At 59.7% G+C, this 461,373-nt stretch carries 425 protein-coding genes, 4 tRNA genes, 1 pseudogene and 2 riboswitches (2 of these 432 running past the window's edge); of the genes and pseudogenes, 208 read left to right on the top strand and 222 right to left on the bottom strand.

Features of this window, described 5'->3' with window-relative positions; genetic code table 11:
• From HDEN_RS04795 to aptA, 4 genes are all read left to right on the top strand, one after another.
• Window positions 1-44, top strand: the end of a protein-coding gene (locus HDEN_RS04795) for an aldehyde dehydrogenase (protein ID WP_013215003.1). It extends 1,444 nt beyond the left edge of the window; the window shows 44 of its 1,488 coding nt (coding positions 1,445-1,488); the start codon falls outside the window, past its left edge; the stop codon is at window positions 42-44.
• A gap of 18 nt (window positions 45-62) precedes the next feature.
• Window positions 63-1,517: an NAD-dependent succinate-semialdehyde dehydrogenase gene (locus HDEN_RS04790; protein WP_013215002.1), complete on the top strand. Its 1,455-nt coding sequence runs from the start codon at window positions 63-65 to the stop codon at window positions 1,515-1,517.
• A gap of 36 nt (window positions 1,518-1,553) precedes the next feature.
• Window positions 1,554-2,849, top strand: a complete 1,296-nt coding sequence (gene gabT, locus HDEN_RS04785) for a 4-aminobutyrate--2-oxoglutarate transaminase (RefSeq protein WP_013215001.1) — start codon at window positions 1,554-1,556, stop codon at window positions 2,847-2,849.
• Window positions 2,850-2,926: 77 nt separating this feature from the next.
• Entirely contained in the window at window positions 2,927-4,249 is a 1,323-nt protein-coding gene (gene aptA / locus HDEN_RS04780) for an omega-aminotransferase AptA (protein ID WP_013215000.1), read from the top strand.
• 149 nt (window positions 4,250-4,398) lie between these two features.
• Here the strand turns inward: aptA and ald are convergent, their stop codons facing one another.
• The gene (gene ald, locus HDEN_RS04775) at window positions 4,399-5,523 is read right to left on the bottom strand and encodes an alanine dehydrogenase (RefSeq protein ID WP_013214999.1); all 1,125 of its coding nucleotides are present in this window, start codon (window positions 5,521-5,523) and stop codon (window positions 4,399-4,401) included.
• 141 nt (window positions 5,524-5,664) lie between these two features.
• Between ald and HDEN_RS04770 the strand changes: the two genes are divergently transcribed.
• On the top strand, window positions 5,665-6,144 hold the full coding sequence (locus tag HDEN_RS04770; RefSeq protein WP_013214998.1) for an Lrp/AsnC family transcriptional regulator: 480 nt from the start codon (window positions 5,665-5,667) through the stop codon (window positions 6,142-6,144).
• Window positions 6,145-6,156: 12 nt separating this feature from the next.
• Here the strand turns inward: HDEN_RS04770 and HDEN_RS04765 are convergent, their stop codons facing one another.
• From HDEN_RS04765 to HDEN_RS04715, 11 genes are all read right to left on the bottom strand, one after another.
• On the bottom strand, window positions 6,157-7,515 hold the full coding sequence (locus HDEN_RS04765) for a L,D-transpeptidase family protein (protein ID WP_013214997.1): 1,359 nt from the start codon (window positions 7,513-7,515) through the stop codon (window positions 6,157-6,159).
• Between the two features lie 236 nt (window positions 7,516-7,751).
• Window positions 7,752-8,777: a thiamine-phosphate kinase gene (thiL, locus tag HDEN_RS04760; RefSeq protein WP_013214996.1), complete on the bottom strand. Its 1,026-nt coding sequence runs from the start codon at window positions 8,775-8,777 to the stop codon at window positions 7,752-7,754.
• Window positions 8,778-8,793: 16 nt separating this feature from the next.
• On the bottom strand, window positions 8,794-9,306 hold the full coding sequence (gene nusB, locus HDEN_RS04755) for a transcription antitermination factor NusB (RefSeq protein ID WP_013214995.1): 513 nt from the start codon (window positions 9,304-9,306) through the stop codon (window positions 8,794-8,796).
• Complete coding sequence (ribH, locus tag HDEN_RS04750) at window positions 9,303-9,806, bottom strand: 6,7-dimethyl-8-ribityllumazine synthase (protein ID WP_013214994.1); 504 nt, start codon at window positions 9,804-9,806, stop codon at window positions 9,303-9,305. Before ribH ends, nusB begins: the two co-directional genes overlap by 4 nt.
• Before the next feature lie 7 nt (window positions 9,807-9,813).
• Window positions 9,814-10,962, bottom strand: coding sequence for a 3,4-dihydroxy-2-butanone-4-phosphate synthase (gene ribB, locus HDEN_RS04745; RefSeq protein WP_013214993.1), 1,149 nt, complete (start codon window positions 10,960-10,962; stop codon window positions 9,814-9,816).
• On the bottom strand, window positions 10,962-11,555 hold the full coding sequence (locus HDEN_RS04740) for a riboflavin synthase (protein WP_013214992.1): 594 nt from the start codon (window positions 11,553-11,555) through the stop codon (window positions 10,962-10,964). Before HDEN_RS04740 ends, ribB begins: the two co-directional genes overlap by 1 nt.
• A gap of 23 nt (window positions 11,556-11,578) precedes the next feature.
• Window positions 11,579-12,685 carry a bifunctional diaminohydroxyphosphoribosylaminopyrimidine deaminase/5-amino-6-(5-phosphoribosylamino)uracil reductase RibD gene (gene ribD, locus HDEN_RS04735; RefSeq protein WP_013214991.1) on the bottom strand — a complete coding sequence of 369 codons (1,107 nt, stop codon included), beginning with the start codon at window positions 12,683-12,685 and terminating at the stop codon, window positions 11,579-11,581.
• 4 nt (window positions 12,686-12,689) lie between these two features.
• On the bottom strand, window positions 12,690-13,214 hold the full coding sequence (nrdR, locus tag HDEN_RS04730) for a transcriptional regulator NrdR (protein ID WP_013214990.1): 525 nt from the start codon (window positions 13,212-13,214) through the stop codon (window positions 12,690-12,692).
• Window positions 13,215-13,476: 262 nt separating this feature from the next.
• Window positions 13,477-14,781: a serine hydroxymethyltransferase gene (gene glyA / locus HDEN_RS04725; protein WP_013214989.1), complete on the bottom strand. Its 1,305-nt coding sequence runs from the start codon at window positions 14,779-14,781 to the stop codon at window positions 13,477-13,479.
• 327 nt (window positions 14,782-15,108) lie between these two features.
• On the bottom strand, window positions 15,109-16,338 hold the full coding sequence (gene hemA, locus HDEN_RS04720) for a 5-aminolevulinate synthase (RefSeq protein ID WP_013214988.1): 1,230 nt from the start codon (window positions 16,336-16,338) through the stop codon (window positions 15,109-15,111).
• A 306-nt stretch (window positions 16,339-16,644) separates the two neighbouring features.
• A complete protein-coding gene (locus HDEN_RS04715; RefSeq protein ID WP_013214986.1) occupies window positions 16,645-17,844 on the bottom strand; it encodes an extensin family protein in 1,200 nt (399 codons plus the stop codon).
• Window positions 17,845-18,061: 217 nt separating this feature from the next.
• Between HDEN_RS04715 and HDEN_RS04710 the strand changes: the two genes are divergently transcribed.
• From HDEN_RS04710 to hemB, 4 genes are all read left to right on the top strand, one after another.
• Window positions 18,062-19,180 carry an enoyl-CoA hydratase/isomerase family protein gene (locus HDEN_RS04710; protein ID WP_013214985.1) on the top strand — a complete coding sequence of 373 codons (1,119 nt, stop codon included), beginning with the start codon at window positions 18,062-18,064 and terminating at the stop codon, window positions 19,178-19,180.
• 219 nt (window positions 19,181-19,399) lie between these two features.
• On the top strand, window positions 19,400-19,909 hold the full coding sequence (gene ldtR, locus HDEN_RS04705; protein WP_013214984.1) for a transcriptional regulator LdtR: 510 nt from the start codon (window positions 19,400-19,402) through the stop codon (window positions 19,907-19,909).
• 368 nt (window positions 19,910-20,277) lie between these two features.
• Complete coding sequence (locus tag HDEN_RS04700; RefSeq protein WP_013214983.1) at window positions 20,278-21,549, top strand: L,D-transpeptidase family protein; 1,272 nt, start codon at window positions 20,278-20,280, stop codon at window positions 21,547-21,549.
• Window positions 21,550-21,682: 133 nt separating this feature from the next.
• Window positions 21,683-22,729 carry a porphobilinogen synthase gene (gene hemB / locus HDEN_RS04695; protein ID WP_013214982.1) on the top strand — a complete coding sequence of 349 codons (1,047 nt, stop codon included), beginning with the start codon at window positions 21,683-21,685 and terminating at the stop codon, window positions 22,727-22,729.
• A 15-nt stretch (window positions 22,730-22,744) separates the two neighbouring features.
• Here hemB and HDEN_RS17700 read toward each other — a convergent pair whose 3' ends face one another.
• Together HDEN_RS17700 and HDEN_RS04685 are read right to left on the bottom strand one after the other, a co-directional pair.
• Window positions 22,745-23,392 (bottom strand): DUF2155 domain-containing protein, encoded by a 648-nt coding sequence (locus tag HDEN_RS17700; protein WP_013214981.1) that lies wholly within the window; start codon window positions 23,390-23,392, stop codon window positions 22,745-22,747.
• A 4-nt stretch (window positions 23,393-23,396) separates the two neighbouring features.
• Window positions 23,397-23,795: an NADH:ubiquinone oxidoreductase subunit NDUFA12 gene (locus tag HDEN_RS04685; RefSeq protein WP_013214980.1), complete on the bottom strand. Its 399-nt coding sequence runs from the start codon at window positions 23,793-23,795 to the stop codon at window positions 23,397-23,399.
• A 648-nt stretch (window positions 23,796-24,443) separates the two neighbouring features.
• Between HDEN_RS04685 and HDEN_RS04680 the strand changes: the two genes are divergently transcribed.
• Window positions 24,444-28,205 (top strand): vitamin B12-dependent ribonucleotide reductase, encoded by a 3,762-nt coding sequence (locus HDEN_RS04680; RefSeq protein WP_013214979.1) that lies wholly within the window; start codon window positions 24,444-24,446, stop codon window positions 28,203-28,205.
• An 846-nt stretch (window positions 28,206-29,051) separates the two neighbouring features.
• Window positions 29,052-29,357 carry a GIY-YIG nuclease family protein gene (locus HDEN_RS04670; RefSeq protein ID WP_013214977.1) on the top strand — a complete coding sequence of 102 codons (306 nt, stop codon included), beginning with the start codon at window positions 29,052-29,054 and terminating at the stop codon, window positions 29,355-29,357.
• Between the two features lie 273 nt (window positions 29,358-29,630).
• Here HDEN_RS04670 and HDEN_RS04665 read toward each other — a convergent pair whose 3' ends face one another.
• Window positions 29,631-29,858: a hypothetical protein gene (locus HDEN_RS04665; RefSeq protein WP_013214976.1), complete on the bottom strand. Its 228-nt coding sequence runs from the start codon at window positions 29,856-29,858 to the stop codon at window positions 29,631-29,633.
• Window positions 29,859-30,502: 644 nt separating this feature from the next.
• Here HDEN_RS04665 and HDEN_RS04655 point away from each other — a divergent pair.
• The 3 genes from HDEN_RS04655 (at window position 30,503) to HDEN_RS04645 (ending at window position 34,031) form a co-directional block, all read left to right on the top strand.
• Window positions 30,503-32,107 (top strand): inorganic phosphate transporter, encoded by a 1,605-nt coding sequence (locus HDEN_RS04655; RefSeq protein WP_013214974.1) that lies wholly within the window; start codon window positions 30,503-30,505, stop codon window positions 32,105-32,107.
• A 482-nt stretch (window positions 32,108-32,589) separates the two neighbouring features.
• Window positions 32,590-33,261 (top strand): hypothetical protein, encoded by a 672-nt coding sequence (locus HDEN_RS04650; RefSeq protein ID WP_150103191.1) that lies wholly within the window; start codon window positions 32,590-32,592, stop codon window positions 33,259-33,261.
• Between the two features lie 149 nt (window positions 33,262-33,410).
• Window positions 33,411-34,031 (top strand): hypothetical protein, encoded by a 621-nt coding sequence (locus HDEN_RS04645; protein WP_013214972.1) that lies wholly within the window; start codon window positions 33,411-33,413, stop codon window positions 34,029-34,031.
• A 40-nt stretch (window positions 34,032-34,071) separates the two neighbouring features.
• On the opposite strand, the gene HDEN_RS04640 is transcribed toward HDEN_RS04645, so the two are convergent.
• Window positions 34,072-34,803: a competence/damage-inducible protein A gene (locus HDEN_RS04640; RefSeq protein WP_013214971.1), complete on the bottom strand. Its 732-nt coding sequence runs from the start codon at window positions 34,801-34,803 to the stop codon at window positions 34,072-34,074.
• Between the two features lie 101 nt (window positions 34,804-34,904).
• On the opposite strand from HDEN_RS04640, the gene sfsA reads away from it, so the two are divergent.
• The gene (gene sfsA / locus HDEN_RS04635; protein WP_013214970.1) at window positions 34,905-35,627 is read left to right on the top strand and encodes a DNA/RNA nuclease SfsA; all 723 of its coding nucleotides are present in this window, start codon (window positions 34,905-34,907) and stop codon (window positions 35,625-35,627) included.
• Between the two features lie 110 nt (window positions 35,628-35,737).
• A complete protein-coding gene (msrB, locus tag HDEN_RS04630; RefSeq protein ID WP_013214969.1) occupies window positions 35,738-36,250 on the top strand; it encodes a peptide-methionine (R)-S-oxide reductase MsrB in 513 nt (170 codons plus the stop codon).
• Window positions 36,251-36,270: 20 nt separating this feature from the next.
• Here the strand turns inward: msrB and HDEN_RS04625 are convergent, their stop codons facing one another.
• Complete coding sequence (locus HDEN_RS04625) at window positions 36,271-38,253, bottom strand: putative bifunctional diguanylate cyclase/phosphodiesterase (protein WP_013214968.1); 1,983 nt, start codon at window positions 38,251-38,253, stop codon at window positions 36,271-36,273.
• Window positions 38,254-38,716: 463 nt separating this feature from the next.
• Here HDEN_RS04625 and HDEN_RS04620 point away from each other — a divergent pair, with 463 nt between their 5' ends.
• Genes HDEN_RS04620 through HDEN_RS04610 form a run of 3 tightly spaced genes read left to right on the top strand, consistent with a single transcriptional unit; the run spans window position 38,717 to window position 46,384 of the window.
• The gene (locus HDEN_RS04620; protein WP_245256730.1) at window positions 38,717-40,099 is read left to right on the top strand and encodes an efflux RND transporter periplasmic adaptor subunit; all 1,383 of its coding nucleotides are present in this window, start codon (window positions 38,717-38,719) and stop codon (window positions 40,097-40,099) included.
• Window positions 40,096-43,263 (top strand): efflux RND transporter permease subunit, encoded by a 3,168-nt coding sequence (locus tag HDEN_RS04615; protein WP_013214966.1) that lies wholly within the window; start codon window positions 40,096-40,098, stop codon window positions 43,261-43,263. Before HDEN_RS04620 ends, HDEN_RS04615 begins: the two co-directional genes overlap by 4 nt.
• A gap of 4 nt (window positions 43,264-43,267) precedes the next feature.
• The gene (locus HDEN_RS04610; RefSeq protein WP_013214965.1) at window positions 43,268-46,384 is read left to right on the top strand and encodes an efflux RND transporter permease subunit; all 3,117 of its coding nucleotides are present in this window, start codon (window positions 43,268-43,270) and stop codon (window positions 46,382-46,384) included.
• Between the two features lie 39 nt (window positions 46,385-46,423).
• Here the strand turns inward: HDEN_RS04610 and HDEN_RS04605 are convergent, their stop codons facing one another.
• Window positions 46,424-46,675 carry a hypothetical protein gene (locus tag HDEN_RS04605; protein WP_013214964.1) on the bottom strand — a complete coding sequence of 84 codons (252 nt, stop codon included), beginning with the start codon at window positions 46,673-46,675 and terminating at the stop codon, window positions 46,424-46,426.
• Between the two features lie 164 nt (window positions 46,676-46,839).
• Between HDEN_RS04605 and HDEN_RS04600 the strand changes: the two genes are divergently transcribed.
• The gene (locus tag HDEN_RS04600; protein WP_013214963.1) at window positions 46,840-47,340 is read left to right on the top strand and encodes a DUF2165 family protein; all 501 of its coding nucleotides are present in this window, start codon (window positions 46,840-46,842) and stop codon (window positions 47,338-47,340) included.
• Between the two features lie 44 nt (window positions 47,341-47,384).
• Here the strand turns inward: HDEN_RS04600 and HDEN_RS04595 are convergent, their stop codons facing one another.
• From HDEN_RS04595 to HDEN_RS04555, 9 genes are all read right to left on the bottom strand, one after another.
• Window positions 47,385-47,639, bottom strand: coding sequence for a hypothetical protein (locus HDEN_RS04595; RefSeq protein WP_013214962.1), 255 nt, complete (start codon window positions 47,637-47,639; stop codon window positions 47,385-47,387).
• A gap of 113 nt (window positions 47,640-47,752) precedes the next feature.
• Window positions 47,753-48,004, bottom strand: coding sequence for a hypothetical protein (locus HDEN_RS04590; RefSeq protein WP_013214961.1), 252 nt, complete (start codon window positions 48,002-48,004; stop codon window positions 47,753-47,755).
• A 133-nt stretch (window positions 48,005-48,137) separates the two neighbouring features.
• On the bottom strand, window positions 48,138-48,419 hold the full coding sequence (locus tag HDEN_RS04585) for a hypothetical protein (protein WP_013214960.1): 282 nt from the start codon (window positions 48,417-48,419) through the stop codon (window positions 48,138-48,140).
• 7 nt (window positions 48,420-48,426) lie between these two features.
• Window positions 48,427-49,305, bottom strand: coding sequence for a peptidylprolyl isomerase (locus HDEN_RS04580; protein ID WP_013214959.1), 879 nt, complete (start codon window positions 49,303-49,305; stop codon window positions 48,427-48,429).
• A 3-nt stretch (window positions 49,306-49,308) separates the two neighbouring features.
• The gene (gene narI, locus HDEN_RS04575; RefSeq protein ID WP_013214958.1) at window positions 49,309-50,058 is read right to left on the bottom strand and encodes a respiratory nitrate reductase subunit gamma; all 750 of its coding nucleotides are present in this window, start codon (window positions 50,056-50,058) and stop codon (window positions 49,309-49,311) included.
• Window positions 50,059-50,074: 16 nt separating this feature from the next.
• A complete protein-coding gene (gene narJ, locus HDEN_RS04570; RefSeq protein WP_013214957.1) occupies window positions 50,075-50,773 on the bottom strand; it encodes a nitrate reductase molybdenum cofactor assembly chaperone in 699 nt (232 codons plus the stop codon).
• Complete coding sequence (narH, locus tag HDEN_RS04565; RefSeq protein ID WP_013214956.1) at window positions 50,773-52,299, bottom strand: nitrate reductase subunit beta; 1,527 nt, start codon at window positions 52,297-52,299, stop codon at window positions 50,773-50,775. The genes narJ and narH overlap by 1 nt, the downstream gene beginning before the upstream one ends.
• A complete protein-coding gene (locus HDEN_RS04560) occupies window positions 52,296-56,039 on the bottom strand; it encodes a nitrate reductase subunit alpha (RefSeq protein WP_013214955.1) in 3,744 nt (1,247 codons plus the stop codon). The genes narH and HDEN_RS04560 overlap by 4 nt, the downstream gene beginning before the upstream one ends.
• 15 nt (window positions 56,040-56,054) lie before the next feature.
• A complete protein-coding gene (locus HDEN_RS04555) occupies window positions 56,055-58,796 on the bottom strand; it encodes a nitrate/nitrite transporter (protein WP_013214954.1) in 2,742 nt (913 codons plus the stop codon).
• Window positions 58,797-59,347: 551 nt separating this feature from the next.
• Between HDEN_RS04555 and HDEN_RS04550 the strand changes: the two genes are divergently transcribed.
• The 3 genes from HDEN_RS04550 to HDEN_RS04540 all read left to right on the top strand — a co-directional run bounded on the left by HDEN_RS04550 (window position 59,348) and on the right by HDEN_RS04540 (window position 63,105).
• Entirely contained in the window at window positions 59,348-60,667 is a 1,320-nt protein-coding gene (locus tag HDEN_RS04550; protein WP_013214953.1) for a porin, read from the top strand.
• A 536-nt stretch (window positions 60,668-61,203) separates the two neighbouring features.
• Window positions 61,204-61,563: a VOC family protein gene (locus HDEN_RS04545; protein WP_013214952.1), complete on the top strand. Its 360-nt coding sequence runs from the start codon at window positions 61,204-61,206 to the stop codon at window positions 61,561-61,563.
• Window positions 61,564-62,463: 900 nt separating this feature from the next.
• Complete coding sequence (locus tag HDEN_RS04540; RefSeq protein ID WP_245256729.1) at window positions 62,464-63,105, top strand: tetratricopeptide repeat protein; 642 nt, start codon at window positions 62,464-62,466, stop codon at window positions 63,103-63,105.
• 42 nt (window positions 63,106-63,147) lie between these two features.
• Here HDEN_RS04540 and HDEN_RS04535 read toward each other — a convergent pair whose 3' ends face one another.
• From HDEN_RS04535 to HDEN_RS04525, 3 genes are read right to left on the bottom strand one after another with little or no spacing between them, the layout of a single operon-like run.
• On the bottom strand, window positions 63,148-64,680 hold the full coding sequence (locus HDEN_RS04535; protein ID WP_013214949.1) for an efflux transporter outer membrane subunit: 1,533 nt from the start codon (window positions 64,678-64,680) through the stop codon (window positions 63,148-63,150).
• Window positions 64,680-65,996, bottom strand: a complete 1,317-nt coding sequence (locus HDEN_RS04530) for an efflux RND transporter periplasmic adaptor subunit (protein ID WP_245256776.1) — start codon at window positions 65,994-65,996, stop codon at window positions 64,680-64,682. Before HDEN_RS04530 ends, HDEN_RS04535 begins: the two co-directional genes overlap by 1 nt.
• Window positions 65,989-69,183, bottom strand: coding sequence for an efflux RND transporter permease subunit (locus HDEN_RS04525; RefSeq protein ID WP_013214947.1), 3,195 nt, complete (start codon window positions 69,181-69,183; stop codon window positions 65,989-65,991). Before HDEN_RS04525 ends, HDEN_RS04530 begins: the two co-directional genes overlap by 8 nt.
• A gap of 378 nt (window positions 69,184-69,561) precedes the next feature.
• On the opposite strand from HDEN_RS04525, the gene HDEN_RS04520 reads away from it, so the two are divergent.
• Window positions 69,562-71,160: an ATP-binding protein gene (locus tag HDEN_RS04520; protein ID WP_245256727.1), complete on the top strand. Its 1,599-nt coding sequence runs from the start codon at window positions 69,562-69,564 to the stop codon at window positions 71,158-71,160.
• Window positions 71,157-71,813, top strand: a complete 657-nt coding sequence (locus HDEN_RS04515; protein ID WP_013214945.1) for a response regulator transcription factor — start codon at window positions 71,157-71,159, stop codon at window positions 71,811-71,813. Before HDEN_RS04520 ends, HDEN_RS04515 begins: the two co-directional genes overlap by 4 nt.
• Here HDEN_RS04515 and HDEN_RS04510 read toward each other — a convergent pair.
• The 3 genes from HDEN_RS04510 to HDEN_RS04500 all read right to left on the bottom strand — a co-directional run bounded on the left by HDEN_RS04510 (window position 71,810) and on the right by HDEN_RS04500 (window position 74,321).
• Window positions 71,810-72,097 (bottom strand): hypothetical protein, encoded by a 288-nt coding sequence (locus HDEN_RS04510; RefSeq protein WP_041921549.1) that lies wholly within the window; start codon window positions 72,095-72,097, stop codon window positions 71,810-71,812. The genes HDEN_RS04515 and HDEN_RS04510 overlap by 4 nt on opposite strands.
• Before the next feature lie 24 nt (window positions 72,098-72,121).
• Window positions 72,122-72,406 (bottom strand): hypothetical protein, encoded by a 285-nt coding sequence (locus HDEN_RS04505; protein WP_013214944.1) that lies wholly within the window; start codon window positions 72,404-72,406, stop codon window positions 72,122-72,124.
• 388 nt (window positions 72,407-72,794) lie between these two features.
• Window positions 72,795-74,321, bottom strand: coding sequence for a porin (locus tag HDEN_RS04500; protein ID WP_013214943.1), 1,527 nt, complete (start codon window positions 74,319-74,321; stop codon window positions 72,795-72,797).
• A 1,528-nt stretch (window positions 74,322-75,849) separates the two neighbouring features.
• Between HDEN_RS04500 and HDEN_RS04490 the strand changes: the two genes are divergently transcribed.
• The 4 genes from HDEN_RS04490 to HDEN_RS04475 all read left to right on the top strand — a co-directional run bounded on the left by HDEN_RS04490 (window position 75,850) and on the right by HDEN_RS04475 (window position 85,886).
• Window positions 75,850-76,317 (top strand): recombinase family protein, encoded by a 468-nt coding sequence (locus tag HDEN_RS04490; RefSeq protein WP_013214942.1) that lies wholly within the window; start codon window positions 75,850-75,852, stop codon window positions 76,315-76,317.
• A gap of 543 nt (window positions 76,318-76,860) precedes the next feature.
• Window positions 76,861-80,880 carry an Eco57I restriction-modification methylase domain-containing protein gene (locus HDEN_RS04485; RefSeq protein ID WP_013214941.1) on the top strand — a complete coding sequence of 1,340 codons (4,020 nt, stop codon included), beginning with the start codon at window positions 76,861-76,863 and terminating at the stop codon, window positions 80,878-80,880.
• A gap of 21 nt (window positions 80,881-80,901) precedes the next feature.
• The gene (locus HDEN_RS04480) at window positions 80,902-82,497 is read left to right on the top strand and encodes an HNH endonuclease (RefSeq protein WP_013214940.1); all 1,596 of its coding nucleotides are present in this window, start codon (window positions 80,902-80,904) and stop codon (window positions 82,495-82,497) included.
• An 8-nt stretch (window positions 82,498-82,505) separates the two neighbouring features.
• A complete protein-coding gene (locus HDEN_RS04475; protein WP_013214939.1) occupies window positions 82,506-85,886 on the top strand; it encodes a helicase-related protein in 3,381 nt (1,126 codons plus the stop codon).
• Between the two features lie 163 nt (window positions 85,887-86,049).
• Here HDEN_RS04475 and HDEN_RS04470 read toward each other — a convergent pair whose 3' ends face one another.
• Window positions 86,050-87,306: a tyrosine-type recombinase/integrase gene (locus HDEN_RS04470; protein WP_013214938.1), complete on the bottom strand. Its 1,257-nt coding sequence runs from the start codon at window positions 87,304-87,306 to the stop codon at window positions 86,050-86,052.
• A gap of 149 nt (window positions 87,307-87,455) precedes the next feature.
• A tRNA-Tyr gene (locus tag HDEN_RS04465) sits at window positions 87,456-87,540 on the bottom strand.
• A gap of 408 nt (window positions 87,541-87,948) precedes the next feature.
• Here HDEN_RS04465 and rlmB point away from each other — a divergent pair.
• A complete protein-coding gene (gene rlmB, locus HDEN_RS04460) occupies window positions 87,949-88,623 on the top strand; it encodes a 23S rRNA (guanosine(2251)-2'-O)-methyltransferase RlmB (RefSeq protein WP_245256775.1) in 675 nt (224 codons plus the stop codon).
• A gap of 55 nt (window positions 88,624-88,678) precedes the next feature.
• On the opposite strand, the gene HDEN_RS04455 is transcribed toward rlmB, so the two are convergent.
• Window positions 88,679-88,993 (bottom strand): hypothetical protein, encoded by a 315-nt coding sequence (locus HDEN_RS04455; protein WP_013214936.1) that lies wholly within the window; start codon window positions 88,991-88,993, stop codon window positions 88,679-88,681.
• 176 nt (window positions 88,994-89,169) lie between these two features.
• On the bottom strand, window positions 89,170-89,511 hold the full coding sequence (locus HDEN_RS04450; RefSeq protein ID WP_013214935.1) for a hypothetical protein: 342 nt from the start codon (window positions 89,509-89,511) through the stop codon (window positions 89,170-89,172).
• A gap of 324 nt (window positions 89,512-89,835) precedes the next feature.
• Between HDEN_RS04450 and HDEN_RS04440 the strand changes: the two genes are divergently transcribed.
• A tRNA-Thr gene (locus HDEN_RS04440) sits at window positions 89,836-89,910 on the top strand.
• A 139-nt stretch (window positions 89,911-90,049) separates the two neighbouring features.
• Here the strand turns inward: HDEN_RS04440 and HDEN_RS04435 are convergent.
• Entirely contained in the window at window positions 90,050-90,523 is a 474-nt protein-coding gene (locus HDEN_RS04435) for an SRPBCC family protein (protein ID WP_013214934.1), read from the bottom strand.
• A gap of 226 nt (window positions 90,524-90,749) precedes the next feature.
• Here HDEN_RS04435 and HDEN_RS04430 point away from each other — a divergent pair, with 226 nt between their 5' ends.
• A complete protein-coding gene (locus tag HDEN_RS04430) occupies window positions 90,750-91,139 on the top strand; it encodes a YciI family protein (RefSeq protein ID WP_013214933.1) in 390 nt (129 codons plus the stop codon).
• A gap of 3 nt (window positions 91,140-91,142) precedes the next feature.
• Window positions 91,143-92,408: an RNA polymerase sigma factor gene (locus HDEN_RS04425; protein WP_013214932.1), complete on the top strand. Its 1,266-nt coding sequence runs from the start codon at window positions 91,143-91,145 to the stop codon at window positions 92,406-92,408.
• Window positions 92,409-93,051: 643 nt separating this feature from the next.
• On the opposite strand, the gene HDEN_RS04420 is transcribed toward HDEN_RS04425, so the two are convergent.
• The 5 genes from HDEN_RS04420 to aceE all read right to left on the bottom strand — a co-directional run bounded on the left by HDEN_RS04420 (window position 93,052) and on the right by aceE (window position 100,998).
• Window positions 93,052-94,008, bottom strand: coding sequence for a patatin-like phospholipase family protein (locus HDEN_RS04420; protein ID WP_013214931.1), 957 nt, complete (start codon window positions 94,006-94,008; stop codon window positions 93,052-93,054).
• Window positions 94,009-94,231: 223 nt separating this feature from the next.
• A complete protein-coding gene (locus HDEN_RS04415) occupies window positions 94,232-94,432 on the bottom strand; it encodes a hypothetical protein (RefSeq protein WP_013214930.1) in 201 nt (66 codons plus the stop codon).
• Window positions 94,433-95,553: 1,121 nt separating this feature from the next.
• A complete protein-coding gene (gene lpdA / locus HDEN_RS04410; protein WP_013214928.1) occupies window positions 95,554-96,999 on the bottom strand; it encodes a dihydrolipoyl dehydrogenase in 1,446 nt (481 codons plus the stop codon).
• 14 nt (window positions 97,000-97,013) lie between these two features.
• On the bottom strand, window positions 97,014-98,306 hold the full coding sequence (locus HDEN_RS04405) for a 2-oxo acid dehydrogenase subunit E2 (RefSeq protein WP_013214927.1): 1,293 nt from the start codon (window positions 98,304-98,306) through the stop codon (window positions 97,014-97,016).
• A 16-nt stretch (window positions 98,307-98,322) separates the two neighbouring features.
• On the bottom strand, window positions 98,323-100,998 hold the full coding sequence (gene aceE / locus HDEN_RS04400; RefSeq protein WP_013214926.1) for a pyruvate dehydrogenase (acetyl-transferring), homodimeric type: 2,676 nt from the start codon (window positions 100,996-100,998) through the stop codon (window positions 98,323-98,325).
• Between the two features lie 511 nt (window positions 100,999-101,509).
• Between aceE and HDEN_RS18115 the strand changes: the two genes are divergently transcribed.
• A complete protein-coding gene (locus HDEN_RS18115; protein ID WP_150103190.1) occupies window positions 101,510-101,728 on the top strand; it encodes a hypothetical protein in 219 nt (72 codons plus the stop codon).
• Between the two features lie 156 nt (window positions 101,729-101,884).
• A complete protein-coding gene (locus tag HDEN_RS04390) occupies window positions 101,885-102,181 on the top strand; it encodes a hypothetical protein (protein WP_013214924.1) in 297 nt (98 codons plus the stop codon).
• Between the two features lie 42 nt (window positions 102,182-102,223).
• Here the strand turns inward: HDEN_RS04390 and HDEN_RS04385 are convergent, their stop codons facing one another.
• The 5 genes from HDEN_RS04385 to HDEN_RS04365 form a co-directional block, all read right to left on the bottom strand.
• Window positions 102,224-103,033: a hypothetical protein gene (locus tag HDEN_RS04385; protein ID WP_013214923.1), complete on the bottom strand. Its 810-nt coding sequence runs from the start codon at window positions 103,031-103,033 to the stop codon at window positions 102,224-102,226.
• A 184-nt stretch (window positions 103,034-103,217) separates the two neighbouring features.
• Entirely contained in the window at window positions 103,218-103,829 is a 612-nt protein-coding gene (locus HDEN_RS04380) for a c-type cytochrome (protein ID WP_013214922.1), read from the bottom strand.
• Window positions 103,830-104,013: 184 nt separating this feature from the next.
• Window positions 104,014-104,571 (bottom strand): GNAT family N-acetyltransferase, encoded by a 558-nt coding sequence (locus tag HDEN_RS04375; protein WP_013214921.1) that lies wholly within the window; start codon window positions 104,569-104,571, stop codon window positions 104,014-104,016.
• A gap of 9 nt (window positions 104,572-104,580) precedes the next feature.
• Window positions 104,581-105,723 carry a DegT/DnrJ/EryC1/StrS family aminotransferase gene (locus HDEN_RS04370; protein ID WP_013214920.1) on the bottom strand — a complete coding sequence of 381 codons (1,143 nt, stop codon included), beginning with the start codon at window positions 105,721-105,723 and terminating at the stop codon, window positions 104,581-104,583.
• A gap of 246 nt (window positions 105,724-105,969) precedes the next feature.
• Window positions 105,970-106,512 (bottom strand): hypothetical protein, encoded by a 543-nt coding sequence (locus HDEN_RS04365; protein ID WP_013214919.1) that lies wholly within the window; start codon window positions 106,510-106,512, stop codon window positions 105,970-105,972.
• A gap of 470 nt (window positions 106,513-106,982) precedes the next feature.
• On the opposite strand from HDEN_RS04365, the gene HDEN_RS04360 reads away from it, so the two are divergent.
• Window positions 106,983-107,201 carry a hypothetical protein gene (locus HDEN_RS04360; RefSeq protein ID WP_013214918.1) on the top strand — a complete coding sequence of 73 codons (219 nt, stop codon included), beginning with the start codon at window positions 106,983-106,985 and terminating at the stop codon, window positions 107,199-107,201.
• Between the two features lie 76 nt (window positions 107,202-107,277).
• Window positions 107,278-107,601 carry a hypothetical protein gene (locus HDEN_RS04355; RefSeq protein ID WP_013214917.1) on the top strand — a complete coding sequence of 108 codons (324 nt, stop codon included), beginning with the start codon at window positions 107,278-107,280 and terminating at the stop codon, window positions 107,599-107,601.
• Between the two features lie 47 nt (window positions 107,602-107,648).
• Here the strand turns inward: HDEN_RS04355 and HDEN_RS04350 are convergent, their stop codons facing one another.
• Both HDEN_RS04350 and HDEN_RS04345 read right to left on the bottom strand, forming a co-directional pair.
• Window positions 107,649-108,518 carry a COG3904 family protein gene (locus HDEN_RS04350; RefSeq protein WP_425337338.1) on the bottom strand — a complete coding sequence of 290 codons (870 nt, stop codon included), beginning with the start codon at window positions 108,516-108,518 and terminating at the stop codon, window positions 107,649-107,651.
• A 94-nt stretch (window positions 108,519-108,612) separates the two neighbouring features.
• A complete protein-coding gene (locus HDEN_RS04345; protein ID WP_013214915.1) occupies window positions 108,613-109,953 on the bottom strand; it encodes a lipase family protein in 1,341 nt (446 codons plus the stop codon).
• A gap of 392 nt (window positions 109,954-110,345) precedes the next feature.
• Here HDEN_RS04345 and HDEN_RS04340 point away from each other — a divergent pair, with 392 nt between their 5' ends.
• Complete coding sequence (locus HDEN_RS04340) at window positions 110,346-110,996, top strand: hypothetical protein (protein ID WP_210160341.1); 651 nt, start codon at window positions 110,346-110,348, stop codon at window positions 110,994-110,996.
• A 51-nt stretch (window positions 110,997-111,047) separates the two neighbouring features.
• Here the strand turns inward: HDEN_RS04340 and HDEN_RS04335 are convergent, their stop codons facing one another.
• On the bottom strand, window positions 111,048-111,998 hold the full coding sequence (locus HDEN_RS04335) for an RlpA-like double-psi beta-barrel domain-containing protein (RefSeq protein WP_013214913.1): 951 nt from the start codon (window positions 111,996-111,998) through the stop codon (window positions 111,048-111,050).
• A gap of 228 nt (window positions 111,999-112,226) precedes the next feature.
• On the opposite strand from HDEN_RS04335, the gene HDEN_RS04330 reads away from it, so the two are divergent.
• A complete protein-coding gene (locus tag HDEN_RS04330) occupies window positions 112,227-112,628 on the top strand; it encodes a rhodanese-like domain-containing protein (protein ID WP_013214912.1) in 402 nt (133 codons plus the stop codon).
• Between the two features lie 125 nt (window positions 112,629-112,753).
• On the opposite strand, the gene HDEN_RS04325 is transcribed toward HDEN_RS04330, so the two are convergent.
• The 5 genes from HDEN_RS04325 to hmuQ (HDEN_RS04305) are packed head-to-tail and all read right to left on the bottom strand — an operon-like array spanning window position 112,754 to window position 116,480.
• Entirely contained in the window at window positions 112,754-113,596 is an 843-nt protein-coding gene (locus tag HDEN_RS04325) for a heme ABC transporter ATP-binding protein (protein ID WP_013214911.1), read from the bottom strand.
• The gene (locus HDEN_RS04320; protein ID WP_013214910.1) at window positions 113,593-114,651 is read right to left on the bottom strand and encodes a FecCD family ABC transporter permease; all 1,059 of its coding nucleotides are present in this window, start codon (window positions 114,649-114,651) and stop codon (window positions 113,593-113,595) included. The genes HDEN_RS04325 and HDEN_RS04320 overlap by 4 nt, the downstream gene beginning before the upstream one ends.
• Complete coding sequence (locus HDEN_RS04315) at window positions 114,651-115,574, bottom strand: heme/hemin ABC transporter substrate-binding protein (RefSeq protein WP_013214909.1); 924 nt, start codon at window positions 115,572-115,574, stop codon at window positions 114,651-114,653. The genes HDEN_RS04320 and HDEN_RS04315 overlap by 1 nt, the downstream gene beginning before the upstream one ends.
• Window positions 115,575-115,580: 6 nt before the next feature.
• Window positions 115,581-116,126, bottom strand: a complete 546-nt coding sequence (gene hutX / locus HDEN_RS04310) for a heme utilization cystosolic carrier protein HutX (protein ID WP_013214908.1) — start codon at window positions 116,124-116,126, stop codon at window positions 115,581-115,583.
• 18 nt (window positions 116,127-116,144) lie between these two features.
• Entirely contained in the window at window positions 116,145-116,480 is a 336-nt protein-coding gene (gene hmuQ, locus HDEN_RS04305) for a heme-degrading protein HmuQ (RefSeq protein WP_013214907.1), read from the bottom strand.
• Window positions 116,481-116,764: 284 nt separating this feature from the next.
• On the opposite strand from hmuQ (HDEN_RS04305), the gene hemP reads away from it, so the two are divergent.
• A complete protein-coding gene (gene hemP, locus HDEN_RS18445; protein ID WP_245256726.1) occupies window positions 116,765-116,989 on the top strand; it encodes a hemin uptake protein HemP in 225 nt (74 codons plus the stop codon).
• 81 nt (window positions 116,990-117,070) lie between these two features.
• On the opposite strand, the gene HDEN_RS04295 is transcribed toward hemP, so the two are convergent.
• The 5 genes from HDEN_RS04295 to HDEN_RS04275 all read right to left on the bottom strand — a co-directional run bounded on the left by HDEN_RS04295 (window position 117,071) and on the right by HDEN_RS04275 (window position 122,670).
• The gene (locus HDEN_RS04295; protein ID WP_245256725.1) at window positions 117,071-117,769 is read right to left on the bottom strand and encodes a Crp/Fnr family transcriptional regulator; all 699 of its coding nucleotides are present in this window, start codon (window positions 117,767-117,769) and stop codon (window positions 117,071-117,073) included.
• A gap of 268 nt (window positions 117,770-118,037) precedes the next feature.
• Window positions 118,038-119,048 carry a cation diffusion facilitator family transporter gene (locus HDEN_RS04290; protein WP_013214904.1) on the bottom strand — a complete coding sequence of 337 codons (1,011 nt, stop codon included), beginning with the start codon at window positions 119,046-119,048 and terminating at the stop codon, window positions 118,038-118,040.
• 121 nt (window positions 119,049-119,169) lie between these two features.
• Window positions 119,170-120,609, bottom strand: a complete 1,440-nt coding sequence (locus HDEN_RS04285) for a coiled-coil domain-containing protein (protein ID WP_013214903.1) — start codon at window positions 120,607-120,609, stop codon at window positions 119,170-119,172.
• Window positions 120,610-120,730: 121 nt separating this feature from the next.
• A complete protein-coding gene (locus HDEN_RS04280; protein WP_041921855.1) occupies window positions 120,731-121,663 on the bottom strand; it encodes a DUF1134 domain-containing protein in 933 nt (310 codons plus the stop codon).
• A gap of 140 nt (window positions 121,664-121,803) precedes the next feature.
• A complete protein-coding gene (locus tag HDEN_RS04275) occupies window positions 121,804-122,670 on the bottom strand; it encodes a 3'(2'),5'-bisphosphate nucleotidase CysQ family protein (protein WP_245256724.1) in 867 nt (288 codons plus the stop codon).
• 264 nt (window positions 122,671-122,934) lie between these two features.
• Here HDEN_RS04275 and HDEN_RS04265 point away from each other — a divergent pair, with 264 nt between their 5' ends.
• Both HDEN_RS04265 and HDEN_RS04260 read left to right on the top strand, forming a co-directional pair.
• Window positions 122,935-123,585, top strand: coding sequence for a histidine phosphotransferase family protein (locus tag HDEN_RS04265; RefSeq protein ID WP_013214900.1), 651 nt, complete (start codon window positions 122,935-122,937; stop codon window positions 123,583-123,585).
• Window positions 123,586-123,698: 113 nt separating this feature from the next.
• Complete coding sequence (locus tag HDEN_RS04260) at window positions 123,699-124,067, top strand: response regulator (RefSeq protein ID WP_013214899.1); 369 nt, start codon at window positions 123,699-123,701, stop codon at window positions 124,065-124,067.
• Between the two features lie 120 nt (window positions 124,068-124,187).
• Here the strand turns inward: HDEN_RS04260 and HDEN_RS04255 are convergent, their stop codons facing one another.
• Together HDEN_RS04255 and HDEN_RS04250 are read right to left on the bottom strand one after the other, a co-directional pair.
• Window positions 124,188-124,973 (bottom strand): hypothetical protein, encoded by a 786-nt coding sequence (locus tag HDEN_RS04255; RefSeq protein WP_013214898.1) that lies wholly within the window; start codon window positions 124,971-124,973, stop codon window positions 124,188-124,190.
• Window positions 124,974-125,150: 177 nt separating this feature from the next.
• Entirely contained in the window at window positions 125,151-125,462 is a 312-nt protein-coding gene (locus HDEN_RS04250; RefSeq protein WP_013214897.1) for a hypothetical protein, read from the bottom strand.
• A gap of 282 nt (window positions 125,463-125,744) precedes the next feature.
• On the opposite strand from HDEN_RS04250, the gene HDEN_RS04245 reads away from it, so the two are divergent.
• Complete coding sequence (locus HDEN_RS04245) at window positions 125,745-126,032, top strand: hypothetical protein (RefSeq protein WP_013214896.1); 288 nt, start codon at window positions 125,745-125,747, stop codon at window positions 126,030-126,032.
• A gap of 82 nt (window positions 126,033-126,114) precedes the next feature.
• Here the strand turns inward: HDEN_RS04245 and HDEN_RS04240 are convergent, their stop codons facing one another.
• From HDEN_RS04240 to panB, 9 genes are all read right to left on the bottom strand, one after another.
• Window positions 126,115-126,375: a hypothetical protein gene (locus tag HDEN_RS04240; RefSeq protein ID WP_013214895.1), complete on the bottom strand. Its 261-nt coding sequence runs from the start codon at window positions 126,373-126,375 to the stop codon at window positions 126,115-126,117.
• A gap of 360 nt (window positions 126,376-126,735) precedes the next feature.
• A complete protein-coding gene (locus tag HDEN_RS04235; protein WP_013214894.1) occupies window positions 126,736-126,951 on the bottom strand; it encodes a cold-shock protein in 216 nt (71 codons plus the stop codon).
• A 243-nt stretch (window positions 126,952-127,194) separates the two neighbouring features.
• A complete protein-coding gene (locus HDEN_RS04230) occupies window positions 127,195-128,040 on the bottom strand; it encodes a 23S rRNA (adenine(2030)-N(6))-methyltransferase RlmJ (protein ID WP_013214893.1) in 846 nt (281 codons plus the stop codon).
• Window positions 128,041-128,089: 49 nt separating this feature from the next.
• Complete coding sequence (locus HDEN_RS04225; protein WP_013214892.1) at window positions 128,090-128,536, bottom strand: DNA polymerase III subunit chi; 447 nt, start codon at window positions 128,534-128,536, stop codon at window positions 128,090-128,092.
• 182 nt (window positions 128,537-128,718) lie between these two features.
• Entirely contained in the window at window positions 128,719-128,979 is a 261-nt protein-coding gene (locus tag HDEN_RS04220) for a hypothetical protein (protein WP_013214891.1), read from the bottom strand.
• 123 nt (window positions 128,980-129,102) lie between these two features.
• Window positions 129,103-130,509: a ribosome biogenesis GTPase Der gene (gene der, locus HDEN_RS04215; protein ID WP_081446223.1), complete on the bottom strand. Its 1,407-nt coding sequence runs from the start codon at window positions 130,507-130,509 to the stop codon at window positions 129,103-129,105.
• Window positions 130,510-130,595: 86 nt separating this feature from the next.
• Window positions 130,596-131,945: an outer membrane protein assembly factor BamB family protein gene (locus tag HDEN_RS04210; RefSeq protein ID WP_013214889.1), complete on the bottom strand. Its 1,350-nt coding sequence runs from the start codon at window positions 131,943-131,945 to the stop codon at window positions 130,596-130,598.
• Window positions 131,946-131,975: 30 nt separating this feature from the next.
• Window positions 131,976-132,770, bottom strand: a complete 795-nt coding sequence (locus HDEN_RS04205; RefSeq protein WP_013214888.1) for a tetratricopeptide repeat protein — start codon at window positions 132,768-132,770, stop codon at window positions 131,976-131,978.
• Window positions 132,771-132,932: 162 nt separating this feature from the next.
• The gene (gene panB / locus HDEN_RS04200) at window positions 132,933-133,814 is read right to left on the bottom strand and encodes a 3-methyl-2-oxobutanoate hydroxymethyltransferase (RefSeq protein ID WP_013214887.1); all 882 of its coding nucleotides are present in this window, start codon (window positions 133,812-133,814) and stop codon (window positions 132,933-132,935) included.
• 346 nt (window positions 133,815-134,160) lie between these two features.
• On the opposite strand from panB, the gene HDEN_RS04190 reads away from it, so the two are divergent.
• The 3 genes from HDEN_RS04190 (at window position 134,161) to HDEN_RS04180 (ending at window position 137,758) form a co-directional block, all read left to right on the top strand.
• Window positions 134,161-135,828 (top strand): L,D-transpeptidase family protein, encoded by a 1,668-nt coding sequence (locus tag HDEN_RS04190; protein ID WP_013214886.1) that lies wholly within the window; start codon window positions 134,161-134,163, stop codon window positions 135,826-135,828.
• 122 nt (window positions 135,829-135,950) lie between these two features.
• Window positions 135,951-137,135 (top strand): exo-alpha-sialidase, encoded by a 1,185-nt coding sequence (locus HDEN_RS04185; protein ID WP_013214885.1) that lies wholly within the window; start codon window positions 135,951-135,953, stop codon window positions 137,133-137,135.
• A complete protein-coding gene (locus tag HDEN_RS04180) occupies window positions 137,135-137,758 on the top strand; it encodes a hypothetical protein (protein WP_150103188.1) in 624 nt (207 codons plus the stop codon). The genes HDEN_RS04185 and HDEN_RS04180 overlap by 1 nt, the downstream gene beginning before the upstream one ends.
• A gap of 9 nt (window positions 137,759-137,767) precedes the next feature.
• Here HDEN_RS04180 and HDEN_RS04175 read toward each other — a convergent pair whose 3' ends face one another.
• The 4 genes from HDEN_RS04175 to HDEN_RS04160 all read right to left on the bottom strand — a co-directional run bounded on the left by HDEN_RS04175 (window position 137,768) and on the right by HDEN_RS04160 (window position 141,074).
• Window positions 137,768-138,361 (bottom strand): NnrU family protein, encoded by a 594-nt coding sequence (locus HDEN_RS04175; RefSeq protein WP_013214883.1) that lies wholly within the window; start codon window positions 138,359-138,361, stop codon window positions 137,768-137,770.
• A gap of 67 nt (window positions 138,362-138,428) precedes the next feature.
• Window positions 138,429-139,367 (bottom strand): 50S ribosomal protein L11 methyltransferase, encoded by a 939-nt coding sequence (locus tag HDEN_RS04170; RefSeq protein ID WP_013214882.1) that lies wholly within the window; start codon window positions 139,365-139,367, stop codon window positions 138,429-138,431.
• A gap of 4 nt (window positions 139,368-139,371) precedes the next feature.
• Window positions 139,372-140,181 carry a TrmH family RNA methyltransferase gene (locus tag HDEN_RS04165; RefSeq protein ID WP_013214881.1) on the bottom strand — a complete coding sequence of 270 codons (810 nt, stop codon included), beginning with the start codon at window positions 140,179-140,181 and terminating at the stop codon, window positions 139,372-139,374.
• On the bottom strand, window positions 140,178-141,074 hold the full coding sequence (locus HDEN_RS04160) for a class I SAM-dependent methyltransferase (protein WP_013214880.1): 897 nt from the start codon (window positions 141,072-141,074) through the stop codon (window positions 140,178-140,180). The genes HDEN_RS04165 and HDEN_RS04160 overlap by 4 nt, the downstream gene beginning before the upstream one ends.
• 207 nt (window positions 141,075-141,281) lie before the next feature.
• Between HDEN_RS04160 and HDEN_RS04155 the strand changes: the two genes are divergently transcribed.
• Both HDEN_RS04155 and HDEN_RS04150 read left to right on the top strand, forming a co-directional pair.
• Entirely contained in the window at window positions 141,282-141,590 is a 309-nt protein-coding gene (locus tag HDEN_RS04155; RefSeq protein WP_013214879.1) for a hypothetical protein, read from the top strand.
• A gap of 147 nt (window positions 141,591-141,737) precedes the next feature.
• The gene (locus HDEN_RS04150; protein ID WP_013214878.1) at window positions 141,738-142,127 is read left to right on the top strand and encodes a tautomerase family protein; all 390 of its coding nucleotides are present in this window, start codon (window positions 141,738-141,740) and stop codon (window positions 142,125-142,127) included.
• A 107-nt stretch (window positions 142,128-142,234) separates the two neighbouring features.
• Here the strand turns inward: HDEN_RS04150 and prfB are convergent.
• From prfB to HDEN_RS04135, 3 genes are all read right to left on the bottom strand, one after another.
• Window positions 142,235-143,369 (bottom strand): peptide chain release factor 2 gene (gene prfB / locus HDEN_RS04145; RefSeq protein ID WP_013214877.1). Its coding sequence is split into 2 segments (ribosomal slippage): window positions 142,235-143,299 and window positions 143,301-143,369, totalling 1,134 coding nucleotides; the frame shifts between segments, so codons are not numbered across the junction.
• A gap of 121 nt (window positions 143,370-143,490) precedes the next feature.
• Window positions 143,491-146,076, bottom strand: a complete 2,586-nt coding sequence (locus HDEN_RS04140) for a penicillin-binding protein 1A (RefSeq protein ID WP_013214876.1) — start codon at window positions 146,074-146,076, stop codon at window positions 143,491-143,493.
• A gap of 147 nt (window positions 146,077-146,223) precedes the next feature.
• Window positions 146,224-147,486, bottom strand: a complete 1,263-nt coding sequence (locus tag HDEN_RS04135) for an N-acetylmuramoyl-L-alanine amidase (protein WP_013214875.1) — start codon at window positions 147,484-147,486, stop codon at window positions 146,224-146,226.
• Between the two features lie 777 nt (window positions 147,487-148,263).
• Between HDEN_RS04135 and HDEN_RS04130 the strand changes: the two genes are divergently transcribed.
• The 7 genes from HDEN_RS04130 (at window position 148,264) to aat (ending at window position 157,150) form a co-directional block, all read left to right on the top strand.
• Window positions 148,264-151,341, top strand: coding sequence for an Rne/Rng family ribonuclease (locus HDEN_RS04130; RefSeq protein ID WP_013214874.1), 3,078 nt, complete (start codon window positions 148,264-148,266; stop codon window positions 151,339-151,341).
• A gap of 220 nt (window positions 151,342-151,561) precedes the next feature.
• Entirely contained in the window at window positions 151,562-152,968 is a 1,407-nt protein-coding gene (locus HDEN_RS04125; RefSeq protein ID WP_013214873.1) for a M48 family metalloprotease, read from the top strand.
• Between the two features lie 32 nt (window positions 152,969-153,000).
• Window positions 153,001-153,867: a DsbA family protein gene (locus tag HDEN_RS04120; RefSeq protein ID WP_041921540.1), complete on the top strand. Its 867-nt coding sequence runs from the start codon at window positions 153,001-153,003 to the stop codon at window positions 153,865-153,867.
• Between the two features lie 166 nt (window positions 153,868-154,033).
• A complete protein-coding gene (gene aroQ, locus HDEN_RS04115; RefSeq protein ID WP_013214871.1) occupies window positions 154,034-154,483 on the top strand; it encodes a type II 3-dehydroquinate dehydratase in 450 nt (149 codons plus the stop codon).
• A 65-nt stretch (window positions 154,484-154,548) separates the two neighbouring features.
• Window positions 154,549-155,034 (top strand): acetyl-CoA carboxylase biotin carboxyl carrier protein, encoded by a 486-nt coding sequence (gene accB, locus HDEN_RS04110; RefSeq protein WP_013214870.1) that lies wholly within the window; start codon window positions 154,549-154,551, stop codon window positions 155,032-155,034.
• Window positions 155,035-155,077: 43 nt separating this feature from the next.
• The gene (gene accC / locus HDEN_RS04105) at window positions 155,078-156,418 is read left to right on the top strand and encodes an acetyl-CoA carboxylase biotin carboxylase subunit (RefSeq protein ID WP_013214869.1); all 1,341 of its coding nucleotides are present in this window, start codon (window positions 155,078-155,080) and stop codon (window positions 156,416-156,418) included.
• A 60-nt stretch (window positions 156,419-156,478) separates the two neighbouring features.
• Complete coding sequence (aat, locus tag HDEN_RS04100; RefSeq protein ID WP_041921539.1) at window positions 156,479-157,150, top strand: leucyl/phenylalanyl-tRNA--protein transferase; 672 nt, start codon at window positions 156,479-156,481, stop codon at window positions 157,148-157,150.
• A gap of 7 nt (window positions 157,151-157,157) precedes the next feature.
• On the opposite strand, the gene HDEN_RS04095 is transcribed toward aat, so the two are convergent.
• Both HDEN_RS04095 and HDEN_RS04090 read right to left on the bottom strand, forming a co-directional pair.
• Window positions 157,158-158,072, bottom strand: a complete 915-nt coding sequence (locus HDEN_RS04095; RefSeq protein ID WP_013214867.1) for a LysR family transcriptional regulator — start codon at window positions 158,070-158,072, stop codon at window positions 157,158-157,160.
• A gap of 19 nt (window positions 158,073-158,091) precedes the next feature.
• On the bottom strand, window positions 158,092-159,144 hold the full coding sequence (locus tag HDEN_RS04090; protein ID WP_081446222.1) for a YeiH family protein: 1,053 nt from the start codon (window positions 159,142-159,144) through the stop codon (window positions 158,092-158,094).
• 141 nt (window positions 159,145-159,285) lie between these two features.
• Here HDEN_RS04090 and HDEN_RS04085 point away from each other — a divergent pair, with 141 nt between their 5' ends.
• A complete protein-coding gene (locus HDEN_RS04085; RefSeq protein WP_013214865.1) occupies window positions 159,286-159,852 on the top strand; it encodes a GNAT family N-acetyltransferase in 567 nt (188 codons plus the stop codon).
• Window positions 159,853-159,978: 126 nt separating this feature from the next.
• Here the strand turns inward: HDEN_RS04085 and HDEN_RS18110 are convergent, their stop codons facing one another.
• From HDEN_RS18110 to HDEN_RS04070, 3 genes are all read right to left on the bottom strand, one after another.
• The gene (locus HDEN_RS18110) at window positions 159,979-160,182 is read right to left on the bottom strand and encodes a hypothetical protein (protein WP_150103187.1); all 204 of its coding nucleotides are present in this window, start codon (window positions 160,180-160,182) and stop codon (window positions 159,979-159,981) included.
• 369 nt (window positions 160,183-160,551) lie between these two features.
• Window positions 160,552-162,099: a glutamine-hydrolyzing GMP synthase gene (gene guaA / locus HDEN_RS04075; RefSeq protein ID WP_013214863.1), complete on the bottom strand. Its 1,548-nt coding sequence runs from the start codon at window positions 162,097-162,099 to the stop codon at window positions 160,552-160,554.
• Between the two features lie 127 nt (window positions 162,100-162,226).
• A complete protein-coding gene (locus HDEN_RS04070; protein WP_013214862.1) occupies window positions 162,227-162,676 on the bottom strand; it encodes a TspO/MBR family protein in 450 nt (149 codons plus the stop codon).
• A 70-nt stretch (window positions 162,677-162,746) separates the two neighbouring features.
• On the opposite strand from HDEN_RS04070, the gene HDEN_RS04065 reads away from it, so the two are divergent.
• Complete coding sequence (locus tag HDEN_RS04065) at window positions 162,747-163,145, top strand: SET domain-containing protein (protein ID WP_013214861.1); 399 nt, start codon at window positions 162,747-162,749, stop codon at window positions 163,143-163,145.
• Between the two features lie 11 nt (window positions 163,146-163,156).
• Here HDEN_RS04065 and HDEN_RS04060 read toward each other — a convergent pair whose 3' ends face one another.
• From HDEN_RS04060 to guaB, 4 genes are all read right to left on the bottom strand, one after another.
• A complete protein-coding gene (locus HDEN_RS04060) occupies window positions 163,157-163,744 on the bottom strand; it encodes an SET domain-containing protein (RefSeq protein WP_013214860.1) in 588 nt (195 codons plus the stop codon).
• 304 nt (window positions 163,745-164,048) lie between these two features.
• Window positions 164,049-165,344, bottom strand: a complete 1,296-nt coding sequence (locus HDEN_RS04055) for an RsmB/NOP family class I SAM-dependent RNA methyltransferase (RefSeq protein WP_013214859.1) — start codon at window positions 165,342-165,344, stop codon at window positions 164,049-164,051.
• 11 nt (window positions 165,345-165,355) lie between these two features.
• Entirely contained in the window at window positions 165,356-165,778 is a 423-nt protein-coding gene (locus HDEN_RS04050; RefSeq protein WP_013214858.1) for an MAPEG family protein, read from the bottom strand.
• 36 nt (window positions 165,779-165,814) lie between these two features.
• Window positions 165,815-167,326 carry an IMP dehydrogenase gene (gene guaB, locus HDEN_RS04045; RefSeq protein ID WP_013214857.1) on the bottom strand — a complete coding sequence of 504 codons (1,512 nt, stop codon included), beginning with the start codon at window positions 167,324-167,326 and terminating at the stop codon, window positions 165,815-165,817.
• A 240-nt stretch (window positions 167,327-167,566) separates the two neighbouring features.
• On the opposite strand from guaB, the gene HDEN_RS04040 reads away from it, so the two are divergent.
• Complete coding sequence (locus HDEN_RS04040; protein ID WP_245256723.1) at window positions 167,567-167,920, top strand: hypothetical protein; 354 nt, start codon at window positions 167,567-167,569, stop codon at window positions 167,918-167,920.
• On the opposite strand, the gene HDEN_RS04035 is transcribed toward HDEN_RS04040, so the two are convergent.
• On the bottom strand, window positions 167,908-168,636 hold the full coding sequence (locus HDEN_RS04035) for an RlmE family RNA methyltransferase (protein WP_013214855.1): 729 nt from the start codon (window positions 168,634-168,636) through the stop codon (window positions 167,908-167,910). The genes HDEN_RS04040 and HDEN_RS04035 overlap by 13 nt on opposite strands.
• The gene (locus HDEN_RS04030; RefSeq protein WP_013214854.1) at window positions 168,633-169,892 is read right to left on the bottom strand and encodes a Ppx/GppA phosphatase family protein; all 1,260 of its coding nucleotides are present in this window, start codon (window positions 169,890-169,892) and stop codon (window positions 168,633-168,635) included. The genes HDEN_RS04035 and HDEN_RS04030 overlap by 4 nt, the downstream gene beginning before the upstream one ends.
• 273 nt (window positions 169,893-170,165) lie before the next feature.
• On the opposite strand from HDEN_RS04030, the gene HDEN_RS04020 reads away from it, so the two are divergent.
• The 5 genes from HDEN_RS04020 (at window position 170,166) to HDEN_RS04005 (ending at window position 174,515) form a co-directional block, all read left to right on the top strand.
• Window positions 170,166-170,239: transfer RNA gene (locus HDEN_RS04020), tRNA-Gln, on the top strand.
• A gap of 80 nt (window positions 170,240-170,319) precedes the next feature.
• Complete coding sequence (locus tag HDEN_RS18610; RefSeq protein ID WP_425337340.1) at window positions 170,320-170,550, top strand: DUF6538 domain-containing protein; 231 nt, start codon at window positions 170,320-170,322, stop codon at window positions 170,548-170,550.
• 409 nt (window positions 170,551-170,959) lie between these two features.
• Window positions 170,960-171,604: a DUF47 domain-containing protein gene (locus tag HDEN_RS04015; protein ID WP_013214852.1), complete on the top strand. Its 645-nt coding sequence runs from the start codon at window positions 170,960-170,962 to the stop codon at window positions 171,602-171,604.
• A complete protein-coding gene (locus HDEN_RS04010) occupies window positions 171,601-172,584 on the top strand; it encodes an inorganic phosphate transporter (protein WP_041921536.1) in 984 nt (327 codons plus the stop codon). The genes HDEN_RS04015 and HDEN_RS04010 overlap by 4 nt, the downstream gene beginning before the upstream one ends.
• Before the next feature lie 719 nt (window positions 172,585-173,303).
• Complete coding sequence (locus HDEN_RS04005) at window positions 173,304-174,515, top strand: methyl-accepting chemotaxis protein (protein WP_245256722.1); 1,212 nt, start codon at window positions 173,304-173,306, stop codon at window positions 174,513-174,515.
• Between the two features lie 237 nt (window positions 174,516-174,752).
• On the opposite strand, the gene HDEN_RS04000 is transcribed toward HDEN_RS04005, so the two are convergent.
• The gene (locus HDEN_RS04000) at window positions 174,753-175,772 is read right to left on the bottom strand and encodes a linear amide C-N hydrolase (RefSeq protein ID WP_245256721.1); all 1,020 of its coding nucleotides are present in this window, start codon (window positions 175,770-175,772) and stop codon (window positions 174,753-174,755) included.
• 291 nt (window positions 175,773-176,063) lie between these two features.
• Entirely contained in the window at window positions 176,064-176,627 is a 564-nt protein-coding gene (locus HDEN_RS03995) for a DUF3280 domain-containing protein (RefSeq protein ID WP_245256720.1), read from the bottom strand.
• A gap of 193 nt (window positions 176,628-176,820) precedes the next feature.
• On the opposite strand from HDEN_RS03995, the gene HDEN_RS03990 reads away from it, so the two are divergent.
• The 3 genes from HDEN_RS03990 (at window position 176,821) to HDEN_RS03980 (ending at window position 179,459) form a co-directional block, all read left to right on the top strand.
• On the top strand, window positions 176,821-178,185 hold the full coding sequence (locus HDEN_RS03990) for a sensor histidine kinase (protein WP_013214847.1): 1,365 nt from the start codon (window positions 176,821-176,823) through the stop codon (window positions 178,183-178,185).
• A gap of 2 nt (window positions 178,186-178,187) precedes the next feature.
• Complete coding sequence (locus HDEN_RS03985; protein ID WP_013214846.1) at window positions 178,188-178,835, top strand: response regulator; 648 nt, start codon at window positions 178,188-178,190, stop codon at window positions 178,833-178,835.
• A 138-nt stretch (window positions 178,836-178,973) separates the two neighbouring features.
• Window positions 178,974-179,459 (top strand): cupin domain-containing protein, encoded by a 486-nt coding sequence (locus tag HDEN_RS03980; RefSeq protein WP_013214845.1) that lies wholly within the window; start codon window positions 178,974-178,976, stop codon window positions 179,457-179,459.
• Between the two features lie 303 nt (window positions 179,460-179,762).
• Here the strand turns inward: HDEN_RS03980 and cynR are convergent, their stop codons facing one another.
• A complete protein-coding gene (gene cynR / locus HDEN_RS03975; RefSeq protein ID WP_013214844.1) occupies window positions 179,763-180,650 on the bottom strand; it encodes a transcriptional regulator CynR in 888 nt (295 codons plus the stop codon).
• Between the two features lie 118 nt (window positions 180,651-180,768).
• Here cynR and HDEN_RS03970 point away from each other — a divergent pair, with 118 nt between their 5' ends.
• The 4 genes from HDEN_RS03970 (at window position 180,769) to HDEN_RS03955 (ending at window position 187,727) form a co-directional block, all read left to right on the top strand.
• Window positions 180,769-181,752 carry an MBL fold metallo-hydrolase gene (locus HDEN_RS03970; RefSeq protein WP_013214843.1) on the top strand — a complete coding sequence of 328 codons (984 nt, stop codon included), beginning with the start codon at window positions 180,769-180,771 and terminating at the stop codon, window positions 181,750-181,752.
• Window positions 181,753-182,104: 352 nt separating this feature from the next.
• Window positions 182,105-183,292: a bifunctional 2-methylcitrate synthase/citrate synthase gene (gene prpC, locus HDEN_RS03965; protein ID WP_013214842.1), complete on the top strand. Its 1,188-nt coding sequence runs from the start codon at window positions 182,105-182,107 to the stop codon at window positions 183,290-183,292.
• 90 nt (window positions 183,293-183,382) lie between these two features.
• Window positions 183,383-183,595, top strand: a riboswitch (cobalamin riboswitch).
• Between the two features lie 108 nt (window positions 183,596-183,703).
• Complete coding sequence (locus HDEN_RS03960; protein WP_013214841.1) at window positions 183,704-186,574, top strand: ribonucleoside-diphosphate reductase subunit alpha; 2,871 nt, start codon at window positions 183,704-183,706, stop codon at window positions 186,572-186,574.
• A 28-nt stretch (window positions 186,575-186,602) separates the two neighbouring features.
• Window positions 186,603-187,727, top strand: coding sequence for a ribonucleotide-diphosphate reductase subunit beta (locus HDEN_RS03955; protein WP_013214840.1), 1,125 nt, complete (start codon window positions 186,603-186,605; stop codon window positions 187,725-187,727).
• Window positions 187,728-187,892: 165 nt separating this feature from the next.
• Here HDEN_RS03955 and HDEN_RS03950 read toward each other — a convergent pair whose 3' ends face one another.
• Complete coding sequence (locus HDEN_RS03950; protein ID WP_013214839.1) at window positions 187,893-189,413, bottom strand: MFS transporter; 1,521 nt, start codon at window positions 189,411-189,413, stop codon at window positions 187,893-187,895.
• A gap of 116 nt (window positions 189,414-189,529) precedes the next feature.
• On the opposite strand from HDEN_RS03950, the gene HDEN_RS03945 reads away from it, so the two are divergent.
• On the top strand, window positions 189,530-190,039 hold the full coding sequence (locus HDEN_RS03945; RefSeq protein WP_210160340.1) for a TetR/AcrR family transcriptional regulator: 510 nt from the start codon (window positions 189,530-189,532) through the stop codon (window positions 190,037-190,039).
• 289 nt (window positions 190,040-190,328) lie between these two features.
• Window positions 190,329-190,742: a DUF3617 domain-containing protein gene (locus HDEN_RS03940; protein ID WP_041921533.1), complete on the top strand. Its 414-nt coding sequence runs from the start codon at window positions 190,329-190,331 to the stop codon at window positions 190,740-190,742.
• A 69-nt stretch (window positions 190,743-190,811) separates the two neighbouring features.
• Here HDEN_RS03940 and HDEN_RS03935 read toward each other — a convergent pair whose 3' ends face one another.
• A complete protein-coding gene (locus HDEN_RS03935) occupies window positions 190,812-191,528 on the bottom strand; it encodes an acetoacetate decarboxylase (protein WP_013214836.1) in 717 nt (238 codons plus the stop codon).
• A 100-nt stretch (window positions 191,529-191,628) separates the two neighbouring features.
• Entirely contained in the window at window positions 191,629-192,495 is an 867-nt protein-coding gene (locus tag HDEN_RS03930; RefSeq protein WP_013214835.1) for a 3-hydroxybutyrate dehydrogenase, read from the bottom strand.
• Between the two features lie 132 nt (window positions 192,496-192,627).
• On the opposite strand from HDEN_RS03930, the gene HDEN_RS03925 reads away from it, so the two are divergent.
• On the top strand, window positions 192,628-193,875 hold the full coding sequence (locus HDEN_RS03925) for a patatin-like phospholipase family protein (RefSeq protein ID WP_013214834.1): 1,248 nt from the start codon (window positions 192,628-192,630) through the stop codon (window positions 193,873-193,875).
• Between the two features lie 315 nt (window positions 193,876-194,190).
• Complete coding sequence (locus tag HDEN_RS03920; RefSeq protein WP_041921532.1) at window positions 194,191-194,436, top strand: hypothetical protein; 246 nt, start codon at window positions 194,191-194,193, stop codon at window positions 194,434-194,436.
• Between the two features lie 182 nt (window positions 194,437-194,618).
• Here the strand turns inward: HDEN_RS03920 and HDEN_RS03915 are convergent, their stop codons facing one another.
• The gene (locus HDEN_RS03915; protein WP_013214833.1) at window positions 194,619-195,221 is read right to left on the bottom strand and encodes a TetR/AcrR family transcriptional regulator; all 603 of its coding nucleotides are present in this window, start codon (window positions 195,219-195,221) and stop codon (window positions 194,619-194,621) included.
• A 283-nt stretch (window positions 195,222-195,504) separates the two neighbouring features.
• Between HDEN_RS03915 and HDEN_RS03910 the strand changes: the two genes are divergently transcribed.
• Entirely contained in the window at window positions 195,505-196,716 is a 1,212-nt protein-coding gene (locus HDEN_RS03910) for an efflux RND transporter periplasmic adaptor subunit (protein WP_013214832.1), read from the top strand.
• 8 nt (window positions 196,717-196,724) lie between these two features.
• Complete coding sequence (locus HDEN_RS03905; protein ID WP_013214831.1) at window positions 196,725-199,910, top strand: efflux RND transporter permease subunit; 3,186 nt, start codon at window positions 196,725-196,727, stop codon at window positions 199,908-199,910.
• 125 nt (window positions 199,911-200,035) lie between these two features.
• On the opposite strand, the gene bdcA is transcribed toward HDEN_RS03905, so the two are convergent.
• Window positions 200,036-200,749: an SDR family oxidoreductase gene (bdcA, locus tag HDEN_RS03900; protein WP_013214830.1), complete on the bottom strand. Its 714-nt coding sequence runs from the start codon at window positions 200,747-200,749 to the stop codon at window positions 200,036-200,038.
• Between the two features lie 369 nt (window positions 200,750-201,118).
• Between bdcA and HDEN_RS03895 the strand changes: the two genes are divergently transcribed.
• Window positions 201,119-202,816 carry a methanol/ethanol family PQQ-dependent dehydrogenase gene (locus tag HDEN_RS03895; protein WP_210160339.1) on the top strand — a complete coding sequence of 566 codons (1,698 nt, stop codon included), beginning with the start codon at window positions 201,119-201,121 and terminating at the stop codon, window positions 202,814-202,816.
• An 85-nt stretch (window positions 202,817-202,901) separates the two neighbouring features.
• Window positions 202,902-203,342 carry a c-type cytochrome gene (locus HDEN_RS03890; RefSeq protein ID WP_013214828.1) on the top strand — a complete coding sequence of 147 codons (441 nt, stop codon included), beginning with the start codon at window positions 202,902-202,904 and terminating at the stop codon, window positions 203,340-203,342.
• 58 nt (window positions 203,343-203,400) lie between these two features.
• Here HDEN_RS03890 and thiC read toward each other — a convergent pair whose 3' ends face one another.
• Complete coding sequence (gene thiC, locus HDEN_RS03885; RefSeq protein ID WP_013214827.1) at window positions 203,401-205,332, bottom strand: phosphomethylpyrimidine synthase ThiC; 1,932 nt, start codon at window positions 205,330-205,332, stop codon at window positions 203,401-203,403.
• Window positions 205,333-205,761: 429 nt separating this feature from the next.
• A complete protein-coding gene (locus tag HDEN_RS18285; protein ID WP_169305476.1) occupies window positions 205,762-205,929 on the bottom strand; it encodes a hypothetical protein in 168 nt (55 codons plus the stop codon).
• A 196-nt stretch (window positions 205,930-206,125) separates the two neighbouring features.
• On the opposite strand from HDEN_RS18285, the gene HDEN_RS03880 reads away from it, so the two are divergent.
• The 6 genes from HDEN_RS03880 to HDEN_RS03855 all read left to right on the top strand — a co-directional run bounded on the left by HDEN_RS03880 (window position 206,126) and on the right by HDEN_RS03855 (window position 212,661).
• Complete coding sequence (locus HDEN_RS03880; RefSeq protein WP_013214825.1) at window positions 206,126-207,502, top strand: porin; 1,377 nt, start codon at window positions 206,126-206,128, stop codon at window positions 207,500-207,502.
• 361 nt (window positions 207,503-207,863) lie between these two features.
• Window positions 207,864-209,330, top strand: a complete 1,467-nt coding sequence (gene lpdA / locus HDEN_RS03875) for a dihydrolipoyl dehydrogenase (RefSeq protein WP_041921841.1) — start codon at window positions 207,864-207,866, stop codon at window positions 209,328-209,330.
• A 17-nt stretch (window positions 209,331-209,347) separates the two neighbouring features.
• On the top strand, window positions 209,348-209,551 hold the full coding sequence (locus tag HDEN_RS03870) for a hypothetical protein (protein ID WP_013214823.1): 204 nt from the start codon (window positions 209,348-209,350) through the stop codon (window positions 209,549-209,551).
• Window positions 209,552-209,575: 24 nt separating this feature from the next.
• Window positions 209,576-209,773 (top strand): sulfur carrier protein ThiS, encoded by a 198-nt coding sequence (gene thiS, locus HDEN_RS03865; protein WP_013214822.1) that lies wholly within the window; start codon window positions 209,576-209,578, stop codon window positions 209,771-209,773.
• Window positions 209,774-209,776: 3 nt separating this feature from the next.
• Window positions 209,777-210,550 carry a thiazole synthase gene (locus HDEN_RS03860; RefSeq protein ID WP_013214821.1) on the top strand — a complete coding sequence of 258 codons (774 nt, stop codon included), beginning with the start codon at window positions 209,777-209,779 and terminating at the stop codon, window positions 210,548-210,550.
• Between the two features lie 110 nt (window positions 210,551-210,660).
• Window positions 210,661-212,661, top strand: coding sequence for a sigma-54-dependent Fis family transcriptional regulator (locus HDEN_RS03855; RefSeq protein WP_245256719.1), 2,001 nt, complete (start codon window positions 210,661-210,663; stop codon window positions 212,659-212,661).
• Window positions 212,662-212,739: 78 nt separating this feature from the next.
• Here HDEN_RS03855 and HDEN_RS03850 read toward each other — a convergent pair whose 3' ends face one another.
• From HDEN_RS03850 to HDEN_RS03840, 3 genes are read right to left on the bottom strand one after another with little or no spacing between them, the layout of a single operon-like run.
• The gene (locus tag HDEN_RS03850) at window positions 212,740-213,867 is read right to left on the bottom strand and encodes an acetoin dehydrogenase dihydrolipoyllysine-residue acetyltransferase subunit (protein ID WP_013214819.1); all 1,128 of its coding nucleotides are present in this window, start codon (window positions 213,865-213,867) and stop codon (window positions 212,740-212,742) included.
• Entirely contained in the window at window positions 213,864-214,880 is a 1,017-nt protein-coding gene (locus HDEN_RS03845; protein WP_013214818.1) for an alpha-ketoacid dehydrogenase subunit beta, read from the bottom strand. The genes HDEN_RS03850 and HDEN_RS03845 overlap by 4 nt, the downstream gene beginning before the upstream one ends.
• A gap of 12 nt (window positions 214,881-214,892) precedes the next feature.
• Window positions 214,893-215,858 carry a thiamine pyrophosphate-dependent dehydrogenase E1 component subunit alpha gene (locus HDEN_RS03840; protein ID WP_013214817.1) on the bottom strand — a complete coding sequence of 322 codons (966 nt, stop codon included), beginning with the start codon at window positions 215,856-215,858 and terminating at the stop codon, window positions 214,893-214,895.
• Window positions 215,859-216,222: 364 nt separating this feature from the next.
• On the opposite strand from HDEN_RS03840, the gene HDEN_RS03835 reads away from it, so the two are divergent.
• The 3 genes from HDEN_RS03835 (at window position 216,223) to HDEN_RS03825 (ending at window position 219,184) form a co-directional block, all read left to right on the top strand.
• A complete protein-coding gene (locus HDEN_RS03835) occupies window positions 216,223-217,902 on the top strand; it encodes a pyrroloquinoline quinone-dependent dehydrogenase (RefSeq protein WP_013214816.1) in 1,680 nt (559 codons plus the stop codon).
• Window positions 217,903-217,977: 75 nt separating this feature from the next.
• Window positions 217,978-218,394: a c-type cytochrome gene (locus HDEN_RS03830; RefSeq protein ID WP_013214815.1), complete on the top strand. Its 417-nt coding sequence runs from the start codon at window positions 217,978-217,980 to the stop codon at window positions 218,392-218,394.
• Window positions 218,318-219,184, top strand: coding sequence for a substrate-binding periplasmic protein (locus tag HDEN_RS03825; protein ID WP_210160338.1), 867 nt, complete (start codon window positions 218,318-218,320; stop codon window positions 219,182-219,184). The genes HDEN_RS03830 and HDEN_RS03825 overlap by 77 nt, the downstream gene beginning before the upstream one ends.
• 356 nt (window positions 219,185-219,540) lie before the next feature.
• On the opposite strand, the gene HDEN_RS03815 is transcribed toward HDEN_RS03825, so the two are convergent.
• Window positions 219,541-221,289, bottom strand: coding sequence for a trimethylamine N-oxide permease (locus tag HDEN_RS03815; protein ID WP_049775367.1), 1,749 nt, complete (start codon window positions 221,287-221,289; stop codon window positions 219,541-219,543).
• Between the two features lie 242 nt (window positions 221,290-221,531).
• On the opposite strand from HDEN_RS03815, the gene HDEN_RS03810 reads away from it, so the two are divergent.
• A complete protein-coding gene (locus tag HDEN_RS03810; RefSeq protein ID WP_013214812.1) occupies window positions 221,532-222,188 on the top strand; it encodes a helix-turn-helix domain-containing protein in 657 nt (218 codons plus the stop codon).
• Between the two features lie 66 nt (window positions 222,189-222,254).
• Here the strand turns inward: HDEN_RS03810 and HDEN_RS03805 are convergent, their stop codons facing one another.
• From HDEN_RS03805 to glnT, 4 genes are read right to left on the bottom strand one after another with little or no spacing between them, the layout of a single operon-like run.
• Window positions 222,255-223,586 carry an FMN-binding glutamate synthase family protein gene (locus HDEN_RS03805; protein ID WP_013214811.1) on the bottom strand — a complete coding sequence of 444 codons (1,332 nt, stop codon included), beginning with the start codon at window positions 223,584-223,586 and terminating at the stop codon, window positions 222,255-222,257.
• Window positions 223,586-224,275, bottom strand: coding sequence for a GltB/FmdC/FwdC-like GXGXG domain-containing protein (locus HDEN_RS03800; RefSeq protein WP_013214810.1), 690 nt, complete (start codon window positions 224,273-224,275; stop codon window positions 223,586-223,588). The genes HDEN_RS03805 and HDEN_RS03800 overlap by 1 nt, the downstream gene beginning before the upstream one ends.
• Window positions 224,275-225,174, bottom strand: a complete 900-nt coding sequence (locus tag HDEN_RS03795; protein WP_013214809.1) for a glutamine amidotransferase — start codon at window positions 225,172-225,174, stop codon at window positions 224,275-224,277. The genes HDEN_RS03800 and HDEN_RS03795 overlap by 1 nt, the downstream gene beginning before the upstream one ends.
• A gap of 29 nt (window positions 225,175-225,203) precedes the next feature.
• Window positions 225,204-226,601, bottom strand: coding sequence for a type III glutamate--ammonia ligase (gene glnT / locus HDEN_RS03790; protein ID WP_013214808.1), 1,398 nt, complete (start codon window positions 226,599-226,601; stop codon window positions 225,204-225,206).
• 127 nt (window positions 226,602-226,728) lie between these two features.
• Between glnT and HDEN_RS03785 the strand changes: the two genes are divergently transcribed.
• Both HDEN_RS03785 and HDEN_RS03780 read left to right on the top strand, forming a co-directional pair.
• Window positions 226,729-228,090 carry an NAD(P)/FAD-dependent oxidoreductase gene (locus tag HDEN_RS03785; protein ID WP_013214807.1) on the top strand — a complete coding sequence of 454 codons (1,362 nt, stop codon included), beginning with the start codon at window positions 226,729-226,731 and terminating at the stop codon, window positions 228,088-228,090.
• A gap of 17 nt (window positions 228,091-228,107) precedes the next feature.
• The gene (locus tag HDEN_RS03780; protein ID WP_013214806.1) at window positions 228,108-228,500 is read left to right on the top strand and encodes a RidA family protein; all 393 of its coding nucleotides are present in this window, start codon (window positions 228,108-228,110) and stop codon (window positions 228,498-228,500) included.
• Window positions 228,501-228,536: 36 nt separating this feature from the next.
• Here HDEN_RS03780 and HDEN_RS03775 read toward each other — a convergent pair whose 3' ends face one another.
• Window positions 228,537-229,214: a TetR/AcrR family transcriptional regulator gene (locus tag HDEN_RS03775; RefSeq protein WP_013214805.1), complete on the bottom strand. Its 678-nt coding sequence runs from the start codon at window positions 229,212-229,214 to the stop codon at window positions 228,537-228,539.
• 94 nt (window positions 229,215-229,308) lie between these two features.
• Between HDEN_RS03775 and HDEN_RS03770 the strand changes: the two genes are divergently transcribed.
• Window positions 229,309-229,671, top strand: coding sequence for a YybH family protein (locus HDEN_RS03770; protein WP_013214804.1), 363 nt, complete (start codon window positions 229,309-229,311; stop codon window positions 229,669-229,671).
• A 40-nt stretch (window positions 229,672-229,711) separates the two neighbouring features.
• Here the strand turns inward: HDEN_RS03770 and HDEN_RS03765 are convergent, their stop codons facing one another.
• Window positions 229,712-232,267: an HWE histidine kinase domain-containing protein gene (locus HDEN_RS03765; RefSeq protein ID WP_013214803.1), complete on the bottom strand. Its 2,556-nt coding sequence runs from the start codon at window positions 232,265-232,267 to the stop codon at window positions 229,712-229,714.
• Between the two features lie 474 nt (window positions 232,268-232,741).
• Here HDEN_RS03765 and HDEN_RS03760 point away from each other — a divergent pair, with 474 nt between their 5' ends.
• On the top strand, window positions 232,742-232,954 hold the full coding sequence (locus tag HDEN_RS03760) for a hypothetical protein (RefSeq protein WP_150103184.1): 213 nt from the start codon (window positions 232,742-232,744) through the stop codon (window positions 232,952-232,954).
• 327 nt (window positions 232,955-233,281) lie between these two features.
• Window positions 233,282-233,542, top strand: a complete 261-nt coding sequence (locus HDEN_RS03750) for a hypothetical protein (RefSeq protein WP_013214801.1) — start codon at window positions 233,282-233,284, stop codon at window positions 233,540-233,542.
• A gap of 76 nt (window positions 233,543-233,618) precedes the next feature.
• Here HDEN_RS03750 and HDEN_RS03745 read toward each other — a convergent pair whose 3' ends face one another.
• From HDEN_RS03745 to HDEN_RS03730, 3 genes are all read right to left on the bottom strand, one after another.
• Window positions 233,619-233,780: a DUF3309 family protein gene (locus tag HDEN_RS03745; RefSeq protein WP_013214800.1), complete on the bottom strand. Its 162-nt coding sequence runs from the start codon at window positions 233,778-233,780 to the stop codon at window positions 233,619-233,621.
• 10 nt (window positions 233,781-233,790) lie between these two features.
• Window positions 233,791-234,687 (bottom strand): hypothetical protein, encoded by an 897-nt coding sequence (locus HDEN_RS03740; RefSeq protein WP_013214799.1) that lies wholly within the window; start codon window positions 234,685-234,687, stop codon window positions 233,791-233,793.
• 1,168 nt (window positions 234,688-235,855) lie between these two features.
• Complete coding sequence (locus HDEN_RS03730; protein ID WP_041921526.1) at window positions 235,856-236,410, bottom strand: DUF6894 family protein; 555 nt, start codon at window positions 236,408-236,410, stop codon at window positions 235,856-235,858.
• On the opposite strand from HDEN_RS03730, the gene HDEN_RS03725 reads away from it, so the two are divergent.
• From HDEN_RS03725 to HDEN_RS03710, 4 genes are all read left to right on the top strand, one after another.
• A complete protein-coding gene (locus HDEN_RS03725; RefSeq protein WP_013214797.1) occupies window positions 236,409-237,140 on the top strand; it encodes a Crp/Fnr family transcriptional regulator in 732 nt (243 codons plus the stop codon). The two genes, HDEN_RS03730 and HDEN_RS03725, sit on opposite strands and share 2 nt — an antisense overlap.
• A gap of 64 nt (window positions 237,141-237,204) precedes the next feature.
• A complete protein-coding gene (locus HDEN_RS03720) occupies window positions 237,205-240,303 on the top strand; it encodes a chemotaxis protein CheB (RefSeq protein ID WP_013214796.1) in 3,099 nt (1,032 codons plus the stop codon).
• Between the two features lie 76 nt (window positions 240,304-240,379).
• Entirely contained in the window at window positions 240,380-241,090 is a 711-nt protein-coding gene (locus HDEN_RS03715; protein ID WP_013214795.1) for a chemotaxis protein CheB, read from the top strand.
• A 477-nt stretch (window positions 241,091-241,567) separates the two neighbouring features.
• Window positions 241,568-242,947: a porin gene (locus tag HDEN_RS03710; protein WP_013214794.1), complete on the top strand. Its 1,380-nt coding sequence runs from the start codon at window positions 241,568-241,570 to the stop codon at window positions 242,945-242,947.
• 111 nt (window positions 242,948-243,058) lie between these two features.
• Here HDEN_RS03710 and HDEN_RS03705 read toward each other — a convergent pair whose 3' ends face one another.
• From HDEN_RS03705 to HDEN_RS03665, 9 genes are all read right to left on the bottom strand, one after another.
• On the bottom strand, window positions 243,059-243,346 hold the full coding sequence (locus HDEN_RS03705) for a hypothetical protein (protein ID WP_013214793.1): 288 nt from the start codon (window positions 243,344-243,346) through the stop codon (window positions 243,059-243,061).
• Between the two features lie 206 nt (window positions 243,347-243,552).
• Window positions 243,553-245,802, bottom strand: a complete 2,250-nt coding sequence (locus tag HDEN_RS03700; RefSeq protein ID WP_013214792.1) for a family 2A encapsulin nanocompartment cargo protein cysteine desulfurase — start codon at window positions 245,800-245,802, stop codon at window positions 243,553-243,555.
• The gene (locus tag HDEN_RS03695) at window positions 245,789-246,700 is read right to left on the bottom strand and encodes a family 2A encapsulin nanocompartment shell protein (RefSeq protein WP_013214791.1); all 912 of its coding nucleotides are present in this window, start codon (window positions 246,698-246,700) and stop codon (window positions 245,789-245,791) included. The genes HDEN_RS03700 and HDEN_RS03695 overlap by 14 nt, the downstream gene beginning before the upstream one ends.
• A 92-nt stretch (window positions 246,701-246,792) precedes the next feature.
• A complete protein-coding gene (gene epsC, locus HDEN_RS03690) occupies window positions 246,793-247,776 on the bottom strand; it encodes a serine O-acetyltransferase EpsC (protein WP_013214790.1) in 984 nt (327 codons plus the stop codon).
• Between the two features lie 58 nt (window positions 247,777-247,834).
• Window positions 247,835-248,848: a sulfate ABC transporter substrate-binding protein gene (locus tag HDEN_RS03685; RefSeq protein WP_013214789.1), complete on the bottom strand. Its 1,014-nt coding sequence runs from the start codon at window positions 248,846-248,848 to the stop codon at window positions 247,835-247,837.
• A 172-nt stretch (window positions 248,849-249,020) separates the two neighbouring features.
• The gene (locus HDEN_RS03680; RefSeq protein ID WP_013214788.1) at window positions 249,021-252,368 is read right to left on the bottom strand and encodes an error-prone DNA polymerase; all 3,348 of its coding nucleotides are present in this window, start codon (window positions 252,366-252,368) and stop codon (window positions 249,021-249,023) included.
• Entirely contained in the window at window positions 252,365-253,900 is a 1,536-nt protein-coding gene (locus tag HDEN_RS03675) for a Y-family DNA polymerase (RefSeq protein WP_169305473.1), read from the bottom strand. Before HDEN_RS03675 ends, HDEN_RS03680 begins: the two co-directional genes overlap by 4 nt.
• A complete protein-coding gene (locus HDEN_RS03670; protein WP_245256718.1) occupies window positions 253,824-254,360 on the bottom strand; it encodes a hypothetical protein in 537 nt (178 codons plus the stop codon). Before HDEN_RS03670 ends, HDEN_RS03675 begins: the two co-directional genes overlap by 77 nt.
• Window positions 254,361-254,564: 204 nt before the next feature.
• Entirely contained in the window at window positions 254,565-255,155 is a 591-nt protein-coding gene (locus HDEN_RS03665) for a DUF1523 family protein (RefSeq protein ID WP_013214785.1), read from the bottom strand.
• 192 nt (window positions 255,156-255,347) lie between these two features.
• Between HDEN_RS03665 and dinB the strand changes: the two genes are divergently transcribed.
• Both dinB and HDEN_RS03655 read left to right on the top strand, forming a co-directional pair.
• Window positions 255,348-256,430: a DNA polymerase IV gene (gene dinB / locus HDEN_RS03660; RefSeq protein WP_013214784.1), complete on the top strand. Its 1,083-nt coding sequence runs from the start codon at window positions 255,348-255,350 to the stop codon at window positions 256,428-256,430.
• A 62-nt stretch (window positions 256,431-256,492) separates the two neighbouring features.
• Window positions 256,493-257,176: an adenosylcobinamide amidohydrolase gene (locus HDEN_RS03655; RefSeq protein WP_041921522.1), complete on the top strand. Its 684-nt coding sequence runs from the start codon at window positions 256,493-256,495 to the stop codon at window positions 257,174-257,176.
• 34 nt (window positions 257,177-257,210) lie between these two features.
• On the opposite strand, the gene HDEN_RS03650 is transcribed toward HDEN_RS03655, so the two are convergent.
• The 4 genes from HDEN_RS03650 to HDEN_RS03635 form a co-directional block, all read right to left on the bottom strand.
• On the bottom strand, window positions 257,211-257,765 hold the full coding sequence (locus tag HDEN_RS03650) for a hypothetical protein (RefSeq protein WP_245256717.1): 555 nt from the start codon (window positions 257,763-257,765) through the stop codon (window positions 257,211-257,213).
• A 79-nt stretch (window positions 257,766-257,844) separates the two neighbouring features.
• Entirely contained in the window at window positions 257,845-258,756 is a 912-nt protein-coding gene (gene tolA, locus HDEN_RS17685; protein WP_049775157.1) for a cell envelope integrity protein TolA, read from the bottom strand.
• 16 nt (window positions 258,757-258,772) lie between these two features.
• Complete coding sequence (locus tag HDEN_RS03640; protein ID WP_013214780.1) at window positions 258,773-259,402, bottom strand: DUF7676 family protein; 630 nt, start codon at window positions 259,400-259,402, stop codon at window positions 258,773-258,775.
• A 76-nt stretch (window positions 259,403-259,478) separates the two neighbouring features.
• Complete coding sequence (locus tag HDEN_RS03635; RefSeq protein WP_013214779.1) at window positions 259,479-261,368, bottom strand: TonB-dependent receptor plug domain-containing protein; 1,890 nt, start codon at window positions 261,366-261,368, stop codon at window positions 259,479-259,481.
• A gap of 243 nt (window positions 261,369-261,611) precedes the next feature.
• Window positions 261,612-261,830: riboswitch (cobalamin riboswitch) on the bottom strand.
• Window positions 261,831-262,143: 313 nt separating this feature from the next.
• On the opposite strand from HDEN_RS03635, the gene HDEN_RS03630 reads away from it, so the two are divergent.
• The gene (locus tag HDEN_RS03630; RefSeq protein ID WP_013214778.1) at window positions 262,144-262,491 is read left to right on the top strand and encodes a carboxymuconolactone decarboxylase family protein; all 348 of its coding nucleotides are present in this window, start codon (window positions 262,144-262,146) and stop codon (window positions 262,489-262,491) included.
• A gap of 40 nt (window positions 262,492-262,531) precedes the next feature.
• Here HDEN_RS03630 and HDEN_RS18605 read toward each other — a convergent pair whose 3' ends face one another.
• On the bottom strand, window positions 262,532-262,876 hold the full coding sequence (locus HDEN_RS18605) for a LysR family transcriptional regulator (RefSeq protein ID WP_041921521.1): 345 nt from the start codon (window positions 262,874-262,876) through the stop codon (window positions 262,532-262,534).
• A gap of 236 nt (window positions 262,877-263,112) precedes the next feature.
• On the opposite strand from HDEN_RS18605, the gene mtoX reads away from it, so the two are divergent.
• The 3 genes from mtoX to HDEN_RS03610 all read left to right on the top strand — a co-directional run bounded on the left by mtoX (window position 263,113) and on the right by HDEN_RS03610 (window position 266,253).
• Window positions 263,113-264,399, top strand: a complete 1,287-nt coding sequence (gene mtoX / locus HDEN_RS03620) for a methanethiol oxidase (protein ID WP_013214777.1) — start codon at window positions 263,113-263,115, stop codon at window positions 264,397-264,399.
• A 72-nt stretch (window positions 264,400-264,471) separates the two neighbouring features.
• Window positions 264,472-265,092 carry an SCO family protein gene (locus HDEN_RS03615; RefSeq protein WP_245256716.1) on the top strand — a complete coding sequence of 207 codons (621 nt, stop codon included), beginning with the start codon at window positions 264,472-264,474 and terminating at the stop codon, window positions 265,090-265,092.
• A gap of 18 nt (window positions 265,093-265,110) precedes the next feature.
• Window positions 265,111-266,253 (top strand): cytochrome-c peroxidase, encoded by a 1,143-nt coding sequence (locus tag HDEN_RS03610; RefSeq protein ID WP_013214775.1) that lies wholly within the window; start codon window positions 265,111-265,113, stop codon window positions 266,251-266,253.
• Window positions 266,254-266,368: 115 nt separating this feature from the next.
• On the opposite strand, the gene HDEN_RS03605 is transcribed toward HDEN_RS03610, so the two are convergent.
• The 3 genes from HDEN_RS03605 to HDEN_RS03595 form a co-directional block, all read right to left on the bottom strand.
• Entirely contained in the window at window positions 266,369-267,262 is an 894-nt protein-coding gene (locus tag HDEN_RS03605; protein ID WP_013214774.1) for an MBL fold metallo-hydrolase, read from the bottom strand.
• Between the two features lie 215 nt (window positions 267,263-267,477).
• Window positions 267,478-268,122, bottom strand: a complete 645-nt coding sequence (locus HDEN_RS03600; RefSeq protein WP_013214773.1) for a flavin reductase family protein — start codon at window positions 268,120-268,122, stop codon at window positions 267,478-267,480.
• 56 nt (window positions 268,123-268,178) lie between these two features.
• Window positions 268,179-268,403, bottom strand: coding sequence for a hypothetical protein (locus HDEN_RS03595; protein WP_013214772.1), 225 nt, complete (start codon window positions 268,401-268,403; stop codon window positions 268,179-268,181).
• A 294-nt stretch (window positions 268,404-268,697) separates the two neighbouring features.
• On the opposite strand from HDEN_RS03595, the gene HDEN_RS03590 reads away from it, so the two are divergent.
• Window positions 268,698-269,744 carry an alpha/beta fold hydrolase gene (locus HDEN_RS03590; protein ID WP_013214771.1) on the top strand — a complete coding sequence of 349 codons (1,047 nt, stop codon included), beginning with the start codon at window positions 268,698-268,700 and terminating at the stop codon, window positions 269,742-269,744.
• A 21-nt stretch (window positions 269,745-269,765) separates the two neighbouring features.
• A complete protein-coding gene (locus HDEN_RS18545) occupies window positions 269,766-270,086 on the top strand; it encodes a DUF1488 family protein (protein WP_013214770.1) in 321 nt (106 codons plus the stop codon).
• A gap of 89 nt (window positions 270,087-270,175) precedes the next feature.
• Here the strand turns inward: HDEN_RS18545 and irrA are convergent, their stop codons facing one another.
• The 5 genes from irrA to HDEN_RS03560 all read right to left on the bottom strand — a co-directional run bounded on the left by irrA (window position 270,176) and on the right by HDEN_RS03560 (window position 274,442).
• Window positions 270,176-270,577 carry an iron response transcriptional regulator IrrA gene (gene irrA, locus HDEN_RS03580; protein WP_169305472.1) on the bottom strand — a complete coding sequence of 134 codons (402 nt, stop codon included), beginning with the start codon at window positions 270,575-270,577 and terminating at the stop codon, window positions 270,176-270,178.
• Window positions 270,578-270,721: 144 nt separating this feature from the next.
• On the bottom strand, window positions 270,722-271,804 hold the full coding sequence (locus HDEN_RS03575; RefSeq protein ID WP_013214768.1) for a 2Fe-2S iron-sulfur cluster-binding protein: 1,083 nt from the start codon (window positions 271,802-271,804) through the stop codon (window positions 270,722-270,724).
• Window positions 271,805-271,839: 35 nt separating this feature from the next.
• Entirely contained in the window at window positions 271,840-272,241 is a 402-nt protein-coding gene (locus tag HDEN_RS03570; protein ID WP_013214767.1) for a group I truncated hemoglobin, read from the bottom strand.
• 67 nt (window positions 272,242-272,308) lie between these two features.
• Window positions 272,309-273,583 (bottom strand): fatty acid desaturase, encoded by a 1,275-nt coding sequence (locus HDEN_RS03565; RefSeq protein ID WP_013214766.1) that lies wholly within the window; start codon window positions 273,581-273,583, stop codon window positions 272,309-272,311.
• 223 nt (window positions 273,584-273,806) lie between these two features.
• Complete coding sequence (locus HDEN_RS03560) at window positions 273,807-274,442, bottom strand: peroxiredoxin (protein ID WP_013214765.1); 636 nt, start codon at window positions 274,440-274,442, stop codon at window positions 273,807-273,809.
• Between the two features lie 261 nt (window positions 274,443-274,703).
• Here HDEN_RS03560 and HDEN_RS03555 point away from each other — a divergent pair, with 261 nt between their 5' ends.
• From HDEN_RS03555 to HDEN_RS03515, 9 genes are all read left to right on the top strand, one after another.
• Window positions 274,704-275,327, top strand: coding sequence for an FMN-dependent NADH-azoreductase (locus HDEN_RS03555; protein ID WP_013214764.1), 624 nt, complete (start codon window positions 274,704-274,706; stop codon window positions 275,325-275,327).
• 190 nt (window positions 275,328-275,517) lie between these two features.
• Entirely contained in the window at window positions 275,518-275,796 is a 279-nt protein-coding gene (locus HDEN_RS03550; protein WP_013214763.1) for a hypothetical protein, read from the top strand.
• Between the two features lie 14 nt (window positions 275,797-275,810).
• Window positions 275,811-276,113 (top strand): hypothetical protein, encoded by a 303-nt coding sequence (locus tag HDEN_RS03545; protein ID WP_013214762.1) that lies wholly within the window; start codon window positions 275,811-275,813, stop codon window positions 276,111-276,113.
• Between the two features lie 84 nt (window positions 276,114-276,197).
• On the top strand, window positions 276,198-277,364 hold the full coding sequence (locus tag HDEN_RS03540) for an acyl-CoA dehydrogenase family protein (RefSeq protein ID WP_013214761.1): 1,167 nt from the start codon (window positions 276,198-276,200) through the stop codon (window positions 277,362-277,364).
• 71 nt (window positions 277,365-277,435) lie between these two features.
• Window positions 277,436-279,937 carry a PAS domain S-box protein gene (locus HDEN_RS03535; RefSeq protein WP_013214760.1) on the top strand — a complete coding sequence of 834 codons (2,502 nt, stop codon included), beginning with the start codon at window positions 277,436-277,438 and terminating at the stop codon, window positions 279,935-279,937.
• Entirely contained in the window at window positions 279,834-280,541 is a 708-nt protein-coding gene (locus HDEN_RS03530) for a response regulator transcription factor (protein WP_245256714.1), read from the top strand. The genes HDEN_RS03535 and HDEN_RS03530 overlap by 104 nt, the downstream gene beginning before the upstream one ends.
• 466 nt (window positions 280,542-281,007) lie before the next feature.
• Window positions 281,008-281,706, top strand: a complete 699-nt coding sequence (locus HDEN_RS03525) for a substrate-binding domain-containing protein (RefSeq protein WP_081446219.1) — start codon at window positions 281,008-281,010, stop codon at window positions 281,704-281,706.
• A 308-nt stretch (window positions 281,707-282,014) separates the two neighbouring features.
• Window positions 282,015-282,569: a hypothetical protein gene (locus tag HDEN_RS03520; protein WP_013214758.1), complete on the top strand. Its 555-nt coding sequence runs from the start codon at window positions 282,015-282,017 to the stop codon at window positions 282,567-282,569.
• A 293-nt stretch (window positions 282,570-282,862) separates the two neighbouring features.
• The gene (locus tag HDEN_RS03515) at window positions 282,863-283,483 is read left to right on the top strand and encodes a response regulator transcription factor (RefSeq protein WP_041921519.1); all 621 of its coding nucleotides are present in this window, start codon (window positions 282,863-282,865) and stop codon (window positions 283,481-283,483) included.
• Between the two features lie 87 nt (window positions 283,484-283,570).
• On the opposite strand, the gene HDEN_RS03510 is transcribed toward HDEN_RS03515, so the two are convergent.
• The 4 genes from HDEN_RS03510 to HDEN_RS03495 form a co-directional block, all read right to left on the bottom strand.
• Window positions 283,571-284,632 carry an MBL fold metallo-hydrolase gene (locus tag HDEN_RS03510; RefSeq protein WP_013214756.1) on the bottom strand — a complete coding sequence of 354 codons (1,062 nt, stop codon included), beginning with the start codon at window positions 284,630-284,632 and terminating at the stop codon, window positions 283,571-283,573.
• 33 nt (window positions 284,633-284,665) lie between these two features.
• On the bottom strand, window positions 284,666-285,460 hold the full coding sequence (locus tag HDEN_RS03505) for a sulfite exporter TauE/SafE family protein (protein ID WP_013214755.1): 795 nt from the start codon (window positions 285,458-285,460) through the stop codon (window positions 284,666-284,668).
• Window positions 285,461-285,463: 3 nt separating this feature from the next.
• Complete coding sequence (locus tag HDEN_RS03500) at window positions 285,464-285,913, bottom strand: protein tyrosine phosphatase family protein (RefSeq protein ID WP_013214754.1); 450 nt, start codon at window positions 285,911-285,913, stop codon at window positions 285,464-285,466.
• Window positions 285,914-286,088: 175 nt separating this feature from the next.
• On the bottom strand, window positions 286,089-287,336 hold the full coding sequence (locus HDEN_RS03495) for an NAD(P)/FAD-dependent oxidoreductase (protein WP_013214753.1): 1,248 nt from the start codon (window positions 287,334-287,336) through the stop codon (window positions 286,089-286,091).
• A 674-nt stretch (window positions 287,337-288,010) separates the two neighbouring features.
• Between HDEN_RS03495 and HDEN_RS03490 the strand changes: the two genes are divergently transcribed.
• Window positions 288,011-288,964 (top strand): LysR family transcriptional regulator, encoded by a 954-nt coding sequence (locus HDEN_RS03490; RefSeq protein WP_013214752.1) that lies wholly within the window; start codon window positions 288,011-288,013, stop codon window positions 288,962-288,964.
• Between the two features lie 734 nt (window positions 288,965-289,698).
• Here HDEN_RS03490 and HDEN_RS03485 read toward each other — a convergent pair.
• Together HDEN_RS03485 and HDEN_RS03480 are read right to left on the bottom strand one after the other, a co-directional pair.
• On the bottom strand, window positions 289,699-290,277 hold the full coding sequence (locus tag HDEN_RS03485; protein WP_013214751.1) for a TetR/AcrR family transcriptional regulator: 579 nt from the start codon (window positions 290,275-290,277) through the stop codon (window positions 289,699-289,701).
• Window positions 290,278-290,531: 254 nt separating this feature from the next.
• Window positions 290,532-292,004, bottom strand: coding sequence for a porin (locus HDEN_RS03480; RefSeq protein ID WP_013214750.1), 1,473 nt, complete (start codon window positions 292,002-292,004; stop codon window positions 290,532-290,534).
• Between the two features lie 445 nt (window positions 292,005-292,449).
• Between HDEN_RS03480 and HDEN_RS03475 the strand changes: the two genes are divergently transcribed.
• Complete coding sequence (locus tag HDEN_RS03475) at window positions 292,450-293,715, top strand: IS256-like element IS1354 family transposase (RefSeq protein WP_013214472.1); 1,266 nt, start codon at window positions 292,450-292,452, stop codon at window positions 293,713-293,715.
• 110 nt (window positions 293,716-293,825) lie between these two features.
• Here the strand turns inward: HDEN_RS03475 and HDEN_RS03470 are convergent, their stop codons facing one another.
• The 3 genes from HDEN_RS03470 to dcmA all read right to left on the bottom strand — a co-directional run bounded on the left by HDEN_RS03470 (window position 293,826) and on the right by dcmA (window position 296,469).
• Window positions 293,826-294,344 carry a hypothetical protein gene (locus tag HDEN_RS03470; RefSeq protein WP_244414045.1) on the bottom strand — a complete coding sequence of 173 codons (519 nt, stop codon included), beginning with the start codon at window positions 294,342-294,344 and terminating at the stop codon, window positions 293,826-293,828.
• A 94-nt stretch (window positions 294,345-294,438) separates the two neighbouring features.
• Window positions 294,439-295,431, bottom strand: a complete 993-nt coding sequence (locus HDEN_RS03465) for a CmcJ/NvfI family oxidoreductase (RefSeq protein WP_158020949.1) — start codon at window positions 295,429-295,431, stop codon at window positions 294,439-294,441.
• 171 nt (window positions 295,432-295,602) lie between these two features.
• Window positions 295,603-296,469, bottom strand: coding sequence for a dichloromethane dehalogenase (gene dcmA, locus HDEN_RS03460; RefSeq protein ID WP_013214747.1), 867 nt, complete (start codon window positions 296,467-296,469; stop codon window positions 295,603-295,605).
• Window positions 296,470-297,159: 690 nt separating this feature from the next.
• On the opposite strand from dcmA, the gene dcmR reads away from it, so the two are divergent.
• The gene (gene dcmR, locus HDEN_RS03455) at window positions 297,160-297,957 is read left to right on the top strand and encodes a transcriptional repressor DcmR (RefSeq protein WP_013214746.1); all 798 of its coding nucleotides are present in this window, start codon (window positions 297,160-297,162) and stop codon (window positions 297,955-297,957) included.
• 257 nt (window positions 297,958-298,214) lie between these two features.
• Here the strand turns inward: dcmR and HDEN_RS03450 are convergent, their stop codons facing one another.
• Complete coding sequence (locus HDEN_RS03450) at window positions 298,215-299,450, bottom strand: IS701-like element IS1357 family transposase (protein ID WP_013214745.1); 1,236 nt, start codon at window positions 299,448-299,450, stop codon at window positions 298,215-298,217.
• Between the two features lie 65 nt (window positions 299,451-299,515).
• A pseudogene (locus HDEN_RS03445) lies at window positions 299,516-300,354 on the bottom strand (IS5-like element IS1355 family transposase).
• A gap of 161 nt (window positions 300,355-300,515) precedes the next feature.
• On the opposite strand from HDEN_RS03445, the gene HDEN_RS03440 reads away from it, so the two are divergent.
• A complete protein-coding gene (locus tag HDEN_RS03440) occupies window positions 300,516-301,781 on the top strand; it encodes an IS256-like element IS1354 family transposase (RefSeq protein ID WP_013214472.1) in 1,266 nt (421 codons plus the stop codon).
• Window positions 301,782-302,010: 229 nt separating this feature from the next.
• On the opposite strand, the gene soxB is transcribed toward HDEN_RS03440, so the two are convergent.
• The 3 genes from soxB to soxY are packed head-to-tail and all read right to left on the bottom strand — an operon-like array spanning window position 302,011 to window position 304,570.
• The gene (gene soxB, locus HDEN_RS03435) at window positions 302,011-303,699 is read right to left on the bottom strand and encodes a thiosulfohydrolase SoxB (protein WP_013214743.1); all 1,689 of its coding nucleotides are present in this window, start codon (window positions 303,697-303,699) and stop codon (window positions 302,011-302,013) included.
• 42 nt (window positions 303,700-303,741) lie between these two features.
• On the bottom strand, window positions 303,742-304,071 hold the full coding sequence (gene soxZ, locus HDEN_RS03430; RefSeq protein ID WP_013214742.1) for a thiosulfate oxidation carrier complex protein SoxZ: 330 nt from the start codon (window positions 304,069-304,071) through the stop codon (window positions 303,742-303,744).
• Window positions 304,072-304,108: 37 nt separating this feature from the next.
• Complete coding sequence (gene soxY, locus HDEN_RS03425; protein ID WP_013214741.1) at window positions 304,109-304,570, bottom strand: thiosulfate oxidation carrier protein SoxY; 462 nt, start codon at window positions 304,568-304,570, stop codon at window positions 304,109-304,111.
• A gap of 151 nt (window positions 304,571-304,721) precedes the next feature.
• On the opposite strand from soxY, the gene soxA reads away from it, so the two are divergent.
• The 7 genes from soxA to HDEN_RS03390 all read left to right on the top strand — a co-directional run bounded on the left by soxA (window position 304,722) and on the right by HDEN_RS03390 (window position 310,057).
• Window positions 304,722-305,555 carry a sulfur oxidation c-type cytochrome SoxA gene (gene soxA, locus HDEN_RS03420; RefSeq protein ID WP_013214740.1) on the top strand — a complete coding sequence of 278 codons (834 nt, stop codon included), beginning with the start codon at window positions 304,722-304,724 and terminating at the stop codon, window positions 305,553-305,555.
• Entirely contained in the window at window positions 305,533-306,201 is a 669-nt protein-coding gene (gene soxX / locus HDEN_RS03415; RefSeq protein WP_013214739.1) for a sulfur oxidation c-type cytochrome SoxX, read from the top strand. Before soxA ends, soxX begins: the two co-directional genes overlap by 23 nt.
• Before the next feature lie 16 nt (window positions 306,202-306,217).
• The gene (locus HDEN_RS03410) at window positions 306,218-306,589 is read left to right on the top strand and encodes a thioredoxin domain-containing protein (protein ID WP_245256713.1); all 372 of its coding nucleotides are present in this window, start codon (window positions 306,218-306,220) and stop codon (window positions 306,587-306,589) included.
• A gap of 57 nt (window positions 306,590-306,646) precedes the next feature.
• The gene (locus HDEN_RS03405) at window positions 306,647-307,021 is read left to right on the top strand and encodes an ArsR/SmtB family transcription factor (protein ID WP_013214737.1); all 375 of its coding nucleotides are present in this window, start codon (window positions 306,647-306,649) and stop codon (window positions 307,019-307,021) included.
• A gap of 12 nt (window positions 307,022-307,033) precedes the next feature.
• On the top strand, window positions 307,034-308,089 hold the full coding sequence (locus HDEN_RS03400) for a YeeE/YedE family protein (RefSeq protein ID WP_013214736.1): 1,056 nt from the start codon (window positions 307,034-307,036) through the stop codon (window positions 308,087-308,089).
• Window positions 308,090-308,237: 148 nt separating this feature from the next.
• On the top strand, window positions 308,238-308,468 hold the full coding sequence (locus tag HDEN_RS03395; protein WP_013214735.1) for a sulfurtransferase TusA family protein: 231 nt from the start codon (window positions 308,238-308,240) through the stop codon (window positions 308,466-308,468).
• A 176-nt stretch (window positions 308,469-308,644) separates the two neighbouring features.
• On the top strand, window positions 308,645-310,057 hold the full coding sequence (locus HDEN_RS03390; RefSeq protein WP_013214734.1) for a cytochrome P450: 1,413 nt from the start codon (window positions 308,645-308,647) through the stop codon (window positions 310,055-310,057).
• Window positions 310,058-310,078: 21 nt separating this feature from the next.
• On the opposite strand, the gene HDEN_RS03385 is transcribed toward HDEN_RS03390, so the two are convergent.
• From HDEN_RS03385 to HDEN_RS03315, 15 genes are all read right to left on the bottom strand, one after another.
• Complete coding sequence (locus HDEN_RS03385) at window positions 310,079-310,519, bottom strand: biotin/lipoyl attachment domain-containing protein (RefSeq protein ID WP_013214733.1); 441 nt, start codon at window positions 310,517-310,519, stop codon at window positions 310,079-310,081.
• Between the two features lie 34 nt (window positions 310,520-310,553).
• On the bottom strand, window positions 310,554-311,024 hold the full coding sequence (locus HDEN_RS03380) for a hypothetical protein (RefSeq protein ID WP_013214732.1): 471 nt from the start codon (window positions 311,022-311,024) through the stop codon (window positions 310,554-310,556).
• 5 nt (window positions 311,025-311,029) lie between these two features.
• On the bottom strand, window positions 311,030-311,974 hold the full coding sequence (locus HDEN_RS03375; protein ID WP_013214731.1) for a CoB--CoM heterodisulfide reductase iron-sulfur subunit B family protein: 945 nt from the start codon (window positions 311,972-311,974) through the stop codon (window positions 311,030-311,032).
• 48 nt (window positions 311,975-312,022) lie between these two features.
• Window positions 312,023-312,805 (bottom strand): 4Fe-4S dicluster domain-containing protein, encoded by a 783-nt coding sequence (locus tag HDEN_RS03370; RefSeq protein WP_013214730.1) that lies wholly within the window; start codon window positions 312,803-312,805, stop codon window positions 312,023-312,025.
• Between the two features lie 12 nt (window positions 312,806-312,817).
• On the bottom strand, window positions 312,818-313,666 hold the full coding sequence (locus HDEN_RS03365) for a hypothetical protein (RefSeq protein ID WP_013214729.1): 849 nt from the start codon (window positions 313,664-313,666) through the stop codon (window positions 312,818-312,820).
• A 4-nt stretch (window positions 313,667-313,670) separates the two neighbouring features.
• Window positions 313,671-314,720, bottom strand: coding sequence for an FAD-dependent oxidoreductase (locus tag HDEN_RS03360; protein ID WP_013214728.1), 1,050 nt, complete (start codon window positions 314,718-314,720; stop codon window positions 313,671-313,673).
• Window positions 314,721-314,784: 64 nt separating this feature from the next.
• Window positions 314,785-316,185 (bottom strand): heterodisulfide reductase-related iron-sulfur binding cluster, encoded by a 1,401-nt coding sequence (locus HDEN_RS03355; RefSeq protein ID WP_013214727.1) that lies wholly within the window; start codon window positions 316,183-316,185, stop codon window positions 314,785-314,787.
• A gap of 46 nt (window positions 316,186-316,231) precedes the next feature.
• Window positions 316,232-316,975: a 4Fe-4S dicluster domain-containing protein gene (locus HDEN_RS03350; protein WP_013214726.1), complete on the bottom strand. Its 744-nt coding sequence runs from the start codon at window positions 316,973-316,975 to the stop codon at window positions 316,232-316,234.
• A 25-nt stretch (window positions 316,976-317,000) separates the two neighbouring features.
• Window positions 317,001-317,384, bottom strand: a complete 384-nt coding sequence (locus HDEN_RS03345; RefSeq protein ID WP_245256712.1) for a DsrE family protein — start codon at window positions 317,382-317,384, stop codon at window positions 317,001-317,003.
• Between the two features lie 167 nt (window positions 317,385-317,551).
• Window positions 317,552-318,247 carry a type 1 glutamine amidotransferase family protein gene (locus HDEN_RS17680; protein WP_013214724.1) on the bottom strand — a complete coding sequence of 232 codons (696 nt, stop codon included), beginning with the start codon at window positions 318,245-318,247 and terminating at the stop codon, window positions 317,552-317,554.
• On the bottom strand, window positions 318,244-319,305 hold the full coding sequence (locus tag HDEN_RS03335) for a lipoate--protein ligase family protein (RefSeq protein WP_081446217.1): 1,062 nt from the start codon (window positions 319,303-319,305) through the stop codon (window positions 318,244-318,246). The genes HDEN_RS17680 and HDEN_RS03335 overlap by 4 nt, the downstream gene beginning before the upstream one ends.
• Before the next feature lie 23 nt (window positions 319,306-319,328).
• A complete protein-coding gene (locus HDEN_RS03330; RefSeq protein ID WP_013214722.1) occupies window positions 319,329-320,630 on the bottom strand; it encodes a radical SAM protein in 1,302 nt (433 codons plus the stop codon).
• A gap of 21 nt (window positions 320,631-320,651) precedes the next feature.
• Complete coding sequence (locus HDEN_RS03325; protein WP_041921515.1) at window positions 320,652-321,716, bottom strand: geranylgeranyl reductase family protein; 1,065 nt, start codon at window positions 321,714-321,716, stop codon at window positions 320,652-320,654.
• Between the two features lie 25 nt (window positions 321,717-321,741).
• Window positions 321,742-322,776: a radical SAM protein gene (locus HDEN_RS03320; RefSeq protein ID WP_013214720.1), complete on the bottom strand. Its 1,035-nt coding sequence runs from the start codon at window positions 322,774-322,776 to the stop codon at window positions 321,742-321,744.
• 177 nt (window positions 322,777-322,953) lie between these two features.
• Window positions 322,954-323,331: an ArsR/SmtB family transcription factor gene (locus HDEN_RS03315; protein WP_013214719.1), complete on the bottom strand. Its 378-nt coding sequence runs from the start codon at window positions 323,329-323,331 to the stop codon at window positions 322,954-322,956.
• 362 nt (window positions 323,332-323,693) lie between these two features.
• On the opposite strand from HDEN_RS03315, the gene HDEN_RS03310 reads away from it, so the two are divergent.
• From HDEN_RS03310 to HDEN_RS18280, 4 genes are all read left to right on the top strand, one after another.
• Window positions 323,694-324,782, top strand: a complete 1,089-nt coding sequence (locus HDEN_RS03310; protein WP_013214718.1) for a YeeE/YedE family protein — start codon at window positions 323,694-323,696, stop codon at window positions 324,780-324,782.
• A gap of 19 nt (window positions 324,783-324,801) precedes the next feature.
• Complete coding sequence (locus HDEN_RS03305) at window positions 324,802-325,278, top strand: protein tyrosine phosphatase family protein (protein ID WP_013214717.1); 477 nt, start codon at window positions 324,802-324,804, stop codon at window positions 325,276-325,278.
• A gap of 82 nt (window positions 325,279-325,360) precedes the next feature.
• Window positions 325,361-326,041 carry a DsbA family protein gene (locus HDEN_RS03300; protein WP_013214716.1) on the top strand — a complete coding sequence of 227 codons (681 nt, stop codon included), beginning with the start codon at window positions 325,361-325,363 and terminating at the stop codon, window positions 326,039-326,041.
• Window positions 326,042-326,261: 220 nt separating this feature from the next.
• Entirely contained in the window at window positions 326,262-326,432 is a 171-nt protein-coding gene (locus HDEN_RS18280; RefSeq protein WP_013214715.1) for a hypothetical protein, read from the top strand.
• Here the strand turns inward: HDEN_RS18280 and HDEN_RS03295 are convergent.
• The 7 genes from HDEN_RS03295 to cobD all read right to left on the bottom strand — a co-directional run bounded on the left by HDEN_RS03295 (window position 326,429) and on the right by cobD (window position 334,933).
• Window positions 326,429-327,400: an NnrS family protein gene (locus tag HDEN_RS03295; protein WP_013214714.1), complete on the bottom strand. Its 972-nt coding sequence runs from the start codon at window positions 327,398-327,400 to the stop codon at window positions 326,429-326,431. The two genes, HDEN_RS18280 and HDEN_RS03295, sit on opposite strands and share 4 nt — an antisense overlap.
• Window positions 327,397-328,632 carry an NnrS family protein gene (locus HDEN_RS03290; RefSeq protein WP_245256711.1) on the bottom strand — a complete coding sequence of 412 codons (1,236 nt, stop codon included), beginning with the start codon at window positions 328,630-328,632 and terminating at the stop codon, window positions 327,397-327,399. Before HDEN_RS03290 ends, HDEN_RS03295 begins: the two co-directional genes overlap by 4 nt.
• Before the next feature lie 2 nt (window positions 328,633-328,634).
• The gene (locus tag HDEN_RS03285) at window positions 328,635-329,384 is read right to left on the bottom strand and encodes an ABC transporter ATP-binding protein (RefSeq protein WP_013214712.1); all 750 of its coding nucleotides are present in this window, start codon (window positions 329,382-329,384) and stop codon (window positions 328,635-328,637) included.
• Window positions 329,381-330,193, bottom strand: a complete 813-nt coding sequence (locus HDEN_RS03280) for an ABC transporter permease (protein ID WP_013214711.1) — start codon at window positions 330,191-330,193, stop codon at window positions 329,381-329,383. The genes HDEN_RS03285 and HDEN_RS03280 overlap by 4 nt, the downstream gene beginning before the upstream one ends.
• A 6-nt stretch (window positions 330,194-330,199) precedes the next feature.
• Window positions 330,200-331,171, bottom strand: a complete 972-nt coding sequence (locus tag HDEN_RS03275; protein ID WP_245256710.1) for an ABC transporter substrate-binding protein — start codon at window positions 331,169-331,171, stop codon at window positions 330,200-330,202.
• A gap of 62 nt (window positions 331,172-331,233) precedes the next feature.
• Window positions 331,234-333,612, bottom strand: coding sequence for a TonB-dependent receptor family protein (locus HDEN_RS03270; RefSeq protein ID WP_013214709.1), 2,379 nt, complete (start codon window positions 333,610-333,612; stop codon window positions 331,234-331,236).
• A gap of 274 nt (window positions 333,613-333,886) precedes the next feature.
• Window positions 333,887-334,933, bottom strand: coding sequence for a threonine-phosphate decarboxylase CobD (gene cobD, locus HDEN_RS03265; protein ID WP_013214708.1), 1,047 nt, complete (start codon window positions 334,931-334,933; stop codon window positions 333,887-333,889).
• Between the two features lie 308 nt (window positions 334,934-335,241).
• Between cobD and mscL the strand changes: the two genes are divergently transcribed.
• Window positions 335,242-335,658: a large conductance mechanosensitive channel protein MscL gene (mscL, locus tag HDEN_RS03260; RefSeq protein WP_013214707.1), complete on the top strand. Its 417-nt coding sequence runs from the start codon at window positions 335,242-335,244 to the stop codon at window positions 335,656-335,658.
• 86 nt (window positions 335,659-335,744) lie between these two features.
• Here the strand turns inward: mscL and ppk2 are convergent, their stop codons facing one another.
• Window positions 335,745-336,839: a polyphosphate kinase 2 gene (ppk2, locus tag HDEN_RS03255; RefSeq protein WP_013214706.1), complete on the bottom strand. Its 1,095-nt coding sequence runs from the start codon at window positions 336,837-336,839 to the stop codon at window positions 335,745-335,747.
• A 447-nt stretch (window positions 336,840-337,286) separates the two neighbouring features.
• Here ppk2 and HDEN_RS03250 point away from each other — a divergent pair, with 447 nt between their 5' ends.
• The 14 genes from HDEN_RS03250 to HDEN_RS18540 all read left to right on the top strand — a co-directional run bounded on the left by HDEN_RS03250 (window position 337,287) and on the right by HDEN_RS18540 (window position 349,738).
• Window positions 337,287-338,534, top strand: a complete 1,248-nt coding sequence (locus HDEN_RS03250; protein ID WP_013214705.1) for a tyrosine-type recombinase/integrase — start codon at window positions 337,287-337,289, stop codon at window positions 338,532-338,534.
• Between the two features lie 175 nt (window positions 338,535-338,709).
• Window positions 338,710-339,462 carry a nucleotidyltransferase family protein gene (locus tag HDEN_RS03245; protein WP_013214704.1) on the top strand — a complete coding sequence of 251 codons (753 nt, stop codon included), beginning with the start codon at window positions 338,710-338,712 and terminating at the stop codon, window positions 339,460-339,462.
• A gap of 44 nt (window positions 339,463-339,506) precedes the next feature.
• Window positions 339,507-340,181, top strand: a complete 675-nt coding sequence (locus tag HDEN_RS03240) for a DUF6602 domain-containing protein (protein WP_425337337.1) — start codon at window positions 339,507-339,509, stop codon at window positions 340,179-340,181.
• A gap of 43 nt (window positions 340,182-340,224) precedes the next feature.
• Window positions 340,225-341,079, top strand: a complete 855-nt coding sequence (locus HDEN_RS03235; RefSeq protein WP_013214702.1) for a hypothetical protein — start codon at window positions 340,225-340,227, stop codon at window positions 341,077-341,079.
• Between the two features lie 285 nt (window positions 341,080-341,364).
• On the top strand, window positions 341,365-341,535 hold the full coding sequence (locus HDEN_RS18600; RefSeq protein WP_425337336.1) for a helix-turn-helix transcriptional regulator: 171 nt from the start codon (window positions 341,365-341,367) through the stop codon (window positions 341,533-341,535).
• Window positions 341,532-342,215: a hypothetical protein gene (locus HDEN_RS03230; RefSeq protein ID WP_013214701.1), complete on the top strand. Its 684-nt coding sequence runs from the start codon at window positions 341,532-341,534 to the stop codon at window positions 342,213-342,215. The genes HDEN_RS18600 and HDEN_RS03230 overlap by 4 nt, the downstream gene beginning before the upstream one ends.
• Window positions 342,216-342,654: 439 nt before the next feature.
• A complete protein-coding gene (locus tag HDEN_RS17675) occupies window positions 342,655-344,730 on the top strand; it encodes a DUF3987 domain-containing protein (RefSeq protein WP_049775146.1) in 2,076 nt (691 codons plus the stop codon).
• A gap of 491 nt (window positions 344,731-345,221) precedes the next feature.
• Window positions 345,222-346,346, top strand: coding sequence for a hypothetical protein (locus HDEN_RS03215; protein WP_013214698.1), 1,125 nt, complete (start codon window positions 345,222-345,224; stop codon window positions 346,344-346,346).
• A complete protein-coding gene (locus tag HDEN_RS03210; protein WP_013214697.1) occupies window positions 346,343-347,125 on the top strand; it encodes a hypothetical protein in 783 nt (260 codons plus the stop codon). The genes HDEN_RS03215 and HDEN_RS03210 overlap by 4 nt, the downstream gene beginning before the upstream one ends.
• A complete protein-coding gene (locus HDEN_RS17670) occupies window positions 347,122-348,111 on the top strand; it encodes a phospholipase D-like domain-containing protein (protein WP_013214696.1) in 990 nt (329 codons plus the stop codon). The genes HDEN_RS03210 and HDEN_RS17670 overlap by 4 nt, the downstream gene beginning before the upstream one ends.
• A 297-nt stretch (window positions 348,112-348,408) precedes the next feature.
• Window positions 348,409-348,759 carry a hypothetical protein gene (locus HDEN_RS17665; protein WP_150103182.1) on the top strand — a complete coding sequence of 117 codons (351 nt, stop codon included), beginning with the start codon at window positions 348,409-348,411 and terminating at the stop codon, window positions 348,757-348,759.
• Window positions 348,756-348,992 carry a phage tail assembly protein gene (locus tag HDEN_RS03195; protein WP_013214694.1) on the top strand — a complete coding sequence of 79 codons (237 nt, stop codon included), beginning with the start codon at window positions 348,756-348,758 and terminating at the stop codon, window positions 348,990-348,992. Before HDEN_RS17665 ends, HDEN_RS03195 begins: the two co-directional genes overlap by 4 nt.
• Window positions 348,989-349,453: a hypothetical protein gene (locus tag HDEN_RS03190; RefSeq protein WP_013214693.1), complete on the top strand. Its 465-nt coding sequence runs from the start codon at window positions 348,989-348,991 to the stop codon at window positions 349,451-349,453. The genes HDEN_RS03195 and HDEN_RS03190 overlap by 4 nt, the downstream gene beginning before the upstream one ends.
• A 150-nt stretch (window positions 349,454-349,603) precedes the next feature.
• Window positions 349,604-349,738, top strand: a complete 135-nt coding sequence (locus HDEN_RS18540) for a hypothetical protein (RefSeq protein ID WP_013214692.1) — start codon at window positions 349,604-349,606, stop codon at window positions 349,736-349,738.
• Window positions 349,739-349,906: 168 nt separating this feature from the next.
• On the opposite strand, the gene HDEN_RS03185 is transcribed toward HDEN_RS18540, so the two are convergent.
• A tRNA-Ser gene (locus HDEN_RS03185) sits at window positions 349,907-349,999 on the bottom strand.
• Between the two features lie 167 nt (window positions 350,000-350,166).
• Here HDEN_RS03185 and HDEN_RS03180 point away from each other — a divergent pair.
• On the top strand, window positions 350,167-350,754 hold the full coding sequence (locus HDEN_RS03180) for a hypothetical protein (protein WP_013214691.1): 588 nt from the start codon (window positions 350,167-350,169) through the stop codon (window positions 350,752-350,754).
• Window positions 350,755-350,797: 43 nt separating this feature from the next.
• Here HDEN_RS03180 and HDEN_RS03175 read toward each other — a convergent pair whose 3' ends face one another.
• Window positions 350,798-351,073 (bottom strand): SEL1-like repeat protein, encoded by a 276-nt coding sequence (locus HDEN_RS03175; protein ID WP_041921807.1) that lies wholly within the window; start codon window positions 351,071-351,073, stop codon window positions 350,798-350,800.
• A gap of 424 nt (window positions 351,074-351,497) precedes the next feature.
• Between HDEN_RS03175 and HDEN_RS03170 the strand changes: the two genes are divergently transcribed.
• Window positions 351,498-351,758, top strand: coding sequence for a hypothetical protein (locus HDEN_RS03170; RefSeq protein WP_245256709.1), 261 nt, complete (start codon window positions 351,498-351,500; stop codon window positions 351,756-351,758).
• 33 nt (window positions 351,759-351,791) lie between these two features.
• On the opposite strand, the gene HDEN_RS03165 is transcribed toward HDEN_RS03170, so the two are convergent.
• Entirely contained in the window at window positions 351,792-352,445 is a 654-nt protein-coding gene (locus HDEN_RS03165; RefSeq protein WP_013214688.1) for a glutathione S-transferase family protein, read from the bottom strand.
• An 8-nt stretch (window positions 352,446-352,453) separates the two neighbouring features.
• Entirely contained in the window at window positions 352,454-353,422 is a 969-nt protein-coding gene (locus HDEN_RS03160) for a quinone oxidoreductase family protein (RefSeq protein WP_013214687.1), read from the bottom strand.
• Window positions 353,423-353,621: 199 nt separating this feature from the next.
• Here HDEN_RS03160 and HDEN_RS03155 point away from each other — a divergent pair, with 199 nt between their 5' ends.
• The 4 genes from HDEN_RS03155 to HDEN_RS03145 all read left to right on the top strand — a co-directional run bounded on the left by HDEN_RS03155 (window position 353,622) and on the right by HDEN_RS03145 (window position 356,436).
• Window positions 353,622-354,035 carry a hypothetical protein gene (locus tag HDEN_RS03155; RefSeq protein ID WP_013214686.1) on the top strand — a complete coding sequence of 138 codons (414 nt, stop codon included), beginning with the start codon at window positions 353,622-353,624 and terminating at the stop codon, window positions 354,033-354,035.
• Between the two features lie 118 nt (window positions 354,036-354,153).
• On the top strand, window positions 354,154-354,684 hold the full coding sequence (locus HDEN_RS03150) for a DedA family protein (protein ID WP_013214685.1): 531 nt from the start codon (window positions 354,154-354,156) through the stop codon (window positions 354,682-354,684).
• A 111-nt stretch (window positions 354,685-354,795) separates the two neighbouring features.
• Window positions 354,796-354,957, top strand: a complete 162-nt coding sequence (locus HDEN_RS18275; RefSeq protein ID WP_013214684.1) for a hypothetical protein — start codon at window positions 354,796-354,798, stop codon at window positions 354,955-354,957.
• 99 nt (window positions 354,958-355,056) lie between these two features.
• A complete protein-coding gene (locus HDEN_RS03145) occupies window positions 355,057-356,436 on the top strand; it encodes a cytochrome P450 (protein WP_150103181.1) in 1,380 nt (459 codons plus the stop codon).
• A gap of 188 nt (window positions 356,437-356,624) precedes the next feature.
• Here the strand turns inward: HDEN_RS03145 and HDEN_RS18535 are convergent, their stop codons facing one another.
• From HDEN_RS18535 to gatC, 7 genes are read right to left on the bottom strand one after another with little or no spacing between them, the layout of a single operon-like run.
• Window positions 356,625-356,747: a hypothetical protein gene (locus HDEN_RS18535; protein ID WP_280642183.1), complete on the bottom strand. Its 123-nt coding sequence runs from the start codon at window positions 356,745-356,747 to the stop codon at window positions 356,625-356,627.
• A 17-nt stretch (window positions 356,748-356,764) separates the two neighbouring features.
• Entirely contained in the window at window positions 356,765-358,246 is a 1,482-nt protein-coding gene (gene gatB / locus HDEN_RS03140) for an Asp-tRNA(Asn)/Glu-tRNA(Gln) amidotransferase subunit GatB (protein ID WP_013214681.1), read from the bottom strand.
• A gap of 54 nt (window positions 358,247-358,300) precedes the next feature.
• Window positions 358,301-358,600 carry a hypothetical protein gene (locus tag HDEN_RS03135; protein WP_013214680.1) on the bottom strand — a complete coding sequence of 100 codons (300 nt, stop codon included), beginning with the start codon at window positions 358,598-358,600 and terminating at the stop codon, window positions 358,301-358,303.
• Entirely contained in the window at window positions 358,593-358,910 is a 318-nt protein-coding gene (locus HDEN_RS03130; protein WP_244466087.1) for a chorismate mutase, read from the bottom strand. The genes HDEN_RS03135 and HDEN_RS03130 overlap by 8 nt, the downstream gene beginning before the upstream one ends.
• 36 nt (window positions 358,911-358,946) lie before the next feature.
• Window positions 358,947-360,446 carry an Asp-tRNA(Asn)/Glu-tRNA(Gln) amidotransferase subunit GatA gene (gene gatA / locus HDEN_RS03125; RefSeq protein ID WP_013214678.1) on the bottom strand — a complete coding sequence of 500 codons (1,500 nt, stop codon included), beginning with the start codon at window positions 360,444-360,446 and terminating at the stop codon, window positions 358,947-358,949.
• A complete protein-coding gene (locus HDEN_RS03120) occupies window positions 360,443-360,856 on the bottom strand; it encodes a hypothetical protein (RefSeq protein WP_013214677.1) in 414 nt (137 codons plus the stop codon). The genes gatA and HDEN_RS03120 overlap by 4 nt, the downstream gene beginning before the upstream one ends.
• Before the next feature lie 3 nt (window positions 360,857-360,859).
• Entirely contained in the window at window positions 360,860-361,147 is a 288-nt protein-coding gene (gatC, locus tag HDEN_RS03115; RefSeq protein WP_013214676.1) for an Asp-tRNA(Asn)/Glu-tRNA(Gln) amidotransferase subunit GatC, read from the bottom strand.
• A gap of 210 nt (window positions 361,148-361,357) precedes the next feature.
• On the opposite strand from gatC, the gene ruvX reads away from it, so the two are divergent.
• From ruvX to dprA, 5 genes are all read left to right on the top strand, one after another.
• Window positions 361,358-361,858, top strand: coding sequence for a Holliday junction resolvase RuvX (ruvX, locus tag HDEN_RS03110; protein WP_013214675.1), 501 nt, complete (start codon window positions 361,358-361,360; stop codon window positions 361,856-361,858).
• A gap of 115 nt (window positions 361,859-361,973) precedes the next feature.
• Window positions 361,974-362,945: an aspartate carbamoyltransferase catalytic subunit gene (locus HDEN_RS03105; RefSeq protein ID WP_013214674.1), complete on the top strand. Its 972-nt coding sequence runs from the start codon at window positions 361,974-361,976 to the stop codon at window positions 362,943-362,945.
• Window positions 362,945-364,291, top strand: coding sequence for a dihydroorotase (locus HDEN_RS03100; RefSeq protein ID WP_013214673.1), 1,347 nt, complete (start codon window positions 362,945-362,947; stop codon window positions 364,289-364,291). The genes HDEN_RS03105 and HDEN_RS03100 overlap by 1 nt, the downstream gene beginning before the upstream one ends.
• A 34-nt stretch (window positions 364,292-364,325) precedes the next feature.
• Complete coding sequence (gene plsY, locus HDEN_RS03095; protein WP_013214672.1) at window positions 364,326-364,928, top strand: glycerol-3-phosphate 1-O-acyltransferase PlsY; 603 nt, start codon at window positions 364,326-364,328, stop codon at window positions 364,926-364,928.
• Window positions 364,915-366,114 carry a DNA-processing protein DprA gene (gene dprA, locus HDEN_RS03090; RefSeq protein WP_013214671.1) on the top strand — a complete coding sequence of 400 codons (1,200 nt, stop codon included), beginning with the start codon at window positions 364,915-364,917 and terminating at the stop codon, window positions 366,112-366,114. The genes plsY and dprA overlap by 14 nt, the downstream gene beginning before the upstream one ends.
• A gap of 33 nt (window positions 366,115-366,147) precedes the next feature.
• On the opposite strand, the gene HDEN_RS03085 is transcribed toward dprA, so the two are convergent.
• Window positions 366,148-366,327 (bottom strand): hypothetical protein, encoded by a 180-nt coding sequence (locus HDEN_RS03085; protein ID WP_013214670.1) that lies wholly within the window; start codon window positions 366,325-366,327, stop codon window positions 366,148-366,150.
• A 223-nt stretch (window positions 366,328-366,550) separates the two neighbouring features.
• On the opposite strand from HDEN_RS03085, the gene topA reads away from it, so the two are divergent.
• From topA to rpmG, 5 genes are all read left to right on the top strand, one after another.
• Window positions 366,551-369,313 carry a type I DNA topoisomerase gene (topA, locus tag HDEN_RS03080; RefSeq protein ID WP_013214669.1) on the top strand — a complete coding sequence of 921 codons (2,763 nt, stop codon included), beginning with the start codon at window positions 366,551-366,553 and terminating at the stop codon, window positions 369,311-369,313.
• Window positions 369,310-371,613 (top strand): ribonuclease R, encoded by a 2,304-nt coding sequence (gene rnr, locus HDEN_RS03075; RefSeq protein ID WP_013214668.1) that lies wholly within the window; start codon window positions 369,310-369,312, stop codon window positions 371,611-371,613. The genes topA and rnr overlap by 4 nt, the downstream gene beginning before the upstream one ends.
• 76 nt (window positions 371,614-371,689) lie before the next feature.
• Window positions 371,690-372,136, top strand: a complete 447-nt coding sequence (locus HDEN_RS03070) for a DUF983 domain-containing protein (RefSeq protein WP_041921803.1) — start codon at window positions 371,690-371,692, stop codon at window positions 372,134-372,136.
• Between the two features lie 18 nt (window positions 372,137-372,154).
• Window positions 372,155-372,862, top strand: coding sequence for an NUDIX hydrolase (locus HDEN_RS03065; protein WP_013214666.1), 708 nt, complete (start codon window positions 372,155-372,157; stop codon window positions 372,860-372,862).
• Window positions 372,863-372,938: 76 nt separating this feature from the next.
• The gene (gene rpmG / locus HDEN_RS03060) at window positions 372,939-373,106 is read left to right on the top strand and encodes a 50S ribosomal protein L33 (RefSeq protein ID WP_013214665.1); all 168 of its coding nucleotides are present in this window, start codon (window positions 372,939-372,941) and stop codon (window positions 373,104-373,106) included.
• Between the two features lie 566 nt (window positions 373,107-373,672).
• Here the strand turns inward: rpmG and HDEN_RS03055 are convergent.
• Both HDEN_RS03055 and HDEN_RS03050 read right to left on the bottom strand, forming a co-directional pair.
• Window positions 373,673-375,043, bottom strand: coding sequence for a PleD family two-component system response regulator (locus HDEN_RS03055; RefSeq protein WP_013214664.1), 1,371 nt, complete (start codon window positions 375,041-375,043; stop codon window positions 373,673-373,675).
• A gap of 6 nt (window positions 375,044-375,049) precedes the next feature.
• A complete protein-coding gene (locus HDEN_RS03050; RefSeq protein WP_013214663.1) occupies window positions 375,050-375,484 on the bottom strand; it encodes a response regulator in 435 nt (144 codons plus the stop codon).
• A 101-nt stretch (window positions 375,485-375,585) separates the two neighbouring features.
• Here HDEN_RS03050 and HDEN_RS03045 point away from each other — a divergent pair, with 101 nt between their 5' ends.
• On the top strand, window positions 375,586-375,879 hold the full coding sequence (locus HDEN_RS03045) for a DUF3572 domain-containing protein (RefSeq protein ID WP_342446780.1): 294 nt from the start codon (window positions 375,586-375,588) through the stop codon (window positions 375,877-375,879).
• Window positions 375,880-375,943: 64 nt separating this feature from the next.
• Here the strand turns inward: HDEN_RS03045 and HDEN_RS03040 are convergent, their stop codons facing one another.
• Window positions 375,944-376,816, bottom strand: coding sequence for a cell envelope integrity EipB family protein (locus HDEN_RS03040; RefSeq protein WP_013214661.1), 873 nt, complete (start codon window positions 376,814-376,816; stop codon window positions 375,944-375,946).
• A 131-nt stretch (window positions 376,817-376,947) separates the two neighbouring features.
• Between HDEN_RS03040 and HDEN_RS03035 the strand changes: the two genes are divergently transcribed.
• From HDEN_RS03035 to HDEN_RS03015, 5 genes are all read left to right on the top strand, one after another.
• Window positions 376,948-377,409: a RidA family protein gene (locus HDEN_RS03035; RefSeq protein WP_013214660.1), complete on the top strand. Its 462-nt coding sequence runs from the start codon at window positions 376,948-376,950 to the stop codon at window positions 377,407-377,409.
• 3 nt (window positions 377,410-377,412) lie between these two features.
• The gene (locus HDEN_RS03030; protein WP_013214659.1) at window positions 377,413-378,162 is read left to right on the top strand and encodes a glycerophosphodiester phosphodiesterase family protein; all 750 of its coding nucleotides are present in this window, start codon (window positions 377,413-377,415) and stop codon (window positions 378,160-378,162) included.
• Window positions 378,163-378,286: 124 nt separating this feature from the next.
• Window positions 378,287-379,459 carry a GNAT family N-acetyltransferase gene (locus tag HDEN_RS03025; RefSeq protein ID WP_013214658.1) on the top strand — a complete coding sequence of 391 codons (1,173 nt, stop codon included), beginning with the start codon at window positions 378,287-378,289 and terminating at the stop codon, window positions 379,457-379,459.
• 154 nt (window positions 379,460-379,613) lie between these two features.
• On the top strand, window positions 379,614-380,036 hold the full coding sequence (locus tag HDEN_RS03020) for an HIT family protein (protein WP_041921800.1): 423 nt from the start codon (window positions 379,614-379,616) through the stop codon (window positions 380,034-380,036).
• Window positions 380,037-380,111: 75 nt separating this feature from the next.
• A complete protein-coding gene (locus HDEN_RS03015) occupies window positions 380,112-380,753 on the top strand; it encodes an NAD(P)-dependent oxidoreductase (protein ID WP_013214656.1) in 642 nt (213 codons plus the stop codon).
• An 87-nt stretch (window positions 380,754-380,840) separates the two neighbouring features.
• Here HDEN_RS03015 and clpA read toward each other — a convergent pair whose 3' ends face one another.
• The gene (clpA, locus tag HDEN_RS03010; RefSeq protein WP_013214655.1) at window positions 380,841-383,291 is read right to left on the bottom strand and encodes an ATP-dependent Clp protease ATP-binding subunit ClpA; all 2,451 of its coding nucleotides are present in this window, start codon (window positions 383,289-383,291) and stop codon (window positions 380,841-380,843) included.
• A gap of 7 nt (window positions 383,292-383,298) precedes the next feature.
• Window positions 383,299-383,688 (bottom strand): ATP-dependent Clp protease adapter ClpS, encoded by a 390-nt coding sequence (clpS, locus tag HDEN_RS03005; RefSeq protein ID WP_013214654.1) that lies wholly within the window; start codon window positions 383,686-383,688, stop codon window positions 383,299-383,301.
• 628 nt (window positions 383,689-384,316) lie between these two features.
• On the opposite strand from clpS, the gene HDEN_RS03000 reads away from it, so the two are divergent.
• Window positions 384,317-386,068 carry an SPOR domain-containing protein gene (locus HDEN_RS03000; RefSeq protein ID WP_013214652.1) on the top strand — a complete coding sequence of 584 codons (1,752 nt, stop codon included), beginning with the start codon at window positions 384,317-384,319 and terminating at the stop codon, window positions 386,066-386,068.
• Between the two features lie 31 nt (window positions 386,069-386,099).
• Here the strand turns inward: HDEN_RS03000 and ilvD are convergent, their stop codons facing one another.
• The 3 genes from ilvD to HDEN_RS02985 all read right to left on the bottom strand — a co-directional run bounded on the left by ilvD (window position 386,100) and on the right by HDEN_RS02985 (window position 389,118).
• Window positions 386,100-387,929 (bottom strand): dihydroxy-acid dehydratase, encoded by a 1,830-nt coding sequence (gene ilvD / locus HDEN_RS02995; protein ID WP_013214651.1) that lies wholly within the window; start codon window positions 387,927-387,929, stop codon window positions 386,100-386,102.
• A gap of 210 nt (window positions 387,930-388,139) precedes the next feature.
• Window positions 388,140-388,607 (bottom strand): hypothetical protein, encoded by a 468-nt coding sequence (locus HDEN_RS02990; RefSeq protein ID WP_013214649.1) that lies wholly within the window; start codon window positions 388,605-388,607, stop codon window positions 388,140-388,142.
• 25 nt (window positions 388,608-388,632) lie between these two features.
• Entirely contained in the window at window positions 388,633-389,118 is a 486-nt protein-coding gene (locus tag HDEN_RS02985; protein WP_013214648.1) for a cupin domain-containing protein, read from the bottom strand.
• Window positions 389,119-389,295: 177 nt separating this feature from the next.
• On the opposite strand from HDEN_RS02985, the gene HDEN_RS02980 reads away from it, so the two are divergent.
• The 6 genes from HDEN_RS02980 to HDEN_RS02955 all read left to right on the top strand — a co-directional run bounded on the left by HDEN_RS02980 (window position 389,296) and on the right by HDEN_RS02955 (window position 394,548).
• Entirely contained in the window at window positions 389,296-390,642 is a 1,347-nt protein-coding gene (locus HDEN_RS02980) for a sigma 54-interacting transcriptional regulator (RefSeq protein ID WP_041921798.1), read from the top strand.
• A gap of 165 nt (window positions 390,643-390,807) precedes the next feature.
• The gene (locus HDEN_RS02975; RefSeq protein WP_013214646.1) at window positions 390,808-391,716 is read left to right on the top strand and encodes a LysR family transcriptional regulator; all 909 of its coding nucleotides are present in this window, start codon (window positions 390,808-390,810) and stop codon (window positions 391,714-391,716) included.
• A 262-nt stretch (window positions 391,717-391,978) separates the two neighbouring features.
• Window positions 391,979-393,178: an NAD-dependent formate dehydrogenase gene (locus HDEN_RS02970; protein ID WP_013214645.1), complete on the top strand. Its 1,200-nt coding sequence runs from the start codon at window positions 391,979-391,981 to the stop codon at window positions 393,176-393,178.
• A 71-nt stretch (window positions 393,179-393,249) separates the two neighbouring features.
• A complete protein-coding gene (cynS, locus tag HDEN_RS02965; protein WP_013214644.1) occupies window positions 393,250-393,732 on the top strand; it encodes a cyanase in 483 nt (160 codons plus the stop codon).
• A gap of 270 nt (window positions 393,733-394,002) precedes the next feature.
• Entirely contained in the window at window positions 394,003-394,248 is a 246-nt protein-coding gene (locus HDEN_RS02960; protein WP_013214643.1) for a hypothetical protein, read from the top strand.
• Between the two features lie 66 nt (window positions 394,249-394,314).
• Window positions 394,315-394,548, top strand: coding sequence for a hypothetical protein (locus tag HDEN_RS02955; protein WP_013214642.1), 234 nt, complete (start codon window positions 394,315-394,317; stop codon window positions 394,546-394,548).
• A gap of 79 nt (window positions 394,549-394,627) precedes the next feature.
• On the opposite strand, the gene HDEN_RS02950 is transcribed toward HDEN_RS02955, so the two are convergent.
• The 7 genes from HDEN_RS02950 to HDEN_RS02920 form a co-directional block, all read right to left on the bottom strand.
• A complete protein-coding gene (locus HDEN_RS02950) occupies window positions 394,628-395,095 on the bottom strand; it encodes a chemotaxis protein CheW (protein ID WP_013214641.1) in 468 nt (155 codons plus the stop codon).
• Window positions 395,096-395,161: 66 nt separating this feature from the next.
• A complete protein-coding gene (locus tag HDEN_RS02945; protein ID WP_013214640.1) occupies window positions 395,162-396,754 on the bottom strand; it encodes a methyl-accepting chemotaxis protein in 1,593 nt (530 codons plus the stop codon).
• A gap of 301 nt (window positions 396,755-397,055) precedes the next feature.
• Complete coding sequence (locus HDEN_RS02940) at window positions 397,056-397,745, bottom strand: SDR family oxidoreductase (protein WP_013214639.1); 690 nt, start codon at window positions 397,743-397,745, stop codon at window positions 397,056-397,058.
• Entirely contained in the window at window positions 397,745-398,272 is a 528-nt protein-coding gene (gene hutX, locus HDEN_RS02935) for a heme utilization cystosolic carrier protein HutX (RefSeq protein ID WP_013214638.1), read from the bottom strand. The genes HDEN_RS02940 and hutX (HDEN_RS02935) overlap by 1 nt, the downstream gene beginning before the upstream one ends.
• Window positions 398,269-399,666 carry a heme anaerobic degradation radical SAM methyltransferase ChuW/HutW gene (hutW, locus tag HDEN_RS02930; RefSeq protein ID WP_013214637.1) on the bottom strand — a complete coding sequence of 466 codons (1,398 nt, stop codon included), beginning with the start codon at window positions 399,664-399,666 and terminating at the stop codon, window positions 398,269-398,271. Before hutW ends, hutX (HDEN_RS02935) begins: the two co-directional genes overlap by 4 nt.
• 314 nt (window positions 399,667-399,980) lie before the next feature.
• Window positions 399,981-400,652, bottom strand: coding sequence for a two-component system response regulator NarL (gene narL, locus HDEN_RS02925; RefSeq protein ID WP_013214636.1), 672 nt, complete (start codon window positions 400,650-400,652; stop codon window positions 399,981-399,983).
• A gap of 16 nt (window positions 400,653-400,668) precedes the next feature.
• A complete protein-coding gene (locus tag HDEN_RS02920; RefSeq protein ID WP_245256707.1) occupies window positions 400,669-402,360 on the bottom strand; it encodes an ATP-binding protein in 1,692 nt (563 codons plus the stop codon).
• 97 nt (window positions 402,361-402,457) lie between these two features.
• Here HDEN_RS02920 and HDEN_RS02915 point away from each other — a divergent pair, with 97 nt between their 5' ends.
• On the top strand, window positions 402,458-403,594 hold the full coding sequence (locus HDEN_RS02915) for a PAS domain-containing protein (protein ID WP_245256706.1): 1,137 nt from the start codon (window positions 402,458-402,460) through the stop codon (window positions 403,592-403,594).
• A gap of 75 nt (window positions 403,595-403,669) precedes the next feature.
• Here the strand turns inward: HDEN_RS02915 and HDEN_RS02910 are convergent, their stop codons facing one another.
• Window positions 403,670-404,362 carry a Crp/Fnr family transcriptional regulator gene (locus tag HDEN_RS02910; protein WP_013214633.1) on the bottom strand — a complete coding sequence of 231 codons (693 nt, stop codon included), beginning with the start codon at window positions 404,360-404,362 and terminating at the stop codon, window positions 403,670-403,672.
• A 144-nt stretch (window positions 404,363-404,506) separates the two neighbouring features.
• Between HDEN_RS02910 and HDEN_RS02905 the strand changes: the two genes are divergently transcribed.
• Window positions 404,507-405,235 carry a response regulator gene (locus tag HDEN_RS02905; RefSeq protein ID WP_013214632.1) on the top strand — a complete coding sequence of 243 codons (729 nt, stop codon included), beginning with the start codon at window positions 404,507-404,509 and terminating at the stop codon, window positions 405,233-405,235.
• A gap of 51 nt (window positions 405,236-405,286) precedes the next feature.
• On the opposite strand, the gene HDEN_RS02900 is transcribed toward HDEN_RS02905, so the two are convergent.
• The gene (locus tag HDEN_RS02900) at window positions 405,287-407,179 is read right to left on the bottom strand and encodes a hybrid sensor histidine kinase/response regulator (RefSeq protein ID WP_013214631.1); all 1,893 of its coding nucleotides are present in this window, start codon (window positions 407,177-407,179) and stop codon (window positions 405,287-405,289) included.
• A 195-nt stretch (window positions 407,180-407,374) separates the two neighbouring features.
• Between HDEN_RS02900 and HDEN_RS02895 the strand changes: the two genes are divergently transcribed.
• Together HDEN_RS02895 and nirK are read left to right on the top strand one after the other, a co-directional pair.
• On the top strand, window positions 407,375-407,830 hold the full coding sequence (locus HDEN_RS02895) for a host attachment family protein (protein ID WP_013214630.1): 456 nt from the start codon (window positions 407,375-407,377) through the stop codon (window positions 407,828-407,830).
• A gap of 433 nt (window positions 407,831-408,263) precedes the next feature.
• Window positions 408,264-409,634, top strand: coding sequence for a copper-containing nitrite reductase (gene nirK / locus HDEN_RS02890; RefSeq protein ID WP_245256705.1), 1,371 nt, complete (start codon window positions 408,264-408,266; stop codon window positions 409,632-409,634).
• A 58-nt stretch (window positions 409,635-409,692) separates the two neighbouring features.
• Here the strand turns inward: nirK and HDEN_RS02885 are convergent, their stop codons facing one another.
• The gene (locus tag HDEN_RS02885; RefSeq protein WP_150103179.1) at window positions 409,693-410,892 is read right to left on the bottom strand and encodes an NnrS family protein; all 1,200 of its coding nucleotides are present in this window, start codon (window positions 410,890-410,892) and stop codon (window positions 409,693-409,695) included.
• Window positions 410,893-410,908: 16 nt separating this feature from the next.
• On the bottom strand, window positions 410,909-411,091 hold the full coding sequence (locus HDEN_RS02880; protein ID WP_013214627.1) for a hypothetical protein: 183 nt from the start codon (window positions 411,089-411,091) through the stop codon (window positions 410,909-410,911).
• 291 nt (window positions 411,092-411,382) lie between these two features.
• Here HDEN_RS02880 and HDEN_RS02875 point away from each other — a divergent pair, with 291 nt between their 5' ends.
• The 3 genes from HDEN_RS02875 to HDEN_RS02865 all read left to right on the top strand — a co-directional run bounded on the left by HDEN_RS02875 (window position 411,383) and on the right by HDEN_RS02865 (window position 415,572).
• Window positions 411,383-412,456 carry a hypothetical protein gene (locus HDEN_RS02875; protein ID WP_013214626.1) on the top strand — a complete coding sequence of 358 codons (1,074 nt, stop codon included), beginning with the start codon at window positions 411,383-411,385 and terminating at the stop codon, window positions 412,454-412,456.
• A 238-nt stretch (window positions 412,457-412,694) separates the two neighbouring features.
• Window positions 412,695-413,108 (top strand): DUF2946 domain-containing protein, encoded by a 414-nt coding sequence (locus HDEN_RS02870; RefSeq protein WP_013214625.1) that lies wholly within the window; start codon window positions 412,695-412,697, stop codon window positions 413,106-413,108.
• 100 nt (window positions 413,109-413,208) lie between these two features.
• On the top strand, window positions 413,209-415,572 hold the full coding sequence (locus HDEN_RS02865; RefSeq protein ID WP_013214624.1) for a TonB-dependent receptor: 2,364 nt from the start codon (window positions 413,209-413,211) through the stop codon (window positions 415,570-415,572).
• Between the two features lie 58 nt (window positions 415,573-415,630).
• Here the strand turns inward: HDEN_RS02865 and HDEN_RS02860 are convergent, their stop codons facing one another.
• From HDEN_RS02860 to HDEN_RS02840, 5 genes are all read right to left on the bottom strand, one after another.
• Window positions 415,631-416,083, bottom strand: coding sequence for a hypothetical protein (locus tag HDEN_RS02860; protein ID WP_013214623.1), 453 nt, complete (start codon window positions 416,081-416,083; stop codon window positions 415,631-415,633).
• 129 nt (window positions 416,084-416,212) lie between these two features.
• On the bottom strand, window positions 416,213-418,120 hold the full coding sequence (locus tag HDEN_RS02855; RefSeq protein WP_013214622.1) for a nitric oxide reductase activation protein NorD: 1,908 nt from the start codon (window positions 418,118-418,120) through the stop codon (window positions 416,213-416,215).
• A 6-nt stretch (window positions 418,121-418,126) separates the two neighbouring features.
• Window positions 418,127-418,936: a CbbQ/NirQ/NorQ/GpvN family protein gene (locus HDEN_RS02850; RefSeq protein ID WP_013214621.1), complete on the bottom strand. Its 810-nt coding sequence runs from the start codon at window positions 418,934-418,936 to the stop codon at window positions 418,127-418,129.
• A 24-nt stretch (window positions 418,937-418,960) separates the two neighbouring features.
• On the bottom strand, window positions 418,961-420,310 hold the full coding sequence (locus HDEN_RS02845) for a cbb3-type cytochrome c oxidase subunit I (RefSeq protein ID WP_013214620.1): 1,350 nt from the start codon (window positions 420,308-420,310) through the stop codon (window positions 418,961-418,963).
• Window positions 420,311-420,323: 13 nt separating this feature from the next.
• Window positions 420,324-420,776 (bottom strand): c-type cytochrome, encoded by a 453-nt coding sequence (locus HDEN_RS02840; RefSeq protein ID WP_013214619.1) that lies wholly within the window; start codon window positions 420,774-420,776, stop codon window positions 420,324-420,326.
• A 168-nt stretch (window positions 420,777-420,944) separates the two neighbouring features.
• On the opposite strand from HDEN_RS02840, the gene HDEN_RS02835 reads away from it, so the two are divergent.
• The 9 genes from HDEN_RS02835 to HDEN_RS02805 all read left to right on the top strand — a co-directional run bounded on the left by HDEN_RS02835 (window position 420,945) and on the right by HDEN_RS02805 (window position 426,925).
• Window positions 420,945-421,541, top strand: coding sequence for a cytochrome c oxidase subunit 3 (locus tag HDEN_RS02835; protein ID WP_013214618.1), 597 nt, complete (start codon window positions 420,945-420,947; stop codon window positions 421,539-421,541).
• Window positions 421,542-421,543: 2 nt separating this feature from the next.
• Window positions 421,544-421,846 carry a cytochrome C oxidase subunit IV family protein gene (locus HDEN_RS02830; protein ID WP_013214617.1) on the top strand — a complete coding sequence of 101 codons (303 nt, stop codon included), beginning with the start codon at window positions 421,544-421,546 and terminating at the stop codon, window positions 421,844-421,846.
• The gene (locus tag HDEN_RS18270) at window positions 421,843-422,001 is read left to right on the top strand and encodes a hypothetical protein (protein WP_013214616.1); all 159 of its coding nucleotides are present in this window, start codon (window positions 421,843-421,845) and stop codon (window positions 421,999-422,001) included. The genes HDEN_RS02830 and HDEN_RS18270 overlap by 4 nt, the downstream gene beginning before the upstream one ends.
• A 54-nt stretch (window positions 422,002-422,055) precedes the next feature.
• A complete protein-coding gene (locus tag HDEN_RS18265; protein ID WP_013214615.1) occupies window positions 422,056-422,193 on the top strand; it encodes a hypothetical protein in 138 nt (45 codons plus the stop codon).
• Window positions 422,194-422,372: 179 nt separating this feature from the next.
• Window positions 422,373-423,725 (top strand): oxygen-independent coproporphyrinogen III oxidase, encoded by a 1,353-nt coding sequence (gene hemN, locus HDEN_RS02825; protein ID WP_013214614.1) that lies wholly within the window; start codon window positions 422,373-422,375, stop codon window positions 423,723-423,725.
• Window positions 423,726-423,876: 151 nt separating this feature from the next.
• The gene (locus HDEN_RS02820) at window positions 423,877-424,422 is read left to right on the top strand and encodes an iron transporter (RefSeq protein WP_013214613.1); all 546 of its coding nucleotides are present in this window, start codon (window positions 423,877-423,879) and stop codon (window positions 424,420-424,422) included.
• 92 nt (window positions 424,423-424,514) lie between these two features.
• Window positions 424,515-424,868, top strand: a complete 354-nt coding sequence (locus HDEN_RS02815) for a cupredoxin domain-containing protein (protein ID WP_013214612.1) — start codon at window positions 424,515-424,517, stop codon at window positions 424,866-424,868.
• 101 nt (window positions 424,869-424,969) lie between these two features.
• Window positions 424,970-426,394: a 4Fe-4S binding protein gene (locus HDEN_RS02810; protein WP_013214611.1), complete on the top strand. Its 1,425-nt coding sequence runs from the start codon at window positions 424,970-424,972 to the stop codon at window positions 426,392-426,394.
• 156 nt (window positions 426,395-426,550) lie between these two features.
• Entirely contained in the window at window positions 426,551-426,925 is a 375-nt protein-coding gene (locus HDEN_RS02805) for a hypothetical protein (RefSeq protein WP_013214610.1), read from the top strand.
• 33 nt (window positions 426,926-426,958) lie between these two features.
• Here the strand turns inward: HDEN_RS02805 and HDEN_RS02800 are convergent, their stop codons facing one another.
• The 6 genes from HDEN_RS02800 to ubiT form a co-directional block, all read right to left on the bottom strand.
• Window positions 426,959-427,504, bottom strand: coding sequence for a DUF2478 domain-containing protein (locus tag HDEN_RS02800; RefSeq protein ID WP_013214609.1), 546 nt, complete (start codon window positions 427,502-427,504; stop codon window positions 426,959-426,961).
• A gap of 25 nt (window positions 427,505-427,529) precedes the next feature.
• The gene (locus tag HDEN_RS02795) at window positions 427,530-428,228 is read right to left on the bottom strand and encodes a Crp/Fnr family transcriptional regulator (RefSeq protein WP_013214608.1); all 699 of its coding nucleotides are present in this window, start codon (window positions 428,226-428,228) and stop codon (window positions 427,530-427,532) included.
• A gap of 144 nt (window positions 428,229-428,372) precedes the next feature.
• The gene (locus tag HDEN_RS02790) at window positions 428,373-429,542 is read right to left on the bottom strand and encodes a cytochrome P450 (protein ID WP_041921790.1); all 1,170 of its coding nucleotides are present in this window, start codon (window positions 429,540-429,542) and stop codon (window positions 428,373-428,375) included.
• 89 nt (window positions 429,543-429,631) lie between these two features.
• On the bottom strand, window positions 429,632-430,531 hold the full coding sequence (gene ubiV / locus HDEN_RS02785) for a ubiquinone anaerobic biosynthesis protein UbiV (RefSeq protein ID WP_013214606.1): 900 nt from the start codon (window positions 430,529-430,531) through the stop codon (window positions 429,632-429,634).
• Between the two features lie 5 nt (window positions 430,532-430,536).
• Complete coding sequence (gene ubiU / locus HDEN_RS02780; protein WP_041921508.1) at window positions 430,537-431,520, bottom strand: ubiquinone anaerobic biosynthesis protein UbiU; 984 nt, start codon at window positions 431,518-431,520, stop codon at window positions 430,537-430,539.
• Between the two features lie 14 nt (window positions 431,521-431,534).
• Complete coding sequence (ubiT, locus tag HDEN_RS02775) at window positions 431,535-432,083, bottom strand: ubiquinone anaerobic biosynthesis accessory factor UbiT (protein WP_013214604.1); 549 nt, start codon at window positions 432,081-432,083, stop codon at window positions 431,535-431,537.
• Window positions 432,084-432,215: 132 nt separating this feature from the next.
• Here ubiT and HDEN_RS02770 point away from each other — a divergent pair, with 132 nt between their 5' ends.
• Both HDEN_RS02770 and HDEN_RS02765 read left to right on the top strand, forming a co-directional pair.
• Window positions 432,216-433,715 carry a UbiD family decarboxylase gene (locus tag HDEN_RS02770; RefSeq protein WP_013214603.1) on the top strand — a complete coding sequence of 500 codons (1,500 nt, stop codon included), beginning with the start codon at window positions 432,216-432,218 and terminating at the stop codon, window positions 433,713-433,715.
• Complete coding sequence (locus HDEN_RS02765; protein ID WP_013214602.1) at window positions 433,712-434,284, top strand: UbiX family flavin prenyltransferase; 573 nt, start codon at window positions 433,712-433,714, stop codon at window positions 434,282-434,284. Before HDEN_RS02770 ends, HDEN_RS02765 begins: the two co-directional genes overlap by 4 nt.
• A gap of 16 nt (window positions 434,285-434,300) precedes the next feature.
• On the opposite strand, the gene HDEN_RS02760 is transcribed toward HDEN_RS02765, so the two are convergent.
• The 3 genes from HDEN_RS02760 to HDEN_RS02750 are packed head-to-tail and all read right to left on the bottom strand — an operon-like array spanning window position 434,301 to window position 437,914.
• On the bottom strand, window positions 434,301-434,552 hold the full coding sequence (locus HDEN_RS02760; protein ID WP_013214601.1) for an acyl carrier protein: 252 nt from the start codon (window positions 434,550-434,552) through the stop codon (window positions 434,301-434,303).
• Window position 434,553: 1 nt separating this feature from the next.
• Window positions 434,554-436,752 carry an HAD-IIIC family phosphatase gene (locus tag HDEN_RS02755; protein WP_013214600.1) on the bottom strand — a complete coding sequence of 733 codons (2,199 nt, stop codon included), beginning with the start codon at window positions 436,750-436,752 and terminating at the stop codon, window positions 434,554-434,556.
• Between the two features lie 13 nt (window positions 436,753-436,765).
• Complete coding sequence (locus HDEN_RS02750; protein WP_425337339.1) at window positions 436,766-437,914, bottom strand: SDR family oxidoreductase; 1,149 nt, start codon at window positions 437,912-437,914, stop codon at window positions 436,766-436,768.
• 268 nt (window positions 437,915-438,182) lie between these two features.
• Between HDEN_RS02750 and HDEN_RS02745 the strand changes: the two genes are divergently transcribed.
• From HDEN_RS02745 to HDEN_RS02665, 17 genes are all read left to right on the top strand, one after another.
• The gene (locus HDEN_RS02745; RefSeq protein WP_013214598.1) at window positions 438,183-438,464 is read left to right on the top strand and encodes an acyl carrier protein; all 282 of its coding nucleotides are present in this window, start codon (window positions 438,183-438,185) and stop codon (window positions 438,462-438,464) included.
• A 12-nt stretch (window positions 438,465-438,476) separates the two neighbouring features.
• Entirely contained in the window at window positions 438,477-438,947 is a 471-nt protein-coding gene (locus tag HDEN_RS02740; RefSeq protein ID WP_013214597.1) for a 3-hydroxyacyl-ACP dehydratase FabZ family protein, read from the top strand.
• 1 nt (window position 438,948) lies between these two features.
• Window positions 438,949-440,172, top strand: a complete 1,224-nt coding sequence (locus HDEN_RS02735; protein ID WP_013214596.1) for a beta-ketoacyl-ACP synthase — start codon at window positions 438,949-438,951, stop codon at window positions 440,170-440,172.
• Between the two features lie 11 nt (window positions 440,173-440,183).
• Complete coding sequence (locus HDEN_RS02730) at window positions 440,184-441,467, top strand: beta-ketoacyl-ACP synthase (RefSeq protein ID WP_013214595.1); 1,284 nt, start codon at window positions 440,184-440,186, stop codon at window positions 441,465-441,467.
• A 43-nt stretch (window positions 441,468-441,510) separates the two neighbouring features.
• The gene (locus HDEN_RS02725; RefSeq protein ID WP_013214594.1) at window positions 441,511-442,575 is read left to right on the top strand and encodes a zinc-binding dehydrogenase; all 1,065 of its coding nucleotides are present in this window, start codon (window positions 441,511-441,513) and stop codon (window positions 442,573-442,575) included.
• A gap of 11 nt (window positions 442,576-442,586) precedes the next feature.
• Window positions 442,587-443,783: a beta-ketoacyl-ACP synthase gene (locus HDEN_RS02720; RefSeq protein ID WP_013214593.1), complete on the top strand. Its 1,197-nt coding sequence runs from the start codon at window positions 442,587-442,589 to the stop codon at window positions 443,781-443,783.
• Window positions 443,784-443,790: 7 nt separating this feature from the next.
• Window positions 443,791-445,065, top strand: coding sequence for a beta-ketoacyl-ACP synthase (locus HDEN_RS02715; RefSeq protein WP_013214592.1), 1,275 nt, complete (start codon window positions 443,791-443,793; stop codon window positions 445,063-445,065).
• A gap of 239 nt (window positions 445,066-445,304) precedes the next feature.
• On the top strand, window positions 445,305-445,412 hold the full coding sequence (gene pqqA / locus HDEN_RS02710; protein ID WP_013214591.1) for a pyrroloquinoline quinone precursor peptide PqqA: 108 nt from the start codon (window positions 445,305-445,307) through the stop codon (window positions 445,410-445,412).
• A 62-nt stretch (window positions 445,413-445,474) separates the two neighbouring features.
• Entirely contained in the window at window positions 445,475-445,762 is a 288-nt protein-coding gene (gene pqqD / locus HDEN_RS02705) for a pyrroloquinoline quinone biosynthesis peptide chaperone PqqD (RefSeq protein WP_013214590.1), read from the top strand.
• Window positions 445,731-446,882, top strand: coding sequence for a pyrroloquinoline quinone biosynthesis protein PqqE (pqqE, locus tag HDEN_RS02700; protein WP_013214589.1), 1,152 nt, complete (start codon window positions 445,731-445,733; stop codon window positions 446,880-446,882). The genes pqqD and pqqE overlap by 32 nt, the downstream gene beginning before the upstream one ends.
• 51 nt (window positions 446,883-446,933) lie before the next feature.
• Window positions 446,934-447,440, top strand: a complete 507-nt coding sequence (locus HDEN_RS02695) for a urate hydroxylase PuuD (RefSeq protein WP_013214588.1) — start codon at window positions 446,934-446,936, stop codon at window positions 447,438-447,440.
• Window positions 447,441-447,451: 11 nt separating this feature from the next.
• A complete protein-coding gene (gene serC / locus HDEN_RS02690) occupies window positions 447,452-448,519 on the top strand; it encodes a 3-phosphoserine/phosphohydroxythreonine transaminase (RefSeq protein WP_013214587.1) in 1,068 nt (355 codons plus the stop codon).
• A 47-nt stretch (window positions 448,520-448,566) separates the two neighbouring features.
• Window positions 448,567-449,247, top strand: coding sequence for a beta/alpha barrel domain-containing protein (locus HDEN_RS02685; protein ID WP_245256702.1), 681 nt, complete (start codon window positions 448,567-448,569; stop codon window positions 449,245-449,247).
• 109 nt (window positions 449,248-449,356) lie between these two features.
• Entirely contained in the window at window positions 449,357-449,980 is a 624-nt protein-coding gene (locus tag HDEN_RS02680; protein ID WP_013214585.1) for an FmdE family protein, read from the top strand.
• A gap of 74 nt (window positions 449,981-450,054) precedes the next feature.
• Window positions 450,055-451,245, top strand: a complete 1,191-nt coding sequence (locus HDEN_RS02675; protein ID WP_013214584.1) for an NnrS family protein — start codon at window positions 450,055-450,057, stop codon at window positions 451,243-451,245.
• 139 nt (window positions 451,246-451,384) lie between these two features.
• Window positions 451,385-451,693 carry a hypothetical protein gene (locus tag HDEN_RS02670; protein WP_013214583.1) on the top strand — a complete coding sequence of 103 codons (309 nt, stop codon included), beginning with the start codon at window positions 451,385-451,387 and terminating at the stop codon, window positions 451,691-451,693.
• Between the two features lie 263 nt (window positions 451,694-451,956).
• On the top strand, window positions 451,957-453,645 hold the full coding sequence (locus tag HDEN_RS02665; protein WP_013214582.1) for a CorA family divalent cation transporter: 1,689 nt from the start codon (window positions 451,957-451,959) through the stop codon (window positions 453,643-453,645).
• A gap of 311 nt (window positions 453,646-453,956) precedes the next feature.
• Here the strand turns inward: HDEN_RS02665 and HDEN_RS02660 are convergent, their stop codons facing one another.
• The 5 genes from HDEN_RS02660 to HDEN_RS02640 all read right to left on the bottom strand — a co-directional run.
• Complete coding sequence (locus HDEN_RS02660; RefSeq protein WP_013214580.1) at window positions 453,957-455,081, bottom strand: cell envelope integrity TolA family protein; 1,125 nt, start codon at window positions 455,079-455,081, stop codon at window positions 453,957-453,959.
• A gap of 38 nt (window positions 455,082-455,119) precedes the next feature.
• Window positions 455,120-455,464 (bottom strand): heme-degrading protein HmuQ, encoded by a 345-nt coding sequence (gene hmuQ, locus HDEN_RS02655; RefSeq protein ID WP_013214579.1) that lies wholly within the window; start codon window positions 455,462-455,464, stop codon window positions 455,120-455,122.
• A 126-nt stretch (window positions 455,465-455,590) separates the two neighbouring features.
• Window positions 455,591-457,870 (bottom strand): TonB-dependent receptor domain-containing protein, encoded by a 2,280-nt coding sequence (locus HDEN_RS02650; RefSeq protein WP_013214578.1) that lies wholly within the window; start codon window positions 457,868-457,870, stop codon window positions 455,591-455,593.
• A gap of 442 nt (window positions 457,871-458,312) precedes the next feature.
• Complete coding sequence (locus tag HDEN_RS02645) at window positions 458,313-459,434, bottom strand: aminomethyl transferase family protein (protein WP_013214577.1); 1,122 nt, start codon at window positions 459,432-459,434, stop codon at window positions 458,313-458,315.
• 177 nt (window positions 459,435-459,611) lie between these two features.
• Window positions 459,612-461,373 carry the 3' portion of a trimethylamine N-oxide permease gene (locus tag HDEN_RS02640; RefSeq protein ID WP_013214576.1) on the bottom strand. It continues 14 nt past the right edge of the window, so the window shows 1,762 of its 1,776 coding nt (coding positions 15-1,776); the start codon falls outside the window, past its right edge; its stop codon occupies window positions 459,612-459,614.

Genomic DNA, 461,373 nt, shown 5'->3' with positions numbered 1-461,373 from the left:
TTCACAAATACGCCGATCTCAAGTCGGTATCGATCACGCTCTGAGTTTCCGGAGTAACTCGCATGAACGCTAAGACGACAACAGCATTTCCAACCGCGGCGCTCATCGACGGCGAATGGGTGACGTCCAAGAAGACGTTTCCCGTTCTCGATCCGGCGACCGGCGACAAGCTCGCCGATGTTCCGGATTTGACGGCCGAAGATGCCCAGCGCGCCATCGACGCTGCATATAAAGCGTTTCCGGCCTGGTCCGCGAAACCTGCGAAAGAACGCGGCGCAATTCTCGAGCGCTGGTGCGATCTGGTCCTCGCGGAAACCGAAGCGCTCGCCCAGCTGATGACCGCCGAGCAGGGCAAACCCCTGACGGAAGCGCGCGGCGAAGTCGCCTACGGCGCCTCGTTCATCGATTGGTTTGCCGAAGAAGGAAAACGCGCCTACGGCCACACGATCCCGACCACCGCAGCGTCCCGGCGCTACGTCACGATCAAGCAGCCGATCGGCGTTTGCGCCGCGATCACGCCGTGGAATTTCCCGATCGCCATGATCACGCGGAAAGTTGCATCCGCGCTCGCAGCCGGATGCACGATCATCGTCAAGCCGTCGGAAGAAACGCCACTCTGCGCGCTGGCCGTCGCCAAGCTCGCGCTCGACGCGGGCGTTCCGCCGGGCGTGCTTAACGTTATCACGACGCAGGATGCGGCAGGCGTCGGCAAGGCGTTGACGGCCGATGCACGCGTCCGCAAGCTCACCTTCACCGGCTCGACCGAGGTCGGCAAAATTCTCTATCGCCAGTCCGCCGACACGATCAAGAAACTGACGCTCGAGCTCGGCGGCAACGCGCCTCTGCTCGTCTTCGACGATGCCGATCTCGATCGCGCGGTCGCGGGCGCAATGGCATCCAAGTTCCGCAACGCCGGACAGACCTGCGTCTGCGCCAATCGCATTCTCGTGCAGTCCGGCATCTACGATCGTTTCGTCGCCGCGCTCAAAGCCGAGATCGCGAAACTCCACGTCGCGCCGGGTCGCGATCCGAAATCGACGGTCGGCCCGCTGATCAACGCCGACGCCATAACCAAGGTGAAATCTTTGCTCGCCGACGCGACCAAACGCGGCGCAAAAATCGAGCTTGGTGGAGAACCCGACACGCACGGCCCGCTCTTCTTCTCCCCGACCGTCATCACCGGTGTCGAGCCGACGATGGCGATCGCCAACGAGGAAATCTTCGGGCCCGTCGCGTCGATCATCCGTTTCGAAACAGAAGCCGACGCAATCCGCATCGCCAACGACACACCATTCGGGCTCGCGGCTTATCTGTTCAGCCAGGACATCGGACGGGCGTGGCGCGTCGCCGAGGCGCTCGAAACCGGAATGGTCGGCGTCAACGAAGGCCTCTTTTCAAACGAGGTCGCACCGTTCGGCGGCGTCAAGCAATCGGGCCTCGGCCGCGAGGGCGCGCAGGAAGGACTCGAGGAATATCTCGAAACGAAATTCCTCTGCCTCGGCGGCATCACCGGCTGACGCTCGAACTTCCGCACACACTTCGAGGGGACGACAATGGCTACTTCCGCCGAACTCCAGGCCCGCCGCGTTGCCGCCGTTCCGCGCGGCGTCGGCAACGTCACGCAGATTTTCGCCAAGACCGCGAAGAACGCCGAGATCTGGAGCGAGGACGGCAAGCGCTACATCGACTTCGGCGCGGGCATCGCTGTGGTCAACACCGGGCATCAGCATCCGCGCCTGATCGCAGCTATCGAAGAACAGCTCAAAGCCTTCAGTCACGTCTGCTTTCAGGTGACGCCTTACGAGAACTACGTCAGCTTGGCCGAGCGGCTGAACGCAATCGCGCCTGTTCCCGGCCCCGCGAAAACGATGCTCGCCTCGACCGGCGCCGAAGCCGTCGAAAACGCCGTCAAGGTTGCGCGCGCATTCACGAGCCGGACCGGCATCATCTCGTTTGCCGGTGGCTTCCACGGCCGCACGCTCATGGGCATGGCGCTGACCGGCAAGGTCGTGCCCTACAAGAAGGGCTACGGCCCCTTTCCACCTGACGTTTACAACGTCGAGTTCCCGAACCTCTATCACGGCGGCAGCACCGAGCAGAGCCTGCAGAGTCTGAAGTCGCTCTTCAAGCACACGGCCGATCCGTCGAGCATCGCCGCGATCATCATCGAACCGGTGCAGGGCGAAGGCGGCTTCAACATCGTGCCGAAAGATTTCATGGTCGCGCTGAGAAAGCTTTGCGACGACCACGGCATCCTTCTGATCGCGGATGAAATCCAGACCGGCTTCGCGCGCACCGGCAAGCTCTTCGCGATGGAGCACTACGGCATCAAAGCCGATGTCGTCACCATGGCGAAGGGGTTGGCGGGCGGGCTTCCGCTTTCGGCCATCGTCGGCCGCGCCGACGTGATGGACGCCTCGAATCCCGGCGGATTGGGCGGCACCTACGCCGGAAATCCGATTGCGTGCGCCGCCGCACACGCCGTGCTCGACGTGATCGACGACGAAAAGCTTTGCGCGCGCGCCAACGCCATCGGCAAGATCATCATCGATCGCTGCACGTCGCTTCAGAACAATTCGAACCTCAATTGCATCGGCGACGTGCGCGGCCTTGGCGCCATGTGCGCGGTGGAACTCGTCAAGGACAAGGCCAGCAGCGAACCGGCGCCCGAACTGACGAGCGCGCTCCTCAAAGCCGCCAACGAGCGCGGACTGATCCTGCTGTCATGCGGCACGTATGGAAATGTCATACGCTTCCTCGTTCCGTTGACGGCAAGCGATGACCTTGTCCGCGAAGGCATGGACGTATTCGAAGCGGCGCTGACCGACGCGATCGCAAAAGTTGCCTGATTGAACGACTTCTGCACCTGGCGGCCGGCTCTCCGAAAGAGCGTCGCCAAGTGCAAACATAAGGGACACGCTCTTTCATGAATATACAGACGAAGCCCAACGACCTCGCGGCGTTCTGGATGCCGTTCTCGGCCAACCGGCAATTCAAAAAGGCGCCGCGTCTGTTCGTCGAGGCGAAGGGCGTGCACTACATCACCGATGACGGTCGCCGCGTCCTCGACGGCACGTCCGGGCTTTGGTGCGTCAACGCCGGTCACTGCCGTCCGAAAATCGTCGAGGCGATCAGGAAGCAAGCCGAAACGCTGGATTTCGCTGGCACGTTCCAGATGGGGCATACGCGCGCCTTCGAGCTTGCCAACCGTCTGACCGCGATCGCGCCCAAAGGCTTCGAGCACGTGTTCTTCACGAACTCAGGTTCGGAGTCGGTCGAGACGGCATTGAAGATGGCGATCGCCTACCACCGCGCCAAGGGCAATGCCGCGAAGGTTCGTCTGATCGGACGCGAGCGCGGCTATCACGGCGTCAACTTCGGCGGCACCTCCGTCGGCGGCATCGGCGGCAACCGCAAGATGTTCGGAACGCTCGTCGGCGGCGTCGATCATCTCCGCCACACGCACGATCTCTCGCGCAACGCTTACGCACGCGGCGAGCCGGAGCACGGCGCGGAGCTCGCCGACGAACTCGAACGGATCGTTGCTCTACACGATGCATCGACCATCGCCGCCGTCATCGTCGAGCCCGTCGCTTGCTCGACCGGCGTGCTGATCCCACCCAAGGGATACCTGAAACGGCTCGAGGCGATCTGCCGGAAGCACGATATTCTGCTGATCGCCGACGAGGTCATCACCGCATTCGGCCGGCTCGGCACGCCGTTCGCTGCCGATTATTTCGATATCTCGCCGGACCTCATCACAACAGCGAAGGCGATCACCAACGGCACGATTCCGATGGGTGCGGTGTTCGTCAAATCGCACATCCACGATGCCTTCATGAATGGCCCCGAGTGGATGATCGATTTCTTCCACGGCTATACGTATTCAGGCCATCCGATGGCTTGCGCGGCATCGATCGGCACGCTCGACACGTTCGCCGACGAAGGCCTGCTGACGCGCGCCGCCGAACTTGCGCCGTACTGGGAAGAACGCATGCATGCGTTGAAAGGGCTGCCGCATGTCATCGACATCCGCAACATCGGCCTCATCGGCGCGGTCGAGTTCGAACCCGACCCTGCTCAACCCGGCAAGCGCGCCTTCGATCGCTTCGTGCAAGCCTTCGAACAAGGGCTGCTCGTCCGGCAGACAGGCGACATCATCGCCTTGTCGCCGCCGCTGATCATCACGAAGGACGAGATCGACCAGCTCTTCGACATCTTCGCGAAAGTGCTGAAGACGGCGAACTGACCCGACGTCAGCTACGCGCACAACAGCGCTCAACAGCAGACGCAAACACCCTCGTCGCGGCCAAAAAGAAGCCGGCCGCTCCGGGGGGGAGGAGCGACCGGCTGGGGTGGCCGCCGGTGAGGGGTCCGGCGGCACGGGGGTCTCAATCTTTATTCCGCAGCAGCGCGAAAGGATCGCGAGCTGTCGAGACTATCGAAACCGAGCGAGGCGGCGACAGCGGGATGCATGATCCGCCCGGCTTTGACGTTGAGCCCGGCGGCGAGATTCGGATCGCGATCGAACGCAGCAAGACCTTTGTCCGCAAGCTTGATCACGAACGGCAGCGTCGCGTTGTTCAGTGCCTGCGCCGACGTCACCGGAACAGCGCCCGGCATGTTCGCCACGCAGTAATGGATGATGCCATCGACCTCGAACGTCGGATGCGCATGCGTCGTCGGATGCGAGGTCTCGAAGCAGCCGCCCTGATCGATCGACACGTCGACCAGGACCGCGCCGGTCTTCATGTCCTTGAGCATCTCGCGCTTGACGAGTTTCGGCGCGCTGGCGCCCGCAACGAGCACCGCGCCGATGACGACGTCGGCACTCAGAATTTCGCTTTCGATCGTTTCCATCGTCGCGTCGAGCGTCACGACCCGGCCTTCGAACAACTCATCGAGCTGGCGCAAACGCGGCAGCGACTTGTCGATAACCGAAACGCTAGCACCGAGGCCTGCGGCCATACGAGCCGCGTGCGTACCAACGACCCCGCCGCCAAGCACGACGACCTTGGCCGGTTTGACACCGGGAACGCCGCCAAGCAGCACGCCGCGTCCACCAGCCGGGCGGCGCAACGCAATCGCGGCAGCCTCGATCGACAGGCGGCCCGCAACCTCGCTCATCGGTGCGAGCAGCGGCAACCCTCCCTTGGCGTCGGTCACGGTTTCATACGCGATGGCGGACACGCCCGATTGCATCAGGCCGATCGCCTGCTGCGGGTCGGGTGCGAGATGGAGATACGTAAAAAGGATCTGGTCTGGACGAAGCCGCTTCCACTCAACGGACTGCGGTTCCTTGACCTTCACGATCATGTCGGCGTCGCGAAAGACCTCTTCGGCCGTCGCCGCGATGCGCGCACCGGCTTTGGCATAAGTCGCGTCGTCGGCGAATATTCCGGCGCCTGCCCCCGCCTGCACGATGACCTCGTGCCCGTGAGCCACCAGCTCGCGGACCGACCCCGGCACGAGTCCGACGCGAAATTCGTCGCTTTTGATCTCAGTCGGAATGCCGATCCGCATGGCCTGCTCCCGTCGGTGCGGACGAGTTCTATTCTACGGCGTAGAATGCCACGGGTGAGGCGCCAATACCCAGCAAATTCACTTGCTGACGTTAATTTCTGCGCAGATATTATGCGTTCAACTCGGAACTGACGCAGAAAAATGTCGCCTCCCAGCCTCGACGCCTTGGATCGCGCTATTCTGACGGCCCTCCTCGCGGATGGACGGCAGTCCCAGGTCGAGCTTGCCGACCACGTGCCGCTGTCCTCGACCGCCATCGCACGTCGCATTCGCACCCTCGAGGAGCGAGGCGTCATTAGCGGTTATCAGGCTCAGATCAGCCGCGCGGCGCTCGGGCTGACGATGATGGCGATCGTGCAGGTCAGCCTGAAAAGCCAGAATGAGGAACTGCTGGCAGCCTTCGAAAAAGCCGCCGCCGCCGCGCCATCGATCATCTCATGTCACATGATGTCCGGCGAGGACGACTACATCATCGTGGTCCTCGCCCGCGACCTCGCAGACTTCGAGCGCATTCATAAGGAACAGCTCTCACGGCTGCCCGGCGTAGCGCGGCTGAGATCGAGCTTCGTCCTGCGCGAGGTCGTCAGCCGGCCTCTGCCGCTCTCGAGCCTCGAACGCTAATTCAGCCTTGCCTCACGGCGCCAGCGCCGCGGCCGCCGTTGCCGGAGGCGCATCGTCGTTGTCGCGCTGATATGCGGTCTGCAACGCCGCTCCGTCACGCCCGTAGATATCCGGACGGAACTCGACGCGCCCGTTCGACGGCTCAGCCCACGCCGTGAAATAGGCGAAGTAGACCGGGATCGGATGCATCAGCTTGAGTTCCATCGGCTGACCCGCCGCGAGTGTGTCGCGCACGCGGCCGGGCTGTTCCCAGCCGGGCTCGTTATGCGCAATCCAGTCGCCGAGATCGAAAACGTTCTGCACGCGAACGCATCCGGCGCTGAACGGCCGGCTCTGCTGACCGAAGAGGTTCTTCATCGGCGTGTCGTGCATGTAGACGCCGAACTCGTTCGACATGTCGATGCGCAAAAGGCCAAGCGCATTCTTATCGCCGGGATCTTGCTTGAACTTGTAGCTCGCCACCTGCGGCGCGCTCCAGTCGACGGTCGCCGGATTGAGCTCCGGCCCGTTGACGCCGTTGTAAACGCGAATGCCTTCGTCCGCGAGATAGCCCGGTTCCTGCTTCAGGCGCGGCACGAGATCGAGCGTCGCGACGCTATCGGGCACACGCCAGTACGGGAAAAAGTTCAGCGCCTTGATCATCGCGCGCACGTCCGGCGTCTGCCGCTGCGGACGGCCGACAATGACGCGATGGCGCAACTGCACCTCGTACTTGTCGACGGCTTCGAGCTGGAACGCGGGCACGTTGACGAGAACGTAGCGATCCTCGATGCCGTGCATCAAAGCTTGCACACGCTGCAGGTTGAGCTTCAGCTGCGCCAGACGCTCGGCCGCCGTCGTGTTGAGCACCGGATAAACCGACTGCTCGATGCGTCCCGTGATGCGGATGCCGTGCCGGCGCTGAAAGCGCTTCACGCCCTCTTCCAGCTCGGAATCGAACGTCTCAGAGTCGTAATAGGAGCCCTTCGCCGGCATATCTCCCGAGATGCGCAGACGCTTCCGCAGGATCGGCACGCGCGGATCATCTTCGCCCGACCGCATCATGCGGCCGGTTGGAACGACCGGCCAGCCGCCGCTGTCGACGATGCTCTGATAGCGCTCGATCGCAGCCGATATCGCGTTGATCATGGCGTCGCTGCGCCAGGGCGTTGAATCCGGCCTGAGATCCTGAAGCGGCTCTTTCTTGCGCTCCGGGGCTGGCTCCGCGCTGCCACCGGACAGCGATCCCTGAATTTGATCCCAGAGCGTCATTTGCGCCTGGCTCGGCGCCACGAACTGCGGGCAGATTTGGACGAAGGCAACGATCGCACTTGTAACGGCGCCTCTCAGGAATGTTTCCCGAAACCGCGCTTTCGAACGGAAAAACCTCATTCCTCTAGCCCCGCCATCCTGTAATTCGCCGCTGGTAGAACAACGATTTGCGGGCAGCAATCCTTTGCCCGGCTTGGCGGCCGTTGATGCCGCGTGCCATTTCGGCCACTTTGTGACAATGGCATGAGCCATATGGCCAAAGCGTGACGTTTTACCAAGCCCTGCACATTGCCGCTCTACAAAGAAATGCAAAGCTGTGTTGCAATCTCGCCGCCGGCACAAACCCGGAAAACGAGCTAACGCGAGAAATGGTCATAACCTGGGCGGCGGAGTGCGATCGGCACGCCGGACGGATCGAGTACGACGGTTGTGATCTTCGATTCCAGGACGCCGATGTCGTGAACGCGGATGCCCGATTCTCCGGCACTCGTGACGAACTTCTCGATGTTTTCTGGAGCGACTGCGATGAGAAGCTCGTAATCGTCGCCGCCGGCAAGAATGCTGTCGCGCACGTTCGGGTTCGCGGCGAGCGCCGCACGCGCGGGCGGCGACAGCGGAATATCATCGAATTTCACCGCGATGCCGAGCGACGCGCCCGCCAGGCGGCGCAAGTCCTTTATCAGCCCGTCCGAAACATCGAGCGCCGACCGCGCATGTGAGCGAACGGGTCCCGCAAGCGCCAGACGCGGCTTCGGCCGCAAATAGCGATCGAGCAGAAGCGCGCGCTGGTCATCCGTCAGCGTGCTGAATTGCGAGGGATCTCGCCGCAGCGCCAGACCCAGCGCGGCGTCGCCGATCGTACCCGAGACGAAAACGTGGTCGCCAGCCTTGGCCCCACCCCGGGGAATGAAAGCGCCCGCCGCAACCGAGCCGATGATCGTTATGCCGATCGAAAGCGGCCCGGGCGTCACGTCCGTGTCGCCGCCGATCAGTTTGCAGCCGAATTCGGACTGCGCCGCACGCAGACCATCGGCGAACGCCGCGATCCAGTCCCGTTCCGGCGCTTCCGGCAGCGCCAACGTCAGAAGATACGCCACGGGCGCCGCGCCCTTGGCAGCCATGTCCGAAGCGTTGCAGGCCAGCGCCTTCCACGCGATGTCGGCAGGCCGGTCGTCGTGAAAAAAATGGACGCCCGCGATGATAGGATCGCTGCTGAACACAAGATCGGAGCCCGAAGCAGGCCGCAGAAACGCCGCGTCGTCCGTCAGTCCGAAAGCTCCCGCCATGCCTTCGGCAAGAGGTGCGAGGTAAGTTTGGATCAACTCGGTTTCGTTGCCGATCCGGGAACCGCTGCTGTCTCGCTCGAACGACTTGCCCGACATTTTCGGAACCTCGAAGCTAGGCGCCGCCCTGAGAAGGCGTCACCGGCTTCTTATCGAATTCGCTGGTGCGAAGCCGCCGCGCAAGCTTGTCGAGCACGCCGTTGACGACCCGCGGCTCTTCCTCATCGAAAAACACGCGAGCGACGTTGACGTACTCGCTGATCGCGACACGAGCCGGAACGTCATACCGGTCGACAAGTTCAGCAACGCCGCCGCGCAGGATCGCCCGGAGAATTGAGTCGACGCGCACCAGCCGCCAGCCGACCGCCAGCTGCTCGTCGATCATCGGATCGATCTCGCGCTGACGGCGGACGACCGCGCGCAGGATGTCGGCAAAAAACACGCGATCGGCGCCCGCCAGCATTTCATCGCGGTTGTCGCCCGACAGACGTTCATTCAGGAACTCGGCGATGACGTCGTTGAGGTCGGTTCCCGCCATATCCATCTGATAGAGCGCTTGCACGGCCGCGATGCGCGCCGCAGTGCGCGCGGTAATCTCGCTGGGCTTCGGCTTATCCTCCGCCATCATGCGGACGCTCCCCAGAAGGCGCGCTTCGTCTCGATCAAACGGGCGCACGCGCGCACGGCGTCGCCGCCCTTGCCGTTGACGCCGCCTTCGGCACGCGCAATCGCCTGCTCGCGCGTGTCGACGGTGAGGATCGCATTGCCGACCGGCACCTCGTTGCGCACCGCGATTTCCATCAGCCAGTGATTGGCGTTGTTGCACACGATATCGTAGTGCCCGGTCTCGCCCCGGATGACACAGCCGAGTGCAACTGCGCCGTCGAACGTCTTGCGACCGGCTTCGCGTGCGGCCGCAGCAGCCGCCAGAACCTGCGGTATCTCCAGCGCGCCGGGAACGGCGATGCGCTCATAGGTCATGCCGCGGCGCTCGCACTCGGCGAGCGCGCCCTCCGCCAGGAGACCGGAAATATCATCGTAATACGGCGCCTCGATGATGAGGATATGCGCGCGAAGGTGTGGCGCACTCTTGTCATCGGTAGGTGCGCTCGAAGATTTCTGGACCATGTCAGTGCTACTCGATTTTGCGTGTGCCGGTGACGTGCAGGCCGAAGGCCTCGAGGCCGACGTAAACGTGCTGCGGCGAAGATGACAGCAGCACCATGTCCTTGACGCCAAGATCGGACAGGATTTGCGAGCCGATGCCGATCTCGACCTGCCGTCGCTCCTTGTTCAGCTCTCGTCCGGAGCCCGGATCCTGACGCGCCGACACCCACTCCGTCATGGACCTCGGCCGCAGATCTCGAATGAGAACGACGACGCCACGCCCTTCGGCTTCGACAGCGCGCATCGCCTGATCGATGACCGAACCCGCTTCGCTGCCGTCAACGCCGAGCACGTCGCTCATCATGCTGACGGCGTGCACGCGAACCAGCACCGGTCCGCCCTTGGAGATATTGCCCTTGACCAGCGCCAGATGTTCGGCCGGTTCCGACGTCGTCTCGTAGACGTAAAGATCAAAGGCGCCGGCGACGGCGGTTTCAATCTCGGTCTTGGCGACCCGCTTGACGATGCGGTCGTTGCGGAGACGATAGGCGATCAGATCCTCGATCGCCCCGATTTTCAGTCCGTGCACTTTGGCGAAGCTCGCCAGATCGTCCATGCGCGCCATCGTGCCGTCGTCGTTCATGATCTCGCAGATGACGGCAGCCGGATAAAGTCCGGCGAGCTTCGCAAGATCGATCGACGCTTCCGTATGACCCGCGCGAACGAGCACGCCGCCTTCGCGCGCGATCAGCGGAAAGACGTGGCCGGGCGAAACGATATCGCTCGCGCCCTTGGTGGTATCGATTGCCGTCGCGATGGTGCGCGCGCGATCGAACGCCGAGATGCCCGTCGAAATGCCTTCGCGCGCTTCGATCGATTGCGTGAACGCGGTGCGATTGCGCGAGCCGTTCGAACGCACCATGAAATCGAGATGCAGTTCCTGCGCGCGCGCTTGCGTCAGCGTCAGGCAGACCAGTCCGCGACCGTGCTTCGCCATGAAGTTGACCGCATCCGGCGTCGCCATCTGCGCCGGGATGATGAGGTCGCCCTCGTTCTCACGGTCTTCCGCGTCCACCAGAATGACCATGCGGCCGTTCTGCATCTCCTCGACGATCTCTTCGATCGGCGACAGCACGCTGCCGGTCTGGGTCGGCTGCAGATATGTCGATGCGGACATTAGATACGAAACTCCATGAGACGTGCGACGTAACGGGCGAAGACATCGACTTCGAGGTTCACCAGATCGCCGGGGGTTTTGCCGCCCCATGTCGTGACCGTCAAGCTGTGCGGAATGAGATTAACGCCGAAGCGGTTTTCCGAAACCTCATTCACGGTCAGCGACGTGCCGTCGAGGGCGACCGATCCTTTAGGGGCAATATAGCGCGATAAGTGCTCCGGCGCTTCGAAAAGAAAGCGTTTACTGGCGCCATCCTGCGTAATGCTGACGATTTTGGCGACGCCGTCCACGTGGCCGGAAACGATATGGCCGCCAAGCTCGTCGCCAGCCTTCAGCGAGCGCTCCAAATTTACCCGGCTTCCCGTGGCCCAGTCCGAAAGCGTCGATTTCGCCAGCGTCTCGTTCGAAACGTCGACCGAAAATTCCGACCCCGAGGCCAGCGGCTTGATCGATGTCGCGGTCAGGCAGACGCCGTTGCAACAGATCGATATCCCGGCGTCCTCCGGCCGGAGCGCATACGCCGTGCGCAGCGTAAACGTGCCGCCAGACTTGTCGATGACTTCACCGACATCCGTGATCAATCCGGTAAACATCGCCTCAGCGTCCTTCCTTTGCCTCACGCCCGGTGAAGCCGCCACATGGTATCGCCGCCCATCGTCCGCCGGTCGACGAGCGAAAGCGCCACAGGCCCGAGCTGCCGCTCGATAGCATCCATCGCGACATCATCGCCGGGCATTCCAGCCATGTATAGGATGACTTCGTCGACCAGCGATGCTTCCGCGAACGAGCGCCATATCCGGGGCCCGCCCTCGACAAGAAGGCGCGTCACGCCGCGGCCGACCAGCGCTTCCATGATGGCGGGCAGCCACAGGCTTTGCCCGACGATCGGGATATCGTGAATTTCGACTCCGTGCGAGGTTAACTGCTCGCGCTTTTGCGGATCGCTGTCGGGCGCCGTCATCATCCAGGTCGGAACGCCGCTGGCGCTTCGAACGAGTTTCGCACCCGCAGGAATGTCGAGCGAGCGTGACAGAATAATACGCGCCGGAGAGCGATCGATCAGCCCCGGCAGGCGGCACGTCAATTCCGGATCGTCGTCGCGCACGGTTGCGCTGCCGACGAGAATGGCGTCGTAGTGCGCCCGAAGCAGCATGCCGTGCGCACGCGCCATCTCAGCGGTGACCCAGATCGGCGAAACACCGTTGCCGCGCGCGATCTCGCCCGACCCGTCGAGCGCGAGCTTGACTGTCGTGAACGGCCGGCGCTCGGTGATCCGCACGATATGCCCGCGCGTGATGCGGCGGGCCTCGGCCGCGCCCACGCCCCTGACAACCTCGAGCCCGGCGTCGCGCAACTTATCGAGGCCGCGTCCCGAAACCCGCGGATCGGGGTCCTCGATGGCGACGACGGCGCGTTTCAGCCCGGCCGCGACGATGGCTTCGGCGCAAGGTCCCGTCCGGCCGTGATGCGAGCACGGCTCGAGCGTCACGTAGATCGTCGCGCCGCGCACGCGATCGCCAGCCGCCGCAATCGCTTGGGTCTCGGCGTGCGGGCGGCCGCCGGGAGCCGTCACGCCGCGCGCGAGAATCTCGCCCGTCGTCTCGTCGGCGATGACCGCGCCGACCGACGGATTGGGCATCGTCGCGCCAAGGCCACGCTCGGCCATGCGCAACGCGATGGCCATCATCTCCTCGTCGAACGCGCTGCTTTTCGGCTCGGCCATCGTCTCAGTGCTTCTTCTGGATTGCCGCATCGTCGCGAACGATGCCGAAGCGCTCGCTGCTGTCGAGCGGATCGCGCGTGTCGGCCGCGAGTTCGCGAAGCACGGCATGAAAATCGGCCGTATCGCGGAAATCGCGATAGACTGACGCGAACCGGACGTAGGCAACGGGATCGAGTTCGCGCAGCGCCGCCATGACGAGTTCCCCGATCTCGGCGGAGGTGATCTCCGTTTCGCCCGAGCTTTCAAGCTGACGCACCAGCCCCGACACGAGGCGATCGATCCGCTCCGGCTCGATCGGACGTTTTCGTAGCGCGACCGAAATCGATTTCGAAAGTTTGTCGCGATCGAACAGCACCTTGCGCCCTGAGCGTTTGACGACCGTCAACTCGCGGAGCTGAACGCGCTCGAAGGTCGTGAATCGGGCGCCGCAATCGGAGCAGACGCGACGCCTTCTGATGGCGGCGTTCTCATCCGACGGGCGGCTGTCCTTGACCTGGCTATCCTCGCTTCCGCAAAACGGACAGCGCATTGCTTGCTCCTCAAACTTCAGTACCCGCACAAATCGCGGGCAACTCTCTATCACGGCGGCAAGCGGCTTTCAGCTCTGTCCGCCCCAGCCGTGTGCCGGTTGGAAAGTGTCTCTCTGTGGACGCTTTCGCGACAAAGAGGAAGTCCTGCTATCGACGCGTTCCACCGATACACGCGCCCGCGCAACAGCGACCATGCGCATCGCAAGAAAAAAGGCGCCCGCAAAGAGCGCCTTTTCGTTATTCAGCAATAGATCTGGTCCGTCAGGCGTAGATCGGGAAGCGCTCACAGAGTGCCGTGGCCTTGGCCTTGACGGCTTCCTCGACGGCGCCGTTGTTCTCTTCGCCGTTCTTTGCGAGGCCTTCGAGCACTTCCGAGATCAGACGGCCGATCTCCTGGAACTCGGCGACGCCGAAGCCGCGCGTCGTGCCGGCCGGCGAACCGAGGCGAATGCCCGACGTCACCATCGGCTTCTCGGGGTCGAACGGAATGCCGTTCTTGTTGCAGGTGATATGCGCGCGGCCCAGCGCCTTCTCGGCTTTGTTACCGGTGATCTTCTTCGGACGCAGGTCGACGAGGATGAGGTGCGTGTCGGTGCCGCCCGAGACGAGCGCGAAGCCGTTCTGCACCAGGACCTCGCCAAGAGCGCGGGCGTTGTCCATCACGTTCTTCATGTAGACCTTGTAGTCGGGACGCAGCGCCTCGCCGAATGCAACGGCCTTGGCAGCGATGACGTGCATCAGCGGGCCGCCCTGAATGCCAGGGAAGATCGCCGAGTTGACCTTCTTCGCGATATCTTCGTCGTTCGTCAGGATCATGCCGCCGCGCGGACCGCGAAGCGTCTTGTGCGTCGTGGTCGTCACCACGTGCGCATGCGGGAACGGGCTCGGGATGAGACCGGCCGCCACGAGACCGGCGAAGTGCGCCATGTCGACGAGGAACGTCGCGCCGACTTCGTCTGCGATGGCACGGAAGGCCGCGAAGTCGATCTTGCGCGGATAGGCCGAGCCGCCGGCGATGATGATGCGCGGCTTGTGCTCATGCGCCAGCTTCTTCACTTCCTCGATGTCGATGAGGTGCGTGTCGGGCTTCACCGTGTAGTGCACGGCCTTGAACCACTTGCCCGACTGGTTGACGGGCGCGCCGTGGGTCAAGTGACCACCGGCTGCGAGCGACAGACCGAGGATCGTGTCGCCGGGCTTTGCGAGCGCGTTGAACACGCCCTGGTTCGCCTGGCTGCCGGAGTTCGGCTGCACGTTCGCGAAGCCGCAGTTGAACAGCTTCTTGGCGCGATCGATCGCGATCTCTTCGGCGATGTCGACGAACTGGCAGCCGCCGTAGTAGCGCTTGCCCGGGTAGCCTTCGGCATACTTGTTCGTCAGCACCGAGCCAGCGGCGTCGAGGACGGCCTGCGAGACAATGTTCTCGGAGGCGATGAGCTCGATCTCATGCTGCTGGCGACCAAACTCTTTCTGGATTGCGCTGAAGATTTCGGGATCGGTTTCCGAAACATGCGCCTTGAAAAAACGCGACGTCTGCGAAGTTCCAGCGGCCGGTGCGGTCGACATCAGGGTTTCCTCTGAAAAAGGATGATTTTTTGAATTCTGGCATCTCGGGCAGTTGTCGTGGGCGCCCGCCTGCGTAGTGCCATAGTACGAGGCGGACAGCCCGCACTCAACTCCCCCATTGGGTAAGTTGGCTGCCCAAAGGGTGACTTGCCCCGCGTAAAAAAAGCGCGGCAAACCCCGTCATTAGCGCAAAAAAGGCTTTGCCCCCGCCAATTCTCGACCTGCGAAGTCTGGCAACGGCGCGGCCGGTTTAATGCGAAGGATGCGAACCTGCGGCGACGGCCGTCACCGTAGAGGCAACGGCCCGAGTCATGCGAACTCCGCAGACTATTCCGCCGCTTCGAGGCTCGCCATCAGCGCCAGCGGGCACTGCGACCAGAGTTCCGTCAACGCGTTGACGAGATGCTCCATGTCGGCATTGGTGTGCTGCGGCGACGGCGTGAGGCGCAGGCGCTCCGTGCCCCGCGGAACCGTCGGGTAATTGATCGGTTGCACGTAGATGCCATACCGGTCGAGCAGAACGTCCGTCAGTGCCTTGCAGCGTACAGGATCCGTGACCAGCACGGGGACGATGTGGCTCGGCCCCGAGATGAGCGGCAGATCGGCCGCGATCAGCATGCGCTTCAACGTGCGCGCGCGTTCCTGATGGCGTTCGCGCTCGATCGAACTCGACTTCAGGTGGCGGATCGAAGCAACTGCGCCGGCAACGACAGCAGGCGCCAGTGACGTCGTGAAGATGAAGCCCGGAGCATACGAGCGGATGGCATCGCAGATGGTGCGCGAGGCGGCAATGTAGCCACCCATCACGCCGAAGCCTTTGGCGAGCGTGCCGTTGATGATGTCGACGCGATGCATGACGCCATCGCGTTCGGCGACGCCGCCGCCGCGCGGGCCATACAGGCCGACGGCGTGAACCTCATCGAGATAGGTCAGCGCATTGTATTTGACCGCGAGGTCACAGATCGCGCCGATCGGTGCGATGTGCCCGTCCATCGAGTAGACGCTCTCGAAGGCGATGATCTTCGGCGTCTCTTTCGGCACCTTCTTGAGCTGCGCTTCGAGGTCGGCGAGATCGTTGTGCTTGAAAATGTGCTTGGCGCCACGCCCGTTGCGGATGCCCGCAATCATCGATGCGTGATTCTTCTCATCGGAAAAGATGATGCAGCCCGGCAGAAGCTGCGACAGCGTCGAAAGCGCCGCCTCATTGGCGACGAAAGCCGACGTGAAGACCAGAGCTGTTTCCTTGCCGTGCAGATCAGCGAGCTCATGCTCGAGCTGAACATGATAATGAGTTGTGCCAGCAATATTGCGCGTGCCGCCTGAACCCGCACCGACGAGATCAATGGCTTCGTGCATCGCTGCGAGCACGGACGGGTGCTGGCCCATGCCCAAGTAGTCGTTCGAACACCAGACGGTGATGGGCTTGGTCGCCTCGCCCTTTAGAACCTCGGCCTTCGGAAATGCGCCACGGCGGCGCTTAACATCTGCAAATACCCGGTACCGGCCCTCGCGTTTGACCGCCTCGACGGCGTCAGCGAGCTTCTGCTCGTATGTCATCAGAAGATTTCCGCTCCCAAAAGCACACCGTTCATTATTTTAGAACCTTTATGACTTGGACCGGCCTCGAGTACCAGTGCTTCTTCGTCGCGCAAGTTTAAAAAGTTTCATGTTTGATTTGGCGGCGTAATTCTTTTGCCTTGCAAAATATAGGTTTTCTCGCCGTTCTGAGAGATGTCGTCGCTCCCTTTGATATAAATCAAACGCATCACGAGCGGGCTCATTGCGGGAACCTCGGGACGCGCCTCATGGCCTCGAACGACTCGTCCGGAAACGCCGTGGCAGGTCGCGCCGCGCTGCTCGCGCCTAGTCGCAGATTTTCGCGAATTTTCGCTGGGCCATGTCGACGTGGAAATGATTGACGTGGTCGCGATTAGCCTCCGGGCCGAGGGTCGTGCCGAACAGGCGGCAAGCCGCGACATGCGCCTCGTGCAGGAACGCCTGGTCGTCGGACAGCGGCCCGCGTCCGGTCGTTTGGCTGAGGGCTGCAACGTCCTTGCGGCGCGATTTTCCGGCACCGGCCTTGGCCGAGCCAGGAGCCGGGCCACCGAGCCTTGCAGGCGGCTCCTCAGTGCGCGCTGCCGTCCTGGTGGCGCTTTTCGATGCCCCCGGCAGCGTAACCGTCACCTTCGGGACGCCATCAACGATGGTTGAGCGCGCCAGCCCCGCGGCCGGAGCCCCGAGGCCTGAAGCCGTCGCGGCGGACGGTACTGCTGAAGCGCCCGCCCCCTGCTCGCTCGCGAGATTCGTCTGTTCTGCCTTTTGGGCTGCAGCGAGTTCGGCCGCCTGCCTTTCGGCAGCTGCCTTCTTTTCCGCGATTTCCACCAGTTCCCGCTGCGTCGTTCCCCAATCATCGAGCACGGACACGGATTTCGCCGAAGCCGTAACGAAAGCCCCGATGTCGAGCGCATTCGCCAGCCCGTGCTCGCTGAGCTTGGTCGTCTTGCGGCCGAAGGCGTTGCGACAGGAATAGCCGCTCATCGTTTCAATCCTGATGATCGGCGCACCGAAGTGCTTTTTCGCCAGCGGCTGCAAGTCGTTTTCCAGCCAGTTGACGAGCGTTTCGGCGAGGTCGCAGCGCACGACGGGCGGAGGCGAAAAGGTCACCTCCGGATTTTGTCCGATGCTGATCAGTTCGATCGGCGCTGGCGCTCCGCACGCGCCGTCCCGAATGGGTTCGCGCGCGGCATAGACGGCGTGAATCCGCTGCAGGACCTCGGCGCAATGCGTTTTCGCATCGGCGATCTCCGCGTCGCTCCATGTGTTCGGCGGCGTTGCATTCGCGCCCGCGCCCGCAGCTTTCTCGCTCGAAGCGGGTTTTTGCGCTTGGCCGTTTGCGTCTTTGGCCTGACCCTGTTTGTCATCGGTCGCCGGCTGAGCATTTTCGGTCGGCGCGGCAGGCTGCGAATGAGGCTTTTTGCTCTTCGCCGCCACAGCATCAATGATAAGCAGCGAAATGACCGCCGCGGCTGTGAGCGCGATTGCCGTCCGGCCGAAATTGGTCACTGGCTAATTCCTTCTCGGAGCAAACGCGACGAAGGGCAAACAAGGGCTTGACGAATCCTGGGCGAGACGACAAGCGCACTGCAAAATGAATTTGGCGCGTTATTCGACGCAACATCCGCGTCGATCATGCGCGCAGAATATGGCGAAACGCGCGAGAACGGACCATACCTAGCAGCAGATTTTTTTCCGCGAAGCGCCAACACATCGGATTTTCAGTTTGAACGTACAGCAGGCACCGACGCCAACGACACAATCGAGCACGCCGGACGCGAAAATCATCGCCGAGCGCACGCAGGCGCTCCGGACATTCGTCCTCAACCGTCCGCAGGCGCTGAACGCATTCGATGACGAAATGTGCGGAGTCCTGAGCACCGCGCTGCCGGTCATTGCTCGCGATCCGGACACCTACATCGTCGCGCTCGTCTCAAGTAGTCCGAAGGCCTTCTGCGCCGGCGGCGACGTGCTGGCACTGACAGCCGAAGCCAAGCGCGACATCGAAAGCGCCAAGGCCATCATGCGCCGCGAGTATGCGCTCGACTGGCTGCTCGAATGCTTTTCGAAGCCGTGCGTGTCATTCATCGACGGCGTGTGCATGGGATCGGGCGCGGGCCTGACGGCTTACAACACCCATCGCGTTGCGGGCGAAGCTTACAAATGGGCGATGCCCGAAGTGAAGATCGGGCTGTTTCCCGACGTCGGCGTTGCAAAAGTTCTCGCGCGTCTGCCCTGGCCGATCGGCCTCTATCTCGGATTGACCGGACGTCCGATCCGTCGCGACGATGCGTATTGGCTCGGCCTCGTGACGCACTGCATCGCGGCGGCGGAATTTCCTGGAATTCGCGCCAAGCTCGCCGACGCAATTCCCGTCGATCCGCTTCTCGATGATTTGCACGAGCCGCAATCCGAAGGCGCTGTCCAGAAAGATTTGAGTCTCATCCGGGACCACTTTTCGCAATCGTCGCTGGCTAAGATTCTCAAATCTCTGAGCGACGCGGAATCATCAGGCTGCGAATGGTCCCGCAACACGCTTGCCGGATTGCGCAAGAGTTCGCCGATATCGCTCGCGATAACGGATCGCCATATCCGCAATGCGCTGACACTCGATATTCGCCAGACGCTGATCGAGGATTATCGCCTTGCCGTCCGCTGCTTCGAAGGCACGGATTTCGCCGAAGGCGTCAGGGCTTTGTTGCGCGACAAGGACGGCGCTCCGTCATGGTCGCCGGCGCAATTCGAAGATATTACGACAGATATGGTCGAGAAATATTTCGCGCCGCTCCCAGATGGCGAACTTGAACTGCCGCTGCGCTCGGAAATGCAGGCAGCGCGCGTTTAATTCCGCGCACCGCGAATTCCGAATAACTTTATCGGACGCGTTATCCGAATATTGACCATGAAAGCAATGTCCCCTCGCGATTAGTTAAAAGACTCTTCCGAAACGGGTGGGGAACTGTTCTTTTACTATATCTATTTAGGCGAAATTCAGGGCTTCGCGTTATCTATTTGTCAAAACCCGGGGCAAACCGGGAGGCGTCAAACAGTGTGAGGCAGCGTTATGAGTCTAGCGTATGAAGTGGCCCGTCCGCGCGCTCCGGTGCAGGAAGAAGGCTTTCGGGGCGAATATTTACAGGCCCTTCGTTTGATCGAGAGACTTCACCGTCTCCTTCTCGACGTCATCAAGGATGAATTCGATCGCCAGGGCGGCGCCGAACTCAACAGCGTTCAGGCACTGCTGCTCTACAACATCGGCGAGAGCGAGCTCACCGCCGGCGAGTTGAAGACGCGCGGCTACTACCTTGGCTCGAACGTCTCCTACAATCTCAAGAAGCTCGTCGACATGGGCTACATCCATTACAAGCGCTCGGATACCGACCGCCGTTCCGTGCGCGTCAGCCTGACCGAAAAAGGTCTCGAAGCTCGCGACATCGTCAGCAAGCTTTATCTGCGCCAGCTCGGTTCCGTCCAAACTGTCGGCGAAGTGTCGGGCGACGACGTGAAGGGTTTGAACAAGGCGCTCGTGCGCCTCGAACGCTTCTGGTCGGACCAGATTCGCTATCGCCTCTGATCGGACTCCCACGGCTTCCGACGAACGACGCCGGTTGCTGCACTTGCAAGCCGCCCTGGAACCCCCCGGGCGGCTTTTTTGCGCGCCGAAAGCGCCGATTGTTGCCGCCAGGGCGCGCCGGCCGACGAAACGCCTGATCAGCCTTCAAAAATATTCGTGCCGCCCGGGAAGCAACTTAAACTGCGCCGCACCGCCGGGAGCTGGAGACGGTTTATGGCTCCCGAACCCGATGCGCGGCCGCGGTTTCGATGTATAAGCGCGGAAAGTCACGGGCAAATCGTAGATACGAACGGGCGGGGAAAATCGTGCACCGGTCGAGAGCAGCAATCAACGTCACACAGCGCGCGGGACGAGCAGGTCTCGCTGTCATGCTGGCGCTTACTTTCGTCATCGCATCCGGTTCGGGTGGCCTCGGACTGGGCCAGGCATTCGCACAAACGTCGTGGTTTCAGTTCGGCCCCGTCGGCAATGGCCCTGGAACGACGAACACCTACGATCCGGATTTCGTTCGCGAGTGGGAAGCCAATCCGCCAAAAGGCTACGCGACGCTTTCGAAAGCCAACATCGCCGCGACGAAAACCGCGATCCAACGCTACACGAACATCGTCGCGCAAGGCGGGTGGCCGCAGCTGCCGGAGCCGCCGAACAAGACGCCACGCGACAGCCTTCTGCAGTATGGCACCACGGACGCAGCCGTCGCCCTGCTGCGCCAGCGACTCGCGACGTCCGGCGATCTGACCGGCGGCAACATCTCTTCGACCTACTTCGACTCCGACGTCGACAAGGCGCTGAAACGCTTTCAAGCCTCGAACGGACTGACCCCTACCGGCATCGCCGACAAGCGCACGATCGTCGCCCTCAATGTTCCGGCCGACGCCCGCTTGAAACAGCTGAAGGCCAACGTCAGCCGCCTTGAGGAATTCACGGCCAAGGCCGGCAAGAAATACGTCGTCGTCAACATACCGGCCGCGCAGGTCGAAGCCGTGCAGAACGGCCAGATCGTTGCGCGCTACGCCGCCGTCGTCGGTAAGGCCGACCGCCCGACGCCGCTGCTGCACACGCCGATCACCGACTTGAGCTTCAATCCCGTCTGGCGTTTGCCGCCGACCGTCATCTCCGAGGATCTCATCCCGCGCGGCCGCGAGATGCAGTCCAAGGGACAGAACGTCCTTCTGAAGTTCCACATCGACGCCTACTCCAACGGCAAGAAGGTCGATCCGGCGAAGATCAACTGGAGCACCGTCAAGCCGGGGACTTACACGTACAGTCAGCAGCCGGGGAAAGAAAACCCGCTCGGCTTTCTGAAGATCAACTTCGACAGCGCGCATTCCGTCTACATGCACGATACGCCGTCGGATCGGATTTTCGGACGCAACTACCGCTCCGCAAGCTCGGGCTGTATCCGCGTTCACAACATCGAAAATCTCGCCGCCTGGCTTCTCGCCGAGCAAAGAGGTTGGGATAGCGAGCGCATCGCCTCGATGAAGGCCAACGGCGAACGGCTGGATCTGCGTCTGAAAAAGCCGGTGCAGCTGCTGTTCGTCTACATCAGCGCCTGGGCGACGCCGGACGGCATCGTGCAATTCCGCCGCGACCTCTACCAGAAGGACGGCATCGGCGAAATCGCGGCCAATTACTGAGCCGCTTGGCCGCTCGAATGAAGGCGCCGCCCGCATTGCAGGTGCGCTAACGACGACGGCCCTCTTGCCTTGCATTGCGCGGACGGGCGTGCCCAACTCGTCCAACCGACCCGAACATTATCCGCAGGCCTTGATGTCGACTCGCTCACGCCCCCCTTCCCCCGCCGCGACCGGCCAATCCGCAACGGACACGAGCGGACGCTTCCCCGCGACCCGGATGCGCCGCAACCGCAAAGCGCCCTGGACGCGCGAACTCGTCGCCGAGCATCGCCTTTCGCCGAGCGACCTCATCTGGCCGATGTTCGTCATCGAAGGAAAAGACAAGCGCGTGCCCGTGACGTCGATGCCGGGTGTCGAACGTCTGAGCGTCGACCTGATCGGCGAAGCCGCGAAGGAAGCCGTTGCGCTCGGCATCCCCGCGATCGCGCTTTTTCCGTTCACCGATCCGGCGAAGCGCTCGGATGACGCGAGCGAAGCCTTCAACGCCGACAATCTTGTCTGCCGCGCAACCCGCGCCATCAAAAAGGCTGGTCTCGATCTCGGCGTCATTCTCGACGTTGCGCTCGATCCCTACACCAGCCACGGCCACGACGGGCTGCTCATCGGTGACGAGATCGCCAATGATGAAACGAACGCCGCGCTGATCAAGCAATCGCTCGTTCAAGCCGAGGCGGGCGCCGACGTGCTCGCGCCTTCGGACATGATGGACGGACGCATCGGCGCCATTCGTTCCGCGCTCGAAGCATCAGGCCACAAGAACACGCAGATCATGTCCTACGCTGCGAAATACGCGAGCGCATTTTACGGTCCTTTCCGCGACGCCGTCGGCTCGGCTGGTTTCCTCAAGGGCGACAAGCGCACGTACCAGATGGACCCCGGCAACACCGATGAAGCGCTGCGCGAGGTCGCGCTCGATCTCGAAGAAGGCGCGGACATGGTGATGGTGAAGCCCGGATTGCCGTATCTCGACGTCGTCCGACGCGTCTCGGAAACATTCAAGGTGCCGACGTTCGCCTATCAGGTGTCGGGAGAATACGCGATGCTCGCGGGCGCCTTCGAACGCGGCTGGCTCGACGAGAACAAGACCGTGCTCGAAAGCCTGCTGGCATTCAAACGCGCAGGCGCTGCCGGTGTGCTGACATACTTCGCGCCCAAGGCGGCGCGGCTGCTCAAGCCCTAATCAAGACAGACGTGACTAGCGTCTGACGCGACGGCGGAATTCCGGCGGCAAATCGCTGTCGCCCGCGGGCGGCGGCGCTTCAGCTGTCGCCGCATCGTTGCCCTCGGAAGGCGCCTCAGCGGGCGCCGGTTTTTTCTCGGCGACCGAGCGGCGCGGTTTTTCGCAGTCCGTCAGCCACACGTCATAGGTCGGATGCTCGAGGCCGTAGATGCCCGGGCTCTCGGCGAACATCCAACCGGTAAAGATGCGCTTTTCGGTGCCGTCGAGTTGGGTTTCATCGACTTCGACGAACGTCGTCGTTTTCGGCTCTTCCGTGGGCGGGCGCGAGTAGCAGCTGCGCGGCGTCACGCGCAACGCACCGAATTCGACGGTCTTGTTGAGTTCGACTTCGAACTTCGAAATGCGTGCAGTGACCTTGTCGAGCGCTGAAAACACCGCGACGCCGTTCTCGATACGATCGGCGCGCGCAGGCGACGCCGGCCCGAGCAGACAGACAACCGCGCCGAAAGCCGCCAGGCGCGCCGCGAACATCGCAGCACGCACAGCGCTTTCCGGCGCATTCGGGAATGGCGTAAGCAGGGAACGGTTCAACACAGGTCCAATCGACGGAACGTTCGTTAGCGTCAGCTTGTTGACGCCAAAACCCGGCGTTTTTCTGATCACCCGCCTATTGCGGCCGCCAGGCCTTGTAATCCGTGGTCGATTTCGCCCGCTCGCCCTTGCCGAGGATCGATCCCTTAGGCCGGTAAGCCTGCGCGGTCCCGGTCATGTTCATCTGGTGACGCTTCTGCCAATGCTTCGGCTGATAGCGCTCCTCGGTCGGCAGTGTATCGACAGTATAATGCAGCCAGCCATGCCAGTCGGGCGGGACCTGGCTCGGCTCGGAAAGATTCGCATACGTGACCCAGCGCGCCGGAACGCCCAGCGGACCGACACCGCTTTTCTGCAGATAATAGCGGTTGCCGAACTCATCCTCTCCGACGAGCCGTCCTTTGCGCCATGTGAAAAGGCGCGTGCCCCAGGTGTTGCCACCCCACCACGAGAAAATCTCACTGAATAAACCCATGATCTGCGGGTTCCTTTCATTGCATTCGGCCGCTTCGACTTAGCTGCACCGCACGCATGATGTCTAGACGTCTGGGGGCAGATGTAGTCGTGCAACAGCCGCGTTACGGAATCGCACTAAGCTCGGCTGGCTTGACCCCGATCAAGAGGCGCTTTCCAGCCTCTTCCACACCGCGGCAAGGCGTCCAGCGGTGCTCAAAACCAGCAACTTCGGGCTTTGCGGCGGTCAATCCAGAAAGTTGTCCACACCACTACATATAGTGTCGGTTGTTGCTGCCACCGCAATATCTATTTAATTTCCCTTGTCCGAGGCTGCTCGAATCTCATAACTTGCCGGTGTTGCGACAGTCTTGCGACCCTCCACCCGAGATCAGTTGAAGACCGTCGCATCCGTCCAGTTCAGTAGCGTCCAGCGTAGCGCACGAGCACCTCGTCGCCCTCACACATTTCAGGTTCGGCAAAACGCCGGTTGATCGCGGTTTTTTCACCGTCATCGCTGGCGCGGGGACTTGCGACCTGAGTGGGCACGAATCGGCTCGATGCAACCGTTCTGTCGAACGCCGGAAGCAGGGTCCGGCGCGCGGCGATGACAGCAGATACGGCACGCGGATCCTTTCCGTGCTGCCGCGCAATCCGGGGGCACTATTTTATGAAGATCACGCGACGCTTCACCGAAGCCGGTTCCTCTCCCTATGCCTCGATCAAGTTCCGGCGTGCGACGTCCGAGATCAAGAACCCCGACGGCTCCATCGTTTTCAGCCTCAAAGGCTTTGATGTTCCCGACCATTTCAGCCAGGTCGCGGCCGACATTCTGGCGCAGAAGTATTTCCGCAAGGCCGGCGTCGCCCGCCGCCTGAAGCGCTGCGAAGAAACACAAGTCCCCTCGTGGCTGTGGCGCTCGACCCCCGACGAAACTGCCCTGCAGGACCTGCCCCAGGCTGAGCGCTTCGGCGGCGAGACCGACGCGCGTCAGGTTTTCGATCGCCTCGCCGGCACCTGGACCTATTGGGGTTGGAAGGGCGGCTACTTCTCATCCGAAGAAGACGCGCAGGCGTTCTTCGACGAAATCCGCTACATGCTCGCCATGCAGATGGCGGCGCCGAACTCGCCGCAGTGGTTCAACACCGGCCTGCACTGGGCCTACGGCATCGACGGTCCTGGCCAGGGCCACATGTACGTCGATTACCAGACCGGCGAACTCGTCCACTCGACCTCGGCTTACGAGCATCCGCAGCCGCACGCCTGCTTCATCCAGTCGGTTGCCGACGATCTCGTCGGCGACGGCGGCATCATGGATCTGTGGGTGCGTGAGGCGCGTCTCTTTAAATACGGTTCAGGCACGGGCTCGAACTTCTCCTCGCTCCGCGGCGCCAACGAAAAGCTATCGGGCGGCGGTCGTTCGTCCGGCCTGATGAGCTTCCTGAAAATCGGCGACCGGGCTGCGGGCGCCATCAAGTCGGGCGGCACGACGCGCCGCGCCGCGAAGATGGTTGTCGTCGATGTCGATCATCCGGATATCGAGGAATACATCACCTGGAAGGTGCGCGAGGAACAGAAGGTCGCCGCGCTCGTCACCGGTTCGAAGATCTGCCAGAAGCGCCTCAAGGCCGTTATGAAGGCGTGCGTCAACTGCGAAGCGCAGGACGAAGCCTGCTTCGATCCGCTGAAGAATCCGAAGCTCAAGCAGGCCATTCGCGAAGCCAAGCGCGACGGCGTTCCTCAGAACTACGTGCTGCGCGTCATCCAGTTCGCGCGCCAGGGTTACAAGGACATCCAGTTCGACACCTACGACACCGACTGGGATAGCGAAGCCTATCTCACGGTCGCCGGCCAGAACTCGAACAACTCCGTGCGCGTCACGGACGAGTTCCTGAACGCCGTCTCCGCCGACAAGGACTGGAACCTGATCTCGCGTCTCGGCAACAAGGTCACGAAGACGATCAAGGCGCGCGATCTCTGGGAGCAGATCGGCTTCGCAGCCTGGGCGTCGGCCGATCCGGGCATCCAGTTCCACACGACGATCAACGACTGGCACACGTGCCCGCAGTCGGGACAGATCCGTGCATCGAACCCGTGCTCGGAATACATGTTCCTCGACGATACGGCGTGCAACCTCGCGTCGCTCAACCTCCTGCGCTTCCGCCGCGAGGACAAATCGTTCGACATCGAATCCTACGAGCACGGCTGCCGCTTGTGGACCATCGTGCTCGAAATCTCGGTGCTGATGGCGCAATTCCCGTCGCGCCGCATCGCCGAGCTCAGCTACCGCTATCGCACGCTCGGCCTCGGCTTCGCCAACATCGGCGGCCTGCTGATGTCGGCGGGCATCCCTTACGACTCGGATGAAGGCCGCGCCATCTGCGGTGCGATCTCCGCCATCATGACGGGCGTTTCGTATGCGGCGAGCGCCGAAATGGCGGCCAAGCTCGGCGCCTTCCCCGGCTACGAGCCGAACGCGGCGGACATGCTGCGCGTCATGCGCAATCATCGCCGCGCCGCCCACGGCGAAGCCCAAGGCTACGAGCAACTCGCGACGGCGCCCGTGCCGCTCGATCACGCCTCTCTCAAGGATCACCGTCTCGGCGAAGCTGCGAAGCTCGCCTGGGATCGCGCGCTCGAACTCGGCCAGAACCACGGTTATCGCAACGCGCAAGCAACCGTCGTCGCGCCGACTGGCACGATCGGTCTCGTGATGGACTGCGACACGACCGGCATCGAACCCGACTTCGCGCTCGTTAAATTCAAGAAGCTCGCGGGCGGCGGCTACTTCAAGATCATCAATCAGTCGGTGCCGGAAGCGCTACGCACCCTCGGCTATCGCGAAAGCGAGATCGCCGAAGTCGAAGCCTACGCCGTCGGACACGGCTCGCTGGCACAGGCGCCCGCGATCAACACCGCGACGCTCAAGGCCAAAGGCTTCACCGACGACGCGCTCGCCAAGATCGAGAAGGGTCTTGCGACCGCCTTCGACATCAAGTTCGTGTTTAACCGCTGGACGCTCGGCGACCAGTTCCTGACCGAAACGCTCGGCGTCCCGGCCGACAAGCTCAACGATCCCTCATTCGACATCTTCGCGCACCTCGGGTTCTCGAAGAAGGATGTCGAAGCGGCGAACGAGCACGTCTGCGGAGCGATGACGCTCGAAGGCGCACCGCATCTCCGCGCCGCGCACCTGCCGGTGTTCGACTGCGCCAATCCCTGCGGCCGCAAGGGCAAGCGTTATCTTTCGGTCGAGAGCCACATCCGCATGATGGCGGCGTCGCAGCCGTTCATTTCCGGCGCAATCTCGAAGACGATCAACATGCCGAACGACGCAACGGTCGACGATTGCAAGCAGTCCTACATGCTATCGTGGAAGCTGGCGCTCAAGGCCAACGCGCTCTATCGCGACGGCTCGAAGCTCTCGCAGCCGCTGAACAGCCAGGTCCTCGGCGATGACGACGATGAGGCTGCCGATCTCGCCGAGACGCTGATGACGCAGCCGCTCGCGGCTCGTGCCTCGATCATCTCGGAAAAGATCATCGAGAAAATCGTCGAACGCGTCGTCTACGTCGAAAAGGAAAAGAAGAAGGAACGCGAGAAACTCCCGAGCCGCCGCAAGAGCTACACGCAGAAGGCGACGGTCGGCGGTCACAAAGTCTACCTGCACACCGGCGAGTACGACGACGGCCGCCTCGGCGAAATCTTCATCGACATGCACAAGGAAGGCGCAGCCTTCCGCTCGCTGATGAACAACTTCGCGATCGGCATTTCGCTTGGCCTGCAATACGGCGTGCCGCTGGAAGAATACGTCGAAGCCTTCACGTTCACGCGTTTCGAGCCTGCCGGTCTCGTGCAGGGCAACGAGGCGATCAAGAACGCAACGTCGATCCTCGACTACATCTTCCGCGAGCTTGCCGTGTCGTACCTCGGCCGTCACGACCTCGCGCACGTCGATCCGCGCGAAATCGTCGAAGGCACGGGTCTTGGCTCGAGCGACGATCAGACGGATGAGCAGCTGGCGCTCGATCTCTCCGAGAACGTGTCGAAGGTCGTCTCAAAAGGCCTCGTGCGTGGTGCCTCGGTCGTCCGTTTTGCGGCGCGCTCAGGCGGCAAGACATCGATCACCGAGACCTCGACCAGCGTCACAACGTCGAGCTTCGACGTCGATGCACGCTCGATCGACTCGACGCTGACGCACGGCGCCAACGCGCTGGCACTCGGCGAGCAGCCGATCGAAATGCGCGCGCCTGCTGCTGTCGTGACGCCTGCACCGATGAGCAAGTCGGAACTCTTCAAGCAGCGCGCCACCGAAGCCAAGCTCCGCGGCTACGAAGGCGTCGCCTGCACCGAATGCTACAACTTCACCATGGTCCGCAACGGCACCTGCCTGAAGTGCGACACGTGCGGCAGCACGAGTGGGTGCAGTTGAAAGTAAAGACATAAAATGAGGACAACTGAGTAGGCTCAGTTGTCCTTCATCGAATGAGGCCAATTTGGATCAAGTGGAACTTCGACGTCTGAGCCGTCTGCGTTTCATTGACCCGGAGCTTGTGCTCCCCGAATTGAACAAACTACGTTGTGAACTTGTCCAACGCGACGTACCCTGGTCTGTAAAAAATCTACGCACTCATGGTCTCAAACGCTCTAGAGAACTCTGGACAGCTTGCATTTTCGCCCATGGAATGCGCGAGATATTGCGTACGAAGATATATGTGGCAGACGATGAAGGCGGCGACCACGATTTCGTCTGTTATTGGGACGCTCCCGAGACGGGGAATATATGCCCTGTGCAGCTGAAAGAGGTCGTCCCTCAGGAGCTAAATTCAAACAGCAGCGTTCAATCAATTGTCGACAGCATCGCAAAAAAGCGAAATTACCGAAAGCGAACACTCGCAATCAAATTGACGCGAGAGGGCAATTTTAACCCCTCGACTCTCGACCTTTCAAAGCTGGAGACCGAGAGTGTCTGGGTTTTTGGCGCAGTCTCCGCTGATCAAACGCAATGGGTGATCTGGGGCGATCTCTTACAGTCTAATCACGGAACAAGTTTCAATTTGCCCGTGTAAACTCGTCATCCTCGAACGCGTAACCCCGGATTTAATCCGGGGGATGCGCGTTCGGGGATCCAGCATGAGACTCGGCGCAGCCGTCCGTAATCCCTGCAAGGCGCTTCCAACGAAACGCCTTGTTTGTTTTTGCGCCTTCGGCAAGTCTTGTGCTGGATCCCCGCGCATCATTCGCGACGCTCACTCACGCGAGGATGACGGGAGGGGGAATGCGCGTCGTCAAACCAGCCGTCTATATCCTCGCGAGCAAACGGAACGGCACGCTGTACATCGGCGTCACCGGCGATCTCGCGGCGCGCGTCTCCATTCATCAACAGGATCTGGAAGACGGCTTTACGAAGCGATACGGCGTGCACATGCTCGTGCATTACGAGCAGTTCGATACGATGCCTGACGCCATCGCACGCGAGAAGCAGCTGAAGAAATTCCGTCGTGCCGACAAGCTCGCACTGATCGAAAGCGGCAATCCGCAATGGCACGATTTAACGTCGGAGGTACAGGCCTGGCGAAGCTAACATCCGACGTCGCAGCCAACAAGAATAGCGATGTCTGAATTCGCATAGATATGGCCCGAGATGCGACCTGCCGCTTTGCCGCTCAATCGAACCCCACTCCCGTCATGGCCGCGCAGGCGGCCATCCACGCGACGGGCTGGCACAAATCAGCACCCGACTGACCTGAACTCCAAAAACAATTCCGCCGAGAGCGTTCCGACCCGATACGGAACACCCTCGGCGGATAGCAGGATCGCGAGTCCGGGCCGTGCCCCCCGCCCGTCTCAAGTCCGGCTAGTGTTTCTTGTGCGGACCCTTCTTCAGATGCGCGTGCTTGTGGCCGTGATGCTTGTGCTTGCGCGCGTGCGCATGCTTCTCTTTCTTGCGATCGACGAAGAACGTCGTCTTGGCGACGGGGCTCTCGACACCTGGCTTGACGAGCGACGGCGCGGCCTGCGCCGTCGTCTGCGCCAAAGTCGCTCCGATGAAGGTTGCGGCAAGCAAGGTAAGTGTACGTCTCATTTCTAATCCCTCCGCTGGCATAGCCATTTTGCGCTGCGATAAAAGAGGCTAGTGCGCGGCCTTCAAAAAGAGAAAGAAGAAGAATTCAAATGCTCCGGAAATTAATTTCTTTGCAGATCGTCTGAAATCCGAACGCCCGCTCGCGTGGCTCTCCGGTCCTGTGAGAGACGCGTAGATCGTCGTCGCGCCCTGGCTCACACGCATTTAGACCCGCCGTCACCTCCACACTCCGCGCGCTCTTTACGCAAATGATTTGTTATATTATACGTTACTAACCGTGATGCGCGCACTCACGCTCGAGGGGAAACCGATGATGCTGGAACGAAATCAAATCCGATGGACGCTCGTGGCGCTATGGATCGTCACCGGCGCTGGAGTCCTGGCGGCAACATCAGCCGCATCAAACGCTGCCGGCTCAGGCCGGACTTATGCTTCGAACGACGGCGCAATTTCCGATCGCAGCTGCAAACGAGGGCCAAAACAGGAAATCTGCGATTGGGTGAAGCGCGAGCATAAACCTTCAGCCGGACATTAGCATGCCTGCATTGCAAGCCGTGAAAGGCTCGCAATGCCCTGCTGTCACATCACTGCAATAGAGACTGCCTAGTTCCCCCGCATCAGCACCTGAAATAGGGGAACCAACGATGTCCGACGTGGCGTTAGCCGACGTGGCAGGCAGCCGGCCGAAGCTCGACCATCCCGCGAACCCTGCAACGGCCTTCGTATTTTTAGGCTTGCTTGCCGGAGGTCTCTTCTACACGGCCTACAGCCTTTACCAGGACGTTGAAGCGGCAGGCACGCCGATTTCCACCTGGCTGCCGTTCCTTCTCTTGGGCGTGGCGCTGCTCATCGCGCTTGGCTTCGAGTTCGTGAATGGCTTTCACGACACCGCCAACGCGGTTGCGACCGTCATCTACACGCATTCGATGCCCGCCAATGTCGCGGTGCTCTGGTCCGGCTTCTTCAACTTCCTCGGCGTGCTGCTGTCGAGCGGCGCCGTCGCTTACGGCATCATCTCGTTGCTGCCGGTCGAACTCATTCTTCAGGTCGGCTCTAGCGCCGGCTTCGCGATGGTCTTCGCGCTGCTGATCGCGGCCATCATCTGGAACCTTGGAACATGGTGGCTGGGGCTGCCCTCGTCATCGTCGCACACGCTGATCGGTTCGATCATCGGCGTCGGCGTTGCGAACTCGCTGCTTCACGGCGGCAACGGCACCTCGGGCGTCGACTGGGGCAAGGCGACCGACATCGGCTATTCGCTGCTGCTTTCGCCGATGGTCGGCTTCGTCGCTGCCGCTTTGCTGCTGCTGTCGCTGAAGGTGCTCGTCCGCAATCCGTCTCTCTATAAGGAGCCCGTCGGAAACCAGCCGCCGCCGTGGTGGATCCGCGGTCTGCTGGTGCTGACCTGCACGGGCGTTTCGTTCGCGCACGGCTCGAACGACGGTCAGAAGGGCATGGGTCTCATCATGCTGATCCTGATCGGTACCGTCCCGACCGCCTATGCACTGAACCGTTCGCCCGCGCCGTCACAGGTCGTACACTTCCAGGCGACTGCGACTGCCGCCGCTGCCGTGATCGAGAAACAGGCTGCCGGCTACAATGTTCTCGGCGACCCGCGTCCGGCAGTGACGAACTACATCTCGGCGCGCACGATCAACGAGGGCACATATCCGAGCCTCGCCGTTCTCGTCCGCCAGATCTCCGAGCAGGTGAACAGCTACGGCGCGCTCGACAAGGTGCCAGCAACGGCCGTCCAGAACGTCCGTAACGACATGTACCTTGCCTCCGAGGCGCTGCGCTTCCTGCTCAAGGACAAGGCGAACAACCTGTCCAAGGATGACGTCGCGAGCATTACGGCGTTCAAGGGCTCGCTCGACAACGCGACGCGCTTCATTCCGCTCTGGGTCAAGATCGCGGTTGCGATCGCGCTTGGCCTCGGCACGATGATCGGCTGGAAACGCATCGTCGTGACGGTCGGCGAAAAGATTGGCAAGACGCACCTCACCTACGCACAAGGCGCATCGGCAGAAGTCGTGGCGATGGCGACCATCGGCGCCGCCGACATGTACGGTCTGCCGGTTTCGACCACACACGTTCTTTCGTCCGGCGTCGCCGGTACGATGGCGGCGAACGGCTCGGGCCTGCAATGGTCGACGGTCCGCAACCTGCTCATGGCCTGGGTGCTGACACTGCCGGCGTCGATCCTGCTGGCGGGCGGCCTCTACTTCATTTTCTCCAAGCTGTTCTGATCATCGCCGAACAAGCGAGGTCACTGAGAAAGGCGCGAAATTCGCGCCTTTTTCATTTTGCGGCGAGCTTCCGTGATGAACTTCCAGGCGGCGTGCCGCAAATATTGTCCTTTGGGCGGCATCGCGCGTTTCTGTGTTGACGGACATTTGCGATTGACAGAGCTTACGCCCGTCGCACTCGGGGGGCTGTCGTGAAACCGGAAGTTCTTGTGTGGGCTCTGCTCTTCGTCCTCGCCTTCGGTCTTGTATTGCGCGCTTTTAGTCAGGCTACCCGGCGGGCAAAACGCTCCGGCGGCGAACCTGCACCGTTTCTGAACACACACCCTGCGGCGCAAGCCGGACAAACTGCCCCGGCTATTGACCCCATAGAACCGATGCGCTTCGCGCTCGCACCTGTAGCGCCGCAGCCTGTTGCACCCGCTTCGACGCAACGCGAACAATTCGCAGCTCCCGCAAAAACTTCCGAAGCTCCGGCGCGCGTAGTGCCGAACTTTATCGCCGCGGCCACGCCAGCCGTTGTTGCACACGAGCCGACGGTCATCTCCTCTCCTGACATCAAGGCGACGATGGACCCCGCAGCGGTCGCGATGCCCCGAGCCGCTGCGCCGAACGTGAGGGCGACGCTTCCTCCGTCTCCGGTCGCGACGCCCGGCGTTGATTTTGTCGTGCCCAACGTCAGAGCAACCCTACCTCGAGATGCGACTTCTTCTGCGCTGGCGATAATTCCCGACGTCAAGGCAACCCTCGCCCCGAGTTCCGCCGTGACGGCCGAAGCATCGGTCGCGGCAACCGACGTTGAGGAACTGCCTCCCCCGGCCGCGAGTGCAGACGCCATATCAGAACAACCGCCGGAGACACCTTCACCGATCCTGCTGAACGGCACGGTTCTGCGCGCACGCCGCCTCGGCCAGGGCATGCCGCCCCTCGATGAGCGCCTGAAGGCGACGCGATCCCGCAAACTGCGCCCGCGATCCAAGATGCGGCGCAAGCCTGTTCGGTCGCGTCAGCCGTCTCGCAAAACGCCACGGCTCAGAATCATTGCCGCGCCGAAAGTCAGCAATACGTTTGTGTCGGCGAGGGCACAGACGAAGATCGTCGATGTGCCGCCAAAGGAACCGCGCGTGCGCTTCGCCCACCCGGAAAACACCCACTAAATCGCGCTAAATCCCGCGACGCGCGGCTGTGTCCACACCTTATCCTCAACGCTCCACATACGGCCACAATCGGCAGCGATGGCGCTGGTTCATGACGCGCGAATCAGTCCACTTTCCGCCCAACGAATTCAGGGATCGGAGAGTTGGCCATGTCGAGATATGCAGCGCGGGCACCGTTGTCCGTCTACCTCCTCGCCGACCACCTCGATGGCGCGCTGGCGGCCGGTGAAGATCTCGTCGCTCGCGGTCATGACTGGCGCGCGCTCGCCGACGCGCCCGGCGAACCGGCCGAATTTCCCATGCACCAGCGCCGCATCGCGGAGGACGTCCGCAGCCTCGAGCTGATGTTGGTCGCACGCGTTCTGAAGGCGCGCACCCATGCGCTTTCTTTGGCCGAGGTTGACGATCGCTTTCGCGCCGTCGGCAATCTCTTCGCGTCCGGAACCGCGATCCTGCAGGATGCCGTGTCGGAATGCGGCGACGCGCGCGGCGAAGATTTCGAGACGGGCGACGATATCGTCTCCTACATCCGCAGCCGCGGCCTGATCGCTCCCGATGCCGCCAACGTGCGCGGCGCAGCCGATCTCACCATCGACGACAGCTTCCTTGTCGCGAAACGCATCGCGCTCGGACCGCTTCTCGACATGACGGCGGCGTTCCTCGATGCGCTCGACAGCCAATACGAACTTTTCGTCGAGGTCGAGCAGCAGGACTACGCAACGCGTCTCCGGGTCGAGCCGGACGACCGCGATCGTATGACGCTCAACTGACGAGCGGAACGCTCGCTGTCAGCTTCAACGCGAGCACCGGTCAGACGCCCAGCGCGGCTTTCAAAGTTTCGGCCGCTTCGCTGAGGTGGTCCGCATTCGCTGAGCGCAACACCAGATCCGAAACCGGCTTTCCGTCCCGCATGCGGGGATAGCTTCCCATCGCCACGTCGCGATAGCGCTGCTGATGCGCGGAAAACACGTCAGCGATTTCGCTTTCCGGACGGTCGACGGCGATCGTGATGGAGAGCACCTTGTCCCCGGTTTCGAGTTCAGGTGTGACGGCTTCCAGCATCGCTTGCATGATTTCCGGAACGCCGGCCATCACGATGACATTGCCAATGCGAAACCCGGGCGCGCCGGACAGCGGATTGACGATCAGCGAAGCCCCGGCAGGAATACGCGCCATTCGCAACCGCGCAGGCGTCAACGCCAAGCCCCGCCGCGCGTAGTTCTCGGCCAGAAGTTTTTCAGCACGCGGGTCGACGTCGATCGTGACGCCGCAAGCTTTTGCGATGCTATCAGCCGTGATGTCGTCGTGCGTCGGACCGATGCCGCCGGTCGTGAACAGATAATCGTAACGCGACCTGAGAGCGTTGACGGCTGCGCAGATCTCGGCCTCGTCGTCGGGAACGACGCGCACTTCCTTCAGGCGGATGCCGATCGACGTCAGATGCTCGGCGATCGCGCCGCCGTTGCGGTCTTTGGTCCGGCCGGACAGGATTTCGTCGCCAATGATCAGGACCGCCGCAGTGACTATGCGTTCTCCGCCCAACGCGTGTCTCCCGTCCGAGATATTCCTGCTCCCGTCTTAGCACCGCGCGAGCCTGTTCGAAATACTTGCCCTCGCACGCCATTCGGCGGATATGCGGGGGCATGAAATTTACGTCGCCCCTCATCCCCGGCAAGCTCATCCAGCGCTACAAGCGTTTTCTTGCGGACGTCCTGACCGCCGGCGGCGTGACAGTCACCGCCACCTGCCCCAACACCGGTTCGATGCTTGGACTGACGACGCCGGGATCGACGGTCTGGCTTTCCGAAAGCGACAGCCCGACGCGCAAATATCGCCACACCTGGGAAATGATCGAGGATGATCTGGGCGACGGCCCGCATCTCGTCGGCATCAATACCGGCAAGCCGAACGCGCTCGTCGCCGAGGCCATCGGATTGAATGCCATCCCGGAGCTTCAAGGTTACGCTTCGCTCCGCCGCGAAGTGAAATACGGCGAGAACAGCCGTATCGATATTCTGCTGGCAGAGGGCCGCGACCCGCGTCCCTGCTACGTCGAGATCAAGAACGTGCACTTGATGCGCCAGGCGGGCCTTGCCGAGTTCCCCGATTGTAAAACCGAACGCGGCGCCAAGCACCTCCGTGAACTCTCTACAATGGTCGCCGAGGGCAATCGCGCGGTCATGGTGTTTCTCGTTCAGCGCGGCAACGCAAAAACCTTCAGCCTCGCGCGCGATCTCGATCCGGCCTATGCGGCGGCGTTCCAAACCGCGGCCGCGGCGGGCGTCGAGATGCTGTGCTACGGATGCAGTCTGAGCCCTACCGAAATCGCCGTAGACCGGCGCATCGAGATCGCTGATCTTTCGTGAAAGAAAGAAATGTGGCCGGGCTGAAACGGATTGCGCTCCGGCGCCGTACTCCTGTTTGTCCAAGGTAAGAGCGCTGCACCGCGATAAGCGCGCATCAAGGAAATTCCGCCATGTACTCTCGCCGCGATTTTTCCAAATTAGGATTGACCCTCGCCGGAGCCTTTGCCGGTTTCAAAGCCGCTTCGTCTTACGTCCGGCCAAGCCAGGCCGACTCGACGTCGAAGACGTTCGAAGTCACGAAGACGGAGGAGGAATGGAAGAAAATCCTCACTCCCGAACAGTTCCGCGTGCTTCGCAAGGAAGGCACCGAGCGGCCGGGATCATCCCCGCTGGATGCAAATGAGGCGGCAGGCACGTATGTCTGCGCCGGTTGCGCCCTCGCCCTTTATTCCTCGGAGACGAAATTCCACAGCGGCACGGGCTGGCCGAGCTTCTGGCAACCGCTAGAGAACGCGGTCGCAACCTCCGAGGACAGCTCGTATCTGATGACGCGCACGGAAGTTCACTGCCGTCGCTGCGGCGGCCACCTCGGGCACGTCTTCGAGGATGGGCCGAAGCCCACCGGCCTGCGCTATTGCATGAACGGCGTAGCGCTGAAATTCGTCCCGAAGGGCGCGGCCTGATCCGTCGGCCGCGCCGCGCATCAGGCGCTTTGCGCCAGCTGCAGCGCTGGATCCGGAGCTTCGCTCATCAGCAGCACGGCCGCCTCAGAAGCCGATAGCGGTGCGCCGAGCAGCATGCCTTGCCCGTAAGTCACGTCGAGCGCCAGCACGCGACGGCGCTGATCGTCGGTTTCGATGCCTTCGGCGACGACGCTGCAATTCAGCCGCTGCGCAAGTTCGGCGATCGAGCGCACGATCAGCTCGCTTTGCGCCGACTGCCCGAGCTGGCTCACGAACAGCCTGTCGATCTTGATCCGGTTGAACGGGAATTTCACCAGATAGCCGAGCGAGGAATATCCGGTTCCGAAATCGTCGAGCGCAATCGAAACACCGATATCCTTCAGCCTGCGCAAAGACGCGATAACCTCGGCGTCAGCGTTCATCAGGCTCGCCTCGGTCACTTCCATTTCGAGCTCGAGGCGCGATGGAGGCAGTCCCGCGGACTTGAGCGCTCTCTCGACGGACACCGCGATATTTTCAACCCCGATCCGCATCGATGACATGTTGATGCCGACCGGAACTTCGGACGGCCAATGCGCCGCTTGCCGGCAAGCCTCCTTGATGACCCAGTTGCCGATATCTTCTGCAATCCCGATATCGATCGCCGTCGCGAGAAACTGCGCGGGCGTCAGCAATCCACGCAGCGGATGCCGCCAGCGAACCTGACACTCGAAGCTCGTAATCGCGTTCGTTTCGAGATTGCGCACCGGCTGATAGAAAAGCTCGAACCCGTCGTTGACGAGGGCAGCCCTGAGCCCAAGCTCGAGCACACGATGTTCGTCGGCCGAACGCTGCATGTCGGCTTCGAAGATGCAGTACATGCCGCGACCTGCCTCCTTCGCGGCGAACATCGCGAGATCGGCCTGCTTCAACAGCATTTCACCCCCGACGCCGCTTTCGCACGCGAGCGCCACACCGACGCACGCGCCGATCTGAACCTTCTGTCCTTCGAGGTCATAGGGTTCCGACAGCGACACGACCAATCGTTCGGCCAGCGAGCTTGCAAATGCTCTCTCGCGGATATCCTGCGCGACGATTGCGAATTCATCGCCGCCAAGGCGCGCGACGAGATCTCCCTCCCGCACCAGACCTGTGATGCGTGCGGACACCGATTTCAGAAGCGCATCGCCGACGGCGTGTCCGAGCGCGTCGTTCACCGATTTGAAGCGATCGAGGTCAATGTAAAAGATGCTAAACGACTTCGCGCCGGCGCGATTGTTCAAAGCATTCAATCGCGCCATGAAGGCGCGGCGATTGGCGATTCCGGTCAAACCGTCGGTCATCGCGACGCGCTCGGTTTCTTCACGCGCCTCGCTGAGCGCTGCGATCGTATCCTGCAGGCGGGTGATGGCCTCGAGACGCTCCAGAAACAAACGGCCCGTTGTGACAATTAGGCCGTACAGAAACACGAGAAAGCTGACCGCGAGCGCGCCGAGGCCCAGGTACTGATGCCCCGGCACGAACAGGATGCATTTTAGGGCCGGCGGCAAAAGGATCGCTGTCGCGTAGAGCACTGCGGCGGCAGGTATCGGCGCCAGAAGAACACTGCCGCTGGCTGCCATGCCGACCGTCAGCGCCATCAGGATCAATTCGCTGTCGCCATGCACCGCGCCAACCCAGCGTGTCGCCAGGATCGCCCACGGCAAGCTCGACATCAGCGCAATCAGAAGCGCCCATCTCCCATCGCGCAGAGGCGAGCCCGGCTTCGACGCCTCAGCCTGCCGCGTACGCAAACTTCGCGTGACCGAGCGAAGACCGATGAAGGAGCATATTGCGAGCGAAGCGACCGCCCATGCTGCCAGTTCAACGCCAGGGATGAGGCCGCGAAACGCCACGACCGCAATCAAGACATTGATTGCATAGCCGGCCATCGCCGTCGGGGTCGCGCGCGCTAAACTTGCCAGCTGGTCGCGATGCACGCGGGCCAAATCCTCCCGGCGAACGGCATTGAGTACTCGGAGCATCTGGCCTCGGTAGCGTTAGCAAAAAGCTCATTTTAAAGCTGCTGTCTTAACGATTTGGCTAATGAGAGCACTCCGGATATCGCATTCTACGAACCTATTTATCTGTTGAAATTCCGCTACTTAGAATTCATTGAGATGGAACCGGACTAACGTGTTGCGTCACTTGCGTGCAGGTCGAAATGCCGGCACACCGCCAGGTTGAGCCGTCGACGTCTTGTATTTGCCATTTGACCAACGAACTGGAGTAATATCTGCGCTCCAAATTGACGGTGGGGCAGCAAATCCGGGGTTGAACAATTCGGCGGCGGCATTGGGGGCTGGCCGCGCAACGGATTTACCTAGAAACCGCGTTTCCTGATCCAGGGCCGGGCGACGCGTGTGTTTTTTGCATCGCTCCCGTCACGACACGAGCGTTTGCGTATCGGTAGACCGTTCAAACTGGAAACGAGCACGAATGAAGCTAATGCGGTCAATCTTTACGCTTCTCGTCATCGGCGCCATCGGTGGCGGCGTCTATTATGTGATGCAGAGCGGCTCACCGGGCGGAACCGCCAAGCCACGCTTCGGCCGCGATGGCGGCGGAGGTCCGGTCGCCGTCATAGCGAAGCCCGCCGAGACCGCGGACGTGCCGATCTATCTCGAAGGCGTGGGCTCCGTGCGGGCGCTCAACCTGGCGACGGTGCGGGCACAGGTCGACGGCATCCTGCTCAGCGTCAACTTCAAGGAAGGCCAGGACGTCAAGCGCGGCGACGTGCTCGCGAAGATCGATCCTGTCACCTACCAGGCCCAGCTGGACCAGGCGATCGCGAAGAAAGCGCTCGACGAGGCGTTGCTCGCCAACACGAAGCGCGATCTGGAGCGCTATCAGAAAGTCGGCACGCTTGCGATTTCGCAGCAGCAGATCGACACGCAGAAGGCATTGGCGCAGCAGCAGGAAGCGCAGATCAAATCCGACACTGCCGCGATCGAGAACGCCACCGCGATCCTGGGCTACACGACGATCGTCGCACCGTTCGACGGACGTACCGGCATCCGGATCGTGGATCAGGGCAACCTCGTTCACGCAGGCGACACTGGCGGCATCGTCGTCATCACTCAGATTCAGCCCATTTCCGTCGTGTTCACACTACCCCAGCAGGACCTCCCGGCGCTGACGGGCGCAACCGGTAAGCTGACGGCGCAAGCGCTGTCGACCAACAGCCAGACGGAACTGGATTCAGGCCTCCTCGAAGTGATCGACAACCAGGTCGATCAGCAGACGGGCACGATCCGCCTCAAAGCCAATTTCCCGAATGACCGGCGTCAGCTTTGGCCCGGGCAGTTCGTCAACGTGCGCGTGCTGGTCGACACGATGAAGAATGTCGTCGTTGCCCCGACGGAAGCCATTCAGCGCGGCCCCGACGGCGATTATGTCTACGTGGTCCAGGCCGACAAGACCGTCGCGATGCGCGCTGTCAAGATCGCGCGGCAGGATGAAAAGCAAGCTGTCATCGCCGAAGGCGTCAAATCCGGCGATACGCTTGTCGTCAATGGTTTCGGCCGCTTGAAGGATGGCGCAACCGTCGCGGTCAGCGATGGCAAAACGCCGCCAGCCAGCGCCGATGCGCCTGCGAAACAGCGTCACCGTCAGGGCGGAAAAGCCGCCGGCGACACGAGCGATCGCCAGCAGTCGTCCGCCTCGCAGTCTGGCGCACCGTCTGGCGCACAGTCTGGCGCACAGGCCAGCGCACCACTCATCACGGGTTCGAACACCGAGCCGACGCGGACCGTGGACAGTTCGAAACCCGGCACGCGGCCGGATCAGCAGCCACGCGGCAACGCTAAGGACGGCGGCACATCGCCATGAGCGTCTCGCGGCCCTTTATCGAGCGGCCCATCGCGACAACCCTGTTGGCGCTGGCGACGATCCTCGGCGGCATCCTCGGTTATCTCTCGCTGCCGATTTCATCGCTGCCGCAGGTCGATTTCCCGACGGTCGAGGTAACGACCGAGCTTCCGGGCGCCAGCCCTGAAACGATGGCGACCCTCATCACGGCTTCGCTCGAGCGACAGTTCGGCCAGATCCAGTCGCTCGCCACGATGTCATCGACGAGCTCGTTCGGCTTGAGCCGCATCACGCTGCAATTCAATCTCGATCGCGACATCGATTCAGCGGCGCAGGACGTGCAGGCCGCCATCAACGCCGCGGGTTCGACGCTTCCGAAAAACCTGCCCTACCCGCCGGTCTATTCCAAGGTCAATCCCGCTGACACGCCGATCGTCACGCTCGCGCTGACGTCGGACACGCTATCGCTTCGCTCGCTTTCCGATCTCGCCGATACGCTGCTGGCGCAACGCCTGAGTTCTGTCTCGGGCGTCGGCCATGTCTCGATCGAAGGCGGCATCAAGCCTGCGGTTCGCGTCGAAGCCGATATCAGACGCCTCGCCAGCTACGGCCTCAGCATGGCCGATCTCAGCTCCGCGATCAGCGCCGCCAACGTCGCCGGACCGAAAGGCTCGCTCGACGGCGACAAGCAGTCGTTCGTCATCGCATCGAACGACCAGATCTCCGACGCGAAGGCCTATAACGACGTCATCATCGCCTACCGGAACGAAGCTCCGGTGCGCGTGAAGGACGTCGCGAAAGTCAGCGACGGCCTCGAGAATACGCGCGTCGGCGGCTGGTATCAGGGCAAGCCCGCCGTCATCGTCGATATCCAGCGCCAGCCCGGCGCCAACGTCATCGACACCGTCACCCGCATCAAGAACGAACTGCCGCGCGTTGAGCGCACCATGCCGGCGGGCGTCAATCTTCAGATCGTCAGCGACCGCACCGGAACGATCCGCGCCTCCGTCCATGACGTGCAGTTCACGCTGGTCTTGAGCGTCGGGCTTGTCGTGATGGTCGTGCTGCTGTTCCTGCGCTCGCTCCGCGCCACGATCATCGCAGGCGTCGCGCTTCCGGTATCTCTCATCGCCACGTTCGGCGTGATGTACTTCTGCGGCTTCAGCGTCGACAACCTGTCGCTGATGGCCCTGACGATCGGAACAGGATTCGTCGTCGACGACGCGATCGTGATGATCGAGAACGTCGTGCGCCATCTCGAAAAGGGCGAGAAGCCGATGAAGGCCGCCCTCGACGGCGCGCGCGAAATCGGCTTCACGGTCATCTCTCTGACGCTGTCGCTGATCGCGGTCTTCATCCCCCTGCTCTTCATGACGGGCCTCGTCGGACGCATGTTCCGCGAGTTCGCGCTGACGCTGACCATCGCCGTCGTCGTCTCGGCAGTCGTATCCCTGACGCTGACGCCGATGATGTGCGCACGCCTGCTGAAGGGCGACCACGACGAAAACGGAACCCGCCTCGGCCGCCTTTTCGGCGACTTCATGGATCGTGTGATCCTGGGCTACAAGCACACGCTGGAATTCGTGCTGCGCCATCAGCCCGCGACGCTGTTCGTGGCGCTGCTGACCGTCGTGCTGACGATCTGGCTCTACGTCATCATGCCGAAGGGCTTCCTGCCCGACCAGGACACCGGCGCGATCACCGCTGTCGTCGAAGGCGGCCCGCAGATTTCGTTCAACGAAATATCGCGCTTGCAGAACGATGTTGCGCAAATCATCGCCCGCGATCCGGACGTATCTGGCGTCGCGTCGATCGTCGGCATCGGACAGCTGAATGCGACGCAGAACGTCGGCAATCTCAAAATTCTTTTGAAGCCGCGCGCTGAACGTGAAGCCAACGTGACGGAAGTCATCCAGCGCCTGAAGCAGGAAGTGAAATCCGTCGTGGGCACGACCGTCCATCTGCAGCCCGTGCAGGATGTGCAGATTTCCACCCAGAGCAGCCGCGCGCGTTATCAATACACCCTGGTGAGCACCGACGCGGCCGAAGTCGCCGAATGGTCGAAACGCCTCGCGGACGCGCTCAAGGCATCGCCCTATCTGCGCGACGTCTCATCTGAAGAGGTCGAGGGCGGACTTATCGCCAAAATCTCGGTCGATCGCGTGCTCGCCGGTCGCCTCGGCGTCACGATGGCGGCGATCAACGACGCGTTGAGCAACGCCTTCGGCCAGCGCCAGGTGTCGACGATCTACCAGCAGTCGAACCAGTATCGCGTGGTTCTCGAAGCGGCCCCCGAATATCGCAGCGATCCGTCGCGATTGAACCGTCTCTACGTTCCGTCAAGCACGACGGGAACGCAGGTGCTGCTGACGTCGGTCGCCTCCATGACGTACGAAACAGCGCCGCTCGCGATCAGCCACCAGGATCAGTTTCCCTCGACGACGCTCAGCTTCAACCTCGCGCCCAACGCCTCGCTCAGCGATGCCTTGCACGCCATCGATACGGCGCAAAAAGAGGTGAGCCTACCGGCAACCGTAAACGGCACGTTCTACGGCGACGCTGCGGAATTCACGAAATCGCTGCAGGGTCAGCCCTGGCTCATTCTCGCGGCGATCGTCACCATCTACATCGTCCTTGGCGTGCTCTACGAAAGCCTGATCCATCCCTTCACGATCCTGACGACGTTGCCTTCCGCCGGCATCGGCGCGGCGCTGGCGCTGGAACTAACGGGAAAAGACCTGTCGTTCGTCGCGCTGATCGGCATCATCCTCTTGATGGGCATCGTCAAGAAGAACGCGATCATGATGATCGACTTCGCTCTCGACGCCGAGCGCACGCGCGGCCTCTCGCCCGAAGACTCGATCATGGAAGCCGCGCTTTTGCGCTTCCGTCCGATCATGATGACAACGCTCGCAGCTCTTCTCGGCGCGCTGCCGCTGGCGATTGAAAGCGGCACCGGCTCCGAGCTTCGCAATCCGCTGGGCATCACGATCGTCGGCGGCCTTCTGCTGAGCCAGCTTCTGACGCTCTACACGACACCCGTCATCTATCTGGCGATGGAACGCCTCCGCGCCCGGCTGACGGGAGGCCGTAAAACTCCAGCAACGCAACCCGCGCCTGCAGCCGCCGACGACGCTGCTGAACAACAGCGCCCCCGCCGCGGCTTCGAAGAAGCGGCCGAGTAACGCCATGAACGTCTCGCGCATCTTTATCGAACGGCCGATTGGAACGGCGCTCCTCGCCGTCGGCCTGTTTCTCGCTGGCGTGATGGCCTACACGTTCCTGCCCGTCGCGAGCATGCCGTCGATGGAGTTCCCGACAATACGGGTCAGCGTTACACGCCCCGGCGCCGATCCTGCGACGATGGCCGCAAGCGTTGCAGCGCCCCTCGAACGTCGCCTCGGCGAAATTGCCGGCGTGACCGAAATGACATCCTCGAGCGCGCTTGGCACCAGCAGCATCACGATGCAGTTCGACCTGTCGCGCAGCGCCGACGGCGCAGGCCGCGACGTGCAGGCCGCTTTGAATGCCGCGACCGCCGATCTTCCGGGCGACCTGCCGCAAGTCCCGACGTTCCGGAAATACAATCCCTCGGGCTCGCCAATTCTAATTCTGGCGCTGACGTCCGACACGATGACGACCAGCGGCATCTACGACACTGCCGATACGGTCATCGCGCAACGCATTTCGCAGGTCGAGGGCGTCGCGGACGTCTCGGTCAGCGGCGCCGATCAGCCCGCAACGCGCGTCCAGGTCGATCCTGTTTTGACGGCTGCGATGGGCGTGAGCTTCGAGCAGGTCCGTCAGGCCATCGAGGCCGCCAACGATCTCTCTCCCATCGGCTCGATCGACGGTGGCACGCAGAGCATCATTCTTGCCAGCAATCCGCAACTTCTCGATCCCGAAGACTACAAGAACATCGTCGTCAAGAACCAGCCGAACGGCGACATCGTGCGCGTCGGCGACGTGGCTAAAGTCGTGCTCGCGACACGCAACCGGCTCTCGTCGGCGCAGTTCAACAACAAACCCGCCGTTCTTCTGATCATCACCAAGACGCCGGAAGCCAACGTCATCGACACGGTCGACCGCGTCAAAGCCCTGTTGCCACAGCTCAGGCAATGGATTCCGGCAGGCATCACAATTTCAGTCTTGTCGGATCGGACGGGCACCATCCGCGCCTCCGTCGAAGACATGCAGATGACGCTCGCCATCACGATCCTGCTGGTGATGTCGGTCGTCTTCGTCTTTCTGAGGCGCTCGACCCCGACGATTGCCGCGGGCATCACGGTGCCGCTGTCGCTGGCGGGCACATGCGCCGCGATGTGGGCCGCCGGATATTCGATCAATAACCTGACGCTGATGGCCTTCGCCGTCGCGGTCGGCTTCGTCGTCGATGACGCCATCGTCATGATCGAAAACGTCTACCGCAACATGGAGCGCGGCATGAAGCCGATGCAGGCCGCGCTCGAAGGTGCGCGCCAGATCGGCTTCACGGTCATTTCGATTTCAGTGTCGTTGATCGCGGCATTCATTCCCGTCCTGTTCATGACAGGCATCGCCGGACGATTGCTGCACGAATTCGCGATGACGCTGATGTTTTCGATCATCATCTCGGCGATCGTATCATTGACGGTCACGCCGATGATCTGCGCGCATTTCATCAGGGACGGCGCCGACCACCGCAAATATCTCGCCGACCGCCTGTTCGAAGGTGCGCTCGCGCTGATCATCAGAGCCTATGCGTTCACGCTCAGAATTGCGCTTCGCCACCAGGCGATCATGCTCGCCGTATTCGTCGCGACCATCGCGCTGACGGTCCATCTGTATCAGATTTTGCCCAAGGGCTATCTGCCCGACGACGACACCGGCCTCATCATCGCTGCGACGGAGGCCAATACCGATACGTCGTTCGGCAACATGAGCAAGCTCCAGGATCGTGCGCTGAAAATCATCCTTGCCGACCCGGCCGTCGAGAGCGTCGGCTCCTCGATGGGTGGCGGAGGCTTCAATCCGACGCTCAATCAGGGCCGCATGTTCATCGGCCTGAAACCGCTCGCCGAGCGCAACAACGTCCCGACCGCGGAGGTGATCGACCGCCTCCGAAAGCCGCTTGGCGAGATCGTTGGATTGGCGACACGACTGATGCCCTCGCGTGATATCCGCACCGGCGCGCGTCAGGGCAAGGCCGATTATCAATATACGCTCTGGTCCTATGACGATAAGCTCTACGACTGGGTCGCCAAGGCCGTCGCGGCGGTACGCACGGTCCCGGGCGTCGTCGACGTCAGCTCCGATCGCGAACAGGGCGGGCTTCAGCTCAACGCCATCATCAATCGCGACACGGCCTCGAAGCTCAATGTCTCGATTGCGGATATCGACACGGCGCTCGCGAATGCCTTCTCGCAACGGCAGTTTTCGACGATCTACGGCGACCGCAATCAGTACAAGGTCATCATCGAAGTCGATCCGAAACTGCAACGCGATCCGAGCGACCTCAATCGCATCTATGTCCCGAGCGCGAACGGCAAACTCATTCCGCTTTCAACGCTCCTGACGATAGAACGCGGAACCGCTCCGCTCGTCATCAACCATCAAGGGCCGTTTCCGTCGGTCACGATCAATTACAGCTTGCGGCCCGGCGTCAGCATGGACACGAGCCTGCGCGGCATCGAACAGGCGCTTGCCGAATTGCATATGCCGGAATCGATCCGCGGCGAACCGGCCGGCGACGCCAAGGCGTTCGCGGAACAGGCGCGCATGCAAACCATGCTGATCCTGGCCGCGTTCGTCGCCATCTACATCGTGCTCGGCGTGCTCTACGAAAGCCTCGCGCATCCGCTGACCATCATTTCGACGCTGCCGTCCGCCGGTCTAGGCGCCTTGCTCGCGCTGCAGACGGCCAAGATGGATCTCTCGGTCATCGCCTTGATCGGCGTGATCCTGCTCATCGGCATCGTCAAGAAAAACGGCATCATGCTCGTCGACTTCGCGCTCAGCGCCGAGCGCGAGCGCGGACTGTCGCCGCAGCAATCAATTTACGAAGCTTGCCTGCAACGCTTCCGGCCGATCCTGATGACGACGCTCGCAGCGCTACTCGGCGCTATTCCGCTTGCCGTCGCGATTGGACCGGGCTCCGAAATCCGCAGACCGCTCGGCATAACGATCATCGGCGGCCTCGTCGTCTCGCAGGTGCTGACGCTCTACACGACGCCGGTGATGTACCTGCTTCTCGAAAAACTGAAGCTCAGGGTTGCGCGATGGCGCGGCAAGGTCGGCGACGTGCCTGCGGCCGGTCCGGCAGCCTAGCGCCAGGCGACAATGCAGCGTTAGGCGCAGGCTCGAACTTCAACGATCGTCGTTCGGGCGTCGCACCGTCGGGTTGCGGAAGGGGTCATAGGTCCGCTTGATGCCTTTCGGATACATCGACGTGGTCGAGGATGTCAGAGGCACGGTTCGGCTTGCGGGTGCGCTGTAGCTGGGCGGATTCCGGATCATCGTCGGATTGGGCGGCGCGACCGGCCGGCGTTTCGCAGCCTCCGCGCAGACCGGAAACATGACGGCCACGGCCGTCGCAATCGCAAGAATCGCTTTTTCCACCCCTTGGCCCCTCAATGAATCACGGCTACCCCTGCCAACTCTAGCAGGCGATATATAGTGTTGAAGTCGGTTAGCGCCAACTCAGGCGATTCTTCAACACCATCTAAAACCAAGCATGAACGTCGCTGCCCCAAATGCCCCATGTGCTTGCCGGGAGCCCATCGATGCTGATCACGCGCCTCACCAAAGTGACTATGAGCTTTGCGCTCGGACTTTTCTGTTTGCTGGTCGCCTTCGACAACATTTTTGCTCCCGCGACCAACTACACGTTCGTGCAGCACGTGCTCAGCATGGATACGACTTTCCCCGAGAGCGGCGTTAGATATCGCGCGATCACAAATCCCATCGCGTGGCAGGCAGCCTTTGCCGCGATCATCGTGGCCGAAGGATTTGCCGGTCTTCTGTTCGTAGCAGGAGCAATAAGACTGTTCCGGGTCCGTAACGCACCTGCAGCCGACTTCAATCGCGAAAAGACCTACGCCATCGCCGGCGCGGCGCTCGCGTTTCTCATCTGGTTTTTCGGTTTCACCGTTGTCGGCGGCGAGTGGTTCGCAATGTGGGAGTCGAAAACCTGGAACGGTCAGGAGGCGGCGTTTCGCTTCTACATCACCGCCGTCGCCGTTCTCATTTTTCTGAATCAGCCAGACGGCGAAATCTCCGAATGACGCTTCCCACGCCATGAAACAATCGGAGAACGGGCGACCCTCGCTTATGGCTCTGATGTCACCGTGCCGGAGGTCGACGACGGCTCGCTGCCCGCATCCGGAGCGAGACTTGGCCTGACGCCGTCCGCAGCTTCCGTTTCGGTCACCGTTCCGTATTTTTCCGAGTGGCTGGGCTGATGACCGAAGTTATAGCCCATCACGAGCACGGCCAGGATAACAACAATCGTCGCTATCACAGGCAAAGGCCGCCATGTCTTTTCAGCGCCTGGAATCCGCGGATCGCCGTCGCGCATCGCCATTTGTCGCCTCCACGAACAACAATCATGGAAAACGGAATGAAGAGGGGTTCGGTTCCCTTTTCCTGGCGGCCAACTTGGTTCGCCGCCCGACTGCCTGTCAAGACGACGTGCGCTCAGCGCGAATTCGGCGTTACGTCGGGCTCTTTCTCGACGCGAAATATCGCTTCGTCGTGGCCGCTTTTGCTGCTGTAGAGCGCCAGAGCCATCAACGCGGTCCCGATCATCGTTGCGAGCAGAATACCGACGATCGTCCCGATCGTCGCGCTGGCGCTCACTCCGGAAAAGACCCCAAAACCCCACATGACGCCGCAAGCCGCGAAGACAAAGGCTAGGCATAACGACGAGAACAGCGCGATCGTCCGCATGATAAACCACCCTTTCAGCGCACAGCATGCACGCTCGGCTTAAACATGCATATTTAATACATCAATAGGCGGGCGGCGCAAGCGGGCACGGAAATGACGCGTCGAAGTGGCCGAACGGCCCTCGCGCCACGTCCTAAGCCACGGCTTCTGGAAGCTGGCTCGCCAGGATCGCACGCAGCGCCGCGAGGCCCGGGTCCTTGGCGCGGTTCATGATGCCGATGAGCTGAACCCAGTGATCGTCCGAAGCTGCATTCAGGAAGTTCCGGACGATCGTCGCCACAACGTCCGCGGCAGGCCGGCCTTCGGCTTCGGCCACCTTCGCGAGACGCGCCTCAAGCTCCGGATCGGCGAGCGCCGCCACGAGGTTCATGGCGACGACCGGATCGTCCAGAGAGTCGATCAGCTTGCCGAGCACGGGCACCTCACTGCACCAGCGGAGAATTGGCACCTTCAAGCGAAATACCGCGAATGTCCGCGCGTCCGACCAGCAGCGCGATGTATTGCGCCGTCGCCTGCCGGCGCACGTGATCGTCGAGATAGGCTTCGATGCGTTCGCGAACGGCTTCGAACGGCAACGTGTTGCCTTCGATACGGCGATTGAGGCGGATGACATGAACGCCGTAACGCGTTTCGACAGGCCCGGAGATTTCACCCGGAGCAAGCGACACGAGCGCGGCCTCGAATTCCTCCGTCGTATCGCCGGGCGCGATCTGGCCCAGACTGCCACCCAGCGTCGCCGATGGGCAAGCCGACCACGCACGCGCAAGCTCGGCAAACTGATCCGGCTCCGTCGCGAGCACGGCCGCGATGGACGTCGCCCTTTCGCGCGCGGCCGCATACGACGCGTCGTCGTCACGGCGCGCGCCGATCAGAATGTGATCGGCCTCATAAAGCGCCGCCGACGTGAAGCGGCGACGATTGTTTTCGTAGAAGCGGTGCGACGTCGCCTCGTCGGCAACAGGCACGCGAACTTCGCGCTCGATCAATCCGCGCACCAGCGCATCGTCGACCGTTTCCTCGCGACCATCGACGTCGGCTTTTGGCTCGGCGACGATATTCAATCGCCGCGCCTCCTGCAGCAGCAGTTCCCGGATAACGAGCGCCCGGGCTGCCGCGAGCCAGCCCTCACCCGGATTGCGCGACGGAAAGTTCTGCACCTCGGCGGCAATCGCCTTCGACGAAATGACGATACCGTCGACGCTCACCTGCGGCGTTACAAGCGGCGCCGCAGGCCCGGGCTTTCCGGATGCTTGCGCCGCCGGAGCTTTCGCAGCGCCATGATTGATGACGAGCGTTGTCATAGCCTACTCCCCTGGATGGCCAGCGACGCGCGCCGGCATCGACTGCAGCGGAGAGCGCTGCTTTTTCGCGAGACGCGTGCGGACGACCTGAAAACCGGGCCGGCCGAGATACCAGATGGGCGCACTCCAGACGTGCACCAATCGCGTGAAGGGGAACAGCAGGAAGATCGTCATGCCCAGAAACAGGTGCGCCTTGAACACCGGGTGCACGTCGGCGACGTAGTGCGCGGCCGATGGCTGAAACGTCAGGATTCCCTGCGCCCAATCCATGAACTTCACCATCTCGTGGCCGTCCATATGATCGAGCGAGACCACGATCGTCGACAGCCCGAGCGACAGCTGTACCCAGAGGATCAGCAAGATCGCGGTGTCGCTGAAGCTCGACGTCGCTCGAATGCGCGGATCGAACAAGCGGCGATGCGCGAGCAGCGTGATGCCGATGAAGCAGGCGATGCCTGCGATGCCGCCGGCCGTAATCGCGAGCCCCTGTTTGAACGTATGGCTGACGCCAAGGAAATCGAACACCCAGATCGGCGTCAGCAGACCAACGAAATGACCGGCGAAGATCATCAGGATGCCGACGTGAAAAAGGTTCGAGCCCCAGCGCAGCTGGCTTTTGCGCAACAGCTGCGATGAACCTGTCTTCCAAGTGTACTGCTCACGATCGAAGCGAACCAGACTGCCAAGCAGAAAGATCGTCAGGCAGAAATAGGGATACCATCCGAAAACTGCGGAGTTGATGAACTCGGACATTGGGCTCTCCTATGCCTCAGGTTTGCGGCTGACGGCGGACATCGCGCTGCCCGGCCCGCATCTGGATTTTCAATCGTTCGACCGAGCAACCGCCCATGGGCTCGCCGGGACCGAAAGTCACCGCCGTTTCTTCCCAGGCAGCGTCGAGCGCGGCGAGATCATCCGGCGCGGCGTCTGCCTCATTGATCGGCTTCTCATTCGGCGCAACGTGGCAGCCGGCAATCGCCAGGATCGCCGCGAATACCGACGCATAAGCCGAATTGCGGTGGACGAGCCGCTCCTCGAGCGCCGCGATGATATGCGCCGTGTCCGTCAGCAGCGCCTGAGCCTCTTCAAGCGGCTGCGTCGAGAGGTATTCGAGGAAGAGAGGCAGATAGTCCGGCAGCTCATGCGCGTCGACGAGCAACCCATGCTTTTCGTAGAGCGCCGCAAGGTCAACCATCGCCTGCCCACGGTCACGGCTTTCGCCGTGAACGTGCTCGAAGAGGTGAAGCGACAGTCGCCTGGTCTTGTCGAAGAGATCGACATAGTGCTCCTGCAGATCGTAGAGATCATCGCTTGCAAGTCTCGTCAGGAACGGCTCCATCTCGCTGCGAACACTGAGAGGGACGATATCCTCGGCTTCGATGAGATCGCGAATGCCACCGACTTCCGCCTGCAGTTCCTCGCTGGGATAAGTGAGCAGCGCGGAGAGCGCTTTGAATGTCTTCGTCATCACGCGACCTCCATCGGATTGCGGGCTTTCTTGGTCTGCTTGGTCGCGAACAGGTTCGCGTCCGAAGAGCCGCCCGAGCAGCCGTTGCCGAAGGAGAAACCGCACGATCCGCGAAGATCGAAGGTGTCCTCTCCCCATTCGCGATGCGACGTCGGAATGACAAAGCGATCCTCGTAGTTCGCGAGCGCCATCACCTTGTACATATCTTCGATCGCAGCGCCGCTGAGGCCGACTTCCGTCGCGATGCGTTCGTCGATCCGTCCATCGACGGTCTTCGCCCGCATGTAGCCGCGCATGGCGAGCATGCGCTCGAGTGCCAGCGCAACCGGCTCCTCGTTTCCGGCCGTGAGCAGATTGGCCAGATACCTGAGCGGAATGCGCAGCGACCTGACGTCCGGCATGTCGCCGTTGAGGCCCATCTTGCCGGCAGCCGCAGCCGACTGGATCGGCGACAGCGGCGGCACATACCAGACCATCGGCAGCGTGCGATATTCAGGATGCAGCGGGAACGCGACCTTCCACTCCATCGCCATCTTCCAGATCGGCGAATGCTTCGCGGCTTCGATCCAGGCATCCGGAACGCCGTCGGCACGCGCCTGCGCAATGACTTTCGGATCCTTGGGATCGAGGAACAGATCGAGCTGCGCCTGATAGAGATCCTTTTCATTCGGCGCGGACGCCGCAGACTCGATGCGATCCGCGTCGTAAAGCAGAACGCCGAGATAGCGGATGCGGCCGACGCAGGTTTCCGAGCACACCGTCGGCTGTCCGGACTCGATGCGCGGATAGCAGAAGATGCACTTCTCAGACTTACCCGAAGACCAGTTGTAATAGATCTTCTTGTACGGACAGCCCGACACGCACATGCGCCAGCCACGGCACTTGTCCTGATCGATCAGAACGATGCCGTCCTCTTCGCGCTTGTAGATCGCGCCCGACGGACAGACCGCGACGCACGCCGGATTGAGGCAGTGCTCGCAGAGCCGCGGAAGGTACATCATGAACGTGTTTTCGAACTGGCCGTAGATTTCTTTCTCGACCCCTTCGAAGTTCGCATCCTTCGAGCGCTTCGAGAATTCGCCGCCGAGAATTTCTTCCCAGTTCGGACCCCACTCGATCTTCTCCATGCGCTGACCGGACACGAGCGAACGGGGACGCGCCGTCGGAAACGCCTTCGACTCCTTTGCCGTATGCAGATGCTCGTAATCGAAGGTGAACGGCTCGTAATAATCGTCGATTTCCGGCAGATCGGGGTTAGCGAAGATGTTGGCAAGCACACGCCATTTGGCACCGAGCTTCGGCTCGATGTTGCCGTTCTTCTTCCGCGTCCAGCCGCCGTTCCACTTCTTCTGGTTTTCCCACTCGCGCGGATAGCCGACGCCGGGTTTCGTCTCGACGTTATTGAACCACGCGTATTCGACGCCTTCGCGGCTGGTCCACACGTTCTTGCAGGTGACGGAGCAGGTGTGGCACCCGATGCATTTATCGAGGTTCAGCACCATCGCGATTTGAGCACGGATTTTCATTCTGCGGCCTCCACCGGCGCGTTGTTATCCAGAGGGTCTTCGAGCCAATCGACTTCCGCCATCTTGCGAACGACGATGAATTCGTCGCGATTGGAGCCGACGGTTCCGTAGTAGTTGAAGCCATAGGCCTGATGAGCGTAGCCGCCGATCATATGCGTCGGCTTCAGCACGGTGCGCGTCACCGAGTTATGGATGCCGCCACGGTTGCCGGTGACTTCCGAGCCCGGCGTGTTCACGATCTTCTCCTGCGCGTGATACATCAGCATCATGCCTTCGTTCACACGCTGCGAGACGACAGCGCGTGCCGTGAGAGCACCGTTGGCATTGAAGACTTCGACCCAGTCGTTGTCGACAATGTCCGCCTTCTTCGCGTCGGTCTCGGAAATCCAAACGACCGGACCGCCACGGTTCAGCGTCAGCATCAGCAGGTTATCGGTGTACGTGGAGTGGATGCCCCACTTCTGATGCGGCGTGATGAAGTTGAGCACGATCTCCTTGTTGCCGTTCGGATGCCGTCCCTTCACGCCGGGAATCGTCTTGAGATCGACCGGCGGCTTCCAGGTGACGAGGCCTTCGCCGAAGACCCGCATCCAGAGGTGATCCTGATACAGCTGCTGCCGTCCCGTCAGCGTGCGCCACGGGATCAACTCGTGCACGTTCGTGTACCCGGCATTGTAGCAAACCTTCTCGCTCTCGATGCCGGACCACGTCGGCGACGAGATGATTTTGCGCGGCTGAGCCTGCACATCGCGGTAGCGGATCTTCTCGTCTTCCTTTGGCAAAGCCAGATGCTTGTGTTCGCGACCGGTCGCCTCGGAGAGTGCTTCCCATGCCTTGACCGCGACTTCGCCGTTCGTTTCCGGCGCAAGCATCAGGATGACTTCCGCCGCATCGATGTCCGTATCGATGATCGGCAGACCCTTTGCGTAGCCGTCGCGACGTGTGCCGCTCAGCGCGCCGAGAGCCTCAACCTCATGCTCGGTGTTCCAGGAAATACCCTTGCCGCCGTTGCCGATCTTCGTCATCAGCGGTCCAAGCGCCGTGAACTGATCGTAGATATGCGCGTAGTCGCGTGTCGCCACGGTGACCGAGCACATCGTCTTGCCCGGGATCGGCTCGACGTCGCCGCGCTTCCAGTCCTTCACATCGAAGGGCTGCGCGATTTCCGCCGGACTGTCGTGCTGGATCGGCGTCAGAACGACGTCTTCCTCCACGCCGAGAACTTCCGGTGCGATCTCCGAGAACGCTTTTGCAATCCCCTTGTAGATCTCCCAGTCCGAGCGCGCTTCCCATGCCGGATCGACCGCAGCCGAAAGCGGATGAATGAAGGGATGCATATCGGACGTGTTGAGATCGTTCTTCTCGTACCACGTCGCGGTCGGGAGAACGATGTCGGAGTAAACGCACGTCGTCGACATGCGGAAGTCGAGCGTAACGAGCAGGTCGAGCTTTCCTTTCGGCGCCTCCTCGTGCCAGGCGACTTCCGTATTACGGACGGCGCCCTCAGGTCCGAGGTCCTTGCCGACGACACCGTTCTGCGTGCCGAGAAGATGCTTCAGGAAATACTCGTGTCCCTTGCCGGACGAGCCGAGCAGGTTCGACCGCCAGACGAACATGTTGCGCGGCCAGTTGGCGGGATTGTCCGGATCGTGGCACGCGAGTTCAAGCTCGCCCGTCGACAAAGCTTTCGGGACATAGTCCTTCGGCGCGAGACCGGCGGCTTTTGCCTTCTTCGCAATATCGAGCGGATTTTGCTTGAGCTGCGGAGCAGACGGCAACCAGCCCATGCGTTCGGCACGCACGTTGTAGTCGATCAGGCTTTGGTTCCAGTTGCCCTCGGGCGCCGTCGGCGACACGATTTCCGACGCCGTCACCGTCTCGTAGCGCCACTGATCCGAATGCGCATAGAAGAACGACGTGCCGTTCATGTGACGCGGCGGCCGGTGCCAATCGAGACCGAACGCAAGCGGCGTCCATCCGGTTTGCGGACGAAGCTTTTCCTGTCCGACGTAGTGCGACCAGCCACCACCCGACTGGCCGATGGCGCCGCAGAACACCAGGAGATTGATGATCCCCCGGTAAGCCATGTCCATGTTGAACCAGTGATTGATGCCGGCGCCGATGATCACCATCGAGCGGCCGTTGGTCTTTTCCGCGTTCAAGGCGAATTCGCGCGCGACCGTCAGGATCGCGTCACGCTTGACGCCCGTGACGCGTTCCGCCCAAGCCGGCGTGAACGGGACGTCCGCATCATACGATGTCGCGACATGATCGCCGCCGAAGCCACGATCGAGACCGTAGTTGCCCATCATCAGATCGTAGACGGTCGCGACTTTGACTTCCGAACCGTCGCCGAGCTTGATCTTCCGAACCGGAATGTTGCGCGTCAAAACCTCGCCATGGTCCGTCGAGACGAAGTGCTCGGTCGCGCGTCCTCCGAAGTACGGGAAATCAACAGCAGCAATCTCGTTGTCGCCGCCTGCGAGCGTCAGCCTGAGGCGAACGTCGCGGCCTTGCCCGTCCTTCTCCTCGAGATTCCATTTGCCGTGCTCGCCCCAGCGGTAGCCGACGGAACCGAGCGGCGCGACGAGCCCTCCGGTCGCTTCATCGATCGCAACCGTCTTCCATTCCGGGTTGTTGCTTTCTCCGAGTCCGCCTTCGAGTTCCGAGGCGCGCAGCAGGCGCTCGGGCACCAGTTTGCCGTTCTGCTCCGTCAGCCGGACAAGGAAAGGCATATCGGTGTAACGGCGCGAGTAGTCGTCGAAGTACGGAACCTGACGATCGAGATAGAACTCGCGCAGGATGACGTGACCCATCGCGAGAGCCAGCGCTGCGTCCGTTCCCTGTTTCGGATTGAGCCAGATATCCGCAAACTTCGTCGCTTCCGCATAATCCGGCGTGACGACTGCGCTCTTGGTGCCCTTGTAACGGACTTCGGTGTAGAAGTGCGCGTCCGGCGTCCGCGTCTGCGGAACGTTCGAACCCCATAGAATGATGAAGCCCGCGTTGTACCAGTCGGCGCTTTCAGGAACGTCGGTCTGCTCGCCCCAGGTCTGCGGGCTCGACGGCGGCAGATCGCAATACCAGTCATAGAACGACAGGCAGACGCCGCCGATCAGCGACAGATAGCGCGCGCCCGACGCATACGACACCATCGACATCGCCGGGATCGGCGAGAAGCCGACGACGCGGTCAGGGCCATGCGCCTTGACGGTGTAGGCGTTGGCGGCGGCAATGAGTTCGTTCACCTCGTCCCAAGTGGCACGCACGAAGCCGCCATGACCGCGAATCGAGATGTAGGACTTGCGCTTCTCAGGGTTCTCGACGATCGACGCCCACGCCGCGACGGGCGAGAGCTTCGCCCGCGCCGCACGCCATTGCTTTAGCAAGCGGCCGCGGATCATCGGATATTTCACGCGCGCGCCGGAATAGAGATACCAGCTGTAGGACGCGCCGCGTGCACAGCCCCGTGGCTCGTGGTTCGGTAGATCCGGCCGCGTCCGCGGATAATCCGTTTGCTGCGTTTCCCAGGTGACGATGCCGCCCTTGACGTAGATCTTCCACGAGCACGAGCCGGTGCAGTTCACGCCATGAGTCGAGCGCGCGATCTTGTCGTGCTGCCAGCGCTTGCGATAGCCGTCCTCCCACGAACGGTCCTCGTTGGTCACGATGCCGTGGCCATCCGAGAAGCTGTCGACGGTCTTACGGAAGAAGGTCAATCGGTCGAGAAATTGTGACATTGAGTGTGTCCTTGACTACTTGGCTACGGACGTACGGATCGATGCGCGTCGAGCATGCTCGACGTCGTAGAGCAACCCGCCCCTGCGCGCGTACACGAACCAGGTGAGAGCGATGCAACTCACGTAGAAGATCAGGAAGGCCCAGAGCGCAGCCTCAGGTCCGCCTGTCATAGCGATCGAGGAGCCGTAGCTCTTCGGAATGAAGAAGGCGCCGAAGGCCGCGATCGCGGAAGTGAAACCGGTGATCGCCGCGGCTTCCCGTTCGCCTTGCTGACGACGCGTTTCGGGGTCGGCGTTCGGCATCAGGCGAACCATCTCTTTGCTCATGATCGCGGGGATCATCTGGAAGGTCGACGCGTTGCCGACGCCCGTTGCAAAGAAGAGCAGCAGGAACGAACCGAAGAAGCCCGCGAACGCACCCGGCTGATCCTTGACGCCGATGAACCAGAGAACGCCCGCGACACCGATGGTCATCAACGTGAAGGCAGCAATCGTGACGCGCGCGCCGCCGTATTTATCGGCGAGCCATCCCGTGCCGGAGCGCGATAGCGCGCCGACGAGCGGGCCAAGGAAGGCGAGTTGCAGCACGTTGACTTCAGGGAACAGGATTTTGGTCAGCAGCGGGAAGCCGGCCGAATAGCCGATGAAAGAACCGAAGCAACCCGTGTAGAGCCAGCACATGATCCAGTTGTGCTTGCGCTGGAAGATCACCGCCTGCTCGCTGAACGACGCCTTGGCCGAGGCGATGTCGTTCATGCCGAACCACGCCGCGAAGGCCGAGAGCGCAATGAACGGCACGAAGAAAAAGCCGGCGTTCTGCAGCCAGAGCGGTGCGGATTCGCCTGCCGCATCTTTCACCATCGCCGGATCGCCGCCGAGCCAGCCGAACATTCCAGCCGTGATCGCGAGCGGCACGACGAACTGCACCACGCTGACGCCGAGATTGCCGAGACCGGCGTTCAGGGCGAGCGCGTTGCCCTTCTCCGCCTTCGGGAAGAAGAACGAGATGTTCGCCATCGACGAGGCAAAGTTGCCGCCGCCGAAGCCGCAGAGAAGCGCGAGGATCAGCAGCACCACGTAGGGCGTGTCGGGATTCTGCACCGCATAGCCGATGCCGAGCGCCGGAATGATGAGCGACCAGGTAGCGAGCGTCGTCCAGAGCCGGCCGCCGAAGATCGGCACCATGAACGAATAGAAGATGCGTAGCGTAGCGCCGGAGAGACCCGGAAGCGCCGCAAGCCAGAAGAGCTGATCGGTCGTGAACGTAAACCCGACCAGCGGCAGCTTGGCGACGACCACGGACCACACCTGCCAGATCGCGAACGACAGCAAGAGTGACGGGATCGAGATCCAGAGATTGCGCCGCGCGATGCGACGGCCCTTCTCGGCCCAGAACCCGGAATCCTCCGGCCGCCAGTCGGTAAGCACGGCCTCGCTCGAACGCGCGGCGCGCTTCGGCTTCGGCATGCCCTGCATTTCGGGGAACGGCGGCAGGTCGCCGAGTTCCTTGCTGGCAGCCGAGCGTTCCATCTGACGGACGGACACGGTCATCCAGATCAGAGAACCGCTGACGATGAGGAAGAGCGCCATGAAGCAGCTCGTCCATAGCCCCGTGAGATCGAGCAGAAGCCCGAAGAAAATCGGCAGCACGAATCCGCCGAGCCCGCCGATCATGCCGACGAGACCGCCGACCGCGCCGACGTTGTTGGGGTAATAAACGGGGATGTGCTTGTAGACGGCGGCCTTACCCAGCGCCATGAAGAAACCGAGAATAAAGACTGCCACCGTGAACGTGACGAGACCCATCTCGATGTGGAAGGTCACAGGGCCGTGCGTACTGTGCACGGTGTAGTCGGTCGGCGGATAGGACAGCAGAAACGTTGCCGCCACGCTGACGAGGAATGTCCAGTTGAGAATGCGGCGCGCGCCGTAAACATCCGAAAGATGCCCGCCGTAAGCGCGGAAGATGCTCGCCGGCACCGAGAAGAACGCCGCGATCGTGCCGGCCGTTCTGATGTCGAGGCCGTAGACGTTGATGAGATACTTCGGCAGCCAAAGCGCCAGCGCAACGAAGGCTCCGAACACGAAGAAGTAGTAAAGCGAGAACCGCCAGACCTGCACGTTCTTCAGCGGCTCGAGTTCGAGCCACGCGCTCTTCGCCTTCACGCCCGAGCGGCGGCGCTCGACGGTCACGGGATCGTCTTCCGTCGTGAACCAGAAAATGATCGCCATGATGACGAGCGCGGCGGCCCACACCTCGGCGACGGTCTGCCAACCATAGGCTACGAGCACGAAGGGAGCGAGAAACTTGGTGACAGCGGCACCGACATTGCCCGCGCCGAAGACGCCCAGCGCCATGCCTTGCCGTTCCGCAGGGAAAAAGCGCGAGACGTAAGGGACGCCGACAGCGAACGCGCCGCCCGCGATGCCGACGCCGAGCCCGGCGAGAAGCATCTGCGGATAGGTATGCGCGTAGGCGAGCAGGTACGTGGCGAGCGCCGCCGCGAGCATTGTTGCCGTAAAGACAACGCGGCCGCCGTAGCGGTCAGCCCAGATGCCGAGTGCGATACGCGTCAACGAACCGGTGAGGATCGGCGTGCCGACCATGAGACCGAACTCGGTCTCGCTCAATCCCAGCTCCTGTCCAATCCGGATGCCAATGATTGCGAAAATGGTCCAGACTGCGAAGCAAACGGTAAAAGCGATCGTGCTGACGCTTAGGATCTGTATAGATTTTGGCTGCGCTGCGGGCTGCATTCGGTGCCTCTATCTCGAGACTGGTTGAACCATATGCAGCAGTGTTCATATTTCGGGATTGACGCTCTGACTGAAATCAATGGCATTCGCGTCAATTGTCACATCTATCGCATTCCGATTTATATCGGAGCGTCCGCCGAAATTGGCCAAGACAAAGGAATAACAGGCAAAATTCCGGCAGAACCGGGGGATCATTTTAGGTAAAGGCGAGACGTTTTGTTGCAGAACGCAAGGATCTCACGTCGCTGCATCGCAAAGAGACGGCTCGATCCCTCATGCGTTCGATGGTAGTCTGCTCAACGCAGTCGCGACGCTATCCCTGTCGCGGCGAGCGCACGGCAGGAGCGATGCCCGAGATCCTCTCTTCACTGACGAAATTCCCGCCACTTGACTTTGATCAAGTCGTAAGATTTTGGAATCTGCTGCTGGTTTTGCGTCGGTTTCAGACCATGCCGGGCCGTTTCCTGGCGACCGAGGCGTGGTCAAAGCTCCGAAATCGCTCGCTCCAAAGCACGCACGCTCCAAACAAAGCAGCCTGGGAGACCCCATCGATGGCACAATTTTCTTTCAGGCGAATCATTCCATCAGCCTTCGCTGTCCTGGCTGCGGCAAGCATGTCGGCAGGCGCCAGCGCGGCCGACCTCGGCGGCAACTGCTGCGCTGATCTTGAGGAGCGGATTGCCGAGCTGGAGGCGACCACCGCACGCAAAGACAATCGCAAAGTCTCGCTCACCGTTTCCGGATACGTCGCCCAGGAGGTGACGTGGTGGGACGACGGCGGCGAAAGCAACGTCTATCTGCATGGTCTCGGACCGACGCAGGCGTCACACGTAAAGTTCACCGGCGAGGCAAAGATCTCTCCCGGCTGGACGGCAGGTTATGCCATCCGCATCCAGAACCTCAGCGACAATCCATTCGGGCGGAATGCCTCGACCGGCGTGGCGATGAACCAGTTCAATTCTGAGTACAATCAGGGCCTCAATGTCCAGATGTCGTACTGGTACCTGCAGAGCAAGGATCTCGGCAAGGTCAGCATCGGACGGCAGGCGAACGCCGCCAAGAGCGCCGCGATGTTCACTGATCAATCCGGCACGCAGATCTTCGACAACTACACTTTTCTTTCCGGCTTTCCGCAATTCATCATCCGCAGCGGCGGCAACCTGACACCGGCGAACTTGACCTGGGGGCAACTCGGGTTTTGCTATTCGCAAGGCACGCCGCTCGGCGGCGATTGCGACGGCTTGGTGATGAATGCCGTGCGCTATGATAGCCCGGTGTTCGCAGGCTTTTCTGCGTCCGCAAGCTGGGCTGAGGACGACGACTGGGAAATCGCCGCGCGGTATTCGGGCCAGCTGAACGGTTTCAAAGTTTCGCTCGGCGTCGGCTATTCGGTAAACACATCCGAAAACATCGCCGTCCCATTGCCCGCCGGCAGCAAAAAAGATTCAAACTTTTTCCAAGCCGGCGGCTACGTCGAGCACATGGCGACTGGCCTCTTCGTGCATGGCGCCTACGGCCGTGAGGACAACAGCAACACGCTGTTGCCTGGCAGCGTAACCCCGCCGGACAGCAATCATTGGTACGTTAAATCCGGCATCCGGAAGAAGTGGACGCCTCTCGGCGCAACCATCGTGTATGGTGATTTCGCCGAATACAACGACCAGCTCGGACCGGGAGCTCTTGCTCTCGGCGCAACCTCCAGCACGCTGCATCGCTATGGCGGAGGCATCGCGCAGGAAATCGATGCGGCCGCGATGACGGTCTATCTCAAGTATCAGCGCTACGATGCGGACGTCGAAGGGCTGTCCCCGACTGTCGGCAAACTCGACAGCGCGGATTTCGTCAGCACCGGCGCGCTGATCAACTTCTGAGACGGCCCAACCAATTCAAGGTCGCGGCACTGCCGCGACCGGATTTGGGCTTTGGCGTTTCGCAAGCTTCGTCGCCAACCGACGGTGTCTCGGCAAGATTTATGCGCGGAGCCCTTCCGCGAACTCGATTCCCCGGGGCAGCGCCTTCGCGAGACCGGCCCCTAAATAGGCAGACACAACAGTTGTAGAAGCTCATTTCCAGCTTCACAGGCTATTGGCTACGCTCGAGCGTCCACCGATGAACAGAGTCTGGATTTGCAAATTGATCCGCTCAATCAAGCGGGGATGCGACCAGATTTTCTTCGATCGTGGTTTTTTCCGGAGCGCTGAAGAGCAGATCGGCCCCGACCACGCATTAATGCTTCTGGCGAGGACGGCGCGACTATTACCCGGGTGGCGATAGATCAACACCGCTGCAAACTCATATGGCTTCCGGGATGCGCAGCCGCAGATTGAGCGCCCTTCGCGCTCCAGAGATCACGGGAACCATCCTGATTGAGAAAGCGTTCGCAGATTAGTCCCGGAAAAATTACAAAATGAACCTGCAGAAGATCTACACATCATTGCTAACTGCGGATCTTGCGGGGGCCGAAGCTTGGTACACGAAACTGCTCGGTCGTGGCCCGGATAACCGTCCGATGGACACGCTGGTGCAGTGGGAGCTTTTCGACCAGGGTGGGTTGATGCTTTCTAATAGCGATGAGATCGCGGGTCGGGGCGTCATGTTCCTTTACGTCGACGATCTCTCGGCTGAGCGCCATAGACTGAAGGCACTGAAGATTGTGCTTGGGGACGACATTAAGGGCGACTACTCGACCCTTGCCCAGGTGCGTGATCCTGACGGGAATTTAATCACGCTAGCAACACCGCCCTCGCGGGTCTTCCCGGCGGCATAGTCGCTTGCTCATCGTCATCTTAAGTAAGCGGTATCTCCGCCTATATGCCGCGCAATCCCATAAACATCTCAGGTCTGGCAACTACGATCTCGACGCTCCGCAATTTGAGCACGCGGCCAGCGGCTTCGTCCCAAAAGCGGAAGTCGCCGCTACGTGATCGGCGGGCAAAAAGGTGTCGCCAACAATAGCCGCTAGATCATGAGAAGCGGTCGAAGGCGCTGGAACAATCAGTCGTGGTGATGACCCGAACCGGAAGAGCGGAGGGATGCCTAAAAGAATGATCGCATTTAGCTATGAAAAAAATAAAGCGACCCGGGCTCGGGTTGAGCCTGGGTCGAAGTTTAGGTCTGTAACGTGGCAACTATAAGCGAATCGCGTTGTCTTTGAACGATCGGCGAACCCGTCCGTAGTTGTACGGTATGGAAACATCCAGACCTCTAGAGTGAATGCCTTGTCGTGATGATCCAGTTGCTGTCGTAGGTCGCCGTGAGAAGCGGCGATATGGTTTTCGGCGAGAAGCCGAAAGTCTTCGATTTTCCCATGGCCGCCTCCCAATATTTATTGCCGTATCGCTATATCGCGAGAGATCGGTCCCCGTCGTATCGGTAGCGCGCCCTCGGAAAAGGCTACTCCGTATTCATACGGACCTTTGAAAATCCAACAGCTCCGTGCAGGACCATTAGGGAGCGGAAGATTTCGGGACCTTTACGAAACCGGTCCGGCGTCTGACATCACTCGCGATATTATCGGAGACGATGCGAAATGCATTTGTTGCGCACATCGGCGAGCGTTTTCGCGATACTTGCCGGAGTCAGTTTATCTCCGGCTACCGCAGTTACCCAACGTGCCGACCCGTGTGCCGATGCGCCGACACCAGCACAGCATGTCTTTGCGTGCACAGTGGTGATCGAGAGCGGCGCTTCAGATTCCACGAAGGTCAAGATTGCCTATATCAATCGCGGTCTCGCCTATTTCGCGACGAATGATCTTGGAAAGGCTATCTCCGACTTCAATACGGCGATCGCGCTTGCACCTCAAGACGCCGATGCCTACGAAGCCCGCGCGATCGCATTTGCTTCGGAGCGAGATTACGAGCGCGCGATAGCGGACTACCGCAAAGCGATCAACATCGACCCGCTCGCCACCCGCGCTTACAATAACCTAGCGAATATCTACGAGGCCGAGGGTGATTTCGATGGGGCAATTACCAACTATAATCGCGCGCTTGAGATTTCGCCCAATGAGCCGCGGCTGTATTTCAATCGGGGAAATGCTTTCAAGGCGCTCGGCCGCCGCAAGGACGCGATCAGTGACTATAATCGGACGATCGCTCTCGACGGAAAGTTTCTGAGCGCTTACATCGCTCGCGGAAATGCGCGTGCGGCTGCCGGCGATGTGCAGAGCGCCGAAGCCGATTTTGATCATGTTCTCGAAGTCGATCCAATGAACAACGCCGCAATCGCCGACAAACTCACTCTTGAGAGAGCACGAGGCGCTCTACTTCAATCGCCGAGCTCATCAATCGTAACGACCTCGAAGTAATTTGTTGCCCATTGCGGGAAACAGCGCAGACGCGCACGTTCTTCATCGGTCGTGCAAATGTTCGTAGGCCGCGAGAACCGCCGGAAGAGCGTGAGGCGCCGGCAAGTCCTGATCAAACATTTCCCAGCCACCTCCAAGAGCTTTGTAAACTGCAACGAAGGCAATCGCCGCATCGGCCTTCGCCTGGAGATATTGAAGCTCAAGCTCATCGTCTTGGCGTTCGGCATCGAGCACGTATAAGGAATCCGTGACGCCTCGATCGTAACGCGCGGTCGAAAGATCGACTGCACCCTTGCTTTCCTTGACGGCCTTGGCGAGCGATTGGAGCGTCTCCATCGCGGCCCGATATCGTGACAGCGCGACGTTAATCTCTTCGATGCTCGAGATGATCACGCGCTTGTAGGTCAAATACTGCGCATCGGCCTGCAGTTGTTGGATGTGCACGAGGGAGTCGAGCGTACCGAAATCAAGGAGCGGCCAATAGACCGACGGTCCGACGGAGTAGATGCTCTTGGTCACCACCGGCACGACACCGAGGCCCTGTCCTTGGAGGCCGCCACCAGCCGTAATCTGCAAGCGCGGGAATAGATCTGCAACGGCGACGCCGATCCTAGCCGTCTCGACGGCGAGCTGACGCTCTGCCGCCCGCACGTCAGGCCGCCTGCGGATCACGTCGACAGGCAAACCTGTCTTCAGGTGATCAGGAGTGGCCGGAATTCTATTGACACTCTTGAGCTCCTGGCAAATGCCGCCGGAATAAGTACCGAGGAGAACGGCGATGCGTGCACAGCCGGCGTATTCAACGGCAGAAAGCGGCGCGAGCTGCGCCTTGAGCGTGGCTAGCTGACGCGACGCAAGCTTGAAGTCCAGCTCGTTTGTCAAGCCGCGATCAAAACGCGTCTTCATCAGATCGTACGTTCTCTGCGCGCGCGCAACGTTCTCTTTCGAGGCTTTGATCTTGGCCTGAACGCCTCGCGTCTCGATATAGGCTTTGGCGACTTCCGCAACAACAGAGACCAGAACGGCGTGTCGTTGCTCGATCGCAACGTCCGTCGAGTATTGGGCCGCCTCATACGCGCGCCTGTCTTTGCCGAAAAAGTCGAGCTCCCAGCCGGCGTCAAACCCGGCGACGTGCGTGATTTCTTTGAGACCGGCGGTATTCGTCGCTGCGTTGAGCGGGCCGGCGACGCGCCCTTTTGTCGAATTTGTACCCGTGCCGCGAGCGGCCGCTGCATTGGCCTCAAAGAGGGGCAGGGCGAGACCGCGGACCGCGACTTCATTCGCGCGAGCAGCGCGGATGTGATTTGCGGCGATCTCGATGTCCGGGTTGGCGGCGATCGCGCGTTCGATGAGCGATCCGAGTTGAGGATCCTTCAGGAGCGTCCACCAACGGACGATCTCCGGCGACGAGGATTGGTCGATTGATCGAGCCGCGCCTTGATCGGCGATGCTGCTGGTCGTGAACATTCCCGGCGCACCGATACGCGGGAGCAGGTAATCCGGTCCAAGCGCGCAACCCGATAGCGCACCGGCCAGGGTCGTCAGCAGAAATTTAAGTCCCCCCCGACGCGCCATCAGCTCTGAGCCTTGGGCGTGTCGTTGTTGATCGCGATTTTGTCGCCATCCGAAATTTGGCTATTGATGTTGAGCGCCACGCGATCTCCGACTTTGATGGTGCCTGAAGCGAGTTCGACGTTATCGCCGTCATCGCTTGCAATGATCACGTTCTCGAACGTGATCTTTCCATCTTTGACGATGGCGACCTGCGGTCCCTTGGTGCGAAATAGGATTGCCGCAGCCGGTACTTCGATACTCGGCGCTTGCGCTACCTGGAATTCGGTGCGGACGTACATGCCCGGCGAAAGAGCATAATTCGTATTCGGCAAGACCACTTCAATGAGCATTGTCCGCGCGTGCGGATCGACGGAGGCCGTCGTCCGCGCAATCTTGCCCTCGTAAGCGCGGTCCGCTCCATCGGCTGTCATGACCTTGACAGTTGATCCGATGGAAAGTCGCTCGGCCACGTCCTGCGGAACTCGCGAAAAGATGCGAATCCGATCCGTCTGCTGGATGACGAAGAGGGGCGACGTGCTCGCCGAGCTTCCTGCGGTCACCAAGTCCCCGGGATCGACGCGGCGCTCTGTGATGATGCCGTCGAATGGCGCCGTGACGTTCTTATACTGTGTAAGAGTCATCAGACCATCAACCTTTGCTTGGTCGACGGCGACTTGCGCCGTCGCGGCATTGAGCTTGGCGATGCTGCTGTCGTTCGCGGCCTTCTTCTCTTCACGTTCTTGGTCTGAAACGACGCCCTTCGGCGAATCACGCCAGCGATCATAGCTGCTTCTTGCAAAGTCGGCATCGGCGTGACGGACCTTGGCCTCCGCTTTTGCGGCTTCCAATTCGGCGCGCGCTGCAACCAACTGGGCATCAAGATCGGGCGTCTCGATTGTTGCCAGCAGTTGGCCCTTCTTCACCCGGTCTCCGATGTCGACCTTCCAATCGGCAAGATAGCCGTTGACCCGCGAGTAGAGCGTCGTTCGGTACCAAGCGGCGGTATCCCCGGGAAGAACAAGCGATTTGAATGTCGGGCCTGCATTCGCAGTCGCCACATCAACCAAAGGCACCGTCGAGGCGGCTTTTCGCGTTTCCTGTTCGAGAGTATCCGTCTCACGCGCCTTGATGCGGCTGACTTCGAAGAATGCTGTTGTCAAACCGAACACGATGACAAGCGCTGTCAACATCATCCAGCGCCCGGTCGATTTCGGATATGCCTGCGCCGCCACATTTGCGAGGCAGTCTTTCGGCGGAAAATCCGCAGGCGCGAGTGGATCCGCTTCTGAAGCTTCCGATTGAGTGGCGTTGGCGGACGTCTCGCCTTTTCTAAGCATGCGCAAGGGGCAGCCTCCGGTGTTCGGTTTTCCGAGAAGTGTCGCGGCGCAGAAGCCGGTATAGGGTGGGAACAAAGATCAACGTTGCGACTGTCGCCAGCAAAAGACCGCCGATGACCGCTCGGGCAAGGGGCGCGTTCTGCTCACCGCCTTCACCGACACCCAATGCCATCGGAATCATACCGAGGATCATGGCGCCGGCCGTCATCAGGACTGGCCTCAGGCGAGTGTAGCCGGCCTCTATGGCCGCGTGCATCGGATCGACGCCCAGTTCCGCTTGCTGGTTTGCGAAGGTCAAGACCAGGATGCCATTGGCCGTGGTCAGCCCTATGCACATCAGGCTGCCCATAAGGGCCGGAACGCTGATATGCGTGCCGGTAATCAAGAGCATCCATATGATGCCGGCGAGTGCGAACGGAACAGCCATAAGAACGATGAGCGGATCGAGCCAGCTTTGGAAGTTAATCACGAGAAGCAGGAAGACGAGGACAATCGCGAGCCCCATGCCTCCAAAAAGTCCCGTGAAGCTCTCTCGCATCGTCTCGATCTGTCCGCTGAGGGTTACCTTGATGCCGCTTGAAGCGTCAGGTCGGTCCTTCGCGAGAAGCTTATCGATGGAATCCGCTGCAGAAGCGAGATCGCTGCCCTGGACGTCCGCGTCCACATCGAACACGGGCGCGATGTTGAGCTGAGACACGACCATCGGCACTTTCGTTCGTCCGAACTTCGCGACGTTCATCAGCAGTTGGGAATCTTTGTCTCCAGGAGCCGTTACTGGAAGCGTCCACAGGTCTTTCGTCGATTTGACGCGATATGCCGGCGTTTGGACGACGAGCGGATAACTGACGTTATTGTGTGGGTTCAGCCAGAAATTCGGGGAGACCTGTGCGCTTGAATTGAGGGTGACAAGCACATCATTTGCCAGACCATGTTGCTCGAGATTGAGATCTCGTGCCTTCGTCCGGTCGACATCGACCTTGATGGCGGGCGCATCCGGCACCTGAAAGACGTGAGAATCGACTATGCCCGGCACAGATCTCAAATCGCGTGCAATTTTCGAGGCCAGCGCGAACGTCATATTGGCATCGCGTCCCGAGACGCGAACGTCGATCGGTGCCGGCTGACCGAAATTCAATACCTGATTGACAATGTCGGCCGGTTGAAAAAAGAACTGAAGCTCGGGAAAGAGACGGGGCAGTTTGCGGCGGAGTTCAGCAATGTGAGCGGGCGTCGATGTGTGCTTTTCCTTCAATGACACCAAAATCTCGCCGTCCATCGGTCCGACCGTAGCGGTATCGCTCAACGCGATGTTGATGCCGCTGTAAGGCAATCCGATGTTATCCAGAATGACGTCGATCTGATCGTTGCCGACGATCCTGCGTATCGCGTCCTCAACTTCGCTGAAATACTTTTGCGTATCTTCGATCCGGGTTCCGGGTGGCGCGCGCACGTGCAGCCTCATTTGCCCCGCGTCTATTTGCGGAAAGAAGTCCATTCCGAGGCTTCTCAGCGGAAGCACTGTAACGCCGAGCAGTACGGCGAAGAATATGGTCGTCGGCAATGGGTTCGTTACGCACCACGAAACGGCATTACGATAGCGTTCTCGGAACGCCGTGAAGCCGTGCTCAAAGCCACGATGGATGATGCTGAAAGGATTGAAGCGCGCCCCCTTGTTCGTATCGGCGTGCACGCTGCTGTGCTTTCCGACCTGTGACTGCATCAGATATTTGAAGAGCACCGGAACGAGGGTGAACGAAAGAAGGAGACTGGCAAAAAGCGAGAGGATCACCGACAATGACAGCGGCGAGAAGAGGTATTTCGCGGTGCCCGTAAGCAGAAATACCGGAACGAATACGACGCCGATCGATAGCGTCGAAAGAATCGTCGGAATTCCGACCTCCGATGTTCCGTTCAGAATGGCTTCCTCGAGTTCCTCGCCCAATCCGACGTGCCGCTCAATATTCTCGATTACGACCGTCGCGTTATCGACAAGTATGCCGACCGCCAGCGCAAACCCGCCGAGCGTCATCGTATTAAGTGTCTGCCCCGCGAGGTAGAGCATCAGCAAGGCTGCTATGATCGATAGTGGGATCGATGCCAGAATGATGATCGTGAGCCGCCAGTTGCCGAGAAACAAAAGGATCATCAACGCCGTCAATCCGGCGGCCATCAAGCCGCCCATTACAACGCTGTTGAGTGCGGCCTTCACGAAGATCGACTGATCGAAAATAGTTTTGATCGAGACGCCGTCCGGCATCATGCGGCGCAGATCCGGTATGGCCGCCTTGACCCCGTTGATAACGTCGAGCGTCGACGCTCCGCCCGTTTTTCGTACGAGCATGAGTGCGCCCGGCGCACCGTTTTGACTGACCGAATTCGTTTGTATTTGGTGTCCGTCATGAACATTGGCCACGTCGCGAACGAAAATCGTTTTGCCGTCGATCTGCTTGATGGGAAAATTCGAAATCGCCGAAATTGCCTCGGGCGTATTGTTCATCGTTACCGGATAATCCTTGGCGCCGACTTTGACGTCGCCCGACGGAACAATGATGTTCTGCTTCGCCAACGCATCGGAGACGTCGGCAGGCGTCAGTCCACGCGCCTGCAATTCGTTGGGATTGAGATCCACCATGATGACTCGGATCTTGCCTCCGTAGGGATACGGAACCTGGGCACCGTGCACGACCGCTAGGTTAGGCCGTAGCACCTGTTGACCAAGGTCCGTCAAACGGGAATCCGGCAAGAACCGGCTTGCGAGGCTTAGCTGGATGACAGAAACATCAGTTGCGCTGTAACGAACGATAAGTGGCGGCGTGATATTGCGCGGCATGCTCTTCAGAACTGTCTGCGCGCAACTCGAAAGCTGCGTAATGGCTCGACTTACATCCGCGCCCTCGTGAAGGTAGACTTTAATAACGCCGACGCCCGTGTAGCTGTTCGCCTCGATGCGCTCAATATCATCGACGAGAGATGCCATTTGCCTCTCGTGCTTGATGAGGATGCGATCCTGCATTTCCTCCGCGCTCATCCCGCTGTAGGTCCAAACGACACTGACAACAGGGATGTTGATTTCGGGGAAGATATCCGTCGGCATGCGTGACACCGCGCCGAAGCCGAGCAGGCACACGAGGATAATGATCGCTGCCACCGAATGTGGATGCGTAAGAGAAAAGCGTGGCAGCGACATTCGTTCAACGTTCTCCGGCAACTGCAAGAGCCGCTCCGCGCGCGTTAATCATGCGGGCATCGTGCAGAACTGCATTGAGCCGCACTCGCTGAGACCTCGGGAAATCTATTCCCGCTAGCAATCGCGCATTCCGCGGATTCTCTATGACTTCGCCCTTTGATTACAGCCACGTCATGTTGCATCGCGCATCGCGAAATGCGTGGCGGCACCCGCATATATTCGAGACATCATCGTACGGGGAAATTCCGGCCGTACGCTTGCGTGGCGTACCGTCCGTGGCTAAGCCTCCGGTCACATACGGAGTGGCGGCTCGCTCGGCACTGTAGGAAAAGTACGATGTCGCAAGTGATCGTAACTGAAAGAACGCATGCGAATCGCATGGCCCGTATGCAAGCTATTCCGATATGGCTGATCGGCTCCGCCTACGTTGTCGCCTACGTCGCGCTTGGCTGGTTGAGCATCGTCTCTTCAACACCGTCGTTCGGCATCGTGCCTTGGAGCCCGGAAACGGGCCTGACTTTCGCGGTTTTCCTCATATTTAGACGCCAATTCTGGCTGTATCTCGTGCTCGCGGTCGCCGCGTCGAATCTAATACTGCACAGCAACCTTCCGCTTTCCGTCCAGTTGCTGTCGCCCGTCATCGTCGGCGGTGGATATGCCGCGGCGCTCAACTGGATCCAGCAGTCGCGGTGGCAATTCGACATCAAGCTTGCGTCGCTGCGGGACATTCTTGCGCTTGAGGCAATCGCCATCGTCAGCGCTGCACTCGTCGCATCCGCCTCCGTGATGCTCCTTTCCATCTCGGGTGTTCTGACCCCCGCCGAGATTCCTTACAATATTTTCAGGTATGCGATCGGCGACCTGATCGGCATATCGATCATCACGCCGTTTCTTCTGATTCTCGCAAATACGGGCGGCGCTCCAAGACCGACCCTCGAAGCGGGCATGCAGGGTCTCGCGATTTTGGCGGCTCTTGGTTTGGCGTTTGGGTTTTCGAGCCTTCCCCACTTCCGCCTATTCAATGTGATGTTCTTTCCCATCATCTGGATCGCGCTCAGACATGGCCTGAAGGGCGCGACTTACGGGCTTCTTGCGACTGAGGTGGGCCTCATCATCGCGCTGCTCATTTCAGGCCCGCAACTCGCAGGTGTGACGACCTATCAGTCCTTGATGCTCATACTTGCATTCACAGGTCTCGCCATCGGCGGCCTCGTAACGGACCGGCGCCGCTTCGAACAGGAGTTGCGGCTCAATCAGGAATCGGTCTCCCAAATTTTCCGGTTGGGGAGCGCCAGCGAAGTCACAACTGCCATCGCGCATGAGATCAATCAGCCGTTGACCGCTATTTCAAGCTACGCGCGTCTGGTTCAGGAATATCTGACAAAAGGCGAAGGCAACCGCGCGATCGCGATCGAAGCGGCATCAAAGATGGCAAGCCAAGTCGACCGAACGGCGGCGGTGGTTCGAAATCTTCGCGATTTTATAAGGCTCGGCCGCAGGCAGATCGGCGAGCAGAACCCGCATCTGCTCATTCGGGAAGCGCTTGATCTTTTGGAGCCCAATCTCCAACGCACGGGCGCGTCCGTAAAGGTCGCAATTCCCCGCGACATACGTAATGCCGCAGTCGATCGCCTCCAGATCGAGCAGGTCCTGATGAACATCATGTCGAACGCAGTCGATGCGATGAGCGACAACGATCCATCGAAAGAGAGATTGATCAACGTCAGTGCCAGTAATATCGACGGCAACCGTATCGAAATTCGAATTCAGGACAGCGGGCCTGGATTTCCAACGGGCTTTGATCTTCGAAAAGGCGGCATCCGCTCTTCGAGCAAAAAGGACGGCTTAGGGGTGGGCCTCTCGCTCAGCCGAACGATCGTCGAAGGACATGGTGGCGAGCTTCTTCTGGAAAACGACGGTAAAGGCGCCCTCGTTCGTATTCGGTTGAATTCATTTCCAAGGGAGATGGTGCAGTGACCTTAGCCTCGGCAATCGCAATCATAGATGACGACGAGCCGGTTCGAGATTCCTTGTCTCTAATGCTCAGCAATCGCGGATACGGCGTTTATGCATTTTCCTCTGCCGAGAAATTTCTTTCTGCATTACAGGGCGAACAGCTCCCGTCGTGCGTCGTTTGCGACATCCGTATGCCGGGCATGACGGGTTTGGAGCTGCAGAAAGAGCTCGCCAAGAAATGGCCGATGGTCCCCCTTGTCCTGATTACGGGCCATGGCGACGTTGCCATGGCTGTTTCCGCCCTTAAGGCCGGCGCACACGATTTCATCGAAAAGCCTTTCTCCCCTGATCGTTTGATCGAGAGCATTTCTTCGGCAATCGGAGAAGCAGAAAGTCAGCGCAATCAAGATCAGGAGAAGATGCGTCTCGCGGCACGCATCAACGAGCTTTCGGATCGCCAGCGGCAAGTCATGGATTTGGCTGTCAAGGGACACTCGAACAAGGAAATTGCGCTTGCGCTCAAAATCAGTCCGCGCACCGTCGAAACGTATCGGGCCTGGGTGATGGAACGGACGGGAGCTCGCAATATCGCCGATCTCGTTAGGATCGCGGTGCGCCTGGAGGAGATCAAAGCAAACCGGGATCACCCTCATGGCGGCACCAGGGACTATTAATCTTTGTAAGAGCCGCAGAAGGTTGAAACCCTGATATCGTTATTGCCACGGCAAAATTCTTCCGGGGTCACATCTCTGGACGACGAGTCTCTATTCGTCAGGTGTTGGTGCATTTCTCTCGCCACCCTGGCAGCCTCATACTCCTGGCAGCGGGTTGTCGCGACCCAACCGCCCGCCATTCGCTCGAAATCTCCATCGCAGAGCGATCTTGCTTGCGCTGAAGTCAATTCCGTCAAAGCAGCAACGATCAGGCCGACCGCGCCTGCTCTCAGAATGAGTTTCATATCGATCTTCACATGACTACTGGATCAGTCGTTGTAGCTAGCGCAGTAGCTGTACGTTTCGATTTCGGCGTTATGCCAGCGGCAAAACTCTTCCGGCGTTTCGTCGCCCTGACGCACCGTGTGGTGAGTGATGTGCTCGTGGTCGGCGCGCGCGACGCGTTCTGCCGCTGCGCGTTGGCAATATCTCGTGGCAACCCAGCTTCCGTTGACCATCTGGAAGTCGCCGTCGCATCGACCTTGAGCACTTGCGGCAGTTGCGAAACCTAGCGCGAGAAGTGATATTGAGGCGGCGACGGGAAGCTTAAACATCGCGATAATCCCTGTCCGGAGTTGCTCGGTTCGATGCGCAAGGATCCAGCGGCGTGGATGCAGTTCACGTCCGCGCTATTGGATCTGCATCGCCGCTAAATTTAGTTGGTATGATTGAAGAGCGTTATTCCGCTCGCTTCCTTCCGCCCTTCGACGCACGCACAAACACATCCGCAGAAATACGGTGGCAATTTCCCGCGAGCCAAAAAGCAGCCGGCGCAAGCCAACTCGCGTTCCTCGGCGTGCAAACCCGTACAAAACAAAGCAGGCGCTGCCGGAGCCGCGCCTGCTGCAAGTGGAGATCGTTGACAATAGCTTCGCTTTGACTTGCGATCGGGCGACACGCCGATTGAAAGCGTTGCCGCCCTAGCCGCTCCAGAGCACCTTTCTAGAAGCGGAAGCGAGCGCCAAAGGCAGGGTTCCAAGTGTTGGTGTAAGTGAAGCCGCTGGCCAGGCCGTCATCGGCTTGCGAATACGACACGCCGGCGTAGACGTCGAGGCGCTTTGTCCATTGATAGTCCAGCGAGGCGCTGACCCAATCGAACGAACCGGCGCAGTTGCCGCTTGCTGCCGTCCCTAACTTGTCGTTGCAGTGTGAGGCAGTGGTGCTCGTTCCGGAATTCGTAACGAACGTGTTCTGATCGTAGTGATACCAGGCTGCCGCGGCGCTCAGCTTCGGCGTGATCGCCCACTTGCCGCCGAACCAAAACAGATCGAGCTGCTTGTCAGTGAGATACTTGTTGTAATTCACGTCGCCCGCGAACAATTGATAATCGCCGATGGTGGTCAGGCTATTGAGCTGACCGTCCGGATTAGAAAAATTGATGTGCTCGTAACCACCCATGGCGGTGACGTTGTCGAAACCGAAATGGCCGAGATTATACTTGGCCATGATCGACCAGACGTCGTTATCCGATACAGTGGCGCTTAAGACATCGAGGCGCTGACAGGCCGCAATACTGGTCGCAAGCGCAGCACAGTCGCCAGCCGACAGGTTGCTGGCCGCGATGGCATTATTGAAGTGGGCATAGACCCCGTCGATCGACAGGCCCTTGAGGGCACCAGGGAGATCGACACCAATATTTCCCGAATAAGCGTCACCGCCCTGTTCCATCCCTTCGAACCGGTACATGCCGGCGACTCGGAAAATGCCGATGGTATTTGCATAACGGATTGAGTTGTTCCAACGTGCATCCTCGGTGGCGCCACCGCCGCCGCCGACGGTTCCCGAGAAAGCGAACAGCGAGAATGCATACGAACCGGCCTCCGGGTCATAAGCACCGAGCGCGTCGTTCAAGAGGGAGTTGTGGCGACCGTACGTCAGCTGGCCGAGGTCGTTGTTTTTAATACCGCCGTAAAGCACTCCGTTGAAGATCTGGCCACAACGGCTGCCATCGAGATTTGCGGTCTGCTCGAGGGGAAAGGCGCCGAGGCCGTTGTTCATACGTAGCGTTCTGCAGACGTCGGCAATATCCCCCCAGGCCGGATCGAAGCCGATTTGAGCATCGGAGATGAACGACCAGCCAGTCAGCGAGTCTATACCAAAAAGGTCAGAAAGCTTTTCGTTCGCCTTCACCCCAACGAACGATTGGCTCATCGCGTTATTGGTAGCGTTGAATTGCGGCCCCCCGCTGATCTTTGAGATTTGGTAAAGCGAGCCCTGATAGAGGGTGCTAGTTGGAGTCGCACCGTGAGAATTGTAAACGGCACTGTAGTCGACCGCGCCGTAGACGGTTATGCCTGCGACCGTCATAGAGCCAGGCGCTGCCCCATCGAAGAAGTTCGCAATGAGAGGGGCCGGCGAACTGGGTGAACTATACGCGCCGTACGTATTGGCCCCACCGAGGTCTGCGGCATTTGCCGAAGCCGCTAAACCACCAAGCGCTATCGCACTGACAATGACTGAAAGCCTCACGTGTTACCCCCTATTGCTGAATTTTCCCAACTCCTTTCCCTTGTTGCAGTCGTTGTTTGACAACTGGCCAAACTGCGGCCTCAGTGCGAAACCTTCCGTAAGAATACGGAGCCGAGAAATGTCCAACGTTTCCGATTTTGCCGCATCGATGCAGGGTGCCGATTTGCGGCGGTCGAAAGCGAAACTGTGCTCGCGACGCCAGTCGCCGCTCAGCAGCGGTCCAAGCTCGGCGTGGCTTGTAGGATTACATAGATGCTCGCGTATCGAATTATTCGCGCACCGTGTTGAAACAGAGCTCGTCAACTACGGAAGAACGGAAATCTGGAGAGCCTCAAATATCTCCGTCCCGGCGAAACGGCGGTTTCTGGGAAAAAGTAGAAGAACCGACTATGTCCGCACACCGTCAAATAGCCTGCGCGAATCCACAACGATCGAGTGGCGTTGCCCATGAATGGGTGGGTTTCCGCTTCCTCGGCATTGCGACGTGGTTGCAAGATCCCAGAAGCTGACGTGCACACATGGCAATGCGCGCAATCAAACATCAGGACGACATGTTTATATCGGGGTTCACTACGATAGGAATTTTACCAGATCGTCAAATTGAGTCCCCGCGGCCGCGATGTTGGTGTCGAGACGTTCTTCGACGGCCCGCAAACGATTAAGCCAGAAGGTTCGATAGCCAGACCACGCCGCTCCAGATGCGTCCCGCTTGCGCCCCGCGCCTGAGAAGCGGCGCACGCCATGCCGACACAGGCCGTGCAGAGTTTGAGACGCCGAGACATAAGTCCTCCTGGGGATTTGCCGTCAACAATGCTGAGCCAGACTCGTCGGTGCGATGGATTATTCCCGTCACCGCCATTGGCTTTCGAGCGCGCGGTGAGGTCATGGTGACAACCGACGGCGATGCCACCTTTGAGCGAGCGAGTCTGGAAGCGATCGGATCGCAAGTCTCGCCGGAAACGATGCTCATCGAGAAAGTAGATTCAGAGCAGCTTCATAACGCCATCGCGGCGCTCCCCATTGCCTATCGCGAATTTTTCTACTTGCATTTGGAATTCCGGCCGCATCGGGCGAGCCCATCAGATCCTCGCGCTCGTCGCCTGGCGGGTCTGAATGCGTAAAATCCGGCTACAATACTTGGGATGAGCAAGGTCTAGCGCCCTCTACTCGTTTCCCTGCGAGTCCGCGCGGTTTGCGTACGGAGATTTGTACCGTTCGGTGGGAGTCTTCCACTCCATGAAATACTTCATCGGATCACTTGATCCGAGAAATTCAATCGTGTGGGGGAGACGGCCCACGTAAGCCGGTTTCCGAACTACTTCATCGATGCGACGCTGGCGGTTAGCGCCACTCTTGGTCTTCTCGTTACATTATTCACCGGATCGATCGCCCCCGGTGTAGGCGCGCACCGGGGGCCTCTTCGTTTCGCTGCCATAAATGAACGATTTTGACCCTGTGCCATAAGCGATGCCAGAAGACGGGCCAACCAGGTGCCAAGAGTTAGTGCCAAATCAGGAGGGCACGTCACATGTCAAAAACCGTGTTCTACGCTCGCGTTTCGACCCGAGACCAAAATCTCGCGCTGCAAGTCGACGCCGCGAAGGAACTCGGTATCAAAACGGAGAACATCTTTATCGAAAAGGCATCAGGCACGCGCCACGACCGGCCGGAGCTGGCAAAGGCAATCGCCACGCTAGAGCCGAGCGACACGCTCGCCTGTTACAAGCTTGACCGCATCGGTCGCAGCCTCGCGCATCTCTCAAAGTTGCTCGACGACCTCAACGCCCGCGGTATCAAATTCAAGACTGTATCCGATGGGCTCGACACTTCCGGCTCGACCGGACGCTTAGTTCTGCACATGTTGGCGGCGGTGGAGCAGTTCGAGCGCGATCTCATTGTCGAACGCACGCGTGCCGGCCTCGCAGCCGCGAAGAAGAGCGGTAAAAAATTTCGGAGCACCGGTGAAATGGACACCAGGCATGGCCGCGAAGGCTAAAGGATATTTCGAGAAGGGCCTCAGTGGCGCGACAGTTGAAGGTTTCGCGGCGGACGTTGTTCCGCGGGCTCCGCGCCGCGCGCGATCGTGACGAAGCTATCGGGGCGTAAATCCGTCCGCTAGCTCCTAACGGGGAACGATAGAAACCACCTGAGCTGCAGTTGAAAATAGACGGGAAGTGGCGCTTATAGTTATGGCAACAAAGGATATTATCAGCGTATAAATTGACCACGTCAAGAGAGACGCCTCTGCACACGGTGGCGGCAGCTACTCCTCGGCGGCAAGCAAGTCGACATGCTGAATTGATTGCGGCAGAAACGTCAAATTGAGAAGTGCGCACTTCTGCTGAAGAATTCGCGACTAATCATAGCCGAAAAGCCAATCGATCCCCAGCGCGCAGATCTCGAGAAAATCGCCGTCGATGGCGACGACCAACGTGTTCATTCTCGAAAACAATCGTGGCACGCACGCAAAGTTGCTCGAATCCCAAGGAGGCGGTAATGCGAGACGCTAGAAGTAGCGCAGCACATCTTGTGATCCGACATGCCGGAATTTCTCGAAGACTTGAGCCGTAGGCCTCTCGCTCAAACTGCGAGCGGCCTCGTCCCCTATGGCGTATTCATCGGCCCCGGCCAGTTGGGTCTTGAGGTAGCGGTCTATATGTCCCCCACCAAGCCGAATAGCGCGACATTGCTCAAGGCCTGGAAAGAACGTCGCGATGGTCGCTCGGCGCCGGTGCTCACGGTGGCGTTGCGCGGTGGGCGCGCTTGGCTGTGCGGGCCGTCCGGTGAAAGCCTGCCGGTCTACGCTGACAAAGATGCAGCAACCATCGAGCGCCTCTGTGCCGCGGCGCTGAAGCAGCCCGATCGGCACGCGGCATTGCTCTTCCTAGGTCAGGCCCTGCCGTCGCTGGACACAGTGGCACCGGGGCTCCGCAATGAGGGGCTCTTTGCGCTCCACGAGCTGACCACAGATGCTCCGACGCACCCCGATTGGCAGGGGCACATCAGACGCGCGCGTACGATCTTGCAGGATGGCGCGGAAGGTCGGGAGCTATTGCGGCGGCTCGGCTACTCGGTCGAAAAACTCGATAACGTGACGCACGTCCTGAAGGGCGCGGATCGGCGCCTGGCCTTAGCGATCTTGCTGGATCGATCGGAAGTGCCCGAGGCGGGTTCGCAGAAGTTCGGCAATCTCTCACCGGTTTCCTATGCCTTGACCAAAGCCGATCAGGAGAATCTCGATTGGGTGCTGGTAACACAAGGGGATCGCCTGCGGCTCTATCCGACCAAGGGCGGTGTCGGTGTCGGGCGTCGAGGCCGATCCGAAACCTATATCGAAGTTCAGACCACGTTGCTTGCCGACGAACAGCTTGCCTTCCTGCCTCTGCTGTTCGCGGCCGATGCGCTTAAACCCGGTGGATCGGTTGCACGCCTTCTCGACAACTCAAAGCGCTTTGCCGCGAACTTGGCCACACGACTGCGCGATCGAATCTACAATGATGTGATGCCACTGCTTGCTCAGGGCGTCGCGGCGGCCCGGGGGCTTAAGAAGCCAACGGCTGACGACCTTGACCTTACATACCGGATGGCACTCACCGTGCTGTTTCGGCTCCTTTTCGTGGCCTATGCCGAAGACAGGGACTTGCTTCCTTATCGGCACAGCGAAGCTTATCGGCGCCGGTCGCTGAAACAGAAGGCTCTGGAACTCGCCGAACACGCGCATGCGGTGACACCCATTTCGGCGGGCACCAGTCATTGGACTGAAGTAGCTCGCATCTGGAATGCGGTTTCGGTCAGTGACGTTGAGCTTTCCGTGCCCGCCTACAATGGCGGACTGTTCACCAAAGACCCAGCCATTTCGCCAGCTGGGGCCGAACTCGCCAAGATCGCTCTGCCCAATGAAATCTTCGAGCCGGCGCTGAAAGCGCTGCTGCTCAGCGACGTTGGCGAAGGCCTGCAACCCGTTGATTTTCGATCCTTGGGGGTGCGGGAGTTCGGCACGATCTACGAAGGACTGCTCGAATCAGAATTGTCGGTTGCCGATCAACATCTCGATCTCGACCGGAATGGTTCGTATATTCCCTCGAAGGGTAGGCAAACGCCTATCGTCCGCAAAGGCGAAATCTACCTCCATGACATGTCGGGCGCGCGCAAGGCATCGGGCAGTTATTTTACCAAGAGCTTTGCAGTCGAACACTTGCTGGATCGTGCGCTGGTTCCGGCGCTGGATGATCACCTGGCGCGTGTTCTCGCCATGGACGACGCAGACGCGGCGGAAGCATTTTTCGATTTCCGCGTTGCCGATATCGCGATGGGGTCGGGCCACTTCCTCGTCGCGGCAGTAGACCGCATCGAAAAGTCTTTCACCGGTTATCTAGCAAAGCCAGGAGCGCCGGGTACGGCCGGAATCCGCAACGAATTGGGTCGGCTAAAAGAAGCCGCAAAGGCTCAACTAGGCGAGCTTGCCGATCAGATGACCTTTGAGGATAGTCAACTCCTGCGAAGGTTGATTGCTCGGCGATGCATCTATGGCGTGGACCTCAATCCTTTGTCTGTCGAACTCGCCCGACTTGCCATTTGGATACACACGTTTGTGCCGGGTCTGCCACTCAGCGTGCTTGACCATAACCTCGTCAATGGCAATGCGCTGGTTGGGGTTGGGACGGTTGCGGAAATCCGCGAGGCCTTTAAGGCGGCCAGCACGGCGCTATTTCCCGTTGATGCCGACAACCTGTTGGGCCGTGCTGCGCAGCATTTGCGGCGACTTGCCAACATCTCTGACGCTACAATGGCCGATGTTTCGCACGCACGCGACGCTATTGAAGAAGCCAAGGTCGCGGTTGCGGACACTAAGGCGCTTTGCGACATCATTGCTGCGCAGCGCCTCGACCCAACCATTCGCTATCAGTTCGAGAATTGGGAAACGGATCGGGACCGCATACAGAAACACCCGGCGCGCTTTGCCGCTCTTACAGCGCTGGAAGGGCTAAAGACTTTCCATTTCCCCATTGCCTTTCCGGAAGTGTTTTTGCGCAAACGCAGCGGCTTCGACGTGCTGTTGGGGAATCCACCGTGGCAGGAAGCCACCATCGAGGATCACGCCTTCTGGGCTCGGCATTTTCCTGGGTTGCGAGGCCTGTCGCAAGCCGAACTCGAACGCGAACGCGTAGCGTTGCGCACCGCCCGACCTGATCTGGCGGCACAACTCGACGGCGAAGTCAAAGCGATGGCGAAAGTGCGAAAGGCACTGACGTCCGGTGCCTTCCCCGGGATGGGGACCGGCGATCCAGACTTTTATAAAGCCTTCATGTGGCGATTCTGGAATTTGTCGATCGAGGAGGGCGGCGCGATAGGCATTGTCCTTCCTCGCAGCGCAACATTTGCATCGGGTTCCGCAGCTTTTCGTACGGCACTTTTCGCGGCAGCAACCGCAACGGACTTGACGCTACTAGTCAACAAGGGCGAGTGGGTTTTTGAGCAGGTCCACGAACAGTACGCCTTCGCCTTGCTCGCGATCCTTCGAGGCGTAGAGCGAGCAAATTTATTGCTTCGAGGCCCATACGCCAGTTTGGCGGCCTTTGACGCAGGGCAAAGAACTTCAGGAGCCGAATTTGCAGCGTCAGAGATTTTGGAATGGAACGATACAGCGTCATTGCCTCTGCTTCCCGCCGAGTTATCCCTCAACGTTTTTACCCAGCTTAGGCGCTCGCCCAGATTGGATGCGCGATTCGAAGGAAGCTGGCGGGCACGGCCAGACAGAGAGCTTGATGCAACCAATCAGAAGGACCTGATGATCTTCGCAGATGAACGTCCGACTGAAGTGCTACCGATCTTCAAAGGCGGATCGTTCAATCTTTGGGCGCCAGACGGAGGATCAGCAACCTACTATGCGTGGGCGGAACCGGACATCGTGGGGCCGTGGCTATATCGCAAGCGATTGCGATCAGGAGGCAGCACCAGGGATAGCGTTCACGCCGAGTTTCCTCTGCCATACAGGCAGGATCGCTCAACTCAAGCCTATTTGTCGCCTCGTATTGCGTTTCGGGATGCAACCAACCGGCTAAACGTTCGCACCCTCATATCTTGCTTGGTTCCACCAAATGTCTTCCTCACCAATAAGGCTCCATATTTGCTATGGCCGTCTGGCGACCAAAAGGACGAGGCATATCTACTCGGAATTCTATCGTCTTACTCGCTCGATTGGTACGCGAGACGATTTGTTGAACGAAACGTAAACTACTTCCTTTTCAATCCGCTTCCCATCCCACGTCCTGCTCGTGAAGACCCACTCTGGCAACGCGCAGTCGCGCTCGCTGGCCGACTCGCCGCGCCTGATGAACGATTTGCCGAATGGGCCAAAAAGGTCGGAGTCGAGTGGGGGCCACTTCCGCCGAAGGACAAACAATCAATGATCGACGAACTCGACGCTGTGGTTGCTCACCTCTATGGCCTCACCGAAGACCAGCTCCGCCACATTTTCGAGACCTTCCACGAAGGCTGGGCGTGGCAAGAACGCTTTGCCGCCGTACAGGTTTACTTTCAACATTGGATCGATCGTTGATAGATACTGCCGGGGGGCAAAATGGCGTCGCTTCATCTCAACAGCCTGAGCAAGGACGAGCGCGCCGCGCTCGAAAAGCAGCTCTGGGACCAACAGAACGGCAAGTGCTTCATTTCCGGCAAGACGCTGACACTCGACCTCGATGAGCTCGATATCGACCACATCATTCCGTCGCGGGATAACGGCAAGGATGATCCCAGCAATTTCGCCCTGACGCTAGCCAGCTATAACCGGTCCAAGCAAGCAGCCGATCTCCGCGTGGCGCGCGTACTGGCCCGTTTCGACCAAATCAGGGCAACCGCCGATAGCGACGACCGGGGCGCCAATCTCAATGACGTGCTGAAGGCCAACGGCGGTGCAACCGGATCACTAAGGGGGAAGATCGAGGACGACCAGATCACTTACATCGTCGGCGGGGACAACAAGGTCGCAGTTCCAATCCATACCGATAAGCTCTCGGGCATGCGCTACTTCTTTGCGGTGTTGCCGATTGCGGCGGTTCACCACGACGAAAAGATCAACCCCCGCCCCATCGGCGCCAACGTGCGCGGTCTCGTCGAGGAGTTCTTCAAGGGCAGGCCGCAGCTACAAATCGCACTTGGCTGGATCAACTCGGCCGAGTTGCCTGAGGCGCGTGTCAGCATCTTCGACGGGCAGCACAAAGTCACTGCGCAGATTTTGCTCGGCGTATCGACCCTCCCGGTGCGGGTATTCATCGATCCGAATTTCGACGTCCTGCTCACCACAAACACCAATGCCGGTACGACGCTGCGCCAGGTGGCCTTCGACAAATCCGTGCAGCGCCGTCTCGGCTCCGCGATGCTGCTCGACCGCATTGCGCGATACCGCAAGGACAAGAGCCTTCCGGAAGATGACGAGAGCTTTTCCGAGAAGGCCATCGTCGAGCACTTCAAGGGCGATCAACGCGCGGTGACGCGGTACGTGCTAGACGGCATCCGCAACGCCATCACCTATTCGCCCGACAACAAGTTGCGCGACTACATCGACAACTCCGGGAAAGGCCATGAGAAGCCCTTCTCCTACAGCACTATCGAAAAGACGTTCTACTCGAAGTTTATCGGCTCCAGCATGCTGGAAACGCCATGGAACTACCGCAGCGATGTCGGGGAGAACCCACGGACAATCGAGGTTGGGCAGATCGTGCGGCTGATGAGCCTGATTGCCGACAAAATCTATGTCGGCAAGTACGACGAGGAAATCGGCACGGCCAAGCTCGAGAATAAGGTGCAAAAGGGCGCGGATGTAGCCGAGAAGCATTTGGCCGCCTTCCGCATGGCCAAGGAAGAGATCGTATACTGTTGGATCAGCTACATCGGCAAGATCATCGAGAACCACTTCCTGATGATGGGCCGCGTGGTCGATAACGAAAAGCTATTCCAGTACCCGTTTCCCGAGCAGCTCTGGATCAACATCGGCTGTTTCATCGACAATCTCGCACGCTTGCCTATGTGGGTGAACCGCGACGCTTCGCTCACGATCTTCGGCGGCAGGCAAACTTATGGATTTTGGCAAACGATCTTCGAGTCGGGCAGTAGCCCGACTGGACACAAGGCGATGCCCGCCGGGCTCAACATCATGGAAATGATCAAACCCTGAGGGCAGCAATGAGCAATCCTGAGTTCGTCGACAATCTCGACGGCAATACGCTAGCGGCAGCAATCGAGCGCGTGCTCAAGAACGGCATTCCAACGCGCGACGGCACTTTCGGTGAAGCACCCACGCCGCCCGGGCGCCTGGACATCGCATCGGCTTTCTTCTCCCCCGCCGGCTTTGCCCAAATAGCCAAGGCACTTAACGGCATCGAAAAGGTGCGGCTCATGATCGGGGCCGAACCACCTTCCGAAGCCCTACCGCCGCGTCGAAGGCTCGACGAAACGCCCACACAGTTCGAGCGCCGTTTGTTGCGCGAGGGATTGAATCAGCTCGATGAAGGGCTGAGAGCGGAGCGCAACCGGTTCCCCTTCACACGCGCCGGGCGTGCAGCTTTGAAAAGCTTGATTGACGTCCTCAAGACCGGGCGAATGGAAACCCGCCGATATGAGCTGGCCTTTATGCACGCGAAAGCCTACATCTTCGCTCCGCGCACCGAGGCCTATGGCGGTGGTTCGGGGGTTATCGCGGGCTCGTCCAACCTGACTCGTGCTGGCGTCACCCATAATCTAGAACTCAACCTTGGGCACTTCGATGACCCGGTCGTGGGACAGGCGAAGGCTTGGTATGAGCGCCTTTGGGACGATGCCGTTCCGGTCGACCTCACCGAGTTGTTGGAGGAGGTATTTGCTGAGTGGACGCCCTTCGACATCTTTTTGCGCACCCTCCACCAGCTCTATGGCAACGAAGTTGAAGAGCTAGCAAAGATCGACCAGGGCTTGCCCCTGACCAGCTTCCAGAAGCACGGTGCTGCCCGTGCGCTGAGGTTGATCAGCGAGACCGGCGGCGCCATCGTTGCCGATGAAGTCGGCTTAGGCAAAACCTTCATCGCGGGCGAAATTCTCAAACTCTACATCGATCGCCGACACCGCTGCCTGCTTGTTTGCCCTGCCCAGCTTCGAGACTCGACCTGGAGGAAATTCCGCAGCACGCATTTTCTCAGCGACGTGGAGTGCGTGTCGTACGAAGAACTGGCCATCGACCGGCAACTGGCGATGGGCAATCCCGATCAGTTTCAGGATAAGTTGCAACGACCACTGCGCGAGTATCAACTCGTTGTCGTCGATGAGGCGCACAACTACCGCAATCCCGACGCCTCGACGCGAGCCGCCGTGTTGCGCAAGCTGCTATGGGGGCAGAGGCGCGACGTGCTGTTGCTCACGGCAACGCCGGTCAATAATTCGCTTTGGGACCTCTATCATCTGATCCAGTTCTACATGCGCCAGGATGCTTTCCTTGCGGAACGTGGCATTCTCTCGATCAAGGAACGGTTCGACCAAGCGGCGAAGGAAGATCCATCGGCACTGTCGCCTGACCTCCTTTACCCCATAATCGACGCGACCACGGTCAAGCGCACGCGCCAGTTCGTGAAGAAGCACTATAGCGGCGACCATATCAGGCTGGCGGATGGAACGGAGGTGACCATTGTCTTTCCCGAACCGCGCGCCATCACAGTGCGGTACGAACTCACCGATCCGTTGCCGGAAATTTTCGATCTTCTGGAAGAGTCGCTCGATCCAGATCAAGGCAATGGCTCAATCACATTTGCCCGCTATGTCCCCGATGCCTATCTGCGCGACGGCGTGGAAGAGGACATGTTTGGCGACGAAGATGCGCGGGCCGCTGCAACGGTAGGCCTTCTGCGGTCCGGGCTGCTGAAGCGTTTCGAGTCCTCGAGCTTTGCCTTCGCGACGACGCTCGAAAAGATGATGAACGAACACCGCACCTTTCTTGCGGCGCTCGATCGGGGCCACGTTATTCGAACTGAATTGATCCACGAGATTTCCGCCATCGACGACGACGATCTCGACACCGTTTTGGAGTCAAGCGATCAAGCCGTTTCGGCGGGCCTCTACAAGGTCCCATTGCTGCGAAATGCGGTAGAGAGCGATCTCGGGAAACTGGAGGCGTTGTCCGCCGCCCTTGTTCGCATTACGCCGACTCAAGACCCCAAGCTCGCTGCGCTGATCAAGACGCTCATCGAGATAGCCGCTGAAGCGAACGATGAAGCGATCAGCGACGAGGACGCCCGGCAGAAGCGTAAAGTTTTGATATTCTCATTTTTCGCGGACACTGTCCGGTATTTGCGTCGGCAGTTGGAAGCCGAGATCGAACGCAATCCGGCACTGAGTGTTTTCCGCAGCCGGATCGTTGCGGTTGCTGGTAGCGTCGATGTGGAACCCCTGCCCATCGGACGCCAAGCCGCTGTTGCCGGATTTGCGCCTGTCTCATCCGAATCTATCGGGGCCGAAGATCGCTTCGATATTCTGTTGACGACCGACGTGCTCGCTGAGGGCGTCAATCTTCAGCAGTGCCGGCACATCGTGAACTTTGATGTTCCGTGGAACCCCATGCGCCTAGTCCAGCGGCATGGTCGCGTTGATCGCATCGGCAGTCCCCATCAACGGGTGTTTCTGAGGACGATCTTCCCGGCGGACCGCCTCGATCAGTTGCTCAACCTCGAGCAACGCATTCTGCAGAAGATTGCTATGGCCGCTGCCAGCGTTGGCGTCGCGTCGCCGGTGCAGGGAGGTGCGGCTGGAAGTCAGGTTTTTACCGAAACTCGCGCCGAAATCGAGCGGCTGTTGCAGGACGACGCCTCGCTTTTCGAACGGGGCGCTGCTGGAGGGGCCGGCCAAACGGGCGAGGAGTACCGCCAAACGCTTCGAAAGGCGTTGGACCAGAACGCCCATAGCATCGAGCGTATGCCATTCGGCGCCGGGTCAGGCATGAGGCGTGGCACTCGTCAGGGGGCGTTCTTCTGTGCCGTGATCGGCGAACGCACCTATTTGCGATTTGTCCCCACCTCAATCGATTGGTTGCCAGCGGATGAGCCCATCGTCAGCGAGATCGGCACATGCCTCAGGCTCATTGAATGCGACGAAGCAACACCTCGAAGCGTTCCGGGGCAACTGGACACAGCCATCTTCAATCTGTGGGAGGTCGCCAAGCAAAACATCCATGAGTCCTGGATGAAAGAAACCGATCCAGCCAGCTTGCAACCGCGCGTCCGACCACTCAACCAACGCGTCGCGGAGTTCATTCGCGCCAACCGGCCAACGGACGAAGACGGAAATCAAGTGAACAACGCTCTCGATATTCTAGAGGCGCCCTGGCCCCGGCGAGAGGAAATCATGCTGCGCGACTGGTACAACGACCCCGACCGCGGCGGGCCGGACAAGGCGCGAGCGCTCGTTGCCAGGATTCGAGAAACCGGCCTAGAACCGTTCGCTCAACCGAAGCTCCTGCCACCCATCGAACTCGAAGATATCGAGCTGGTCTGCTGGATGGGCATCGCCCCCGAAGCTGTGGCCGATAGCAATCGCCGCTCCTAGAAGCGACCAATGGCCTGAAGGAGTCTCTCGAGGACCTGCCCTGCTGCCCTCGTTGAGGGCGATCGCACCGAGGCAAAGTTCAATGGCTGAAGTGTCGCACTAAGTCGTTGCAATGCTTGGTGGGTAATCACGGACACGAACCGTGGACACCCTGATTACAGAGTCAGCGAACGTCGGCGCGCGTCGCCGAAGCGAGCGAATTGGAAAAGTCAGCGACGGGACGCATCTTCGCTTTTGCGCAGTATTGCATCCACGCCACCATCAGAGCACGACGCTTCTCCAGAAGGTCCCCTCGCCTATAGGCTCCTTCGACCTTACTTTCGATCGCGTGCGCGAGCGCCATTTCCACGATGAAGTTTGGGAAGCTCGTAGTCTCCGCGGCCCAGTCGCGAAACGTCGAGCGGAAGCCGTGAACGGTGAGTTCGCCTCGCTTCAACCGGCGCAGCAACATCAGCATGCTCATGTTGCTGAGGTGCCGGCCAGGCTTCTCTCCGGGAAAGACGAACTCGTTCCGCTTGACCGTTTCCAGCTCTTTGATGATCTCGACAGCTCGCGTCGATAGCGGCACGCGATGGTCTTTACCTGCCTTCATCCGCACGGCCGGCACGGTCCAGATCTTCTTCTCTAGATCGAACTCGCTCCACTGCGCACCCAGCGCTTCCGTGGTTCGAGCGGCTGTGAGAATGGTGAACTCCAGCGCGCGCGATGTCAGGCCCGTTGCAGCTCGCAGCTCCGACATAAGCGCCGGCAGATCATCGAACGGCATCGCCGCGTGATGCTCGACCTTGGCGACCTTCGACGGCTTCGGGAGCAGGTTCGCAAGGTGGCCGCGCCAACGGGCCGGATTTTCTCCCGAGAAGGCCCCACGCGCTTTTGCCCAATCGATGACGACTTCGATCCTTCCCCGAACCCGGGATGCCGTTTCAGGCATCGAATGCCAAATCGGTTGTATGGCCTCAAAAACCATTTCGGTCGTGACGAGCGCGACCGCGATGCCGCCAAACTTTGGATAGAGATAGCGCCGGAGGGTGCTGTGCCACTGCTCGCAATGCTTTGCGTTTTTCCAACTCGGCTCGTGCGCCGCCATATAGGCTTCGGCGCACTCTTTGAATGTCATTGCCCGAGCTTTGTCGGCGGCGGTTTCCCTTTCCGCTGCTCGCTTCGCCTCAATCGGATCCTGACCGAGATCAAGCTGACGTCGTGCATCGCCAGCCAATGAGCGCGCAGTTGCAAGACTAACCGAAGCGGCAGAGCCGAGCCCGAGATACCTCGGCTTGCGATCGTGCATGTACCGAAAGACCCACGACCGGGCTCCGCTCGGCTTCACCCTCAGATAGAGCCCAGCGCCGTCCGGGTAGAGGCCCGGCTTCTTGATGTTCGAGGCAGAGATAGCATTCAAGCGATGAGTTGTTTTCGGCATCCCCGGGTCCATAAATTGGACCACAAACGCGAGGCCGATGGTAGGCGATTTGCGCCGACGCCCATAGACGTCAGAAAGCACTTTTCCTTGATTTTATTGGTGTTTCAAAAGCGCCAGCCGACGTCGATCGACACTGAGAGACGCAGGGTTGGTGGAGAGGGCTGGATTCGAACCAGCGTAGGCGAAGCCAACGGATTTACAGTCCGTCCCCTTTAGCCACTCGGGCACCTCTCCATGGTCTGTGGCGCGTGCCCAGTCCAAATGAAAGCGCCCCGCCGATCAAGGCAGGGCCTCCGCCCCGCGTTATCTTCACGAGGGCCTTTCCTGTCAATCAGAAAAGCTGCAAGGTCTAACAGTTACGCCTTCGCAGCCTTCCGCCGGGACACGCGGCAGCCGCCCTGAATTCTCACGGCGACAGGCGCGTCCGGCTGGTTAAACCACACATTCGCGAGAAACACCCTGTCCAAGGACCATTTCAAAAAGCCGTGGCGCGACAAAAATCGCTTCTCGGCATCAGGCGGCCAACGCTACGGCAGACCCCTACGCGCAAAAACGCCGCACAGAGGCGGACCGGCAAGCTCATCCGGAGAGAACGCCGAAGGGCCGCTCGTACTCTTCGGCCTGCACGCCGTCGAAGCGGCGCTGAAGAACCCGAAGCGGCGCGTTCATCGCCTCATGCTGACGGAAAATGCAGAACGCCGGCTGATCGAGGCCGTCGGCCCCATAACCGCGAAAATCGACCGCGTGACCCCGCGCGACTTGGACCGCCTCCTCGGTCCCGATACGGTGCATCAGGGCGTGGCGCTCGAAACCGAGCCGCTGCCGGAGCCGGATTGGGACGAACTGGCGCGCGCCGCCGATGGCCGGCCACTGATCGTGCTCGATCAGGTGACCGACCCCCATAACGTCGGCGCGATCCTGAGATCATCGGCAGTGTTCGGTGCGAGCGGTCTCGTGATGACGCATCGCCATAGCCCGCCGCTCAACGGCGTCCTGGCGAAATCCGCTTCTGGCGCACTGGAGCTCATCCCCGTCGCGCTGGTCGCAAACCTGGCGCGCGCCATGGAAGAACTGCGCGAGGCGGGCTTTGCGCTCGTCGGCCTGGACGGCGAGGCTGAAACCGCAATCGAGGATCTCGACTGGTCTCGGCCGACAGCGCTCGTGATGGGTTCCGAAGGCAAGGGCCTCCGAGAGCTGACGCGCAAGACGTGTGATACCCTCGCGAGAATTTCGACGGACGGCCCTGTCGCGAGCCTCAACGTCTCGAATGCGGCCGCCATCGCGCTCTACGCAGCCATGCGCGCACGCCGGAAATGAAAAAGCCGGTGCGAAGAATCGCACCGGCTCATCGCATTCGTAATCGGCTGACGTGTCAGTCGCAGATCAGCGGGCGATCGCAGACATAGCTGCCGCCGCGGCAGATCGTGTCGCCGAATTCGTTCTCGAAACAGCGGCGCGGCGTGCGACGGCAGCGCTCCGGTCCACGGTAGCAGCGGTCGTCGTAGCGCGAATAGTAGCGCGGTCCGCGTGCACTGTCGGCGATCGCGGCGCCGACGCCGAGACCGATAATGCCCGCCGCGATACCGACACCAACGTCACGCCCGCGAGCTTCAGCACTCGGCGCTGCCGCCAGTGCCATGCCGCCGGCAACCGCAAGCGCCATCAATCCATGTACAAATCGTTTCATCATTGGCCCTCCTGGTGCCGCGACGGCCGCGCATCATCCGCGATGCTCGGCTCTATGCCTGTGTGCGGCTCGAATCTCTCAGTATCGATGAGGTTCTAAAAAACATTGAAATACGGCGCGATCACGCGGAGCTTGCGGCCGCCCCGTGGCATAATTCCGTACGGCAGATGAACGGCTTACCAGTCGCCCCGGCGATGACCGCCATAATGGCGGCGATGCCATTCGACATGCCGGTAGTTGCGCTTGTTCGCACCCCATGCCCCGTAATACGGCGGCAGGTTACCGCGGAAGCGATTGACCCGGCGCGGCCCCCACTCGCCTGAGTTGTAGTAGGGATAGTATCCGCGCGGATCATAATAATAGTGGTAATAGTCGTCGAGCGCGTCCGCCCGGCCCGGGTCGAACTCGTGTTGTCTGAGGTCCGGCCGGTGTAGCGCGTCAAAGGCTGACGCAGCCTGAGCGCCGGCAAACAGCGCCGCAGCGATCGCGGCCACGGCGAGCAGGGATTTCGTGGGCATGGCATACTCCCAGGAGGACATGGCGTAGCGGCGCGTACACAGCCCCAGCGCTTCAGAATCGTTTGCCCAAGATTAACTGAAGATCGCCTTAACGCCCATGACGGACGGCTCGGCCGTGCGCAATTTCGGGCCGCCGTAGCATTCCTGCCCGCCTTTTCGCGCTCCGACGATCGGTCTCGCGATACAGCGCCGCTGTCGCGAACGAAAAGAGGGAACCGGCTCCGGCTTATTGATCCCCCCGGAAACCGCGCCGCTGTTGACATCGAAACCCCGATGCGCGAGGTCTCGCCCGTCGCCTCGAACGGATGCCCGTGCACGGGTTGCGCCGGCTTAGCACAGTGGTAGTGCACCTGATTTGTAATCAGGGGGTCGTAGGTTCAAATCCTACAGCCGGCACCAATAACTTCAGGTTCTTACGGACAAGACATCAGGGTTTCTGGTGGTACGCTTGTACCAGAAATCTCTTCCAAACTCGGCAATTCAATACTTCGATTGCCCACCGTCCGCGAAGCTCGCCGCCGGGCGACGACCCATCGCTTCACTCCGGATTATCCGGCTCGACGAGTCGCGCGAGTTGAGCAAGCGACTGCTGCCAGCCGATGTAACATGCTTCGAGCGGAATGACGGCCGGCACCCCGGACTGCTCGATGTTGACTTCGGTGCCGACCGAAACCGCCTTCAAGGCGATCGTCACGTGCAAGGTGCCGGGCAGATTCGGATCGTCGAACCGATCCGTGTAGCGAAGGAGCTCATTGGGAACGAGTTCGAGATATTCTCCACCGAACGAATGCTCGTTCCCGGTTGTAAAGTTGGCGAACGACATTTTGAACGTGCCGCCGACGCTCGGCTCCAGGTGATGGACAGTGCACGTGAAGCCGTAGGGCGGCAGCCATTTTGCCATGGCCGCGGCATCGAGGAACGCCCGGTAGACTTTCTCGGGCTTGGCCGCGAAGACGCGATGCAGCCGGACGGTGTTCGTGGACGTCGACGCCGTTTTCTGTTTCTCAGACACAGGGTTTCCTCCTTCGTTTCCAGCGTGCGAGCCGCAGCAGCGCTCCGCATCATGCCATGAAGACGCCCGGCATGCCGCCGATCCGACAACGGTCGCATACTTCTTGACGATTTCTATGGGGCAGCGGCCTCTGAAATGCCGCCTACCGCGTTTTTAGAAGAAAGGCAGGACAGTTTGTCGGAGCTTCACGCCCTCAATCGTCCTCGAAACGCACAAAGGAGAAACCATGCTCTACACACTGCTCTGCTACAATAAGGAAGACGTCGTGTGGTCCTGGAGCAAGGCCGAAGACGAGGCGGTGATGAGCCGCCTGAACGTCGTGCACGAAAAGCTCGTACAGGAGGGCAAACTCGGCCCGGCGCTCCGGCTCTTGCCGACCACGACAGCCACGACGCTGCGTGCCCCGGACATGGTGATCGACGGCCCCTTCGCCGAGACGAAAGAGCAGCTTCTCGGGTTTTACGTCATCGACGTTCCCGATCTCGAAGCGGCGCTCGACGTTGCGCGTCAGCTTTCCGAAGCCAATCCGACGAGCGTTTACGAAATCCGTCCGATCGCGCTCTACGTGCCGGAATCTCGACCCAACGCTTCGAAAGATCGCGTCAAGGCTTACTGAGCAATGAGCCAAGTCATTCACGACCCTGCCTGGATCAACAGCGCTCTGACTGCGGCGCGGCCGCAGGCTATCAGCGCGCTGCTGCGCTATTTCCGCGATATGGATACGGCGGAAGAAGCGTATCAGGAGGCATGCCTTCGCGCGCTCAAGAACTGGCCGCGCAACGGGCCGCCACGCGATCCGGTCGCGTGGCTGATCCTCGTGGGACGCAACGCGGCGCTCGACGGCACGCGCAAGCGCAGTCGCGACGTGACGCTGCCGCCGGATGAACTGATCTCGGATCTGACCGACGCGGAAGCGCCGCTCGTCGAGCGCTTGGATGACTCTCACTATCGCGACGACGTCCTGCGCTTGCTGTTCATCTGCTGTCATCCCGAGTTGCCAGCGACGCAGCAGGTTGCGCTGGCGCTCCGCGTCGTATCCGGCCTTTCGGTCGCGCAGATCGCACGTGCGTTTCTCGTCTCCGATGCCGCCATGGAGCAACGCATCACGCGCGCAAAGGCACGCATTGCAAAAGCAGACGTGCCGTTCGATGCACCCGGCCCCATCGAGAGAAGCGAGCGCCTCGCAGCGGTGGCGACAATGATCTATTTGCTCTTCAACGAGGGCTATACCGCCGGCAGCGATCCGGCTCGCGCCTCTCTTTGCGACGAAGCCATTCGGCTGGCGCGATTGCTTTTGCGGCTATTTCAGACCGAGCCCGAGATCATGGGACTGACGGCGCTCATGCTCCTGCAGCAATCACGTCTGCCTGCGCGTTTCGATCAAAACGGCGAAGTCGTTCTGCTGGAGGATCAGGACCGCGCGCTCTGGAACGACAATCTGATCAATGAAGGCGTCGCGCTGTTGGATAAGGCGATGCGCCATAACCGGCCCGGAGCTTATCAAGTCCAGGCAGCCATCGCCGCAACGCATGCACGCGCGGCGCAGTTCTCCGAAACGGATTGGGCTGGCATCGACGCGCTCTATGCGGCGTTAGAACGAATGCAACCGTCGCCGGTCGTCACATTGAATCGCGCTGTGGCAGTGGCAAAGCTGCATGGCCCATCGGCAGGTCTTTCAATGATTGCGCCGTTGGAAAAAGCGTTGTCCGGATACTTCCATTATTTCGGCGCGCGCGGCGCTTTCCTTTTGCAGTTGGGACGGATCGAGGAAGCCCGAACTGATTTCGATCGCGCGATAGCATTGGCCGGAACACCGGCACAGGCCGCCCATATTCGCAACCACCTGGATCGGCTGCTCCAAGATGCGAAGCCGAACGCAAAATAATTCCAAGATCACGCAATCAGAGATCAAACTAAAACGAGCCGATCGTTAAATCGGCTCGTAGTTGTTGTTCACTCGTAAAGTCTGAGCTCTTTAGCGCGTTGAGCCTGGGCTCGTTGGACTCGGGCTGGTCGAACTTCCGCCCGTACCCGTGCTGCCGCCGCTTGCAGAATTACCGTATGGATCTTGCGCGCTGCCAGGAACCGGTGGCGCCGTCGGAGCATAGGGCGTCCGATTGCTCTGAACGGCTCCTGGACCGGTATTCGGCGCAGTCACTCCGGCGCCGCTCCCCGTCGTGCCGCTTCGCATGCCGGGATGAGTCTGCGATCCGGTCGCTCCGCTACGCGACCCGCTGCTGGAACTCGACGAGGCCGCCAGAGCAGGCCCCGCGCCGAAGAACGTTAGCGCGACAACCGCTGTCATCAGTTTTTTCATAACATAACCTTTGAACTGTTCAGCCATCATTGCAGAACTGCGATCGCCAGCAGCCGTTCCAGCGGTGCGAAAAGCTCCGAGCGCACGGGCTTTTAGCGCTCGTCGTCGGAACCGTTATCGTCGCGAGCTTTTTAAACGGACGAGGACAAAAAATACGTCGACAAACGCGTGATTAATCACGGGCTATTTTCGGAGACGGAGTGCGCAAACGTCAGGACGCGAAAAATCGCCCTTGAATGCTGCCGTTCGCCGGCTCGCTCAGATAGCGCTCGACCATCGGCAGATGTGGCTCGATGGCGGCGCGACCGGCCGCGATCAACTCGTCGGCACGATGAAAATCGAGAACGCCGATACGCGCGAGATCCGGCGCAATCAACAGATCCGGCGGATCGCCCATCAGCCGCGCGCGGGCGATACGGTCGTGGAATATGCTGAAGGAGTTCAGGATCACCGATGTAATTCCCGGCGCCGCCTCTTTCTGATGCCCGAAGATTTGCCGATGCAGAAGTTGCAGGGCCCCCTTGCCATTCCACCGCGTGATCGGCGCAACGTCCTCGACAACCGGCGCGATCTCGGCCTCCTCGACATCGTCATCGACGAGAATGCCGCCACGGCCGAATTCGCTCGTAAGGTTGATTGCAATCACAGTTCTTGCGCCTAACGCGCGGCAAACGGAAACCGGGATCGGATTGACCAGGCAGCCGTCGATCAACCAACGTCCGTTCAGTTTGACGGGGCGAACAATGCCGGGAATCGCTGATGACGCGCGCACGGCGTCGTTAACATTCCCGCGACGCAGCCAGATTTCATGGCCGGTAGAAAGGTCCGTCGCGATCGCGGCGAACTTGGTCGGCAATGTCTCGACGCGTAATCCCGTGAGATGCTCATCAAACCGGGAGAATAGACGTTCGCCTGCGATCAACCCCGACCCGGATACGCTCAGATCGAGATATCCAAAAACGCGGCGGCGCGTGAGGCTGCGCGCGAAATCCTCGAGCTGATCGAGGCGCCCACCAGCGTAATGGCCTCCGACGATCGCACCGATCGAAGTGCCAACCACAATGTCAGGTTTGAGACCGGCTTCGGCAAGAGCGCGAAGGGCTCCGATGTGGGCCCATCCGCGGGCGGCGCCGCCACCAAGGGCGATTGCCAGTTTATCTTTTGCCATGTGCGCTTGTCGAAAAGTTGCCCTGGCCGAGTCAGCTCAGCATATCACAACGCGCAGGCAAATAATTTGGTTCTCTTGTCCGACAGGTTAATTGGGCGGCGAAGCGCGGGGACGAAGCCGACTAACGGACGCTTCCAGCACGCCCTTCCCGCACATTACCGATCCGTATCATCACAATTCCCTTACCGAGGCACGGGATGCAGCGGCGCGAGCGACGGAATCCTTACGGCGTCTCGTTCTCTCTCTTTGGTGGCGCAGCCATGTAGGCCGAAAGCGCAAGCACCACATCGTACGGTCCCGGGCGCTTCTTCTGAAGCAGCTCATCGACAGCGATCGCTTCAGCAAGGATGTCGTCGATCTCCTGCGCCGACAACTCCGTCTCAGATCCGGCACCTGAGCCGTTACTTTGCGGTGGACTAAGCATAGCGCAAACCTTCAATTCTCGGTGACGTCTAAACGCGCCAAAGGGCAACGCAATCAGCAAGACTCAAACAGCAAAGGCACAGCAGCTTCGCCTTGCACGACGCGCAGGAAAGCCGTCATCGAACGGCCCAGAAACGCAAAAAATTGAAACCTCGATTTACACAACGATATTATGTCCGATGATGCAAGACGTATACGGACAATTTCCGGTTTTGAATGTTCGTTCCGTGGTTCAGACCTAAAAAATAATTCAGGAGCTTTGCATTGAGGGAATACAGCGTGCGGACCGCGAACTCTTGCGCTCGCGATCGGTAAAATCTTCCGCGATCTCAAGGAACCGTGCACACGGACTGTTGTTTAATTTATCGGCGGGGGCTTGGAGGAGGTAGCCCATGAACTCTCGCTTTTACATTATGGCCATAGCGTCGCTGATCGCGACAACGCCCGCCTTGGCCCAAACAACCACAAATCCTGGCACGACGGATTCAACAACGCCGCCGGCATCCGGTTCTAGCAGTGCACTAACTCCGTCGCCCTCAACAAGTGCGACCACCACAACAGGTTCTTCCGAACCTCCCGTCACCGCTACACCATCTCCGGTCGAACCGAGCAGGCTTGATCCCTCTGCGCCAAGCGAGCAGCGGTTGATAATTGATCCCGGATCGGGAGCCGGAAGCACGACCACAAATCCCGCCGATAATTCGTCAAATCCGGGCGCCCCAGGAAGCAGCTATAACGCTATTCTAGAAAATGGCTCTTCGAGCAACGGCGCGAGCACCGGAAGCTCCGGCCTTGGCATTACGCCGGCACCTTCGGCTTTGTCGCCGAGCATGTACCCGCGACCTTTGACGACCCCGGCGTTACACAACCCAGCGAGCAATTATCCCGCCGCGCTGACGGCGCCGGTATTCCCGCAACCCAACATGCCGATATCCACAGGCATCGGATCGTCAGCCCTGAGATCGGGGCTATCGGCACACAGCTTCATGCAAAGCCACCCGCTTTCCATTAGCCACGCACATTCTGGAAGCCATCGGTAATGCAGGACAAAGCGAGCGGGCCGATTGGGAGCCGCGTGCCGCTCTCGGATACAAAGGTTTGATACGCTAAAAACCGGGAGCGCTACGCCCGCTTTTGCGGCGGCAGATCGGTGCAAACGCCTTCGAAAACCTCGGCGGCCATTCCGACGCTTTCCGAAAGCGTCGGATGCGGATGGATCGTCTTGCCGACATCGATCGCATCGGCGCCCATCTCGATCGCGAGACAAATTTCCGAAATCAGATTTCCCGCTTCGATCCCCACGATGCCGCCGCCAATGATACGCTGCGTCTCGGCGTCGAATAGAAGTTTCGTCAGACCGTCGTCCCGTCCGTTGGCGATGGCACGTCCGGATGCCGCCCAAGGGAACACGGCTTTGCGATAGGAGATGCCCTGACGCTTCGCCTCGGTCTCGGTGACGCCCGACCACGCGATTTCAGGATCCGTGTAGGCGACGGACGGAATCTGACGCGCATCGAAAAAGCTCGGCTTTCCGGCGGCGTTCTCCGCCGCGACATGCCCCTCGTGAACAGCTTTGTGCGCAAGCATCGGTTCGCCCGCGACGTCACCGATTGCGAAGATGTGTTCGACGTTCGTCCGCATCTGCTTGTCGACGGAAATGAAACCGCGCTCGGTGACGGCGACGCCCACGCCCGCTTTGTCCGCGTCGATCAACTTGCCATTCGGCTTTCGCCCGACCGCGACAAGAACCAGATCATAGGCGACCATTGCTTCCGGCGCATTCTTGCCCTCAAAGCGGACATGAATGCCGTCCGCCTTGGCATCGGCCGCAACGACCTTTGTTTGCGTCATCACACGATCGAAGCGCCGCGCATTCGTTTTCTGCCATACTGAAACAAGATCGCGATCGGCACCGAGCATCAGCCCGTCCAGCGCTTCGGCGACGTCGATGCGTGCGCCGAGCGTCGAATAGACGGTCGCCATTTCAAGCCCGATGATGCCGCCGCCGATCACGAGCATCCGCTTCGGGATCTGTCGCAACTCCAGCGCACCGGTCGAGTCGACGATGCGCGGATCGATGGGCAGGAACGGCAATGTGACCGCTTCCGAGCCCGCCGCGATGATCGCCTTGTCAAACCGCACAAGCGCTTCGCGATTGTCTGCAGCCGTAACGACAAGATGATGAGGATCGGAAAACGTCCCCGTTCCTTGCAGAACAGTGACCTTCCGCGCCTTGGCCATCGCCGCGAGTCCGTTCGTCAGCTTCTTGACGACGGCATCTTTGTGCGCGGCGAGCTTTTTGAGATCGATCTCAGGATTTGCGAACGCCACGCCGTGTGCCGCCAGGCCGCGCGCCGCGTCGATAATAAAAGCCGTATGCAGCAACGCCTTGGAAGGAATGCAGCCGACATTCAGGCAAACGCCGCCAAGCACAGGCCAGCGGTCGACAAGGATCACGCGCGCGCCAAGATCGGCCGCACGAAACGCTGCGGAATAGCCTCCCGGCCCCGCACCGAGCACGACGACATCGCAGGTGTGGTCCGGCTCCCGCGTGCTTTCTGCGCTCATCGCATTCTCATTCCTCACAGAACCAGCTGACGCACATCGGCGAGCGCCCCGCAAATCTTGCGCAGAAAGCGCGCGGCCAACGCACCATCGACGGCGCGATGATCGTACGACAGGCACAGCGGCAGCATCAGCCGCGGCTGAAATTCGGCTCCGTCCCAAACGGGCTGCATCTTCGCGCGAACGGCGCCGAGGATCGCGACTTCGGGTGCATTGACGATCGGCGTGAACGTCGTGCCGCCGATCCCGCCGAGGCTCGAAATCGAGAACGTGCCGCCGCTGATATCCGTCGGCGTGATTTTACCCTCGCGCATGCGCGCCGAAACGGTCGCCATTTCTTGGCTGAGTTCGAGAACGCCTTTACGGTCCGCATCGCGAATAACCGGAACCACGAGGCCGTCCGGCGTGTCGACCGCGACGCCGATATTGTAATAGCGCTTGAGGATCAGCGCGTCTTTCGACGGCGACAGCGATGCGTTGACGTCGGGGAATTCCTTCAAGGCGGATACGGCTGCCTTCAGCAGAAACGCGACCAGCGTCACGCGATAGCCTTTGTCTTTCGCGTCGGCATCGAGTTCCTTGCGATAGCCTTCAAGATCCGTGATGTCGGCCTCGTCGGCGTTCGTGACATGCGGCACGTTGAGCCAAGCGCGATGCAAATGAGGTCCCGTCAGCCGCTTCAATCGCGACATCGTCTTGGTTTCGACAGGTCCGTATTTTGCGAAGTCCTGCGCCGGAATTTCGGGGATGCCTAGGCTACCGCCACCCTCGCTGCGCGCGATGTATTTCTTTACGTCCTCCTTGGTGATGCGACCCTTCTCGCCGGTGCCGGAAATTTTCGTGAGATCGACGCCAAGCTCCCGCGCGGTCCGCCGCACCGATGGGCTCGCATGCACGGAGCCAAAGTCCTTGGGCGCAGGCAAGTCATCGTCTTTCGTGTCCGGCTTCGCAGCTCCGGACGGCGTCTCATCATTAGCTTGAGGAAGCCCTTTTTCACTTGCCGCTGACGCGTCACGATGAGATTCCCCATCCTTGCTTGCAGGCTTGTCTTTCGATTTCTCGGTGCCGGCAGAAGAAACGTCCAAACGAATGATCGCGCTGCCCTCGCTGACCTTGTCACCGATACCAACAAGAATTTCCGCGACTTTTCCCTGCTGCGGCGACGGCACATCCATCGCCGCCTTGTCGCTTTCGAGCGTGATCAGCGGATCGTCGACTTTCACTTCGTCGCCCGCCTTCACCTGAATTTCGACAACCGGCACATTGTCGAAATCGCCGATGTTGGGGACCTTGACGTCTATGAGCGGCATTTCATTCGCCTGTCGGTCAGCTGCGGGCCGGGTTCGGCTTGTCGGGATCGATCTGATACTTGCGTAACGCTTCAGTCACCTTGATCGATGGAATTTTGTTTTCATCGGCAAGCGACTTGAGTGCCGCAACTGCAATGAAATGCCGGTCGATCTCGAAGAATGCGCGCAGCGTCCGCCGATAGTCTGAGCGGCCGAAGCCGTCGGTTCCAAGCACGCGATAGCGGTTCGGCACGAACGACCGGATCTGATTGGCGTAAAGCTTCATGTAATCGGTCGACGCGATGACCGGCCCGTCGCCGCACTCGGAGATCTTTTGCGACACGTAAGGAACGCGCGGCGTCTCTTCCGGATGCAGCAGGTTCCAGCGTTCGGCGTCGTAAGCTTCGCGCGCAAGCTCGGTAAAACTCGTGACGCTCCAGACATCGGCCTCGACATTCCAATCGTCACGCAGAAGATCGGCCGCCGCGATCGCCTCGCGCAGGATCGCCCCGGAGCCCATCAGCTGAACCTTGTGACGAGTGGTATTTTCCGGCGCAGCCTTGAACAGGTACATCCCCTTGATGATGCTGCCCTCGACACCGTCGGGCATCGCCGGATGCTCGTAATTCTCGTTGAGCAGCGTCAGATAGAAGAACACGTCCTCCTGATCCGCGAGCATGCGTTGCAGGCCGTTCTGAATGATGACGGCGACTTCGTAGCCGAACGTCGGATCGTAGGAGACGCAGTTCGGCACTGTCGCCGACAGAATATGGCTGTGACCGTCCTCGTGCTGCAAACCCTCGCCATTGAGCGTCGTGCGCCCCGACGTGCCGCCGAGCAGAAATCCGCGACAGCGCTCGTCGCCCGCGGCCCACGCGAGATCGCCCACGCGCTGAAAGCCGAACATCGAATAGAAAATATAGAAGGGAACCATCGGCACGTTCGAGGTCGAATAGCTCGTTGCGGCGGCGATCCAAGACGCCATCGCACCCGCCTCGTTGATGCCCTCCTGCAGCATCTGCCCGGTCTTGTCTTCTTTGTAGAACATCAGCTGATCCGCATCCTGCGGACGATAAAGCTGCCCGACCTGACTGAAGATGCCGAACTGCCGGAACATGCCTTCCATGCCGAACGTGCGGCTTTCGTCCGGCACGATCGGTACGATGCGGCGGCCGAGTTCCTTGTCGCGCATCAGCGTCGTCAGGATGCGCACGAACGCCATCGTCGTCGAAATCTCGCGCCCTTCTGAGCCCTTGAGTTGCATCTCGAAAGTTGACAACGCCGGCACGGAAAGCGAATGCGATTTTCGCCTGCGGGTCGGTAAAAACCCGCCGAGCGCCTTGCGCGTCTTGTGCAGATAATCGTTCTCGGCCGAGCCTTCCGGAAAACGGATGAACGGCAGTTTCTCGATCTCGCTTTCGTCAATCGGAACCTTGAAGCGACTGCGAAAATGCTTCAGCGCATCAACGTCCATTTTCTTGGACTGGTGCGCGAGCATCGTCGCTTCGCCCGCGTTGCCCATGCCGTAACCCTTGACGGTTTTCGCGAGCACGCACGTTGGCCGTCCCTTGTGCCGAACGGCGGAATGATAAGCCGAATAAACTTTCGACGGATCATGGCCGCCGCGCGTGAGCCGCCAGATTTTATCATCCGACCAATCGGCAACGAGCGCCGCCGTCTCCGGATACCGGCCGAAAAAGTTCTCGCGGATGTAAGCGCCGTCACGGGATTTGAAGACCTGATATTCGCCGTCGACGCACTCTTCCATCAATTTCCGGAGCTTGCCGCTCTTGTCGCGCAACAGAAGTTCGTCCCATTGCGATCCCCAGATGACTTTGATGACGTTCCACCCGGCGCCGCGGAAATTGCGCTCCAGTTCCTGGATGATTTTACCGTTGCCGCGAACGGGACCGTCGAGCCGCTGCAGATTGCAATTGATGACGAAGATGAGGTTGTCGAGCTTCTCCCGGCCTGCGAGAGAAATCGCGCCGAGGCTTTCCGGCTCGTCCATCTCGCCGTCGCCGCAGAATACCCAGACTTTCCGCTCATCCGTTTTCGCGAGACCACGATCGTCAAGATATTTCAGAAAGCGCGCCTGATAGATCGCCATCAACGGACCGAGGCCCATCGAGACGGTCGGAAACTGCCAGAAGTCAGGCATCAGCCACGGATGCGGATAGGACGACAATCCGCGCCCGCCGACCTCGCGACGAAAATGAACGAGCTGATCTTCGGTCAGTCGCCCTTCGAGAAACGCACGGGCGTAAATTCCGGGCGACGAATGCCCCTGAAACATAATCAGGTCGCCGCCGTGATCGTCCGTCGGCGCACGCCAGAAATGCATAAAGCCGGTTTCATAGAGCGTCGCCGCGGACTGATAGCTCGCGATATGGCCGCCAAGCTCCGTCGACTCGGCGTTGGCGCGAACCACCATCGCTGCCGCGTTCCAGCGGATCGCCGCCACAATGCGGTGCTCGAGTTCCCGATCACCCGGATGCTTGATCTCGTCGCGGGACGGAATGGTGTTGATGTAGGCCGTGCTCGACGCGAACGGCAGCGCGGCGCCACTCCGCCGGGCGCGCTCGACGACTTCCTTCAGAATATCATCCGCACGCCCCGTGCCTTCGAACGCGATGACCGACGCAATGGACTCCGTCCAATCGCGTATTTCGTCATCGTCAGGCTTGAGAGATTTCTGCTCGCTCTTGCCCATGACATTCCTTGTCGCCATTCCTTGGCATTTGCGGCGCAACGGCCATACTTTATTAAACCCATCAGAGACATTTGAGTTCGAGTCGTTAACTTTGCAAATGCGCCAACGCATCAGCCCAGCGACCGGAGCGAACCGCCTCTTTCTTAGATAGTAAGGCAGGCAGGCTCTCTGAAGGATCAGGTCTTCAGTTCAGGTTGAAAAATCGTAACTCGCTCCATGCCGTTCGGTACGCCCGCCGATTGCAACGCAGCGACGAAAAGCATTGACGCCGGGGCATCCCGCGCAGACCTTGGTCAAACGTGCGTCGCGAACAGCGCCCATCGAGCGAGGAAGTCTGACCATGCCTCCCGCCAAATCGTTTGTGTATGCAGTTCACCTGAGCGTTGCCGGCCTTGCGCTCAGCGTGATGCCTTTTTCATCATCTGCCTTGGCGTATGAATCGGCGTCCGGCCCCCGCGTGCGCGGACTGGGCGTTGTTTCGGCGCCGGTCGATCGTCGGGGGCCGACGCTATTGCCGGATCCATTGATCACGCCGGACTCAGGCTTTTTGGGAAGCGGCACGGGCGGGGCGGTGAGCAACGGCAATGCCGCCGGCCTGCCCTCGATCGTGCCGCCGCCACCGAAACCGGTTCGCATCGTCACGCCGGTCGTTCGCAAGGCGACGCCCGGCACGGGGAACAGAGGACGGAAATCACGCGGGCGGATTATCCTGCAGAAGCCGAACGGCTAACGAGCCGTCTGGCCGAAGCACGTCCGTGCGATGCACCAAAGACGCGATGCAGTGGAAATCTGCACGCACGGCCGCAAATTTGTCTGTGATCGTCAAACTCGTGTGGCAGGTTCGGCGCCTTAAACCCGATTGCGCAACTCACAGGAGTTTCAGCACATGCGCCAGGTTCCTCTCATGATGGCAGCCGGCCTGCTCGCCGGCGCGTTAGCAGGCACTCCGGCCGAGGCAAAGTCGTGCTTCAAGAAAGCGGCAGTTGGCGACGCGCTCACGCAAGACCTCGCCAAGTTCCAGGTCGACGCGATGCTCTTGCAGTCCACCGACTGGAGCATCTACTTCACGTACATTTCGAGCGGCACGACGCCCGGCTACACGTTCGGCAAGCGCTCGTACCAGTGCGCGCCGGGCAGCGTCGGCTGGGAATGTCGCGGATCGGCGACGCTCTGCAAGCTCTGAGACTTATCGAACGTCACGAAAAACGCGCGAGATGCCGTTAGACTACGGCTTCGCGCGTTTTTGCTTGCTGGCATTGGCTGCCACTTGCGCTCCGATTTTGGGAACGCCGCATTTTTCCATCGGCGACGCCGTCGTCGTCCAGTTGTCCATCGTGACGGTGACGACATACCTCCGGCAATCCGGCCCTGCACCCTCGACGAATTTCACCTGGAACAGCGCATCCTTCGGCTTGCGCTGACGCGGCCACACGAAGACGCCGCCGTCCGGCGTCTTAGCCACCGCACGCTCGATCGCGATGCGCGCGTTCTCAAAATCCCGCGCGGAAAACCGCATCAAAAGCGACCGTGAAATATCCGGATTGAGCCCGACGGCCTCCGCGCGCGCGCGATAGGCGTCCGGCGAACCAGCATCGGACTCGCTCGGCGTATTCGCAGCAGGAGACTCCATCGGCTCCGATTTGATGGGAGGCGCTTCCGTGACTGGCGTTGCCTCTGGCAATGGCACGGGAGCCTCTACGGCCTGCGGCGGCTGTTGCAACGCCGACACCAGAGGCCGGCTCGCGACGATTTCATCAGGAACCGCAGACGCCGGAATCAAGCCTGCAATCGCGCTTGAAACGCGTGCGGCCAAATCCGGCATACGCCTCAGCAGCGCGCCGTCATCGTGCGTAAAAACCCAGGCGCCGCCAACGATAATCGCAAGCGACGTACACCACGCAAGCACGTCATTCGCGCGCGCGACAGGACCGCCAATTCTCTCACCGGCGTCCAACTCGAATTCCGTGGTGTAAAGATCATCCTCGTCATAGATCGAATACGTTTCGAAAGCCGACGAGCGCAGCGGAACCGACATGACGACCCTTCCGTCTCATTTTCTGTCGATATCCCGCTGGCGACGAAGAAATCAGGGACTTCGGGGCAAAAAGATGACCCGCCGTTCAACTTGCACGGCGGGTCTGAAATTTCGTGAAATGTTGCGGAGTGGGAGAGCCGCGCAATAGCTGCGAATTAATCCTATCGCTACGGCTATCAGCCGCTTACTTGGGATGCTCCGGCAGCTTCAATCCTGCAAGGTATGTTGCGAGAGATTTGATCTCGCCCTCGTCGATGGACTTCATCAACGCAACCATGCCCGGGTAAGTATTGCGCTCACCTGTATGAAAGTCCGTCATCGTCTTGAGCAGATATTCGTCCTGCTGCCCGGCGAGGCGCGGCCTGACCATATCGCCCTGATAATGCTCCTGGTGACATCCTCTGCAATTCAACGGATTGAGCGCTGCACGCGCCTTCACCTTGACGTCATCCGCTGCGGCCGGCTGCTGCAAATCCGGCCAGGGCAAGTTTGAAAAGTGCGTCGCAAGCGCCTCCATGTCGGTCTGGCTGAGAGGTTCGACGATCGGAGCCATCTGCTCGTTCTTGCGATGCCCGATTTTAAATAGGCGCATCTGATTCAGCAGGTAATAGCGTTTCTGCCCCCAGATATTCGGAATGGTTTTGTCGATTGGAACGCCGTTCTCGCCGTGACAGCCGGCGCAAACGGTGGCGAGTTCATCTATCGATTGAGCGGATGCTGAATGCGGTCGCGAAACTGCAATGCAGACAATGACCAGAATGCCGATAAGAAACTCGCGCGCGGTGAGCTTATTCATCGATCCCTCCTGAATACCCGCAAGGAAAGCGTGGCGCGGAGCAAACGTCACCAAGCGGTGTTGAACGCGGACAATTTGTGGTGTCTGATCTTGAGAATGGAGATTTACGAAAGCACGCCTCTAGCGACAGTCAGTGAACACGCAATCGAATAGTCAGGCAAGCCCAAGTCGCAACGCCCGAAGGCTAAACCCGGTTGCGCGGCAGGACAAATTCCAGCCTAAGCTGCATTCTGATCGGCTCATCCGACGCGTCCCCGCTGGGCCGGAAACCGACGGCACGATTTATGCGCAGCGCCGCATCGTTTCCTGACTTGACCTCGCTTTCCAGCGTCTCGATGCCCAACCCTTCGAATGCCGCAAGGCACGCGCGGAACAGCGCGGCGTATCCGAGGCCTCCGCCCCTGCCCTCCGCGATGATCAAGCGCCCAACCGCCGCTCGCTTTGCGTCGAGATCGATTTGATAAATTGCGATGGTGCCGACAGGCAGCTCGTCGGCCGCGCGCCGGACGATGAACATCACGTCGGACGGATTTTCGATGTAAGCGCGATACCAGGCTTGCTGCTGCGCCGCCTCGATCAATCGTCCGTCATTGAACCAGATCCGGATGTCGTCGCGATTGCGCCACGCCCGCATCATTTCGAGGTCATCGGCACCGATCGGCGTCAGATGAACGGCGTCGTCAACAAGAAGCTCCGACGGTATGACCGGCTTCGCCATGCTCTTTCCGGCGCCTCCGCTCATGGCATCCACTCAGAGCGCCCGCTCGAGCCTGGTCTCAACGCACGTGCACACGGCTTCGACGACCCGGGACACGTCGCCATCTGAAAGCTGCGGATGCAAAGGCAGAGACAACACATGCTGCGACTGCCTTGCCGCCTTGGGACAAGCCGCGTGCTGATCAGCAAACATCGGATAATCGAGGTTATTGCGGTAATGAACGCCCGTGTTGATGCCGCGCGCGTTCAAGTCCGCGATGAGTTTTTCGCGATCATCGATCAGGATTTGATACAGGTGCCGCGACGAGAAACATCCGGCCGCCGTCGGCACGGTTGCGATTTCCGCGCGCCCTGCGAAACCCTTGTCGTAAAGAGCGGCAATCTCCCGGCGACGCGCGTTGTGCGCATCAAGATGAGGCAACTGCGCCAGCCCGATCGCGGCCATGATTGAATTGCCGTGATACTTGTAGCCGACGGATTCAACCTCGTACTGCCACTTGTAGGCCGACGCATCGGCGGCTCGCGCGTACGTATCCTTGTTGATCCCGAGCCAGCTTTTCCGGCGCGCCAGCGCATCGAAGTCTTCGTCGGCGAAACAGATCATGCCGGCATCCGCTGTCGGCAAATTCTTGACCGCCTGGAACGAATAGACCGTCACGTCTCCGCGCGGCGTCTCGCCGTTGAGCTTCGTCCCCGCCATGTGCGCCGCGTCGAGCACGAGGACGAGCTTATGCCGCGTGCAAATTTCCGCGATCCGCGAGAGCTGGCCCGTATTGCCGCCAAGCCCGACGAAAACGACGGCGCGCGTATGCGGCGTGATCTTGCGCTCGACGTCATCCGGATCAAGACACAGGTGCGCGTCAACATCGGCGAACACCGGCTTCAGGTTCGCATGCAAAATCGCGTGGTTAGTCGAGACGAACGTGATCGGCGTGGTGATAACCTCATCGCCGTCCGACCAGCCGTGCTGCTCCTTGTAGATGTCGAGCGCCAGATGCAGGCCGCTCGTCGCCGAATTGAGAAAATGGGCATGCGGAAGGTCGCTATAGCTCTTCCAAGCCTCTTCGAACGCGATCGTCTTGAAGCCGGCGCCGGTCCATCCTTTTTCCAGACATTCGCGAATCTCGCCGAGGCAAGCCTCGACATCGAACGTCGGGACGAACAGCTGGATCGCCATGAATGCAGTCCTCTCGGCCTTTGCGGGCCGCCATCGGCGCGCGACGATCAGCGTGGCTGCATGTGACCGGTCGAGGGACTGCGCAACGTGCTCGCTGGCGCGCAATATCCAACGATTCGATGGCGGCGGCCATTGATTGACCGCCGTTCAATTTGACAAGCGAGCGAGATTGGAGAGAGCGAGCCGAAGGTCGGTTGGCGGAAGACTGGAGCTCCCGCCACCTTCGCCCCAAACGGATCGCGTCGTTTAGGCGTGCTTTGCCGAGGTAGCGCCGCGCGCCATCGTCCATGCCCACTGCAGAACCAGCAACGCTCCGAAGGCGACGAAGTCGACTTCGAAAACGCGGCGGACGACATCGGCCGACAGCGTCGCCTCGGAACCCTCGAGCGGATAGCCGGTCACGAACAGCGCCATCTGATACGTCGCAAACGCGACGGCGAACGCGAGAGGCACCGTCAGCATGGGCGAGCGGCCTTGCAGGCGCTCGACGACGAGGTGCGCAACAAAGAACGCGATCAGCGCCGAGATGCCCATCGCCGCGCCCCAGGCGAACGTGTCCACCGTTTGCGGGTAATGCAGAACTCCGAAACCGACGAGCTGATTGGCAAGCAACGCCGTGGCGACGAGAGCCAGGCCCGTCGTCCGCCCCATCACAAGCGCTGCAAACGCCGCGATTGCCGCCAAAGGCGCCGCGCACGCGAAGGCGAGGCTGCCCAGGACGCTGAGAGCCGACACCAGAATGATCATGACAATCGTGCTTCCCGAAAAGCGATCCAAACTGTCGTGCATGAGCATTCCTTTCTTGCGTCGCGGCCGAAAACGTATCGGTGCAACTGTATTTCTACGGCGGTGATCATAACAAAACAAGGGCGGGCAACGCCTTGCATCGGCCGTCAAACCCGCGAATTGCTGTTGCCTTGCATGCTCCGGGCACGTTATGTCGGCGATGGAGCGCGGCAACTAACAGCAGCGCGCTTCTGTTAAGCCTTTGGAATGGGACTGCGGGCCGGCACGGCCTTGCTCCTAGCGGAACGCGCGACCGGATCGCGCCGCGAGGTACCCAATATGAACGTCAATCGACGCACCCTCCATCCCATGAGCCCGCATCGCCTTGAGGCGACCGGCCGCGATCGAATGCGGATATGGCAAACGCCGCATCTGTAGCCGCCGGGCTGTCCCCGGCCTTCGCAGCACCCTCATGAGTTCAAGCGTGCACGTTCCTCAAGGAACCGCACCCCCGTTCGGCAAAAGGATGAGACATGCAGGATCGCGCACCGCTTGAGGATGAGGCGCAGGTCTTTTCCGGCATCGTCAAGGTTTGGCGAAGCGACTACGGCGAACTGCTGACCGACAGCGGCGTGACCGTCCCATTGGTCACCAGCGGCTACCGGCCGGTGCCGGTCGGCGCGCGCGTGACGCTCGTTGCCCGCAAATATAAACCGCTTTTCCAAATTGATCGCATCGTCGACGGCGCCTGACCTTCCCTAACCTCACAAGACTTGTAAGTGTTGAGCGTCCGAGGCTCCTCGCCTGAAAGCGCCAAGAGGGACAATCATGAGATCGCTCGTCTGCATGCTGATGGTCTGTTCCGGCATGGCATTCGCTCAGCCCGCCATTGCAGCGGAACCTGCCGTCGAAACGATCTGCACCAATCCCAAGGATGACCCACCCGGCCCCGACACGACGGTCGCGTGTTATTCGGACGCCGGCTGCGCACTTGCCGAGACGCTCGGAGCAGAGCCCATCCGCGACTATGACGTTGGCAGCGCACCGTTCGCTCTCGCCCGCGGCAAGATCAGCGCGATCATCGCGACGTCCAAGGATCTGATCAAAACCGCGCAAGCCAACGGCGCGAAGTGTCAACCGGCGAACAAATAGACTAGGCGCTTCAATCTGCGCCGAGCAAGCCCGTTGCCTTTAACGCATCAGCGAACGACGTCCGTGACGACGTGAGCCCCGATTAACTCGTTTTGATTGGGATACCAGGCGCTGGTTGTCGGCGTCGCAAACACCCGCTCGATGAAGGCGTCCGGAATCTCGGCTGCCTGATACAGCGCCCGGATTTTATCGGTGCCCGCTCCGATCGAATTGGCGCTCTCTCCGCCGACCGCGTGAAAGCCAAGCTTGGCGCCCTTGCGTATCGTGCGAGGATTGCCACCGAGAAACGCGAGCGTGCATGCGCTTGCACACAACTCGTCAGCATAGGTTGCAAGCGAATGCGATTTGATTTGATCATGCAGCCGCGTGCCGACGCCTACGTGTCCGCCGGGACTGTTCAGCAGAACGGTTTCAATCTCGGGGTTCGCCGCGAGTGCGCGAGAGACTTCGCCGAGAACGCCCCACGACAGATAGCCCTTGATCTCAAGAGTCTTGTCGTTGACCGACACCGTGTGGCCCTGCAGGCCGACCCAATCCTGATCGGTGGCATCTTTGTAGAGCGAGATCATGCCGGGCGGAAAAGGGATCAGCAAAAGCAGACCCGCCGCCCCGATCAGCGTCGCGACGCCGCGCGCGAACCACCGCGTCAAGCCCCACCTGCCGGGGTTTTTCTCAGCCGTACTCGCCCGCCACATGCCGACGAATTGCCAGATGGCGACGATGCCGATGACCAGGAATCCCAGCCCGCCCTGAACCATCCGCGAGACCGGCGTGTCCTGCAGCGACCACTGCGTCAACCAGAACGTCACGATCGTATAGACGAGCAACGGCAGAACGATCGTCCACGCCAGCAGGCTCGCCCAAAAAGCGCAGTCACCTCGCCAATTCCGAACGATGACATTCGACAAGGTGTTCACCTTCGCTTGCTGCGCGCCATTCGCGACGATCCGATCCCGCTGTGGTCTGCGTTATGTATGGCCCGGCGAGACGTGTCGGCTCAAAAAAGCTCGATCAAGGATTAATTTCACGCACGGCGCCTTTTCTTCCCCAGGCATCGACAAGATGATCGGCAACGACCGCAATCACACCGTCATCACGCATGTAGGCATTGTGATAGAGCGCATCGCTCAGACGCTTCCACATCGTGTCGGCATCGGTGATGCCACCTTCCGGGCCTTCCGCTGCAACGATGCTGTCATAAAGTTTCTGCGCCGCCACGAACACGGCCGCATCGTCCACACCGCCGAAGCTCAGCGCATCGATACGCTGCTCTTTAGCTTCGCTGAGATATGGGGGAAGACGGCGAATGCCCGTCAGCTTGAAACGGCCATCGTCGCCGAACGCCGCGCCGAGCACGCCGCCATGAATGGCCGAACTCAAAACCTTGGCATAAAGCCATCCACCACCGGCTCGCGCCAGCCCGGCGATAAGCAGAAAGACCGCGCCGTAGACGACCGGCACCAGCAGGAGAAACGTGAAATCGGCCGCCATGCCGAGCCCGAACTCTCCGGCAGAAATCTTGTCGATGATCGGTCTCAGGAAATAGCCGCCGTAGAGCAGGAAGACCGCCGTCGTCACCACGACACCCGCGAGCGCCGCGAACGCCGTCAATGCGCGCACGGCAGCTTCCGTCTTGACGTAGTGCGGCGACAGGACAGCCGCCTGCTCGAGCAAGCGCATGGCCTCGTCGCGCGGACTATGGATCACCAGCCAATCCTTCGGCGACATCGATTTCGCGAACCGCCGCATTGCGAAGGCGCGATGAAAGATCTTGCGCACGCCAGCGACGAAGCTCCACAGCGAAAGCGCAAGCAGACCGCCGAACACGACGATCGTCTCGATGATCTTGTCCGTGCCTTCGCCGAGAATGGAAATGAGATACCAGACCATGATCGGAGCGACGACCGCACCCATGACGATCTGAAACAGCGCAATGGCGAGCGGTACGGCTTTGAGACGCCGCGTAAAGAACGGCGTTCCGAACGACACGACTCCGCCGCGGCGTCCGGCGCGCGACGTCTGCGCGAGCGCTTCCTGCGTGACGTTTCCACCGTGACTATGCGCGATGACGGCGTGCGGCCGGCCGTCCTTGTCGAGCCGGTGCAGCAAGCGCGCGAGGTTCGCCGACCCGGTCAGCCGGTCATAGTCCGAATTCGCGCCGGACCAGTGCATCGGCACGATCTCGGCGCCCGCGATGCCCCGCTGCGCCAGCTCACCGACAAGACGCTCGGTGAAAGGAGAGCCCTTCTGCCACCAGCGGCCGCCGTCATCCTCCGGTGCAGCATCGTTCGTGCCGTGCACGGTCACGATCACCGCACCACGATCGGCGCGCTCCGCCCTTCCACCCAACATCGACGTCCCCTGACTTCCCGTTATCTCGGTTGCCGAACTTAGTCCGGCTCCGCCGCGGCGGAAATGGGGTGAAGCGGCGGGATGGGCGACAAAATCCGCCCGCGTCGCTTCTCGATTAGGTGGTCGACACCACGATCGGCAGCGACCGCCTTCGGGACAAAGCGAACGAAGTCTTAAGAGAAAAAAAGCCTTTGCATCGTAGTTTGCATTTCATGAACTTTGCGATCGCATGAGTTGACTATCCCATTCGGAAAGCCCGCTTCTCGCGCGCATTTGGACATCGTCGAGACCAGAAAACTGGATTGGCAGAAGTGTTGAAACGGAGAACAATCAGCGATCTTGATGGCGCCACAGTTATCCCGGAAGTAGATCGGGGCTTCGGGGACTTTATCGTGCGTATTACTTTGTGTTTTATTGCCATCACGTCCTGCGTCCTCAACGCCCACACCGTTGCCGCCGAGCCGGTCCCGTTGAACGCCGACGCGATCAAGGCGACGCTCCCCGGCTCGGTTCTCAAGCTCGACACGCCGCTCGGAATGGTGGTCCCCATCAAGTTTGATGGCGATGGCCTGATGTCGGGAGATGCCGGTCAGCTGGCGTCGTATCTCGGCTCGCAAAAAGACCGGGGCCGCTATTGGCTCGCGGAAGACCGCATCTGCTACAAGTGGTTCCGCTGGTTCAGCGGCGAGCAGCATTGCCTCGCCATTCAGCGCGACGGACAACGGATTTTCTGGCAGCGCGAGGACGGCGAAACCGGAACCGCGACCCTTGAGGAACAGCAGAAAGCGCCGCCGGCGCCCGCCGCTCAGACCAAGATCGTCAAGGCCGTAAAGACCCCAGTCAAAAAGCAGCATGTGGCGCAAATTCAGCGCCCGGTAGCGGAGCCCGAGTTGCCGGTCGATGAGCCGATGCTCGCCGAACCGGTTCTGATCAAGCTTCCGACGCTGGCCGTACGGCCTCGGAAGCATGCTGCGGCGCTCACCGCTGACAAAACAATGGCCCTCGAGCCGAACACGTCGGTTCACGCCAAATCATCGCAATAAGTCTGGACGAAATGCGAGCCCGTGCGCGCGTTCACTCTCGTAGTAACGCGGTTACTTGCTGGAACTCACCGCGATCTGTGACGCGCCAATAAACTTCCGTAGTCCGAATCCGAAATCGATCGCGCTTGGCGATGTCGCAGGAGCATCTTCGGCTTGCGGTTCCAGTTCGGCATCGCCAGCGATATCGGCCGGACGCGCGCGACGCGCCGGCCGCGGCAACAATTTCAGCATGACGAGTTCGCGCGCGAGATACGGCGACACTGCCGGGCGCGGTTTCGGAACCAGATCCTCGTCTGAAGTATTCTCGCTGGTCGGCTCGGCGGAAGCGAACGTTTCCGCATCCGCAGCCAGCGGCTCATCGAGATCGAGCTTCTTCAAGCCCGCCGCGTAAGCCTCATCGAAATTACCGAAGCTGCCGAGAAAACCCGGCACGCTCGGGTAAACGCGCCGCCGCGCGTACGTCGCCTCTTGCGCGGTCGGAGCCTTCAAGACGCTGACGACGAGATGCGCGACACCTTCCTTCCGAAACCCGAGACTATCGGCGGCGGCGCGCGAAACATCGAGCTTGCGCTGTCCGCTGTAGGGGCCCGCATTGGTGATGCGCAGAACGGATGCACGTCCAGTCCGCGGATTGTAAGCGAGGATCACCGTCCCATCAGGGAACAGCGGGCTTGCTGCGTTATCGGGCAGATCCGGACGGAACACACTTCCCGAACTCGTCAGCCCGCAAGGATTCAAGCGATCGCGGCTGCAGTCATCGTAGAACGAGGCCTGCAGATAGCCGCGCCAGCCGACGAGACTTTCGGTTTGCTTCAACGTGCCGACGCGATGGCACCAGCCGCTGAAGCAATATTTCGCTCCCGGAGTCTTGGCATCCACGCTCGGCGAAAATAGCGGACAAAGGCATACGAGCGCGGCAAGCACACCGGCTCGCAGCACGTGACGGTCGTCATCAGCGAAGCTGTGTTGGACGGCAGAATGCCGCCCCTTCCCCCAAAACATCGTAGCACCTTCACGGGTACGTCGGAGATTGGCTTGCTCCAAAACCGTGGCAACTCTACGAGCGGGCCGTGCAGTTTTGGTTAAAATATCTACAATTCGCCACAACGACGCGGGCCAAATCGATTGGAAAAAGGAATATCGTCCCCAACTTACCCGTTATGATTTCCCCGGCAGACGTCGATCAGGTTGAGAGACGTATGCGAACGCAATCAAATGGACGAGATGGAAATGGGAATTACCAAAGGCATCAAGCAGCTCATCGCGGAAGCTCGGGACCGAATTCAGACTCTGACGCTCGACGAAGCAAAAGCGAAGTTGAACGGCCCCAACGTCACTTTCATCGACATTCGCGAACCCCACGAACTCGAAGCTGATGGAGCAATCCCGGGAGCTGTGCATGCGCCGCGCGGAATGCTGGAGTTCCTGGCCGATCCCGCCAGTCCATATCACAAGGATGTATTCAGTTCGGGCAACGAATTGATTCTCTATTGCGCATCCTCAGGCCGATCGAGCCTCGCTGCGGCGACTCTGCAGGACATGGGCCTGAGCCACGTCGCGCACATCGATGGCGGCTTCAAAGCGTGGAAGCAGGCAGGCTTGCCAATCGAACCGGTTGCCAAGCAGAAGTGACGCCGTAGCCAAACGCCAACGACGGCGATTGGCATCTCACCTCGAAAAGAAAACGACGCGGCCTTCAGCGACGGCAATGCAGTCGCCGCTGAAGGCCGCGCTTGTACCTGCGAGCTGATCTCGATTTAGGTCGAAGCGCTCACCCGGCGCTGCTGGGAGAACGCCGTCGAGGATTGCGATCCTTCGAGCTGCCGCCACGGCGTGCCGTGGCAATGCTCAGCAACGATCGAAACTTCGAATATCCGTTCGATTAGATCGCGCGAAAGCGGCGCCTCGCTCGTCGCTATCGTGGCAAGCCGGCCCTTCTGCAGTACGAGAGTCCGATCGGCGAACGAATGCGCCAGCGCCAGATCGTGCAGAACGACGATCACAAGCACGCGCTCGGAGTGGGCAAGCGTGCGCGCATGCTCGAGAAGCGCCAGCTGATGACGGATGTCGAGGCTGGCGATCGGCTCATCCAGCATGAGAATTTGATCGGACTCGAGCGTCTTTCCCGCAGCCAGCTGCGCCAATGCGCGCGCAAAGCTGACGCGTTGCTGCTCGCCTCCCGACAGCGTCAGGAAATTGCGCTCCGTGAACTCCGCCGCGTCCGCGCTTGCCAACGCTGAAAGCGCGAGTTGATCGCGATCTCTGCGCGACAGGCCGATACCGACACCCTCTGCCCCGAGACGCACGACCTCGAAAGCCGTGAACGGAAACGCGACGCGCGAATTCTGCAGCATCACCGCACGCCTCGCCGCAAGCTGCCGCTGCGGCAGCGCTTCGAGCGCCTCGCCGCGGATCAGGATCGTGCCCTCACTCGGCCGAGCTTCCCCCGACAGCATGCGCAGCAACGTCGACTTGCCCGCGCCGTTCGGACCGACGATCGCCAGAACCTCGCCCGCCTTCGCGGCGAAGCTGATACGCTCCAGAAGCTTTTTCGGGCCGACCTGATACGACAGATCGTGGACGGCGATCATCTCTGTCATATGGCGAACTCCGGGCTACGACGGAGCAACAACCAGATGAAGAACGGCGCGCCGATCGTCGCCATGATGATCCCGATCGGCAATTCGCTCGGAGAAACGATCGTCCTTGCGCAGATGTCCGCGCCGACAAGCAATGCCGCGCCGAGCAGCGCCGAAGCCGGCAGCAGGAAGCGATAATTCGCGCCGACCGCGAGACGAAGCACATGCGGCACGATAATGCCGACGAAGCCGATCAGCCCCGAGCACGCGACGGCAGCGCCGACCGCGACCGAAACGAGCAGGATCGCCGCGACCTTGAGGCGATTGACGTTGACACCGAGATGATAGGCTTCCGCTTCTCCAAGCGCCATGGCGTTGAGCCCATGCGCGAGAAACGGGATGGCGATCAGCGTCGGCAGCACCATCGGCACGACAACAGAGACTTTACTCCACGTCGCGCCGCCGAGGCTGCCCATCGACCAGAACGTCAGATCGCGAAGCTGGCGATCGTCGCTGATGTAGGAGAGCAAGCCCGTTCCGGCTCCAGCCAGCGCGGCAAATGCAATGCCGGCGAGAAGCATGATCGCCATCGATGTCCGCCCGCCCCGGCTCGCAACCATGTAGAGCAGGAACGTCGCCAGCAGCGCGCCGACGAACGCTGCGATCGGAAGGATCTCGAACGGAAGCTTGTTGACGGACTCAGGCAGCAATGTTCCGCCGAGCACGATCGCAAGCGCCGCGGCAAAGCCCGCGCCGGAGGACACGCCGATCAAACCGGGGTCGGCGAGCGGATTGCGAAACAGACCTTGCATCACCGCGCCGGAAGCCGCGAGCGCAGCACCGACGGCTGCCCCGAGCAACAAGCGCGGCAATCGGATTTGGGTGATCACCAGCGCATCCCGCGCGAAATCCGTTTGCTCGCTCGGATCAAGCCCCAGCAGAATCTCGAACACACGTCGCGGCGCGATGGAAACTGACCCGAAGCAGATCGCAGCGATCGCTACGACGGCCAGCAAGACGCATAGCGCCACCATCGCGACCGTCTTGCGATACGCTACTTGTGGAATGTGTTGCATCACTGAAGATCGGAGCGCTTATCCGGTTTGGCGAGTTCCGGATAGGCCGCGAGGATCAGATCCTGGGCCGCATTCGGCGTGCGCGGACCGAAGCTCAGGAGATAACCGCCATCAAAAATCAAGATCGACTTCGATTTCGCGGCCGGCGTTGCAGCAAACGCGGGTACGGCCATGATGCTCTCGACAGTCGTTACCTGCTGGCCGTTCGCCATCGCGATGATGACATCGGGCGCGGCTTCGAACAGTGCTTCATCGCTGATCGGCTTCCAACCTTCGAGCGACGACGCGACATTCTCCAATCCGGCAAGAGCCAGGATGCCGTCGGCCGAGGTGTTGCGACCGCCGACCATCGCCCGGCCGTTTTGGAACGAGAGAATGAAAAGAGCGCGGCGCGGCTTCTTGATTTGCGCGCGCAGCGCGTCGACCGCCGCAAACCGTTTATCGATATCGGCTGCGAGTGCGGCGCCTTTCGGCCCTTCGCCCAGGAAATCCGAGATTTCCTTGACCTTCGTCGAAATGCCCGCCGGCGTCGAAATTTCCGGGATCGTGAGCACCTTGATGCCGGCTCCCTCGACCGTACTCAGGACATCACGCGGCCCAGCCGATTGCACAGCGATGAGAGTCGTCGGCTTCAGCGATAGAAGACCTTCGGAAGAGAGCGCTCGCACGTACCCGACATTCGGCTTCTCTTTCAACGCCGATTCCGGATACGTGCTGGTCGTATCGACACCAACGAGAATATCGGATCGCCCGAGCGCGTAGACGATCTCGGTCACGACGCCGCCCGCCGCGATCACGCGCGCAGACTGCGAAGCCACTTGCGGCGCGGCTTCGGTCTGCTGCGCTTGTTCGCCATTGGCTGACAGCGGCGCCAGGGATAGCCCGAGGATCGCCACCAAAGCAGGCAGTATCGCGATTTTCATTGGCGCCTACGCTTCCCCTTTTGACGCCGTCTCGGTTCGCAGTTTCTCGAAGCGAGCCACCTGCTCCGGCTTCAAATTCTTCGCTTCGTCGCGACCGACGAAGATCTTGAACATCGCCTGACCATCGCCGTTGAGAAACTGGATCGAGCAGGAACGGCGCTTGAAGAACGGCCGGTCCACGAAATAGATCGCCGCGCAGCGTTCGATTTTGAGGTGACCGCCGAGCGGGCTGTCGCCATGAATATTGAAGTAACCTCGCGCGTGCGTGCCGGCAGGAATGGTGCAGGCTGTTTCGAACACACCGTCTTCCGTGTGCACGATAAAGACAACGTCTCCCCAGCTCGTAAGGTCCTCCCAGATCCGGTCGAACTTGTCTTTTGAAGCGACGGCTGCGTTTTCAGCCGGAAGACAATCGAGAACGGAACGGTAGGAAACGGAATGAGCAGCAGCGACTGCTTCGAGCACGCCGTCTGGATTGTCGCGAAGCGCATTACGCACCGCGGCTTCCGCATTCGGATCGGCTGAAACGCTGTCTCGCACGGCGAGGTTCATGATCGACAAAACCTTCTCTTACTCAGCCGCAGCTTTGTTGTTGAGGCTCAGCGACTGGATCACATGAAAGCCTTCGAATTGCGGATGACCGAGGAACATCGGCTTGCGGTCGCCCGCGCCACGGTGCGACGCCCGGAACTCTTCGGATTTCGTCCACGCGTCGAAATCCGCGAAGCTCGACCAGGTGGTATGCGATGAATAGAGCGTGTGATCCTCATTCTCGGGACCGCGAAGAAGATGAAACTCGATGAATCCCTTCATCCGGTTGAGATGTGAATCGCGGCCCTTCCAGGCGGCTTCGAATTCGCTCTCTTGTCCCTTGATCACCTTAAAACGGTTCATCGCGATAAACATGTCATACCCTCATTTGCATGGTCCCGGATGATCGCGAGCATCGCGATCGAACGGGTTTTTTGATTTTTCGACTTTACGTTTTTGTCGGCGCTGGCATTGCCGGACAAATGTCCGAACATGGCTGGAGACTGTGCTCGCTATCGTCTGTTTCGCCCTACGGCAGTCACTCCATCAAACGTTGCGCAGCTCGGCCGCCAGCGACCTAGTTGTTGCATAGTTAAACTGTACTATATATGTCAACATTCAAACTGGAATGCAAGCGTGTGGGAACAGGGGTCGAACGCGTGACATCGGCGATACAAAACCGTCGGAGAGATCACCGCGCGAAAAAACCTGCTGAAACGGCAACGGACTCCGTTGTCCCATTGCCTGAGGGAATGAACCCCGCCGTGCCTGAATGGAGCAGCCTGGATTTATTCAAGGGCGCGAAGGAATTATTGATCCGGCATAATGGCGCCGACTATCGCCTCCGCATTACGGCGGCAAACAAGCTGATCCTGACCAAATAAAACTATCGAACGGCGTCGCGCGTTCAAATGCCCGCTGTCGTGGAGATAGCTCCGAAGCCAGCGCCGCTAACGTCAGGACGCTCAGCTGCCCGGCAGCTGACATTCCGCATCGGGCAAATCCGACTGAAGCAACGGATCGGCAATTTCATCCGAAAGAGCTTCGAGACGCTTCATATCCGTGATGCGCATTCCATGATCGGGCGCGGTCTCGATCATGCCTAGCTCATCGAGTTCCACGAGCATCTTCGCAAGACGATCGACGCTGATCCCGAGATAACCGGCCACGACTGCGCATTCCAACGTATCGTCGATCAACGCCGGATCGCGCCCTTCGCTTTCGTTCTGATGTGCGAGGGCGACGAGAAAGGCCGCGAGCTGCACGAGCTGACGCGGACTTCCGGTATTGACGATATGATCCCGTCGAAGCGCGAACTCGCGTTCGACCGCATCGTCAAATCGGCTCTTCGCCCTCTCATCCTCGGCGGTCAGGCGATCGATTTCGTCGAGAGCGAGGCATCTGACTTTCGTGTCGACCACGGCGCGCGCAGCCGTCGCGTGCCGTTCGAGAAATCCCATTCCGACGACGTCACCGGCGAGCGCGAATTCGATGATCTCGCGCGTCTTGTCCGGATGCGTGAGGTAAATGCAGAGCGCTCCCGTCTCAATCCTATAGAGATGGGATTTCAAATCGCCTGCCTCGAAAAGCACCTCGTTACGCTGAAGCGACCGAAGGGTGTCGTCCGTCGCAAGATCTTCGACTTTGAAAACGGGAACGAGCACTGCGGGCTCGCAATTTTCAATCACCAGATTCAACGCACGCACTCCGGTCTACGGGGGACCCGCCGGGAAAGGCGACGGGGATTTCATCTGCGCGATTGGTATTCTAGAGCGTTGGAAACTTAGGATTGGTCTGCAATCCGAATAGGCCTAACGGAATATGAATATACTGAGCATTCTGGCTTTTTCCGCCGCTTTTGTCCAACACATTGCGACATCCGGTAAATACGCCGGGCCAAGTCAGCGGTTCCGCATTATTGGCAGTGAGCTTTTAAACTGAGCATTCCGAGCCACAGGAGATTCCCGGCCCAACCTCGAATTGCAGGGTGCTGTGCCGGATATCGAACTCTTTCTGCAACATCTTGGCCGTGCTGACGATGAAAGCGTCACCCGGATGCCCGGCCGGCATGACCAGATGGCAAGTCAATGCCGTCTCCGTGGTGCTCATCGGCCAGATATGCAGATCGTGAACGCTCTCAACGCCGGGCAATGTTACCAGCTTGCTTCTGACGCCATCCGTACTGATCCTGGCTGGCACACCATGCAGCGCCAGCCGCATGGTATCCTTGAGAAGCCCCCACGTTCCCCAGACGATCACCCCAGCGACGACGAGGCTGACGACCGGATCCAACCAGTCCCACCCCGTCGCCAGCATCGCGAAGCCCGCCAGGACGACGCCGAGCGACACCGCAGCATCCGCCGCCATGTGCAGGTAAGCGCCGCGGATGTTGACGTCATGCTTGGTGCCCGAAACGAACAACCATGCGGTGAAGCCATTGATCAGAATGCCAATGCTGGCGACGATGATGATTGTCACATCGTTGACCGGCGGCGCCGAGTTGCCGAGGCGTTGAACGGCCTCCAGTGTGATCGCGCCAACCGCGATCAGCAGCAGCACGGCATTGGCCAATGCCGCGAGAATGGTCGACGATCCGAAGCCATAGGTATATCGTAACGTCGGGCGGCGCTTCATGAGAAGCGTCGCGCCCCATGCGATCAGAAGCCCCAAAACGTCACTCAAATTGTGCCCGGCGTCGGCGAGCAGCGCCATCGAGTTCGCGTAAAAGCCAGCGCCGGCCTCGACCACGATAAACGCCACATTCAGCGCGGTGCCCAGCGCGAACGCAAATCCGAAGTCCTTGGGCGCATGGCTATGGCCATGGGCATGACTGTGGCCGGGCGAGTCTGAGCCATGTTCATGATCATCATGCTCATGATCGCCGTGGTCATGCCCCTCGTGAGAGGCAGACTGAGACTCGCCGGTCTGATGTTCCGTCGTCACGACAATATACCTGCTGCACGCGCGCCATATGACTTGCCGGGCAATAACTTAGAATGTGGAACCGCCCTGTCAAAGGCGCAACTCGCACTGCAGCTCTGCGCTGAAATACGGCAGCAGCGATCTAGCGCTTGTCGAGCCCGCTGATCCGTTCCAGCAGGCGCGGACGCCGGACGGGCGGCGGCGTCGCCCCGACCGCGTCCTTTACCGGCTCTCCCGCCGGTAGCGGCGGCGGCCGATCGACATCCGGCGCTCCCTTGGCGTCGCTGGAAGCATCGTTATCGTTGCCGTTGAGTGCCCGCAAATAAGGCTGCGCGCGCGGCTCACGCGCCGTGTCCGCTCCGTTGCCGTTGCTTGAAGCGACGGCTTCATGATCCGCGGACCGAACGGGACGCGGCGCGGCGATCCGTTCCGCCAGCGGCTTGCGCGGCGTGGCATTCGCCACATCGGCGTCCTTTTCGGCGGAGGGACGGGTCCCCATACGGCGCAACTCGTCATGAAAGTGCTGCGCCTGTCGCGACAGACGTTCCTGATCGGCCGCGATCTCGGCGCGAAGGGCCGCAATCGTCTGCCGCTGTTCGCCGACTGCGACTTGCAGCGCGCTGAGATCCGCCTTCTGCGCGATGCCCGGCGTACCGGCCGCATTTTCCTCGAACGCCTTGACGGCCGCCTTCAGCTTCGCGAGTTCCGTCGACTTGGCATCGCTCGCGGCTTGCAGGTCTGCGAGACGATCCTCCAGCGCCATGCGTTGCGCATCTTCGTTTCCGACGTTCGCCTTCGCAGCAGCCAGATCGGATTCGGCTTTCGCGAGCGCCAGCGTCAGCTTCTTGAACTCGGCATTGCGATCGCGCTCGCCGGCTGCCGCCTTCGCCTTGCCATCCGGCGACTGCAATCGCGCAATCAGAGCGGCTTGCTCACGATTTTGCGCGCGCAGGGATTCAAGCTCCGACTTGAGCGCCACGCTGCCGTCGGCTCGGTCATCGGAGCGGCTGGTCCGGAAACGCGACGCGCGCGTGTCGAGCGTCGTGCGCAGCTTGACGAGCTCTTTTTCGCGTTGCGCATTGATCTGCGCCGCTTCCTCGAGCGCCGTCGCCTGCTTGGCGCTGGTCGCGAGCAACTCACGGATTTCGCGGTCGCGCGTTGCGAGCAGCTTGCGCGTTTCAGTCAGCCGCAGTTCAACCTTCGGCAACCGGTCGAGGATCGCCTGCTCAAGGACGCGCCGCGCATTCTCATGCTCGTCCGCGCTCATCTTGTGATCTGCGATCGTTTCCGTCAGCTCTTGGATCTTGGCATCCCGCCGATTGATTTCGACGCTTTGCCGGGCGGTCGAAAAACTCGCCTCCTCGACCTTCGTTTCGAGCCGGTGCACTTCCATCGCGAAGTCCGCCCGCATCCGATCCTTGTCGGCGCGGATTTCCTCCTCGGTGAGCGGTAGCGTGCGTTTCAGCGCTTCGGTCGTGAACCGTTCGATACGGCGGCGATAGGCCGGCAAAAGGACAACGACAAGCAGGGCCGCGATAAGGAATCCCAGCGTCACGAGCATCGCGGCGTAAAGCGTGATCAAGCAACACGTCCTGAACTGGTCGGCAGCGCGGCCCCCGCCGCGCGCGGAATTCCCATAGATCGAGAGAAACCCGCTTTTGCGGGTTTCTGCAACATCGAACACGCGTTTATGGACACAGCCATCAGAACGGGTTCCACGTTGGGTTTCGAGTATACTTCAAATAGCCGACGTTGGCACCGAGCCGCAGTCCGACGCCCGCCCGAATCGGCGCCAGTGTGACATGCCCTGACTTCTGCAGTTGCACACTCACACCACCGATCAGATACGCCGCGCCCTCGACGCCGCCGAACCGGTCGAAAATGTCTGACGGGTCACGAAGGTTGTACACAAGCGTCATGACCTTGGAGCCGTCGGCGCCGAAATCGTATCCGACCGAAGGTCCCTGCCAGTAGACTTTGAAGTCGCCCGCGTCCTTGGTGTAGAGCGTGCCCTCGCCGTATGCCAAACCGGCAACGAACGCACCCCCGGCGTCCTGGCCGAGGATATAGCCGTTCGGCCTACCGGCTTTCTGGAACGTCCATTCGATTGCGGACGCCAGCCCACCGCTGATTTTGCCGAAGAAATGATTGCCCGCGCGAACGATCTCGTCTTCCGAATAGGTACCGCGAACGGGACCGCGATCCGCCGGAGGACCGGAGTTGTAATAGTCTTCGCGGCTCGCGCTTTCTTGCGGCGGACGATAGGGCTCGCCATACCCCTGTGAATCGCCGGAGTCGCGTTCGCCATTGTACGCGCCATACCCGCCGCTTCTGGGAGCCTGCTGATCCGAGCCGCCATAACCGCGGTTCGCTGGTGCGGGCTGATAATAGCTGTCGCCACCTGCACCTGCCGGAGCCTGGTAGGAGTCGCCCGCTGGCGGCGGCGCCTGGCGATAGGTGTCGTAACCGCCCTGCCCCGAATAGCTTTCCGACGGCGGCCGATAGGCATCGTCGACGGCGCCGGCAGTCGATGCCGTCAAGGCCACACAGATAATAAGCGGCAAGCTCGCAAGCGCCGCAGCCGTGCGGGCCGGCGTTCTGAATGTTTTGGAGATCGTCTGGAAGACGCGGCTCATCATTAGGACCCCAGCTTTGTCGAACGCGCCTTGCACACCCTTCGAGAGGTTGACGGATTCCGCGCGCGACTACCCCCTCAGCGAAATCCGTAAGCAGATTCGCGGGATTCTGTTGCTAAAGTATGGCCGATTCGCGTTGCCTATGCGCCACGCGCATTTGGGCTGGCCTCGTCGCCGCTGCGCCACAGCGGCTGGCGGCCCCACGCAACGAAATGCGGATTGCGAAACCCTCGCGCAAAATGTCCGTAGGTCAACGGCTTGCCGTCGAGCGTCGTGACCGAGCCGCCCGCTGCTTCGAGGATCGCCTGCCCCGCCGCGGTATCCCATTCGCACGTCTCGCCGAAGCGCGCATAGAGATCGCCTTCGCCCGCCGCAATCAGGCAGAACTTCATCGCCGAGCCGAGCGGTCGCGCCTCGTGGACATTGAGTTCCGCGAGCAGGTGCGCGCTGGCCCCGCCCGTGGACCGGCTATTGAATGCGACGAGCGCATTGCGATCCGGAGCACGCGTCTCGAGCTTTTTCCAGTTGAGCGCGGAGAATGCTTCGTCGCCCGCAAGAGAAAGCCGCGCTTCGTACGCGCTGCCATCCGACCGCGTGACGAACAAACGTTCGGACGGCGGCAGGAAGATCAGCCCGAACGCTGCCCGCCCGTCTTCCACGTATGCGACGTTGATCGAAAACTCCGGCTTGCCGCGAATGAAAAGACGCGTACCGTCCAGCGCATCGATGAGAAAGAACCGCCGCGCGTAGCCATGCGTCGCCCCGGCCGCGATATCTTCTTCGGCAACCAGCTGAACACCCGGCGCTATCCTGGATAATGCCGTCAGCAGCACGGCCTCGGCCTCGCGATCCGCAACCGTCACCGGCGACCGGTCCGCCTTTTGCTCGATCGCGACGCCTTTCTGAAAATGCGCCATCTCCACGCGCCCTGCGTCACGCACCGCCGGCAGCAGCGCCGCGATCAACGCGTCAGGGTTGGTGAAATCGATCTCCGGATTCGCCTGCAATGAAACACCAATGGAATTCTGCCCGCGCCGCATGCGCGCCAGATGCGCCTTCGTACGAATTGAGACCGTGGCGCGTAAGACTCATGCCTTCAATGAAAACCGGGTCTCAGAGAAGCCGCCGGTCACAGGGCTTGGCAACGGCGATGCGGCGCATGTATCAGAGCATACAACAATTTCGCAAGCGGCCGGATTGGCTCGCGTCGCGCTGTCGCGCTTGAGCGGTCTCACGCTTCGACGCCGGGCTTGCATCAAAAAGGGTCGATAATGAGCCAACGTGCACCTGTGCCGCCGACCGATCTCGAACTCGCAGCGCTGATCTCGAGCCGGATCTGTCACGACATCATCAATCCCGTCGGCGCCATTTTCAACGGCTTGGAAATCCTCGACGAAGACGATGATGCGCAAGCCAAAAGCTACGCCCTGAACGTCATCCGTAACGTCACGGAACAGGCGTCGGCGCGGCTTGAATTCGCCCGCTTCGCGTTCGGAGCCGCCGGCTCCGCGGGCGCCATGATCGACCTCACGACGGCCGAGAAAATCTCCCGTGGCTTCGTCAAGATCACCCAGGGCAAGCACAAGCTGATCTGGCGCGGCGCTCCGGGCTTTGTCGCCAAGGACAAGGTCAAGCTGCTGCTCAATCTCATTGCATCCTCGGTCACGGCGCTGCCGCGCGGTGGCGAGATCGACGTTGCGATCGCGGGCTCATTCGAACAGCCGAGCTTTCTAATCCGATGCAAGGGCACCAGCGCGCGCCCGCCGCAATATCTGACGGACTTCGTCGCCGGCAATCCGCTGGCGCTCGATGCCATGTCGATCCAGGCCTATTATACGTGGCGCATCGCGCCGACGGCCGGCATGCGACTCGAGATCCTGAAGGACGGCGCCGACATTCTTCTCGTAGCCAAGCCCGAGTGATATCGCCGGACGCGCAGCGAAACGTGCCGCTGCCCCGAAGGCGCCTCAGAGCTTAACGAGACCTTAAGTGTTTGCGTAACAATCTATGTGCGGCTGCGCGAGACATCCATCACATGCTGCACTGCTTCATCGTCGATGACTCCGACATTATCCGGAAGTTCACCAGGCTCATTTTTGAGAACCTCGGTTTCCGCGTCAGCGAAGCTGACGGCCCCGTCGCGGCGTTCGAGCGCCTGCGTACGGAATCGCCGGATTACATTCTTGTCGATTGGCGCCTACCCGACACCAACAGCATCGAGTTCATCGCCAAGCTGCGCACGCTGCCTCTCGATCAGCGGCCGTACATCATCTACCTCGTGACGGAAAACGAACCGCATGAGATCAAGCGCGCCCTCGCGGCCGGCGCCGACAGCTTCCTTCTGAAGCCGTTCAATCGCGAGATCATCGAGATGAAGCTCGCCGAGATTCGCGTAACGGCCTGAGACGCGCCGCGCCTTCCGCACGCAAAGCTCTCCAACCGCAAACGCAATCCCCACAACGAAAAATGGTGCTCGAGGACATCCTCAAGCACCATCTGAATATCTACGCAGCTTGTCGGCGTCTTACTGTGCGCCGTCCTGCGGTGCTTCCGGCGTCGGATAACCTTCGCCGTTGTCGAGCTTCACCGGCGGACCATCGCTCGCCTCAGGCGCTGCTTTTTCAGTGTTGTGATGTGCCGGCTTTTTCGCCGCTTCATTCAGAGAGCCCGTCTCGACCGGCTTGGCCGAGTGGCTTGCGTGCTCAGGCTTCGCGGCAGCTTCAACAGGAGCGGCCTCAGTCTCGGACGATGCAGCCTCCGGCGTCGCTGCGGCTGCATTCGCTGAAGCCGCGGACGGCGCACTCGTGTGCTGAGCATGCTCAACCGGTTTCTTGGGATCGGCGATCGTCTTCGCGGTCTTTTTCTTTTCCGCGCCGGACTCCGGCTTATTGGCGACGCCCTTTTTCTTCGCCGCCGCAGACTCGCTGTCGTTGGCCGCTGCCTTCTGCGGCGCGGCATCAGCTGCATCATCAGCAGCCGCGGTTTCGTCCGACTTGGGCAGCTGCGATCCGCCCCAGCACACCGTAGCCTCGGCCGTGCACGTATGCTCGTCGAAGACGATGAAGTTCAGGAACAGCTCACACGAAACGCTTTTCTTGCCGGTGCGATAGTCCTTGATGCCCAGCTCCGACATCTTCGACGCGATCGTTTTGTCGAGCAGCGCCTTCGCGTCTTTCGTCGGGCCGTCCTTACCGTAGTCGTTGACGGTGAACCCGTACCGCTTGCACGCAGCCGTTGCCGGCAGCGACACCGCGGCGATGAAAGCGGCCGCTGTTGCACCCGCTGCAACGAGGTTGAAGATAGCGCGCATACTGAAATGCCCCCGTGATACCCACCCGATCCTGCCTGCCTTTATATTGACGGGACCGTGGCAGGACGAGGGCGACTTTTGCAACCTATGGAGTTCTCGACACTTTGTTGCACCTCGCCCACAGCTTTCCACGGCTCGCGATCGAGCAGAAGCAGTGAGCGGAAGTCGCCGGCGGGCTTAGTGCATGTAGGGCGATTGACCGCCGTTAAGACCGATGCCGGAATCGAAAAAGAATCCCGAGTCGAACGGACCGGCAGGCGTCTGGCGGTAAAGGCGCGGATCGCGATAGCCCGAACCGCCGGCCTTGCCGCGCGCGTCGGTGTTGATCGAGTCGCCGTAGCCGTACGAGTAGCCTCCGCGTTTACGCCGAATTGTATATCCGTCGTCCTGACTCGAGTTCTGATAGCCCTTTTTCTGCGCATTCGCTGGCGCCGCGACGCACACGAGCATTCCAACGAACAGCAAGGCTGAAACGAACTTGAACGTCATCGAAGAGACCTCTCTTTGGCGCCGCGGTTGCGTCCCCCACGACGCGCTCAGAATACCGGAATTGTCTTTGAACTCCCTCAAGAAATGGTTGCCGCCGCCAATTCCGGCAAGGCTGTATCTTATCCACCACGCCTCTGCCGGAAACACGACCGCTTCGCTGTCGAGTTGTACGGATTGTCACAGGATGTGTGATATGATTCCCACTGTTGGGGACTATTCATTGGTGGTGACTCAAATGCGAAATATCGCGGAGTCGCTGTCGCATCGTGGAGACGTCATATAATGGACATCGCGACCCTACTCATCCAATTGATCAGCGGAGCAGTTGGCGGCAACGTCGCCGGCGGTCTTCTTAAGAATCTGAGCCTTGGCACGCTCGGCAACTCGATTGCCGGCATCGTCGGCGGAGGCATCGGCGGCCAAGTTCTCGAGCACGTATTTAATACGGCGGTCGCGGGCGGATCCTTGGACCCGATGGCCATCCTCACCCAGGTTCTTGGTGGTGGTGTCGGCGGCGGCGTCCTCCTGGCCATCATCGGCGCGATCCGCAACGCAATGGCAAAAACCTGATCGAATTTCTTCCGATACGATTGAAGCCCGCTGGATCATTTCCAGCGGGCTTTTCTTATGTCGTTCGCAGAAACGCGTCGCGTCAGCCGCAAGCCTTCTGACGCGATACGCAATGCGGCAAGCCGACGGACGACGTATCGCAACGCGTGCGGACTGCTCCGTGTGCTTTCCATCCGTGTGCGCTGATCGAGTTCTTCAAAGCAGCATTCGACATGAACTTGGCAAGATCGAGCGTCACCATCGTCGCCTGACCACCGGCCAGCACGCACTTCGCCGACGCTTCCGTCGAAGCGACAGCGAGGCCAGCCGCAGCGATCATCCCCATTCGCACAAACGTCTTCATCTCAGTCTCCCCTGTTTCGCAATTCGCGACCGACGGCGCCGCGGTTCAGGCGAGCAGTCGCCAAGACCGAGCGTTCGTTTCCGGCGCGAACGAACTCCTCCGACAAGGCAAGACCTGAGCCTTGCCTTCGAGCGACATTAGCGCTGGAATTTAAACGCAGGTGTTGCGCAGCAGGCTGAACACACAGCTTTCCGACGACTGCGGCGCGACGGCCACGGCCGTCATGCATCGCCGATCGCGCAATTGGCGCTTTGTGAAGAGACGGCGCTCAACACGTTCGCACGCGCCTTTGCGCAACATCAACGCAGATATGCGGCGCAGCATGGTATGCGGTGGCACGTGGCCACCGCGCAGACTGGTTCAACCGGCCTTTTGCAGGTCGACAGCCTTAGGTCCCTTGCCACGTTTATCGGGTTCGGTCTCGAAAGAGATCCGCATACCTTCATTCAACTCACCAATGCCCGATCTCTCGACGGCGGTGACATGAACGAACACGTCATTGCCCCCGGTATCGGGTTTGATAAATCCATAACCTTTTTGGGAATTGTAGAACTTAACGGTACCTGTTTGGCGCATGCGGCGGTCTCCTGGCGCAATCCGGCACTCGCTTTCAGACTCTTCCCTATGAGCCCTAAGCGATCACCGGGACGGACCTCGGAGCACAAAACCCAATCGCGCTCCCCGGCTCGTGCAGACGCGACCGGAGTGTGAACGCGGGAGAGGGCTGGCACGCCGATGCCCGCCTTAGCGTGCGTCAATTTATCTCGTGTTTGGTTGTTTTGTGCAAGGCGAAATGCTGCGGAGCAACGCAGATTGCGACTATTGCACGACGCCTTTCAGCACGAAACCGCACCCTTCGCCTTCCGCCATGCAGTCCCGGAGCGCCGGTAAAACGGTCTCTAGCTCGCCTCGGAGCAGATACGGCGGATTAATGACCAGCACGCCCGTCGCCGTCAGCCCGAGCCCCGGAAAAGGCGCGCACACCGCCAGCCGGACGTCCAGAAACTCAAGACCTGGGCGCGACGTCGCTTCCGCCACGAAGCGATCGGCGGCCTCGACGTCCTTGAGCGGATACCAGATCACGTACACGCCATCCTGAAACCGGCTCATCGCCTCGCGCACGCCAACCGCGAGATCGGCGAACTCGCTTTTTGCTTCGAACGGCGGATCGATCAGAACGACCGCGCGGCGTTCCTTGGGCGGCAGCAGCGATTTCACCGCGTGCCATGCATCGATGTTGAGAAAGGTCGTGTTGCGCGGCCGGCCGAGTTCGCGCTTCAAACGCTCGAACTCGGACGCGTTGAGTTCGTTGGCGACGAGAACGTCTTCGGGTCGCATGATCCGGCGAGCGATCAATGAGCTGCCCGGATAAACTTCGAGGTCACCGCTCGCGTTATCGGCGCGCACCGCGTCGAGATACGGCTGCAGGAGTTCAGCGACGGGTGGCGCAAACTCGGCATTGAAGACGCGGCCGATCCCGTCCTGCCATTCGCCCGTCTTACCAGCTTCCACGCCTGCGAGATCGTAGCGCCCGGCGCCCGCATGCGTATCGATGACGCGAAACGGACGCGGCTTCTGCTTCATGTACGTCAGCACGCGCGCGAGCACGACGTGCTTCAGCACATCGGCGAAATTCCCAGCGTGATAGCCGTGGCGATAATTCATTGTCGGCGACCGGAAAGCTGCTCGGAAAACATCGCAATAGGCGGCGCGGTTAGGCCTTTTGCTCCCACCGCCCGCTTGACGATTGCTGCCAATACGCGACGGCGCAGCCTGCCGCCTTCGCGGCTGTCCATTGGCCACGCGCCGATGTCAACGCTTCCGGATCGTGTCCGTCGAAAACATACACGAACCGTTCGGCACCTTCGAATTTGTCGGCTTCAGCCCCGTCGACGAAAAAGCGAACGCCCGCGCCGTTGGGATTTTCGTGGCCGAGCGTCAGATAGACAGGCTGCAAATTCGCATGCCCGATGCGCGCCGTTCCATGCGCCAGGAAGCTCTCGTCGTCGTACGTCCAGAGCGCGAGGTCGAGCGCATCGAGACGTTCTTCGCTTCCCGCCTGCACGACCGCACGCCATCCGCGCGCCAACGTCTTTTCGAGAAGACTTGGCAGCACGCGTTCAAGCGTTTGATGTTCGAGATGATAAAAATAGACGTCCATCAGCGATCGCCCGGCTGAGAGACGCACAGCTCTTTGAACTCTTGAAGTCCGTCGCGCATCACCTATCTAGCTCTATCCGGAGCGGCGCTTGGTTCTTGGAGCTGACGCCCGTGCGGGCGGTGAGTGCTGTGGCCTTCTTGCATTTCGCCACTGTGCTCCCGCCCGCTGCGATTTCATCCCGCCTATCTTTTCTTGCGATACTTGGCAGGCACTTCGCCAGCATCAACCAGAGCCGTCACGCACGTGCGCGTCAGGCCTTTCCTGTTGCTCTCGAAGCAGCGCCGAAGCTCCGTGCTGTTGGGAGCGTACTGCGCGCAGAAGTTCTGGTAATCGCCCGCGCAGGCGTTTCGCACCTTGGCCGAATACGCCATGGCAGGCGCCGTGAGGAAAAAGGCAGCGCACGCCGCGACGGCAGCGGCCAAAACGGTTTCAGATTTTTTCATTCGTGGCCCCTGAGGTTCCTTAGGCTATCGAGACGGAAATTTACCCCGCCGCAATGCCGGATGCCAGATCTCTGGCCGAGGCGGATGCGGGCGCAGCAATGCGAAACTTGATCCAGCTTTACGTTATTTTTTGGCGTAGGGATTTTCGCCCTTCCTCAAGCTGAAACGGATCGGCACGCCCGGAAGGTCAAAGGCTTCCCGCAGCGAGTTCGTGAGGTACTTGATATACGATTTTGGTAAAGCGTCGGCGCGTTGGCAAAAAGCAACGAACGTCGGCGGGCGCGTAGACGGCTGCGTGACATAACGAATTTTGATGCGCCGTCCGGCGGCTGCAGGCGGCGCATGCCGGCTCAGCGCCTCTTCGAGCCAGCGATTGAGCTGCGGAGTTGGAACACGGCGGTTCCACGTCGCGTGCGTCTTGATGATCGCCGACATCAGTTGATCGAGCCCGCTTTCCGAGCGTGCCGAAATCGCGACGACGGAAACATTCGGAACTTGCGCGAGACTCTCCGCAACGGTCTTTTTCAGTTCACGGAGCGCCTTCTGCTTTTCCGGAATGAGATCCCATTTGTTGATGGCAACGACGAGCGCGCGCCCCTCTTCCGTGACGCGATGGCCGATCGTGAGATCCTGATGCTCGAACGGACGTTCCGCATCGATCAGCAGCACGACGACTTCCGCGAAACGTATGGATCGAACCGCGTCGCTTGCCGCGAGCTTTTCCGCCGTCTCGGTGATCTTCGCCTTGCGCCTCAAGCCCGCCGTATCGAACAGCAGGATCGATTGCCCTTTGTAGCTGAGTTCGCTCGCGACGCTGTCGCGCGTCAGTCCAGGCTCTGGCCCCGTGATCATCCGGTCTTCACCGAGCAGCGCATTGACCAGCGTCGACTTGCCCGCATTCGGACGGCCGACGATGGCAACGCGGATCGGCCGTGCCGGTGCAGGCGGCCGCGTCTTGGCGTCACCCGCCGCGGCGGGATCGTCGTCGTCGCGGCCCTTCTTGCCCGTTTTCGGAATTTTCAAACCCAGCGCCGCGAAGATGTCGGTTGCGAGGTCGCCGATGCCCTCGCCGTGCTCGGCCGAAATCGCGATCGGAGCCCCGAGCCCAAGCGAAAAGGCGTCGAGAACGCCATCGGTCCCCTTGCGGCCCTCGGCCTTATTCGCGACCAGGACGACCGGCTTCCCCGACTGCCGGGCGATCCGCGCAAAGGATGTATCGGCCCCAGTAACGCCCGCGCGCGCGTCGATCACGAACAGCACGAGGTCGGCGGCTTCGATCGCCTGTTCCGTCTGCTTGCGCATGCGATCGGCAATCGAACCCTGGCGCGCTTCTTCGAGCCCCGCCGTGTCGATCAGACGAAGGTTGACCCCGAATAAGTCGGTCACGCCATCGCGCCGGTCGCGCGTCAGACCTGGCAGATCGGAGACAAGCGCCGCCCGCGTTCCGGTCAGGCGGTTGAACAGCGTCGATTTACCGACATTGGGGCGGCCGACAATGGCGACCACAGGGAGATGAGCTTCAAACGTCAAGGAATGGCCGTCGTGTGATTAACCAAAATGCGGGATGCGTTCGCACGCATCCGGCGGCGACCGTCCGCAGGTCTCTAGCGCAATTCCTAGTTGAGAGCGATCAGTTTCGCCGCGTCGGTTAGCACGAACATGCGGTTCTGGGCCACGATGGGCGGAATATAGGACGCTTCCCCGATGCTGACCTGGCTTTCGACCTTGCCCGCGGCACCGTCGACGCTCACGACCTGACCTGCGCTCGAGACCAGCCACAGCTTGTTGCCGGCAAGGACCGGCCCAGCCCAGGACTTGGCGTCCGGCAGCTTCACCGTCCATTTCGTCTTGCCTGTCGAACGCGCCAGCGCCAGCAAGCGCCCGGAGGTGTCGACGACGAAGACCGTATCGCCGGCAACGCAAGGCGGCTGCGAGCTCGGGATCGTTGCCGACCAGAGGCGATCGCCGTTCTTGGCCTGAGCCGCGATCATGCGGCCCGCATGGCCGACTGCGAAAACGACACCATTGTCGATCGCCGGACGCGCCGCATCGCTCATCGAGGCGATCTGCGACGTCTGACGGGTGCGCGAAAGGTTTTCCGTCCACACCGCCGAGCCGTCCGACGTCTTGTAGGCGATGATGTCGCCCGACGGATACGGCACGACGACGATATCGCCGTCGACCGCCGGACTGGTCGAGTTCATCAGACTGGCCGTTTGCGGCAAGCCACGCGCCGTCCAGACTTCAGCGCCGTCGATGCCGCTCAGGCAATAGAAGCGCCCGTCGATCGTAATGACATAGAGACGATCGCCGACAGCCGTCGGAGCGGCGCGCACGGGAACGTCGAGGTTCTTGGTCCAGATCGTCTTTCCGGATTGCGGATCGACGGCGGCAACGGTGCCGTAGCCGTTGGCGACATAGAGACGGCCGTTTTCGGCAGCGAGCCCGCCACCGTATCCGCCAAGTCCGACCGTTCCTTCCGGCTTGGTCGAAACAGAAAAAACCTTGCTGCCGGTGAGCGAGAACGCCGACAGATTGGCGGCCGCGTCGAGCGCGTAGATGCGTCCGTCATAAACGATGGGACTGACCGTCACGCGCCCGGTCTTGGATGATCCTTCGCCGACGCTTGCACTCCATGCCTGGCGCACAGCACCCGCGAGCGCGAGGTTGCCGGTGACATTGTTCGGCTCGCCGCCCGGCTGCGACCACGCATCGTTCGATCGCATCGGCGGGATGACGATCGGCTTGTCGGCATCGGCCAGGTTGTCGGAAAGGCTCTCGGTCGTCTCGATGACAGGAACGCGCCGCCCGGGAAGGGCCTGCTGCTTGGTCTTGAACGGATTGAGCTCGGACATTTTCGGCAGGCTCGGACCACCGCCCGCGCATCCGCCGAGCAAAGTCCCTGCGACCACAGCCGCAAGAAGCGGCAATACGCGACCGCGCTTGTCGTTCCCCCCCTTGCTCAAGCCCTGCTCTCCTCTCCCGTCACGCCGCCGTCACTTCTTTGTTTCAGCAGCCGCCGCATCGGCTTTCGGACTTGCGTCCGCATCAGCCGGTTTCCCCGCATCAGCCGTGCCGCCCGTCGAAGCCTTCGCCGCACCAGCGTCCGACGCCTTCGTGCTGCCGCCGACCTCGGCCGCTGCAATGCCCGACATCAATATCTTCACGCGCTCTTGCAGCGCTTCCGAAACATTGGGATCGATCAGCAGCGGTTCCAGATACTTGCGCGCCTCGTCGAATTTCCCGGCTTTGTAGGCGGCAACGCCGAGCAACTCGCGGGCGCTCTTGCTGAACGGCGCATCGTCGCCTGCGATTGGTGTCAAACGATTCTGGATCTCAGCATAGTCCGCATCCGGCATCCGAAGCGATGCGGCTTGCAGTTGTGCAAAGCTTTTCAACAGATTATCGGCACCTGACTCCTTCGCGAGCGCTTCATACGTCGCGATCGCGTCGGCAGTCTTGCCGTCTTTGAGCAAAGCAGCAGCGAGTTGCAGCCGCGCGAGCGAACCGTATCCGGCCGGTCCCTCTTCCGCGATCTTCTTGAAAGCTGCCTCTGCCTCTTCTTTTTTCTTGTTGTCGCTGAGCGTTTCGGCGGCGGAATAGTCCGCGCCAGCGGCTTGTTCAGCGACGATGCGGCGACTCTCGAAGAATTTGTAGCCCGCAACAGCCAGCACCAGAAACGCCGCCGCGGCGACTATCAGTCCGCTATAGCGCTGCCAGAGCTTCGCCATCTGCTCGCGGCGAATCTCCTGCTCGACTTCGCGAAGCAGACTGTCTTGTTGATCGGCCATCGTATGTCCCTAAGCTCCGGCAATTCCTGGTCGTCTGTGATGCGGGAGGCCCAGCGGCCAATCCCACGATGGGGGCATAGATAGCGAAGCAGCCGCCCGGAGCAACCCCCGCACCCCATTCATCCGGGGACGTTGGCAGCAAAATCCGATACGGCCACCGAGCTAAGTGCTCGGAGTCTTCGGCTTTTTCGTGGCCCGTTGTTGAGCCGGGTCAGCAGGCCCACCTTCGCCCTTGACCGAATAGGTGTGCTCTGGCGCCGGGAACGTCCGCGCCCGGACTTCGGCGGCATAAGCACCGATCGCGCTGTCGATCGCCCCGCCTATCGCCCCGAATAGCTTCACGAATTTCGGAACGTTCGGCGACAGCCCGAGCATATCCTCCATGACCAGAATCTGCCCGTCGCACCCGGGCGACGCACCGATCCCGATCGTCGGAATGGGAATGGCCTGGGTGATCCGCTCGGCGAGGGGCGCGGCCATGGCTTCCAGCACCACCGCGAATGCGCCGGCTTCGGCCACCAGCCGGGCATCTTCCTCGATCGCCGCCCATTGATCGACCCTCTGCCCCTGCGTTTTGAATCCGCCGAGCACGTTGACCGATTGCGGCGTCAGCCCGATGTGAGCCATCACCGGGATGCCGCGATCGACGAGGTAGCGGACCGTCTCCGCCATGCGCCGCCCGCCTTCGAGCTTGACCGCGCCGCAGTCCGTTTCCTTCATCACCCGAGCCGCGTTGCGGAACGCGACGGGCGGGCTTTCCTCGTACGTGCCGAAAGGCATGTCGATCACGACGAGCGAACGCTTCGAACCTCTGACCACCGCGCGACCGTGCATGATCATCAGATCGAGCGGCACCGGCACGGTCGATTCATAGCCGTGCATCACCATGCCGAGGCTGTCGCCGACCAGCAGGAAATCGCAATGATTGTCGGCAATTGCGGCCGTGTGCGCGTGGTAGGACGTCAACGCCACGATGGGATCGCCGCCTTTTCGGGCGGTGATGTCGGGCGCCATCATCCGGCGATGCTTGAAGTGGATCGACATTGGCCTCCGATCGTCGCGGCGATCGATGGACGCCGAGCGAGCAGTTCATACTAGCGCAAACGCCTGACCGAATGAAGTTTTCGGAATGCGAGCCCCGTGGTCGGAGCCGACGCGCAGCGAAGTCCAGCAAAATCGCGAATTAACCACAGGCTATGCACAGCCAGCGGCGTTTGCGCGGCAAAACGTGGAGTTCATGCAACAGATTAGAGCCTACCTGCGCACGTTGCTGCGACATTCGTTGCCGCTCTCGATCGCGGTCTTATAACGAACTCATGGGTGCTGACGGCGGACGTTTTCTTTTGTCTCGCGTCAGTGACGGGTTTGGTTCGGCGTCAGGTGGGGTTGCGTGCGTCGCTTGAGCAAACAGTTGTGTCGGGGAAAGTGCCACGCCGTAGCGGCGATCGGCATCGCTCTGGCCATTGTCGCCGCTCCCGTCGCAATCGCCAAACCGAGAACGCCGAAAGCCCAGGAAACGGCCGCCGCGCCGCGCTCGAATTCCCCGCTGATCATCGTCGCCTCGCTCCGAAACCAGCGGCTGCGCGTATTCGACGTTGACGGTGAGATCACATCGTCGCGCATATCGAGCGGCAGACCGGGATTTGCGACTCCGACTGGCGTCTTCTCCATTCTCGAGAAGAAGGTTCAACACCGCAGCAACATCTATGCCGGCGCCGAGATGCCGTACATGGAGCGGCTGACGTGGTCCGGAATTGCGCTGCACGCCGGCGTCGTTCCGGGATATCGCGCCTCGCACGGCTGCGTTCGCCTGCCTCACAGTTTCGCGCGCACGCTTTACAGCATGACGAAACTCGGCGGCCGCGTCGTGATCACCGCAACGGATGCTGAACCTGTCGCTTTCAGCAGTCCGAAACTCTTCAAGCCGCTGCCGCTCGACGACAAGACGGCGATGAAACTCGGATCGTCCGGCCATCCGCGCGTCGCCGTCAATGACAAGCCCGACGACACGACGACCGATGCGCTGCCCGATTTTCCGCTTCTGATTGGAATCTCGCCGGCGCTCGCACGCGCCGTCGCCGACATGCCTCGCGATCCGCAGCGCCGCCCGGCGACGCGCGTCGAAGTCGATCAGTTGATGCAGGAACGCATAACGCGTCTGCAGGCCACGTTGAAATCGGCGGACGCTGCACAAACGGCAGCGCTCGCCAAAATCGATGAGTCCGCCAAGGAATTCGCGCAAGCTGAGCGGCAACTGCAAGATGCGCAGCGCTCCGGCGAGCCGCTGAGAGCCGCCGTCAAGAACGCCGAATTGCGCCAGCAGGACGCCATTCGCGCATTCTCGGCATTCATGTCCTCCGGTACGGGATCGTCTCTAACGCCCGATGCAATGCTGGATCGCGAAGCCGATCTCGAGAATGCCGTGCTTCAGGCAACGCGCGATGCCGACGACGCGCGCACGAACGCTGCAAAAACCGAATGGAGTTTTGCTGAGGTTCAGGCTCGCTACTCCGCGGCCAAGGCCGCGCGCGACAACGTCTCGATCGCACTCCGCAACGCTCAGACCGATCTTATCTCCGCCAAGCGCGAACTGGCGGATGCGAACAATGACGTGCGCCTGCGCTCGAAATCGATTTCGGTGTTCGTCAGCCTGCGCGCGCAACGCCTCTATGTGCGCCAGGGCACCGAGCCGGTCCTCGAGGCGCCGATCTCCGTCGCGCCCCTTCCCGGCCCCGTCGGCACGCATGTCTTCACCGCAATGCGCTATGGCGAAGACCCCAATACGTTCGACTGGCGATTGGTCAGCGCTCAGGTTCCGGCGGCCGGAAAGACGTTCCTCGACGACGTGCGCAAGAGACGGGGCGATGCCGCGGCTCCGGCAGGCAATCTGAGCGTGCGCATGGCGACCGCCGCCCTGTCCGCTTTCGCAATTCCCGACGACATCATGTCGATGATCTCCGAGCGGGCACGCCCAGGCGCCTCGTTGATCGTGTCCGACCGCGAGCTGCCGGACCATGAAAACGGCAGCGGCACGGAATTCGTCGTTCTGACGAAGTGACAAAACGGCCTCATCGGCTCGGGTTTTCCCAGTTTAACCGACGGCTGTCTCACCTCAGTTCGTTGACAGTGGACCGCGCAGGCATATACCCGCCCGCGACACTCGAACGTGGATGGGGCTTGGTGGATCGGCGCACAACCAGAACATTGACCACGTGGACGGCGATTGCCTGTTCAGTCGTGCTGTCGGCACTGTTGCTCTACAAAATGACCAACCGCGTCGAACCGTGGACGTTCGTCGTCGATGTCCCGCAAGCGCCGGTACGTGGCGATCAGCAAATCCACGCCGCAACCATCACACCGCCCGACGAAAAGGATTTCGTCCACGGCCCATCGCTGATCCAAACGCCGGCAGGCCTGCTCGCATTCTGGTATCGCGCCGTCTACGAAGGCGCCGCCAATGCCGAAATCGTCTCCTCCCGTTTCGACGGCACGCACTGGTCGCCGACTGCCGTCGTCAAGGATAGCAGCGCCGTTACGCGTGACATCGGCCTGACGGTCAAGTCGCTCGCCAATCCCGTCGCGTTCCGCCGCTCCGCCAACGAGATCTGGCTGTTCTTCGCCGCTTCGCGCCTCAGCGGCTGGGCAACGTGCGAGATCATTCTGGTTCGCAGCACCGACAACGGCCAGACATGGGAACGGGCACAGCGGCTCTACGCGTCGCCGTTCCTCAACATGTCGCATCTGACGAAGTCACTGCCGATCCGCCTTTCCGGCGACCGCATCGCGCTGCCCGCCTATCACGAGATGAACCGCAAATATCCGATCATGCTTGTGCTCGACGGCAACGGACGCGTCGTCGACAAGGTGCGCATGGGCAATGGCGGAACCGTCGGTTATCAGCCCGCCATCGTGCCTACGAGTCCGACGACCGCCATCGCCTTCGTGCGCCGGCTGAACAGCTTCCGGCCGCAAAGCATCCTGATCACGCGCACCACCGATGCCGGACGCACGTGGACGCCGGTCGCACCGATCGATCTTCCAAATCCCGGCGGCCCCATCGCCGCGATACGCTATGATGAGACGCGCATTCTGCTCGCGTTCAACGACGATCCGAAAGACGAGTCCAACGTCAAGCTCGCGTTCTCAAATCTCGACGGAACCAGTTTTCGCAGGATCGGCACGCTGGTGCAGGTCAACGATCAGGTCAAAGGCGACGCCACCGCGTATCCGTTCCTGCTCGAGTCCGAGCCCGGTCAGTTCGATGTCGTCTTCTCGCGTCCTCCGCCACAACACGTGATCGATCATGTGCGCGTTTCCAGCGCTTGGATCGAACAGAACCTCGAACGATCGGCCGAACAGAAATGATGTCCGCTGTCGACTACCTTCTCGATCGATCGAGCGCCGTGTTGCTGGTTTTCGCAGCGGCTGCCGCGTTGAGCCACCTCGTGCGCCTCAGTCCGGCAAAGCGAATTGCAATCGGCCTTATCGCCATCGCGGCGGCCGTGCTGATCCCGATCTCGACACGCTCAGCCTTCGACTGGATCGTGTCCGCCCTTGAGCGGCCATCGGCGCCGGGCCTGTTGCTTCTCGCACTTTTCGCGATCAGCGCCGTGACAGGGCAGCGCTTCGACCGCGGCAGCGAATTTCGCTTCGGCACCGCGATGCTCGTTCTTGCGGGCGTATTGCTTTACCCCGGCGCGGTTGGCTTCCTGAATTACGACCCGTATGCACTAGGCTACAGCGGCTACGTGCTGCCGCTCGCGCTCGTCTTGATCCTCGCCTACGCCCTTTTCCGCCGCTACTTCTTCATTGCCGCTACGCTGAACGTCGGCATCATCGGATTTCTGCTTGAAGCCGGCCGCAGTCTCAACCTGTGGGACTACGTCATCGATCCGCTAGCGTGGCTGCTTGCGATCGGCGCCTGGATCACGATCGCCATAGCGGCCGTGATCCGCAAGCCGAAACCCGCAGGTTCCGTTGTTGCCTGATCGTAGCGCTCAACCGAGCTGCGGAATTGGCGCCACGCCGATCAGCCACTGATGCCCGCCGTAGAGCAACGCCGCATAGAGCGCGACGCCGACGACAACGACGATGACGTCATTGATCGCGCTGGATGGCGTCGCGTTGCCGAGCGGCCCCTGCGCACCGCGCTTCTTTACCGAGATGCGGTCATAGACGGCGAACGCGAGGAAGGACCCGAACAGCAGCAGCGCGCCGAGATCCCCGTTCGCGATCAGATGCGCGAACGCCCACGTCTTGATCGCAATCAGCATCGGATGCCGAACCGCGGTCCGGATGCGCGATGGGATCACCGACGCAACGAGCAGGATCATCGCCGGCAGCATCAACGCGACAGCGATGTGCCGCGTCCAGGTCGGCGGGTCCCAAAGGATCGGATTCTTTCCGGGATGAAGCTGCAGCTTGTGGTAGCCAAGCACGATGACGACTAACCCGACGAGCGACAGCAGCGAGAAGATGGCCTTGTAGGGCATCTCGCCGATCCGCTCCTTGAGGCCGTCGCGCAGCTCGGGCGACGTAGGCACCAGGTGCACGCCAAGAAACAGAATGAGACCGACGACGAGAACCATCATGACAGGCGTATCCTTTAGGTTGGCCGGGCGGTAAGCCCCGCATAATTGGGGGCGTCAAAGGCGGTTCTCAAGGCAAATAGCCTTTATTGAGATCGTGTGCGTGCCGATTGACCACAGTGCCATGCGCATTTCTGTGGATCGCCGTCCAGGCGAGATGGGTGCCGCCTTCCTCCGATGAATTGGAGCGAAGCTCAACGGTGACCTGCTCGCGCGCCTTGCCCTCGATCGGCGCGGCCAGCGGAAAATACAGTTGCTCCCAATGCGTGCGCGGTGCCGCGGGCGCCGTCGAAAGCGAAATGCCCGGCGCCAGCTCTGCCGTCCACCAGACCGCAAAACCGTAGACCGTCGCCGGCGACGTGAGACGCCACTCGGCCTGCCCTTTTCGTTTCGCACGCGTCTCCCGCGTGAGATCGACAGAATCCCACAGGACGGCGCTCGCCCCGCCATCGAGAAGCTCCGAAGGCTTCAGCAGACGGACATAAGCATTGTTCAGCGTCATCGCCTGCGCGGGCGCAAGATCGAGACCGTGGCCGACGCGCTGCCACGCGCGAAGCTCCTGGTCGATCCGTGGCGCAATCACGGGCGCAACATACTGCGCGATGCGCGAGGGAATGATCGTCCCGCCGGGCTTTAGAAATCTCTGCCGCGCATCGGCCAGCGTCGCGATGATGTTTTCTTCAAGCGCGTAGTTTCCGAGCGTTTCCGACACGATGACGTCAACCGCGAGCTTGTCGTCGAACTCTGTCGAGTGGCATGGAATGAGATGGCAGCGCTTGGCCTTGTTCGCCTTGAGAACCTGCGCCGCGACGCCCGCAACCTCCGCAGTCTCGAACAGGAAAACGTCTTTCGCACCGAGCTTCGACGCCATCAGTCCGAGCAGCCCAGTCCCGGCGCCGATGTCGGCGACGACCGTCTTGCCGGGCTCGATGACTGACTTCAGCGCCCGGAAAAACGCTTCGTTCCGGGCCGTGTCTGCGATCAGCGTGCGGTGATATTCGATGCGCATGGCGTCAAAGCTTCAGCTGCGGTCCGCGGATCTGATAAAGCATCAGCCCCGTTGCAACTGCGAGATTGAGCGAGTCGAGCTTTCCGGCCATCGGAATTTTGACGAGCTTCGTGCACGAAGCCGCCGCCTCGCTGGAGAGACCCGGACCTTCCCCGCCCATCACGATCAGTTGCGGTTCGCGGTAGAGCGACCGGAAATCCTCTCGCGCCGTGAGATGCGTGCCGATGACATCGCCAGCCCACGCCCGCTGCAGCGAAATAAATGCCGACCGCTCCATCTTCACGATCGGCACGGCGAAGATCGAACCCATCGTGGCGCGGACGGCATCCAGCGAATAAGGATCGCATGTCGTCCCGACGAGAATGACGCCCGCGCAGCCGGTCGCGTCTGCCGTCCTGACGATGGTGCCGAGATTGCCGGGGTCGCGAATTTCTTCCAGCGCCACCCACGTTTCCCCGGCATTGACCTTCGGCGCCGGGGGAGGCTCTGCGAACCGTTGCCGGAACACGCCGAGCACCGTTTGCGGATTGTCTTTCGATGCGAGCTTGCCGAGCACGGCTTCGGAAACTTCGAGAACCTCCGCGCCGGCGTTCAGCGCGTGCGTGACGAGCCCCCGCGTAATACCGCTTTCCGCCGTGCCGGACTGATAGACTAGCGTTTCCGGCACGAAGCCGTTGTCGCGCGCCGTGATCAGCAGCGACGCGCCTTCGGCAACGAACAGCCCGGTTTCCTTGCGCACCTTGCGCATCTCGAGCGCGCGGATGGCTTTCACACGATCGTTCGTCAGGCTGGTGATGATCTTCGGCGCGTTCATGACTGACCGTTCCAGCGGACGAACAGCGACGTCGGGACAAGCGGCCCGCTCTGCGAGCGAATGGCGAGTTCGCCGGTATCAAACGCGCCGCCTTTGCCGTTAAGCGCGTCGCGCAGCAACTGATCGAAGGCCAGCGCCGAGGCGCGGATCGCGTAGACCGTCAGCACCATCGCGGCGTCCTTCGGAGCCAGCAGCTTCGCAACGTCGCCAAGCAGGTCGGGCAGGTTCTTGAACAGATCCCAGACTTCGCCTTCAGGCCCGCGCCCAAACTTCGGCGGATCGACGAGGATGACGTGATAAGTCTTGCCGCGGCGAACATCGCGCGCGACGAACTTCGCGGCATCGTCGAGCAGCCAGCGGACTTTGGCCTGATCGAGCTTCGATGCGGACTGGTTTTCCTTGCCCCACTGGATGGCTTTCTTCGACGCATCGACGTGCGTCACCTCAGCGCCCGCCTTCGCGGCGATCAGGGAGGCGGCTCCCGTGTACCCGAATAGATTAAGAACGCGCGGCGTCTCGCCTTTGACGGCCGCGATTCGCTCCAGCATCCATTGCCAATGCGGATATTGCTCCGGAAACAGTCCGAGATGCCAGAGCCCCGCGAGCTTGCAGAGCATTGTGACCCCATCGATTTTGACAGGCCACGCGTCGGGCACCGGCTTGTCCACGCGCCACTTGCCTTTTTCATCGTCCTCGCCGGACGCCGAAAAAACCGCATGCGCCTTCGACCATTCCGATTTCGGGAGCTTTGCCCGCCAAAGCGCCTGCGGCTCGGGCCGGTCGACGATGATCGACCCGAAGCGCTCCAGCTTGCGCCCCGCGCCGCAATCGAGAAGCGCATAATCGCGAAACCCGTCGGATGAGATGAGTTGCAGACGGTCGGGCGGAGGCATCGGCGGCGGGAGATCCAGAAATGTTCGAGTCCTCGCGGCTTTAGCACGATTGCCGCCGCTTGACAGGCCAGAGCCTCCGGCATGGACCGAATGCCCCCGTAACCGATGCGCAACACCTTGAAAAAAAGACAAATCACGCCAACATGCGTCCCCAAACACCGGCTACTAGCCAGCTAAAGTGCGCGTCATTGCAGGTGGGGGAAACTCATGCGCATTCATCGTCTTATCGCAGGCGCGGCATTCGCAGCGGCGATGACGTTCGCCGGCGCGTCCTATGCGTTCGAGATGACGTCGGTCGGCGGCACAAATTCTGATGGCTCGGCGAATTTCAAGGCGCCCGACGAACAAGACATCGACAAGGCGGTTGGCGGCTTCCAGTTCGGCGTTTCGGCGAACGACGGCCGCAGCGCCAGCGCGGACACATCGGATGAAGGCCGCCCGCCGTGGGAACTGAAGCCGACCCCGCCGATGCGCGGCTTCTATTCTTCGCCCGGCGACCGGTCGATGTTCCGGTAATCACGCAGACGACGGTTAATGCCGATACCGGCCTGCGGCGACGCCCCGGCTTGTCATGGCCCCGACTTGTCATGGCATTGAAAGCGGCGCACTCGAACGCCGTCCGCAGGCATGCTAAAATGCCCGCGCGCATCATAAGGTTGTCCCATGCCCCTCCTCCGCCTCGATCTCTACAAAGGCCGCACCGACGCTGAGAAGAAGACGCTTCTCGATGCCGTGCATCGCGCCATGCTGGCAGCCTTCAAAGTGCCGGAGCGTGACCGCTATCAGGTGGTGCACGAGCACGACGCATCGACGCTGATCGCCGAGGACACCGGCCTCGACATTCCGCGGACCGACAAGTTTGTGCTGATCCAGGTCACGACGCGGCCACGCACGCGCGAGCAGAAAGAGCAGTTCTATCGCCTGATCGTGGAAGAGCTGCAGAAGAGCAGCGGCATCGCGCCGTCCGACGTGATGATGAACTTCGTGACGTGCAACGACGAGGATTGGTCGTTCGGCCTCGGCCGCGCACAATTCCTGACGGGCGAGCTCTAGGGCGCTTCCGGAAAAGCAGGAAACAAAACTCCTAAAGCCGCTCCGCACTTCGACGAAAAGCGGAAAGGCTTTAGGTTCAGCCGAAAGCTTGCGCTGCGCTCACTGCGCTAGTCGAGATCGTCGACGACGATCGCTTCGCCGCCACCCTTGAGCCGCTGCGACAGCGCCGCTTCGATAAAGGGATCGATATCGCCGTCCAGGACTTCAGACGGATTGGTCGATTGCGCGCCTGTGCGGAGATCCTTCACGAGCTGATACGGCTGCAGCACGTACGAACGGATCTGGTGACCCCAGCCGATATCCGTCTTCGCGGCCTGCTCGGCATTGGCCTTGGCCTCGCGCTTCTTCAATTCCATCTCGTACAGCCGCGCCTTGAGGCGTCTGAACGCGATGTCCTTGTTCTGATGCTGCGAGCGCTGCTCCTGCGCGAAAATCACGATGCCAGACGGTTTATGCACGAGCCGAACGGCCGATTCCGTTCGGTTGACGTGCTGGCCGCCGGCGCCCGACGAGCGCGCAAATGAAATATCGACATCAGCCGGGTTGATATCGACTTCGATCGTATCGTCGATCACCGGATAGACGGTAACGGAAGCGAAGCTCGTGTGCCGGCGCGCGTTGCTGTCGAACGGCGAGATGCGAACGAGCCGATGCACGCCCGCTTCCGTCTTCAGCCAGCCGAACGCATTATCTCCGTCGATCTCGAACGTCGCGGATTTGATGCCCGCTTCTTCACCCGGGCTTTCGTCGATCAGCTTCACCTTGTAGCCGCGACGTTCACCCCAGCGCGCGTACATGCGCGCCAGCATCGAAGCCCAATCCTGGCTCTCGGTACCGCCCGCGCCGGCGTGCACTTCGACATAAGTGCTCATCCCATCCGCTTCGCCCGACAGCATGGCTTCGACGGAGCGGCGATGCGCTTCGAGATCGACGCGCTTCAGCGCGGCCTCGCCCTCGCTGACGCTCGCTTCATCGCTCTCGGCTTCGCCAAGCTCGATCAGCGTCAGCGCGTCATCGTAGTCGCGCTGCAGACGCTTGAAATCTTCGACCGAGCGCTCGAGCGTCTGGCGCTGGCGCATGACTTTCTGCGCGTTCTTTGCATCCGACCAGAGATTGGGGTCTTCGGCCTTCGCGTTGAGCGAAGCTAGACGATCTTCGGCAGTCTCCCAGTCAAAGAGACCTCCTCAGGAGGGCAATCGCCTCCTTGATGTCGTCGGACAATTTTTGCGCTTCTGCGCGCATCGGGCGGCCTCCGGAAACCGGCGAGCAGCCGGCATGAAACAATCAAGATCGTGGGCGGAAGGTAATAGGAAGATCATGCGCCGCTGTAAACGCACTGCTCCCTGCACGCGGCAATGCGTCTTTACCAGAAGCCGTTTGGCGCAAGACCGCCGTCCTGCCGCGCGCTCGGTTGCGGCGGTGGAGGTGGTGGCGGCGGCGGAGCCTGATACGGACTTGCGCCAGCGGCAGCCGAGGCATCGGCCGTCGCATTCGCAAAACCTATCATTGAATAGCCGTCGTCGGGCTCTTCATCCGGCTTGAAGGCTTCGAGGATCGTCTTGGTGTCGTCGGCCGAAGCCCTGAGCCCGGTTTTCAGATCGACGCGGACGAACTTGATTCCCGGCGGGACGCGGAACGGCGCCGGAGGCGTATCGACCATCGCGTTCTTGACGAACTCGCCAAAGATCGGCGCCGCGATCAGACCGCCGGTGTTGCCTTTGCCCATCGGCTTCGGCGTGTCGTAGCCGACGTAGACGCCGACCACGAGCGTCGGCGTGTAGCCGATGAACCAGGCGTCTTTTTCCTGGTTCGTCGTACCAGTCTTGCCGGCGATCGGCCGATCGAGAGATTTCAGAACCTGGCCGGTGCCGCGCTGCACGACGCCTTCGAGAATGGACGTTACCTGATAGGCCGTATGCGGGTCGATGGCCTGCGGCCGGTCATCGATTAGCTCGGGCTCCGGCTGATTGGCCCAGCGATCCGCCGTGCAGCCCATGCACTGGCGCTCGTCGTGCCGCCAGATGGTACGGCCGTAGCGATCCTGAATGCGGTCGATGAGCGTCGACTTCACTTCCCTGCCGCCGTTCGCCAGCATGCAGTAGCCGGTCGCCATCCTGAGCAGTGTCGTCTCGCCTGCACCGAGCGACATCGAAAGCACCGGCAGCATGTCGTCGTAAATGCCGAAGCGCTTGGCGTAATCGATGATCAGCGGCATGCCGAGATCTTGCGCCAGCCGCACGGTCATCTGGTTGCGCGAGTGCTCGATGCCGAACCTCAGCGTCTCGGGACCTGTGGCGTCTTTATCGTCGTAGTTCTCAGGCCGCCAGATGTCCTGACCCGGACCCTGATCGATTTCGATAGGCGCGTCGAGAATGATCGACGATGGCTTGTAGCCGTTGTCGATGGCCGCCGCGTAGACGAACGGCTTGAACGACGAGCCCGGCTGCCGCTTCGCCTGGATGACGCGGTCGAACTGGCTGAGGTCATAGGAGAAACCGCCGGCGACCGCGAGCACGCGACCGGTATACGGGTCCATCGCAACGAGACCGCCGCCGACTTCAGGGATCTGCATCAGCGACCACACGCCCTGAATATTGGCCGGATCTTTCGGAGCGACGTAGACGACGTCGCCAGGCTTCAGGATATCGCCCGTCGATTTCGCATCGATCTTTTTCCCGCCCTTCTGGTAGGCGGCCCATTTCATGTCATCGAGCGTGACCTCGACCGCCTCGCGATCCTTGACGAGCGTCGAGTCCTGTTGCCGCGCCGGCTTGAAGCCGATGACCGCTTTCGTTTTCTGGGTTTCCAGAACGACGCCGAGCCGCCACGGCTGGATATCGGCCGGGCTGCGGATCGCGCCGAGCGCTTCGCCCCAGTCACCGGAAATATCGATCTTCGACACCGGCCCGCGCCAGCCGCGTTTGCGGTCGAATTTCACGAGGCCGTCGATCAGCGCGCTTTTCGCAAGCTGCTGCAGATGCGGATCGAGCGTCGTGCGGACCGAAAGGCCGCCGCCATAGAGTTTGTCTTCGCCATAACGCGCAAGCAGCGTCCGCCGCACTTCCTCGGCAAAGAACTCCGCCGTCGAAATATGCGCGCCGACGGGCCGGAGATTGACGGCGAGCGGCTTTTGTTTCGCAGCCGTAGCCTCTTCCGCGGAGACATATCCGTTCTCGGCCATCTCGCCGATGATCCAGTTTCGCCGCTCGGTCGCGCGGGCTTTCTGCCGGAACGGGTGATAGTTGTTCGGGCCTTTGGGAAGCGCCGCAAGGTAGGCCGCTTCCTCGACGTTCAGATCTTTCAGCTCTTTGTTGAAGTAGGTCAGCGCCGCCGCGCCGACGCCGTAGGAGTTCATCCCGAGATAGATCTCGTTGAGATAAAGCTCGAGGATCTTGTCCTTCGAATAGGCGCTCTCGATGCGCACCGCCAGAATGGCTTCCTTGATCTTGCGTTCGATCGACCGCTCGTTGGTCAGCAGGAAGTTTTTGGCAACCTGCTGCGTAATCGTGGACGCACCCTGGGCACGCTTGTTCGAACCGTGCATTTTCGCTTCGACCGCCGCGTAAACGGCGCGAAGGACGCCCTGGAAATCGATGCCGCCATGATCGTAGAAGCGGCGGTCTTCCGCCGACAGAAACGCGCCGATGACGCGCTTCGGAATGGTGTTGATCGGGACGAAGATGCGCCGCTCGCGTGCGAACTCGGCAATCAGAGATCCGTCATGCGCATGAATGCGCGTCATGACCGGCGGCTCGTATTTCGACAGGCTCTCGTAGTCGGGCAGATCGCGCGACGCCTGCCACACCATGAATCCGGCGCCCGCCGATGCGGCAAGGAACAGCAGAACGAACGTTGCGAAGCTGAAGCCGAGAAAACTCAGCAGCAGGCTTTTGCGCCGCTTCTTCCTTCTTCTATTGCCCCCTTGGGGCGGCAGCGTTGGCGCGCGCATCAAATCGCAGATTCCGTCAGTCGATCGCTGGCTTACGTTTTCTGATGTGTGTCAGCGCTGGTTTATTTCTGCGGCGCAGCAAAAACAACCCGTCGCAATCGCACATTAGCGGTGAATGTGGCAGCACGTCGTCAGCCGCTTCCGTCGTTAAGGCTGTGCCGCCGTGCGCTTGCTGAAATAACTTTGGACCGCCGACGCAATCGCTTCCGCCACCTTCGATTGCCAGTCGCCGGTCATCATTTCCTGCTCTTGCATAGTGTTGCTTATGTAACCAAGCTCGACAAGAACGGATGGCGCATGGGGCTGCTTCAAAACCTTGAAGGCCGCCGATTTTCTCGGGATGCGTGACATTGTGATCGCCTGGCCGAGCTTTTTCGACAGCACGTTGGAAAAATCGGCGGAAAAATTCGAGGTTTCGCGCTTCAGGAGGTCGATCAGGATGTTTTTGACCTCTTCCCCGCCCTCGTTGTTGACGGACCCGATACCGGCGATCAGGTCGGACGCGTTTTCCTTATCGGCCATGATCCGCGCCTGCTCGTCGGACGCTTTGTCCGAGAGGGTGTAAACGGTCGCGCCGCGAATTGAATCCGCGATGCTTTTTTCTTCGATTGAATCGGCATGCAGGGAGATGAAAAGGTCGGCATCGTTTTCTGCGGAAAACTTGAGCCGGCGCTCGAGCGAAATGAAAACATCGTCGGTTCGCGTCATCTTGACCTCGTAGCGACGGGTCTTGGCCAATGCCGCCTTGAGTTGCAGAGCAACCGCGAGAACGACCGATTTCTCCGCGACATTGTTGGCTCCGAGCGCCCCCGGATCGATGCCCCCGTGGCCCGGATCGATGACGATGACCGGCTTCGCATGGTTCCTGCGCTGGCGCTCGGCTGTTTCCGGCAAACCCTGATCGGGCACGAGTTCGGAGGCCGTAGCCGCCGCGAGCGACGCGCCCGTTCCCCCGCCAAAAGCGGCGGCATCCATCGGAACCAGAACCACGGCGAGCTTCAGCGCTTTACTTCCCGGAATGCGCGTCATTCCGGCCGATACGATCCCGACCGGCCCCGTAGTGTCGAGCACCACCCGCGCCTTGTTCTGCGCGAAAAGGCCGTAACGGAAAGCCGAGACGACGCCGCGCGCTTGTTTCCCCGCCGCGGCATCGAGGCGGAACGCCATCTCCGGCAGGTCCAGGACGACGCGATACGGGTTAGCCAGCGTATAGACCTGCGCCGTCAGATCCTTGCTGATCGTCAGTTCGAACGTGGTCGACTTGCCGTCGTCCAACAACCTGACGGCTGTGGCCTCGACCGCGCGGCCCTGCCGCGCCTGGGACGGCCCTGCGCCCAAAAAGAGCGCCAGCCCCAGCGCCACGGTCGCGAAAAACCGAGCGTTCCAGAGACGTTCTGAAAACCCCCTCATTCCACGCTTACCCCCGATGCCCCAACGCCGCCCTAGACCCCCCGATCGTTAAGGCTTTGTTTTCAGAGACAATATATATCTTAGCCCAGAAATGAGGGCGTGTCTCCGCTTCGGCTTTATAGCACTTGCCAGTCCGGGATCGACCTCGTAGACTTTCACTATATTCGATGGCGCTGCAGACCCCCGTCTGCGGGATAGATCGGTAAGCGCCCGCGTGATTTGGTCGGCCTGCTGCAGAATTGAATTTCTGCGTTCACAGGTAACCAACCGCGCACGGATCGCACGCTTTGAGCGGGTGCACGGGTATCGGCGTCGCTCAAAAAAATGCGCTTTGGCGTCAAGCCCTTAGGGCAGTGTCCTTATGGCAGCGTCAAGGATGGATGACTTCGAGCCGGTCGCCCCCTGCCGGTTAGTTATGTGCATCACCTGTAACCGGGCGGCCATTCTTTCAACGTGACGCCATAAGCGTCGCAAAACCCATTCCCCGGCTGACGTTCCGCTATTTGGCGCGGAGCCGGGCACTACGCGACGGGCCATGACGCCAACTCGTAGCATTCACAACCGCAGCGGCAGGACGATCGTCCGAACCGTTCGCGCGATTGAAACGGTGAGCCGCACGCGCGCCGCCGGACGTGGAGTGCTGCGCCAATCGCCCTGGCCTTTTCACACTTCCGCACATTCTGCCAACAAAATGCGCCGCCGCACGAACCTCGCAATGACCGCCGCTACTGGCGATCCCGCATGCGAGCCGCTCAGGCGCGCCAAGGAATTCAATCAATGTCAAATACAAAAATGCTTATTGATGCCACGCATCCCGAGGAGACTCGGGTCGTGGTCCAACGCAACGGCCGGGTAGAGGAGTTCGATTTCGAAAGTGCTGCCCGCAAGCTTCTGCGCGGCAACATCTACCTCGCGAAAGTGACACGCGTTGAGCCGTCGCTGCAGGCGGCCTTCGTGGATTACGGCGGCAATCGCCACGGCTTTCTCGCGTTCAACGAAGTCCATCCCGACTATTATCAGATCCCGGTCGCCGATCGTCAGGCTCTGCTTGACGAGGAAGCCGCTGCGGAAGCCGAACTGGAAGCCGCTGCCGACCGTCGCGCCGAAGCGCTGGCGCGCCGCAATGTGCGGTCTCACTCAGACTCCGATACCGGCCCGGAATCGCCCGGCGATGATTTCGGCGACATTTCCCCCGCCGACACGTCGCTTGAGGTGTCCCATATCGTCGATGTCGAGGAAGACGAGCACATCGAGGAGATCGGTGGCGACGAAGAAAGCGAGACGTCCGTAAAGGTCGTCGCGTCGGCCGTTCGCCGCTCGGTCGAAGACGTTCGCATCGAGCCTGCACCTGAAGAGACCGCCGAATTCAGCGCGCCGGAAGAAAACGAAACCGCTGCATCGGACCAAGGCGAAGAACCGCCGATGGCCGCGAGCGAAGTCGCTCGAGACGACGAAGCCGCGCCTTCGGTCCTCGCGAACGATGAGGAACAGCCGGAGCACGAGTTCTCCGACCAGCCGTCGGTCGAGGACGATTACGCCGGACATCAGGACGCGCTGAACGACAACGGTTCTGTCGAGCACGAACATCACGACGAAGGCTCGCAGCCGGAATTCCGCGAGGGACCGCGCTCGCGCCAGCGTCGCCGCCCGCGCAGCTACAAGATCCAGGAAGTCATCAAGCGCCGCCAGATCATCCTAGTGCAGGTCGTCAAGGAAGAACGCGGCAACAAGGGCGCGGCTCTCACGACGTATCTGTCGCTCGCCGGCCGCTACACCGTTCTGATGCCGAATACCGCTCGCGGTGGTGGCATCTCGCGCAAGATCACCAATCCGCAGGATCGCCGCCGTCTGAAATCCATCGCCCAGGAACTCGAGGTTCCGGAGGGCATGGGCCTCATCATCCGCACGGCCGGCGCCGCGCGGACGAAGCAGGAGATCAAGCGCGATTTCGAATATCTGCTGCGCCTTTGGGAAAGCGTCCGCGATCTCACGCTGCAGTCGACGGCGCCAAGCCTCGTCTACGAGGAAGGCGACCTGATCAAGCGCTCGATCCGCGATCTTTATAACAAGGACGTCGAGGAAATCGTCGTCGCGGGCGACGCCGGGCATCAGGAAGCCGCCGACTTCATGAAGATGCTGATGCCGAGCCACGCGAAGAACGTCGTGGCTTATCGCGAGCCGACGCCGCTGTTTACGCGCTACGGCGTCGAGCGCCAGCTCAACGCGATGTTCCAGCCGCAGGTGACCTTGCGCTCCGGTGGCTACATCGTCATCAACCAGACGGAAGCTCTCGTCGCGATCGACGTCAACTCCGGAAAATCGACGCGCGAATTCTCGATCGAGGAAACCGCGCTCGCGACGAACCTCGAAGCCGCCGACGAAATCGCCCGGCAGTTGAAGCTTCGCGACCTCGCGGGCCTCATCGTCATCGACTTCATCGACATGGAGGAGAAGCGCAACAATCGCGCGGTGGAACGCCGCCTGAAAGACGCGCTTCGCTTCGATCGCGCACGCATCCAGCTTGGCCGCATTTCGCATTTCGGCCTGATGGAAATGTCGCGCCAGCGTCTCAGAACCGGCGTGCTCGAAGGTTCGACCTCGCAATGCGCGCATTGCCAGGGCACCGGCATCATCCGCTCGACCGAAAGCATCGCGCTCGCAGTGCTGCGCGGCATCGAGGATGCGATCACGGCCGGCGCCAATGGCCCGCTCGTCGCGACCACCACGTCCGCGGTTGCGCTCTATATCCTGAACAGCAAGCGCGCCTACGTCGCCGACATGGAAGTCCGGCACGGCTACTCCGTGACGGTGCTCGGCAGTGACCGCGTCCAGGGTGCGAACTTCACCGTCGAACGCAGCGCCGCATCGGCTCTTCCGATACGCCGGACCGAACGCGCCGCCGTCAACATGGACTGGGGCTTCGACGCTGAAGGCGACGCGCCCTCCTACGCGCCGTCCGACATGGATTCCGCGAACGAGGCCGGAGACGCTGACGAGGACGTCATCGATCGCGAGACGCGCAACGGCAGCCGCGATGGTGAGGAAAACGGCCAGCGTCGCAGCCGCCGCCGCAGACGCCGCGGCAGAGGCGGACGCGACCGCGGCGACGATCGTGGCGAGGAGTACTCGTTGGAGCAGCGTGAGGACGACTCCGAACGCGATCAGCCCGCAACGGACGACGCGCATTCCGACTTCGATGAGCCGACAGCTGATATCGAAGGTCTCGGCGACCAGCCGTCCGTCGATGATGGCGCGCACGCCGAAGCATCGAACGGACAAGGTTCCGACGAAAAACCCAACAAGCGCCGCAGACGCGGACGCCGTGGCGGCCGTCGCGGACGTGAACGCGGACGCGATGCAGCGTCCGACGCAACTGCGTCCGACACCGACCAGCCGGATCTCGACGACGAAGGCTCTGACGAGGCCGTCGAAGTCGTTGAAGTTGTCGAAGCAGCGGAGCAGAACGAGCCTGCCGAGACCGGCGCACCGGATCGCGCCAAAGCGCCCTCTTCCGGCCGGCGTCCGCGCCGGGTTTGGGACGTGCCGTCCGCCGCCAATGGCGCCGACGACGCTGCACCTGAACCTGCAGAGGTCGACCAATCGCCAGAGCCTGCACCCGTCGTCCTCGCGCCTGAGCCCGCCCCGCAGCCGATCGCAGCCGAAGTAGAAGTCGCGTCGGAACCGGTCGCAGCCCCGGCTGCCCCGGCTCGCCGTCGGCATGAAATCGGGTCAAGCGAACCGCGCATCGAACGCGTCGTCGTCGGTCCAGGCGAAAAAGCCGCCGAGGCAGATGCCGCCGCAGCCGCGGTCCCTCAGCGCAAAGGCTGGTGGCAGCGGAAATTCAGCAGCGAGTAAATCTACGCGCGTCTGAAACAGAAAAAGGTCGCCGTACGAATATGTGCGGCGGCCTTTTGCGCACATAGCGGCGGTCGCGCCTGGGAAAGTGCCATCCTCGCGCCCTATTATGATGTCTGATCATATCCGCCGAGGCCGCGAGTTTGACCGGGCCGGACTTGCTGAATATCTGTAGCGTCACGGTGTCTCGAGACACACATCGAGGTTGAGGCACAGCGATATGCGCGCGACGAGCAACTCAATTTTCAAAGCCCCATTCGCGTGCCGTTTCGTGCTGGCGCTTTGCGTGCTCGCGACCGGAATTGCGCTTGGTGCGCCGCGCGCCCGCGCTCAGGGTCTGCCGTTGATCCGCGACGCCGAGATCGAAGCACTGCTCCAGGATTATGCGAAGCCAATATTCCAGGCGGCCGGATTCGGCGGCGGCCGTGTCACCGTCAGGATCGTGAACAACGACGCCTTCAACGCTTTCGTGCTCGATGGCGCCAACGTCTTCGTTCACACCGGCACGCTAGTGCAGGCGAAAACGCCGAACGAAGTCATCGGAGTCATTGCGCACGAAAGCGGCCATATCGCCGGTGGCCATATGGCGGCGCTCCGCGCGCGCATCGCCAAGGACCAGACACGCATGCTGCTGACGCAGGTGCTCGGCCTCGGCGCAATGGTCGCGGGCGGAGTATCCGGCGGCAGCACCGGACGCGAGACCATGCAGGGTGGTCAGGCGATCCTGCAGGGCGGCGGCAACATCATCATGAAGGGTCTTCTTGCCGAGCGCCGGTCGCAGGAATCGGCGGCGGATCAGGCTGGCCTGAAGTATCTCACCGCGACCAAGCAATCCGGACGCGGCATGCTCGATACTTTCGAGCGCTTCAAGCAGCAGGAATATCTCTCGTCCGATATGCAGGACCCATTCATCCGGTCCCATCCGCTCTCTGTCGATCGACTGGCGCGACTGAACCAACTCGTCACCGCCAGTCCGTATGTGGACCAGAAAGATCCTCCGTCGCTGCAGCTTCGCCACGACCTGATGCGCGCCAAGCTTTCGGGTTATCTCGAAACGCCTGTCGCCGTGTTCAATCGCTACCCTGAGAGCGACAAATCGTTGCCGGCGCGATACGCCCGCGCCATTGCAACATTCTTCCGAGGTGGCCCCGGCGCGCTCGAAAGTTCGACCAAGCAGATCGACGGCTTGATCGCGGAAAACCCGGACTATCCATACTTCTACGAGCTGAAGGCCGACGTCCTCATGCGCGCTGGCAAGAAGTCCAGCGCCGTTCCGCTCTTGCAGCAAGCCTTGAAACTGGCGCCTTCGAGCCCATTGATAGAGGTCGAACTCGCCAACGCGCTGCAAGGCAACAACGACGGCGGCAGTTCCAAGCAATCGATCGAGCTTTTGCGCCGGTCGCTGATTACGGACCAGAACGGGAGGGCCTACCGCCTGCTCGCCAACGCCTACTATAAACTCGGCAAAGGCCCTGAAGCCGACGCGATGACGGCTCAGGCGTACTTTTACGAAGGCGACGTCAAACAGGCGCAAATCTTTGCGAAACGCGCGCAGCCCCGCCTGCGCGCCGGATCGCCCGAATGGTTGAAGAACGACGACATCATCAACTACAAACCTGAGACATGAGCCGTCCCAGTCCAATGAGCGAGACAATATTCATGACCGTAAAGAACTTCGCCCGAAACATCGCCGGTTCGGCATCGACAGGGCACAAGGCCGCCGTTGTGATGTCCGTGATCGCCGCGGCGCTGGCGCTGCCCTACGCGGCAGGCCATCTCGACAGGATCGTCACGCCTCGCGCACACGCGGAAACGGTCGCCCCGACCGCCGGTGGTTCGGCTTTCTCTGACGAACAGAAGAAGGCGCTCGGCGAAATCATCAAGGATTATCTGGTCAAGAATCCCGAGATCATGATCGACGTGCAGACCGCACTCGATGAAAAGATGCAGAAGGACCAGGACGCCAAGCTCAAGTCCTTCATGGCCGAGAATGCGAAGTCGATCTTCCGCAGCCCTGGCAGCTCCGTCGCCGGAGACGTCAACGGCGACATCACCGTCGTCGAGTTCTTCGACTACAACTGCGGCTACTGCAAACGCGGCCTCCCGGAAGTCCAGAAGCTGATCCAGGACGACAAGAAGGTTCGCGTCGTCTTCAAGGAACTGCCGATCCTGTCGAAGGGCTCGGAGGAAGCGGCGCGCGTCGCGCTCGCGATGAAGCGTCAGGGCAAATACTGGGAATTCCATCAGGCGATGCTGGCCGCGAAGGGCCACGCCGACGAAGCCTCCGCCCTCAAGATCGCCGCGTCCCTCGGCGCCGACGTCGCCAAGGTCAAAGCCGATATGGCGAGCGACGACGTCAAAAACGAACTGCGCGACGACGTGCTTCTCGCCAAGAACATGGGCATCAACGGCACCCCGCACTTTCTGGTCGGCGACAAGTCGATCCCGGGCGCTCCGGACGACTTGCATGACCAGCTTGAAGCCCTCGTCACCGGCTTCCGCAAAGAGGGCTGCCCGATCTGCTGATCGGCCGCCGCCGGAGCCTAAAGCCAGCCCCGGCACGCAAATTTGTTAATCTTTCGGGCCCCGGACCTGCGGGGCCCGAGGCATGCTTTGCGCTCGCCGGGAAAACTGGTAGACCCTTGGCTCCGCAAATGGCTTGGGCACCGCCCGGCGCTTGAGCAATCCCTAAATGACCACTCGTATCTACGTCCTGAACGGCCCCAACCTCAATTTGCTCGGCGTCCGTGAGCCGGCGATCTACGGCAGCGAAACGCTCGAAGATCTCCGCGCACGCACCGGGAAGGCCGCCGCCGCGCACGGACTGGAGATCGATTTTCGCCAGTCGAATATCGAAGGCGAGCTGGTGAATTGGGTGCAGGAGGCGCGCGGCAAGGCCAAAGGCATCATTATCAATGCCGGAGCCTATACGCACACCTCGGTTGCCATTCTCGACGCCCTCCAGGCGGCCGAGCTGCCGGTGATCGAAGTCCACCTTTCGAATATCTTCCGCCGCGACCAGTTTCGTCAGCACTCTTACGTTTCCCTTGCGGCAACGGGCGTCATCTGCGGCCTGGGCGGCAAGGGTTACGAACTTGCGATTGAAGCCATGGCGAACATATTGGCGACCCGCAAGGCGTGACGATCGCGTATAGACGTAGGCTATAAGTCGGACGCAAACGGATAAACCTCGAGGACAGAGGACTGATGACCGCAAAAGACCAAGGCCCCAAGAGCGCGAGCGCCGAAAGTCAGCTGATCCGTGAGCTTGCCGAGCTCTTGAACGATACGGGCCTGACCGAGATCGAGATCGAGAAGAGCGGCCTCAAGATCCGCGTCGCGAAGAAAATCTCGATCAACGCGGTCCCCGCTGCCGCTTACGCCGCGCCGGCTCCCGTAGCCGCGCCGGCCGCCGAAGCACCGAAGCCGACGACAGCGCCCGGCGATCTCTCGAAGCACCCCGGCGCCGTCAAATCGCCGATGGTCGGCACCGCTTACCGTTCGCCCGAACCCGGCGCGCCGATGTTCTGCGAAGTCGGCAGCAAGGTGAACCAGGGCGACACGCTTCTCATCATCGAAGCGATGAAAACGATGAACCAGATCCCCGCGCCGCGCTCCGGCACCGTCAAGGCGATCCTCGTCGAAAACGCGCAGCCCGTCGAATACGGCGAACCCCTGTTCATCATTGAATGAAGCGCTGCGCGTGCACGGCACGGGCAAGGACGCTGGAGAACCAATGTTCGATAAAGTCTTGATCGCAAACCGAGGGGAAATCGCCTTACGCATTCAGCGCGCGTGCCGGGAACTCGGCATAGCGACGGTCGCGGTTCATTCCACCGCCGACGCCGATGCGATGCACGTCCGCCTTGCCGATGAAAGCGTCTGCATCGGTCCCCCGCCCGCCCGCGACAGCTATCTGAACATTCCGGCGCTCGTCACGGCATGCGAGATCACCGGCGCCGACGCCGTGCACCCGGGTTACGGCTTCCTGTCGGAAAACGCGCGCTTCGCGGAAATCCTTGAAGAACACAAGATCACGTTCATCGGCCCGACGTCCGAACACATCCGGATCATGGGCGACAAGATCGAAGCCAAGGAAACGGCCAAGCGGCTCGGCATTCCGGTCGTTCCGGGCTCCAACGGCGCCGTCACCAGCGAAACCGAAGCGATGAAAGTCGCCAAGGACATGGGCTTCCCTGTCCTGATCAAGGCAGCAGCCGGCGGCGGCGGACGCGGCATGAAGGTCGCGACATCGGCCGCCGATCTGGGCACGGCGCTCGCAACCGCGCGCTCTGAAGCCAAGGCTGCGTTCAACGACGACGCCGTCTACATCGAAAAGTATCTCCAGAAGCCGCGCCACATCGAGATTCAGGTTTTCGGCGACGGCAAGGGCAACGCCGTCCACCTCGGCGAGCGCGATTGCTCGCTGCAGCGCCGCCATCAGAAGGTGCTCGAAGAAAGCCCGTCGCCCGCCCTCAACGCAGCGCAGCGCCAGAAAATCGGCAACACCGTCGCCGACGCGATGCGCAAGCTCAAGTATCGCGGTGCCGGTACGGTCGAATTCCTGTTCGAGGACGGCGAGTTCTATTTCATCGAGATGAACACGCGCCTGCAGGTCGAGCATCCGGTGACCGAGATGGTGACGGGCGCCGATCTCGTGCTCGAGCAGATCCGCGTCGCAGCTGGCCTGCCGCTGAGCTTCACGCAGGACGACATCGAACTCAAAGGCCATGCCATCGAATGCCGGATCTGCGCCGAAAATCCTCGCGATTTTCGCCCCTCTCCCGGCCAGATCACCTACTGGCATCCGCCCGGCGGCCTCGGCGTCCGGGTCGATAGCGGCGTCTATCAGGGCTATCGCATCCCGCCATACTACGACAGCCTCATCGGCAAGCTCATCATCTACGGCAAAACGCGAAACGATTGCCTGATGCGCTTGCGGCGCGCATTATCCGAATTCGTGATCGATGGCATTGAAACGACGATCCCGTTGTTCCAGGATCTCGTCAGAGACCCCGACATCGCCGATGGCGTCTACGATATTCATTGGCTCGAAAAACATTTGGGGATGAAGTAGAGTTTGCCTCTGCGCGACTTGTTCCGCGCGCGCTTGAGAGTTCGCTTGGCAAGTACCGGCATGGCGTCGCGTGACGATCCAATGTTCGAGATTACGCCTCAGGTCCTCCTGAAGGCCTACAGCTGTGGCATTTTCCCGATGGCAGAGAGTGCGGATGACCCCGCGCTCTACTGGATCGAACCACAGCAGCGCGGTGTTCTACCGCTCGATAACTTCCACGTTCCCCGCCGGCTTCTGCGCACCGTCCGCACGACGCCGCTGCAAGTGAAAGTCGACAACGACTACGAACGCGTCATCGACGGATGCGCCGCGCCACGCGCCGGACGCATGTCGACCTGGATCAACTCCCGCATCCGTGGGCTCTATCGCGAGCTGTTCGATCTCGGCGCTTGTCATACGGTCGAAGTCTGGCATGGCGACCAGATCGTCGGCGGTCTTTATGGCGTGGCGCTCAAAAGCGCGTTCTTCGGCGAAAGCATGTTTTCGACCGAGCGCGACGCTTCCAAGATCGCGCTGGTTCACCTGACCGCGCGGTTGATCAAGGGCGGCTTCACGCTCCTCGATACGCAGTTCGTGACCGAGCATCTCCGCCAGTTCGGCACCATCGAGCTGGATCGCGGCCTGTTCCAGGCGCAGCTTGAGCGCGCGCTGGAAAAAGACGCCGACTTCTTCGCGTTGCCTCGCGATGCGACCGGCGCCGATGTTGCCGCTGTCATTTCTCAGGAACACTAAACAAGCCCTAGCCCAAGATCGCTCCCGGCGCGCGCGAGGATTGCTTTCCCGTCGCGACATCGATGAACGTCCGCTCGGCACGCGTGAAATAGCGCTCCTTATGACGAAGCGCGAAGAACTTGCGTGCCGGGAGAGGAACATCGAGGGCAACGAGTGTTTTCGCTTTGAGCGGCGCGGCCACAACCAGACGCGAAAGGATTGTGATACCGCTGCCCGCGACGACCGCACCTCGAACGGCCTCGTTCGAGGGAAGCTCGAGCGCGATATCGAGGGATTTAGGATCGATGCCGAGTTTCGCGACATCCGCTTCCAGAATGGCACGCGTTCCCGAGCCCGCTTCGCGCACGACCCAGCGCGCCTGCGCGATCTGAGAGAGCGCGCGCAACGGCTGTTTCGCCAACGGATTATTCGGAGCCACGACCAGAACCATGTCGTCGTCGGCAACCGGCGTCACCGACAGCACAGGATTATCGATCTCACCTTCAATAAATCCGAGATCGGCTACGCCGTCTTCGACATCGGCAGCGACCGTTTCCGTATTTCCGATCTTGAGCGCTATCGAAATACCGGGAAAGAGCGACTGGTAGCGATGGATGATCTCCGGCAGCCAGTAGTTCCCGGCGGTCTGACTTGCGCCGATCCTCAGCGACCCGCGCTCCAGTCCCGCAAGATCGGCGAGCACTTTCTCCGCCGCAGCGGCGCGCGCCAGCACCGACTTCGCCTCGACGAGAAATAGCTTTCCGGCCTGGGTCAATACGATGCGACGGCCGATGCGGTCGAAAAGCTTGGTCGCATAGCGAGCCTCAAGCGCCGACACCGCGGCGCTTGTTGCAGATTGCGTGAGGTTCAGCTCCTTCGCCGCCTGGGTGACATGCTCGCGCTCGGCAACGGCAACAAAGATACGAAGCTGCTCCAGCGTCATGCAGTATCTCTCGGACGGTTCAGCTCATCGTTTTGATGAGGCTCAAGCTGAATGTTGCCACGAAAAGAAAGGCAGCAAACCCTAAAATCAAGGGGCGAATGCCTTTTGCCCTGAGCTTGGCAACATCCGTTTCCAGTCCCATCGCCGCAAGCGCCATCGACATCAGAAACGTCGTCACGAGAACAATCGCCGCCTTCGCCGCAGCTGGGATGGTGACGACGCTATTGAGCCCGACGAGCGCGATGAAGCCCAGCACAAACCAGGGCATCGGAGCTTTTGCGGACGAGCCCGCGCGATCACTAGACTTCATGTTCCGCGCGGCGAGAATGCCGAGCACGATGACCACCGGCGCCAGCATGGCCACACGCGTGAGCTTGGCAATAGCTGCCGCATCGCCCGCCTGCTGCCCATCCTGATAGGCCGCCGCCATCACCTGCGCAATCTCGTGGATCGAGGCGCCCGCCCACAATCCATAAGCGTGAGCATCGAGATGCAGAAGCCCCGGCAGCAACGGGTACACGAACATCGCAATCGACCCGAACACCGTAACGCACGCCACTGCATAAGCGACATCCTCGTCATGTGCTTCGGTGACGGTGTTGGTCGCGATCACCGCCGACGCCCCGCATATCGACGTGCCGGCCGCAATCAGCTGCGAAAGCTTGCGATCGACGCCAATCATTCGTCCGAGCCAGGTCGTGAATACGAATGTACAGACCAACGTCGCCACGAGAACCAACATGCCAGATGCGCCGACCTCCACGACTTGTGCGGCCGTCAATTGCAGACCGAGCAGAATGATCGCGAACCGCAACACGCGGCGCACGCAGAACGTGACGCCGGCTTTGGCGAACCTCGGTGTGCCAATCGAATTATGAAGGACGATCCCAAGCAGGATCGACAGGATCATCGGGCTGAAGATCGCCACGCCTGGAAGGCCTCGGAGGCCAAACGACAGCGCCGCGATAACTGCCGTCAGCAAAAGCCCGGGCCAGATTTCAACCAGGTCCCAGCTGCCGCCAGACGGCCGAACGACGCCGGTTTGTGCCGCGATCCGAGGGTTGGTATCCATCTTGAAGCGCCCTTCCAATGAAGCGCCTCCAAGATGACGGAATCAGACCAATCGATCCAATTCATAATACGTGTCGTATCGTTCTATAAAAACGAACGATTAAACGGGTCATCATCGATCGCTGTCCGAAGAGTTCCGAACATGCAGACCATTGAAACCGAACGCCTGATCCTCAGACCCTTCAAGGAGGGAGATGCAGCAGACCTGTTCGCCTATCTGCGCGCGCCGACCGCCTCCTGCTTTTTCTCGCTCAAACTCGCAGATCTGGCTGAGGCGGAAACCGAGGTTAGGAAACGTGCTCTCGACGAGGGGCGCTTGGCGATTTGCCTTAAAACGACTGGCCGGGTCATCGGCGATCTGTTCGGCGGCGGAGAGGATGACGAAGACAAGACGACCTCCGTCGGCTGGAATCTCAATCCGCAATTCGGTGGCCAAGGATATGCGTTCGAAGCCGCAAAGGCCTTCGTCGACCATCTTTTCCGGGTCAAGGGCTTCCGCCGGCTCTACGCCTATGTCGAGGACCATAACAAGTCCTCGCAACGCCTTTGCGAAAAGCTGGGAATGCGCCGGGAAGGCGTGTTCGTCGAATTCGTATCGTTCGCCAACGACGATGCAGGCAATCCGATCTACGAAAACACCATGCAATATGCCCTGCTGCGCCGCGAGTGGGCGGCCCAACGACCACTGGCGCCATCGGCGCGGGGTTAGCCGATGGGAACGTAGCGGGCGGGAGATTGGCCGAAGATGTTGTGATGCCAGCACTAAGCTGCACGGTCGGAAACCGGCCCTTACGCTTCTGGGCGCGAACGTCGACGGCGATGACCCCAGCCTCGATTACCGCTGCATGATCTGCAAAGCCGCATCGAGCAACTTCGCCGTCACGTCATCACTGCGCGATCGTGCGCCTTCGATACCGGACCGCGCTCTTTGGATGAAATCGATCCTCTCGCCATCAGTCGCGGCGTCCACCTCGGCGAACCCGCCCACCGACATTTTCATCGTCATCGACACGAACGGGGTGCTCTCGTCGAGCGTCATATTCCCGCTGCGGATTTGATCGTTGACCCAATCGCGCATCTCTTGGCGGGTCATGCTCCCGAAGTCCGTTTGCTGAACGCGATCCCTCTGCTTGCCGTTATCCGCTTGAGCTGAGGCCATTGCGGCTGAGAACGGCACAGCCAAACCATCCCCCGCTCGATCATCGAGGCGAAGGCGAGCGTACGCGTTGGTAATTCCTGGGAGGTCCACTTTCATCGAAATCGCTTCTCCGGACGGTACGCGTCCATCATGCGACATAGTTATGGCACGTGGCTGACGCTTGCAACGCGTCTCGGGAGTCCGCGTCACATCGCGCTCAGCAACAGAAACTCGCTCAGGATTGAATCGAGGGCCCGGGCAGCCGCCGTGTCACTCCCACTCGATGGTGCCGGGGGGCTTGGACGTCACGTCGTAGACGACGCGATTGACGCCGCGAACCTCGTTGATGATGCGCGTTGCGACGCGACCGAGGAACGCCATGTCGAAATGGAAGAAGTCGGCGGTCATGCCATCGACCGACGTCACGGCACGCAAGCCGAGGACGTGATCGTAGGTCCGCCCGTCGCCCATGACGCCGACGGTGCGCACCGGAAGCAGAACGGCGAACGCCTGCCAGATCGCGTCATAGAGGCCCGCCTTGCGGATCTCATCGAGATAGACCGCATCGGCCTGGCGTAGAATATCGAGCTTCTCGCGCGTGATCTCACCCGGAATACGGATGGCGAGACCGGGGCCCGGAAACGGATGACGCCCGACGAATGCTTCGGGCAATCCAAGCTCACGGCCGAGCGCGCGAACCTCGTCCTTGAAGAGTTCGCGCAGCGGCTCGACGAGCTTCATGTGCATGCGCTCGGGCAGGCCGCCGACGTTATGGTGCGATTTGATCGTCACCGACGGACCACCGGTGAACGACACGCTCTCGATGACGTCCGGATAAAGCGTGCCTTGCGCCAAGAAATCCGCGCCGCCGATTTTCTTGGCCTCGGCCTCAAAGACGTCGATGAAATGCTTGCCGATCGTCTTACGCTTCGTCTCGGGATCGGAAACGCCGTCAAGCGCAGTCAGGAATTGCTCCGACGCATCCACGTGGACGAGCGGAATGTTGTAGTGATCGCGGAACAGACCGACGACCTCGTCCGCTTCGCCGAGCCGCATCAGACCGTGATCGACGAACACGCAGGTCAGCTGATCGCCGATGGCTTCGTGTATGAGCACGGCCGCGACAGCGCTATCGACGCCGCCCGACAGACCGCAAATCACACGCCCGTTACCGACCTGCGCCCGCACCTTGTCGATCATCGAGCGGCGATAAGCGGCCATCGTCCAGTCGGACTTCAGACCCGCGATCTTATGGACGAAATTCGAAATCAGCTTCGCGCCATCCGGCGTGTGCACGACCTCGGGGTGAAACTGCACGGCATAGAAATGCCGCGCCTCGTCCGCGACCGCCGCATACGGCGCGTTCTCGCTCGTCGCGATCACCGCGAAGCCATCGGGCAGACGCGTGACGCGATCGCCGTGGCTCATCCAAACTTGGTGTTTCGTTCCCGGCGACCAGAAGCCGTCGAACAGCGGGCTCGGCGTGTCGATCGACAGAAACGCCCGCCCGAACTCGCGATGATGTCCCGCCTCGACCTTGCCGCCGAGCTGCTCCGCCATCGTCTGCTGCCCGTAGCAGATGCCGAGCACCGGCACGCCTGCCGCGAACACCGCCTCCGGCGCGCGCGGCGACCCGCCCTCCGTCACCGACGCCGGTCCGCCGGATAGAATGACGGCCTTCGGCTTGAGCTTGGCGAACGCTTCGGCTGCGTTCTGAAAGGGATGAATTTCCGAGTAGACGCCACCCTCGCGCACGCGTCGCGCGATGAGCTGCGTAACCTGGCTGCCAAAATCGATGATGAGAACGCTGTCGGTCAAAGTTCGCGAGGCCCTTTATTTCAGGCCATCCCCTACGCGAATACGCGCGGCGCCGCAACGGCCGCAAAAGCAGCACCCACACCCCGAAACCGCTGGTAGCCGCAGCCGAACTTCGCCCGCCCGCCGGTCAGTTCAACCGCCAGATCACGAAATTCAGCGCCGCCGCAAACGTGACCCAAGCGAGATACGGTAAATAAAGGTAGCTCGCCCGCCGCTCGACGCCCCACGCCGCCACGATGAACGCCAATATCGTCACCCAAAGCTGCGCCATACACGCCATCGCCATCTGAGGATCGTGGCGCCCGAACATCAGGTACGACCAGAAGCCGTTGAAGAACAGCCCGACACCCCAGATGAGGATAACAGGAGACCACCCGACGGCCTGCCAGACCAGCCATCCCGCAACCGCGATCAAGGCGTAAAGAATGGTCCAGGCGATCGGAAACACCCAGTTGGGCGGCGTCCAGTCCGGCTTGTTGAGAGATGCGTACCACTCTCCCGGCAGGAAGTGCGTACCCGACCACGCGGTGGCAACCACCAGCGCCGCGAAAACCAAAAACGATAGGAACTTCGTCAAAATCTTACACTCTATCTGCTCGTCGGCTAAAGAAGCCGCCCCCGTCTGAAGCTGGAAGGCACCCTATTTCATGCTGCTGGTCAAGACTCGCCTTGCGCCGAGCCCCATCGCCGGAATTGGTCTGTTCGCTGACGAGGACATCAAAAAGGGCACTGTGACCTGGCGCTTCATGGCCGCCTACGACCGGCTCCTGAGCGGGGCCGACATCTCCAATCTGCCCGAACCGGCGCGGACGAACATTCTCGACCACGCCTATCTCGACGCGGCGAGCGGCTTGTTCGTTCTTTGCGCGGACAATGCCCGGTTCATGAATCATGCCGACGATCCGAACACCGCGGGCGTGCATGATGCCGGGTCGATCGAGGGCTACGACGTCGCCACGCGCGACATCGCGGCCGGCGAAGAACTGACCTGCGATTACCGGACGTTCGACGCCCACGTCGGCGTGAAACTCGGCATCCCCGGCTAGGACGCTGTCCGTTAGCCGCCCGGAACGGTGGACGCCCCCGGCGACGATTTACGGCTCGCACGTCGCCGCTTGACGCCCAGCGCCCTTAGAACCTGCGCCCCCATGATGCGTCGCTGAAGGTAGGGCGAGAAATACCCTTCATAGCGCTGCCAGAGTTCCACCCGACGCCAGTCCTCACCCGAGACCTGAACCCGACAATGAGGCGATCCGCACGAGCACGTGAACTCGTCATAAGGCGAGCCGTCGCTCATCGCGTAGTCGTAGGTAATTTCTTCGCCAGCGCCGATGTCACGCATCGCCACTAGCGCGATCTGCCCGGAAAGCCCCGCGTTCGGACTGCAGCTGTGGTTCACGTAATCCGGCGGCTCGCAGTCGGACAGCGAGACGAGATACTGGTTCTCTTCGACCTGCAGCGAATAGCGCCGCACCGTCGGCGGCATGCCGTTCAGCTCTTCGCCCGTGACGAGAGTACCGCTCCACACGACGATCAGTTCGCCCTTGGCGATAGCTTCCCGCGCGACGACCGTATGGCCGCCTCGGTTCGGGATCGGATGAACGTCGCATTTCGGAGAGAGGAAGGAGTGTGCCCTACCGCTCATTCATTGACCTCAATTGGCCGCAACGAGCGGGGTACGCCATTGGCGCTCGAAATAAAGCATGGCCGGTATCCCTCGGTTTGCCGACAGCCTGACGGCAAACGTCGCATCACATAGTTTCGCTTCGTGCGATGTCAACGGCGAAACCTAGGCAAACGCGTGCTCAAATACTGCTCACTTTTTGTTTCTGCAAATTCTGTTCGGCGATGAAAGCGCCGGAAAATTTGAACGTCGGCGCACGTGCGATGTTCCCCGTCTCGCGACTGACCTCGCGAGACGTCTCAAACACCATCCACAGAAACTTCGCTTAAGCGGAGCGTGCCAGCACGGCGATGAAGAAGCCGTCCGTTCCATGACGGCCGGGCGAAAGCAGGAGCGTGTCGGAGCGGCCGTCCGCCGAGACCGGAACTTCGCCAGCCAGGCCCGCTGCGGCCCAGGCGTCCGCGGTCGGCACGATCCGAAAATCGCGATGCGCATCAAGGAAGGCCGCGACCTGCTCGACATTCTCCTCAGGCAAAATCGAGCACGTGACATAAACGATCTGCCCGCCCGGTTTCACAAGCGACGCAGCCCGCGCCAGCACCGAACGCTGCTCGGCCTGACGCGCTGCGAGCGCTTCCGGCTTCAACCGCCACTTGGCATCAGGACGCCTGCGCCACGTTCCCGTTCCGGTGCACGGCGCGTCCGCTAAAACGACGTCGAACCGCGGACCCAGCGCCGCCAGTGCCGTCTCGTCGCCCGCTCTCAGAACTTGCACGTTGCGTACGTTCGCACGTTTGATGCGATCGAAGATCGGCTTCAGCTGGTTGCGATCCGCATCATAGGCGTAGAGCTGCCCGGTGTTCTGCATCAGCGCCGCGAGCGCGAGCGTTTTGCCGCCGGCCCCGGCGCAGAGGTCGAGCACTTGCTTCCTTGGACCCGCTCCCGACAAGAGCGCCGCGATCTGCGAGCCCTCGTCCTGGATCTCGAACCATCCCGCTTGGAAAGCCGCCTCGGCCTGCAGGTTCGGCGTCCGCTGCGCCCCAGACGGAGGCGGCACACGAATGCCGATGGGTGAGACTGGGCACGGCGCCGCGCCGAACGGCAGCAGCGCCTTCAGAACCTTTTCCTGCGTCGACTTCAGGGTGTTGACGCGCAGATCGGCTGGCGCACGCCGCGCCATCGCCTCGCCTTCGGCGACAGCGTTGCCACCGAACTGCGCCGAGAACGACGGCCAAAGCCATTCCGGGATGTCGGCACGCGCAGCGTCCGGAGCCTCCGCCATATCGCGCGTCAGACCGGCACGCTCGGCGTCCGACAAAGGCGGCGGCGAATGTTCCGCGCCATCGCAGGCCGCGATGACGGCCTCGGCCGAAATCCCGAGCGCCTGCGGCGCGGCCCCAATCGCAAGCGCGCGAGGACCGTCGTCACCCAGCGCCCAGGCCAGTGAAGCGCGGCGGCGAAGGGCGTCGTAAACGAGCCCTCCGATGGCGTTGCGGTCTCCCGAACCGGCAAAGCGATGCGCCTTGCCCCAGTCGGTCAATGCCATGGCGACGGGCTGGTAACGATTGAGGATCGCCTCCAGAACCTCGATCGCCGCAGCGATGCGGGCTCCAGGTCTCATATGATTTCCTTTTAGGCGCCGGTCAGGATTCTGACGGCGAAGATCACCCACATCGCCAGCAATACGATCAGGCCGCCGCCGTAGATACGGCCGCGCAGAAGCACGTTATTGCCGGTCGTGTGAACGTAGGCATGCATAAGGCGCAGGACGACGAAGATCCACGCCAGAACCAGCAGCAGAAAGTCGCCAACCCTGGTGATGAGAATGAACGCGATCAGCGCGTAGAACAGCACCGGCAGTTCGAACTGGTTCTTGAACGCATTGCCGTACTGCGTGACTTTCTTCGGCCAACCTTGTTCGCCGAGCGCGATGTCCTCAGGCTTCACTTCGCCGCTTCGGAAACTCGAAACACGGCCGATCGCCGTTCTGATCAGCAACGCAAACGTCAGCGCGACCTGAACGAACACCGGCAGTAGAAAATCCGTGACCGTCATCGATGCCTCCGCCGAAGATTGCCGGGAACGATACCCTTAGACGCCCGAGCCCGGATAGTTCGGGCTTTCGCGCGTGATGAGCACGCCATGCGCGTGACTCTCGCGAATGCCCGCAGGCGAGATGCGCACGAACTTCGCACGCTTCTGGAATTCGGGGATCGTCTTCGCGCCGAGGTAACCCATGCCCGCGCGCAATCCGCCGACGAGCTGATGCACGACCGAATCCATCGGCCCCTTGTAAGGAACCTGTCCCTCGATTCCCTCGGGCACGAGCTTCAGCGTATCGCGGACTTCCGCCTGGAAGTAGCGATCGGCCGAGCCGCGCGCCATTGCGCCGACCGAACCCATGCCGCGGTACGACTTGTAGCTCCGTCCCTGATAGAGATAGGTCTCGCCCGGCGCCTCATCGGTACCCGCCAGCAGTGAGCCGATCATCGCGCACGACGCGCCTGCCGCGATCGCCTTCGCGATGTCGCCGGAAAAGCGGATGCCGCCGTCAGCGATGATGGGAACGCCCGCGCGCGAGGCTTCCTTCGAGCATTCCATCACCGCCGTGAGCTGCGGAACGCCGACGCCGGCGACGATCCGCGTCGTGCAGATCGAGCCCGGCCCGATGCCGACTTTGACCGCATCCGCACCGGCATCGATCAATGCCTTGGTCGCATCGGCCGTCGCGACGTTGCCGGCGATGACCTGCGCACTGTTCGACTGCTTTTTGATGCGCGTGACGGCGTCGATGACTTTCGCCGAATGTCCATGCGCCGTATCGACGACGATCACGTCGCAACCGGCATCGATCAGTCGTTCGGTGCGCTCGTAACCGTCCTCTCCGACCGTTGTCGCAGCCGCGACACGAAGCCGGCCGTGCGCGTCCTTCGATGCGTGCGGATACTTCGCCGCCTTCTCGATATCCTTGACCGTGATGAGACCGATGCAGTTGTTGTGCTCGTCGACGACGATCAGCTTCTCGATCCGGTTCTGATGCAGCAGGCGCTTGGCCTCGTCCTGCGAGACGTTACGCTTGACCGTCACCAGATTTGTCTTCGTCATCAGCTCGGAAACCGGCTGATCGACGCGAACGGCGAACCGAACGTCGCGGTTCGTCAGAATGCCGACGAGCTTGCCCTTTCCGGCGCTGCCATCCGGACCTTCGCTCGAACTCTCGACGACCGGAACTCCGGTGACGCCATTGTCGGCCATCAGCTTCAGCGCTTCGCCCAGAGTCTTCCTCGGCGAGATGGTAACCGGATTAAGAACGATGCCGCTCTCATAGCGTTTGACCAACGCGACGTGCCGCGCCTGATCCTCGATCGTCAGATTGCGATGCAGAACACCGATGCCGCCGGCCTGCGCCATGGCGATCGCGAGGCGCGCCTCGGTGACGGTGTCCATTGCCGAGGACAGCAGTGGAATGCTGAGCCGCACGGATTTCGTGAGCTGGGTCGAGACATCCGTCTGTCCGGGCATGACGTCGGATGGACCGGGAACGAGCAGAACGTCGTCAAAGGTAAGCGCGATCCCCGAATCGAGCGAAAGGCTCGAAGTCATGCGGACTTCTCCAATTTTTGGGGGGCGACACGTCCAGGCCCCCTGGGGCGGAACATTGTCGCGCGGTCTATAGCACCAAGGTTTCAAGCTTGGAAGCGTCTATACCGCGTCAAATAGTAATGCGGCCAATGGATTGGGGCCACCGTCACATGGCTGTCGTCGAAATTTGCGAGTTTTCTCGCACGGGGTGAAAGCCCCCATGAGTTTCTTCTTGGATTAGATATGGTTGGCGCGAGAGCTATGATCGGCCTGCCCCTGGCTGGAGCCGGGTTCGCCGTTCTCTGCGCATCTTTTATTGCGATCGACCCATTTCCTGCGACGCAACCGTCGCGCGGAGATCGCCAGCATCCGGTGGCGGCGCTCGCATGGTCCGAGAGCAATTGCGAGTCGCACTTGGCGATCCGGCACGGCACGCCCAGGCTTCAGATGGAAGACCTGCTCGAACTCTCGGCCGACTTCGACGAGATGGCACGCACGCAGGGTCACGACATCGCTTGCGCAAAGGCTGTTACGCTCGCAGCATCTGTCGCCGTGCCCGCGACAATGACGATGAACGATCAGGTCGCCCTGGCGCGGTCGTCTCAGTCGCCCTGAGAACCGCGAAAGCCCGTCGCCAGAACGTAAAGCTCGGAACTTTCCTGGCGGCTCGCGGGCGGCTTCACATGGCGGACGACCTTGAAGTCACGCTTCAACATATCGAGCAGATCGCGCTCGGTTCCGCCTTGGAACACCTTGCATAGGAAAACGCCGCCGGGCTCCAGCACATCCGCCGCGAACGCCGCCGCCGCTTCGGCGAGTCCCATGATCCGGAGATGATCCGTCTTCGCGTGCCCGACGGTCGGAGCCGCCATGTCCGACAGCACGACATCCGCCTTCCCGCCGCGCAGCCGCGACTTCAGCAGATCTTCCGCATTCGGGTCCGTGAAATCCATTTCGATGATATCGACGCCGGGGATCGGCTCGAAGCTCAAGTAGTCGATCGCGACGACCTGACCTTTGCCGCCGACCGACTTGACGCTTTCCGCCGCGACCTGCGACCAGCCGCCAGGCGCGGCCCCAAGATCGATGACGCGCTGTCCGGGTTTCAGGAAATTGTAGCGCGCGTCGATCTCACGAAGTTTGTACGCCGCGCGCGATCTCAGCCCTTCGCGCTTCGACGCGGCAACATAAGGATCGTTCAGTTGCCGTTCGAGCCAGCGCGCTGACGACACCGAACGCTTGCGCGCGGTCTTGACCGCCGTATGCAATTGCCGTTGCCCGCCGCTGAGGCTTTGCCGGCCCTTGCCTCCGCCACTCTTATTGTTCGTCATGGGTTGGGCCTGTTTCCTGATCGTCGCGAGCGGCCACGACGGCGACGGCCCGTGCGCCAGACGCCATCCTCCATCATGAGACGCATCAAAATGCCTTCGCGCAATCCGCGATCGGCGACCCGAAGGCGCTCGGCCGGCCAAAGCTTCAGAATGGCATCGAGAATGGCGCAGCCGGCAAGCACGAGGTCGGCACGCTCCCGCCCGATGCAGGGTTCGAGAATACGATCCTCGTAGCTCAGATTGAGCAGCCGCGACGTGACATCGTTGATCTGCTCAGTGTTGAGCCAGATACCGTCGACGCGTTTGCGATCGTAGCGTTCGAGATCGAGCAGCACGCCCGCAATCGTCGTCACCGTGCCGGACGTGCCGAGAAAATGCACCTTCCGCCCCGCGACGCGTTCGCAAAAGCGATGCATCGCCTCGAACGGCGCGAGCAGCTCGGTCACCGCATTGGACATCGCGGCGAAGCTGTCGGGCGTCACGGTCCGCCCGTCGAACCGTTCAGCAAGCGTCACCACGCCGACGGGAAGCGACTCCCAAGCCACGATGGCATCGTCGATATCGTAACGCCCGGTCAGCACGTCGCGGCGCGAACCGAACCGCGTCATGTCGAGCCAAATGATTTCCGACGAACCACCGCCGATGTCGAACACCAGCACGAACTCGGCCTCGGGATCGATCAGCGTTGCACATCCCGCCACCGCGAGCCGCGCTTCCATCTCCGAGGTCAGAACTTCGATCTCGAGGCCGAAATTGTCCCGCACGTTCGCAACGAACGACTGCCCGTTCTCGGCGACGCGACAGGCTTGCGTCGCAACCATGCGCGCACGTCCCACGCGGTGCCGCTGCAGCTTTCCCGCGCACACTTTCAACGCTTCCATCGTCCGGCTCATCGCCTGATCGGAGAGCCGCCCGGACAGGCTGACGCCTTCCCCAAGCCGAATGATTCGCGAGAACGCATCGACGACGCGAAATCCTCTGCGCGACGGACGCGCGAGCAGCAGGCGGCAGTTGTTGGTCCCGAGGTCGAGCGCACCGTAGATCGGATCGGCAAGATCGCCGGAGCTGCTCCCAGCGCGCGCGCTAGAATCGCGGCGTGCGGTGACGTCCGGAACTGCGGCTCGCTGCGCGGAATTTTGCTGATTTGCTGAGGCGGGCGTCGCGCTTCCGCTCCCGCCATGTCCGATGAATTCATCGGATTTCGACAGACGCTCGGCACCAGGTGGCGCGCCAGGGCCTGGGTGATCTGGTTTCAAATTGTCTCTCCAGGACCTGGCATCACGACGGCTGACATGCTGCCGCCGCGCTCTTCAGGCCAATCATCTGGACCTCTGTTGGCGAGAGTGTAGCAGGTCACGACCGTGCGTAAAGCGCGGAGCGGCGATGCGCCGGATGAACGCCGATTTTGCCCGGCGCGCAGCGGTCGACCGGCAAAAGATCGCGGATCGCGTGCCCGCGCTTGCAGATGCCCGGACCTGCTGCTATGACCCCCGCTCCGGCGACGCCCCGCGCTCGCCAGGTCCCGGCTTTGGGGGATCGTCTAATGGTAGGACTGCAGACTCTGACTCTGCCTGTCTAGGTTCGAATCCTAGTCCCCCAGCCACCGCTTGCTAGCCTCTTGAATGTCTTGAGACTTCGGCCCGGTTCGACTTATCGAACCCAAGGCTAGTCTCTTGCTCCCACATCACGCGCAAGCGAGGAATTTATACTTATCGGCGCCGACTACCGCGACCACATTCGGGTGAGGTCACCCCCTCGCTCGGAACGACCTCATTCCGGTCTGCGCAAGCGGAGACGGAAGTCCTCGCCGACGCGTTTGACCGCTTCTTTCGCCAGCAACAGCAACCGATGACGATATTCGACATTCACGAAGCCCTTCGCGCCTACCTCCGCGAGGAACTGAGACAACTTTGAGATAAGCATCTCGCCACTCCTCGCAGCCGATGCGACCGGCGCAACGCTGGGTGTTGCCAACGTCCGCTCAGGGTCACTAGCGCCGGTTCGTCGCACGGGGTTGATACGCCAGCTCCTAGCCTGAAAGCGTACGCGGAGCCGCGAAGGCATCAAGGCGCGAACGCCAATGTCGGCGATTTCCGCTAGTCGGACCGAGCGTCGAGCGTGGTGGCAGGAATGGTCCAATTGAGTCTGTTCAGTGCAGACGTTACGAGCGAATCGGGGACATCCGTATTAGATCGCTTGTACCGACGGGCCTTCTTGCCAACCTCCGACAATAGCGGCGCAATCACAAAGAAATATTTGTCGTAGGTTGGCGTGTGGCACCCTGCCAGATTAGTCTGAGCGGAATCGTTTCGAGGAGTTATCGGTGGCCAATGCAATTGCTCGGCTGTTGGGCGATAGTCCCAATAAGGCCTTTGGAAAGCACCTTCTTGATTTGGCAGATGTTGGAGTCGCATGCGCGGCCCATTTCCGCCAAACCCATGGCCAGGATTTGCCGGGGATAGTGTCGTTTGAAAAGAGTGCCGATAAGATCGTCGATGCGATTCACGAACTGCTCGACAATGCCTTCATCATGCGCTTCGACACGCCCGATGCACTGCGCCTGACAGATGCTCTTGATGATGTGATTGATGGCATGCGGGGTGCGGCCACGCACGTTGATATCTACAAGCGATATCTGAGAGTGTTGCGACCCGAAGCGGAGGAGCTCGTTGTTGCGGCTGAGAGCGCAATCCGGGCCCTGCGCGATCTCGTTAGTGCGGTCAACACAGGACCGATGTCACTAAATCGCGCTCGCGAAGGTGCCAAAGCCATCAACGACGCAGAAGCCAATGCCGATAAAATCATCGCGCGGGCAGAACGGAATCTCGTGGACGAGTTCTCGACAATGGAAGCAAACACGCTCGAGTTCATCGCCCTCGAGAAGCTTTATTCGATGCTTGAACAAATAACCGACGACGCGAAACGTTGCGGTAAGTTGATTGTCTCCCTGATCCGCAAGGAGGCATGAGCGTGATTTCGATTGCGCTCGTCGTAGCTCTCGCAACTATCCTTGCCGCCGAGTTCGTGAACGGCTGGACAGACGCGCCAAACGTAATTGCAACGGTCGTCGCCACAGGGGTGATGTCACCGCGCGCAGCTATCGTTATGGCGGTGATCATGAATACCGCCGGGGCGATGTCTGGAACGGCCGTCGCTGCGACCGTCGGCAAGGGCATAGTAGAGCCAAATGCGCTGACGCTTCATTCCATTACAGCAGCAATGCTGAGTATTATCGCGTGGGGAACATTCGCGGCCCGCGCCGGACTTCCCGTGAGCAAGTCGCACGCACTCCTTGCCGGCCTTGCCGGTGCGGCGTACGCAGGAGGAGGCTGGTCGGCACTGCAATGGTCGGGGTGGGAAAAGGTCATTATCGGCATGGTGATGTCGATCGTTCTTGGCGGGCTTGTCGCTTATGCCATTGGAGCTATCACCGTGAGCATCGCCGGCGGCGCCAAGCCCGGCCCTGCTAAAAGGACCTTCGATAGGCTTTCTGTTGCTGCCGCCTGCTTTCTTGCCTTCAATCACGGATTGAACGACGGACAAAAGTTCATGGGCGTGTTTGCGACGACATTGCTCATAGGCGGTGCGGCCGCCACGTTCACGATACCGTGGTGGGTGATCGTCGTGTGCGCCTTGACGATGGCGGCGGGAACGTCGGCGGGCGGCTGGCGGATCATCCGCACCATTGGGTGGCGCATGACGCGGCTGCAAAGTTGGCAAGGTTTTGCAGCTCAGGCTGCCGCTGGTATGACGATTTTCGGCGCGTCGGGGTTTGGAGTTCCGCTGTCGACGACCCACACGATCACGAGTGCCATCGCAGGAGCTGCTGCGAGCCGCCGGACTTCTGATGTTCGGTGGGCTGTTCTTCTCCGGATCGTGCTCGCCTGGATAATTACCTTTCCCGTATGCTTCGTAGCGGCGTACGTGGCCGCCCGCCTCGTGTCCTAGCCGAAACAAAACCGCCGGTCAGGAATTCAGCCGTTCCAAGTTACAAATGCGCGCTGTTAGGTCCGCTCAGCGTCAAAAGCCGGCAATTGTGCAGGCCCGTTTGGTTCGGCATTTTGTTTGAGAGCACGCATATTCAGAAACATGCGCTACCTACTCTCGCAGCGGTCGGGCAATGTCTGAAATTGGGGGCCACACGGAGCTTTCTTCTCGTCGTACCGGACGATGTCGCGGCAATTGTCGCCGATCATCGACGCGCACTTCTGACGGCAACGCCCTATGACGTGGCATCGCTAAGTCCTTAGAATTGCCCTTTGTGCCAATACGCAGCGCACTGCAAATCCGCTAGTTCACCGACGCATAACGGGTGCGAATCGGCCGTTGTGCGCACCTCGTAAGCCGATAGAAGACGCGCGGGCCGCTGAATTGTGGCGGGCCCAAGCCCTCAATCCGCAGCGAAAGGACTTTCGCCGGTGTCTCAATTCGACCGTGCAAAAACTCCGACCTGGTCCACGCTCGATCCCCAGGATGCGAGCACCGCCGCGGTGCCCCGTGCGAGTGAGATCGGCGATAGGGCTGGGCGTCTTGGACTTGAGATCGCTGATATCGCCGGGATTGTCGAAGATCTCGCCGGCCTTAACAACCACCTTCGCGAGACGCTCGAAAACGTCGTCGACTCGGTCGATCGCAGCACTGAGACCAATAACCGGATCAGGACGGCGATGGGCGAGCTGAAGACCACAGCCGATCAGACGCGGCACGTCCTCAGTAAGAGTTCGGAGCAGGTATCCGATACTCTCGCGACTGCCATAGATAATATGCAGGCTCTCGGCGAGGGCATAATTGGCATCACGCGCTCCGCTGAACAAGCACGCGATACAATCGCAAAAGTGCAAGAGGCAAGCGCCGCGATCGAATCGATCTCGATGGAAACCCAGATGATCGCAATCAACGCCGGAGTCGAGGCAGCGCGGGCCAGCGAAGCGGGTCGCGGCTTTGCGGTGATTGCCCAGTCGATCAAGGCCCTCGCAAATCAGGTTCGTAAGTTCTCTCTCGAGAACAGGGCGAACCTCCAGGCATTGCAAGAAACACTCGATCAAATGCTCGCAGTCGCGCGTCACAATTCCGAGTGGGCACAATCTGCCATCGAGGCTTCGAACACCGCGAAGGGCTCGACGCAGCAAATCCAGTCACTGGTCAGCAGCGTCCAACAATTGACCAGCGGTATCGAGGATCTGGGTGATCCTGTCCACAGCAATGCCACGAATTCTCGACAGGTCAGCGAGCGGGTCAGCGATCTGGTGAAAGTTGTTGGAACCGCCGGCACTCAACTTGGCAAGACGCGGGAGCGGTCTGAGAACATCCTAACCATCAGCGAAGACCTGATGTTGTTCATCGCACAGGCGGGGTTTGAGACGAAAGACGGCGCCCTCATCTTGACCTGCCAAAAAGCCGCCGCCGAAATAAAAGCAGTTTTTGAACGAGGCCTGGACAAAGGCGAGATTACCCAGGACGCTCTCTTCGACGAGCAATATAAGCCAATTCCGGGCACAAACCCGCAGCAGGTGGCAACGCGCTTCATGGACTACACGGATCGCGTTCTCCCTGCGATTCAGGAACAAGTTTTGGCGAGTTCGAGCCGGATTGCATTTTGTGCGGCCGTCGATCGCAATGGCTATCTGCCGACTCACAATCTTGCGTATTCGAAGCCACAGGGTTCCGATCCGTCCTGGAATGCCGCGAACTCGCGCAACCGCAGGATCTTTAACGACCGAACCGGGCTTCGCGCGGGACGCAACACGCAGCCCTTCCTGCTACAAACTTACCGTCGAGACATGGGCGGCGGTCAGCATGCGCTAATGAAAGATATTTCGGCACCGATTATCATTCGCGGACGGCACTGGGGTGGATTTCGCATGGGTCTGAAGCCTTGAGGCGAAACCGCCAAAGCGTCATCCTCTCTCACTCCGGAGCCCATTCCGAACCTCGCGGGTGACGCAGACGCTACCACATTCCCCGATCGACCAGTTCGCATCTCGTAACGCCGGCTAGAAACCACGCATTCGACGGAGTTTCGCGTCTCCACGAACAAAAGGCCGCTCGCCGGATATGCCTTCGCCACTGCCCATAAAGAAAAGCATCGCCGATGCGACGACCTTCCGCTCCTTGGCTTAGAGCCCCAGGAACTTGAAAGGTTCGGTTTCCTTGAATTGACCGTTGGCCACGCCAGCGTAAATGTGCGTCTGGTTGGGACCGAGGTCGAGTTTCATCACCTTGCCGGTTTCTTCGGAGAAGTTCAGTTTCGTCAGATCGACCCAGAAGATATTTGGCGTGAGCACTGATTCAAAAAAGTAGAGCTTGCTCTTCTGATCGGCGACCGTCCGCCAGCGCGTCGAGGATATATTAGGCTGGTCAGGCGTCGAGATGCCGAACGGAACGGAGACATTGCGGATTACGCTGAAGGCGCTGGCGATAGCCTCGACCGGATCCTCGCTCTTCGGAATTGCATTCACATAGAAGGCGGCGCGCGCAAAACGATCCGACGCGCGATTTGTGCCGGGCAGCATGACGGTGCCGCCGATCTCTTTCCAGTATTCATTCAGGGCGAGCTGCTTTTCATAGGTGGGGGAATTGGTCATCACCTGATAGTCGCGGCTGTGATGAATGACCTGCTTGCCATCGATATACTCGATGATCGCGCTGTCGCCGCCGGCATCCGAGAGCGAGAGATGCAAAGTGGCGAGCTTGTTATCCCCGGGCACGTTGTCCGTGACGATAGTGTAGGGTTCCTTTGCCAGCGCATCGACGGCTTCATCCACGGTGGCGAAATTGTCGAGGACATATTGCGCCCAGGCGGCGATCGATAGACCAGGCATCCTACCGTCGTATTTCGGGTAGGAGGATTCGACCAGCCACAGCACATTGGCGACAAGCCCGGCCTCGTTCATGCCATCGGTCGTCGAGATATCATAACCCGAGGCGATAACGCTGCCGTATTTCGACGTCCATTGGATCGAATTTGGTCCCGCTTCTCCAGACCGCCTCAAGCCACGCGGGAACACCCAAATATTGGTCCCGACATCGGTCTTCCAGTCCATGGAACGCGCCGTGATCACCTCATCGTTGGCGCCGTGGTAGACGAAGCGCGTGCAGGCGTAGGCCGCGGAAGATACCATCACGCCCGCGGACATGAGGACGGCAGTGCAGGTCGTGACCGAACGTCTCATTGTGGCCATCCCGATTCAGCGATGCCAATTGCTTCTAGCTAAATTCTATGAAGGCAATCCTGCTGAAGAAAGTCAAATCCGCTCAATTGGACGAGCGTTGCTCGCTCCGACGCCCGGAAGTAGCACGGCCGAGATTGGCACCTACCGCAAAGCGGAGATGGCCGACGCCGCGTGTCGCCATGTCGGCAGCCCTCGCCGAAAGAGAGGCGCACATGATGCTGGACCACCGCGACCAGATCTCAAGCACAAGTAATCTCAGCCCTGCGCGCCGGGCAGAAGATAGTTCTGAACGAGATAATTGAGGCCCCGCATCCAGGATTCATCCGTGTTGTTCCTGAGATCGACGCTGTGAATGAACGTCACTTTCCGCTTCGCGACGTCCGCCATATAGACGTTGATGTTGAGAATGAGATTCGAGATTTTCTGCACACGAATCCAGGCGACGTGCTCGACATTGAGATCGCGCCCGTAATCAAATTCACAGCCACCGCAAGCGCCGATAAGCTGTCCGGCATCGATCTTTTGCTGCTCAGAGGCTGGAACAGGGACGAAGGCATACTTGCCGGAAGCTTCGAGCTGTTCTTTGAAAGCCGTCGAAATCATATTCAAACGATTTTTCTCGGCGTCGGTCGTCGGCTCATAGCCCTCGTTGTCATTCTGGAAGTGGACGCCCAGCAATGCGATGCGTTGCGGCTCCGCATAGGCGACCCCTGCGAAAATTACGGCCGTGATGAGCCCAGCGATTGCCATCGCGCAAAGACTCGACATAACCCGACGAAGCGCTTCGGCGCGTGCGGATTGAAGCGTACGGTCAAACATGATGCTATCCGTTCGCATGGGTTGAAGGAAAGTATCGCCAAATAGCGTATGGCCAATACTGGCAAGCTATCGTAAAATTGCGCAACGGCGGTTCGCCCGACTTTCCTTGGGCATTTCACACGATCTTCGCCGTGCTTTCTTCCCACCTGCGCCTCGTTGCCCTAACCATTGGACTCCTAAGGAGCCCGTGGCTATGGATCTCAAATGGCTATTGGTGCGCCGCATCGTGCTCGTCGCATTGGCTTGCTTTATTGCAGGTTCGGCTTTCACGGTTGTCGCGACTGCCAACAAAGTAAAGCACCAGAACGAACGACTCGCGGATTCCGTCGGCCGCCAGCTTGACCTTCAATTGGTCCGCATCGGAACAGCCATAGATACACCCCTGAGATTTCCCGATTGGGATATGGTGACGTCGTTCGTTCTGCAGCCAGGGCAGTGCATCAGATTTCTCGACGTCAACGCCTCGATTTTGAGGTCTAGCTGTCAAGGCGTGAACGCAGCGGCGATCACGGCCCCGGATTGGTTTCTCTCGGCGCACCGCATGTTTCTCGATGCGAAAGCATCTGCGTCTTACCCAATATCATACCGGGGAAAGCTTCACGGAACCGTCGTGAGCAGTTCCGAGCCTGTCGCGACCGCAAACCAGGCCTGGACAACGATAGCTCCAATGCTCGGTCTATCTGCAGCTCTTATCGCAACGCTTTGCATCGTAACATACTGGGTCATTGATCGCGCCTTGGCGCCGACCAAGGAAATCCTCGGCGGCCTCAATCGCTTGGCCCAGGGCGAACTCGAATGCCGGTTGCCGGCATTTCAACTCGCCGAACTCAATCGGATCAGCGAGGTCTTTAACGCATTATCGCGTGACCTTTCCAAAGCCACAGCCGATAGAGCCGAATTGGCGCGCAAGCTCGTAGACGCACAAGAACAGGAAAGACTGCATATCGCACGAGAGCTTCACGACGACGTTGCGCAACAGCTGAGCGGCATAAACGCCGTTGCGGCCTGTGTCCGCAGCAAGGTCAACCGCAAAGATCCTTCCGCGACGCAAGACGCGACCGAGCTCGAGACCATGACCTCGAAGCTGATGATCTCCCTGCGAAAGACGCTCACGTACTTGCGCCCTCCCGAAATCGACGATCTTGGGCTTATCGAGAGTCTGCGAAATTTGGTTGAGAAGTATAATAGTCTCGCCCAGGGCGGCACGCATTATACACTGGAAACGAACGGCAACCTTGAAGACTTGAGCTCCGAAGCAAGCGCTCATGTTTACCGCATTATCCAGGAAGCATTGAACAATGCCGCGCGGCATGCCCACGCTTTGAACGTGAAAGTGATGCTTCACAAGTTCAACGAATCCGGAACCGATAAAATCGAAGTCTCGGTCGATGACGACGGTTGCGGGCGGCCCTCGCAAAATACGAGCACATTCGGCGGCTGGGGCATGATCGGCATGCGCGAACGCGTTCTCGCATTGAGCGGACGGTTTGCCGCCGGTCCCAAACCCTCGGGCGGCTTTGGCTTGCGTGTTGAATTTCTAGCCCGGCCGAGAACCTGACGATGGAGAAGATCCGTGTTCTCCTCGTTGATGACCACGCCGTTGTGCGGCAAGGATATCGGCGTCTGATCGAAAGCCAGGACGGAATCGATGTTGTTGGCGAGGCGGGCGATGCCGCGTCCGCCTATCAGTCGTATAAAAATCTTACGCCGGACGTCACCGTCGTCGACATCTCGATGCCCGGAAGAGGCGGCATCGATCTCGTGCGTCAGCTCCGTCTCTACGATGCCGCGGCACGAATTCTCATGTTCACGATGCACGCGAACGCATCCTATGCCGAACAAGCATTCAAAGCCGGTGCGCAAGGTTACGTGACCAAAAGCAGTCCGCCTGACGTTCTGATCAGCGCCATCCGCACTGTGTTCTCGGGACGTCCCGCACTCTGCGCAGAAATTAACAGCGCGATCGCAGCCAGCCGGCTGTTCAACGAGGACACTGCGCTCGAAACTCTATCCCCACGGGAGTTCGAAATTCTGCGCATGATTCTAGATGAGAAAACGACCGACGAAATCGCCCAAGCTTTCAACCTCAGTCCGAAGACCGTTGCCAATTATCATTACGCCATCAAGTCGAAGCTGGGAGTGCGAACGGACATCGAACTTGTCTACTACTGCCTGAGGCAAGGTCTGGCGATGCCACCCATTTCGTAATGTGATGTGATCCTTGAACTCGCTAGGACGGGCAGTTTTCCCAAGCATTAGCAGGCAAATCACCGTTGCCATGAGAACCCCACTCGAATTCTATGCACCGGCCGTGCGGCAGGTCGCACTGAGGACGAGGAGATGAGCATGAGGGTTCTGGTGGCGGGGTTGGCGAGCTTGGTTCTCGCAGTGCTATCCAATTACGCGTTGGCTCAAAACGATCAAATCTCCCGGTTGGCCACCGACAAGATGGAAAATTTCAAGCTCGATAGCATCGCATGGAAAGATGAGCCGCTCCTCCCCCGCGGTGCCAAGAGCGCGCTCGTGATCGGCGATCCCGGCAAGCCCGGCGTCTTCATGGCCTATCTCAAGTTCCCCGCAAACTATGAGATCCCCGCCCATACTCACCCCTTTGCCGAGGTCGTCACCGTACTCAAAGGCACGGTCTGGAATGGTATGGGAGAAAAGCTAGATCGGAAGAAGGGCGACAACATCGGCGTCGGCGGCAGCTTCACATTGCCTGCCAGCCACGCCCACTACCTGTGGAACGAGGATGAGAGCGTCGTTCTTCTCACCGCGACAGGTCCGTGGAACATTAAGTACGTCAATCCTGACGACGATCCGCGTAAATAAAGGGTCAGCCGCTGCTTCTCCACTATACTCACTTGCTAACGAGGGAACCCTCTTGCGCTACCAGTGCAATCTGGGCCGCGTGCGTCTCTGAGAGCCAATATTGATGGATGACTCGCGCTTACTCCATCACGCCTTCGGGACCTCGCGTCTCTTCTTCAGCTGCTCATCAAACACGCGAAGGCGCTTGTAATCGTCGAGCCATTTCACATCTGTCGCTGGCGACCGGCTTCCGAAGACCGTCATGATCCGATAGCCTCCATCATCGCAACGACGCAACGGGCCAGTTGCAGATGTCCTTAGCCACTAAAGTCTGGCGTCGCTTCGTCTCTGCTTCACTATAGTGATAAGGGCCTTGGAGGCAGCGCTACGATAAGCGTCCTTGCGCTGAAGGACCGATAGCGTCCAAATCCCAGCTGAGGGCACGAGCGGAATTGCTTTAAGTCCCGGGAGCTGCCGGGCAGTCGCCGAGGGCATAACGGTCGCGATCGGCGCGCCTCTTACGATAGCGATGATTGAGTCGGCCGAATTCGCCTCGATCGCAATCCTGGGCCGCACTTTGTTGGTGCGAAAATAGCGATCGATCGGCGCTCGGGTGATGAATGCCTGACTGAGGAGCGCCAAATCAGCGTGCTTAAGTTGCGGCACTCGCACTTTGTCCATGCAGTACATGGGGTGCCGTTTACCGACGACCAGGCAAAGCTCGTCGTCTTGTATCCTTTCCACCTCGATTTCATCGCTATCAACATCGCTGAACGCCAGCCCCACGTCGATGCTGTCCTCGACCAGCGCTGCCTCAAGCTCCGCCTGAGCCAGAATGTCGATCGTCACCGAGACGCGAGGATGCCGCTTGTAGAATTCCTGCATCAGCGGGCCAACGAGATGGGTCGTAAACAGAGGGAGAAAGGCGACACGTAACGTTCCGCTAAGCGCGCCGGCGATGTCCTGCATCGCGCGTTCTCCAGCTTGAATTTCGCGAAGCGCACGCCTGACATGCTCAATATAAGTCCGGCCCTCGTCCGTCGGCTTTACGGTGCGTCCCGACCTATCGAAAAGCTGCGCGCCGAGCTGAGCTTCGAGATCGAGAATTCTTTGGGACAGTGCCGGCTGAGAAATGCGCAGCGCCGACGCCGCGCGCGTGAAATTACCGTGGTCCGCCACTGCCAGCAGGTAATGGGCTTGCCGGATAAGCATAACCGAACACCTATGATCACTATAGGAAATCGGTCTTGGACATTATCGCTATTTCCCGCCATTTCCTAGCCGCGACGGCGCAGTTAGCGGCAAAACGGTGAGGACGGAGATAGGCGCGATGTCTGAAGGGCTTTCACGGCGAGGTGCCATCGCATTAGGAGCGGGCGCGGGCATTGGACTCGGTTTGAGCAACTTCAACGGCCCGGCATTTGCAAAATCTCCTAAACTCGGCGTGCAAGCACCTTACTGGTACCGGTTCAACATGGGCGATGCGGAAGTCACGGTCGTATCCGATGGCTGGCAGATGCTCGGCGACCCATCGAACTCGTTTCTCGGAGTCCCCAAGGAAGAGGTGCGCAGAGAACTGACGGACAATTTTATGAGCCCGTCGGATATGAACATCGAACTCAACTCGTTCGTCGTCAACAACAACGGAAAGACGGTTTTGTTCGACACCGGACTTGGGTCATCGAAGATGTTCGGTCCGAAGGGTGGTCTGCTCGCAAAAAATCTCGCAGAAGCGGGCATCAAGCGAGAAGACATTGATGCCGTTGTCATTTCGCACGGTCATATCGACCACATCGGCGGGATCGTCGATGAAAGTGGCGCGCTCCTCTACCCGAACGCTCAGGTCTACATAAGCCAAGCCGATTTCAGTTACTGGACGGACGAAAAGCACATGGACTCGCCTTGGAAGAAGGCATTCGTGATTCACGCCCGCAAGAACCTTTTGCCGGTGCGAGACAGAATGATATTTTTCAAGGACGACCAGGAATTTCTGCCCGGCATCACCGCGGTTTCTGCCCCCGGCCACACGCTCGGGCACACCATGTTCAACGTGCAATCGAATGGTCAATCGTTCTTCTTCGTCGGCGACGTCTCGCATCACTCCGTACTGCTGATTGCGAACCCACGCATGGAATTCCTATACGACACGGATTCCAAGCAAGCAGTGAAGACGCGACTGAAGATGTTGTCGTTTCTCGCCGAAAATCGCATTCCAATCCTGGCCTACCATTTCGCGTGGCCCGGTTACGGTCACTTCGTGAAACAGGGAGAAGGCTTCCGCTACCTCCCGGCGCCGATGAACATGAACCTCTAAGTGTCCAACAAAAAGAATAGGCGACCTCCTATTATCAACGGTATCAGTTGGAGCGATGTCTCGCTGCTAGTCGCGAGACCACAGCGGCTTCAGCGCAAAGCAGGTCTGCGCGATAGCCAACAGAGAATGCATTTACGTCAGGTGCGAAAGCTCGGCGTGCTTCAAGATCGCGCTGCCTCAAACGTGCGCCGCTCCATCCGCATTCGCCAATTCACATGCGAGGCTTCGCAAAGCTTCGCATTTTCAGCGCTTTCGCATGACGCTCGCGGGGCTTGATACTTTGCGCATGGCGAAACAAGCGCCAGCACAATGGCGCGCGGCGATTGCAAATCTTCACTTCATGAGGACATCAATGGTTCACGATCTCGCAACCCTCGAAAGGTCTGCCGGAAAGAAATCCGTCGTTCTTTCCGGAGTCGTTGCCGGCAGCACGGCGATCTGCTCAGTCATTCCCGGCGGCGACAACTTGCGTTATCGCGGATACGACATTCGTGACCTTGCCGAAGGCTGCACGTTCGAAGAAGTTGCTTATCTTCTCATTCACGGCGCGCTACCAACCGCCGAGGAACTGGCCGCCTACCGCCGCAAGTTCGCCGGTTTGCGCGTCCTTCCTATAACCGTGCGGCGCGTGCTCGAAGCGCTGCCGGCAGCCGCGCATCCGATGGATGTTCTGCGCAGCGGGATTTCGGCGCTCGGCTGCGCTCTCCCCGAAGCAAGCGACCACAATATCCATGGCACGCGTGAAATCGCCGATCGCCTGATCGCATCCTCGGGCTCGATGCTGCTCTATTGGTACCACTACGCCAACAACGGTCAGAGGATCAGCCTCGACACCGGAGAGGACACCGTTGCCGGACAGTTCCTCCATTTGCTTCACGGGTCCGCGCCAGATGCGGAGCAAGTCCGCGTGCTCCAAGCCTCGCTCGTCCTTTATGCCGAGCATGAATTCAACGCCTCTACATTCACCGCACGATCAATCGCCGCAACAGGATCGGATTTTTATTCCGCAGTGATCGGCGCAGTTGGCGCGCTCCGCGGCACAAAGCACGGCGGCGCCAACCAGGCAGCCTACGACGTGATCGTGCGCTACCGAAACGCCGCGCAGGCCGCATCCGACATTCGTGCGCGCATCGCGAACAAGGAAGTCGTGATGGGCTTCGGGCATCCCGTTTATCGCGTAAGCGATCCTCGCACGGACATCCTGCGGACACTTGCACACGGACTTGCTAATCGGTTCGAGGGCTCCGGAGTTCTTTCGGTTGCCGAAGCCATCGAGACTGCGATGGCGGACTCGAAAGGCATGTTCGCCAACGTCGATTGGTACACGGCCGTGCTCTACGATCTTCTCGGCATTCCGGCTTCTATGTTTACGCCGCTCTTCGCGATGGCGCGGATCGCAGGCTGGAGCGCACACGTCATCGAACAGCGTCAGGACAACAAGATCATTCGCCCGACAGCCAATTATATCGGGCCGGACAGTACGCCGTTGATCCCGATTTCGGAACGTGATCAGACCCGCGTCTGCCAGCACGCCGCGTGAACAATCCACACACTACCCACAACAACTCACAAGAGTTTGTATTCAGGCGAATACATTGAGCTAGATATTGAGGCTCCACGAGAATCAGAGCCTTATGACTTCGTCATGGGTCGCTGAGTTTCATCGCTCAGCGCTAAGAGGGAACCCGGTGCGCATCGTCGAGATGCAATGCCGGGACTGCCCCCGCAACTGTGAGCGGCGAGTTTCCTGTCGAATAGGCCACTGATGCAGCAAGCGTCGGGAAGGCGAGACAGGAAACAACGACCCGCGAGTCAGGAGACCTGCCCGCGACGATGTTTTTCCTCCGCGGGCGGGGTGTCCCGATGGATTGGTTCGTTCCACGTGCCGTCGCACGCGGATTGAATGCGCGTCCCATGCGGCCCAAGCCCCCTTTCATACAGGGGTTTGCCGATGTCTATCACACTAGAAGCACGACCTTCCCAACACTACGAATCCTCGAGCACCGGCATTCCCAAAGCGACGGTCGACCCTGTGTTTCAGGTCATCCGCCGCAATGGCAGCGTCACGCCGTTCGATGCCAGCAAAATCTCGGTCGCTCTGACGAAAGCATTTCTTGCCGTCGAAGGCGGACGAGCGGCGGCCTCGCGGCGCGTGCACGAGACCGTCGATGGGCTGACATCGCAAATCGTTGTGGCACTGACCCGGCGCGGCGTGCAGGAGCGCACGTTTCACATCGAGGAAATTCAGGATCAGGTCGAACTCGCGCTAATGCGCGGTGAGCATCATAAAGTGGCGCGCGCTTATGTTCTCTATCGCGAGGAGCGCAAGCGTGAACGCGCCGCCGAAACTGCGGCACCCATTCCCACGATGCCGTCAATCAGCGTCAAGTCCAAGGACGGAAGCCTCGCGCCGCTCGATGCCGCGCGCCTTCGCAAGCTGATCGAGGAGTCGTGCGCCGGCCTCGCAGACGTTTCGGCCGAAGCCATTCTAAGCGAAACGCAGCGCAATCTTTACGATGGAATAACGCGCGACGAACTCGCCGATGCACCGGTTCTTGCCGCCCGCACGCTCATCGAAACGGAACCCAACTATACTTTCGTCACTGCGCGCCTGCTGATGGACAAGCTACGCCGCGAAGCGTTGTCTTTCGTCGCCGGCCGCACCGACGAAGCGCGCCAATCCGAGATGGGCGAGCGCTATCCCGAGTATTTCCGCGCCTTCATCGCGAAGGGCATCGTCGCCGATCTGCTCGATCCGGAACTCGCTCGCTTCGATCTCGACCGGCTTGGCGGCGCGCTGAAGCCCGAGCGCGACGGTATCTTCCAGTATCTCGGGTTGCAGACGCTTTATGATCGTTATTTTCTGCAGACGCACGGCATTCGCTTTGAATTGCCGCAAGCCTTCTTCATGCGCGTCGCAATGGGTCTGGCACTGCGCGAGATCGATCGCGAAGCCAAGGCAATCGAATTTTATGATCTTATTTCGACATTCGATTTCATGTGTTCGACGCCGACGCTATTCAATGCTGGAACGCCACGGCCGCAACTTTCATCGTGCTTCCTGACGACCGTCCCCGACGACCTCGACGGCATCTTCAAGTCGATCAAGGACAACGCCCTGCTCGCGAAATATTCGGGCGGCCTTGGCAACGATTGGACGCGCGTCCGTGGTCTTGGCGCCCACATCAAAGGAACCAACGGCGAGAGCCAGGGCGTCGTGCCGTTCCTGAAAGTTGCCAACGACACGGCGATCGCCGTCAATCAGGGCGGCAAGCGCAAAGGCGCCGTCTGTGCCTATCTTGAGACATGGCACATCGACATCGAGGAATTCCTCGACCTGCGCAAGAATGCCGGCGACGACCGTCGACGCACGCACGACATGAACACGGCGCATTGGATTCCGGACCTGTTCATGCAGCGCGTTGCCGAGGACGGCCAATGGACATTGTTCTCGCCTGATGAAACGCCGGATCTGCACGATCTTTACGGCACGGCCTTCGCTGAGCGCTACGAAGCTTACGAGGAAAAAGCCGAGCGGATGGAAATGAAGGTCGCCCGTCGCGTGCGCGCGGTTGATCTTTGGCGCCGCATGCTGACGATGCTGTTCGAGACCGGTCATCCGTGGATCACCTTCAAGGACCCGTGCAATCTGCGTTCGCCGCAGCAGCATTGCGGGATCGTTCATTCCTCCAATCTTTGCGCGGAAATCACACTCAACACGTCGAACGACGAAGTGGCCGTCTGCAATCTGGGTTCGATCAATCTGGTGGCTCACGTCACGAACGACGGCGTTGATTTCGATAAGCTTGAACGCACCGTCAAAACAGCGATGCGCATGCTCGACAACGTCATCGACATTAACTTTTACACGATCCCGGAAGCGCGGCGCTCGAATTTGCGTCATCGCCCCGTCGGCATGGGCTTAATGGGTTTCCAAGATGCGCTGCAGGCGCTGCGCATAAACTACGGCTCGGAGGAAGCCGTTGCGTTTGCCGACACGAGCATGGAAGCGATCAGCTTCCACGCGATCTCCGCTTCCGTCGATCTCGCGGCGGAGCGTGGGCGCTATCCGTCGTTCGACGGATCACTCTGGAGCCAGGGCATCCTGCCGATCGACTCGATCGAGCTATTGAAATCTGCGCGTGGCACAGACCTTCGTCTCGACACATCATCGACACTCGACTGGGACGGCCTTCGAGATCGCGTACGCACGACCGGAATGCGCAATTCGAACACAATGGCCATCGCTCCGACGGCAACGATCTCCAATATCTGCGGTGTCGCGCAGTCGATCGAACCGGCATTCCGGAATCTCTACGTCAAGTCGAACATGTCCGGCGACTTCACTGTCGTTAATCCCTTCCTCGTGCGCGATTTGAAAGCGCGCGGGCTCTGGGACGAAGTTATGATTTCGGATCTCAAGTATTTCGACGGATCGCTCGGCGCCATCGATCGCATTCCCGAAGACCTGAAGGCGCTCTACGCAACCGCCTTCGAAATCGACGCGCATTGGCTGGTCGATGCCGCGGCGCGCCGCCAGAAATGGATCGACCAAGGCCAGTCGCTCAATCTCTACATCGCGGCGCCGAATGGCCGAAAGCTCGATGCGCTGTACCGCTTGGCGTGGGAGCGTGGCCTCAAGACGACATACTATCTGAGGTCGCAATCGGCGACGCACGTCGAGAAATCGACGCTCAAGGGAACCGACGGCAAGCTAAACGCCGTGTCGAGTTCTGTGCATCACTCAGCACCGGAAAACATCGAGGCGATGGCCGGCAAAGCTTGCCTGATCGACGATCCGACCTGCGAAGCTTGCCAATAATTTCAATTCATCGAAACGGAGATAGTTCATGCTCGACTGGTCAGAACCAGCCGCTCACCTGCCATCGGCTCGCAAGCCCGCACCCGCTATCGTTCCCGAGGACGCGACGGGCCTCGGCAACATCGATCGCAACGGTGGACGCGTGCGCGTCGACGACAAGGCCATGATCAACGCCCGCGCCGACGTCAATCAGCTTCTGCCGCTCAAATATCGCTGGGCCTGGGAGAAATACCTGGCTGGCTGCAACAATCATTGGATGCCGACAGAAGTTTCGATGCAGGCCGACATCGCACTCTGGAAATCGAAAGACGGCCTGACGGAAGAAGAACGGCGCATGATCAAGCGCAACCTCGGCTTCTTTGCAGCCTCAGAGTCGCTCGTTGCCAACAACATCGTTCTCGCCATCTATCGGAATCTGACAAATCCGGAATGTCGGCAATACTTGCTTCGGCAAGCGTTCGAAGAGGCCGTGCACACGCACACCTTCCAATACATCGTTGAAAGTCTCGGCCTTGATGAAGGCGAGCTTTTCAATATGTATCGCGAGGTGCCGTCGATCACCGACAAAGCGGCTTGGGCGCTCGCCTACACCAAGCACCTCGACGATCCTTCCTTCAAGACTGGAACCAAGGAAACCGATCAGGCATTCCTTCGCGATCTCATCGCCTTCTACGTCGTGTTCGAAGGCATGTGGTTCTACACGGGCTTCGCACAGATCCTCTCGCTTGGCCGGCGCAACAAGATGGTCGGTATCGCCGAGCAGTATCAATACATCCTGCGCGACGAGAGCATTCATTTGAACTTCGGCATCGACGTCATCAATCAGATCAAGGCAGAGAATGCGCATCTCTGGTCCAAGGCATTTCAGGATGAGGTACGCGGAATGCTGCGGGATGCCGCGCAGCTCGAAGCCGCCTACGGCCGCGATACGATGCCGACGGGGCTATTGGGACTGAACCCCGGCCTGACCGAGCAGTACATGGAGTTCATCGCCAACCGCCGCTGTGCGCAGCTTGGTCTTACGCCTGTGTTCAAGGATCGCGAGAACCCCTTCCCGTGGATGTCCGAGGCGATGGACCTCAAGAAGGAAAAGAACTTCTTCGAAACGCGCGTCATCGAATACCAGAACGGCGGCGCATTGAGTTGGGAGTAAGATGAAGCCGAAGTGACGGCAACGGAAAGCGGGCGTGTTGATCCTCGATGTCCGCTTTTCGACGCAACGCCTATAAAGAGGTCTTCGGCATCGCCCTCCTCGAAAGGCGTCGGGATCAGCGTTCGATCTTGATGATCGGCATGTCAGCCACTCTTCGAAGCGCGATCAATGATGTACACGGGAAGAATTGCGATACCCGGCAAGGGTGAAGAACACCACGACCGCCAGCATCGCGATCACTCCGGCGGCCGTCATCAACAGCACTGCATGCGCCTGAGAGAAGGCGACCTTGCCTGCCTCGATCAATGCCGCGCCTTGCTCACCCGCAACTAGGCCAGCGACGATGAAGGTGTCGCCGATCGTTTTGGACGCCTGTTCGGCCAAATCCTTTGCCAAGTGCGCTGGCAGTTCGATGGCACGGCTGAACACGGCCGACGTGACGACGCCGAATAGGGTGATGCCGAGACCGGTGCCAAGCTCGTAACCCGTCGCCTCCAGAGAGCCTGCCGCACCGCCCTTACTCGCATCAACAGAGCCCATGATGGCGATTGATGAGGCCGTCAGTCCGATGCCGAGCGTGAGCCCGAGAACGGCAAGCGCGAAAGGCACTAGGATGCCAGGATCATGGAAATCGCTGTGTGCGAGACTCACCAATGCGACGGCCGAGATCGCGAGCGAAAGCGTGGCGACCAGCCGCAATCCGAACCGATTGGAAAGATAGCCCGCGACAGGGCCGCCCACTGCCGCCGCCGCCATGATGGGGATCATGAAGATGCCGGCCTGCAACGGCGTCTTGCTCAGCACATATTGCAGTTCCTGCGCGAGCGTCAGTTCGACGCCGGCCAACGCACCTGATGCAACGACAGCCATGATCACGCCGGCAACGATCGCCGGATGAGACAGCAGGGAGAGGTCGAGCATAGGCTCGGACGAGTGCAATTGCTTGCGCGCGAACAGCGTCAGAGCGGCAATTCCGAACGCAACGACGAGGATGACGATCGTCACAGGTTGCTTGCCGCCGAACCCGGCCTTGATGCCGTACACAAGCGATATCATGCCTGCGATCAGCAACAGGGCCTGCCCGATCGCCCATTTGCCGGGCGTCGTCTGCTCGCTGCGCGGCAGCAGGAAATAGCAGGCCGGCGCCACAACGAACATGATCGGTACGTTGATCAGAAAAACGGAGCCCCACCAGAAGTGCTCCAGAAGAGCGCCGCCAACCAGCGGACCGACCGCCGCCCCCGCTGCGCCGACCATGCCCCAGAGCCCGAGCGCCATGGCGCGCTCACCCTCGTCTTCGAAGGTCTTGCGGATGAGGCCGAGAACGCAGGGCATGATCATTGAGCCGCCGAGCGCCAGCAGGACGCGCGCGGCGATCAGCATGGCGGCGCTTTGCGCAAAGGCGGCCCACGCAGACGCGACGCCGAAGATGACAAGGCCGATGAGCAGGATCTTGCGGTTACCAACCCGGTCCGCGAGCGTGCCCATCGGCACGAGAAGCCCCGCCATCAGCAACGGATAGATGTCGATGATCCACAGCACTTCGGTGCCCGACGCATTCAGCGATTGCGTCAGGGTCGGGACGGCGACATGCAAGATCGTCATGTCGATAACCGCCGGGAGAAAGGCCAGCGTGACTGCGACAAGGACAAACCAGCGGTTGGCCGGAAGAGACACGGACGACATCATTCACCTGATGAACATTGCATTCCCTGATATAAATACATACGTATGTATTTCAATGGGCCAGACTGTGAAGGAGTGACGATCTGGGTAGAAAACCGACCATCACGCGTGAAGGCTTGCTCGAAATCGCGGAAGGCCTCGTTCGCGGCGAAGGTGCAGCTGCGCTGACCATCGATGCCCTTGCCAAAGCAGCGGGCATATCGAAGGGCGGGGTCCAGTATTCGTTCTCATCGAAGGATGATCTGGTCCGCGCGCTGGTCGATCGATGGACGCAGAAGTTCGAAGAATTGCTCGGAGAGATCGATGAGCTTTCGCCCGCCGATCTCTTGCGCAGGTACATCAAGGTCATGCGAAGTTCGCAGGCGGCGATGAACGCCAAGATGGCTGGGCTGATGATCGCCTACATCCAGAATCCGGAAAACGTGCCGGAAACTCGGGAATGGTACCGGTCCATGTTCAAGCGCCTGAGCGCGTCGGCGGAAGACGCACAGGCGGCGCGGGTTGCGCTATTGGCAGTTGAGGGACTGTTCATGCTGCGCATTTCCGGCATAGACGAAAATGGGGAATGGAGTGCATTTCTCGACGACGTCGAGAGCGTCTTCGAACGCTTGCTGAAGAAACGCTAAGCCGGCGCCAGACACAGTCTGGAACGATAATGCCGTGGGCAGTTGTATCGATATGATGCCCTGCCCTTCACGCCATTCGCTTTCGCGCTAGTGACATCTTCCGAGACACTCTACGGCCATGACGGAGCGTGTGCTTTCAGCAGGTACAAACCACACTCCGATTTTTTTTGCTCTCACGCCCAAGCGCCAGCACGAATTCGACAGCAAGAAACGGAGCGCAGCCGCTCGGTCCGGGTGCTCTAATCGTCTAGCTTCAACAAATGGGTGCCCAATGCGAACACGTCTTCTTTTGGCCCTTCTCGTCACGCCCACCGGAGCGCTGGCTGACCAAGACAGCAATTTACAGTCGGGCGAATACGAGGTGCAGATGCCGCTGGAGCTGCCGCACGTTGAGGACATGAACGTACAGAGGGCCGCGAAGGTCTGCATCACCGAAACAGGTACGCATGGCATCGTCGTGCTGAGTGAGAATAATCCCCTGGTCCGCTGTCCAGCGCAGAACATCAAGGAAAGTGCCGGTGAACTCACCTTCGACCTCATTTGCGAGGGTCACAACCAAGCTGTTGCTTCGGCAAAGTTCAAACTCTATCGCGAGCGATTTGATGGAGCTTTCAACATGAAAATGGGCGGCAAGAACATGACGATGACGGAGCGTCAAAGCGGCAAGCGCGTCGGCGATTGCGCCAACCAGCCTCGTTCCTGACAACCCTATCGTCAATCAGCGAAAAAAGTGCTCGCGACCCGCAAGCGCGCCTCGACACCGTTCGCGGGATTATTTGGAGGCCAGATAGTCGTGCAGAACACGTCCGTAAGGAAGCGTGAGATCTGCGATGAAATGGTGTGCACCGACGATCTTCCGCACGGGCAAATCCGCGACCGGCGCGTTGACGTGCGGAACCAGATGCAGCCGTCCCGGCCCAAGCCACGATCCCTTGACGGTAATGTCCGTGAGATTGTAGCCGACAAGCTGGCAGATGCCTGGCTTACCATCAACACCCGGAATGAGCTTCAAATTGACTTGTGTCTTGGACAAGGTCGCCATTGTGCGCTCGCCGTTGCCCGACATCTTCTCGTGCTTGTAGCCCATCGTCCCCATCGCGACGAGCTGGCCTGAATATTCCAGTGTGCCCGTCAGCGTATCTTTGACGACCTCAAGCTTGGGATGCGCATACTTCTTCGGAAAGCCCCAGATTTCGCGCCCCGCCGCAATGGGGGGATCATCGTCCAGGTACATCTGCGCAACAAAGTTGACCTCTTCGTCCCCGAACCGGCATGGAATGACTATGCCGGATTCCGTGTACGTCCCGAATCCGGAGCTATCGGGCATCTTGATCCACTCATAGTGAACCAGGGGCTGGCCGACAGGCGACAGCGGCTCCGGCAACTGCTCGCGGATCAGATCGGCATCCGTCTCGTAGGTGATGACCATGTATTCGCGATCGACGAACCGGTAAGGACCGTCGGGGTAGCTCGGCCCGGCAAGTGGCATTGAAGGCAGCTCAAGAATTTGATCGGCGCGCACGCATCGCTCCATTTGCTTGGTTCAGCCGTTTTTCGCCAGGCATTCGCTAGGCAGACGAAAGACCGTGCTAGTGCGCGGTCCATCCGCCATCGATCGGAATGTCGGCGCCAGTGATGGATGCCGCCGCATCGGTGCAGAGAAATAGGACAAGAGCCGCGACCTGATCGACGGTCACGAACTGCTTTGTCGGCTGCGCTTCGAGCAAAACGTCATGAATCACTTCTTCACGCGAGAGATGGCGGGCTTCCATCGTCGCAGGAATTTGTTTCTCGACAAGCGGCGTCCAGACGTAACCTGGAGAAACGCAATTGACGGTCACACCGAACGTCGCAAGCTCGAGTGCGGCTGTCTTAGTCAGCCCCGCGACGCCGTGCTTGGCGGCGACATACGCGGCCTTGAACGGCGACGCGACGAGCGAGTGGGCTGAAGCGGTACTGATGATGCGGCCCCATTTCCGCGTTTTCATTCCGGGAATAGCAGCGCGCATGGCGTGAAACGCAGCCGAAAGATCGATGTCGATGATTTGTTTCCACTTCTCGATCGGGAAGTCTTCGATCGGCGACACGAACTGTACGCCTGCGTTGTTGACGAGAATATCAACCGATCCGAGATCGCTTTCAGCGTTGCGCACCATATCCGCGATCTGCGTCGGGCACGACATGTCGGCCGGCGAATAGAGACATTTGACGTTGAATTCGGATTCAATCGCGGCGCGTTCCGCTTCGACGGCTGCGGCATCCCCGAAGCCATTGATAACGACATTTACGCCTGAGCCTGCGAGTCCGCGGGCAATCGCAAGTCCAATACCGCTCGTCGACCCCGTGACGATGGCATTGCGCTGCTGCGATGACGCTCTTTCCGGAAAACTCGATGAAGGATTTGCGATGGCGTCCACGCGGCTCTCCCTGGGTTGGGTGTCGAGATGGATTGCCATGACACCGGCCCTTAACACCCGTGTGACCAAGGCCCGTCGTACGCCTGTAATCTAACCCCACGAAAGTGGCGCAATGTTCTGGCCGTCAGAAATCCTCGCGCTCACGCGGGCTTTTTTACTCAAAGGCATCCAATGACGACGAACCTCAATGGATCGAACGGCATTCACGCAAAATCGTCGTGGCCGGATGAAGACACCGTCGTTGATGCGGCGTCGCCCGGCGAGAAGCCGTCCGCAAACACGCGCCATCCGCGATCAGCCACGGGCTGGCGTCCGGAACGGTGTGACCGCATTGCGCTCATCTTTCAGGGCGGCGGCGCGCTTGGAGCATACCAGGCTGGTGTCTACGAGGCATTGCACGAAGAAGGTATCGAGCCGGATTGGATTGCCGGAGTTTCGATTGGAGCCATCAACGCCGCGATCATTGCCGGAAACTCACGCGCGCGCCGGCTCGAGAAGCTTAGAGAGTTCTGGCATCGCATCACCGAGCGCAAGGTCTGGCACTATACGCCCGATGGCGATGTCTATCGCCAGATGCGAAACGCCACGAGTTCGATGATGACGATGACGATGGGGTTGCCCGGCTTCTTCCAGCCGCATTCCGTCAATCCCTGGCTGAGCCCTACCGGCGCGATGACCGCGACGAGCTTCTACAATTCCGATCCGCTGAAGGAAACACTCCGCGACCTCGCCGACTTTTCAATGATAAACGACCGTTCCATGCGGTTTGCCGTCGGCGCGGTGAATGTTCTCAGCGGAAATTTCATCTATTTCGACAACTATCAGGAAGAGATCGTTCCAGAGCACATCATGGCGTCTGGCGCGCTCCCGCCCGCATTGCCGATGATCAAGATCGGCACCGACTACTATTGGGACGGCGGCATCGTTTCCAATACGCCTTTGCAGCACGTGCTCGACAACGAGGACAAACTCAACACGCTCGTTTTTCAGGTCGATTTGTTCAGTGCCCGCGGAGAATTGCCACGCGATATGGAAAGTGTGCTCGGCAGGCACAAGGACATCATGTATTCCTCGCGCACGCGGCATAACACCGACGTCTTCCGTCGCACAAAGCAGTGGAAGAGCCATCTCTACAAGGCGCTCTGCAAAATCCCGGAAAGCGAACTGAGCGCGGAGCAGATCCATCTCAGAGATGAGCTGAGCAAATCACCCGAAATCACGATCCTGCACATGATCTATCAGCAGAAAGCTTATGAGGGTCACGCCAAGGACTATGATTTTTCCGGCACATCGATGCGCGAGCATTGGCAATCCGGATTCGAAGATACGCGCCGCTCGCTGAAGCAGCGCCACTGGCTTGAAATGCCGCCGCCCGGATCAGGGATTATCGTTCACGACGTCCACGCCTACACGGCATAGCTGCCTTTGCGACACCGTGAGGCTCATTCACGCGCGATGTATCGGCGTGCGAACACAGACCTCGACGCATAGGAAAAGGACGGCATCTTCTCGCAGCGCAGGATGCCGTTCCTTCCTCGGCATCACTGCCCTCATTGCCAAACTGATGATCCGTGCCTCGTGCGCGAAGCGGTTTGAGAAGCGACTCGAAAAACAATTGGCGGTGCCAGCAAGCTCTGCTGCATCCGCGTCAGTGTTCGCTGCAATGGCGTTGTCTGCAACGCCAATTACAACTCCGTCAGCGTCGCGCAGACGGGCAATGCCAACAACACGCAAGTGCGCATCGAGGGCGAGCACAATCTCTGGAGCACCCAGCAGATCGGCTACGGCAATCAGGTGGCTCAGTCCGGCAATCGTCCGCTGATTTCCGGTAGCAACAACAGCTTCGTCACCCTGCAGGTCGGCAACTTCAACGAGATCGCCGGCGCCACCGTAGGGAACGGCAATGCCAACCAGGTTGCCTTCACCCAGTCGGGTGCAGCCAACGCGCTGACGTTCGTCGTTGATGATCGTGCCGGCTAGCATACCGACGATGCGTTTCGGGCTGGCTGAACGTACGATCAAAGGTCCGCAAACTCGGCAAAGCGAACTATCGCTTGCAACGGCGAAGCACGCAAAACTCGGGTGTGAACACCATCATGCCCTGCTCCGTCGCATCCGCGCCGCCAAGCTCCGTCAGGCCGCCGTGACGGCAGGCACGGTAATTACCGAGACCTGCGCTGCGCGTGCACGCGCAAACGATCACTCCCACTGCGAGTCATACGATCCAGCTGCTCAACAAACTCGTTTTTCTGCCGCGATGGGACGCTCGTGATACCGACTGTTTTTGAAAACCAGAATCCATCGGCTGCCATTCTTACGATCAGGCAGCCGATCGTGTCGTCTGAATTGCCGTGCTGCCTCATCTGCTTCGAAAACCACTTAACCCACCGCGTGCGCATCGCAGTCTCGGTAGCGAGCATGATCCCCAGCGTATTCCAGTGCTCTGCATCTGCATTGTTTTGACCTTCAAGACAGGTCAACAAGTATGCGCGCGTGAAGCGGCCGACAGGGTCGGGATCTTTAGCGATGTAGCTCTCTATGCTCTCCAGAAGATCATCCAGAAGCTTGTCGACGAGCGCGACGATCAACGCCTGCTTTGTCGGAAAATGGTGCAGGAGCCCGCCCTTACTGACGCCGGCACGTTGCGAAATTGCATCAAGGGTCGCATTCGCGATCCCAACCTCCGCGCATAACCTCGCTGCGACGTCGAGCAACTGGCCACGAACTTCAACCGGCCGCTTCTTTCTACGGTGAGCAAGGCTCATAGGAGTTTATCTCTTCCTTTCCGCGCCGCACGCGTGGCTGAGCGAATCCACAGCCGCCCTTGAAAAAACCGTCTGGATGGTATCTTTATTGTTTTTGCCACGTAAATCCACTAGGAGATGATGAAACTTTCGTTTTCCAGGATGTCTTCGCACCCATCAGACGTCCGGACGCGATCGAAAGACGTCACGCGGATGACGTCATCTCCATCAAGAGTTCCTTCTTTGCCAACCTGCTCATTGTAAGCAAATCCGCTTAGAACCCAGGACTTCAAAGGCCTTCAATATGTTGACCGTTCGCGAAATTCTTGCTCGCCCTGTTCGATGGCGCGCAGCATGTCTCGGTGGACTCTCACTTGCTGTTCTAGCGGTGGGACCGGCTTATGCTCAAGAGGGAGGCGCGACGCCGCCGCCGGCGGTATCGGTGCTCAAGCTTGCCGCACATCCCGTTCCAGTGATGAGCGAACTCCCAGGCCGCATTGCAGCGACGCGCGTTGCAGAAGTGCGGGCGCAGGTCACCGGAATTCTGCAAGAACGGGTATTCGAGCAGGGTACGTTCGTTAAAAAGGGCGATGTTCTCTACCGCATCGATCCCGACCTCTTTCGGGTGCGGGTAACAAGCGCCGAGGCCACGCTGCAGAGAGCAAAAGCCCTTCAGGCCAATGCCAAGCAGCAATACGATCGTCAAAAGGAATTGCGGGCGCGCGACGTTGCGAGCGGTGCCAGCTACGACACGGCAGCCGCAAATCTCGCGCAGTCGGATGCAGATGTCGCGCTCGCCGAAGCCGCGTTGGAAGAAGCGCGGATCAATCTTGGATATACCGAAGTTCGTGCTCCGATCACGGGCATCATCGGCGGAGCTCTTGTCACCGAAGGCGCGCTGGTGACGACACTGGACGCCAACCAGAAGCTTGCTCTCATTCAGCAGATCGATCCCGTCTATGCGGATTTCACGCAGTCGTCCGCCGAGTTGCTCGCGCTGAAGCGCGCTGTTGCGGATGGCAAGCTCGCAAGCCCAGCGCCGGGTCAAGCTCGCGTCGAACTCGTCTTCGATGACGGCACGATCTATGCGCAGCCGGGAAGACTGCTGTTTTCGAGCGCAAGCGTCGACGCCATGACCGGGCAGGTCACCCTGCGCGCCGAATTTCCAAATCCGAAAAGCGACCTTCTGCCGGGCCTATATGTCCGTATCCGTATCGAGCAGGCCGTTCGGGATGGAGCGATCACTGTTCCGCAACGAGCCGTTCTTCGCGCTCAGGATGGCAAAGCTCAAGTCTACGTTGTCGCGACCGACGGGACGGTCGAGGCGCGCGATATAACGCTCGGACAAACGTTCGGCTCTGACTGGGTTGTCGAAACGGGTCTCAAGAGCGGCGAGCAAATTATCGTCGACGGCGTGCAGAAGGCACAACCGGGCGGGAAAGTTACCGTCGAGATCTGGAAACCGGCAGAGAACACGCGACCGGCAGACAAAGCGGCAACGCAAGCAATCAGATAGGCGCCTCGATGGCTCAGTTCTTCATTGGCCGGCCCGTGCTGGCGTGGGTGTTCGCGTTCTTCATCGCGATCGCGGGCCTGATCGCCCTGCCCTTTCTGCCGATTTCGCAATATCCCAAGGTTGCGCCGCCCCAGGTTATGATCTCGACGCTTTATCCCGGCGCTTCGCCGCAGGAGATCTACCAGGGCGTCACGCGACAGATCGAGGAAGAGCTGAATGGTGTCGATCAGCTCGTCTACTTTGAATCGACGTCCGATACCTCGGGCGCGATCACTATTACGGCCACCTTTAAACCTGGAAGCGACATCGACCAGGCCTCTATAGACGTTCAGAACAAGTTGCGGCGTGTAGAGCCGCGCCTTCCGCGCGCTGTAACCGCGCAAGGCATTACGGTTGAAGAAGCGAGCACGGGCTTCCTACTATTCATCGCGCTCACATCGACGGATGGAAAGACGGACGAGATCGCGCTCGGCGACTATTTAAGCCGCAACGTCCTGGGCGAACTCCGGCGCATTGACGGCGTCGGCCGCGCCCAGCTCTTCTCGGCGCAGCGCGCCATGCGTGTGTGGATCGATCCGGACAAGATGGTCGGTTACAACATCACCGCCTCGGATGTCAGCGACGCGATCCTGGCGCAAAACGCCCAAGTCGCAGCAGGGCAGATCGGCGCTGCTCCCAATCCGATCACCCAGGATCTGACTGCCACCGTTCTCGTCAAAGGACAGCTGAGCGACACGAAGGAATTCGGCGAGATCATTCTCCGCGCCAACCCGGACGGATCGACGGTTCGCCTGCATGACGTCGCGCGCGTCGAGGTCGGTGCCGAAACCTACAGCTTTGCCGGCCGACTGGATGGCCAGCCAAGCGCTGCCGTCGGTATTCAGCTTTCGACATCCGGAAATGCGGTTGCGACGGCCAAGGCCATTAAGGCCAAGATGGAGGAGCTTTCCCGCTTCTTTCCGCAAGGCGTCGCCTATTCGATACCCTATGACACCAGCCCCTTCGTCTCGGCGTCGATCGAAAAAGTTCTGCACACGCTGGTCGAAGCGATTGTTCTCGTCTTTATCGTCATGTTCGTTTTTCTGCAGAGCTTCCGCTACACGCTCATCCCGACGCTCGTGGTGCCCGTGGCCCTGCTCGGTACGCTCGCGGTCATGTATGCTGCGGGCTTTTCGATCAACGTCCTGACCATGTTCGCGATGGTGCTTGCCATCGGCATTCTTGTCGACGACGCCATTGTGGTCGTCGAAAACGTCGAGCGCATCATGGCGGAAGAAGGGTTGTCGCCAAAAGACGCAACACGGAAAGCGATGGGCCAGATCACGGGCGCCATTCTCGGCATCACGCTGGTCCTCGCGTCCGTCTTCATCCCGATGGCATTCTTCCCCGGTTCGACGGGGATCATCTATCGGCAGTTCAGCCTGACGATGGTCGTCTCGATCCTGTTCTCGGCGTTTTTGGCTTTGTCGTTGACGCCTGCGCTCTGCGCAACGCTCCTCAAGCCGATCCCGCATGGGCATCACGAGAAGAAGGGCCTTGGCGGCTGGTTCAACCGAACCTTCGATCGAATGACGTCGGGATATTCGGAACGCATAGCCGGACTCGTCAAACGCGCGGGGCGGATGATGGTCGTCTACCTCGCGCTCCTCGCCGGGCTCGGATATCTGTTTTTCAATCTGCCAAGCGCGTTCGTTCCCGATGAGGATCAGGGGTACATCATTGTCGACGTGCAGGGGCCGCCCGAGGCCAGTCAGAACAGAACCATCGCGTCCCTTGAAAAGATCGAGGCCGTCTTCAAAGGCGAGCCGGCCGTCGATAACGTCTTCTCCGTCCAGGGCTTCAGTTTCTCCGGCAATGGGCCGAACGCAGCCTTAGTGTTTCCGACATTGAAGGACTGGTCGGAACGCGGGGCCGGAAACTCCGCCCAGGAAATTGCGAACCGGGTCAACATGCAGCTCTTCGCGCTCAAGGATGCGACGACGTTTGCGCTCTCGCCGCCGCCGATCGAAGGCTTCGGCACCACCAACGGCTTTTCATTCCGTTTGCAAGACCGCGGCGGCCTAGGTCAGGATGCACTTAACAAGGCGGCGGGAGAACTGATCGAGAAGGCTTCAGCAAGCGGCATTATTACCGGCATTCGCGCAGAAGGAATGCCGGATGCCGCGCAGATCATCCTGGTTATCGATCGCAAGAAGGCCAACACGTTCGGTGTGACTTTCGCGGACATCAACAACACGATCACCGCAAACCTCGGATCTTCCTATATCAACGACTACCCGAACGACGGTCGAATGCAGCGCGTGGTGGTGCAGGCGAAGGATCGAAGCCGATTGCAGGCCGAAGATCTATTGAAGCTCAATGTTCGCAACGCGAACGGCGGTATGGTTCCATTGTCGTCCTTCGCAACGGTCGAATGGCAAAAAGGCGCCGCGCAGATCGTCGGCTACAATGGCTATCCGTCGGTGCGCATATCGGGCGCGTCGGCTCCGGGACATTCCTCAGGCGCGGCGATCGCGGAGATGGAACGCCTCGCGTACCAGCTGCCGAAGGGATTCGCATTCGAGTGGACCGGACAATCGCTTGAAGAGATCAAGTCCGGCGCACAGGCACCATTCCTTCTGGCGCTCAGCATTCTCTTCGTATTCCTGCTGCTCGCGGGTCTCTATGAGAGCTGGTCAATTCCTCTCGCGGTTATTCTCGTCGTTCCGCTGGGAGTGATCGGCTCCGTGGCCGCGGTTATGCTGAGAGGGATGCCCAACGATCTCTATTTCAAGGTCGGCCTCATCGCGATCATCGGCCTGTCGGCAAAGAACGCCATCCTGATCGTGGAGTTTGCGAAAGACTACTATGCTCAGGGCAAATCGCTTCGCGAAGCTGCCGTCGAGGCGGCGCGGATACGGCTACGTCCAATCATCATGACGTCGCTCGCCTTCGCGCTCGGCGTCGTCCCTCTCGCCATCGCGGTGGGCCCAAGCGCCGCGAGCCAGAACGCGATCGGAACAGGTGTTCTTGGCGGCATGATCTCGGCGACGATCCTTGCCATCATCTTCGTGCCCGCGTTCTTTGTTTTTGTTCTTGGCGTCCTGAAGACCAAACGGCCCGAACAGGATCATCGTGATGGAACTACCGTAAGTTCGGCGCCACGCGCCGCGATGGAACCGGAATATTCCCCTGGATCTGGAAGCCTGCCGTAGGAATTGCGCGACGGCATCGACTGCCGTCGCCGCATGACCCGGCTTACAAAAAAGGCGAGAAATTAAGAGCTAAGCCTGAATGCCCTCGACCAAGGCAAAAGGACTAGCCCGTTGTTGACGCGACCTCAGGCCCCAAACCCGCCATCGATCGTGTGCTGCGCTCCAGTGACAATGCTGGCTTCGGGACCGACGAGATAGGCAACCATTGCCGCAACTTCAGCTGGCGTCGCGTGCCGCTTGATCGCCATCGGAGAGTGCATCTGCTCCTTCATCGGACCATCCGCCGGATTGAGATCCGTGTCGACCGGACCCGGCTGCACATTGTTGACGGTGATGCCCGAAGGAGCAAAATCCCGCGCCAAGCCGCGCACCATTCCCTGCACAGCTGCCTTCGTCATCGTGTAAGCCGCTAACCCTGGAAACGGCGTCCGGTCTCCGTTGACCGATCCAATCACAACGATGCGACCGCCGTTCTTCATTTTTCGAGCGCCCGCGACCGCCGCGTGATAGGGGCTACGAATGTTGATATCGATCATTCGGTCGACATCGTTTGGATCGAGATCGCGCGCATCTCCAAAAAGCGCAATGCCGGCATTGATGACGAGAATATCGAGGCGATCGAACGTGTCGATGAACTCGGTCACCTGTTTGATATCCGCACTATCGAGCTGATCGGCTTTCGTTCCCGTGCGCGTCGCCAGCGCCTGAGCGGCGTCCTTCTGGAACACATAAGTGAACTGAGTATCGGCACCGTCACTTACGAGGCGCTCTACTATTGCCGCACCGATGCCTCGGCTGCCACCGAGAACCAATGCTTTCTTTCCGGATAACGGCGCCATGCTGATTTCCTCCGAATGAATTCACCGCATTCGATAGTGGACTCTCAGAGAGACCTCAAGGGCGCATACGTTGCAGCGCGCTTGAGCATGATTGGCATCGGATTTTCAGAGCGTTATTGCGCAACACTTGTTGCGCGAGCTAGCGCAACAGTTGGTGCGTCCGTGTCGAACCGCAAATGTAAAAAGCCGCCTATATCATCGGTAAAATTACGACATTTAGTTATGAAATAATCTGGCACATTCCTTGCGCTTCTTCCCAATCAATCTGCACGCCTGCCTCGCCGGCGATGCAGGAAACTCGCGTAATGCATAAAATAAACTGGGAGGAATTTGATGAAGGGTTGTCACGTCCTTGGAGCTGGCGCGTCAGTGTTTACTCTGGCACTGACACTGGCACTCGGCGCCGGACCGGCATTATCTGATCTGGGCGTCAAGACACTCGAAGGCAAGCATGTCCAGTATTACGTCACCGAGGATATGCTGCTCAATGCAGATAAGGATCCCAATAACTGGCTGATGTACGGACGCGACTACGAAAGCACGCGCTATTCGCCGCTCAACCAGATCACCGCGAACAACGTCGGCGACCTCGTAGCCAAATGGAGCCTTTCGTTCGGTGTTATCGGCGCGCAGGATTCGCAGGTCACAGCCGTCAATGGTCGTCTCTATGTGTCGTCGAGCCAGAACAAGGTTTTTGCAATCGACGGAGCAACCGGCAGGGAGCTTTGGCGTTACGACCACCCGCTTCCGGCTGATCTCGGTCCGAAGCTGTGCTGTGGCGACGTGAACCGCGGTGTCATCGCATACGAGGACAAAGTCTATCTCGCGACATTAGACACACATCTGATTGCGCTGGACAATGACACCGGCGAAGTCGTTTGGGATCAAAAGCTCGGCGACTACAAGACCGGCGAAATCTTCACCTCGATGCCCGTTGTGGCCGATGGGAAGATTATGATTGGAAACTCGGGAGGGGATGTCGGCGCCAACGCGGGTACGATCTATGCAGTTGATGCCGAAACGGGAGCGCCTGCTTGGAAAACCTATACCGTGCCGGTCACCGGCAAGGAAGATATCGCCAAGACGTGGGGCAACGGATCTTGGAAGACGGCAGGCGGCACACCGTGGCTGCCAGGATCCTTTGATAAAGAGACCGGGCTGCTTCTTTGGGGTGTTGGAAACCCAGTGCCTGATTTCGACGGCAGCGTTCGACCCGGCGACAACCTCTACACAGCATCAACAATCGCTATCGACATCAAGACCGGCGAGATCAAGGGGCACTTTCAGTACACGCCGCACGACACGTACGACTACGATGGCACCAACGAAGCTATCGTGATCACGGACAAAGAGGGCCGCAAGGTCTGGGTGCACGCTGATCGTAACGGGCATCTCTACTCAATCGACCGCAGCACCTACAAATGCAACTGGGTGGTGCCTATGTCCCGCGTGAACTGGGTCAAAAGCTGGGGCGAAAATTGCCGTCCTATCGTCGACCCGGAGAAAGTACCGACATACGGCAAGGTGACCAAGGATATCGCGCCGGTGCTCGACGGAGGCAAGGAATGGGTTCCCGCTTCCTATAGCAAACGGACGGGCTTCGTATACGTGCCTGGCCGTGACATGTCGATGGATCTTGCCGCCAAGAAGCAGGAGTTCAAACCGGGCGAATGGTATCTCGCAACGGACGTGCTCAAACTGAATCCGGGCGGTGGGTATGTGAAGGCGTTCGACGCGACGACCGGGGAACTCGCATGGGCGCGGCGTCAGAATACACCAGCGACGGGGGGCATCCTATCAACCGCTGGCGGCCTGATCTTCAACGGCGATGCGGAAGGTGTATTCCGCGCCATCAAGGACGACACAGGTGAAACTCTTTGGGAGTTCAATGTGGGGACTGGTATCCACTCCAATCCGACGACTTTCATGGTTGGCGATACGCAGTACGTCGCGATCCTCGCCGGTCCGGGCGGCGGGAGCATCTGGCCACTCGTCTACGGCGACTGGCTGAAGACTCGTCAGCAGGGTGGCAGCATGTTCGTCTTCGCTCTGCACAAGAAGAAATAGTCAGCTTCCAGGCATGACAAATGACCGTTGCCGGCCGGACGATCTCCGGCCGGCATAAATTGTTTTTCTATTTGGGAGCATACAGATGGTTTTTGCGCCGAAGGTTCTTGCATGCGCTGCCGCCGTACTGGCAATCGCAGCCGTCGCTTTCCACGCTAATGCCGAAGATTCGGAAACGTCAGCGACCACCACGACGCAGACAGGCATCAATCCCTTCGAAGGCAAGCCTGATGCGATCGAGAAAGGGAAGAGCATCTACAGCAATACGTGTCTCTTTTGCCATGGAGCCAATGGCATGGGTGCGCGGGCGCCAAATCTGGTCAAAGGCATGTTCAGACCAAATGGTGGAGCCGATGACGAGATCATCTTTGGCGTCATTCTCGGCGGCCGCCCGGGCACGATCATGGGAAGCTTCGAAGGCACGTTGACCACAGATGAAATTTGGGAGGTCATGGCCTACCTGCGTGCCGAAGCTCGGACTCAAGCCCTCCAGAAGGGAAAGAAGAAGCGCATCCCCAACCCATAAGCCGCCCCCCACGGGATGGGCTGAAGGATGCGCTAATCAACGAGTCTTTTGGCGTCACTCAAGATGACGCCTTGTCAGCCTCGACATAGAGCGCGCTGCCCATCTGGCGGAACTTCTCGCTCATGTCGGCCATGCCGCTTTCCTTGTCGTTGAGCGTCGCCGCATAGTCGCGCACGTCCTGCGTGATCTTCATCGAGCAGAACTTCGGCCCGCACATCGAGCAGAAATGCGCGACCTTGTGGGCGTCCTTCGGCAGCGTCTCGTCGTGGAATGCCGTCGCCGTGTCGGGATCGAGCGACAGGTTGAACTGATCCTGCCAGCGGAAATCGAACCGCGCACGCGAGAGCGCGTCGTCGCGAAGCTGCGCCGCCGGATGCCCCTTCGCGAGATCGGCCGCATGCGCTGCGATCTTGTACGTGATGACGCCCGTCTTGACGTCGTCGCGGTTCGGCAGGCCGAGATGCTCCTTCGGCGTCACGTAGCAGAGCATCGCCGTGCCGTACCAGCCGATCATCGCCGCGCCGATGCCGGACGTGATGTGATCGTAGCCCGGCGCGATGTCGGTCGTCAGCGGCCCGAGCGTGTAGAACGGCGCTTCCCCGCAGGCTTTGAGCTGCTTCTCCATGTTGACCTTGATCTTGTGCATCGGCACATGGCCGGGCCCTTCGATCATCACCTGGCAGCCTTTGTCCCACGCGATCTTGGTCAGCTCTCCGAGCGTTTCGAGTTCCGCGAATTGCGCGCGGTCGTTGGCGTCCGCGATCGAGCCCGGGCGCAGCCCGTCGCCGAGCGAGAACGACACGTCGTACTTGCGCATCAGATCGCAAATCTCGTCGAAGCGTTCGTAGAGGAAGCTTTCCTTGTGATGCGCGAGGCACCACTTCGCCATGATCGAGCCGCCGCGCGAAACGATGCCCGTGACGCGATTGGCCGTCAGCGGCACGAACGGCAGCCGCACGCCGGCGTGGATCGTGAAGTAGTCAACGCCCTGTTCGCACTGCTCGATCAGCGTGTCGCGATAAAGCTCCCACGTCAGCTTCACCGGATCGCCGTCGCATTTTTCGAGCGCCTGATAGATCGGCACGGTTCCGATCGGCACCGGCGAATTGCGAATGATCCACTCGCGCGTCGTGTGAATGTTGCGCCCCGTCGAGAGGTCCATGACGGTATCGGCGCCCCAGCGGATCGCCCATACCATCTTCTCGACTTCCTCCTCGACCGACGACGTGACGGCGGAGTTGCCGATGTTGGCGTTGATCTTCACCAGGAAGTTGCGGCCGATGATCATCGGCTCGAGCTCGCTGTGATTGATGTTCGCCGGAATGATGGCGCGGCCGCGCGCGATCTCATCGCGTACGAATTCCGGCGTGATGTGCGCCGGAATATCCGCACCGAAACTTTCGCCGTCGCCGATCGCATCCTTCGCCCGCGCCAGAGCTTCGGCGCGTCCAAGGTTCTCGCGATGCGCGACGTAGATCATCTCCTTCGTGACGATACCTGCCCGCGCATACTCGAATTGCGTGAGGAGATCCCCTCTCCCCGTTCCTTCAACGGGGAGAGGGTTAGGGTGAGGGGCAGCTATTCGCTGAGGAGAAGAAGGATCAGTTTCGCACGACATCGCCCGCAGCGGCCGGAACACCGTCGGAAACACGCGCGCCGCGTGCGAGCCCGAAACGTTGCCGTTGTCCTCGGGCTTCACCGCGCGCCCGTCGTACGCTTCGACGCCGCCGCGCTCCTGCACCCACGCGTCGCGCAATCGCGGCAAGCCTTTCTCGACATCGATCGCCGCCGCCGCATCCGAATAAGGCCCCGAGGAGTCGTACACGCGGAACGGCGCCTCCCCGCTTGTCTCGCTCAGCACGATCTCGCGAAACGGAACGCGCAGATCCGGCGCAGCGTCGGGCGACACATACACTTTGCGCGAGCCCTGAACCGGCCCCGTCGTCACCTTCGGCGTTACGATCTCGGAAGCACGGGTGACTTTGTTCATGTTTTTATCCCTCGAGGAGCGCGAGCGCGAATTGCTATGACCGTTGCACCACTTCTCAATGGCCACACCCAGCAAGGGCTGTTGCAAGGCTTACGCCAAGATTTCCTCATAGGTTGGCGGCAGGAGCGGCTTTGTTTTCCCCTCGCGCGAAGTCGCCATTCACTTTGATTTCCGAGCACAACGAGGCGTGCGACAGCTGTTGCATTCAACAGGTGTTGCACGCATGGACATGACGCGGCTCGATCGTGTCCATCCACTAGAGTTGCGATCCGTTGCATCGCCTGTGGCGCTCAGCAAGACAAATATCTCTCATGCGAGGGTTCGTCTCTACACGCACAGTTTCCTCAGGTGTCACTTTCTGTATCTCAAAAAACACAGGCACATAGCGACTTACCTGAGGCGCAAGCCGAGCCGTAGTCTGCCGCGACCCTACAAGCGCTTGTTTTCAACGAGATAGATGATCTCGAACGTGCAGCGCGTGCCCGGATCGGCGAGCAAAGCCACGTACACAACTAAAGTACCCACCGTATTGGCATGCCGATTGCTCCCACCCGAAGCGAACTTTCGGATCGCATCGATGCGTTTTGCTCTGAGCATTTGATTCATCCGGGAATTCGGAGCCATCGAGCTACTCGGGATCGACGGAGCATTCGGGGTAATTGCCGTCTTTCGATCTAGTTCGTGTACGAACGGATTTCAGTTGGGAAAGCCGTAGAGCATGTGTTGCGTGAGCAAGAAGATAAGGAACTTACGCGGCCCATTCGCAATCGGGGCGCACTTGGGGGAATTTTAAATGATCAAAAATGACAGCATAACAAAAAAAATAGGCCTGCCCTATCTCTTCGGCGCCGCCCTATTTGCCTGCACGTCCGCATTTTCCATGAGCGTCCAAGCCGCCGATCTGGGAGGCGATTGCTGCGCCGACCTCGAGCAGCGGATCGCTGAACTCGAAGCGACCACCGCCACCAAGGGAAATCGAAAGGTTTCCCTGACGATCTCCGGCTGGGTCACGGAGCAGGTGATGGGCTGGAGCGATGGGCTGAAGACAGATGCCTATGTCGGCACCAGCTTGAACGATCTCGGCAACCGCCTTCACTTTGATGGAAGTGCAAAGATCAACAGCGAATGGTCTGCGGGCTACAGTTTGAGGATCGACGTCGTCGGGGCAAATGGTTTCGTTCAGGATGCCCATAACCCCGACGGTGGGGAAGGACCACCCGATACGCTGAACTCCTATTGGTGGGTCAAGAGCGAACGCTTGGGCCGCGTTTCGGTCGGACGGCAGAGCCAGGCAACGGACGATGTCTGGGTCGACGTTTCGGGTGCCGGCAGCATATTCGCGGCGAACCTCGTCGACTTCGACGGCCAGAACTTTCAACTCGTCCCGAATGGATCCAGGACACGAGCGAAGGCCAGATGGGGCGACCTCGCAACGTGCTACACGACGGGCGTAGGCATCTTCGCCGACTGCGGCGGCGATCGAACGAACAATATCCGCTATGACTCGCCGACTATCAATGGCTTCATGCTTTCGACGTCGTATGGCGAAGCTTACTACTACGATTTTGCTATCAGACATAACTACGATGGGCCGACCTGGACGACGGCGTTCGGCGCCGGCTTCGCGCGCAACACGGCTCACCGCATTAATGCGATTACGCCGGACTATTATGCGCAGGCGAGTTTTGCGGCGTTGCATAAGCCGACGGGACTCTTCGGGAGCATCTACTATGGTCACGAGAACCCGGAAGGCGACTACAAGCCAACTGATCAGCTCTATGTAAAGGGCGGCGTGCGCGCCAGCCTCAACAAGCTCGGCGCCACTGTCTTCTACGGTGAGTACGGCAACGACAACGACATGTTCTCGGGACTTCTTGGCGGTGCCGTGTTTAGCGGCGTCACCGACGTCTGCGATGGCTTCGCAGGAACGGGTGGCAAAATCGATACGGCATGCGGAGCAGCCGGGCCGAACAACGTCAAAGCGACGGGTTCGACGTTCGACCGCTTTGGTTTCGGCATCGTGCAGGAAATCGACGCTGCATCAGCAGCGTTCTGGCTGAAATACAAGAACTACGGAGCGGACGTCGACTTCGTGGCAGACGGTGTCCATGGCAATGAAGACATGAAACACCTTCACATCTTCGCACTCGGTGGAGCCGTCTTCTTCTGAGTTTCAAGTCACTCGCGTCGGTAGCGTTTAAGGGAAGCATCGTGTTCACGCTGGTATGAGAAAATGATCGAAGTGTCTGGCGACGCGCATTCGCATCTGCTGCTTTGATCATCTTCGCATACTCATACTGAGATCGCGCACATTGGTTCGGCGTTCACTTGAGCCAGTGTGCGTCGATCTCTGATCCCCGGATGATACTCCAGGTTCATCCGGGGAAAACTTGAGGGCGGCGCGCGACCTGATCTCCCGTTCCAGGGAGCGCGTCGCCGTCATCTTTTTAACAGCGTTGCAAGAGGACGACATCGCGAGCAGCGAACCCGATGACATCATTCATCGGCCAATACACGGAATGATCACCCGCATGACAGACACGACTTTCGATATCCTAGTCATTGGATCAGGCCCAGGCGGGTACGTAACAGCAATCCGCGCTGCTCAGCTCGGGTTCAAAACTGCCATCGTCGAAAGAGAACATCTGGGTGGCATCTGTCTTAACTGGGGTTGCATCCCATCAAAGGCGCTACTGCGGTCCGCGGAGATTCTGAAGCACGGGCGCGGAGCCGCTGAATTCGGACTACGCAGCGGTACTCCCGAGCCAGATCTACAGCGCATCGTCACGCGCTCGCGGACGGTATCGAAGCAGCTCAATGGCGGCGTCGACTATCTGCTCGCCAAAAACAACATTGCGATCATCTGGGGAGAGGCGGCAATCGAAAGCGCGCCCGGCGCCGGATACGGAGAAGTCACCGTTCGCCCTCCAAGTCACTCGCCGCGGCAGCCTCAGCATGCACCGCCAAAAGGGGTCCTCGCGGCCGGCCGGTATCGGGCGAAGCACATCATTATCGCGACCGGAGCACAGCCTCGAGTGCTGCCGGGACTCACTCCGGATGGTAAGCGCATCTGGACCTATTGCGAGGCGATGGTGCCACCGGAACTCCCACGATCGGTCATCGTGGTCGGGTCGGGAGCAATCGGGGTCGAGTTTGCGAGTATTTACCGGACCCTCGGAGCTAACGTTACCCTGATCGAAGCGCTGCACCAGATCCTTCCGATGGAGGATGCGGAGATTGCACAGATCGCGCGCCGGCAATTTCAGAAGCAGGGCATGAATATCCTCACCGGCGTCAAGGTCGTCGGAGCAGAAGCGACTTCAACCGACGAAGTCTCCCTTACCATCGAGACGCTTGCAGGCGACCGCTCAACGCTGAAAGCAGAGCGCCTGATTTCCGCCGTTGGGGTCGTCGCCAACACGTCGGGGCTCGGTCTCAGCGATCTCGCGGTGGCTCTCGAAGATGGGCCAGGATACATCAAAGTCGACAACGTCGGTCGGACGAATATTCCTGGCATCTACGCGATTGGCGATGTCGCCGGACCGCCAATGCTGGCCCACAAGGCAGAGCATCAAGGCGTGATCTGTGTTGAGGCAATCAAGGGGTTACCGGTCAGCCCGTTGGACAACACAAAAATCCCGTCGTGCATTTTTTGTCATCCGCAAATCGCCAGCGTGGGCATCACGGAAGCGCAGGCGCGGAAATCTGAAACCGAGATACTCGTTGGACGCTTCCCGTTTCGCGCAAACGGCAAAGCCATCGCTATCGGCGAAACCGAAGGCCTCGTCAAAACGGTATTTGACGCGAACACAAAGCGACTCCTTGGAGCTCAGCTCATCGGCGGCGAGGTAACCGAACTCATCGGCACGTTCGCCATGGCGCTCGAGATGAATGCCACCGTGGACAATTTCCGGCACACCGTCTTCCCGCATCCGACCTTGTCCGAGGCCATATTCGAGAGCGCACTCTCAGCGGATATGGCGGCGCTGCATTTGTAACGTGGAGCGACATACAGATGTCCACGGGTGGCAACGCGCTTGATGCTGCGACGGCAAAAGACGACCGCAATCAGCGGCCCACCTGCCCCGGTGCGATAGTCTTGTCGATGCCCGATGCAATGATTTCGGCGACGCCGACCCTGACGCTGCCAATCCATCCTGCAAGCGAGGATGACCGGCGACTGATCGCGCAACGATCTCAAAGCTACTTGCAAAAATAGGCCGTTCGGCCGGGGAAGCGCATCATGCTGGTCGTCATTAACGGCACATCCTTCGCGACCAATGCAGCAACGCTTTTGGAACTCGTCGAAGAGCGAGGGCACAACCCCTCGTCGATCGCGACCGCATTGAACGGCAAGTTCGTCACGGCTGTACAGCGCCACAAGGAGATCCTCAGACAGGGCGATGCGATCGAGATCGTCACAGCGCGTCAGGGCGGGTGAACAATGGTCCTCTATGATGTCGAACTGCCAACGAGGCTTATGCTTGGCACGGCGCTCTATCCCTCCCCTGCGATCATGGCGGAGGCCATAGCAGCTGCGGATGCATCCGTCGTGACGGTTTCGCTGCGGCGTGAGACGGCAGGCGGCAGCGGCACGTCGCAACGATTCTGGAAATTCCTCGAAGGATTGAAGCGCCCTCTCCTGCCCAATACGGCCGGCTGTCATAGCGTTAAAGAGGCGGTTACGACTGCCCAAATGGCGCGCGAGCTGTTCCAGACGGACTGGATTAAACTTGAGGTGATCGGAGACGACGACACGTTGCAGCCGGACGTTTTTGGACTGGTCGAAGCGGCGCGGATCCTTTCAAACGAGGGTTTCAAAGTTTTTCCATACATGACGGAAGACCTCCGCGTCGCGGACCGTTTGCTCGCAGCTGGATGCCGCGTGCTCATGCCGTGGGGCGCGCCGATCGGATCAGCTCGCGGACTGAACAATGTCTACGGCCTGAGGACATTACGTTCGCATTTTCCCGACGTGCCAATCATTGTCGATGCTGGCCTTGGCGTACCTTCGCATGCCGCCCAAGCGATGGAGTTGGGGTGCGACGGCATCCTCTTGAACACCGCCGTCGCGAAAGCGGCCGATCCAGTCATGATGGCCGAAGCGTTCTCAAAAGCCGTGGTATCCGGAAGGCTAGGTTATTTGGCTGGGGCGTTGCCTCCACGCGACATGGCCTCCCCATCGACACCGATCGCCGGAAAACCCATCCTTGATTAAACAAGATTAGGTCGGCTGACCCTTCAACTCATCTTCGCGATTGCGAGATGTCGATCAAGTGCTCACAAGATTAAGTTGACTGAACTTGCCCATCATCAATAATCCGTGCAGTGCCAGTTGCGATTAACCCGCACAAGCAAGAGATCCAAGCAAGAGATCAACGGAAACGCCCAATGATTGGCCAAAACAACCGCAATGCGCACGTCGCCGACGTCATCAAGGCAACGGAAGGCGACACAACCAACTATGATTCAATCATTACCGATTCCTGGCGGCGTTGCATTCAGGAGCATCAACTTAATCCCGTCACGGCACCTGAAGTCTACGTCCACACAAGCGCGCAGCTCAGGGAGCGCCAGCAGCGCATGGAGGACATCCTACGCACAGCGCGGTTTGGACTCGAAACGCTCCATCGGCAGATCGCTGGTCTCGGTTACACGATCCTCCTCACCGATGCGCAAGGGATAACGATCGACTTCATCGGCGACCCCGCTTTCGAGACTGAACTACGGCATGCGGGCTTGTACCTCGGTGCGGAATGGAGCGAAAGCTTGGCTGGTACCAATGGTGTCGGCACTTGCATCGCAAATGGCAAAGGATTGATCGTCCATCAGGGCGACCACTTCAGCGCGAACCATATCAATCTCACCTGTACGGCCGTTCCGATCTTCGACCCGCAAGGACAGATAGCGGCAGTTCTCGATATTTCCGCGCTTCGCTCGCCCGAGGAAAAGCAGAGCCAGCATCTTGCTCTCGCTCTTGTCACCCATTGCGCGCATCAGGTTGAGAATGCGACGCTGTTCAATCACTTCAACCGCAACTGGATACTGAAGTTCTCGAGCTCACCAGAATTCCTCTGCGTTGACCCGGAATATGTGCTCGCCCTCGACGAGGATGGGTTGATAACGGGTTTCAATAACCGGACAGCCTTATTGCTTCGGCATGAGTTTGGTCTCGCTCCAGTCAAAGGCGGGGACCTCAAAGGGCGCGCCTTCGAGGATGTATTCGATTGTACGCTCGAAAAACTAGGCAACTTCGCGCGCTTGTCTCACCCACGGGCGACGATAAAATTAAAGCACAGTGGCACCATTCTCTTTCTGCAAGCCATTCCTCCGACCGTCAGCGTCAGAGGACCTGCCAGCACGTCGATGCCAAAGATGCCGGAACCGCTTGCGAACTTCACCAAGGGCGATCCGGCCGTTGTCACTGTACTGGAACGCGCCGCAAAACTCGCCGATGCGCCCATCAGTCTGCTCATTCAAGGTGAGACTGGCACCGGCAAGGAATATTTCGCCAGAGCGGTCCACGACTCGAGCGCCCGGTCTCACAAAGAGTTCGTCGCAATCAATTGCGCTGCCTTCCCGGAGAGCCTGATTGAAAGCGAGCTTTTTGGCTACGAGGCCGGAGCTTTCACCGGCGCTCAATCCAAGGGAAAACAAGGCTTAGTTGCACAAGCCAATGGTGGCACGCTGTTTCTCGACGAGATCGGAGACATGCCGCTCATGCTGCAAACCCGCCTGCTGCGTGTTCTGGCGGAGCGTGAAATCATCCCTGTCGGTGCGACGCGGCCGATTAAGCTCGACGTTCGCGTCATTGCCGCAACTCACCGCAATCTCACCGCGATGATCAAGACCGGACAATTCCGCGAAGATCTATATTACCGCTTGAACGGATTCGAACTGATCCTTCCAGCGCTCCGGGACAGGTCGGACATCGAATGGCTCATCGAACGCTTGATCAGGCTGCGTTGTCCAACTGCACCACCGGTCTTGACCCCCGAAGCGGCAAGCGCCCTTTACCGGTACCGTTGGCCAGGCAATGTTCGAGAGTTGAAGAACGTTCTCGATTTCGCGCTGGCCGTCTGCAGCAAGGGGGTTGTGTCTATCGATGATCTCCCAAGCTCGGTGCTTGGCATTTCCATGCGCCCTATGGAGAGATCGCAGACCGATGACAGCCCTGTCGATTCTGAAGCCGCTTCCTTGCGCACGCACCTCGCACGGCGTCATTGGAACGTCACGCAAGTAGCTCGAGATCTCAATGTCGACCGGACGACGATCCATCGCCGCATGAAGCGTTTCGGCATCGTCGCACCGAACCAGTGCGTGGAATAGAAAAAGAACTGGAATCAAAAAAGCGGTCGCGAAGGATCTTTAGGAAACCCTCGCGACCGCTTTGCTACTGCTAGAGTCTTAGCGCGACTTAGCCTCCGCATTTTCGAAATGTTTGGCTACCTGCGCATTGAACGTCTTGGCCGCTTCCAAGTGGGGCATATGGCCAACCGACGGCAGGCGAACGACAGACACCGTACTCGCCACGCCTTCGGAATGTCGCGGATCGATGATGGCGTCCTTTTCGCCCCAAACGACCAGCACGGGCTTGTCGGTCTTCTCCACCAAACTGCGGAACGAGACGGCTTGCCGTCCTTGCGGCATCGTCTTTGCGGCGATGGTTTCGATGGCTTCCTTAACCCCTTCGAGTCTCTTGTAGCGCTGGATACCTTCGATCATCGTCGCCGATACCTGTTCGGGATCCGCGACTAGCATTTGCAATGCGGATTTCACATCCTTTCGCTTCTCGGCGGAGATAAAACCTCGAATATAGGCGTCATTGACCCCCTCGCCGAGCCCGGCAGGCGCAACGCCGGCGACCGACGCTACGCGGGTTGGGGCCTTGTCGAGCACCTTGAAGGCGACGGCGCCGCCAAGCGAGTGACCGACAAGATGTGCCTTCGCGACTCCGGCATCGTCGAGGACCGCGATGACGGCATCAGCCAATTCATCGAGATCTCCCTTTACGACTGTCTTGGTCGATTTGCCGTGGCCAGGCAGATCGAGTGCATAGACGGGCCGGGATGCCGAAAGAGACTCGATATTGAAGAGCCAATTGTCCGCATCCCCTCCAAAGCCGTGGATGAGGACGGCAGGAATGCCGTCCTCCGCACTTCCACTAAACTTGTAGAAAATGTTGCGGCCGTCCAAATGAGCCTCGCGCTCGACGACTTTGGAGCCGTTGTCGTCTGCGCTTTCGACGACAAAAGCTCCAATGAAGGCATCGATCTCGGCATCACTAACCGTCGATGGCGCCAGCACGGCCAACAGCGCTCCCACAGGAACAATTTCGCCGCCTTTCGTGATCTGGCGCCGCAAAACGCCGGAAACCGGACTCTCGAACACGTTCGTGATTTTCGTCGTTTCGATTTCTGCTATTTCGTCGCCTTTTTGAATGTCGGAGCCCTCGCCGACGGACCAGCCGACGAGCGTGCCCTCCGCCATGGCTAGTCCCCATTTCGGCATGACAATCGGTTGAATGTCGCTCATGCCGACACCTTCGCCGCGATCGAGCGCACAACGTCCTTTATTCTTGCAACGCTCGGGATATAGATGTCCTCGAGCGTCGGCGAGAACGGCACGGGCGTATGCGGCGGCGTCACCGTGCGGATCGGTGCCCTCAGGTCTTTGAACCCCTCTTCAGCAACGAGACGCGCAATATCGGCAGCCATCGAGCAACGTGGATGTGCTTCGTCTACGACCACAAGGCGCCCGGTCGCGGAAACACTTTCGAGGATTGTCTCCGTATCAAGCGGCGAGGTTGTACGCGGATCGATGACAGTCACCGAAATACCCTCGCGTTTGAGTTCATCCGCGGCGGTATTGGCAAAGCTGACCATACGGCCAAAGGCAACGACCGTCACATCCCGCCCCTCACGCGTGATGTTCGCTTCGCCGAATGGGATCGTATAGGCCTCATCCGGCACATCTTCTTCGATGTCGTAAAGAACCTTGTGCTCAAAGAATATGACCGGATCGTTGTCGCGGATCGCTTCGATCAGCAGGCCCTTGGCTTCATAGGGTGATGACGGAATAACGACCTTGAGGCCGGGTATGTGAGTGAAAAGTGGATACAGGCACTGGCTGTGCTGAGATGCGGCCCGGAAGCCGCCACCGTACATCGTGCGGATGACGATTGGCGTTACCGCCTTGCCACCGAACATATAGCGGAATTTTGCGGCCTGATTGAAAATCTGGTCAAAGCAGACGCCCATGAAGTCGACGAACATCAGTTCGGCAACCGGCCGAAGCCCGGTGGCTGCCGCGCCAACCGATGCTCCTATGAAGGCGCTTTCGGTGATCGGCGTATCGAGGACTCGCTCCGGTCCGAACTCCCCATAAAGCCCCTTCGTTACGCCGAGCACGCCGCCCCACGCATCTTCTTCTCCGGGCGATCCTTTGCCGCCCGCGATGTCCGTGCCGATGGCGACCACGCGGCTGTCACGCCGCATTTCACTCGCAATCGCTTCATTGATTACTTGTCTGTATGTTTTCTTTGGCATTCGCGTTTCCCCTCAATACCGGACGTAGACATCAGTGAGCAGATCGGCCTCGCTGGGCGGCAAATCAGCTTCTGCTGCCGAGACAGCTTCGTCGATCGAGCGTGCGACGTTCGCCTCGATCGCATCGAGGGTAGAATCATCGAGGAGGCTCGCTTCCGTGACCCTCCTGCGGAAAATTTTCAAACAGTCGTGATCTTCACGCAGCTTTTTCACTTCTCCTTCGGCGCGATAGGTCATCGCGTCGCCTTCGAAGTGTCCGAAGATGCGCATCAGCTTCACGTGCAGCAGCGACGGACCGCCACCGTTGCGAGCCCGCTCGATCGCCGTACGTGCAGCATCGTGAACGGCGAAGAAGTCCGTGCCGTCAACCTGAACGCCAGGCATTCCAAATCCAGCGGCCCGACCAAGTTGCGATCCGGCGACCGACCAGGAGCTTGACGTTGCCTCGGCATAGCCGTTGTCCTCGACGACGAAGACGACGGGCAAATCCCACACCTTGGCGAGATTGAAAGATTCGAGCGTCGTACCCTGGTTCGAAGCGCCATCGCCGCCGAAGGCGACGGCCACTCCGCCTGTCTTGAGGTATTTTGCCGTCAATGCAGCACCGCAAACGAGCGGCGGCCCCCCGCCGACGATGCCATTGGCACCGAGCATGCCTTTTGAAAGATCGGCGATATGCATCGAGCCGCCCTTGCCACCGCAAGATCCGCCCCGCTTGCCGTAGATCTCCTTCATCATCTCACCAACATCACACCCCTTGGCGATGCAGTGACCATGACCACGATGGGTTGAGGCAATCGCGTCGCGATTATCGAGATGCGAGCAGATGCCGACTGCGGAGGCTTCCTCTCCTGCGTAGAGATGAACGAAGCCTGGAATTTTGCCGGCGGCAAATTCATCATGCACGCGCTCTTCGAACGCGCGGATTGTCACCATGCTCCGATAGCAATCGAGCAGGAATTCTCGACTGTGCTGCATTGATCCTCCCTGAGATTATTTAATTGTTCGCTTATCAGCAATTGTCGTGCCGTTACGAAAAGCCAAGGATATCAGGCCATTTGAGGTATCCGGCTGGGCGCGGAACGCTACACCTGTGGCGATCAGAGTGTTGCGTGGTTCGGCGCAACTCGTGAGGGATCATGACCACCCGTTCCACGATGCAAACCAGGCGGCCAAGCCGCTTTTCGTGCGCATCACGTGTGGCGCGGCGCCCCTATCACACCGGTCGTGGCGTATCGCAAGTCAATGAGAATCAAAGACTTTGATCATGGCACGCAACTTGCGGGCACGGCGGCTCGGTAACGGGCTCAACAAGAAAACGAGCAAATCAGGGGAGAAGACAATGGCAGTCAGTCGACGCAAGCGCTCACGCATAACATTTCCAATAATGGCCGCCGCGGCGTTCGCGGCTCTGACGACCACGATGGTTCCACAGCCAAGTTTCGCTGAAGACTCTCCAAACGATTGGCCGAAATATTATCGCACCGACGACGCGTGGCGCTACAGCCCGCTCGATCAGATCAACACCGGCAATGTCAAAAAGTTGAAGGTGGCCTGGATTCATCAGCCTGGCGACATTCAGATGGGCCTGCAGGCAACGCCCATCGTGATCGATGGCATCGTCTACTACGTCGGCGCCAATAACAATGTCTTCGCCGTCGACGGCGAGACCGGCAAGACCCTTTGGCACTACAAACCCGAACTCGATCCCATCGTAACCAAGGTGTTCTACGTCGCCGCGACTCGTGGCGTCACCGTCGGCCACGGCATGGTGTATTTGGGCTCTCTCGACGGACGCTACATCGCCCTTGACCAAAAGACCGGAAAGGTCGTGTGGGAACGTCAGATCACCGATCTGAAGACCTGCTATGGATGTCTGTTCTCATCGCCGCCGCAGTTGGCTGGCGACATCCTCTACGGCGGAACGACCGGTGGAGACCAACCGCAGGCCGGCAAAATCTTTGCCGTTAATGCTCTGACTGGCGAGCCTGCGTGGACCTTCAACACAATTAAAGACGATCCCAAAAGCTGGCCCGGCGACAGCGGCAAGGTCGGCGGCGGCGGCGCCTGGATGCCTGGCGTCTATGATGCCAAGACCGATACCATCCTAATCGGCACCAGCAACGCGGCTCCCGACTTCTTCCCTGACGGTCGTGTCGGCGACAACCTTTATTCCGCGACGATCCTGGCCATCGAAGGTAAGACCGGAAATCTCAAGTGGCATTATCAAGAAGTGCCGCACGATACGTGGGATTACGATTCCGCCTACGAAATTATGTCAATCAAGCACGACGGCAAAGATCTCCTCGTCCACCTCAACAAAGGCGGCTACGTCTTCGTGCTCGATAAGGCGACGGGCAAGCCGTTCAACATCTGGCCGCTCGCGAAACATATCAACTGGACATCGGGAATCGATCCAAAGACCGGAGAGATCAAAGATCGCTATGAGCCGAAGGTCGGAGAAGAGCGGGTCATGTGCCCATACCTGCTCGGTGTCCGCAGCTGGAATGCCGCTTCATACAGCCCGAAGACTGGGCTCTGGTACACAAATGCGATGGAGGTTTGCAATACGATCAACTCCTCTCCGCAGGAGATCGACAAGGTAGGACTTGCAGGTCTTTACCTGGGCGTATCGAAGCTTGAGGCCGTGCCGCCCCCGGGCGATAAGGCTTCGGCACGGCTCGATGCGCGCGATCCGATTACCGGCAAAGTCAAATGGTCGGTGGACTATGAAATGCCAGGACTTGGAAGTGTTCTGTCCACGGCCGGCGGTCTCGTTTTCAACGGCGACGTCAGAGGCGTTTTTCACGCCTACGACGCTGAAACGGGCAAAGAGCTGTGGAACTTCAATACGGGCTCAGGAATTCGCTCGGGCCCTGTGAGCTACGCGGCTGGCGGCAAGCAGTATATCCTTGTGCCGAGTGGGCTCGGATCGCACGCTCCCGGCTTCATGGCCAGCGCTTTCCCGAAGATCAAAGGTCTCCCTGGCGGTGCCGCACTTATTGCGCTGACGCTCGAGTAAACTAAACTCCGCGTACGGACGGCTATCGCGACTGCTGATAGCCGTCCGTAACGACCTGCTTCCAGGGAGCTCAACGTGATCAAGAAAGATTTTGTGCTGAGTTACAAGGCACAAGTGATTATCGCCTGCGGTGTCTCGGCCATCATCACCCTATTCGCGATGATGGCGTCTGTCATGGCCGCGGCAGGTACTGCCAACGGCGGCGGCGAGGCCGCCCTCGGCGATCCTGCAGCAATCAAGACGGGGGAAGCCACATTCTATCAGAATTGCGTCTACTGCCACGGCAGCAAAGGAAGTGGCGGCAGCGCCAGGGCACTACAGTGCCGGGACATGAAGCCCGATTACATCTTCGAAACCATCACTAACGGCCGTATTAACGGCGCAAATGTCATGCCGCCGTGGAAGGATACCTTCGATGAAAAGGCACGCTGGCAACTCGTTGCGTATATCCGAAGCCTCAGGACTCTGCCGGAGTGCGATTCGAACAACTGATATATTTGGCATCGCATCTTTAGCAGGGCGGGCGCTAACCGCATTCCTGATGGTGTTGATCGCGTCGGTTGGGCATGCCGACGCAGTTACACTCGCGCAAATGAAAAAGCGCGGCCTGATGACGGTTTGCGCCAATCCGGATTCAATGCCGTTTGCCGATGGCCTTGGTAGCAAACCCGCTGGACTTCAAGTCGATCTTGCTCGCGCTCTAGGCCGCGAACTCGCCGTCGATGTCGAGTTCTCGTGGATCGAAATGCGCTATCAGGCGGCATATGTGGAGTGTGATGCCTTCATGGGGGTGGGCATCCTTCCGAATGACGACAGCCCACTGAAAAAGACCGAGCCTATCCTTTGGATCGAGTGGCTGGCGGTCACCAAGCCCGGTCGCTCGATATCGAAAATCGAGGATATGGACCATCTGCGTGTAGCGGTGCAAAGCGGATCGATGCCCCATGCTGCGCTACTCAAACGGCCAGTTGACATCTCGGTGGCCCGGACGCGCGACGGCGAGGTACTTGATGCTGTCACTTCCGGCGAGGTCGATGTTGGCTTCGTGACGAATATCGGGCTTGGTTGGTATCTGAAGCGGCATCCAAACGCGGCTTTCACGCAAGCTCATGGTTCTATTGTCAACAATGGCGACGGCTATTTCATGGGTATCGGATTTCGCCGATCAGATTCAGCGATGGCCGAAGAGGCGAACAGAATTCTCGATAAGCTGCGAAAGTCCGGAGAGCTCGCGAGCATATTCGCAAACTACGGTCTGTCGCCGGCGAAAATGCACCCTTAGGGCGGAGCGAAGTGCTCCGTTCGATCGCCAAGAACCTATCAACCGCGCAACATAGGCATCATTCTCGCCCGTGTCGCAGAAGCGTGCGACGAGCGCACCGCCAAGCTCATCTCGCATACGAAAAAGAGCGACATCGCCATGAGCGGGACCGCAGAGTTGCATTTCTCGACGAAGGGCAAAGCTGGCAGCCGGACGAGCGTATGAATTTCCGGACTGTGCTCGAACGAAGAAAAAGTACGTTCGATTTCACCAAAGAGCATGCATGCGATAACGGACGCTGCACTTCATAAACGAATAAAAAATGCCCTCGCCACCCGAAGAAAAATCCGCGCGAGTTGCCTCGCGCGGATCTTAGGTTACGCAGGCGGGAGCTGGAAGTAATAGTGACCGAACAATATCACTGCGACGCCGAGCGCAAGTGCGAGGTAGGGCAGCATGCCCGCGCGGCGTTCGCCGAGGTCCTGGCTCTTGAGATCGAGATCCTGGAGCATGTGATCAGGGAATCTGCCTTTGTCCTGAACATAATGCCGGTAGAAGAACACCGGAAGGATCAGAAGCGCGAAGCCGATCCCGTACCAAAGCGAGTTCGGATTTCCCCAGACCTTGGCGCCCGCACCCATCAGCAGCAGGTTGAAGAAGCCAAGCACAACGTTGACGGCCACGAGCCAATTCGGCGTGCGATACGGACGCGGAATGTTCGGGCTGTCGATGCGGTGGATCCAGACCGACTGCAAGTTCAAGAAGATGAACAGCATGTAGCCGACGTTCGAGATCGCAAGAATGAAGTAGTACGCATTGGTGTCCGATGACGCGAACGACAACAGACCGAGATTGAAAACAAGGTCGGTCCACATCGCCTTCGTCGGCGCGCCGTGCTCGTTGACGTGGCCGAGGTATTTCGGAAGCCAGCCGTCGACGCCGCCCTGATAGAGCGTGCGCGATGAACCAGCCATCGCCATCATGATCGCGAGGATCAGCGCCAGCACCATCATCATCTCGAGGAGATGCGTGACGAAGGTCGATCCCGTGCCGACCATCTGACCCATCGCCGCCGCCACGCCCGTGCCGTCGACAATGCCCGGCGCCGTCATGCCTTCAAGCCCGAGATAGCCTTGGAAGGTCGCAGCGACGAGCGAATAAAGCACGACGCAAAGAAGACCGGCGCGAACGATCGATTTTTTCGTATCGACGGCCGGGTTCTTGAATTCACGCGTGTAGCAAACGGCTGTTTCGAACGCGTACGTCGACCAGCCTGCAATGAACAGCGCACCGAGGAATTGCGTCCATCCCCCGTTGCTCCAGTCACCAACTGGCGGAACGAGCGGGAAGTAATTCTCCGAGTGGACGCTGCCGTTGAAAAAAGGAACGAGGCCGACGATCAGCATCGGCACGACCACCAGCAAGCCGATCCACATCTGCACGCGAGCGGTTCCGAAAATGCCACGGTGCTGAATGGCGAATGCCATCAGCATCAGAGCCGCGCCGATGAAGAACGTCGAACCGATTTCGACGTTGACGACGCCGAAGAACGAAAAGTTCAAAAGGGTCAAACTGCGAAGCGCCGGCGTGTGGACTTGCGTGACGGCAGCAATCGCGATCTTGGCCGCTTCCTCGACCGACTTACCGTCGATCGCCGCCGCATTGGCCGCGGCATGAAGCCATGAAACGACTTCCGGAGAAGTGGCCGTGAATGTCGGAATCGGCGCGATCGCATTCAAAATATAACCTGCCGCGATCGTACACCCGAGGGAGAGAACCGGTGTCCACGCATACCAGTTACACCACACCGACAATGGCGCGATGAGCTTGCTGTAGCGAAGCCACGCCGCTGCGCCGTAAACGGCGGCGCCACCCGACTTATTCGCGAAAAGACCTGCGATTTCTGCGTAACTATAGGCTTGTAAAAATCCCATCAGAACCGAAATGGTCCATACGACAAACGCGAGCTTGCCGGCCGCTGCACCCATACCGCCGATTGAAATCATCACGAGGGCCGGCACGCCGCTCGCAATCCAAAATGCACCTTTCCAATCTATCGCCCGATGAAGTCCGTCTCCTTGCTCGGGGGCAGAAGACATAGCCGCCGCCCTCGTCTCGCTAATCATCGTCATCGATGCTCCTCCTACGGAACAAATGCCAATTTCGGCTTAGAATTTATGAGGAGCGATGAATTCATAAAATTGCATACTACGCAAGTCATTTGCATTATATGCATTATAAACTTTTGTATCAGATGCAAAGCAGCATTGTCCTTTTCGTGAGCTAGTCAAGGCCCGCACTGCACAAAAATTGCGCTAGGACTGCAGTCGTATTAGGCTGATGGAAAACACGGGGACATCAGCAAGACATGAGCAAAGAGAAGGCGCTGCGGAAAATCCGACGGCCCGCAGCGCGCAAGCCTACGCCGGATTTGGCGGACAACAGAGATTTCGCCAACCTTCCGCTCGAGAGCCGCATCGGAGCGGTCATCAAGCGCCGTCGCGCGGAAGCAAATCTGACTCTCGCCGACCTCAGCGCCGGCGCAGGACTATCGAGCGCGATGCTGAGCCGTATAGAAAACGGTATGGCGATGGCCAGCCTCGATGCACTGGAACGCCTCTGCGCGGCGGTCGGCATCGGCCTCGGCGATCTCTTCAAGGAAACGGACACGCAGCGCGGAAGCGCTCAGCTCGTCAAACGCGCCGAGCAGATGGAAGTCGTGCGCGTCGGAACGAAATTCGGCCACACCTACCGGCTGCTGGCTTACGATCGAGGACCGCGGAAGCTTTTCGAGCCGTTCTTCATCGAGATGGACAAGAAAAGTGAATCCTACCCGCGCTTCTCGCATCCGGGGACAGAATTCATCTACATGCTTCAGGGGCGAATGGAATACCGCTTCGGAGATAGAACCTATCTCGTCGAGCCTGGCGACGCGTTTACGTTCTCGGGCGACGTCGTGCACGGCCCCGAAAAGCTTCTCGATGACCGCATAAGATTTTTGGCGATCATTTTCTATAATACGTGAGGCCGGGCATACGAAAAGGCCGGAGGCTGTGACGCCTCCGGCAAGTGGAGGTAACCGGCGAAACGGTCACCTCGCTCCTGGGACCCAGGAAGTTCCGGCCAATGGGACACGAGCCATTGCCGCTGCTTCCAGCGTGAGAGCCACGAGATCTTCGGGCTCAAGATTATGCAGGTGGTTCTTGCCACACGCACGCGCCAGCGTTTGCGCTTCGAGCGTCAAGACCTTGAGATAGTTTGCGAGGCGACGTCCGGCCGCCACCGGATCGAGCCGCTCGGTCAGCTCCGGTGTTTGCGTCGTGATGCCCGCCGGATCTTTCCCCTCGTGCCAGTCGTCGTAGCAACCGGCGCGCGTGCCGAGCTTCTCGTATTCCTTGTCCCATTTGGGATCGTTGTCGCCGAGCGCGACAAGCGCGGCCGTGCCGACTGCAACTGCATCAGCGCCGAGCGCCAGCGCCTTCGCCACGTCGGCACCAGTTCTGATGCCTCCAGAGACGATCAACTGCACCTTGCGATGCATGCCGAGATCCTGCAGCGCCTTCACCGCAGGCGGGATCGCCGAGAGCAGCGGAATGCCGACGTGCTCGATGAACACCTCTTGCGTCGCCGCCGTGCCGCCCTGCATGCCGTCGAGCACGATAACGTCGGCACCGGCTTTCACTGCAAGGTTGACGTCGAAGTAAGGGCGGCTCGCACCGACCTTCAGATAAATCGGTTTCTCCCAATCGGTGATTTCACGCAGCTCCTGAATCTTGATCTCGAGATCATCCGCACCCGTCCAGTCCGGATGCCGGCATGCGGAGCGCTGATCGATGCCCTTCGGAAGCTGACGCATTTCCGCGACACGGTCGGAAATCTTCTGCCCGAGCAGCATACCGCCGCCGCCGGGCTTCGCACCCTGCCCGATCACGATCTCGATCGCATCGGCTTTTCGAAGATCGTCCGGGTTCATGCCGTAGCGCGACGGCAGATATTGATAGACGAGATATTTCGACTGCCCACGCTCTTCCGGCGTCATGCCGCCGTCGCCCGTCGTGGTCGACGTACCCGCTGCCGAGGCGCCGCGTCCGAGCGCTTCCTTGGTGTTGGCCGACAGCGAACCGAAGCTCATCCCGGCAATCGTGATCGGAATTGAAAGCTTCAGCGGCTTCTTCGCAAAGCGATTGCCGAGCACGACTTCCGTTCCGCATTTCTCGCGATATCCTTCCAGCGGATAGCGCGACATCGATGCGCCGAGAAGAAGCAGATCGTCGAAATTCGGGAGCTTCCGCTTCGACCCGCCGCCGCGGATATCATAGATACCCGTTGCAGCCGCGCGTCGGATTTCCGACAGCGTGTAATCATCGAAGGTCGCCGACGGACGCGGAGTCGTGGTTGGCCAAGACCGTTCATGCTGGGTCATCAGTACGCTCCCGCGTTATCGATGTTGAAGTTGTAGAGCTTGCGCGCGGAGCCGTAGCGGCGGAACTCCGCGACATCCACCTTGAACGCCTCTCCTGATAGCTTCAGGAGCTCGTGCAGTTCGGCTTTGTGCTCGTCGCGCATTTGCTTTTCGATGCAGTCTGCACCGAGGCTCGCGACGGGCCCCCGCACATAGATGCGCGCTTCATAGAGAGAGTCGCCCAGAGCCTCTCCGGCTTCACCGAACACGACGAGGCGTCCGTTCTGACCCATGAACGCGGAAAGATGACCGATGTCGCCCTTGACGACGATGTCGATGCCTTTCATCGAAATGCCGCAACGCGCCGACGCATTGCCATCGACGATCAGACGTCCGCCGCGCCCCGTGGCGCCCGCGCTCTGGCTCGCGTCGCCTTTGACGTGAATGAGCCCCGACATCATGTTTTCGCCGACACCCTGCCCGGCGCTTCCATCAACGACAATCGTCGCGTGCTTGTTCATGCCGCCGCAGTAGTATCCGGCATTGCCCTGGATATTGATGGTGACTTCAGCGTCGACACCCGCAGCAATCGAATGCTCGCCGCCGGGATTCGTAATCGTCCAGAGCGTTTCATTCGTATCGGGCTTCAGCTGATGCAGCGCCGCGTTGAGTTCGCGGACGCGCGTTTTTGAAAGATCGATATTCGGCATTAGCTGCGCTCCCAGAAGTAAACGGTGGCTGGCTTCGGCTCCCAAACCTTGGCGCCGGATATTCCCGGAAGGCCCGCGAGGCTCTTGTATTCGGACGCGAACGCGACGTAGTCGTCGGTTTCCGCCATTACGGCCGGTTTGCACGCGATCGGATCGCGAAGAACGCCGAATCCCTTTTCCGTCCCGACAACGAATGTGAAGAACCCATCGAGATCGTCGAGGCTGGATTTGAGCGCGCCTTCGAGCGTCTGCCCGCTGCGCATCTGCTTCGTGAGATAGCCGGCCGCGACCTCGCTATCGTTCTGCGTTTTTATTTTTATGCCGTCGCGCTGCAGCTGCCGCCGCAGACTCGCGTGATTGGAAAGCGAGCCGTTATGCACCAGGCATTGATCGGCGCCCGTCGAAAACGGATGCGCACCATCCGTGCTCACCGCCGACTCAGTCGCCATGCGGGTATGCGTAATGCCGTGCGAGCCCGACATCGCGCCAATGCCGAACAGCGCGGCCACGTCGTCGGGATATCCGACCTCTTTGAAAATTTCGAGCCGGTGGCCTTCGCTGACGACGTTGACATCCGGCAGATTGGCTTCAAGCCACTCGCGCGCATGCCGTGCTTCGTTGGCCGTGAGAGTTAGCACAGCGTGCGAATAGTGAATGGCCGTCGGCGCCTTCGGAGCGACCGCCGCACGCAGCTTTTCCGCAGCCGTGGCGATATCATAATCTGCCGACGGCCCAGCGATGGTAAGCTTCGTCTTGCCATCCTGGCCCGCGCTGTAGATCGCGAAGCCGGCCGAGTCGGGACCCCGGCTGCACAGCGTTGACGTCATTTTCGTGAGAAGCTCGCCGAGCTGCGGCTCGAGCTTTGGATTTTTGATAAACAGTCCGGCGATGCCGCACATGATATTTTTCTCCTGCTGTGTACGCCGCCTCAGAAGAAGCTGAGGTAGCGCTGTGTTTCCCAATCGGACACGTGCCGGTGGTAATCCAGCCACTCCTCCCGCTTGAGCGACACGAATTCGTCGATGAAGTCGCCGCCAAGCGTCTTCCGAAACAGTTCGCTCTGATCGAGTGCCTCGATAGCCTCGCTGAGAGACTGCGGAAGAATTTGAATGTTCTTCGCTTTGATCTCGGCCGGCGTCAGCGCATAGAAATTGATGTTCTGCGGCGGACCCGGATCGAGCTTGCGATCGATGCCATCTAGGCCCGCTGCAATGAGCGCGGCCTGCGCAAGGTACGGGTTCATTCCGGAATCGCCGACGCGCAATTCGATGCGCCCATAAGGAATGCGCACCATGGCCGTCCGATTGTTATCACCGTAAGCAACGAACACCGGCGCCCACGTCGTACCCGATGCCGTGCGCCCGATCACGAGACGCTTGTAGGAATTGACCGACGGCGCCAGCAGTGCCGTGAGAGCCCGCGCGTGCGTGAGAAGTCCGCCAATGAAGTGATACGCAAGCTGCGACAGTCCCATGCCGTTCTTGTCGGAGGCGTCGTGAAAGATATTCTTGCCCGCCGCGTCCGCGATAGAGCAATGAATGTGCATGCCGTTGCCCGTCATCGAGCTTTTGGGTTTCGGCATGAACGAACAGACCGCGCCAAGCTCGTGCGCGATTTCGGCGGCAGCCATCTTGAACAGAAGAATCTGATCGGCCGAAGTCAGCGCGTCGGCATACTTGAAATTGATTTCGTATTGGCCGTTCGCGTCTTCATGATCGATCTGATAAACATCGATGCCGAGCGATTGCAGGCATTCCGTAACCCGCTCTAGGAACGTCCGGGCGCGAGATAAGCCTCGATAGTCATAGGCTGGCTTCTGCAAGCTGTCGGTGCTGTCGAAGGGAGCGATCGATCCGTCCGGAAGCTTCTGCAGCAGCGAAAACTCGGGCTCGATGCCGGTGAGCAGCGTCCACCCGCGCTCCGACAAGCGAGCCATCTGCGCCTTCAGAATATTCCGTGTATCGATAGGATGAGGCTTGCCGTTGACCATCCCGGTTCCCATCACCCGCGCGTATCCCGGCGCCCACGGAACGAGCGTCAATGTCGAGAGATCGCCCACGACCATGTATTCGGGTTCGTGCGGAGCAAGGCGCATGCCGAACACACCGCCGCCGGCAAATCCGACGCCGTCCGTAAGCACATCTTCAAAATGCTCGACGGGAACCGCCTTGCTTTTCGCGACACCATAAATGTCAGCGAATTGTGCGAGAACGTAGCGGATATGATTCTGCGCCAGGAACTGCTTGGCGCTGGCGACATCAAGGTTGGTTGGCGTCGCGTATTGGCCCGGCACACGACGCCAGGTCCAGTGATCTGCCTGCAACATTAGCTTCCTCCCGCGGCGTTCTGAATTGCGCGGCCGCTTTTTCTTGTGGCATCACTTATAAAGGCATATTGCATACAGTGCAATAAATTTGTAGCCTATGAAACACCGCGACTTTAGGGGAATACGCATGAGCGCCAGCGGAGAAGTTTCGGACCACCCATCGGCCGTGGAACTCGCAACAGGAAAAGTGCACGCCGCGCAGGCGCTTCACTATCGGCCGTACTGGTGGGATGCGCTGTCTGAGCGCCCTTCGCATTCGGAAAAACCCGTTCCGCGCCACTGCGATGTGGCGATCATAGGTTCAGGATTCACCGGACTGTCGGCGGCGTTGACGCTTCTCAAAAATGGGCGGCAGGTTGTCCTATTCGAGCGCGATCGCGCGGGATACGGCGCCAGCACGCGCAACGGCGGACAGGTCGGCAGCGGCAATCAGAAGTTCAGAGTCAAGAAGCTGATTGCGTTACGCGGACGAAAAAAAGCCGAGGACATGCTGCGCGAAGGCACGCGCATGCTCGACTATATTGCCGAGTTGATCGCTGACGAAAAAATCGACTGCTATTTTCGCCGCTGCGGTCGCTTTCGCGCAGCCATTCGTCCTGAACACTACGAAGCGATGGCCGCCGACATGCAAGATCTCAAAGAGATCGCGGGCGTCGAAAGCTTCATGGTTCCGAAGTCTGAGCAATCGTCCGAAATCGGCAGCGACGTGTTCTTCGGCGGCTCCGTTCTGCCAAACGATGCCTCGCTGCATCCCGGATTATATCACGCAGGGCTGCTGGAAAGAATTCAAGGCGCAGGCGGTTCGATCCTCGACCACACGCCCGTCACCGCGATCACCGCAGCGAACGGCGGCTTCAACATTCGAACCAGTGCCGGCGAATGCTTCGCCAGAAACGTCATCATTGCCACGAACGGCTACACGAATGGTCTCGTGCCTGAGCTTGGCCGGCGCATCGTTTCGATCGGATCAGCGATCATCGCGACCGATGAACTCCCCGAAGCCCTCTTCAATCGGCTGCTTCCGAACAATCGCGTCTACGGCAACACCAATCGCGTCTTCTACTATTTCCGCGGCGCACCGGATGCGCGTCGCATCCTTTGGGGCGGACGCATCGGACGACTGGCATCCGACAGATCGCCCGTCGCTTACCGTCACCTCGCACGCGACATGCTCGCCGTCTTTCCGGATTTGAAAGACGTGCGTGTTACGCACGGCTGGGACGGCCTCATCGGCTACACATTCGATGAAGTTCCGCATCTCGGCCGCGCCGCATCCGGCGTGCATTACGCCGTTGGCTACTGCGGCACAGGCGTTTCGCGCGCTACCTACTTCGGCAACAAGATCGCCTTGCAGGTCCTCGGCAAATCCGAGGGTCAAACCGCCTTCGACGATCTGACCTTCCCCGCGTTCCCCGCCCACCCTATCGCCAAGCGCGCCGTGCCAACGGTCGAGACTTGGTATCGCTTTCGAGACGCAACCAACATCTAGAGGATCGGAAAATACGAATGCCCAAGAACAATGCAGCACAGCGCGTCAACATCTCGTCCGGTGGCGCATACGAATCCGTTTTCGGCTACTCGCGAGCTGTGCGCTTCGGCAAAGACATTCATGTCTCCGGAACATGCGCACCAGCCGGGCACGAAAAGAGCGACGCCTATGCGCAGGCACGCGCAGCACTGGAGATCATAGAAAAAGCTTTGGGCGAAGCCGGCGCAACCGCAGCGGACGTCGTGCGCACCGTCGTTTATCTTCGCGACGTCAACGATGCAGAGGACGTGGCGAAAGCGCACCTCGAAACTTTCGATAAGATCCGGCCGGCTAGCACGCTCATTCAGGTCTCTTCAATGTTGAGGCCGTGGCAGAAAGTCGAAATAGAAGTCTACGCGCAGCTCTCTTGAGCGTACATGATAAAGGCCGGTGAAAGCCGGCCTTTATCATTTGGGCGCAATTACAGCCTCGCGCAAAATGCGCGGCGCACCTGCAAGAAATGTCTGCACCTGATCGCGAATGACTTCGGCACGGTTCGGAGAGGTCCGCACCTCGTAGATGAACGTCCGGATGCCCAGATAGAACACAGCTCCGTGCAGTCCCCAGAATAGTTCTTCTTCGCGCGGCGTAATGGCGACTGTAGCGATGGTTGGCAGAGCCAAATCCGCGCGTAGCTCGTTGCAGCACGGCTTGATGAACTGGTTCCGTATGAGCGCAACATAACGATGCGTCATGGGATGACCCTTGAGGCCCGCAAACATGAAAATGCGCATCCAGCGGGCGTCGAAGATCCGCTCCGTATACTCGGAATAGAATTGTATCAGCCGCGCTTCGATCGGCAGCGATCGATCACAAATGAGCGCTTTCCAAGCCGAATCCCAACGCGCAACAAACACATGCTCGTAGACTCGCTCGATCAGCGCATCCTTCGTCGGAAAATATCGGAAAATGGCTGAATGCGTGATGCCCATCGTCTTGGCGAGCTCTCGCGTCTGCCCTTCAAACCCATTGTCCGAAAAAAACTGCGCCGCCGCCTCGATGATTTGACGCTCGCGCTCCGCGGCGGGCAAGTGAAGCCTGACCGGAGCGTCCGCGCGCCGCGGCATTTGTGACCGATTGGTCATTTCGGTTTGACTCCCAGCGCGGGGTGACTACTTGTAACCATGCGGTCACAAATACCGCGCGTCGCTGAACTTGTCGATTATATTGGAGATTGAAATGACGAATGCGCTCGAAACGGTTGCAAAAGCCTGGGACGACACATTCAACTCCGGCGACACGGAAAAGCTCGGCAGTTTCTATGCCGCCTCAGGCCGCGTGATCCCCTCTGGTGGCACACCGATCGAGGGCCGCGATGCGATCGCGAAGTTTTTCGCCGGCATTCGCGCTAACGGCTTGACGAAACATGACATCAAAGTCACTTCCGTCATTGATCGCGGCGATACGGTGATTGCCAGCGGCACGTGGAATCTGACTGGACCCGGCGAGAAAGGCGAAGGCGCAAGCTTCGGCGGCAACTGGGTCAACGTGCTGGCCCGCGAGGGGTCAGGCTGGCAGATCCTGCTGCACACCTGGAATTAACACGGAGCAGCTCGTCGCGCTTCTGCATCCACGCTGGCTGTTAGTCGGAGGTTTCCAGAAGCTCGACGAGCACACGCGCAATATTTTCTATCGTGTACGGCTTCTGCAGAACCTGCCGCGCGCGATGCTCCATCGGCAGCGAAGCCTGCTCACCATATCCGCTCGCGAATATGAACGGCACGCCGAGTTCCTGAAGACGATCGGCCACAGGGAAGCTCGTCCGATCGCCGAGATTGATATCGAGCACGGCTATCGAAGGCGTCTCGGACCCGAGATAATCGAGCGCCCCCTGCGTTGTTGCATGCGTGATGACAGTGTCAGCGCCAAGCCTGGTCAGGATGTCTTCCGCATCCAGCGAGATGATGAGGCTATCCTCAACCAGCAACACGCTTCGATTTGCGAGAAATTTCGGCGGCGGTTCGACAGGATGTCCTGGCGACGGGCGCGCGAACTTGATGGCCTTGCCAGCGAACGACTTCGCTTCGGAGACATGCCGCGCCGGAATGATGAAGTCAGCCTCGAAACCGGTTTCGTTGTATCGCGCCTCCGCGCTTCCTCCGAGATCATAAGGAACGGAGCGCTCGATGATCGTCGTGCCGAACCCCTTACGCTGCGGCGGACGTACGCGTGGGCCACCGTATTCTCGCCATGCCACGACGAGATCGCGAGCGCCATTGCGATGCCACGTCATTTCCACGCTGCCATTGGTCGTCAGGCTTCCGTATTTCGTCGAGTTCGTAACAAGCTCATGCACCACCAGCGCCATCGCCGAGTAAGCCTGCGGATTGAGCAGCACAGGCGGCCCGCCACCGCCTATACGGTCGGCGCCTGCCGAAATCGACGCAGACTCCGCATCCACGATAGCTTGAAGCGGCGCCGGTCCCCAATGATCGTCAGTTATCTGATTATGCGCACGCGCGAGAGCATGAATGCGCCCATCGACGAGTTGCACGAACTTCGCCACCGCATCTTCATCCGGCTGCGATTGGCGGATCAATCCGCGGATGACGCCAAGAATATTGCGAACGCGATGATTGAGCTCGGCTATGAGAAGCTCCTGACGCGCGCTTGCCTGATGGCGTTCCGCGGCCGCCTCGTCTGCGAGACGCAGAACGACCTCGATGAGCGTCGCGCGTAATGTTTCGGCCACGCGCATTTCGGAAGATGTGAACGGCTTCGAACGACCTTCGACAAGCTCCTTCCATTCCGCGAAACTTTCGCGCGGTGTGAGACGCGGACCATTCGGTCCGTACTCGGCAGGCTTATGAGGATCGCCGGCCCAGCGGACTGAGCGGACCATCTCTGAGCGAAACAGAACCACATAATCCCGCGGCGACCGCGAGATGGGAATTGCCAGCAACCCGGCCACGCCGTTGCTATCGATCGCGCTAATCAATGAGGTAATCTGATCTGTCGCGAAAACCTTTCCGGCAGCCGTACCGTTCAGCGCCCGCACGATCTGGCGGAATGATTCCGTCGATGGCGTGATACCGGAAAACGCGTAACTGCCGTTGATCCACACCCCGACCCCGTCCGCCGGAATTGTGTTGGTGAGAATGTCGGCGAGCCAGTCCGGATCTTTGAGAAGAGTTTCATCGGACGCCACGGCGCCCAAAAGCTGATCTGAAATATCGCGCGCCCGACGCTCGTAATCGACGATCGCGCGTCGCTCACGGCTTTCGAGCCGCATTGCAAACATCTGCGCGAAGAGTTCGCTCACCGAGCGCATCTGAAAGTTCGGAACCATCGGGGAATAATGATGACAGGCAAACAGTCCCCAAAGCTCCTCATCCACGATGATCGAGATTGAAAGCGATGCGCCGACGCCCATGTTCTTCAGATATTCGATGTGGATCGGCGAAACGGAGCGCAGCATCGAAAGGGAAAGATCCATCGGCTTGCCGAACTCGTCGAGTTCAGGTGTGATCCTGACCGGAACGGCGCCCACGTCAGCGATAATGCGCAGCAGGTTTCGACGATAAAGCGCGCGCGCTTGCTGTGGAATATCGCTCGCCGGATAGTGCAGACCTTTGAACGATCCGATGCCGCTCTTGCAGGCTTCGCCAACGACTTCGCCCGATCCATCCGGATCGAACTTATAGACCATGACGCGATCGTAGCCGAGCAACGCCCGAACCTGGCGCGCACCTTCGCGATAGAACGAAGTAAAATCCGGCGTCTGGTCCAGTCGCGCCATCATCGTGCGGACGGTGCCAGTGATATCCTTAGGCGGTTCGTTGCCAGCCTCAGCTTCGATAACGATGTAAGCGCCGGATATGTGGACGGCAACGTCGAAGCGCCGGTCCTTGATAAGCTCGCACGCGAAGAGCCGCTCTATGGAATCGGCTCCACGCAGCAGACTGACCCGGTTGCGAAGGTCATGCAACGCGCGCGAAGGTAGGAATTCCGCCAACGGGTGACCGATCATGTCGGTCGCGCGGCAGCCAATGAAATCCGAAATGTTCTCGGATGCCCGAGCAACGATCCAATCCGTCGTCACCGCGAACAGAAAGCCGATAGGCTGAACGGCCCCCAGGATGTGGATGGGCTCGCGGTCGCAATTCGTGAGATCGACTTGAACATCCGAGCTGGACACGAAATTGCTCGCGTTTGTGCATGATGATGCGCAAAACGCGCTTCGTTCGGTCGCGGTTCCAGGCCTAACTCCCGGCCGCCCGACTAACGTTCTTCTTTGGCGCGCACGAATAGAACGACCGCAGCGCGCGTGTTGACGGCACAAGCGATCTTCGCGACGTTCCGTCACGCAATAGCGTCACGCGATTGTTTAATTTATAAGATTTTATTGTTGAACGTTTCACGAAACGCATCGTACACATCGCAACGCGTTTCGCGTCGACAAATAAAAAAAGAAGAGGCTCTCCTGCAGCCTCAGGGACGAAACGAATTCCAAGGGAGCAAGAAGCGCGCGGGTGAGCACCTATCTAAACTTTGCTGACACCTGAAGGAGCACCCCTTGGTTCGTCAATTTCCTCCTCTCGTCGAGCGGATCAGCCGGGCTCTCTGCCAAGCGAATGGCAAGCCCACTGACGCCCGGGTTAAAGGCAAGCCGATGTGGCAGACATTCCGTCGCGACGCGCAAGCCGCGATCGACGGCTCGGGCATCGATGAGCTGGTGCACACCGTGCGCAGTATCATCGATGAAAAGCGCATCCCTCCCGCGGTTCGGGCCGAGCTTGCTGAAGCGTTGTCGCGATTTGAAGGCGAAGGCGAGAACAGCGCGATGCGCTACGACCATGAGCAGAACGAGTTCTTGCGCTGGTAGCCGGCAAACGGCCTGAACATTCAGGCCTTATCGTCCTCCCGGATGCGATCCAGGTCGGCGCGGTCTTGCCGACCCTGCGCGACCGCCCCTCCAAACAATTTCAAATCTCTCGCTTGATCCGAAGCCTCTCGTCGGAACTCGACGCTTGCCAGCGCGTTATCGAGGCGCAGGCCGTTTCCTCGTACCCGCACGAGTGTCACGATCTCAAGCAATGCTAACCCGTTGACTTTCGGATCGCATGGCGCCTCGCGCCAAAGCTGGGGCTCACGCTCTGCAGCATGACAGTAGTTTTGTTCGCTGCGCATTCCGTTCAACCGAGTGTCTGAGATGTGGGACTATCCCAAGAGCGCGAAGCACCGTGCGTTCATTGATGAGCTTCAGGCGAAGCACGAGCGCGAGCTTTCAAAAGTCCGCGCTGCGGAAAAGAAGCAGGCTCGTGCGGCAGACGGTCTGCAGGCGCTCGAAGAGATCAAGGCTCTGAGCGCGGCCACGCGAGAAAAGACGGCGCGACTCCGTGCGGAACGTCTGGCTCGCGCAGCCGAAAATCTCGTAGATAAGCGCGCCAAGTCAGTTCGGAAGAAAAAATAAAGCTTCGATGTTTGATTGAAGGACGTGGCTCGAAGGCGGTTGACCCGCGCTTCGAGAACTAAGCGTGTGCCGATAATTACAGCGGCGCACCGCTGTGCGTCAGCGCCATGACGACCAGTAAGACAAGCACGACTGCGAGGACGCCGGAAGGACCATACCCCCAGTCTCGACTGTATTCCCAACGCGGAAGCGCAGCCAGCAGCGCAAGCAGAATGATGACGAGCAGTATCGAACTCATCGAAATCTCCTCAGACCAGAAGGTTTTGATCGCGATGCCGCCCGCCAATGACGCCAGCAAACCACGCAAGGATGCCGGCCAGCAATGACACGACCACGAACCACGTCGTAACGGAGGCCGTTATTTTACGCGCCTGATCAGCAGTCTCTTTGGCTGTCTGCACTGTCTTATTATAGGCGTCGTTCGCTTCCCGGATCATCTGATCCACGCGCGCCTTGGCTTCCGCTTCGCTGATGCCAGTCTGCCGGGCGACAACTCTTTCAAGATCCATACGATCGGCAGGAGAAAAACTTCCAGCCGCAATGCTGTGCGTGACGATACGGGCCACTTCCGATTTTGCGTCGGCAGCCTGCCCAGGTGCGCCTCCCGGAGCATTCGCATTCGTTGATCTCAACGCACGGTCCACGTAGTAGCCGATGAAGTCACCGGCCTGGTTAGCTGACGCCTTGACGCTTTCCGAAAGAACTGGACCTGCGGCCTGGGCTGCAACAGTTGCGGTTCTGCCGACCCCCGACGCAACAACCGAACTTGCGAGAAATGTCGTCAACAGCAGGCCGAAACCCCAGACGATCAACGCATTCAAGCCGTCTCGATTGGACCGCTCGTCGACAGACGAATCAAGCGCAGGCTTTCGTAACCGCCCCACGACGTATCCACCGACCGCGCTAGCATATAATGCGGTTATCGCAAACCACGCTGCGCCAGCAGCTGTCATCGCTGACGGTGATGGGTTGTCGTAGCTCAAGGGAGAGACCGCTGCGAGACCGAGGGCAACGCCAGCCGCGCCGAGCAACATGCTGCTTGCCGAGGAGATCGCCGTCGCTCCGAAGATCGCCGGCCAATCGACATACTTGATTTCTTCATCGGAAGAGACAGTCGCAGGAATGTCCAGTGGTGTCATCGCCATCACGACCTCATCAGAAAAGAAGGAAAAGAAGAATAATGATCGGTATCGGAATGCCGATAAGCCAAAGCAAAACGGGCATGATTAATCCTCGGCTGGTATTTTGGTCTGCATCGGCTTCGCCATGTCGAGATGGTGCTCGATAGTGGGCAACGTTCTCTCTGCGAACGACGTCAACGCAGGTGTTGAACCACTGGTCTTCGCATAGCCCAACTCTCAGAGATCACCGTTGTTCCCGCGATATGTCTAAGAGACCCAACGAGCGAAATCGCAAACGCTGACCAGTCAATTATCTGGGACAGCCGCACCGTGCCCACGTTGATCTGCACACAAAAACACAAAGCAAGATGAAGTCAGAAATCCCTGGCAATGGCCGCATGCATCATGATGATGGGGTCTGGCGCAGCAATGCTGTCGAACAAGCGAAGAAGTATCGGGAAAGGCTGCAGCCAGAGCGTCCCGCTAACTCGTAGTCTGGATCGACGGCAACGCCGGACGCTGGTCACAAACATCCGCCGGGAAAAACTCTCATAGCCCTCGACAGCTTGACGCTAACTCCGCCTCTACCCGTGAACGCTCTTCAGGATTTGCCGATTTCGAGCAAAATAAGCCTCGCAATCCCTAGCAGTTGCATTCTCAATCACCAGAAAGTTCGCGGCAGTAAATTCAATGCTGCTACACGGCAGCGCGCATTCCACAAGCCTACATATTGCCGGCAATCATCCGAAATACTTCGTGATTCAAACAGTGCTGTTCCGTACTTAACGCACGGTGTGCTCACTCGGCATACAAGAGTACCATAAGAAAATGTAATAAGTATGCGGGCCGCGCTATGAGCGTATCGTACGACCACGAAACCATGGAAAAAATGGATCGTGCCTATCTCCGATCCGTCGAAGTATTGTTTGGTACAGATCCTGCTGATGAGAAGGTGAAAGACGTCATAGCGTCTTCGATTTTATTCATGGCGAGGGCCGGAAATAAATCGGTCGAACAAATGGCCTTGTATGCAATATCGAGCGCTCGGCTTATTTTGGAAGATCGCCTCGCCTCCGTCTCTCCCCTCGTCCTGCACCGGCCAGCCGATTAGCTTTGAACTGTGCCGCTGCAGCTTCCCACAGATTATAACCCAAGATTTAGAGCTTCCGCTCAAGCCCGACGCGGAATGGAGTCAGGTGATTTCGTCCAAGCGCTGTTTGATCTCTCGGAAAACGTTTCGAACATTGGCGGCGATGGCTCGCGCCTCAGTTACGGTTGCGACTGAACGATGATAAGACGGAATTGGAACTGGGTCGCCGAGCAGATGGCGTCGCAACGAGGTTGCGGTATAGGAATTGGCAATTGGTTCAAAGACGACTTCGTAAAACAGAACTTGCGCGAGAATGGTCCCCGCAACGTCCCTTACATCGATCCGCCAATCTGCTCCGACATTGCCGCCACGCCGGAGTTCCTCAATGACAATATCGGACGCAATCGTTCTCGCCTCGGCTCGCGCTGCTTCGATATTATCGAATTCAGCACCCTCGTCGTCGGCGACTCTCTGCAGCCCCATGATTATGTCGAAGAAGATCAGCATCCCAGCAGTGTCCGCAACTATCGTGGGAATTAATAGATGGATTTTAGTCCGCTTTCCGACCCACATCATGACATCAAGTAAGAAATACAGTACGCTTGGGTACAATTTTATTGCGTGACGGCCATTATCGCGGGAGGAGATGAAGGCCATGAAAAATGCTGCCCGTCTCAATTCTCGTGGAAACCTTATCTTATCCAGTCTTAGCCTTCCCGATTACGAGCTTTTGGAGCCGTATCTCGAGACCGTCCAATTTCGCACGCGCGATTGCCTAGAGCAGACAAATAAAAAGGTCGAGCGCATCTATTTTCCCTATCGCGGATTGATATCCGTCATCGCGGTCAGCCAAAATAAGCGCCACGAATCCGAAGCCGGAATTATCGGCTGGGAAGGAATGACCGGTGCCTCTGTCGTTCTTCGAAGCGAACCTGCGCTGACGAACATCTTCGTGCAAATACCGGGTGACGGCCGTGCTGTTCTGGCCGGCGATCTTTCAATGCTCATGGCGAAAAGTTCGACGCTCAGGGATGCTTTCCTGAAACATATTTACGTGTTCTTGATTCAAGCCGCCAACACCGCTTTGGCGAATGCTCGCGGACGGCTCGATCAGCGCCTCGCCCGTTGGCTGCTGATGGCCGATGACCGGGTGCCAGGCGATGGCCTTCAGCTCACGCACGAATTCCTCGCCTTCATGCTCGGCGTACGGCGCGCAGGCGTGACAATTGCCCTCCAACACCTCGAAAGCCAAGGACTGATCGCCAATTCGCGAGGACATATCCGGTTGATCGACCGGAGCGGACTTGAACAGTGTTGTGACGGTCTGTATGGCGTCGCTGAGCGGGAGCTGAGCCGTCTGTTCGCACCACGCTACGGCGGAGAATAACGCAAGCTTTCCGGCAGACGACGCGTTATGATCGAACCATTCCAAAAAAATCAGCGCGAACGTTATGACCTCCGATGCAACGCCACTAGCCCCCTCGTCTTCAATCAATGCAGTCCCGGTCACGGGCATCGGCGCTTCTGCAGGCGGAATTCCCGCGCTGCAGGCTTTTTTTAAAGCACTTCCCAGCGACACTGGCGCGGCCTACGTCGTCATTCTTCATCTCGATCCGGAACACCAAAGCGATCTGGCCCAGATCCTGTCGCTCGCGACAAGCATGCCCGTCACCGAAGTTGGCGACGCCACAGCCATCGTTGCAAACCACATCTACGTTATAAGCCCGAACCGCAAGCTTCTCATATCGGCCTCCCAGATCTCGACCGCGCCCTTCGATGAACCGCGCGGACAGCGCGCGCCGGTCGATTCCTTTTTCCGGTTGCTCGCCAGGCAGCATGGAGACGGCTTCGCAATCATCATGTCGGGCGCGGGTTCAGACGGCTCGAATGGCGTAAAGGACATCAAGGAAAACGGCGGCCTCGTCCTGGTGCAGGACCCGGCCGAAGCTGCATTCTCATCGATGCCGCGCGCCGCCATCGCAAGCGGCGTCGCCGATCTCATCCTGCCTATCCGCGACATCGCCTTGCGGATACCGGAGCTGATCCGGAAAAAAGGACAGTTGCACGCCGAACAGAACGCAGGCAGCAACGAGGATGCGCTGAAACGAATTCTCGGCTTTCTGCGACTGAAAACTGGACACGATTTCTCGAACTACAAACGCCCGACCGTCGTACGGCGCCTCGCACGACGAATGCAGGTCACGCGCTCCGACAATATCGAGGACTACATGGCGCACCTGCGCTCCAGGCCAGAAGAAATTCAGGCTTTGTTCGCCGACCTCCTCATCTCCGTAACTTGTTTTTTCCGAGATGCCTCCGCCTTCGACTACTTATCGCGCGACATCATCCCCAAACTGTTCACAAACAGAGAGCCAGATTCTGTTCTGCGCATCTGGGTTCCGGGCTGCGCGACGGGAGAGGAAGTCTACTCTCTCGGCATTCTCATTCTCGAGGAAGCCGCACGACGTGAGTTAAAGCCTGAGATCCAGCTTTTCGCGTCCGACCTCGACTCGACTGCTCTCGCGACCGCCGGCGAGGCCCGCTATCCTCTGTCGATCAAATCCGACGTCTCCGAACAGCGGCTTCAGCGTTATTTCACCCGCGAGGGCGACAACTATCGCATCAAGCGAGAAGTGCGCGATCTCGTCGTGTTTGCTGCACACAGCTTGCTTCGTGATCCGCCGTTTTCGCATATCGATCTTATCTCGTGCCGCAATTTGTTGATCTATTTGGATCGTGATCTTCAGCAGCAGGTCGCATCTACCTTTCACTATGCTTTGAGACCCGGCGGATATCTGTTCCTTGGTTCGTCCGAAACGATCGACGGCAACACGCTTTTTCGTATCGTGGATCGCGACACGCGAATTTACCAGGCACTGGAGCGACCGCGCGACAAGCTCCCACCTCTTCCTCGCATCCTTACCGGCCCGACGATCGTCGGGCCGCCATCGCGTCCTGTCTTGCGACGGTCGCCCAGCACGAACGATATGTCCATGCATCGACAAGCGCTTGAAGCAACGGCTCCTCCCAGTATCATGATCGACGAGGCGCATCAGATCGTCACGCTGTCGGAAACGGCCGGACGCTTTCTCCTGCACTCAGGCGGTCCGATGACGAGCGAAGCTCCCGACATCGTCAGGCCCGAGCTGCGCCCGGATCTTCGCGCAGGTCTGCATCGCGCATTCGAACAGAACCAAGCCACGCTTACGATGCCGATCCCCGTTCGATTTAACGGCGACGTACACGCCGTAAGTCTGCAAATTCGCCCTGTACAAAAGGAAAACGACGCACGGGTCGCGCTCGTTCTGTTTCTCGAAGGCGGTCCCGTCGAACGCAAGAACGACAACCGCACCACCGACGATTCCGCGCCGACGACGATCGTCACTGAGCTTCGAGAAGAGCTGCTGGCCACGCGCGAGCGCCTCCGGGCGAGCCGCGACCAGTATGAGGCCGTGACAGAAGAACTGCGCGCTTCCAACGAAGAGCTGCAGTCCATGAACGAAGAATACCGCTCGACGTCCGAAGAACTGGAGACGAGCAAGGAAGAGTTGCAGTCGATCAACGAAGAGCTTCAGACACTCAATAATGAACTCAAGCTCAAGCTAGAAAGCGTTTCGCGCGCACACAACGATCTTCAAAATCTGATGGCCGCCACGGATCTGGCGACGCTGTTTCTTGATCCCGATATGCGCATCAACCGGTTCACGCCGCGCCTCGCTCAGATTTTCAACGTCGTCAACGGAGATGAAGGCCGGCCGATCTCCAATTTTACGAACAAACTGAAATACAATGATCTGGCACGCGACGGCAAACGTGTCCTCGCCGATCTGACGACGCTCGAGAAAACCATCGAAAGCACCGACGGTCGCTGGTTTCTCCTCCGTGTCAGGCCCTACCGGACGCTTGATGACCGCATCGAGGGCGTCGTCATGACATTCGTCGACATCACCGAGCAGCGGAAAATGGAAGAACACTGGCAGGAGCGCCAGCACCTGCTACTGGCCGAGCTGTCACACCGGTTCAAGAATATCTACGCTGTTGTTCAAGCGATCGCCGGGCAAAGCTTGCGTGACAGCGGCGCAACCGACAGCACACGCAACACGCTGAACTCACGTTTACGCGCGCTGGCGATATCGCACGATTTGCTCGTTCAAAACGAATGGCAGAGCGTCGCGTTCGAGCGGCTGTTGTCGGAACAGCTCACAGGCATGACAGATCGCTTTCGTTTCGAAGGACCGCACGTCGAACTTCCCGGCGAGCTGGCGACGCCGCTTGCTCTAGCTCTGCATGAGCTGGAAACCAACGCTGTCAAATACGGTGCGCTGAGCAATAAGGACGGAAAGGTCACGCTGACGTGGAAGAAAAGTGAGAAAGGTGGCAAGAAGCGCCTCTTGATCACCTGGTCGGAAGCGGGCGGCCCAAAGGTCTCCGAGCCCACCCGCAGAGGGTTTGGCAGTTCGCTGCTGGAAAAAGGCCTTCCCAATGCAGAGGTTACGCGCGAATTCCGCGTCACGGGTGTGATCTGCACAATCGACTGCCTGCTGGAATAGCTTGTCTTAAACAGCGGTTCGGAGCTTATGCGCTGCCTCTGCGTTGACAAAGAACGCAGACGGCAGGAGCGGCGCAGTGGATTACAACAGAGTTTTCGCAGTAGGCGCTTCCACCGGGGGCATTGAAGCACTTCTGACGATTGTCCGGCAATTGCCTGCTGACTTCGCCGCTCCGATCCTCATCGTCGTGCACATTTCGCCCGACAGCCCAGGTTATTTACCTGAGATTTTGGCGCAATACGGTCGGTTGCCGGCGACAAACGGCATTGACGGGACCGTCATAGAAAATGGCCGCATCTATTTCGCCCCGCCCGACAGGCACCTCATCGTCGACAAGCATGGCAAACTGCAAACGCCGAGAGGGCCCCGCGAAAATTGCAGCCGTCCCGCGATTGATCCGCTGTTTCGATCCGTCGCTCTCGGTTTCGGCACGCGCTCAGTCGGCATCGTGCTGTCGGGCGGTCTCAACGACGGCTCAGAAGGTCTCCGGGCCATAAAACTTTGCGGCGGAACGACCATTGTCCAGGATCCGTCCGACGCCATCGTCAATTCCATGCCGCTGAACGCCATGCGCAACACAACGATCGATCATTGTCTGCCTGCGTCTGAAATCGGAACTCAGATGTCAAAGCTTGCCCAACAGAAGCACGTCGAAAAGCCAGTGCCCACCCCACCGACGACTCGTCAGCAGATCGAGCGCGAGGTTGCCAAAATTCATCGCGGCGCGCGACGCTTGGATTCAGCAGGCAACCGACGGCGGCGAATGACAGCGACGGCGATCGCCTGAGCCACACAAATGTTGCGCAACGGCACCGTCAATTTCTCAGAGTTTCCAACTACTCAAACGGAGAGCGCCCGAGCCTTCAAACTGATCGCTATAATAGAGGTAGAAGCCTCGAGTTTTTAAATCTCGATTTGAATGGAAACCGATCGTCTCTCTACGCTGATCTGCATACGGATAAAAAATTCTTCCGCGCACTAAAGCGTTGGCCCAGCTTTTCGAATAAACAAATTTAGAAATCAGATTTGCCAGAACAAACCACAAATCGAGATAAGCATATTCCCGAGACGCTCATAACCAACGCACATATTCTCATTTCATCTTTATTTCCCGCCACGGCTTAGTGCCCCGCACTCGGACCCTGATCGACGTTGATCTGCACACGGAGCGCAGATCCTTTCGATACGTGGACTTCACAACCGACAGGGATGTGCATGTCTATGAGGTGCCGAGCGATGGGGTTTTATCGTGGAGGTATTCTAGATGTACGGGGGCACTAGCACGCACGCTCGTTCCATTTTGGGAACAGCCGTTGCCGGCCTTATTCTGCTCGGCGTCACGCCGGTGTCTGCAGCCGATCTCGGGGGAAATTGCTGCGCGGACCTGGAAGAGCGCATCGCTGAGCTCGAAGCGACGACGGCCCGCAAGGGCAACCGCAAGGTCTCCTTGACCGTGTCGGGTTTCGTCAACGAAGCGGTTTTGTTCTGGGACGACGGTCATAGAAGCAACGCTTACGTGGTGACCAACGAAACCGCGCAGGATCGCATCCGCTTCCTGGGGTCGGCTCAGATCACCAAGGACTGGACCGCCGGCTACCTGCTCGAACTCGGCATCCGCGGCGCCCGCGAAGACCGGGTCAACCAGTTCGGACCGAATGCCGATAACGGCGTCAGCGTCCGCCATAGCGCCTGGTACTTGAGCGGTAAGGACTACGGCAAAGTCTGGGTCGGCCAGACCTCGGACGCGGCCGACGGCATTACCGAAATCAACCTCGCCAACACCAATCACTTCTCGTTCACGAACAGCTGGGGCAACACCTTCGGCGACCAAGGTAACGGCTTCTACCTCTATCGCAACAACGGCGTCCTCTCGACCAGCAACAATCGCTACGGTCAGTTCGTTGCGCAGGGTGCACAGCAGGCAGCGCCCGGCGAAGGGCATCGCTTCAATGTCGTGAAATACGAAACGCCGACGGTTGCCGGCTTCACAGCCTCAGCAGCCTGGGGCGAGGACGACATCTGGAACGTCGCGCTTCGCTTTGCCGGAGAGCATTCGGGCTTCAAGCTCGCAGCCGGTATTGCATACACGCATTCGGATGACGTCTCGAACAGTCCCGATGGTCACGTCACTGCAGTCAATCGCGGCGCTGGCGATACGGACGAAGTCGGTCTGAGCGGCTCGATCCTGCACATCGAAACCGGTCTCTACGCTTCGGGTGCTTACGGCCGTTTGCATGACGCTGGACTGGATAATCTTTATGGCCAGAACGTCGACGACGTGACGAGCTTCTGGACAATCCAGGCCGGTATCGAACGCAAGTTCTTCCCGATCGGCAAAACGACGCTCTTCGGCGAGTACTTCAATCTCGATCGCGGTGCCGGATTTTCGACTTCTTCCAGCACCGGCTTGATCAGCGCGGTGAACATCGCCAGCTTGTTCGCTGGCGCATCAGGCGCAGGCTACCGGGTTGCAAGCTCGGAAATCCGCGGCTGGGGCCTCGGCGTCAACCAGAACCTGAATGAGGTCGTCGATGTCTACCTCGACTATAAGCACGTCGAGCTTGAAGCGACTGCACTCAACGGCGCGCATTCCACTCAGGAACCCATCCAGTTCTTCACTGCCGGCGCCCAGATAAAGTTCTGATCGAAGTCTGAGGCCTTTTCATCCCGTCTAGGTGTATTCAACTACGATCGAAAGGGCCGCATTCCGGGAGGAATGCGGCCCTTCTTTTTCGCTCGCTGCAACGTGGCTTTGTCAGCCGCCATTCTCGCGCATGGTGTCCCAGAAATCGACGGTCGCTTCACGAAGCGTATTCTTGCAATCGCGCTCGCAATCGATCAGCGTTCCATGACGAAGCTCGAGCTTTTTCCCATAAGCGCCTTGGCGCAACGGCGCCGTATAGCAGGGATAGTTGCCATAACGGCTGCACGCCGTGACCACATTCGCGGACCTCGACGAAATACCGTCACCTGCCTGCGATGCCGTGGCGCCGATTGCGATGAATCCCGAGATTGCACCGATCATCAGACATGTCTGTTTCATTACCGCTCTCCGCTGTCATAGCGTCGAGGGAGCTTAAGCGCGCTTTTCGAATATGCAAATCACCAAAAACGATAACGCCGCTAATTCCGCTATTTTGGACGACGCAACGAAATGCAGTGCGCCGCGCAACAAAAAAGCCGAAGCGCATAGCGCTTCAGCCAAAACTATCTTTCCAACCTGCTAGCAATAGGTCCGGCCTCCGGCGCCTACACACGCACGAGGCCGGTCTCCGCCTGAATGTCTTTCAACGCCGCAACCAGAACGTCGATCTCGCCGCATGTGTTGTAGAACGCGAACGACGGACGAACCGTCGTCTCTTGCCCGAACCGACGAAGGATCGGCTGCGCGCAGTGGTGACCCGACCGCACGGCGATACCGTACTTGTTGAGCCGTGCCCCGATCTCTTCGCTCGGAACACCTTTAAGCGTGAGCGAAATGACGCTCGCCTTTTCCGGCGCTCGTCCGATGATCCGTAGATTTGGAATCTGCAGCAGCCGCTCTGTCGCGTAAACGAGAAGTTTGTGCTCGTAGTCAGCGATGTTGTGAAGTCCAAGGCGCTCGACATAGTCGATCGCGGCGCCGAGGCCGACCGCATCGGCGATGTTGCCCGTACCCGCTTCGAAGCGCTGAGGCGAACCATGAAATTCGGTCCGCTCGAACGTCACATCGCGGATCATGTTGCCGCCGCTCTGATAGGGCGGCAGCGCGTCCATGATTTCCTTCTTCGCGAACAACGCACCGATGCCTGTCGGAGCAAACAGTTTGTGACCCGACAGCACCAAGAAGTCGGCATCGAGATCCTGCACATCGACTTTCATGTGCGACACCGACTGCGCTCCATCGACGAGCACGCGGGCTCCGACGCGATGCGCCATTTCGATGATCGTCTTAGCCGGCGTAACCGTACCCAACGCATTCGAAACGTGGGCGAACGCAACGATCTTGGTTTTGGCGTTCAGCAACTTCCCGAATTCGTCGAGCAACAACGCGCCGTGATCGTCGACTGGCGCAACGCGAAGTTTTGCCCCCTTGGCAAGGCAAAGCTGCTGCCAGGGAACGATGTTGGCGTGATGCTCGAGATTCGTGATGACGATTTCGTCGCCAGGTCCGACATGCTGCCGGCCGTACGTCGCCGCGATCAGATTGATCGCTTCCGTCGCACCGCGCGTGAAGATGATGTCTTCCGCCGAACGCGCATTGAGAAATCGGGCCACCTTCGAGCGCGCACCTTCATAAGCGTCCGTCGCACGCGCAGCCAGCTCGTGAGCCGCACGGTGAATGTTGGAATTCTCGTGCTCGTAGAAATATTTGAGACGATCGATCACCTGCTTCGGCTTTTGCGTCGTCGCCGCATTGTCGAACCAGATGAGCGGCTTGCCGTTCACCGTTTCGTTCAAGATCGGGAAATCGCGACGCACGGCCAAAACATCAAAGCCTCGCCCGGATGTTGCCGGCGCAAGTGCCGTCGGCGTCAAGCCCGGAACATCGATCCCGTTCGCGCTTGGCGAAGCCCCATTCAGGAAATAGAGCGATGAACCATCGACGCCGGGCGGAGTGGACGCGGCCGACTCCGAGAACAACGGCGCCAACAGCGACTTCAACTCGGCCTCGAACGGAAGCGGAATGTCGCTCAGCGGCAGCCGCGTTCCACCCGATGCCGGCGCACTGATGCCGGAATGATCGATGAGCACGGGCGGCGGCGGATTGGCCGGCGGAGGCTGCGGCGGAGCACTTTGTGTCATGCCCGGCAGCGTTTCGACCCGGCTGTTGGGCGGCGTCACCGGCGCATTGCGACTTCCGCCAAATCCCGAAAGCGACGGACCAGCCTCCACGTCGGCAGGAAGCAGATCCGTCGTCGGTTGCGACAGCACGTTGACCGCAAACGGATCGAACTGCGGAGCGCCAGCAGCCGTCTGGCTGCCGGACACTGGAACGCCACTCGCCGGATTGCCTGCCGAGACGACCGAAAAGTTGGTCGCCTCAGGTACGTTCGCATTCGGCGCATACGGAGAAACCGTTTGCGCCGGAGAGGCTCCAATGCCGGGTAGCGACGGTCCGCCAAGCGCAGACGGCGGCACCGGATAAAGAGAACCGACCAACGCATCGAGAACGCGCTCATCGAGAGCCGATGAATCGAACGGTGTCGGAGTCTGTGGTCCACCGAATTGCGCCGGTGACGCGGCAGTCGGCAACGGCGAGGTTGCCGCCGACGCCACATGCGGCGCAGACAAACCGCCGACTTCGACAGGCGATGCTCCGAAACCCGAAAGCGACGGTCCACCCAAGACGGGAATCGACTGGCCGGGAACGGCGGCGAAAAGCTCGTTCGCGAGCCTTGTCAGCGCCGTCGCATCGGGCAGGCCTGCTGGCGCCTGCCCCGACCCGAGCCCGAATCCGCGCGCCGCAGATGCGAGCGCGTCGAGATCACCTTCACGTGCGTGATCAGCTATAGACATGATACTTGCCCACCTCGACGTTCTCTAGCACTCCGAGGGCATCGTCCGTCAGAACGGCCAGCGAGCAATAAAGAGAGACGAGATAGGAGGCGATCGCCTGATCGTTGATGCCCATGAAGCGGACCGAAAGTCCCTTCGAAAGCTCGCCAGGCAGACCCGGCTGGAACAGCCCGACAACGCCCTGCTTCGCTTCGCCCGTGCGGATCAGAAGAATGTTGGTTTTGCCGCCCTTCACTTCGAGCTTGTCGGACGGAATGAGCGGAATGCCACGCCACGTAATGAATGGCGACCCGAACAGCGTAACCGTCGGCGGCGGCACGCCACGGCGCGTACATTCGCGGCCGAAGGCTGCAATCGCTAGTGGATGCGCCAGAAAGAACGCCGGCTCTTTCCACACCTTCGAGATAAGTTCGTCGAGATCGTCCGGCGTCGGAGGGCCACCGCGCGTTTTGATCTTCTGAGAAGCGGCCGCGTGCGCAAGCAAGCCGTACTCCTTGTTGTTGATGAGTTCGCTTTCCTGGCGCTCTTTCACCGTCTCGATCGTCAGGCGAAGCTGTTCTTTGATCTGATTGTGCGGAACGCTGTAGAGGTCCGAAACGCGCGTATGAATATCGAGAACCGTCTGCACGGCGCTCAAGAGATATTCGCGTGGATTTTCGATATAGTCGACGAAGGTCTGCGGCAGAACACGCTCATCGCGCACGGAGCAGGTAACCTCGACGCTGTCGGCATCGCGCACCTTGTTGACGCGATAGATGCCTGCTTCGACCGGAACCCAATTCAAGAAATGCACCAGCCAACGCGGCGTGATACTCGACATTTGGGGAACGGTCTTCGTCGCATTTGCTAATTGCCGCGCCGCGATATCGCCTAAAGCCGTTTGAGCTTCGCCTGCCATGATTTACCCGTTGTCTGAGGTTCTAGAGAATTCGTTTTCGATTTTTTGCTTATCGAAACGACAGATAAGACGTCAACGTCGTTATATTGGATTCATATGCCTGCGCCGCTATCAAATGTCTCACTGCGGATCTGAGCCTGTAGGACATTGCTATTCGGCGGGACACTGCGCGTAAGCCAGACATTACCGCCAATCGACGAACCACGCCCGATCGTGACGCGGCCGAGAATTGTCGCGCCGGCATAGATCACGACATCGTCTTCAATGATCGGATGCCGCGGCTGCCCTTTGACGAGAGAACCGCTCTCGTCGACAGAGAAACGCTTCGCGCCGAGCGTCACGGCTTGGTAGAGACGCACACGCTCGCCGATGATGGCAGTCTCGCCGATTACAACTCCAGTTCCATGATCGATGAAGAATCCGGCGCCGATCTGCGCACCAGGATGAATATCGATTCCCGTTTGAGAATGCGCGAGTTCGGCGATAATTCGTGCAACGACGGACGCACCGAGAACGTGCAGCGCATGCGCCACGCGATGATGAATGACTGCCCTGACGCCAGGGAAACTGAGGATGACTTCTTCCGTGCTCTTCGCGGAAGGATCGCCTTCGTAAGCGGCTCGAATATCCGTTTCGAGCGTTGTATAAAGTTCAGGGAGTTGCCGGGCGAACGCGCCGACGATTTCATCCGGCGTATTCTGCGCAGCCTGCCCGGCGCGCGCTTCATCGACGAACGCATGCTCTCGATGAATTTGCTCGACCAGAATATGCAGAGCGGCGTTCAAGCGGTCGCCGATAAAGAAGCGAAGCGCGTCTTCGCTATGATCCAGAGCGCCCGCATGGCGCGGAAACAACGATCCGTAAATGTGCTCGATGGCTTGCCGCAGCCGCGACGGATTGGGCAACGGCGCCCGTCGGTTGCTGGCCGAAAGAACGCGCTTGCTGCGCGATCTGGCCTCTTCCAATTCGGACACGACGGAATCGATATCCCATGCGGCCGTCGGAAGCCGCGAAGCAGACGCTCCAACGGCTTCCGCCACACCATTTGCACGTATCAAGTCCAGTGTTTGGCTCATAGCTATTCGCAGGATTTGGTGAGATTTTCGTGAGCTAACATCGTTGGTCAGAAGCCGGTTATTTCGCCTTTGTGGTAACCTGATCGTAGATGCCGCCATCAGCAAAGTGCGTCTTCTGAACGTCCGGCCACTTGCCGATTCTCGCTTCGACGTTGAACGTCTTGATCGGCGGCAGACTTGCGGCGAACTCGGTCAGGATAGCTGCATTGCGCGGCCGCAGATGATGCTTGGCAATGATCCGTTGCGCAGCGTCGGAATAAAGAAAATCGAGATAAGCCTTCGCGACGGCTCCCGTGTTGCGTTTCGCCACAACAGTCTCGACGACCGCAACCGGTGGCGCAGCTTCGATGCTCTCGGACGGATAGACGACTTCGAAACCGCTGTCGGCAAGCTCCGCTTTGATCTGCGCCGCTTCGTTCTCGAACGTAATCAGCGCATCGCCGATATCACGCTGCGTGAAAGTCGTCGTCGCACCGCGTCCACCGCCGTCGAACACCGGAACATTGCCGAAGAGCTTCGCAACGAAATCCCGCGCCTTGTCTTCGGACCCAAGCTTGTCGAGCGCGTAGCCCCAAGCCGCGAGATAGCTGTAGCGACCGTTTCCGGACGTCTTGGGATTCGGAATGACGACCGAGATTCCGGACTTCACCAGATCGTCCCAGTCCTTGATGCCTTTCGGATTGCCCTTACGAACGAGAAAAACCGTCGTTGTGGTGTAGGGCGAGGCTTCGTTCGGGAACTTGCTGCGCCAGTCGTTCCCTATGACACCGCTCTTGGCAAGGAAATCCAGATCGGTCGCCTGATTGAGCGTTACGACATCCGCTTCGAGACCTTCGGAGACGGCCTGCGCCTGCTTCGTCGAACCACCATGCGCCTGCTTCACCTCAACGTCCGAACCGGATGACTTTTTCCAATCCGCAACAAACGCCGGATTGATTTCCTTATAAAGCTCCCGCGATACGTCGTATGACGCATTGAGAATGGTGGTCGTGCCGGCAAACGCCGAAATCGAGATTATAAAAAGAAACGCTGCAAAAAAGCTGAACCAGGAAACCACACGTCCCAATACCATAATCGTTCTCCCCGTCGCTGAGACGGCGTTTTTGCCAAATCCCCGGAACCGGACAAACGAAGAAAAAGAAATTTGCTTTGCACACTTTCGCAGAATCTATGTGCGCGCGTCTGCTATAATAGCGGAATCGCCCCTAATCCCAATCCCAGCGGCGACCCGCGCAGCGCGTGGATCAGTGAAAGTCCCGCGAACCCGGCAGAATGCGGACGTTACGGGGATGACGGACGCGGGAAGCCTGCGGATGCAGGAATTCGTCGGCATTCGATAATGTGATCGTCGGACTATAGGCGTCCGCAAGCCGGGAAAGCTCCGGCGTCCGGTCGACGATGCGCGTCGCCATCAGATGGATGACGTTTTCCGGACTACGCTGCACCTTGCCTTCGATCAGCAGAAGCCGGCCGCCCATGACCTCATTGCGGAATTTCTCGAACGTCCGCGCCCAAAGCACCGCGTTCGTAATTCCTGTTTCGTCTTCCAGAGTGATGAAAATCGCGTTCCCTTTTCCTGGTCGCTGACGCACGAGCACGACGCCTGCGACCCGGCCCCAACTGCCGTCCCGCTGCGCCGCAAGCTCGGCACAGGATGCAATACCTTCGCCTCGAAAGATGTCGCGCAGACACTCCATCGGGTGCCCTTTGAGCGACAAACGGGTGGTCTGGTAGTCCACGGCGATGTTCTCGCTCAACGACATTGCCGGAAGCTGCGCATCCGCTTCCTCGCCCAAATCAGCTTCGCGCGCGGCAGCAAATAACGGCAACTCATCTGCGTCCGGCAAGCGTCGCGCCGACCACAGCGCATCCCGGCGATGGATGCCGACGGAGCGGAAACAATCGGCATCGGCGAGCAGTCGCAGCGCGCGCTGCGGCAGACGCGTACGCTGCGCCAGGCTATCGAGATCGGCATAGCCATTCCGGCGCATATCGATCAGCCGCTTGCACCAATCTTCCGACAATCCGTCGATTTGCCGGAAACCGATACGCAAAGCCGTTTTTCCCCCAGCGCCCGCGCAAAGCGTATTGTCCCAGTCGCTTGCATTGACATCGGCCGGATAGACCTCGACGCCATGCTCGTGCGCGTCGCGCACGATCTGCGCCGGAGCATAAAATCCCATGGGCTGCGAATTCAAAAGTGCGCACGCGAACGCCGCCGGATAGCGGCATTTGATGAACGCGGAGATATAGACGAGCCTGGCAAACGCCGCCGCGTGGCTTTCCGGAAATCCGTATTCGCCGAAGCCCTTGATCTGCTCGAAGCACCGCTCCGCAAAATCGCGATCGTATCCCCGAGCGACCATACGTTCGACGAGCAGCGACTCGAATTTGCCGATCGTGCCGACATGGCGGAACGTCGCCATCGCGCGGCGAAGTTGATTGGCCTCCGCATCGGTGAACTGCGCTGCGACCATGGCAAGTTGCATCGCCTGTTCTTGAAAAAGCGGAACACCGAGCGTTCGCGACAACACGTTCTTGAGTTCGTCTGGATCGTGCGGCGGCTTCGGAGAAGGAAACGTCACTTCTTCCCGATTTTTCCGGCGGCGCAAATACGGGTGCACCATGTCGCCTTGGATCGGTCCCGGCCGCACGATCGCAACCTGAATGACGAGGTCGTAAAACTTATCAGGCCTGAGCCGCGGCAGCATGTTGATCTGCGCCCGGCTCTCGACCTGAAAGACCCCGATCGAGTCGCCCTTCTGAAGCATTGCGTAGATGTCCGGCTGCTCGGCAGGAAGCGTCGCAAGATTAAAGCTCTCGCCTTCGTGCGTGCGGATCAGATCGAACGCTTTGCGAATGCATGTCAGCATTCCGAGCGCCAGAACGTCGACTTTCATCAGGCCCAAGACATCAATGTCGTCCTTGTCCCATTCGATGAACGTCCTGTCGTCCATCGCCGCGTTTCCGATCGGAACAATCTCATCCAGCCGTCCGCGCGCGAGCACGAAGCCGCCGACATGCTGCGAGAGATGGCGCGGAAAACCGAGAATGCGCGTCGCAAACGCGATGGCCTGCCCGATGACCGGATTGCGATGATCGATCCCAGCTTGGCGAAGGTGCGTTTCGGAAAGTTTCGATCCCCAGCTTCCCCAAACGGTCCCGGCAATACGGCTGGTAATATCTTCGCTCAAGCCGAGCACCTTGCCGACTTCGCGAATGGCGCTGCGCGGACGATAACGGATCACGGTCGCAACCAGTCCCGCACGTTCGCGGCCATACCGTTCGTAAATGTATTGGATCACCTCCTCCCGCCGCTCATGCTCGAAATCGACGTCGATATCCGGAGGCTCGCGACGCTCGCTCGAAATGAAGCGCGCGAAAAGCAGGTTGTGCTGTTCGGGATCGACCGCCGTTATCCCGAGCACGTAGCAGACGGCGGAATTCGCGGCCGATCCCCTACCCTGGCAAAGGATGCCTTTTTCATTGGCATAGCGAACGATATCGTAAACCGTCAGGAAGTATGGCGCATAATCCAGCTGGGCAATGAGCTTGAGTTCCTCCGTGACTTGCTGCTGGACTTTTTCCGGCACGCCGGACGGATAGCGCTCACCCGCCTTTTGCCAGCTCAGATGTTCGAGCCAACCTTGCGGCGTCCAACCGGCCGGAACCGGTTCTTCGGGATACTCGTATTTGAGTTCACCGAGAGAAAACGAGATGCGCCGAAGCAGATCCTGCGTGGCGGCAACGGCGGATGGATAATCGCGGAACAGCCGCTCCATTTCCTCCGAACTCTTCAAGTGGCGCTCGGCGTTGGCTTCGAGCCGCGTACCAGCAGCTTCGATGCGCAGACCTTCGCGGATGCACGTGAGGATGTCTTGAACCGGCCGCTGTTCCGGAACGTCGTAGAGCACGTCATTGACGGCAATCAGCGGCACGTTCGAAGACTTCGCAATAGCGCTCAGCCGATGCAGAACGCGGCTGTCATCGCCTTTCAAATGCAGGCTCGCCGCAAGCCACACATTGTTCGGCGCGGCCTTCGCGATCACGCGAACATACGCTTCGAAGCCATCGAGCACCGGAGGCGACATGACGATCAACTGAAGATCGGCGCAATCCGACAGCAGGTCCTCTCGACAAAGACTGCATTCGCCCTTCTTTGCCAGACGCTTTCCATGCGTGAGCAGACGGCAGAGCCGCGCCCAGCCCGCGCGGTTTTCCGGATAGGCGATAATGTCCGGCGTGCCGTCCATGAAAACGAGCCGCGCACCGGCGAGCAGCGTGAAACTCTCCGCACGAGCTTTAATGGCATTCGAAAAGTCGGCCCATTCTCGCGACTTGCCATCGACGACCCAGGCGTACTCGCCAGGGCCGGAACCTTCGCGGACCTTTTGCGGTGCCGGTAATCCTTCGCGCCTCAAGTCCTGCAAAGCGCCATAAGCCCGGACCACGCCCGCGAGCGTATTGCGATCGGCGATGCCGATGCCCGTATGCCCGAGAAGGATGGCGCGCCCGACGAAATCTTCGGGGTTAGATGCGCCGCGCAGAAACGAGAAATTCGTCGTCGTCGCGAGTTCGGCATAGGAGGTCATGAGAAAACCCCATGCAGAAACCACCTCTGCCTTTCATCACCCGACGCCCCACAAAAAATCCAGAACCGACGGCCCTCGGAGCTTTCGACGCGATAATAGTCGCGCGTGCCATAGTCCGACGCCGGACGCCACCACTCATCTGCAATTCGCTCGGGACCGATCGCCCGCGCAATCCGATGCGTGACGCGACGCCAGCGAACGCTTTCCGGCCTGTCGTTGGCATCGGATTTAACGTCGATCGGATGCGGACGCGCATAGATGAGCAGCGGGCGCAATCCCGCTTGAGCTTGAAGTGCACCCTGTCCCCATTCCTGCAAAGGCGCGGAGAGTGCGGCCGGAAGCATCGTCTGCGCACGCTCCGGAACATGACTATCGAGCGGATGCAATCGCATCACGCGTTCGCGGCCAAACATGGTGCTCAGACGATCGACGAGCTGGGCGACCTTGTCCTTCTGATCGTCCTGCGCATTGAACGTACCTTGGCTTTCGATCCAGGGCTCCACGCGTATGGCTTCGAAACAGATGACATCGAAACCAAATCCGGGGTCGAGCGGATCGGCGAGCGCCTCGAGACGATCGCGGTAGAGTCGCAAGATCACATCGGGGTTGCGCGTCGGCTGGCTCGTCTCGACCCGAATGCGCCGGACAACGCCGTCCGCACGCATGAAGATGCCCGTAAAGATGCGTCCCCCGACGCTGCGTTCTCCCAACTGCTCGCAGACGGATACGACCAGATCGGAAAGCAGCCTCGCGATGACATCGTGACTGGCGACAGGCTCCGCACAGCGCTGCTCGGCTCTGTAACGGACGCGCCTGCCGCGAGGCGTGATGCGATTGTCCTCTTCTCCAAGAATGCGGGCGAGCTTGGCCGTGAAAGCCGACGTAAACCGCGCCGTGAAGAGCAGCGATGGCCGGTCGGCAATTTCGGCGATGGTTTTGAGCCCCGCACGCCGTAAGGCCGTCGCGTCGTCTTCGGCGCATTCGAGCGCCGCAACGGGCAACCCACGCACGAGCGCATCGTCCTCGGCAAAGCACGGATTGGCGGGAGAAAAACGCGCCAACGCACGCGCCATGTCGGGTGTCGGCGCGACGGCGAGTCTCACGACGGAGACGCCGGCCGCGCACAAAGCCTTTTGCAGTCGCGCGGCGAGCATGGCTTCTCCCGCAAAGAGATGACTGCATCCCGTGATATCGAGCGCGAGCCCGTTCGGCGGGTCCAACGCAACCGAGGGCGTGAAAGCCAGCGCCAGATCGCCAAGGTGCGCGATGAAAGCGCCGTCGGCCGATGGATCGGCGGCAACCGCATGCAATCGCGGCAGACGTGCGCGCGCATCGGCCAGAGCCATTCCGGTTCGCAAGCCCGCCGCCAGAGCCCGCGCATCGACAGCGGACAGTTGCGAAACGCCTTTGACCTTGGCAACGAAAACTCGCGGCAGATCGGTGCCGCTTCCAGTCTCACGCTGCCAGCGATCCGACGACAGGAACGGCATCCACAGACTGAGATACCGTCTGCGAGAAGCATTGCCGCTCATGATCCCACTCCACGATACAACTTCTCCCATCGAGACCCGACGAGCTTTTCAGCACGACTGCCTCGAAGGTCGGCGGCCGTCTGCCATCCGGGTCCATGAGAGGCGCGCCCTGCACACGCCAACGCACTTGCGCGGCATTCGGCGTGACCCGGCCCCCGTGCCGGATGAGCACGATCTCGACACCGGATTTTTCAGAGGCGAGTTTCAATCTTCGGCTCGCCGTCAGATCGATGGGCGCGACCGTTTCCAGAACAACGGCATGCAACGCGGCGCACCGCGCACCTTCGAGAGTGGCGCGCAGCCCATCGATAAGAGATCGCGCTTCCACGACGATGCAAGTGTCGGGAGAGAGCCCGAGTGTGTTGAGCCCCGGACCATAGACGCCTCCGGCTTCCGCCACGGCGGCGGCTTCCCGCACCCACAACAGACCGGCCGGACGCGCCGCAGCCCTTCCCTGCATTGCGAGCGCCAAACCGAAGCCAAGAGCAGCCCCCGCATGCCCCGGCCCCGCGATGACTTCGCGAAGGGAAAAGGATGCATTCAGTAAGGAATCCAAGGGGAAAGACATGGCCAGAATAAAAAGATCGCCTAATTGTTCTCTCTTTGTTCTAGGCGACTTTCTCTTCTTTGTCGAGCCCCGCTGAAGGCATGGCGCTATACAAACTTAGGCTGGGTCGGAGCCTTGGACAGGCGACGAAGCAGCCGATGAAGCTCCCCAGCGCCCGAGCCGCATGAAGCCGACGAAGTACCCAAGCCAGAGCAGCACCGAGAGGCCGTAGAAAACGACGACCCTGAACGACCAGAACGGCCAATAGCCTGCGGAGCCGATCGCAATCACATTCGGATAGAATGAGAAGAGTGTCGACCGCCACCGGTTCCACATCACGGTCACTTCGGATTTGCGAAGCTCTGCCGTCTTGGCATCGTTGAAGACGCGCTCGCTATTGCGCTTCAGCCACCACCAGGAGTCTTCATTGACGAGCTCGAGGCCCCGGTCCGACTGATTGCGGATATAGACATACCGGATGTCGCTGGTATTGCCCTGCGCATCAGCCTCGCTACGCCGGACTTCCGTTCCGGTCACGACGCCCGTCGTCCATGTCGGACGCGCATATTCCCACACGAACCAGAGCGGAAGACCGACAACGATCGCAGCTAAGGCCAGAAGCACACCGCGCCTGCGCCATAGAATGTACGCAAGCACGCCGATCGCCAGCAGAACGATGAAGCCGTACGACATCCAGGCTTGAAGCATATGTTGACCTCACCTTGAACCGCATCGTCGCAATCCAGCTGTCTAAACATACGACAGCCTTATCGGGTTACATGTATAATCTTTAGAACAGATGCCGTCTGCGAGAACTGTCAATTTCTCCCGCCTCCGCGCCAAAGCTGCGCACCTTCCGCCCGCAATCGAAATCCGAAAATTGCCGTGCTAGGCTTCGTCATGGCCGACGTTCCAACCCGCAAAATCATTCATGTCGACATGGATGCCTTTTACGCATCCGTTGAACAGCGCGACAACCCGGAACTTCGCGGCAAGGCTCTCGCCGTCGGCTATGGCGCGAAACGTGGTGTCGTCGCCGCGGCCAGCTATGAAGCCCGGGCGTTCGGCGTGCGATCCGCCATGCCGTCGACGACCGCTATTCGCCAATGCCCCGAGCTGATCTTCGTGCAGCCCCGGTTCGACGCCTATCGCGCCGTCTCGCAGCAAATCCGCGCAATCTTCGCGCGATACACGGACGTCATCGAACCGCTATCGCTCGACGAAGCCTATCTCGACGTGACCGCGAACCCGCGCGGCCTCCCGACCGCGTCCGACACCGCTACCGAAATCCGCGCGTGCATTCTCTCTGAAACAGGTCTGACGGCCTCAGCCGGCGTGTCCTATAACAAGTTCCTCGCCAAGCTCGCGTCCGACATGCGCAAGCCCAACGGCCAGTACGTCATCCCGCCCCAGCGCGGCGCCGAATTCATCGCGACGCTTCCCGTCAAGAAATTTCACGGCATCGGCCCCGTGACGGCCGCCAAGATGAATGCGCTCGGCATTCAGACGGGCGCCGATCTGCGCTCCCAATCGATCGAGTTCCTCCAGCGGCAGTTCGGAAAATCAGGAGCCTGGTATTACGCGATCGCGCGCGGCGAGGACGACCGGCCCGTCGAGCCCAACCGGCCGCGCAAATCGTCGGGAAGCGAAACGACTTTTTCCGAAGATCGCGTGATACCGGCCGAAATCGAAGCTGGCGTTCTCGAGATGGCCGACGACGTCTGGGCGTGGTGCGAAAAGAACCAAAGCTTCGGCGCGACCGCCACCGTGAAAATCAAATACGCCGATTTCCGCATCGTCACGCGCAGCCGCACGGCATCGCGGCCGATCACGTCGCGCGAACTGCTGCACGAAACCAGCCTCGCATTGGTCCGATCGATCTATCCGGTCGCGATCGGAATCAGACTCGTCGGCGTGTCCGTTTCAAACTTCTCATCCAACGACGACGCGCAGCTCGATTTGCAACTTTCGCAATCGGACTAGATTTTTCAGTTGCGCGGCGGCAGGCACTAGCGTTCGCATTTGCCGCCCGGTATCAAATCCAAATGACCCTGCCATTTTTCATGACGCTGGAGCCAAGGCTCCTGCTCGCATCCTTTTCAACGCCGCAGAACATGCTGAGCTGGTCCATCAACCGGCCGGGATTTCAGACAGCGTCGAAGGTTGCCTGGATCGAAGTGCGAAACGCCGAACTGCCACCAGGAGTAGACCCCGAGCAACTCGTTGCGGACAGGCTTGCAGACCGCGGCATCCCCGATGCAGTTGCGCTTATAACGTCTCGCACCGTTGCTCAGCATGATTGCGTGCGCAAAACCGTCGAGGAAATCACCGCAAGTTGTCTCGCGACCGTGGGGCTCTCCAATGGCGAGCGCGTCGGCCACCGGCAATCCGAAAAACCGCTGATGGGAACCATCAACACGCTGCTGCACGTCGATCAGCCGCTCTCATCCGGCGCATTTATTGAACTCGTCTCGATCGTCGCGATGGCTCGCACAACCGCCATTCTCGATAGCGGCGTGCAACGAAACGGCATCGCGATAACCGGAACTGGAACCGATTGCATCGTTGTCGCCGCGCCGCGTGCCGAAGCGGAGGCCCGCTACGCCGGAATGCATACCGCCATCGGCGAAGCTGCCGGCGCAGCCGTATATGAAGCAATCCGAAGCGGCACGGAAATCTGGCGGAGGGATTTTGAATCCTTGTTACAAAACTCGGCCGCCGCGGAATAACAATCATCCCGCGGCGTTCCGAATTTTCGCGGCCTTACGCGCGCACAGCGATGGCTTTCTCGCGGCCCGTCTTCAATAGTCCGACCACGGCATAAAGCGCGAGAATAGCCGTGAACGCGACGGCGTTGATGACCAGGATGCGCGATACGATGTCGAACGAGAAGGCGTCGGAGCCACCGAGCCCAAAGCTCGCCAGATACAGCGTGCCCTCATATGCGATAAACGCGCTGGCGAAGCTGGCGACAGTCGCAACGACATTGCTCCAGCCGAAATTGCCGACGACGCGCGCTGCGAAGAGTGCTGCAACGGCACCCAGGCCGATCGCGCCGCCCCAGGCAAACGAATTTGCCGTCTGCGGATAATCGAGAAGGCCATAGCCGACGATCTGGTTTGCGCTCCACGCCAGAAGAACGAGCGTCAAACCGGTCGCACGATCCATCTTGCGTGCCGCCAGCGCGCCAACTGCTGCGAATGGAGCGGCGCAGGCATAGACGTAGCTGCCGCCGACACTCAATGCAGCAATGAGCGCGACCCACAACATCGGAGTGACGAATTTCATCGCCATTTCATCGTCTCGTACAGATTTCATCATCGCAGTCTCCTTTTTTTCTTCGCTCTCAATGGCGAGAGCGATCCTTCTGAAAGCCATCACAAACGCAGCCCGCCGTTCATTTGAAATAGAACGGCATGGAAAAACTCAAAATGGCGGTAGCCGGCGGCGGCGGAAACGGACTGGCGCCTCGCACCGCCGCCAGCACGCTGCTGTCCAAACTCAAATTGCCGGAAGAGCGCGCGATACGCGCCGAGTTCAGCGCCCCCGCACGCGAAACGCTGAACGCGACAACAACGGTGCCACGCCCGCCATTGCCTCCAGGTCTTCGTCCCGCGACGCGCGCGCGGACAAGCGCCGCATAGTTGAGCGCCGATCCAGAGCTTGCGGAAACGCGTCCGGCGCTCGCCTGTGCTCCGCTCTTGGCTCTGATACTCGCCGCGCCTTTTTGTTTGCGCTGACTCGAGCGATCGTGGTTCAGCCGAGCTTGCGCAGACGTCCTCGGTTTGCGTGACGCCGATTGCTCTCGGACGTTCCGTTCAGGTGCGCCTGCTTCGGCCGTTACGTCTGCTGCTCCCGTTTCGTCGCCGGCGCCGCGCTCGCTTTCGAACGCACCACGCACGAGATCGAGACCTTCCGGCAACACGGCGCTGTTGCTGATCTCAGTTGCAGCCGGAGTTGTATGCTGTGGTTCGTCCGCCTCGAATTCCTGTGCCTGCGAGGGCTGCGCGGCGGCACTCTCCTTGATTTCACCGACGGTCTCGTCCACGGACGACGCCGATACCGCGGCTGCCGATTGCGCAGCGCTGACGGCTTCCAGCACATCACTTTGAAGCGACGCCACACTGATCGCTTCGGTCGGCTGCTCAATCGCGCCAGGCTTTTGCTTCGCCAGATAAAGAAAGGTCGCCAGGACCGAGCCGTGAAATAGCAGTGACAACAGAATACCGCCACCGAGCGCGATCGCGCGCACGACCTTGCCCGATGCTCCGGAACTCGGACTTTCGGCGCCTCGAATTGCGCGCGTCATCGTTGCATCGGCGGCCTCAATGACTAACGCCCACCCTAAAGCCTGCGCCTGCACTGTCGATGTCCTCGGGCTCTCGTCCAAGCCACGTCTTTGCGATGGCGCGCCAAGTCTCAAGCCGCGCCCATTGCGGTTCGTCGGAAAGACTGTCGTCTTCGTTGATGAAGGGGTTCGGAAAAAAGATCGAAATCATCGGCTCATTCTTGCCGTTCGCCATCTCGAAGCCCCACGTCACCGGCTTTCCGTCGCGACCGTAGCCGCGAAAGATGCGCGCCATCGAGGGGCGCCGATGCGCCCGCAGTTCCGCGCTGACCGGAAACCGTTCCGAGCCCTTGTTCTCTCCGATGCAGAGGTGAAAATGGCCGCCATGCCCGAACATGATCGTCAGATAGCCGTCGCGCAGCGAAATTCGCGTTGGCGCGCCGATGCATCGAAGCTCATACGCTGCGCCTTGCACCAGCGGACCAAAGCACAGCCCTTGCCAATAATTCTGGAACACATCGCTCAGGAAAGCTTCGAGATAGGCTTCCTCGAGCGGCAACTCCCAATATTCCCTGCTGAGCGTTCCGTCGTCTTTCCGATCGACTGACGTCGGCTCGGGTCCGACGCGAGAGAGCGGACAACTCTTGTCATGGATCTGTGCTGACATTTTCCAACGCTCCCGCAAAGCATTCGTATTCAAAGAAGGAAGGCTCATGCAGGTTAAGCATGAGCCTTCCTGCGCTTCAGTCGCTGGGCAATGCCATGGTCAGGCCGCCATAAACCGAAGCGCCGGGAGTTCCGTAGTCGCGTACCGTTTGATAATCCTGGTCGAGCAGATTCTCGCCCCGTACATAGGCTTTCCAACCGGGTGCGAATTCGTAGGACGCTTTCGCGCCAACGAGAACATAATCATCGAGTTCGCCACCGCCATCGACCACGTCAGCGACATACTGTGTCGTGACGTTCAACGCGACCTTGTCCATCGGAACGACGTTGATACCGGCAGCGAACGAGTGCCGTGGGACACGAGCCAAGCGTTTGTCTTTCGCATCCGTCGCGTCTGTGTAGGTATACCCACCAGTCAGAGACAGCCAACTGGTGAGCACGGCCGTACCCGAAACCTCGACGCCGTTGCGATGCACGACGCCTGGTACATTGTGATAACCGACAGGCTTCGGTGCCCAATCTATCAAGTTATCGGTATCGAGTTCAAAGTACGTCACGCCAATCTTGTAACGCCCCTGATTGAAGCCTTGCTCAACACCGGCGTCCCAACCGAAGCTCGTCTCAGGCTGCAGGCCCCTGCGTCCGAAATCCGTATCATAAAGCTCGTAGAGGCTCGGCGCGCGGAAACCCGTGCCGACGCTGCTGTGAAACTTCGTTTCCGTCCCCGGAATGAGATACGCGCCGGTTATGCGGTAGGTATCAAAGGTTCCAAAGGTGCTGTGATCGTCGATACGGCCACCGCCGGTCAGAAACAGCCCCTGAATGGGCTCCATCATCAACTGCGCGTAATACCCATTGAGATCCATCGTCTCTCGATGTGTATTGCTGTTGGTTGAAGCGCCGGTTCGCTCCCAGTCGGCGCCCGCAAGCAACGAGAGCGAATCGTTGAACTTGAAAACGCCCTTGTATTCGCCCTTGATGCGATCGCCGTCGAACCATCCGTTACGCGTCTTGTCGTCGAACGTCTCGCGCCGGACGTTCATGCCCTGGATGGCGAGCGTGTTCTGAAACGCGCCGTTGAGCAGTGAAAATTCAGTGCCGACGCGACCAGCCTGTTGCGTCGTCGTTCCGTTATCAAGCGAGTCGCCGAATACATAATCTGGCGGCGGATAACCGTCATAACTGTATTTGGCATCAAGTGCGCGGGCAGCGAAAAACACTTTCCACGACGGCGTGAGGAAGTACTCCCCGCGGCCGGAGAACGTCAGATTGCGATAACCGTCGTCTTCGCGTCCGTAGGCGTAGGCAGAAAACCCATCCGTTCCGACACCCTGAATCGTCGCCGAAATATTGCTGCCGTTCGCAGCCGCGTAACCAGCCGTGTAGGAGCCGTTGATGGTGCTATACTGGCCGCCTTCGATGTTGCCCTGCTGAAAGAAACCGGGCTTCTGCGCGGCCTTTGTTTCAATGGTAATCACGCCGCCGACGGCGTCGCCACCGTAGAGCGTGCTTTGCGAACCCTTCAAAACCTCGATGCGTGAAACATCGCCGACGAGAAGATGCTCGAACGAAACGGCCGTCTGCGGCGCCGACGGATCGGATATATCCATGCCATCGACAAGCACTTTGACGTATCTCGACGAAGCCCCGCGAATGAAGATGCCCGACGTCGTTCCTGGTGGACCGTTCTGAGTGAAACTTACTCCCGGAAGCGTAGCCAGGTAGTCCTTCACGTACGTCTGGCCGCGGCTCTCGATATCCTTCTGCGTGATGATTTCCACGCTCGAGCCCACTTTGGACGCATCCATCGGCGTTTGGTTTGCCGAATAGATCGTCACGCCTTCCAGCTCGGTCACCTGCGCGGATGCCGATACGGCATAGCTGGCAACGCCGGCGAGCGCACTCGCGGAAAAAAGAACCGACTTGAGCGCATGGCTCGCGGTTTTTCCCGACGCATTCAACGACATGTATGTTCCCCCGTCTCAAATAAGTGACGGGAGCTTCAGCAGAAGTGGCGCATTTCACAGCACAACACCAAGCGTGCGCTTACTCGCTGGACGCGAAGCGCAGTTATCCTTGACGCATCAAGGCATGCTCAATGTTTTTGCTAGTTCGTGATCATGTCTCTTGCCAGCCCTGACGCTGCTCCCGATCGGTTGCACATCAGCCGCCACTCCGGCATTCCGTTCCTGCAGGCGTCCCGCACTGAGGATGGGCGACTTGTGTCGGCAGGTCTCCTGGCTCACGGCTCGAACGTCTGTCTCCTGCCTTCCCAATTTTCCGATGCGGAATATCAGTGGCGTAATGTGGAGACGACTTGCCGTTTACAGTTGCGGGCGCAGCCACGGCATCGACTTACGTCTTACCGTGTTCCCTCTTAGCTCGTACCGGCTTGCACCGATCAGAGCACCGTCACATCGCGCATTCCATACAGCGCTCACGCAGCAGTCAACGAAATTATTCTCAAACAATGTCAACCGCGACAACGTCGACAAATCGGCAACACCGCGAATGGCAACCAGGCATCTAATTCGCGGTCAGCGCAAACCGATGGATTTTAAGCATCGCCGCCGACGAATTCGCCGAAATCGCTGACGGATTGAAATCCGCCCTACCATGTAGTAGGTAGGCTCGAAGTTTTTGCTCGCCGGAGACTGGCGCAAATACTTTTCTGAGCCACGTCGAGAATGCCTACCAACGCGCAGATACCCTCATCGCAGGGTCTTTCATAAGGAGTTGAGCATGTCCCTCATGGATTGGTCGAACTATCGCGGCGCTCTGATGGGCCGCATCGGAGAACTCAGCAAGCTCTCGCCCGATTCCGTCGGAGGATACATGATGGCCAGCGGCGCGGGTGCGAAGACCAATCACTTGGATGAGAAAACCCGGCAATTGATTTCGCTCGCCGTTGCGGTAACGACGCGATGCGACGGCTGCATCTCGGTGCATTCGCAGAAAGCCGTTGAGAGCGGCGCAACGACGGAAGAGGTCGCCGAAGCACTCGGCGTCGCGATCGCCATGAACGCGGGCGCTGCCCTCGTGTATTCGGCCCGCGCGCTGGACGCAGTCGACGCGGCTTCAAAAAAATAGAGTGCCGGAAGCCTGAAGATTTGGCGGAATGTCCGCCATATCATCGAACCCTGCTTTTGCCGAGTTCGGCACCCGTAATCTGTCGCGGAAAGGCTCGCCTTTCACGCACTTTCAGTTGCGCACGCGGTACTGACGGTACGGCGAGATCACGCATTCGTTCGACCGCATTGATCGCGTCGATAATGGATGGCAAAATGATCTTGCCGTAATCAGTCAGTGCTACGCTACGTGTCGTACGTTCAAATATGCGTTGACCGAGACTGGCTTCGAGACGTGCAATCCCGCTCGAAAGTGCGGGCTGAGAGACTTCGCATCGCTGCGCTGCCGCAAGAAACGACCCTTCCTCAGCAAGCGCTTGAACATATCGCAGCTGCCGAAAATTCATGAAATCAACCTGAGCTGATCATTTTTCCATCCCCGGAAAGAGCGGGACTGAGGTCAGTAAAATATCGAAGCGATACTCGAAAACCAGAACATTCTTCGCCCGTCTCTGACCTATAGGAAAATGGAATAATTTGTATAGGGAAACAAAATTTAACTTCCTCCCGCCCTGCCATTAGCTTCGGTCACGTATGTCAAAATGAAACCGGTTGCTACAGCAGCCGCGGAGGAGGAAACGAAGTGAGGAAGCTACTTAAATCGAGCGTTTGCGCATTGGCCCTGTTCGTCGTAGGGCCGACGCTGACGATCGCGGACGAAACCTGCAACTCGCCATACACGTCGGCGCTGATTAAGGGGCAAGAAGACTTTCTCCACGTTTGGACACTTGGAGAGGTCGGAGTCGGCGACGAATCCGACAAGCTCGTCACGATCGACGTGCAGCCGAATTCCCCGACCTTCGGAAAGGTCGTCAACTCCTTGTCGGTCGGCGGACGCGGCGAGGCGCATCACACTGGCTTTACCGACGATCGTCGCTTTCTTTGGGCCGGACGTCTGGACGACAACAAGATTTTCATCTTCGATCTCATCGATCCGTCGAAGCCGAAAATCGTAAAGACGATCACCGACTTTGCTGAGAAGACCGGTTTCGTCGGGCCGCACACGTTCTATGCAACGGCCGGCCGCATGATGATCCAGGCGCTTTCGAATCCGAATTCGCACGACGGCCAGACCGGCATCGCCGTTTACAACAACGCCGGCGAATTGATCTCCACGCACAAGATGCCGCTCGAGAACGGCGGCGACGGCTATGGCTATGACATCGGCATCAACCCGGCCCAGAACGTCATGCTCACGTCGAGCTTCACGGGCTGGACGAACTACATGATGGACATGGGTCAGCTGATCAAAGATCCCGAGGCCATGAAGCGCTTCGGCACGTCGATGATCATGTGGGACTACAAATCGATGAAGCCCATCAAGACCATGAACGTCCCGGGCGCACCGCTCGAGATCCGCTGGTCGCTGAAGCCGGAAGACAACTGGGCAATCACCGCGACAGCGCTGACCTCGAAGCTCTGGGTTGTCAAGAAAGACGACAAGGGTGAGTGGCAGGCAAAGGACGTCGGCAACATCGGCGATCCGTCGAAGGTGCCGCTGCCGGTTGACATCTCCATCACGGCCGATGGCAAGGGCCTTTGGGTCAACACCTTCCTGGACGGAACGACGCGATTCTTCGATTTGACGAATCTCGATGCTCCGAAGGAAGTCTACTCGAAGAAAATGGGAAGCCAGGTCAACATGGTCTCCCAGAGCTTCGACGGCAAGCGCGTGTACTTCACGACCTCGCTCCTCGCCAACTGGGACAAGAAGGGCGCCGACAACGAGCAGTGGCTCAAGGCGTACGACTGGAACGGCAAGGAACTTGTTGAGAAGTTCTCGGTCGACTTCCATGCTGAGAAGCTTGGACGGGCTCATCACATGAAGTTCTCGGCTAAGCCGACCAAAGCTGCAGCACTCGGAGAATAAGAGTTGCTATTGTCAAATCGGCCCCGCGCGCAGCGTTCACGCTGCGCGCAGGATGGCTATGGAATACTCCTATTGCTCGCTGTCATTTTTGCGATGGTGACCAACCAGCAAACCATAGCGGGTCCTGTGTACCCGGAGGTCGGAACTTACAAACTACAGCGAATCCAGCCGGCTCCGTCCGGCTGGGTTCTCGAGAATAGCCCGTGGCTCCCGCGTCGCCTTTCGAGTTACACGAAAGGCAAGATCACGCTGTTCACCTTCTTCTATTCGACCTGCCGCGACCCGGACGGATGCCCCAAGGCGTGGGAAGCGTTTCAGAAGGTTCACGCCTCGGTTCAGGCAAATAAAAAATTCCATTCCAAAGTCCGCTTGGTCTTTTTAAGCCTGGATCCCAAAGTGGATACTCCGGAAATGATGTCTATGTTTCAGACATCGATGAGCACTCCGGAAGCGCCATGGTCGTTTCTGACGACCTGGTCCGAGTCATTTTTGGCGCCTATACTGAACGACCTCTACGTGCCGGCCGCACGCGAATTTGACGATGCCGGCAAGCGAACGGACATCATCAATCATCTCATCAAAGTGTTCCTCATTGATAAGGAGGGTTGGGTGCGAGAGATTTACACGACACGGTTTTTAGACTCGGATGTGATCATCTCGGACATCGGTACGCTTCTTCTCGAAGAAGAATGACAACTTCACAGGAATGAAATGAAAATAAAGCGACACTTACCTCTCGCCGTTCCCATATGCATCTCGCTGACGTGCGTTCTGCTGGTGGGTTATTTTTCATCCAGACCCGCATCAAGCGAAGTCGACTTCGCCGTTCCGCTCGGTCTTCCGCCTCTAGAAGCTCACCAGCGACCTGTAAAAAATCAGGTTGAGCTCGGCCGGAAACTCTTCTTCGACCGGCGCCTTGCATTCAACAACACGAACTCCTGCGCGATGTGCCACATCGAGAGCCAGGGTTTGACCTCCAATCAATCCGCAACCGCGATCGGGATGGAGGGGCGCAGTCTCAATCGTAACGCGCCCGCGCTCTACAATGTCGCCTACGAAAAATCGCTGTTCCACGATGGGCGCGAGACCGACCTCGCGCAGCAGGCATGGGCGCCGCTGCTGTCTCCGCTCGAGATGGCCAATCCCTCGATCGGCAATGTCGTCGACCGGATCAGGGGGTTCGCCGACTATAAAGGACTGTTCGAGGCTGCATTTGGCGAGCACGGCGTCTCCATGGAGACAATCGGCACGGCGCTTGCCTCATATCAGCGAACCTTGCTCGCGGGCAACTCGCGCTTCGATCAATGGCGGTACGGAAATAAAGCCGACGCTTTGACGGAAAACGAAAAGCACGGCTTCGAGATTTTTACCGGCAAAGGTAATTGCTCGACCTGCCATACGGTCGGCGAAAAATCCGCGCTCTTCACCGATGGAAACTTCTACGTCACCGGCGTCGGCTACCAGACGGCGATCGGAGCCGGCGCCCGGGTGTCGAAAGTTCAACTCGCGCCGGGCGAGTTCATTGAAGTGAAGCATGAGGACATGAAGTCCTTCTCGGCTCCCGTTCTCAACGACATCGGCCGGTTTGCCATAACGCTCGATGCCAAGGATCGCTGGGCTTACAAGACTCCAGGATTGCGCAACGTGGAACTGACGTTCCCGTATATGCACGACGGCTCTCTTTCGACCCTCGAGGATGTCGTGGAATTCTACGACAAGGGTGGCTACGAGCACGACGCAGAACGCGTTTTGCATCCTCTCGGACTAACGCAGAAGGAAAAGTCCGACCTGGTCGCGTTCCTGAAATCGCTCACGACAGCCGAGGATAAGGCGAAGCACTCCCCTTATCGCTGACAATAGGGGGCTAGCTATTTAATCGGGTGAGCGGCACCTGCTTTGGTGTGCCGCTCGCCCTGACAAAATTGACTTCAGCACTACGGCGCGCTGAAGCGCGGGTCGCGCAAGCAAACTAAAGCTCGTTGATCGGAACCTTGAGATGCCGCTTGCCGCCTTGATCCGGCTCCGGCAGGTTGCCACCGCGCATATTGACCTGGATCGACGGAATAATCAGTTTCGGTAGGCCGAGCGTCGCATCGCGCGTCGTGCGCATCTTGACGAACTCGTCTTCACTGATGCCCTCGCGAACATGAATATTGTTTGCGCGCTCCTCCGCGACGCTCGTCTCCCATTTGATATCGCGCCCATCGGGGCCGTAGTCGTGGCACATGAAAAGCCGCATTTCGGGAGGGAGCGAGAGAACGCGCTTGATCGAGCGGAAGAGAACATGCGCGTCGCCACCGGGAAAATCGGCGCGCGCGGTACCGCCATCAGGCATGAACAGCGTATCGCCGACGAAGGCCGCATTTCCCACGACGTGCGTCATGCAGGCGGGCGTATGACCCGGCGTATGCATTGCGAAAACCGTCATGCCGCCGATCTGATACGTGTCTCCATCTTTGAACAGCCGATCGAACTGGCTTCCGTCACGCTGGAATTCGGTGCCCTCGTTGAAGATCTTACCGAACACGTCCTGAACGATCTTGATGTTCTCGCCGATGCCCAGTTTTCCGCCAAGCTTGCCTTGTAGATACGGTGCCGCTGACAGGTGGTCGGCGTGCGCGTGCGTCTCGATCAACCATTCCACCTTCAGATCATGCTCTTTCACGAAGCGAATGATCTTGTCGGCCGACTCGTAACTGATGCGCCCCGCTGCATAGTCGATGTCCATCACGCTATCGATGATGGCGCAGGCGCTCGAGGCCGGATCCTTGACGACATAGCTCACCGTATTGGTGGGCGGATCGAAAAATGCCGTGACTTCGGGTTCGAGCGTGAGATCGACAGGGTGCGGAATTGCAGCCATGGGAGCCTCCGGAAATGCAAAGACATGCAAAGACGGTCACGCCCGGCGCTTCCAAAGAAATCGAAGCGACAGCGGTCTGTGACTAACCTAGATATTGGTATAAGATTTTTCTTCTATTTTTCCAGCACTTTGAGGCATCCAAATCCTGCCTTAGCGCCGCACGGATACGCCCCGGCAGCGCCCGCACGCCGACCGGCCGCGGCTCTGAGGACAGCTTACGAGCTGGCCTTGCCTTGCTTAATCCAATCGCTCCACACCGGCCGATCCATCGAGAACAGGTCCGCTGTTCTCGTGTACCAACTTGTTCCGTGCATTCCGCCGATGAGGTGCATCGCAGGCGTGTCGATCAGCGGCGCTTTTGCATCCAACAGGAACTCGTCGCGAATGTGTGCGTAAACGATCCGTCCAAGGATGATCGACTGCTTGGCGCCGAGCGGGACAATGCTGTGCAGCACGCATTCCAGCGAGATCGGACTTTGCGCAATCCTCGGCGTCGCTATCTTGACCGATGGCGCAGATGTGAGCCCAGCAAGTTGCAACTCGCTGACGCCTGCCGGAGCGTCGATGCACGTGACGTTCATCGCACCGGCTAACTCTTCAGAAACGAGATTCACGACGAACTCGTTGACCCGCAGAATGTTGGCAGCGGTATCCTTCATGCGGTTGTCGGCTGTCGGAAAAACAGTCACCGAAACCACCGGCGGATCGGAACCCGCAAGACCAAAGAACGTGTAAGGCGCTGCATTACAGTCGCCAGCCGGATTTAAAGTGCTTATCAACGCGATCGGCCTTGGAACCACTGCTCCGGTCAGAAACGCAAAACGCTGCGCCGCCGACATAACATCAAAATCTAATTCCATAGGATTGCTTGCCGGCTTACAAAATCACAGAGCTATCAATCTTGCCTAAGCAGACCTCAATCCTCATGCGCGCGCTTCAGCATGCGCACGATAAGATCATAGTCTTGCGATGTATGCACCGTCACCCTGGCTGCATTTCCAGAGCGGGAATCGAACATCACGATGAACGTTCCTGGCTCAGAGCGCGCCGGTTGAATCTCAGCTTCACCGATCTGAACATCATAGATCGCTTCCTTGATACGCTTTACGGCTTCTCGAGTTTCTGAATTGCGCTCATTCACGGATCGGCTTCCTTCACATGCGGGGAACGACGTCACAATATCGTATTACGGGCGTCGCACGCGGCTGTGGATTCCACGGAATGGCATCGCAGAACTACGCGCTTTCTCAGTGTTCCGCAGATTGAATGGCGCCGATCGCGTTTCCTTCCGCTTTGGGTAGAACTACGCGGCAAGAGCGATATTAAACGGACTGCGGAAACGGCACAGTTCTTCTAAAAAATACACAGCGAGACGCGGCACTCCGCACTCGCCTGCGATGCACCAGTTCAACAATAATATAAAACGGAACAACCGATGTCTGATCGCTCATACTATTCGCAAGCGTTCCACGGGCCTTTCGAGACCTTCGATCTCGGCCACATCGATCTCGAGTCTGGCTATCGCCTAAGAGGCGCAAAGATCGCGTACCGAACCATTGGCTCGCTCAGCGCCGCCAAAGATAACGCGATCCTGTTTCCGACTTGGTATTCCGGAACATCCGGTATCATCGAGCAAGCATACGTCGGGAGCGGTCGCGCCCTCGATCCGGGAAAATATTTCATCATCATCGCCAATCAAATCGGAAATGGCCTGTCCTCCTCACCGAGCAACACAGCGGCGCCATTTGGAGCTGCCGGATTTCCGAGCATCTCGATCGGCGACGACGTCAACGCACAACACGCTCTCCTGACAAGACAGTTCGGCATCTCCGAACTTCAACTCGTTCTCGGCGGATCGATGGGCGCGCAGCAGACCTACGAATGGGTCGTGCGCTATCCGGACTTCGTCAAACGCGCTGCACCCATCGCCGGGACAGCCAGGGCCACGGCTCACAACAAGCTCCTCGTTCAAACATTTATCGATGCAATCACCAGCGATCCCAATTGGAATTCCGGATCGTATGCGCAGAGCAGCTCCGTGCATCGGGGCCTCAGCCGGCACGCCCGCGCATTCGCCGCATCGGGCTTCACGCCCAAGCTCTATGCGACCGAAGGCTGGCGTGGCATCGGATTTACATCATCCGACGATTTCGTAACCGCATTCGTCGAAGCACATTTCGCACCTCAGGATGCCAACAATTTGCTTGTTATGCTGCGCAAATGGCAGAACGGCGACGCCAGCAGAAACACGGGCGGCTGCCTGAAAACGGCTTTGTCGAAAATCACCGCGAAGGTTTCAGTGTTGGCGATCGCAGAAGACCACTTCTTTCCACTCGCAGACATCGAAGCCGAGCAACAGATGATCGCGACCAGCGAGCTCAAAAAGATTTCGTCGCCTTGGGGTCATCTGGCTCTGTTTGGGACAGATCCCTCATACAATCTCGCGATCGATACGCATCTCAACGCGCTGCTGTCCGCCTAGCGAAAGAGCCATCTACGTTCAATGCTACGAAAACTTCTCAACCGCCCGGCTCGATGCAAGGGTGCAGACGATCCAGCGCAACCTCTCCTGCCAACGACTGAGGCTGCCGAAATCGACGGCTTGGCCGTGCGCTGGATCATGACCGACGGCAAAAAAAATATCGTGTGTTGGGCGCGGGCCGCGGCGCTCGAAAAACTTGAGGCTAACCCGGACCTCGAAAAGGCTTCGTATCTGGAAGCCTTCCAACGGCATCGGCAAAAATTCGAAGCCGCTGCTGCCACGATCCATAAGCGCGGATTGCTCGATGGCAACGCAATTGTCGTACGGAAGGAAAACGTCTAGCTCGCGCTTAACAAAGCCAATGACGGCATTTGACTAGAACGCGTACCCACCAAAAATAATGGGAGCCTAACGGCTCCCATTTCTTTAGCTCATGTTCCTTGCCGTTTCAGGCGAACAACGATCTCCACGCGGGAAATCACCATCCCTTCCGGAACCGCAGGCAGCTTGCCGATCGAGATTGAAGCGTCGTCGATATCATCGATATAGTTTTCGTCTTCGAAAAAGAGATGATGGTGCTCTGAAATGTTGGTGTCATACCAAGATCTCTGGCCTTCAATGCCGAGCTTTCGGATCAATCCTGCAGAAACGAACTGCTGTAGCGTATTATAGACGGTCGCAAGCGAAACCGGAATCTTGTACCCCATCGCTTCATCGTACAACGCATCGGCGGTGAAGTGCCGATCACCATTGCCGAACAGAAGCTGGGCCAGCTCGACACGCTGCCTCGTGATCCGCATCCCGGCGTCTTGAAGCTTGCGGCTGACGTCCATCGACGTGCAAACGTCAGAGTGCGAAGCGCAATTCTTGCAGGCTTCCTTCAAGGAACATCCAAATGCACTTTCCACTCCCGAAGCCATCTTCTCGCTGTATGTCATGGCGCAAATCCTAATTCTCGAGTGCGTGTAGACGTATGCTCAGGCTCGTCCGGCCGGCATGGAGGAGGAATCGAGGAACTTATCGAAAAAGATCTGCGATTCCTTGAGCCCCATCGCTTTCAGGCGATCGACGGCAGCGTCGATCATCACAGGCGGACCACAAAGATAGGCTTGACTGCTCTGCGGCTCGAGCATGTCCAGCTTGATGGCGTCCGGACAATTGCCGACCGCGCCGTTCCATCCGCTCTCGTTCGTCTCGACCGATAATACCGGGACGAACTGGAACTTGCCTTTGGCCTTCGATGCAAACTTTTCAATGTCGTCGAGGCAATAGAGATCTTTCTGCGTCCGCGCACCGAAGATCAACGTGATATCGATCGAACGCCCCTCGTTTTCGATTTGCTGAAGAAGCGCGCGAATGGGAGCAAGTCCGCTTCCGCCTGCGATGAGCAAGATGGGGCCTGACGATTGGCGCAGGTAGAACGCGCCGTGCGGTCCATCGAGAACAATCTTCTCGCCGACCCGGTCGGCTGCGTGCAGCCATTCCGTCAACGCGCCGTTCTTGACGCGCCGGACGAAGAAACTGACCTGGTTGGGGCTCTCGTTATTCGGAGCCTTCGAGAATGAATACGAACGCGCGCGCTCAACGACGCCTGGCAGCAGAACGTCCGCGTACTGTCCCGCGAGGTAGTCCTTGAATTCGCCCTCGAGCTCAATTTGCACTTCGAGAATATCGTGCGTCAACGGACTGAGACGCGCAATTTTTCCGTTAAGCTTGCGGCTTTTGGCGAGATCAACGCCATCGGAACCGTCGAGCGTTTCGAGTTCGACCTCAATGTCGCTCTTCAACATCGTCTGGCAGGCGAGGATATAACCCGCATCCAGATCTTCGCCCGAAAGAACGTAGCTGAAGTCGGCGAGTGGCTTGATCTGACCACTCGCCAGACGGCATTTGCATGTGCCGCAGCTGCCGACGCGGCAGCTGTAGGGCCACTTGATTCCTGCCTCGAGAGCTGCCTTTAGAAGATTTTCCGAAGATCCACTTTTGACAGTTATGACCTGTCCGGAGGGTTGGATCGTTGCAGAAAACGGTCCTTTATTTTTCTTGAAGAAGCCGAACATCAATGCAAGTCCCGATGGGAATTAAGAGGCGTGGATCAGAGATGGACAACGTCCGATTTCAGCGAGTAGAGGATCGCCAGAATTTCATCTCTCTCTCGTTTTCCGACATTGCACTTCTCAAGCGCGTCAAGCACGTCATCGCATGCAGCGACGAACTCTTCCGCGTTGATGTTCATGCCCTTGTGCGCGGCTTTCATTTCCTGGCCGCTGTAGGTCTCCGGCCCGCCAAACCCGGCGCAGCACATTTCTGTCACCAACCGCTTCACCTTGACCGGATCACTATTGACGTAGCGCTGCTTGATGGTCGGGTTCGATGTATGATTGCTCCAGATAACCTCGACGATGCCTTCAATCCCGGAACGGCGGCCGAGACGGTCATAGAGAGACGCATTGGCGCCGGCATCGTTGCTGGTTGCGACGGCTGCTTCACTGCCCATTTTTTATTTCCTCCCGAGTGACGACCCGCCCTGAGGCGGATCGTCGTTGGCTTTTTACAGGCGATAGTTAGGCGTAGGTGACTTCGAGGTACTTGCCATCGACCTTGTTCGGATCGAGGTCATAGCCAACCGCTTTGTTGATCTTCGCGGCAATCTTGCGCTCCTCGGGCGACGCGAAATCGCGATCCCAGATGGCAAGCTTGCGACGCATGATGTAGTGCCAAAGCGGAGGAATGAGCGCGATCATGAACTCCGTGTAGTAGCCGATGCGCGCGTTCGGAGCGCCGGTCGGAGGTCCGCCAACGCCAGTCAGCTCCCAGAAGTGCGTCTCACCGCGATCGTGGTGGTCCGCCTGGCGGCCGATTTCGATGAACGCCCAGCCCGTGAAGAGCGTGTCGTTATCCCACGAATGGCGATACTCGATCGGCTCGCCCTTCACGCGGATCAGACCGTAGTGCTCCATGTAGTTCAGCGCTTCGAGCTCGAAGTTCGAGATGATCCACACGATGAGCATGATGCCGAGGCCGATCATGACGCCGTGGAGATCGCCGGTCGCGGCGTAACCAGCGTAACTGAACAGCGCGACTGTCGGCAGGCTCATCAGATAGCCGCGAATCCAGCGGTTGGAGAACGACAGGAACGACTTGCCCATACGCTTCAGGCGCTTGCCCTCGGTCATGATGCCGAAATAGGACTGACCGACGTGCGAGACGAGGAAGTGCGTGTAGATCGAGCGTCCGCGCGGAGCCGTCGCCGGATCCGTGTCATCGCCCATCTTGTTATTCTCCGGGCCAAGCCAAGCACGGCCGAGCTCGAGATGGTGATTGTAAACGTGAGCGAAGCAGAAGTGCGCCGTTCCCGAAAGCGCCATCATCCAACGCGAGACGAGGAAGCCGAAGCCCTTGGTATGAGCAAGCTCGTGGCCGAAAATAATGCCAAGACCCTGATGCATGCCCGCGCCGATCGTGGCGGCGATGAGCGTCAGACCGTCGATGCCATTGGTATATTCGATACCGTTCCAGGTCATCATCTCGATCGGCACGCCAGCCGCGTACTGATAGACGCGCCAGGCAAGAGCCAGCTGCAAGCCGATGAAATTCAACAGCTGAAGGTACATCATGGAGTTGAGCACCGCCGGCACGCCGCTCGGCGAACCGTCGTCATTGGCAGCGGCGCCGCGCAGATGCAGACCCGACGTCAGCGTATCGAGCAGGATGTTCATGCCGAAGATCGCAAGACCCAGCCATGCCCAGTATCCGCCTAGCAAAAGGCCTATCGTGCACGCCAACACACCTATAGGCGTGTAAAGATAGACAAGATGGCCGAATATCAGCTTTCTCATTTCCTTCTCCCTTTGAGATATGGACTTTATTATTGATAATCTTCGCCAATCACGAGCCGCTGACAGACTCGGAATTGATCAAAACAGACTTCATATTTTTGAGTGTATCTTTGGGAATTTTAGAATCTATCCGTGAGATTACGCGCAATTAGGCGGTTTAATTACGCGGCGCGCGCGATGAACGAAAACGCGCGCGCCTGCTTTTTCTCACGCCGCCCTCATCTCAGCCTTCCGGAAGATCGACGATGCGGAGATAGGGCTTGAGCTCTTTCCAGCCCTGCGGAAACATCGTTTTCGCCTTCTCGTTGGAGATGCTCGGCGGAATGATCGCCGGCTGTCCTTTTTCCCAGTTCACCGGGGTCGCGACGTGGAACTTGTCCGACGTCTGCAAGCTGTCGACGACGCGCAGGATTTCCTGGAAGTTCCGGCCGGCGCTCGGCGGATACGTCATCGTCAAACGGATTTTCTTGTTCGGATCGATGACGAAAACCGTGCGAACCGTGATCGTCGGATCGCACTCCGGATGAACCATATTGTAGAGGTGGCTCACCGTCTTATCTTCGTCGGCAAGAACCGGGAAATTCAAACATTGGCCCTGCGTTTCTTCGATATCTTTTTCCCAGCCGGCATGATTTTCGCCGCTATCCACCGAGAGTCCGATAACCTTTACGTTGCGCTTTTCCCACTCCGGCATTAACCGCGCAGCTTGCGCGAGTTCTGTCGTGCAGACCGGCGTGTAGTCTTTGGGATGACTGAACAAGATGCCCCAGGAATCCCCCAGCCACTTGTGGAACTCGATTTTGCCCCTGCTGCTTTCCTGCGTGAAGTCCGGCGCTGTCTGGCCGAGCATGATCGTCATTTCGTACACTTAGCTCCCATAGTCACTGATGATTTCGCCGCCGAGCGAATCCAAGACACAACCGCCTCGCCATCTACGTGGCAGGCGCGTTTTGGATAGCATCGCCTGCGAAGAAGCGACCATCCGTTAGACTACGCGGCATCAAGTAGTTGCACGCTCTCCCGCCTCCTAACGCCATATGCTTTCGTGGAACGGCACTAACTTGAAGTCGCGTGCCGCAGCTTCACGGGTAGGCAAACCAACAAACATTTGGGGAGAGAAATGACCCGAGTTCTTTACATTCAAGCTTCACCCAGGGGCGCGCGCTCCGCCTCCGCGCAAGTCGCGCAGGCCTACATCGATGCATTGAAGAAGAAAGGCGATGTGAACGTCGATCTACTCGACGTCTGGAAAGACGATTTGCCGGCCTTCGACGGCCCTGCGTTGGAAGCGAAATATGCTGGGCTTTCCGGCCAATCTCTCGACGAGGCTCAGAAGGCGGCGTGGGTCGCGATAAGTTCTCTTGGCGCCAGATTCCGCGACGCCGACGAGATCGTTCTGTCGGTTCCGATGTGGAATTTCGGCGTTCCTTATAAGCTGAAGCAGCTTATCGACCTGGTCACGCAAAAAGACGTCACCTTCACCTTCGACGAGAACGGCTTCGGCGGAATGCTGAAGAAGCAAAACGCCGTCGTCGTATGCGCGCGAGGCCTCGAATATGTCGAGGGAACGCCGGTCTCGGAAGAAAATCTCGACTACCAGAAAGCCTACCTGATTTCCTGGCTCTCCTTCCTCGGCGTCGGCGAAATCAAAACCATCACGGTCGAGAAGACACTGATGGGCGCTGACGCAAGCTCGGCCGCATTGGCATCGGGCATCGCGGAAGCGACGGCTATGGCTACCTGATTGCTGAGCCATGACTGTCGTCACGGCTTAGCAAGGGGCGGATCCCGCGCATCCAGGACGTACTTTTACGTATACCGCCTGCGCGCCGCCTAGATAAAACTCGCCTGATATCGACGGATCCCGATCTCAGAAAACGCATATGAGCTTAACAGCGAATTTCGCGAACAAAGAAGATAGGGAGAGAAATACAATGTTGGAGAAGGCACTCCAAAGGGACGCGGAATCCCGGTACTTCGAAAAGGAAATCAAAAAGTTCGGTGAAGTGCTTATGGCAGAGCCGGCTCTTGTCGAGAAACTTGATACGACGCCGACGAAAAGCGCATTCATCGACATGTACTGCGATCTCGCAAAGGAGCGCGGCATCAGCTTCTCCAAGTCTGATCTGCTCATTGCGGTCCAAGAGCAGAAGCAGGGCCAGGATTGGATCATCCCAAAGAAGGTTCTTCGGATGATCGCGGACCGGTTCTAATTGGAGAGATTGAGATGAGCGACGAAATCAAGACCAACACGGGCCGAACGGTCGGAACCTGGAACGGAGAGTCTGCACAAGACCTGCTCCGCGAATTGACCCGCATCAGACAGGCCCTTGCGACCGAAAAAAGCTCTGAAAAGATCGTACCGCGCGAAATGCCCCATCGCGAGCAGCTGCCGGAAGATCTTAAAAATTTCAATGCATACCCGCTATGGGGATGTGATAAGAAAGGCTCCTGCGTCGTCGGCGCCGGCGCCAACCGCATCGAACCAGTCGAAAAGGTTCTGTCTTTCTCGCTGGTCGAACATCACTGACGCCGATTGCGGCCTAAGCAAAACAATGGAGAGGGGCGGCGCTTCTCTCCTTTAATTGAGTCAACATTCCGAAAGCACTCTTGCATGAATCCCTGGCAAGGCGGCGGTTCAGCATTTCTGAAGAAGGCTGAAGAGATTGCGAAAGATGTTCTTGCAGCCGAAGCGCCAAGAATAGATCGCGATGCGACTTGGCCTGAGAAAGGCTTGAGGACGCTGCTCTCCGAAGGCTTTGGTGGCCTTGTCGTTCCAAGGCAATACGGCGGCAAGGGTCAGGGCTTGCTGATGCTCGCCCGCGTCTGCGAAATTCTAAGCAAGGAATGTCCATCAACCGGCATCTGCTTCGGGATGCATTGCGTTGCGACCTCCGTCATGTCCGTCAATGCGACGGACGCTCAGCGCGAAAACTTTCTCAACCCTATTTGCGAGGGCAAACACATTACCTCCCTCTCGTTGAGCGAGTTGGGAACGGGTATCCACTTCTACCTTCCGCAGACGAGTTTGACTGCCGTTTCGCCGGATTGCTATTCGCTGACCGGCTCAAAGGTCTTCGTGACCAATGGCGCTCACGCCGACTCCTATGTCGTCTCCGCAGTCGCAGGCGATCGTGGAGCCCCCGCCGGCCAATTCTCGTGCGTCGTCATCCCGAATAATTCCGAGGGACTGACCTGGGGCAAGCCTTGGGACGGCATCGGCATGCGTGGCAACTCTTCACGCACCATGACCCTGCAAGACGTCCGCATCCCGCGCGCCAATCTTCTCGGACGCGAAGGCGATCAGATCTGGTACATCTTCAACGTCATCACACCGTTCTTCCTTGTCGCCATGGCCGCCACGTATCTCGGGGTGTCCGACAGCGCCCTCAATGAAGCACGGATGCATGTCATGCGACGCCAGCATGTGCATACCGGTGGGCTTTCCGGCGCGCCGGTCATACAGCATCGTTTCGGCAAGCTGTGGGGAATGCTCGATCGCACTCGCCGCCTTGTCTACGGCGCCGCGGCAAGCTTCGACAACGGCGACCCGGATGCGCTCATCTCGATCATGGCCAGCAAAGCTGAAGTAGCGGATAGCGCCGTCGAGATCGTCAATGAGTCCATGACGCTCACCGGCGGCCGCGGCTATTCCGAAGGATCAAAACTGTCGCGACACCTGCGCGACGTGCGAGCCGTCCATTTGATGTCACCGACGACAGATCTCCTTCGAACCTGGATTGGAAGATCGCTCCTCGGCGTTCCACTCCTCGCGGACTAAGTCCTCATTGAACGGCCTGTCGATGGACCTCATAAACGACCGGCGGAGCACGGCGGATAAGCGGGCGGGACATGTCCTTCAATAATCTCGGCTCAGACGTCAATATTCGCCGGCTAGGAATTGGCTCCCGCAGCGACGTGTGCAATCTGCTGTTTGTTAGCGTTGCCCGCGACCTCGCCTTCAATCTCTCGAACAACCTTTCCAAACTCCATCGCATCGAATTCATCTCGGATGATAATCAGCTCGTCGCCAAAGTTCAGGCGCGACCCGAGACGGTTGATGTCGTGCTCATCGGCGCAGAGCTCAATAACCCGCTCGGCTGGGCGCAGCGTATCCATACCATGGATAAGCATTTGCCGATCGTGATCCTGGGCTCGGCGGCGAAATGCGGGCAACTTCGCCGCGATCTGATGTTCAGCCCTTTCGTCGGTCATGAAATCGTCGTCTGGCCGACAACCGATATCGATGGCCTCACGGACGTTCTGGTCGACGCCGCGCAACGGCGGCAACAGCGGCAGCTCTATCAGGAAGCCGTCATTGCCAACGCGCACGCCCAGATCGAGGTTTTGCCGCTACTGCAGCCCGAAACGGCCGAATACATCGAGGGCCTTTTCGATCACGAACCGATCGGCGTTCTCGCCACCGATCCGGACGGCACGACCATCACCATCAATCGTCAGGCGCGGCACATTCTGCAATTGCCCGAGGACAGCGCGCTCGGGACACCACTCCCCAAACTCTTTCCAAAAGAGGAACGCGCGCGCGTTTCCAAACTGCTGGCTGCCGCAAACCAAGCGAACGGCAGGTTGCCTCCCGAACTGTTCGAGTTCCCGATCGAAGGCGGCAGGTCATGCTTCATCGAAGTAACGGCGTCGGCTTTTTCTCATCCTCGAGGCCGGCGCGGCGCGATGTTTGTTTTGCAGGAGGTAACCCTCCGCATACAGGCTGAAAAGCAGCGCACCGAAGCCGTCGTCGAACTGCGTCTGATCGCGACCGCACTCGCCGCGCTTCACGATATCAATGCCGGTAACGACAATCTTTCCGAGAAAATACGACACTCGCTTCACCTCGGATGCGAACAATTCGGACTCCCGATCGGCTTGGTCTCACGCGTCGAGGGCAACAGCTTCAACATTGTCGAATCCGTTTCCGACAAACCAAGATTTGCCGCCGGCCGCGTCCTTAAACTCAACCGCACATACTGCGCGACCGCAATCGACTCGAGCGAACCCATAGCCTTCGGCCATGCTGGATCCACGCCCTGGCGAGAGCACTCGTCGTACAAAGACTCGCGCCTGGAATCCTACATCGGCGTTCGAATTATCGTCGGAAACACGCTGTTCGGCACCCTGTGCTTCATGGGCGAGGAACCTCGCCGCATCCCCTTCTCCGCCGCTGAGCGCGAAATCGTGAAATTGATCGCGCGATGGATTGCTGGCGAGTTGCTTCGCGAACGCTCGGAAGCTCATATGCGCAAGCTATCGAGCGCAATAGAGCAGGCTGCCGACGCTGTCATCATCACCGATCCCGCCGGCAAGATCGAATACGTAAACCCCTCTTTCGAAGCGCTGACGGGTTACGCGCGCGAGGAAGTAACGGGCAATAAAGCCCACTTTTTACAGTGCGATGAGGAAGTCCAGGAAGAGTTATGGACAGCCATCCAGAACGGCAACATCTACCGGTTTCTGCTCAGCAATAAAACCAAGAATGGCCGACTCTATCATGAGCAGATGACCGTCAGCCCGCTGAAAGACAACAAAGGAACGACGGCTCATCTCATCGCCACGGGACAGGACGTCACCGCGCTGATCGAAGCAAAAGAGCAGGACCGCAAACGCCAGGCGGAACTCGCGCACGCCGGTCGCCTCAGCACGCTCGGCGGCATGGTGTCCGGGCTTGCTCACGAACTCAACCAGCCGCTTTGCGCGATCATGACGTATGCGCAGACCTGCGTGCGCAAGATGCAGGCCGGCGACGCGCGTCTCGAGGATCTCCAGCACGGGCTCGACCAAATCGTCCGCCAAGCTCAGCGTGCCGACGAAATATTCATGCGCATCCGAAACTTTTCAAAGAAAAGTCAGATCCGCCGTCAGCGCGCCAGCATCCAGGAAATCATTGAGACGACGCTCGGCTTCATAAAATCCGAGATTGCTCACAACCAGATCAAGCTGCGGGTAAAATTTCTGAAGGAGAAGCGCCTGGTTTTCGCTGACAGCATTCAAATCCAGCAGGTTCTGCTGAATCTGGTGCGCAACAGCGTCGATGCACTCTCGACAGTGACCCGCAAGAAGAAAGAAATTTCGATCACCGTTACGTCGGAAGGATCGCACTTTACAAAAATTGTAATCGCCGACACCGGATGCGGTTGCCCCCCGCAAGAGCTGCAGCGCCTTTTTGATCCTTTTTTCACGACGAAAGAAGCGGGCCTAGGCGTCGGTTTGAGCATCAGCCAGGGCATTATAGAAGATCATGGCGGCAAGCTCTGGCTCGAAAATTCATCCGCAAAAGGCTCAACGTTCTGCCTTACGATCCCCAACTGGAGAAACTCGGACAATGCAAACCGAGCATCCTAAAAAACCGGCACACACCGTATTCATCGTCGACGATGACCCGGCCGTCCGCGACGCCATTCGTTGGCTCATGGAACAGGTTAAGCTAAAGACGCAGGTCTATTCGTCTGCAGACGAATTTCTCGCGAGCTACGTTCCGGGAGTTCGAGGGTGCTTAATTCTCGATATCCGCATGCCCGGCATGAGCGGCTTGGAACTGCAAGAAAAGCTCAACGCCGCCGGCGCGCTCATTCCTATCATTATCGTCACCGGCCACGGCGACGTTTCCATCGCAGTCCGCGCAATGAAAGCCGGTGCCGTGGAGTTTCTTCAGAAGCCGTTCACCGATCAGCTGCTGCTGGATACGGTCCAATCGGCACTCACGAAATACAGCGCGATCTGGGATCAGGAGGCCCGCCGCGAAAAGTCCAATAAAAGCCTCGCGTCCTTGACCAGCCGCGAACGCGAAGTTTTGGGATTGATGCGAGCGGGAAAGCCGAACAAAGTCATCGCTTCCATACTCAATATATCTGTCCGAACGGTGGAAGGCCACCGCGCAACGATCATGAGCAAGACGGGATCGCGATCACTCGGAGAATTATTCGAGATGCTGCACTCTCATTCATAGCGTCGATATATGCACGCGCACTGCAGCAAAGACGGGATGGACGTCCGGCCGGGCATGCACAGGCGCAGAACGCCGACGACTTAAAGAAACGCATATTTTTCAGCACACTGCACAAATGTGAATCGCCAACGCACGCCGACTTAGGCGGCAATGTGCCTGACGTTGCACCGCCCAGTACCTACGTACCCGAGGGTTTTTTCGGGCTTTGACGTGCACATTTCATGACCCATGCTACAATACTTTTAAATTATTGCGGTCGTTCTTAGGCATTGCGGTTTCTCATCTCACCGCACACCCGATCAACGATCAAATAGCTGGGGAAAGCCGCTCACGGATTCATCGAACGCCACCTGAAATCTCACCTGTGCATTTCCGATATTGAACTGAATTTGCAAAGCAGACACGCCCTCTACTCCAACAACAAGCCAGCTTCCTCGAATAACGAATAAGGCGGCACTTCACCCGAATGAGCGCGACAGCACAGATAGGAGTGACAACACTCATCGGCGCCGAGCGTGCAGAAACGATATTCTCTCGCTTTAAAGCGAAGCATCCGGACGTGGCTCTAGAGTATCGCGAGGGGGCCGTGGAGGAGCTTCATAGCATGTTCAAGCATCGGCAAGCGGATCTTATCATTGTACCGCACGATGCTGATTTTGAACTCGATCCCGACATCCTCCGCCTGCCGCTCATGCTCGAGCAATTGTTCTTTATTCCCCGCTTTTCCGAACGCAGCCGATGGGAAGCCATGGAATGCGTGACGGTCAGCGATATCGCTGCCGAAGCCTTCGCATTGCTGCCCGATAATTGTGGCCTGACCCGCACGACGCGCCATCTTTTCCACTCCCAGGGCCATGCCATCAACGCCTATGAGCACCGCGCCACAGGCTATCAATCAATGCTCGATTTTGTCGACGCGTCTCTTTGCTCCGTGACACTGCCTGAATCCAAAATAAGGGACTACACCGGAACCGTGATCCCGATTGTCGACAACGGCCGCCCCGTTGCGATCGAATACGTTGTCTTTGGACAAGCATCGAATCTTCCACGCAAGAAATTCACGGAACTGTGGGACTGCCTGCTCGAAAGCAAACTAACCGTCACACGGCCGTCGCCCTGCAGCACCACACCTGCCTTTTCCGGAATAAAGTCTGCGACGAACTAGACTTTCCGTCTGCATTTCATTTCCAAAATTTTGAAACGCTCGCCGCTCGAAGGCCGAACTTCGCGTATGCCGCGAACAGTATTTATACGCTGCATAATGCGTGTTCTTCACGTGTGAACCTGACTCTTCTTTTCGACTAACATTCGACGATGACAGTCGAGGCGGACCGATTTTCCCGTCGCTGACGGTCATGCCTGAAGCACGCAATAGCGAACCCCTCCTCCCGAGATCTATACCGCTCGATTTCAATCGTGAGGGCTGAGGGAAAGCGTCAGCGGAACAAACGAATATTCGGAGGAGACAATTTGATGAAGCGCAGATTAGCACTCGCTATCGCTATCGGCATTGCGGCGCCGTCACTCGCTTTTGCCCATGGCCTCGTTCGCACCGACGAAGAGCTGATCAAAGTTCTGCAGACGGCCGCACCGGCAAAAATCGTCGCCAATGCTACGATTATGAATACCGCAGCCGACGGCACCATGAAGGTCATCCAAAAAGGAACCAACGGCTGGACATGCATGGACCCAGGTTCGCATCATACGGGCGAACCGATGTGCGCCGATGCCGCCGCGATGGCCTGGGCGGATGCTTGGCAAAATAAAAAGCCGCCGACTGCAGCTGTCGGCTTCATGTACATGCTCAATGGCGACAGCGGCGTAAGCAACACGGATCCGTATGATCGCAATACCGAGGCGACGCCGACGAACAATTGGATTCAGACCGGCCCGCACGTCATGATCGTTGGAACGGACGCAAAAGCCATGCTGGAAACCTATCCGCGCGATGCCAAGGCGGATCCAACCGTGCCTTACGTGATGTGGCCCGGCACTCCGTACGAGCATCTGATGCTGCCGCTGAAATAATATCGACTTTCAGGAAGCTCCCGCTTCAGCGCATTGCCAGCTTTGGTGCCGGCAGTGCGTTTTTTATTTCAACAATCAAAAGTTGCCTGAACGCCTGCGCGGGCCACGTCACTTTTAGTCAGTACACATATTTATCGCGCAGACTATAGTCATCGATTTTCTCTCAGAATAAAGCCATTAGAACTTTCAATTTGCGCTTCGACCCAACTCATAAGTATTTGCGCTAGGTCAAACCACCATTTCATCATCCCTCGCTTGCGATGCGCAACGGGGCTTCCCGGGCTTCGTATTCAATGAATCTTCTGGTCGTCGAGAGCCATCCCATTGTCGTGCTGGGATACCGAAGCATACTTGAGGAAAATCCCGCCTTGACGCTCTACGATGCGCGTACGATCGTCGAAGCGCGCCCTATGATCGCAAAGCTCCGCCCAGACGTCATCATCATCAACGCTCAGCTTCCAGACGGCTCTGGATTTGAGTTCATTCGCAGGTTGACGACGCAGAGGTCCAAACTCAGATCGCTCATCTTTTCGATGCGTGACGATCCCTACTTGGTGATGCGAGCAATCGACTGCGGCGCAAAGGGCTTCTTCAGCAAACGCAGCTCCAGCGATGAAATTCGCTCAGCGGTCGACGCTGTCGGCAACGGAAAGACATGGATCGGCGAAGAACTGATCCAGCAGATCGCATTTACCAGAATAGCCCAGCAGAAATTTCATTCTCGCTTCACGCGCCGCGAGAAGAACGTCCTCAATCTTCTTCTCAACGGATGCAGTTCCACGCAGATCGCGACAGAGCTGAACATTTCCTCGACGTTGGTTTCCGTGGATTGCGCCGCCATGAGGAAAAAGCTTAACGCGCGAACGACCGCGGAGATGCTGGCTATCGCTGTTCGCTCTGATCTCAATCTATGATTTTCTGAGCAGAACGAATTGGTCCCGCCACCTTGGCCAACCCAAATAACACCGCGGCATCAGCCGCCTGCCTCTGGTTCCCCAAAATTATTGCGATGTTCTATTTCGTGCACGACTGCCGAAATTTATCAGCATATCGCGTCTGATCTTGCGATAGGCGCCAACATCCTGGCTATCCATCGCCTGCCGCTCGAGCCGATCCATGCTCGCACGCCGTGGATTTGCCCCGAGATCGATCACCGATCCCAATCCAGCATAAAGATATCGGCTTCCGAAGCTGCTCGAGAGCGCCGCGAACGCCGGCTCCCCCGTGCAGTGACCCGGCGCGACCCATTGCACGCGATACTGCTCATGAAGCAAGGACGACAGTCGCGCGATTTCCGTATCCGGCGCCGTCGCCAAATGCATTCCGCCCAAGATTATATGAATGCGTTTGTCGATCGAGGCTGCTGCTTCGACGATCCGATCGATCCCAGGATGCGAACACCCGACAATGAGAGCCAAACCCTCGGATGTTTCAATCGCGAGCGATAACTCTCTCAGTTCCAACGTTCCCGGCTTATCCGAAACGAGCGAAATCAGCGAGATCCCTGGGATGATCTCAAGCGTGTCGTCAACGAGTTGAATATTCGCCTTCGGCCATGCCGTTCCGAACCGCATCGTCGTCGGAGGCGCGCCATCATAATATCGTTGCTCTGGAGCGAGCGCTGGCGCCTTTCGGTAAAAGCTCGACGGCAAGGAAGAACCAAACACGCCGAACGCTTCCTTCGGCGCATAGATCTTCACGTCCGGATTGACAGACAGAACATACGACAGACCACCCATGTGGTCACTGTGACGATGGGAAATGACAACGAAATCGAGCCGCGATAGGTCGACGCCTTTCGCCTTCACGTTCCGCTCGAGAACCGTCGGATCGTTGCCCGTATCGAACAGAATGCGCTTGCCATTGATTTCGACGAGCGCCGCATAGCCCCAATCCTTCTCAAGCAACGGATCTCTTCCGAAGGCATCATAAAGCACCGTCAACCGCGGAGCTTTGATCGGATCGTTGGAGGATTGCGCGATGTCGATTCCGGCGTTCGCCTGCCCCGTTGCGATCCAGCAGATCGCGAGCAGCCAAGCCATCCTCACAATCTGCCAGTACATGTCACTCCTCCATCGCGAAGCTTGCGGCACGTCCTAACCGCCGAGATTCTGCCAGCCGCGCACGATGACGTAGCTTCCCACGACAGCGATAATGAAAGCGAAGACCTGCGTGAGGAGCGACTTATGAGGCGCCAGCGCGGTCGCCAAGCGCCGCCCGAAAACGCCACCAACAATGCCGCCGACAATGAACCACGCGGCAAGCGGCCAATCGACCAAACCTGACAAAGCGTAATTGAAAGCCGTGGTCGTTCCGAAAGCGACGACGGAAACGAGCGACGATCCGATCGCAAAGATCAAAGGCATATCGGTCGCGGCCATCAAACCAGGCACCACAAGAAACCCGCCGCCTATTCCGAAAAAACCCGACATCAGGCCAACACCGGAGCCGTTAAAAAGTAGCAGCGGAAGCAGACTCTTCGCGCTGGTCTTGTTCAAGCATACGTCGGGATTGCCGTCAGCTCTCTTCTTGAAAACCATGAAGGCAGCGATAACCACCATCAGGATTCCAAACAACAGAAGCAAATGCTGTCCGTTGAACGTCTTGCCCAACGACGATCCGATCGCAGCTCCCACCACACCCGCGCTCGCGAAAACCAGCGCGCACGGCCATTTCACTTTGTTTTGCCGCGCATGCCCGATCAGTCCCGCGAGAGCGCTGAGCGCAACGGCCACCGCGCTTGTACCTATGGCGATGTGAGGAGACTGCACGCCAACGACGTAGACGAGCAACGGCACCGCGAGAACAGATCCGCCGCCGCCAATCAGACCAAGAACGAAACCCACTAAAGTGCCAGACAACGTCGCCAAGGGGTCGAAGGAAAAGAGCATTTCCTAGCCTTCGACGTTTTGAGACTGGCGCTGCGACGCCATCTCCTGCAATCGCGTCTCGATATTCTTCAAGTCGTATCCCGCGGCATTTGCCCGAGTTGCGATTTCTTCCAACGACCGGCTCGCCGCTTCCGATAGCGCCCACAGAAACGTCGATCTGGTGCCGGTACGGCAGTACGCGAGAATAGGTTTGGGAAGCGCGGCAAGAGCCAGCCGAAATGCGGAAACATCGTCCGGCGAAATCTTGCTCGCAACGACGGGGATGTAGCGAACCTCCATCCCGTTCCGATGCGCTTCCCGACTGATATCTGCGAACGAGGCTTGATCGGGAGCCTCACCGTCAGGTCGATTTGATATGACGGATCGAAAGCCCCGCGCCGCCAGCGTTTCGAGATCGCTCGGAGAAATTTGCGCCGCTACGAATAAGTTTTCGCCGAGCTCTTTTATTTCCATCGGTCTAGCCTCGCGTGCTCTTCATGTGGTCGTTTTGTACGGCGATCTCGGCATCCGACCTGCCCTTGCGAGACAAGAGTCGTTATGCCGAGAGGCTACGTAAGTGACGCTACCGAGCCGACATTGATTGCAAACGAGCAGTCGTCACACTCGGCGGTCAGCGATTTGCGCCGCCCTACGGTTGGATCGACGGCTTGGCCAGCCACTCGTGCCCCTTCAGCATGCCCTTCCAGTAGACGGTCGGCAGGACATGAGCTTTGAGCCACCAGGCCGTGCGCGTCGGACGCGTGCCTTTGAGAAGCGAGGGAGGAAATGTCGGAGCGAGTTTTCCGCCGTAGCAGAATTCCGCGAGCACGATCTTGCCACGCTCAACGGTAAGCGGGCACGCGCCATAGCCGTCGTAAATCGCGGATCCGCGACCGATGCCCATGTCGGACAACACATTGTACGCAACGACCGGACCCTGCTTGCGCGCTGCCGCCACCGTCTTCGCGTTCGGTGTGTTCGTGACGTCGCCCAACCCGTAAATGTTGGAGAACTTCTTGTGCCGAAGCGTTTGCTGATCGACATCCATCCATCCCGCTTGATCGGCAAGCGGACTCTCACGGATAAATTCGGGCGCCAACTGCGGCGGCACAACGTGCAGAAAATCAAACTTGGTTTCGACGACGGTCTTCGATCCGTCAGCCCCGCTCTTTTGGAACCATGCGGTCTTCGCAGGTCCATCCACGCGGATCAGCGTCTCGCCAAAACGAAGGTTGGAGCCGTAGCGCGATACGTATTCCATCAGCGCCGGCACGTAATCTGCCACACCGAATAGCACCCCTCCGGCGTTGCAGAAATCGATCGAAACGTCTTTGAGACGACCTTTTCGTCTCCAATGATCGGCGGATAGATACATCGCCTTTTGCGGGGCGCCAGCGCATTTGATCGGCATACCCGGCTGCGTGAAGACAGCATGGCCGGACTTCATTTCCCGCACCAATCTCCAAGTGTAGGGCGCAAGATCATGCCGATAGTTGGACGTAACGCCGTTCTTGCCGAGAGCATCGCGCAAACCCTCGACGCCATCCCAATTAAGTTTGAGTCCCGGCGACACGATCAGTCGATCGTATGGCACCTTCGAACCGGAACCGAGCAGCACCGAATTGTTCGCCGGATCGAACGAGACAACCGTGTCTTTGACCCACTTCACGCCTTTCGGAATCATACTCTCCATCGGCCGCCGCGTGTCGGCGATCGAAAAAATGCCGCCGCCCACCATCGTCCAACCGGGTTGATAGTAGTGAACGTCTGTCGGCTCGATGATCGTGATTTCCAAGCTCCGCTGTCGCGCCAGCAAACTGGCTGCAACGGATATGCCTCCGGATCCTCCGCCCACAATAACAATACGGTTCGGAGTCGAGACGCGCGCATTTTGCATGATAAAATTCCGGGTTTGTTAGATGTGAGCTGCGCCTTACAATATCGTTGACGCGATGTTTCAAAGTGAAGCCCGAATTACTCCATGCCTCGAGCAGCGGACGCGCGCATCATAGGCAGGGATTCCGGAACGCGTAACTCAATCGAAAAAATATAGGCTTGATCTATTTCTGAAATAGATCACTCACTCAAATGAGCTGCACTCCAGCGCAAAGGACGAAGCAGAACGGACACTACCGTTCACAGCATTCGTAGAGTCTGAATTTGGATTGTGGCGTTCGCGTTCTCTGCAGCGACACGGAACATCGCCCCACGCACGCATCAAAAATGCGCGTTGATAACACACACCGATGCAATGGCGATTTCCGGAAACTTCAACATGCTTTCGCCGACGATCGCGCCACCAGGTCCGCCCCCACATTTTACACTCGACAGCGAATCTCGTCCTCACAACGACGGTTAGCACATAAAACGTGCACGACTGAAAAATGCGCGATCGCGCCCCTCGCATCGCTCGGGAATACACCTAAGTAACCACGTGAAAACACCTAGTCGTCTATATTTTGTTTGACTCCGCGGTCCATTTTCCGGCCCTATAAATCATAGATTTATTGCGACTTGCGCCAGCGATTTCGACAACACTCAGTGTTGTGATTTTCATACCAGAGGTTTTCCATGAATCTGCAGCAACTCAGGTATGTTCGCGCCCTCGTCGAAGAAAAATCCTTCGTCGCTGCTGCCGCGCGCTGTTCCGTGACGCAGCCCACATTATCAAACGGCATTGCTCAGCTCGAAACGGAACTCGGCCAGCGAATTTTCCGCCGAACGACACGCAGCCTGTCGTTGACCCCGGTCGGCGAACGCCTCTTGCCGGCAGTGCTGGAGACGCTCAAGTCATTCGACAAAATCAAAGAGCTCGCGTCGCAGGCCAGACCGGGCCAACGTTGCGTACACGTCGGCTTTTCACCGGTCGTCGGCATAGCTCAAGCCGAAGAATCGCTGAGAGCCTTCAGAAAGAAGTGCCCGGACGTCGAGATCGTCTATCGCGAAGGCAATCTTCAAGCGATCAGCGAATCGCTCAAATCCGGAGACCTGGATTTGGTGATGGCTCCGCTGAATTTGGAGGCGTGTCAGCTTAGCAATTGCGTGTATCGCCTTCTCTGCAGCGAACCGCTGATGTTCGTTCCGAAGAAGTCCGATGCCACCCGGTGGCGGAACCGGACGCAGGTTCGCTTGGATGAGATCGCCGAGGATACGTTCGTCCTTGTTCCGAACGTGTGTGGGCTGACGCAGGTCACGCGCCAGCACTTCGAAAAGGCATCTCTGAGACTTCGGCGCTATCCCGGCGAGGCAAGCAGCTATGCCACCGTTGAAGAATGGGCCGGCTTGAGCCTTGGATCCGCCATATTACCGGCATCGAAGGTCGCGAACGGCATGAACGGTGTCGATCCCATAGCGATCGTGGAGAACGGAAAGCCGCTGACGATCGACTACTACGCACTCGGCAAACCCAATACCGCTTCTCCTGCGGTTTTTGCAGAGTTGTGGAGCATGCTTCAGCAGTTCAATCCAGTGGTCGCCGCTGCAAAAAATCCTGATGCCGACTATGTGCTCGATTGGGCAGTGTAAAATTGCAGAGGCCATCGCGCGCAAGATACTATCGTCACAAATGCTTTGCCCGGCGCTGACACCCGCGACAGTGAAAAAGCGTCAGTTGCGCCCATCTTCGTTTCTACCAAGGAGGTGTGGACGAAAACGATGGCAAGACAGGCGCAACTGACGAGGCGGTGGAGAGCGTGACGACGGGTGAAGCTTCGCACTCCAGCCACCAGTGGTAATGACGACGTCCCGGTCGCCGGGTAATGCGAATCCAATTCAAAAATTTCAGGTGACGCGCGCGACCGCGTCTGAGATCACCGATACTGCCAACGAGAGTTGCGCTCAGTTCGCTGGAACGGCAGCATGCACGGCATAAATTGAAGCCAACACAGATGGCTCATCGAGCACCGCTGACGGTCCGCCAAACGGTGTCGAAAATGCAATCAGTGAACCGCCTAAGATAAGAAATTTTCTCAAGTTTCCTCGCATAATCCGCTGCGTGAACGGCTCGCGCAAATTTTTGGTTCATGCCATCACATGCATAAACCCTCTGCGACACTCTAGCTCCGCATCATCAGCGTCAGAAAATTTTCTTTGAGAATGTTTGTTATTTCACTGGCCTATAGGCCAAATCGAACGTGTACGCATCGTCACGAGACGTACGAATGCTACAGACGAGCGGAAATGCTTATCGCGACGAAGAACCTGCCGGCGTCGGCGCCGATCGGAAGGCATACAGAATAAGTCATGCGCTCGTCGGCAACTCAATCGAGCGGAAATGCCAAACTATCGATTGCCTGCTTCGCTGCCGGCCGGATGAGAGAAGGATCCTTCAGCGCCCAGGCGACGAGGCTGGCGCCCTGCAATGTACTCAACAGAACTGTCGCCGAACGCCGCGCTTTCAAGTTGTCCCTGAACTCGCCGGACTCCAGTCCTTGCTCCAAAATCTCCTCGAGCCAATCGAGATGGATGTTGAAGAACTTCTTCACGCGAGATTGCATCGAAGGCGGCAACTGCGCCGCGTCGGCTGCAAGCGCGCCGCAAAGAGGCATCAGCCCATCACGCAGCCCACCGGAAAAGAAATCCGAATAGGAGAGCAGCTTGCTTTTTGCGCTCGCACGTTTCTCGGACAACGACTTCAGCTCGAGTTCAAACCGCTCGAGATAAGCATCGATCAGTGCAGCGCCCAACAACTCTTTCGTCGGAAAGTGATGATGAATGCTAGCCTTTCTGATGCCGACGCGCTCCGAAAGATCGGCATAACTAAAGGCGGCATAGCCCTGCGTGCGAATAAGGACCTCCGCTTCCGCAAGCAGCGCTGATTTTGTATCCTGGGCAACCATGCAACTGCCTACCAACTGGTAGGCATCGGGTCAAGTTGCGCCGACATTCAGGCGCTGGCTTCCAATCCCCAATAAGGCCGAAGCGTCGAAACAAAAGAGGGAGGAGCCGAAACTCCTCCCCCAAGTTTGGACGTGGAACGAAGCCATGGAGTGGTACGAGAAGACTTAGTGCGTGACTTTAGATAGAAAGCATTCAGGGGAAGACAAGTAGGAGGCGTGCTGCAAACTGGCAGACTTGCAGCACGCCGTTTGCATTAGAAGTTGATCATACCGCCGGCAGTCACGACGCTAAGATTGTTGAGGTGATCGAGCTGGTTTGTGACAACACCTGGGCCCGACACGCTGGGATCATAGTTCTTGTAGTTGACCCAGAGTGACATCGCAGCCGCATCAATCTCTTGCACGGCACCAAGACCCCACTGCGTGAGACTGCTCCCGGTAACGCCGAAGCCGAGAAGCGCCTCGTGGAACATATTGTTGCGCTCACCATACTCGCCGTAGAGCACGGTATGACCGAGCGGATTCCACTTCTGGCGGATACCGGCTTTCAGATACCAGTTGTCGCCGCTCGGCTGGTTCGCCGTGATAAACGCGGCCGTTCCCGGCCCGCCCGCGCTAACAGCATCAAGCAGCGCTGGATTATAGATGTTGTTATTCCATTCCTTGCCGTAGGCACCGTAGACGAACAAGCCGGTTGCGACATGCTCGACGTAAGCACCGAGCTGCAGGTAGTTGGCATCGGTTTTGAGAGGCGTGAAGAAGCTCAGACCAACTGCATCGTTGAAGCCCGGAGAGTTGTTTTCGTCTCCGTTATGAAGATACGAGACGACGCCAGCCACTTTGAAGCCGCCGATCTGGCCGCTGTAGTTTCCGGTCACATCCCAGAAGTCGTCCTCGCCCCAGCTTGCGGAGATCGAGAAGCCGGCAAGCGTCGGCGAATCGTACCGCACACCGTTCAGCGGGATCGCGTTGCAATCGCCGGCAACGGGCAACTGCGTCGAGCCGCACCACATCAGAGCGCCGGTCGGCATACCGAAGTTGGCAGTCGGGCCCGAATTGCCGGTACCAAAGTTGTTCGGCAGCATAAGCTGCGTCTTGCCTCTGGCCAGGTTCACGGCCATGCCGTCCAGCGGCACCCAGTTCGCTTGAACAAGCGAACCCGAACCATCGACGAGCGCCGCCGCATGCGATGACGACTGCGGAATGGCGCCGACGCTGACCTTACCAAGCTGCTCGCTCTTCAAGTACCAGAACGAATACAGGACATCGACCGAGTTCCGGACGAACTCGCCGTTGTTTTTGACAATATGCAAACCGGACGGACCGTCCGCACCTGTTGACGTGTTTCCGACCGTCAGCGGATCCGAGGAACCGACTTCGAGCTGAAGAACGTATCCGGCGCTCCAATCTTTGGTGATCTGCGCGGCGCCGGTGAAAGTAACATGAGAGTTCAACGTCGAGCCAACGCCGGTGATGTAAGCGTTGCTGGCCGCGCCGTTATCGACCCACATGATCTGATTCGCGACCGAGCCCGTTACCGTCAACGAGACCTTGCGATTGCCTTTGCGCGCCGTGGTTGCTTCAAGCTCCGCAATCCGCTCTTCGAGATCGGCGCAGCAATTCCCACCGAGATCCGCAGCATTCGCTGACATCGAGCCGAGTGCGCCGCCCGCAATTGCAAGTCCGGCAGCGGCGGCCACGCACCGCGTACTTAGAAGTTTCACCATTAAGTCCCCCTTTTTTTAGTTTGAGCTTTTGCATTTCGAAGTTCGCCTACAGAAAGGGAAACTCCGTGAGAATGAGGTTAGGGCTTCACAATCAATCAAAACACATAGTCAGTACGCATTACATCGCACATATCACAGCAACGAATTGCCGATATGCAAAAGTCGTCGTCCGCCGCAATTTACCTCTGCATTGTCGACGATTGAGCACACAGATTTCTCAATGAAATAAGTCTGATAAGAAAAACGCATCGATCTGCGGCAATGTTGACATAAATCAACACGACTAATTCATTTGGAAAATGAATTTGATAGATTTTGAAAATATATCCCTGAAGCTGTTGAGACGGTGCCGTCGCGGAGTTGGTAGGAATTGAGGTTGGCGTAGTCTCCGGGGTGATCAACCTCGAATCATCCGGCGTTGAAGCGTCGGACTGGAGACTACGCCATGAACAAGCCTACCACGAAGCCTGATTCCTCGCAGCCTGCGACCGAGCTGGCTGTTGATCTTTTCGACAACTGGTTTGACCCGATCGAGGCCGAGGTGCGGGCTCGGTCGCGCCAGTTCATCGAAGAACTGATCCGCGGCGAGCTCGACGATGCACTGGCACGGCCGCGCTACGGACGGAGCCAGATGGCCAGCAATGAAGCAAGAGCCGGCGTTACGGGCCATCGTCACGGCAGCCGGACGCGGTCGCTGACCGGCACGTTCGGGCCGATCGAGATAGCAGTGCCGCGTGCCCGGCTGACCACGTCCGAGGGCATGACGACGGAATGGAAGAGCCAGGCACTGCGGGCCTATCAGCGGCGCACGCTTGCCGCCGATGCGCTGATCGCGAGCAGCTATCTGGCCGGCACCAATACGCGACGGGTACGTCGCGCGCTGGCGGCTCTGTTCGGCGGGACGGTCGGTAAAGACACGGTGAGCCGGACCTGGCGCAAGGTCAAAAGCGACTGGGATGCCTGGAACAGCCGCTCGCTGGCCGACGAGCCGATCGTGCGCCTGATCCTCGACGGCACCGTCGTTCGGGTACGGCTCGACCGCAAGGCGACCTCGATCTCGTTGCTTGTTGTGCTTGGCGTGCGCGCAGACGGCCAGAAAGTGCTGCTCGCGATCAAGAGCATGGGCGGCGAGAGCGCCGAGGCCTGGCGCACGGTGCTGGACGATCTCATCAAGCGCGGGCTCAGGCGTCCCGAGTTCCTCATCGTCGACGGCGCGCCGGGGCTCGACAAAGCCATTGCCGTCGTCTGGGACGGCGTGCCGGTGCAGCGCTGCACGGTCCACAAGCACAGAAACCTGATCGCGCATGCTCCGGAGCGCCTGCACGAGGAGATCACCGCGGACTACAATGACATGATCTATGCGACGACGCCTGAGGAGATCGCGGCTCGCCGCAAGGCCTTCATTCGAAAATGGAGGCTCAAGCACCGCGCCGTTGCTGACAGCCTGGAGGAAGCAGGCGACCGCTTGTTCACCTTCGCGCGCATGCCGCCGAGCCAATGGCGTAGCCTACGCACGACAAATGCGATCGAGCGGTTGCACGAGGAGTTCAAGCGGCGGATCAAAACCCAAACCGTGTTGCCGTCGGCCGACACCGCCGCGATGATGTTCTGGGCGCTACTCGCCTCGGGACAGATCAGCATGCGCAAGGTCGATGGTTGGCAAACCCTCGCCACAAAACCCATCGATCAGCCAATTGACCTTGCCGCCTGAAACGATAACTTCATGTTCCCGGAGAATTCGCCAAGCCGAATTCCAACCGCATTCCGGACGGCACCTTGACGGCCTGCGCACACCCCTAACAAGACTGGATCCGACAAGCCCTAGGAGGGGCGTTCGAGGCGGCGCCGGACGTTCATTTCCTGTTCGAGCCGCCAGGAACCCTCCTGATCTAGGATGTAGCCTCCCCAGTGAAACCTATCATCGGCGATATCCGTGAAGGACCAACGGAGCGGCGTGCCGTTCGCGGCGAAGCCATCGAGCTGGATACCGTAGTCGACGGCCTTGGCGGTCAGAGTGACCAAAACGCCCGAGGTCGCTCCGCACCATATCACTGCCCAGGTGTCGGCATCTGGATTGTAGCGTCGCAAGGTCGTGCCAATACCGCGCTCGCCTGGTCGTGCGCTGCCTGCTCGTGGGTAGGTCAAAACGTCTTGGATTACTCTGCCGTCGAGCACCCAGCCAAATGACCAGACGCCGGGCCCATCGATCGACACCGAGCCGTCCGAGTCGATAAACCTGACGTCCGCATCCCAGACCCCTACGAATTGGCCAAACAACAACGCGCCCGCGCCCGCGCCGAAGTCAGGGTGAGGAGTGGAGGACTGCAGCAGCTCGGCCAAAGGCCATCGTGTTGTGCCATTACCATCTAACATTGTGAAAGCCTTCGCTGTGAGCCACATTCTGAGGCGCCTGGGTCTATTTTCGATTTCGACATCAGTCAAAAAGGGCGACGCATCTTACTTCGATGCTTTGCCTTTCTGGCGCATCAGCCGGGGTGTTGGAATCGCTGAACCCTGAGTGAAAGCTGAATGTGCAGGGAGCGTTACCATCGACCCCATAGGAATCAGCGTGCCGACCATTTGATTGAGCAAGCCCTCCCGCAGAATCCCATGTTTTGATCAATATTACCTCGTCCCGCGTCATAAGCGGATAATACCACCACTCATGGTGCTGCCCGAACTTCGCGAAATAGTTTTCACCGATGCGATCATGATAGTGGATTTCGAAAACTACCAGATCATTGGGCTCAACGTTCTGCCCATCGCATAGCGCTAAGGGGTCGCTCATTACGGGCGAGAGACCAATGCTGCGCCACACGTTGATAAGGGCAAACCGCTTGCCCTCATCCAAAGTACGAGACACGATTTCGGGCGTGAGCAGCGATTCACCCTGACCAAGCACGGCCCGCAGCGTGTCGTTGACGCCTGGCGGGCTGGCCAGATCACGTAGGCGCTGTGGTGCACTCGTGAGGGTGTAATCGCCATGCACGACGTGGATCGGTTTCTGTACCTGTTGGCCACCGGCGATGCGCTTCGCGCCGCCCATGTTTTCGGCTAAGCGGACGTTGTGATCGAACGCAAAGACCTGCGCTGCATTCGTGGCCTGCCTTACGATCTCGGCACACTCAGGGTAGTACTCCCGAACGACCTGCCGGTTATCAAAAAACTGGAGTTCAGGTCGCTGCAGAGGCCGATGAAGCAGTTCGAAACCGCGTACATTGAACTGTCGCCAGGATTGATCGAGGTTGCGCTGCCGCGCGTCATTGATCACAACGTCCCGATGTTCCATCACCGCCCCGTGATGCGCGCCGTCGTTGCCGTCACGGTCACGGCGAGCGAAGACCTTGCCGTTGCGATAGAGCGAAGACTCTACGGATTTCGCGAGGTAGGTGAGTCGTCCATGGGTAGGTGACTCGAGCATTGACATTGTCCGGTTATCGAAGGATTGACATTGTCCGGTCATCGAAGGAATGCGATGAACAGAACGGACGGACACCGTCTATTCGGGCTTCCGGATCGCCGACAAGGATCGGATCTTGCTCCGAGCCTTGCCGGCGCCGAGGCCGTGCACGCAAGTTATCCTGCGCGATAGCGCGGTCTAAGCGACTGCCGCGCCCTCCTTCTCAACCCGCTTGAAGTAGTCCTCTGCCTTCTCGTTCAAGTAAGGAATTCCATGGTTGTGTCCGCTGAAGACCTCCGTCCCCTTCAACACAGCCGTCTTGCGCTTAAACATACTCGCCGTTAACTCGCCTCGGATTATTTTCCCGACGTTCGTATACTGCCACTCGCTCACGGTCTTCGCGTGAGGCCGTTCAGATAGTTTCTTGAACCATGCCGCGATTTTGGGGAATCCTTGCCAGACACGGTCCGGAATGATCTTGCCGGCCTCATGCGACACGAACTCATGGAAAGCGGCCAAATCCGCATAGCTGACCTCATCCCCGCAAACATATTCGCGGTCCCTCAGCCAGTAATTCTCTAGCGTCCCCATGGCTTCGTACAAAAGGGTGCGCCCTTTGTTTTGCTCCGCGGTGAATTTTGGACTGTACGGCTTCTCCCCATAGATCAAACAGCCGAAGATGTTCCAGTGGAACGCCCCACCTCCAAGGCGGAGAGTATAGGCGTACCATTGTAGAAACTGGTTGATCTGCGCCCTCTCTTGCGTGCCGCGTCCGAACCAGTTGCCGGCGCCGTCGAACTTCTCGTTCACGTAGCGCGCGATGGCTACGCTCTCCCAAACGGTGAACTCACCATCAACGAGAATCGGAACCTGCCCCGTCGGGTTGTACTTATCCCTGAACTCTTGCCTCTCGGTGATGTCCGTGGAGATGTCCACGACTTCTTCCTCGAAGGGAACGTCAATCTCATACATGAATTGATGTGTTGAGCGGCATGGCTGGGACGCCGGATGATAAAGTAGGCGCAAGGTCTTACCCGTATGTATGTTCGTTGGATTCGGGCTCACGTTATCCTCCCTTACTGTGGTTTGCTAACCGCATCAGGCCGCTCGCTTATTGGCTTGTCGCGCGCGATCCAGATGTCGGCGGGCTAGTTCTATACAAGGCTATGCATCTCTGTCAAGCTCTATGTGACGGAATTGCATAGCTATTAGCAGCGAAAGCGAGAACAGATAGCGCACGGTTGTCATTCACGAGAACAGGAGGCCCTTTTGTGCAACTGCGGGGACGACCACAAGCGCTTATTGCGCGCGTTTCGAATGACGAGGGCCACCGCCGCGACGAATGCCCTGGCGGAAACAAGGGCTTTGGACGTGGCTGGCGTCGGCGATTAACCAGCATATCGAAGGGGATGGGGCGCGGGGAGGAAGGCGTAACGGGAGGCTCTCGGCGTCGGCTCTTGACCGACTCCGGTGACATCAGTCGGGCGGCTGCACACCCGGCGCCTGAGCCCGATCCGAGTGGTGGCGGGCTGTGCCCACCCCTCATCTTCCCGACATAAACCTTTTGACGTTGCGGCCGAAGGCGCTTTACTCATCGGACCCACCGAGTCCCTCCAGCGTTTCGGAGTCACGATATATCAAACTTACGCAGCGTTGCGCTATTCTGATGGATAGCCTAACTACAAGGGTCTCGACGGGCTGTCGGCGTCGGGGGCTTACCCGTCCCAGGAGAGGGGCCTTGCGAGGAAGAAACGGATGACCAAAGAAAGATCACGCGCAGCGAAGCGTAGCGAAGAGGAGCTGTTAGACATTAAACAGGCAGCGAGCCTGCTCAACGTAAGCGAGGCATCACTTCGGCGGTGGACCGATTCGGGAAAACTGCCCTGCTATCGCGTCGGGGATCAGCGGGCGCGGCGGTTTCGGCGTGAAGATCTTGTCGCCTTCGTCAGCGTGTCTCAGGAGACGGCCAGCCCGGCCCAGGGCGCGGATCGACCGGACTCTGTAAAGAACGCGGCGAAAACTCAAGTCGCCGGAATGGACATAGCATACCACGATCATATTTGCGCGATCTATGGACGGCCTGCCGGCCGTCTTAAACTTTCTGTCCCGTTGTTAAGAGAGGGCCTAAAGGCCGGGGACATATGCTTTCTTAATGCCACCCAACCTGGCAAGGCTCACATTCTAAAGGTCTTGCGCGAGGTTTACCCCGACGTGCACAAAGCCATTAAAGATGGTCAGTTAATTTTCCCCGCACTTAAAAGAAATAAAGCGGAAATGCTCGATCAACTGGAAGAGATGTTTCTTAAGGCCACATATTCCGGTGAACAAAAGCTGCGGCTTGTTGGTGATATGGAGTGGGCGCTGTCCGTCGACTGGAGCGAACAGGAAGTATATGAATACGAGCTAGAATATAATAACACTCTTGGCCATCGCTTCCCGATAATAAGTCTCTGTCAGTACGATGTTAGAGTTTTTTCGAGTAAGGGAATACTTGATGCGCTCAAGAGTCATGAAGATACCTACAAGTATCCACTGAGAGATTGTTGTATTTAGTTCAAGCCTTGGAGGATCCCAGCCAAGCATCGGTAGGCTGGTAAGTGTCCGGTGACGACCGCTTTTTACCATCACAATCTGTGATAGCTACGATTTGCCTTAGCATTACAGTTGCCTACTTGCTTTGAAATGCGCCCGCTGAGCGGCGGCCTGGTGGGCTCTGCGCCAGAGCGACCATGCGATGATGTGTGCGGGCTGGATGCGCTTTCGAGCGAGTCTGGTGGCGATGCGGCGGACTTCCTGGATTGACCAACGGATCAATGACGGGGTGGTGAGGCCTTTGCTTTTGTCTTGGTTCGGCGTTGCTTTTTTTTTGGCACAACCGGATTAGCGCGATGGCGGATCACCGCCATCATGGCGAAGGCGAGCATCACCAGGGACACGTGACGGTGCCAGCCATGCCAGGATCTGCTCTCGTTGTGATCGAGTCCGAACTCGTTCTTCGCGGTTTCGAAACTGTCCTCGATCGCCCACCGATGGCCTTCGACCGCCACCAGCGTTTCGATGGATGTTCCCGCTGGACACCAAGTGGTGAAGAAGGCGAGATCGCCATCGGCGATATGGCGACGGATCAGTAGACCTCGCGTCCAAAGACCGTGATTTGTGTCGTTTGATTCTTCGACTTCTAGATCGGCCAACTCGAGATAGCACCAATCATGCAGCCGCGGTCCTTTGGTTCCGGCCCCTGTCGACAGGCTTTTCCAGTCGGACGAGCGGAGCGTCCGGGCGATGTCCGCGGCCGCACCGGCAACCGATCGCCGCTTGCCCCAGGATTGAAATACATGAGCACTGCTGACCCCGAGCACATAGCCTTTGCCTGCTTTGCGTAGTTGCTGTTCGATATCGCCAACGCCGTAGACGGTATCGCCGGCGACCCACTTGAATGGGACGGACGCGGCTATGGCGCGTGCAATCATTCTCGTCGCAAGCCTTGGTTTGGTCGCAAAGCCGGCATCGGCGGGCACGTATGCGGCTTTGAGGCGAGTTGGATCGTCGGTCCATTCCTTCGGAAGATACAGCGCGCGATCGATGAACGCATGACCGTGGCGCGATACGTAGGCAGCGAAGACGCCAATCTGGCAGTTCGTGATCTTGCCCGCGGAACCAGTATATTGCCGCGCCACTCCGCACGACGCCTTGCCCTGCTTGAGAAAGCCGGTCTCGTCGATCACGAGGACCGCATCGTGATCCGCCAAATGCTCGATGACATAATCGCGGACGATATCGCGCAGGCCATCCGCATCCCAATCCCTGCGCCCCAGGATCGCTTGTTGCCGCCAAGGGCCAGGATCGCCAGCTGCCTCCGCGCGCATCCAGCCGGTTTTGCGTTGCTCATCTCCGAGAAGGCCTTCCAGGAACAAGCCTGCATTCCTCGCAACGCGATCTTGATTGAACAACGGACGTATCCGTTTCTTGATCTCACGAAGCGACGCCGCCCACAGCGCAAGCGTCTCTTCAATCGACGCTGTCTGCGCCCACGATCTTCGAATCATGGTTGCCCATGGATTCAGAAATCTCCATAAAAGGCAACTGTAGTGTTAGAGTCTGTCCGGACACTTCAGGCCGGATTGCAGAGTTTTCTGAGCATGAGACGGATTGAGGCGAGGCGCAAGAACGCCAACGCCTTTCGGTTGAGGCACTCCCAGTCCTTGGCAAGGCGGCGGCAGCGGTTGAGCCACGCAATGGTGCGCTCGACGATCCAGCGTTTGGGCAAGACCACAAAGCTGCTGACCTGATCGGAACGTTTGACGATTTCGATCTCGATATGCGGTCGAACTTTCGCGAGCGCATTGGCAAATTTCGGTCCTTTATACCCGCTATCTACGAACAGCTTCTTCAAAAACGGAAACATCTCGAACAGTGTGGCCATCACGAGAACGCCTCCATCGCGATCCTGAATGTCGGCCGGATGAACGACGGCGTGGAGCAGAAGACCTACCGTGTCGACGAGAATGTGCCGCTTCTTGCCCTTGATCTTCTTGCCCGCATCGTACCCGTGCGGATCAATGCACGCCCCCCTTTTTCTGCGCTTTTCACGCTCTGGCTGTCGATGATGGCCGCGGTCGGACTGGCTTTCCGCTGCGCTCGTTCGCGACACTGCTCATAAAGCGCGTGGTGGATTCGCTCCAATGTGCCGTCATAGGTCCACAGATCGAAGTAGCCGTGGACCGAGCTTCTCGGCGGCAGGTCTTTCGGGATCGCGCGCCACTGACAGCCGGTCGAGAGAATGTACATGAGGCCGTTCACCACCTCCCGCATGATCACCGTCCGCTTGCCCCCGCCAGTCTTGCCCGGCGGGATCACCGGTTCGACCAGTCTCCATTCGTCGTCGGTCAGATCGCTCGGATATCGCAATTTGCTGCGGTCGTAACGGGCGCGGTTCTTGCTCGTCCACATCGGTGACCCCTCCTCGAATCAGGCCACTACTCTTGAATCACAGGTGATTCATATGATTCAAGGTGCCGTCGCGGAGTTGGTAGGAATTGAGGTTGGCGTAGTCTCCGGGGTGATCAACCTCGAATCATCCGGCGTTGAAGCGTCGGACTGGAGACTACGCCATGAACAAGCCTACCACGAAGCCTGATTCCTCGCAGCCTGCGACCGAGCTGGCTGTTGATCTTTTCGACAACTGGTTTGACCCGATCGAGGCCGAGGTGCGGGCTCGGTCGCGCCAGTTCATCGAAGAACTGATCCGCGGCGAGCTCGACGATGCACTGGCACGGCCGCGCTACGGACGGAGCCAGATGGCCAGCAATGAAGCAAGAGCCGGCGTTACGGGCCATCGTCACGGCAGCCGGACGCGGTCGCTGACCGGCACGTTCGGGCCGATCGAGATAGCAGTGCCGCGTGCCCGGCTGACCACGTCCGAGGGCATGACGACGGAATGGAAGAGCCAGGCACTGCGGGCCTATCAGCGGCGCACGCTTGCCGCCGATGCGCTGATCGCGAGCAGCTATCTGGCCGGCACCAATACGCGACGGGTACGTCGCGCGCTGGCGGCTCTGTTCGGCGGGACGGTCGGTAAAGACACGGTGAGCCGGACCTGGCGCAAGGTCAAAAGCGACTGGGATGCCTGGAACAGCCGCTCGCTGGCCGACGAGCCGATCGTGCGCCTGATCCTCGACGGCACCGTCGTTCGGGTACGGCTCGACCGCAAGGCGACCTCGATCTCGTTGCTTGTTGTGCTTGGCGTGCGCGCAGACGGCCAGAAAGTGCTGCTCGCGATCAAGAGCATGGGCGGCGAGAGCGCCGAGGCCTGGCGCACGGTGCTGGACGATCTCATCAAGCGCGGGCTCAGGCGTCCCGAGTTCCTCATCGTCGACGGCGCGCCGGGGCTCGACAAAGCCATTGCCGTCGTCTGGGACGGCGTGCCGGTGCAGCGCTGCACGGTCCACAAGCACAGAAACCTGATCGCGCATGCTCCGGAGCGCCTGCACGAGGAGATCACCGCGGACTACAATGACATGATCTATGCGACGACGCCTGAGGAGATCGCGGCTCGCCGCAAGGCCTTCATTCGAAAATGGAGGCTCAAGCACCGCGCCGTTGCTGACAGCCTGGAGGAAGCAGGCGACCGCTTGTTCACCTTCGCGCGCATGCCGCCGAGCCAATGGCGTAGCCTACGCACGACAAATGCGATCGAGCGGTTGCACGAGGAGTTCAAGCGGCGGATCAAAACCCAAACCGTGTTGCCGTCGGCCGACACCGCCGCGATGATGTTCTGGGCGCTACTCGCCTCGGGACAGATCAGCATGCGCAAGGTCGATGGTTGGCAAACCCTCGCCACAAAACCCATCGATCAGCCAATTGACCTTGCCGCCTGAAACGATAACTTCATGTTCCCGGAGAATTCGCCAAGCCGAATTCCAACCGCATTCCGGACGGCACCGTTGAGACTTGGCGAGGGCTTCAAAGGCGTCTGCAACAGGAGATTCGCTCTAGCGCGTTGCCAAGGCAGGAATTTTCCAGCGCGCGAAAATTAGAACTGCTGGTCCTCCCACTTCCAAGAAATGGGAGAACACAACCATGACACTTCGTTATCTACGGAACGACCTACTCTTTCACCCGCACATTTGAGGGCGAAGAAATATCGACGGTCTTCTTATCGGAGATGTAATTCGCGACGACATCCCATATCGCCGGACCCTCCGTATCCTGATTGATGCTTGCCCAGCCGCCAACCAGATAGTCTTTCGCTGCCTCTATCGGCTTACCCGTCTTGAGATGCGTGAGATTCGAAATTCTGCGTCCCATGCCTTCAGACACGTCGATCGTGTAGCCGATGCCACCACACCGCACCATATCGCCGCCCTGCTGATAGTAGGGATCGGGGTTGAAGATATTATCGGCGACGTCCTCGAGCACGGCCTTGAGGCGTTCGCCGCTCATCTTCATCCGGTAGCACGCGGGGTAGGTCATCGCCGTCGCGTTCGTGATGTCCTCGAACGTGATGGCCGATTCCGGAAGGATGCTCGGCCCCCACCTGAACCCGGGCGAAAGCGCGATCTCGACATCCCGCTGCGCAAGAATCGCGTCACAGATCATGGCGTCGAGCGTTCCGTCGAAAGTTCCACGACGATAAAGCAGACTGTTGGCATGCCCGAGATTACGCTCAAGCTCCGCCTTGTATGGCGCACGCGACTTTTCAATCGCGGTGCGAACGGCAGGATCGGGAGCGATGACATCAGAAAAAATCGGGATCAGACGATAGCTGAAGTTCGCGATCTTCTTGTCTTGAACATCGAGATCCAACCGGGAAACGAACTTTCCGTTAGAACCGGACGCCACGATAAGCGTCTGTCCTACTTTCGTGAGCTGCGGGATCGCATCGTGCGTGTGACCCGCGAGAATGACATCGATCCCCGGAACTTTCTCAGCGAGCTTGCGATCGACATCGAAGCCGTTGTGAGACAGCATGACGATGAGATCGGCTCCACCCGAGCGCAGAGCCTCGACCTCCGCGGCAATCTCTCTCTCACGAATTCCAAACGACCAGTTCGGGAACATCCAGCGCGGGTTCGCGATCGGCGTGAACGGGAACGCCTGTCCCACGACGCCGATTCTAACGCCGTTACGCTCGAAAACGTGGGAGGCTTCGAATACCTTTTCTTCAAACTCGGTATCGCGAACATTCTGGGCGAGGAAGGGGAAGCCGAGCTTGTCAATGATCTCGCGAACCCGCTGCTCGCCGAGCGTGAATTCCCAATGCGCGGTCATCGCATCCGGCTTCAACAGGCTCATCGCGTCGATGACGTCCTGACCCTGGGTTTTCAGCGACACCCAACTGTTGGTCCAGGTATCGCCGCCATCCAGGAACAGCATCCGATCGCCGCGTTCGGCGCGAATGGCGTTGACGACTGTCGCAACCCGGTCGAGCCCGCCCATCGCACCGTAAGACTTCGCAAGCTCCTTGAAGTCATCGGACGTCAATGCGTAGGCGAGCGCCGAGTTTGCATCGATCCCGAACTGCTTGCGAAATTCCGCGTCGACGATATGGGGCGGAATGCCCTTGGCAGCTCCAACCCCGATATTGAACGACGGCTCACGGAAATAGATCGGCATCACCTGCGCATGCAGGTCCGTCAGGTGAACGAGAGTGACATTTCCGACGCTGTCGAACTTCAGCAGCTCGTCCTGCGTCAGCTTCGCGCCGGCCGCGAGCGCCCGAACGGAAAGGCCCGCGCGTGACGCAATGACAGCAGCTGCGGAAGCAGCCGCGATGAACTCCCGGCGCGAAACCATTCGCAATCCCCAATCTGCTATACCGCGACGACGCCGAACCCGTCAGCTCACCGAAACTTGCTGCTCGGCTTTGTAAATCGTTCCGTCGTCGTCGACCCAAGCGAACTCGAAAAGTCCGCTTTCCGGCACGCGTACGAAAAACGACTGGTAAGGATTGGCCGAAATCGCGGGATACCAGTCGACGCTCAGGATTTCCTTGCCGTTGAAGGACGCGGTGAACTTATTGATGATGTGCCTCGGCACTAATTTGCCGGCACTGTCCTTGCGCTGACCACTTTCCATCGGGTGACTGATCAACGTCTTCACTTCGATGATATCGCCGGCTTTGGCGGTCGCGGGCATACGCACGCGGGGCTTAACATTGGCTGCCATGATTATGGTCCCTGAAGAGTTTGCGAGTCAGAAGGATTCAGCCGCCGCAGCCGCCAATCGTCACCTTCACTTCCTTTTTCGCGACGTAGGCATCGCCATTCGACATCACCGCGAGCACCGTCACATTTTGAGTCTGCGCAAGGCGGATCCGGAGCTGAGCTGCAGCCTTCGGCACAAGCGGCGTGAAGGAAAAGTCCGCAAGCTGAACATTCGGGTTTGCTTCAGCGAACAAATGCACGGATTTCACATAGTCATCCGCAGTCATCGGGCTCTGGACTTCGAAATTCAGCGGAACGACCAATCCGTTTTCGGCGATGCTCGGCAGATCGAGCGTTATGCGCCCTTCGCTCGGCTTCTTCCCGCCGGAAAATTTTTGAATCAGCGCATCGACGTCCGCGCTGCTCGCCAGCGAAGGAAGGCCGCTCGCAAGTACAAGGGCGCCACCCGCCGCCAATTTAATGAAGGCACGGCGCGAGTGCGCGCCGTTTAAACTTTCCATCACGCCATCTCTCCCGGAAGCTGCGATAACGTTCATCCTATAACACATATGAAAATTATCATATGTGAATTATCTATTGCAACGTTCCTTGTTTTTCGTCTAGCTGGAGCAGCCTCGCATTCGCATTGAGACCTGCAGAATTTGGTGACCCATGAAGCGCCGTAGGCCTTATTTATTTTTCCTTGTAACGCTGCTGAGTTCGGTCATCACGATCGTAACACTACGTGCACAAGGCACGGACAATACGGACAAAGAACTCGAGCGATATCGCGAGATGCTCGATGATCCAATGGCCAACCCCGGCTACTTCAACGTCGACCGCGGTGAACAATTGTGGGCGACCGCGCGGGGCAAGAAATCGGTGTCGTTGGAAACCTGCGATCTTGGAAAAGGTCCGGGCGTTCTTGAAGGCGCTTACGCGGAGTTGCCGCGGTATTTTGCTGACGCCAACAAGGTGATGGACCTGGAGCAGCGCCTCCTCTGGTGCATGCAGACGGTTCAGGATCTCGATATCAAGGACGTTCTCGCACGTAAATTCGGCTCGGAAGGCCACACCTCCGACATGGAAGACCTGGTAACCTTCATCGCCAACAAATCCAATGGCATGAAATTCCATCTCAGCCTGTCGAATGCGCAAGAACAGCAGGCTTACGCGATCGGAAAGGAGCTGTTCTATCGGCGCTCCTCGCTGCTCGATTTCTCCTGCTCCACGTGCCACTCCGAAGATGGCAAGAGAATTCGGCTTCAGGAGCTGCCGAACCTTTCAAAGCCCGGCGTCGACGCGCAAAAAACGATCGCCTCCTGGCCCACCTACCGCAACTCGCAAAGCCAAACCCGAACGATGCAAAATCGGCTGTATGATTGCTATCGCCAGATGCGAATGCCGCCACCCGACTATGCATCTGACGGCATGACGGCGCTCATTACCTATCTCACGAAGCAGGCAGAGGGCGGAGAGATCAATGTCCCATCGATCAAACGCTAAGACCGTTCTACGCGCGTTCGCTGGAGCCGCCGCACTCGCAGTTACAATGACTTACGGCGGATTGTCCGCTGGACTGCTCGCTGACCCACTGACTGAAAAAGACACCCCGAGCGCTGCCACCATGGAGGGCGTGCTCAAGGGCATGTGGACCGAGGTGAAGAGCGGCTGGGAAGACCGTCTCGTGCAAGACGCCACGCAGAAAACATGCTCGCAGTATCGCAATGATCCGCCCGCGGCCGAAGCCAACGCGATAGTCGAGCGTGAAACGGCGACGATCGTGATGCCGGCAGACGGCAATGTTCTCGGCGATTGGAAGCAAGGCGAGAAGATCGCCAGCAGCGGGCGCGGCGGCCAGTTTAGCGATCCACCGAATACCGAAAACGGCGGCAACTGCTACGCCTGTCATCAGCTGAGCAAGACCGAATTGTCATACGGGACGCTCGGACCGAGCCTGACGAACTTTGGCAAGGATCGCGAGTTCGACCTGGACGCCGCGAAGGCGGCCTATGCAAAAGTCTATAACGCACAGTCGGTCAACGCCTGCTCGAACATGCCGCGATTCGGCGCGCACAAATTTCTGACTGAGCAACAGATCAAGGACGTGGTGGCGTTCCTGTTCGACAAGGACAGCCCTGTCAACAAATGACATTCGGGTGCGCCTGATGCCTCAGCTTCAGCGAACCCTGTCTGCTGCCTTGATGCTGCTCCCCGTCCTGCTGCCAGTCCGATCCGCTGACGCGGCCGAAGTGTTGATGTTCGTCCGGCCCGGCTGCTCCTGGTGCGAACTCTGGCGCAAGGAGATCGGTCCGATCTATCCGAAAACGCCGGAGGGCCGACTGGCGCCCCTGCACGAACTCGACATCGGCAGCGCCCCTGCGACGCTGAAATTGAAGTCGCCCCTCGTCTACACGCCGACCTTCGTCGTCGTTAGCGAAAATCAAGAGGTCGGACGGGTTACCGGCTACCCCGGACCTGACTTTTTCTGGAGCCTCCTTTCTCGCGTTCTGCTAGACGTACCCCGAGACGAGCCTTGACTTATTCGGCAAAGCTCTGACCCGTTGAACGACCACTAACGCGACCGAGGGATAGGAATGTCGGGCATCTTGCCAAACGAGGTGATTGCCGCGCTTGAAGCGGACGAGGAAGTATCTCCAGAGCTCAAGCGGCTCGTTCTGAGGGCGCGCAAAGCGAGCGATTTCTTGAAGGCCCTTGCTCACGAATCCCGCCTGCTGATCCTCTGCCTGCTCGCTGAAAAGGAGCGCTCTGCGGGAGAGCTTGAAAACCTTCTTTCCATCAACCAGCCCACAGTCTCGCAGCAGTTGGCGCGTCTGCGTCTGGACGGCCTGGTGCAAGCGCGCCGCGAGGGAAAGGCCGTCATCTATTCGCTGCCGGATGAAACCACGCGTCGCTTCATCGGCGCCATCTACGATAAGTTTTGCCGCGAGGAACCGAGCCGCAAACGATAGAGAGCGATTCCGATGATCCTGACCGCCGGAGGATTCGTGTGCGGTCTCGTTGCAGGCGCCGCCGCCCGCTACGGACATCTCTGTTCCATGGGAGCCATCGAGGACGCGGAACTCGGCGGGAATTGGCGAGGAGTCAAAGCCTGGGGTCTGGCGCTCGCCACCGCGATCGTAGCTACGCAAACGAGCTATTATTTCGGTCTCTTCGATCCGCTGAAAAGCATCTACGCCACCACGTCATTGGACTGGCCGGCGGCATTGCTCGGCGGAATTCTGTTTGGCGTTGGCATGGCGCTCATCGGCACATGCAGCTTCGGGTTGCTCGTGCGCCTCGGAAGCGGGGATCTGCGCGCATTTTTCACTGCGGTAATCGCCGGCGTCGCCGCCGTCTCAGTAAATAACGGAGCACTTTCCGCCCTTCGCCTTCAGTTTGAGGGATTATCCACGATCGCTCTCGAAACGCCGGACCAGGCTTTTGCGCCGGGGCTTCTGGCAGCGTTCGTTGGGACACAGCCCTCGACAATCATCTGCCGTCTTCTGCTTTGCGTCCTCTTCTTATGCGCCGCCTTCGATGAGAAGCTGCTGCGCAGACCTCGCCTTATGATTTCCGCAATCCTTCTCGGCCTCGCCGTGGCGGGCGGCTGGGTCGTCACGGGTTTAGCCTATGAGGCGCTCGAAACCGCGCGCGTCGAAAGCTTGTCCTTCGTCATGCCGGGCGGCCGTACGCTGCTTCAACTGATGAGCGAAAGCCTGCGCGATACGGGCTTCAGCGTTGCCTCGCTCATTGGCGTCGTCTGCGGATCGTTTCTCGTCGCCAAGCTTCGGCAAGAAGTTCTTTGGGAAGCCTTCGACGACGTGCGCGAAATGCGGCGCCATATGCTCGGCGCGCTTTTCATGGCGTTTGGCGGCGTGCTCGCGAAGGGCTGCACCATCGGCCAAGGCATGAGCGCCGGCAGCGTGCTGGCGCTATCCATGCCCATCGTCGTTCTTGGTATTTTCATCGGAGCCAAGATCGGCTTGGCGATCCTCATCGGCCGGCCCTTCCTAGGCCGCGAAAGATCTCAAAGCTGATTGGCATGCGGGCGATCGCTTGAACGCTGAGAGCATCCCGCGACTGAACTCGCTTGCGATGAGTTCAATCCCGTTGACACCCTTCCCGGCAGCATTTATGCAAAAATTCGAATATAACAATATAATCTCTTTGGAGGGACGACCAACCGTGGCCGATCTGACAGTTGATGCCAAGGGCACGAACTGCCCTATCCCGATTTTGAAGGCCAAGAAGGCCATCACCACCCTTCCGAAAGGCGCCGTTCTCGAGATCCTGGCAACCGACCCAGGCGCGCTGCCGGATTTCCAGGCCTTCTGCCGCTCGACCGGCAATACCCTGCTTGAACATGAGGAAACGGCCGGCACGTACCGCTTCCTGATCAAGCACACGGCGGCCTGATCGACAGCTTGCGGAAATCCGCAATCGAGATCGAAGCCATCGATCGTATTCGAATAGCACGTTCAGCTTCTGCGGAAGCGAACAACGCAACCGGCGCCAAGAGATAAATCTACATCGATCGTCGCGCCGGATGCGTTCACGTTGCCAAGGAATTCCTCACCGGCGGAGCCGTGGAATTGTCTTTGACATTGTCCCTGTCCGAATACGTCAGCACGGGACCGCGTCCACGTCCCGCTGCTCCGCGCCCGCCGGAAAAGCCGCAACAGCTTCTCTCGCTTTTGTGGACGCTCAATAAGAACCCTCTCGAGGCTTGGCCGCAAAGCCATTACGAAGAACCGATTGTCACCGGCAATACGGTTCTCGGACGTTTTGCAATGGTCAGCAGCCCCGACGCAATCCGTCACGTTCTCGTTGAAAAGACCGAAAACTATCGCAAGGACGACCTCCAGAATTTGCTGCTGCGACCCGCTCTGGGAAACGGACTGCTGACCTCGTCAGGAAACGAATGGCGTATGCAGCGCCGTTCATTCGCGCCGGTTTTCTCCCCGCGCAAAGTCACCTCATATGCACCGGCGATGCTGAACGAAGCCGCGGCGCTGGCCTCGCGATGGCGATCGCTCGATGGAAAAATCGTCGACATCTGCGAGGAAATGGCGAGATCGATGCTCGACACCCTCGCAACGACATTATTTTCGCGCGGCATCGGACGCGATCCAGCCGAGTTCCGCCGCGCGGCGACGCGCTACTTCGAAACGCAGGGCCGGATCGACCCTCTCGATCTCATCGGTGCGCCAGCTTGGCTTCCGCGAATTGGCCGTCTGCTGTCACGCCCAGCTCTCAAGTTCTTTCCGCTTGTCGTGAATGCCATTCTGGAAGAGCGGCGACGTGCTGCTGACGCACCCACAAATCCCGAGGATTGGGATTTTGTCGACACGCTGCTGAATGCGCGCGACGAGGCAACCGGAGCGCCGATTTCGGAAGAAGAAATCGCCGCAAACATCATCACCTTCATTGGTGCAGGCTTCGAAACGCCGGCGAACGCGCTGAGCTGGACGCTCTATCTTTTATCCATCGACGAAACCTGGCGCAGAAAAGTCGAGGCCGAATCCGATCGGCTTCTGCCCGATTTGCAGACGGGTAACGTCAAAATTGACGAATTCATCTACACGCGCGCACTCATTGAAGAGGCGATGCGGCTGTATCCGCCGGTCGCAATTCTAAGCCGGACGGCGCTGCACGATCATGTGCTTTCAGGGCGAAAAATAGTTGCAGGAACGACGGTCATCATCGCGCCGTGGATCCTGCATCGCCATCGCATGTTGTGGAACGACCCCGATTGCTTCGATCCGGCGCGCTTTCTGCCGCAGAACCGCAGCAACATCGAACGCCTCAGCTACATCCCGTTCGGTGCCGGTCCAAGAGTGTGCATCGGAGCGACATACGCGATGCAGCAAATAATCATCACCATCGCGACGCTCGCGCGCCACTATCGGCTCGATCTTGTACCGGGTCACGCGGTGCTTCCCGTACACCGCGTGACGCTCCGGCCGGAGCACGGCATGAAAATGTCGATCATGCGCCGGCGTTAAATTAAGAGCGGCCGTAGAAGCTCAGCCGCAACCTGCGAAACCTTCAGACGCCATCTTGGCTTCGTATTTGGCCGCAACCTCAGCGCCCGGCGTCAGCGTCGGCTTGACCGACGACCAATCCGCAGGTTTCAGGATAATGAACCAGCCTATCCCGTAAGGATCCTGATTTGCGATCTGAGGATTGCTGACAAGGCTATCGTTGATCTCCAGAACCGCGCCCGCAGCAGCGGTTTTTGCCGGTCCAACCCATTTTCCGCTTTCGACCGTCGCGCAGCTTTTACCGGCTTCGACCTGTCGTCCCGCCTTCTTCGGCGTGAATGCCACGAGCTGCCCGGCCATCGCCGTTGCGACCATGGTCATGCCGAGCTTTACATTTCCATCAGGCTGCTCTTGGAACCAGATGTGGTTGTCGACGTCATAGAGAAGCTCGTCGGGTAGATTGCATCCCTTCACGACTGGCATAGTTCACTCCGATATTGATGATGAAACTCGGGCTTCATTCCAAACTCATGTTTTCGCGCAGCGGCTTGGACGCGCAGCAAAACTGACCGAGGCTGGCGACTCGCATTTTGCCTGAAACAAAGAGGCAAAGATGCTTGGCAACCATGATCATCAACCGAAGACGACCCGCCGTGTGCGGATGCTCCGGCTCGCCATGAATGAGGTTGTAGTGATACGCGAGTTCGCGGCATGTCTCGCGGCAAGCATTGAAACTTGGATCGCCGCGCGCGCCCTGACGATGGAGCGCCAGCAGGCGAAAACCTTCTCTCGCGTCCGACGTCGGCGTTTGCCCGCGAGCCAATATCCAAACCTGCAGAACTTCCTCGCTCAAGCTGAGAAGATCGGCCGCGATCTGCGACGGCGCCTCTTGAGCCAGACACGACTCCATCTCCTCGATCCGCACCTCGATCTGAGCAAGATGCGCGATCATCTGGTCCTTGACCGCTTGTGCCGATCCCTCACCCATCGCCGTCACGTCAGACGCTTGTCGATGATCAGATCGGTGCTATCCGAGATATTGGTGTGAATGCCGAGCCTGCGCGGACCAATGCCCAACGCCAGGCCAAGCAACTGCGTAAAATAGAGCATCGTAATGCGCGTCTTCTTGCCGAAGCGCTTTTCCGCTCGCACCTGATGCATCTCGAGACCCGAGTGGCACGTCGGGCATTCCGTTGCAATCACATCAGCGCCAGAAGCTTCGGCCGCCTGCAGGATGTTGAGCACGAGCTTCGTCGACGTATCGGAATCCGACAGCGTATGAGCTCCGCCACAGCACGCGGTCTTCAACGGGAACTCGACATTCTCCGCGCCAGCTGCCGCCAGCAGATCGTCCATGAAATGCGGACGCGACGTGCTTTCGCTGCCTGGGCCCTTGTCCTTCTCGGGGAAGATGTGCCTCGGGCGCACGTACATGCAGCCATAGTAGTTTGCGACCTTGAGGCCAGCGAGCCGTCCCTTGGTGCGCTTGCGCAAACCCTCTTCGCCGATCGCCGCCTTGATCCAATCGAGAGCATGAATCGTTTCCGCTTGCCCGGCCTGATACGCCTCATGCCCGGCTTTCGCGGACAGCCTGTCAACTGTCTCTTTCGACTTCGGATCGTTCGTGAGATCGTACTCGGCTTTTTTCAGGTTGTGGTAGCAGCCATTGCACGGCGCCATCACGACGTTGGCGTGATCGATATTGACGGCGTTTGATAGCACCCGCGACGACAGATAGGTTTGAAGCCCCGGGTCGATATTCTTGACCTCCATGGCTCCGCAGCAGTTCCAATCCGTCACATCCTTGATGCGCAGGCCCAACGATTTCGCGACAGCGCGCGTCGACACATCATAACCGTTGGCGGAGCCCTCGAGCGCGCAACCGGAATAGTAGGCCACGTCGCGGTACTTCATGATCTTGTCTGTCACGTCGACCATAGTTCCGATTACCTTTTGTTTTTCTTGTTTCCGATTTGCGCTGGATGCTTATTCCGCAGCTTCGAGATGAGTTTGCGGCGTTTGCGATGTTCGAACCGCGGCGATCGTCTGCAGCTTTTGCCGGCGCATCTCATCTTCCTCGTAGATGTAGTCGGAGATGGCCGAGCGAACGTTCTTCCAGCGGCGTGCTTTCGGTTTGAAGACCTGCGCCAGCGCCGTCTTGATTCCCCACTTGACGGGAAGCCTGCGCGCGATGCCCCACATGATCGCAACAAGCCAATCCTGGACGAGAGGCTGCTTGGTCTTGCTCAGGAACTTGTGAAGGACCTCGGTGTCCTCGATCTTGCCGCGCTCGATAACCTGGCGCGAAAACTCCTCATCGAACACATGCGCCGGCGATTTCGGCACGTAGCCTTTATCTTCAAGCCAAAGCGCCGTCGCTTTCATGACGCCTTCGGGTTCGACGCTTCGCGGGCAGATGTTCGTACATTTGTGGCACGAGACGCACTGCCAGATGATGTCCTTGTCGCGCAGCAGCTCCTGCTCCATCCCCATGCGGATGAGATAGATCCAGTAGCGCGGATTGAAGCGCGGCTCGATCGCGTTAATCGTGCAGGCGTTCGTGCACGAACCGCATTGGAAGCAGCGGTGAATTTTTGAACCGCCCGGAAAGGCCGCAATTTCAAGTTCCAGATTCTCGTTATAGTCCGGAACGACGCGCGTCTCGATAAACGTCGACCAATGACCGGAGACGTCGATGCCATCGATTGCGAGTGTCTCGTGAACCTTGAGGTTCTCGGGACGGATTAGCGATTTTTCATGGATCGGCATGCGGCCCAGTTCCTAATGAATATGCTTGATCGCGAGAGGATGCGTGACCGCATCGATGACGTTGCCGCGGTCTGGCGAGCGCCCGACGCGATCGAGGCCCAGAATTCGGCGGGTCTGCTCCAACGGATTCGGAGCGCTCGAAAAATCGGATCGCAGATAAGACCCGCCCTGTGCGTTGATGTAATCGCCGTAAATTTGCGCGCACAGAAGATCGACATACCAAAGCATGTCGCGAAAAATTCCGTATCCAGAGAGAAACTGGCTGAGCTCTTCGCGCAGGCACAGAAACGTCGATTGGTTGTCCGGAATATCGATTACGACGTGATCGACATTCTCCGCATGCCAAATCTCTCTGAGCACGCCCGTATTGACCTTGGCGTCCCATACCCAGCGGCTCATCAGCGGATAGAGTTCCGGATAGACGTTGTGCAACAGCTCCGATGCAAAATCCCTCACGAAGCGCGTATCTTTGCCGACCGGAAAATGCTTGCAAAATCGCGCGATGCGCGCGTCGCCCGTGTCCGGAACGTGCGCGTCCGCGAGAAGCTCCGCTATGGCGCTGCGGATCTTGTTCCACCCCTGCTGCTCGATCTGCTTTCCGATGCGCGTCCGCACGGTCGCCATCAACGGCGTCAATTCATCGAACGCCGTCAGCTCCAAACGCTCGGCAGCGCCCGCCGCCAGACGCTCGCGAAACACATCCGACTTCAATTGCACGGCGGCTGCGAAGCGTTCGATGCCTCCAATCTCCTCGCAGGCATGGACAAGAGCATCCACCGCCAAGCGCAGCTTCTCACCCGACAGTTCAAGCGACGGTCGAGATAGGCTTTCCGGAGTATTGGTTGCTACGCTGAGCACCATAGCTCTACTCGGCCGCCTCCCTCGGGATGCTGCGACCGAGCGAGAGCGCGCTCATCGCGGCTGCATTGGCCTGCGCGATGGAGTCATCAATTGTTTCCGGGCCGATCGCGGAACCTGCAACGAACACGCCGGGCCGGGACGTAGCGCCCATCAAGCCGTAAGTGTCCTTTCTCGCGATATATCCATGCTTGTGCAGTTCAACGCCGAAAATGGCGGAGATCGTCATGTTGTCGACGTTCGGGTCCATACCGATCGCATGCACCACCATGTCGAACGGAATGGTGATCGGCCGCTTGACGAGCGTGTCCTCACCTTTGACGATCAGCTGCTTGCCGTCACTCGTCACCTCGGCAATACGCGCCTTGATGTACTTGACTTTGAATTCCTCTTGCGACCGCCAGTAGTAGTCCGACTCGTAATGACCGAACGTGCGGATATCCATGTAGTAGATGTAGACATGGCAATCGGGCAGCTCTTCGCGAATTTCCATCGCGAGATTGGCCGAAACGGTGCAGCAGATCTTGGAGCACCATTCCCGGCCGATCTGCCGATCGCGCGAGCCGACGCACAAGAGGATTGCAACGCGCTTGGGCTTGCGGCCATCCGAAAGACATCGAACGCCCTTTCCCGACGAAATCATCTGCTCGACCTGCGTCGTCGTCACGACGTCCGGGAACATGCCGAAACCCCACTCCGGCTTGTTCACACTATCGAAGTGTGAAAAGCCCGTCGTCAGGATCGCGGACGCACAATCGATCGACGTACCGTCCGACAACTTTGCCGTGAAGTTGTTCGGATCCCCATCGAATGACACGACTGTCGTGTTCGTCTTGATGCTGATGAGGCTGTCGGTTTCAATGCGCGAAACCATCCCCCCGATCGCCTCATTCGCCCACCGGCCCGAAGGCACGAGCTTGGCGTATCCCGAAAAAATCGGTGCGCCGCCCAGGCGATCTCTCTTCTCAACCAGCACGGAAGGCTGGCCTACATTGGCAAGCGCATGAGTCGCGGCGAGGCCGGCAGGGCCGCCGCCAACCACCAGGATCGGCTTCATATCATCCTCTTACACAATCGGCATGCTGACGAAGCGCGCCCACGCGCGCTCCGCGTTTCGCGAGCTACTCCGCCGGCGGGGGCGGAATGACTTCACGGCGAATCGGCTGGAAGCCCGGACCAGACGTAATTCTCAATCGCGGATCGTAGAGCTGCTCGGGCGTAGCGCCCTGCTTGATGCCCTCGACGTAGGCTTCGAAATCAGCCTTTTTCGCCTGCCAATCGACCCCGAGCTTTTCGAGCAATTGCTCGATCGGACTTGCATGCCAATGCGTCTGAACGATCCGATAAGGATCGGCGCCGCAAACAAGAGCCGCGAACTGACAGTCGGCCATGACAGGCAGTTCGTAGCCAGCGCCACCCTTTGCTTTCGAGATCCACTGGTTCTTATCGAGCGTCGTGATGCAGCCCGTGTCGTGCCCAATCATGACGTCGGACTTCGCCTCTTGAACCGCGACTTTGATCTTGCGGTCAATCGCGAACGAACGAGTGAATTCACGTTCCGAGATGATGTGGCGGAAGCCAAATCCGCAGCAATCGTACCACGTCTTATAGTCGATCACGTTGGCACCGAGCGCCTGCACGATGCCCGTCGAAACGGCGACACGATTGCCGTCCAGAACCTCGTCGTCATAGATCACGTCCTGCGGAACCATTTTATAAACGTGGCACGCGGGATGAATGGTCGCCCGAATGTTCGAACAGTCGAGCACCTGATGGTTTTGCACGTCACGGCGCATGACGTGCAGCCATTCCGAATAGTGAACGACCTCTTCCGGAATGAGCAGCTTGCCGTCAACGAGACGCCCGAGTTTGCCGAGGATCTTCGTCACGCTTTCGCGCAGCTTCGACGACAGCAGAAGATACTGGCGCACTTCCTTGTAGTTACCGAAGCTCGTGCCGCAGTGAACGAGCGGATAGAAATGCCCGGGATCCAGTCCAAGTGCTTTCGCCGAAACATACGCCTGATGGAAATTTCGCAGGAATACGGCCGCAAGGCTCTCGATATTTCCGATGCCCGAACCATGATAGTTCCAGGCCGTGCAGCTCGTCTGATCCGTCTCATCAAGATAGGAGATTCCGAGCTTATTCTGCAGCCACAGCAGCGAAACCGGATAGCCCGGGATGTTGCCACATTGCCCGCAGCTCTTGTGATGCCAAAGCTGGTTAGTCGGAATTTTCTTATCCCAACCGTAAAGCGTTTTGGCCATGCGCGGCTTGTGCGCGTCGGTGATGCGATGAACAACGATCTGTCCATCTTTTTCGAGTTCCCACATCGCATCGCGAACATCTTGCACGCGATCCTTCGAGGTCAGCATCGAACGCCGATCGATTTTCTGTTCGACCCAGCTTGTCGCCAGCTGCGCTTCTGTCGGGGACAGCTGTGTCGGCCGCCACTCGGATCCATGCCCCGTAAAGCGTTCGCCATTCTCGCCGACTGTACCGGGTTCGCCAGTTGATTTCATTTGTTTCGGCTCCCTAAATTCTTTCACATCAATATTGTGAGGGTCGTCAGTCGTCCTGATCCTCGAGGAAATCTTTCCAGTCTTCCCGCTTTTCGCTCATGATATCGCTGATCACATCGAACAGATTTTCGTCGATCCCCTCGAGCTGATTGACGACGCCGCTCATTTCCCAAATCGTGTAGAGTTCGACGGAGGTCTTCAGATTGACCTCCCAGGCGGTGTCGGTCGTATTGAGCGTCGCCATCGGGATCGCCTTGCGCAACACCTTCAGCGGCGCATCGACCTTCGAAATATTCGGCCCCCAATCCGCGAAGTGCTGCGGATTGATCATGTCCGGAGACAGCTGATTGCCTGTCGAAATCAGCTTGAGCATCACGCGCGAGAACGGACGAAGCACGTCCTTTGCCGACTGCATCTGGTGTTTGATCGCGACTTCGCGCATCAACATGACCAACCCGCCCGGCGAGTTCCCGAACGGACAACGCGCCGCGCACGTGTAGCACTGCGCGCACGACCAGATCTTTTCCTGCATCGCATCGTAGATGCCTTCGAGATTTTCCGTCCAAAGAAGTTGGACGATCTCGCGCGGGGAAAAATCATAGTAGTGTGCGGCGGGGCAGGTTGCGGTGCAGATCCCACAGTTCAGACAGCCGTTCAACTCGTGGTCGAACCGCATATCGGTCTGAATGTCGTTGAAGATGGACTCGAGCTCAGCCCTATCGACCACAGGCTTTTCGCTGATCGGATCTCCGATAAAATCCTGAACGCGCGATGTTTCGCTATGCGCCATTTTCCCTGCCGTCCGAAAAATTCAATCAGTATGAAAGCACTTTGCAGCCGCCTTCCATGACTTCTTCAATCATGTAGGCGCCTCCGACGATTCCCGCGCATTCGGGAATGAGGTCATCCTTGGTCATGTCGAAGAGATCGAGATTGGGAGAACAGCAGAAAAATTTCACGCCAGCTTCGTGGGCGTCTTTGATGAATTCATAAACCGACTTCGGCGAGCCTTGCTTCACCACCAGGGCTTCGGCTTCGCCCTTCTTCATCAGACGTCCGGCGGTCGCTGTGCAAATGACCTCGACGTCGTAGCCCATCGCTGCAGCGACAGAAGCTTGAAACAGCGGCGCGCCCAACTCCTCGCCGTTCCGCGGATCGGTATTCGCCATAACAATCAGAAGTTTTTCGGCCAATGCCACCTCCCCGATATGCGTGGCTTTTGTTGTTTTGCCACTTCAGTTCTTGTGTAACTTCCTCTTTAGAACCAGTCAATATTACATTCGCATGTTTGAATATTCCATTTTTCTATATGTTCATCGAATTGGAAAAGTTATTCAAATATATCGCGATCGATTGATCGGCGAAGTCATGTCATCCAGCCCGTGTAACGTACGAGGCCGGTCATGATTGGCACGAGCGCATCTTCAATTCGTGCGTTCCACGCGCCTAGTGTCTCAAGATTGTCAGCGACGCCGTCTGGAACATCTTCCAGCTCCATGACGAGATCTTCCATCATCGCGCGCCGCAGTCCGGGATGGCCGGAGAAACCGAACGCATTGCGTCCGATTTGAAATGCTGCGACCGCACCGTCTTCATCGACAGCCAGCGTTTTCGCGTAATTCGGCGGCAACGCACGATCTCGCATGAAGACAATGTTGGGAAATGTCGCCGGCATAAAGCCTTCGAGCGCATCCTCACACACGCGTGTGGCCGTTCCGGCTCTGAAGACGAGTGGAGTAGCCTCAACTTGCCCGTCTCCGGCGAGGCTCAGAATCTGCGAACCAACTCCCATCGCAAGCACCGGTTTGTCGAGCATCAAACACGCGCGAACGAGACGAACTTCCTCCTCGAGCGTCGGCAGAATATGACCCGCGGTCAAAGCGCCCCATCTTCCGCCGCCAACAAGAATGAGGCCGTCTCCGAGTACCGTTGGGCTCGGAAATTTACCGCCATTCACGAACGGCCGAATGTAGCTGAAGCGAACGCCACGGGCTTCAAGATGATCTTCAATATGGCCCAGCCACTCCGACTGCGTGTGCTGAATGACCGAGACGTGCTTCATGGCCTCAGCGTCCGCAAAGCCGCGTGAACCACGGTTTTGAAGTCGCCCGGCGCCAACGAAAGTAGTTCCGGCCTGGTCGCGGCGAAAAATTCATCGATCGCGCCGCTGACGCTATCCAGCGGAACGCCACGCAGATTGGCTTCCAGATCCAAGAGTATCCGCGGCGGCGCAACGAAGAAGTCTCCCGTCAGGAGAACCGTCTGAATCCGCTGCGTTTGCTCTTTCCCTTCGAGCCGGACAAGCGCGGTGATGCTGCCTCCTGGCCCGCTCAGCGTTGCCGCACCACAGTCCGCCTGAGCTGGCGTCTCGTCGATCGAATAGACGAACTCGTCGGTCCCGGTCTCGTCATCGTGAATTTTCGCAGCCAGTATTTCTTCGTCGTCGCTCGGCAGCTCAAACGAGAAATCAATACCGAATCGCTCCGACAGGCCGCGCAGAATAGCTTCGTGAATGCTCTCAATGTCCGGCGCGACACCGCCCATAAGATGCTTGAGAGTAACGAGCCGATTGGATGCGTTATCGAGATTTCGTTTGCGGAGTTTCTCTTCCGGAACATTCAGGCAAGCCAGAACACGTTCCGGGTCCGCGTCTACGAGCACCGTGCCCTGATAAAAGAGCGTATCGCCATCGAAGAAGCCGCCGGTGCCGCAAAGCTTGCGGCCATCGACCTCGATATCGTTGCGCGGACGAAAGCGGGCATCGATCGAAAACGCCTGCGAAAGCCCGCTCGCAACCGCCTCGCAGATTTCCTTCGTGTAATCCTGGAGCGTCGGCAACGGCACGCGCTTTCGCGAAATGACCAGCTCCCAACCCACCTGACCCGGATCGAGATAAATTGCACCGCCGCCAGTGATACGTCGCACGATCCCGATGCCGTTCTCGCGGCAGTAGTCGAGCTTCAGTTCCTTGCCGATCGACTGATGCCGCCCGACGAGAGCACACGGCTGAAAGCGCAAAAAGCGCACGCTATCGCGAACCTTACCCTCCCGGTGCAAATCGATCATGGCCTGATCGAATGCGATCTGCCGCCGCCCGTCGCGAACGCCCGTATCGATCACGCGGAATGCGCGCCGCCCTATACTCACGAGAGATCACCCGTCTCGAGTTCTTCTCCGGGAACGTAGGTTTCGCCGGGCTTTTCCATCGCCAGCTGATGACGGATCTTGCGCAGATCCGCGTCCTTCGGATGAAACGGATAGCTTGCAATGTTCGATGGCGGCGAGTCGCCGTACGGCCGGTCACAGGCGGAAATATCCGTTCTGAATTTGCCCGGGCAGCCCGACGTCCGAAACGCCGTTCCTTCATCGATGATTGAGTTCACTTCGCTCATCGGGATGCCGAAATCGATCACGCGCCCTTCGTCGTCGAAGCGCATATGCTCGACGCGCACGCCGCGATAGTCGATGAGATAACGCGCGAGTTGCACCCTGCGCCACTGATCGCGCGGCGTCGCTGGCAGGTGATCCATCAGCGAGCCCTTCTCCGGGAAGAAGCAGAACAGGTGACTGTGGCCGCCCATATCGACGAGCTGCTGGATGAGCGTCAGAGCTTCATGCTCTGTTTCGCCCATACCGATGATGATGTGCGCCCCAAACTTCTGATCGCCGAAAATATCGCGCGCATCCTGAAGCCTGCTCCAGTACGTCTCCCAGCTGTGCGGCGACTGAACGCCTTTGCCCCGCGTCCGATCGAAAATTTCCGGCGTTGCCCCGTCGATTGCGACGGTGAAGATGTCAGCACCCAACTCGTGCAGTCGCTTGACGTCATCGCGCGTCATCGTCGTAGGATTCGACAAGATCGATACTGGAACCGTTGAAGGATCGATCTTGTCCGTCCACTGCTTGAGCACGGTGATCGTATCCGCATCCGAGTTCGGATGCGTGATCATCGAGATGCACATTCTATGGAAGGGCGTGTTCTCGCCGTCCCGGTGGACTTTCTCGATAATCTCCGCCATGGGCACCGCCGGCCAATCGACGCGGATGAAGTTTCGGTCCGCATAATCACGATCACCTTCGCGGTGACGCGCCAATCCGCAATAGGCGCAATTCGCCCGACACCCTTCAGGATATGTCAGCAGCAGATTGAGACAACGCGTACACCCGCATCCGTGCATCTTGCCCGGCATGACGCCAAGCGTAATCGCCGCGGCCGTCGACATTTGAACGTACTCAGGACTGCGCATATGGGGCGCGAGCCGATTATTGTTCGGCAGATAAACGCCTTCCGGCGGAACGTTCGCGAGCTTTACGCGCGCCCCGTTCTTCGCCTCGCGCGGAATGAGCGGCGCCGCACGCGGCTGCATCGCTTCTGCTGCATTGAAATCCGCGCCGCCCGCGCCAACGCGAGATGGCAGAGCAAGTTCTCGCTTTAAACACGTCATCTGACCTCTTCCCGACCGATCTCACGATCTCCAATAGGCGTCGTATGCAATCCACGTTTCTCGAAGCGTGGTCGGGCATGGACGCAAACCCGCCGCGTAAAATGTTTGCAATCGATTGCGCCGTGCCAGCGCGCGGTCGATCGCAGGCTTGAAAAGATCCTCGATCCCGTCGCGATAATCGTTCAGCGCAAACTTATCGCCGTCCAGGAATCTCAGCGCGGCCTCGCCTGCCAATGCTCCGGAAATAACGGCGGCGTTGATGCCCGCACCCGTAATCGGATTGGTAAGCCCGGCAGCATCACCCGCCAGCAGCACCGGCGTTGAACCGAGCTGTCCGACTGGGCCCTGGATGCCGCCCACCGGGATTGCGCCACCTGTAACTTTCAGAACGCTTCGGCCGACACGCTTCTGCTCGATGAGCTTGTCATGAAGGGCACTGAGAAGCGGCTTCAAACGATCCTTGCATCCCGCGGCAACGCCGACGCCAAGGTTCGCGATGTCGTCCTTCGGAAAAAGCCAGCCGTATCCACCCGCGATCTCGGCTGACAAAAATATGTCCGTCGCCGCATACGAACCGCACAGCTTGACAGTGATCTGCCGCGTTTCCGCAAACTCTGTGTTGCTGAAACCGGCAGCGCGCCCAACAAGCGAGCGCGGTCCGTCCGCCGCGATGATGACGCGGGATTTCAAACGATCTTTCGAGCTCGTGATCATGAGCCCGGCATCGTCGATCGCCCGCACCATCGTTTTGAAGCGACACGTCGCGCCGGCAGCAATTGCGTCCTCGACCAGCTTGGCGTCAAAGTCCGCGCGATCGATCATCTGCCCGGGAAAATTCGGCACGCGATCACCGCCCTCGTCTTCCACGAACGTCAGCATCTCCGCGACGCGCTGACGAAGCGATCGGCGCACGTCGCCGGCTTCCGATGCGATCAGCTGCGGGATGAGTTCGGCACACTGCACCGGCGTTCCAGCGGCTTCCTTGCGATCCAAGGCAAGAACCGACGCGCCGCCCTTGGCAATCGCTTGCGCTGCGGAAGCGCCAGCGGGCCCGAGGCCGACAACAATGACGTCAAATGTGTTCATTCCGGTGTCGCCAGCAGTCATCGAATTAACCGGCGCACGCAGCCAAACGAGTATTGGCGGTTTCGCCAATCTTGATCGAGCAGCATGCATGTTCCTGGAAATACGTTCGGCCGAGCGCCTGGCAGGCCTGAAGCGCTCCATCAGCGGGAAACGCGATGCCATCGAGACCCGCCATCACGGCGTAGGCATCGACCACACGCCGATGCATTCCCGCGGGGCGAGCACAACCGAGCAGCACCTGTTTATGCGGCAGCCGTTGACGCGCCGCCGAAAAGATTCGCCCGACGTCATGCGAACTCGGCGTGATGAATTTTCCTTCTTTGCCGAAGAACGGCATGAGCACGACGAGCACGAGCGATTCGATGTCATGCCGCGCGCAAATCTCAAGCGCCGTTTGCTCTCCGAGGATGCGGCCGTAGTGCAACCCGATCACGATATGCGGCACGATTTTCATGCTCGTACTGCAGAGCGCGGCGAGCGTGCTTTCAAAATCCGCGACCGGGCGATCGAGGTGATACACCTCGCTGATCGTGTCGGCCGAACCGATCACGTCCATCATCGCCGTGTCGACGCCCGCGCTCTCCATGAGCTTGGCACGGCGCTCATCAAGGAGCGCCGAATGGATCGCAACCTTCAAATACGGATAGTCGTGCTTAAGCCGTTCGATGACCGGATAGTATTTCTCGTATTTGATTTCATTTCTGCGGTTCGATCCGCCTGACAGCAGAAACCCGCGCAGATCTTGCAGCAAAATCAGGTCCCGCACCTTGCGGTCGAGCATCTCCGGCGTCGTCGCAGGAATCATCGGCTCGAGAATTTTGGCCTGACAATGATCGCAGTCGAGCGCACACGCGCCGCCCGTCACCGAGAAGGCCGGAAACGAATTCTTGCTACAGCCTTTCACGTCCTCGCTGTTGTAGGACTTGAACGTGGGCGTTGAGAATCGGATCGGCCGCAGCAGCGTCGTCGCCGCATGTTGTTCAAGCTCCTCGACAAGCTCGCCATCGAACTCAGCATCCTCGAACGCTTCGATCTCGTGCAGCAGCCCTGCCCAGCGCATGCCCGGCCCTCTGAGAAAAGACGCACACGTCGCGCCAAAAACATATGAACATTCGCATGATGGAATATAACAGCCCTGCCGATCGCACAAGGCTCGCTTTAAACGCGGACGCGTCTTCGCAGCGCACACGCATGCGCTGGACGTCCGATCATGTGAAAATTGGGCTGAAGACTCGCTCTAATTCGAGCGTTTTCCCGCACTCGTTGCGCAATAATACTTATGCAGCGTTGCGATGATCTCTTGCGCAGGCGCACTCGTCAGCGAATACGAGACGAAATAGCCGTTGCGATCGGACTTGACCAACCCATCGAGCCGAAGCCGTGTGAGATGCTGCGATACGAGACTCTGTCGTGCACCGATCTTGTCGCAGATTTCGGAAACGGTTCTTTCTCCCTCGAGCAGGAGACACAAAATCGCGAGACGATGCGGACTTCCTAACGCACGCAGCAATGCCGTCGCCTGTTCGATCGACGCGTCGGTGGAGTGAAGCGCCGGTTGCCGCGTCCGCGCTTTACGTACAGCAGGTCGATTGGTGCGTGGCTTCACGACAGCCATAGGAGTTGCATCCAAAAAAGCGTGAATATTCGCTAATCACCTACCGATGCAGCAGAGAGCTTGCAACTCAAATCTAAGCATCAACATATTCATATCTTTATATATTTTCGGGCAAAGCTGTGTTCTCAAACGTACGCGGTGATGCGTAGCGCACCACGGAGCACGGCCTTGACGATGCGCTTCCGTTGCGATTTATATTTGAATATAGGAATATTCATATCTAATAGCTGGCGCCGACTTCCAGGCGAGCGCTGAACAATCGACACGAACCCTCACCGGAAGAGATCGAGCGCCCTCAAGGGCGCTTCGCTGCAAAACGTATTCGGTAGGCAAGTAAAACAAAAACCAAGACGGGGCGGGAAATGCGGGAATACGTTGTTGAGAATGCTGCGACGGCACTGTCGGTCGGCGGACTGTTGATTGGGCTCATCTTCGGCTGGATCGTCTACCGCACGAATTTCTGCACAATGGGTTCGATTTCTGATTTCATGTCCTTCGGCGACTATCGCCGCTTTCGCGCCTGGATACTTGCAGCTGCGACCGCGCTGATCGGAGCCCAGATTCTCGACGCCAATGGCATCGTAGACCTCAGCCGTTCGATGTACCCTGCCGCCCGCTTCGAATGGTTCGGCAACATCGTTGGCGGCTTGCTTTTCGGGTGGGGAATGGTGTTCGCAGGCGGCTGCGCCAGCCGTAATCTCGTCCGCGCCGGGGGTGGCGATCTGAGATCGCTGATCGTCCTGCTCGTGATCGGACTGTTCGCCTACATGTCCATCGGCGGCATAATCGGGCCGATCCGCGCCGAGCTTTCGGATCGGACCGCAATCACGTTGTCGGGCGTGGGCTCGACGAGCATCGATGACATCCTCGCATATCTCACAGGCTTAGGCGCCGCCGACGCCCGCATGGTCGCGACAACGATCATTGCCGGCATCGCGCTGATCTATTGCTTCATCGATCCGGCGTTTCGTTCGTCTCCGGTGCACATTTTCGCAGGTCTCGGCATTGGCCTCTGCGCCGTCGCCGGCTGGGCGTTGACCGGTCTTGCTTACGACGACATGGCGGCGCAAACGCTGGCACCAATCTCTCTCACGTTCGTTCGCCCGACGGGCGATGCTGTCGAATGGCTGCAACGCTTCACTGCAGGTCCCGTCCCCGGTTTCGGCGTGACGACGACGCTCGGAGCACTCTTCGGAGCCTTTGTCGCGGCGGTCTCCAGCGGACGCTTCAAGCTCACGTCCTTCGCAAGCCCGAGTGATACGATTCGCAATCTCTACGGCGCGGCACTCATGGGCATCGGCGGCGTGATGGCGCTCGGATGCACCATCGGCCAAGGCGTGACCGGCGTTTCGACGCTCGCTGTTGGATCGTTCCTCACCTTGGCCGCGATCATCACCGGCGGCATTTTAGGCATCAAGCGCATGGAAGCCATTCTTATGGCGGAAATTTAAGAACGACAGGCGGCCACCGATGAGTCAAGAAACCTGCAGTCTTCCGAAGCCGACGGAGCCGGTCGAACTTTCGACTTCGGTATGGGTCGGCCCCGCGCCCAACCCTGGATCGTTGCGTCAGCTTACCGAGGCGGGTTTCCGGTCCATCATCAATAATCAACCGGAGACCGACGAAGATCTATTGATGACGCCCAACGAGGTCGCAACGGAAGCTGAATCAGTCGGCCTGAGCTATGTGCATATTCCCGTCGAAGGGCGAAATCCTCTCGAAAAGGATGTTCGCCGCTTCCACGACGCGCTGACCAGCCTGCCCCCGCCAATCTTTGCATTCTGCAAAACCGGCGGGCGGTCGGCCTCCTTGTGGGCGATGGCGAGCGTCGCTGACCTCGATACCGAAACTTTGATTTCGCGATGCCACCACATCGGCTTCGATATCTCGGGCATCCGCCAGAAGATGGATATGCGCCGCGAAATGCTGAAAGATGACGACGAGTGAGTCCGTTGCCTCGCCGGAATTCCAACAGCTGAACGCAAAGGCGACGGAGCCGACCTAACACATCAGGAAGCGAGTGTTCGCGATGCTGGCGCGCCACCTTTTCATTGCGATAGTCGCAGCCTGCGCGATCTGCTCGCCGTACAGCACCTCCCTTAGCGCCGATGGCGATGCCGTCGCAAAGTTCAGAGCGGAAGAGCAACTCGCTTGGGACAAGTGGAGACTGCAAAAGCAAAAATCCGCTCTTTACGAAGCCAACTCTCTGACGCTGGGCGCAACGCAGCCGAAAGTCAGGATCGTCGAATTTTTCGACTACAATTGCCCGTATTGCCGAAGAGCACAGCCGCGCTTGATGGAGTTCGTGAACAAAAATCCGGACGTGCAGATCGTTCTCAAAGACGTGGCTTTCCTGGGCAAGAATTCGCTCGCAGTCGCCAGGATTATGCTCGCTGCCCGCAAGCAGAAAAATACCGCCGAACTCCATAACGCATTGATGGACCAGAAAGGTCTGACGACTGAAACGATAGCCCTCGATATTGCGGGCATCCTGGGCTTCGATATTCAGCGGCTTAAGAAAGATGCTGAAGGCGGCGACATACAGGCCGCGATCGAGGAAACGCAAAACCTGGCGCACGAATTGCGATTCACAAGCGTGCCGATCTTTGTTGCCGGACACACGATCATCTCGGGCGCTCCGGAAGATCTGACCGAAATGCTTTCGAGCATCGCCGACGATATCCGGAAAAACGGCTGCGACGTGTGCTGAACCAAATTTGACACCGTAATTCCACGCAGACATCCCGCCGCGCCGCCGTTGAAATAGGCCCCGAACGAAGCCGCTTAGGCCCTGATGCCAAGCCACGGATCGAGGACACGCCACATGCGGTTTGCACATATATTTCGATATTCAAATATACTGTTTTAATTGATTGAACTATGAAGCATCGAAACGCGCCGAAGCTCGCACTCAATGAAGGTTCAACGAGATGCCTCAGCCCAAGCAAGGCATGCCACTCGCCGTTCGCCTGCTCATTATTTCAGCGGCAACGTTTTTGTACGTTTATTTCAGCCTCGTGCTGCTGGCGCCGAGAGTATCTCCGCCGTCGTCCGATAACGCCGCGTCGGTGACGGCGCCCAATAACGTGAATGCCGATTAGCTCGACGAATCTGCGGACGAACCAGCTGATACCGAGCGGCCATATAGAACTGCGAAGCCGGCGAACGCCGCGATCCAAGCGATGCCGGATATCGGCAACAGCGGCAGCGTCCATTGCGGATAAAGACCGCCTGCCGTCGCCGCCAATCCTGAAATGACCGCCAGGACGTAAAGCACGATCGTTCCGAACGCGGTCGGCGACCGTCGCGCGCGCGAGGCCCACGTCGCGATCGCCAGAGCCAGCGTTCCGATTGAGCCCACGGTCCAGGCGTTCAACCCGGCACTCGCAAAATCATAGTCGTCCCAAAGAACGCCGAGGGCGGTCAGCACAGCGCCTAGAACCACAAATCCGCACGCAGCATAGAATATCGTCGGTCGCCTCTTTGGCGATGACACCACGCGCCCCGCGATGATCATCAGCAAAAGAAGAGCGAATGCCAACGCGACGTCAGCGGCTGACTTCGTTCGACCGAATTCAAACATCTCGTAGTGAAACAGCGCATCGGCGGCACCGAGACCCAACAGCAGCGCGACGATCGCCAAGCCGCGCCACCTGCCGCTCGCCGGCAGCACACGCGCGGCCAGCACGGCTAGAACGATCGGAAACGCGACGGAAAGTGCCGCCATCGTCCAGGGGTCCAGATGCGCGGACAGCCCCATACCGATACGTCCGGCGATCCAAAGCAAAAAAATCGGCACAAGGATCGCGCCGCTCACCGGTTTGCGTGACGTGTCCCCAGCACTCGCCGTCAGCAACGCTCCGGCAACGATGACCGGCGCAAATCCGAACGCAAGTTCGTGCAAAAACCAGGCTTGTGCGGGCCACGCGCTCGGCGCTTGGATGAAGCCGAGGAACCACGGCACCCAAAACGCCATCATCAGAACCGCATACAGTGAACCGGCCAGAAAAAACGGCTGAACGGCAACCTTGGCACCAGGGAGCGGACGATCAGCAACCGCTGCGCTCATCTTGCTTCTACCTCGGCAGAGGATGCATTCGTTCGCGGCAGTTCACGGAAGAACGGCCAGTAAACCTTGAGCCACAGCAAAAACGCTGCCGCCCAGACAAGTGACACCGCATAGTATGGGGGCGATGGAAGTAACGCCGTTGGCCAGACCTCCGGGACGACGCGCAGCAGCGATGCAGCTACGAGCAGCAGCATCGCAAAGCGCGTCTGCCGGACGAGCCCGAGAGCCCTGCCCGTGTGCCGCAAACCAGCGATTGCAAAAATGCTGAGCACGCCAAGGCCAAGGCCACCCATGAACGCCAGATGCAGCCCGGCATAATCCGAGATCGGCGCGCCGAGCTGCGCAACGCCGATCAAAATGAGACCGAGCCCGGCGAACGCGCTCGAGCCGACCAGCGCGAGAATTTCGGCCCGAATGATTTTTTTGCCGATGAAGGCTTCCGCGACACGATCCATGAACGCTGCACCGGCCGCAACGAACAGGTACCCGGTCGTCGCATCCGACAGCCCAAGCGCCTCGGCCAGCACGAGCAAGCCGACAAGACCCGGCGCCAGATTGAGCCGCCCAGGATGCGGACGGAAAGGTGACGTCTCCTCGCTCGGATCGAGCACGAGATTGGTCACCGGCACCGTTACGCGCGCCAGCGCGATGCCAAGGATGCCGAGGAACACGATGCCCGAGAGGCGCGCCGCGCGCTGCGCCAGATCGGCATGCGTTGCGATATCAAGAAATGCATAGCGCGTGACGATCTCGGTCAGAAGCAGCGCCGTTATCCAGAAGACGAACGCGGATAGCCGTGTGCTGCGCTTTTCGATCGAGATCGAAACAAGATAGGCGACGAGCGCACCAAGCCAAAGGATATCGCAAACGGCGCTCAGGGCATCCAGGGCCGTAACGCCGATCAAACCGAACACGCGCGCCGCGGCCCATAGCGCCGCAAGCGCCAGCAACGCGTTGCCCTGCAACCGTTTGGTATCGGTCCATTCCGGAACGGATGTCGTAATAAACCCGATCAGCGCAGCTCCGAATGTGCCGATAATCATTTCGTGCATGTGCCAGAGGCCAGGCGGGATCGAGCTTGCAAACGGCAAGTTGAAATTGAAAACGATCACCCACAGCAACGGCCAGAGCGCCGCATGAATGGCGGCCATCGGGAAGAAAAGACGAAACCCCTCGCGGCTCAGAGATGCAAGCGTCTGAGCAATCGTTTCGGATCGGGCGGTCCGGGTCATCGTCATGGTCTTCGCCGCTCGTCGGTATCGTGGATATGGCTGAACAGCGGATCGTCTTTCAGATAGCTCTGCACGGTCGCGAATACGGACGTGTCGTTTCTCTCGCCGCGCTCGAGTGGAACGAAGCGCTCGCCCGAGATGCCGCGCACGCGCTCATCCAACACGACGATGCGATCGGCAACGCGCACGGCCTCCGCCAGATCGTGCGTCACGAAAAGACCGGCAAAGCGGGATTGCACGGCCGATGAAATAACGAGATCCTGCATGCGTCGCTTCAAAGCCACGTCGAGCGCCGTGAACGGCTCATCGAAGAAAACGAAATCCGGTTCCAGAACCAGAGCGCGCGCAATAGCCGTCCGCTGCCGCATACCGCCAGAGAGCTCAATCGGATATTTTTCAAGATCGCGGCGATCGAGCGAAACGACATCGGCCGCATGCCGGGCGCGCTCCTGCCGCTCACGCTTTGGAGCACCGGAAAGACGCAGCGGATACGCGATATTATCTTCGACCGTCGCCCACGGCAGCAGGCGAGGCTCCTGAAAGATCATGCCGTGCCTGCGGTAACCGCTGACGACGCGGCCGCGTTGCGGCTCGATCAATCCTGCCGCGATGTGCACGAGCGTACTCTTTCCGCATCCCGACGGACCGACGAGCGCCACAAGCTGCCCCGCAAGCACGTCGAGCTTGACGCGATCGAGAATGGTCCGGCCGAAATAGGCGTGCGAAACGCCGGCGAGTGTCAGAGCCGTCATCGCTTGACACCCCAGGGCCGTGCCGCATCGCGCCAACGCTCAAGCTCGGCGCGGATCGGCTGCACCAGACCATACTCGACGATGAAAATCGCGGCGACCGTCAGCACGATCCAAGCAATCGATTGCGCAACATCGAGATTTGACCGCGCCATCGCCAGCGCGATACCGATGCCGTTGATGTTGGCGAGAAGCTCCGCCATCACCGCGACTTTGAATGCGGACCCAAGCGAAATTGCCAAAGCCGGAAAATATTGACCCGCGACGGATCGAATGACGATCGTCGAAAGCCGTTGCAAAGGTCCGGCGCCAAAAGCTCGCGCCATGTCCTCGAGCGCACGGTCGCGCGTCGCCGTCGCCTCGGCGACCGTCGCGAAGACCAGCGGAAAGCACGCCACGACGACAGTTGCGAGCACGGTTCCCGACGTCGAGCCGAACCAGATCATGGCAAGCACAATCCACGCGATCGGCGGCACGCCCATGATGATCGTCAAAAGCGGACGCGCGAGCCGCATCGCAGCGGCGGAATAGCCGACCGCCAAACCCATCGCTCCGCCAAGAATGGCAACGAGAAAGAACCCCTCGACCGCGCGCGAAGATGTCGCCCACGCAAGCCGCCACGTTTCAGGCGCACGCACGAGTTCGAGCGTCGCATGCGCCGTCGCGATCGGAGACGGCAGAATGAAATCGCCGTACGCTTCGTGACCCTGTTGCCAAATCGCGCAGAATACCGCCATCCCGGCGACGCCGACCCACCCCGACCATAGAAATCGGCCAAGGCGTCCAATCCGATCGAGAACGAGATCAGCCACCGCACCTCACAGGTAGAAGGCGGCATCAGGCAAACGGCCGCCGATGTATCCCGGATTGACGTCCGCCATAGCCGTGAGCACGGCCTCGATTGCGGACCGTTCCTGCTGCGCAGGCCGCGCTACGAGATTGCAGTATGGAATCGATTTCTCGATGACCGGCCACGGCATCTGCAAAGCGCCCGCGGCGTTGTTCGCAGCCCGCGCCGGGTGCGCATTGACGTCGGCTGCAGCCGCGGACAATCCCTCTTGCATGGCTTCGACAATGCCTGCGTTGGCTTCCCGAAAACGATCGGTAACGATGAGGCCCGCCTGCGGCACGGTTTTGTGCGCGCCCGTCATCTTGCCCCACTCCACCTGGAGATCGATGGTCCGATGGATCGTCTTGCCGGCGACGCTGCCCTTGACGACGGCAGCCGAGGCGGCAGGCTCCGGAATGAGCGCGGCATCGACGCGGCCGAGAACGAGAAGCTGCATCGCTTCCAGCGGCGTCGCCGTCGGCACGAGCGTGATGTCTTTTGCCGCATCGATACCCGCATGCCGGAACAGCCGCTCGAGCAGCAGGCTTGGCATTTCGTTTGGAAACAGCACCGCAAGTTTACGTCCCTTGAGCGATTCGAACGTCGTTAACGCCGGATCGGAGGACATGATGTACAGGATGCCATTCGTCATGACATTGACGAGGCGCACACCGAGACCGCGATTGTAAAGATTTGCGGCGACCGGAACCGGCACGATACCGACGTCGAAACTCTTCGACGTAAGCCCGGCCCGAACCTCATCGACCTGACGCCACACGCGCAGCGTCGGCTTCCGCACGGCGCCATCGAGGCGTCCGGTCGCGATCGCATGCAGCACGACGATCGAAGGACCGGCGGGCGGCCCCCAGATTTCGAGGCTCGCAAGCGGCGAGGCTTGCGCCGCACGCCCGAATATCGACGCGGAAAGGGCGGACGTGCCGAGAACCGACACGCCGCCCATCAATGCGCTTCGACGAGATACGAAACCAGAATTCGATCGGCCTGAAACAGCCTTTTCGGTCATTAGAACCTTGCCTTCATGCCACCGATGAATGCCCGGCCATCTCCAGGGAGGAAAACGGCTTGGGCGGGATTGGGAGCCTGCTCAACGATCAACGTCGCCGATGCATAAGTCTCGTCGAACACGTTCAACACTTCGCCGTAAAGGCTGAGATTGTCGTTGAGCGCATACTGCGAGCGCAGATTGACGACGACGTAGGGATTATTGAAGAGCAGGTTGGCGTTGTCGACAGGTGTCCAGCCGGGCATCCAGTTGACTTCGCTTTCGACCCAGAAGCCGGGCGTCAGCGTATAGCGCAGCGCCGCATTCACAACATGATTAGGCGCACCCGCGAGGCGGTTATCGCCATACAGCACGTCATCGTCGAACCGGAAATCCTGATACGTGTAGGCGAGCCGCACGTTGATATCTCTCGTGACGTCGACAGCGCCGCCGATTTCCACGCCGAAATGCGTCGTACGGTCGGCGTTGACGGCGCCAAGCGCAACACCGGAAGCATCACGCAGGCTGACGAGTTCATCGTGAACCCACGAATAGTACGCGATTGCTGACCAGGCCAATAGGCCATTGCGACCTTTCCAACCACCCTCAAGCGTGGTTGCCGTCTGCGCCTTGAGATCGGGTGTTGCGAAGACGGCCGCTCCGGTCGCGCCTGCGCTGCCATTCGGATTGCCGTTGATCGTGGCGATCAAGTCATCCTGCGTCGGCGGCTCGAAGCTCCGGCTTGCCGCCACGAACACCGACTGGTCGCGTGCGAGTTCGTAGCTGAGCGCCACGCTGGGACTCCACCCGGAATAACTCCGATCATAGCTCGTATCGACGAACGGGCGCGTTCCGGTCACGACGTTCGCGCCCGAAAACATCATGTAGGGACGCGTCGGATCGGTATACAGGTCGTCATTATCCCGCGTCGCATACGAGTAGGCGACGGAGGGCGACAGCGTCAGACGGTCGGTCAGCGGAATGTTGAACCCGGCGTTGATCGAAAGCGTGCTGGAATCGAACTCGCTGTCTCCAACCAGCGCGCCCTTTTTTCCGCGATTATTGAGGTAGTAGCGCCGATCGGCGCTGCCGATCGCATACTGCCCGGTGATCTCGAACAGAGGCAGCGCGCGGCTGGCATCTGGCGCATACGCATAGCGCAAGACTGTCGTGAAATCGCCGCCGTCCGTATCGCGAACGCCGCCGGAAATTGGGAAGGTGAAACTGTCGTCGGTGTACGTGTAGCCGAGCGCCACATCGAACAGGTTCGCGCCATAGCGTGCGGACGTTCTCGACCCGATGCGGAACTGCTCAGCATCGCGCCGCGGATCATCGCGTTTAACGTTCGGACCGGTGCAGCTTGGCGGCCCGAGGCAAATCTGGGTCGGGTCCTTCTCCATCATCGCGCGCGAGATCGGCCCGACGACATCGAACCCGAGATCGGTGTAGCCGAAGAACAGCCTCGTATTGATGTTCTCGTTTACGCGGGCACCGACATTGATGTTGACGTTGGTCCGTTCCGATTCATTGTGCTCGCGATAGCCGTCGCGCTGCGCAAAGCTGACACTCGCGTGCGCGTCGACATTACCCTGCTGCGCCCCGGCCGCCACGCTGGTCGCGAAATGGCCGAAGCTTCCGCCTTCGACGCTGACCTCGGCGCCGGGCGCCGTAACACCCGTCGGCGAAACGAAGTTGATCGCGCCGCCAAGCACTGTCGCCCCGAGCCGGTTCGCTGTGTAGCCGCGATAAATCTCGACGAACTCCGCACTCTTCGGATCGGCAAAGCCGACGATATAGGAGCCATCGGCGCGATTGATGGGCAAGCCGTCCTGAAGCACGAGCGTGCCGCGTTCCGAGGGATTCTGCTGCAGTCCGGACCCGCGAATTTGAAGCCGCGGCTGGTCGTTGCTGCCGAAAAAGCTTTGCACGACGACGCCCGGAACATAGGCCAGCGCCTGCTGAAGCGACGCGTTGACGCCAACCGGCATGTCCTGGCGCCCAACGACATCGGTGCCGCCAGGTATCTTTTCGAGGCTCTTCGTCGCCTGTTCCGTAGCGGTGAGCGCGCTTTGCGATTCATCGCCTCCCGAGATTAGTTCGGGATCAGCAGCCGGCTCCGCCTGAGACGGGCCCGCCGATTTCTTGGTCGCGGCATTCTTCTTCACCTTCGCCTGCGGCGACTTCTGCGTTGTCGTCACCACGATCGGCGGCAAATCCACAGTTGCACCCGGTGCCGCGGACTGAGCCGAGGCCGTATTTGGAAGCAACGCAAAAATGGCCAGAACAGCGAGACTCGCCCGCACGTCATTGAGCTTCACACGTTCAACAGAACCTGGTGCAAATTCGGGTTCAGTGACGATCAACTCACCGCGCCGGGCCGCTCGAATTGCTCGCGCCATCGCTTCACACTCTCCTCGTTATTTGTGTACCTAATTAATAAACTTTGAGAAGGTGCATTTGCGCCGTATCAAATAGGCGGACACTGAATAACTTCTGTTGCCTGAAAGGCACGCCCAGAAAATCGCCGGTTTATTACGGCACAGAATCGCATGACGATAGAACGCCGTCGGCCTTCAGGACGCGGGCCGTCGATCGATCTAGATAAGAATGCTTATAAGAAACGATGCCGGCCGGCTGGCTCACGTCGCACGCTGACGAACGAAGGCGCTCTTGTTAAATGTGCCCGGCGAGCGCGGATTCGAGACGCGGCAACATCGACTCGCTCGGAATGCCAAAACGCAGCCAGGTTCTCTGATCGGGGAATTGACGCACGTGAATCCCCGCCAGCGCCAGCCTGTGCGCAATGTTTTCCGCCTGCGGATGATCCACCAAACGGAACAGAGGCGTCGCACCCGCAATGCGTCCCCCGGCGGCCGTCAGCATCTGATCTAACTGCTCGGCCGAATTTGCCAGACGATCACGCGTCTGCCTGAGCCACACGGAATCCTCGAGTGCGCGACACCCGATCGCAATCGCCGGACCCGACACAGCCCACGGCCCGAGCCATGATCGCAAAACTTCCGCGATGCGCCGCTCCGCGATCGCAAATCCGAGACGCACCCCTGCGAGCCCATAGGTCTTCCCGAACGATCTCAGAATAATGCTGGATCGCGGCTGCAGCGGAACGAGACTTTGCTCGGCTCCGAGCAGGTCAGCAAACGCTTCGTCGACGACGAGCAGACCTTGACGGCGCGTCATGTCCTCCGCGAGCGCGAGCAATCGACTTGGCTCATAATGGCGTCCCGTCGGATTGTTCGGGTTGACCACGACGACGGCTTTCGCATCGCTGATTTCATCCAAGTCCGCGATAACGCGCACCGCATGCCCGAGCCTTTGCCAGCAGCGCACGTGCTCGCGATAGGTCGGGCCGACGATCGCGACGTCGGACGGCGCAATGAGGCGAGGAACGATTTGTATGAGCGCTTGCGTGCCAGGCGCAGCTACGATCCGCTCAAGGTCGAATGCGCCATAGCGCTGCCCAGCAATGCGCCGAAGCTCGTGATCTTCCACGCGCAACGGAAGCCGCGACCAAAGCTCGGAGGACAACGGCGGGATCGGATACGCAAACGGATTGATGCCCGTCGAGAGATCGATCCACGGCTGCGGCGCGCTCGGATACTTTTTGGCGATGGCGTCGATGTCGCCGCCGTGCGGTTCGACATCCTGATGGCCGCCATCTTGAACAGCAGAAAACAACTTCGCTGCGCCGGGAATGTTCATGGATCTCGCACTCTTGTCGGTCGGCCTTTGCGGAAGGCGGCCACGCCCTCCGTATAAGCCGCGGTTAGTTCCTTGATAAGCATGAGCCCAGCCCGACCGCGCGCGACCAGAACTCGTGAAATCAGAGAACATCGTAGGGATCGGCCTAAGCTTTCGAGCGTTCAAATGGCTGCAAGCCGCGAAGTTTTGCACTTTCTGAGGTTATTAGCCTGTCGCGGCGCGATTACCACAAAGTTCTGCTTGTTGCGGCTTCAGCCGGCTTCATGATTATTTCGCTGATCTTCTCGTGGACAAAGGAACGGCATCTCATGCTTGAGGAATTCAAGAAATTCGTGCTTCGCGGCAATGTCGTCGACCTCGCTGTCGGCGTCGTCATCGGCGTTGCCTTCGGCGCAATCGTATCGTCGCTCGTGGCTGACTTGATTATGCCGATCATCGGCGCGGTGACCGGCGGCCTCGACTTCTCGAACTACTATCTGCCGCTGTCCGACAAGGTGCACACCGGCGTTGCCTATGCCGATGCCAAGAAGGAAGGAGCCGTTCTCGGCTACGGCGCATTCATCACTGCACTTCTGAATTTCCTCATCATCGCGGCCGTGCTGTTCATGGTCATCCAGGCGATGAACAGGCTGACGAGAAAAGAAAAGGCAGTCGAAAAGCCCGCGGAGCCCAGCGCGGAGTTGAAAGTCTTGACCGACATCCGCGATCTGCTCGCAAGAAAATAGTCGGCAAAGCCATCAAAAAAAACGGCGGACCCGAGCAGGGTCCGCCACCACTTCCAGGCTCTTGCAAAGCGATTTTTTGCTGACGCCTATTGTTGGTTGATCCAACCGTTCTTTGGACTGTATTCGCCACGCTCATGAATGGTGCTGGCGCGACCGACCAGCAAATCATCCACTCTTCCGAGGCGGGCAAGATCCTTTTCGGGATACGGCATCGCGTGCAAAATGAAACGCATGGCGTTGAGCCGCGCGCGTTTCTTGTCGTCCGACTTGATCACGGTCCAAGGCGAGTCGGCAGTATCCGTATGAAAGAACATCGCCTCCTTGGCCTGGGTGTATACGTCCCACTTATCAAGTGAGGCTAGGTCGACGGGCGACAATTTCCATTGCTTCAGCGGATGTACTTTGCGTTCCCTGAACCGGCGACTTTGTTCCTCGCGGCTGACGGAAAACCAGAACTTGACGAGATGAATCCCGCTTCGGGTGAGATTGCGCTCAAAATCCGGCACCTCACGCAAAAACTCGCGATACTCTTCATCCGAACAGAAGCCCATCACGCGCTCGACGCCGGCGCGATTGTACCAGCTTCGATCGAACAGCACGATTTCGCCGAGCGTCGGCAGGTGCTGAACATACCTCTGGAAATACCATTGGCCGCGCTCCACCTCGTTCGGCTTCTCCAGCGCGACGACGCGCGCACCGCGCGGATTGAGATGTTCCATGAAACGCTTGATCGCGCCGCCTTTTCCTGCAGCATCGCGGCCTTCGAACAAAACGATGATGCGTTGACCCGCTTCCTTCACCCAGGACTGCAGCTTGAGCAGCTCCGTCTGAAGTATGAATTTCTCCTGCTCGTAATCACGGCGCAGCATCTTGAACTTGTAAGGATAGCCGCCATCGCGCCAATCGTCGGCAAGTTCGTCGCTGGTCCGGCGCGGCCTGCCGGACGGCTTGGGCAAGCCCAGCGCATCGCGTAGGCGGCTTGCGTCGTCTGGGGCGGCGCCCTCGACGATCGCCTCGATTCCGTCCGTCATGTTGGCATCGCCCGCCTTGGCCAGATCGGTGACCAGAGCAAGATCGGCGCCCTGAGCTGCCGCCGTCCGTTCGTCGGCAAATGCCGTTTGCGCGGCCTTGGAGAGGGCATTCCCATCCCGCTCGCCACTGGAGTTATTCGTCGGGATCATGCCATCCTCTCTCAAAACGGGTGCGTTTATGAAATCGATGGGGAGATTGTTGCAAATAAGCAGCGACGCGCCAATGCCGTGATTATGCGGGCCTGAGCTGCAGCGATCGTCAGGATCGACAATCCGTTAACAGCGCCCAATGCGCGCTGTGTCCAACTCGATCCCTAAGCACAAAAGCCCGGCGGTCAGCCAAAAGCACCGCCTTGCGGAACCGCCGAATAATGGACATCAGGAGCAGGTTGAATTCTGGCGGAGACGGAGTCCGTAGAACCATATCTTCTACGCGATTGCTATTCAGCCATTTTCTAAATCATAACTCACTGATTTATATCATAATATACGTATTTTTTCCGGGTATGGCGTACGCTGGCGTCCGCCGGTGTTCGGCTGAAACCATTAAAAAAAGTATGACTCGAAGTATGACCGCGCTTCGCGTATGGCGCGGGCATGGCCCTGCATAAACTTACAGACGCTTCGATCCGGTCTGCCGAAAAGAAAGCCCGCGACCCGAACGCGAAGGATCGAAAATCTATCCTCGCCGATGGCGGCGGACTGCACCTGCGCATTCGTGACAACGGCAGTTCCACTTGGTTCTTCGTCATTCGCGCGAATGGCAGGCGTCGAGAAATGGGGCTGGGAGTCTATCCATACGTCTCTCTCGCCGAAGCACGCACCCAAGCTGCCAATGCACGCCGCGCGGTGAAGGAAGGGCGCGACCCGATCAAAGAACGGGCGGCGGCTAAGGAGCCTGAGGCTTCGGCAGAAGTCGTGACCTTTGGCAAGTTTGCCGAGGACTATATCAAAAGCGTCGAAGACGGCTGGCGCAACGAAGTCCATCGGCAGCAGTGGCATAGCTCCCTGCGCGACCACGCGGCCGCACTCAAGAACATGCCGATCGCCGACATCGCGACCGATGACGTGCTTGCCGTATTGCAGCCGATCTGGCTGAAGAAGGCCGAAACCGCCAGCCGCGTGCGCGGTCGTATCGAGAAAATTCTGGACGCCGCCAAGGCGCGCAATCTGCGGCCGAGGGACGCGATGAATCCGGCTTCGTGGCGCGGCCACCTCGCGCTCCTGTTACCGAAGCAGCCGAAGCTGGCGCGCGGCCATCATGCCGCCCTTCCATACAAGGAAGCACCCGCATTCATGGTCGAGCTACGGAAGCGCCCTGCACTCGCGGCGCGTTGCCTTGAATTCGTGATCTTGACCGCCGCACGATCCGGCGAGGCATTGGGAGCAACATGGGGCGAAATCGATTTCGCGGAGAAGATTTGGACGGTGCCAGCCGGTCGCATGAAGGCTGGCGCAGAGCATGTCGTGCCCTTGAGCGAGGCGGCGATCACTTTACTCGAAACCCTCAAGCCAGAACGGCCCAAGCCCGCCAATCTGATATTCGCGGTCGGTGGCGCTGCCCGTAGCAACATGGCGATGGCAATGTTGTTGCGGCGTATGGGGCGCAGCGATCTGACCACGCACGGCTTCCGGTCCACCCTGCGGGATTGGGCTGGCGATACGACCAACTTCCCGCGCGACCTTATCGAGGCTGCGCTGGCGCATACGATCGAAAATAAAGCCGAGCGTGCATATCGGCGCGGAACGGCCATTGAGCAGCGGCGCGCGCTTATGGAGGCTTGGGCTGCTTATCTCTCTGAGGCGGCAGGTGCGAATGTCGTGCCGTTTTCGGCGGCTGGCTAGAATGCACCAATGCGGGTGCGGTAAGTCGCTTGCCGATAAGTACCGCGCCTAGACTTTGGCCGATTACTGTCAGGTTGTGTGTGGAGGTCATGCACGAGTGCTGACAAGAACGTTGGCTGTGACTCGAACTGGACGGGCCGTGGACGCAGCATGCAGCGTCGTTTAACTCTGAGGTATGAGCGATCAATATCTTGCCGGAATCCTGGTGCGTGAAACGGTTGATGTGAGTTCAACGTCGCCCGCCCTTGGCGCGGCCAACACGCTATTGCCGACGCTGCGTCAATGGGGCGGCCAATACCTCACCGCCGTCAATCCGAGCGGTTCATATGCTAAGGGCACGGCAAATCGTAGCGGCACGGACATTGACCTTTTTCTCTCGCTGGCGGAAAATACGCCCGACACACTCAAGCAAGTCTACGACACCTTATTCAACGCGATTTCACAGGCGGGTCATTCCCCGAGGCGGCAGAACGTGTCCATCGGCGTTCGCGTGAACGGCTGGGACGTGGACCTCGTGCCAGGCAAGAGGCAGAACGCTTGGACCACCGATCATAGCCTCTTCCGCCGCAAGGCGGACACATGGACCAAGACCAACATTGACACGCACATTGCCACTGTCCGGGCGTCGGGGAGATTGGCGGCGATCCGGGTGCTCAAGCTGTGGCGTAACCAGTGGGGCTTGGATTTTCCCTCATTCTATCTCGAACTTACGACCATAAATGCCCTATCGGGGACAAATCTCACCCTGAGCGGTCAGGTCGTGCATACTCTCACTCATCTCAAAGACCGGTTCGAAAATGCGCGCGTGGTCGATCCGTCGAACACAAACAACGTCATTTCGGATGATCTGAATGCGACCGAAAAGCGCGCGATCAGCAACGCTGCCGGAAGGGCACTTGCCAGTAATTGGGAGCAGCTAGTGCGATGAGCAGCTGGTCGCTCGAAACCGTGCTTGCGGGTTTCCACAGGGAAGTGAAGGCGCGCCTCGACAGCGCCCGCGCCACCTTCGCTCATCCCGGCACCAAGGGCGACGCCAGCGAGGCAGTATGGATAGACCTCTTCAACAAATATTTGCCGGAGCGATATAGCGCCGCGAAGTGCCATGTTGTGGATAGCTGCGGTGCGTTCAGCCAGCAAATCGACGTCGCCATCTTTGATCGTCAATATTCGCCATTCGTCGCCACGATCGAAGGCCAGTACATAATCCCGGCCGAAAGCGTCTATGCCGTCTTTGAGGCCAAGCAATCGGCAAACGCGAGCCATGTGGAATACGCGCAGGTCAAAGCCGAGTCCGTTCGAGTTTTGCACCGCACTAGCCTTCCGATCCCCAGCGCTGGCGGAGAGCTGCCGGCCAAGGTGCCGCAACCGATCCTTGCCGGGCTCCTGACATTTGAAAGCGACTGGTCGCCACCCCTTGGCCAGCCTTTGATGGACGCACTGTCGGCTGGCGACGGGGACAAGCGCCTTGATATCGGATGCGTGGCGGCTCACGGCTTTTTCTGGTGTGACGCTCACGGCCGCCACACAGCGACGCCAGGTGAGACAGCCGCAACCGCATTCCTATTCGAGCTCATCGCTCAGCTTCAGGCGGTTGCGACCGTGCCCATGATCGACGTCCGTGCGTATGCCTTATGGCTGCGCGGGTGAGCAACGCAACGCTGGGACTCGGAGCCGAGCCAAGTTGGCCGACATGAACGATACCGAACGGGAAGCGATCATCCTCAATTCGGCGTGGGAAATGATCGACGGCATGGTCAATTGGGCCATGTTCGTGAAGCCTGATCGCATAGAGATTTCAAATCTGCTCTTCGAGACGAGTCAAAATGCTCGCCTGTTTGTGATTCTGCTGGGTGACTTTCTGTCGGAAATTCGGGCGTTCAAACGCGATCCTGTTCCCCTCGGATTGAAGCGGGCGCCAAACAATGCACGGCTATCGGACCTTACGTTCCTGTTCCATCTTCGACAGGTTTGCGCTGACCCCAGGTTAGCGACCGACCCTGCCGCGCTGTCGGCGGCTGTCGAAGCGTTCGCGACTTGGCTGGAGGGGGAGTTCACTGCAACGGAAGTCAATCTCGGCTCAATCGGCATAGTCGCGAACTTGCGCGTTACGCGCTATCGCTATCTCAAGATGTGCGGGGATATTGCCAAGCACAGTCTCGCAAGGTTGGCGACCAATGTTGGTCATCTGCGTAAGCTACTGGTGGATGCAGGTCATCCAGTAAGTGAGCAGCACGCATATCTTGCGGTCGAAGATTTCTGGGGATGGTTTCAGCAAGACATTTTCATGTATCACTCCAGCCAAATTGCAGAGCTTCTGAACAACATCCGTTGGGGCATATACGATTATTTACAGCCAGAGTTTCGTCGATCGTGGCATCTCACCGAGAGAGCGACGCCTGGCTTTCCCATCTACGGCTATCGAGTGCCGGAGGAGATTTCCGAGCCGATCGCGGTTGCGATGTATTGGGAAGCCATGAACAGAACAAGAGAGCCGCCATATGTGCAGCGCTTCGTGATCCCGGACTACATGAAGAGGCGACACTGATCTGGGGATTGGGGATTTCATCCATGCCGTCTTCGGACGGCTGGTTACGGCCAGAAAATATCCGCCGATGACGGCAAAGCGGCACAAGGCTATTGTCACATGTGAGGCGGCCGCAGCGAAAGCGAAACTCAGGATGTCAGTGCCCACATAACCACCGCTAATCTGTCGTTGCGCCGTATTAATACAGCATAACAGGCCACCGAACCCGTCCTCACTCATAAGGCATCGTGCGCCATCCTTGTTTCACGCGCTGGCAATCCAGCTAGCCGAAACAAGGAGGGCGCAATGCTTTCACGATCAGACCTGGCCCGCGAGTTGGGCGTTGGCAGGGTTACTCTTTGGCGCTGGCAGCGCGAAGGAGTGATACCGGCTCCAGAGCGCATTAGCCGAACGCAAGTTGCTTACTGCCCCGAGGCTGTCGCGGCTATCCGCGTCTTTGCGGAGGCGGCCCAATGAGCGTTGTGAGCACCGCCGCCCGTTGGCTATCTGGGAAGGCTCGGCTCGTCGCCGACTTGCCCGCCGCCGAAACGAAACTCGCTGAACTAGAGGCAAAACGGCCCCACAGCGCCGATCCAGCCGAGCATATCAAATGGATCGAGGAATGCGACGCGGCTCGCCGCAATGTCGAGGCGCTGCGCGGCGCGCTGGCTATCGCCACGGCAGAAGCGGCGAAAGCTGAAGCGGCTCAAGTCGAATCGAACGCCAATGTCGAGCATGCCGCTGCAGAAAAACAGGCGAAGGCGGACGAAAAGCTGGTGCGCGCCGCGTTCACAGCCATCGAACGAGCGAGCGATGCGATCGAAGCGTTGGTCGCGTCGAATGCTGCGATCGAAGCCGCCAATGCCATCCGCGGTCAGCGTGCATGGATTGCCGATGCCGAAACGCGCGTAAGGCAGCGCCCTGGCGGGACGATCGATGCGGTTTTTGAGGATCGAACCTTCTGGTGCGATTCTGCGGGTAATCAGCCGACCATCTTCGTCACGGATCGCGAAACGGGTGAAATGCGTCCGCAAGAGGCTGGTTACAGCCGACGCGTCGAGCGGGTTTGCGTCCAGCCGGAGCGTATCATTCCGCCCACCATGCCGGACCGATTGGCGGAATTGCTGCCAGCGCTTCGTAAGGCGCTGACGGAATGACGCTCGCTTTCCTTCTCGCCCCGCCATGCGCGCCCGACGCCGAGCCAGACAAAATCTGGTTTCTCGACCGCGGCCGCCGCCTGCATCGCCTTCGCCGTGCCGGCGCACATGTCGTCGCGTCACGGCGCAACGGGCAGTCATTCCATGTCCCATGGCCAGTCAACGAGCCGGTGCTGCGTGGAGAAGCGTTCGCAGCGCATATCTTCGCAATCTGCTCCCAAACAAAAACGGCGACCGATTCCTGAAAAATCGATCGCCGCCTTTTTAGCCTAACCCGGCGCTGCAACGCCGGACAACCGTGAAGCGAGTCCCTCTTATGTCCTTTCCATATGCGCCAACAGGCGCCTTTAGTGCCCTCGAAATAGCCCGCGAGGCGGCGCTTGATCCTTCGCCTGGCCGGCTTCGCAATATCGTCGCTCTTGGGCGCGCCCTTGGCCAGATGGGGACCCCATGGCCCGCCGCTCTCGAAGAGATCGAGGCCGCGCTGTACGCTGACGGGCTGTTGCCTGCCGACAGGCCAAGCCAGCAACGCGCTTGGCGGCGGACGCTGGACGCCGCCAGCGATGCCTTCGACGAGGGCGCCGGCAAGGCCTTGCCGACGATCGCAGCCGAAGCGGTTGCCCAGGCCGATGATGGCGCGGAGGCATTGCGTCTCGTGCTCAATCGTTGTGCCACCTTCGCCGACGATGCCGAAATCGTCGGCGCCGTTCGCGTGGCGCTCACCGCTGTTAGGCGTGCCGATGAAATGCTTGCCGCACCCTTCGGCTATTTGCGCGCTGAGCGTGCTTGGTTTGGTCGCGGTGAAGAGCTTGCCTCCGCCGAAGCGAAGGAACGCGCCGAAAGGGCGGAATGGGACGCCGAATGCGAAGCGCAGGAAATCTTCGCCGCCCTGCCACCCGATGCCGACTTCGCTACGGCCTTGCGCGATGCTCATCCGCATTTGACGGAGGAATTCGCCACCGACATCGCAGCCCGCGTTATCCGCCGGCTAAGCGAGCCGCCTGTCCGTCAATACATCCAGCCGACCGGCCCTGATCCATTCGCAGGCATTTGGGCCGAGCCGGATGAGGCGGCGACGGCGCTGCATGAGAAAGCGAAAGTGATGTTAGAAGAACGTCAAATCGGGTTCGATCCGGCTGCAGCCATTCTCGCACTCGAATTGAGGGCGCAAACGGCCGGAACGCCTGAGGCGCTTGCTCTCGCCACAGCCCTGAAGCGCGAACGACTGGGCATGAACGTGCCCATTGAAGCGGATGAGCCGGAATCGGAACCACTAAAGTCGGATGCCCGCTTGGCGGACCTCTGCTCGCCGCCGGGCCTTGTCGGCGATATTATCGATTGGATGGAGGCCAGCAGCGACAGGCCGAACCGCGCCCTTATGCTTGGCGCTGCGCTCACTTTTGTCGCTACGCTGGCAGGGCGCAAGTTCGCTACGCCGTCCAACCTCCGAACCAACAACTACATGGTGACGCTGGCGCCTTCTGGCCATGGTAAGGATCACGCAATCGGGCGCATCAAAGCATTGGCAGCCGCAGCCGGACTTGACCGCTATGTCGGCCCCGCGCGGATCATGTCCGCCAGCGCTTTGCGTAAGCTGATCGCTCGCGAGCCATCCGCCGCATGCTTCATGGACGAATTTGGCGGCTTCATGGGGCAAATCCACGATCGGCGCGCCGGAATGCACAACGCCATGATCCGGTTTGATCTGCTGGAAATGTTTAGCGCGGCGGGGACTTTCTTTGCTGGAGCCGAATATGCAGCTGAACCGGCGGCTAAGGTATTTGCGCCGAATTTTTCGATTTCCGGTACAAGCACGCCGGAATCATTCTGGTCATCGCTATCGTCGCTTTCCGCATCGGATGGCCTGCTGGCGCGCTTGATCCTGCTTGATGTGACGGGGCCGAAGCCCGCGCGCGTCAAACCCCGATTGTCGCCCAACGATGTTCCAGCCGACCTGATCGATGCTGTGCGTCGGCTTGCGGAAAGGGGTGGCAATCTCGCCTCCATTTCATCTGATCGCGCGCCCAAGGCCGTCACCGTGGCGCTGGACGCCGACGCCGAGGCAATCGACGCCGGGAACATCGCGGAGCTAGATGCCGCTGAAGCCGCGACGAACCCCGAAGCAATGCCGTTCCTGAACCGCGTGCGGGAACACGCGCTGAAGTTGGCTCTTGTCGTCGCGGTCGGCTGCAATCCGAACACGCCCGTTATCACCGGCCCGGTGCTGAATTGGGCGTATAGACTGGCACGTCTGTCGGCTGCTACATTGATCCGCGAGAGCACCGACCGTATAGCCGACAATGAGCGCGGCGATGCGGTGAACCGCATCCTGCGCATGATCCGCGTGGCCGGCAATGCCGGCGTCACGGCTGGGAGGATCGCCGACAAACAGCGCGGCGTCGATGCGCGCCTTCGCGATCAAATCCTTCGCGACCTTGTGGAAGCCGGACGGGTGCGCCTCGATCGTCAATCTGGCACAGGCGGGCGGGCACGCGAACGCTACATTGCGGCGTGAACTTTCGTCCCCGAACATGGGGATGAAAGCAGGGGACGAAAGCAAAGCCAAAACTTTCGCCCCGACCTTTCGTCCCTTTCGTCCCGCTTTCATCCCCGGCTTTTGGGACGAAAGTTTGGGCCTCAAAGCCGCAGAAAACCTAGATTCTTCTATTCAATTTTCCTTTCATCCCTTTTGTCCCTAGGCACCCCCGATTTTTTCGTTCTGAGACGCCTCTCTTGTGGGGCCTAGGGGATGAAAGGGACAAAAGGGACGAAAGCAAAGAGGAAGTGCGGAGATTGTTTCCGGTCGGCTCGAATGATCCGAAGGGAAACAAAGGTGGGGATAGCTCTGCTCTCAACCCCTCAACCTGTGCGCGACTCAGTTAGGTCTGGTTGACGATGCCGAATCTGTCAGGCCGCCGAGTGGGCTGTTGACGGCTTTCGGTTCGTAAGCGCAGCGGCGCCAGCTTCTGCGAAAAATGTTCACCCGCCAATCGTCCGATAGCCAAGATGGTTCTTCTCAAGCATTCAGCTTTCCCACCCAATGTCGGCCTTGCAGACCTCAGCGGTGTCTCAAAAATCTTCTACCATCTCCGCCAACGCTTTTACCCTGTCGAATTCGCGGACCTGTGCACACTGATCGACGAAATCGTTTTGCGGGAGCATATCGTCCTTGTTGGCAAAATCGAAACGACACCGGCGCAATACATTCAAGCCATCCAACCACTAATCAATGCGAAGGTTTTCCAGATTTTGGCTGAACCTTTTCGCCCCATAAGGACCGAAACGTCATCAGCAGCGCTGTTAGCCGCCGCTCAGGCGGCCGGACGCGATGGTTTGACAGCAGCCATGGTGAAGGATGCTGACCTGGAGGTGACGCGCCTTCTTGGCGCGGAAGCCAAGTTCGGCAGACCCGCTACCGTCTTGCTTCGAAATCTTCATAACTTCGGAGTCAACCGCCGTCCCAAATTCGAGCACGGCGTCATTGATCTCGTTCAGCGCAATAGACGACTCGCGGATGACGCGCGTGCACTGCACGCTGAGATTCAGCGAAATGGCGTTCCTGTAAGGGGGTTCGTCCACCTCGACGTTCCCCCGCTCGCGTTGGCAGTTCTAAAAAATTCCGCGTCGTTCGAGCAAGTCATCGAACGGATTTTGGATATGCGCGATACGGCATCCGTCCTAAGGCACGACACGTCTGTTTTGATCGAGCGCCTATCCAATCCCGCGACCACCGTTGAAATGCACGCCGAACTCATTCGCAACTGGGAAAAGAAATGGCGGAAGTCTTGGGACAGTGCGATCGCGGAGAAGATATTTATCTGTAATACGTCGACGGTCTTTCTGGCAAAGGGTGCCGAGCTCGTAAGGTCGCTAGGTGATATTCAATCCTGGTCCGATGCGGCATTGAAAGGCATCGCGCTCTTTCGCGACGTGCGTGAGGCAACAAGTATTGACGCGCTTCGCCCGGTTCATACTCCGGTCCGAAATTACCTTTTGTCGTCACGAGGCCAGATGAAGGCGGTTGTTTCGCGAGTGTTCGAAAAAGACCCTCAGGTCATCGACGCCCTGATGAAACGTTTGGTTGCTCCAAATTCTCTTTGGCGCAAAGCTTTTCGTATCGAAAGCCCATGACCTTAACTCTTGCCAACGGGCGATTGGACCATACCGAAACCATGACTCAAGAGCTCTCCGGCATTGCCGATGATATGACCAGCCTTCTACCGCTGTTTCGGGATGGTGGTTCGATATCTGGACTGATTTTGCCAACGGAACACGCTGCGCGGTTTAAGGCGATGGCGATCGACGCAAAAGCGATGCTCGATCAGCAATTAGGCCGAGCTAACGACTATTCGATGAACCTTCTACATGCCGTGAATTCGGGCGCTGGTGGTTATTTTGGCGGCCCGTCATATGCATCTGTCGAAGAAGCTGCACAGATTGTCCGCGCGGGCATTGGCGCAATTAGCAGAAGCGCCGCAAAGCCGGTATCAGTGGGCATAACGCGCCCTGCCTATGTCGATCCCGTTCGCACCGCGCAGCTTCGGGCACTTATTAGCGATAAATGGGATTTCTCTCGGCTGGTCGAACTCTGCCGCGAACTCAATGTTGCAGCAGCCAATCAATGCCATATGTCGACCGGCTTCCTGCTCCGATCAATTATGAACCATGTGGCGCCGATTTTCGGCTTTGAAAGCTTTGCCCGAGTAGCTAGCGAATATCCGTTCGCAAAATCGGTGAAGGCAGGGATGCAGCGCCTGCAGGGCCAAGGCCGCGACGGTGCCGACTTCCATCTGCACCAACCGATACGGACCCAAGAAAGCCTTCCCACAGCGACGCAGGTGGCATTTTCACAGGAATTGGACGTGCTCCTGAGCGAAGTCATCCGCGTGGCGCGAGCGTCCGGCGAATGACTGTGCCGAGGCTGACCATCGACGCTAACTGTGTGATCAACGTTTTCGATCCTGTTCGAGACAGTGCGACTTCGGTTGATGAGCTGCGCGCGCTCATCCGCTATGCAATGGAAAACAAGGTCGAAATTGCGGTCACGACGCGGCTAGAGGCTGATCTGTTACGTGATCGAAACGAAATGCGTCGCGCAAAACTGCTCTCCATGCTGGAGATGTTTCCCATCGTCAGCACGGTCGGACGGTGGGACGTTTCTATATGGGATGGCGATGTGTTTGCGGACAAGCGAACGGCCCGCCTAAATGATGAAATTCAGCAGATTATCTTTCCCGGCCTCACCCCTGCCGACGCCCGTTACAGCAATAAGATAAACGACGTCGATCATTTGACGGGCCACGTCATCGACTGTCGCGATATCTTCGTGACTGATGATCGGGGCATCCTACGCCGCCGGGACCAGTTGCGGCATGGCCCTGGTGTCGTTGTGATGACGCCGGCAGAAGCGCTGGCACACGTCGACCACATCGTTCTGAGATCGACTCCGCGCACCTTGCCTACAGACGGCATATCGCCTGACTATCATTCACGCGCGCTCAGAGGAGTCGTCGCGTTCGATTATACGAATAACAATCACCGCTATGCGTTAGGTGAAGCACAGCATTTGTTTGAAACCATGTGGTCGAAGGCTAGCAATGTTGCAATCTACGCGTACACCGATGCGCCAAGCATCGACGCTCTGGCTTTGGCGAAAGGCGCGGTGGCGATTAGTAAAGTGACTGACGCGGAGGCGTTTGACTATTCGTCTCGTGTCAGAACCGCCAACCTTGGTCAAATCATCCTCTGGCGTAACGTGAATGGCCTATACGGCGCGACCCGCGTGGTTGGCATCAAAGATGACAGTCGCGGTGATGCAATCAATGAATTGATATTTGAATACGTGCTCCTTCCCGATGGTAGCCGAGATTTCTCAGGGAGTGGCTTGCTGCCCTGAAAAAAGCCGTGGGTCCTTCCAAGGCCCCCACCACCACGGGTAACGCCCGAACCCCGGAGTATCGCTAGACAATAGTTTCGAATCGAAACTTGTTTCGACTGCCCGCCGAAACGAAATATAAAATGGCAAAAATCCGTTTGTTTCGATCATTCGGGCCGGTGATATCGATGTAAATCAGGCTACCAGAATGGTCCCGACAAGGGCGGCTAAAGCTACCACCATCGCGGCATGCTTATTCAACGCGAACCCTATCGGAAACCGTCTCGCATTACGATTCCGGCGCATGCACATCCACTGGTGCGCCTCGTCTTTCAACTAATGCGGGACAACGGTAAAACCTATGATGCTCTGGAATGGGATTCGGGCATCCTGCGCTCGACAATCAAAAGCTGGCGCAACGAAAAGACGCCGAGTCTTCAATCGATCGAAGCAACGCTAGGGGCGTTTGGCTGGCAGCTGGTGCCGGTGCCGCCGCTGGAAAATCTGCCCGCCGACGTGCGCGATGCGCTAGACGAAATCGGCCAGCATTTCCGATCAGATGAGGAAACCCTTGGTGCGGCGTTGGCGGCGATCAATGGACGCGCGGGCGGGCCGGCGTGTGGCGGTCGTTATCGCGAACGCGGTGCGTATTGGCGGACGGCGGCATGATGAAAATCCGCCTCGAACACCCGATCGACTCAGGTCTGCGCGATATTGGACCGGCGGAATTTTGCCTGGTGCGTAATCTGCGTGCCGATGAGCTTGAGGCGCTGGCTGACGCGGAACCGGACGAGGTTCTGGCGCGGATCACGGGGTTGTCGCCTTTCATGGTCACACGTCTGACGCCGGCCGATCGCACCAACATTCAAGCCGCCCGTGCGGCGGAGAGGGGAGGTTTATGAGAAATTTTGCAGAAGAGTTGGCCCAAGCCAAGGCCCGGCTGGCCGATGCCGAAGCCGCGCTAACGGCTGGCGTCAATCCATATGCCGAGCAAAACGTGGCCACGCATCGCGCGCGCGTTGCGCGACTGGAGGCGGAAGCCGGACATTTCGCGCCGGAACCCAATGCGCCCGCGCCTGTCTCCGAGCCGATTGCAGCCGCACCTATACCAAAGCCCGCCCGGCAACTCACCGGAACGCGCGAAGAACAGCTGCGCCGCCTGGCTCGCGCGATGGAGGCGGACGAACGCGCCCTTGCCGAAGCTATTGCCGTCGGCACGACGCCTGACGAGTTCGCGCTACAGATAGTCGAAGATCGTGACCCGGAAGCCGTTGCGCTGCGGATTGCCTATTCGCACGGGCCGGTGACGCGCAAGGCTACTCCGGATGTGGAGGAAATGGTGCAGCGGATTCTCAACGCCTAGCCAAACTTTTTTCCTCATGCGCGACGGACAAATCCGTCACGTCAACGGATATATCCGTATACGGAGTTTGTTAGCCAAAGACCCATGATTTCGAGCCGGGCGGCGACACGCATGGCATGGTGCGCCCGTCATATCGAACCGGAGACAATCATGACCGATACGCCGGATGCGCTCGCATGGAAGGTGCGCCGCCTGGCTCGCGCGATCGAAAACAATTGGCACGCGTCGCAAGTGCGCGCGATATCGGAATCGATCATGCGCGATGTCGAGTCATCCGATGCGTGAAGCGTTGCGAGAACTGTATCGCGATGCAGGTCAGACGGGCGAAAGCCGTGGATAGTTAGACGAGGCCGGACGCGTGCGGACGGCTAAGGACTTCAAAGCCTCCACGTATGACCAGACGTATGACTGGCCTACAAAAACGTCCGAAAACACAATAAAATCAACAACATATGGCGGAGACGGAGGGATTCGAACCCTCGATACGCCTTTAAAGCGTATGACGATTTAGCAAACCGTTGCCTTCAGCCACTCGGCCACGTCTCCCCAAACCAGTGGGTCGCAACCCTATAGAGGCGCGCCCGCTGCAATGCAAGCAACCCTCCTTCGTTTCCCTGACCTTTCCCCGAAACGTAAGAGTTGTCCTGTTCGTCGCCGTAAAGTCGTCCTACTGTGCTGAAATCAGTGTCGCTCTCAGCCGGATGGAAGGCGCCGTGTCGACCGCATTGAAATTACAAACTTGCGTCGTTTCGCTGATGCTGGTGACCGGCGCGGCAGGCGCGGCAGACATTTGCGTCAAATGCACCGGCCCCGATGCAAGCTATGATTGCGTCGTCAACGGCTCGCCGTCGGCCGATACGGTCACGAAGCTCTATTGCATCACGGCCCTGGCGAAAGTCGGACCCCACGCAAGTTGCGCCATTGACCGCGCCAGCGTGTCCCCCTGCCAGGGAGAGCGCAAGGAATTCACGCTTCCCGCGAGTGTTGACGGACCATTCGGAGCCCCGCTCGAGCAAAACGCCGGCACGCCCGCGCTTCCCGCTGACGGTGTCACACCGGTCGCCGGTCAGGAGCAGGTTGGCGAACAGCCCCCGCCGCAAACGGCGAACGACGCGCCACCGAAAACCGTGAAGGACATGGTCGAGAAGAGCCAGGTCTCCGCGAGTCTTGCGGAGACGCAGAAGTCAGCCGGAGACGCTGCCAAATCGGCTGGAACGGCGCTCGAGAAGGCAGGGTCCGCCGTCGGGTCTGCCGCCAAGACATCGTGGAAATGTCTCTCGTCGTTTTTCTCGAACTGCTGAATGCCGCCAACGTCCGCTGTCGATCGCTGACGCGTGCAAGCACTCAGTGGACGGTCGACAGCCATTCGCGCGCGCGCTTCTGCGCCCGCATGATTTCCGCCTTGCTCATATCGCGTGCAAGCTCGAGGCGATAACGCTTGGCCTCGTCATTGCCGCGCATCGCAGCGATATTGAACCACTTGTGAGCTTCGACGAGATCGAGCGTTCCATCGCGGCCCGTGCAACAGCTAAGGCCAAGTTCGAAAAGCGCGTCGTGGTGACCGCCGCCTTGGGCTGCGTATCCTCCGATCTCACGCGATAACATGTCCATACGCGACATTTTTTTTAAGTCTCCATTGAGCGCCACAACGCTGGTGAAGGGTTGCGAAAGCTTCGAGCCATCAGTCGGCATCTCGCCCTCGCGGCGCGCAATCAGAATTGCAGCGGATGGATGAAATCTCGTAAAAAGCTTCGAAAAATCTCTGTAATACCTGGAGAATCTTCGTTTCCGCACCGACAAGCTTTGGCGGAAATCGGCACATTTCGCCCGAAATGCGGCATACCGTTACGACTGCTTAACGACGGTTGTCATCTTTGGCTAACCATGTTTTGAATCAGGCTATGGGGCAGCCTGTCGGTCGCGCAGGGCAGCGCGACATTCAGCGATGGTTCAGCCTCGGTTCGCTAACCATGATCGCGTTGACGGAGAACGTCTTCGCCGAGGGGGTTCGGAGGGCCGGGACGGAATGTTCCGGACGAGGGATATGAAGCAGACATTCGTTTGCCGTGCGCTCGCGCTTGCGAGTTTCCTGGCGCTTGCGGGCTGCGCTCAAGATGGTGCATCCCGGCCGTCCTATATCGGTCTCATGGATCTGACGCCGGCTGAAGCCAGCGCCCAGACAGTCGCGGCGGAGCCGCCGTCTGAAGCAACGCGGTACGTGCAATCGAACAAAGTGCTCGGCGCGATGGCGTTCCAGCGCATCACCGGCCGCACAGTCGATCCGGAACGCCTCAACGGCAAATAATCGACGACGTCGCGCGATCACGCCCGAGCCGGATCAACCGGCTTCGGGCTTCTTGAGCGCCAGACCACGCACGACCGCGGGACGTTCCGCAATGCGTGCGAGCCAGGCTTCGATATTCGGAAACTTGCGAACATCCTGGCCGATATCAGCCCAGACGCGCGTCCATGTGAAATTCGCGATATCCGCGATGGAGTAGGTGCCCGCGATGTACTCGCGCCCCTGCAAGCGCTTTTCGAGGACGCCGAACAGCCGCTCGACTTCTTTCCCATAGCGATCGATGGCGTAGGGTATCTTGTCAGGCGCCACATTCTTGAAGTGCTTGTACTGCCCGGCCATCGGACCGAGGCCACCGACCTGCCAGAACAGCCACTGATCGATCTCCGCCTTCGTACGTTCATTCGACGGATAGAACGCGCCGAACTTGCGCCCGAGGTATTGCAGAATCGCGCCCGATTCAAAAATCGAAAGCGGCTGTCCATCGGGGCCATCGGGATCAACGATCGCCGGGATGCGGTTATTCGGTGAAACCGCAAGAAACTCCGGCGCGAATTGTTCGCCCTTCGTGATGTCGATGAATTGCGTACGATAAGGCGTACCAAGCTCTTCGAGCATGATCGCGATTTTGTATCCGTTTGGAGTCGTCCAAAAATAGAGCTTGATCGGCTCGTCGAGTCCGTCGTCCTGCATGTCTGACCTTATGGAACAAGAATGATGGAGCCGGTCGTGCGGCGTCCGGCTAAATCGCGATGAGCTTCGTCAGCTGCCTTCAACGCGTAACGATGGTTGACCGCGATCTTGATTTTTCCGGCCAGGACCATCGCAAACAGATCCGCAGCGTTCTGCTCGAGATCCTGCCGTTTCGCGGTATAGGCGAAAAGCGACGGACGCGTGGCGAACAGCGAGCCCTTCAACGCCGTCAGCTCGAACGGCGGGACAGGACCCGAAGAGTTGCCGAACGAGACCCACAGTCCCATCGGCTTCAGGCAGTCGAGCGATTTCGGAAACGTGTCCTTGCCGACGGAATCATAGACGACGTCGCAGCCAGCGCCGTTCGTCAGTTCCGCGACGCGCGCCACGAAATCTTCGCGCTTGGTATTGATCGTGTGCGTGCAGCCGTAGGCTTTCGCCAGCTCGGCCTTCTCATCCGTGCTGACCGTGCCGATGATTGTCGCGCCAAGCGCGTGCGCCCATTGGCATGCGATCAGCCCGACCCCGCCTGCCGCGGCGTGAAACAGCATGACCGTCCCCGGACCGACCTTGAACGTCTCGCGCAATAGATAGCGCGCCGTCATGCCCTGCAGCATCATGGCTGCGGCTGTGTCGTAGGTGATGCCGTCCGGAAGTTTGATCAGCTTGTCCGCCGGAACCCGCCGCGTGTCGACGTAAGCTCCCGGAACGCTTCCGTAGGCCGCTCTGTCGCCGACCTTGAAGCCTACGACATCCGGCCCGACCGCCAGCACCTCTCCCGCGCCCTCCGAGCCGAGAATCGCCGGCAGGCTCGGAAGCTTGTAGAGACCATCACGCTGATAGATATCGATGAAGTTGACACCGATGGCGTGCTGCTTGAGCAGAACCTCGCCCGGCCCCGGCTGTCCGGCGTCGACCTGCTCGTATTGCAAAACCTCTGGCCCGCCATAGGCGTGAACTCGCACCGCATACGCCATAATCACGGCTCCTTTTTTCCAGGATTTTCGGTCACATACAGCCTGACGGCGAATCCTTCGTCACGCCAACAGGCAATTCGCCGCTTCATGGCGCCTCCGCCACGAGTCTGCCATGCTCACTTTCTACGGCCCATAAAACTATAAATCGGGATTCGCTTTGACCATTTTGGGATTTACGTCCGACTTCAGAGGACTTCGATTGATCGCAGCGCTCGCGACGTGCTTCGAACTCGCGGGATGCGCCGGCGCTCCGGACCCGGCGTTCGCGCAGCAGCGTGGCCTGAAGTGCGTCGACGACAGCAATGTCTGCATCAGCCAGCGCAAGATGGTGTTCGACTCCTATATGGCCGACAAATCCCGCGCCTGGATGAAACAGCCCGCCGGCCCGCACGAATATGCCTCCGGCGTCCGCCTGATGGCTTACAGCAAGATGCGAAAGGACTTGTCGTGTGAACAGCTTGCCCACGCCAAGGAGGAAGCCGACCGCGGTCCAGCCTCGCTCAGCGGCGGCTCCTACGTCGGGCTCACGACAGCGCAGGTGGCACGCGGCGCAATGCTCGCCCGCGAGGTATCGCGCGAGCTTGCCAACGAAATGGCGCGTCGCTGCCGATAAAACCGTCGATCCTTGAAGATACGCTTCCGTTTCCTTATGTCGCCGGGACAGCGCTCGACACTGCCCCCAGTCATCGCGGACGTTCACACCTCGCCCGCCTCAACGCGAAAGCACATTCATGAACGTTCAGGACTTCGTCGATGCCATCGTTGCGTTCGTCCGGGCCAACGAAGGCTGGGCGGGACCGGTTGCGTTCCTCGTCGCCTTTCTCGAAAGCTTTTGCTTTCTCTCGATCCTTTGGCCGGGAACCGCAATCCTGATCGGCATATCGGCGCTTCTCGCCAAGAGCGGCGTCGAGATGAGCATCATGGGTCCGGCGATCATCTGGGCGGCCGTCGGCGGCTCGCTTGGCTATGCCGTATCGTATTGGATCGGGCTCTATTACAAAGACGGCATTCGCGAGATTTGGCCGTTTAGCCGGAACCCGGCGATGGTCGAACGCGGCCAGGAGTTTTTCCAGAAATGGGGAGCGATCGGCGTCTTCTTCGGGCACTTCTTTGGACCCGTCCGCGCCGTAATCCCCGTCATTGCCGGCATGTACGCAGTGCCGCAGTGGCAGTTTCAACTCGCCAATGTGACATCGGCGTTCATTTGGGCCGCAGGCATCATTGCGCCGACCTACTTCGGGATGAGCTATTTGCTGAAGTGAGGCGGTAGGACGCTGCGGAAGCTTGCGTCGGCAAGGCCAATCCCTTAGAGGAGCGGTTCGATTTGGCGTCGCACCGGCGCTTTCGCAACCCGCTATGGCCGAGGCCTTTCCATGTCCAAGACATCTCTCAAGAACATTCAGAAGCAGAAGAAGAAGGCCAGCCGCACCATTCCGCGTCCGGCACAATCGCGCATTCAAGGCAATACCGCAGGCGTCCGGACTCGTCTGAAGAAGCTGGCCGGCAAGGCCCGCGCCGCCAAGGCATCGGCCTGAGCGACTGACACAGAAGACCTGGATCAGGCTCAGCTATTCACCGGCTGCGCCTGACCAGTCGCCCCGGCCGGATCGGCATGGTTGGTTGGCGTTCGCGACGTGAACACGATACCGCCTCCCGAAAAGCTCTACCCACCGACGGTTCAGCCGCCCGAGCGAGCGCTGCCGTTGCCGCGATTTATTGCTCGCTTCATTCGCAATCCCCTTCAGGCACTCCCGCGCGCTGTCTACACCGAGCCCGTCGTCACCTACGGCTCGAAGCGCCCGTTGGTCACCTGGGTCACCGATCCGGCGCTGATCGAGCGCATCCTCCTCAAAGACGTTGAGCACTTTCCGAAGACGCCGCTCGACCGCCGCGTGCTGACGCCCATGCTCGGCAACGGCATCCTGACCGCGGAAGGTGAAAGCTGGCGCTGGCAGCGAAAAATCGCGAGCCCGATGTTTCGCTACGCCGAGATCCTGGCCTACGTGCCGGCGATGGTGGAAGCGACCGAGCAGCTCCTCGACACCTGGAAGCAGCGCGGGCACGCGTTCACGACCGATGTCGAAGACGCGATGACGGAAACGACGTTCTCGGTCATCGCACGCACGGTTCTGGCAGGCATCGACGAAACCGAAGCGAGCGCGGTTAAACACGCGGCACGAACGTATCTGGATCGCATTTCGTGGGAAGTCGCAGCCGCGATTTTGCGTCTCCCTCCGACGATGTGGCACCCTGGAAAAGCCAACATGCGCACCTCCGCAAAGGAGGTGCGCACGATCGTCGAGCGCCTGCTCGCGCAGCGCCGCGCACAGCCCGGATCAGGCAATGATCTCGTCGCTCGCTTGATCAGCGCGCGCGATCCCGCGACCGGCGAGCAGATGTCCGACGCCACGATCGTCGACAATCTGGCGACGTTCCTGTTTGCGGGTCACGAAACGACCGCCAAGGCTTTGACCTGGACGCTCTATCTGCTCGCACGCGCGCCGCAATGGCAGGATCGCCTGCGGGATGAGGTGCGGCACGCCTTGCGCACTTCGCAACGCGTCAGCCCCGGAACCATCGAGCGCTTGCCGTTGACGTTACGCGTGCTGAAAGAGTCGCTGCGCCTCTACCCTCCGGCGCCGGTCATGACGCGGCTCGCGAACCAGGATCTCGACCTCGCAGGCACGCACGTGCCGAGAGGATCGTTGATCGTCATTCCGATTTTCGTCCTGCATCGCCACCAGCGCTTATGGGACGATCCCGGCCGCTTCGATCCGGACAGGTTTCTCCCCGAGAACGAAGCCAAATATCCGCGCACGCAGTTCATGCCGTTCGGCTTCGGCCCTCGCATCTGCATCGGATCGTCGTTCGCGCTGATCGAGGCGACCGCAATCCTCGCGACGCTATTGCAAGGCGCACGGTTCGAATGGGACGGACGCCATGCTCCGGAGCCCGTGAGCCGCGTAACGCTCAGGCCTAAGGGCGGCATGCCGCTGATCGTCAAGCCGCTCTGACGCCCGCGCAGGCGCGCTTCGCACCGTTAGCGTTTCGTTTACCGAAATTACCGCTCCGCGAATTTTCATTTCGCATTTCACGCAATCCCGTGAGCGGGATCGCAATCACTTGCTGCTATGTTTTGTCGCACAAGCAAAAGCTGCCTCCAAAGGAGAGGCTAACGACAATGGCAAAGATCTTTTATGCCCTAGCTGCAATCGCACCAGGCGGATTCATCCTTCTCGCAGCCATCGGAATTCTTCACGTCGTCCGCGTCGGACTTCGTGAACGCCGACAGCGTCAGACGGCCGGATTGCCCGCCTGACGTCATCGCCGACGCGCCGCGCTTCAAATGCCGAGCTTGGCCTTCAGGATGTCATTGACCGCAGCAGGATTGGCTTTTCCGCCTGTCGCCTTCATGACCTGACCGACGAACCATCCGAGCATGGACGGCTTGGCTTTCGCCTGCTCGACCTTGTCGGGATTTGACGCGATGATCGCATCGACCGCCTTTTCGATGGCGCCGGTATCGGTCACCTGCTTCATGCCGCGCTTTTCGACGATCTCGGCCGGGTCTCCGCCTTCCGTCCAGACGATTTCGAAAAGATCCTTCGCGATCTTTCCTGAAATCGCATTCGACGCGATGAGATCGACGATCGCTCCGAGTTGCTGCGCCGACACCGGACACGTCTCGATGTCCTTGCCCTCTTTGTTCAGGCGGCCGAACAGCTCGTTGATGACCCAGTTCGCGGCGAGCTTGCCGTCGCGGCCATTCGCAACGCTCTCGAAGTAGTCGGCCGACGAGCGCTCGGCGACGAGCACGTCCGCGTCGTAAGCCGAAAGGCCGAACGACTTGATGAAGCGCGCGCGCTTTTCGTCCGGAAGCTCGGGCAGCTTCGACTTGAGATCGTCCACGTAGTCTTGCGTCAGCTCCAGCGGCAGCAAGTCGGGATCGGGGAAGTAGCGGTAGTCGTGCGCCTCTTCCTTCGAGCGCATCGAACGCGTCTCGCCTTTGACCGAGTCGAACAGGCGCGTCTCCTGATCGATCTTGCCACCATCCTCGATGATGTCGATCTGGCGCCGAGCTTCCACTTCGATCGCCTGACCGATGAAGCGAATGGAGTTGACGTTCTTGATCTCGCAGCGCGTACCGAGCTCGTCGCCGGGCTTGCGGACTGACACGTTGACGTCGGCGCGCAGGTTGCCCTTCTCCATGTCACCGTCGCACGTCCCGAGGTAGCGCAGGATGGTGCGCAGCTTCGTGACGTACGCCTGCGCCTGCTTCGACGATCGCAAATCCGGCTTCGACACGATTTCCATCAGCGCCACGCCGGAGCGGTTGAGATCGACGTAGGAATAATCCGGATGCTGATCGTGCAGCGACTTGCCCGCATCCTGCTCGAGATGCAGCCGCTCGATACCGATCTTCAGCGTCTCGCCGTCGGCGTCGATCTCGACCTCGCCTTCGCCGACGACAGGCTGCTTGTACTGCGAGATCTGATAGCCCTGCGGCAGATCGGGATAGAAGTAGTTCTTGCGATCGAACACGCTTTTCAGATTGATCTCAGCCTTGATACCGAGGCCCGTGCGGATCGCCTGCGCCACGCATTCCTTGTTGATGACTGGCAGCATGCCCGGCATTGCCGCGTCGACGAGCGACACATGGCTGTTGGGCTCTGCGCCGAACGCCGTCGAAGCTCCCGAAAACAGCTTCGCATTCGACGCGACCTGAGCATGAACTTCCATGCCGATGATGACTTCCCAATCGCCAGTTGCGCCCGCGATCAGGTTGTTCGGCTTGGATTTCACTGCGACTTTCTGAGAGCTCATTCGTCATCTCCAGCCCTGCGCCGCCTTCATCCAAGGCCAAGCGCCAGACAATTCCTAGTTACGATTGCGCTTCGTGAGATAGCCCACGCCCGCATAGACGAAGCCGGCCACCAGCGACACGATGAAGACGCCCGCGACCGAGCGCCCAAGGGTCGGCGCGTCCCAGATGCGAAGCAGCGTTGCGACGTAGAGCACAGCGACGCCCGCAATCGCACCCGCAAAAGCCGCGATCAGCAGCTTGCTCTTTTCGTTGGCCTTCTGACCCAGCATGAACGCGACGACGATCGTTGCCGGGTTGAGAATTCCGTAAAGCAGAACCTCGACCAGAGGCACGGTCTGTTCGAAGTCAGGCACTGCCGTTGTCTCCGCTTTTCACTTTGGCGTCCTGCGCCTGCCGAAGCTTTTCTTCCTCATACTGCACGAACCAGCCGATCATGTTGCGCCATTGCGCGCCGACCATGTCGACCATTTCCGGCGGCATGTTTTTCTCGCTTGCACGCGCCTTCACGCGATCGATGACCTGCTGGATGCGCCACTGAACGACGGCGCCTTCCTGCGTCGTCATTTTAAGCTGCCAGGCGCGGTCGACGTAGCCGTACCGCTCGGCGATGAGGTCGACGAGCGCCGCATCGATGCGGTCGATCTCGCTGCGCACTTGGGACATGTCTGCGCATTCCCACGGCCGTTTCGGATCCATCGTCTAACCCTTCATCCACCATTTGGCAGGCACCGCGAACCGGCCTGCCGAATCCTCAATCACCTGCGCCGTCCGGAACAGCGTTTCCTCGTCGAACGGCTTGCCGATCAGTTGCAGCCCGAGCGGCGTTCCCTGCGAGGAAAGCCCGGCCGGAACCGACATGCCGGGCAGCCCCGCCATGTTCACCGTCACGGTGAAAATATCCTCGAGATACATCGCCAGCGGATCACCCGACTTTTCGCCGAACGCGAATGCGGGCGACGGCGTCGTCGGCGTCAGCACGACATCGACCTTGTCCCAGGCGAGATCGAAATCACGCTTGATGAGCGTGCGCACCTTCTGCGCCTTGAGATAGTACGCGTCGTAATATCCCGCCGACAGCACGTAGGTGCCGATCAGGATACGGCGGCGCACTTCCTTGCCGAATCCGGCCGCGCGCGTTTTTTCGTAGGTGTCTGTCAGATTGTCGCCGCTGACGCGAAGGCCGTAACGCATGCCGTCGTAGCGCGCGAGGTTCGAAGAACACTCCGCCGGCGCGACGATGTAATAGGCAGGCAGCGCGTACTTCGTGTGCGGCAGCGAGATTTCATGGATCGTGGCACCGGCCGCCTTCAGCCACGCGATGCCCTCGTCCCAGAGCTTCTGAATTTCCGCCGACATGCCGTCGACCCGATACTCCTTCGGAATGCCGATGCGCAGGCCTTTGACGCCCTTGCCGACCGCCGCTTCATAATCGGGAACCGGCGCATCGACCGACGTCGTATCCTTCGGATCGTGGCTCGCCATCGCGCGCAGCATGATCGCACTGTCGCGGACGGTTTTCGAGATCGGCCCCGCCTGATCGAGCGACGACGCGAACGCGACGATGCCCCAGCGCGAGCAGCGGCCGTAAGTCGGCTTCATACCGACCGTGCCGGTCAGCGCCGCAGGCTGGCGGATCGACCCGCCTGTGTCGGTTGCCGTCGCCGCGAGACAAAGATCGGCCGCAACCGCCGCCGACGACCCGCCGGACGAACCGCCCGGAACCAGCTTGTCGTCCGAAATCTTGCCGTCCGCACCTTTGCGGCGCCACGGACTGACGACGTTGCCGAAGGCGCTCGTCTCGTTCGACGAACCCATCGCGAACTCGTCGTTATTGAGCTTGCCGAGCATGATCGCCCCGGCATCCCAAAGATTCTGCCCGACCGTCGATTCATACGGCGGTTTGAAATCGTCGAGGATCTTCGAGCACGCGGTCGTCCGGATACCCTTCGTGCAGAACAGATCCTTGTTGCCGATCGGCAGCCCTTCGAGCGATCGCGCCTGTCCGGCCGCGATCCGCTTGTCGCTGTCCTTCGCCTGAGCGCGCGCATGCTCCGGCGTTTGCAGAACATACGCATTGATCGCCGGGTTGGCGGTATCGATCGCCGCGAGAAATGCGTCCGTCAATTCCAGGGCAGAAAAGGACTTGTTCTTGAGGCCATCGCGAGCCTCGGCCATCGTCAGTTTCGTGAGATCCGTCACTCAACAGTCCCTTTCAGTCCTTTGCAGCGCTCATAAACGAGAGCCTCGCCGTCGCTGGCAACCTTGATGCGGTCGGCATCGAGACGCGTGAACGTCACCGTCTCCTCGTACTCCTCGGCGCCCTCGGAACATTGCATTTTCGTTTCGAAGGTGTTCGCCGACGTCTCGCGGATCGATTCAAATTTACAGCCGCCTTCCCAGCTGCGCGTGCCCTCTTGCGTGAGCATCAAAGGATACGTCGCGATGTTGGGCGTCGCCTTGCCGCTCTCGATGTCCTTGAGCTTCTTGCATCCGGTCGTCGGCGAGTAGATGCCTTCGCCGACGAACGCGCCCGAAGTCTTTTCATCGGCGCAATAGCCCGCCGTCGAAATCAGACAGAGCCCAGCCGCCAGAACTGCGCTGCGAAGCATCCGCTACTCCACGATTTTCGGAACGACGAAATAATGATCTTCGGTCAGCGGCGCGTTGGCCGTTACCGCGTCGGCGATTTCGCCGTCGTTGACCACGTCGTCGCGCATCGCCAGTTCCTGGGCGACGACACGCGTCATCGGCTCGACCGCAGACGTATCGACCTCGTCGAGTTGCTGCGCCCAATCGAGAATGCCGGAAAGTTCTTTTTCCAGGCCCTTGGCCTCGGCATCGCTGATCCGGATCCGGGCGAGGCGCGCGATCCGGCGAACGGTCGCTTCGTCGACCTGCATTTGGAATTCCTTCGAAAAGCTCGGAGAAAGGTCTTCGCTGCTCTCTTACCCGTCCCGGTGCCTCCGAGGCAACCTGCCCGGAGCGTTCTTGCACGGCGACACGGCGACTGGGACCAAACGTCTTGTTTCCGCTTGCATTTGCGGTGTCGCTGGGCTCGCGGCGCTGCTACTTCCTTGGCAAGCATCAATTCAGAGCGAATGGCGACCCGCATGAGCCAGCCGGCTTCCCCGGAAATACCCGGCCGCACGACCGAAGACCCACAGGAATTTATTGCCGCCGCGACCGCGTCGGGCCGCCTGATCGGCATCGACGGCGGCACGAAGACGCTCGGGCTCGCGCTTTCGGACGTGACGCGCACCATCGCCTCGGCGCTCGAAACCATCCGGCGGACGAAGTTCACAGCTGACGCCGCGCGCCTTCTGGCGCTCGCCACCGAGCACGGCGTCACCGGCCTGGTTCTCGGCCTGCCGCGCAACCTCGACGGCACCGAAGGTCCCCGCGCGCAAGCGACGCGGGCCCTGGCGCGCAATCTCAATAAGCTGAGCCCCCTGCCGATCCTGCTTTGGGATGAGCGTCTGACCACGGCGGAGGCAGAGCGCATGCTGATCGACGCCGACCAGAGCCGCAAACGCCGTGGCGAGGTCATCGATAAGCTCGCAGCTACGATTATCCTGCAAAGCGCTCTTGACCGTCTCGGACGCCAGCGCTGAAAAGCCTCGCGAACTTTCTCTTCACAGAACCGTCTACCGGCCGTTAAGGGATTTCCACTACGCCGACGCACCGCGCTTGCGGGCACGCCAGACTCCGCCTATAGACACGGCTTTAATGACATCAAAACCGAACTCGAACGCGCTGAAAGTTTTTCCGCGCCGCCATTTGCTGACCTGCGAGGGGCTGTCGGCGAATGAGATCAATTTTGTGCTCGATCTTGCCGACAAGGCTGCCGATCACATCCGGCAGAACGGCAAGAAGCGCGACGTCCTCGACGGGCGCACGCTGATCAATCTCTTCTTTGAATCCTCGACCAGAACGCAAGCCTCCTTCGAAATGGCGGGCAAGCGTCTCGGCGCCGACGTGATGAACATGAACGTCGCGACCTCGTCGGTCACCAAAGGCGAAACGCTGGTCGATACGGCCGTGACGCTCAATGCGATGCGCCCCGACATCATCGTCGTCCGCCATCATGCCGCCGGCGCGGTCGAGCTGTTGTCGCAAAAGGTCGATTGCTCGGTCATCAACGCCGGCGACGGCGCTCACCAGCATCCGACCCAGGCCCTGCTCGACGCCCTGACGATCCGCCGCGCCAAGGGCCGCGTCGCCGGGCTGACCGTCGCGATCTGCGGCGACATCCTGCACTCGCGCGTCGCACGCTCCAATATCAATGTCCTGAACGCGCTCGGCGCGCAGGTGCGCCTCGTCGCACCCTCGACGCTTCTTCCTTCGTCGCCCGAACGGCTCGGGACCGAGGTTTACACCGACATGTGGAAAGGCATCGACGGCGTCGACGTCGTCATGATGCTGCGCCTGCAGCGCGAGCGCATGGACGCATCCTACGTTCCCTCCAGCCGCGAGTTCTTCCACTTCTTCGGGCTCGATCACGAGAAGCTCGCGCGCGCCAAGCCCGACGCGCTCGTGATGCATCCCGGCCCGATGAATCGCGGCGTCGAGATCGCATCCACGGTCGCCGATCATTCCCGCAGCGTGATCCGCGAACAGGTCGAAATGGGGGTTGCCGTGCGTATGGCCGTGCTCGAAGCGCTCTCGGCGCATCTGCCAAGCTTCAAGGACGTCGCCTGATGAGCAAGGCAGCAAGCAAAACCATCGAGAAGCCGAAGAGCGCCGGTCCGGCAACCGTTTTCATCAACGCGCGGCTGCTCGATCCCGCATCCAGCCGCGACGAGCCGGGCGGTCTGCTCGTCAAGGACGGCATCATCGCCGACCTCGGCAGCCATCTGCGCCGCAATGCGCCCGAAGGCGCAACGGTTATCGACTGCAAAGGCCACGTTCTGGCACCCGGCCTGATCGACGCGCAGGTCTTCACCGGCGAACCGGGTTACGAGCACCGCGAAACACTGAAGACCGCCAGCCACGCCGCTGCTGCCGGTGGCGTCACGACCATTGTCGTCATGCCCGACACCAATCCGGTGATCGACCAGGTCTCGCTCGTCGACTTCATCCAGCGTCGCGCCCGCGACAACGCCCTCGTCCACGTCCACACGATGGCGGCGATGACAAAGGGCCTCAAAGGCGAAGAGATGACCGAGATCGGCCTCCTGAAACGGGCCGGAGCGATCGCATTCTCGAACGGCAAGTCGAGCGTCGTGAACACGCGCGTGATGCGCAACGTGCTGAGCTACGCCAAAGACTTCAACGCTCTCGTCGTGCACCACACCGAAGACCCCTATCTCTCGGGCAGCGGCGCAATGAATTCCGGCGAAGTCGCCTCGCGCCTCGGACTTCCGGGCATCTCGAAAATCGCCGAGACGATCACCCTCGAACGCGACGTGCGCCTCGTCGAAATGACCGGCGGCCGCTACCACGCCGCGACGATCAGCTGCCAGGAAAGCCTCGACGTCGTGAAGGCGGCGAAGGCGAAAAAACTGCCCGTCACGTGCGGCGTCTCGATCAATCACTTGACGCTCAACGAAAACGACATCGGCCCGTATCGCACCTTCTTCAAGGTCCGCCCCCCGCTCCGCCGCGAAGAAGACCGCGCGGCGATGGTGCAGGGGCTCGCGAACGGCGACATCGACGTGATCGTGTCGAGCCACGATCCGCAGGACGCCGACACCAAGCGGCGCCCCTTCGCGGAAGCAGCCGACGGCGCCGTCGGGCTTGAAACGCTGCTCTCGGCGGCCTTGCGTCTGGTGCATTCCGGCGACGTCACCCTTCCCGCGATGCTGAAGGCGCTGACCATCAATCCGGCACGCCTCCTTGGGCTGCACAGCGGCCGTCTTGCAAAAGGCGCGATCGCCGATCTCGTGCTGTTCGATCCCGGCGAGCCCTGGGTCGTCAACAAGGACCTGCTGCGCTCGCGGTCCAAGAACACGCCGTTCGACGAAGCCAAGATGCAGGGTCGCGTGCTCAGAACGGTTGTTGCCGGAGAAACCGTCTACGAATACGCTGGCGTCGAACGCACCTGAGCCTTTCGGCAATTCAACGGAATTCGCTTCGCGCATGGACCCCTCGTCCCTCCCCACGCTGCTGCTCGCATTCGGCGTCGGATACGCTTTGGGCTCCATCCCATTCGGCCTGCTGCTGACGCGTCTCGCCGGACTCGGCGACGTTCGCCAGATCGGATCGGGAAATATCGGCGCGACCAACGTGCTGCGCACCGGCCGCAAAGGTCTCGCCGCCGCGACGCTCCTTCTCGATGCCGCCAAAGGCGCAGCCGCCGTGCTGATCATGCACGCCGCGTTCGGACCGACAGCCGCGACCGTCGCGGGCTTCGGAGCGCTGCTCGGACACATCTTTCCGGTCTGGCTGAAATTCAAAGGCGGAAAGGGCGTCGCGACGTTCCTTGGCGTGCTGGTCGCGCTGGCGTGGCAACTGGCGGCGGTCTTTGCCATCGTCTGGCTTGCCGTCGCGGCGACCACGCGAATTTCATCGCTTTCGGCCCTCGTCGCGACCGTCGCCGTTCCGGTCGCGGCGTTCCTGATGGGCTACGAGCAAATTGCCGTCGCGGCCGCGCTGATGGGCGCGATCATCCTGATCAAGCACCGCGCAAACATCCGCAGGCTTCTGGCGGGCGAGGAGCCGAAGATCGGTGCCAAAGCCTGAGCTTTTCAGTCCCGCGCCATTGCCGATAGCCGCGCTTTCGGACGCCGAACGGCTTGCCTGTCTGCGCTTGATCCGGTCCGAAAACGTCGGGCCTGTCACGTTTCGCGAACTGATCAACCATTTCGGCGGCGCGCAGAACGCGCTCGACGCATTGCCCGAGTTGTCACGGCGCGGCGGCTTTGGCCGTCCCGTTCGCGTTTGCCCCGCGCCCGACGCCGAGCGTGAACTCGAAAACGCCCGCCGCTGCGGAGCTATTTCCTTGTTCACGATCGAGCCGGGCTATCCCGCCATGCTCGCACGCATCGATGCGCCGCCGCCGATGCTCTACGTCAAAGGCCGCCTTGAGCTTTTGAATAAGCCGGCCGTTGCGATCGTCGGATCACGCCAATGCTCGGCCGCGGGCACCCAACTCGCCCAGCGCTTCGCGCATGACTTGGGAAAGTCCGGCCTCGTCGTGGTATCCGGCCTCGCGCGCGGCATCGACCGCGCCGCGCACGAAGCCTCGCTCGCTTCCGGCACGATCGCCGTCCTCGCCGGCGGACTGGATTGGATCTACCCGCGCGAGCATGCCGACCTGCAACGCGTCATCGGCGAGCAGGGGTGCCTTCTCACAGACCGCCCGCCGGGCTTCAATCCGCGCGAAAAGGATTTCCCAAGACGTAACCGCTTCATCGCCGGACTCTCTTATGGCGTCGTTATCGTCGAAGCGGCGTTGCGCTCCGGAACCCTGACGACAGCCCGCTACGCCAACGATCTCGGCCGCGAAGTTTTTGCTGTGCCGGGTCACCCGCTCGACCCGCGCGCCGAAGGCACCAATCGTCTGATCAAACAGGGTGCCACGCTCGTCACCGACGCCGAAGACGTCATTGAAACGCTACAGCCTATTATTGGTCAGCAGGCATTTCGCGAGACTGTTGGTGAAACGGACTTCGCGTCGGCGTCAGAAACGCCCCGCACGTCCCCCCATCCAATTTCGCCGACCGTCGCCGTGCGCCGTAAACCCGACGGACTAGCAGATATAAGCGCCGTCCTCGCAGCCCTAAGTCCCGCACCGATCGCGGTCGATGCCATTGCGCGCGGCACCGGGCTCGCCATTCAGAGCGTGCAAATAGCGCTTTTGGAACTCGATCTGGCAGGCCGCATCGAACGTCACGGACTTAGTCTCGTGTCGTTGAAAGCCCCCTGACCGAGGTCTTCGGCGAAATTATAGTTAAGAAATTTAGCCCTTAAGCGATTCAGCAATCGCTTCTTCTCGGGACTGTGCGATCAGCGCCGGTAGCTTCTCGCAACGTTCGCGTTCGGCGAGCGTCTTGAGCTCGCTCAGGAGATCCGCAAGGTATTCAAGGCGCTCTCGCCTTTCCAGGTCGGGCGCTAGAGCGCGCGCTTGAGCCTCGGCCATTCCCATTTCCTCACGTTGAGCATCGTCAGCGTAATGAACGTTAGTTACCTCATTCCTCTATAGGTTGCAACAAGCATGCTAAATTATCTCAGGTAGCAATCGTCGGTATTTGACACCGCTGCGGCGATCAACCATGTTCCCCGCCCGCCGCACGGACACCGATGTAAGCGGCAGATTCTCGACCTGGCTCGGAGGCCAGACGGGCCAGGAGCGAAAACACCACATGAACGTCGTTATCGTCGAATCCGCCGCTAAGGCCAAGACGATCAACAAGTATTTGGGGTCTGGCTACAAAGTCATTGCGTCCTACGGGCACGTCCGTGACCTTCCTGCGAAGGATGGCTCGGTGGAGCCGGACCACGATTTCGCGATGCAATGGGAAGTCGATAGCAAGTCCCAGAAGATCATGCGCGAGATCGCCGACGCGCTCAAGAACGCCGACAAGCTGATCCTCGCGACCGACCCTGATCGCGAAGGCGAGGCGATCTCCTGGCACATCCTGGAGATCCTCAATAATAAGAAGGCGCTGAAAAAGGGCACCGAGGTCGAACGCGTCGCCTTCAACGCCATCACCAAGCAGTCGATCCTCGCCGCGCTGAAAGAGCCGCGCAAGATCGACGAACCGCTCGTCGAAGCCTACCTTGCCCGTCGCGCGCTCGATTATCTCGTCGGCTTCACGCTGTCGCCGGTTCTCTGGCGCAAACTGCCGGGCGCACGCTCGGCCGGCCGCGTGCAGTCGGTGGCGCTCCGTCTCGTCTGCGATCGCGAAGCCGAGATCGAAGCCTTCAAGACCGACGAATACTGGACGATCGAAGCGCTGCTGACGACGAGCAGAGGCGACGACGTCAAGACGCGCCTCGTCGCCATTGAAGGCACCGCGCTCAAAAAGCTCGACATCAAGGACGAAGCATCCGCGACCGCGATCAAAGCCGCCCTTGAAGGCCGCGATTTCCGCGTCGCGTCGATCGAGAAGAAGGCGGCAAAGCGCAACCCCTATCCGCCGTTCACGACCTCGACCCTACAGATGGACGCGTCGCGCAAGCTCGGCTTCTCGGCCAAGCAGACGATGCAGATCGCGCAGCGTCTTTATGAAGGCGTCGACATCGGCGGCGAGACGGTCGGCCTCATTACTTATATGCGAACCGACGGCGTTCAGATCGTCCCTGAAGCCGTGAGCCAGATCCGCGACGTCATCTCGGCCGAATACGGCAAGCAGTACACGCCGTTCGCGCGCGAATACAAAACGAAGGCGAAAAATGCGCAGGAAGCGCACGAAGCCATCCGTCCGACCGACCCGCGCCGCAAACCCGATCAGGTTCGCAAGTACCTCGAAAAGGATCAGGCGGCGCTTTACGATCTGATCTGGAAGCGCGCGATCGCGAGCCAGATGGCCCCCGCCGACATGGAACAGACCGCCGTCGAGATCGAGGCCAAAGGCAGCGACGGCAAAAACTACGGCCTGCGCGCCAACGGCTCGGTGCTGCTGTTCGACGGCTTCCTCAAAGTCTACGAGGAAGGCCGCGACGACCGCTTCCGCTACATCGAGAAGGGCAAGGACGACCCGGAAGGCGAAGACGAGGACCGCCGCCTGCCGGCGCTCGCCGAGGGCGATCATCTCAAAGACAAGGAAATCAGCGCGGACCAGCACTTCACGCAGCCGCCGCCGCGCTTTTCCGAGGCGACGCTCGTCAAGCGCATGGAAGAACTCGGCATCGGCCGGCCTTCCACCTACGCCTCGACGATGGCCGTGCTCGTCGATCGCGACTATGTCCGCATCGAGAAGAAACGCCTCGTTCCCGAGGACAAGGGCCGCCTCGTCATCGCGTTCCTCGAGAGCTTCTTCAAGCGCTACGTCGAATACGATTTCACGGCGGAGCTGGAAGAAAAGCTCGACCTCATCTCCAACAACGAGCTGGCCTATAAAGAAGTGCTGCGCGATTTCTGGCGGCAGTTCATTGCCTCGGTTGGCGAGATCAAGGATCTGCGCGTCGGCGACGTTCTCGAAGCCCTGAACGAAATGCTCGGGCCGCACGTCTTCCCCGACAAGGGCGACGGCAGCGATCCGCGCCTATGCCCGAAGTGCAATCAGGGTCGGCTCAGCCTCAAGATTTCAGGCAAATACGGCGCCTTCATCGGTTGCGGCAACTATCCGGAATGCAACTACACGCGCCAGCTTTCCCAAAGCGCCAACAATGGCGAGGCGGCGCTCGACGGCAAAGTGCTCGGATATAATGACGACGGCATCGCCGTCGCGCTGCGCACCGGCCGCTTCGGTCCTTACATCCAGCTCGGCGAAGCCACAGGCGACGAGAAGCCGAAACGCTCGAGCATTCCGAAGGGCATCGACGCCGCGACGCTCGACTTCGAAAAGGCGATGCAGCTTCTCTCGCTGCCGCGCGACGTCGGCGTGCATCCGACCGAAGGCGGCATGATCACCGCGAGCCTTGGCCGCTTCGGGCCGTTCATCCTGCACGAGCACGACGGCGCCAAAACCTACGTCAATCTCGGCAACGTCGAAGACGTGTTCACGATCGGCATCAATCACGCCGTGACGCTGCTTGCCGAAAAGCGCGCGGGCGGCGGCAAGAGCCGCTTCCAGCGGAATGCTCCCAAGGTTCTGAAAGACCTCGGCGCGCATCCGAGCGAAGGCGGCCCCGTGCAGGTGCTCGAAGGCCGCTACGGTCCTTACGTCACGCACAATAAGGTCAACGCCACCGTGCCGCGCGGCAAGGACCCTTCGGCGCTGACGATGGATGAAGCCGTGGCACTCATCGCCGAGCGCATCGCCAACGGCGGCGGCAAGAAATCGAAAGCATCGCGTTCGTCCGCCAAGCCGAAAGCCGCGAAGGCTGCAAAGCCCGCCAAGGGCGAAGCAGCACCCGCCGCAAAACGGACTGCAAAACCGGCAGCGGCGAAGAAAGCGGCTCCGGCTAAGAAGTCAGCAGCCAAACCCGCCGCTAAAAAACTCGCAAAGGCCAAAGCCTGAAGCAGAAGCTACGAGGGAAGACACCGCGCGGCAAACCGCAGGGCGCAGCGCGCGTTGCCACCGATCGCGGTCTGCCGAGCAAAGAACAGATCCTCGAATTCCTGAACTCTGCCCAAGGCAAGGCGGGCAAGCGCGAGATTGCGCGCGCATTCGGCGTCTCGGGCGGCGCGCGCATCGCACTGAAGCGCATCCTCGCCGAGATGGCCGCCGATGGCACGCTCACCGGCGACAAGAAGCATCTCAAGGAAAAGGGCAAGCTTCCGCCCGTCACGACGCTCGAAGTCACCGGACGCGACGCCGACGGCGATCTGATCGCCAAGCCGCTGCAATGGGACGAAGACGAGGGCAAGCGCCCCACCGTGCGCCTGTCGCTTTCGGCGCGCTCGGCGGATAACGACATCGGCATCGGCGACCGCGTTCTGGCGAAGCTCACCAGACTCCCCCGCGCAACCGGCGGCGGCGCGATCTTTGAAGCGACGCCGATCAAGAAGCTGCCGAAAGAGAAACGCCGCCTGCTCGGCATCTTCCGCGCGTCGAAGCGTGGCGGCGGAACGATCGAGCCGATCGACCGCAAGGAGCTGAAGAGCTGGCCGATCCTGCCCGACGACATGGGCGAAGCCAGCGACGGCGATCTCGTGCGCTTCGAACTCGTCCGCCGCGGCCGCTTTGCGACGCCGCGTGCGGAAATCGTCGAAAGCCTCGGCAATCCCGACGACCAGCGCCAGATTTCCCTGATCGCCATCCACGCCCACGGCATTCCGGAAGACTTTCCCGAAAGCGTGCTGAAGGAATGCGAAACGCTTTCCGCCCCGACGATGGATCGCCGCGAAGACCTACGCGCAGTCCCGCTTCTGACGATCGACCCCGTCGACGCGCGCGATCACGACGACGCCGTGCATGCCGAGTTCGACAGCGATCCGAAGAACGAGGGCGGCTTTATCGTGACCGTCGCGATCGCCGACGTCGCGCATTACATCCGCCCCGGCTCGAAGATCGATCGCGAAGCGCAACTGCGCGGCAACTCGGTCTACTTTCCGGATCGCGTCGTGCCGATGCTGCCGGAAAAGATTTCGAACGACCTCTGCTCACTGCGCGAAGGCGAAGAGCGCGCCTGCCTCGCCGTGCATCTCGTGTTCGACCGTCACGGCGAGAAGCGTCGTCACAAGTTCGTTCGCGCGATGATGCGTTCGGCTGCCAAGCTCTCGTATCAGGAAGCGCAGGCGGCAATCGACGGGCAGCCTTCGGAAAAATGCGAACCGCTGATGGAGCGCGCTCTGAAGCCGCTCTGGGCTGCGTATCGCGCCGTTGCCATCGCACGCGACAAGCGCGGGCCTCTCGATCTCGATCTGCCGGAGCGCCGGATTGTTCTCGATGACAAAGGCCGCGTCGCACGCGTCGTCACGCCGGAACGTCTCGACGCGCACCGCCTCATCGAAGAATTCATGATCCAGGCGAACGTCGCGGCCGCCGAGACGCTCGAAGAAAAGCGCTTGCCGCTCGTCTATCGCGTGCACGATGCGCCGAGCGCGGAGAAGCTGAAAGGCCTGCGCGACTTCCTCGAAACGCTCGACATGAAGGTTCCGCACGCAGGCGCGCTCAGGCCCGAAGCCTTCAACAAAGTTCTCGAACAGGCAAAAAACCTGCCGGTGCCGGATCTCATCAGCGAGGTGATCCTGCGTTCGCAATCGCAGGCGGAATACACCCCGAAGAACATCGGACACTTCGGCCTGAACCTCGTCCGCTACGCGCACTTCACGTCACCTATCCGCCGTTACGCCGACCTCATCGTGCACCGCGCGCTGATCCGCGCGTTGGATCTCGGACCCGATGGACTGACGGACGAAGAAATCCCACACCTCGCGAGCGTCGCCAAGGCGATCTCCGACACGGAGCGGCGCGCCATGTCGGCGGAGCGCGAAACGACCGACCGTCTCATCGCCGCTCACCTCGCCGATCGCATCGGCGCGACGTTCCCAGCGCGCATCGCGGGCGTGACGCGCTCCGGCCTGTTCGTGCGCCTGAAAGACACCGGTGCGGATGGATACATCCCCATCTCGAGCCTTGGCGACGATTATTATCACCACATTGAAGCCTCTCACGCGCTGGTGGGCGCGCGCACGGGCGCCGGCTATCGCCTCGGAGACACGGTCGAAGTGCGGCTGCTGGAAGCCATCCCGTCCGCCGGAGCGCTGCGATTTGAAATGCTGACGCCAGCCTCGCGCGGGAATTTTGCGGCGCTCAAGGCGGGCACGCGCGGGGCTCCGAGAAGAAGATTCGGCAAATTCCAGCGTCGTCGATAACGTCGCAGAAACCGCCTACGTATTGACCATGCCGCCTGGACAGCCCATCACCATGAGCATGCATGACTTAAATCAAATGGCAGCGCCCGTCGACGACAGCCTACCGCCTCGTGATGTGTGGCAATCGTTGAAGCGCGGATGGCGCCAGAAGTGCCCGTGCTGCGGCAACGGCCGCATCTACGGAAAATTCCTCAAGGTCAACGACGTATGCTCGTCGTGCGGGACCGAACTATTTCATCATCGCGCCGACGACGCGCCGCCCTATTTCGTGATGACGATCACCGGCCACGTCATCGTCGGCGGTATTCTGATGACCGAAAAAATGTTCGCGCCGCCTGTGTGGGTCGAACTTGCGGTCTGGCTGCCCGTCACCGTGTTGCTCAGCCTCTGGCTGCTGCCGCGTGTGAAAGGCGCGCTCATCGGATATCAATGGGCGCTGCGCATGCACGGCTTCGGCAATCCCGCTTTCGATAACGATGACCTGTCGCGCCTTCCATCAGCCGAGCCGGAAGCGGTAAAGTAAGTCGAAAGCGATCGCGCAATGATCGAGGCGTCGTCATCTCTCACCGCAGCAGGCCATGTCGAAATTCGCGACGCGGCCTGCGTGGTCGTTATCGACGACACCACCCCGGACCCAAGGCTGCTGATGGGCCGGCGTCATGCCGATCAGATTTTTTTGCCCGACAAATGGGTCTTCCCCGGCGGCCGTGTCGATGATGCCGACCGTGTGCTCGCGCGTTCGTTCGACACGCCTTACCTGCCGCGCGACCTCGTCGCCGAAATCCGTCCCTTCGCATTGGCGGCCGTGCGCGAACTCTACGAAGAAGCCGGAATGCTCATCGGCGCGGAAGCGGCCAGCGATCTGCGGAACGAGCTCTGGCCGTCATTCTCGGCCGCAGGCTACGCACCGGCTCCGATTCATCTTTCTCCGCTGGCGCGCGCCATAACCCCTCCAGGCCGCGTCCGCCGCTACGACACGTGGTTTTTTACTGCACCACGCTCGACGGTCGCGAACGCCCAATCGGCGCCGGACGGTGAATTGCTCGATCTCGATTGGTTTACGCTCGATGAAGCGCGCAAGCTCGATCTACCGAACATCACACGATTGGTGCTGGACGACGTTTCTCTGCGGCTGGAAGATTCGAACCAGGGGGATTTCACCGGCTCGGATTTGCCGTTCTACTTCGAGGATGCCTGCGGCTTTCAGCGCACCTTGGTCTCGTGCACGATGCCGCAGCCTACACCTTGACATAGAAAATCCCACGCGTATGTTGCGCGCTCTGCGGCTGACCTGGGTCAGCCCTTTTTCTTTCCAAGCGTGAATCATGGCAAAGCCGGTTACACAAAAGATCAAGTTGTTGTCGTCCGCTGGAACGGGCTTCTTCTACGTCACGAAGAAGAACCCGCGCACGTCGACTGAAAAGCTTGTTTTCAAGAAGTACGATCCCGTCGCGCGCAAGCACGTCGAGTTCAAGGAAACGAAGATTAAGTAATTAGGCGCAGGGATTTAACCCGCGTCCGCTTACTCGGAATTCCGTATTTTGAGATTGGTGGGAGCACTGGCCGCATTAAGTGGCCAGGGCTGAAAGCAAACTCGGCAGCGGGGTAAATCGTTCCGAGACAGCTTCACGACCCTGGCCACAACCGGGCGAAGTTCAAAGAGGGCGTTGTTCCTCACCCAGCTTCACGATCGACCCTCTGCAACCGTTCGAGGAGGCCACTCGCGTGGTCACTCGGATCGATCCATCCCCGTCCTACCAGGCTATGCGGCGGGCCCAGCAGATCGGGAACTAAGGACGCCACGAGCCCCGAGTGGGCATCGTGACGCAAAGGCTTCGATTTCTCGTGGCCCCCCTTTGTCAACCGGGTAGTTGGTGCCAGATAACGGTGCAGAAATCAAGAACTGCTTTACCTGTTGCTCCACAGTCACGATTCGCTCGCGCTGATCGCTCCGGTCCCGACTAATAGGCTGGAAATGTGAGCCTTTTCCTTGGCAGCTCTGCGGCCTGATCAAGGATATATGGCGTCGTCAATCCGGACAGCTGTGCTCTGCGGATGACTATGCGGCGTCTGAAACGACCCGGTTCCGGCCCCGGCGCTTGGCCTTATAGAGCGCGTTGTCGGCACGCTTGAACATCGACTCGGGCGTATCTTGCGGGCTTTCGAGCGTCGCGATCCCGACGCTGGCCGTCACGCGGACGCTCTGTCCGCCATCGATAGTGAACTCATCGGCGGCGACGCACGCACGCAGCCGCTCTCCGATTTGATACGCGCGGTCGAGATCGGTATCCGGCATGATGATGACGAACTCTTCGCCGCCGAGACGGCAGGCGAGATCGACGCCACGCGTGTTGCGCTTCAGCCGGACCGAAAACTCCTTCAGCACCGCATCGCCCGCATCGTGGCCGTGAGTATCGTTGACGTCCTTGAAGTGATCGATGTCCGCCACGAGCATCGACAGGCTGCGTCCCGTGCGAATGGCTTCGGAGACCAGTGTCCTGAGATGCCCTTCCATGTATCGCCGGTTGTGCAGCCCGGTCAGAGAATCCGTAACCGAAAGCTCGACGCTCTCCGCCAGCCGGTGCCGCAGGAAATCCGAATGACGCTTGCGCTTGATCTGAGTTTTGACCCGAGCGAGAAGCTCATGCCGGTCGATGGGGCGCATCAGGTAATCGTTGACACCCATGTCGAGCCCGCGCAGCAGCCGCGCTTCGTCGCCCGGCTCCACCAGCATGATGATCGGCAAATGCCGCGTGCGTTCGAGCGATCGCACCTGCGAGCACAAACGCAATCCGTCGGCAGCATCCAGCGACAGACTGACGACCAGCAGGTCGAAATTGCTTTCCGTCAGCTTTGTCAGCGCCGCGTGCATGTCGCGTTCAGCGAAGGCGTCATTGCCTTTCGAAAGAAATTCCAATAGGCGCGCCGCCGAGCGCTCATTGTCGTCGACGAGCAGCACGCGCCCGGAACGAGCCGACAAAGCCCGCGCATAGGAGCCGTCGTCGGGAATGCCCATGTCGCGGCCCGTCGAGGCTCGCATCATCATTTCGTCGTTGAGCATTTTCAGGCGCGCGAGGTTTTTCACGCGCGTCACCAACGCGATATCGTCGACGGGCTTCGTCAGAAAATCATCGGCGCCGCTCTCCAGCCCCTGCACCTTGTCGGAGGGCTGATCCAGCGCGGTCACCATGACGACGGGAATATGATGCGTTGCGTGGCTTGCCTTGATGTGGCGGCAGGTTTCAAACCCGTCCATTCCCGGCATCATGACGTCGAGCAGCACGACGTCGACGCTTTCGCGCTCCAGCAGGTCGAGCGCCTGCCGGCCGCTGTTCGCGGTCAGCACCTCGAAGTACTCGGCCTGCAGCCGCGCCTCGAGAAGCTTCACATTGGCGAGAATATCATCGACGACGAGTACGCGGGCGGTCATGGAGCTTTACGATTTCGAGGGACCTATGAATTTGCGGACGGTCTCAAGAAAGGTCATCACCGAAATCGGTTTGGAGACATACGCCTCACAGCCACCTGATCTGATGCGCTCCTCGTCGCCTTTCATTGCGAACGCGGTAACGGCGACGACCGGAATCCGGCACAGTTCGTCATCGTCCTTGAGCCATTTCGTGACCTCAAGCCCAGAGACCTCGGGCAACTGAATATCCATCAGGATGAGATCAGGGCGATGCTTCCGCGCGAGTTCCAGAGCTTCGAACCCGTTGCGCGTCTGAATCGTCTTATAACCGTGCGCCGCAAGCAGATCGTTGAAGAGCTTCATATTGAGCTCGTTGTCCTCGACGATCAGAACCGATTGCGTCGCCACGCGCGGCTCCGCGCCACGACGCTCGACGTTGGTTCGGGTTTCCTGATACGTCATGGCAACCGCCCACACTCCCTACGGCAGTTTCTGCACCGATTCTCGGCTAAACCATTGACCTACTTTGACGCCAAAAGCCGTAACCAACAGTTAACAGCAGGATGCGCATGCCTCGGTTAAGACCAGATCGAATCACCCCCGACGACGCTGAGACGATCGCATTGCAGGCTTTGGGATTCCTGGCTGACGACCCGCAACGCGTATCGCGTTTTCTGTCGCTGACCGGGACCGATCCGGGACAGCTGCGCGCCGAAGCAAAAAACCGGGATTTTCAGGTGGCGACGCTGGATTACATGCTCAGCGACGAGAGCTTGCTGCTGGCGTTTTGCCAGGAGGCGGGGATCGATCCGATCGCGATAGGCCCGGCGCACGCCCTGCTCAGCGGGCAGAGCTGAACCCGGGCGCCGCCTCGGAGTTGCATCAGCCGGAGGCTTCAGCCTGCGCTAACGATGATCGGATTTAGTGGGCGCTGGCCGACGCCGGGCACTTACCCGGTTCGAGGAACGTCAGCTCTTTAAGTTCGCCTTTGATCGCGAACTCGCCGTAGTCGATCTTGAGATCGCTGGTCACGCCGTCCTCGAAATACCGGAACGAAAGCTCGTAGGCCGGAAGCTGATCTTCCTGATCCTTGCCGGCATCGAAATAGCTGATCGACATCGGCCACGAGGCGACGCCAGCGAGTTTCTCACCGCCCTTGGCAGCCGCCGAAAGCGGCTTGGCGCCCGGCGCGTACTCGCGCCCGATGGCCGTGCTCGTCAGATAATACTTCTCGCCCTTTTCCGAGCCGTCATAGAGGTTGGCCGTCAAAAGCTTGACGCCGTTCTTAGCGGCCTGAACGAGCGTCGAGGCGTGCTGCATCGGAAAATAAATGTCGTTCGGCAGCGCCACACGCTTCTTCGACGGCTTCACGAGATCGACACCGACCACGGGCGTGGTGCCTTTCGAGCGGGCCGCATCGCCCTGGCTCGCATCCGCCAACTCGTCGTTTTGATACTGGGTCGAAGAAAACCTGAGCTTCTTGCCGTCCGCGTCTTCCCAGCTCGAGTTCCGGAGATCGCTCAGCGTCTCGGTTCCTTCCTGGTTCGTCATCACGGTGACGAAGCGCATGTTCTGCGTATAGCCGTCGCACGACGAGCCGTTCAGCTCGTACACCATGCGACCTGCAACACCCGAGACGCCCGCTCCCGCGCTCGAATCCGCGAGCGACAGTTCATAGACCGCGCGATGCGGAGCGAAATGCACCGGCTCCTGCGCTCCTGCGGGAGCCGCCCACGCCAGTCCGGCGAGAGCTGCGAGCACGCTCCGGGCGCTGATTTCAATCCGGCTGGTCATCGGCGTTCGCTCACTTTCGCGACAAGGCAGTATTTCATATTGCCCCAATCTAAAGGGTCAATAAAGGCATTGCAAAGAGGCGCCACGACGGCCAATTCTCGCCCTGCTCGCTGGAAACTAAAGGAAAAGTCATGTCGGATGCTGAACGGCGCCTCGCGGATCTGGGTTTGAAACTGCCAGAGGCTCCGCAACCCGTCGCCAATTATGTGCCTCACATCGTATCCGGCGACCAACTTTTCATTTCCGGCCAGATCGCCAAGGACGAGACTGGACGCGTGTTAACCGGCTTGCTCGGGACAGACGTCTCGGTCGAGGACGGGCGTATCGCCGCCCGCTTCGCAGCCCTCAGTCTGTTGGCGCAAGCCAAGGCCGCGCTTGGAACCCTGGACCGCGTCGCCCAGGTTTTGCGCGTGACCGGCTTCGTCGCCTCCGCACCGGGATTTTACGAGCAGCCCGCCGTGATCAACGGCGCATCCGATCTGCTCGTCGCCGCGTTGGGAGACGCCGGACGCCACACGCGATCTGCCGTCGGCGTGGCGAACCTTCCGCTCAACACATGCGTTGAAATCGACGCGATCATCAAAATCCGTTAGGCCATGCTCGACCGCGCGACATTCCTGCGTCCCATTGCGCATCGCGGACTGCACAACGCGAAGCGCGGGATCATCGAAAATACCGGCCCCGCATTCGAAGCGGCGATCGCCAAAGGCTACGGCATCGAATGCGACGTGCGTCCGGCCGCCGACGGCTTGCCGGTCGTATTCCATGATGAAGCGCTGTCGCGCCTCGTCGCCGGTCGCGGTCCGGTCGCCAAAGTCACGGAACGGCAGCTTCAATCGCTGCGCCATCGCGTCGGCGGCGCGCCGATCCTGACCTTCGACGAATTGCTCGAACTGGTTTCGGGCCGCGTGCCGTTGCTCGTCGAAATCAAGAGCGAATGGCATCCGCCGCAGAAATCGTTTCTCGCCAAGCTCGCCGCGTCCGCCTCCGCCTATCGCGGACCGATCGCGCTGATGTCGTTCGATCCCGCCGTGATGACCATGATCCGCTCGCTCGCGCCAAAGCTGCCGCGCGGCATGATCTCGGGCAGCTACATTGGTGCGGGATGGTGGTCGCGCAAAATCAGCGCGAAGCGCGGCGCCGCACTGCGCGATCTGTTGGAATCCGCTCCCGTCGCGCCGGATTTTTACGCCTACGACGTAAACGCACTTCCGACGCCGGTCACCGAATACGCGCGGATCGTACAGGGTCTTCCGCTGTTCACCTGGACAGTCCGAACTGCGAAACAGCGGCGCATCGCGGCGAGTTTCGCCGACGCCATGATTTTCGAAGGCTTCGAACCGTAGGTCAGCGCCAAAAGTACTGGCTCCGCCGGACATCCGGCGCACACCAGATCTGCCCTCGCGGCGCTTTGATCGGCGATTACGCCATTGCATAAATCCGTTGTGTCCGGTTCAATTCGTTGAGTTCATGCCGACATCATCCGACGCCGTGGTCAAATTCATACCGTCCATTGCAGCCGCCGACGCTGAACAATGGGATGCGTGCGCAAATCCTGATCCAACCACGTTCAATCCGTTCGTCTCGCACGCGTTCCTGAAAGCGCTGGAGGTCTCGAACTCAGTCGGCCGTGGAAGCGGCTGGCTACCACGCCACCTGATCCTCGAAGATGACACAGGGGCCATTGCCGCCGCCGCGCCCGCCTACCTCAAATCGCACAGCCAGGGCGAATACGTTTTCGACCATGCCTGGGCGGAAGCCTACGAGCAGGCGGGCGGACAATATTATCCGAAGCTGCAGATCGCCGTGCCGTTCACGCCGGTGCCTGGACCTCGGCTTCTTGTGAAGCCCGGCCCGCGAGCCAACGCGGACGAACAGTTGCTCGCAGCGGCATCGATGGAGCTTGCGCGTCAGGGCGGGCTGTCGTCCGTGCACTTGACGTTTCTATCCGCCGATGCCGCCGAACGCCTGCGCGGGATTGGTTTTCTGACGCGCACCGGCCAACAGTTTCATTGGCAGAACCGCGACTACACCTCGTTCGACGATTTTCTCGCAAGCCTCGCCTCGCGAAAGCGCAAAGCGATCCGCAAGGAACGCCAGGCGGCTATCGCCCCGGGCATCGAGATCGAACACGTCACCGGCAGCGACATCACCGAAGCGCATTGGGACGCGATGTTCGCGTTCTACATGGACACCGGCAATCGCAAGTGGGGCCGGCCCTATCTCAACCGCGTGTTCTTTTCCGAACTCGGACAGACGATGCCGGAAAGCTGCCTGCTCGTCCTGGCGAAACGCGACGGCCGCTATATTGCCGGTGCGTTGAACCTCATCGGCGGCGATTGCCTCTATGGCCGTTACTGGGGCTCAACCGAGCATCATCCCGCTCTGCATTTCGAGATCTGCTACTATCAGGCCATCGATTTCGCGATCAGCCGCAAACTGGCGCGCGTCGAGGCGGGCGCGCAGGGCGAGCATAAGCTGGCGCGCGGCTATCTCCCCGTCGAGACCTATTCCGCGCACTGGCTGTCAGACCCTGGCCTGCATAGCGCCGTCGAACGGTTCCTCAAAAAGGAGCGGGCGCTTGTCACGCAATACTCTGCCGACTTGACCGACCTTGGTCCCTATCGCAAAGACGACGCCTAAAGTGCTTCCGGAAAAGTGGGAACCGGTTTTCCAATAAGAAGCGCGATAAAACGAAGACCTGGAGCCGGTCCGCGCTTCAACGAGAAGCGGTAAGGCTCTAGGGCACGTGCGGATGGGCCGGACGTGCGAAAAGCCAGCGCAAGCGAGCCTCATCATGTCCTATGACACGAACAACATTTTCGCGAAGATCCTCCGCGGCGAAATTCCGTGCCACAAGGTCTACGAGAACGCCGACGCCATCGTCTTCATGGATGTGATGCCGCAATCGCCAGGGCACGCGCTCATCCTGCCGAAATCAGCCTCGCGCAATCTCCTCGACGCCGATCCCGCCGTGCTCGCTAAAATCATTACGCTGGTTCAGAAAGTGGCGGTTGCCGCGAAATCAGCTTACGACGCTGACGGCGTCAGCATCGCGCAATTCAATGAGACCGCAGGCGGACAGACGGTCTTTCACCTGCATTTCCACGTCATCCCGCGTTACGAAGGCAAGCCGCTGAACACCCACGCGCGCAACATGGAAGACAATGCAGTGCTCGCAGCCAATGCCGAAAAGCTGAAGGCAGCGCTTGCGGCGTAAAGCCGGAACCGTGCTCGGCTTCAAAGCTTTGGTCTGATACGCTCGAGATATCCGACTGAACGGGAGTTGACGCTTATGGCTTTAATCCTTGTAATCGGCGCAAGCCGCGGCATCGGACTGGAAACAGTGAAGGCGGCGCTCGCAGCGGGCCACAAGGTGCGGGCCTTCGCACGATCGGCCCCATCGATCGATATTTCTGATCCCAACCTGACGAAGATCACCGGCGACGCGCGCGTGCGGGGCGAGGTTGCAGCCGCCGTTCAAGGCGTCGACGCCGTGATCTACGCCGTCGGAGCGACCAGCCTATCGGATTTGCTTCTCGGAACGACGTTGTTTTCCGATTCAACGCGCGCGCTCGTCGAGGCGATGCAAGGCGCCGGCGTTCGCCGACTGATGATGGTGACGGGCGCCGGTGCCGGAAACAGCCGCGGCCGCATCAACTTCCTTTACGACAACCTGATTTTTCCGCTCGTGCTGCAACGGGCCTATAACGACAAGGACATCGCCGAAGACATCGTCGAAAAAAGCGGGCTCGACTGGACGATCGCGCGCCCCGGCGGACTGACGAACAGATCTGCGACAGGGCGCTACAAAATCCTGAATGAGCCGAAGGACTGGCGCGGCGGCTTCATCTCGCGCGCCGACGTCGCGAATTTTCTCGTCAAGCATCTCGACGATGCAACGCTCTTTGGAAAAACACCGCTCCTGGTCGATTGAAAAGCCGACAAACAAAAGCGGATAAAGAAAAAGAGCGCGGCCTGGACCGCGCTCTTTTCAATTCCAGTCGCGCGGTGATCCGCGCAACTACTCCTCTTTCTTTTTGCGCGGAACGCTCGGCACCGCGCCGGACTCTTTCGGCTTCTCGCCTTTCTCCTTCGGACCGGGCAGCGCCTTCTTCGGCGTTGCATCGGCGAGCACGGGCTGCGGACTGTCGTCGTCCGTCTCCTCGTCCTCGGCCGACCTGACCCGCTTCGACGGATCGAGCGGCAGGAACTCGAACGCCAGTTCGCGATCCGGACCTTTGCCCTTCACGAGTACCTTCACCGTTCCGCCGTTCTCGAGCTTGCCGAACAGCAGCTCTTCCGCCAGCGGCTTCTTGATGTACTCCTGTATGACGCGCGCCAGCGGCCGTGCGCCGAACTTCTCGTCGTAGCCTTTTTCCGCCAGCCAGCGCGTCGCCTCGTCCGACAGTTCGATCGAAACGCTGCGATCCGCCAGCTGCGCTTCGAGCTGGAAGATGAACTTCTCGACGACCTGCGCAATGATCTCCGGCGACAGACCCGAGAACGGCACGATGGCGTCGAGACGGTTGCGGAACTCCGGCGTGAACAGCTTCGTCACGGCTTCCGTATCTTCACCCTCGCGCTTCTGACGGTTGAAGCCCATCGGCGGCCGCGCCATGTCGGACGCACCCGCGTTGGTCGTCATGATCAGAATGACGTTGCGGAAATCGACCGACTTGCCGTTGTGATCCGTCAGCTTGCCGTGGTCCATCACTTGCAACAGGATGTTGAACAGGTCCGGATGCGCCTTCTCGATTTCGTCGAGCAGCAGCACGCAATGCGGATGCTGATCGACGCCATCGGTCAGAAGACCGCCCTGGTCGAAGCCAACGTAGCCCGGAGGCGCACCGATCAAACGCGAAACCGTGTGCTTCTCCATGTATTCCGACATGTCGAAACGCAAAAGCTCGACGCCCATCAGATTGGCGAGCTGCTTCGCGACCTCGGTCTTACCGACGCCGGTCGGACCCGAGAACAGGTAGCAACCGATCGGCTTCTCCGGTTCGCGCAGACCTGCACGCGCCAGCTTGATCGCGCTCGACAGAGCCTCGATGGCTTTGTCCTGCCCGAACACCAGCCGCTTCAGGTCGCGATCGATATGCGCGATGACCTGCGCATCGCTCTTGGTGACCGTCTTCGGCGGGATGCGCGCCATCACGGCGACCGTCGCCTCGATCTCCTTGGTCGTGATCTTCCGCTTGCGCTTGCCTTCCGGCAGCAACATCTGCGACGCACCCGTCTCGTCGATCACGTCGATCGCCTTGTCGGGCAGCTTGCGGTCGTGAATGTACTTGGCCGAAAGATCGACCGCCGCCTTGATCGCCTCGTTCGTGTATTTGACCTTGTGATAATCCTCGAACACGGTCTTCAGACCCTTGAGGATCTCGATCGCATCTTCAACCGTCGGCTCCTTCACGTCGATCTTTTGGAAGCGACGGACGAGAGCGCGATCCTTCTCGAAGTGCTGGCGATATTCTTTGTAGGTGGTCGAGCCGATGCAACGGAGCGTGCCCGACTGCAGCGCCGGCTTCAGCAGGTTCGACGCATCCATCGCGCCGCCGGACGTCGCGCCCGCGCCGATGACCGTGTGAATCTCGTCGATGAAGAGCACCGCGCCCGGGAAAGCCTCGACTTCCTTCATCACGGCTTTGAGGCGTTCCTCGAAGTCGCCGCGATAACGCGTTCCGGCAAGCAGCGCGCCCATATCGAGCGCGAAGATAGTCGCGCCCTTGAGCACGTCCGGCACTTGTCCGCCAACGATCTTGCGCGCCAAGCCCTCGGCAATCGCCGTCTTGCCGACGCCCGGATCACCGACGAACAACGGATTGTTCTTCTGACGGCGGCAGAGCACCTGCACGGTGCGCATGACTTCCTGCTCGCGGCCGATCAGCGGATCGATCTTGCCGTCGCGCGCCTTCTTGTTGAGGTTCACGCAGTAGGTGTTCAGCGCGTCGCCGGGCTTTCTCTCTTCGCCCTCTGTCGCCGTGGCATCCTCGTCGACGCCGCGAACCGTGCGCGGCTCGAACATGCCCGGACGCTTGGCGATGCCGTGCGCAATATACTGCACGGCGTCGAACCGCGTCATTTCCTGTTCCTGCAGGAAATATGCAGCGTGGCTTTCCCGCTCGGAGAAGATGCCGACGAGCACGTTAGCGCCGGTGACTTCCTCGCGGCCCGACGTCTGCACGTGGACGATCGCGCGCTGCACGACGCGCTGGAACGAGTTCGTCGGATGAGCGTCGCGCGCCGACTTCGAAACGATCGGCTTAAGCTCGGTGTCGAGGTATTCGATCAGCCGCGCACGCAGCTGCTCGAGATCGACCGAGCAGGCGCGCATGACGGCCGCTGCATCGCGGTCGTCGACGAGCGCCAGCAACAGGTGCTCAAGCGTTGCAAATTCATGATGGCGCACATTCGCGTACTGCACCGCGCGGTGCAGTGATGCTTCGAGATTTTTGGAGAGCGATGTCAATCGAGTCCTACTCTTTCTCCATAGTGCACTGTAGAGGGTGGCCATGTTGCCGCGAAAAGTCCATGACCTGCGTCACCTTGGTCTCGGCAATCTCGTACGTATAAACTCCGCAAATGCCGACGCCCTTGTGGTGAACGTGCAGCATGATGCGCGTCGCGTCTTCCTGTCCTTTGTTGAAGAACCGCTGAAGGACAAGAACGACGAACTCCATCGGCGTGAAATCGTCATTGAGAAGGAGAACCTTGTAGAGGCTCGGCTTCTTCGTTTTCGGTCGGGTCTTTGTGACGATACCGGTCTTTGAATCCCCATCGCGATCGTCGCGACCCGGACCGTTCGGTGGATCGTCTTTCCCTGCCATCCGGATCAGCGCAGCAATGGGCAAATTTCTCGTCTTCATCTCCCGCCTCAAGGAAGTCCCGAATCCTTCTATCCTCCGGAACCTAGCCGCCAATACGGACGCGGGCGAGGCAGAAAAGCTGCGCTCCACTGCCCAGACCCGGGCCCAGACGGCTACCAATGCGTTTCGCCAAATATCCAACAGAACGCGCCCACACGAATTTGGATCTCAATATAAGCATCGCCCAAGCAAAAAACAGAATGGGCAAAGTGGGGTGTCCCATCGCAATTCGCAAATTTTCCGTTCGAATGACGTCATCGAAGCTTTCGATCACCCGCGAGTGGGTTGTCTCCATGCGTCCATCCACCCGCTCTGCTGGAAAGGCCTGAATCCTTCTAAGCTCGCCCGCTCAACCACCCCCGACACAATTTGCCCATTCCCGTTTCGGGACGTCCCGATACCCAATATTTACCGCGGTTTTTAACGTTACCGCAGCCCCTCCGCGATACAGTCTATAAGCTCCTTGAATGTGCGGGCCGGTGCTCCCGCGCCCAAAAGGTGCCTAAAAACAGTGCTCTGCTCGAAAATCTGGGTGGGGCAAACCCGCGGGAGCCAAATTTGGCGAACTCGCGGCGCAACAGGCAGTCAAGCGGGCCGCCTCCTTCGGGCGGTTAGAGGGATTAGCGTCGTGTTCCGACGGGCGTTTGCGTTTGCGCTCCTATGTCTGGCGTTTTCCGGAGCCGTCCCGGCGCGCGCTGCGGCAGCCCCGCAGAAGCATGCCGCGTTCGTGCTGGACGTGAACTCCGGCGCGGTCCTGCACAATGACGACGGCGACGCCATTCGCCATCCGGCCTCCCTCACCAAGATGATGACGCTCTACCTCACGTTCGAGCTCATCGAGAGCAGCCGGCTGAAAATGTCGGACATGATCACAATTTCAGATCGCGCCGCGAACGCTGCACCATCCAAGCTCGATCTCAAACCCGGCGCTCAGATTTCCGTCGCCGACAGCATCAAGGCCGTCGTCACGAAATCGGCCAACGACATAGCCGTGGCGCTCGCCGAGAAGATCGGCGGCACGGAAGCGAACTTCGTCCGGCTGATGAACACCCGCGCCCGCGATTTGGGGATGACGAAGACGCATTTCGAGAACCCGTCCGGACTTCCCGACGACGATCACGTCTCCACGGCGCACGATATGGCAATTCTGGCATTGCGCCTGATGGACGATTTCCCGGCCCACTACCAGGTTTTCTCGACCCGCACCTTCGCGTATCGCGGCAAGTCGTACCGCAACCACAACACGATGCTCAACACGTTCCAGGGCGTCGACGGCATCAAGACCGGCTATACGCGAGCCTCCGGGTTCAACCTCGTAACGTCCGTGCATCGCGGCGGCCGCCATCTCGTCGGCGTCGTCTTCGGCGGCTCGACGGCAGCGGCGCGCAACGCCGAGATGCGCGTTCTGTTGACGAAAGCCTTCACGCGCGCCTCGACGGCGAAAACGCGCAAGCCGATGCTGGTTGCCAAACTCAAAGGTGCGCCGAAAGCTGCGCCGCGCCCATCCCAGCGCACGCCCAAGCCGACCAACGTTGCGGCCGCCGAACCCGAACCGCTATCCGCAAAGCCGGCGCCGCGCTTCGCGGAAGCGAAAAGCCGCGAAACCCCGATCCAGATCTTCAAGGTCAAGCCCGTCCCGCTGAAAGCGAAACCCGCCGCGCCGGCTGCCAGCGAAACGACGGACATGCAGGACACGCCTCAGGATTCCGCCCCGGAGTCACGCCCGGACACCGGCGAACCGCCGGAGACTGGCGTCGTCAAGACCGCCAGCGCCGATCACAGCGACGATGCCGGGTTCCTCGCCGCTGCCGAACGCCTCGGCCAGCGCGCCGAAATGCTCGGCACGTCCAACGCAGCAGCGCGTAAGCCTGCTCCCGCCGCCAAGCCGGTTGCGCGACCTGCCGCGAAACCCGTGGCTTTTGCCGCCTCCTCAATGCCGGTGGCCGAAACCGAGCCTGCTCCCGCGCCGCCTCAGGCGGCTATCGGCGCCGCACAGCCGTCCGAACCTCGCCAGCGCGGCTTGCCGCCGTCGACGCTGAATGCGCAGGCGTGGGCCTTAACGGGCCGGTCGCAACCGCCGCCAGCTCAGCCACAATACGAGCAGCGGCAGGTCACACGCGTCAGCGCCGCAGCCGGGGCATATGAAGTCCAGATCGGCGCCTACGGCTCGATCGCCGAGGCCCAGCGAGCCCTCAATTCCGTGCAGGACCGCGCCAAAAAGCTCCTGGCCGGTGTTCCGTCCGTCACCCACCCGGCGACAGCCAACGGCCGCCAGATTTTCCGTGCCCGCTTCGCAGGCTTCGACGCCGGTCGCGCCGCATCGACATGCACGGAGCTACGCCGCAAAGGCGTCGATTGCTTCGTGATGGCCGGACAATAGATTCCGCTCACCACGCGCCAGCTCGTAGAGATCAGACGTTGCGAATTGCACCCTTCGCGGCACTCGTCGCCATCGCGGCGTAAGCCCGGAGTGCTTTCGAAACCTGCCGTTTGCGCGGCACGGCTGGCTGCCACCCGACCGCCGACTGCTTGGCGCGACGCTCTCCGAGTTCCTTGTCATCGACCCTGAGATCGATCTTGCGATTGGGGATGTCGATATCGATCATATCGCCATCTTGGATCAGCCCGATCGCACCGCCTTCCGCGGCTTCCGGAGACACGTGCCCGATCGAAAGCCCCGACGATCCGCCCGAGAACCGCCCGTCGGTGACGAGCGCACAGGCTTTGCCCAAACCCTTCGATTTGAGATAGCTCGTCGGATACAGCATCTCTTGCATGCCGGGACCGCCGCGCGGACCTTCGTAGCGAATGACGACGACGTCACCCGGCTTGATATCGCCCCCGAGAATGGCGGACACCGCCGCGTCCTGACTGTCGAACACACGCGCGCGGCCCGAGAACGTCAGCAGGCTGTCGTCCACGCCGGCGGTCTTCACGATGCAGCCGTCCTCGGCGAGGTTCCCGTAAAGAACCGCCAGCCCGCCGTCCTGCGAGAACGCATGCGCCTTATCGCGAATGACGCCCTTTTCGCGATCGAGATCAAGCTCCGAGTACCGGCGCTCCTGACTGAACGCGACTTGCGACGGCACGCCGCCCGGCGCCGCGCTGTAGAATTTATAGGCCGTTTCGCCGTTGGTCTGCTTGATATCCCAGCGCGCCAAAGCCTCGCCGAGACTTGCCGAATGCACCGTCGGAAGCTCCGTCTCGAGCAGCCCGGCGCGATCCAGTTCGCCGAGGATCGCCATGATGCCACCCGCGCGATGTACGTCTTCCATGTGAACGTCCGACTTCGCCGGCGCGACCTTGCAAAGACACGGCACGCGGCGCGAGAGACGGTCGATATCCTGCATGGTGAAAGGAATGTCGGCTTCATGCGCCGCCGCAAGTAGATGCAGAACCGTGTTGGTCGAGCCACCCATCGCGATATCGAGCGTCATCGCATTCTCGAACGCCGCAAAGCTCGCGATCGAGCGCGGCAAAGCGCTGGAGTCATTCTGCTCATAATAGCGGCGCGCAAGATCGACGATGAGGTGCCCCGCTTCGACGAACAGCCGCTTGCGATCCGCATGCGTCGCAAGCGTCGAGCCGTTGCCCGGCAATGCGAGACCCAACGCCTCGGTCAGGCAGTTCATGGAATTGGCGGTGAACATGCCCGAGCACGACCCGCACGTCGGGCACGCCGATCGCTCGATCGTCTTGACGTCTTCATCCGAAACGCTGTCGTCGGCCGCCGCGACCATGGCGTCGACCAGATCGAGCGCATGCTGCTTGCCGCCCAGAACGACTTTGCCCGCTTCCATCGGTCCGCCGGAAACGAAGACGGTCGGAATGTTCACGCGCAGCGACGCCATCAGCATGCCGGGCGTGATCTTATCGCAGTTGGAAATACACACCATCGCGTCGGCGCAGTGCGCATTGACCATGTACTCGACGCTGTCCGCGATTAACTCTCGCGAGGGAAGCGAATAGAGCATGCCGTCGTGGCCCATCGCGATGCCGTCATCAACAGCGATGGTATTGAACTCCTTCGCGACGCCGCCCGCGCGCTCGATCTCGCGCGCAACCAGCTGGCCGAGATCCTTGAGATGCACATGCCCCGGGACGAACTGCGTGAACGAGTTCACGACCGCGATGATCGGCTTGCCGAAATCCTCATCCTTCATGCCGGTCGCGCGCCACAGACCGCGGGCCCCCGCCATGTTCCGGCCGTGAGTCGTCGTTCGTGAACGATAGGGAGGCATGTCAAAGTCCGTGTTGTTGAACAGCGATTTTAGGATGAGCACGTCGCGACGCAATTGTCACCGTGCTTCACCACGATTGGCAGCATACCAGTTGTGTTGGCAATGCGGTAACACGCCGTGGGGGTTAACGCGGCGTGAGTGCCTACCCCACCCTCGCTGCGCAATCGCGGCAGGCGCGCCAGCAACACCACAGCAGCCATTTTCGCCTGATTATGGCGTTGTCGTCGCTCCGCACGCCCCTGTCCGCCGCCCGTACTGGATTTCGACGTTCTTCAGTTTTCCGGACGCATCCTTGACCTCGATGCGGCCGCGAAAGGCCGTGGGTTCGAGAGCGAACATGCCAACCGCGCTAGATATGTCCGCCGACGCACATTGCGCGATGAAACCGGTTCGCGTTTCCCCCGCACAGACCTCGTATTTCGGACAGTCCGACGCCGGCATATCGCTCAGGATGGCAAAGACCTCATGCTTGACGATCGCGGGAGCTTCGAGGCAGCGCTCGACTTTGCGAACCGTCTGCTGTGCTCTGGTCGCCGGATCTTCTGCGATCACCTCGACCTCATAGCTGCCCGGCTGCAGGACATGGTTCAACCCCGTGCCCTGCGTTTCGCTCGGCAGGAACGCCATCGCCACAACGGCGAGCGCCCCGACGCGGTAATGCGCATTATGAATGCCCATCGCTGCTTCCTGACGGCTGCAACACCTATCGCTTCGGCGGCGGTTCGGGGAAATACTGGATATCGAACGGCCGCGAATACTTCAGATAGAGAACGCACGGGGCGGAGGCTCCGCATTCCAGACCATGCGGAGGCGCGTTGCCGGGAAAGCTGATGTAGGCCGGTCCATTGAATGCCGTCCTCGTTCCATCATGCGCGACGAGCGTGAAAGCCCCGCTCAGCCAGAGATAAACCTCGTCCGAGGTGTGGCTGTGATTGGGAACGACATATCCCGGCGGAAACCGCAAAAGCACCTCGGCGTCGCCCTTGGAAAGGTCGCCTCTGAGGACTGCGATCTCGCCCCCTTCCGGCAATCCCTCGACTTTGAGCGGACCCCAGACGGCCTTGCCGATATCGACGATTGTCTGATCCTTGCCGAAGGACAACGGCGCCACATTCGATCCGACCTCAGCCGCGCTCGCGGCCTGCGCTGCAAGAAAAAGAGCCGACAGAAAAATGGATGCTTTGAGCATTCAAACTCTCCCTAGTTTTTGATGAGGAGAGAGCATTTTGCGTGCCACATGCTGCCAACGGAAAATCATCAGCGTTATGACGGTGTTACGCCCTCCACAAAATTTGCATCGAACTCATTTGCGAAAAGTCATAACCACGCTATCGTGAGAAATCGCAAACCAATGCGAAATCTCGCGATGACTGATAACAGCTCTTCTGCCATCATCGGACAAAGCCGAAGTCTCCGGCAATGTGTGGAGCGCGCGGACGCCGTCGCACTGACCGATGCAACGGTTCTCATCCTCGGCGAGTCCGGCGTCGGCAAGGAACTCATCGCCCGCCGTATCCACGAGCGTAGCCGGCGCGCTCGCCAGCCGCTGGTCGTCGTGAACTGCGCGGCAGTCCCGAGAGACTTGTTCGAAAGCGAATTCTTCGGCCACGTGAAGGGCGCATTCAGCGGCGCAACGCGCGACCGCAAGGGGCGGCTCGAAACCGCGCATCAGGGCACGCTTCTCCTCGACGAGGTCGGAGAGATCCCCCCTGAGCTGCAGGGAAAGCTTTTGCGCGCGCTTCAGCAAATGTCCTTCGAGCGCGTCGGCGACGATCAGACCCGGCAAGTCGATGTCCGCGTGATTGCGGCAACCAATCGATGCCTGGCGGACGATGCGGCATCCGGAAGGTTCCGGCCCGATCTTTACTACAGGCTGAGCACGTTTCCGATCGAGGTTCCTCCTCTGCGAGAGCGCGCCGACGACATCGGCATGCTTTCGGATCACATCCTGGCCGAGATCGCAGGCCGCTTGCGGCGCAAACCGCCGCGTCTTTCGAAGCAGCAAGTGCGCCAGCTCTGCGCTTACGACTGGCCGGGAAACATTCGCGAACTCCGCAACGTCCTCGAGCGAGTCATTATTCTTGGCAGCGCGGATTTGGACGCCGTTCTGCCGCCCGCTCCGAAACCAAGGGCAGCCGCTCTTCCGCGCACGCCAACCGAAACCGTCGACGGCGACTATGTCACCGCCGATGAAGTGCTGTCTTTTGAACGCAATAATCTGATTGCCGCGCTGGAAGTCGCGAAATGGCGCGTATCCGGCAAGGGCGGCGCAGCGGAACTTCTGCGCATGAATCCCTCCACTCTGGCGTCGCGTCTCAAGGCTTTGGACATTCAGCGCCCCGCAGCAGACTCGCTGTACTTGCGGATCGGAGGGCGCGCGACGATCACCGCGCTGGCGCGTGACCTTCTTGGCCGCATGCAGGCAGATCCGCAAGTGGGCCGGTTCTGGTCCGATCGCAGCATCGTCGGTATCCGCCAGGAAGAAAAACTTCTGATTCAGTATCTGTGTTCTGAGCTTGGCGGGCCCACACGTTACGCCGGGCGTGACATGGTAAGTGCCCACGCGCACCTCCCGATTACGGCAAGCGATTGGCGGGTTTTTCTCCAATACCTGGAGCGAACGTTTGAAGCGTTGGGCCTTGATCAAGGCAGCAGACGCTCGCTGCAGGCTGCTGTGGGACAGCTGGAGCCGTCGATCGTTACGACGTCGTGACCCTTCATCATCGAAAACCGGCTGCCATTGCGAAACGTTCTAAATCCGGGCGCCCTCTATGGCTCTCGACGGACTTCATCGATAATTTAACTTGTTCTTCGATATAGCCAAAGCGCTATATATAAGTTTGTTTCGACGCGACCCTCAAGATCGAGCGCGCAACCGATGTTTGTTCGTCAATTGACCTACCTCGTGACCCTCGCGCGCGAAAAGCACTTCGCGCGTGCGGCCGAGAAATGCAACGTTACCCAATCGACGCTCTCCGCCGGATTGAAGGCGCTCGAACGCGAGCTTGATATGCGGCTTGTCATTCGCGAGCCTCGTTTCATGGGACTGACCCCCGAAGGCGAGCGCGTCGTCGAATGGGCAGCCCAAATCATCGTCGACTACGAAAGCCTGAAACAGGACGTCGAAGGATTGCGTGACGGCCTCAAAGGCACGTTGCGCCTGGGCGTCATCCCGGCCGCCATCCCGGCCCTCGCGAGACTGACCGCAGCATTTAGTGCCAAGCATCCGCACGTGTCCGTCGACGTCAACTCGATGACGTCGGTCGAAATTCAAAGCGGCCTCGACAAGTTCGAACTCGATGCAGGCTTGACCTATCTCGACAACGAACCCTTGGTAAACGTTCGCAAATGCCCGCTTTACGAAGAAAAATACGTCTTCGTGACGAGCGCCCACGGCCCCTTCGCAAAACTGCCGAGCATCACGTGGCAGGACGCTTCCAACGAAAATCTGTGCCTGCTGAACGAAAGCATGCAGAACCGGCGCGTCCTTAACAATATCGCCCGTTCAGCTGGGCTCAAGCTCGCTCCGACCGTAACGACGAACTCGTTCCTTGCAGTCTGTTCCTACGTCTGCAGCGGCGTCTGGTCGAGCATCGTCCCGCACACGTTTTCGTACCTGTTTTCCGAGTGCAAAGATCTCGTATCGATCGACCTCATCGATCCAATTCATTCACAAAACATCGGCTTGGTCACATCCGATCGCGATCCGATGCCGCCGCTCGCGCACGCTCTGCTGCAATGCGCAAAACGCCTGGATTTCGAAGACGCTTTGCTCGCAGCGACCTGACGTCGAACTGATCGATGGCATCGATCAAACGACAAAATCCATTTGTTTGACGATCTTGGCGCACGCCCCGACAGTCGCACCAACCTTAACGCGCGACAACGGCAGGAGACATTGCCACGCCGTCGAGGTGAGGAAGCGCGAGGAGCAGCAAACGCGATTAGCCAAGGCTGATCCGCAACCAGCCCCTCATCACAAAAGTAATCCACCTGCACGCGAGTGCGTGGGCGCTCCCTCATGCCCCAGTCCATGAAGGAATATGAAAATGGCAAAAGTCGTCTGTGTCCTCTACGATGATCCCGTTGGCGGACTTCCGAAGTCCTACGCGCGGGATGATATCCCCATCATCACCAAATACCCTGACGGGCAAACGGCGCCCACGCCGCAGGCCATCGACTTCAAGCCCGGTGAGCTCCTCGGCAGCGTTTCGGGCGAACTCGGCCTGCGCAAGTTTCTGGAAAGCAACGGCCACACACTCGTCGTGACGTCCGACAAGGACGGCGCGAATTCCAAGCTCGACCAGGAACTGCATGACGCTGAGATCGTCATCTCGCAGCCGTTCTGGCCGGCCTATATGACAGCCGAGCGCATCGCCAAGGCGCCGAAGCTGAAGATGATCGTCACGGCCGGCATCGGATCGGATCACACCGATCTTCAGGCTGCGATGGATCGCGGCATCACCGTTGCTGAGGTCACATACTGCAACAGCAACAGCGTTGCCGAGCACGTCGTGATGACGATGCTCGCGCTCGTTCGCAACTACATCCCGTCCTACAACTGGGTGATCAAAGGCGGCTGGAATATCGCCGATTGCGTAAGCCGCTCCTACGACCTCGAAGGCATGCACATCGGCACCGTCGCCGCCGGCCGCATCGGCCTGCGCGTTCTGCGCCTGCTGAAGCCTCACGATGTCCACCTGCACTATCTCGATCGCCATCGTCTGCCCGAAGCCGTCGAGAAGGAGTTGAACCTCACCCATCACACGAGCCTGGAAAGCCTAACCAAGGTTTGCGATGTGGTGACGCTCAACTGCCCATTGCATCCTGAAACCGAGCACATGATCAATGACAAGTCGCTGAAGAACTTCAAGCGCGGCGCGTACTTGGTCAACACCGCTCGCGGCAAGCTTTGCGATCGCGACGCGATCGTGCGCGCGCTCGAAAGCGGTCAGCTCGCAGGATACGGCGGCGACGTCTGGTTCCCGCAGCCGGCGCCACAGGATCATCCGTGGCGGACGATGCCGCATCACGGCATGACCCCGCACATCTCCGGCACATCGCTGTCGGCGCAGGCCCGCTATGCGGCTGGAACGCGTGAAATCCTCGAGTGCTATTTCGCGAAAAAGCCGATCCGCAACGAATATCTGATCGTTCAGGGCGGCAAGCTTGCGGGCGTCGGCGCGCACTCCTACAGCGCCGGCAACGCGACGGGCGGCTCGGAAGAAGCGGCAAAGTTCAAGCGCTAGAACTTCTAGCCACATGACAATCGGCGGCGAGCGGTGACGCTCGCCGCCTCATCACCATCTTGGAGAGCACCATGCGTCGCGATCAATTGACCGAGAAGATTCTTGATATCAAGCGTGCGAAGGGTTGGAGCTGGAAGCACATCACCGATGCGATCGGAGGTATTTCGCCTGTCCTTGTCGTCGGCGCATTGCTCGGACAGCAGAAGCTCGTCAAACCGTTGGCAAAGAAGGCAGCCAACCTCTTCGGTTTGTCGGAAAGCGAGGAGCGCCTGCTCAATGAAGTGCCGTACCGCGGCATGCCAATGCCCCCGACCGATCCGCTGATCTATCGGTTCTACGAACTCGTCATGGTCAATGGACCGGCTTGGAAAGCCTTGATCGAGGAAGAATTCGGCGATGGCATCATGTCGGCGATTGATTTCGACATGAGCATCGAACGCCAGCCGCACGCCAAAGGCGATAGGGTGCAAATATCGATGTCAGGCAAGTTCCTGCCGTACAAGTATTACGGTAACGAGGAAGGCATCCAGGAGACCGGAACGAAGGAAGACTAGCGTCCGCCTTCTCCTGTGCCGCCGCATTATAAGATGGATATTCAGAGTGCCGGTCACGTTGCTGCGGCGCAGCAGCAGGGCCGGCATTTTTCAGTTTGATTTGGCTCATGGTGCGCGCTTTTGAACGCTGCAAATATTCAATATAGTCGTTAGGCTATGAATAGGCGTTCGCAACCCTTGCTCTGCATCGAACGCTGGCATGGGTGATGCGCGCTCTCTGAGCCGGCTAGATCCATCTTAAGACGATAAGGAAAAGGATTTTAGAACGCGATGACGGACGCCAGCGAGAAGCACGTAACCCTGACCAAGATGTGCGAACTGCATTCCATCGCGATGCCTCGCGACGGCGAACTCGCGGAGCGATTTCAAAAGGCCTTCCCGACAGCCGCATTCGACGAGTCCGCTCACGAATGGCGCATGGTCTGGAAGAAGGGCACATACGCCGACTCCAACGCACGCCTCGAGGCGTTTTTTCACGACAACGGCGCAACCGTAGTCCACGTCGATAAGTGCTGAGTCCTGGCGAACCCGCCCGGCGATTCCCAAATCCCTTTAAATCGGAGCTTTTCTCGGAGAACTCGCATGCATCATGCTAAGGAGGCCCACCATTTCGACAAACCTCCAAGTCATGCGTTTGCATTGCCCAGGGAGGGCAGGCTGACCGAGCTGCTCCTGAAGGAATTTCCCGAAGCTCACTTCAATGACGAGTTTCAGGAATGGCGGATTGATTGGGACGAGAAGGCCTTCCCGCACCAGGGTCAGCGGCTGGATGCGTTCGCGACGACCCACGAGCTCGAAATTTTCCATCGCTATTAATGCGCGTCGCGCAGTCGGCAACAGAGTTCAAACGATGCGGAACGCCGTTCCGCATCGCCTCGATCGTTAAGCCCTTGTCTTACGCTGCCAGCACTTCCGAGGTCGCGGCAACCCTGTCGAGCGAGAGGACACTGATCATCCGCCCTTCGCCTGCGATGACGCCTTGAATCAGATTGCGCGTGGCAGCAGAGGCGACATCCGGCGTCGGCTGAATATCGCTGTCCTTGCCGCTGAAGATTTCCGAAACGGCATCGACCAGAAATCCGATCGCCTGCTTGCCCATTTCAACGACCATGATGGCATGGCGCGTCGAGGGTTCGGTGGGCGCGAACCCCATCCTCGCGGAAAGATCGATGATCGGCAGCACCATGCCACGCAGATTGATGACGCCCAGCATGTAGCTCGGAGCATGCGGAAGCGGCGTCACCGGAGTCCAGCCACGGATTTCGCGAACGTTCATCACATCGAGACAGAATTCCTGCTGTCCCAGCCGAAACGCGATCAGTTCGCGGCCCTGAGCGCCGTCGGATTTCGTTGGTGTCGTCATGATCTCATCCTTTGGACAAGGTGCGAGGGCTCGGCCGAACCGAACCCTCTCCGTTTCCGCTCGCGATTAAAATTCCGTCCAGCCATCATCGGCGCCGTTGACGACCTTGCGTGCCGATACGGCCGGTTTGACTGTAGACCGCGCCGCCCTCGGATGCGGCCGTGATGCAGCGGCTCGCCCCGGCGCAACGTTCGGAGCGTTCCGGAAGGCATGCGGAGCGGCGCGCTCGAGATCCCTGCGCAGCGTATCTCTTTCCCCGATGTCAAAGTTCGCCATAAGGCTCGCCATCGTATCGGCTTCCGTCGCCAGGGCATGGACCGCGGCCGTGCTCTCCTCGACCATCGCCGCGTTCTGCTGCGTGCCTTCATCCATTTGAGCGATGGCCTTGTTGATCTCGCTCAGGCTCGTTGCCTGTTCTTCGGCGCCGGTCGCGATGTGGCGCACGAGATCGCTGATCTCGTTCACCCGCAGGACGATGCGGTTCAAGGCGTCACCCGTCTCGCTGACCAGCTTTGCCCCGGTCTCGACCTGATGCGAGCTGGTTGAAATAAGACCCTTGATCTCTTTCGCTGCTTCAGCCGAGCGCTGCGCCAGCGCACGAACTTCGCTCGCCACGACCGCGAAGCCACGTCCGGCATCGCCCGCGCGCGCCGCTTCGACGCCCGCGTTCAGCGCAAGAAGATTGGTCTGGAAAGCAATCTCATCGATGACGCTGATGATCTGCGAAACCTTGCGCGATGACGTCTCGATCTGCTGCATCGCCGTCACCGCCTGACGGACGATCTCGCCGCTATGCTCGGCCTCGGACCGCGCCGTACTGACGGTCGCGCTCGCCTGCTTCGAACCTTCCGCCGTCCTAGTGACGGTTGTCGTGATCTCGTTCAGCGCAGCTGCGGTTTCTTCGAGCGATGCAGCCTGCTGTTCCGTGCGCCGCGAGAGATCGTCGGAGCCACCGGCGAGTTCAGCGGCACCGGAACGGACCGCGTTCGCGTTGATGCTGATGCCTTTGAGAGCGTCCTGCAGCTTGCCCATCGCGACGTTGAAATCGCTCCGAAGTTGCTCATACTCTTGCGGGAAGTGTTCATTGATACGGAACGTCAGCTTGCCCTCGGTCAGCTGGCGCAGCCCGTTTCCAAGCGCTTTGACGACCTCGTCCTGACGCGCTGCAAGCTCTTCACGATCCTGCTCATTGCGCGCGCGCTCTTCTTCCGCAGCCGTAATGTCGGTCGCAAACTTGACGAACTTGTAGACTTTGCCGTTGGCGTCGATCATCGGATTATAGGATGCCTGGATCCAGACATTCTTGCCGCTCTTGGCGATCCGGCTGAATTTCTCGGCGACGAATTCTCCGCGATTGAGCCGGTCCCAGAAGTTGCGATAGTCGTCGCTCATCGCGTAATCACGGTTCACAAACATGCGGTGATGACGACCGGCGACTTCCTCCGCCGTATAACCGAGAACGGACAGGAAGTTTTCGTTGGCCTGAAGCACAGTTCCGTCCAGGTTGAACTCGATGACCGCCTGCGACCGGTTCATGGCTGCGACTTTCGCTTCCAGATCCTTGATTCGCTCCGCTTCGGCCGGATCCACAACGGCAGTTTCGACATGCCCCTGTTTTGCCTGCTCGGGTTCTGCCTGGCGCGTCCATTTCAAAAACATCGGGGGTCATCTCCGGATAACGTCTGAGCTGCGCAGGATCACGCAGCCGCGGTCGTCAAAAAAAGCGCGCAAAGGACCTACGCCGACAGATCATCGAGCGCTTCGTGCACGAAAAAACTGGAATGCGAATCAAATCATCCCGGGCAGACCGGAGCGGGGCGAGATGGCTTCATGCCCTGATCGTGTCAATCAGTCGCTCCGTATGCTGAAGTTATCAGAATATTAGTTTACAGATAATAAACTTAAACAGCGATGCGGGCATCATAGAAGCGTCGATGCCCACGCAATTACAATCATCGCGCTACGACACAAATGGCAACGCGGACCGCAGCTCGAACGGCCGGATCGGATTGACCGACTGCGCATTATCGGCGTCAACTGCCGCAAAGGTCTGCCCGATCGTCGCCGGATCATCCAGCATACGGACGATCAGCTCGGCGACGTCATCGCGATTGATGAAGCCATGCATCTCCGGATCGTGCGTGAGGATGCCCCGCCCCGTGCCCGGATCTGAGCGAAGTCCACCCGGACGGATGATCGTCGCAGACGGGATCGCGCGCCGCAGATGGTCCTCGGCCCGCGTCTTCGCATCGACGGTCGCGCCAAACGCGGCGATTGCACGCTCGGAGCGAAACGGAGCCATGTCACCGCAACCGATAGACGTGACGAAAACGAAGCGTTGAACCCCATGAGCGGCAGCGGCGTCGATGATGTTGATGTTGCCGACCTCATCGACGAAGATGCCATCCGGCGTACGCCCGCCAATCGTCGACACCACATCGCATCCCGTCGGCAGGCCCGCGAACGCAGCGGCGACATCCTCGCGCGACATCGCATCACCACGCACGATCCGAACGCCGTCCGCCGCGAGCTCATCGCTCGCAGAGCCGGGACGCAGCATGGCCGTTACCGGAACGTCGCGACGGCGCATCTGCCGGGCCAGCGCGAGCCCGACGCCACGGCTTGCGCCGAAAATCAGAATAGGACGCATTACGCCTCGCCACCCGAAGCAAATCGGCCTTCGAGCACTCCGAACCGTGCGACCTGATCGGCCTTGAGTTTGCGATCCTTGTCGCGCCCGACGAAAATCTTGAACATCGCCTCTCCGTCGGCATTGAAGAACTGCACCGACATCGTTTCGACCCCCATGAACGGCCGGCGCAAAAACACGATCGCATGGCAATTGCCCGCACGCAAATGGCCGCTCAGGCCGTTGCCGCCTTTGAGATTATAGAACCCGTGACCGGCCGAACCGCTCGGCAACGGGCCCTCATACTCGACGATCGCATCCTTGGTATGGACGATGAAGATGATGTCGCCCCAGCTCGCGATATCCTGCATGACGTCAATGAAATGCGTGCCGGCAATGTTTTTTCCCATTCCGGCGGGAAGGCATTCGACGACCCTTTGCAGCGACAGCCCATGCGCCGACGCGACGGCCTCGAGCACGCCGTCCGGCTTCTCGGCAAGTTCCTTGCGAACGAGGCTCAGAACTGACGCGGCTGCGGTCTCATTCATACGGATTCTCCTGTTTTCATATGTGGTTTGAAATGACGGGGCGGCGCGCCATGCGTCGTGCCGGAAACCGGCGCAGCGCTGCTCATGATGTCGTTGAATGCCGCAATCAGGTTGCTGTACCAAAAGCGCCCTGCGAGGGTGAGATTGGCGACGCTCCCCTCCATCACAACCAATCCGGCGCGCTGCCATTGCTCCAGCAACGGCAGAAACAGTGCGCTCGCGTTGGCGATGTGCGGCACGTCGAGTCCGCCGAGGTCGAGATGGCCGACCTCGAACCCGGCAGTCACATAATGGCGCGCGATGGCGAGATCGTCGGACAGGCTCATGCCGCCGATCGGCTTGCGCCCCGCCAAAATCCCATCTGAATAAATCTGAAGATCGCTGCTGACGTGATAGCTGTAGCGCCCGATCGTACCGCCCCCACCCGAGCCGTAGGCCAGACATTCGGCGCCTTGCTTGATGCGCAGGTTGTAGCGGTTGCGCTCGCGCGGTGTTCGCGCCCAATGGCTATTGCTGATCTGCCGCCAGCCCTTCGCGCCGAGAATGCTGGCGCCGGCCTCATACATCGCTCCGAGATTCTGTAGCGTCGTCGGCTGCTGCTTGCCTGACGCCACCGCACGCTGCAATGGCGAGCCTGGGATGAGATTGAGGCCATAAAGATCGACGCCGTCGGGCGCGAGATCCGCGGCGATGCGGAGGTCTTCCCGCCATATATCGAGAGTTTGCCCAGGCAACCCGTAAAGCAGATCGATGACCAGAGCCGCACGATTGCGATCGCGAATGCCTTTGATGAAACGGATCGCTTCATCTTTGCTGGCGCGCCGCCCTTGCCGGCGACGCACCTCGGTATCGAAGCATTGCACGCCGATCGAAATCCGGTTCACGCCGGCGGCGAGGCTGGCATCGATCTTGTCGTCATCGAAATGAATGATGCGGCCTTCGAGCGTGATTTCACAGTCCGGCGACAAAGGCAGGTTCGTGCGCACGGCCTCGACGATGCGCGCCAGGTCGCTGGCCGACAATGCGCTCGGCGTACCGCCGCCGAGATATACGGCGTCGATCGGGTGATGCCGGATTCCCGCTGCGCCTGGCTCACGCTCAATCTCGGCGACGAGAAGATCGGTATAGGTCGCCGCCTGCGCGGGCGTATAGGCATTGCGGTAGAAGCCGCAGAACAGGCAATGATTGGCGCAGAACGGAACGTGGATATAGGCCAGCCGTCGCCTTGGCGGACCGCACTCGGCAAGCACACCGGACCAGATGTCCGCGATATCGTCTTCGCCAAGCGGACGGCGATCCCGCCACGGCATCACCGCGCGCCGTGACGCAAACGCCGTGCTGATGACATCGCCGTCGAGGTTGGCGAAGTAGCGTGAGAGATCGACAGTGGTCATACGCCTCACGTTCCCGGCAGACAAACATTCCCCATCGAGATCATCGTCCGGCCGAGACCAGCGGCATAAATCTCGCACTCCGATACGATGTTATGTTTTGGCAGCGTGCGCGAGCTTGTTTCATGTCAAGTTATTGAAATAAATATCTTTTTAGATTCATTCCAAAATAAGTAAAGAATCGCATTGCGCACGCGATTTTCTCGAGCCCGGCACCCGAAGTTCACGCGACGGCGCAAACGCGCGCCATCGCATCAAAGCCGCGCTCAAATTCGCAATGACGTTTTAGGGATGGCGACCGGCCGAACGAGCGGCCGTCAGTGCAGCCCGCGATCGATCTTGCCGCCGTTTTGGTTCGGCTGCTTCAGGCGATGCTTCCACACGGCGGCCTCAAGCCGGCTCGCGAGGTTCAACTTGCGCAAAACGTTTTTGACGTGAACCTTCACCGTGGCATCGCTGATCCCGAGTTTGCGCGCGATGGTCTTGTTGTTCAGCCCTTCCGCCAGACATTCGAGAATCTCGCGCTCGCGCGGCGTCAGGAGTTCCTCGCCGGAGCTTCCGGCACTGACCGGCGAGAGCAGCGCACTTTTCAGAACCTCCGCCAGCGTGTCTTGCAGAACCGTCGCCCCGCTCGAGGCTTTGAGCAGGTTCGTGCACAGATCTTCCGGCTCCATATCCTTGAGCAGATAGCCGTCGGCGCCTGCACGAAGCGCCTCGATCAGATCGTCTTCTGAGTTCGAGACGGTCAGGATGATATAGCGCGCAAGAAGATGCGTCGCCTTCAAGTGCCGAAGCGTATCGATCCCGGTCATGCCCTTCATGTTGATGTCGATCAGCACGATATCGGGGTTCAACGCCAACGCGAGTTCGATGCCCTGCTGCCCGCAAGCCGCCTCCCCGACGACCCTGAAGTTCGGGTCCTGCGAGATCATTTGCCGAACGCCTTTGCGAAACAACGGATGGTCATCAATGAGAACAACCTTGATCATGATCGGCACCTGAACATCATTGATACTGCAATTTCTGCGGCGTGAACGTCAGCGTCACGCGCGTGCCTGCTTCCGGCCTCGGAGCGATGTCGATCGCTCCGCCGAGACTGAAAGCACGCTCCTTCATAATCGTCTGCCCGTGATGCGACGTTTCCTTGGTTTCCGCCGGGCGGTAACCGATGCCGTCGTCATCGATTGTTACGGTCACTTCCCCATTCCGCCGAACGTCCATCGTGATCCAGACGTTGGTGGCGCGCGCATGGCGCAGGATGTTGCTTAGCGCCTCGCGCACGACATGCAGGACATGAAATTCCTCGTTCACCGTCAGCGCTGCACCGGCAAGCCTGTTGTCCAGAGAGATCGGCAGGCCCGACCTCTGGCTGAATTCTTCGATCGCGGACTCGATTGCAAAGTCGAGCCCCCTGACGTCCATGTGAACGCGGAAGGTGGCAAGCAGCTCGCGCAATTCCCGGTACGCGTTGTCCAGGCCATGACGCAATTCGCTGGTGATGGCCTTCGTCTGCTCGCGGGATTCGCTGGTCACGTTGTTCTGATAAGACTGCAGCCGCGCGAGCTGGATCTTCATGAAGGACAAGGACTGCGCGAGCGAGTCGTGCAGCTCTCGCGCGATCGCGGCGCGCTCTTCAAGCACGGCGATACGGCGGGCCTCTTGATCGTGCCCATCGAGTTTCGCCGCCATGGATAGCAAGCTCGCCGTAATACGCAGCGTCTTGATCTCGACCGCTTCTAGCGTCCGATCGCCCGATAACTCGACCAGCAGCACGCTTGTTTCGCCCGTCGCATCAACGAATCCGAGACCCACTTTGCGCGTGCGCAAGTCCTCCGCATGCTCTTCAACGATGGCTCCGGCTCCGGCCTGCGATATCTCGGCCTCGAACTGCTTCGACAGCGCCGCCGGCTCCCGGTTCGAGAACAGGCATCGTCCCGAATGAAACACCGCCGCGTCCTCGGAAAAAACGATCGCCGTATTCTGCAAATCGAGCGTGCGCTCCAGTGCATAGAGAATTTTCCGAAGCATTCCGTCGCCGAACGGATGCCGAAGCATCACGCTCATGGCATTCGAAAGATAATCTTGAATGCGCGCCATGCGCTCGAGCGAGGTGCGCGTGTCCGTTCCCGCACCGGAATTTGCGATATCGGTCAGCAAGCGGCCAACGCGGTCTTCGAGCCGTGCGATCTCATCGCGTCGCGCGCGACCTTGCGAGTAAGCGCCACCAGCTGACACCGCCCCCGCGATCCGGTCCACGCGGTCAACGAGAACCCGCCGCGACCCGACGCTCAGACGAGCAAGGCAAAACAGCAAAACGCAAAAGCTCAACAGCTGCAGAAACGCAACCTGCGTACGCCTCGCTTCCAAATTCCGTTGAAGATTAAGCCCCGCCTGCTGCAACAGCTCGATCGCATCGCGAGAGACTATTTCGCTTTTGCCCTCCTGGCCGTCCTTCAAGACGTCGAGATTGACGTTCGACTCTCGCAAAATGGTCTGATCGTCAAAAACGTCCGAACCAATGAGGTCTGCGACGGGCGATACGTTTTGATCCTTCGCACCCTCGGGCTTCTGCGCCACCAATGAAATCTCGGCTGCATGCAGCTTGCGCAGTGCGTCGCCGATAGCCGCGCCGTAATTCGATAAGTACCACGATGCCGTGAAAATAATCAGCGCCGCAAACGCTGCGCTCGTAACCAAGCCCGCAGTTCGAAAATATAGCGGGTAACGACCTAATGCTTTACGCACACGGCTGATGTAAGCAGAATAATTACCGCGATTGCCGAAGCGGGACTGTGTGAAGGAACGCGCTGTTTCGGTGGTCATCGGACTGGTCGTGCTCATGACGATGCTCATTTTCAGCACCATACAAGCATTCGCCCTCTTCGGTCTGGGAGCGATCGCGATACTCGTTGGCGTTATCGTTCTGGTGCTCGTCCCGATTGTTCGACGTGGCGAACAATTAAAATCGAGCGATGATGATCCGGAACAGGCTCCGCCTGTATTGACAAAGATCAAACCGGACTCGACTCCGCAAACAATTACATCGCTCGACGCGACAGCGCCTCTCGACCCTCCGAACGAGGCAGCCGGTCCTACCGCGCAAGCGCTCCCGAGAGGTCGCCTTATGCCGGTCGACTACCGACAGATCGTCGAGCACATGGAGCAGATCGTCTTCACGATCGACGGCGATGGAAACATCTCGATGCTCAGCTCATCGTGGGAGAATTTGCTGGACTACACGATCGCCGACAGCCTCAATCAGCCATTCGGTACGTTCGTGCATCCCGAAGACCGCCCTTTGGCCGACGCCCAGATCAGCGGTTTGCTGCGCTGCAACCGCGATACCTGCCGGATGGAGCTGCGCATGATCGCGCGCAATCACACATCCCGTTGGCTCGATATGCGCGCCAGGGGCGTCAACGGTTCGGATCGCACCGTCATCGGAACATTGACGGACATAAATCAGCAGAAGGAAATCGAGGCGCGCCTACGCGCGGTGCGGCGCTCTCTGAGCACGCTGCTCAACAGCATTCCAGGCATGGTTTATCGCTGCAAAAGCGACCGCAACTGGAGCTTCGAGTTCGCCAGCGACGGTTGCCTCGAAGTCACTGGGTACGAGCCGTATCATCTGGTGAACGACCCCAACCTGTATTTCCAGCACATCATGTTTCCCGACGACCGCGACTATGCTTGGAACCATGTGCACAAGCAGGTCATGCTGAAGCGCAACTTCCAGCTCGTCTATCGCATCATCGACAGGTCTGGGCGGGTAAAATGGATCTGGGAGCAAGGACGCGGCGTCTATTCCGTCAGCGGCGAACTGCTGGCGCTCGAAGGCTTCATCAGAGTGATCGCCGACGACAGCGCCAAAGCTCGCGTCGTGCTCGAAGGGTTCCACGACTTGATCCTGGACGAGCCGCTGCCATCGTGAAGAAAGCCGGGCACTCATAAAAAAGGCCGCTGAGAAAGCGGCCTTGGTCCCAGTCGACTGTCGTGGGTGATCAGATCAAGCCGCGAGTTGCTCGAGCTTCACCTCGTCGAGAACGTGAACCTCGGTCGAGTTGACGATCTCGATCACGCCCATGCTGCGCAACTTCGTCAGTGTTCTGCTGACCGTCTCGATCGTCAACCCCAGGAGATCGCCGATATCCGAGCGGCGCATCATCAAGCTGAAGGCGCTGCCATTCCGGCCGGAACTCGCTGCGCGGTCACGCAACCTGACGAGAAAAGCGGCAATGCGCTCCATCGCCGTGCCCTGACCGACGCAGACAAGCAGGTTGCGGGCTGTTGCAAGCTCGGCCGATACCGCCTTATAGAGCATCAGCGCGAGGTCTGGATCGGACGCGGCTGCTTCTTCAAGGGCCGAGGCCGCGATGCATTTAACCTTTGCGGCACAAGTGGCCTGCGCGTCGAAAATGTACTCGCCGTGAAGGCCAAGCCCAATGTAGTCACCGGGATAAGCGAAATCTATGACCTGTCGGCGCCCGTCTCCCAGCACCTTCGAAAGCGCGACGACCCCTTGCTCGACTAAAAAAATCTGCGTTCTCGGATCGCCCTCGCAGAAAATGTACTCTTTGGCTCGCAGCCGCCGGATCGAGGCGTGCTCGAACCCATCACGCTTCCTTACGCCGGAGTTTCGCGATAGCCCCTGATGAGGGTTGTACGAAAAAGCATCATGAACAGTAGTTGCACCCAGCATATCCGCTCTCCTTGGCTCTCGAACGGCGGCATCAATCGAGACCATAGAAGCCGATGGCTTTCGCCCAGGTTTGCCTGAACGGTAAAGAATTGTAACAATTTGTAATCTATACTCTCACCGCGCCATGCCCCTTGGAGAGCTGACGTGACAACGAAAATCCTGGTCGTTGACGACGAGCCCGAAATTCGACGTCTGCTGAGGACGTGCTTCGAGCGCGAAGGGTACGCCGTGGCGGAAGCCGCGGATGCCGCAGCGACGCGCGCCGCGCTGAATGAGGATATCGTCAGCCTCGTCACGCTGGATTTGGCCCTTGGGCAGGAAGATGGACTTTCACTCGCCCGCGAAATCCGGGCCAAGCACGATGTTCCGATCGTCATGGTTTCGGGTAAAGGCGACACCGTCGACCGCATCGTCGGCCTCGAGATCGGAGCCGACGATTATATCTCCAAGCCGTTCAACCTCCGCGAGGTTCTAGCCCGCGTACGCTCCGTCCTGCGACGGCACGACGGCGGCAACCGCGCCGCCTCGACGACATCCTCCCCAGCGCACGAGATTTACGAATTCGCCGGCTGGTCGTTGGACGCCACCAGCCGCGAACTCAAAGACGAAAATGGCGTGTCCCGCGAATTGACGACCGCCGAATTCAACCTCCTCGAGATGTTCGCCCGCCGCCCGCATCGCGCTCTGACGCGCGACGAGATCATGGACATTTTGAAGGGGCACGACTATTCGCCGCTCGACCGTTCGATCGATGCATTGGTGAGCAGAGTGCGCCGCAAGATCGACAACGGTTCAAGCACGTCGCCGAAGATCAAATCCATCCGCGGCATCGGCTATATGTTCGCGAGCGATGTCAGGCGAAGAAAAGCCTAGTCTGCACCGCGTCTCGATGAACTCTGCCGCGAGAAGTCGACGGCAGCACGCTCAAACCTTGCGCTTCTCCAGCGTTTTCCGGACGATTTCAGCAAGGTCTCTTTGCCCATAAGGCTTGCGCAGGATCGGCCATTCATCGGCGATCGTGGCAATATCGCCCGCGTCTCCCGCAAAACCCGTCGTCAAGATCACTGGCAAAGCCGGCTCGAACGCGCAGATCCAGTTTCTGAGATCGACCCCCGTCATCCCTCCCGGCATGATGATGTCGCTGAATACGAGGTCGACCTTCAATCCGCCCTTGAGCGCTTCGCGTGCAGCCGTGCCCGTGGGAAACTCCACCACCTCGTAGCCGAGACGTTCGAGACGCTGAACTGTCAACGCCCGTACGTCGCCATTGTCCTCTACGACCAGGATGCGCTCGCCGCGACCTCGTTCCTCCTTTGCCGTGTCCGCCACGGGAACGACAGCGCCCGGATAATCGAGGCATCGCGGAAAATAAAGGTTCACGGTCGTGCCCGCTCCGGGCTCGCTGTAAATCGTAATACTCCCACCGGATTGCTTGATGAAACCGTAGATGGTGCTGAGCCCCAATCCCGTTCCGCGTCCCGGCGGCTTCGTCGTGAAGAATGGCTCGAAAACGCGCCCGAGCACGTCCTTCGTCATTCCGGAGCCGTTGTCCGAGACCGACACGCGCACATAATCGCCCGCCACCAGCGGACCCTCGAAGCCCACCTCGTCGCCTTCCAGCGCCGCATTGCTGGTGCGGATGGCGAGTTTGCCGCCATTGGGCATCGCATCGCGCGCATTGATCGCAAGGTTGATGACCGCGGATTCGACCTCTCCCGCATCCGCGCGCGTCAACCACAAATCGCGCGCGAAGCTCGTCTGCAAATCGATTGTCGCACCAAGCGTCCGATGCAGAAGCTCGGTCATGCTCCGAACCTGCTCGTTGAGATTGATCACCTCCGGCGCCAGCTGCCGGCGGCGCGCAAACGTCAGCAGTCTCCGGGTCAGACGCGCACCCGAGTCAGCGGCCCTCATCGCCCGCGAGAGAAGCTCACGATCATCCGGATTTTCGATCGTTCCTTCCAGCAATTCGAGATTGCCGGAAATGATCGTCAGCAGATTGTTGAAGTCATGCGCGATGCCGCCCGTCAGCTGGCCCACGGCTTCGAGCTTCTGCAGCCTGAGCGAGCTTTCCCGCCGCTTCATCTCATCGGTCATATCCCGGAACAGGCTGACCACCGCCATCTGCGTCCCGTCAGCGCCGGCAATGACTGCGATATGCCCCTGCGCCGGAAACGTGCGCCCGTCCTTGCGGCGGAGCACGGTTGAAATCTCAACGCTTCCGCCGTCGGCCGCATGTTTCGATGCAATCTCTTTTTCAAGTTGCGCTTTATCCGGCGGCGCATCGAAAAGCGTCGTCCAATCGAGCCCGATCGCTTCGCTCGCGCTATAGCCGAACATGCGCGTCGCGGCGGGATTGATGAGAACGATCTGTCCCTCGGGCGCCGAGATCACCAGCGTCTCTGGCACATAGTCGAACACCGCCTGGAACAGCAGTGACTGACGGTCGATCTCCGCCTGCAATCGCGCATGCGCGCTCAAATCCGTGATGATGCCGGAGAAGAAGCGCTCGCCCTGCATCTCGAATTCGCCAACCGCGAGGTGGATCGGAAATATCGACCCGTCCTTGCGCTGGCCCGCAACTTCGCGGCCGATGCCGATGATCCGCTTCTCACCCGTCTGGACATACCGCTCCATGTAGTGGTCGTGCTGCGTGCGGTACGGCTCCGGCATCAACATGCTGACGTTGCGATCGAGCATCTCTTCCGCTGTGTAACCAAACATGCGCTCGGCCGCGGGGTTGACCGTCCGCACTCGCCCGCGATCATCGATAGCCAGGATCGCCACGACGGCGGATTTGAGAAGCGCCTGCAGCATCGGCCGGCTCTTTCCTTCATTTCACGTATTGGATAGGCATCTGACGCAACGGCTCAGCTTAGCAGAACCATTGCCGAATTGCTTCCTGCATGGTCCAGCAACACCCTATTTCTACTGATTTCGATCAAGGCGTCACCCGGCATGCGCGGCAAAGATTTGAAGGACGAAAATACACTATGAGCGCGCAGCCCCGGCATGACACACACGCGAACATGGATCTTGGTGACAGATGGCGGCAAGGCCCGCATCCTGGAGACGACCGCAAACCGCCAGGGTGTGCATGTCATTTCCGGATCGGACTCGCGACGCGAGGAAGCGCCAGACCGTAAGCTCGGCAGGACGCCATCAGAGCGTCTCCACGGCTCCGCCGGACTTGCCCGCCTCGGCGTTGGTTCGCGCAGTGTTTCCAACACGGCCCTCGAAGCCCTGTTTGCAAGCCAGCTCGCCACGATGCTCGCGGAGCACTCGGCCAAGGAAGCATTCGACCGGTTGGTGATCATCGCCCCCGGCACCATGCTGGGCAACCTTCGCAAAATGATCAAGCCGGAAGTCCGAAGCAAAGTCGTTGCCGAGATCGACGAAGACCCGGCCGAAATCCCAAACAACGAAATCGCGTCACGCATCGAGAACGTGCTCGGCGCCTCTCGATAGAGACCCGCTCGCCGTATTGCATCTCCTGAAAACTTAAGTCCCGCGCAATTGCGAACCGGACCTGCCGCTCCCGCAAACATCCGATTCCCATAACGCATCAGAGCCTGCGTCAAACGTAGTCGCGACACGATGCGCTGAGCGATTTCGACGCGCGGCTCGCCTTTTTTATCCAAAGACAAGGCTCCCTCTCCGGGCCCGTGCTTGACACAGCCTGAGGCCCGAGAACGAACGATCCGTAAACGGATCAATCGGCCTGTCAGGGTCACGTGCCGCGCGCGCTGCGATCGATCGGCTGCAGCACTCTCGGCAAACTTAGGCGCGAGAACCACAAGGAGGAGATTGCATGATATTCCACCGCTTCGGGGCGGTTGTCGGCCTAATGATGGCCGCACTACTTTCGGTGCCGGCTGCACATGCAGACCAGCACCAGCATATGGCACAGAAGGCCGCCCCTGCCGCCGATGCTCCGGCCAAGAAAGACAAGTCGAAATCCCACGAGGAAGAAAAAACAGATCCGACGGCCGGCGCACACGCGCCTGTCGTATTTACCCTCCGCACCGGCATCGCTGAAGGACGCATGGTTTACATCGGCGTCGGCGGCGACATCGACCACAAGATCAATCCGACTCTCGTTGTCCACGAAGGCGAAACGGTTCAGGTCAACCTTGTGAACGGCGAAGGTGCACAGCACGATATCGTCGTTGACCAGTATGCGGCGCGGTCGGCGATCGTTAACGGCAAGAACGCCAGCTCGACCTTCTCGTTCGTCGCCAGAAAAGCCGGTGAATTCGCTTATTATTGCTCGATCGCAGGCCATCGCCAAGCCGGCATGGAGGGGAATATACAGGTTCTGCCGGGCAATCGCGCCGAGATGAAATCGTCCGGAGTCGACATCACGCGTGACCCCGCCGATCTGCCAGGCCCGATCGGCCCGCGTCAGGCAAAGACGGTCCGCATCGATCTCGAAACTGTCGAGGTCAAGGGACAGCTCGACGACAACACGACCTACATGTACTGGACGTTCAACGGCAAAGTTCCGGGTCCCTTCCTTCGTGTTCGCGTCGGTGACACAGTCGAGCTGCATCTGAAAAATCACAAAGACAGCTTGATGGTTCACTCCGTGGACTTCCACGGTGCAACCGGACCTGGCGGCGCAGCTGCATTCACGCAGACTGATCCCGGCGAAGAAACCGTCGTGACGTTCAAGGCGCTGATCCCCGGCATCTATGTCTATCACTGCGCGACGCCGAGCGTGCCGACGCACATCACCAACGGCATGTACGGACTTCTGCTCGTTGAGCCGGAAGGCGGCCTGCCGCAGGTCGACCGTGAGTTCTACGTCATGCAAGGCGAGATCTATACGGTCAAATCGTTCGGCACTTCCGGCGAACAGGAAATGGACTACGAAAAGCTGATCAATGAAAAGCCGGAATACTTCCTCTTCAACGGCTCGGTTGGTTCGCTTACGCGTAGCCATCCGCTTTATGCCAACGCCGGCGAAACCGTGCGCATCTACTTCGGCGTCGGCGGACCGAACTTCACGTCATCGTTCCACGTCATCGGTGAAATCTTCGATCATGTCTATTCACTCGGAAGCGTTGTTTCGCCCCCGCTGATCGGCGTGCAGACGGTTTCGGTTCCTCCGGGTGGCGCCACGATCGTCGACTTCAAGATCGATCGTGCCGGGCAATACATTCTGGTCGATCATGCTCTCTCTCGCCTGGAGCATGGCCTCGTCGGCTTCCTGAACGTCGACGGTCCGAAGAACGACTCGATCATGCATGAGGGACCTGCGAAGCAGTAGCGTCGCGTAGAGTCCAAAGCGTAACGGAGGCCTCAGCGTTGACCTGAGGCCTCCGTATTTATTTGGAGATACCGGACGGTCTAAGCAGCAGCTTCCGGAAGGCGAAAAGAAAGAGCGCGAAAGCCGCAATCCAGCTGCATGCGGAAACAAGCAGCCACGCGTGTCTTGAATCTACCGTCGCCTCCGCAACGATGCGCGCCGGAGCCGCGAGAGCCGCGCAGGCGAGAGATAGCAACAGAGAAACTGAGACCGCGAAAGGGGTACGCGCGTGACGCCGGATCATGCTGGCCATGACGGCGATGCTCATCAACCCGATCGCTCCGATACCCCAGGCATGAACCGCAGCGGCTTGGCTCACGGCGGACGGCCAAAAGACGGCCGCAGCGTGAAGTCCGAAGCCGGCAGGTATCCAGCCATAGCCAACGTGCAAAGCAAGTATCGGCGCCGAACGCACAGCCCGCCATCCCTGCCAGCGAGCCAAGCGTCCCGCTTGAGCAAAGCAAGCAAGCCCAGAAGCCAGCGCGCTGATCTCGGCCTCAGGCGCGACCGCCCAGCTCAGAAGCGCACATATTACCGCAACGGCGGCGGGCGGTTCGAACCAATTGCCGCGAACCTGTGCAGCTGCTTGTCCTCTCGTCTCTAACCACGCGGCGGTGAGCGCCGGCACGATGCGTCCGCCCAACACAACGACGAGAGCGAGCACACTCGCCAGCCCGAGACGCATCGCTATTTCGCTCTCCGCAGCCGCCGGATACAGCGATTGAAATCCTGTCGCTGCGGCGAACGCAGCAAGAAGCAGCACGACCTTGATCTCGCGCCATGCGCGGCCCGCGATGACTTGCCGTGCAGCGATGAGGCTCAATGCGGCTATGAACAAAAAAGCGCTAGCAGGAGCCAGCGCGCTTCCATGAACGGTTTCCGCTGCCACGACGTGCGCGACGCGCCCCGCAAGCCAAAGACCTGCGAGCGCTATCACTACCCTCGCGCTCTCCGGCGCACGTCGCGTCCAGCGCGGCAACGCCGTCAGCACAAAACCGGCGAGAACCGCCGGCATCATTCCAAGAAGAAGCTCGTCCCGATGCCAGACCGCCAGCGGCACGCCGGCAACGTCGCTTTCCGCATAACCCAGAAGCTTCGGGAACCACGGCGCAATCACTGCAACCGCATCGAGGGCAGCGAAAACAAAGAAAATGCGAAACGGCGGCACGGCATACGCCTCGGCGCACAAGAAGCGCACCGGGCGCACGCGATACCTCATGCCTTATGCGGAAACGCTAAGCCGCGGCCTTGGAGCGTTCCTCTTCGCGCACACGCCCGAATGCTTGCGCCAAGCGCTGGATCATGTCCTGACGATCGGCCAGCGGCACGCCAAGCCGTGCCAGCGTCCCGATTTCTCCCTTTAGATCGTGGAGGAAAACGTCCCGCACGATGATCTGAGCACGCTCTTGATCGGTCATAGGTTCCTCGTGTGTGGAGACTGCTGAGCGACTTCACGCACACTCGCGACGCGCGGCAAAATCGCCGCGATCGGCCCACGTCAAAGCGCGGGTGATCGCGCGCCTACAAATCTACCCCGTTTCCAATCGATTCTGATTATCCGATATCAACTGCGCCGGAACGCATCAGCGCATGCAAACAGGTTGACGCAGCGCCGAACTCCGGATTTACGTCGGCGCCTGCGAGGGGCCGGAACTGCGCACTGTGCGATCCGACGCCGGTTGAGGAACTCATTTCAGAGACGGGCAAGCATGACAGCGTCGTTGACGGCCAGGAACGCGATTTCCGATCTCACCCCGCCGCAGAACCTTTCGACGATGATCGACAGGATGGCGGCCGCAGGCGCCATCATCATGCTCAGCGCGATCATGCTTTCATCATCGTTCACGGGCGATCGCGACAATGACTCCGCCGGGAACGCTGCCGTACCAGCCACCGCCTCATCGTGGTTCAACTCCAGGGAAACTGTCGCAAGCGGATATCTCAGCGCGCCATACTATCATCAGAGCGACGTGCATATTCAAAGGCCGAACGGCACGGATCTCACGCTCAAGAACATGAGCTGGGACGGCGACACCTTCTACTTCCCGATCGATGGCGGAGCCCGCGTCATCCGCTGGGCCGGTTCGTTTGGAACCATGATCGACTTCATGCACAGCAAAGCCATCGCCCGCCTCGGCAAAGGTGCGCATGGACGCAAGATCAAGAATGGCGTTGTCGAGGACGTAGAGACGACCGGCACACTCAAAGGCGCGCCCGCTCCTTCGCCGCTGCATTTGACGGATCTGTTCGATCGTCTTGAGTTCACGCACGGCCACAACGTTCTCTATGCGTCGGGTCTCGTGCGCCTCGCGCCGGTCACGGCCAAGCTGCGCCCCTACGTTGGCATCGGACTTGGCGCCGCCGTGCCGCACGTCGAGGCATGGTTTGCCGGTGAGCCTCCCGCGAAACGAACAAATGAGTATCAGTATGCAGGCCCCGCAATTCAATTTCTCGCCGGGCTCGAATTACGCATCGGACGCGGCTCCTATTACGTCGAATACAAATTCGTCTGGTCGGCGCTCGAAGCCGCGCTGACCGGTGGCAAATCATGGTCGCTGAAAGATTTGAAATCCGATTGGCTGCCGCGCTGGTTCATCGAACCGTTCTCTGGCTTGACCGAAATGCCCGGCGATCTTTGGCGGCAATTCACACGCTGGCGCACCGGCACGACGCCGCCAGAAGGAACGCTGCAAACGAGTCTGACATCACACCAGATCGTCATCGGCGGCGGCTATGTCTGGCCAAGCGCAAGCCCAGTATCCACAGGCCCAACTCCACATTAGAGTCATTCTGAGATAGCTTCAGAAGCCATTGATTTTCCGCAAAACCGAAGTTAGCATTTCCGCGCAGCCGGCATGCGAGCATCACGCACGCCTGCATCGAACCGTCACGCGTGCAGATTGACCTTCAACAAGGTCCGAGCACGCGCCGACGCATAGAAGTCGAGTAACGCGCTGCCGGAACACGGGACCCGGCAACGACGACAAAGGTTTCGTCGCGGAGACGAACACAGGGGTAGACGTGACGCGCACAGGGGGGAAAAGGCGCTCAACGTTCTCAGCAGCGATCGCGCTGCTGGGCGTGCTTTTCTATATCGCGCTCGTCCCTAATCACTTTGTCTCCGAGCTGCGGCAAACCCTCCGCGCTATCGATATCGGTAATCTCGCCGATCTCATTTGCCATACCGGCAAATCACACCATTCCGCTTCCACGCATTCCGCGCCCGAGCAGAACTCGAGCGGTCAGGACTCGACCGATTGTCCGTTCTGTAAAGGCTTGGCAGCGTTTCATCTCGCGATCACCGCGACGCCTCCGATCGTCCGCCCGACCAAGGATATCGGCCAGACCATCCGCGCCGCAACGATCGCGCTTCTCGCCATCGATTTCACGATCGATACGCGCAACCGTGGTCCCCCTTCGCTGAACGCGCTCTGATCGCAGCCATCTCGCGATCACTTCCACCATAAACCAGCGAAATCTGAATACCGGCGATTGGCTGCGCTTACGCATGCCTCGTCGACGGGGGAATCGTACCATGTCCATCGATTTGAAAGCCCGGTTGCTGTGTGCAACCGCTGTGATGGCGATCACGCCATATGCCTTGAGTGCACGCGCACTCGCTCAGGAAACCGCAGTCAGTGCCGAGTTGCCGGACGTCGTTGTTCAGCAGCAGGCGCATCAGCATCGCCAGCACAACGTGTCGAAGGCGAAGAAACCCAAAGCCAAATCGGTCGCGAGCCAGAACCCGGCGCCAACGCCGTCAGTGCCGAACGAACCGCAGCACGCATCGCACGAGCAGTCGCACGCAGCCTCGGAATTTGACACAGGCACCGGCACACGCGGCCTCGCGGTGCCGCTCAGCACGACTCGCATTTCCGGCAAGGCCATTCAGTCTCAGCTTCCCGGGACGAGCGACACCGCGCAGCTTCTGACGAAAGCTCCGGGCGTCAGTATCTTCCAGTCGGGCGGCATTTCGGGCCTGCCCTCGATCAACGGACTGAATGACGACCGCGTCAAGATTTTGATCAACGGCATGGCCGTGACATCGGCCTGCACCAACCACATGAACCCGCCGCTGTCGTACATCGACCCGTCGCAGGTCGCGGTCGCCGACGTCATCGCGGGCGTGACGCCCGTCAGCAAAGGCGGCGACAGCCTCGGCGGAACGATCGTCGTCGAATCCGTGCCTCCGCGCTTTGCCGACGTTGGCGACGGCGTGCGAACGTCGGGAAGCCTGTCGACATTCTACCGGAGTAACGGCGATAGCGTCAGCACCGCCGCGCACGCCGAAGCCGCGACGCAGAACGTCAGCCTGGGGTACTCGGGCGCCTGGAACAAAGCCAACGACTACTGGCGCGGAGACGACGGCCCGATCGTTCGCTCGACCCTCTATGAAGCGCAGAATCACGCCGTGACGCTGGGCATCAAGAACGGCGCCGATGTCTTCACGATGCAGGGGATCTACGCCCACATCCCCTACCAGGGCTATGTCAACCAGCGCATGGACATGGTCGACAACACCGCCTGGCTCTTCAACGCGCGGTATCTGACGCATTTCGATTGGGGAAATCTCGACGTCCGAGCGTTCTATCAAAAGACCGACCACCGCATGGACATGCTCGCCGACAAAAGCGGCAAGATGCCGATGAACTCCGAAGGCACGGATGCCGGCTATTCAATAAAGGCTGAGATTCCTCTGACGACGGCAGACGTTCTCCGCGTCGGCAACGAGTTCCATCGTGTGACGCTCAACGACTGGTGGCCGCCTGTCGCCGGCACGGAGCCGATGATGGGGCCGAACGACTTCATCAACATCAATAACGGCACGCGCCAGCGCCTCGGAACGTTCGTCGAGTGGGAGCATCGCTGGGACAGCGCATGGAGCACGCTGCTTGGCGTTCGTAACGACATGGTGTGGATGGATACCGGCGACGTCGCAGGCTACAGCATGATGTACGCCGCCGATGCCGCCGCCTTCAACGCCCGCAATCACCAGAAGACGGACGCGAATTTCGACGTTACCGCGTTGGCGCGTTACCAGCCGACAGCGATGGAAACCTACGAATTCGGCTATGCCCGCAAGACGCGCTCGCCGAATTTCTATGAGCGCTATGCCTGGAGCACCGGCGACATGGCGGCCAACATGATCGGCTGGTATGGCGACGCCAACGGCTACGTCGGCAACCTCGACCTGAAACCCGAAGTCGCCAACACCTTCAGCGTGACCGCAGGTTGGCACGATCATCAGCGCCACGCGTGGGATATCAAGATCACGCCCTACTACACCTATGCGCAGGACTACATCGACGCCGACTACGTCAAGACGCAGGGCGGAATGGGCATGGGTGGAGGTATGGGTGGTGGCGGCATGGGCGGCGGCATGATGCCGTCCTCCAAGTTCGTGACACTGCGCTTTGCAAACCACGACGCACAATTGTACGGCGTCAACGTCTCCGGCAGCGTCGATCTCTGGAACAGCGAGAGGTTCGGCTTGTTCGGGCTCTCTGGGCTGATCGGCTACGTGAACGGCGAGAACCTCGACACCGGCGACACGCTCTACCACATGATGCCGATCAACGCGCAGATGACCCTCAATCATCAGCTCGGCAATTGGACGAACGCCGTCCAGGTGACGATGGTGAACGCCAAGACCGACGTCAACGAGCTGCGCAACGAACCGACGACGCCTGGATACGCGCTCGTCGATTTGCGATCGAGCTACCAGTGGGAAAACGTGCGGCTCGATCTCGGCATCAACAATCTGTTCGACAAGCTCTACTACGCACCGCTCGGCGGCGTCGATTGGGCCGACTACAGCGCCGGAGGACGCGTGGGATTGATCTCGCCGGTTCCCGGCCAAGGCCGGTCATTCAATGCCGGCGTCACTGTTACGTTCTGATTGCATCCCGGAGGCTGGCGTCACATCGGCGCCGGCCTCGCGTCACCGGATCGTTCGGTCACCGCGCCAGCTTGTAGGCCGCGTGACAGCCACTGCAGTTGTTGAGAATATCGGCGAGATCCGTCAGCACCTCGGTGCGCGATGCTCCGCGCCCCGCCTTCTCCGCAAGCTTGTCGAACTTGTCGTGCGTATCGAGGCTCATCATCGTGAACCCGACTGGCGCTTTGAGACCGGTCATCGGATTGATGCCGCTCAGCATCTTGTTGCCCGAACGCGCCGCAATCTTCGGCACACGCGCGGTTTTGTTGTCGGCGAGAGCCGAGACGATATCCTGGATGGTCTCCAGATACGTCCTCATGCCCGCAAGAAGTTCCTGTGCCTCCTCACGGTTGAGCATAACCGCTTCGCGCTGATCTCCCTTGCCGGGCGCGCGGTCTTTCGCGACGACTGAACCAGCGACCATCATCGCGGCAAGCGGCAACACAGCAGCGGCAGACCACGAGATGCGCATAGTCCCTCAAGCATTGCGAACCGACTCGAATGTAGTCCGAAGCTAGCGCCGCCGAAAACCGCCACGTTGATAAATATCAGGCAGATGCGACAGCACCGCTAGGCAATGCAACGGGCGAGACCGTTCGCGCTATGTCGTGAGCTGGCGATAAATCGCAGGCAGCGCCGCGGGCAAACGCGCGATGTCGCGCACGATGGCAAAGGCGCCGCGTCCGAAGATATGCGGAAAATAATCTCGCGCATTCTCGTCGATGGTCACGCCGAACACGCGCAGCCCGGCCTTGCGCGCCTCGCGGATCGCCATCCGCGTATCCTCGATCCCGAACCGACCTTCGTAGTGATCGACATCATTCGGCTTGCCGTCGGTCAGAAGAAGCAGCAGACGATGCCGCTGCGGACGCTTCACGAGTTCGCTCGTGACATGCCGGACTGCGGCACCGATCCGCGTGTATTGTCCGGGCTTCAACGCTGAAATCCTGCGCGCGATGCGTTGATCGAGCGCCTCATCGTAGCCTTTGAGCGTCGTCACCGTCACGTTGGTGCGACGGCGCGACGTAAAGGTGTAGATCGCATGCTCATCGCCGCACGCCGTCAAACCGTGCGTCAACGCGAGAAGCGCACCCTTCTCGACATCGAGGACGCGCCGCTCCTGCATCCACGCGTCGGTCGACAGCGACACGTCCATCAGCACCGCAACCGACAGATCGCGCGCCGCGGGCCGCACATCGGTAAAGATGCGTTCGCTGCCGGACTCTCCGGCTTTTCGATCCGCGATGGACCGGATCAGCATCGACAGGTCCAGTTCCTCGCCGTCAGGCTCGGCATGCAACGTCTGGCGTCGCGGCCGCAAGGCTTCAAACTGGCGGCGAACGTGGCGAATATTCCGCTGAGTCACCACATCCGCCGACCAGTCCTCCCCCTCTTCCGACGCCTGCCCGGCAATCACCCGGCAGTAGTCGGGACGGTAAGCCTGCCGCTTCCAGTCCCATTCCGGATAGGTATGGTCGGCGACAAGAGCTGTTGACTCCATCTCGCGCGGCGCAAGATCGAGATCAATCTTCAGCCGCGCCGACGGCCGCTTCTTGTTCGAACCGATCGTCAACTCCGGCGTATCTTCCAGCGCCTGCCGCGCTCCCTCGTCATCATCGTCATCAACATCGCGATTGACGTTGATCATCTCGGCGATGCTGAAGATCGTTTCGAAGCGATGCAGCATCAGCGGATCGTTGCGGTCGCTTTGGTCAGTCGATTTGCGCACGCCGGTCCGGCGCTTTGTATCGACGGCGATCGAATCGCCGCCAGGCTCGTCCGCATCCGGACCGCTCGCGCCGGCCGCGTCCGCCTTGACGTCGCCCCACAGCGGAACGGGGAGAAATGTGCGATAGCCACGCGTCGAGCGGAGACTCGGATTGATCTCGCCATGTCCCGCAATCGCGTCGACAATCGCGTCGGACGCCGGAACCGTTTCACTGAGCGCATGCACGATCGCGGCTTCGATCTGCCCTTCGACGCCCGGCAGATTGCGCCGTGGCCGCTCGTTCAATGTCATGCGGCGAAGGCGATCGTAGACCGGCCGCAGGCCCGGCCAAGCTGCAAGCGTCCTGCGCGTCGTCCGTAAGGCGGAGCGCAGGTAATAGAGGTCGTTGCGCAGCGGATCATCATCCTGCTGCGGCGGAGCGGCGTGCGCAAACCAGATGGCCAGCCACTCGTAAAGCGCTTCGTTGTCTTTCGATTGAGCAAACAGATCGACGCTTCCCGGCAGCCGCAGCGCGCTCGCGTCGAGCGTCGGACGCTCGATCATCTCGGTGCCGAGACCCAGCGCCTGCTTGAGATTGAGCCGATGCCCTGAGGCCGTAGCGGCAGTGCCGACGATGCGGATCGCGCCGTCGCCGCCGCCGGCCCGGAACAGCAATCCGAGCCGGACACGGATCGGATCCAGCGCGACCGCCGCGTCTGCATGGCCGCGATAGGAACGCGACGATCCGACGAGACGGTGCCAATATTGTCCGAAGGCTTCTTCCGGCTCGAACAGCGGCATGGCGAACTACCCGAGCGCGATCTGCACGACGCGCTTCAGCCCATCGACGATTTCGGGATCGTCCGACAGCGGCTCGATCAGCGCCACGCGCAAAGCGGTGTCATAGTCGACGCCAGCGCGGATCAGCGTCGCGCAATAGACGACGAGCCGCGTCGATGCGCCTTCCTCAATGTCCTGTCCTTTCAAGCCGCGCAATGCCTGCGCGACGCGAACGAGCGGCAGGCAACGCTCGTGCGGCAGGCCGCTCTCGTGCGCAACGATGTCGGCTTCGGTATTGAGCGTCGGGAAGCCAAATTCCATCGCAAGGAAACGCTGCCGCGTGCTCGGCTTCAGCGTCTTGAGCACGTTCTGATAGCCTGGGTTGTAGGACGCCACCAGCATGAACTCCGGTGGCGCCTGCAGCAGTTCGCCCGTACGCTCGAGCGGCAACGTGCGACGGTCGTCGGTTACCGGATGCAGGACGACCGTCACGTCCTTGCGCGCTTCCACAACCTCATCGAGATAGCAGATTGCGCCCTCGCGGACGGCCCGCGTCAACGGCCCGTCCACCCACACTGTGTCGCCGCCTTTCAGCAGATAGCGGCCAGTCAGATCCGCAGCAGTCAGGTCATCATGGCATGCCACCGTATAGAGCGGACGGCCGAGCCGCGCCGCCATATACGCAACGAAACGTGTCTTGCCGCAGCCCGTCGGTCCTTTGAGCAAAACCGGCAGGCGATTGCGATAGGCGTGTTCGAAAATCTCGCATTCCGAACCGACCGGCGCATAGAACGGCAAGTCTTTTTGCTTCGCTGACGTACTGACACTTTTCAACATGCCATGATCCCTCGTGTTACGAACCTAGTTCGCCGGCTGCAGCGGCATGTCGATACGAGCCGGCTTCTCTTCCCGTACCGGTCCGAAGATCGAATAGAGGAACAGCACGCAGGCAATCGCAACAAAGGCACCGGCGCCGAGACGCATCCAGTAGAACAGCGCCAGCTGATCCTGCACTTCCATGTAGTTCATGCCGAGCACGCGCTGCAGATGGACCTGGACGACGCCCGCGAACGTCAGCGTGAAGGTCATGAACGCCATGGCCGACGTCATGATCCAGAAGCTCCACATGTTGAGCACCTGGTTATACGGCGCGCGCTTGCGGAGATACGGCATCGCATAGGTGATCATGGCGAGGTTCAGCATCACGTAGGCGCCGAAGAACGCGAGATGCCCGTGCGCCGCCGTAACCTGCGTTCCATGGCTGTAGTAGTTGACGAACGACAGCGTGTGCATGAAGCCCCAGACGCCAGCGCCGAAGAATGCGCCGACCGTGCAGCCGAGCGACCACAGCATGGCTGCTTTGTTCGGATGATCGCGGCGGCCTTTCCATACCATCGTGAAGGCGAAGATCACCATCGCGAAGAACGGCGCGACTTCGAAGGTCGAGAAGATGCTGCCGATCCACTGCCAGTATCCCGGCGCACCGATCCAGTAGTAGTGATGGCCGGTGCCGAGCACGCCCGAGAACAGCGCCAGACCAACGATGGCGTAGAGCCACTTCTCGATCACCTCGCGATCGACGCCGGTCATCTTGATCAATAGGAACGCGAGGATGGACGCCATCACGAGTTCCCACACGCCCTCGACCCAAAGGTGCACGATGTACCACCAGTAGACTTTGTCGAGTGCGATGTTGCCGGGGTTGTAGAATGCAAACAGCCAGAACACCGCGATGCCCCACATGCCGAGCAGCAGCACGTTGCCGATCGCCGTCTTGCGGCCTTTCATGATCGTCATCGAAATATTGTAGAGATAGATCAGCGCCACCACGACGATTGCGCCCTTGATCCACAGCGGCTGCTCGAGGAACTCGCGGCCTTCATGAATGCCGAAGAGATAGCCCACGACCGCAGCAAGCGCCCCGAACATCAACAGACCGAGCTGCACGTAGGCCAGCATCGGGCTTTCGATGTCGCGCTCTGCTTCTTCCGGCACGAGATAATAGCCGCAGCCGAAAAAGCCCATCAGCAGCCACACGATCAGCGCGTTGGTGTGGATCATGCGCAGGATGTTGAAGGGAACGACGTCGGATAGGAAATTCGGCAAGACGTACACAGTGCCGGCCACGACGCCGACGATGATCTGAACGCCGAAGAGAACCATGGCGCAGACGAAGTAGGCCAAAGCGACCCGTTGTGTAGGATATTTCATTGTTCGCTTCTCCTCAGCCTGAAGCCTTTGGCGGCCAGCCTTGCGTTTTCACGCGGCTGGTGAATTCCAGGAAATCGATCAGATCATTGGTTTCTTGATCGCTCAGCTTGAAGTCGGGCATTTGCCGCCGGCCTTCGACGCCGCTGGGCTGGGAGTGCATCCAGGCAAAGAGCCCTTCGCGAGCCGCCTTCGGATCCTCGAGACCGTTGTATCGCACCCAGACGTTTCCAAGCTCGGGTGCGAAGTAAGCGCCCTCACCAAGCAAGGTGTGACAATTGATGCAGGAGTTCTTTTCCCAGACGTGCTTGCCGCGCCGCACGCTATCGGAAAGCTCAGCGCTCGCGGTGCTCGTCGTTCGGATGTAGTAGTCCGTCTGCGCCGTCAAACCGACGAAAATAATGAAGAAAAAAATTGACCCCCCGTAAAAAATATTGCGGGCAGCCGCCTTAGTGAATCTCTCACTCATTGCCCTTCGTCTCCTCCAGCCTTGTCCCGATCTCGCTCCCGGCACACACGCATGCCGGGATCATCGGCGGGCTTAATATCAAAGGCCAAGTGGTCCCCTCTTTGCGCTCGGACAATAAAGAGGTATTTTAAATTCATATTATAGGCGCAGGTAGTCGCACGGGATTGGATGACATTGGCGCAGACGTATAGAGAGACGGAGGAGCAAACGTCGGAAGCGCAAACCGCGGATTGGGGACCCCTTAACGGCCTGCCCGGAAATCCCATGATGTGGATCCTGATCCTGGGCGAACTGGCTGTCTTTGGCGCGCTTTTGCTGGGCTTCTCTGTGGCGCGCACGCTTGATCCCGCAACGTTCGCCGACGCGCAAAATCATCTGCATCGCGTGCTCGGCGGTTTGAATACGCTTGTCCTGGTCACGAGCGGATTCCTGGTGGCGGCGGCGATCTGGCACAGACGCGAGGGACGCGATGCCCGCCTGCTCCTGCTCTCTGGGATGGCGCTAGGGCTAGTCTTCATCGCCGTAAAAGGCGTCGAGTACGGTGACCTCATCGCTGCCGGTATAGGCATCGAGACGAACACCTTCTTTCAGTTGTATTTCCTGATCACGGGATTTCACGCAGCCCACATCATCCTCGGGCTGATAATTTTCGCGATCGTCTATTTCGCCGACAGCATCGAGAACCTGGAGACCGGAGCCGCGTTCTGGCACATGCTCGATATGGTCTGGGTGCTGATCTACCCCATCATCTATCTGGTGCGCTGAACATGGCGACGTTAGTGAAGGTTTGGATCGTCCTGGTGGTGCTGACCCTGATCTCAATGTGGGCCGGCGCGGTTCAGGACGGCGCGATCCCGATCCTTGCGCAGGTCGCGGTCGTGGTGGCGGTTGCGGGCGTCAAAGCCTGGACGATCCTGCAGCACTTTCTCGGACTTCGAAGCGCGCCCGGCGGCTGGCGTGCGCTATTCGCCATCTATCTCATCGCGCTCTCCGGCGCGATCTTCGCGATCTACACCGCCGGAACTGTTCTGGCCTCTCGCGCCCATGTCATTTCGGGATCATTGCAATGAACGAGCAACAGGTGGGGCTTGTCACCCTCACGCCCGTCCTTCTGGTTTTCATCTTCTTCATGTACCGCCAGGGCGCCATCCCGAAGACGGGCGCGGTCGTCGCTGCCCTGTTGTCAATCGCGATCGCAACCGCCATGTTCGTTGGACAAATCTAGCCGCAGGCTGATGGACGTTGATCCGGCGCCGTCACGAACTCATGGAGCGAACTCATGGACAGTATTTTTTCACTTTCAGGCGCGCTCGTGCTCCTGCTGATGGCGGGCGGCACCATCATTTCCCTTATTACCGCCGTCATCTTGATCGCATTGGTCGGACTGAACGAACGGCTGAAATCCATAGGCCGCTGATAGGCAATCGCGAATTGTCTGGACGTCAGAATGCGATTGCGAGCACGCGCCTAGTTAACAGCCGGCGCAACGGCTATTCGGACGCACCTGACGCCCAAAATCAGTTGGCCTAGCGCAAAGAGTCTGCGCCAGATCGGAGTAGCATTCTTCCCGTTTTCGCAGAAATCGGGAGAAGGGCTTTGCAATCGACACTCCTTCGTGCTTACGGCGAAGCCCGGCTACCGCGCTATACGAGCTATCCGACCGCTCCGCTTTTCTCTCCCGTCGTTGACGAGACGGTCTACGCAGGCTGGCTTTCGGCGCTTGCACCCCGCGACCCGGTCTCGCTTTACCTTCACATCCCCTACTGCCGGTCGATGTGCTGGTACTGCGGTTGCAACACCACGATCAGCGCTCGCGACGAGCCGGTCGCCAACTACCTCGACGTCTTGCATCGCGAGATCGAAATGGTCGCGTCGCAAATCGGGCGCCGCCAGCGCGTGAAATACGTCCATTTCGGCGGCGGCACGCCGACGATCATGAAACCCGCACAGTTCATCGGGCTCGTGCATTTGCTGCGCGACGCATTCGACATCGTGGACGATGCAGAGCTGGCAATTGAAATCGATCCGCGGACCATCTCCCGCGAGATGCTGGCGGCGATGCGCGGCAGCGGAATCAATCGCGCCAGCATCGGCGTGCAGACGTTCGACCCGAAGGTTCAGCAAAGCATCAATCGCATTCAGAGCGTGGAATGCACGTCGCAAACCGTGGCGGCGCTCCGGCGCATTGGCATCAACCGGATCAACTTCGATCTGATCTACGGCTTGCCGAACCAGACTGTTCAGTCCTGCATCGAGACGGTCAAAACGGCCCTCACCATGAAGCCGGACCGCCTCGCGGTCTTCGGCTATGCGCACGTGCCGGACGTCAAGAAGCATCAACGCCTGATCGACGTGAAGACACTGCCCGACAGTGCCGAGCGGGTCGAGCAGACGGTCGCGATCGCTGACGCGCTGGTCAACGCCGGATATAAGCAGATCGGCCTCGACTGTTTCGCGCTTCCCGATGACGAACTCGGCGTGGCTCAGGCATCGCACCGCTTGCGCCGCAATTTCCAGGGCTACACGTCGGATGATTGCGAAGCCCTGATCGGCTTCGGCGCATCCGCGATCGGAAAAACTAAGCAAGGCTATGTTCAAAACGAAACCGCGATCGGCAACTACTCGACGCGTGTTCGCGACGGCCGGCTCGCCACCGCGAAAGGCTATAGCCTGACGTCCGAAGACCGAGGCCGTGCCGCGATCATCGAACGCTTGATGTGCGATTTCGAGGCTGACCTTCCAGGCATCTGCTCCCGATATGGCCTCGACCACGCGGCGCTGACTGGTGGAAACGAAAGGCTCTCGCGCGCCATCGACGAGGGCCTGGCGCAAATGGACGGCAACATCCTCCGGATCGAGAACGATCATCGCTACCTCGTCCGTGTTGTTGCAGCAGCGTTCGATTCCTACCTCGACCGCTCTGCCCAGAGGCACAGCAAGGCAGTCTGACGCAGGAGCCGGACGCATCTCTCTTGTCCTGGGTCAAGCAGCGCGAGAACTAAGTTTACTAGATAAGTAATGAATATCGCGGCCAGCCAGACCCCATGGGCCGATGAGTGGCGCCTTATTCGACAAGACCGCACACGAGATTGGAGCCAACATGGCACGACGTTCGATCCTCCCCCTGGCAATGGCATTGCTGGGGCTGAGCGCGCCCTCGGTATTTGCCGCCGAATACCCGATTGGCAGCCCGCACAAGACCAACGGCATCGAAGTCGCTGCCGTCTATCTTCAGCCGATCGAGATGGAGCCTGCGCATATCATGCGTGCCGCAGCCGAATCCGACATCCACCTCGAAGCCGACATCCACGCCTTGGCGGACAACAAGAACGGCTTCGCTGAAGGCGACTGGATTCCCAACCTCAAAATCGAATACACGCTCGTCAAGGTCGACGGTGGCGAACGCACGTCGGGCATATTCATGCCGATGGTGGCGAGCGATGGCCCGCATTACGGCGACAACGTCAAGCTGATGGGCGCGGGAAAATACAAACTGACCTTCACGATCAAATCGCTCGGCGCTGAAACCTCCGATCATTTTGGACGCCACGTCGATAAGGAAACCGGCGTTGGCCCGTGGGCCGCGCCGTTCAGCGTCGACTACGAGTTCACTTACGCCGGCACCGGCAAGAAGGGCGCGTACTGATCGTCGATCGACGGAATTGCGTTTCGTTCGCCTAGTCCAGCGCATCGATTGCACTGGATTAGGCGGATGTCAGGAAAGAAGGCCTAAGCACCATGTCATTTCCAGTCCGGCTGATGTCGCTCGCTTTTCTGGCGCTCTTTTCCGGAGCCGCGGCGTTGGCTGAGGAAGACCAGGTCTTCACCATCAAATTCGCGGACGGCAAAATAGATCCGCCCGTCGTCGAGGTCCCGGCCAACCGCCGCTTCAAGCTAATTCTACAGAACGAAGGAACGACGCCTGTCGAGTTCGAAAGCAACGAGTTGCGCCGGGAAAAAGTTCTAGGTGCCGGCGCGTCATCGTTCATTGTCATCCGGCGCCTTGATCCAGGCGAGTACGAGTTCTTCGACGATTTCCATCTCGACACGCCACCCGCCAAGTTGATCGCGCGGGAACCCGTCAGCCCGTGACACGGACGTTGAATTATCGATCGTTGCCTCAGTCGCCGCAACCGGCTTGCACCGATCGCACGATGACATCCGGCGCGCACGCGCGCAGCGGAGACGGCCCGATGACGACCTGCACGCTACCAGAAAGAGACCGCGCACCCGCTCTCGCCGCCGCGCAGCCGGACGTCTGGGCTCACCTTGGCGACTGGCTCCAGCGTCATCAACGAACCATCCACAAAACGCAATGGACCGTCGTCGCGATCTATCTCGTCCTGCTCATCGTTCCCGTATTGCGTCCCCTGCCCGATAACGCAGCCTACATTTGGACCAACGTCACGCGCTTCGCGCAATTCGCGTTCTGGGGCATCTGGTGGCCGTTCGTGATTTTAGGAACGGCGTTGGTCGGACGCATGTGGTGCGGGTTGCTCTGCCCCGAAGGCGCGATCACCGAATATGCAAGCAGCGTCGGCCGGGCGAGAGCGACGCCGCGCTGGATCACATGGGCCGGTTGGCCAACCGTCGCTTTTGCCATCACCACGATCTACGGCCAGATGGTCAGCGTCTATCAATACCCGCTGCCGACGCTTCTCATTCTCGGCGGATCGACCGTAGCGGCAGCCGCCGTCGGCTATCTCTATGGCCGCAACAAGCGAGTCTGGTGCCGCTACTTGTGCCCCGTCAGCGGCGTGTTCGCGCTTCTGGCCAAGCTCGCGCCTTTGCATTTTCACGTCGATCCGGAACAGTGGCGACAGTCTCAATCGGCAGGCTGCCGGCCCGGTCCGGTGAACTGCGCGCCCCTCGTGCCGCTGAAGAACATGCGGGGCGCATCCGCATGTCATATGTGCGGCCGCTGCAGCGGCTTTCGCGGCGCAATCCGCCTGGCGCGCCGCTCGCCCAATAATGAAATCGTCCACGTGGCGGGCCAAACACCCAAGCCCTGGGAAACGATCCTCATCGTCTTCGGCCTCATGGGTCTCGTCGTCGGCGCGTTCCAGTGGTCATCGAGCCCATTTCTGATTTCGATCAAACAATGGGCCGCGCAGAACTTGATTTCCGCCAACGTGACCTGGCCGCTCGACACCACGGCGCCGTGGTGGGTGTTGACCAATTACCCCTTGAAAAACGACGTGCTGACATTGCTCGATGGAGCGCTGTTGATTGCCTACATCTTCGCAGGCGCGCTCGCATGCGGCGGGGCGATCACGCTGATGCTGGCACTCGCGACGCGGAGCTTGGGCTCCTGGAAAGCGGCCAGATTTCATCACATGGCACAGGCCTTGATCCCGCTCGCCGGCGCCGGAGTCTTTCTCGGACTGTCGGCGCTGACCGTAACGCAGCTCCGTTCCGACGGCATAATGTTGCCCTACGTCAGCGAAGCGCGCGCAAGCATACTGATACTGGCGACGCTATGGTCCGCGACTTTGTGCTGGAAGATCACCGGACTCTATTCCGACCGTACGGCACGCCGAATTGCGGCGCTCGCCGCGTTCTGCGGCGCCATGCTTCCCGCCAACGCCGCATGGTTCGTTCTGTTCTGGGTTTGGTGAATAAAGCGAGCGATCACAATTTGCCGTCGGTACGGGCCATCCAAGGTCGCGCTTGCGCTGAAACAATCCGGGTTCCTTGCTTTATGTTATCCCGGACCACGATGAGCCCGGCTTAAATACGCTCACGTCCGTGACGTCGACATTGGGAATGGCAAATTGACCAGGACCGTCAAATCTCCTCGCCGCTCCGATCTCTCCCTGCGGCTGCATCGCGTTTTGTCGTCGGCAGAATTGGATTGCGAATGCCGCACGAAACTGGATCAGGCGCTCGACCGCTTCTCGGTTCTGGAGGCCCGGCGGCAGTTGCGCAGCGCGTTAAAGGAAGCGCGGCATCGTCGAGATCTGATCGCGGATCAGATTTCGTATCTCGCCGATATCGACGAGATTACCGAGAACGAGACCGACATCTCCGTGTTCAAGGAACTTGCGCTGCTGTTCGATGAAATCGCCGATCAGGCGGACAAAGCCGCCGACGCGCTTCGCGAACTGGAAACACTGTCGGCGCAGCCGCTGAAACGCAACTCAGACTGACGTCCGCAAGCAATCGTCAAACACAATCGCGCCTCACGCAGCGGGCGCTTCCGTATACGGCTTCGCGACCGTCGTCCGGTACCAATCCAGAACCGCATTCGTCTCGGCGGGAAGCCACGTCGCCATTCCCTCGTGGAACATATCCCACGCCGGAATGTATTCGTCGCGAACCGCGATCAGCACCGGAATGCCTGAGAGAATTGCGTTCTCGATGATCGGTCTGAGTCCGGTTCCCTCCGACTCCGACCGGCCGAACCGGTTGAGAATGAGAAGGTCCGCACCGCCTTCGACGATCGTTTCCAGCCGGCGCGTCGCCTCCGCCAGCGCTCCGGGATCGAGGCGGCAGCCGCGAGCATTGGGCCCGAGATCCTGAGAAATCTGCATCAACGAGCCATCCGAGACGTCGCGCAATTGCGTGGTCGGCTTCGCTCCGTCGACGCCGTCAACTTCTTCCTGCACGATGCCGCGCACGTTCACGCCCCATGAGCGGAGAACCGCGGCGGCTTCGGCAAGCGTCGCATCGACGGGCGTTTTGCCTGCCGCACGGATGGCCGCGAGTACGGGTATGTCAATCGCCATGCGCCTGGCCCTTCCAGCCTCGCCGTTACGAGTTTGCTGCATGACTGCGCCCCATCGCGACATGGTTGCGCAAGGCAGCCACGTCCGCGACCGTCACGTTTTCCTGATGCACAGAGATACCGAACGGCCGCAGCTTTGCCAATGCCCGCGACAGGCTCTCCGGCGTCATGCCGAGGCGTTTGGCGATCAGCGCTTTCTCGTACGGCAAAACGATCACTGCCGACCCCTGCGTTTGACCGCTGAGTTCGACGAGAAAATCCGCAACCCGCTGCGAGGCATCGAGCACTTTGATCTGTTCGATGTGCCCAACAAGAAACTTTAGATGTTGCGATAGCGACGCGAGGATCGCCAGCGCCAGATCCGGCTCGACACGAATGCGCCGCCGGAAGCTGTCGCCGTCAACCTTCAGGAGCCGCGACGTCGTCACGACCTCGGCCGCAACGGGATACTGCCGATCCATGAAAATCGCGGCCTCTCCGAACGACTCTCCGCGTCTCAGAACACCGACAATGGCTTCCGTTCCATTCGGCGTGATCCGAAACAGCTTCACCCAACCTTCGAGAATGACGAAGAACGCGTCCGACGGCGAATCCTGTTGAAAGAGCAGCGCGCCCTTCTCATACGTCCGCACGCCTTGCCCGATGACAATGCTCTCCGTCACCTCTTGCGATAGAGAACTGAATAACGGTGTCGCGCGGATGGTCCGCCAATCGTTGTGTTCCATGTATTTCCGCCTAATCCAACTTCATCAATGTACTGCGTCTAAAAATGTGATGAGAACGGCACGCTTCCACTTCCCCTTCGCGTCCCGTTCCAACTTTAAAATTTCGACCGTGACCGTACTCCGGTCACGATCCGCATGCCCAACCTACGCTATCCGCATCGGCAACGCCGCAAACCCGCCTGCCGGATAGACCGCGAGCGTCGCCGGACGGCCGGGAATGAACGCCATAGTCTCGGTTGCCCGTAACAGCTCCTCCATGATCACGCGCAACTCCAGCCGCGACAGTCCTGCACCCGGACAGACGTGGATGCCGCGCCCATAGAGAAGATTTTGCTCCGGATCGCGGTCGAGACGAAGCTCGTCCGTGTTCTCAAAGACGGCCTCATCGCGATTTGCCGATGCCCACATCAACGTGATGCGCTCGCCGGCTGCAATCTTGCGGCCATCGATTTCAACCGGCCTATGCGCCACGCGCCGGTTGGAAATAAGCGGCGCATGGATTCTGAGGATCTCATCGATCGCGGCCGGCAGCTGATCCAAATTCGCACGCAGCTGCTTCTGAACCTGCGAATGTTCTGCGAGATAATGAGCCAGAATGCCGACGCACGCCGTGATGGTGCCGAGTTCGCCGACCGTCCAGTTCCGCAGGATGCTTACGATCTCGTCGTCCTTCAACGGACGTCCGTTTATCTTTTCCCGGACCAGATCGGTGGTGATGTCGTCCGGCGCGGACGCACCAGCCTGGCGCCGTGCATCGAGCAAGGCCGTGATGTATCCGTCGAACTCCAGCGCAACGGCCGCCATCGCCTCGACGTCGCGGGCGAGCGTCGCCTCGTGATTCTTGCGCACCCATTGCAGCAACGGTTCGTGAAGTTCATCCGGCCAGCCGAGAAATGCGCACTGAATGCGCACCGCGAATAGGCGCGCAAGATCGACGACCAGATCGATCTCGGCATTGCGCTGCAGGCGCGACACCAGATCCCGTGAAATTGCCCGGCACTGCGGTTCGAACGCCTCAACGCGCGCAGGCTCGAAATGCCGGTCGATCAATTTCCGGTATGCCGTATGCTCCGGCGGATCCATGCCGCTCGGAACCGAGAGATGGCTCGACACGACGCTGCTGAACGTTTCGTGGTCGTCGAGCACACGCACGACATCTTCGTGCCGGAACAGGGACCAGCCGAGATAATCGCTGTACGCGACGGGGCAGCGCTGCCGCATCGCATCGTAGGCCTTGATCTGATTTGAAAGCACGAGGTCAGAACGCGGATTCCAATCCTGTTCTCGTTTGGTCAATTCCGTCTTCACCGTCATCTCCTGAAAACATTCCGCTGGTACGATGGAAATGGATTGCTGTTTCGCATCATTGCGCCCACCGCGGGCCAAAAGCTTTCCGTCGGCTGTCATGGCGTTGCGACCGCCTCCGCGCCCGCTCGCCCGCGCGCATATCCGTCGACGAGCGTTCCCGGCAAATCGAGGTTCGACAACAGCGTGCGCGCACGCTCCGGTTCTTCGTCGCCATCAAGAACGGATCTGTAGATGCGCGCCACTTGCACCATGTCGGATGTGTGCGGAGAAAGGCGGAGCCGCCGGATCCCGCGCGAAAGGAATTCGCTCGCCGGCTGCATCACGGCATGAACCTGTGCCGACATCGTCTGCACGCCGTTGATTGCGAGAAAAGATTGATCGTCGAGCGTATCGACGAGAAGCCCATCGGGGTCTTGCTCGCAGGTGAACTGGCAGGAATCCTTGTGCAACCCGTGCAGCCGCGCATGATAACAACGCCCCGAAAGCGCCAGCGGCAAACGGCCGAACGCGAAGACCTCAAACTCCACGTCGGAGCACGTCTGTGCGATGGCGGCGATATGCGCGAGCGACAGCTCGACGGGCGGACAGATCGTCCGCGCTCCGCGACGAACGAGGAACTGCGCCGTCGCGCCATTGTACACATTGATGAACGGACCGGCGACGAACGGCTGCCCCGACCTGACCGGCAACGCCGTCAAATCGTTGATCTCGACGAGGCGATCGTCACCGCAGAGATCAGCGATCGACCGGCGCTCGCGCACCGTCATGGGCGTCGCAAGCGTCGACAGCACGACTTCCTTCCCAGCCTGCTCCAGCCGCTCGATTACCTCCGGCCAGACCGGATCAGAGAACGGCATTCGCTTGCCGCAGACGACTTCGCCGACGTGGACACGTTCGACCGGCGCCTCATCGGCAATGCGAAAATAAAAGTCTCTGAGCCTTTCGGCCGGCCAATGAAAAAACACGGGACCGAGTGTCAGCGCGACTGGCGGCATGGGCATCACCTCCATGTCTTTCGATAGGCGCCGGTCGTCTGCCGGCCACCCTCTGACATGCTGGCGAGAATGCTATCGATTTCCGTCGGCGTACCGCCTTGCTCGACGGCATCGACCGCCCTGCGGAAGGCGCGCACGACTTCGCTGACGTATCCCTTGCCTCGCTGCCGCCCTTCGATCTTCAGCGCTTTGACGCCCGCCTCGCGAAAGGCGACGATCATGCTACCGGCATTCAGGCTGACGGGATCTTCAAACAGATGCCCCGTCTTGCCGCTGGCCTTGAACCGTCCCTTGCAAAGGGTCGGATACCCCGTCGGCTGACCAGCCTCGTAGCGATCGATCGTGAAGCCTGAAAGCTGCGCAGTCGTCCCGTTCGCGTCTTCGACATAATGGACGGCCTCAGGCGGCGAGCACACGCCGTTGAGGTTCGGTGACTTGCCCGTCGCATAGGACGATAGATGGCAGCGCCCCTCGACCATCACGCACAATCCGCCAAAGACGAAGGCTTCCGTCTCGACGGCGATGGCGCGATTGAGTGCCGCGATCTCCTGAACCGAGAGCACGCGCGGCAACACCACGCGTCGAACACCGAACGCATCGGCATAAAAACCGATGGCCTCCGGAGTTGCTGCAGCAGCCTGCACGGAAAGATGCAGGCGCGTGTCCGGATGGTTCGTCGACATGTGATCGAGCACTGCGATATCGGCCGCGATGACCGCATCCGCCCCGCTCGCGACAGCGGTGTCCGCCGCCTTGCGCCACGGCTCGGTATTCTCCGCGCGCGCGAACGTATTGATCGCCACCAGAACCTTGCTGCCGTGATCGTGCGCGAAACGGATGCCGTCCGCCATCTCCTGCGCGGAGAAGTTGAGCCCCGGAAAATTGCGCGCGTTGGTCTCGTCGCGAAAGCCGCAATAGACCGAATCAGCGCCCGCCTGCACAGCCGCGCGCAGGGTCGCCGGAGTTCCTGCCGGGCATACGAGCTCCATACGGCCTCGCTCGCTCATGCCCGCTCCTTCTGACGCTGCGCCGCGCTCGCCACTGCACCCCGCGCAAAATCAACTCCGCCGAGAATGGCGGTATTGGCGATGCTCGCAGCCATACCTTTGAGTCCAAGAAGATCCGATGGCTGCAACTCCGCATCCTCGATCGCATTGCGCAGCGCGACGATCGCCTCCGTCCGCCCCGTGATTGAAATCGTGCGATGGAAAAACAGAGCGTCGCCGTCGAATGTACCGTCGACGATGCCGAGCAGCGCCATGATCGGACCGCGCAAAACGACATCGGCGATCTCAGGCTGGCTTCCGCTCGCGATCTGCACCGTCGCCGATTGCCCGTTCGGCACGACGTCAAATACAAATGGAAGATCTGTGGGATCGATCAGATAGCGCGCGCTGCAAAACTCTCCGAGCCGCTCGAATATTTCGGGCCTGCGCCGCGCGAACGATCTAAGCGACAGCGTCAGCACCGGACCCAGCGGAAATCCGACCGCCGCAGGCAGAAGCCGCCGGACAAATCCGGGCAAGCTCATTTCGTCGGCAATCTGCCCCATCAACGGCGGTCTCCATCGCAAGGCGATACCATAGGCGTTGCCTCCCGATTAACCTTTGTCCCAGAGCAAAGAATGCAAGCCGCACGCTGCTACGAAAAATGACGACAGCTTCGTCACCGCAGCAGAACGTTCATGCACCAACGCCGTCTTCCATCGTTCCAGAGCCTATCATCGTTTCTCTCATTCATCAGTGAGCAGAACGAAATTTCCACGATAAGTGCGCCAATTTCGATGCATCTCGAAGCAACGGAGCTGCATCGAAGGGTCATCGCGAACGGCGGTCCGGTGCTGCGATTGGAGCATCCATTGAACGCGAACGGCGTAACGTCGCTGCTTCCAGTCGTGACCAATCTCTTCGGAACGCGCCAACGAGTCGCGTGGGGACTTGGCACAGATCAAGAGGGGTTGGCGTCTCTCGGAGAATTGTTGGCGTGGATGCAGTCGCCAAAGCCGCCACGTGACTTACGTCAAGCGTGGTCGCTTCTGCCTGCCGCTCGCAATGCGCTGCATGCTCGTCCAAGAGCGACGTCGGCGCCGCGCGAATGGCGAACGGCCGATCCGGATTTCACGCAACTGCCCGTGCAGACCTGCTGGCCTGACGATGCCGGACCACTCATCACCTGGGGCGTCGTGATCACGCGTCCACCGGGCGACGACAAGTTCGAGAATTACAATCTCGGCGTCTACCGCATGCAAGTGCTCGATCGCGACAGCGCAATCATGCGCTGGCTGCCGATGCGCGGCGGCGCCAAGCACTATCGTCAATGGCAGGCACTGGGTGAGGACTGTCCCGCCGCCGTCGTGATCGGAGCCGATCCCGCGATCCTGCTCGCCGCCGTCATGCCCGCGCCGGAGACCATATCGGAGCTGGCATTGGCCGGAGTCCTGAACAATCAGAGAATTGATATGGCGCCGTGCACGCACATTCCGCTGCACGCGCCCGCGAGCGCCGAAATTCTTCTCGAAGGCACGGTGTCCGCATCGCAAACCGCTCTCGAAGGTCCCTTCGGCGATCACACCGGCTACTACAATGCGCCGGAACCCTATCCGGTTTTCACTTTGAAGGGCATGCGCGTCCGCGATCGAGCCAGCTATCTCACGACGTTCACGGGCCGCGCACCCGACGAACCCTCCGTGCTCGGTGATACGCTCCTCGACGTCTTCAAGCCGCTCCTTCGTCAATTGATCCCAGAAATTCTGGACATCTGGCTGCCGCCGGAGGCCTGCTCGTACAGAATGGCGGTCATTTCCATCGCAAAGCGATATCCCGGGCAGGCGCGCCGCGTGATGATGGGGTTCTGGTCGCTGCTGCCACAATTCTCGATGACCAAGATGCTGATCATCGTCGACGACGACGTGGATATACGGTCCTGGGACGACGTGATGTGGGCCGTCGCAACGCGGATGGATCCTGGACGTGATCTAATGGTGATCGATCGCACACCGATCGACCCTCTCGACTTCGCTTCTCCGTTGGAGGGCTTAGGCGGCAAAGCGGGTTTTGACGCGACACGTAAAATCGGCGCGGAGACGACGCGCGACTGGGGCCGCACGATCCAGCAGGATCGGGACATTGAACGCCGGGTGAGTGAGCGATGGCAGGAATTCTTTCCGAACCAGATAACGACATGAGCAAACGGCTGATCGTCGGCGTCACCGGCGCATCGGGATCGGCGCTTGCGCTGGAAACTCTGCGCCAGCTTTCTCGCGCAGGCGTCGAGACACACTTGGTTGTGTCGGAAGGCGCCGGCGTCACGATCGCACAGGAATTGGGATCATCGGGATTGGGTGATCTGACGAGCGCCGCAAGCCTCGTTCATGACCCGCGCAATCTCGCAGCCCCGATCGCCAGCGGATCGTTCCGAACCGACGGCATGATCGTCGTTCCGTGTTCTATGCGCAGTCTCGCGGCAATGGCGCACGGCTTCGGCGACAACCTGCTCACCAGGGCCGCCGATGTCGTATTGAAGGAGAAGCGCCGCCTCGTGGTCGTCCCGCGCGAAGCGCCGCTCCACGAAGGCCATCTCGAAGGGATGCTGAAACTGGCGCGCCTTGGCGCCATCATCGCGCCGCCAGTCCCACCGTTTTATACGAAGCGTGAAACGATGCAGGGCATGATCGAGGAGATCGCTGCACGCCTCATTGGTTGGGCCGGCATCGAGCCCGGACCGGAGATGACTCGCTGGGGCGAGCCAAGCTAATTCCGATCACATCAAGTCAAACGCCGTGCCGGCGCAAGACGTTCTCGATATCGCCGACGCTGCGAATTTCCATCATCTCATCCATCGATAGGCGGATGGAATACGTCATCTCCAGCGTCCGAATAAGCGCGATGTGCTGCAGCGAGTCCCACGTCGCGATATCATCCGCCGACGTCTCGAGCGTCAAAGGCTCAGCGTACTGAAAAATGTCGGCGAAGATCGGCACAAGATCGGTATAAGACAACGCCGTCGGGGCAAGAGCATCCATATTACGCCTCCCAATTCAAAGCGACGAACTGCGATCGCGGCGGCTGCATGGCGGTCACATCAAACGTCCAGCTCGTTCGTTCGCCATCAGCACCGGCTGGCTGCCAGCCGCAAGAGGCGTAAAATTCTTTGACCATTGCATTCTTCCTTGTTGGAATATAATCGCCGCTGACGCGCCTGACTCCGCGACGTTTTAGATCTTCGATCAGCGCACCGAGAAACGCGCGCTCGACCTCGCGTCCGATGACACGGCAGCTCATCAGCAGCGACCGAATAACTGCTTCCGCGCCATTGATCTCGACCGTCGCCGCAATAACGAGCCCATGATCGCCGAATTTGTCGCGCACGCGGCCAACGAGCGCGACGCCTCGGTCGCCAGACTCAATGAGCGCGGAAATTTCCGCTTCCGTCGATCGCAGTGTCGTCAGGTTGAACTGGTTCGTTCTCTCATGCATCTGCACGACACGCGGCAACGTCGCCTTGCTCACATGAGCAACCGTCAGATGCTGCTCGAGTCCCTTGAGGTAATCCTCAAAGTTTACAGCGCTTGCCTTTGCGTTTTCCGCGTCGCGTCGCGCCGCATAGAGCGCCGCTCGCGTTTCATCTTCGGCGGTGAGACGCAGCGGCCAAGTGCGAGTCATCCGCCGAAGCCAAAGCGGACGCTCTGCCGGGTCCACTGGCATCTCCGGAACCGAGACCTCAGGACAGAGCCGACGCATCGCCTCGCGTTCATGCGGGCTGTCGTCAAGAAAGACGAAGCTGTCGAGACCAAGATTGAGCTCGGCGGCGATTTTGCGGATGTTGTCGGGCTTCGGCTCCCAATTGATCGCCGTCGCGGCGAAATCCTCGGGTTGCAAAAGCATGCCGGCGTGCATCTGGAAGGCCGTGATCGCGTCTGGATTATTCTTGCTGAGCGCGACCAGCAGCATCCCCTGTTGCCGTAGACGCAGGCATTCCGCTTGCAGTGCCCGGAACGCATTGCCCGGGAAATCGTCGCCGCACGCCAACGCTTCGACGCCGTCGTCGCCATAGACACCGCCCCAGAGCGTGTTGTCGAAATCGACCGCCAGAACCTTCGCAGGCCCGCGCTTCAGCGAACTCCACGCCTCGGCGAACGCACGAGCCAGAAAGCGGACGGCATCCGCAGAGTAAGCGATCCGTCCATAGTACCAGAGCTTGGCGTCCGACTGATCGCGAATGGGAAGCGACGCAAGCGCCTGATCCGCATCGACGACGATGATCTGTTTCGATTGCTCCGCCGCTTCGAGAATATGCCGGTTGATGCGATCGACGGCACGCCGCAGCCCCGAAGCATGGCTGCGATCGAGAAACCCGGCCGCAGGCGCAGCAGGCACCGGGATCGTATTGATCAGCAGCGGCGCTTGCGAATGCGCCGTGAACTCACGCAACGCCGCGGCAAGATGGTTGACGCGTTCCGCCAGCAGATCAGACGCGTCCGCCGCCGATCGCCGCCAATCCTGCGGCGCAAATCCATCGAGATCGAGAAGCACCACATGCGCATCCGCCCCTTCCGGCGGTCGCATGAGTTCGGCAAGCAGGGTTCCGAAATCAGCTTGATTTACGTCGGCGCGCCAGCCGAGCGCCGCGAACGACGGCTTGAATTCCTCCGCCAGCGTTTGCGTCGTCGACGTCCCGATGAGGCGCACGCGCACCGCCGGCAGACTATCGACATAAGCCGCAACCGCCTTGCCCGCGCGTTTCAGAATGCCTGGCGCGCGAAGCTGCTGCGCCAGCGCGAGACGAACCGCTTCGTCCGCCCAGCCAAGCGCCGTGAACTTCTGAACGAGTGCAACAGCGACATCGGCTTCGATCTGATCGTCGGCACACAAAGCCGGAAGCATGCCAGCGATGTCGTCGCGCCTTTCCGAAGAACTGCCCTGACCGTTGACGCGGTTCAACGCGACGAGCGCGGACGTTAACGTCTTTTCGAGATTTTCTGGCAGAGCATGCCCGGCCAGAAGCAATTGCTTCGCAAGCCACCTCGGCACCGTGACGCGCGCATCCGCGAGCGTCGATATCAGAAGCGCAACCTTGACCGGCGCGACTTCCGCCCAATTGATAGCGGGCAATATTGCCCGGCGCAGCACGCAATCCGGCGCCGCCGAAATCGCTTCATCGACGATCGTCTCAATTGCCGATTGCACTACCGGCATCGACGGCGCATTCGCGCTCGCAGGCATGCTTGGAATTCCTTCAAATCATATGCTCGCCGCCGGTAACGAGCATGTTTTCACCGGTGATGAAGCTGGCATAGGGAGACGCGAGCATCAGCGCCGCACCTGCGACGTCGTCAGCCGTGGCAAGCCTGCGCAACGGCGTGCGCGACACCGTCATCTGACGCATGCGTTCCGGAATGTTTGAGACGAGATCGGTATCGACCAACGACGGCGATATCGAATTGACCGTGACGCCATGAGGTCCAAGCTCCTGCGCAAGATTTTTACTCATCGCCAGAAGCGCGCTCTTCGCCGCAACATAGGGCAGCCAGTTGTAGGCAGTCCGCCCGATCGCCGCCGCAGACGCAATCGTGATCACCCGGCCTTTGCTTTTCTTCAATGCCGGAAGCGCCGCCTTCGTAACGCGAAACACGCTGCCGACGACGAGTTCATAGGCCTGAGCCATATCGGGCCACTGGAGATTGGCGAACGTCGACGAATGGATTTTCGGCCCGGCGTTATTGACCAGAATATCGAGCCCGCCTGCAGCGACGATTTCATCCATCAGCCGCGCGACATCGTCATCGCTCGTCACATCGGCGCGGATCGCCCTGCAAAATCCTCCAAGTCCGGTAAGCTCCTGCACCAGACTTTGAGCGGCTGCTTCGCTCCGCTGATAGTTGATCCAGACATTGGCGCCATGCTGCGCGAACAGGCGCGCGGTCGCCCGTCCGATGCCGCGCGAAGCTCCGGTCACCAGCGCGGTCCTGCCCGCGAGAAGCGCCGACGACGCAACTTGCGGCCGCTCTGCGCGCTTCTCCGCTTCCGCAAGGCGAAGGACTTTGACCTGCGCCTTGCCCCGCAGAACGCATTCACCGCCGTTACGCAATATCTCGGTTCGCAACGTAACGAGACGCGTCTCCTGGTCGATCGCTTCGATCGTGCCGCGTGCCTCAACCGTATCGCCGATGAAGACCGGCCGCGTGAATTCGATGCTTTGCGAAACGTAAAGCGCGCCGCGTCCCGGGATCTTCATCCCCACTAACGTCGACAGAAGGCTCGCATTCAAAAAGCCGTGAACGACGCGCTCGGAAAACTCCGTACGCGCGGCAAATTCATCGTCGACATGCAAAGCGTTGTAGTCGCCCGACAGCCTCGCGAACGCCGCGACGTCTTCCGCTGTAATGGTGCGGCTGAGGCTTTCCGTCTGACCGACGCTGAGTTCACTAAGGCGATCTGGCTGCAGCGGTATGATCCTTATCGAGGTGCGAGACTACGGCGCAGCGATAGCCAGAAAATTCGCGTCGTCATTTGACATTCGTCAAACGGCACATAGACGGCCATTGCTAGAAGCCGATGCAGTGCGCAGGCAAAAATTGGCGCGCTGTTGACAGCGCAATTCCGGCCTAATTGCCCGCGCTGTGCTGCATGAACCCGATCCAGGAGAATGCCTGATGGCGTCCACGTTCGAAACCGTAGCCGGCATTATTTCGTCGGCTAGCGATATTCCTCTCGAGCGAATAACCCCCGACAGCCACGTCATGAAAGACCTCGAAGTCGACAGTCTATCGTTTCTCGATATAACGTTCGAAATCGACCAGAAATTCGGGATTCAGCTGCCGGTCGAGGAATGGCTCGCGGCGGTTAACGAGGGCAAGGCGAACGGCGCCGACTACTTCGTTCTTCGCAATCTCTGCACGCAAATCGACGGCTTGCGCGCCCCGGCTACCGTCTGAGGCGATCGACAAGTGCGGCTTGAATATTTTCAGATGCTCGACGAGATCGTCGAAGCGGCAACGGCTGATCGTCGCACGCTGGTCGCACGAGCATTTGTTCCGGAGCACAGCCCGGTTTTCGAAGGTCATTTCCCTGGCCATCCCATAATGCCCGGCGTCCTGATGCTTGAGACGATGGCGCAGGCTTCGGGTTATCTCCTGCTGACGCTGAACGGCTTCTCGCGCATGATTTTCTTCGCGAGCGCCAAGGAAGCAAACTTCAGATCCTTCGTGCTTCCCGGCAGCACGCTCGAAGTAAAGGCCGAAGTCATCCACGAAGGCTCGGGCTATGCGGTGACGCAGGCGACCCTTAGCCAGAATGGTAAACGCGTCGCCGATGCCCGGCTGACCATGCGCAGCGTGCCCTTCACGTCGCCCGCTCTGCAAGCCCATGTGTTGAATGAGGGCCGGCGATTGAGCCTCGTTACGACGGAGGCCCGATGATATGCCGAACGGGGACGAGCGCGAGCAGGTCTGGATCACCGGCATCGGCCTGATCAGCTCACTCGGCGTCGGCATAGACGAGCACTGGAACAAACTTCACGGCGAAACCCCGCCCCGCCCCGTCATCGATGAAGGCCGCTTCGCGCCGTATACGGTGCATCCGATGCCGGAGATCGATGTCGCGCAACAGATCCCGCGAACAAGCGATCAGCGGCAGATGGATCGCTGGCAGAAATTCGGAGTTTATGCCGCAGGTCTCGCGCTGCAGGACGCGGGCATTGCAGGCAACGACGCTCTGCTCGACAAAACCGATCTTTGCATCGCCGCAGGCAACGGTGAGCGCGACATTGCGCTCGACTCTCGCATTCTCGCGACGGCGGATGCCGACGGGGACGCAGCATCCCGTCTCAATACCGAACTGATGACAGGTTTGCGGCCGACGCTCTATCTCGTTCAGCTGTCGAACCTGCTCGCAGGCAATATCTCGATCATCCATAAGGCGACCGGATCCTCGCGCACGTTCAAGGGCGAGGAGATGGCGGGCGTATCGGCGATTAAAAATGCCGTCGACCGCATCAAAGCCGGACAAGGCGACCTCTTTCTCGTCGGCGGCGCACTCAACGCCGAACGCGAAGATTTTCTTCTCGGCTGCGAACTGACGGGCGGTCTGTATCACGGCCCGCACAAATCGGTCTGGGACCGGCAAGGCGAAAACGACGGCTTCATTCCGGGTAGCGTCGGCGTCTTCCTCGTTTTGGAATCGAGCAGCCACGCGAAAGCGCGCGGCGCTATGCCCTATGCGCAAATAGCCGGTATCGCGTCGGATCGCTCGCCTCGCGCGCCCGGCGATATCGCGGCGACCGCGAGCACGCTTCTTAAAGAACTCCCCCTCGATACGAGCAATCGCGAACTGTTCGTCATGAGCGGCGCAAGCGGCGTGCGCGCAACGACAGCCGAGGAACTGCAATTTCTTTCAAACGTGCAGAAAGCCGGGATTGAACCCGTTATCCGCGCCTGGGGAAGCATTTTCGGTCACACGCACGAAGCGCATTTTCTCGTCGGCATCGCGCTCGCGGCCCTGGCGCTCTCCAAAAGCGAATTCTATCCGCCCTTCGACACGTCCGGCGTCGAGCACACCCGCAAGACGTGGGCCGATCAGATTCTCGTCACGACGTTCGGCCATTGGCGCGGCGAAGGCTTAGGCCTCGTCCAGTCGGTCTGGTGAGGACGAAGCGAATGTCCAACGACACCCTCGATCACAAGGGACGGCCACTGGTTGCCGTGACCGGCCGAGGCGTCGTGACCTCGCTCGGCATCGGCAAATCCGACAACTGGACGAAGCTGACCGCCGGTCAGTCCGGCATCAAACCCATTCGACGCTTCGATACGCGCGGCCTGAAAACGACGATCGCGGGAACCGTCGATCATTTCGACATTGAGCCCTACTCGGCATTCGATCTCTCGACCGCAATGGCCGAAGCCGCAGCCGCCGAGGCCATCGAAGAAGCATGCATCGGGAGCCGCTCGTCATTTCCAGGGCCGCTCATCATCGCGACGCCACCCTCCGAACTGGAATGGCCGCACTTGCGTCAGCTGTACAACGCGCTGCCGGACTCCGACATCTCCGGCTATGCGCGCCTCCTCGCCAGCGCGCGCTCCGGCAAACACGCCGATCTCGCACGTCACGTTCGCTTCGCCGCCATCGCCGATCGCTTGAAAGACCGCTTTTCTACGCGCGGCGAACCACTCTCGATCTGCACGGCGTGCGCATCCGGCGCGACCACCATCCAGCTTGGGCTCGAAGCGATCCGGCGCGGAGATACCGAAGCGGCGCTCTGCGTCGGCACCGACGCCACCGTTCATCCCGAAGGCCTGATCCGCTTTTCGCTTCTCTCCGCGCTCTCAACCGTCAACGATGCTCCGCAAAAGGCATCGAAGCCTTTCGCAAAACGTCGGGACGGCTTTGTCATCGCCGAAGGCGCCGGCGCGGTCGTGCTTGAATCGCTCAGCGCTGCAAAAGCACGCGGCGCTCCGATCCTTGGCATCGTGCGCGGATGCGGAGAGAAAGCCGACAGTTTCCATCGCACGCGTTCCAACCCCGACGGCGCCGCGATGATCGGCGCAATCCGCAAGACGTTGGACGACGCCGGCGTCACGCCAGAGCAGATCGACTACGTCAATGCTCACGGCACCAGCACGCCCGAAAACGATCGCATGGAATATCTCTCGCTCAAGGCTGTATTGGGAGAGCATCTCGCAAACACGCCGGTCAGCTCCAACAAATCCATGATCGGTCACACCCTGATTGCAGCAGGCTCGGTCGAAGCTGTGTTTTCGCTCCTCACGATCGAGACCAGCATTCTGCCGCCGACGATCAACTACGACGAACCCGATCCTGACCTGCCGCTCGACGTAGTTCCAAACACCAGCCGCTCCAAATCCGTCTCGACCGTACTGTCGAATTCTTTCGGCTTTGGAGGACAGAACGTCTGCGTCGTCTTCTCCAGCGAGCCCGCATGACGGACAGAAATCACAGCATCAAAACTATTTCCCGAGGACAGTAATGCAAACGTGTGAATGCACTCACGCTCAACAAACGACAGTCCGCGCGGTCCAGCTGACGGGCGAGCGCGCGCTGGCATTGACGCACATCGCCGAACCGCCTGCTCCCGCTCCGGATGAAATTAAAGTGCAAATACGTGCGGTCGCGCTCAACCACATCGACGTGTGGAGCTGGCGCGGCATGGCCTTCGCAAAGCGCGAACTGCCGATCGTCCTCGGCGCCGAAGCGTCAGGCGAAGTCCTCGCTGTCGGCTCGGAAGTAAAGGATCTCGCACCGGGAGACATCGTCGCATTTTACGGCGCCAAGACATGCGGCGCCTGCCAGCCTTGCCGCGAAGGACGCGACAACTTCTGCGAAGGCGAGCGCGCGATGTACGGCTTCAACATCGACGGCTTTCTGCGCGACCGCATGAACATTCCGGCCCGCCTCGCCGTCAAAGCTCCGAAGGCCCTGGACGCGATATCAGCAGCGTGCGCGCCGATCACCTTCGGAACCGTCGAGCATATGCTGTTCGATAACGCCAAACTGAAAGCCGGTGAGACGATCCTCGTGCAGGCCGGCGGCAGCGGCATCGGCACGGCGGCAATTCAGCTCGCGAAATCCGTCGGCGCAACCGTCATCACCACGGTCGGCAGCGACGACAAGATGGAGAAGGTGCGCGCGCTCGGCGCCGATCACATCATCAACTACCGCCGCGAACGTTTCGAAGGCCGCGTCCGAAAAATCACCAATCGCCGAGGCGTCGACGTCGTCTTCGAACATGTCGGACCGGACACGTGGGAGGGCAGCATCCTCTCGCTCTCGCGCGGCGGTCGCCTCGTCACTTGCGGATCGACGACAGGCGTCGCTGCGAAAACCAACCTCTATCTCCTGTTCCAGCAGCAGCTGCGCCTCATCGGCAGCTTCGGATGCCGGATCGAGAACATGAAAACCGTGATGGGCCGAATGGCCGCCTCCCACATCGAGCCGGTGATCGACACCGTCATATCGCTCGACGATATCGAGGAAGGCCTTCGCCGGCTGGAAGAGCGCCGGGTCTTCGGCAAAATCATCGTCAAATTTTAAACGAGAGAATCATGACCGAAGCGACCGCGCCACGCGAGGTTTGGATTACCGGGATCGGGCTTATCAGCTCGCTCGGGATCGATGCGGAAACTCACAAGACGCACTTCGAAACCGGCACGGGCCGCGTCTTGGACGAGTCGCGCTATGCCCCATACCCCGTGCATCCTCTCGCACCGCTGGAATGGTCGAAGCAGATACCGAAGAACAGCGATCAGCGGCAGATGGAGACGTGGCAGCGGATCGGCGTGTATGCCGCAGGCCTCGCCCTCGCCGACGCCGGCATTGCGGGCAATGCGGAACTGCTCGACCGCACCAACCTTGTCGTTGCCGCGGGCAGCGGCGAGCGGGACACGAAAGTGGATTGCGACGTACTCGAAGCAATTCACTCCGACGATGAAACCGCGCTCCTCGCCAAGAGCGTACTTCCGAGCGCGCTGCGTCCGACTCTCTTTCTGGCGCAGCTGTCGAACATGCTCGCCGGAAACATCTCCATCGTGCACCACGTCACTGGTTCGTCGCGGACGTTCATGGGCGAAGAGTCCGGTGCTTTCGCCGCAGCCGAAAACGCCTTCCGGCGAATCTCGTCGGGTCAAGCCGACGTCATCCTCATTGGCGGCGCACTCAACGCAGAACGCGAAGACCTGTTGCTTGGCTACGAAATCGGCCACAACCTATGGCGCGGCCCGTTCAAGCCGGCTCAGGAAAGAAGCGGGCAAGACGGCGGCGGCTTCATCCCCGGCAGCGTCGGCGCGTTTCTGACGATTGAATCGCGCGCGCATGCCGAAGCACGCGGCGCAAAAGCCTATGCACGCATTGCCGATATCCGAACCGATTACACCGCGCGCAAGCAAGGCGACATCGCCCGGTCCCTGACCCAGCTCTTCGAGACATTCCTTCCTCGCATTCCCGCCGGCCGTTTGCCCGTGTGGGCGGGGAGCAGTGGCGTGGACCCGTCAACGACGGAAGATCTGGCGTTCTTCGATCTCTTGCCGGCGTACGACATCGCTCCCGACGTTCGCGTCTACGGCGACGATCTCGGCTACTCCGTCGAGGCGCACTTTTTCGCCGGTCTCGCGCTCGCAGCGTTGACGACGGATGGCAGAGGCGAGCGTAAGTCTCGCAACCCCGGAGCCGCGAGAAACGCACTCGTGACGGGTACCGGCTATTGGCGTGGCGAAGCACTCGCCCTTATCGAAGCAATCGGGTGAGCTGAACATGTCGCAAGGTCACGATAAAAAAGGAAGACCGCTCGTCGCCGTCACGGGCATGGGCGTGGTCACTTCGCTCGGAAACGGCAAGGCCGACAACTGGGCCGCACTGACACAAGGGCGCTCGGGCATCCGCTCCATCACGCGCTTCCCGACCGACGGCCTGCGCACGACAATCGCCGGCACGGTCGATACGCTGAAGGTCTCGCCCTATTCCGCCCCGTCGCTCTCCATTGCGATGGCGCTGGAGGCAGCCAACGAAGCACTGCATGAAGCGCAAGCAGGATCGAACGGCAAGTTCCCCGGTCCGCTCTTCCTCGCCACACCGCCCGCCGAACTCGAATGGCCGCAGCGGCGAGCCCTCTATCAGAGTGCGCTGGATAAAAACGAGTCGGGATACCGGCGCCTTCTCGCCTCGGCGCGCGCCTCCGACTGGGACGAGATGCAGTCGCTGTTTCAGTTCTCGAGCGTCGCAAACCACGTTGCCGAACGGCTTGGAACGCGCGGACTGCCGACGTCCGTTTCGACCGCCTGCGCATCCGGCGCGACCGCGATCCAGCTCGGCGTCGAGGCGATCCGCCGTGGCGAAACCGATGCCGCGCTCTGCATTGGAACCGACAGCTCCGTCCAGATCGAGGCGCTGATCCGCTTTTCGCTTCTCTCGGCCCTCTCGACCAACAACGCCGCGCCTGAGCAGGCCTCCAGGCCATTCTCGAAAAACCGCGACGGCTTCGTCATGGCCGAAGGCGCCGGAGCCCTGGTCCTCGAATCCTACGAGGGAGCCAAGCGGCGCGGCGCACGCATCCTGGGCTTCGTGCGCGGCTGCGGTGAGAAAGCCGACGACTATCACCGCACGCGATCCAAGCCGGACGGCACCGCCATCATCGGCGCAATCCGCAACGCCATCGACGACGCCTGCCTGTCTCCGGACGACATCGATTACGTAAATGCACACGGAACCAGCACGCCGGAAAACGACAAGATGGAATATCTTTCGCTGAAGGCCGTGATCGGCGACCGCGTCGCAAACGTCCCGATGAGCTCGAACAAATCCATGATCGGCCATACGCTCTCAGCGGCCGGCGCGATCGAGGCGGTCTTCTCCCTCTTGACGATCCGTAACGGCACATTGCCGCCAACGATCAACTACGCAGTCCCCGACGCCGAGATACCGATGGACGTCGTGCCGAACGTCGCCCGGCAAGCGCGCGTTCAAGCAGTACTCTCGAACTCGTTCGGCTTTGGCGGACAGAACGCGGCCCTGGTCATCACCGCACCCTGATCGACAAATCGTTGCAGCAGCCTGAGCGCCTTCGAGGCCGCGACTCCTCGGTCGCGCGCCAGCCCGATCGCGCGCGCTGCGCTCGCGCTATCACGCTCATCTGACGCATTTTTGATGGGCACCGCTTAACAACAATCAAGTTCGAGCGCGTCGACAAATGTGAATGTCGCGCCGGATGCTCGGTGCCGGCACGCACGCCTGCGCAATGGCATTCGACTCAATGCAAGGGAGGACACACGATGCAAGAGAGCCTGCTTAAGGAGCCGGAAGCAAAGACATGGGTCGCGCCTGCGTACTGCGACCTGCGTCTCGGATTCGAAGTCACGGCCTACATCTACGTTCGGTAGCGCAGTGCACGGGAGGCCGGGCTTTCTGTCGGCCTGGTCTCCCGGCGCATCGGAGAGAACACATGGAACCCGACCGGCAGCTCCAAACGTCGGATGTTGTGGAGTTGAATCCCAATTTTCATTTTCGTTGGGAGGAGCCGCAACAAGCTAACGTACTTCTCTACCCTGAAGGCATCGTCAAGCTCAACGAGACGGCAGCGGCGATTCTGGAAGCCTGCACAGGTGGCCAATCCATTGCGATTGGCGTTGCAGAACTCGCCGAACGCTACGGCAAAGCCGATCTCACCGCCGACGCATTGAAATTTTTGGAGGTTGCGCATGCCAAAGGATGGATCCGGATTAAGTCTTGATGGCCTTGGCCTGCCGCTCTGGCTCGTGCTCGAGCTGACCTACAAATGCCCGCTGAAATGCCCCTGGTGCAGCAACCCCGTCGATTTCGATCAATACCGCAACGAACTCACCACCGAAGAATGGAAGAAGGTTCTCCGCGCCGGTCGCCGACTCGGATCGCTGCAATTGGGTTTCACCGGCGGCGAGCCCATGCTCCGCAACGATCTCGAGGAACTCGTCGCTGAAGCTGACAGCCTTGGCTATTACACGAACCTCATCACATCGGGCGTCGGACTGAACAAGGACCGCCTTCGTGCTTTGAAGAAGGCCGGACTGAAGCAAGTCCAGCTCAGCATTCAGTCGAACGATCGCCAACACAGCACAAAACTCGTCGGCGTCGACGTGCTCGACCACAAGATCGATATCGCACGCTCCATCAAGGCCGAAGGCTTTCCGATGGTGCTGAACGTCCCCGTCAGCCGCTTCAACATCGAACGTACAGAGGCTCTGATCGACCTCGCAGAGGATCTCGGAGTTGAATATCTCGAGTTCGCCAATCTCCAATACTACAACTGGGCTCTGCTCAACCGCGCGGAACTTCTGCCGACGCGTGAGCAGCTGGCGAAGTCGGAAGCGGCCGTCAACGCCGCCCGCGCGCGGCTCGGCAAAAAGCTGACGATCTTCTTCGTGGTTCCTGACTATTACGATGACCGTCCGAAAGCCTGCATGAACGGCTGGGGCGCGGTGCACCTGACGATTGCGCCGGACGGCACCGCGCTGCCCTGCCAGGAAGCGCGGCTGATCAAGGGTATCGACTTTCCAAGCGTGCGCGATCACGAGCTCGACTGGATCTGGCACAAATCCCCGGCATTCAACAAATTCCGCGGCGACTCGTGGATGTCGGAGCCCTGCCGAAGCTGCAGCGAAAAGGAAAAGGACTTCGGCGGCTGCCGCTGTCAGGCGTTCCTGTTCACCGGTGATGCAGCGAATACCGACCCGGTCTGCTCCAAATCGTCCAACAGGCACCTGATCGACAATCTCATCGCACGCGCCGAACAGCGCGGCATCCCCGAAACGGCATGCGATGGTCCGTTGAAAATGCGCGAGACGAAGCGCCGCCAGCGCTCGGAGGCCCAGTGATGCGCCGCGCCTCGGTCGATCATCATCAAGCTTCGCGCGGGACTGCATAGAATGGACATCGCACTGCTCGATCTCGCGGCGCGTGTGCTTCACGTTGCCGGCGTGATCATCTGGGTCGGCCACAACTGGGTCAACGTTGTGCAAATTCCCAAGTTTCGCCGTGTGCTTCCCGACGCACCGCAAGAGGCCGTGAAAGGCGTGTTCATGGCTGCATCCAAACGCGAGCACGGAATATTCCGCCACGCCTCGCTGGTCGTACTCGCAACCGGCCTCTTTATGCTGTGGCGGCGCGGAGATTTCGTGGAAGCACTGTCGCTTTCAGGATCGTCGGCAATCATCGGTCTCGGAGCATGGACCGGAACGCTTATGGTTTCGAACCTCTGGTTCGTCCTCTGGCCGCATCAGAAAAAAGTCCTCGGCTTCATCGAGGCTTCGACGGAAGAACGCCTGCGTTGCGCCCGCATCACCTTTCTCTCGTCCCGAGTGAATACGGTTCTATCCATGGTGACGCTCTTTCTCATGATCGCGGGAGCGCACGGCGGACTCTCACTCAGCTGAGCAGGAGTGAGATGCGTTTCAGCTTTGCCTCAGCGTCATCAATGCTACCGCCACAGGTGCTTGCAAAACTCAGTGCCGACATTATCGAATGGCGAGCAAGCGGCATGTCGGCGCTCGAGCTGCCGTTCAACGGAAGCGACTTCGCCGACATCCTGGACGAAGCCGAGCATGAGCTGAGATCACTTCTCCAGCTTCCTCGAAGCTACAAGGTCCTTTTTCTTCAGGGTGGCGCCTCGACGCAATTCGCAGCCCTGCCGATGAACCTCGCAGCCGAGCATCAACCTTGTGATTACGTGCTGTCAGGCCACTGGTCGCGCCGCGCGATCGAAGTCGCATCGGATTGGTGCGACGTTCGCATCATTGCATCCGCACACGACGGCGCCCTTCCCGATCCCGCATCGTGGCGCCGTTCGCCCGACGCTGTATATTGCCACTTCACCAGCACGGAAACCGCCGAAGGGTTGCAATACCACGACTATCCAAAGCCAAACGGCTCCCCGCTGATCGCCGACATGACAGCGGACTTTCTTACACGTCCCCTTCCCGTCGAGCGCTTCGAACTCGTCTATGCGAGCGCGCAAAAAAACCTCGGCGCCGCGGGCCTGACGATCGTGATCGTAAACGAGAACCTTCTCAGCAATTCAAAGCGCAAAGTTCCGCCATCTCTCGACTACGCGCGCCAGGCCTCAGCAAACTCGAAGGTCAACACTCCGCCAACGTTCGCGATCGTCGTGGCGTTCCGAATGCTGCAGTGGTTGCGTCAGGAAGGCGGGCTCGATGCTGCCGCCGCAAAGAACATCGCCAAAAGCAAAGAGCTATACGCCGTGATCGACGAAAGCGATTTCTATCGCTGTTTCGCTAGCCCTCGCGATCGCTCGAACATCAGCATCTGCTTTCGTCTCCCTGATCCAAAGCTCGATCAATTGTTCCTCGATGAAGCCGAACAAAATGGCCTCATGCACCTCAAGGGTCATCCCAACGTCGGCGGCATCCGCGCCTGTCTCTACAATGGCGTGACGGCGGACGCAGCGTCGGCGCTCGCGACTTTCATGTCGGATTTCAAGCGCCACAGAGGATGATGAGCATCCAGCCATTATTGTCAGTGCGATCAGCGCCGGTGGAAGCGATGGGTTTGCACTTCCCCAATCCCATTGGATTAGCCGCAGGGTTTGATCGCACCGGGGAACACGCTCCATCGCCTCTTGCCTCAGGCTTCGGCCACGTCGAAATCGGCACCATAAATTCTGAAGCAGGATTAGCCACGCCGCTCCGGCACTCCGCCAACGGTGCACGCCTAGGCATCAATATCGGCAGTCTTCGACCTGGCCTCGACGATCTCGTCATCGAAGACTTCGAAATGCGCCTGCGACAGGCTGCACCATTCGCCGATTACGTCGTCGCAAATCTCACTGCACCGGCAATGCAGCGAAGTGGGAACTCTCCGGGTGTCGACCAGCTCATGAGGCGCCTGAGCAAAGTCCGCGACGAAATTTCAGAAGCTCGCGGAAGTCGAACGCCACTCCTCGTCAAACTTGACGGCGGCGCGATCGGCGATCCGATCCCAGCAGCCGTGACAGCGGCGTGCGTGTATGGCCTCGACGGCATCGTTCTCGTATCGGATCGCCTGCGGCGCATTGAAGAGATCAGCAATCACATGGCCGCGCTGACCCTGATATCCGTCGGCGGCATCCAAACGGCTGCAGACATTCGCGCACGCCTCGTCGCCGGAGCATCACTGGTCCAGATCCACCGCGCATTCGCCGACGGGGGAAAACAACTGCTTTTCCGGATGCTCGCCGAGCTCTGAAGCCCTCGCACATCGTCAGCTCATATTGATGTGCAGCAAATGGCTGCCCCTCCGACATCCCTATCGTTCGCGAGCCCTTCACCGGAGCGCGTACGCAAAGAGGTTCGCCATGAGCTTTCCCGACTTCTTCGATAAGGTGCCAGCGATTTCGTTGCGCGAACCTTTGGCCGTTTTCCTCGGCGCATCGACGACCGGCGAGATCACCTACACCTACGCCGACGCCGTTAAACTCGCCGGTCATTCCTGTCCGACCGTTGCCGCCGCCTACCTCATGGTGCGCGAGGGCCTGCGCTTTCTATACGGCGATGATCTCCCCGAGCGCGGCGGCATCGAAGTGTACATGCGCGACGGACGCGAGAGCGGAACCACCGGAGTAACCGCATCCGTCGCGACACTGCTGACTGGCGCGGCATCGGAAACGGGATTCGGAGGCATCGGCGAAAGGCAACGGTTCGGCCGTCGCAACCTGCTGCAGTTCGACGCCGATATCGATGGTGTCCTCGCACTCAGGCGGTGCGATACGGGACGCGGCGTTAGTCTCGATTTCAATGCGGCACGTGTTCCGCCCGATCCCGATATGAGAGCGTTATTTCCTGACGCCGTCTCTGGCCGCGCAGACGAAAGCCAGCAGAAGCGTTTCGCGCAGCTCTGGCAAGATCGCGTCGCCCGCATCCTGCTCGACCATGCTGACGATCCCGAACTTATACGCGCCAGAGCCTGGGACTCCGCCTAGAGCTGACAACGCAATTAGTACGTCGTACACCGCCACGGTTCGCGCTGCGCCTGCGAAGATGCTAGAGTCGATCCATGAAGACGACCGCACAGATTCTGCGCGACTACCGCGGCCCTGCGCTCTTCAGTTTCGGATTTCGGCCATTCTTTCTTCTCGCCTCGATCTGGGCGGCGCTTTCGGTGCCGCTGTGGTCGCTGTCCTATCTCGCAGCCGGTGACACGGCAGCGGCGATCTTTACGCGCGACTGGCACGTCCACGAAATGCTGTTCGGCTACACGGCGGCCGTCATCGTCGGTTACATGACGATCGCCGGAGCAAACTGGACGGGACACTATCCCGTTGCAGGCCGGCCCATCGTCGTGCTCGTCGCCATCTGGATTGCCGGACGCGCCGCGATGCTCGCTTATCCGATGCTCGGACTCGCAGCCGCTATCGTCGACGCGGCCTTTCTCGTTCTGTTTTCACTAGCACTCTGGCGCGAGCTTCTCGCCGCGACGAACTCGCGTGTCGTTGCTCCCACCATCGTCATCACGCTGCTCGCGATCGCCAACATCGCTTTCCATGCACGCACGATCATTCCCGGCCTCGGCCCTGTGTCGGAGCGCATGACGATCGGCCTTATCACGTTCCTCATCGCCCTGATGGGCGGACGTCTCGTGCCGAGCTTCACGCGAAACTGGATAGCGCAGCGAAAGATCGCATCGCAGCCCGCACCCTACGGGCGTTTCGATATGTTCTCGCTCGTCGCAACAGCCGCAGCAATCGCGGCGTGGGTCGCCTTGCCGGACTCGCACATCAGCGGCGCGCTATTGCTGATCGCGGGCATCGGACTACTGATCCGCCTGGCGCGCTGGAAAGGATGGATTGCCGCGCGCGACGGAATGGTTCTGATCCTCCACCTCGCCTATTTCTGGTGCGCGCTTGGCGTCGCCATGCTCGGCGCATCGGTACTGTTTCCGGCTGACATACCCGCGACGGCGGCAATCCATGCGCTCACCACCGGCGCGATCGGCATCATGACTCTCGCCATGATGACCCGCACGACGCTCAGCCACACAGGCCGCGAGCGCCGCGCCGACCGCCCGACGCTGCTGATCTACTGTTTTGCAAATCTCGCAGCGTTGACGCGCACGCTCGCACCGTTGATCGCATCGGCCTATTCTGAATTGTTGCTGCTATCCGCGATCTGCTGGTCGATGGCCTTCGCCATCTTCGCGTTGAACTACGGCCCGATGCTCACAAAAGCGTGGCATCGCGCATCTTAGGTCGCGAACGATCAAAAAAGCGCGAGCCATAAGCGACTTTCGCAAGTCCCTCTATTGCGCTGCAACTTAGTTTCGCGGGAACTTTCACCTGCGCGCAGCCGTACCTCTCTTAGCTTCAAAAACAGCCAGAGGTTTTATTATGCTTAGAAAGTACGGAATCGTCGCCTTGACCGGGGCGGCAAGCGCACTGCTGATTGGCGCGACTGTAGCATCCGCTGCAGACGCACCGTCCTCGACGTCTCAACCCTCGACGTCTTCGTCCAGCACCACACCATCGGCGGCTGGCGGTGATGTCAATACCGAGCCCGGAAGCCAAGGCAAAACGTCGGATCGCACGCCCGGCAAACGCGAGCCTGAGCGCACGCCGAATGCCAGCTCGACTGGCAACACGGGTACGGACGCGGGGCAGACGCATGAAGGAACGTCGGACCGTTCTCCGCAGAAATAAGATTGGCTCGAGGCGGGCTCGGTCCCTCGATCTCGCCTCTGCAGCCGCCGCTGAAAATTGCTGCTTTTCGCCTCCGTTATCGCGACGGAAAGCAAAGCCGCAGATCTCCTTCGCTTCCCACCCGCTGTTGATGTATAATTTAAGGTGTAGAGCCTGCATCGTCTGCAGGCTGTTTTGAAGTTGCTCGATCCCTGTCACGGTACTGTCGCAGAAGCGACATACGGGTTGCCCCGATTTGACCTCGCTGCCATCCGGGTGGGCCGATGCTGGACGAAGTACGAACTGCCGACCAAATCCGTCAGGATACGCAGCAAGGCGTCGCGGAAAAGCGCATTCAGACGTTTCGCCAGATTCTCCTCTGGCCCATCCAGCTCGTTCCCGAAAACAACGCCACGATCGTCGAGGACTACGCCGCGATCCTGGAGACGCTCGGCCCGGACAATCCCTGGTATGAAATCGCCGACGAATTCACTGGCGATCCCAAAGATTTCCAGCAGCGTCACTACAGCGAATTCGTGACGTTCCTGCCGCCCGTGCAGCGGCTGCTCTACGGCAGCGGCCGCGGCAAACCGGGTTCGGTCTGCGCCGAAAGCCCAATCAAAGCCTTCCGCCGAAGCGACGTTGCCAAAATCCGCATCACGCTCAGCGCAGGCGCAGCCCCACTCGAACTCGACGTAACGCACATCGATCTCTACTTCTTCTATGAGATCGACGTTGCGATACTCGCATTCGAGGTCCACGCCAGCGATCTTCCACTTGTCACCGTGCAGGATCTGATGTTCCGGCTTGGCCGAACCTATCCCGCATACTGGGAGGAAAACGGCTCCGGCGGACACTGTCCCGATAAGGTCGAATTCATCGGCAACGACGGCGGCGTCCTCGCGGTTTCAGACCACAACGATCAGGCGAAATTCCTCGCGCAAGTCTGTTTGAAGCGTTCAGCGCGCGTCGCTTCGCACTGGCAATTCCTGCTGCATCCTTTGGTGCCGCACCATTCGGATCTCCCCGGACAGATCCGTTACAAACAGCTCGAATATTCCCGCATGCCGCAGATGGATTTCCTCGCGGCAAGCGCCGGAACGGCGCTGACGCGCGCCGATTACGTTCGGCTCGCCTTTGCATCAGGCCCCGGTAGCTGCGATGAACTTCCTTTCTCGGAAAGCCATCTCACCAGCTTCGAATCCGCTTTTTGCTACGATCGCTATTACGGACAGCACAACGGCGTCGAATGGCCCGAGAGCCGGTACATGTCTTGCGGGCACACGCTTGTCGTCACCGGCAACGCCGACAATCCGTTTTTCACCGACATCAATCACGGCTGCCAGAACAGTTTCCGGCACGAGCATTTCCTCGTCTTTTTGCTCGCGCATTTTCACAAAGCCGCGCTGCTGATGTTTTCCGACCAGCTCACCGAAGCCATGAGCCGCCTCGATGCACACGACAAATCCGCCGTTCTGTCCTTTCGGATGGCGTCGCGCCGGGCGCTGGAAACATTCCTCCGCTTCACCCATCGCTACTGGTTCCATTCCGTCAGCAACCAGACGCAAGCGCGAGAACTGTTCACACTCTGCCGCTCGCATCTCGAGCTTGACCGTCTCTACGACGACATTCGGCAAGAGATTCAGGAAATGAGCGAATTCCTAGAAAACGAAGCGTTGCGCCGGCAGAACGATACGATGACGAGACTGACCGTCGTGACGACGCTCGGCCTGATCGGTACGACGGTGACCGGCTTCCTCGGTATGAACGTCCTCGCTTGGGCCGATGAACCTCTCCCCTGGCGGATCTGGGCATTCCTCGCCGTGCTAATCCCGACGATCCTGTTGACGCTGCTGACGATCGTGAATTCCAGGTCGCTTTCAAATTTCATGGAACGTCTGTCCGATACGGAGCGTACTAAGAACGTCCGTCCGAAACGCCAGAAACGAGCACCGCCCCCTCGCAACAACTAACGAACCGACTCTGTCGTCGCTCGGTGTAGTTGGGTCAGCCATGCACGGTTGGCGTCTCGCCTGAGCGAAGCCTGCAACCGCCGCGTTACCATTGCGTTTTATTTTTAAGTTTTCCGCGCGAACGTGTTCGCCACGGATCGCACTGCTTCATTCAAGTCCGGAACGAGCCATATGATGTAAACGGAGTTGCGCCATGCCCAACAGCGAAGCGTTTCCTGTTATCTTTTTCATGCTCAGCTTCTACGCATTTGCAATCGCGCTTCTCTACGCACTTGCGCGCGCTTGGGATCAGTCGGCGACGCATCGCCAGACTAACGGAAATAGAAGGGAATCGTGAACTGAAGCTGGTTCGGCGCTGCGCCGGACGGTGGATCGCCAAACGGCGCGGCCTTTCGAACCGCCGCTAACGCCGCCTGATCAAGTTTGCCCTTACCCGATGAAGTTGCGATCTCCGCGTACCGTATTTCTCCCGACGGCGTCAGCCCGAATGAAATGCGCGTCGTGCCCGTATATCCATCGCCGCTCGGCTTGTTGCGCGAGAGAATAGCGCGGATGCGCGCCGCATAGTTCAGAATGCTTCCGCGGCTTGCTGAAACTTTACCGCTAGCCTCGGACTGCGCCATGCTCGCACGCGATGTCGTGCTGCCGGCCGTTGATGCGCGAGAGGCCGATTGCGCCGTAACCTGCCGTTCCTTCCGTTCGGCGTCTTCCTTCTTGCTATCCTCTTCTGCGACTTCCTTCGACTCGATCTCAGCAGGCTTCACCTCTTCGATCGTTTCCGAAGTCTGGATCGCCTTGGTCTCGTGCACCTCGTCGGGTGGTGCCTGTCCGCGAATGACGTGCAGCGGGTCGTCCGTCGGAAGGGCCGCGGACGGCGCGACTTCTGCGACGTCGACCGACTCCGGCGGTGGCTCGGTTGCTTCAACCGCTTCCTTCACCTCGGTCAGCGGCTGCGGAGCGGACTCGGCCGCCTGCACGCTGCCCGCCTGGGACTCGGCCGAAGCAGCCGATGCTGTCTGCACGTGTTCCGTCTCGATCGACTCCAAGACGACCGTTTGCTCTGTCGCCAAGCTGATCGCATCGGTCTTATCGGACAGCGTTCCAAACGTATCGTCGCTTCCCGACCAGTCGAACATCGTCGAAGCGATCGCCGTATGCAGGCATATTGAAATGACGATCGCGCTGGCACGCAGCCATTTCAGCGGTTGCTTCGAAGCACTGTCCGAAACGGACGCCAACTTGATTGCTGGCGACGACACATCGGCATGCGCCGGTCGATCCTGTCTCGCAGTCGGAAGCATCGGCATGCCGCCGTCTGCGCTGACGAGCGTCAGCGTTCGCGGCATCCGCTGCGGCGGCTGCAATGACGCGTCACGCGCGAGCGCGTGCGCATTCAAATTTCGCGTCGAGGAACTGGAGGAGGCCACAAAAGCCATCTGAGCCTGACCTGTGCGAGTCCGGGGGAGCATGTGAGTTAGGCGGCGTCGACCAAGCGCGCGCCTTCAGGCGTAACTTCTTGAAGCACGGTGAAACCCTCGAATTCAGGGCCGAAAATCAGAGAGAATTTTTGCTTGCCGTCCGCGTTTGCATGCGCGTGGCGGAACTGATCGGATTTTGTCCAGGCATCGAAGTCAGCGCGCGAACGCCAGACGGTATGCGATGCATAAAGAACATGATCGTCGCGCTCCGGCCCCTTCACCAAGTGGAAGACGACGAACCCCGGCGCATCGCTGAGCGTGCTTTTGCGATTGAACCAGACCTGTTCGAACTCATGCTCCGAGCCCTTCACGACCTTCAGCCGGTTCATGGCAATAAACATAGTCACCGCTCCTTTACACATCGGACCGCGCATCGCGATCCGAAACGCCGTATCGGCAAGCTCAACGGCCCGCCGATACTCAACACATTTGCAGCGATCGACCTCTCCAGCCGCGGTTGCCCGCGACTAGAACTGTGCCTTCGCTGTCAGATAGAACGTGCGGCCCATACCGGTCGAATTGCAGCCCGGAAGATTCGAGCCGTAGCAGTTCGGACCATCGAAGAACGCGGTTGTGAGAGCCGGCGTATAGTCTTCATTGAAGACGTTATCGATATTGAAGCCGAGCTCGAAGTTCTCGGTAATCTTGTAGGTCGAGAAGAAATCGACCAGCGTGTAACCGGGCATGTACCGGCCCGCATAGAAGCCGCCTACGTTGATTTCGCCAACATCGCTTTCCGAAAAATAGGAAACGCGGCCGCCGAGCGTCACCCTGCGATCGAGAAGTCGAACGCCCGCGGACGTGACGACTGTATGCTCCGGAACATAGCTATGCGCGCCAAAACCATCCGTCTGCGACGGCAAGTTGGTGTGCGTATACGTGTAGCTCAATCCCGCAAAGAAATACCCGGCATCATACATGCCCTGGAGTTCGACACCCTGGACCGTCGAATTGCCGGGTGTGTTACAGAAGTACTGCGTTCCTCTGCCAACTGGCAGTGGCGTCGAACACGACGCGATGTAGTTGTCGACATCCATATGATAGTAGTCGCCTTTGAACCGGAAGGAGTCCGTAGGCGTGAACAGTCCATCTTTCTTGATGTTTGCGCCGACTTCGATGCCTTTCTGACTTTCGGGATTTAGGAACGGGTTTGGCGCAAATCCGACACCGGCCGCACCCGGATGCGTTCCACCCGCAAACAGTTCGCTGACCGAGGGAGCACGCATCGATTCCGAATACGTGATGTAGGGCTGCAGCCAGTCCGTAACCTGAGCTGCAAGCGTAACCTTCGGATCGAACGAGCCGCCGTCCTTATCCAAAACATAGCGTCCAGGAACAAATGGCGGATTGGGCAATCCCGCAGCGGGACTGATGTTGACCGAACCATTTATGCCGTACATGTCGTAACGCAGACCGACGATCAGGTCGAAGATGCTCTTGGAGAACGTGGTCTCGGAGAAAAACGCGCTCGTCGAAGCCCAGCCTGAGCCGTTCACGCCACCGCCGGATGCCGGCTGAAAGCGATTGTACGTATCGACGTCATCGCCATAGAATTCATAGCCGTATTGAGATTTGACGCGAATACCACCGAGATTAAATCGCGACGTATTCGTAATGTCGGCGCCCATACCGGTATCGTCGACGACACGCCCCCAAGAAGTACCCTTCGGTGGTGTGCCGACTGTCGGACTGGCATCCGTCCCGTAGCGCATTTGAGCGTGGTTATAGTAACCGTTCACCCGCAAATCGATCAGATCGTTCCCGATCGGATTGAAGGCATACTTGGCGGTGTAAGTTTGCGTCTGAACGTTCTGGAAATACGAGTTGGCGAAGAAGTCGTTGTTGTAGAAAACGCCGCCAAAGCGAAGCGATTGCTCCGAATCCGGCGTCAAGTTCACTTTGAACAACCCTGACGTCAGATCCTGGAATGTCCCCGGAATCACAACGCCGCCGGCATTCTCATAGCTGTCCGGATTTTTGTGGCTCACCGCACCAGCGACACTGATGCCGCCGACGGCTGCCGCCGCCGCGCCCATCTCGGAGAAGCCTTGTCCATTGCTTCCCCAAGTCAGCTTCGAAATTCCACCGAAGTTCTGACCCGGCCGCAGAATATCTTCGACGTCGAGCGTGCGCATGTTGACGACACCGGCCAGCGCACCCGCACCGCCAGCTGTCGACACCGCACCGCGCTGAACATCGATACCGCCGATCAAAGCGGAATCGACATACGCGAATCCAGATGCCTCATGACCGAGGAAGCGGAAATTCTGCCGAGCGCCATCGATCGACATGTTGACACGGCCGTTACCCTCGAAGCCGCGGATATTGACGGCAACACCGGCGTTCTGCGGACTGATGCGCGTGAAAGTACCGGGCTGCGAGCGCAACGCGTCGTTGAGATCGCCATTGCCGTAGGTCGAGAGTTCGTTGCTCGTGACAACGCTAATGCCGGCAGGCGTGTTGTAGGGCGCATCGGGGTTCTGCACCGACGATCCCGAATTCTGCGCAACAGGCGCCTCCTCCACCGGCTCGGGCGCCGCAGCCTGCACAGGCTTCGGTTTCGGCATGCTCTTGGGAGCGCTCGACTTCTTGGCCTTAGCGCTCTGAACGTTGATGCCCGGCAGCTCGGTCTCCTGCGCGTGTGCCGCGCCGGCAACCGTCAGCGCGGCAACAGAGAGACCGAGAGACAGCGATCTAGCGAACGTTCTGAAACTTGGCGAACTGTAAAAACTATCGATACGGCACATCGCGATAACAACCCCCGTTGTTCCTGAATTGAGATACGGGCTGGCTGGCTAGCGCTGATCGCGCACCGGGCGGGCTTGCCTCGTTTTCGACGCACCCTCCCTCGTCGGGATGCGGGCGAAGACCCCGGCCCATGACGAGCATGGAGCGGGCATAATTACCCTGATAAACATTACAGAATAAGTCAACAACAAGAGCAGAAAAACGCCCTCGCCCGGAACGTCGCATCTGGATCGCAGACACGCGTTTTGTTGGGGTTTTCGCTCACTTCACGTAGCGGGGCAGAAGACTGGAATTATTCCACGACCACTGGTGTTGCAGATTTCACTCAGAATGGCGGTCGTTACCACAGCCGCTAACCATTTGGGCGGCCGACGCTAAAACGAAAAATGACCGGAGGACGCTGACCTCCGGCCAAGGTGCGCGCACGGGAAGGAATGCGCGCTAAGCGACAGGGTGCGTCCTCAGACGCATCGGGTCGTAGAAGGGCATGCGGACCACGGTCGCTGTGAAGTCGCGGCCGTTGTCGCGGATCGTAAGTTCCGTGCCGAGCTTGGTGAAGGCGGGCGAGATCTGCGCCATCGCCAAGGACTTCATCAGATGCTGGCTGTAGGTCGTGCTCGTGACGATGCCGACCTCTTTGCCGTCCGAGAAGATTTTGGACAGCGGGGCAATCGCTTCGCTATGCAAAACATCCAGGCCCGTGATCAGCGAGCGCTCTTTGCCCTTCTTGGCGGTCAGCGCTTTCTTGCCGATGAAGTCCGGCTTGGAAAGATCGACCGTCCAATCAGCACGCACTTCCCAAGGAGTCGTGTCGCCATGCGTCATGTCGAAGGGGAAGAACAGAAGTCCGCCTTCGACCCGGATGATGTCGAGGCACGACCACGAGATCGGCGTCACGCCCTGGTCCTTGCCCGCGGCAAGGATCGAATCCCACATGAATTCCGCATCCTTCGCGCTGCAGAATACTTCGTAGCCGCGCTCTGCCGAATAGCCGCCGCGCGCGATCTCGACCGGGCGCCCGAACAGCGTCGTCTTCTCGTGATGGAAATACGGAAGCTCCGCGAGCTTCATCGGCGTGTGCGGCGCAAGAACTTCCAGAGATTTCGGACCCTGCAGCGACAGGATATGGACATCGTCGTCGCGAGCGACCGTAACATTGAAACGGCCTTTCGCCGCCGCAGCGGCTTCTTCGAACGAACCGCCGCCGTGCGAGACGCGGTATTTGCCGTCGCCATCGACATAGACGAGCACGTCATCGATCAGGGCGCCGTCTTCGTTGACGATATTGCTGATGTGCGAGTCGCCGCGCTTCGCCTTCGAGATGTCCGAGGTCAGCAAGTGATTGAGAAACGCCAGCGCATCGGGACCCTCGACATTGACCATCTTCAGGGCCGACACATCGAATAGGCCGGCCTTGTTGCGGACGATTTCCGTCTCTGCATAAGGGCAGGCGTTATAATTCTGCGGAATTGGCATGTCGTTCCAGGACGACGACAGATCTGAACCCAACGCGCGATGGCGGTCGCTGAGAGCAGAACTTCTTTTCTGAATTGTGCCGTGCATTGAACTTCTCCGACTTACCGATTGTTGTTCGTCTGTGAACGCGCCTTTTCAGAACAAGCCCGCACAAATTGGCGTCAGTGCATTTCGCTAAGGCAGATACTGAGTGGGCGTGATTGGGTGATGGGTATTGTCCGTCCGGACCGAGGAACCAGATCCGGACGGACGACCCCGCTGCCGCTACATATGGAAGAACCAGTTGGCGAACAGCACCGTGCCCAAGCCCGCGAGTAGCGTCAGGTACGGCAGAATTCCGGCTTTGCGGCTGGCCATCTCGCCAGGAGCAACGCCGAGATCTTCATACATGTGCGCCGGGAACCGGCCCTTGTCCTGGACGTAGTGACGGAACCAGAACACCGGCAGAATCAGCGACGCGGTGAACAAGCCGGACCACAGAGCATTCGGATTCCAAACCTTCGCGCCAGCGCCCATGAACGTTGCGTTGACGAATGCGAGGATGGCTCCAAGCGCGATGAGGATCGTCGGCGCTTTCCACGGACGCGGGCGGTCGGCGTTGTCGATACGATGGATCCAGCCCGAGTTCAGGTTGAGGAAGTTGAAGATGATGTAACCGCAGTTCGAGACCGCAAGAATGAAGAAGAAGCTTGCAGCATCGGCACAGGCGATCGCCATCAGGCAGAGGTTGGCGATAAGGTCAGTCCACATGGCGCTGGTCGGCGCACCGTGGTGGTTCGTGTGGCTGAGATAGCGCGGCAGCCAGCCATCGACGGACGCCTGGTAGAGCGTGCGCGAAGAACCCGCCATCGTGGTCATGATCGAAAGCATCAGCGCCATGATCATCATCATCACGAGGAGACCGGAGACCCAACCGCTTCCGCCGACCATCTTGCCCATGGCTTCTGCAACACCCGAACCATCGACAACCGACGGAGCGAGCATTCCATCGAGGCCAAGAACGCCCTGGAACGTGAATGGAACGAGGATGAAGAGAAGGAGGCAAAGCAGTCCCGAGAAGAAGATCGCTTTGAACGTGTCGCTGCCCGGATTGCGGAACTCAGCTGTGTAGCACACCGCCGTCTCGAACCCGTAAGTCGACCAAGCCGCGATGAAGAGACCGCCGAGCACCAGCGTCCAGCCGGGAATATCCCACTGGCCTGCAGCCGGAGCATACGCTTCCTTCAAAGGCAGGATTGGAGAGTAGTTCGACCAGTCGATTTGGCCCGTCAGGATCGGAACGAGGCCGACGATCAGCATCGGGATGATGACGACGAGGCCGATATACTTCTGGACGTTTGCCGTACCGACGATGCCTCTGTGCTGGATCGCAAAGGTCAACAGCATCAGCGCTGCGCCGATGAAGAACGCGGAGTTGAACGAGAAATGCACCGGTCCGATCGCGCCGGATGCGAGGCTCCACTCGCGAATTGCCGGCGTGAAGGCCGCGACGCCATCCGCGCTCAGCAGTGCCGAGATCGCATCCTGAGCGGTTTTTCCGCTGTTGGCTGCGAGCCATTCGATGACACGCGGGCTGTCCGGAGCGATGCTCGAGGCGTGCGCACTGATCCATGCCGCGACTTGCGGTGCATCAGCTGGCGGAATTGGCGCCAGAGCATTCAGAATGTATGCGGCCGCGATCGACGAACCGAGCGACAGCACGGGCGTCCACGCGAACCAGTTGCACCACACGGATAGCGGCGCAATCCACTTTCCATAGCGGAGCCATGCAGCGGCGCCGTAAACCGAGGCACCACCCGACTTGTTGGGAAAAAGGCCGGCGATTTCAGCATATGTGAAGGATTGGATGAATCCCATGATCATCGAAACCGTCCAGACAAGGAAAGCGACCTTGCCGACCGTTCCGGCGATCCCGCCGATCGAGAACAACACCAGAGCAGGAACGCCGCTCGCAACCCAGAACGCCCCCCGCCAATCGATACCTCTTACTAGTTCTGTAGAAGCGGGCTCACCTATTGCCCGACTC

This window comes from Hyphomicrobium denitrificans ATCC 51888, from assembly GCF_000143145.1.
Classification (GTDB): domain Bacteria; phylum Pseudomonadota; class Alphaproteobacteria; order Rhizobiales; family Hyphomicrobiaceae; genus Hyphomicrobium_B; species Hyphomicrobium_B denitrificans.
This window is presented reverse-complemented; position numbering and strand designations above follow the sequence as displayed.

Bases quoted from the DNA above. Each gene is read 5' to 3' on its own strand.
- ribB (WP_013214993.1), bottom strand. From the start codon at position 10,962: ATGTCCGCATCGACATATCTGCAGCCGACCCAGACCGGCAGCGTGCTG.
- HDEN_RS02855 (WP_013214622.1), bottom strand. From the start codon at position 418,120: ATGCCGCTGTTCGAGCCGGAAGAAGCCTTCGGACAATATTGGCACCGT.
- HDEN_RS04470 (WP_013214938.1), bottom strand. From the start codon at position 87,306: ATGCCGAAAACAACTCATCGCTTGAATGCTATCTCTGCCTCGAACATC.
- HDEN_RS04370 (WP_013214920.1), bottom strand. From the start codon at position 105,723: ATGGCGATCCAGCTGTTCGTCCCGACGTTCGATGTCGAGGCTTGCCTC.
- HDEN_RS03315 (WP_013214719.1), bottom strand. From the start codon at position 323,331: ATGGCTGTCGTGAAGCCACGCACCAATCGACCTGCTGTACGTAAAGCG.
- HDEN_RS02885 (WP_150103179.1), bottom strand. From the start codon at position 410,892: ATGAGGTATCGCGTGCGCCCGGTGCGCTTCTTGTGCGCCGAGGCGTAT.
- cynS (WP_013214644.1), top strand. From the start codon at position 393,250: ATGCGTCGCGATCAATTGACCGAGAAGATTCTTGATATCAAGCGTGCG.
- HDEN_RS03165 (WP_013214688.1), bottom strand. From the start codon at position 352,445: ATGCAGGACGACGGACTCGACGAGCCGATCAAGCTCTATTTTTGGACG.
- HDEN_RS04535 (WP_013214949.1), bottom strand. From the start codon at position 64,680: ATGGCGCGTCGGGGGGGACTTAAATTTCTGCTGACGACCCTGGCCGGT.
- HDEN_RS02950 (WP_013214641.1), bottom strand. From the start codon at position 395,095: ATGACGACACCAACGAAATCCGACGGCGCTCAGGGCCGCGAACTGATC.
- HDEN_RS02770 (WP_013214603.1), top strand. From the start codon at position 432,216: ATGCACCAACGCCGTCTTCCATCGTTCCAGAGCCTATCATCGTTTCTC.
- HDEN_RS04005 (WP_245256722.1), top strand. From the start codon at position 173,304: ATGGGCGAGCTGAAGACCACAGCCGATCAGACGCGGCACGTCCTCAGT.
- HDEN_RS04140 (WP_013214876.1), bottom strand. From the start codon at position 146,076: ATGCGCGCGCCAACGCTGCCGCCCCAAGGGGGCAATAGAAGAAGGAAG.
- HDEN_RS03405 (WP_013214737.1), top strand. From the start codon at position 306,647: ATGTCGGGCATCTTGCCAAACGAGGTGATTGCCGCGCTTGAAGCGGAC.
- hemB (WP_013214982.1), top strand. From the start codon at position 21,683: ATGTCGACTCGCTCACGCCCCCCTTCCCCCGCCGCGACCGGCCAATCC.
- HDEN_RS03590 (WP_013214771.1), top strand. From the start codon at position 268,698: ATGTCTGATCGCTCATACTATTCGCAAGCGTTCCACGGGCCTTTCGAG.
- HDEN_RS03725 (WP_013214797.1), top strand. From the start codon at position 236,409: ATGAAAAATGCTGCCCGTCTCAATTCTCGTGGAAACCTTATCTTATCC.
- aat (WP_041921539.1), top strand. From the start codon at position 156,479: ATGGCGTCGCGTGACGATCCAATGTTCGAGATTACGCCTCAGGTCCTC.
- thiC (WP_013214827.1), bottom strand. From the start codon at position 205,332: ATGAACAAAGTCACCCGTGCTTCCGAGATCGTAACGCCGAAGGTGACG.
- HDEN_RS04085 (WP_013214865.1), top strand. From the start codon at position 159,286: ATGCAGACCATTGAAACCGAACGCCTGATCCTCAGACCCTTCAAGGAG.
- HDEN_RS03025 (WP_013214658.1), top strand. From the start codon at position 378,287: ATGCCGACATCATCCGACGCCGTGGTCAAATTCATACCGTCCATTGCA.
- HDEN_RS03550 (WP_013214763.1), top strand. From the start codon at position 275,518: ATGTTGGAGAAGGCACTCCAAAGGGACGCGGAATCCCGGTACTTCGAA.
- HDEN_RS03745 (WP_013214800.1), bottom strand. From the start codon at position 233,780: ATGAGTTCGATACTGCTCGTCATCATTCTGCTTGCGCTGCTGGCTGCG.
- HDEN_RS03640 (WP_013214780.1), bottom strand. From the start codon at position 259,402: ATGTCAGCACAGATCCATGACAAGAGTTGTCCGCTCTCTCGCGTCGGA.
- ubiV (WP_013214606.1), bottom strand. From the start codon at position 430,531: ATGCCGCCAGTCGCGCTGACACTCGGTCCCGTGTTTTTTCATTGGCCG.
- HDEN_RS03530 (WP_245256714.1), top strand. From the start codon at position 279,834: ATGGCGGCAAGCTCTGGCTCGAAAATTCATCCGCAAAAGGCTCAACGT.
- HDEN_RS04065 (WP_013214861.1), top strand. From the start codon at position 162,747: ATGCTGCTGGTCAAGACTCGCCTTGCGCCGAGCCCCATCGCCGGAATT.
- HDEN_RS02765 (WP_013214602.1), top strand. From the start codon at position 433,712: ATGAGCAAACGGCTGATCGTCGGCGTCACCGGCGCATCGGGATCGGCG.
- HDEN_RS03970 (WP_013214843.1), top strand. From the start codon at position 180,769: ATGTCTGAAGGGCTTTCACGGCGAGGTGCCATCGCATTAGGAGCGGGC.
- HDEN_RS18605 (WP_041921521.1), bottom strand. From the start codon at position 262,876: ATGAATTTTCGGCAGCTGCGATATGTTCAAGCGCTTGCTGAGGAAGGG.
- HDEN_RS04220 (WP_013214891.1), bottom strand. From the start codon at position 128,979: ATGAAAAAATCTGAAACCGTTTTGGCCGCTGCCGTCGCGGCGTGCGCT.
- accC (WP_013214869.1), top strand. From the start codon at position 155,078: ATGTTCGATAAAGTCTTGATCGCAAACCGAGGGGAAATCGCCTTACGC.
- HDEN_RS02895 (WP_013214630.1), top strand. From the start codon at position 407,375: ATGACACACACGCGAACATGGATCTTGGTGACAGATGGCGGCAAGGCC.
- guaB (WP_013214857.1), bottom strand. From the start codon at position 167,326: ATGACTTCGAGCCTTTCGCTCGATTCGGGGATCGCGCTTACCTTTGAC.
- HDEN_RS02725 (WP_013214594.1), top strand. From the start codon at position 441,511: ATGCAAACGTGTGAATGCACTCACGCTCAACAAACGACAGTCCGCGCG.
- HDEN_RS03535 (WP_013214760.1), top strand. From the start codon at position 277,436: ATGTCCTTCAATAATCTCGGCTCAGACGTCAATATTCGCCGGCTAGGA.
- tolA (WP_049775157.1), bottom strand. From the start codon at position 258,756: ATGACGCGCGCAATTCGAGGCGCCGAAAGTCCGAGTTCCGGAGCATCG.
- HDEN_RS03760 (WP_150103184.1), top strand. From the start codon at position 232,742: ATGTGGCAGACATTCCGTCGCGACGCGCAAGCCGCGATCGACGGCTCG.
- HDEN_RS03275 (WP_245256710.1), bottom strand. From the start codon at position 331,171: ATGGGCGGCGTGTCGGTTCTCGGCACGTCCGCCCTTTCCGCGTCGATA.
- dinB (WP_013214784.1), top strand. From the start codon at position 255,348: ATGGCCGACGTTCCAACCCGCAAAATCATTCATGTCGACATGGATGCC.
- HDEN_RS04135 (WP_013214875.1), bottom strand. From the start codon at position 147,486: ATGAGGGGGTTTTCAGAACGTCTCTGGAACGCTCGGTTTTTCGCGACC.
- HDEN_RS04555 (WP_013214954.1), bottom strand. From the start codon at position 58,796: ATGCAGCCCGCAGCGCAGCCAAAATCTATACAGATCCTAAGCGTCAGC.
- HDEN_RS03695 (WP_013214791.1), bottom strand. From the start codon at position 246,700: ATGGCAGGCGAAGCTCAAACGGCTTTAGGCGATATCGCGGCGCGGCAA.
- hutX (WP_013214908.1), bottom strand. From the start codon at position 116,126: ATGAACCTCGCCGTGCGAGACAGCGTTTCAGCCGATCCGAATGCGGAA.
- ilvD (WP_013214651.1), bottom strand. From the start codon at position 387,929: ATGCCTCCCTATCGTTCACGAACGACGACTCACGGCCGGAACATGGCG.
- HDEN_RS03370 (WP_013214730.1), bottom strand. From the start codon at position 312,805: ATGCCGATCCATGAAAAATCGCTAATCCGTCCCGAGAACCTCAAGGTT.
- ribH (WP_013214994.1), bottom strand. From the start codon at position 9,806: ATGGTCCAGAAATCTTCGAGCGCACCTACCGATGACAAGAGTGCGCCA.
- HDEN_RS02945 (WP_013214640.1), bottom strand. From the start codon at position 396,754: ATGTTTTTGAAATGGACGCGCCAGGCAGAACCCGAGCAGGCAAAACAG.
- nirK (WP_245256705.1), top strand. From the start codon at position 408,264: ATGGCACAGAAGGCCGCCCCTGCCGCCGATGCTCCGGCCAAGAAAGAC.
- soxB (WP_013214743.1), bottom strand. From the start codon at position 303,699: ATGGTTTCGCGCCGGGAGTTCATCGCGGCTGCTTCCGCAGCTGCTGTC.
- HDEN_RS04665 (WP_013214976.1), bottom strand. From the start codon at position 29,858: ATGAGACGTACACTTACCTTGCTTGCCGCAACCTTCATCGGAGCGACT.
- HDEN_RS04700 (WP_013214983.1), top strand. From the start codon at position 20,278: ATGCTGGCGCTTACTTTCGTCATCGCATCCGGTTCGGGTGGCCTCGGA.
- HDEN_RS03270 (WP_013214709.1), bottom strand. From the start codon at position 333,612: ATGGCGCGAGCAATTCGAGCGGCCCGGCGCGGTGAGTTGATCGTCACT.
- HDEN_RS03295 (WP_013214714.1), bottom strand. From the start codon at position 327,400: ATGAGCGCAGCGGTTGCTGATCGTCCGCTCCCTGGTGCCAAGGTTGCC.
- HDEN_RS02860 (WP_013214623.1), bottom strand. From the start codon at position 416,083: ATGCGCATCTCGTGGTCTGCCGCTGCTGTGTTGCCGCTTGCCGCGATG.
- HDEN_RS03330 (WP_013214722.1), bottom strand. From the start codon at position 320,630: ATGACGTGTTTAAAGCGAGAACTTGCTCTGCCATCTCGCGTTGGCGCG.
- HDEN_RS04685 (WP_013214980.1), bottom strand. From the start codon at position 23,795: ATGGGTTTATTCAGTGAGATTTTCTCGTGGTGGGGTGGCAACACCTGG.
- HDEN_RS02665 (WP_013214582.1), top strand. From the start codon at position 451,957: ATGCTGGACGAAGTACGAACTGCCGACCAAATCCGTCAGGATACGCAG.
- rpmG (WP_013214665.1), top strand. From the start codon at position 372,939: ATGGCAAAGCCGGTTACACAAAAGATCAAGTTGTTGTCGTCCGCTGGA.
- HDEN_RS02695 (WP_013214588.1), top strand. From the start codon at position 446,934: ATGGACATCGCACTGCTCGATCTCGCGGCGCGTGTGCTTCACGTTGCC.
- HDEN_RS03325 (WP_041921515.1), bottom strand. From the start codon at position 321,716: ATGAACACATTTGACGTCATTGTTGTCGGCCTCGGGCCCGCTGGCGCT.
- HDEN_RS02720 (WP_013214593.1), top strand. From the start codon at position 442,587: ATGACCGAAGCGACCGCGCCACGCGAGGTTTGGATTACCGGGATCGGG.
- HDEN_RS02660 (WP_013214580.1), bottom strand. From the start codon at position 455,081: ATGGCTTTTGTGGCCTCCTCCAGTTCCTCGACGCGAAATTTGAATGCG.
- HDEN_RS04405 (WP_013214927.1), bottom strand. From the start codon at position 98,306: ATGCCGCTCATAGACGTCAAGGTCCCCAACATCGGCGATTTCGACAAT.
- HDEN_RS03750 (WP_013214801.1), top strand. From the start codon at position 233,282: ATGTGGGACTATCCCAAGAGCGCGAAGCACCGTGCGTTCATTGATGAG.
- HDEN_RS03605 (WP_013214774.1), bottom strand. From the start codon at position 267,262: ATGGCTGCAATTCCGCACCCTGTCGATCTCACGCTCGAACCCGAAGTC.
- HDEN_RS03170 (WP_245256709.1), top strand. From the start codon at position 351,498: ATGAAGCAGACATTCGTTTGCCGTGCGCTCGCGCTTGCGAGTTTCCTG.
- HDEN_RS04520 (WP_245256727.1), top strand. From the start codon at position 69,562: ATGGCCCGTATGCAAGCTATTCCGATATGGCTGATCGGCTCCGCCTAC.
- HDEN_RS03380 (WP_013214732.1), bottom strand. From the start codon at position 311,024: ATGGGTGAGGGATCGGCACAAGCGGTCAAGGACCAGATGATCGCGCAT.
- HDEN_RS03655 (WP_041921522.1), top strand. From the start codon at position 256,493: ATGACCCTGCCATTTTTCATGACGCTGGAGCCAAGGCTCCTGCTCGCA.
- HDEN_RS04150 (WP_013214878.1), top strand. From the start codon at position 141,738: ATGCCCCTCCTCCGCCTCGATCTCTACAAAGGCCGCACCGACGCTGAG.
- HDEN_RS04330 (WP_013214912.1), top strand. From the start codon at position 112,227: ATGGGAATTACCAAAGGCATCAAGCAGCTCATCGCGGAAGCTCGGGAC.
- HDEN_RS04430 (WP_013214933.1), top strand. From the start codon at position 90,750: ATGCTCTACACACTGCTCTGCTACAATAAGGAAGACGTCGTGTGGTCC.
- narH (WP_013214956.1), bottom strand. From the start codon at position 52,299: ATGAAAATCCGTGCTCAAATCGCGATGGTGCTGAACCTCGATAAATGC.
- HDEN_RS04480 (WP_013214940.1), top strand. From the start codon at position 80,902: ATGGCGTCGCTTCATCTCAACAGCCTGAGCAAGGACGAGCGCGCCGCG.
- HDEN_RS04175 (WP_013214883.1), bottom strand. From the start codon at position 138,361: ATGATGGTTCTCGTCGTCGGTCTCATTCTGTTTCTTGGCGTGCACCTG.
- HDEN_RS03150 (WP_013214685.1), top strand. From the start codon at position 354,154: ATGAACGTTCAGGACTTCGTCGATGCCATCGTTGCGTTCGTCCGGGCC.
- HDEN_RS03560 (WP_013214765.1), bottom strand. From the start codon at position 274,442: ATGACGATCATGCTCGGCCAGACAGCGCCGGACTTCACGCAGGAAAGC.
- ldtR (WP_013214984.1), top strand. From the start codon at position 19,400: ATGAGTCTAGCGTATGAAGTGGCCCGTCCGCGCGCTCCGGTGCAGGAA.
- hutX (WP_013214638.1), bottom strand. From the start codon at position 398,272: ATGAATGAGACCGCAGCCGCGTCAGTTCTGAGCCTCGTTCGCAAGGAA.
- nusB (WP_013214995.1), bottom strand. From the start codon at position 9,306: ATGATGGCGGAGGATAAGCCGAAGCCCAGCGAGATTACCGCGCGCACT.
- HDEN_RS03555 (WP_013214764.1), top strand. From the start codon at position 274,704: ATGACCCGAGTTCTTTACATTCAAGCTTCACCCAGGGGCGCGCGCTCC.
- HDEN_RS04240 (WP_013214895.1), bottom strand. From the start codon at position 126,375: ATGAAGACGTTTGTGCGAATGGGGATGATCGCTGCGGCTGGCCTCGCT.
- glyA (WP_013214989.1), bottom strand. From the start codon at position 14,781: ATGTCGACCGCACCGGCCGCTGGAACTTCGCAGACGTCGCGTTTTTTC.
- gatC (WP_013214676.1), bottom strand. From the start codon at position 361,147: ATGCAGGTCGACGAAGCGACCGTTCGCCGGATCGCGCGCCTCGCCCGG.
- HDEN_RS03515 (WP_041921519.1), top strand. From the start codon at position 282,863: ATGAATCTTCTGGTCGTCGAGAGCCATCCCATTGTCGTGCTGGGATAC.
- HDEN_RS02735 (WP_013214596.1), top strand. From the start codon at position 438,949: ATGCCGAACGGGGACGAGCGCGAGCAGGTCTGGATCACCGGCATCGGC.
- aceE (WP_013214926.1), bottom strand. From the start codon at position 100,998: ATGGGCAAGAGCGAGCAGAAATCTCTCAAGCCTGACGATGACGAAATA.
- lpdA (WP_041921841.1), top strand. From the start codon at position 207,864: ATGACAGACACGACTTTCGATATCCTAGTCATTGGATCAGGCCCAGGC.
- HDEN_RS04035 (WP_013214855.1), bottom strand. From the start codon at position 168,636: ATGACGAACAATAAGAGTGGCGGAGGCAAGGGCCGGCAAAGCCTCAGC.
- HDEN_RS03070 (WP_041921803.1), top strand. From the start codon at position 371,690: ATGGCAGCGCCCGTCGACGACAGCCTACCGCCTCGTGATGTGTGGCAA.
- HDEN_RS18545 (WP_013214770.1), top strand. From the start codon at position 269,766: ATGCTACGAAAACTTCTCAACCGCCCGGCTCGATGCAAGGGTGCAGAC.
- HDEN_RS03040 (WP_013214661.1), bottom strand. From the start codon at position 376,816: ATGACCAGCCGGATTGAAATCAGCGCCCGGAGCGTGCTCGCAGCTCTC.
- accB (WP_013214870.1), top strand. From the start codon at position 154,549: ATGACCGCAAAAGACCAAGGCCCCAAGAGCGCGAGCGCCGAAAGTCAG.
- HDEN_RS03800 (WP_013214810.1), bottom strand. From the start codon at position 224,275: ATGCCGAATATCGATCTTTCAAAAACGCGCGTCCGCGAACTCAACGCG.
- HDEN_RS02850 (WP_013214621.1), bottom strand. From the start codon at position 418,936: ATGTTGAAAAGTGTCAGTACGTCAGCGAAGCAAAAAGACTTGCCGTTC.
- HDEN_RS18275 (WP_013214684.1), top strand. From the start codon at position 354,796: ATGTCCAAGACATCTCTCAAGAACATTCAGAAGCAGAAGAAGAAGGCC.
- HDEN_RS03230 (WP_013214701.1), top strand. From the start codon at position 341,532: ATGAGCGTTGTGAGCACCGCCGCCCGTTGGCTATCTGGGAAGGCTCGG.
- HDEN_RS03840 (WP_013214817.1), bottom strand. From the start codon at position 215,858: ATGCAGCACAGTCGAGAATTCCTGCTCGATTGCTATCGGAGCATGGTG.
- clpS (WP_013214654.1), bottom strand. From the start codon at position 383,688: ATGAAGACGAGAAATTTGCCCATTGCTGCGCTGATCCGGATGGCAGGG.
- HDEN_RS04615 (WP_013214966.1), top strand. From the start codon at position 40,096: ATGAGCGTCTCGCGGCCCTTTATCGAGCGGCCCATCGCGACAACCCTG.
- HDEN_RS04530 (WP_245256776.1), bottom strand. From the start codon at position 65,996: ATGCTTAGAAAAGGCGAGACGTCCGCCAACGCCACTCAATCGGAAGCT.
- HDEN_RS04475 (WP_013214939.1), top strand. From the start codon at position 82,506: ATGAGCAATCCTGAGTTCGTCGACAATCTCGACGGCAATACGCTAGCG.
- HDEN_RS03500 (WP_013214754.1), bottom strand. From the start codon at position 285,913: ATGGAAATAAAAGAGCTCGGCGAAAACTTATTCGTAGCGGCGCAAATT.
- HDEN_RS03905 (WP_013214831.1), top strand. From the start codon at position 196,725: ATGGCTCAGTTCTTCATTGGCCGGCCCGTGCTGGCGTGGGTGTTCGCG.
- HDEN_RS03680 (WP_013214788.1), bottom strand. From the start codon at position 252,368: ATGACCTCCTATGCCGAACTCGCGACGACGACGAATTTCTCGTTTCTG.
- HDEN_RS04450 (WP_013214935.1), bottom strand. From the start codon at position 89,511: ATGCCCACGAAATCCCTGCTCGCCGTGGCCGCGATCGCTGCGGCGCTG.
- HDEN_RS02715 (WP_013214592.1), top strand. From the start codon at position 443,791: ATGTCGCAAGGTCACGATAAAAAAGGAAGACCGCTCGTCGCCGTCACG.
- HDEN_RS03350 (WP_013214726.1), bottom strand. From the start codon at position 316,975: ATGGCGCATAGCGAAACATCGCGCGTTCAGGATTTTATCGGAGATCCG.
- HDEN_RS02810 (WP_013214611.1), top strand. From the start codon at position 424,970: ATGACGACCTGCACGCTACCAGAAAGAGACCGCGCACCCGCTCTCGCC.
- HDEN_RS03235 (WP_013214702.1), top strand. From the start codon at position 340,225: ATGAACGATACCGAACGGGAAGCGATCATCCTCAATTCGGCGTGGGAA.
- HDEN_RS02830 (WP_013214617.1), top strand. From the start codon at position 421,544: ATGGCGACGTTAGTGAAGGTTTGGATCGTCCTGGTGGTGCTGACCCTG.
- HDEN_RS03245 (WP_013214704.1), top strand. From the start codon at position 338,710: ATGAGCGATCAATATCTTGCCGGAATCCTGGTGCGTGAAACGGTTGAT.
- HDEN_RS03910 (WP_013214832.1), top strand. From the start codon at position 195,505: ATGTTGACCGTTCGCGAAATTCTTGCTCGCCCTGTTCGATGGCGCGCA.
- soxX (WP_013214739.1), top strand. From the start codon at position 305,533: ATGTCCCATCGATCAAACGCTAAGACCGTTCTACGCGCGTTCGCTGGA.
- HDEN_RS03190 (WP_013214693.1), top strand. From the start codon at position 348,989: ATGAGAAATTTTGCAGAAGAGTTGGCCCAAGCCAAGGCCCGGCTGGCC.
- panB (WP_013214887.1), bottom strand. From the start codon at position 133,814: ATGTCGATCCACTTCAAGCATCGCCGGATGATGGCGCCCGACATCACC.
- HDEN_RS03985 (WP_013214846.1), top strand. From the start codon at position 178,188: ATGGAGAAGATCCGTGTTCTCCTCGTTGATGACCACGCCGTTGTGCGG.
- HDEN_RS02970 (WP_013214645.1), top strand. From the start codon at position 391,979: ATGGCAAAAGTCGTCTGTGTCCTCTACGATGATCCCGTTGGCGGACTT.
- HDEN_RS04505 (WP_013214944.1), bottom strand. From the start codon at position 72,406: ATGTTTAAGCTTCCCGTCGCCGCCTCAATATCACTTCTCGCGCTAGGT.
- HDEN_RS04390 (WP_013214924.1), top strand. From the start codon at position 101,885: ATGCGCCAGGTTCCTCTCATGATGGCAGCCGGCCTGCTCGCCGGCGCG.
- HDEN_RS03600 (WP_013214773.1), bottom strand. From the start codon at position 268,122: ATGGAATTAGATTTTGATGTTATGTCGGCGGCGCAGCGTTTTGCGTTT.
- HDEN_RS03650 (WP_245256717.1), bottom strand. From the start codon at position 257,765: ATGAAATCTGTACGAGACGATGAAATGGCGATGAAATTCGTCACTCCG.
- HDEN_RS04680 (WP_013214979.1), top strand. From the start codon at position 24,444: ATGAAGATCACGCGACGCTTCACCGAAGCCGGTTCCTCTCCCTATGCC.
- lpdA (WP_013214928.1), bottom strand. From the start codon at position 96,999: ATGAGCGCAGAAAGCACGCGGGAGCCGGACCACACCTGCGATGTCGTC.
- HDEN_RS02840 (WP_013214619.1), bottom strand. From the start codon at position 420,776: ATGAGTGAGAGATTCACTAAGGCGGCTGCCCGCAATATTTTTTACGGG.
- HDEN_RS03375 (WP_013214731.1), bottom strand. From the start codon at position 311,974: ATGGTCGACGTGACAGACAAGATCATGAAGTACCGCGACGTGGCCTAC.
- HDEN_RS03480 (WP_013214750.1), bottom strand. From the start codon at position 292,004: ATGGTGAAACTTCTAAGTACGCGGTGCGTGGCCGCCGCTGCCGGACTT.
- HDEN_RS02675 (WP_013214584.1), top strand. From the start codon at position 450,055: ATGAAGACGACCGCACAGATTCTGCGCGACTACCGCGGCCCTGCGCTC.
- HDEN_RS02955 (WP_013214642.1), top strand. From the start codon at position 394,315: ATGCATCATGCTAAGGAGGCCCACCATTTCGACAAACCTCCAAGTCAT.
- msrB (WP_013214969.1), top strand. From the start codon at position 35,738: ATGTACTCTCGCCGCGATTTTTCCAAATTAGGATTGACCCTCGCCGGA.
- gatB (WP_013214681.1), bottom strand. From the start codon at position 358,246: ATGAGCTCTCAGAAAGTCGCAGTGAAATCCAAGCCGAACAACCTGATC.
- HDEN_RS04000 (WP_245256721.1), bottom strand. From the start codon at position 175,772: ATGTCCGCGGGCGTGATGGTATCTTCCGCGGCCTACGCCTGCACGCGC.
- HDEN_RS03980 (WP_013214845.1), top strand. From the start codon at position 178,974: ATGAGGGTTCTGGTGGCGGGGTTGGCGAGCTTGGTTCTCGCAGTGCTA.
- HDEN_RS03775 (WP_013214805.1), bottom strand. From the start codon at position 229,214: ATGACCAATCGGTCACAAATGCCGCGGCGCGCGGACGCTCCGGTCAGG.
- HDEN_RS03485 (WP_013214751.1), bottom strand. From the start codon at position 290,277: ATGGTTGCCCAGGATACAAAATCAGCGCTGCTTGCGGAAGCGGAGGTC.
- HDEN_RS03575 (WP_013214768.1), bottom strand. From the start codon at position 271,804: ATGTTCGGCTTCTTCAAGAAAAATAAAGGACCGTTTTCTGCAACGATC.
- HDEN_RS03525 (WP_081446219.1), top strand. From the start codon at position 281,008: ATGAGCGCGACAGCACAGATAGGAGTGACAACACTCATCGGCGCCGAG.
- HDEN_RS03360 (WP_013214728.1), bottom strand. From the start codon at position 314,720: ATGAAGCCGATCCTGGTGGTTGGCGGCGGCCCTGCCGGCCTCGCCGCG.
- HDEN_RS03015 (WP_013214656.1), top strand. From the start codon at position 380,112: ATGGCTTTAATCCTTGTAATCGGCGCAAGCCGCGGCATCGGACTGGAA.
- HDEN_RS04420 (WP_013214931.1), bottom strand. From the start codon at position 94,008: ATGGCAAAAGATAAACTGGCAATCGCCCTTGGTGGCGGCGCCGCCCGC.
- HDEN_RS03320 (WP_013214720.1), bottom strand. From the start codon at position 322,776: ATGCGCTGGGCAGGGCTGCTGCACGAGATCGAAGCGTTCGAGGATGCT.
- HDEN_RS03610 (WP_013214775.1), top strand. From the start codon at position 265,111: ATGAAAATAAAGCGACACTTACCTCTCGCCGTTCCCATATGCATCTCG.
- HDEN_RS03310 (WP_013214718.1), top strand. From the start codon at position 323,694: ATGCGGGAATACGTTGTTGAGAATGCTGCGACGGCACTGTCGGTCGGC.
- HDEN_RS18265 (WP_013214615.1), top strand. From the start codon at position 422,056: ATGGACAGTATTTTTTCACTTTCAGGCGCGCTCGTGCTCCTGCTGATG.
- glnT (WP_013214808.1), bottom strand. From the start codon at position 226,601: ATGTTGCAGGCAGATCACTGGACCTGGCGTCGTGTGCCGGGCCAATAC.
- HDEN_RS02865 (WP_013214624.1), top strand. From the start codon at position 413,209: ATGTCCATCGATTTGAAAGCCCGGTTGCTGTGTGCAACCGCTGTGATG.
- thiS (WP_013214822.1), top strand. From the start codon at position 209,576: ATGCTGGTCGTCATTAACGGCACATCCTTCGCGACCAATGCAGCAACG.
- HDEN_RS18540 (WP_013214692.1), top strand. From the start codon at position 349,604: ATGACCGATACGCCGGATGCGCTCGCATGGAAGGTGCGCCGCCTGGCT.
- HDEN_RS03175 (WP_041921807.1), bottom strand. From the start codon at position 351,073: ATGTCGCGTATGGACATGTTATCGCGTGAGATCGGAGGATACGCAGCC.
- HDEN_RS02800 (WP_013214609.1), bottom strand. From the start codon at position 427,504: ATGGCGATTGACATACCCGTACTCGCGGCCATCCGTGCGGCAGGCAAA.
- HDEN_RS02795 (WP_013214608.1), bottom strand. From the start codon at position 428,228: ATGGAACACAACGATTGGCGGACCATCCGCGCGACACCGTTATTCAGT.
- HDEN_RS03925 (WP_013214834.1), top strand. From the start codon at position 192,628: ATGACGACGAACCTCAATGGATCGAACGGCATTCACGCAAAATCGTCG.
- HDEN_RS03955 (WP_013214840.1), top strand. From the start codon at position 186,603: ATGCTCGACTGGTCAGAACCAGCCGCTCACCTGCCATCGGCTCGCAAG.
- HDEN_RS04545 (WP_013214952.1), top strand. From the start codon at position 61,204: ATGAACCTGCAGAAGATCTACACATCATTGCTAACTGCGGATCTTGCG.
- aroQ (WP_013214871.1), top strand. From the start codon at position 154,034: ATGACCACTCGTATCTACGTCCTGAACGGCCCCAACCTCAATTTGCTC.
- HDEN_RS03770 (WP_013214804.1), top strand. From the start codon at position 229,309: ATGACGAATGCGCTCGAAACGGTTGCAAAAGCCTGGGACGACACATTC.
- pqqD (WP_013214590.1), top strand. From the start codon at position 445,475: ATGGAACCCGACCGGCAGCTCCAAACGTCGGATGTTGTGGAGTTGAAT.
- HDEN_RS03630 (WP_013214778.1), top strand. From the start codon at position 262,144: ATGTCCCTCATGGATTGGTCGAACTATCGCGGCGCTCTGATGGGCCGC.
- nrdR (WP_013214990.1), bottom strand. From the start codon at position 13,214: ATGCGCTGTCCGTTTTGCGGAAGCGAGGATAGCCAGGTCAAGGACAGC.
- HDEN_RS03100 (WP_013214673.1), top strand. From the start codon at position 362,945: ATGAGCAAGGCAGCAAGCAAAACCATCGAGAAGCCGAAGAGCGCCGGT.
- HDEN_RS17670 (WP_013214696.1), top strand. From the start codon at position 347,122: ATGACTGTGCCGAGGCTGACCATCGACGCTAACTGTGTGATCAACGTT.
- HDEN_RS03475 (WP_013214472.1), top strand. From the start codon at position 292,450: ATGAACAAGCCTACCACGAAGCCTGATTCCTCGCAGCCTGCGACCGAG.
- HDEN_RS03085 (WP_013214670.1), bottom strand. From the start codon at position 366,327: ATGGCCGAGGCTCAAGCGCGCGCTCTAGCGCCCGACCTGGAAAGGCGA.
- soxZ (WP_013214742.1), bottom strand. From the start codon at position 304,071: ATGGCAGCCAATGTTAAGCCCCGCGTGCGTATGCCCGCGACCGCCAAA.
- HDEN_RS03160 (WP_013214687.1), bottom strand. From the start codon at position 353,422: ATGGCGTATGCGGTGCGAGTTCACGCCTATGGCGGGCCAGAGGTTTTG.
- HDEN_RS03130 (WP_244466087.1), bottom strand. From the start codon at position 358,910: ATGTCCCAAGTGCGCAGCGAGATCGACCGCATCGATGCGGCGCTCGTC.
- HDEN_RS03365 (WP_013214729.1), bottom strand. From the start codon at position 313,666: ATGGTGCTCAGCGTAGCAACCAATACTCCGGAAAGCCTATCTCGACCG.
- HDEN_RS03740 (WP_013214799.1), bottom strand. From the start codon at position 234,687: ATGGCGATGACACCACTGGACATTCCTGCGACTGTCTCTTCCGATGAA.
- HDEN_RS04625 (WP_013214968.1), bottom strand. From the start codon at position 38,253: ATGCTCCGAGTACTCAATGCCGTTCGCCGGGAGGATTTGGCCCGCGTG.
- narL (WP_013214636.1), bottom strand. From the start codon at position 400,652: ATGATCAAGGTTGTTCTCATTGATGACCATCCGTTGTTTCGCAAAGGC.
- pqqA (WP_013214591.1), top strand. From the start codon at position 445,305: ATGCAAGAGAGCCTGCTTAAGGAGCCGGAAGCAAAGACATGGGTCGCG.
- HDEN_RS04160 (WP_013214880.1), bottom strand. From the start codon at position 141,074: ATGCCTCCGCCCGACCGTCTGCAACTCATCTCATCCGACGGGTTTCGC.
- HDEN_RS04120 (WP_041921540.1), top strand. From the start codon at position 153,001: ATGACCGTAAAGAACTTCGCCCGAAACATCGCCGGTTCGGCATCGACA.
- topA (WP_013214669.1), top strand. From the start codon at position 366,551: ATGAACGTCGTTATCGTCGAATCCGCCGCTAAGGCCAAGACGATCAAC.
- HDEN_RS04595 (WP_013214962.1), bottom strand. From the start codon at position 47,639: ATGGCGATGCGCGACGGCGATCCGCGGATTCCAGGCGCTGAAAAGACA.
- HDEN_RS02900 (WP_013214631.1), bottom strand. From the start codon at position 407,179: ATGCTGCAGGCGCTTCTCAAATCCGCCGTCGTGGCGATCCTGGCTATC.
- HDEN_RS02680 (WP_013214585.1), top strand. From the start codon at position 449,357: ATGAGCTTTCCCGACTTCTTCGATAAGGTGCCAGCGATTTCGTTGCGC.
- HDEN_RS03665 (WP_013214785.1), bottom strand. From the start codon at position 255,155: ATGCTTCAAGCCTGGATGTCGTACGGCTTCATCGTTCTGCTGGCGATC.
- HDEN_RS04380 (WP_013214922.1), bottom strand. From the start codon at position 103,829: ATGAATAAGCTCACCGCGCGCGAGTTTCTTATCGGCATTCTGGTCATT.
- irrA (WP_169305472.1), bottom strand. From the start codon at position 270,577: ATGGACGTCAGCCGCAAGCTTCAAGACGCCGGGATGCGGATCACGAGG.
- HDEN_RS04335 (WP_013214913.1), bottom strand. From the start codon at position 111,998: ATGTTTTGGGGGAAGGGGCGGCATTCTGCCGTCCAACACAGCTTCGCT.
- HDEN_RS03915 (WP_013214833.1), bottom strand. From the start codon at position 195,221: ATGAGCCTTGCTCACCGTAGAAAGAAGCGGCCGGTTGAAGTTCGTGGC.
- HDEN_RS02730 (WP_013214595.1), top strand. From the start codon at position 440,184: ATGTCCAACGACACCCTCGATCACAAGGGACGGCCACTGGTTGCCGTG.
- HDEN_RS03835 (WP_013214816.1), top strand. From the start codon at position 216,223: ATGGCAGTCAGTCGACGCAAGCGCTCACGCATAACATTTCCAATAATG.
- HDEN_RS04355 (WP_013214917.1), top strand. From the start codon at position 107,278: ATGAGATCGCTCGTCTGCATGCTGATGGTCTGTTCCGGCATGGCATTC.
- HDEN_RS03860 (WP_013214821.1), top strand. From the start codon at position 209,777: ATGGTCCTCTATGATGTCGAACTGCCAACGAGGCTTATGCTTGGCACG.
- HDEN_RS03785 (WP_013214807.1), top strand. From the start codon at position 226,729: ATGAGCGCCAGCGGAGAAGTTTCGGACCACCCATCGGCCGTGGAACTC.
- HDEN_RS04265 (WP_013214900.1), top strand. From the start codon at position 122,935: ATGAGCCAACGTGCACCTGTGCCGCCGACCGATCTCGAACTCGCAGCG.
- HDEN_RS04655 (WP_013214974.1), top strand. From the start codon at position 30,503: ATGTCCGACGTGGCGTTAGCCGACGTGGCAGGCAGCCGGCCGAAGCTC.
- HDEN_RS04245 (WP_013214896.1), top strand. From the start codon at position 125,745: ATGGACATCGCGACCCTACTCATCCAATTGATCAGCGGAGCAGTTGGC.
- HDEN_RS04765 (WP_013214997.1), bottom strand. From the start codon at position 7,515: ATGAGGTTTTTCCGTTCGAAAGCGCGGTTTCGGGAAACATTCCTGAGA.
- HDEN_RS03210 (WP_013214697.1), top strand. From the start codon at position 346,343: ATGACCTTAACTCTTGCCAACGGGCGATTGGACCATACCGAAACCATG.
- HDEN_RS02650 (WP_013214578.1), bottom strand. From the start codon at position 457,870: ATGTGCCGTATCGATAGTTTTTACAGTTCGCCAAGTTTCAGAACGTTC.
- HDEN_RS04090 (WP_081446222.1), bottom strand. From the start codon at position 159,144: ATGGATACCAACCCTCGGATCGCGGCACAAACCGGCGTCGTTCGGCCG.
- HDEN_RS03520 (WP_013214758.1), top strand. From the start codon at position 282,015: ATGAAGCGCAGATTAGCACTCGCTATCGCTATCGGCATTGCGGCGCCG.
- HDEN_RS04235 (WP_013214894.1), bottom strand. From the start codon at position 126,951: ATGCGCCAAACAGGTACCGTTAAGTTCTACAATTCCCAAAAAGGTTAT.
- HDEN_RS04770 (WP_013214998.1), top strand. From the start codon at position 5,665: ATGTCGCCTCCCAGCCTCGACGCCTTGGATCGCGCTATTCTGACGGCC.
- HDEN_RS03720 (WP_013214796.1), top strand. From the start codon at position 237,205: ATGACCTCCGATGCAACGCCACTAGCCCCCTCGTCTTCAATCAATGCA.
- HDEN_RS03930 (WP_013214835.1), bottom strand. From the start codon at position 192,495: ATGGCAATCCATCTCGACACCCAACCCAGGGAGAGCCGCGTGGACGCC.
- HDEN_RS03935 (WP_013214836.1), bottom strand. From the start codon at position 191,528: ATGCCACTTGCCGGGCCGAGCTACCCCGACGGTCCTTACCGGTTCGTC.
- HDEN_RS02960 (WP_013214643.1), top strand. From the start codon at position 394,003: ATGACGGACGCCAGCGAGAAGCACGTAACCCTGACCAAGATGTGCGAA.
- HDEN_RS03495 (WP_013214753.1), bottom strand. From the start codon at position 287,336: ATGCAAAATGCGCGCGTCTCGACTCCGAACCGTATTGTTATTGTGGGC.
- ald (WP_013214999.1), bottom strand. From the start codon at position 5,523: ATGCGGATCGGCATTCCGACTGAGATCAAAAGCGACGAATTTCGCGTC.
- HDEN_RS03825 (WP_210160338.1), top strand. From the start codon at position 218,318: ATGAAAAGGCACGCTGGCAACTCGTTGCGTATATCCGAAGCCTCAGGA.
- hutW (WP_013214637.1), bottom strand. From the start codon at position 399,666: ATGACCACTGTCGATCTCTCACGCTACTTCGCCAACCTCGACGGCGAT.
- HDEN_RS02685 (WP_245256702.1), top strand. From the start codon at position 448,567: ATGGGTTTGCACTTCCCCAATCCCATTGGATTAGCCGCAGGGTTTGAT.
- ppk2 (WP_013214706.1), bottom strand. From the start codon at position 336,839: ATGATCCCGACGAATAACTCCAGTGGCGAGCGGGATGGGAATGCCCTC.
- HDEN_RS02760 (WP_013214601.1), bottom strand. From the start codon at position 434,552: ATGGATGCTCTTGCCCCGACGGCGTTGTCTTATACCGATCTTGTGCCG.
- HDEN_RS04130 (WP_013214874.1), top strand. From the start codon at position 148,264: ATGTCAAATACAAAAATGCTTATTGATGCCACGCATCCCGAGGAGACT.
- HDEN_RS02940 (WP_013214639.1), bottom strand. From the start codon at position 397,745: ATGCGTCCTATTCTGATTTTCGGCGCAAGCCGTGGCGTCGGGCTCGCG.
- HDEN_RS04325 (WP_013214911.1), bottom strand. From the start codon at position 113,596: ATGACAGAGATGATCGCCGTCCACGATCTGTCGTATCAGGTCGGCCCG.
- HDEN_RS03570 (WP_013214767.1), bottom strand. From the start codon at position 272,241: ATGGGCAGTGAAGCAGCCGTCGCAACCAGCAACGATGCCGGCGCCAAT.
- HDEN_RS03545 (WP_013214762.1), top strand. From the start codon at position 275,811: ATGAGCGACGAAATCAAGACCAACACGGGCCGAACGGTCGGAACCTGG.
- HDEN_RS04610 (WP_013214965.1), top strand. From the start codon at position 43,268: ATGAACGTCTCGCGCATCTTTATCGAACGGCCGATTGGAACGGCGCTC.
- HDEN_RS04060 (WP_013214860.1), bottom strand. From the start codon at position 163,744: ATGAGCGGTAGGGCACACTCCTTCCTCTCTCCGAAATGCGACGTTCAT.
- HDEN_RS03450 (WP_013214745.1), bottom strand. From the start codon at position 299,450: ATGATTCGAAGATCGTGGGCGCAGACAGCGTCGATTGAAGAGACGCTT.
- HDEN_RS03400 (WP_013214736.1), top strand. From the start codon at position 307,034: ATGATCCTGACCGCCGGAGGATTCGTGTGCGGTCTCGTTGCAGGCGCC.
- narI (WP_013214958.1), bottom strand. From the start codon at position 50,058: ATGTCCGAGTTCATCAACTCCGCAGTTTTCGGATGGTATCCCTATTTC.
- HDEN_RS03850 (WP_013214819.1), bottom strand. From the start codon at position 213,867: ATGAGCGACATTCAACCGATTGTCATGCCGAAATGGGGACTAGCCATG.
- HDEN_RS03730 (WP_041921526.1), bottom strand. From the start codon at position 236,410: ATGGCCTTCATCTCCTCCCGCGATAATGGCCGTCACGCAATAAAATTG.
- HDEN_RS04040 (WP_245256723.1), top strand. From the start codon at position 167,567: ATGATCGGCCTGCCCCTGGCTGGAGCCGGGTTCGCCGTTCTCTGCGCA.
- HDEN_RS03705 (WP_013214793.1), bottom strand. From the start codon at position 243,346: ATGAAACAGACATGTCTGATGATCGGTGCAATCTCGGGATTCATCGCA.
- HDEN_RS03250 (WP_013214705.1), top strand. From the start codon at position 337,287: ATGGCCCTGCATAAACTTACAGACGCTTCGATCCGGTCTGCCGAAAAG.
- soxY (WP_013214741.1), bottom strand. From the start codon at position 304,570: ATGGAAAGTTTAAACGGCGCGCACTCGCGCCGTGCCTTCATTAAATTG.
- ubiU (WP_041921508.1), bottom strand. From the start codon at position 431,520: ATGGAGCTCGTATGCCCGGCAGGAACTCCGGCGACCCTGCGCGCGGCT.
- HDEN_RS04670 (WP_013214977.1), top strand. From the start codon at position 29,052: ATGCGCGTCGTCAAACCAGCCGTCTATATCCTCGCGAGCAAACGGAAC.
- HDEN_RS03870 (WP_013214823.1), top strand. From the start codon at position 209,348: ATGTCCACGGGTGGCAACGCGCTTGATGCTGCGACGGCAAAAGACGAC.
- HDEN_RS04375 (WP_013214921.1), bottom strand. From the start codon at position 104,571: ATGAGCGGAGGCGCCGGAAAGAGCATGGCGAAGCCGGTCATACCGTCG.
- HDEN_RS04580 (WP_013214959.1), bottom strand. From the start codon at position 49,305: ATGACAACGCTCGTCATCAATCATGGCGCTGCGAAAGCTCCGGCGGCG.
- HDEN_RS03035 (WP_013214660.1), top strand. From the start codon at position 376,948: ATGTCGGATGCTGAACGGCGCCTCGCGGATCTGGGTTTGAAACTGCCA.
- HDEN_RS03505 (WP_013214755.1), bottom strand. From the start codon at position 285,460: ATGCTCTTTTCCTTCGACCCCTTGGCGACGTTGTCTGGCACTTTAGTG.
- HDEN_RS04050 (WP_013214858.1), bottom strand. From the start codon at position 165,778: ATGACGGTCACGGATTTTCTACTGCCGGTGTTCGTTCAGGTCGCGCTG.
- aptA (WP_013215000.1), top strand. From the start codon at position 2,927: ATGAATATACAGACGAAGCCCAACGACCTCGCGGCGTTCTGGATGCCG.
- HDEN_RS02980 (WP_041921798.1), top strand. From the start codon at position 389,296: ATGACTGATAACAGCTCTTCTGCCATCATCGGACAAAGCCGAAGTCTC.
- HDEN_RS18600 (WP_425337336.1), top strand. From the start codon at position 341,365: ATGCTTTCACGATCAGACCTGGCCCGCGAGTTGGGCGTTGGCAGGGTT.
- HDEN_RS04550 (WP_013214953.1), top strand. From the start codon at position 59,348: ATGGCACAATTTTCTTTCAGGCGAATCATTCCATCAGCCTTCGCTGTC.
- HDEN_RS04365 (WP_013214919.1), bottom strand. From the start codon at position 106,512: ATGCACGACAGTTTGGATCGCTTTTCGGGAAGCACGATTGTCATGATC.
- dcmR (WP_013214746.1), top strand. From the start codon at position 297,160: ATGACCAAAGAAAGATCACGCGCAGCGAAGCGTAGCGAAGAGGAGCTG.
- HDEN_RS04385 (WP_013214923.1), bottom strand. From the start codon at position 103,033: ATGTCGGTTCCGCTGCGCTCGTCGGCTTTCGAAACGTATTCGATCTAT.
- cobD (WP_013214708.1), bottom strand. From the start codon at position 334,933: ATGAACATTCCCGGCGCAGCGAAGTTGTTTTCTGCTGTTCAAGATGGC.
- HDEN_RS03510 (WP_013214756.1), bottom strand. From the start codon at position 284,632: ATGTACTGGCAGATTGTGAGGATGGCTTGGCTGCTCGCGATCTGCTGG.
- HDEN_RS04620 (WP_245256730.1), top strand. From the start codon at position 38,717: ATGCGGTCAATCTTTACGCTTCTCGTCATCGGCGCCATCGGTGGCGGC.
- HDEN_RS02745 (WP_013214598.1), top strand. From the start codon at position 438,183: ATGGCGTCCACGTTCGAAACCGTAGCCGGCATTATTTCGTCGGCTAGC.
- cynR (WP_013214844.1), bottom strand. From the start codon at position 180,650: ATGCTTATCCGGCAAGCCCATTACCTGCTGGCAGTGGCGGACCACGGT.
- HDEN_RS04180 (WP_150103188.1), top strand. From the start codon at position 137,135: ATGTCCGCTGTCGACTACCTTCTCGATCGATCGAGCGCCGTGTTGCTG.
- HDEN_RS04645 (WP_013214972.1), top strand. From the start codon at position 33,411: ATGTCGAGATATGCAGCGCGGGCACCGTTGTCCGTCTACCTCCTCGCC.
- HDEN_RS03490 (WP_013214752.1), top strand. From the start codon at position 288,011: ATGAATCTGCAGCAACTCAGGTATGTTCGCGCCCTCGTCGAAGAAAAA.
- HDEN_RS03540 (WP_013214761.1), top strand. From the start codon at position 276,198: ATGAATCCCTGGCAAGGCGGCGGTTCAGCATTTCTGAAGAAGGCTGAA.
- HDEN_RS04345 (WP_013214915.1), bottom strand. From the start codon at position 109,953: ATGTTGGGTGGAAGGGCGGAGCGCGCCGATCGTGGTGCGGTGATCGTG.
- HDEN_RS03995 (WP_245256720.1), bottom strand. From the start codon at position 176,627: ATGTTTGACCGTACGCTTCAATCCGCACGCGCCGAAGCGCTTCGTCGG.
- HDEN_RS02755 (WP_013214600.1), bottom strand. From the start codon at position 436,752: ATGCCTGCGAGCGCGAATGCGCCGTCGATGCCGGTAGTGCAATCGGCA.
- HDEN_RS03290 (WP_245256711.1), bottom strand. From the start codon at position 328,632: ATGACCCGGACCGCCCGATCCGAAACGATTGCTCAGACGCTTGCATCT.
- epsC (WP_013214790.1), bottom strand. From the start codon at position 247,776: ATGAGCCAAACACTGGACTTGATACGTGCAAATGGTGTGGCGGAAGCC.
- HDEN_RS03285 (WP_013214712.1), bottom strand. From the start codon at position 329,384: ATGACGGCTCTGACACTCGCCGGCGTTTCGCACGCCTATTTCGGCCGG.
- HDEN_RS04485 (WP_013214941.1), top strand. From the start codon at position 76,861: ATGCCGGAATTTCTCGAAGACTTGAGCCGTAGGCCTCTCGCTCAAACT.
- HDEN_RS03300 (WP_013214716.1), top strand. From the start codon at position 325,361: ATGCTGGCGCGCCACCTTTTCATTGCGATAGTCGCAGCCTGCGCGATC.
- serC (WP_013214587.1), top strand. From the start codon at position 447,452: ATGCGTTTCAGCTTTGCCTCAGCGTCATCAATGCTACCGCCACAGGTG.
- narJ (WP_013214957.1), bottom strand. From the start codon at position 50,773: ATGACGAAGACATTCAAAGCGCTCTCCGCGCTGCTCACTTATCCCAGC.
- HDEN_RS04360 (WP_013214918.1), top strand. From the start codon at position 106,983: ATGCAGGATCGCGCACCGCTTGAGGATGAGGCGCAGGTCTTTTCCGGC.
- HDEN_RS03565 (WP_013214766.1), bottom strand. From the start codon at position 273,583: ATGAGAAAGCTGATATTCGGCCATCTTGTCTATCTTTACACGCCTATA.
- HDEN_RS02880 (WP_013214627.1), bottom strand. From the start codon at position 411,091: ATGACCGATCAAGAGCGTGCTCAGATCATCGTGCGGGACGTTTTCCTC.
- HDEN_RS03950 (WP_013214839.1), bottom strand. From the start codon at position 189,413: ATGTCGTCCGTGTCTCTTCCGGCCAACCGCTGGTTTGTCCTTGTCGCA.
- HDEN_RS04590 (WP_013214961.1), bottom strand. From the start codon at position 48,004: ATGCGGACGATCGCGCTGTTCTCGTCGTTATGCCTAGCCTTTGTCTTC.
- HDEN_RS04170 (WP_013214882.1), bottom strand. From the start codon at position 139,367: ATGCGCATCGAATATCACCGCACGCTGATCGCAGACACGGCCCGGAAC.
- HDEN_RS02975 (WP_013214646.1), top strand. From the start codon at position 390,808: ATGTTTGTTCGTCAATTGACCTACCTCGTGACCCTCGCGCGCGAAAAG.
- HDEN_RS03780 (WP_013214806.1), top strand. From the start codon at position 228,108: ATGCCCAAGAACAATGCAGCACAGCGCGTCAACATCTCGTCCGGTGGC.
- thiL (WP_013214996.1), bottom strand. From the start codon at position 8,777: ATGTCGGGCAAGTCGTTCGAGCGAGACAGCAGCGGTTCCCGGATCGGC.
- bdcA (WP_013214830.1), bottom strand. From the start codon at position 200,749: ATGGCGCCGTTATCCGGAAAGAAAGCATTGGTTCTCGGTGGCAGCCGA.
- HDEN_RS04010 (WP_041921536.1), top strand. From the start codon at position 171,601: ATGAGCGTGATTTCGATTGCGCTCGTCGTAGCTCTCGCAACTATCCTT.
- HDEN_RS17675 (WP_049775146.1), top strand. From the start codon at position 342,655: ATGGGGACCCCATGGCCCGCCGCTCTCGAAGAGATCGAGGCCGCGCTG.
- HDEN_RS03710 (WP_013214794.1), top strand. From the start codon at position 241,568: ATGTACGGGGGCACTAGCACGCACGCTCGTTCCATTTTGGGAACAGCC.
- HDEN_RS02815 (WP_013214612.1), top strand. From the start codon at position 424,515: ATGTCATTTCCAGTCCGGCTGATGTCGCTCGCTTTTCTGGCGCTCTTT.
- HDEN_RS02875 (WP_013214626.1), top strand. From the start codon at position 411,383: ATGACAGCGTCGTTGACGGCCAGGAACGCGATTTCCGATCTCACCCCG.
- hmuQ (WP_013214579.1), bottom strand. From the start codon at position 455,464: ATGTTTATTGCCATGAACCGGCTGAAGGTCGTGAAGGGCTCGGAGCAT.
- HDEN_RS02985 (WP_013214648.1), bottom strand. From the start codon at position 389,118: ATGCTCAAAGCATCCATTTTTCTGTCGGCTCTTTTTCTTGCAGCGCAG.
- HDEN_RS03045 (WP_342446780.1), top strand. From the start codon at position 375,586: ATGCGCATGCCTCGGTTAAGACCAGATCGAATCACCCCCGACGACGCT.
- HDEN_RS03305 (WP_013214717.1), top strand. From the start codon at position 324,802: ATGAGTCAAGAAACCTGCAGTCTTCCGAAGCCGACGGAGCCGGTCGAA.
- HDEN_RS03385 (WP_013214733.1), bottom strand. From the start codon at position 310,519: ATGCCAGTCGTGAAGGGATGCAATCTACCCGACGAGCTTCTCTATGAC.
- HDEN_RS04230 (WP_013214893.1), bottom strand. From the start codon at position 128,040: ATGAATTATCGCCACGGCTATCACGCTGGGAATTTCGCCGATGTGCTG.
- HDEN_RS03990 (WP_013214847.1), top strand. From the start codon at position 176,821: ATGGATCTCAAATGGCTATTGGTGCGCCGCATCGTGCTCGTCGCATTG.
- HDEN_RS03805 (WP_013214811.1), bottom strand. From the start codon at position 223,586: ATGACCCAGCATGAACGGTCTTGGCCAACCACGACTCCGCGTCCGTCG.
- HDEN_RS04600 (WP_013214963.1), top strand. From the start codon at position 46,840: ATGCTGATCACGCGCCTCACCAAAGTGACTATGAGCTTTGCGCTCGGA.
- HDEN_RS03020 (WP_041921800.1), top strand. From the start codon at position 379,614: ATGTCCTATGACACGAACAACATTTTCGCGAAGATCCTCCGCGGCGAA.
- HDEN_RS03675 (WP_169305473.1), bottom strand. From the start codon at position 253,900: ATGAGCGGCAATGCTTCTCGCAGACGGTATCTCAGTCTGTGGATGCCG.
- plsY (WP_013214672.1), top strand. From the start codon at position 364,326: ATGGACCCCTCGTCCCTCCCCACGCTGCTGCTCGCATTCGGCGTCGGA.
- HDEN_RS02820 (WP_013214613.1), top strand. From the start codon at position 423,877: ATGGCACGACGTTCGATCCTCCCCCTGGCAATGGCATTGCTGGGGCTG.
- HDEN_RS04320 (WP_013214910.1), bottom strand. From the start codon at position 114,651: ATGCAACACATTCCACAAGTAGCGTATCGCAAGACGGTCGCGATGGTG.
- HDEN_RS03700 (WP_013214792.1), bottom strand. From the start codon at position 245,802: ATGTCTATAGCTGATCACGCACGTGAAGGTGATCTCGACGCGCTCGCA.
- HDEN_RS02790 (WP_041921790.1), bottom strand. From the start codon at position 429,542: ATGACGGTGAAGACGGAATTGACCAAACGAGAACAGGATTGGAATCCG.
- mscL (WP_013214707.1), top strand. From the start codon at position 335,242: ATGCTTGAGGAATTCAAGAAATTCGTGCTTCGCGGCAATGTCGTCGAC.
- HDEN_RS02645 (WP_013214577.1), bottom strand. From the start codon at position 459,434: ATGCACGGCACAATTCAGAAAAGAAGTTCTGCTCTCAGCGACCGCCAT.
- HDEN_RS03635 (WP_013214779.1), bottom strand. From the start codon at position 261,368: ATGTCGTTGAATGCGTCGGGAAAAACCGCGAGCCATGCGCTCAAGTCG.
- HDEN_RS03845 (WP_013214818.1), bottom strand. From the start codon at position 214,880: ATGCCAAAGAAAACATACAGACAAGTAATCAATGAAGCGATTGCGAGT.
- HDEN_RS18535 (WP_280642183.1), bottom strand. From the start codon at position 356,747: ATGACGTCAGGCGGGCAATCCGGCCGTCTGACGCTGTCGGCGTTCACG.
- HDEN_RS03215 (WP_013214698.1), top strand. From the start codon at position 345,222: ATGGTTCTTCTCAAGCATTCAGCTTTCCCACCCAATGTCGGCCTTGCA.
- HDEN_RS03795 (WP_013214809.1), bottom strand. From the start codon at position 225,174: ATGTGCGGCATCGCCGGACTGTTTATCAAAAATCCAAAGCTCGAGCCG.
- HDEN_RS18280 (WP_013214715.1), top strand. From the start codon at position 326,262: ATGCCTCAGCCCAAGCAAGGCATGCCACTCGCCGTTCGCCTGCTCATT.
- HDEN_RS04280 (WP_041921855.1), bottom strand. From the start codon at position 121,663: ATGAGCCGCGTCTTCCAGACGATCTCCAAAACATTCAGAACGCCGGCC.
- HDEN_RS18270 (WP_013214616.1), top strand. From the start codon at position 421,843: ATGAACGAGCAACAGGTGGGGCTTGTCACCCTCACGCCCGTCCTTCTG.
- HDEN_RS04510 (WP_041921549.1), bottom strand. From the start codon at position 72,097: ATGAAACTCATTCTGAGAGCAGGCGCGGTCGGCCTGATCGTTGCTGCT.
- HDEN_RS03440 (WP_013214472.1), top strand. From the start codon at position 300,516: ATGAACAAGCCTACCACGAAGCCTGATTCCTCGCAGCCTGCGACCGAG.
- HDEN_RS18110 (WP_150103187.1), bottom strand. From the start codon at position 160,182: ATGACGCTCGACGAGAGCACCCCGTTCGTGTCGATGACGATGAAAATG.
- HDEN_RS04225 (WP_013214892.1), bottom strand. From the start codon at position 128,536: ATGGACGTCTATTTTTATCATCTCGAACATCAAACGCTTGAACGCGTG.
- HDEN_RS03960 (WP_013214841.1), top strand. From the start codon at position 183,704: ATGTCTATCACACTAGAAGCACGACCTTCCCAACACTACGAATCCTCG.
- HDEN_RS03410 (WP_245256713.1), top strand. From the start codon at position 306,218: ATGCCTCAGCTTCAGCGAACCCTGTCTGCTGCCTTGATGCTGCTCCCC.
- HDEN_RS03890 (WP_013214828.1), top strand. From the start codon at position 202,902: ATGGTTTTTGCGCCGAAGGTTCTTGCATGCGCTGCCGCCGTACTGGCA.
- prpC (WP_013214842.1), top strand. From the start codon at position 182,105: ATGGTTCACGATCTCGCAACCCTCGAAAGGTCTGCCGGAAAGAAATCC.
- HDEN_RS04205 (WP_013214888.1), bottom strand. From the start codon at position 132,770: ATGGCCGATCAACAAGACAGTCTGCTTCGCGAAGTCGAGCAGGAGATT.
- HDEN_RS03355 (WP_013214727.1), bottom strand. From the start codon at position 316,185: ATGAAATCAACTGGCGAACCCGGTACAGTCGGCGAGAATGGCGAACGC.
- HDEN_RS03120 (WP_013214677.1), bottom strand. From the start codon at position 360,856: ATGCTTCGCAGCGCAGTTCTGGCGGCTGGGCTCTGTCTGATTTCGACG.
- HDEN_RS04125 (WP_013214873.1), top strand. From the start codon at position 151,562: ATGCGCGCGACGAGCAACTCAATTTTCAAAGCCCCATTCGCGTGCCGT.
- HDEN_RS04525 (WP_013214947.1), bottom strand. From the start codon at position 69,183: ATGTCGCTGCCACGCTTTTCTCTTACGCATCCACATTCGGTGGCAGCG.
- hmuQ (WP_013214907.1), bottom strand. From the start codon at position 116,480: ATGTTTATCGCGATGAACCGTTTTAAGGTGATCAAGGGACAAGAGAGC.
- HDEN_RS04740 (WP_013214992.1), bottom strand. From the start codon at position 11,555: ATGTTTACCGGATTGATCACGGATGTCGGTGAAGTCATCGACAAGTCT.
- HDEN_RS03055 (WP_013214664.1), bottom strand. From the start codon at position 375,043: ATGACCGCCCGCGTACTCGTCGTCGATGATATTCTCGCCAATGTGAAG.
- ribD (WP_013214991.1), bottom strand. From the start codon at position 12,685: ATGGCCGAGCCGAAAAGCAGCGCGTTCGACGAGGAGATGATGGCCATC.
- HDEN_RS03465 (WP_158020949.1), bottom strand. From the start codon at position 295,431: ATGTCAATGCTCGAGTCACCTACCCATGGACGACTCACCTACCTCGCG.
- HDEN_RS04155 (WP_013214879.1), top strand. From the start codon at position 141,282: ATGCGCATTCATCGTCTTATCGCAGGCGCGGCATTCGCAGCGGCGATG.
- soxA (WP_013214740.1), top strand. From the start codon at position 304,722: ATGAAGCGCCGTAGGCCTTATTTATTTTTCCTTGTAACGCTGCTGAGT.
- HDEN_RS02910 (WP_013214633.1), bottom strand. From the start codon at position 404,362: ATGCTGGGTGCAACTACTGTTCATGATGCTTTTTCGTACAACCCTCAT.
- HDEN_RS03880 (WP_013214825.1), top strand. From the start codon at position 206,126: ATGATCAAAAATGACAGCATAACAAAAAAAATAGGCCTGCCCTATCTC.
- HDEN_RS04250 (WP_013214897.1), bottom strand. From the start codon at position 125,462: ATGACGTTCAAGTTCGTTTCAGCCTTGCTGTTCGTTGGAATGCTCGTG.
- HDEN_RS02845 (WP_013214620.1), bottom strand. From the start codon at position 420,310: ATGAAATATCCTACACAACGGGTCGCTTTGGCCTACTTCGTCTGCGCC.
- HDEN_RS04560 (WP_013214955.1), bottom strand. From the start codon at position 56,039: ATGTCACAATTTCTCGACCGATTGACCTTCTTCCGTAAGACCGTCGAC.
- HDEN_RS03030 (WP_013214659.1), top strand. From the start codon at position 377,413: ATGCTCGACCGCGCGACATTCCTGCGTCCCATTGCGCATCGCGGACTG.
- HDEN_RS02990 (WP_013214649.1), bottom strand. From the start codon at position 388,607: ATGGGCATTCATAATGCGCATTACCGCGTCGGGGCGCTCGCCGTTGTG.
- HDEN_RS03685 (WP_013214789.1), bottom strand. From the start codon at position 248,848: ATGGTATTGGGACGTGTGGTTTCCTGGTTCAGCTTTTTTGCAGCGTTT.
- HDEN_RS17680 (WP_013214724.1), bottom strand. From the start codon at position 318,247: ATGAAGCACGTCTCGGTCATTCAGCACACGCAGTCGGAGTGGCTGGGC.
- HDEN_RS02835 (WP_013214618.1), top strand. From the start codon at position 420,945: ATGACATTGGCGCAGACGTATAGAGAGACGGAGGAGCAAACGTCGGAA.
- HDEN_RS03670 (WP_245256718.1), bottom strand. From the start codon at position 254,360: ATGCAGGGAAGGGCTGCGGCGCGTCCGGCCGGTCTGTTGTGGGTGCGG.
- HDEN_RS04095 (WP_013214867.1), bottom strand. From the start codon at position 158,072: ATGACGCTGGAGCAGCTTCGTATCTTTGTTGCCGTTGCCGAGCGCGAG.
- gabT (WP_013215001.1), top strand. From the start codon at position 1,554: ATGGCTACTTCCGCCGAACTCCAGGCCCGCCGCGTTGCCGCCGTTCCG.
- HDEN_RS02670 (WP_013214583.1), top strand. From the start codon at position 451,385: ATGCTTAGAAAGTACGGAATCGTCGCCTTGACCGGGGCGGCAAGCGCA.
- HDEN_RS03105 (WP_013214674.1), top strand. From the start codon at position 361,974: ATGACATCAAAACCGAACTCGAACGCGCTGAAAGTTTTTCCGCGCCGC.
- HDEN_RS03050 (WP_013214663.1), bottom strand. From the start codon at position 375,484: ATGACGTATCAGGAAACCCGAACCAACGTCGAGCGTCGTGGCGCGGAG.
- HDEN_RS04165 (WP_013214881.1), bottom strand. From the start codon at position 140,181: ATGAACGCGCCGAAGATCATCACCAGCCTGACGAACGATCGTGTGAAA.
- HDEN_RS04415 (WP_013214930.1), bottom strand. From the start codon at position 94,432: ATGCTTAGTCCACCGCAAAGTAACGGCTCAGGTGCCGGATCTGAGACG.
- HDEN_RS04055 (WP_013214859.1), bottom strand. From the start codon at position 165,344: ATGAGACCTGGAGCCCGCATCGCTGCGGCGATCGAGGTTCTGGAGGCG.
- HDEN_RS03815 (WP_049775367.1), bottom strand. From the start codon at position 221,289: ATGATTAGCGAGACGAGGGCGGCGGCTATGTCTTCTGCCCCCGAGCAA.
- pqqE (WP_013214589.1), top strand. From the start codon at position 445,731: ATGCCAAAGGATGGATCCGGATTAAGTCTTGATGGCCTTGGCCTGCCG.
- HDEN_RS04455 (WP_013214936.1), bottom strand. From the start codon at position 88,993: ATGAAACGATTTGTACATGGATTGATGGCGCTTGCGGTTGCCGGCGGC.
- HDEN_RS04425 (WP_013214932.1), top strand. From the start codon at position 91,143: ATGAGCCAAGTCATTCACGACCCTGCCTGGATCAACAGCGCTCTGACT.
- HDEN_RS03195 (WP_013214694.1), top strand. From the start codon at position 348,756: ATGATGAAAATCCGCCTCGAACACCCGATCGACTCAGGTCTGCGCGAT.
- HDEN_RS03810 (WP_013214812.1), top strand. From the start codon at position 221,532: ATGAGCAAAGAGAAGGCGCTGCGGAAAATCCGACGGCCCGCAGCGCGC.
- HDEN_RS04315 (WP_013214909.1), bottom strand. From the start codon at position 115,574: ATGAAAATCGCGATACTGCCTGCTTTGGTGGCGATCCTCGGGCTATCC.
- hemA (WP_013214988.1), bottom strand. From the start codon at position 16,338: ATGACATACGAGCAGAAGCTCGCTGACGCCGTCGAGGCGGTCAAACGC.
- HDEN_RS18285 (WP_169305476.1), bottom strand. From the start codon at position 205,929: ATGCTCAGAGCAAAACGCATCGATGCGATCCGAAAGTTCGCTTCGGGT.
- HDEN_RS04790 (WP_013215002.1), top strand. From the start codon at position 63: ATGAACGCTAAGACGACAACAGCATTTCCAACCGCGGCGCTCATCGAC.
- sfsA (WP_013214970.1), top strand. From the start codon at position 34,905: ATGAAATTTACGTCGCCCCTCATCCCCGGCAAGCTCATCCAGCGCTAC.
- ruvX (WP_013214675.1), top strand. From the start codon at position 361,358: ATGAGCCAGCCGGCTTCCCCGGAAATACCCGGCCGCACGACCGAAGAC.
- HDEN_RS04255 (WP_013214898.1), bottom strand. From the start codon at position 124,973: ATGCGCGCTATCTTCAACCTCGTTGCAGCGGGTGCAACAGCGGCCGCT.
- ubiT (WP_013214604.1), bottom strand. From the start codon at position 432,083: ATGGGGCAGATTGCCGACGAAATGAGCTTGCCCGGATTTGTCCGGCGG.
- HDEN_RS03065 (WP_013214666.1), top strand. From the start codon at position 372,155: ATGATCGAGGCGTCGTCATCTCTCACCGCAGCAGGCCATGTCGAAATT.
- HDEN_RS04260 (WP_013214899.1), top strand. From the start codon at position 123,699: ATGCTGCACTGCTTCATCGTCGATGACTCCGACATTATCCGGAAGTTC.
- HDEN_RS04490 (WP_013214942.1), top strand. From the start codon at position 75,850: ATGTCAAAAACCGTGTTCTACGCTCGCGTTTCGACCCGAGACCAAAAT.